Raw genomic sequence first — 461,373 nt, forward strand, 5'->3', positions numbered from 1 at the left:
ACATCGTGAAACCGGAATTAATCTTGATTTACCTGTGCATCATTTGTATAGTTTTAACAAGGATGGTAAAATTACTTCGCTTCATTATTATTTTAACAATGATGTGTTCGAAGAAATTCGAAACAGCCAAAGAACAATAGAGAATGGGAAACTCTACATCAATCACCCTTATATTGTAACAGTTCGAAAGTTGATGAATGCTTTCAGGGAAAAGGATCTGGATAAATGGGCGAGTTTTTTCGATCCTAAAGCGCGTTTTGGCAATTCAGCAATGAAATTTGGGAAAACACTTGATTTGGAAAACCAGATGGAAATGCTGAAAAAAAGCAGGTTTCTTCAACCCGAAACGAAATTCAAAATTACACAGATTGGCTACCCCGATTGCATGTATTATGCAAAAAATGATCAGTATGTGGTGTATTCCTGGTGGCTCTACACCGAGTGGGATAAAGATAAAAAAATTGAGGTCCCCTACTTGCTGGATTATACCTTTAATAAAGAAGGTAAAATCATCAGAGAGTTTGTTTGGTACAGCAGCAATCAATTTAATGAATAAGGTTTGATAGATTGTTACACCCCTGTTATAATAAGCCCCGCAACAAACTGTTGCGGGGCTTACTAAATGTGCTAAACCTAGCTATCGGGAGGCATTTAAGCGTTCTAATCGCTTTGCTCGTCTCGCTTTTCGTTTTTTCTTTCTTCTCTCCTTTGCAATTTGAGCTTTGCTTTTAAGTTTAAGCTTCTCCCGGGGGAAAGTGACAAAGGAATCTTCATCACTTGAATTCGCTTTTGAATCCACGAGTTTTATACTCATATCAGCTGCAGGAACCATCACCGATGAATGATGTACTCGAACGGCCTTATTCGTATCCTGAGCATTTACGAACAATTTATTGCTTCTATTCTGAATATCAGACTCAGACCAGTCGCGACTTTCAACAGGTCCGGTCTCGTATTCAAGATCGATATCCGATATGGGATTATCCTTATAAAGGGGATTGATCTTTTGCTTACGACTCCCGCCAAAAGAAATTCGCACACCAAAATTCACATTAAACATCGATAACGAAAGATTTTCATTCTGAAGAGGGAGTTTGTTCGCTGCATCCAAATCAAGAATTCCATCGGCACTGATCGCTTCAGATAAATCCCGGGTCTGATAATTCATATCACTATTTATGCTGGTAAGGTATTCCGAACTGAAATAAAGATTAAGCCCCTGAGCAATATTGGCGGTCATGTTAGCACCCAAACGGGTCATAAGCGCAGTGCTCTTGTAGGCCTCTAAACTGGTAATCATGATATCCGTTTCGGGATACATCATAAAAGACTGTGGGGAATTCACAATTGACAAACCGGAACGTCCATAAAATTCCAAAGAAAATCGGCCCAAATTCAAATTGTATTGAGGACCAATATCAAAAGAAGTTGTACTTAACTCGTGACGACTGGGAGTTTGATCAAGCCCGATACGCTGTTTGTGATTGTATTGACTGTAGTTGGCACTTAAACCGATTGATAACTTTTTACCAAACCGCTTATGAATTAATATACCACTATTAAACCCATCTTTTAGAAAGATATTCAATTCCCCTTGAGGAAAACTCAATCCATTAAAAAAACCGATGGTGTAGGGTTCAGCCTTTCGCAAACTCATATTTGGCCTTATATCCCGAGTTAGATTATTGTCTTGCCCGAATACAACGCATACAATCGTGACCAGTACTAAGATGAAGAAGATCTTTTTCATAGTTCAGGATTTAGAAGAAAAGGCCAAAGTCTTCATCATCAAGATGAAGGGGGTTCTCGGTATTCCTTAATATAGTAAAAATCTTCTTAATCAAGAAAAAAAACACCTGCTAAGAACTTAATAGATAAGACTCAAACAAGTTCATTCCAACAAAAAAAAACATGTGATCAGAAATCGTATTTTACAAAAAAACGCTTCATATTATTACTATGAAGCGTTGAATTCATTCTATATAAGCAGGTACAGAAATCCCGAACAGACGTTCAACTTTCCTATTCACTATTTCGTCCACCACTGTTTCGGGCAATATCATCTATAGCTCTAACTTCGGGTCCTTTTTTGAGTCTCATACTGAAATCCGTAGCGAGTCGGCCTTCGCTCTGCTTGCCGTCATTGTTTCTGGTGATAAGCGCAAACGGACAGATACATTGGCTTTTGTCAAGACTTTTGCTGTAAGCTGTTGGCAATCGTCCCTCCCCATGTTTACCTCCGCTATTTCTCGCGATATCAAAAGAATCTGAACTTGAAATTTGCTTACCAGAAACCCTCTGATCATTCTGATCGGTAACAGGCTGTTTCGAGCTAAGCTCGTTGGGATGATTTTGCTTTTGGGCAAAACTCATCTGAAGACTCAAATACAAGACTAAAATTAAGGCGATGTATCTCATAACTATAAGATTTAGTTAACTATAACGATGGTAAAATATTCGATTAAAGGGGTACTGATACTATCTTCCAAGATAATAAAAACACAGTACTAAAAAAAACAATAGAAACACGAATATCCTTATCAGTAAGCTACAAATATCGTCTTACTCACCAGATATCAGTTTTCAAGTCATTGAGGGCTATAAAAATTTGAAAATATCCCGAATAGTCGCATCTTAAAAACTAAGAAAAGAAACGCCTAAAATTTACCGACAAGCCTTCTTACAAATCCATATAATACTTCATTGTTTTTTATGGATTTAGAAAAAACTTTTCGATTTTTGCAGAAAATAAATCAAGCTTAACATGGATCAGGAAAAATATCAGAAATTACGCGAACAACTTATTGAGTCAACCCAATGGCCATCACTATATATGTTTAAATTCATCATTCCCAATAAGGATGAGAAACTTGACGCTGTGAAAGCTATGTTTCCAAAAGGAACAAAGTTTGCTTTTAAAACATCTAAGGATATCCGTTTCATTAGCATTACCGTTAAGATAAAAATGAAAAATGCCGATGAGGTCATCGATATCTATAGTCAAGCCAATAAAATAGAAGGTTTATTAGCTTTATAAAAGTCATAAATTCAAAGAGTCAAAAGGTCAGAAATACAGACGTTTTGACTTTTTATATTTTTAAAAATGCCTCCATAGTTTCAGGTGTTGAATCCAAACTCAATTTCCTTGTCAATTGCAAAACCAAAGGCATTTCCAATCCGGCCTGTTCGAGCAAGGCCTCATCCTTTAAAAGTTCGTGAGGATGACCTGTAGCCAGAATTTGCCCCTCTTTCATCACCACCAATTTATCAGCCCATTCGTACACAAAATTGATATCGTGAGTCGAAATGACAAGGGTCTTTTCTTGTTGATGCAATTGATCTAAAATCTGAATGGTATTTTTCTTTTGCTGTGCATCCAACCAGGCAAAAGGTTCATCCAAAAGCAAAACTTCAGGCTTGCAAGCCAAAACTCCTGCAATGGCAACCCGCTTTTTTTGCCCGTAACTCAACTGATGCGGAGGCTTGTTCTTTAACTCCTGCGTTTGTGTCATAGCCATCACCTCATTCATACAAGCGTCCAGCTCCTGACCTTTCATGCCTGCATTTATGGCACCAAATGATATATCCTTTTCAACAGTTGAAGCAAAGAGTTGCACTTCCGGATCCTGAAATACATAGCCCACCTTAGTAAACAGTTTGTTTCTCCCCTTCCGTTTGCACTTTTGTACGTCACCATCGAAAATATAGCGTCCGGTTTGCGGAAAATGAATCCCACACAGACATAAAAACAGAGACGATTTTCCCGAACCATTCTCTCCTACAACTGCAAGTCTTTGTCCTTTTTCCACAGTCAGACTAACCCGATTAAGAGCTAATGTTTGATTGGGATATTCAAAACTGACATTTTCTAGTTCGATATAAGCCATTTTGATTTACTGATGTGTTAGTGTGATGATTTGATAATTGGATAAAATCTATTTTTAAGTAAAAAAGTCACAATTTTAGTTGCCCCAGCACAATCAAGCCTATCATTAAAATCGCAGGAAAAATGAATCGTTTTGCCTGCAAAGAACCGTGTTTGTCGATAAAGCGCATTTCTCCTTTATACCCTCTGTTGAGCAAGGCCTGATGGGAAAAATCGGCATGTATGAGGGACTTTATTAGTACGGATGAAACCAACATGCCCAATGCCCGAATAGATGAGCCAAAACTAAGATAAGCCATTCGCTTCTTTTGAGACAAATAACATTGTTTGGAAAAAGACAGTAAAATGGTGATAAAACGAAAAGACAAGACAAAAAGTTCAATCAACAAATCAGGCAATCTCATTTTCCTCAGCAAATATTCGATCTCATCAATGGGACAAGTAAGTATCAGAAAATAGAACGCAAACATAGCCCCCATCGCTTTTCCCATGATGTGAATTCCCTTCGCCAAACTTAAATCGGAAAAGCCTATGTAGTAGCTGCCAATCTCAATTGAATAAATCGCCTCAAAGTTTTCACTGCTAATGATACAAACGATACTAAAAACTGCCACCAACATAAAACTCATGGGCAATGCAGCTATCTGTAACAGATCTTTTAATGATAAGCCCTGATAAAAGAAAAAAGCTGAAATACCTCCCAGAATCAAAAAGGGCACAACAGGGTTATGCGTCAACAAACTACCCAAAAGAAAAGCCACGAAGAAAGAGAACTTTTCGAAAGGATGCCAGGTGAGTTTGGCTTGTAGCAGATTGTATTTTTCGCTTATAAACACGCTAAGTAGTGAATTATGAGTTAAGATTTAAACGTTCAGATTTTAGATATCTCATTAGAATTCAAAAATCACAAAGCATTATTGCAATGCTTTCTTCTTGCCTTTATAGTAGCCAATGACATAGGCAACAACTCCTGTTCCTATAGCAGCCTGCAAAGAAAACAAAAGACTCTCAATTTCGCCACTTGGTGGTTCCCAGATATTCGAAAACCAGGGCTTGTAATCCGGTTGTGCTTGTGTGATGTAATCCTCCGCCAAACCATCGGCTCCCATAAAGTCAGCATGAGGTAAAAAATATAGGGTTAGCACCACAATTAAGATTATAGCGCATATCAAAAGCAGGTTGCTCGTTTTATTCGTCATCATATCTAATTTACATTATCATCTCTTCAACACATTAACTTCTCTTCTTGTATTGACTTAAAAAGTCGAAACGCGTGGGCACATGATCGGACAATAAATTCAAAATCACGACGGTTAGCAAGCCTTCGATTATTGCAATTGGAATTTGTGTGAGTCCAAAAATGCTCACAAACTTATAGAAGGCTGTGGTCACACCATTTACCACATCGGGGTGTGCAAAAGCCAGCTGTGCCGATGTGCACACATAGGTTGCCATATTCCCTACAAAAACGGCAAGGAAAACAGCCACCTTTTTATTCAAACCCATCTTATTACTGAGGAAGAAGATCAACCAGGTAAATACGGGTCCGATAAAGGCCATTGAAAAAGCATTGGCTCCCAAAGTGGTGATCCCACCATGGGCCAAAAGTAAAACCTGAAATAAAAGCACCAGAACACCAATAACCGACATCACCCAGGGACCAAAAAGTAAAGCCCCTAAACCCACGCCTGTTGGATGCGAACAGGAACCACTCACCGATGGTAATTTCAGAGCTGACAATACAAAGGCAAAAGCTGTGGCCAATGCTAAAAGCAATTTCAACTCCGGTTTCTCAACAAGTAGCTGCTTGATCTTTCTAAAACCCAGAATAAATATGGGCAAGTAAACCACCGACCAAAACAGTGACCAGAAAGCAGGTAAAAAGCCCTCCATTATGTGCATGCTAAATGCAGGTAAAGGCGATAATATCGCTAGTATTATTAATAATTTCTTCATTTTTTTAGTTTAACTCAGCCTTGATCTCTTAGGCTAATCATATACTGTCTGATATATGTCGCTACCCTTCGACTCCGCTCAGGGTACCACATCTTTTTTCTAAACGTATACAGGTGCAAGCACTCTGTCAGTTTATATATTATATTTCAGCTTAACATTTAAGATGTACCTTGATATTCGAACTCCAATCAGGGGTCAATTAACACATCATCATATCGACGCATCAACTATCTTAAATTATTTCCCCTTTGATATTCATCAGGATCAATTCTATTTTGTAATCTGCAATTTCTTTTTCAAGCACTTCATAACACTTGCCTTTCAGATATTTGTAAAAAAGCTCCATTTCAGTAAAAGGGAAAATTCCTTCCAGATCCCGAGCCATATTCACCTCTCTAATCTGATCGATATATGACGCGTCGTAATTGGCTTCCTCAGCCATCCGAATCAGAAAATCCTTATTAAAAACAACCTTCTGACTGTGCGTATCCAAATGACCTTCGGCTAACTTTACGGCCTTGCCCATCATAATTCCCATTCTCACCTTTTCAATACCGCTCCCATTTATGGCATGTAGGGTATCACCAATAAAATTCCCGTATTGAATGTAGCCATGCTGTGGCATTTCAGGGAATTTCTGCTTCAGATAACGCTCACTACGGCCGCCCGAATTAATAATCACCTCACGACTGCCATTTTCAACGGCAAAACGCACATGCTTTTTAATTGTCTGAACGTAAGCTTCTGCAGAGAACGGTTTCAAAATCCCCGTAGTTCCAATAATTGAAATGCCTCCCTCAATTCCCAAACGTGGATTAAAGGTTTTCTTTGCAAGTCTGGCTCCCATGGGTACAAAAATTGAAACATCAAGGCCTTTCGTTAATTGATATGTGTTCAATATCTGATTTAGCTCATGTTCAATGATCTTACGAGGCGTTGGATTGACTGCTGGTTCACCCACAGGAATTTCCAAACCCGTCTTCGTCACTAGACCAACACCTTCTCCCTTAATAAATCGAATTTCTCCTGTCTCATTAAAGCTGATTCGACAACCAATCTCTGTTCCATCTGTCACATCCGGATCGTCACCCGAATTCTTAATCACCGTACAAATTCCATATTCGGGGGTAAACTCTGTACAATGTATAGGCATCATGGCTTCCCTGTTATTAGGCAAATCAACGCGCTCCCATCCTATTTCTTTCTGATCAATTAAAGCTTTCAGTGCTGCTTTCGCCGATATCGCTGCACAAGTACCTGTGGTATAACCATGGGCCAGATCCAGTCGTTTTATACCAAAAACAACATCCAAATAGGATTGAAACTCCGATCGGGTTTTGATTATTTTATCGTATTCCGGCAAATCTGGTCGCTGCACGATGAACAGTGGAATTTTATGCTTTATGGCCAGCTCCATCTTTTTATCAAGTAAACCCGAATAACCACTCTCTTTGGTTAGGATAGCCTGAATACCATGCGCTTTTATTAAGTCTTCTTCCTCTAACAGATTTTCAAAACGAGACGAAACGATCAATCGCTCCACTCTTACCTTTGCCTCATTTGCTATACGAATAGATTCCGGAAAGTTGAGAATACGAAACCAGATGTCGCATTCAGGTAGTGCTTTCTTTATTTTTGGAAGATTTTTAACCCCAACCAAAGAAAGTACCCGTTCAATAGGTCTCTTCTGTATCTCTTCGATACAAGCATCCATCGATGGCAAATAATGAATGTGTTCATCATCTAACCTTTCGACAAATTCACGTTCTATTCGAACGATGGCAATATCCAATTCACTCGCAACACGATGCAGGTTACAATGCAAGTCTGCTGCAAAAGGATGCGCGGCATCGACAATTAATTTAATCTCCTGCGATCGGCAGAATTCGATCATCTCCCCCTCATTCATACCAGCTGACAAACACACAGCCATCTCCGAAATAAGAGGGTGGCTATTGGTCTTGGTCGAATAATAAAATGGCTGCTTCAGGTCGCTCAACCAATTGGCAACTTTGCGTCCTTCTGTCGTTCCTCCAAATATTAAAATCTGCCTTTTCATTCAATTATAGTTAGCAATCAATAATTATCAATTGATGATAGTTGTAAATTGCCTTCGACTCCGCTCAGGCACCAAATCAACACATCACCAAATCCCCATATCATCGAATTAGCTCTTCTCTCTAAAAATATGTCTGAACGTCGGATCGTAGAGTTTCGAACGGTTCTTTCTATTGTCAATGGCCTCTCCCACAACAATCATGGTGGTTAAAGTCAATTCATTTTCTTTTACAATTTTGGCTAAGTCTTTCAATTTCCCTCTCCAAATTTTTTCTTCCTGCCAGGTTAGTTTGTAACAAATCGCAACCGGGGTTTCCGGTGGATAGGCTGCCAGCAAATCAGCTTGTACCTGATCCACCAAAGTCGCGCTTAAGAACAGACAAATGGTCGACTGAAACTTTGCCAGTTCGGTCAATTTCTCTCTCTCCGGCATAGCCGTGCGCCCTTCCCCACGAGTTAGAATAATAGTCTGTATACGATCAGGAATGGTAAATTGTGATTTCAAACGAGCTGCTGCTGCCTGAAATGAAGAAATGCCCGGAACAATTTCATAAGACATCTGATGATGATCAAAATAATTCATCTGTTCCTGAATGGCGCCATAAATACAAGGATCGCCCGTATGCAAACGAACAACCGAATGCCCCATTTTATAATGTTCATGCATGATATCGAATTGCTCTTCAAGCGTCATCGAAGCTGAATTTCGAACCACACAACCTTCTTTAGCATACTCTGTCAAACGACGAGGAACCAAGCTGCCGGCATAAAGAATCAAGTCAGCAGTCTGCAAAAGCTTCTTTCCTTTCACCGACACCAATTCCGGATCGCCAGGACCAGCCCCAACAATCGTTACAAAACCCGCTTCCCTTTCCTGACGAACATCCATTGCCAAGGCTAGAGTGAAGTGCTTACCCAAAGAATCCACATGTTTCGATTTCTCAACCAAGAGACTATTTGCTCCCGATGCCAATAGGGCTGCTGCCTCACTCACATTATTTGCCCCGGTTGCCGCATGTGCTGCTTCTGAAAACAATAAATCTGCCTCTATCTCATTCAGATCTTCAGCTTGATAACAATTGAATGCCAAATCGTATTTTTCACTCAGAGCTTTATAAGCCGCTTCATCCTTTTTCAGATCAACCGTATTGATAGCCACCAATGAATGCTTTGAGTAATCCTTTTCTTCAAGGAAATTTAAAACTTGCTCTTCGTATTCTTCAGGATTGATATTTTTTTGTGCACCTGTTCCCAAATGCAAACATTTGGGGCGAAAAAATAAGATTGGCAGAGTGGTCTCGTACAGCTTTGGGGTCACCGCAATAATTAAATCAAATTGCTGAGGATTGATTGCTGAAAACTCATAAAAGACCTCAACAAAATCAGGAAGCGTTCTTTCCAACTGTTCGGTTCCCTCATCCTTAATATCGAGAAACAAAGCCGTTCTCTTACCATTTACGAAAGCTGCGATAAAATCATTTTCTGTACTGTTGAAATACTCATTGGTCCATTTATATTTCCTACCGATAATATCCAAAGCCCATAAATTAAGCGTATCACTAGCAGTGGTAATCAGTGCTATTCCACCCGATATATTGGCAATGGTTTTAGCCAAATGATTCGCACCACCTTTATGCCCGGACAAAACGGATTGAACGTACTGTCCCTTCACATCCATATTAATAATGCCCGGGTCAATCTGTTTGTCCCGAATAAATGGGGCTATAGAACGGACACATATTCCCAGTGCGCCTACAAATACAAAGGCCTTATATTGATTAAAATCTTTTTCAAGAAAGCCGTTTATCGACTCAATTTTTGTTGTTCCCTCATAGGCTCCAACCGAAAAAATCTCAACCTGATCCAGTTCTTTACGAATTGTATCAGCGACTTCAAGCGATTGCTTATTATTTATGATTATGGCTATTTTGTCCATGACTCTATATTTTTTTGAAGATCTCAGTGATCTAAAAACCACCTCCCCTGTCCCGATAAATCGAGCTCGGGTACCCTCCTTCCCTTCGACTCCGCTCAGGGAGCTGGAGGAGAAATCAAATTACTTATTAGTAATATTTTAATTTTCTAATTCAACACATCATCGCATCTCTTTTATTGCCTTTAATATTTCAATTGGGTTAAAATCACCCAATTGTATGCGACTTGATTTTTCCAATCTCATCCCTAAATCAAGGGCTGACTCCTTAAATTTTGAAAGGGTTTCATCGCTCACAGCATTGAATACGATACATCCATCAGGCTTTAAAATCGTGTACAGTTTTTGCATCATTTCACTCAGTCTGCCACCATGACCACCAATAAAAATGCGATCTGGCGCTGGCAAAAGGTCAAGATCCTGTTCAAAGAAATCGCCATTATGAATCTCAATTCCCGGAACATGGAAGTTTTTCATGTTATCCCGAATGATGGCATCGGATTCTGTTCGTTTCTCAAAAGCAAGCACCTTCAGCTTGGGAAATGCTTGCTTGGCTTCAATAGAAACCGAACCTGTACAATAGCCCACATCCCAAAGTACCGAAGCCGCATCCAATTGCAGACTCGACAAACTGGCCAGACGAATCAAACTTTTGGTCATCATCTTAGGACGCCCTTCAAGTCTTCGGAAGGCCTCATCCGGAATACCAAACTGTCGAATAATCGGTTCTTTCTGAACAAGAATCATACAATTGGGATGAACGAAATCGACCTCTAAAAGTTCTTCAATGCTTAACTTCTGACAGTTCTGATTGGGGCCACCTAGCTTTTCACCTAAATAGTAATCGTAGTTATCAAAACCGTAATCCAATAAATATTGTGCAATGGTATTGGGTGTTTTTTGTCTGTCAGTTAAAACCCCAATCATCTGCTCGCCCCTGATGAGTGGCAAATCAATCTCCGCCCAATCGCGCCCCGTTAAGGTGGCAATATGCATTTTACCATATTCCAATTGATAATGATGTGCCAAAAGTTGCAGACTATTGTGTGCCGGAAAAACCTTAAGCTCAGCATCCGGGAATTCACGTTTTATTGTATTCCCAATGCCGTAGAATAGTGGATCGCCCGATGCTATGACCACAATGGTCTCATCAATTTGTCTGTACTGATCGAAGACATCAGTCAAAGGCACCGTAATATCAATCCACTCAGAATTCTCAGGCAAATAGTCCTGAATCAACTCTTTATGACGTATACCTCCCGAAAAGAAACGTGACTCAGCTATATACTGAATCGCCTCTCTGTTCAGGTTGGGATGTGGCATATCGGTAATGCCTATGATTACAAATTTAGACATCACGACCCGGTTTTAATTCTTTAGCATCATCCAGACTTAATACCGAATTAACGATAGTTGCTGCCAATGTTGATCCCCCTTTTCGGCCTTCGATAATGACAGCTGGCAATTTTGCGAAACTCTTCACGCGATGTTTCGATTCCTGTACATTTACAAAACCAACCGGCGATGCAATAATACCCATAGGGGCGAAATTCTTCGAACGCATTAGGGCTGTGAGTTCGATAAGCGCTGTTGGTGCATTGCCAAAGACATATAAAGCATCGGGATGATCTTCAACCGCAAGGCGAATACCCGCTTGTGTGCGAGTAATCTTGTGCTTTTCGGCTAAGTCAGCCACACGAGGATCGTGTAAATAACACTTCACTTCGATACCCATTCGCTCGCAAGCTGCCTTTCGAATACCGGAAGTTATCATGGTGACATCCGTAATAATTACTCCGCCATTTTTCAACTTATCATACCAAACATTCATGGCATCATTACGCACTTTCAACAAATCAAGCATTTGAAAATCGGCAGACGTATGAATCAAATGCAATAGAGCCCACTTGGTCGCCAAAGGCAGATCTTTTCCTTTTAACTCCTCAGCAATAGTTGCAAAACTTTTCTGCATGATTAGCGGTCCCGGCTTACCATTCTCACTGTATTTGCCGTAATAGCCCCGTGGGGTTATAAATTTATTATTCTTCGATATATAAGATTGTGAGTTCCCAATCACAACCAAGCTGAACATATCCACTTTTTCAAGATCAACATCAGCTAGTGTACTCATCTCAATATGCTCCTCATCACGTCCAACCTGACGCACAATTGCAACAGGTGTTTCAGGGCTGCGCTCCTCAAGAAAAATTTCCTGTAAACGATAAATTTGCCAGTATCTCCCCTTACTTTTGGGGTTATATAAAACTGTAACAAAATCGCCAAAAACAGCAGCTTTTATGCGTTTTTCGATCAGTTCCCAAGGCGTTAGCAAATCGGATAAAGACAAAATAACCGTATCGTGACCAATAGGGGCTCCCAGTTTTGCAGCAGCAGCCTGAAAAGCAGAAATACCCGGAATCAATTCGATTTCAACATTCGAATCACGCTTTTCAGCCATCTCGTAAATCAGTGGCGACATGCCATAAATACCCGCATCTCCTGAGCTAATCACAGCCACTTTTTTGCCTTGCTCTGCATATTCAAAAGCGATCTCAGCACGTTGGGTTTCTTGTTTCATACCCGTATCCAAACACGCCGTTCCCTCTTGAAGAAAGCTTTGAATAAATTGGAAGTAATACTTGTAACCAATTACCACATCTGCCTCTTTAATGGCATTGATAGCTGGGTTTAAAAACATATTGGGATCACCCGGCCCCAAACCAACGATATATATTTTTCCTTGCATAATTCAATTTTTGATCTGTGATTTGAGATTTCTAACACCCCTCTGTCCTTCGAATATTTGCTCACTCTTTAATTTTTAACAATAGCGTTCGCGATCCATCGGATTTCACTGGAAGGGAGAGTTAAAACCTTCACACTTTAACCTTTTTACTTGTTCTCTTTATCCTTTTTTAAGCTTCTTCAGAATAATGATGGTGAAATAGGGAATTCTTCTATCACGAATTTGTTCAACATCATCGGTGATAAATTCCTTATCGGTTCCCAAATATTCTCCATAAAATAATTCAGGCTTGTGCTCTAAAATAAAGTCTGCGATCCATGTCTTTACTTTCGACACTTTCATCAACACGATGGTGTCATTTTCGTTTAAACGCTTCAATAAATCTTCACGGCTATCCACATTCGGATCAACCAAAACTTTATCGCTTAAAGTGCAAATGGGTCGTTTTGATTTAGCTCCTGCCAGAATAAAAGCTGGTACACCCGGAATCATTTCATATGGAATCCCATTTGCTTTCAGATGTTTTAAGAGATAGGCGAATGTGCTAAAGAAAGAGATATCACCCTCACTCACTACTGAAACATGAAGATCCTGTTCAATATCAGACTGAATTTTCTGAAACAATTCAAAATAAACGCCCTCAGCTTCCGATCTGTCGTAAGACATTTTCAAAGGAATCGGGTGTAATTGCAAATCGTTCAAGCCTAATTCTTTCAAAATAGGTAGGGAAAAACTTGAATTCCCTTTTGTCTCAGACACACTAGCCGGGTAATAAATCTTATCCGAATGCTGGAGTGTTTTAAGCGCCTTTATTGTAATCAATTCTGGGTCGCCTGGTCCTAAGGAAACCCCATATACTTTACCTTTTATCTTTGACATATTCTTATTACTTGTCGGTCTTCTGTTGTCAGGAGTCGCCTTTATCCTTTATCCTTTATCCTTTATCCTTTATCCTTACTAATGCTTATGATCGTGAGAATGTCCGTGATGATGGTGATGGCCATGAGAATGATGGTGGTGGTGGTGATGAGAACAAGCCGAAGGATCTCTACTCTCTATCAAATCAACTTTCCCATCTTCAACTTCTTTAAGTCTCAACATCAGAATATCAATCAACCTATCACTCTCGCCAATTTTAGGGCATAGAATAAATTCCTTTTCAGGATGTTTCAATTTGAATGCCTCTATGCTTCTGATGGCATTATCCAGATAAACGCCCGGGAAGAAAATGTAGGGTAAAGCGATAATTCGCTTGAATGATAATTGATCCAAAATTGACAGGGCTTTGTCAACCGATGGAAAGGTCATACGGGAAGTGAAGGCATTGATCATGAATGGCATTTTCAATTCTTCCTGAGCCAGTCGGGATAACTTGAGCATATCACCATTGGAATCAGCCATAGATGCACCAATACCAATTGGGAAGAAAACCGTATCGCTCATATCTTCATCAGAGATGCTATTCTTAATCAGATCAATTGACAAGTCAACCATCTCCTGACAGACGCCAATATAGTTGGCCAATTTAATACTCACCTCATGCTTTTCCTGAAGCTCATGCAGCATATTCGGAATATCAGAAGCAATATGCACGCCATTGAATAAGAAAACCGGCACGGCAATAATTTCCTCTACACCTTTAGCTTTAAGCTTGCTGATGCCCTGCTCAAAGTTAGGTTCCGAAAGTTCCAAAAAACCATATTCAACTTCGTAATCGGTGATTGTGTTTGCAAATTTCTCTGCAAATACTTTAAATGCTAATTCTCCAACTTGAACGCGCGTCCCGTGTCCGCACAGTAAGATTCCTTTCATAATTTTAGATTTGAGTTGTGAGCCATGAAATAATTAACTTGACTCATTCACTTTTCACTCTTTAACTTTTAGACCTTTCGACTTTTCAACTTTCAGACCTTAATAAGTCATCTGAGCTTCTTCAGCTACAGCCATCAGTTTATCTGATATAGAAACCACTTCGCCTACAACCATAATGGCTGGCGGACGAAAATCCAATTCTTCCATTTTTGCAACGATATTATGCAACTCGCCTTTCACAACTTCCTGTTCGGGACAGGTGCCCCATCGAATTAGAGCTACCGGAGTTTCTTTTGAGCGTCCGTGTTCCATCAAATTGTTGACGATAGTTGGCGCATTGGTAATACCCATATAAAAGACAAGGGTATCGATGCCTGTCGAAATTTTATCCCATTGCAAATCTCTTTCGCGGCTTACCGGAGGGTGTCCTGTGAAAAAAGCAACTGATGAAGACACATTGCGAGCCGTAACCGGAATACCGGCATAAGCAGGCGCAGCAATCCCCGAAGTAATCCCGGGAATCTCTTCAAATTCAATTCCGTTCTCAAGCAATTTAATCGCCTCCTCGCTCCCTCTTCCAAATACGTAGGGATCGCCACCTTTTAAACGCACAACCGTTTTTCCCATCTTGGCATAATCCACAATCATTTGATTAATGTCTTCCTGCGGACAGGTGTGTTTCTTGTGTTTTTTACCCACATAAATGCTTTCACAAGCGTCTTTGCAATAGTCAAGCAATTCAATATTTACCAGGTAGTCGTAGAATACGACATCGGCAATTTTTAAGGCTTCAGCAGCCTTTACGGTTATTAAGCCCTTATCTCCCGGGCCCGCGCCGGTTATATATACTTTTCCGTTCATTGTTCTTTTCTTAATATCTCAAAAGTGTTTATCAGCTTTATAATTCCCAGGTATGTCCATCAATCTTATCCAAAAAGGCTTCCACCTTCTCCAGTAGATTGTCTTTCATAAATGCCTTCTTTTCCTTTTCACTTAATCCGGTAGTCTCTTTGACGAACTGATTTCTCAGACGTCCCAATTCCATAACCTCTTCTTTCAAAGAGTTATCAAATTTCTGATCGAGATATTTACGGATTTTCTTAGCTAAATAGGGGTTTTGGCCATTTGAAGAAACAGCTATTTGAATATCGCCACACTGGCTTGCTGCAGCCGGATAAAAATTGGAATAAGCCCTTGAATTAACAGAATTAAACAGGATCGATTCTGCCTCGGCATCAGCACCTATTCGAGAATTGGTTTGGGAACAATCGGTTGCTGCAATCACCAGAAAAAAACCATTCACATCATTTTTCTGATAGGTACTTTTCAAGTAATGAAACGTCCTTGCCTCATGCATGGTCTGTAATTCAACACTCAAATTTGGGGCAATAAGCGTCACCTCAGCTTCTGCCTTAATCAAAGACTTCAACTTTCGTTCAGCAACTTTACCTCCGCCTACAACTAAACAATTTCTGCCCTTTAAATTCAGGCTTACAGGGTACCAGCTCATCGTGCATTTGTATTAATGAATAATTCGATCTTAAAAAAAATCGATAGCACGGTAATCGAACGTCTACGAATTGGGGTGTAAAAAACTATTGCAGATGATAACATATCAACAAACAACTCCCTTCCCCAAGAGTTTTAGGTTTGATTACCATTTTGGCAGGTTTCCTGACTTGTTTCGTAGATCGAATGATCGGTTTCTTTCCTTCCCATCCGCGAAATGCGAACAGTGGATGTGGTAAAAACCATAAAAAACTTACAGTAGCGGGGGCTGTCCCGGATTTTAACCGGATTCCCTTTTAAAGCTCAATCGAAGATGAAGCTTTCACCAAAACTGTGTCAAATGTAGTGGTTTTTTATTCGCTCCAAAATGAATTCAAGATTTTTTTAGGCTTATTCATACTTGTTATAAAACAGCAAGCTTCTGTTTAGAAATTGAAGAATACACTAGAACATAATAAGCCTGCTTCATTCATAAGGAATTCAGCCAATTTAGAAGCACTTCTTTTATCATTCCATCATAAATTGCTTATCTATGCAGAATAAATCCATAAAAGAAACTCAAACAGCACATGCCTTCACTTCAAATATTATCCATTGCCCTTTTAAGCCTTTATGTCATTCTCATTGTCGGTTCATCCCTCTTTTCGAAAAAGAGTGACTCAGTAGAAGGCTATTTTCTGGCCAACAGATCCCTCTCATTTGTAGCACTCGCAATCACCTTTATCGCTTCGTGGTGGGGAGCCGGATCAGCAATTGAAACAGCCGATCATTCCTATCAAAATGGGATCAGTGCTTTTTGGATATACGGCATGCCTGTCCTGTTTTCAACCGGACTACTCTTTGTATTTGCCAGAGCCATCCGAAAAGTGGGCAGCATCACCCAACCCCAACTTCTGGAAGAACGCTATGGCAAAGCTCCTGCTTTAATGCTTTCAGTTCTGATCTTTCTTTTCATGACCATTACGGCAGCCTCCCAAATTGTGGGTATTGGTATTTTCTTCGAAAAATTTCTGCACTTAGATTATAAGTTATCGGCCATTATAGGAACAGCTATTGTCCTCCTTTATTCCTTTTTTGGAGGATTTAAGGCTGTGGTTCGAACTGATATTATACAATTTGTCTTTCTTTTGTCCGCTTCAGTATTGGTTTTCGGATATGCTTACTATTACTCCGGAGGCGTATTGGCTATCGAGAATATTGCAAAAAACAAACAATTAACACACTACTTTTCATTCAGTTACCAGCTCTCAAACAATATGGTTTATATTATCACCTTTGGCAGCGCCTGGATGATACAAGCCAATGTTTGGCAACGCATATCAGCGGCGCGTTCTCCCCAGGATGCGCGTAAAATGATTGGACTCAGCTTTCTGGTCTATATTCCGCTTTATCTGATGGTCACTTTTACAGGGATGCTCGCTCTTGGTTTGTTCGATGAAATGCCACAAGGTGGCGTTATTTCAGGCATCATCAATAATTATATGCCTCCCTTGCTTGGAGCATTGATATTTGTGGGCATTTGCTCAGCCATTATGTCCACCATGGATTCATTGATTAATACAGGTGCTATGGTACTCTGTGTCGATATTTATAAGAATAAATTCAAACCGAATGCCAAACAAGACCAACTCGTAATTATTGGAAAACTAGGAACTATTGTAGTCACTTTTATCGCTCTGTTAATCGGTCTTGAAATTCGTTCGATACTTAAAGTTTCCTGGCTGGCCGCCGACCTGCTTTCAACCGGTGCTTTTGTGCCTTTAATTCTGGGCTTTATCTGGAAAAGAGGAACAACCATTGGAGCCATGTCATCTATGGTTTTCGGGACTGTTTTCTCTCTATATAATCTGTCTGTGGCTTTGGGAGCCAAACTACCCTTGCCTTGGGAAATTGGGACAGCCAAACACGTTTTGGTGGGAATGCTCGGCTCAGCCTTAGTTTATTTCATTGCCAGCTGTCTCAGCAAAGCTGAGACAGCTAAATCAGCATTATTTATTGCTAAAGCTGCGCTTAAAGAGTAAGAGGTTATGAGAGGGAGGTGCTTATAAAGAAGAGGGAAATAAAAAAGGAGCCGACAAGAAAAAATCCTTATCGGCCCCGGAATAAAAACAAATGAATTTGTCTCTTTATAGTCTTAAGAAGCCTTATTCATCTTCTCTAACATCGTTTTTAAAATCACATCGTCTGTTACCTCCATACCTTCGGTGGCCAAACGACCTATATTACGTATTGTCGCTTCAACATCTTCATCAACAATACCATCCACATTACTTAAACATTGACTGTTTAAAGCCAATAGCGATGATTGAATTCCGGCACTCACACTGGCTGAAATTTTATGAGCACAACTCGAGTTGGCTCCATCACAAATCATCCCCGTAACACTACCCGTCATATTCTTTAAGGTCGAACTCAAATGGGTCAAATCGCCTCCCATCATGTAAGTGATACCACAAGCAGCTCCTGAAGTCGACAACAACACGCCACATAAAGCCGACAATTGTCCGATGAAAGATTTCATATGTATTGAAATCAACAAGGCCAATGCCAATGCTCTTAATAAAGTCTCTTCATCAACCTTAAGTTTCTCTGCAACAACCATAATGGGTAAAGTCAGACTCATCCCCTGATTACCACTACCACAATTAGACATTACGGGCATAGAACAGCCAGCCATTCTGGCATCCGAACCCGCTGCAGCCATCATAACCGACTTATTAATGATATCCTCAGAAAGAATGCCTTTCTCGATACTCGTCAACATCGATTTACCGACCTGCAAACCATAGTTCCCTTTAAGACCTTCCTCTGCAATTTTCTTATTCAAATTAACACCTTCAAGTAGAAACTGAAGCTCAGAAATATCAACCGTCTTTATGAAATTATAAATAGATTGAACACTCCAGTCTTCTTGCTCTTCGGTAATTTCTTCTGCTGTTTTTAATTCCTTCGTAAAAATCACCTCACCATTGCGTTCTACTAAAACGATATTCTCATGTCTGTCCTGAATAACGACACGACTTGTATCATCGCCATTATAACAAATACACTCGACGTGAAGCTTAGGCACATCATGCAGCATATGGATTTCCACCTTACCTTCACGCACAAAACAGTTAGCCTGACTTGCTATTTCTTCGCTGATATTTGTAAAAATCTCCAAGCCATTTTTAGAATCACCACCCAGAGCTCCCAAAGCAACCGAAATGGGTAATCCCACCATATTGGATCCTGGTATGCCGACTCCCATTACATTTTTGAAAACATTGCCACTCACCTTCATTTCTACGCGTTCAGGTATAGCATTCAATGTTTCTCTTGCCTTGGCAGCTGCCAAAGCAATTGAAGCAGGTTCTGTGCAACCAGCGGCTGGCACAAACTCCTTTTTTAATTTTTGTAAGTAAACGTCCTTCATTGTTGTTGTTTATTAAAAGCAAGTAATCACTTTTAAATTAGGTTAATAATGATAATAAATGCCTATTGGCATTTCTATCAGCTTTTAATCTCATACCTGAGATTTAAGTTCGACAAAAATGTTCTTTTTTTTTAGAATAAGATGCCCCTAATACATCAAATATTCTCCTTTGTCTGTTTAATAAATTCTATAAAAGAGTGGATCAACCAGTTTATAAAAACGGATCGATCCACAACTAACACAAACTAACAATCAAAATTATTCTGCAGGGTTCATAATCACCTCTACAGTATCTACTTTCTTGAAAAGTTTCTTTGCGAACTTCTTAACAGCAGCCGCATCGATACCTTCAACTAATTTCTTATAATCTTCCTTTGATGTAAATTCTGATCCTAACATCTGATTATTTTTAAGCACTCTTAACCAGAAAGAATTTTGCAATTCAGCTTCTTCTCTACCTTTAATGAAGTTGTTCTTAATTTCATTTAGGTCAGTCGCATCACAAGTTTCTTTTTGAATCTTTGCAATCTCGTTTTCAACAATCTCAACCAGACGGTCACGTTTAGCAGGATCACAGTCAAACTGGATATTCAATGAGAATTCAGGACTTGGTAACTTAGATGCAGAAGGACTCACGCCTACACCATATGAACCACCTTCTTCTTCACGAATAGTTGTCATATAACGCTTTGAAAGAAGTTGAGACACCACATTGAGCATCAACCTATTCTTTAAAGTATAATTAAAATCACCTTGCAAAGCATAAGTCACGGTTGTTTTAGGCACAGCCATCTTACGATCGAAACTCTTGCTTGTTTTTCCTTTGGCAGGACCGACTTTATGGTCTACAAAAGATTCTTTTCTATTAGTCGAACTGATATGACCAATATACTTCTGAATCATTGGCAAATGTTTCTCTTCATCGATATTACCAACAAAAATGAACGTAAAGTCACTCGCATCAGAGAAACGCTCTTTATAAATTTCAGATGCTCTATTGAAATCAATCTTATTAATGAATTCTTCTCCAAAAAGTAATGTCCGTGGAGAATAGTTCGTTTTTGCCAAAGAAATCGTATCCTTAAGTGCTTTATTATTATCCACACCAATGTTTGCTACGTAATTTCTCATACGAGCCATCTGTGCATTGTATGGCGCTTCGTCGAAACGTGGCGCTTCAAAATTCAAATAAAGCAACTGCATGAGTGTCTCAAAGTCTTGAGGAGAAGCAGATCCGGAGAACCCTTCAGTCAACTCGCCCAGATTGGCACTTAAACGAACAATTTTACCCGCAAGTTTCTTCTGCAATTGAGTTGTATTGAACTCACCAACGCCTGACATTTGAACGATACCAGTTGCCATATCAGCAGAAGCAAGATCTTTATCAGCAATTAATGAACTACCACCAAAACTAAATGAAGACATTGAAATGTTATCCTTGGAATAATCTGTAGGAAGAATAACAACTTTTGCTCCATTTTCAAGGACATAACCTTTGGCATCAATTCCTTCAATTTCGAATTGTTTTGTAATCTTGGCAGGATTTAATTCTTTAGCAACAAGAGGCTGATCACCGGCATCATCCTTATAAGCTTCGATATTTGAAGCTTTCACTTTAGCAGCAACAGCTAATAATTCCGCTTTAGTTGGGTAATATTGTGTTGTATTCTCAGGGCCTTTTAATATCAATGCAGAGTTAGCTTCATTAGAATAAGAAGAAACAAATGCATTGACCTCTTCCAGAGTAATTGCAGGAATTGTTTTAGCAGCAAATGCCATCTCCCAATCAATTGAAGGGAATGATTTTGCCTTAAGGTATAAATCACCCAATTGCTTCGCCCAGGAGTCATTACTAATCTTGCTACGATTCGCATAATAAGACTCATATGATCTCATAGTCTGAACCTTTGTTCTTTCCAATTCCGAATTTGTAAACCCATGACGTTTAACTCTTTCAAGTTCTGTCAGAATCTCAGAAAACGCCTCCAGTTCTTTACCTCGTTTAGGTGCCACATAAATGTAATCAGCGCCTTTGGTTCTGGCCATATCAAATCCGCCAAACTCCATGCCTACTGATGAACACTCAAGCTTTTTGCTTAACTCAGACAAACGCGAGTTTAGCATACTATTGAACATCCCTTTAGCCATTGCATTTCTTTCAGTGGCTTCGGTTTTAACCGCATCCAAATCACGACGGAACAGCCACATGATACTAAGGCTATTTTGTTCTTTATCCTTGGCAGCAACATAGCCTAACTCTTTTGAATCTTCAACCTGACAATAAGTACGCTCAGCAGCATTCTTCTTCGAAGGTATCTTTGAAAACAAAGCTTTGACTTTTGCTTCCATCTTCTCTGCATCAATATCACCAACAATAACGACTGCCTGAAGATCCGGACGATACCATTTATGATAGTAATCACGTAGGGCCTGATGGTCGAAATGATCAATCACATCTAAAGATCCAATTACATCACGATCAGCATACTTAGAGTTATTATACATTACATGTGAAGTTTGATCACCTAAACGCTTACGAACATTTCTTCTTGTACGCCACTCTTCGTGAATAACCCCTCGCTCCGACTCAATTTCATTGCCTTCCAACAATAGTCCTCCAGACCAATCATGCAGGACCAATAAAGCCGAATCCAATAAATTCTCGCTGGCAACCGGGATATTACTTAGGTTATAAACCGTTTCGTCCTGAGCGGTGTATGCGTTGATATCCCGACCAAAAAGAATCCCATTCTTCTCCAGGTAATCAAGCATATTCTTACCTGGGAAGTTTTTAAGACCATTAAAAGCCATATGCTCCAGAAAGTGAGCCAAACCATTTTGAGTATCATTTTCGAGAATGGCACCTACATTCTGAACAAAGTAAAAGCTTGCTCTATCCTTAGGTTCCTCATTGTGCATGATATAATAAGTCATACCATTCTCCAACTTACCCGTCTTTACTGCCTCATTGGTAGGCACAGTTGTAGTAAACTGAGCAAACGAACTCAAACCTAATACGCTAAAGCACAATAGGAGAGAAAATTTTAATTTTGAAGTCATATAAAAAGTATTTGATTCAGATTGAATTAGAGATAAAACGGATCTTTAAAGTGGTGTTCGAAACAAAATTATCGCTATCTGAATTTGATTTAAAAGTTAAACATATAGAGGTTTAACTGGTTTTTGTCGACTTTGAAATTCTTCTACTAGTTGTAAACGCCATCTAAAAAAGAAAGGACAGAATCCAAGAGCTCGCTTTCAATTTCCATAAAATCAGATCCGACCAAAGATGATTTTAAAGAAGGTTGTGTCTCTTAGACACCAAACGATTCTATACGGATTCTGCCCCTCTACCGACTAACTAAAAAATAATTTAAAAAACTATTTGCAAACATCTAAGAACACGTGCGTTGCAAAACATTGCCTTATTTACCCTTGAAAACTAGAGAGCAACGCTTTTCCCGTTCTTAAAATTCTTTATCCCTTCATCAAGAAACTTAACAAATGCATCTACATCCAAATCATAAGCTCTTGGGGTATGCAATGCCTTACCTTCATTGTCCAAAAGCACATAGTAAGGTTGAGCATTTACATTATAATTTTCGATTTGATAATTCGCATTCTTTTTTCCCAATGTCTTTTTGGTTTTTCCATCGTAGTTCGAAACGATCCATTCCTCTTCGGGTAATTGTTTCTTATCGTCAACATACATGGCTACAATCACATAATCATCTCTCAGGCGTCTCAACACCTCCGGATCAGACCATACATTCGATTCCATTTCACGACAGTTTACACAACCGTGACCCGTAAAGTCAATAAATAAAGGTTTATTCTGAGCCTTAGCTGCTGCTTTAGCTTCATCCATATCAAAATAACCTTGCAAGCCATGAGGTAAGTGTAGGAAATCGCTATACTTCGCATTAATCTTCTCATGCTTAACGCCTGAACCTGCATTCTCTCTCACTAAAGACTGGATATCAAAATCCAAACTTGCTTTGGGTGGAATATAGCCCGATAAGGCTTTAAGTGGTGCTCCAAATAAACCTGGAATCATATACACCACAAAAGAGAATGAAGCAATGGCTAACATTAATCGAGGAACACTAACATGTTTAACAGGACTATCATGAGAGAACATGAGTTTTCCTAACAAATAAAATCCCATCAGCGTAAAGATCACAATCCAAATGGCTAAGTAAATCTCTCTATCTAATATTCCCCAATGGTATGTCTGATCGGCAATACTTAGGAATTTCAAACCTAAAGCCAATTCTAAGAAACCTAAAACAACTTTTACAGAGTTCAACCAGCCTCCGGACTTTGGCATATTGCTTAACCAACCCGGGAAAATAGCAAACAAGGTAAATGGAAGTGCAAAGGCCAATGAGAAACCTAGCATACCAATAATTGGCATCAACACTTCACCACCTGCTGAAGCAACCAAAATAGATCCTACAATGGGTCCTGTACATGAGAATGAAACCAATACAAGTGTAAAAGCCATAAAGAATGAACCCATAAAACCGCCTTTATCTTCATTGGCAACAGACTTGTTCACCATCCAGCTAGGCATTGTAATTTCAAACATTCCAAAAAAGGAGAATGCAAACACAACAAAAATGATGAAGAATAATAGATTCGGAATCCAATGTGTACTTAAAAAGTTGGCAAAAGCGGGCCCCATTACAACGGCTAGAATTGTTCCAATCACCGTATAAATTGCAATAATTGAAAAACCATAGAAGAAGGCATTCATTCTACCCTTCGCTTTATTGCCACCACCACTATGCATAAAATAACTCACCGTCATCGGGATCATTGGGAATACACAAGGGGTTACAATAGCAATTAATCCACCCAGAAAAGCTGCAATAAAAATAGTCCAAAGACCTTTCTTAGCGCTATCTTTCTTTTGAACAGGAGCTGCTTCTTTTATTTCAGCCTTAACATCATCCTTTACAACAGCAGCAACGTCTTTCTTTTCTTCTTTTACAACTGGCTTGGCAGCCGATTCTGTTTTAGCAAGCGCATTTGACTTTGCTGTTAAAGACAAATCAAAATCTTCTTCACCCGTTACACAACGACCTGACACATCAGAACAAGCCTGATAGTCGAAAGAACCTGCAACTCTTAAGTTTACTTTAAGAACTTTAACTGTTTGACGGAATTCAGCTTTTTTCTCAAAATAACTGACGTCTCCTTCCCAAACTTCGTCGAAGTGCTTTACCGGTTTAATTGGGATGACTTTACCAACCAATTCGTAAGAATCATTTTTAGTAAAATTAAACGATGCCACTATGGGACCCAGATCCGGATCAAAATCGTTGGAATACACATGCCATGTATCCTGGATATCTCCCTTAATCAATACTTCAAGAGTCTCTCCAACTTTCACATCCTTCTTCGAAAATTCAACCTTCCATTTTGCCGGCTGAACAATCTGACTAAATGCACTCAAAGTAATCATGCTGCTCATTATAAAAAATAGAGCAAACTTAAAATTCAATTTCATTGGACTTAATTTTTGTTAGTTGTTGTGTGTGACAATCGCTTATCACTGATTTTTATTTTTATCATCCTTTAAAAAGGATCGTCTTTTTGTTTTCCTACATCCATAAGACCCCTATTTCATTAAAAAGGGTGAATCAGATTTCATTTTTTTTGTCAAAAAAATGTTAAACTCAGCAAGATAGCTCCCATATTAATAAACAATCACCACAAGTGTTTTGTTAATATAAGATCCGACAAAAAGCTGATTTGTCTACAACTTACACTTTCAGATATAATCCAGATTAGATAAAAATAGGAAATGAATAGATACCGAAAAAAAATATCCTTTTCACCTTTCATTATAATTCTGGCATCTTTAAAACCATAAGTTCAGGTAAAATTGAAAAAATCAAATTAAAATAAAGCCTATTTCGCTCGTTTTTTGTCCTCAGTTCCTTTCTTTTAACAAGGAGTTAACAATTGCAATCTTAGAATTTCATCAAAAAACAGAAGCCACCCCAAACTGCACTGCCCAAAAAAATTCAAACAATCAAAACTACTCTTTACAAAGATTTTTGTATCAATTGCTTAAGTTTCTCATCCGAGGGACGGGGTGCAAAGGCATCAATGATTTTCCCATCCTTGTCGAATACCATAAAACGAGGAATGCCATTAATCAAATAGTTTTGAAACTCTGATCTATCGGCCATGTATTGCAAAGACGTTTTTTCATGCTTTTCAAGATATTTCCTCCAAATTGACTCTTTGCTATCTATACAAACTGATATAAACGCAACCTTATCATTGGCAAACTCTTTAGCCAATGCTTCGAAATAAGGCGATTCGGCCTTACAAGGTCCACACCAGGTGGCCCAGAGATCAACCACTAAAATCTTGCCTTCAAAATCCTTCTTAGACACCGATTTACCTGTTAAATCGGTTAGCTGAAAATCCGGGGCATTCTGGCCTGGAAGCAAGCTATTGTACTTTTCAAATGCTTTGTTCAAAACCGATTTATAGGCATCAGTTTTTAATCCCTCTGCTACCTTTACTTTCTCATTCAGCACCTGCTGTACTGGCCCTTGATGACCTAATTTCTGAGTGATACTGTAAACTTTAATAAAATCGTCTGTCTCAACAGTTAATTCCATATCCTTTTCTTCTCTGAGACGCTTAAACAGCATATATCGAAACTCTTCCAACTGTAAAAATTCCGAACGAAATCCTGCTAAATTCACATATCTCTTAAAATCGTCATTAAGAATTGGTTTAACAGAATCAGAAACAGCCTTAGCTTCCTCGTAGCTTTTAAATTTCCCCGAAAAAGTTAGATAAGTCGGATAGGATTTTAATGAGATGGCAGCATTTAGGTAGTTTCTTGTCTTTTCTAATTCAACAAAATTCGGTGGTAAATTCGGGTAGAGCTTTAGCGAATCCATTAATCCACTCATTTTTTTCTCTATTTCTTCTTTCACAAATTCGTACGAATGGTTCTCTTTTAGCATTTGACCAGCCTGTAAAAAAGATCCTGCTTTGGGGAATGGCTTATCTTTGAGATACCTGTTGGGTTCAACTCCGATGCCCTTAAATTTGGCATTAGTAGGAGAATCTTTATCAATGTAAACCTCCAGGTTGTAGCCCGGTTGCAAGTACAATGTATTTCTGCCCAACTTAAAATAAGTCGGCTGTGTCAAATTCAATTCTATTTCAAAACAGCACGAATCATCAGTCTGTATTTCTACACCTTCCTTTAAAAGAATAGCCTCAGGGCTTTGATTTACCAAGGTAACTATCTTGTCAAAATTCACTAGTCGTCCCTTAAATTTAACTGATTTACTCTGATATTGGCTACAGCCAGTAAATACCAGACAGAATAAAATAACGACACCATATATATATTTGTTAAGATTTTGAATACTCATGTTTAATTGTTTTAATATTTTTTACAATATGAAAAATTTCTTCTGCCCCAAGCTCCCTGATTAAAAAGTATCAGTATCATTTCTGAATATACACCCAAACAAAACCTCCCACGTAACTATTTTGTGTTTTAAAATCAGACAAGAAAGCCCATTTCTTTTCACTCTCCTGCAAATATTTCTGAAACCCCATAAGCATTTCATCAGGTAAATTATTCCATGCCAACCCCTTTGCTTCAACCTCGGTTAAATCGGTATTGGCATTCATCAGCTTTACACATTCTTTATCCACAAAATCATAATAGGTTTTAAAAAAGGCTCTTCTCTCTTCTTTACTTCCTTTCGCAGCCGTTTCTTTTTGCTTTTTAAGCATCATTTCTTCGGATGATAACTCCCTAAAAATCTCTCTTTCTGTGTACACATCACCTACCAGAATATCTAACTTACCATCACCATTATAATCATGCACAAATAGCTTTGATCGATATCCGTGTGGCTGATTTTCTCCCACCAGGGCTTTTGAATGATTTCGTTTGTTCATAATTAATACTTCAGGTTTTGAATCAAATTTTGGTTCTTTAGCAGTTCCCGTATTCAGGCAAACAAACACATCGCCCGACTCGCTGCCACATACCAAATCGAAACGCCCGTCACCGTTCCAATCAACAGGAACAGTATGACTCGAAACTTTTTCATAACCTTCAGTATAAGGCATTATATCGATGAATTCAGGAACTAAAAAAGCAGCTTGTTTTCGGGTTCCAACATTTCGCGACACGGCTACTCCTTTAAAGCGAACACCCCATACCAAATCTAGCAACCCGTCGCCATCCCAATCGAAAGGGGCTACGGTAGTTGTATGCCCGGGGTTTAAAGTATTTCCTAAAGTATCTCTGATAAATACAAAGGGTTCGAAGTTACCGTCTTCTTTACCTTTAAAAAAGTATGCCTGACCGGGAAACGATCCCGAAACCAAATCATCAATGCCATCGCCATTAATATCGGCCAAACCCGGCACAAAGCCGACGCAACAATCGCATGGCACAAAAGCTCTGTCGTTACCGGCCTGTATTTCTCCATGGTAGGTATATTCGGGTTTGATGTTATCTCCATTATTCAAATATATTTTACAAGCCCCTTTGGTCAGGCAATGTCCAGAACGAACTGTATCAGTTTCAAGCCGTTCACGTCCATAATAACCCAAAAGTAAATCAAGCTTTCCATCCTTGTTTATATCATACAAATAAGGGGCGGAGTGCCCCGACTCATGAACATTAATAAATTCAGCACCTGTTTTTAACCGAAATGGTTCCTGAAATGATCTATTTTCCACCTGTGCTCTCACTCCCTGAACGAACAACATAGATATTAAGAATGCATATATTGTAAATTTCATTGTCTTTTTATTTTTTTCTTAGTTTTAACTCCTTCTGAATCCCATCGTAGAAGCAATTCTTCTTATTTTCTCCTGTCACAATTTGAGTTTCTAAACTTGCTTCGCCCAGCATACATAGGTCGGAACTACACACTTGAAAAGAAGCATTAACACCTATTTTCGAAGGATTTATTTTTTTATTTGCACATAGCTTATACAAGACCATAAAATCGGAATCATAAATCATATTTGTCCCTCCTTTACTGCTTTCCACAACAACCGGACCTGGCCAGATCGTATCGTTAACCACTATGCCATCGGGCAATGATAGAATAATTGAAGTAGGTCTGTTCTTTCCCGTATTCATGGCTGTGTAGGTGTGCCAGTCTTCTTCCAGATCAAAGCAAACTGCTAAAACAAATTCGCCTCCTATTTCAATTTTATCATAATCGGTGAATATTCGAATATTTAATTGTTCCATACCATCAGATGACAGATCATAGAAGTTACGATCAAATGACTGACCTTTTATATGAACATGAACAAAAAATAGGATACCTAACAAGCAAATTAAATTCTTCATTTCTTAATCTTTTTTAGTAAATCAAACACTTGTTTTTTAGTTGCCTAAATATTTTTTCAAAGTATTAATCATCTCTTCTCCTCTTAACCCCCGAGCGACTATTTTCCCCTGAGAATCGAGCAAAATAATATGAGGAATCCCACTAAAAGCATAAGCATTTTTAATTTGGTTCATCTCCTCTTGTGTAACCAATAATTGATTCCAATGACTCTCATCCTCTTCTATAGCGGCACGCCACGACTTTTCCTTACTATCAAAAGAAACACCAAGCACAGCCAATTGATTATCATCATATAAATCAATCGCTTTTTTAAAATAAGGCGTTTCCAAACGGCACCAATAACACCAGCTAGCCCAAAAATCAACCAAAACGTATTTCCCTTTGAAGTCACTTAATCTTTTGGTTATCCCTAACGTATCGGTTCCTGAAAAATCGGGCGCATTTTTCCCTACAACACTCTTTTCAAATCTTGTTAAGGTTTGTTCAATTTTTTCAGCCCATAGTGACTCTAATGCTTTTGCTCCTAAACTTTTATAATTATGTCGAATTTCATCAATTTTTTCCTGAGTATAGAAGTTTTTAAAATAGACGAACCGCTTATAAAACAGGTATAAACCAAAAGGAGAATTCTGATTCTTTTCAATCAATTGCTCGGTTTTACGATTAACCATTTGCCAATATTCTGCATTGAGCTGAGAAACCAATGAATCATTGGACTTTTGTTTTGCTTCATTAATCCTTTCGTCGCAAACCTGCAAACGTTCCGCTTCTTTTGATTGGCTCAGTTCCTTTTTATAGGTCTCAAGCATTTGATGCTCTGGTGATCCGGAAACATCCATGGCGATTTTTCCATTGGTAACAATTAAGGATGTTTTAATGAGAGCCGGAATCACAAAAAGGGGAACCTTATTTTTTGCTCTTCCGATATAACAGATTTGGCTTTTCAGATTTCTGGTATTTATTTTAAACCGGTTATTATTAACCATAGCCGAATCTAGTGGTTCCCTACTACTTTCAGAATAAAGATAAATTTTTTCCCAGTTTTCACCAGAGATGCATCCTTCGATACAAGGTCTTTTTACGTTACAGGAATAAATACAAATGAGAACAAATAGTGGCACTAATTGCCTAAAATACTTTCGTTGCATAATTAATAAATTCAATAGTTGTATATATGATCAATTACAAACAATAGTACAAGCCTGCATGATCGATTTGAAGAATACCACATCATTTTAAATTAACATCTCGTTATGGAAGACGGCCAGATGAATTTGTATTCTAAATGCCCTTTCTAAACAATAGTCTAATAGCCTAAAAAAAGCAGAACAATCCCATTTGCTGCCATATCATTAATGATACAGTAGCATGAATTCGGTAGAACTCCGTTTGTAAAAAAACCGAGAACTACCGAACTTTTTCTTTCTAGTAAGTGTTTTGCTTAATCACGCCTAAACTTGATTCCACTTCGGTATTAGGAATTGGTCTGGCCCATTTTCTGTCCCCTTTTCTTAGTTCGTAGGTTACAAGTGGCTCTCCACTTAACACGGCAGAACTATTATATGGGTAAAATTCTCTTGACAGATTTACATCATCATAGCTCACCTCATTGTTATTATAGCGTCTGTAATCGTACCAGGTAAATACAAAAGGTCTTTCGATTCTTCTTTCACGAATGATTAGTTTCACAGCTTCTTCCTGAGTATTTGCAACCAGTTCGGTATACATATCAGAATCAATTCTTTTTACACGTAGCTGCTCCACCACATTCATGGCATCCTGCCAACTGCCGGTTCTAGCCAAGGCTTCTGCTTTTATCAAAATCATTTCAGAAGTGGTTGGTCCGGAAGGTATATTATACGTTCCCATAGCAACATATCCGGGATAACTAACTCCAGTTCGATCACGGGTATAGGAATAGTTTTCCACAAAATTATACTTGTATCTTAAGTCAGATTGCTGATCATACAAATCCATTAACTCCTGACTTGGTACATACCATGCATAGCCGTGATAAGCCAACCTTGTGTAATAGAATTCCTTGTATGAAAGAACCTCCGATGTCGTAACATAATATGTATCAGGGTAATTTACCTCAAGCTGTTCGTTGTTCACAGTTACGGTTGATTCATAAAATGCCATTTCGCTATTGTAATCGAATAGCTCGGAATAGTCGCCCAAAGCTGCATTGGCGTATTGCAAGGCTTTCGTATAGTTATTCACACTTAAATAATAGCGTGCAGCAAATGCTTTAGCCGCCGATGAACTTCCCCGCCAGGGTCTGAAAGTTCCTGCCTTAATAATTGAATTTTCCAACTTTAGAGCTTCCTCAAGGCAATTTTCAATTTCAATGTAAGTCTCTTCGAGAGTGCTGCGTGCTATCGACTCCTCAAAAGAAACCGAATTTTTCAGAGATATTCCCAATTCATTCTTTGTTGATTCATCGTATGGCAAGCAAAAATTATTAACCAACATCCAGTAACTGTATGCCTTAATCAAGTAGGCTTCAGCTTTAAGTTCTGCCTTTTTCTCTTCCGATCCGCTTACAGCATCCAAATAATGCAAAACCATATTGGCATAAAATATTTTAGTATACTCACTACTCCAAAGGGTTTCTTTTCCATCATAGGCTGTATATTCCACATCCCAGGTCGCAACCTGTACCAGATCCATAGATCGGTAAGCACTTGCGTTGAAACCATTGTATAAATCAGCTGACACTTCCCAATCATCGGTGCACAAAACAGCGTTCCTGCTTTTATCTTGGTAGAAATAAGAGTAATTCCCAAGTAAAGCATCCAACTGTTCTATCGTCTCAAGTGGTAAATTAGTCGATTTTGAGGGTACTTCATCCAGATAGGAATTACAACTTCCCAATAGGGTACCTATTATTAAGATTAAAATATATCTTTTCATTTTTTTCATCATTTTATCAGTTAAAAGTCAACATTAATACCAAAAGTGAATTCAGGTTCAGGTTTATAAGAGCCCAAAGGGTATTCAGGATCTTCATTATACTTATTCGCATAGATAGAAAACACATTATTCACCTGCGAGTAAATTCTAACGCTTTCCAAGCCTGTTTTCTTTAAAAACTTCGAAGGAAGATTATAAGTTAAATTCACTTCCTGCATCCTCACATGATTAGCACTTTCTGTCAGATAAGAGAATGATCTCCAAAAACGATCCCAAAAATAGTAACGGCTTTCGGTATCATTTTGAGGCAGTGGCATCATTTTATCCGCATCGGCATTCAACACCTCTGAGAATCTTGAATTAGGAACCAATGCATTGTAATTGTACGAAGTCCTTCTAAACACATGCCCAAATTTACCGGTCATAATACATGAAATATCGAAATCATGAATTTTAAAACCGAATGACAATCCCATTACCCATGGGGCCACGGTTGTTCCTTGGGAATAGGCATAATTCATCACATCATCGGCCGGCCAGGTTCCAAACCCATACAATGTACCATCTTTACCACTTATTTGTGGCTGCATATTTGGCTTTGCATCTGTTCCCATATTATGTAAACCAGCATAATGACTGCCAAAAATTGTATTTGCATTTTCACCTTCGACAAAAGCAGTAGTTTCACCTGCTCTCATTGGCAGCAAATCATTGTGATGAAACTTATCTCTATAGAGTTTTGTTACTTTATTATGGTTGTAAGACACATTAAAGTTGCCATAAAAATCCACCTTGTTTGCAATAGGTAACCTGGTTCCAACTTCAATCTCAATTCCTTTATTGATCATGTCGGCCGCATTCATCTTTTGAGAAACAACACCATTAACCGCAGGAATAGAAACACTTGCTACAAGATCCTTTGCTGATTTATGGTACACATCCACCTTCCCAAACAACTTTCCTCTAAACAATGAATAATCAATACCCAAGTCCAGAGTACCGGTTTTTTCCCATCTTAAAGTTGGATTACCATAGCTTGATATACGGGCATAGGGTTCATTTGTATAAGTATTGTTGTTTGGATACATGCTTATTAAAGGCAGGAAAGAAGTCGAACGATCCACATTTCCGTTGTATCCATAAGTCGCACGCAGAGCTAATCGATCTACCCACGACACATCCTTCATAAAATTCTCTTTCGAGATTTGCCAACCCCCACCTATCGACCAAAAAGGTGAATATCGATAAGAGGGATCATCGGTAATTAAATTTGAAGCATCTGTTCGGGCACTTCCCGATAGGGTATATTTATCGTTATATGTATAGGCTGCATTAAAATAAGCTGACACATATTTATCGGTATTATACCCAAATTCATGAACCTTGTTTTTGTATATGGTTGTTTTGTATCCATACCAATTGTAAATGGCCAGGTTACTATTTGTATAACTACCTAAACCGTTGGGTAAAGTCCCTACGGTTAGTTTATCATCATCATAACCGTAAACTCTTGGCTCAGTAAAAGTTTTAGTTACTCTTTTGTTGAGCTCCATACCCGCTATGGCATTGAAAGAATGTTTCCCAAAAGTCCGGTCAAAATTTAATTGATTTCTAAAGGTTAAACTTCCGATTTCACTCCTATTCTGATCCAGATAATTACCATTTGGAATATTTGGGGTTAACTTATTATCTGCCCGATTCCACTGAGTGTAATAATTAATTTCCGATCTGACAGCATAAGTGCCCTCTCCCAAAATGTTTTTATTTGAGCTATTAAAGCTCTCATATTGAATTTGAGAATTAAATTTCAAGCCCTCAAAAGGCTTAAAAACCAAGGCTCCCTGAAATCTTGTTTGAATTTCCTTATTTGTATAATCTGTATTCTCCATTTCTGTAATGGGATTGTAAGACAAATCGGAGTAAGGAAAACTCTCTTTCGGCCAATATCGGTCAAAATTTGGCATATACATTCCTTTGTAAACAGGAAGTCGATTCCCCGATTCATCCAACAACATCTCATATGGAGCAATACTTTTGATATCTGCCAAGGACGCATTATTGGAAGATTGTTTGTATCCATACATCCCACTAAAACTAAAATCCAGCCATTCAAAAATCTGGGCAGAATTTCGATAGTTAATTAAAACCCTCTTATTTTCCTTCCCCTTTAAATAGGACTGATTGCCTTCATACATAATTGAAAGGCTATTATTAAACTTCTCAGATCCAGAGGAAATTTGCAAATTGTGCTGATGAATAAAAGGATTTTTCATCAAATGATCTTCTATCTGTTTTTGATTGTTCTGGGAGGCATACTTAGTAAGTCTGGCATCAAGTTCTTCATCCGACAAATAACCCAGATTATGCTCATTCAAAGCAACTCTACCTGGTGTTAAAGAAGACATAATTGACATTTCCTGATCTATCATTTTGTGAGAACCAGCGCCCCATTTACCAAAAGACATTTTCTCATAAGCAACAACATCTTCAGAAGAAGCTCTATCCAGCAGATAACTGAGATCAGGCTTAGAAGAAAATTTGACAAAAGAATTAACAGATACTTTTAATTCGCCTTTTTTCAGGTTCTTCCCGCTTTTTGTTGTCACTACAATGACTCCATTCGCAGAACGGGCTCCCCAAATTGAAGCCGCCGAAGCATCTTTTAGAACAGTTACACTTTCCACGTCATTGGGATTGATAGAAGAGAAATCGCCTTCAATGGCAAAACCATCTACCACAATTAAAGGTTTCGAGTTTGCAAACAAACTACTTTTACCACGAATTTCAAAAGTTGGATTTCCTTCATCATCAAATGTCGCCTGAACCCCAGATACATTACCTATCAACCGAGAGCCTATGTTGGTACTCGGTTTATCAATTTGATCTTTGGATACCAAATTAAAACTACCTGTTGCCCGCTCTTTAGAAATTGTCTGGTAACCCGTTACCACAACTTCACCTATGATTGCCGCATCTTCCTCAAGCGTCACATTAATTACTTTTTGTCCCGTATAGGTCAATTCCTGCGATACCATCCCAACAAAAGAGAACACCAAAACAGCATTATCACCTTCAATTTTGATACTGTACTTACCATCAATATCGGTAGCAACTCCAGAGGTGGTTCCTTTTACAACTACAGAAACACCAGGAAGGGTATTGCCATCGGCATCGGTAACGGTTCCTTTGACTTCTTTTTCCTCTTGTTTTACTTCTTTCTCAATTACAATGGGTTTCTTCGTAATCAAAACATAATCATCTACAATTTCGTACTGCAAAGAAGCCTGATTACAAATTTCTTCCAAAGCGTCTTCCAAACTCACATTTAAAAAATCAACATCAACCGTCAAGTCACTGTCAATCTCATCTTCACTATACATGAAAAATGTCCCCGTCTGAACTTTAAATTCCTTAAAGACGTCTCTCACAGACATCCTTCCCGACTCAATACTAACCTGCTGCCCCATCACCGATGCTGACAGTTGCATAGAACAGGCTAATATTAACAATACACTTATCTTCATAATACGTGCGATTTTACTAATGGTAGGTGATAAACACCTCCACTTTCCTAATTTTTTCATACTTTTGGGTTTAGGTTACTTAATGCCATTGCTTCAACAATGGTTTTTAATTATCACTAGCGGGAAATACGGCAAATATTTCCCGTTTTTTTTGTCTGCAGTTCAACTCCAGTCGATATCCGACTTCCTTTTATATGTTCTACGCATAAGTAAGCCCAGAACGACTTTAAGTTATTGACGTCCAACAACGATATACTTCCCTTTGATTGCAAAATCAACATCTGCAATGCGTTCTATCATATTAAGAGCATATTCAAATGAATTCTCTTTCTCAAAGGCCCCGGTAAAACGGATATGTTTGTATTCTTCATTCATAAAAAAGAAATCAACATCATACCATCGTCCCAATTGAATCATAATATACTCAAGCTCCATATCCTCAAATTCATAAACGCCACTCACCCAAGACGTATACAAATCAGCATCCACTTTTTTAATCATGATCTGATCTTTCCCTCTTAGAATGGTTGATTGATACCCCGGCTTCAATATTTCAGTTTGATTTAAATTGTTGATCTGCACAGATCCTTCGACAAGTGTTGTCGCTATAAAATTCTGATCATCATAGCCCGATACATTAAATTTGGTTCCCAAAACTTTCACTTCTGAATCATGAGTATGGACAATAAAGGGAGCTTGCTTATTGTGCGCGACCTCAAAATAGGCCTCTCCAGTCAAATACACATCTCTTTTACCTTTCAAAAACTTAACCGGGTATCGCAATTTGGTATCAGCATTCAACCATACTTTAGTACCATCGGTCAGGGTTAATGAATACTCCCCTCCTCTAGGCACATCAATTGTATTGTAAAGCAGTTCTATTTTCTTTGTTGTTTTTGAAGTATAGGCCAGATTATTAGCTGAATCTTTAGAAATCTGAGTTCCATCTTTTTCAGATATCAGCTGTTCAATATTATCTTGTAATTTAACTTTTGAACCATCAGCTAAGGTTAAAGTCGCTTTTTTATTTCCTGCATGAGCAAATTCAGCAAAATTATAAGCCTTTGAAAAATCAACCTTTTCAACTTGATTCTTTAAAACAAGAGTACTCACAACAGCAATAATCAAAACGGCAGCGGCATAAGGAAGCCAGGTAGATAGCTTCCAGGTTTTCGTTTTTTTCTTTGTGATATTTGATGCAATACTATTCCAGGCCTTTTGCTGATCAAGCTGATGATAAAAAGCTATTGAACGCCCCTTAAGATAAAGTTTACGATAATGATTAAACAGACGTCTGTTTGCCTCATTTTCTGAAAGAAAATTATCTAAATCTCTTTTTTGTGTATCAGACAACTCTCTTTTTGAATAGTCGATTGCCAGATTAATAATATATTCCTCTTTTAATTTCATGCTATGATATATTCGTCGGATAAGATGTCATAAATCCTTCCCTTTATTATTAGGATTGATGAAATGCAAAATGGGTGACAAATAAAAAGAGAATTTTTACGACAGGCTTAAAAAAACACCCCAGGGATAAGATAATCAAAGTTCTCCATGAATACAAAAAGGATAAAAAATGAGAATAGCAAAGGTCAAATAAAGAGCTTAACTTTAAACTTAAAGACTACAGAAACATAAACAAGATGATAACATCCAAAGAATTACGAAGTTGTTTCAATGCCCGTGCGAAATGGGTTTTAACGGTATTAACCGAAATATTTAAATCCTCAGCAACATCCTTGTATTTCATATTCTGAAAGATAATCGCTTCAAATACGTTTCTGCTTTGTTGTGAAAGGTTTTCTAACTCCTGATAAAGTTTTACTTTCATTTGTTCTAAATCTTCAGGATCAAAAGAATCATCCATCAAGATATCAAACTCATCATTCATGGTTTCAATTTGATAGCTCTTATTTTTACGAATGTAATTCAGAGCATTGTTTTTTACTGATGTAAAAAGGTAGGATTTTAATGAAACATTCAACTGTTTAACTCTGTTATTTTCCCAAAAACCTATAAATATATCTTGAACCAAATCTTCAGCCAAATCGAAAGAATCAATATATTTTAAAGCGAACACACAGAGAGGAGAATAATAAATATCAAACATTTGGCGCAAACCAGACTCGTCGCCATTTTGTAATTTCTGTATAATTAATTGCTCCTGATTGTTCATAGTAGGTGCTAAAAATAGAAAAGGATATTGATTTTACAAAAAAACTCCCCTTGAGAACCTTAAAACACAACTAATTTCTATAAAGCCTGAATCCGCCTGTTAATTATACTCTACACATACGAATCTTGCTTTTTATAAGTCCAAGTTTGATAAAAAAAGAACATATATTCCTACAAATCAAGCATCAGACAATCCACCTTAGGTTTTAGGTAGATATATCAGTCCCCATACAAGCATCTTTAAAGTACAGCTAAAACAGAATGGTTTGGATCAATAAACCCATCTTTAACCTAACTTGTAAAAGACTTTAGAGGTAACCTTAATATTATGTTTTAAAAACCCAATAAAGCTTACCCGAAGTTAACCCGAAGAAAGACCAAAGTTACAAGCCTGATTAATTGAATTTATTATTATTAACAAAACAAACTTAAGGTTTATTTTTTAGTACAGAAGATCGGGTATTATGATGTAGAAACAGAAAAACCACCCCCGTTGTGGAGGTGGTATATTAATTGGTTTTCCGTCCATAATTATGCTCTCATTCAGATGACATCATTCCCTACAGGAGATCAATGGCATTCTTTACAGTACTAACTGAAGGATGTGTATTATTCCCTCCTGCCTTTTCATTATTATCAAAAAACAATTTAAAGTGTTTTAAAGCTTTTTCCTTATTTTCAATTTTCAAATAAAGCTTAGCTAATAAGAAATTACCCATAATCACTCCGTTATCAGTAGCTGCCAAATCATGACCTATTTTCAAGGCTCTATTTATTGATTCCTTAGAGTCTTTAAATTTAGGATTTCTCACAACCTCATCACCAATACGAAGTAACAAGAAGAACTTTTGATTTTCATCGTACTGTTCAGCTTCCTGCAACTTTGAATCAAACCATTTTCTAAATTGCCCCTGTGCGAGATAATAGGAATAACTAAGATCTTTTCTTAAAGCCTCAATTTGAGGGTACATATTGTCTCTTTCACACAGGTCAACCTCCTTATTCAAATCAGAAAGACTTTTGCATATGTTAGCATATTGACTCAAGTGAGTTCTTATTGCATTTTTAAAAACATTTTTATACTCTTTCTCATCAACCTTATCTAATATGCTCTCTTTATTTTTTAATAAGTACTGATATTCCTTACTTCCATATTTTATCATCGAACCACTTACGACATAAAACAAATCCCTGGTTAAGAATTTTTCAAGAGAATATGTTTCAATTAATTCATTTGATACCACCGCAACATTCACACGGTCATATTGTCTTTTTAAGGCAGTCAAATAGGTCATTAAAAAATCATATTCTCTATTCCCATTTTTGTATTTTTCCTTTAGTGTTCCAATTCTCAAATCGGGATCAATGGCACATTTTGCTCCGGCAATCAATTCTTCTGCAGGCTTCCCACCTACCATTTTGTGAACTTCATTACCCTCATAATCTAAAAAAAGTAAGGTTGGAAAAGACTTAACCAGATACTTTTTACAGAGTTCAATCCCTTCACCCTTTTCCATGTCTATTTTAAAACTTACGAAATGCTGATTAAAATAGTCACCGACTTCCTTTTGAGGGAAAATAGTCTTCGATAAATACTTACATGGACCACACCAACTTGTGTAGCAGTCCATAAAGATCAACTTGTTTTCTTTTTTTGCTTTTGCCAAAGCTTCCTTAAAAGTTCCATGTTCGAACTCAATACCTTGAGCAAACAAGCCACTACAGATAAATGTAGCTACTATTAGTACTAAAACCTTTTTCATTTTTATCTTTTTTAATGATTATATGAAAACTATATATACCCTATCACACCTGGTTTCTACTTTAAAACCTCTTCAATTCTATTTCGTAAATTTTGACCGTGTAGACCTTTATCTATAATTTTTCCATTGGGATCAAGCAGGAAAATAGCTGGGATAGATGTAATATTATAAGAATCACTCACTGATTTGGTATCGCGAACTTGCTTCCATAGCATTTGTTCTTTATCTACAGCTTTAAGCCAGGCCTTTTCATTAGCATCAGTACTTACAGACAAAATCTGCAATCCTTTTGATTGATAATCTTTGTAAATCTCTTTCAGATTTGGGATTTCTGCACGACATGGACCACACCAGGATGCCCAAAAATCTACTAAAACAAATTTTCCCTTATACATCTCTAAAGAAACATCCTCTCTACTCACTGACTTTAGCGTGAATGCAGGAGCTTGCTTACCAATAGAAACTCTTAACTGATTGGCTCTTCGCACAATCAGTTTTTGCAGGTAATAGGATTGATGTATATCCTTTGAGAAAGCATTTACTATCTTATTTAGAGTCTCGACATCAGCTCCCCAGTATTTTTCGTAGAATAAGCGACTTAATGGGATACTTGCAGAATAATCTTTGACTAAATCCCATAGTTTGGCAATATAGTTATCAACTATTCCCTGCTCTTCCGGAGAAAGGTCATGCTTATACTTCAATTGATTGTAAGCCTCATAATCCAGCTTTGCTAATAATTCATGGTATTCATCATTAACAGCGGAACCTTCTCCTACGATCACGCCATCTTTTTCAAAAATTCTTATGATTCCAGGCTCAGAAAAGACGGTGTACCTTTTAGAATCATCACCTATTTTAATATAAACGGGTCTGCAGGCAAGCTCTGTATCCATTTCTATTTCAAACTTACCATCGATTACTTTAGCCTTATAGCTTAAGCTATCCGATTCCTTTTGTGAGTGAACCTCTTGGTAGGGATAAATAACAACTTCACCATCACCACCAGAAAGCTGGCCTTTAATAATGCACTTATCACTTACTTTGCTGCACGAGAATAGCATTACCAATGCCATAAAGGCAAATAGTTTAAAAAACTTCATCATAAAATAAATTATTAATTAATTGTATTACGATCACCTCAAAGTATCGAAATAGACTCCTCTGGCTCAATAAAAATTCCAACCGAGGTTTTCAATAAATGGAGATAGAATAATAGCCCCGGAATAATTCCAGGGCTATTTAATTGTAGGGCTTTACCCTCTCTGATTATAAACTAACGCGGGTTTTGTTCTATTTCCGGATTCTTAATCATATACTTTACAGCAATTGGGTACACCCATCTCTCACTGTTTGGTTCAAGTACATAATTATCTCCATTTACTGTTCGCTGCAAACTAATATTTGCATTATCATTAGCATTATAACGCTTCAGATCAAACCATCTTAAGCCCTTAAAGGCCAGCTCACGTCTTCGTTCATCCTTTACCAACTGTAAGGCTTCATCTTTATTTGAGGCAGTTAAAGGCACGTATGTATCTGTATCGTATCTTTTTTCACGAATCAAATTTAAATCGTCAATTGCCAAATTATAATCACCCACACGAGCAAGACACTCAGCACGGTTCAATATCACTTCACTAACACTTAGCCCAATCTCTCTACCACTTAAGTACTCAACAATATATATCACATCAGCAAAAGGCGGAAACCACTCAAGCTCCATCATCCCCTTCCATCGCAAATCTGAATCTACATCATATAGATTTTTTAATTCCTCGCTGGGATAAATAAGAGAATATCTATTGGAAGCCCCCTTATTCAAAAGTACTTCCTCATTAAATACATTTTCTGGCAGATCAATCACATTAGGATACCAGGCATTCTTCTCGAGCGCTTTATAATCATACAAAAAGTCATTAATTTCCAAACATTTATCCGCAGCAATTAAAGCATTTGCATAATCGGCTTTGTACAAATTCACCCTTGATAGAAGAGCATAAGCCGATGCCGTAGTTGGTCGATGATTAAACTCACTTGTTTCGGGAAGCAAATCGATAACTTCATTAACATCATCTTCAATGAATTTATAAATTTCGGCTACAGTTGCACGGGGAATACTTCCTTCTATTCTTGGTACGGTTATCAGAGGCACAGCCAGATCAAGATCAGCTGTCGCTTTATTATAATGCTTTCCGTAAATATTAGTGAGTATAAAATAGGCAAAAGCCCTTTGAATTTTAGCCTCAGCATATAGTTGCTTCTTTTCCTGCTCGTCGCCCTCGGTAGTCAGTACCTCGGAGATAACTACATTACAAACATAAATCTGACTGTATAAAGACTGCCAATCAGCATCTTCCTCCTCGTCCAGATAAAACTTTTCGGCCCAGGTGTAAACAGACTGTGATGTCTTGCCAAAATTTTGATCGTAACCACTATCCGGAATTTTAACATCGTCGGTACTATAAAGAACATTTCCATACGATTGAACAAAACCACTGGATCCAGATTTGAAGAGAGTTTGATCCATTAATAATCTATAATCTTCGACCTTAACAGGAATAATTTTTCCCTTGGGTTTTATATCAAGCCATTCGTCCGAACAGGAAGAAAAAACCACAAGTACCATTAAATAATATATATATTTCATCTGTTTATAATTTTAAATTTTTACCATATGAAAGTCCCCAAAAATAAGCCTCCTGTGTATTGAATGCTTTAAACATGGCTCGTTTCATAATTTATGCGTCACTTGAATTTAAAATGTACCTTTTAAGCTGAATGTAAACTCAGGTTGATTCAGGATTCCGCCACCTGTGGTAGCGATATCTAAGATATCTGGGATATTTTCCGGGTCGATATTTTGACTGTTAAAAACGATTACGCCCAAATTTCTTGCCTGAACAGAGAATTTCAGTTTAGATAGTGAAAGGGGCTTAATTATTTTAGCAGGCATGTCGTATGATAAAATAACTTCCTTAATTCTGATATGAGAAGCATCGAGAACCGTATTGCTACTGTTGCTGGTATAAGCATCAAAGTAAGAAGACAACATCGAAGAATTGCCAGGGAAAACAGGCACGTCAGTCGTTAATTCATCACCTGGATTCTGCCATCTTTTTTCATAATCTTCATGAATCCAATTTCTCTCAGTAGAAGATGTGAATTTTCTGTAATTCAAGGTATTTCTTCGGAAAACATGTCCCAACTTATAGGTCATAAGAAGTCTTAAGGAAATGCCTTTGTATGCAAAATTATTTATTACACTTCCATAAAATTTTGGGGTCGTCGTTCCTTCATACTTTAGTGCATCAGCATCTTCAATTGCATCAGATGAAGAAACAATGTCGCCATTTTGGTCATATACCTGAGGTAAACCTTCTGAAGACAGACCAGCCCATTTGTAACTGTACATATAAGCATAAGGTAAACCAACCTTAGGCTTCATGTTTAAGTAAGAAGATGGAGTCTCATCAGGCATCTCAATCTCCTTTACCACATTTTTGTTATGAGAAAAATTAAGGCCAACATTCCATTTAAAAGCTTTGTCGATAGCCAGTGCATTCAGACTGAAATCGAGTCCCTTGTTTGAAATCTCGGCAACGTTCATTTTAGCTTGCGAAAAACCATATGTAGAATTCAGCGATACAAAACCTAACAAACCATCACTGTACTTATTGTAATACTCAATGCTACCCGATAGTCTATTGCGAAACATCGAGAAATCAAGACCCAGGTTTGTAACTGAAGTTCTTTCCCATCGCAGTTTTGGATTGCTTGGATTATTGACATAAGCAAATTGATTTTGTGTATTGTAATCTTTTGCAACCAAAGCAATCATGTAGGGGCTGGTTGTTTTATCAACATTCCCATTCAAGCCATAAGTTGCTCTTAAACTTAACTGATTAATAAAATCAAAATCAAAAAAATCTTCCTTATGTATTTGCCAATTACCACCAAGCGACCACAGAGGTACGTTACGATATTCAGAATCAGCACCAAAAAGATTTGAATCGTCCAAACGGGCACTGGCAGTCAGCGTATATTTTTCGGCATATGTATAAGCCATATTTCCATAGTAGGAAATAAAACGATCTTCTATATCTTCAAATTGTGTATTATCCCCAATCGTATATTTTCGACCACTAACAGCATTCGGAAATCCTTCATTTAAATTAATATTCTTGTACTGGAGGCTTTGAGGATCATAACCATATTTTTTCATACCCTTGGATGATTCGCGCTCAAATTTTCGAACTTCGATACCTGCCATGGCTGTAATATTATGCAAGTTATTATTAAACGATTTATTAAAATTTAATTGTCCTCTGGTAGTAAAGGCCTTATAATTTTTATAGGATTCACCAAGAATTGACCCTTTGGGTACATAGGAAACAACCTCTCCATCTTCAATTACCGTTCTGTAATTAACAAAATTCCTTACATAATAAATTTCTTCATTGTTAAGGCTTCTTCCTTTGTTATCGCCCCATTCGTACTGGTAACGCCCATCAAAATCAAGCCCTTCGAGAATTTTATAATTAAAACCAACTTTTAATTTCAAATCAACATCTTTCTCATAATTATCCTTATTATCGAATTCTCTTTTAAGATTGTAATCCCAATCGTAAGGGTAGCCCTGATCAACCAAATTCTCCTTGAAATCTTGATAATAACCCTTAGGCTGGTTTACGTAATTACCATTTTCATCCAATATCTTTTGGTACTGAGAAGTGCTAGTAATACTTGAAAGACCAATTCCATTGTTCTTTTGATTTCGAATCGTCGCATTAATTCCAACATTAACAGTCAATCGGTCATTCAATTTAGAATTTAAACTTAAATTGGAAATAATTCTTTCATTAGCAGATTGCTTGGAATAAGATTGATTGTCATCATAATTAACTGAAGCATAGTAGGAGTTCCTTTCACTATTCCCACTAATAGCCAGACTGTATTGTTGTCTGACTGCTTTTCTTAAAAACAAATCAGAAAACTCATCTCTTACATCCGTATTTTTCAGTCCATTAACAACAGCATCAGTTTGCTCCTGAGTATAAATACCATCTCTTAGTTTAAGAAAAGCATCCATACCAACTGTCAAAGGGTATTGATTAGCACCTACAGGCAAGTTGGTATACTTATTATTCGCCAAAAACTTCTCCGCCTCTAAAAATGATTCGGTAGATGCAAAAGGTAAATCATATAAATCAGGCTTTTGAGTTAAGGACAATGAAGAGGTGAATTCAATATTAGTCTTCCCTTTGCCAGTTCCTCTTTTCGAAACAATAACAATGACACCATTTGCAGCTCTGGCTCCCCAAATAGAAGCAGCGGCAGCATCTTTCAACACTGTAATACTTTCAATGTCATTGGGGTTTATTGTTTCCATATCTCCTTCAATCGGAAAACCATCGACAACTATAAGAGGTTTTTGATTGGCAAAAAGTGTGCTTCTACCACGAATCTCAACATTCCCATCCTTGTCGAATAAAACACCGGCAGTCTGGCCCTCCAACTTATCCAGAATGTTCACACTCGACTTTTCTTCGAGTACTACGGCATTTACTTTCTCGAATGCACCTGTTGCTCTCTCTCTGGAAAGGGTTTGGTAACCTGTTACTACAACTTCATCCAAATTTGCTGTATCATACTTCAATACAACATTCAAATCAACTTGTCCCCTATAAGCAATCTCCTGCGATATCATCCCAACAAAAGAGAACACCAAAACAGCATTATCACCTTCAATTTTAATGTTGTAATTGCCATCAATATCAGTAGCAACACCATTGGTTGTTCCTTTTACCACCACAGAAACACCAGGCAGGGTATTGCCATCTGCATCGGTAACGGTTCCTTTAAGCTCCCTCTTTTCCTGTTCACGATCTGATTCTTCAGGCTGATTACTTTTCTCAGCTTTAAATATCACAATCACTCCATCCTGCACTTTATAATCCAGGTCCGTTCCTTCCAGCGCATCACCCAAAATTTCCTGTACACTGGTGTTTTCCACATTCATATCCACTCTAATCTCAGGATTAATATCCTGTATCTTGTAGAGAATACCATAACCTGTTTGTACTTTGATATCTTCAAACACCTCTATTAGCGTAGCATTCTCGTATCGGGCTAAAGAAACCTCCTGTGAAAGTCCGTTAGCCAAAACACTTAGGTTGAGTGCAAAAAACAGAATAATAAAATTTCTCATAAGCCAGTAGCTTTTCAGCCATTTCCCCCTCATCGGAAGGAAGTGACAATTCCAGTTTTTTTTCATAAATTTGTAATGATTAAGGTTAAATTAAGAATACCGCATGTATTCTTTTAACTGCCCGAAAAGTGTTGTCGCATTTTTCGGGTTTTCTTTTTAGGTTCTATTATATTTTTTGATTAACAATTAATACATCTCCTTTTACTTCAAACTCAACATTTGATCCCAGTTCCAACAAGTTAAGAATGGTCGAAAAATCCTCAAAACGTTTCATTTCACCTGTAAAGCGTATATTTTGAATTGAAGGATTCTGGAAAAAAACTTTCACATTATACCAACGCGAAAGCTTTCGCATGATACTTCCCAGGTCTTCGTCGTTAAATTGGAATCGTCCATCTTTCCATCCGGTATACAAACTGGTCTTAACCGTTCGAAGCTCCCCTTTCAACGCACCCTTATTATAAGCAACCTGCATATTGGGTTCCAGCATCATCTTCTCAACAATACCACTTTCATTTTTCAGATGAACCCCAACACTCCCCTCCACAAGGGTTGTTTGTGTTAATTCTTCATCGTCATAAGCCATCATATTAAACTCAGTACCATAAACCTTAACATCCATCCTATTGGTTTGTACAATAAAGGCATGTTCCTTATCCTTTGCCACATCGAAATAAGCCTCTCCCTTGAGATACACAATTCGATCTTCCCCAATAAATCTGTCAGTGTATTTTAATTCGGAATCAGAATTTAGCCAAACTTGCGTTCCATCGGACAACTGGAGTTGATACTCTCCGCCTTTGGGAACCACCAAGCGATGCCACTTTGTACTCATTTCAGCCAAATGTTCACGATCATAGGAAAGTTTATGATCGCTGTTTTTTAACTGATCCCCCTCTGTAGTTTTTATCAACTGATTCTGCTGATCTTCAAGATCTATTGTCTCTCCATTAGACAAAATCAAAGTCGCTTTTTGTGTACCCGGAGTGATATTATCCACCCAAACTTCATCATAGGTTTCAACAGAATCGATGGCATTATAAACCAAATACCCCCCAATGGCCAAAGGCAAAATTAAAATAGCAGCATAACGGACAAACTCTTTAAAAAGCGTTCGCACTTTTGTTTCTGTTTTTAATTGTGGCTCCAATTTTTTCCAGGCTTGTTCCGAATCGATTTGATTGTATTCCTTTTTTTTAGAATCGAGATCCAAATCCTGAACAAGTCTCTCATAAAGAGATCTATTTTCTTCAGACTCATGCTTCCATGCATTAAGGATATCGGATTCCGATTCGTTCAACAAATCGGTTTTCTCCTTGTAAATCAGCTTTGATATTTTGATATGTGCTTTGGTCGTGCTCATCATTTTAATTGGCTTTTGTACTTGTAATACACCCGAGCCAAAGAAAAGGACAGTGGAGAATGAATTTTTTTCTTAAAAAAAAATTAAACCAAAACTCCTTAAACTCAGACTCACCTATTAAGTTAGAGCTTTTAGCACGAGAAAACAAAGGAGAAAAAAATATATCCTTGATAAGCTGAGGCTCAACGATTGAACCTTTAATAAGTATGCAGTCTTACTCTTGGGTTTCTTATAAATCGAGAAGATAAGCCAATAAAGGCAACAGGAATAGTTGATTCTTAAGGCGTTCTCGCAAAATGCTTAAAGCCTGATTTTTGTGGTATTTTACGGTACTGGTTGATAAGTCGAGTTCTTCCGCAATTTGTGCATTCTTAGCGCCATTCATACTCAAAGCACAAACCTTTCGGGTTTGTTCGGGCAAACTATCAATGGCTTGTATCAGCAAACGGTAGGTTTCCTCCTCAATCACGTGATTCTTAAAAAAAAGCGCATTCGATTTATCTTGCAATATTTCTTTCTGATGAGCATCAATAACTTTTTGATGACGGAAATGATTCAGGGCTTTATTCTTCACACTCATGTACAAGAACGCTTTTATAGTTGAAGCATCCTCTATCGTACGTCTCTTTTCCCAAAGTTTCACCAAAACCTCTTGCACCAAATCTTCAGCCAAATCATTATCCTGCACATATTTTTTTGCAAAAATCAACAAGGCTTTATAGAACGTATTAAAAATACATTTGAAAGCTTGTCTGTCTCCTTTGCGAAATAATTCAAAGTCTTGTGAGGTAAACATATTTGGGTTTAAGGGGCGATTAGAATGGCTTAAAGATATTTTTTTCGGACGATAATACAAAAAATTGATGAATTCAATCAAAAATACCTCACTCTGTTTAGATGGATTGAATAGGTGTTTTTTATTATAGCATGTCTGCTAATAAAGGGTAGAATGCCAAAAGATGGCTTTCACAAACAAGAAAAAGGACAGAATCAGGAAACCTTTTACATTTCATAAAACCTGATCCGACCAAAGAAGATTAAATAAAAATTTGTGAGAGACCTCACCCAAGCATTCCTTTAGGGCTTCTGTCCTTTTATCTACTAACTAAAATTCAAGTATAAAACAGTTTAAAATAAAAGGGCATTCAAATTATTTTACATAAAACACCAACCTCGACTCGAATATTATGTTTTAAAAACCCAAATATGGCTTATACGAAGGAACAGTGAAGGAACAGTGAAGGAAGCCCGAAGCTACAGGCTTGCCAAACCGTGTATATTATTATTCAATAAAGGAGTGATTAAGATTACTTGACTTGCTTTGTAATATTGGCTAATTTTAAGTAAATACATAGAGGTTATGAAAAAAAAGTTATTAATTGGATTGGGATTAGTCGTGATGCTCTTGTTCGCCTTTCCATTTGGTATGATCATCTCCCTGGCATTTTGGATCTATTGGGGAGTGATGACTAGAAAAAGGGAACGTATTTTCCACGAAGAAATTGAACCGGAATTTGCCAGAAAGCAATTGAAAAGATTGAAAATATTAAGTCTTACAGCCAGCATATCATTCACTATTGCTATAGTCGGTATAATCATGCACAATGTGCAATCAGGCCTATCGGGAACTGAAGAATCTTTCTATTTTTTCATTGGAATAGTCGCTTCTTACTTATTTATTTTGGCATCTGGAGGTGGTCTGGTTATATTTATCGAAGGAAGGCAAAAACCAATATAGTACAAGTTCAGCTGTACATAGAATATAATCTTTCCCCCCGCTACCGCAGAAATCCTTTCCTGTGGCTTTTATCTTTATCTTAAGGATCGCGATACAACCGTGCACCAACAAAACTCAACAACTCACACTTAACAAGTACATTAACACGTACTAGCCGTGATTCCTATTGCCTGTTATTACTGAGCTAGCTGTATATGCATCCTTATTTATGAAACTTATCCTTTTCCCATTTTAATGGATTGCTTTTGATATAATCTCTGATTCGGAATAAGGCTTCATCATTCCGAATAATATGATCGTAAAAACGGGCTTGCCACATAAATTCGGGATTAATTATTCTCGCATTTTTACTGACACCACTTTTAAATCCCCGAATGATAGATGCCAGATTTTTGGATTGCGCTCCAAAACGATTCTTTTGCGCAGATGCTATGCAATTTCCCTTTGCTGATGCAATGCTATTGCCCTGTACAGACGCAATGCATTGCGTCTCTACGTTATATTTATTATCACCAATACCAATGATGGCATGAAAATGATTGGGCATAATGATATATTCATCCCTTTCTAAATTCATATCCTCACGCATCTGAAATGTTTTCAACCATTCCTTCTTCGCGATTTGACCTATTTCGGACAATTGCATTTTCCCATTTTCCACCTCGCCAAAATAATGCTGTTTATTGCCCGTACAAATGGTAATAAAATACATGCCACTACCGGCATAATCCCAATTTTTCAAACGGGCGGATTCTATTCGATATTGACCCTTGTACTTTTCTGACATGATAATGAAATGGGCGTACTGCTCATCGTTTTTATTCAATCACTTGTATTAATACTCACTGATTTTATTTATCACGAACAACCTGGATGCTTCACCATCTTTGAGTTTATATTGTATTTGGCGAGTCCCTCCTGTTGGTTTATTATTGGTGTCGCCATCCTTATAAATTGGAAATCTGCGTACTAAACTGGTCTCTACAATAGCAAATTCATCGTGGCCCATATAGCCCATGCTGGCCTCTTTATTTTCGAATAGTTCCGGGAAGTAAATTTGACTGATGGACTTGCCATTGTTTACAGAATAACCAATCACATTGCCATAACTGCCGCTTCCTGCCGACACTGTGTAAATCAAAATTTCAGGAAAACCATCTGAATTTAAATCTTCAATTTCGGCATCCACAACTTGCCCATCTACTTCCATGGCAATTTTTCGATTATCTATTTCCAAACCTTTGGGTTGAATTGTAAGTTGACTGATAGATCCTTCTCCCCTGGTTTTTATATCAAACGATATGTTTTGCAATGTCAGTGTTTTTTGAAAAACAATCTCTTGTTCTTCAGGAATAGAATGCTCTACTTTTGAAACCTCATCAATCCCACTTTTTTCTGTATTTGATTTGCCCTCTTTGTTCTTACATGCAATTACACTTAATGTTAGCAGTATGCTTATGAAGATTGTCTTAAACTGTTTCATATCTATTAGGATTACATATTCATTTTATATACCGGGATATTGTTTATGCAGGCCCGCCACCACAAGGAAAAATGACTTCAAGAAAGCTTGTTTTTAACTTGCGAGGGAGTCTTTCACAAATTTTTCACAATCCAATGATCAGGGTATTTGACTTTTATTTTCTTCAGGTTTTCTTCTGATAGTTCAACATTCTCCTCAAGTTGACAGATATACACTAGTGCTGGAATAAAATTTTCATCGGCTTTTATAATTTTCTTAAACTCTATTAGTGCATTGTCATCCTGACCCAGATTCATGAATGTTTCTCCTTTATATAAATTTATTAGAGGATGGTTTTTATTAAATCTATCATTATAAACCATCTCGAACTTACTAATAGCATAGATGGCTAATTCGGGCCTATTGGCATTTACGATGTAAAACTCCAGCATACCAACTAAATCCCTATTGGTCATAGTCGTGTCTTGATAAAAACTCTTTAATGACAAAAGTGCCTCAGTCATTTTAGGGTTTGAGGGGCCAAGATTAGAATTGAATGATTCATACATCAATGCCATCACAGAGGATAGGTTATTTTCCTGACTACGATTGGGCGAATTCGCTTCTATGACCCAGCTTGGTAAGACAAATGTATCAGTCTTGTAATCAAGAACGCTATCGCCATCCATGTCAAAAATATAATGAGACTCTGGACTAACACCTTGTAAAATGCCAAATAAGAACTTTCCCCCACAAGTATGCAAAATATAAGGCTTATTTGTTTGTCCGCCTTTAGTGTATGAATACAAGCCAATATTGCCTTCAATCCAATGACACATTTTATTGTTGGGATTATTATATTTTATCGGGTTTTCTTGTAGGTATGAATAGATATTATCGCCTACTTTTAATAAGTCTTGTCCCAATGATATTTTCATTAACAGGACTAAAACAAAACTTAATAATATATGTTTGATTTTCATTGTATATTTTTCCTTTGGATTACTTACGATAAATTATATGAGTAGTGGCAGATTGCGTGGTACTTTCCTATCAAATCGCTATACAGTTTGAGCGGATGTCGAACTTTTGTATTTAGCACTTTCCCTGCCATTATTTATACAAAATGTTAGCGGTAGTTATTCAATATTCATCATAGTTTTAACAATTGAATCAGGTACAAAATCAGGGTGATCATTAATTACTTTTTCAATCACATCCTTCTTTAAAGCATCTTCTCTTCTATATGCATTTAAAAATGGATACTTAGTCTTAAACAAAGCCTCAAGTTCATGTCCTTGATGCTCATTAAAATCTTGCGTTATTTGAAGTTCCCAATTATTAAATGTTTTATATGTGAGTTTATTGTCAGTATTTAATCCTAAATCTGTTAGAACTTTATCTATAATTAATTGTCCGTCCTCTGGTGTCAGATTTATCATCTGTGAATAAGCCGTGATACTTAATCCACCAAAATCGCCTATTGAAATTTTATTTTCTCTAATCATCAGAATACCCATTAGCAAAGGGTCTAAAAGGTAGTTCTCAATTGCATATCTTTCATTTTCTCCAAGAACTAGAATGCGGTCAGTAGGTTTGTTATTCATATCCCAATCTATTATACCATAAATTTGGTCATTCCCATTCGAGTACAGATTAGTTACAACATCTATTACATCTGTGCAATTAGAACCATTTGATGTTCTTGCTGGAATAAATATTGGTTCCGAAGGAAGTGAAATTAATCGACCGTAAATATTCTGTAGTAGTTCATAATAAGCAACATCATATTTACTCTCAACAAATACTTGCCTTCTCCGCTCAGTTGAAATTTTTAAAAATGGAATATCTGCAGAAAGAATTTCAACAGCTTTTTGAACTGGTATTTTAGAAGGAATATTAGTTCCTCTTTCTAGTTGATAAATAGAAACACCTTCACTTGCAATTACAGTAGTTGGTGAGTGGGTTGAAATGATGGTTGGGATATGGTTTTGCCCTACAATATTTTCTTTCAAAACCTTTACCATCATTTTTGACATAGATGGGTGTAGACCAGCATCTGGCTCATCTATCAATAAAATATCTGGTTTTCCTATATCTCCTCCAGTATTGTATATTGCTAACGCAAGTGACATAAGAACTTTTTCGCCAGTTGATAAATCTGCCGAACTAATTTCAAAACCTTCAGTTCTATCTCTTAATTTAAAAACAAAGCTTGCATCTATTCTATCTCCTTCAGGATTGTTTACCTCATATGGAATGTTTGTTTCTTCCAATATTTTATTAATGAATTCCCAAGGAGGTTCGCCGTAGTTTCTTTTAAACTCATCATCACTCAATACAGGTTTTGTAATAAGCTTACCCTTTGATTGATAATATTCATTAATAGCATTTTCTTCTTGACGCCTGTGATAGTTCTTAAAAATCAAGGCAAATTGAGCTGTGAAAAAATCATTTTGACCCATAAAAGAAATATCAAAACTATCAGATAAGTCGTTTTCTGTTAACTGACTCGTTGATTTTCCAGAATCCTGTAATGCCTTTCTAATAAATCTTTTCATGTTTTCATCAGGCACATAATTTAGAATCAGATTTATATTATCCTCTTGGTTTCTTCTTTGAAGTTGTTGTCTTCCAGAATGATATTGGTTCCAAACATTTTTCACATGTTGTGAGATAGAATTTGGGTCACAAGTTTCTTCAATTGTTGGGTTTAATCCATTAAATCCTATGTATCTTACATTTTGAATTAAATTACCATTGATATTAACTTGAGACTTATCCCTATTTGACATTGCTTCAAGAAGGTGAGTTTTTCCACTCCCATTTTTTCCAGTTAAGACACAGAAAGTAGGCAATTCAAATTCACATGGTGGATTTATTGATTTATGTTTTTGGTTTATTGTAATTTTAATGCTCATATATTTGATTATAAATTCTTCCAGGTTAATTACCGCTAACGTATGGATAAACGTCATGGTATATATTTTTATTAATCTTGCATTTACGCCACATATGGGCAGGTAAAGCACAGCTATCGTGATGGCTTTATTCTAATATTCTTATTAAAATGAAGGCATCATTTTCGAGCCTATCAAATTTATGAAAAACAAGCAGCAAACAATAAATTTAAAAGAAGTAAAACATCTGGTGTACATAAAACAGAATTGGTCTATATAGTTAGGGTCATGCTTCGGCATTTCGACAAGCTCAATGACCGAAAACTCAGTGCGGCGGCTTAGTGTCTGAAAACACATAAGAAATACGCCCATTGAGCGGAGTTGAAAAAAAACACCACCCCGTCGAGCGAGCTCGACACCCCTCCTCTAAAAAAAGGAGGGGAAACTAGTTTAAATCATATCAGTTTGGATTATATTTTATAATTTTCATAATTAAGGAATCCTGTTTCATTCAAATACGACAATAAAATCTTATTTTTGACGTTTATTTCTGATCAACCCAATAAGAGTATTCATAAACAAATTAGATATAAATGAAACGGTTTACATTAATCCTTTTAAGCCTGGCATTCGCAGCGCTATTCACAAGTTCATGTTCTACAGACGAAGAAACGAAACCCAGTTTTGATGAGTCATTAATCATTGGAAAATGGAAGAGTGGGACTTTATTCGAAAGATACGATGCAGATAAATCGGGTGCGACCTGGGATACGGCTGATGACGTAGAGGAAAAAGAAGCACAGGAATTTACCTGGACCATAGACAAAGATCAGTTGGAGCAAATTCACATCATCGTGAATGGTGGTCTAGTTCCTAAAAGATACACCATTACAGATTTAACGGAAACGACAATGAAATATGAAGACGATTTCGGAGTAACAAAATCATTCAGCAAACAATAATAAGATGCGAATATTAAAAAAAGTTGGAATCGCTTTACTGGCATTGGTTTTTGTATTGATCATCGCTGCCTCAATAGGCATGTGGTATCTTTTTACGCCAGAAAAATTAAGTCCCATCGTTAACAAACAGGCCAAAGATTATTTAGCCTGCCATACGATGATTGAAAAAGTTGAGCCCACTTTTTTTAGTAGCTATCCTTTTTTTGGGCTTGAGATTACGAATCTCTGTTTGACAGAGAATGATGCCCCGAAATCTGATACGCTCTTATACACAGCCAAATGCTTTGCCTCGGTCAATGTGATGGCCTACTTATGGGACGGCAACATCAAGCTTGATCCTTTTCTGCTGGAAGATGCGGTTGTGAATTTCAAAATAGATGCGCATGGCCAATCTAATTTCGATATTTTAAAGAGCGGTTCCGATGCCTCAGAAGCGAATACGGAAGCCTCATCATTGGGTGATATGGATATCAGCCATGTGGAGTTGAAGAATTTTAATGCCACCTACAGGGATGAGACAACATTCAGAAAGGCTGATATTCAAAAGATAGATGCTAAACTTGGCTTTAAATACAATAAGGAAAAACAGGCTTTAGATTTGGATATGCAATTGAACCGCTTGCTGTTTCAAACAGCCGACTCCATGGCGCTTTATCTTGATGCCAGAGATTGTAATCTGAAAATTAAGTCGAAGGCTAAAGACAAAAACCTGTTCAATTCCGATGTCAAACTTGTCTGCCAGGCCATGACCTTTGCTCTGGCTGCTGATACCCTTTTATCTGAGATGAAAGTTGACAGCCACTTGCCTTTGGGTTTTAACGTATCCGAAAACGCCTATGATTTTAAAAAGGCCAATCTGCTTATTAAGGACGAGCACGCCATCTCATTTGATGGTCTTGTAAAGGTCTTAAAAGATTATTCTATAGAGACCGACCTAAGCTACTCGAGCGGGGAATTGGATATTGAAAAAATTCTGGCTCTTATACCTAAAGCCTATTCGGAGCCGCTAAAAGATGTCAGCGCTAAAGGCTTTGCCAAAGTTTCAGGATCGGTAAAAGGGCTTCTGTCTGACACAAGCATGCCCCTGGTAAAGGCCAATATTGAATACGCTAAGGGCGAAGTCAAATATACGGGCTATCCTAAAGTGAAAGACATTGAATTATCCATGTCGACTCTGGTGGATATGAATAAGAACCAGGCTTCGACACTTACAATCAATAGCAGTTCTGCCCAAATAGCGCAGAGCACTGTTTCTGTAAAAGGAGAAATTTCGGACATTTTGGAAAGTCCGGTCTACAACATCCATTCCAATGGGAATTTTAACCTAGTCGATTTTAAACCCTTTATACCCAAAGATCAAAACATCAGTATTAAGGGATCGCTTAAGGGGAATGTGCATACCCGATTCACTCAGTCTGATTTGGATAAGGAGGCCTATCACCGCATCTATTTAAGTGGCGATTTTGAGACTCAGAACTTTTATGCCATCTATGAGGACAGTATAAAGGTGGATTTACCTTCGGCAAAACTGAAGCTTGATTTACCCAGCCAGAGCAGAGCAGACAAAAACCTTAAGTTTGCAAACATCAAAATGGATGCACCCAAGCTGAATATCGAGATGTCACCAAGCATGCATGCTGTGAGTGAAAATCTTGAGCTTTCTGCCGACATCAACCAACTGGCAAAAGAGCTTTCTGCACCCCTGTCGGCATGTCGTTTTAAATTTGGCAGCCTTTATGCTGTGGCCGACACCTTATCCCTTAAAGCCAATCATGCAGAGGGACAATTTGCCTATACTCCTGAACTTGAAGCCAAACAAGAGATTGCGCTTATCCATTCTAACATGACTAGTCAGGAATTGGTTATCGCCAGCAAAGACGCCACTCTTTTTGATGCTAAAGAGCTATCTGCCAAAACAAATCTGAAGTACGACGACTCACAAAATAATGTCATCCTGAAATGGCAACCCGAAGTGGCCGTGCGTTTTTCGGATGCCAATTATGACTTGGGTGAACAGTTGAAGGGGCAAATTCCTAATATAGCCTTCACCCTTGATCCCGACACCATGGCCATTGAGAAAGCGAATTTAATTTTAGGTGATTCGGACTTTAGCCTTAGCGGTAAACTGACCGATATATCAAACTACTTAAAGAAACAGGCATTGCTTAAGGGCGAGTTTAATTTGGTTTCTAAAAAGACCGATGTCTATGAGCTAATGGACATTTTTAACGGCATGGGCAGTCAGGATTCAACACTTGTGAGCAATGAAGCTGTTACATCCGAAGATGATCCCTTTATGGTTCCTAAGGGTGTCGAAATCAGGCTAAACACGAGCATCGATCAGACTCTCGTTAATGATAATATCATCGAAAATATTAAAGGAGGCCTAACTGTTAAGGATGGTACCCTTATTCTGGACCAAATGGGTTTTACCAGCAAGGCTGCCAATATGCAGTTAACGGCCATGTACCGTTCCGACAGGAAGAACCACCTCTTTTCGGGCATCGACTTTCACCTTTTGGATATTGATGTGGCTGAATTGATTGATTTGATTCCTTCGGTTGACACCATCATCCCTATGCTAAAGTCGTTCAAAGGAAAGGGCGAATTTCATTTGGCCGGAGAGACCTATCTTAAGAGCGACTATTCGCTTAAACAATCGACCATTCGTGGTGCGGCGGCATTCCAGGGACAGGAACTCACCCTTATGGATACCGAAACATTCGACATGATTGCCAGTAAACTGATGTTTAAGAAGAAAACAGAAAATGTGATAGACAGCTTAAGTGTTGAGATGACACTCTTTAAGGATGAAATTGATTTATACCCTTTCCTTATTGTGATGGACAATTATAAAGCCGTTATTGCCGGACGTCATAATATGGATAATCGCTTCAACTATCACATCTCGGTAACCGATACGCCATTACCGGTTAGATTGGGATTGAATGTGAGTGGTACCATGGAAGACTTGAAATACAAACTAGTGCCTTGTCAGTACAAACATCTTTACGATCCCAAAAAACAAGGCAAACTTGAGGCCCAAACTTTACGTTTGAAAAAGATGATTTCGGAATCGCTTAAGGAGAATGTTAAGGCGATTGAATAGCCTTATCGTTTATTGGAACGTGTTGGTGACAACATACAATGAAATCTGAATAAAAAAGTTTGTAGCTCTACGAAGAGCTACAAACTTTTTTTTTTATCCCCTTTAATAGATCCACTCCGGTATTTTAATCTTAGCTTTTAGCTTCGAATTAACAGAAAAGCTAGAAAGACCGTCTTCAAATTTAAGAATGAAACAGAACATGCTATTGAAATTGGGATGACATTGGAACACACAACATCCATTTTCTTACTGATTTACAAGGACTCATCTCATGATAGATATATTAAATTCAATTGTTTCTTTTTACAAGCTATGTATTTACAACAAAAAAACCACCTCCGAAATGGAGGTGGTTTTACCTTAGTCTATCTGATAAACAACAAGTCTGATTGATAACTATTGTTAATGATGAGCCACATTAAAAGATCGTTTAACAACCTGCTCGTTCCCTGCCTTATCCCTTAAAGTAAGAAATAAGTCATAATCTCCAACAATAGCATTCTGATCCACTTTAATATAAAAATCGAAAAGCCTTCGTTTTCTATAGTTTAGTTTTCTTCACCCTCCAGGAATTTCACAGACCACAAATCTTTTTTTTGATCTTCGGGTGCTAACTCTATTGATTTTGCAGCCTGAATTTTTGCCTCCTCTATTTGTCCTGATTTATTCAGTATGTAAGCATAGGCATCAATATTTTCAAAATTGGCATTCAATTCTACAGAACGTTTTGCCATTTTCACCACTTTGCTTACTAATTCTTTATCGATATCTTCTTTTGCCGCAGAAATAATCTGTACATACATAAACAAATGTTCGGAGTTATCAAAGTCATGTTTGATTCCATAATTAGCCATCGCCTCGTAAAACTTTTTCTGATCAGGGTCTCTTTGAAGCATACTCATATCGATATATGCAAAAATCTTAGATCCTACTTCCTGATCCAGCGCAATCAATTCTTTCTTTTTGGCTGCAAAAGCTTCTTTATCACCTTTAGGAACCGATTGTTTCAAATCAGACAGCATTATTTGCTCCATAAACTCATCAATTTGCAATTGATTGGCAACCTCATAAAACCTTGTTTTATTCTTCAAAACAAATAAATAGATTGGATCCGATGTAGAAGTCACAACTTTTGTAATTAATTCAGCATCTTTGGCATTAATTAACGCCTCTGATTTCTTACTTGAGAAATAGATTCTAACAGCTTCTTTTACATCTATTCCTGAATTAGCAGAAGTCATGATGAAATTTTGTAAAAATGCGACGTCTCTCTCTCCCTTTTCGAAGCGCTTGTTTAGTGCAGCCCAGTTATTTTTAGAATCTAAAGCTAACTTAGCTGTTGCGATAAGAGATTCTGCATCTGCCCCTACCATTTGCTGCAGAATATTTCCATCTGCATCTAACCAAAGTAATGTTGGAAATGCTTTTATTTGATATGTTTCCTTTAAGGGCTTTCCTGCTTCCGACTCCATATCCATTTTGACATTGACAAAATTCTTATTAAAAAAAGCTCCTATTTTGTCTTGTGTGAAGACATTTTTTGCCAGATACTTACAAGGGCCACACCAGGTTGTGTAACAATCCATGAATACGATTTTATTTTCTTTTTTTGCTTTTGCCAAGGCCTCTGAAAAAGTGCCGTGTTCAAATTCAATACCTTGCGAAAATGCACTAGCAAAAACGAATAAGGCTACTAATGATAAAATTATTTTTTTCATATGTTTTTTATTTTAAATTTTTCCCATATGGAAGTCGCATAATTAAACATCCCCCTGTGTGAGAAACCTTGTTTACATGCTCGTTTCATAAACTCATTTCTTATGAGTAAGCTAATTTTACTCGGTTAACATTACAATTTAAAGTCTATGCTATACAATAGGATTTTTCTTACAACTTTACCGGATACTTATTACAATAGACACAATCGAAATTTGATAAAGAAGCAAACAAGATTCTATCCCGTACAATAGCTTGTTGTGAGTTGTTCCGTAAATTTAAACGGAGGTTTTTAGGATAGCCTCCGTTTTTACTATTCAAACACTTAGCTAACAAAAAGATAATTTGAATATCTTTTTCTTTTATCTAATATTCTGAATTATTTCAGGATTCTTAACAATATACTTTTCAGCAATAGGATATACCCATCTTGGGCTGTTTGATGGCAAAGTATATTGCACACCTTCCACGGTTCTTTCCAATGTGATATTTGCATTATCATTGGTGTTATAACGCTTCAAATCAAACCATCTTAAACCTTTAAACAAAAGTTCCCTACGTCTTTCTTCTTTAACAAGTTCAATAGCTTCATCTTTACTACCCGCATTCAACGCAACATATTTTCCTGTTTCGTAACGCTTAAGTCTTAAAGCATTCAATATATCTATTGCCTCATTAAAATCTCCTGTTCTTGCAATACACTCAGCCTTATTTAGCATTGCTTCAGCAACTGTAAGACCATACTTAAAAGTTGTGGTCCCATAAATCCTTTCTTCTGAATCTAAACCCCAAAAATAAGCCGGACAAGTTAGATTTTTCCATCTTAAGTCAGAATCCTGATCATAGATATTAGCAACATCTTGTGAAGGCGCAAGAAGCAGTCCCATTCTACTTGATCTCAAATCAAATACAATCTCCTTATTCACAGACTCATGTGGAAATCTAAGAACCTCGGCATAATTTAATTCAAGAGTATTATAATCATACAAAAAATCATTTAATGCCAGAGCTTTATTTGCATATTCTAAAGCCTTATTGTACTCAGCCTTATACAAATACATTCTAGATAGTAAAATATAAACCGAGTTTTTTGACAACCTATTATTAAATGCAGTCTCTGCTAAATAGTCTAATGATTCAATTAAATCATTTTCAATATTGTCATAAACAAATTGAACTGAAGCTCTTTCCAAAGAACCATCCAATTTAGGACTTGTTAAATACGGCACACCTAAATCTTCACTAGCTGTTTCTTTTTCATAGTGTTTTGAATAAATATTTACAAGAAGAAAATAATTCAGAGCCCTCTCGGCTTTTGCCTCTGCGTGTATTTCATACTTATCCGTTTCGTTGCCTTCAGACTCCAAAACTTCAGAAATAACTGTATTGCAAATACCTATATTGGAATACATTGCACGCCACTGGTCATCTTCTTCAGTAGATAGATTAAATTTTTCTTCCCATTTATATGAATTAATTTCATACAAACCGTAAAAATAATTTAAATACTCATCCCAAATAGCCACATCGTCTGAACCAAATAAATGATAAGCAGCCTTAGCAGGTTTATCCATTAAAAGCCTGTAATCTTCAACTTTTTCAGGGATTACCTTTCCCTTTGGCTTTATGTCCAGCCAATCAGTACATGAAGACAACGCCAGTAATACTATTATATATATATAATTTTTCATGATTTATTCTTTTTAAAATGTAGCTCGTAAACTAAATGAGAATTCAGGCTTATTATCAATTCCATATCCCGAAAAATCAGGCATATTCTCTGGATCGATATTCTTGCTATTAAAAGCGATATATCCAAAATTCCGTATTTGAGCAGAAACATTCAGGTTTGAAACATGTAAGTTCTTTATATATTTTTCCGGTATGTTATAGGATAATATAACTTCTTTAAATCGAATATGTGATGCACTATGAACAGTATTACTGCTCATACCGGCATAAGACTCATACATTCCGGGGTAACTACCATCACGCAGTTTAGGCAAGTCGGTAATCAATTCATCTCCTGGTTTTTTCCACACATTATCGATATCTTTGTGTATCCAATTAACATAAGCTCCCATTCTGTAATCATCGTAACTCAAACTGTTGGTTCTAAACACATAACCCAACTTAAATGTAGTTAGCAAACTTAAAGACAATCCTTTATACGAAATACTATTTATAATACTTCCATAATATTTTGGAGTGGTAGAACCTTCATACTTCAAAGCCTCGTGTGTTGTGGGTTCCTGATCAGCAGAAAGAATCTCTCCTTTTTCATCATAAATCCTGGGTTCACCTTCTTCAGACAAACCAGCCCATTTATAGCTGTACATATAATTTAATGGCAAACCTTCTTTCAAATACCCTTGGATGTATGAGTAATAAGTATTATCAGGCATTTCTATTTTTTTAATTTTATTCTTATTGTAACTAAAGTTTAGACCTAAATTCCATTTCACCTCTTTATTTACAATAAGAGAATTCAAATTAACATCAATACCCTTATTGGATATTTCAGCAGTATTCATTAGAGCTTGAGAAAAGCCATAAGTCGAATTAAGAGCTACTTGTCCTAAAACACCATCACTGTACTTGGTATAATATTCAAGACTACCGGCCAAACGGTGATTTAACATAGAAAAGTCCAAACCAAAGTTAGCCACAGCTGTTCTTTCCCATCTTAATTTTGGATTCTTAGGATTTTGAATTTTTGCGTATGGTCTTTGCGTATAATAGTCTTTTCTTACATCAGCTATCAAATAGGGGCTTGTCGATTTATCAACATTCCCATTCCATCCGTATGTAGCTCTTAAAGTGAATAGATCCACAAAATCGAAATCAAAGAACTCCTCTTTATGCATTTGCCAGTTTCCTCCAACAGACCACAAGGGAACGTTTCTATAATCCGAACTGGCACCAAATAGATTTGAATCATCTAAACGGGCACTACCTGTAAAGGTGTATTTATCATTGTAGGTATAGGATGTATTAAAATAATACGATAAAAATCGATCTTCCTTATATTCATATTTCGTATCATCAGCCAATTTCCTCTTAGAGCCATTAAATATGTTTGAATACTCCACACCAAGAGGAGTTGTAGCATACTGTAAGCTTTGATCATCATAACCATGCTTAGTATAATTACTTGATTCATATTTTACTTTTCTCATTTCAATACCAGCTATAGCCACTAATTGATGCAAGTCATCATTAAAACTCTTATCGAAATTTATCTGACCTCGTGAGGTGAAAGCACTATAGTTACTAAAAGATTCTTTCAAAATGGCCCCTTTAGGAACTTGTTGCTCAGTCATGCCTCGATCATTAACAAGAGAGTATGTATTTACCAGATTTCTAACCTGATAAGTATCTTCATTGTATAAATTTTTGCCTTTTACATCTCCCCACTCATATTGATACTTTGCATCAATATTTAAGTAATCTGTAAGAGTATAGTTAAGAGCTGCTCTTAATTTCAAATCAAGATTATTGGTAACATTGTCCTTATTATCAAATTCTCTTTTGAGATTATAATTCCAATCGTATGGTAAATTTTTCTCTAACACAAGTTTCTCCACATAAGCTTGATTGTGTGAATAAGCTTGGTTTATGTAGTCCCCGTTCTCATCTAAAATCTGCTGATATTGAGGAATACGAGTTATATCAGTGAATTGAATACCATTCAATTCCCTTTTTCTAGCATTTACATTTACCCCTAGATCAATGCTTAATCTATCCGTGATTTTTGAATTTACACCCAAATAAGAGGTAATACGTTCATTGTTATTTGCTTTGGCAAATTCAGCATTATCAGAATAACTCAGAGAAGCATAATAAGATGAATTATTTAATCGCCCTCTAAGAGATAATCCGTATTGCTGTGAGATTGAATTTCTCATTAACAAATCGGAAAACTCATCCCTTACATCTCTTTGCTTTAGTTTATTTAAAATAGCATCTCTCTCTTGTTCTGTAATATTACCTTCGCTATAATTCAGAAAAGTTTCCATTCCCTCCGTTAAAACTGGCTGGTAATTACCATTGGGCATATTTACAAGGCTTCTTCTTACCATCTCTTCTTCATACTCAAGATAACTCGATGTTGAGGCAAAAGGCAAATCATATAGATCAGGCTTTTGAGTTAAGGACAATGAAGAGGTGAATTCAACAACAGGTCTCATGTCCTTATCCGCTTTCTTAGAAACAATAACAATTACGCCATTCGCAGCTCTTGCCCCCCAAATTGAAGCCGCAGCAGCATCTTTCAATATGGTAATACTTTCAATATCATTAGGATTTATTGTTTCCATATCACCTTCAATAGGAAAGCCATCAACAACAATAAGAGGTGTCTTATCTGCATACAAAGTACTCACACCTCTAATTTCCATTTCTCCTTGTTCATTAAAAAGCACACCTGTTGTCTGCCCTTCAAGCTTATTAACAATATTCATTGTTATTTTGCGGTCAAGCACCTCAGTGCTTACTTTCTCAAAAGCACCAGTAGCTCGTTCTCTGGATAGGGTTTGATAACCCGTTACCACAACCTCATTCATTACTTCAGAATCGGCAAGTAAAGTTACATTCTGAATCGATTGTCCGGCATATACAATTTCCTGAGAAAGCATCCCTACAAAAGAGAACACCAAAACAGCATTATCACTTTCGATTTTGATGTTGTAATTACCATCAATATCAGTAGCAACACCAGTTGTTGACCCTTTCACAACCACAGAAACACCAGGCAGGGTATTGCCATCTGCATCGGTAACGGTTCCTTTGACTTCTTTTTTCTCTTGCTTCTCTTCTTTGGGAGCTTCATACTTTCGATCAACAATCATGATGACATCATCGCGAAATTGACACTCAAGCTTTGTATCCTTAAAGATTTCTTCCAAAGCTTCATCTACTCTCATATCTGAAGCATCAAAATTAATCGCACCCAATTCTTCAATCTTATCCTCGCTGTAGATAAATCGAAGGCCTGTTTGCATTTTAATTTCATTCAACACATCCAAAACTGAAACTTCTTTTAATTCAAAGCTTACTCTCTGGTTTTGAGAATAAATACTGGCTGATGCACTTAGGGTGAGTGCAAAAGTCAAAAAGATAAACACCTTCATCATAATAAGGATTTTTAACCTTCTCCCACGAGGGAAAAGATAGGGGAAACCATTTTTTTTCATAATTTTGTAATGATAAGTTAGTATTTGAATAAACGCCCGCCCGGTATTTATTCATTATTTAATTTTCGAACGGAAGATTCTACGAAAATCTTCCGTTTTTTATACATCCTATCTGGATGTCTTACTTGACCATAACGACTATGGCATTGTCTTTTATTTCGAATTTTGCATTTGATGTTTCTTGCATAAAGTACAACAGGTCTTTCACGTCGGAGTAGCGTTTCATATCGCCCGTAAAACGGTACGCCTTGCATTCTTCATTCATAAAAAAGATTTTGACATTATACCATCGCTCCAAACGCGTCATGATATTCTCCAAAGATTGATTTTCAAAAACAAAGTCACCATCTTTCCAGGCAATATATGGCCTTACATTTACCTTCGTTACTTCTGTTTGCCCAGTTCGAAGATTAGCAAATCCTAATTCTCCCGGCTGCAATTTTGCCTCAATACTTTTCGCATTCGCTTTTATACCTACCGATCCTTCTACCAAAACAGTTTTAATTTCATTTTGATTGTAGGCATTGACACAGAACTCTGTCCCATACACTTTAACTTGCTGACCATAGGAATCAACAATAAAGGCTTTCTCTTTATCGGGTGTTACATCGAAATAGGCTTCACCTTTTAAGTAAACTTGTCTTTTATCGCCAACAAATTGTACCGGGTATTTTAATTCTGATCCTGAATTTAACCACACACGTGTTCCATCGGCCAAAAGAATATCATATTCTTGTCCATAAGAAACTCTAAGTGTATTATATATTTCTCTTGGAGTTGTTGCTTCTTCAGCCGAGTATTCAATTCCTTTTAGCGAATCGATCTCAATTAAAGAACCATCTTTTTCTTTTATGGTTTTTGTTTTCTCTCTAAGCTCCACAGACTCTCCTGTAGATAAAATTAATTCAGCACCTCTTTTTCCTGGTTCAATTTGAACTAACTGAGCAATATTTTCATTTTCCCCAGCTTGATCATTCAGTAAATAAGGAATTGCAATTGAAACTAGGAGAATAATACTGGCAGCTACAGCTGCAAAAGATAGATATCTCAGTCGAGCACCTATTCTTTTTTCAAATTTATTAAATTCAAGTTCGGTATTCACCTGAGTCGATTTCAGAGACCAACGGGTATATAGTACCTTACGAAGGATTTGTTGGTAGGCTTTTTTATTCTGTTCTGAGGTATTTAACCAGATTTCAAAATCATTCTTCTCCTCTTCTGTGATTTCACCAGAGATGTAATCGACGATTTCTTGATATTTTTGATCTGAAATATTCATTTTCCTGAATTATTAGTGTGCTTCACTAATAGTACAAGAGAAATGATAAAACGGTTGAAAAGAAATTCAATTATTTTGAAAAAAAGTAGAGTAAAAAGAAATCCCCCAGTTTTTCTGAATTGGTTCTGAGCGTTTTTAAAGAACGAACCAACTGGGTTTTAACCGTAGATAAAGACACACCTAACTCATCAGCTGCTTCCTGATATTTCATGCCTCTTAGATAAACACATTTTACAACTTCCTTTCCTCTTTCCGGAAGTTTTTCTATTTCATCATGAATACGTTGAACGATTTCTTCTTTATTGGATTGGTACTCTTCGTAGATACGATCAACAGATTCAATCTCTTCGGTATGCTTTAACACATCTGTTTTTCGAAGTTTGTTGAGAGCTAAATTTTTTACTGAGACATGAAGATAAGAAGGGAGTTTATCAGGATTCCAGTTTTTATAGATTTTCTTTCTCCAGATTTTCACGAAAAAATCCTGAACCAAGTCCTTGGACATATCCAAATCGTTGAGAAAAGTATCAGCCCATACGACAAGTGGTTCAAAATACTTCTTAAATAATAGATTCATTCCCTGCTTGTTATCAGAGGATAAAAGATTGCAAATATATTGGTCAGAGATTTTCATTATAGGCCAAAGAATGCAAAAAAAATCTGTTCACGCAAATCCCTAAACCTACGGGAGTAAAAAACCACCCCCGAATCGGAGGTGGTTTTACCTTAATCTATCTAATAAACAACAAGTCTGATTGATAATTATTATTAATGATGAGCCACATTAAAAGATCGTTTAACGATCTGCTCATTCCCTGCCTTATCCTTTAAAGTAAGGCATAAATCATAATCTCCAACAATGGCATTCTCATCAACTTTGATGTAAAAATCTAAAAGCCGGGACTTTGCACCACCAATTTCAGGTAAGGCATTCCCCAAAGCATCCTTTTTATAATAACTTGAAAATGCATCAGCAAATTGATCAGAATTCATGCCACCTTTGGTAATCACAAGACGATACGAATCAAGCTCCTGATCATCTTGCAAAAAGGCGTTAAAGTGTAAATTCTCTCCTCGTACAACTTCTATATTACAAGCTGGATTTCTCAAGTCAATCTTAGGTGGTATCTTATCGATTTCACGATCCAACTGTTTTCCAAAACTCAACATTGGTAACAGAACTAAAAGCAAAGCTCCATATTTAAGATATCTCGTTCGTTTTAAAGAAATTTTCTTTAATGGGGTTAAGTGTTTCATAAATTAAACTTAGTGACTAACTATTTTATAAAAACTAAAAATAAAGAATCTCCTGCTTCAGAAAAATATAAACCTGGCACCTCTTTGTCCCGCTCCACGAATGTTTTACTTTCCCTACATCAATGGCTTGGAAAATTTGATAAAGAAAGAAAAATAATTAAAGATATAAATCTTTAATAAAACGTGTACTATTAAAACACCAAACTTCTTTTATTAACATACATATAGTTATTTAAAATCAATCAATTACGCCTCGGACAATTGGGTAGTTTAACCATTTCGTAACTTGTTTCAAATGTTGATTCGACACAATCCAAAGGGTCGCAGCAAGTATGGCAAACACGCTTAAATGCTCTAAACTTTTTCAAGTTCACCCCAGTTGCCATAAACGCCTCCTTAATGGGTTCATCCCTCATCAAGTCTGTACTTAGATATTTTTTATTGTCATCTGCAAACACCGTCACTACAACAGAATCAGGACCTAATTCTTCCTGAACTTTTAAAGCCCCTAAAAAATTGGCTCCTGAAGAAATACCAACACCAAGTCCAAGAATTGAGGATAATTTTTGAGCCATAATAATTGCATCTCCATCGTCAACACTTACAATATCATCCAATTCATCCAGTTTTACAATTGAAGGAATAAATTCATCAGAAATCCCCTGAATACGATGTTTACCCACTTTATGTCCGGTTGACATAGTCGGTGAATTCGAAGGCTCCAGGGGGTGAACTTTAATTTGTGGATTTTGTTCCTTTAAATATTTTCCCACTCCCATGACCGTTCCACCCGTACCAACACCTGCAACAAAAGCATCCGGAGTCAGATTTCTATATTGTAGTTGCCACCATAATTCGGGAGCTGTTGTGTTGTAATGGGCTTCGCAGTTGTCCCCATTAGAGAACTGCAAGGGTAAGAATGTTTTTTCGTCTTCAGCAGCCAAGTTATTGGCCATCTCAATACTCCCAAGGAAACCACCTTCTTCTTTACTTACCAAACGAATATCAGCACCATAACTTTTCATCAAATTAATCCTTTCCTGACTCATCCAATCCGGCATAAATATCGTTACGGGATGTCCCATAGCCCTGCCAATGCCCGAAAATGCAATTCCTGTATTCCCACTGGTGGCTTCAATAATTCGATCCCCCTCTTTAAGCTTTCTCAGATTATATGCTTTTTGAATAATATGAAAGGCCATACGATCTTTGATACTACCGGTCATATTCAGATATTCTGCTTTAGCATAAATGGTTCTAATCTTATTTTTGTATTCAAATTCAATCGCTAACAATGGCGTATTGCCTACTAATGATGATAATCCATTAATTCTTTTACAAGAAGTTTCATTTTTCATATTCTAATCTTAGGTTTAGGTTTCATAATCTTTAACAGATAAAGATAAAAATATCTCAATCTATTTATAAGACCCCTAAATTAACAAAATGGGTGAATGAGATTAAAAAAAATTCATACTTAAAAACCTATAGAAAATATATGATACTAAATCTGTCAGATATTTAGAAAGATATCACGTCTCAAAAACAAAAAAGAATTCGTCCTACACATTTTCGAACTAAAGCCTATCACGTAAAAAGCCATCCCAAGGGATGGCTCATGTTTTAATAAAAGTTGTTATAATCTCTTAGCCTCTTAAAAAAAAAGAGAGGGCATCCATTTTTGGACACCCTCTCTACAACTAAACAGACTTAAAACAGTTCTCCGGATTGTGATTTGAATGATCCAAAGGACAATATCTTATTGACGCAATAAAAACTACATTATTTTATCAAAAGGAGAACAAAAGTCTTACTCACTATCTTTTACCAATCGAACATACATTCTTTCAACAGATTGTTTATTACTATTTCTTTCAATATAGTTACTCGTTCCATTAAAAGCTCTATAGAAATAAGATACATTATCTATATTAGTAGAATTGGTCCAAAAGTAAGTATACATCGTACTTCCTTTATATGAAAAAGGTGGCATCCAAGAATATTTCCCTTTACTATAATATCCGCCTGGGACAGCACTAAACAAAAAGTCATTGGTGGCTTCTGTTCCGGTAAACCAATCTGAATTAGGATCAAGGAATTTTGATCCATAATCATATTGTTTACCTATTTCGTCTGCTTGAGCTTGCGACATACCTGCAAAAACACTTATTTCTTTCCAGTCTGCATCTGTAGATACATGCCATCCTTCAGGTGCAAGATCATCCAGTGCGTAAGCCGTATACATCACACCATATTTATTGAAATTTTCATCTGCTTTCAGATCACTTACTGTAGTTGATTCAGCAACATCAAAACCATAGACTGAACAAATTTTATTTGCATCATCAGAGCTTATTACATATGGAATGTAAGCTAAGTTTTGAGCTAACCAAGTCTTTCCAGCAACTGTAATTGTTTTGTATTCTTTACCATCACGAACATCAGTCCATGTTCCTTCTATTACATTAGGCTTCTCTTTAGTCGTAAATTCAATAACTTCACTTTCTGCTTTAGCACTTTGTGGGTCACGGGTTACAATTTTTGCAAAATATTTAGTTGCAAACTCTAAACCTTCGAGAGTAAAAGAAAGTTCAGATACATCTTTTTGCTTTAAATCAGACTCATCAATTGTTTCATCAAGGCTAAGGTAAATATCGTATACTAATGGCTCAGGAATTAAATTACCCTCACTATCCCGAGACTTATCCGGATCAATAGAAGCAGACCAGTTAATTACTACATTTAATTTATCATCAACTATTAATTCATCAATTTCTGAACTCAAAACCGGAGCTGTAGGAATGGTATTAATTGTAATAAACGAGAATACATCACTTGATGTTTTTCCACCTTCGCTATCAATAGCAATAACTTTCCAATAGTAAGTCGTGTTACCTCTAAGGTTAGAAAGAGTCAATTCTGTTTCAGTAAAATCTTTCTTATAAGGATAGTTCTCGTTGATTTCTTCATTTGTACCATAAAAAACAGTGTATGAAACAGCATCCTGGTCAGCATCAGTTGCTGCAGACCACACTAGTTTAGTTGAAAGCGACACCTGATCAAAACCATTAACTGGAGAAGTTAATTCAGCTTTAGACGGTAATGTATTGCTTGTTGTAAAACTAGCTACATCAGATTCAATTGTTGCGCCTTCAGTATCTGTAGCAACAATTTTCCAGAAATACTGAGTGTGTCCATCTAAACTAACAGCAAATTCAGATTCTGAGATATCAGTAGCGAGTACATTGGCTTCAGCAAATGAATTTTCTTTAGAAAGGTAAACCGTGTATTTCAAAACATCGCCATCAGCATCAGCAGCTGTCCACTTAAGGCTTATGCTTTTTTCTACATCAGTCGCCTCATTAGCAGGAAATTCAAGTCCTGAAATAGCAGGCGCTGAATTCTTTGTTGTAAAATAACGAACTTCTGATTCTGCACTGGCCCCATCTTCATCAGAAGCAACGACCTTCCAAAAATACTTCGTATGTGATTTAAGTGCTGTTTTTAATGTAAATGTATTCTTATCAATATTATTACCTTTTAAATCTTCAGCAACAAATTCTTCAGTTTCTGAAACATAAACATCATAAGTAACAATATCATTATCCGGATCGATACTTTTTACCCAAGTTAGAGTTGGTTTTGTTTCCTGATCAATGGCTGCATTCTCCGGAGCAGATAATGTCGCTGCCTCTGGTATTCTATTTTCCTTTTCGTCTTCGCAGGAAAACATACATAATAGTCCCAGGCTTATAAAAGCCAATTTAAAATAATTTTTCATATAAATATATTATTTAGGGTTAGGAACAAGGTGTACAATGCCTTAATACAAAGTCTTTGTACACCTTGCAGGATATTTATTCTTTCGTATAAAATGAGTTTGCTTATGGTTTAAATAAGCATTTGAATTAATAGAGTCGGGTATAGAAATAATCATTAGGATTATCCTGAGAAATAAAATCCCAATCAATTAGTCCTCCCTCAACAGTTCGTCTGATGTACCATCCTCCTTCATTACATAAATAATCGACAAGTTCATTAAATTCTTTATTGCCTTTAATCGATTCAGCAATAGGATTTAAATCTTCTCCCTTTTTAACGACGCAAAACTCACCTGGCAATCGTTTCATAGCGACACGATCTTCTTGTATCTTTTTTATCTCTAAGGGAACAAAGTAGAAATAGAACTGGGTTTTATCTTCGAATGAGAACAATAAGCCTTCTCCAAGGCTTTTGCCTAATGTATAATCTTCATTAAACACGTCGTCGAAAACCGGATTGCCATCCTTATCAAATTTTGGCATACGTTGCTTGTAATCAGTTACAATAACCATATTTTTTATAAGCGTATTAGCTCGTTTCATGGCTATATATTTATCCCATACCTGACCAAAACTGGCACGCAGCTTTAAACTGTAATGATCCATTATTTCGTCATATACACCAGGAACATAATAGGTTGGAAGTTTTGTACAGTACAAATAACCTTTTAAATCGGACTTTGCTAATTCATATCGATGCTTATCCTCATTGTAGACGAAATACTGAATTTCAGAATCTTCAATTTTAATAGGTGTACTTAAGCCCATCCCATCATGATCAAAATAAAGCATTTTTTTACCGGTGTAGAATTCTCCTTTGTAATTGAAATTATAATCAGCTGCAATAGCCATCGAACTTAAATCCATTCCCAATACGATAGGTTTATCTTCAGTGGCACCTAATCCGGATGTTATGGCCAGGTTCATGTAACTGTCAGTTCTTTGCGCACTCAGATAGTTAACGTATTTTTGAATGGAAGAAAAGTCAGATAAGTCTCGATCTGCCTTTTGCAATTTCAAGATGCCATTGTTGACTTTCCCTTTCAATACAATTTCAGTCTTGTCTTCAGAAATCGATACAAAATTAAATTCTACATCACCACCATAACCATTAGGAGCTTTAACATTAGGATAACTAAACGAGGTGAAATTTTCATTAAACGTATTAAAAACCAACTCAATATCAGCTTCCGAAAAAATCTTAAACTCACTCACAATGGCATCATCAACCATTTTTGATTTAATACTTACTGTATTGTCCGCATTGAAATGGACAATATTGTAGGCCATATATTCGATTCCGCTTCCTAAGGAATAATTCATTTTCCAACCAAACTCAGGCTCGGTTAATATCTCTTTATATTCTTTAATTGTTGACTGTATCCTCTCGTCAGGCAATTCGTCAAACTTATTGTCAAAATCATTTTTACCACATGATGATATTCCAAAACTGATTAAGACAAACAATATGATATATCTAATTTTCATAATGAATTTCATTTTAATATGATCAATAATCTATTCTTCTGAATTTTCAAGAATTAACTCATTTGTTGCAATTTCAATTTTACCTTGCAGTTCAAATAAATCAATCCCCCATTCAGTTTTGTAATATTCTGTTATAATATCAATTTTTTCCAGTAGAATTGATAAACCTCTTGGACCAGATTGATCCTGTTTCAATGTAAGCGAGCCATTTTTATTTTGAACAAGTCCAATACCACACATATACAATTTCAACTGAAAGTCTGTTAGAAGCATATTAACCAAATTACCCGTCACAATACCGTATTCATTCTTCTCGGGCACTGTCCTCTCTATTGGAGTATTACTGTTTTGAACAGTTGTTAGAATTGTAGCAACGATCTCAACAAAATCTTCACTATGTTTTGACATACTATAAGGAGATATAAAGCCAAGTGTATTTGCCTCTAATTCACCATAATTGTACCAGGCTCCGGTATAGTTGCCCTTTGATAAATTCATATACTCGGTAGGGTAACTGATTTTTTGATGCAAAATGTGAGCAAATTCATGATGCATTGTATGAAACGATTTAGACATTCTTTCCAGATCTAAATTGTCAAAAGAGTCAACATCAAATACACTCACCTTTCGTCCCCCTTCAGCAAGACCGAGTGTCATTGTTCCATCATCGTTATACTGAGGTGTTCCTACCAAATAGATTAGTTTTGGAACATAGGTTTTGATAAACTCTTCACCACCGACTTCTTCGTAGGGTTTAATCCATATTTTGTATAAAGCCTTCATAAATTGCTCAGCTTTCTCCTTTCTTGGTGGAGTTACATGGAAATTATTATCAACTTCACTATCATCCCATTTCCATTTAATTTCCATATTATAAGGAACAGTGAATGTTTCATACAACCATTTGTCGAATTCACTTTCGTGAACCTGATCTACATAAATAATTGACTCTTCGCGTAAGCCATCCTCTTTATCACAAGAGAATAGTGCGAAAATTGACAAAATGCAGATAAATTTTATATAAATATTTTTCATCAGTCTAATTTTATCTAGGGTTAGCTTCTATGCCTTGAGATTGAGCATTCTGAGGAATTTGCAATTGTTTTCTAGGATCTTTATCACTTAAAAGGGCTTCACTTCCATCAGCAAAATAGTGGCGAACCTGAGTATTAAATCTCTTGTGATCGAACCAACGCATACCTGTATAATAGTATTCTTTTCTTCTTAAGTCATATAAACAATTCATATAGACTCTTTGTGTATCATCAAGTGTGTAAAATGGATTCAAACCATACTTGTAGTTTGATTCTTTATACTCATTTTCCATTTTAGTAAAATCCACCTTATGCGTTACAGAATTATAATTTTTAACTCTTTTACTTAAGTAAGAGTCCATATCGGCAGTGACTGCTTCATAGTTTTTTAACATGGTATTGGCTTCCATACGTAGGAACAAAGCTTCTTCCACATCAACCAAAACACTCATAATCATGTAATAACCTATATCACTATTCAATCCAGTCTTCTCGGTATGATATCCCCATTTTGAAAAGAAAATATCCGGGTCACCACCATATAAATCCCATATCCAATCGGCGCCAACAAAACTCTTTCTAAAAACAAATTTGTGAAATTCAATACTCATGGCGTATTGATAACTGCCATGGAAATAAACGAACCAACTACTATACTGAGGTGTTACAAGTAAGTTTGCTTTTTCGCTCGTTCTCCCCCATTGAATGATTGCTTCATTAATGTCCATTCTGCTATACTCACCAGTAAGATCACGTAATGATTCTGCAGGATTAGATGAAAGAACCATATTGGTGTGTTCCAAAACTTTATCGAACTCACCCTTTAGGCTATAGAAACGAGCAGCAAAAGTATGCGCCGCCTTTTTATTCCAGTGTAAAATTTTATTGTCGTAGGCATTGTCATCAATATATTTTAAACCTTCAACAATATCCTTTTCAAGATTTTCATAAACTTGAGCAACTGTACCACGAGTGTAGGTAGTCAAAACATTTGTTTCCGGTTTTGTTACATATGGAATCCCAAGATCAGTTGTAGCCGTTTCAGGATTATATGTAGGCGACCAAAGGTTAACCAACATGAAATGACAATAAGCTCTCGCAATTAAAGCTTCACCATAAAAAGGCTTTGCTTCTTTTGTAATCTCACCATTAACTTTGCTTTTCTCAATAGCATCCAAAGCATGGTTGGCCTGTTTGATAGCAGAATAGCATCCTGTCCAATATGAATCAGGCGTGTCCTGCGTTGTTAATCTAAAATCAAGCCAATTATAAGCGTCACTATTGATTTCATTTTTCTTTCCACTTTTACCCTTATCAGTTGCATTGTCGCTCATAGCATAACAAAACATCTGGTGATTTTGATCCGGGTAAGCATGAGTTAATAACTCTCCTATTTTTTCCGGAGAATCAATAACTGTTCTATCATCTGGCATCTCATCCAAAAAACTATTACATGAAGTAAAAGCTAAAAGGCAAGTTCCTAGTAATATGTTTATATAATTTCTCATATGGTCTTATTCTTTACAAATTTAACTTCAGGCTCAATGTATACTGGCGTGATACCGGAAGAGCAACACCACCATTTCCAAAGAATTCAGGATCTTGCCCATTTAATGCTTTATCAGAGTATAACAGGAATAGGTTTGTTCCCGCTGCTTTGATACTTGCATTGCCAATACCAACTTTTTTAAGCATTTTTTTAGGTAGATTATACGAAAGAGATAATTCCTTTAGTCTAATAAAATCGCCTTTTGCAACTCGTTGGTCAGAATAGTTATAAGCATTATACGTTGATTCCAAGCCTGTCCCAAACTCTTGGTAAATTCGCTTACTAACAATTGTAGGAATGTTGGTTATTTTTTCATCTCCGGCTTTCATCCATCGGTTTTTCATATCCTGAGGCATCGCATCCAAATCGCTGTATATTGCATGAAAACTAGGGTAAAGACGAATAACATTACCAAATGAATAGGTGCAAAATACATTTAATGATAGATTCTTGTATTCAAAACGATTTGAAATACCACCTGTAATTTTAGGGTCGATACTTCCTTCATATTTTAAATGATCAACATCCGTATCCTGGAAATAAATATCCTTGGTCACACTCCCATCCTTATCGTAAAATGTGGGTAAACCTCTTTCATCCAAGCCTGCAAATGGAATTGAAAATAAACCTCTAACTGCACCCCCTAAAGTTGCCGCACCTTCTGCTTTAGTCAGACTTAAAATATTAGGTTGTCCGTAAAGCTTTGTGATCTCATTCTTATTATAAGCAAAGGTTAAGTTTGTGTTCCACGAAAAGTCATTTACTTCAACATTTCTGGTGTTTAAACTAAACTCAAAACCTTTTGATTCCATATCAGCATAATTCGCTAATTTCCATAGTTCCCCTCCAATACCACTTGTTTTGATAGCAGCAATTAAGTCGAATCCTTTTCTCATGTAGAAATCAGAGCTGATACTGATTCTATTGTTGAATAAACCCAAATCGAAACCAACATTTGTTTCATATTGTTTCTCCCAGGTTAATTCTGAATTCATCAAATTTGCAACACGTAAACCATTTTGAATTTCATTGGGGAAAGGGGCGACGGTAATACCACTTCTAAATACGGCCTTGCTATTAGTCGCAGGCCCCATACTTGCAGTCAGACCATAAGTTCCTCTAAAGCTCAGGTTCGATAACCATTCTATATCAGTCAGAAAATCTTCCCCTTTTGCATTCCATTTACCACTCACATTCCAGGTTGGTAACCAACGTGAAGCTTTAGAATCTCCTAAACGGTTACTTCCATCAACACGAACGGTTGTATTTAAGGTATACTTACCGGATAAACTATAGGCCATATTTGCAAAAAATGCCACAAATCGATCATGAGAATTCGAAGTTCCAAAGTATGGGAAACCAGCTTGAGTTAATTTTTTGATCATATTGGGATCGGTAAAGACAGTATTCCCTTTATCATATTGTATCCCATAACCGTCAAAACCAGTCGCTTCTCTATCTGCAGATCTGACTTCTTGTCCGAGCAATACATTTACCAAATGCTTCTCATTAAACGTATTGTTATAGTTGATTACATTTCTAAAATAGAAGTTCTTCAACATATTATCTTCACGATTGTAGAAACCTCCTTTTTCAAGAGTACTTACGGGTCTTTCGTTTGGATTTTCAGGATCAGTATATAAATATTTATTAGCATCCTCAATAGTTGCATCTCCAAGACCAGCTCGGTAAGCATTCGCAACATTTGAATTACCCGTCATTTTATGCGCCGAAGTTGACTTCACATAGCGCATATTCCCAACAAACTTGTAAGACAGATACTTATTGAATTGATAATCCAGATCGCCCTGAATACTTAAATCCAGAACATTCAAGTCGATATAATTGTTCTTGAATTCATCCAGAATATTAAATTTTGCATAATTCATTCTATTATATCTGTAAGTACCATCTTCGGCATAAGGAACAATGGTTCTACTGGTATTTAAAGCATATGAAAATGGATTGATATCGAACTCACGACTGTAATCCCCGTTTACAGCATCGGAAGTACGACTGAATGTTCCAGGAGCCTTTTGTTCACGAAAGCTACCTTTAGTTGACATCCCAACTGAAAGTTTATCATTCAATTTGAAATTACCCTTCATATTGATTGTATATCGATCAACTTGATCTGCAATTGTCCATCCATCATCGTGTAAAAAACTTGATGACACATAAAAATTAGCTGTTTCAGAACCCCCACTTAAACTAACAGAGTGGTTCTGCATTAGGCTATTTTTAAAAAGAAGATCGAACCAATCGGTATTTGCTTTTTCATATTTTTTAAGGTATTCCGCACGGGCATCAGGTGTATTCATTAAACCATATGAACCATTGTTAAAAGAATTGATTGCATCGTACATTTGAAAGTAAACACCACCATCTTTACTTCTCATCATCTCAGCATGTCCTAACCATTGCTTGCGTTCCATCTCACGAAAAACAGACATCTGATCCTGAGAATTTAAGATGTCATATTGCCCATAATTAGGCTTGCTTTTAATCGTGTATTCTGATGTTACATTAACTTTAGCTTTACCTACAATACCTTTTTTGGTTGTAATATTAATCACACCATTCATCGCTCTGGCTCCATAAAGAGCCGTCGCCGAAGCATCTTTCAAGATCTGAAAATCGGCAATATCTTCAGCATTTAAACCCGCAACCGAACTACTAATTAGAGTTGAAACATCACCTGATGATAATTGATCAGGACTGACATCAATCACATCTTCAAGCACAACGCCATCCACAACCCAAAGCGGTTTTGTATCACCATAAATTGAAGAGGCTCCTCGTACACGAATTTTAGGAGCAGCACCAAAAGTTCCTGAAACATTTTGCACACTTACACCAGCTACTTTCCCTTCCATCATTCTACCAACATCACTTAAACCAGATACTTTAGCATCTTCAGCATCAAGTTTGGTTGCAGAACCTGCAAATAATTTCCGATCAATTTTCTGGTAACCAGTACTGACAACTACAGTAACCTCTTTCAATTGCTCCGAAGAACTTTTCATCACGATATCCAATCGCTCCTGATTGCTGATCACAACTTCCTGCGATTGCATGCCAATAAAAGAGATCATAAGTGTTACGCTTTGCCCGTCAGGAATATCCAAAGAGAAGTTTCCGTCAAAATCGGTAGACACCCCATTGCTGGTTCCTTTCACCACCACAGAAACACCCGGCAGAGTTTCCTTTGTTTCGTCCGTAATGGTCCCAATCAGTTTTCGTTTCCCGTCTTGCTGTAGGGGCACTGGCACCGGATTGGGTTTTATCACAATCACATTGCGATCCAATTCGTAAGTCAGACCCGTATTTTCCAACACACGGTCGAGAACCTCTTTTACCGTTTCGCCATCCGCTTCAACCGAAATATGGTGAACGCCTTTGATTTCATTCAGGTTATATAAGAAACCCAATTCAGTCTGAGATTCAATCTCATAAATCAGGGTTTTAATATTAACATCGCTTAAGTTCAGGCTAACGCGAGCCTGCGACATAATACTCGCATTCAGGTTTAAACTGAACACAAAAAACAGGAGAATAAAGTTTTTCATAGCAAAGAGCCATTTCCTCCGAACTCCCCCTAAAATGGGAATTCGCAAAAGAAGCATTTTTTTCATAAATTTGTAAGGTTTAGGATTCACATATCATCCATATGGATGCTTATTTCTAAATAGCCGGGGTATACTGGTACTATATCCCGGTATTTTTTTTTATTTCTTATTTACGATAACCACACGATTTTCTTTCATTGTAAACTGCACATCCGTGGTTTTCTCAATCATATCCAACAACTCATTGCAATTTTTAAAGCGAGGTAATTTTCCTGAAAACTGGTAAGAACGAACCTCTTCGGATTGGAAAAACACATTGATGTTGTACCAACGAGAAAGTTTTCGGAGAATATCTTCGAGATTTTCCTCATTGAATATGAAAACACCCTCTCGCCAACAGGCATAAAGTGCGGCATTCACCTCTATAATTTCAAACTGATTATTCGATCTGGAAAACACGGCTTGTTCGTTCGGTTTTAAAACCTGTTCCACTGTCTGACCATATTTCGACGAAACTCTTACTTTCCCTTCGAGCAGGGTGGTTTGAATATTGGCCTCATCCTTATAGGCAGAAACATTGAAAGAAGTTCCCAATACTTCAATATCCATCGGACCCGTTTTCACAATAAAGGGGGCCTTTGCATTTTTAGTCACCTCGAAGAAGGCTTCCCCCTCCAAAATCACCTCACGTCGGTTATTGGCAAAACGAACAGGAAACTTCAAGCGGCTTTCAGAATTCAGCCACACACGGGTTCCATCTGATAAAACCAACTGATACTCCTCTCCTTTTCCGATCAGCAATTCGTTATAGGCAGAGGACTGTGTTTTTGTTTTCTTATCGACTGTCGTATAATTCAGGGTTCTTTCTTTATTTTCGATAATCACCTCGTCATTGGCTTCCTTCATACTCAAAGCCATTTCATCCAAGGCAATCTTTTTCCCGTTGCTCAAAACCAAATGTGCTGTTTGAGTACCGGGCTGAATCAGCGTTTTTGTTTCAGCAAACTGATTGGTATTGTAATTTTGCAAAAGCAAGTATCCGGCAATTAACATGGGAAGTGCAATGACTGCAGCATATCGCGCAACATTCAGCCACTTGCTTTTTAAAGAGATAAGCTTTGGAGCCCTATTCTTTTGAAAACGCGTCCACTCATCATCCAGATTAATCCGGTTGATGAATTCAGAACGCTTTTCCCGCACTTGAATACTCATCAAATCATCGAACATTTTTTGATGTTTCACATCTTCCTTCAACCACCGATCGAGTTGAATTTGTTCGTTGGCATCAAGACCTGTCCCCAGATAGCTGGAAAGTAAACGACTAATTTCTATCTTTTCAGATATGTTCTTTTTCATACGAAATACTAATTTCAAGTAAGATTTTCTTTACTTGTATTCTACAGACGACAAAACTGACAGGCCGGGTGGCTTGCCTTTCATTTTTTTTTCAAAACAGAATCTCAAACCAACATAAAACCCTAACTACCAAAGCAAACCGCATGCTGTTTTTTTTTATAAAAAGACACACGTATTCCCTATTCCGATTTAAGTATCCAATTGATTGCAAGTGATACATCTAAAACTGACTAAAAAAAGAAATGGGAGATTGATTCAGGTGAAACAGCTGTTCCAAAAAGCAGCCTGACTCACACAATTGACAATAAAATGGTTGGCTTAAATCCCTGACTATGCTGGAATCAACAATGGAATTGCTCCTATTCGAAAAACTGATAGAAATCGATCAAAAGAAAGACAACAAACTGATGCCCCAAAATTTCGCGGAGCTTTTTAAAGGCAGTGAGTTTATGTGTTTTTACGGTATTGATGGATATGTTTAATTCATCAGCAATATCCCGATTGGATAGGGATTTCAGATTGAGCAAAACAACTTCGCGAGCCTTATCGGGTAAAAGTGTGATAGCATCTTCGAGCTGACGGTAGGTTTCCTCCCGGATAATGTCAAGCACCACACTGTCATCGTCCCAAAGGGCGTCATCACGCAAGCCGTCGGTATGCAAATGACCGTTTTGCTTTTTACGCTTTTCTTTCTTCAGATAATCGAAACAGGTATTCTTTGTGGCCAGGTATAAATAAACCTTAAGAGACTTTTCTGATTCGAATTCAGTCGCCGAATTCCATATTTTCAGAAAAACCTCCTGCACCATATCCTTCGACAAATCTTCATCGTTCACAAAGCGATTGGCAAAAATACACAAGGAAGGAAAGTACTTATTAAAAATACCTCTGAAATCTGTTTTGCGAATATCTATCGTCCCTACTTGCTGAACCATTCAAATTATACTTTATGCAAACAAAAAAATGCGTAAGGGCAAATGTATAAGAAAAGAATTGAATTGCAAAAAATGCTAAACACCCTAGTTATATGAAATAAAGCAAAGCCAATTACTAACAAAACAAATGACAAAGTGAAACAGGTATCCAAAGTTTTTTCGCAGACGAATTTTGAAAACAAAAAGACAGATGCCAGGCATATCTTTTGAGTTTTTATCTAAGCTGATCCGACCAAAGAAGATTAAATAAAAATTTGTGAGAGACCTCACCCAAGCATTCCTTTAGGGCTTCTGTCCTTTTATCTACTAACTAAAATTCTACTACTAAAACAATTCAGAATTGAAATGGGGTGAGTCCTTTGTTCGATTTTTTTGAGATGGGCTAAATAAAAAGGCCAGCTCCAATTAACTGGGCTGGCCTGATAGCATGTATCTCAATCGTTTAAACATTTACAGATTTATTTTATAAATAATGGATTCCTTACCCACTTGAGCACCTTTTACAATATAATAAAAGGTATACTCACGCAGTTCAGGTAACTGCTCATCGAGCTTAGGACGCACATCGATATACTTGGTACCATTACACACATCTAAAAATGTGAATTTTGTTTCTCCATTTCGACGAGCGTAAATACGCACCCCATCCGTACCTTGTTTCGATATCTTGATAGCCGGGTAACCACCTTCTTTATTAATCGAAACAGTAGGCTGCATATCTTTGGTATCCTGATTCGTAAACGTAATGTCGATGCCCAAATCGATGCCCATGGCTCTTGTGAAATTGGGATGAGACATAATCTCAAGTCTACGGTTACGCATATAAGGCGTCAGTACCGATCTGGACTCATTGAGCTCCTCAATCTTGGAACTGGCATTGGCAACAGCGATATCCTTAGCCTCTTTTTTACTTATTACATCATCCATCACAGCAATATCTGCCGCAATTTGTTCATCCGTCAAGCCTAACACATCCTTATAGATTGGCAGCTTGTTTTTGTAGACAATGGCTTTATCCACATAGGCATTCTCTGGCCCTACAATAAAGTCATGTCGTTTTCTTATTACCGTCATAACATTTCGTATTTAATGTGTCTATTAGAACGTAACCTTACGAACACAAGAAAAAAATGCCTAAAGAACAGATACATGCTCAATCATGCGCTTCATATATAAGGGCACCCTATACCGTATTTCAGAATATTGTTAATGAATATTCTGACCTTTGAATTAAGCTTCTAACCAAACTGTAATCCCCTAAAATGAGATTAAACCTTGCTAACTGTTTGATTGATCTGTGAAAAGCAAGGGTCAAAAAAACAAAATCAGATCCAATCAAACCACCAATTCAATGAGCTTTAGCTTTTCATTATTAAAGTTATGGGATAAACAAAAAGATAAAAAAAAATGAATTCAAAAATTACTTAGATTCATTAAGTAAAACAAAAAATACCACAAACACGAAGCTTAAAACATAGACTAAAAATAACTATGCTAAACAGTGCAGATTCAAATATCTGAAAATAGATATTTTCAAATATGAAAACTCTGATTTTCAAAAATGAAAATGGGGAGAATCTAAATTCATTTTTCGCTACATCTTTCCCAAAACCCGACAAACAGGAGCAAGACGATTGAATTGATAAGAAAATAGATAGGCTGATAATAACCGACTGATGAGAGCTAAAGCTTAAAATCATTTAAAGAAAAAAATCTTCATTAAAATAAAAACGTACACACTTATGTTAGATACACAACTCTCACAATGCTCTTTCTTTTATGGTTTTAGGCCGTATTTTTGACTGCGAGAGTCAAATATTCACCCTTTTTAAGCACATTTTTGGGTGAAAGATCTCAAGAAAATGGTGAAAATGTCCGGGAAAACGGTGCGGGAGCAATTCTCTCACGTGCGAGACTCAGCCCTGCACCCTATTCTGAGCATTTTCACATGCGAGAATCGTCAAAAAACTGAAAGGTGGGGATTTTCACGTGAAACTCCGGATTTTCAGATGCGAGAATTGGAGAAAAGCATGAAAGATTGACATTTTCACGTGCGAGACTCACTCCCGCAGGTGCGAGAATGAGTCTCGCACTCTAAAATCAGGATTTTTAAGCGCAAGAATCCAAGAAATCAGACATAGAACATTAGCCAAGCCCTTTATTTATGGGCTTTCATGTAAAAGACCATTCAAATTCACAAAAAAAAAACGGGATAAATTGAAATAAGCCGTAGCATGGCTGATCAGAATTGAAATGCTACGATCTTAAAGTTAAACTATCTTATTGTTAATTATTTTTGAGCTTTTTTTAGCCCTTAAGGAATCAAATTGATGCCTTTTCAGAAAAGTGAACGTCAGATCTCACCTCATTCGTCACCAAAACAGATCGTTTTATCAGAAATAAAACCAGTTTACACCCTGTTTTATTTATAAGGAAACTTTGTTTTTGTGGGCTAAATTTGGTCTATTAACGGTTTTACAATGGTTCGTAAGCGATTCCAAAGAGTAAACTTATCTACCGACCGGAGGGAGATCACGAAACGAAGTGAGTAATGCACTAAAGAAGCAAGCCGAGTGAAATTGTTTATATTTTGAACAAACCAATTTAGTTACTCACGAATAATTATTTCAAAGGTGTTCGTGATTTAAAAATGGGCTTGCCGGTGTTTATTAATTGAACTAAACTTTCGAACAACACATCAGCTCCCATGAAATTTAGCTTTTGTGTCTGTTGCACAACTCCAAAAATGCAGAAAACCACATAATATGCTATTCTCACACAAACAGAACGAGCTGATTTACAAGGCAATCTTTTTTCACAAGCTGTAAAAAAGTAGTGAATGATTCAATTTGTCGACTTGTGCAATGGTTACTTTTGTTAGCGACTGTACTTCACTTCATTATCCTTATTAAGTGTCAACTCAATAACTTGACCGATTTGACTAAAAACGCCATAACTATAATATACATTTCGGCATGGTAGTAATCTTATAAGCCGAAGAATTTCATTATTGAAACCAAGATCCGTTGAATTTTCTATTCCTGTGTGAATAATATGTCCTGATTCATTAGTCAGAACATAGATAGAAAGCCTAGCGGCTCTACTATTTGATTTAATATTAGTCCAGTCTATTTTCGAATATATATGTTTGTATATTGAATCTTGAGATTGATATTCGCAAGGAGAATAACTTTTAAGTTCGATGTTTTTCATCTCTCCATTTTCGATAATAAATTTGGTTTCAGATTTATAAATCATTTGATATGCTGAACTAGCTTCAGAATCATAATCCATACCAGCCCAAAATTTACCATTAACCCAATTTGCCTTTATAGGTCCATTCTTAAAATTTATACCGACAATCTTTTCAATCAATTTATTAATGATTTTATTAGTATCAAATTCAGTCACCTTCTTAAGATGTAAAACCTCGTCTTTAATGACCCATTCTGCCTCAAATCCACGCCAACAAAAAGATGAACTATTTAGAGTTGAATCTAATTCAAATAGCTTTTCTGTTATACCATCAATTTGTTCAAGTGGAGAAGAATACAACTGTAATGTATCTCCCTTATAAATTAAAATATCTTTCACCTGATTTGTAGCCAAAAGATTGACCGAAATACAGGAGAATATGAGTATAATAAAAATCTTCATCGTATAGTCGCTAACGGTAAATTGTATGAGTAGTGGCAGATTGCGTGGTACTTCCCTGTCAAACCGCTACGCAATTTGAGCGGACTACAAAGCTTAATATTTATCGCATTGCCTGCCATTACTTATACAAAGTGTTATGCCTCGTTTTCATTCTTTCACTCCTTAACTATCAATTTTTTGTTCAATTTTCACACCAATCGCTGAAGCAAAATGAATCAATTCATCTGTTGGATTATTTTGTAACATCTGGTAGATTTTTGATTTTAAATCTTCTGCATCATCTCCAGCTTCATTGATTTTATTAATGTATCCAGGGCTATTGTCTAATATTAATTTTGAACAAGTTGGATTTGAAAATACATCGTTGAGAATATTACGTGTGATGTCACCTGAGCGTGAAGTCATTTTATTTATAAAATCAAAATTTTCTGCAAAATAGACAAACAATGATGGATTAATTATCTTGGTTTTATTACAAAATTCGTCACAGATTATTTTAATTGTTGGTTGAAGTTTACTCTTACTTGCTTTTTTAATTATCCGTTCTAAAATGCTGTTTGAAGTTGGAATTGGTTGTACACCGGAAGCTATTTCAACTAATACTTTTTTGCTAAAATCCGTTAAATTCTCCGGTAATGATTTAATTATATTATTCTCAATTAGTATTGCAGCACAGTTAAGCCAATAATATGTTGCTGTATTGCGCTGAGCATACAAATCATTTTCAGGAATAGTTTTAAGTTTTTCAATCGCTATTTTATTTATGTGCTCTGTTAATTTATTCTTTGTTTCCGTGGAATAATTATAATAATTGAACTTTGGGATTTGAGTTTCAATATTATCAACTGTAATGCTTGGGATTGAATCTTCCCATAGACTTAGTTCTTGAAGCAATGATTCTGAAGTTATACTTATTGCTGTTTTTATTTCCTCAAAATAAGGCAAAACATCTAGGATTTGCATCTTTTTCCCAAAAGACTTGATAGTCATTGCTTTCACTGTTTTTCTTAATAAGTCGCTTCCCCAATCTTTCGCTAATATTAAGAGTTTACCATAAGTCATATAATGTTCTATAACTTTTGCAACTTCTTCATCAAGTCCTTCGCTATATGCTGTATTAATTTGCTTATTCACTAGTCCCATAGCTACTAAATCATAATAACTGGCTTGACTGTCATCTTTAATGCTACTTATTAATGTTTGAACTTGAGCTGTTGAAAGTTGTGTAGGTAAAGGCTTGCTTTCAGATATTAGTTTGTAAGTTTTTATTAATTCTGGGAAATTTGCAACTGTCAATTTGTTACCCGAAATCATTGATTCAATTTTTTCTTGAAGAGTAGTGAAATTGTAAGTCTCATCCTTAATTAAGTACCCAATGAAATCCATATTTGGTAATCCGTCTTCCAGTAGATCAATTAAATAGCTATTTAGATTTTTGTTGTCACAGGTAATTTTAAAGTCGTTAAATCTTGATTTAGAGAGATTCACATAGTCTATAAAAATCTCCGGCAGAACATTTTTAGGCACAATAAAATCGGCAAATGAGATTTTTAAGTTATTTGTTTTAGTGAAATTTTCAAAAGCTTCCATAGCTGAAAAGAATGATGCTCCATTAAATTCCTTCTGTTTTAGATAACCATTATATAGGTACTTTGAAAATTTGATTTTATAGGAATTATCAGCATTTAGTAATAATGCTTTATGCGAATCAGAAAAAATAAGTGAAGATATCTCATTCTTTAATTGCAACTTAACAAGCTCATTCCATTGTGGCGTGATTTTTAATTTTTTTTCTGGTTCTAATTTTGACAAGCTTAGAATTGCTTTCTCTGTTAATGCTGGGTCAATATCCTTCAATTCATCATCAAGAATTGAAACGAAGTGTTTATTGTCTGTATATTTATTTATGTCATAATTAGGTTCTCCTTTTAGCGTTTTTTGGAGGTATTGTTTTAATGGAATTTGTTCTGCTAATTTCACGTTTATGCCAAAAGTGAGTGCAGAAATATATTTCTGCAATTCTTCATTGTTTGGCACAATGCGTTCGATTTTGTCGAGATAACTTCCAGATAATATATTTAATACAGGAGCTTTAAGTATAATGTCTTTTTTCAATGCAAATACGGATATAAACAAGAGTGGAATTTCATCAAGCCAAGTTCTTTTTAATGAAACGATTTCATTAACAAAGGCAATTATTGCCCTTGGAGTTATATGTTCTTTACAAATCCCAAATATTCTTTGTATGGTCAGTTTCTCCTCATTTTCGGATTCTCCAAACGCTTCTGCAAAGAACTCATTAAATGTTTTTTTCCAGTCTGTGACAATCGGAGGAGCGACTCGATAAATAACAGGGAACGTTTTATTTATGAAATGACAAGTTAATTCAGGCTGTTCACCATTTGGTTTTTCACCAAATGCATTTGCTAAATGTGTTTTATCAAAAGGAATGATAACCCAAATGTTTTTATATCCATCTTCTGAGAAAAAAGTATGTATAGAAGACCAAAGTTCCTTTACCTTATCTGCTGGCAATCTATCCATATTATCAAAAACGACTATTAATTTATTTTTTTTCTTAGCTTCAATAAAATTGGAAATATCATTCATCCAACTCTTGAACTCAGTTACAGAAGGCTCGTTCTCACTGATTGTTTCGTAGTTTACATCATTTTCAATCTTGTCATTATAGATTGCCAATAGATATCCCAAATCATTATATCTTTTGTCCTTTTTACAAGCTATACGCCAAACAACTAAACTAACTAAAACAGGAATCATTGAAATGAAAATTGAAATAAGAGTCCACCACCATTGGTTTTGCTGTGGTTTAAAAGCATATGCAATAAAGACAAATATTGGTGTTAATATTGCAACAGCTCCTGCTGCAGCCACACCATTACTTATTCTTGGATATTTCTCGGAAACAGTTTCTTTTTTCTGTGCTAAAAGATATTTAAGTTTTTCTTTCCACGATACAGTTTCTTCACCTCCATCTCTTTTTGATATTGTTGTCTCTCCTTCAAGAATTCTTTCGTCAATTAGCACCTTTGTTAATTGTTCCAAAAATGAACGTCTTTGCAAATCTTCTTGATTACCCCAAGCGTCATATTCGAACAAATAATAATTATCACCTAATTTGCTCGTTAGAATTCTAATAATATTTGATTTTCCAGAACCCCATTCACCATCTAAACCAATTATTTTTGCAAGATTATCTTTGTCGTTATATTCTGCAATATGACTCTTAATTGCATCTGCAACTCTTTCAGCAGATTTACCTTCATATTTGTCAACACCGTGAGGAGCGTTTTGAATAAAACTTGGGTTTTCTTGATTTTTCATATTGTTTAGATTCTTGACTTAATTCAATTTTAATATCGTCGATTTCTTGGTTTTTAAATGAGGCATAACTTGTTTAAGTATTCACAAAACCTGACCTACATTTCCTTATATAGGATGTATTGTACAGGTTTATGCTCTTTTATTATTTTGAAAATAATAGAGCCTATCAAATTTATCAAAATTTAAAAGCAAACAATAAATTTAAAAGAAGTAAAACAATTGGTGTACATAAAACAGAATTGATCTATATAGTTAGGGCCATACTTCGACTTTGCTCGGTGACCGTATTTCGGCATTTCGACACAGCTCGACGGGCTCGGTGACCGTATTTCGACTACATCTCGACTTCGCTCGATGCGGCGGCTCGGTAACTGTACTCAATGCATCGGGGAGTATATTACCGTTGAAATTTGGATGCGAATAATTCGCGCGGGGGGTAAAAAAAAAATGCACCCGAAAATATTCGAGTGCATGACATATAAAACGAGCTATATCGTTTTTTAGTTTACAATTTTACCGGCAATAATATCAGCAATCATGCCATCATATGGTGCACAACTAATCACTTTTTCGTTATTAATTCCACAATTCTCAGCAAAAATAATTGTTGCAAACTCTCCTACCAAATGCTTTGGATAGGTTTCAAATTTCTCTCTGGATTCATGCATCAGGCTGATGAAGTCATTCTGATAGCATACCGTTATTTCCGGATGCTCTTCGACCCATTTAGGAAAGAAGATCATACCATGTAGTCTCTTTTCTTCAGGCATCAATTCAACAACAACATCGGTTCCTGTTGGTTCGGTCCACGATAATTTATAAACCCCTTTTGTGAGTTTAACCATATCGACCTTTTGATCCCTCACCCAACGTCCGGCGACCATACCTGTATGAATGCGATAATCAATTGTTTCTTCGTTTTTGATATACAATTCGTATTTCCAACTATTCTCATACTCATAGATAAAATGAGCGCCTAATAAATCTTTCATATCATCATGTTTTTAAATTCATTACAAATATGACACTTGAAAAAAATAAAAAACTTAACCCAGGTTAAGAAAAAGAATATTTACAAAAAAAGTTGTTTGCGTATTCTGCTTAACGATTCAGCTTTTATTCCTAAATAGGATGCAATAAGAGATTGGGAAACCCGTTGAGCAATATCAGGATGATTTTCAATAAGAAGGCAATATCTTTTTTTAGCACTTGTATTTATTGCACCAAACGTGCGTTTCTGACTTTGAATATATAACTCCAGTATGCGCACCCTTAGGAATTTTTCTACAACAGGATATTTATTGGTAATTGCTTGCAACTCATTTAATGTGATGGTCAGTATAAGACTTTCTTCGAGTGCTGTGAAATCCAAATGACTATGCTCCCCTGAGAAAAAACTGGTTAAATCTCCGATTATACTATTCTCAAAAGCAAATCGCAATACCGTTTTTTCGCCTTTGGTATTTAAAATTGAGGAATAAAATGCACCACTAACAACAAAACCAAGTTGATTGGCGTTTCCTCCCTCAGTAATAAAATGTTCCTTTTTGACTATTTTCTGTATTTTAAATAAGGAGGCAATATCATCAAACTCATCATCAGTGAGATGAATTTCATTCAAGAATATTGATTTAAGCACCTGTTTTTCCATTGTTATTTTTTAAAATTTCTCTTTGGATAGACAAAACAATAAGTTTTAATCCCAATTGTTCATTTCATGAAATTACACACAATAGTTGTATAAACAAGCGCAATTAACACCCCTGATATAATTACTCCTCTTTATCCTATAATAAGACTTATAAGGATTCGAATAATAAAAAAAGACCTTTGGTATTTTAAAACAATTGAACGCGCCTGCTTAAAAGATCCTGGGAAAAAGGTTTAGCCCCCGCTGCCGCACGAATCCTTTCGTGTGGCTTTTATCTTTTTATTAAGGAACGCGATACAATCGCGCACCAGCAGAGGCCTACTCGAAACGCCTATATTTTTCTTAATGCTTGTTGTATATTAGCATATATCATTTCTTAATTCTATCTACAGTTATAACTCGATAAGTATTCGAATTTATGGTTAATCTAATGTTATTCTCTGCATTAATCACGTAATAATTCTTTCCTGTCTTCGTGAAGAACTTATAATGGGTCTCTTTTAATATTTTTGCAATAAATGTCTCAATTTGTTCTTTTGAGAAATCGGTTGCTAATTTCTTATTTACCCTTCCGTATACAAGTTCGGTATAGCACAAGTTCTCAATAATTTTTTGTTTGCTAGCTGTCATTTTAGGTCAGATTTAGAGTCCTTATTAGTTCTAGTCTGTTATTCATTTTTCAATTTGCGAACTGTTCGTTCGCCCTGCTTATACTCAACGCATGTGTAAAGTGCAATACTCTTTATATCTCTTATATGACTCCAACTGTACCCTTTATGTTTAAAACTAGTATACAGTTAAAGCAATAAATCGAGACCTTTATTTACTTGCAAAAGTCATCTCTGTTTATAAATGCATGAGTGGCAAACACAAGGCTTGCTCATAAAAGCTAATAAATTTATGAAAACTAACTTACAAACAATATATTGGGGTCAGACAAAATAAATGGCAAACATAAAATAGAATAGGTCTATATAATTATGTGCTTCGACGGGCTCAATAAGCTAATTTCCACAGGCTCGATATAGCAGATCCAACATTCGATTAAACTCTTACCTGGAAGATTAATACAACTTAATTTGGGTGGTCAACCTAGTCTATTTCCCCGGCTTTTTTAAGGGAGAATCTGGATGCCAGTGGACCAATGATTTCATGAAGCAATGCTGCTCCTATTACAATTCCCATAATCGTGGATGCGGTTTCTTCGAAAATAGGATCTTTGGTCAGTAAAAGTGCAAGACCTATTACAATACCCCCCTGAGGGATTAGTCCACCTGCCGTATATTTCTTTATTTTTAAATCGGACTTAACCATTTTAGCACCCGAATAAATGCCTAAAAACTTACCTATTATTCGTCCAATGATATAAATAAAGATAAGCACATAGCTGCCGGTTATCGAAGATAGTTGCAATTGCATGCCGGATAAAGTAAAAAAGATCACGAAAGTCAGTTCATCCGTATAGCGTTCGATAAGCTTGAAAATTTTATCTGATAAGGGATTGAAATTGATAACAACAACTCCCAGTGCTATTGTAGATAGTAGGGACTCAAAGCCAAAGTACTCCGCAATGCCATAGCTTAATAATATTAAGCCAAAGCTTAAAACAATTAAGGTTCCCTCCTCTTGTTTTTTCAATATTTTCATGATGAAATTAAATAACAGTCCAACACTTCCACCTACCAGAATAGCACCCCCAATGCTTTTCCCAAGCTCCAATAATGTCTGACTAAATTTGATATCGGTTTCCCCTAAAAAAAAGGCCGCAAATGCCGTAACCAAGGTGTAAATAATAATGCCCACAATATCGTCAAATGCAGCAATTTCCATCATTGCTGAACTCACCTCGCCTTTAGCTTTGTATTCATGAATAACAGCCAATGTTGCAGATGGATCGGTAGGGGCTGCCAGAGAAGCAAGAACAAGGCTAATGGCTATCACGACATAAACCGAATCGAAAATATGAATGAAAAAATAAAGGGTGAAAAACATAAACAGAAAGACCGAAATAAAAGCAAACAAAGATTCCATAACGGTCAGTGTTAAAATCTTACTTCCTGTAGTCCTCAGTTTTTTTAAGGATAAAGAACCCCCTATTGAAAATGTGATGATGGCTAATGAAACAGAAAGCAATGGATCGGTATGAGTAACAAACTCATGCGACATAATTCCTGACAAATCAGGATTTAGTAGGATACCAGCCAAAATATAACCGGATATTTTAGGGAGTTTTATTTTTTCAGCCAACTCGCCAACAATATATCCAGTGAATATTAATATTCCAATACTCAACATAACATTCATAATTATCTGTTCAATTTATTTAGAGACTCAAAATTTTGACCTTCGTCAGTAGTGTGCAACCAATGTTACGGGGTCGGCTTTATTAAGTTTGCTATACGAACCCTTTCAACTTTTTATGACGATTTATTTTTTTGATAAATGACCAGTTAGCTCTTGTTACTTTTTCACCAGCATAAAACTTTTCCAAGACCAAAGGATACGCTCTTCCAAGATTGAAATAGCTTGTAATTCATTGGGGAGTCCCCTTTCTGAAGTGTAAAGACAAGCTGTATTTCCTTTGCCTTTCTGATCCGTCCAAAAGAAAACCACATATGTTGAACGAATAAGTAGTGGCTTGCCATTCGATAAATTATCAGCGATACTACGGTTTTCAATATTAACAATTTTAGCATACTTAATCCCATAAGGAATTGTAAGGGGTTTTATTTCCCAACTGATCAGTGAATCTCGTCGCTTATCTAAAGTTGATTTTATGAATTTGTCCCGACAATAATTTTCAAATTCTATTTCTGAACGGCATTTTTTTAGCTGCTGATACAAAATACCACCACCTTCAGAGTAGGTATTTGAGATTAATTTGTTCCTAAAAGTAAACGCTGTGCGATAAGTCGATCTTAATATTAACTCCCAGGAGGGCAAAGGCATAAAAGAGTAATCGTATTGATCACTCGCAAACCACCGAATCGTATCATTCCATGCATTCTCTCGAAAATCGTTGTTTCCTGTGAATGGCAAAATGCAATACCTGTCTTGTACCGTATTGTGGAAGGCCTGTATCCTTTCTATCCCTTCAGTTTCATCAAGAATTTTCATTCTGCCAACAATACGTTTATCCCCTTTTTTTTCAGGCTTTAATTCAACGTAATAATTTTTCCCGGGATAAAGCTTAAGTAATATTTCTATTTTTTCATTATTAATATTTGTTTGAAACCGTGTGTCGCCTGTCAAAACAGTATTTACCCTGTAGATATGATTCATTTTGGCCTTTACACAAAAGCCTCTATCATCATTAATGATTACAGATAACCAATTGTCTGGGAATTCATCCACCTTATCTCTGAAGAAATATATATGTGCAAATTTTGAAGTATCCAGATTTGCGGGGCCAGGTGTATACGTGGTTTGTGCACTTCCAACAATGGGACCTGCAGATATAAAAGTTAGAAATATGAATAATTGATTTAATAATGCCGTTTTCATATCCGGTCGTTTATTTCAAACAATTTAAAATAATAGTACTTAAAAGGTAATAACTATTCTCAATACTTACTGCTTTTTATTTTTACAAGCTGAGCACACCCCTAGTATTACTATTATGAGCAAGTTATCAAGTTCACATAAAAAAACTTGTCAAGCTTTGTTACCGTCCTTATTAGATTTATATATTAACCCAACTGTAAATATCACAAGACAACGTGCAATAATGCCAACTAGGCCACCTTCCGGTCCATATTCTCCTCCAGTCAGAAATTCCTGTCCTGAGATATTTATTTTAAATAATCCATCAATAACAAACCCACTAACAGGAAATCCAAACACAAAAGCTTGAAAGAAATTCCAGGAGAAATGTAATCCGATTGGCAGCCATAATTTTTCTGTTTTAATGAATGCAAGGGCATACATAATTCCTCCGATGAATGCACTTAGTGTAGATAAGTGTGTTGAACCCTGATTAAACATATGAACAAAGCCAAAAAAAAGTGCCGTTATGAAAATAATGAGTGCCGTTGACTTTAAATAGAGTTTTAATCCATTTATGAAAAAGCTTCTAAATATTATTTCTTCAGCGAAAGCTGCGGCTGCGAAGATTAAAACGATCTTGAAGAAATGCCCATTGGTCCATGAAAATTGGGTGATAGTTAGTAAATCCCCATATAAGAATATTAGAAAAATTAAGGCAAAAATTACCGCTCCAATTAAAAGTCCTGTGAGTAATTGAAATTTAAAAAAAGGTCTGAATCCTAATTTCTGACCAATTTCATTTTTGCTGAGCCCTGCTTTTCTCCATTGTTTAAAAGCAATAATTCCAAAGATCACCGGTATTAGATTTCCAAGTATTATAATTAGTAGCATTCTTTCGATTTATTTTATCCCATTTTAATTATATCGGGCAACTGATGAAAGCATTTAAGACTAATAAATTTATGAAAATCAATTGATAAACAATATACTTTGCACCTAAAATGAGAAAGGAACCTCTGAAATAAAACACTCTTTTTAGTGAAAATGGGAAAAAACTTTAGAACCAAGCCTTCAGATAAAACCAGCCCGACTTTAAAGGAAGGAGATACATTTCAAAATCCTGGATATTGAAAGATTCTCACCTAAGGCCGCATTTCTATCCTAAAATATTTGCTATCGAAGAAAAGGAACAACAAAGCAAGCTTTCCACCCCTCAAAGAACTCAGCCCTAAACTCAACAAAATCAAAACATGCATTGACTTAATCAGCTTAATATCGTAACTTTTGTAGTCTTTAAAATCTTAAATAATAGTCAACTAAATCATTTTGAAATGAAAAAAACAGCACTTTATTTCGGAATCAGTGTTACGTGCATAATGCTATTGAGTAGTTGTATTCAACAGTCAGCAGATGTAAGTAAGGATATTGAAAAGGCCAACAAAGTCTTTATCGAGGCATTCAATCAGTCTAGTCCTGATGCAGTAACAGCCTGTTACACCAGCAATGCCAAAATATTCCCAACAAATAGCGAAATAGTTGAAGGCCACGAAGCCATCAATAAGTTTTGGACAGTGGGAATGAAAATGGGAATTAAAAAAGTTCTTTTAGAAACCCTATCGGCTACTGCATACGGTCATATCGCGATAGAAGAAGGCCTGTATACACTTTATGCTGACAATGACCATATTATTGATCAGGGGAAATACATTGTCACCTGGCGCAAAGAAGGTGGGAAATGGAAGATAGAACGAGATATTTGGAATACAAACTCCCCTTCTGTTGAAACCAAATACAAAATTTGCGAAGATAACTTTATTGCTCAGCTTGCCGCCAGTATCAATTTTGCCAAATCAAAAAAAGTAAATCCTGTTGAATACGGTAAATATATTGGAGGACTTCACGCTGATGGCTGGCAGCCTAAAGATGAAGATCATCTTAAATACTTTATGAACGGCTATAAGTGGAACATGAATTTATTTAAGAATTTCCGGATGGAAACCCTTGAACAATCAGACACTATGGTTAAAGCCAAAACAAAAGCCGATTGGACGCATTTATCGGCAGAAGAAAAATTCTATGGCGTTGATTCTGTAGAAATGAATGAATGGTTAAAAGCAGCCTGGACCGCCATTGCCAACCATCTGAATTTGGAATACAAACAGGAACAGGATGGTGATTGGATTGTGTTTACTGTAACAAAACGATAACAACGCATTTAAAATTGTATCTCAAAATTTGAAAAACAAAACCACCTCCATTGCGAGGTGGTTTAAGTTAATGTTCTGCTTGATATTATTTTTTTCGATATTTAGGTTTCATTTTTAGCTCTGCTGGTCTTGAGGAGTATTCTTCTTTGCCATACTTTGGAGCTGTTTTTAAAAATTCAGGAATCTCTTGTCCTGTTATAGCGACTCTCTCAACCATCATTTCTAAAGCTAAAGCGTAATCAAAATGAATTCTCACATCATCTCTCTTTGCATCATTGTAAGCTATATAACGCAGGTATTCAACACATTTGTAAAACCACTCATCAGGATATTCCGGGCCATAACGTTTATTAAGCCTCACCATAAACTTCAGGCGATCAATCACCTTTTGTTTATCAAGTATTGTATCTGCAATCAGTGCATCAAGCGCTGCAATAGCTTTGGCATAATCTTTTTCTCTGTAGATCTGATCTGAGATCTTTTTTAATCGAATATTAAAAGCTTTCCCTTCAAAATCGCATAGTTTAGCCATAAAGTCGGCACTGCAATAAGTTGTTTCTTTAGCCAATTTACCATCAACGGCCTCTTTTCCAAACAAATTGACAAATTGCGTATAATGATCAGACACTTCTTTTAAATAGGGATTATCGTATCCGGAGATGCAATCCTTATACAGTTCCCATATTTTAGGATCCGTTAATTTTCCGCCATTCTTAACAATTTCATCAAAGCCTGAAATCACAGCATCTCTTTTATAAATTGACGCCATATACCTGACATAGGCAATCATAAATTCTTCGGATCGATTCCCATTATTGTACTCTGATAAAATATATTCAGAAGTCATTTGAGGATTGAGTGCAGCTTTACCCAGGGCAATAAAATCTTCAGCAGACTTTCGACCGCCACTGCGATGAACAATTTTTTCATTTTCCGGATTAATAAATGCATAAGTCGGGTATGATCGCACCGCATATTGCTTTGCTAATATGGCCCCCTCTTTGGTTTCGGCATCTATTTTCAGACTAATAAATTTATGATTGTAGAAACTTCCAACTTCCGGTAAAACAAACACGGTTTTTGCCATATTAAAACAGGGGCCGCACCACTGGGTGTAAAAATCGATAAACAGAATTTTATTTTCTTCTTTAGCCTTGCTCTTAGCCTCTTCCCAACTTCCGTGAAAAAATTTAATTCCTTCCGTATTTTCGCCGAATGCATTGCGGCACAATAAAAACAAGACTAAAATTGATACTATTTTTATTTTCATAACACTTTCATTTATAAGTATAGATTTATATCAAAGGAAATATGAGATCTGAGATCAGATATCTTTCTCTTCACCTCTGATAAGAATAATTTAGAGCCCTAATGCTAGCTCAATCTTTCTTTTCAAGTCTTCACCATGCAAACCACTTGCAATAATCCGACCTTGCTTATCGATTAAAACGGTAAAGGGTACGCCTTTCACTGCATATTGCTTGACTATAGGAGATTGCCACTTTTGGAAGTCACACACATGATGCCATGTCAGATCATCCTTTTCAACCGCTTTGGCCCATCTCTGTTTACTCTTATCTAGTGATACGCCCAGTATTTCGAGTCCTTTCTCATGATAGGCCTGATAGAGTTTGACCATATTGGGATTCTCTTTTCTACAGGGGCCACACCAGGATGCCCAAAAATCAATTAAAGTCGTTTTTCCTTTAAAGTCTGAAAGATTAATCATTGCCCCTTCCAATGATTCCATTTCGAAAATGGGAGCCTCTTGGCCGGGAGCTATTCGATTCAATTCCTCAACCCTAGCCTGAATCGCTTTATAAAGAGGATGCTGTGCATATTCTTTTGCATAAGGCTTCAATCTACCTGCCAGCTCAACGGTATCACTCTCGTACATATAATTCTCTTTAATCAGATATAAGCAAAGGACTGGTAATTTTTTTTCATCAATAAATGCTTTCACCAGCTCCATCATCTGCAATTCCAAACGAGTAATCTGCAACTGACATTCTTTTTTTTCGTCTGCATTCCTTCCTTTGATTCTTCTCAGAGCCAGGATTTTGCGATACAAAACATTTCTATCGCTGGTGTAGCGATTAAACGCATTTTGAGTCGGCGTGCCTTTCACGACAGGAACAGTCAGGTTTCTCTCCTTAACCTTTGAGTTATAGTCCAATTGTCCTGCTTCTAAAAAGAAATAACGAATGGGGTATTTGTAGCCTTCCACTACGATCTGACACAATTGAGACTGATTGGTCTTTCCCGAAAAATGGAAGTGTCCCTGATCGATTTCTACCGAATCGATACAAACAAATTTGTCCCCATTAAATTGTTTCAAATATGCCATCCCTTTGGAATACCCTTCGATATTTCCCTCAAGATGAAAGGATTTATCTTCACTACATGACAAAAGACACAAGGCACATAACAAGATTAAGATGTAATTATTAAAATGTTTCATCATAAAGATTCAAGGTGTTTGGTGCCCAGATACTGAGAACCGAAAAGTTAAATAGAATTTCACATCGTACCACAAGCCATAATGAGCCTATGTACAAACTTTTCAAACAATATTTCCTTTTGCAATTTATTTACAGAAATAAGCTTCTATTTATACCATCCTGATTGCACAAATGATTTCCTTGTTATTTAAGATAAAAACCATTTGGTCACTCTGCTGATATAAATAGAAAGAGACTGCCCCCCTGGTCGTTTTATGGTTGTCAAAGCCAGAAACAGGCATTCTATAAATGATAAACCTGGGGTTCAGTCTCTTCTGTTACATTTCCCTAAAGGATTCTATTCTAATTAGTAACCCGGATTTTGATCTACCGGATTTCCATTGATTTCACTTGAAGGGATAGGCAATATCCTAAGATCTTCGATACGCTTACGGTATTGTGCCTCTGCCTCAGGCCCTTTTTCGATAGCTTTATCCAAAGCTTCTTTCAGAATATCGTTACGCTGGAGTAATTTCTCAGCACCAAAACGTCTCAATGCAAAATATTCATTCCAATTTTCAAAGGACATCTCAATCAACCATTCATTACAAATGGCCGTTTCAATCTCCTCCTGAGTTGCATGTGCAACCGGACCTGCTCCTGCACGAGCCCGTAGGGCAGCAATGGGAGCATATGCATCATCCAATGATCCCCCTCCGCGATAAATTGCCTCTGCTTTTAGCAAGTAAATTTCGGCTGTACGCAAATAAATTAGCGGTAAATCGTTTGCTGAATTAACCAGTTTTTTAACCGTTGCGTTTTTATAAACGGTCCCTGCAAGTCCATAGCGATAATCAACTTCTACCGTATCCCCAATGATTGTATTGTATCTGGGATCATCACCCAATAAATCGAGATAATTTGGAGAAGGGCCCCACTTTCCAGAACTAAATGATGTCAGTCGAGTTTCTAAACTTGGAGCCTCAGAAGCACCAAACACTCTGGCAAACAAGATCTCATTGGTACTTTCCCAATCGGTAAAAACGGTTGCATAATCCGGAGCCAAATCATTCTCGGTATGAGCCAAGACTTCATTAGCCATGTTAACACAGTCTGAATACTTCCCCATTTGAAACAAGACCCTTGTTTGAAGTGCCTTAGCAGCAATCTTCGAAGCCTGAGAGCTATGTTTGTAATCCGGGCATTTTGTGATCGCAATTTCCAACTCATCCAAAATCATTTGGTAACTATCTGCCACGGAAGAGCGCTCTTTTTTCACATTATCAAGTGATGGCAATTCATTTCTAATGATAAGGCCTAAATTACTGTTAACATCCCAATATTGGGTAAAACGCAACATCAAACGCTCATAAGCCAACGCCTTTAAAAAATGCAACTCACCAATGATCTCATCTTTACGGTTTCCTTCAAAATCATTCACGCCATCAATTGCTGATAACAAAAAGTTTGCATTCTTAATCAATGAATAATCGTAAGACCACTCAGTACTTCCATTTCCTGCCAGCACAGGCCAGTAGCGTTCGTAATACCAAACGGCATTCCCTCTTGTCCACCAATCGGGTTTTCTCATGGTACCTGCCCTAAAGCTCCCCTCAACCATGATATCTCTTGAATCGTATGCATCGGCAGCTAAGTTTGCGTATACGCCCAATAATGCCAATTCAACATTATTAGCACTGGTAATTGCTCCATCCAAATCAGCCTCATAAGGCGGTTGTTTGTCCAAAAAATCGTCCGTTGAACAACCAAACAATATAAAGACAAACAGTAGTATTGATATATATTTTTTCATCTGATTAGCTTTTACAAATTTAACTTCAATCCAACTGAGTAGGTTCTTATTCCCGGATAACTGGTTTCATAGTTTCCACCAAAATTGCCATAAGAATTAACTGTAGCCGGATCAGTACCAGGATAAGAGGTCAATGTGAACAAATTTGTTGCCGACACGTAAACTTGCCCCTGAACTGAAAATTTCTTAATTTCAGGAAGATCGTATGAGATTCTTAGGTCCTGTAATCTAAAATAGGATGCATCATATAAACTCAAACTGGTCAATGCAGGAACGCCCTGTCCCAAATAAATTGCGGGAATTTTAGCATCCGTATTCTCCGGAGACCAACGATTATAAAGATTATAATCAACAAGACCTGTCAACTGACTTGGCACATTCTGCAGAGCTTTTCCATATTGTTTTAAGCCACCTATCTGAAATCCAAAATTGGCATTAAAAGAGAATCCCTTATAGCTAAGATTGGCAATGATACCCCCAAATAAATCGGGATCAGGATTACCGATAATCGTCCTGTCTTTACCATCAACCTTGCCGTCTTCGTTAAGATCGGTTAATTCAAGATTACCCGGATATAAATAACCGTAATAAGAAGAGTTTCCATTTTCTACGGCATTGGCATCCAGCTCATCAATACGCTCCTGATTTTGAATAATCCCATTGTACTTATATCCAAAGAAAGAGCCCATTGCATAACCTTCGGCCAAAACCTGAGAACCTGTTCCCTGCACAATCGCTCCGCTTGAATTCTCCGTTGAGCCTTCTTTCTCCAATTTTCTAACTTCATTTTTATTGGTAGCCAGATTAATAGCAAAATCGAACTTCAGATCTTTTTTATCTATAATCTTGGCTTTAACATTAAATTCAAAGCCCTCATTTCTAACACTCCCAATATTATAATACATGCTGTTTACAGACATACTTGAAGGAAAAGAAAAACTTCTAATTAAGTCATCTGTATCTTTGATATAGTAGCCCATGGATCCTGTCAAACGGTAATTGAATAAAGCAAAATCCAATCCGGCATCGTATAGGGTTGATAGTTCCCACTGAATATTTTTATTCCCAATCTGAGAATGCTCAATACCCGGAACATCATTGTATTTAGTTGCACGATATAAATCTCTATTGGAATAACTGGATAAGTTCTGAATCCCTGTTTTACCTGCAGATACTTTCAGCTTTAGATCATTAATAATATCCACATCGCTTAAGAAACTCTCTTTATTCATTCTCCAGGCTAGTGCCCCGGATGGGAAGAAACCATAACGATTATTCTTTCCAAACATAGACGAACCATCATAACGGGCTGTCACCGTTACAAGATACTTATCGTTGTACTTATAATTTAATCGACCAAACGAAGAAAATAAGCCACGCTCCTCTTTACCGTCAGAAGACTGACCAAACTCTGTACCCGCCGATACATTGGTATAAATCTCATCCATGGCAAAACCATTCTTCGAAAGGTAAGCCCACTGACTTTGTGAATCTTCGTATGAAAGCCCTCCAACAAAATCAATAGAATGAAGCTCATTAAAAGTATTCGTGTAGCTCACCGTATTATCAAACACAGTTCTGTACCCCCTACTTTCTTCCTTACTGGCAGATGCTTCGTTGTACCAGCTTAAATAACTGGGGTGAAACTGATAATTATAGTTCATGTACTGATTAACTGAAATATTCGATTTCAGCTTCAATCCTTTAGTAAGCTCCAGCTCTCCATACACATTCCCTGATATTCTGTATTCATCAGAATTGTTTACAACAGTTGATTCGGCAACTGGATTTACATCGTAAAAAGTAACACCATCTTCTTCATAAACGGGTAAATCCGGACGATGTCCCTGTGCAGAAAACATAGATGTTCCAGAATTATTTCTATCCGTATATGATAGATTGATATTGGTTCCAATTTTGAATTTAGGACTCAAATTGATATCCAAATTAACACGACCGGAATAGCGTTTCAGGTCATCATTTACAACCATTCCTTTATGATCCAATACAGACCCTGAAACGAAATAGGAAATATTCTCACTACCCCCACGAACCGAAACATCAACATTTTGTCTTCTGGCGGTTTGTTTCACTTTATCAAACCAATTGGTATTTGCATCGCCCAGGTAACCACCTTCGGTATCAAGAATATCTTCTGCGGCACTATTCCCCGGATCAACTTCTAAGGTTGCTTTAGCCAAATCGGTCAAATAAGAACGAAATTCATTGCCATCAAGCATCGAAAAGTTCTTAATCTGCGTATCAAATGAGGAGTTATAACTCACATTAAATTTTGCTTTTTCATTCAATCGACCTCTCTTGGTAGTGATCATCACCACACCATTGGCGGCACGCGAACCATAAATTGCCGATGCCGATGCATCCTTAAGCACGTCTACCGAAGCGATATCTGAGGGGGGTATCGAATTTAAGATTGTGGCATCATCAGTAGGTATCCCATCAATCACATACAAGGGTTCATTACTTCCTGAAAGTGACGTTGCCCCACGCACACGAACTCTGACAACTTCTCCCGGACGGCCTGTGTTACCACTTACCATAACACCTGCAGCCATATTTTGTAATAAAGAGGTTGAAGAGGGAACATTTTTCATTTCCAGTTCTTTCTCAGAGATACGAGCCACAGAACCTGTAAAGTCTCGAACTGCCGTTGTTCCGTATCCAACCACTACAACTTCATCCATCATGCCTTCATCGGGTCTAAGTACAATTGCATATTGTGTTTTATCTCCCAATTTAATTTCCTGAGGAACCATACCAATAAAAGAAACCAGCAATACATCAGCATTTTCAGGTATTCTCAGTGTAAATTCACCATTGGTATTGGTTGCAGCACCAATGGTTGTGCCTTTTACAACCACAGAAACACCTGGTAAAGGCGAACCTGACTTATCAGTTACCTTCCCCTTAATTTCTTTTTTCAACTGCACTGGTTCCTGAACGGGTTTGGGCTCTTTTTTAGTAAAAACCACAAAATCCTCAATAATCTCATATTCAAAAGGAATTTGCTTACAGATTTCATCCAAAGCTGATTCCAGACTCACATTCTGCATATCAAGATCTACTTTATATGAAGCATCCACGTCCTCTTCATTGTACATAAAGTAAGTTCCTGTTTGTTCTTTCAATTCACTTAAGACGGTTCTTAAAGAAGCTTCTCCGGTATTAATACTCACTTGTTGTCCCAATAGTACAGAAGCTGATAACTGGAAAGAAAAAGCGAAAAATAGAATCAAACTGAGCTTCATAATAAGCAAGGTTTTTCTTATGGCTGGTGATAAACACCGCCACTTCAGGTTTTTTTTCATAACTTTAGGGTCTAGATTTATACTACCATTGACATTTAATTTCAATGGATGGTTAATAATCAAACAGGGAATGTGGCCGCATTTCCTGTTTTTTTTCATTTTGCTGGTGGCCGCCAACAAAATATATTCTAATCAGTAGGTCGACCTACTATAATTTTATCATCTTTGATCGCAAACTTGACATTTGCCATCTTTTCTATCATCTCAAGGGCAAAGTCTATTGATTTCTCTCTTTTTACTGCACCTGTAAATCGCAATTGACGATACTGGTTTTCAACAAAAAAGAATTCCACACTATACCATCGACTCAACTGATGACAGATATCTTCAAGAGAATGATTTCTAAATTCAAACACTCCCTTCATCCAGGATGTATACAAATCTGTATTAACGGCTTGTATTTGAAATTCATCATCACCTCTTTTTATGACAGCTTGAAAGCCTGGCTTTAAACGTATTTTTTCCCCTAGAGAACTCAACTCTACACTACCTTCAATCAAGGTGGTCGCAATAAATTCCTCGTCATCGTAGGTCGAAACATTAAATTTTGTCCCCAACACCTTTACTTCAGTATCACGCGCCTTTATAATGAAAGCTTGTTTGGGATTATGTGCGACTTCAAAATACCCTTCACCGGTCAATTCAACCTGACGTGTTTTACCCATAAATTGCACAGGATATCTCAATGATGATTGAGAATTCAACCATACCCGCGTGCCGTCAGCCAAGATTAGGTTATACTCTCCTCCTCTGGGCACATCAATCCGGTTATAAATCAACTTCGTTTTATGCGATTGACTATTATTATAAGTCAGGCTGTTTGTAGAATCTTTATTGATACGTGTTCCATCAATTTCTGAAATAACTTTAGTGAGATTTTTTTCAAGCTTCAGTTTCTGACCTCCCTCAAGTGTTAGAATGGCTTTTTTTGAACCAATTGTTGATACTTCAGCAAAATTGTAAGTCTTATTGGAATCAAAGTCAGAACTCACCTGGTGAAGTACAAAATAACTCACAAGAGAAACGACCACAACTGCAGCCACATGAGGGAACCAGGTTTTTAGCTTTCTTACCTTCGTTTCTTTTTTAGGCATCGTTAATGACTTACTAATCTTTGTCCAGGCTTCGTCTGATTTTATTTGATCAAACTGACTGACAGCTTTACCTTCTTTTAGTAAAGCCAGATACTTCGCGAATTTATTCGCGTGATCCGGATCTGCATCCAACCACTCACTCAATTCATTAATCTCCTCATCAGAAATAACCCTCTCTTGATAAGCGATAATTAATGAGACAATATGTTCTTCGGAAAATTTCATTTTTGCATGCTTTTACCCCTATAAGTGATAATTGTGAAAATGGGTGACAAGAAAATTGAACTTTTATTAAATTTCTTATAAAAGAATGGTTCAAAGGCTTAAAATAAGCTTTATCTGTATGAGTATTTATTCTAAAAGCACTCGGGAATAGGAGTTATTTAAGGGAGCATTATTAATAAAAGGACATCCAACGAACTTCTCAATTGCTTCAAAGCTCTTGAATAATGCGTTTTGACCGTATTGAGGGATACATTTAATTCAGCCGCAACATCGGCGTACTTCATTTTTTCGAAAACAATGGCTTCAAATACCTTTTTGCACTGCTCAGGCAACATCTCTATTTCACGATAGAGTTTTTCTCTTCGCTTTTCCAGACTCTCTGATTCAAACTTATCTTCGATAATCGCGTATGATTGATTTTCAATCTCTTCAAAACGATACTTTCGATCTTCTTTAATCTTATTAATCGAATTATTTCGAACTATGCTAAAGAGATAAGATTTTATGGACCCCGTAAAATTAATCAGTCTGTTTTTTTCCCAAAGAGTAATAAAAGCTTCCTGTACAACATCTTCAGCTTTTTCGTAGGAATCAAAATATTTGTAGGCAAATACACAAAGAGAAGAGTAATATAAATCGAACAAGAGGCGAAGTCCAGATTCGTCTCCACTTTTAAATTTTCTGATGATATCTTGTTCCTGGCTGTCCATTTTCTGTTGATAAAAGTAAGAAAGCTATACTAATATGCAAATCTCTTTTATTCAATCTAAATCAACCCAATGTAAATACTTTTTCATTTCACATTAATTTACAAGAGCTTAAACTAATATATGATTCATTAGAATTTATGCGTATTTAATCATTAAAAAACGACAGATACAAAAAAGCTCAGCAAAATGCTGAGCTTTTCAAATAACTAAATATATCTAATTGGATTATTCCCAGTTCAAAATAACTTTTCCACAGTTACCTTCTTCCATAATATCGAAACCTTTTTGGAAATCGGCAGCATCAAATCGGTGTGAGATCATTGGAGACAGATCCAGTCCACTCATTAACATTTGCTCCATTTGGTACCAGGTTTCGTACATCTCACGTCCATAAATACCTTTCAACTGAAGACCTTTGAAAATGATATCACTCCAGTTAACTTGAGTTTGTGATGGTAAAATACCCAATAAGGAAATCTTACCTGAATTGTACATATGAGAAACCATATCGTTGAAAGCTGCAGGCGCACCTGAACATTCCAATCCGATATCGAAACCAATCATTCCTAACTCCTTGATTACATCATCAAGACTTTCTTCCATCGGATTTACAACACGTGTAGCACCCATTTTCTTAGCCAACTCAATTCTGTAAGGATTGGTTTCAGTCGCCACAACGTAACGTGCACCAGCAAATTTTGCAATAGCCACGGCCATCGAACCAATAAGACCAGCACCAGTCACAAGCACATCTTCACCAATAACTGAAAAAGAAAGAGCTGTATGCGTTGCATTTCCAAAAGGATCCATGATTGCCAACAATTCGTCCTCAATCTGATCGCTCATCTTCATCAAATTCGATGCAGGAATAGCCGCATACTCAGCAAAAATACCATCGATATTAACACCAATACCTACTGTGTTTTCGCAAACGTGCTTACGACCTCTACGACAGTTTCTACAGTGTCCGCATGCAATATGGCCTTCACCTGTTACACGATCACCAATCTTAAAACCAGTTACACCAGCTCCTATTTCAGCAACCTCGCCCACGTATTCATGACCAATGATCATTCCAGGCTTAATGGTATTCTGAGCCCATTCATCCCATTTGTAAATGTGTAGATCGGTACCGCAAATAGCAGTTTTTCTAATTTTTACCAGAACGTCGTTAACGCCTATTTTAGGAACATCAACTTCTTCCATCCATAAGCCTTTTTCTGCTTTGGATTTTACTAGAGCTTTCATTTTAGCCATTGTCGTATTATAAGTAAATCTGTAAGTTAAAGTATGTTGTATTTTGATAGAAAGGCCGAAAAAATGCCTTTGAATTATTTTTCGAAAATAATAAAAACAAAGATAGAATATCAATATGTCAATAAGAAATTAACGAAAGAAACAGAATAAACCCACATCTGCTATCAATACACCAACAAATCAAACAATTACACAAACCAACATTCTTAATTGAGAAAGAATGTATCAAACAAAAAACTGCAGACACAAGCCTTTGATTCCTTGTCTGCAGTTTCATCTATAGCCTCCATTTCAAATCAAAAGCAAAATCTTCATTTTCAAAATACTTGCTGTATTTTTTTTATTATTCGTATTTAATCGTTCTATACAGTTTAATAAATAGAAAATCAATAAATATCCTCATGATAACGAGATTCTTGCTGCAGACGATCGAAGTAGTCCAAGGCTTTTACCTTTCCACACTCATCAGTTAATAATTCAATAAGGGTTTCATTAACTGCTTTTCCCATAGCAACAGCCCCACAGACATAGATATGTGCCCCACTCTCTAACCATTTGAAAAGCTCTTTGGCATTTTCCTTAAGCCGATCCTGAACGTAAACCTTCTTGTCATCATCTCGAGAGAAAGCTAAATCCAAATGTGATAAAAGCCTTGCTTCTTTAAAATCCTCCAGTTCTTTTTGATAGAGGAAATCGTGTTCTTTTTGTTTTTCACCAAAAATCAACCAATTCGCGCCAGTTGCTCTCCTTGCCTTCCTTTCTTTCAAAAAAGACAAATATGGTGCTATGCCTGTACCTGCCCCAATCATGATAACAGGTAATTCATCAGCAGGAAGGCGAAACGCTTCATTGGGAATAAACTGAACTTTAAAACTAGATCCCAACTGGAGTCCTTTATTTAAATATGAAGAACAAGCACCAATACGATCGCGATTAAATGCTGAGTAATTAAACTGTTTCACCGTCAAGTGCACTTCATTGGGAGTCGCTTTTGCACTGGATGAAATCGAATACAAACGACGCTGAGCCTTACAAAGGACTTGAACAAAATCATTAGCCTCAATCTCACAGGGATAGTCTGTAATCAGATCGTAGACATCGGCATATTGCAAGTAGTTATGTAATTCGGATTGATTCGCACACAAAGCTGCCAGTTTTTGATCTCCACAATGTTTTAAATAAGCACGAAGTACCTCTTCGGTTAAACAAGTCAGTTCCAGTTTCACAGCCAACAACTCTTCAATACTTTTCTTCTTATCCTTATATTTGACTATCGTCTCGTGGGAATAGCCCAATTTGATCATAATACGAACCACTAAAGAATATGGATTTTTGGGCTTTATACTTACGGTATCACCAGCCTGGTATGTAAAGTCGGGATGATCGGTTTGAAGAACCAGGTGATTTATCTCATTTTCTGATTTTTCACCACTGATTCGATATTTTTCTTTCAGCTTGAGCGTAAAGGTTGGCCCTAAAGCATGCTGACCAAATTTCAAATCCACAACATCGCCATTCACTCTATTCTGAAATTTATTCAACAAACCGGAAGCCCATTGTTCAGCCTTCGTATTAAAAGCCAAATCACAAGTCGTAAGCTCAGCGTAACGCGTGGCTCCCAAAATTCCCAATTGCTGGTCGATATCTTTACCTGTCTGACAGAAAAATTGATAACTCGAATCGCCTAAGGCACAAACAGAAAAATTCAAATTTGGTAATTTGGGAGCTTTAGATCCCATCAGAAATTTATAAAACTGCTGTGCCTGAGCCGGAGGATCGCCCTCCCCCCTTGTACTCACAACAATAAAGAGGTATTTCTCATTCTCCAGATTATTCACATCGTAATCAGACATGCTGTAAACAGCAGGTTCCAATTCATATTTCAGAAACTGGAGCCTGATTTGTTCGGCTATAAAAGCTGAATTTCCCGATTTCCCACCATAGAGAATGGTGATGGGAGACGCAAAACTCTTGATATTTTGTATTGAAAAAGCCTGTTTCTTGGCCTTGTATATATATGTGTTCATTTAGCTTGAATTAATTTCCGGACAAAGATATCCTTAATTATTCGTATTTGGAATCAAACTAAATAAAAACAGTATCTTATAACTTAAATTCAGGATTATAGATTAGACCAATAATATTTCCCCAGAGATCATAGACGCTTGCAACCATGAGTTCACCGCCAACATTAGTTGGTTTTTCGTGTTCTTTTGCACCTAATTCCAACATGTTTGCATAAACCATATTTATATCATTCACTCCCCAGTATGCTATAACACCTTCTCCTTTTTGGGCATCGTCCTTATCTTCCGGTAGCAATCCCAACTCATAACCACCAATATTGAACCCCACATAGAATGGCTCATCAAAATAGGGCTGATTGCCAAAAGCTTTTGAATACCATTCTTTAGCCCGAAGTAAATCATCAACCTTATAAACCACAGTTCTCAATCCTAGGATCTCTTCTTTTTTCATGATAGAAAATTTAATTTATACAAATTAGTGTCACTATAACATTAGGTACAGCAATATAAATCTATAAAATTCAAAACGGCAATCAAACTTTACGCTTCTTATGTCATCAGAATTTTATCATAAATGGATTTCAAAAACATTTTTAGTCGCAATAGTTGATTTAAAGACCTAAAACTCCCTAATTATTCATTTCCTACATGTTACGCAGACACAAACCCTCTATTTAGAAAAGAAAATTCCATATATAAAATGAAAGAAAACAAGATTAAATACTGAGATTTATTGTTAAGCAAGTGATCAATGAAATCTACTTTATCATACAAATAAATTATGATTAACCACAAACACAACTTAAAGCAATAAATTCATTAATCAATCAAAAAAGCTCATTCATAAACAATAAAGAAATATTTATACAATAAAAAAATGATCACCCAAAAGCATTTAAATTCATTCCACAACTAAAACTTATCATTTATCGAAAATCATTTTAAACTTTTTTAACACTCAAAAAAAAATAAAAAAAAATTAAAATCATCGCACAGCTTATAAACAGTACAACACAGAAAAAATTACATGAGAAATATCATGTTTTATGAATGAAAAATGAAACGACCTATTTAGTTTTATAAAAAACAATCCCTATATTCGGTCGAATTTTAATAAACCTAAATTTAAATTTTAACCCCAAAACAAATTATTTATGAAAAGAATTTTTCTTTCAGTAGCATGTTTGGCTCTGGTTTTAGGATCATGTCAAAACAATGCGAATGAGATTAAACCCGACCAACAAGAAGTAAGTGTAGACATGAGTGACTTCTATGTATACACTAGTGATGATAACACTACAAAATCAGGACACGTTCATGGTCCTCAGTGTGGTAGTATGAAAGTATTAAACCGCCAACTAAAAGAAAATCCTAGCTTAGAAAACCGTATGTATAATATCGAGAAACATACGAGAAAGCTAATTGCAGCTAAAAGCTCAAATGCAAGCTCAAAGAAACCAGGTGGTGGTGGAACTACTGGTCCTACTCCTTATCAAGGAAGTATTACTATTCCAGTTATTGTGAACATTCTTGAGGATGCTAACCATCCAGTAACTCAGGCTCACATTAATTCTCAGATTGCAATCTTAAATGAGGACTATAATGATATGAACCCTGCTACAGGTGGCGTACCTAGTGAATTCAACAATGCTGTAGCTAACGTTGATATTACATTTGTTTTAGCAGGTGTAAACAGAAAAACTTCAACTAGAACATCTTGGGGAACAAATGACGAAATGAAGCATTCAAACCTAGGTGGTATGGACGCAGTTGATCCTGCTCACAACCTGAATTTCTGGGTTTGCGAAATTGGTGGTGGTATCTTAGGATACGCTCAATTTCCTGGTGGTGAATTAGATACTGACGGTGTTGTTATTGGTAGCGATTTCTTCGGTGAAAATGCTGCTGGTGGTCAATATGGTCATGGTAGAACAGCAACTCACGAAGTTGGTCACTGGTTGAACCTACGTCACATTTGGGGTGATGGTGGTTGCAGACAAGATGACTTTGTAGCTGATACACCTAGTTCAGACCGTGCTAACTACGGTTGTCCTTCATATCCTACTGTACACTGTAGAACTAATGACATGACTATGAACTACATGGATTATGTAGATGATAACTGCATGTATATGTTTACAAACGGACAGAATGATAGAATGAGAGCTATCTTTGGAACAGGTGGAACAAGAGAATCATTTGTACAGTAAGCTCTATTGCTTTATTAAAATTCAGCTAAAGGCGCCCTTGTGGCGCCTTTTTTTGTAAAAAAAAACGATTTCTCAATTGAGAGAAACCGCTTTAGTCAATTCATTATATATGAGTCTATTTCTTAACCTCAGTCACTTTAAATTGTAATTTTTCAATAGCTTGCTTAAGCGCTTCTTTAGTGGTTGACTTAGTCTTATACTTAAGCGTCACTTTTTGATTTTTGAAATCAATTTGTAAATCTTTAACTCCTTTCTCAAAAGGGATATTCTTCTCAATTTTCTTCACACAGCCCTGGCAATCCATTTCAACATTGAAAACAACTGTTTCAATCTTCTTTATCTCTTGTTTCTGAGCAAAAGTCGCTGTGGTCATTAAAATGATAACGATGGCCAGAGTAGCCTTCTTTAAATTCTGAATTAGGTTTTTCATTATTATTTGTATTTTGCCAGAGTAATAACTCTCTCCAGCTATGATATAATTAGGATTCACGAAATAAAACTATTCGATAGTCAGACGTAATCCCAGATAAAACTTACGTTCCTGAATAGGTCCCCAAACCATAGAGGCGTCAAAATTTTCGCCAAAAGGCTGATCTGCTGCAATTATTGGGTGCTTTTGTGTGTAATTACCTAAATTCTCAACCCCCACATAGGCTTCCCAAATTCGAAATCGCTTGGTTACTTGTGCATTGAGCATCGTGTAAGCCGGAGATTCCTCCCGTCGCTGATATTTAGCAGGATTACTTGCTGTTGATGGGATACGCATGTCACCATTAAACTGTGCTGTAAAATCAAATTGCCAAATATTCATATTTGTAGAATACGAGAGATTTACCAGGCCCTTATATCGATTCACATAAGGAACTTTTTGCAATTCTTTGTTAATCGTTGCCTTCACATCCGAGAAACGAATCGCTGTGGTCACATCTAATCGATTAAAAGGTTCAAACTTTAATTCAAACTGATAGTTATTGGCATAAGACTGTCCATCTAGATTGTAAAAATTCACTTGATTAACACTTTGATCCACATCAACAATCACCTGATTGTTAAATTCAGTGCGATAAAAATCAGCTGATGCTGTAAAATCCTGCCCCAAAAGACTAAAGTATTGTGTCAAACTCAAACCATAATTCCAAGCTGACTCTTGTTTCAAATCAGAAGCAAGATTAAACTCTCTATTTGATGCCAACAGAAAACTATTTTCAGCAATCGCATTTGCAGTACGACGACCACTACCTGCTGCTATACGTAAAGTCGATTTTTCAGCAAATTGATATCTAAAGTGTAAACGAGGTGTCATAAAACCACCATAAACTGAATTGTGATCGTATCTCAATCCGGCCTGCAAAGTGATTTCATCAGATGGCAACCATGTGTATTCGGCATAGGCTCCGGCAATTTTCTCATGTCTATCCGTACCGATGACCTTATTTCCAATCAATTTATCATTAAAATCGTCGTATATAAAAGATAATCCAGCCGTATATTTATGTGTTAGATTGCCAATATAAGATTGAAACAACAAATTGGCATATAAGTACTTTTGATTTGCATCGTAGTTCCTCAAACCATAAAATGACTTTTGTTCATGGGATGAAAAATTTGTAATTAAGGCGATACTGCGGTCATCATTCTTAGGAAAAACATAACCAATTTTTGCAAATGCCTCGTAACGACGTGTATCAATATTAATCCGATAAGCATTATTGATATCATTGGTCTTAGTCTCATCATATCCTTTCTGCCCACCAATTCTTTGCTCATCGATAAACTTGACACCAAACTGAGTAATCCAATACTTATTAGGCTTCCAGTGCCATCGGTTTACAAAATTATACTGACGCACCATAGGATCATCAAGAAAATGATCATGATTGTGATCAATTTCCCGCATATTATCTTGCCCGTGTGCCAAAATTGATGAGGATAACTTATCGCTAAATTTAAGCCCTGTGATCAGGTTTCCCTCTGACATCCCCATACTATTGCCATAAGCATTCAGATAAAGCTTAGGTGCATTTTGAGGTTTCTGATATTCGATATTAATTTGTCCCGTTATGGATTCAAAACCATTCACGACCGAACCAACACCTTTTGACACCTGTATGGATTCCATCCATGGACCAGGAACATATACCATTCCATAAACTGAAGCCAAGCCCTTAAAATTGGGATTCTTTTCAGTCATCATTTCAATATATTTACCAGTCAGTCCAAGTAGTTTAATTGACTTTGCACCCGTCGCTGCATCGGCATATGATACATCGACAGAAGCATTGGTCTCGAAACTTTCTGCCAGGTTACAGCAAGCCGCTTTACAGAGCTCTGCACCTGTGATACTTTGTGACTGTATTGGATTTTCTCTATCGATAATAGTCCCCGCTTTTCGCTTCGAAACCACAACCTCATCCAACTCAATATTGGGTGATAACTCAATAAGAATCTCTCTGTCTTTAAAGTTTGTCACCTCTACTTCACGTGTCTCGTATCCCACGAACTGTACAACCAAAACGCCTGATTTTGGCGATTCGTTTAAACTAAACCGTCCATCGGCATCAGTAGCAGTTCCCAGCGTTGTATTCTTCCAAAAAACAGAGGCACCAGGAAGAGGCACATGTTTTTCATTTGATAATTTTTCAACAATTCTTCCTTCAAAATTTCGGGCAATTGAAAACAAAGGAAGTAATGAGAGGAATAGTATTAATATTCGCTTCATATTACAATCATATTTTATTCTATATGATAGGCTAAAACACAATATAGTATTCCAACCTACACATAAATTGACTTGTGTGAGTTAAGTTTTTTTTCAGCTCATATAAAAAAACCTGTTATAAGCTGATATTGAAGAAGAATGAAGGAATCAACAACGGTAACAGGACAATAAATCCTGCGTTATTTCAGGAGGTTCAACTATCTGTCTCAGATAATCAATTCTATTGTCCTTGCTTGCATCATAGATCTGATGCAGTTGCAAATAGGAGGATTGGAACAAGTCAAGACTCGAAATCAGAGGTGATTTCACGACTTGCTTAACCAAAGTTTGGGGGCTATGCTTTAAATAAATTAATTCCAGAATACAACAAGGCACCTCCACATAATGCGCCTGTGAAGAATCGCCATCGACATGAATAAAATGAGGACGAGGATCTGCTTCGCAAACATGCATCTCATCACCACATTTATCCAAATCATAAATTAAATGGTAATCATCCTGATGACATGCGAAACAAGAATGCTTCAACAAATTCAAACCACAAAATCCTGCCAGGTAAAACACCAACAGGAAAATTGAAACTGTATTTCGAAATTGTTTTTTCATTAAATACTTATCATCATTTTAAAAGCATGAACAAACTTAACTTGTTCTATTTCTAAAGACCCTCAAAAATAGATTATGGGTGAATTTAAAATGTTATTTATCTGTTAATATTTGTTAAGAGCACTATTTATTTTAAGTCCTTTTTAATCCCCCTTATAAAACAATAAAAGGGGAGCCCTATGAATGACTCCCCAACTAATTCAAATTAAACTCAGAAAGTCTAATTGAAACTAATGGTTACTTTTATTAATTGTTCTACCGATGGCAAAACAAATTCGTTATCAACTTCCATCACAGCTTTTGATTCCGCTGTTCCGGTATTAGGACCAGACTGACGGGGAGCCTGGTTATTACCCGCACCTGGGTACTCATTCACTTCGGTACCTGCGTCCCAAATTTTAAGCATACTGGTTACATCACCAGTTTGAGCAATACCATTTTTAAACAAGGCTATTCCCCAATCATCAAAAGCAAAGAATAAATCATTTGATTGTCCTAACATGGAAGCGATATTGAAATAGTCACCCTCCTGTGCTTCGAAACTAAATTCAAAATATTTACCAGGAAATAAGGGGCCTCCAGCACTTTCCCCATTAGGTATTGCATAGACACCATGAGATTGAATGTACATCGCACCATCCAGACTCGCATTTAAATCTGCAGGATTACCATCCTCAGCTAAAGCTTCTAATCCTGCTCCGGAATCAATTTTACCCTCTTCGAACAATGGATAACCTTGGGTACTAATCGCAAAAACACCCGGAGCAATAGGCGTTACATAACCACTCATATCGGCTAAATAAGTTGCCATTTCAGCATTTGTTCCATCCTCAGCTAGCCCTTCTAAACCATTGGCTGCAGCTGAATTCACGGTAAACAAAGGCATTCCGTCATTATGAACAACCCAAACACCTGGTGCTAAAGGCGATTGAAAGGCATACATATCGGATAAATTTGTAATTGTTACTGTAAATTCCGTGCCTCCATCATGTGCCAGCTCAACTTTTATAACTTCAGATACGGGTGGGTATGTATAACCATCATTCACATCTGCAACTAATTTTACCGTACTGTTTTCTGTCATTCCCGTATTGGGACCTGATTGACGTGGTGCCTGATCGGCTCCAGTTCCCGGCATTTGATTGACTTCAGTTCCTGCATCCCAAAGCATTAAATCAGAGCTTACATCACCAACAACTGCATCGCCACTCCCATCATAGAGCGCAATTCCCTCATCACCAAAAGCATAAAACAAGTCGTTGCTTTGTGCCAGCATGGTTGCCAGTGAAAGCCTGGCTCCTTTTCCGGCATCGAAACTAAAGGAATAGGTCACTCCCGGTCCAATACCATCTGTCGTTCCCGAATTAAAAAAAGCCTTCCCCATTTGGATATTCTCAATCTTCACTGTAAAAGTCCCCTTTTTAACAGGTGTCATCATGTTGTCGTCATCATCATCATTACATGCAGTAAGCAACAAGATGCCGACCATTGTAGCATAAATTAATTTTTTCATAGTTCTAAATTTTATAAGTTTCAATTATGAATTTAATCATCGAGACCTATGGCTAAGATCTTTATTCAAAAGTAGAACATCAGCTTACCTTAAAATGTAAGCTGCATCACATATGGCTATTTTTTCTAAAAAAAAGAGCTGCAATCATTACAATTGCAGCTCTTTACTATTCAATTTCAGATCTTATTAACAGCTTTTATTACCTCATTGAGAGTTTGTCAAAGTTGAGTATTTGTATTTCCTTTCTGGAATAATCAATCACCCCTTCATGTTTTAACTCGTTGAACAAACGCGTAACCGTTTCGCGTTTTGTTCCAATTAAATCAGCAAAATCCTTTTGCGTGTAAAAATGTGTCAGGCGTATAACATCTCCTCTCTTTACGCCATTTTCTTCAGCCAATTCTTTTATAAACTCACACAAACGTGTTCTGACATCCTGAAATAAAAGGGATTCAAACCGACGCTCCATCTTCTTAATTCTAAAACCTATTAATTTATAAATCGATAAACCAAACTTTTCATTTTCACGCATTAATTTGTACATGTTAGGCAATTCCATCGGACAAAGCTGAGTTGGTTCAGTACAAGCCAGCGCGTAATCGACCCTTTTGTCTGATCCCAAAATTGCTTTTTCACCGAAGATTTCCCCTTTACCCAGAATGGCTTTCACAACCTCATCCCCATCTTTGTTATATGAAACTATCTTCACCTTTCCTTTACTTATCATGAATATCTTCTGAGACCTATCACCAGGAAAATAAATAAAATCACCACTTTTATAAGTCTTAAAATGATCCTGTTCATATTCTTTCAACTTATGAGGACATAGAATATGATATAAATTTACATGCTCAAAACACCAAATATTATCTTTCATCAGTTTATTTCAATTTTGATTACCTTAAGTTAATACATTTTTGATTGAATACACAGATTAATAACTTTTCGGAATCAGTATAAACGCAGTCATTCAGCCCTTTACACAATTTTTTTGTTCATCATTTTCAACTATCTTTAAACTTAAACCAAAACTTAACTATGAAACATCACATTTCATTCATACAATACTTTAGTTTAGTTATTTGTTTTGTTTTGATTTCTAGTTGTGATTTTACTCAGATCAATCTGTTTCATTCAAAAGAATATAAAGTATTTCCTGATGCCGTTAAGCAAGGCGATTATTTTGCCAAAGCCTTAAGTTCCACGCATCTTATTTCGAATTATCCTATTGACAGCACAATGTCCATCAAGGATACACTCCACTGGCGTCTCACAAAAGATCTTTCGCATTACCCTAAATTTGAATCCGATTTTCAGATTCTAAATGCCATATACAATCTATCTCTTGAAGAATTAGAGCAAAATATTAATCCGGATAGTTTATTCGATACCGGAGAAAAGTGGAAAGGCGTTTGGACACGAGACATCAGTTATAGCATCATTTTAGCCTTAGCCATTACCAATCCTGAAATATCAAAAAGAAGCCTGATGCATAAGGTGAAAAATGGCAAAATTATTCAGGATCCCGGAACAGGTGGCTCCTGGCCCATCAGTTCGGACAGAATGATTTGGTCAACTGCAGCCTGGGAAGTTTATCTCAGTACAGGAGACAAACAATGGCTCAAAAAAGCTTATACAATCATCAAAAGATCAACTGAAGACGATCTCAATGTTGTGTGGGATTATAACGAACATCTATTCAAGGGTGAATCCTCTTTTCTCGATTGGCGTGAACAGAGCTATCCACAATGGATGGATGCCAAAGATATATACAGTGCATTTTCCTTAAGCACTCAGGCTGTACATTATCAAAATCTGGTTGTCCTCTCCAAGATGGGTAAGGTTCTAAACCGGGATAGTCAAAAATACGAACACATATCTGAAGCGCTTAAAAAAAGCATTAACGAGAAATTCTGGATAAAGAACAAAAAGTACTATGCGCAATTTAAATACAATGCCTATTCCCCTCTGCTTTCCGAGCGAATGGAATATTTAGGACAAAGCCTTTGCATCCTCTTTAATATTGCCAATGATGAACAGAAAGAACAGATTATAAACAATACCGTTCAATTGCCTTTTGGGGTACCTTGTTTTTATCCTCAAATACCGAATATTCCGCCCTATCACAACACTAGCATTTGGCCATTTGTACAAGCTTATTGGAATTGGGCCTCTACCCAAACTGATAATGACAAATCCGTCAATCATGGTTTGGCAGCTTTAATCCGATCATCAGCCTTATTCCTAACAAACAAGGAAAATATGCTAGCTGAAACAGGCGATTTTAAAGGGACAGCAATTAATTCGAATCGCCAGCTTTGGAGTATTGCTGGCTCCTTATCAGGTATTTACAGAGTTTTATTTGGCTTGAAATTTCAGGAAGATCAGCTAAAAATAAGCCCCTATATTCCACGAGAATTTAAAGGCGAACTCAATATTAAGAATCTAAAGTATCGAAATTCAACACTGGATATTCAGATTTTAGGTTTTGGAAATAAAGTCAATTCATTCATGATTGATAGTTTCCCTCTCAATGAAAATGTGGTTTCAGGTAGGCTTAAAGGCCATCATCGAATTGTTATTGAAATGAACAACAGCCTTTCTTATAAATCAAAAATAAAAGTAAGGGATAATGTCTATTCGCCTGAAACGCCGAAAGTTAATTTAATTGATTCGAGTTTGGTTTGGCAACACAATAATAATGTGAGAGAATACAATATTTATTGCAACGGCAAAATGATTCAAGAGACCAGAGATACTATTTTCAGGCTCCCAAAAACTAAAAATAATTGCAGCTACCAAATCGAAAGCATTGATAAAAACAGGTATAAATCATTCTTAAGCTCACCAATTCGTGTCTATCGCAGAGGAGAAAGTCAACTCATAGAAGCCGAGTGGTTTACTACTCTGAAAAAACCATACGTCACACTCGATAATAAGAACCACTCGAATTTTATCTTTAAGATCAAAGTAAAAGAAAAGGGAACCTATTTTATCGATTTTAAATACGCCAATGGCAATGGGTCCACAACCAGTAACAATCAATGTGCAACTCGCAGTTTATGGGTCTCGAATGACTATTTGGGTACTGTTGTTTTTCCTCAGAGAGGTAAAAACGATTGGACAAACTGGGGTTACACAAATGCCATCAAAATCAATTTGGATAAAGGAACCAACGATTTAAGTTTAAAACGGGAAACATTTAATAAGAATAGAAATATCAAAAACACTTCTGCTTTAATTGATCAAATTCGAATCGTAAAAACAAACTAGACCAAGCTTATACATTTTTTGATATGAACAGAAAAGAACATGAACAGCCTCTGGTAACTGAAAAATGGGGTTGGAAATATCACCATCTGGGAATTCCAACAAGCAAGATGATGCCTGATGAACGCTATTTACCTCAATTTAAATTTTACGTCTCTGGTTTTCCCGAAAGCCCATTTGGTATAGAATGGATGCGATTCGAAGATGACAGCCCCATGCATGAACTAATCAAAACCGTCCCCCATTTGGCTTTTGAAGTTGAGGATCTGGATCAGGAACTTGAAAAGCATGCGTTTGAAATACTGGCCCCTCCTAACTCACCCATGGATCAAGTTAGAGTAGCCATGATCAAACACAAGGGAGCTCCCATAGAACTCATTGAATTTAAACAGAAAAAATCCTGACTCGCATGAATCAGGATTTTATATGTTGTATATAATCGATGCTTATCGAATTGTCTTAAAAGCCTCACTGACAGACTGAGATAGATTATCGAAAATAGTTTCCTCAGTACCAACACCATTTACAACCTGATGTTTATTCTGCTTAGAATAGTATTCACTTACCTTAGAACTGCGTTTTTCATATTGTTCCAATCGGTGAATAATAATATCAGTATCCGCATCATAAGCTCTACGACTAAAGGTTTTACCTCGAGCAGCCAAACGTTTAATCGACTCCAGAGTTGATACTTCAAGTTCAAGAGCTGTCGTAATGGTTGATTGCATACGTCTCAACAAGCCATCAAGAATATAGGCTTGAACAATGGTACGAGGGAATCCCTTAAAAATAAAACCATTAGCATCAGAATGTATTTTAATCTGACGCTCGATCAACTTAATGGCAATCTCATCCGGAACGATATCTCCTTTTTCGATATATTCCTTAGCACTCATCCCCATTTCAGTTCCCTTCTTAATCTCCTGACGCATTAAATGACCTGTTGAAATATAAACCAGATTAAATTTCTTAGCCAACATGCGTCCTTGGGTTCCTTTACCTGAACCCGGAGGGCCTAAAAGAACCATATTCATCCATGAACGTTCAAGAGTCTGATCGACAACAGCCTTTAAACGTCCAAAAATCTCATCAATATCTCCCATTCCATCAATAGGATGATAGATATCCTTCTCCTTATAAAACTCAGCAACGGGCGATGTCTTAGTCTCGTACTCCTTCAGTCGAACATCAATCACCTCTTCTGTATCATCCGAGCGATTTTCGGTTTCGGCACGTTTAAGAAGACGATTTTTTAAATTATCGTGAGGAACTTCCAAACTCAACATACAGTCAAGCTTTGTATTCAACTTAAGCAATAGACCTTCAAGAATATAGGCCTGAACTGTTGTTCGTGGAAAACCATCGAATAGAAATCCTTTAACATCTGTATTTGCCGTAATTCTCTCTTCAATAATCTGAACGATAATTTCATCAGGGACCAATCCCCCTTTTTTAATGATATCCTTAGCCTGAAGTCCAAGTTCAGTGCCTTCTGCAATTTCTGCTCTTAAAATATCACCAGTAGAGATGTAAGCCAAGTTGTATTTTTCAACCAGCATTTTTGATTGAGTTCCCTTACCAGCTCCTGGAGGGCCGAATAATGCTATATTTAACATGCGTAGATATTAATGAGTGTTTGTAGTATTAATGAAATCAAAATTAGAAAAAAAAGAGAAGCCTACATATAATTTCTTGATTTTATATGAAACAGAACAGCTCCATTTAATGTCTCATTCTCAAACAAATCAGATTAAGCAGATTCAAAACAGTGAAGTTTCAAGCTTACCTAAACAAATATCGAGGTGAAAAATTCCTCTTAAAGAGTTTCAAACCATACCTGAAAAACCAGGACAAAAGATGCAATAAACCAATCAGGAAAAAAATGGGATAAATGGGATTCGTCCAAAACGTATGATTAATAACGGAAAAATAAGAGTAGGCAATGACCAATATTAACCCACCCAATAATTCAAACCTCCATACCAAAACGAGAGCAAACATCATCAACATGTGTGAATAAAAGAGTTTCAGCAAATGCGGACTCATCTTGTTGGGATCATCAATACCAAACTCAATAGCAAACCATGCAAAAAAGAGGAAAAGAAAAATCCCTAAAAGACGTGCTAACCAACGAAAAATTACGGTGAGGAGTTTCTGCATTATTCTTAGTTTAGAGACTGGTTGTGATCTTTCCCAAATATAGATGAATAATTAAAAAATTGAAAATATCTGATCTGCATATTATTAATAATAATTAAATAAGTCAAATAAACGGACAATATAAATCTGAGTTAAAGCATTGAATCTTAATTATTGTTGACTTTCTGCTTTTTTCGCCTTATCTTTTTTATAGAATTATAAATAAACAGCAGCAAACTATTATTTGAAATCTAAAAATAGGGCCTTATGAAAGCAAATTACATCTGTCCACACTGTCGAAGCTTTTTAAATGTTGGCGATAAAATCATTATTGCTGCAAAAAACAGTAAAAAAGAAAAAGGAATTCTTCTTTTTAGTATGGAACTGGGCGACTATACCGTCTTAAAACACCCCTCGTTTAATATCGAAATTGGTGAAAAAGTAAACATGTACTGCCCGTCCTGTAGCGCAAACCTAAAGAAACATAAGGTTCATAATAATCTCTTTGGTATTATCATGCAGGATGAAGAAGATAACGAAATGCAAATCCTGTTTTCGGGAACCTATGGTGAAAAGTGCACCTATCGTATCACAAATAAGGATGTTGAATCTTTTGGCAAAGATGCCGGTAAATATCTCGACTTAGACAATCTCATCTCAATGAGTTAAGCATAAAAAAAAACGAGTTCTCATGAACTCGTTTTTTATTCTCAATATTTTAATACAGGCAAGCTCAGCTTGTAACGAATACAAAACAATCGGAATACGATAATGCAGATAACCGTCACAAAAAGATTGACTGTAGGATCTACATGCAAATATTTTAAAATCAAGAATAACAATCCCCCCACAATACAGGCCACTGCATAAATTTCTTTGCGGAAGATTAATGGAATATCATTACATAAAGTATCACGAATAACCCCACCCATTACAGCTGAAAACAAGCCCATAATGATTGCCAGTACAGGATGAATAGATAAAGAAATGGCTTTCTCTATGCCAATAATTGTAAACACCCCTATTCCAATCGTATCGAAGAGAAAGAGGGTACGCTTCAACTGCATAATCATATTCTTAAACAGAAATGTTGCTATCACTCCAAGAGTAATCACCAGTAAATAATTCAAATCAGAAATCCATGCCACGGGAAAGTTGCCCAAAATAAGGTCACGCAACGTTCCACCGCCTATTGCCGTTATAAATCCGGTAAAGAAAGCGCCGAACAAATCGAGTTTCTTATTGGCAGCCGAAAGTGTTCCGGAAATTGCAAAAACAAAAGTTCCGATTAAATCGAGGGCGTAAATTACAGACATAACGATCGTTAAGGATTAAATGATTTAAAAATGAGCCTCCCAATTGAATCGGGAGGCTCCTTATATGCGTCTTTTTAAGAGTTGATTATCGAATCAGTTCGAAAATCGTTTTATTTTTCTTCTTGTGCATCAACGACTGCAATTGCAGTCATATTAATCAATTCGCGAACGGTACAACCCATTGGTACCACGTGAAAAGGCTTGGCTGTTCCCAGAATAATGGGTCCGATATTTTCGGAATCACCAAGATCCTGCATCAACTTGTAAGCAATGTTTCCAGAACTTAAGTTAGGGAAAATAAGTGTATTCACATCTTTTCCTTTAAGCTTGTTGAATGGGAAATTCGCATCACGAAGATTCTTATCCATTGCAAAGTTCAGTAACATCTCGCCATCAACAGCTAATTCCGGATGATTTGTATGAAGCGACTCAATTGCTTTATGCACACGTTTAGGACTTCCCTTTTTCACAGCGCCAAAGTTCGAATAGGAAAGCATGGCCATCACAGGCTCCTGATTGAATTTCTTAACCGCACGTGCAGTAATCAATGTGGTATCAATCAATGATTCTGATGTTGGTTCTGAATTTACGGTGGTATCTGCAAAGAAAAGAGGTCCTTTCTTAGTCATTACAATGTTCATTCCCACCAGCGTCTTCATTCCCTTTTCTTTACCAATTACTTTTTCAGCAATATTCAAAGTTTCGAAATAACGGGTTGCGTAACCCGAGATAAAGGCATCGGCCTCACCCACTTCAACCATGGTAGCTGCAAAATAATTGCGATCGAACATCTTCTCAACAGCCTCTTTGTGCACAAGACCTTTACGTCCAAGTTTCGCACAAAGCACATCCGCATAACGCGTTCTTCTTGCGCGCTCAGCTTCTGAACGGATATCGATAATCTCCGCACCTTCAAGGTCAAGATCATTTTCTTCAACCAACCGCTGAATGTTTTCGTTATTACCCAACAAAATAGGTTTCGCGATCCCTTCGTGAAGTGCAATTTGAGCTGCTTTAAGAATATTAAAGTTGTTTGCTTCAGGGAATACAACACGCTTCGGTGCTTTCTTCGCTTTGTTAAAGATGGTACGCAATAACTCATTCTCGGTACCCAATCTCATTTTCAATTCTTCAGCATAAGCATCCCAATCCATATCGGTTTTTCGGGCAACGCCTGAATCAACAGCAGCTTTAGCTACAGCTACGGCTACACGAGAAACCAAACGAGGATCCATAGCCTTAGGAATAATGTAGTGCTTACCAAAGGTGATATTCGCCTCATCATATGCTGCATGCACCGACTCCGGAACAGGTTCTTTGGCCAACTCAGCGATAGCATGAACCGAAGCAATTTTCATTTCTTCGTTGATCGCAGTCGCTCTAACATCCAGTGCTCCACGAAAAATATAAGGGAATCCCAATACATTATTAATCTGATTCGGATAATCTGAACGACCGGTAGCAACGACAATATCATCGCGAACTTCCATAGCCTCATCATAATCGATCTCAGGATCCGGATTGGCTAAGGCGAAAACAACTGGATTTGGAGCCATAGATGCAACCATCTCTTTTGACATCGCACCGCCAACTGAAAGACCTAAAAACACATCGCATCCAACCACAGCCTCGGCTAAAGTATTTAAATCTCTATTGGTAATGAATTGCTTTTTCTGCTCATTTAAATCTGTACGCTTCGCGTTGATCACCCCACGGCTATCACACATCACGACATTTTCAGGTTTTACTCCCAAAGAAATATAAAGTTTTGTACAAGATACGGCAGCTGCGCCGGCCCCATTTACAACGACTTTTACATCTTCAATCTTCTTATTCCCCAGCTCAAGAGCATTTAATAAACCTGCAGCTGAGATAATAGCCGTTCCGTGCTGATCATCGTGCATCACCGGAATATCCAGTTCCGCTTTCAGTCTCTCCTCAATTTCAAAACACTCTGGCGCTTTGATATCTTCGAGATTGATCCCCCCAAAAGTTGGGGCAATCGCTTTTACTGTTTCAATGAACTTATCAACATCCGTCGCGTCCACCTCAATATCGAATACATCGATATCAGAAAATATTTTAAAGAGAAGGCCTTTCCCTTCCATAACAGGCTTCCCTGCCAATGCGCCTATGTCTCCAAGGCCCAAAACTGCTGTACCGTTTGAAATTACGGCAACTAAATTTCCTTTACCTGTATAACGATAAGCGTCTTCAGGATTTTTTTCAATTTCAAGACAAGGTTCTGCTACTCCCGGGCTGTATGCCAATGATAGATCACGTTGAGTCCTGTAGGGTTTCGTAGGGATCACCTCAATTTTCCCGGGGCGTCCTTCTGAATGATAATTTAATGCGTCAGTTGACTTTTGTTTAGACATAACTGTATGGTTGTTGTTTTTGCTCAAAATATGAGCTGTTTTAAGTTTGGAAATTATCCTTAAAAGAATCTTAGTATTCAGTAAACGACCACTTTATGTCTAAAGATAATCTATAAAACTAAGCCTTTCAAAGATTTTGCAAATCTACGTATAAATCAGGAAAGAAAGTTTCCCTTTTTAGAATGATTTCACTAACTTGAGAACTCCGTGTTTTCGCTGATCTCATTATCACAGTTATAAGTGTCAAGTATTAAATTTCTCGATATAGGCATAAAGATTATTGATTAATATAATTTGGCTGTTAGATTCACTCAATATACATTTGTAATCGTAAACAATAACAGAATAATAAATCTTAAAATCTAAATACAATGCAATCATTAATCGGAAAAAAAGCCCCTGCATTTACGGCTAACGCAGTATTAAACGGAAATCAAATTACTGAAGGTTTCTCATTGGAACAATTTGTAGGAAAAAAAGAAGTTGTTTTCTTTTTCTACCCACTTGACTTTACGTTTGTTTGTCCAACAGAGCTGATTGCTTTCCAGGATAAACTTGAAGAATTTGAAAAGCGTAATGTTGCCGTTGTAGGTTGTTCAGTTGATTCTGAATTTTCTCACTTCGCATGGTTAAACACCGAAAGAAACAAAGGTGGAATTAAAGGTGTGACTTACCCATTGGTAGCTGACCTTTCGAAAACTATTGCTGAAAACTTTGGTGTTTTAGCTTCAGACTACGATTACGATGAGGAAGGCAATGCGATTTCAACGGGTGCTCCTGTTGCTTACCGTGGACTTTTCCTAATTGACAAAAACGGTGTGGTTCGTCATTCAGTTATCAACGATCTTCCATTGGGAAGAAGTGTAGATGAAGCCATTCGTATGGTTGACGCGTTACAGCATTTCGAAGAGTTTGGTGAGGTATGTCCTGCTAACTGGAACAAAGGCGAAAAAGCGATGGAAGCTACTCAAGAAAGCGTATCGGAATATTTAAGCAAATAAAAAATTCCATTAATTTTACGACGAAACTGACGATCTTATGTATCGTCACATTATAAAACTTAATCAAAAAAATAATTCTTAGAGATACGCTTTATGCGATACTTTAATGATCAGACAGAATTTTCTCAGGATCAATAGGGCGTATCTCTAAGTCTCAAAAAGAAACAAAATTATGAAAATTAACAGATATCAGGATATTACAACAATCGAAGGAGAAGCTAAAAAAGATTATATCGATCGTCACTCAGCATTTCTACACTGTGAGGATTCAGCCAAAGCGGGTGAGAAATTTACAGTAAAGGTAAAAGTTGGTGATGCTTATCCACATCCTGATGATTTCGATCATTATATTGCCTGGGTACAGCTTTGGGATGGCGAAAACATGTTGGCTCAAGCTAACTTCACTGCTGGTGCACTAGGTAGCACACCAAATCAAGCTGAAGTAGATTTCTATATCGTTCCTAGTAAGAAAATGAAATTGACTGCTGCAGCTTTCTGTACAAAGCACGGTCTTTGGCATTCAGATGAAAAAATTGTTGAAGTAGAAAAAGTGGCTGTTGAGGCTTAATCTACGAATTCAGAATATAAAATTAGCCCAGCTGTTCTAAACGGTTGGGCTATTTTTAGATAAAGTCTAAAGGTCTTAAAGGTCAAAATAAAAAAATGAATCTTATTTACGAAGGTATTTCATTAAATTACTAATGCTTCCAGATAAAAAGCAACATCTGTTTCGCAGATTTTCTGCTTCGATAACAGTAATATATTTGAGATCTTCTGCTAAATAAAGCATACTCCTAACTTCACCGCATGAAGCTTTTGCAATGTCCAAGAAACGTTTAAATTGAGCATCTGAGTTTCGTTCAAAACCTTCCGCAATATTATTCATTATAGATATAGAGGCGCGTTGAATTTGATCTTTAAAACCATAGTCCTTATTGGTACTCATAAATTCATATACCAAACTGACTAAAAGACGTGACTCTTGCCAGACTTTTAAATCCTCAAACTTTTCAATTTTTGCCATCTCATCAATATTAGACTATTTGACTTTTCTGACCTTTTCAACTTTTAGACCGGATCTACTTATACATATCCTCATAATACTTCTGATACGCTCCTGAAGTGACATTCTCCAACCATTCACTATTTTCAAGGTACCATTTCACGGTCTTTTCAATGCCTTCTTCAAATTGGAGTGAAGGCTCCCAGCCTAATTCTTCTTTCAGCTTGGTTGAATCAATCGCATAACGCAAATCGTGTCCTGCACGATCGGTCACATAAGTGATGAGCTTTTCAGAAGTGCCCTCTTCTCTGCCCAACAATCGATCAACCGTTTTGATCATCACCTTAATCAGATCGATATTTTTCCATTCGTTAAAGCCGCCAATATTATAGGTCTCCCCTATTTTTCCTTTGTGAAAAATGACATCAATGGCACGAGCATGATCTTCGACATATAACCAATCGCGCACATTCTCTCCTTTACCATAAACCGGAAGTGGCTTATTGTTGCAAATGTTGTTAATAAACAATGGAATTAATTTTTCAGGAAACTGATACGAACCATAGTTATTCGAACAGTTAGAGATAACGGTTGGCAAACCAAAGGTATCCTGAAACGATCGTACAAAATGATCAGAAGATGCTTTCGATGCTGAATAGGGCGAGTGCGGATCGTAAGCTGTTTCTTCTGAGAAAAAACCATCCTCACCTAAAGAACCGTAAACCTCATCTGTGGAAACATGGTAGAACAATTTATCACCAAAATGCCCGTCCCAGGCAAACTTTGCCGCTTGCAAAAGGCTTAAGGTGCCCATCACATTGGTTTGAGCAAATGAAAAGGGATCTTTAATCGAACGATCAACATGTGATTCAGCGGCCAAATGAATGACCCCATCAATCTGATAATCCAGAAAAACCTTCTGTACCTTTTCAAAATCGCAAATATCACACTTCACGAATTCATAATTCGCTTTGTCTTCAATATCCTTTAAGTTGGCCAAATTCCCGGCATAGGTCAGCACATCCATATTGATGATCCGATAGTCGGGATATTTATTGACTAACAAACGAACAAGGTGTGATCCAATAAAACCAGCACCACCAGTTATCAAGATATTTCTCATTGTATTTTTTTTATGAACCACAGATGACACAAATTTTCGCAGATTAAATTATAAATCGTTTATATTGCAGACTCACAGATCCAAAATTAATAAGATACCCCACTTTCTTTCCACTTGCTTTTAAATAATTCATCAACTGGGCAACGTGAATATCTTCAATTGATTTTACAGCTTTTAACTCGAGAATAATATCATTATAACATATAAAATCAGAATAATACTTTTTATCTAAAACGACTCCCTTATAATGAATATCTATTGGAGTCTCCATCTCATATGGAACAAAATTACGAATAAATTCCAGTTCCAAAGCCTCCTGATAAACTGATTCAAGAAAACCACATCCCAAATTTGAATGTACATCCATGCAACATCCAATAATCTTATAACATTCATCTTTAAACAAATAATTACTATCAACCATATGATGCAATTTAAATATTAAAAATCTGTGTGAATCTGAGTAATCTGTGGTTTAAGTATTTTCAATTACTGACAGGCAAGCTTTAAGCGAATTCCGCCAATATGGAATTTCAATTCCAAAATCGGCTTTAATTTTTTCCTTATTCAGCACAGAATAGGCTGGCCGTCTGGCTGCTGTTGGGTAATCTTTTGATTCGATGGGTTTAAGTTGACAGTCGATTTTTGCCAAGTCCATTATAGCTTGAGCAAAGTCGTACCAGGAAGCAGTGCCCTCGTTGGAATAATGATACAATTTCCCTTTCCTATCAATACGCCCTGACTGACTCATCATATTCAAACAGACCTGAGCCAGATCTCTCGCATAAGTCGGTGTGCCAATTTGATCGTAAACAACCGATAAACTCTCTCGCTCCTTTCCCAATTTCATCATGGTCTTCACAAAATTGTTTCCAAAGGACGAATACATCCAGGATGTTCGGATTATAATCGAGTTCGAAGGGGAATACATGATCTCCATTTCACCCGCGCGTTTGGTCTTGCCATAGGCACTTAATGGACAAACCGGCATTCTTTCGGTATACGGACGATTAGCCGTTCCATCAAAAACATAATCCGTTGAAATATGGATCAGCTTCAGCTGATACCTTTGAGCGACAGCCGCTAAATGCCCCACAGCCTTGGCATTAACCAAACCTGCTTTCCCCGCATCCTGCTCAGCTTTATCCACCTCCGTATAGCCTGCACAATTGATGATGCCCGTAAAGCCTGCATCTTTCACAAATTCATTCAACTGAACCTGATTACAAATATCCAAATCCGAAGAGTTGGTGTACACAAACTCCAGATCAGGATAGTTTGAGCGGAGTGCTTTTATTTCAGAACCGAGTTGGCCTGTAGAGCCGGTAACGAGTATTTTATTTGATGACATAGTTTCGACGAATTAAAAATATAGAACGCTTATATTCGAGAGCTATTGCCTAAAGTATATTAAAGTTTAAAGCTATTCAAGTATAAAGTTAAAAGGATAAAGTTATTCAAGGATAAAGGTTAAAGTGAAACAAGTGTAAAGTATGCTTCGACAAGCTCAGCAACCAAAGGATAAGCTGATTATCTCGATTTTGAGCATTTAGAATAAATAGAGCCCAGAATTTTCATTAATTCTTTGGATTCTGATTCTAAATTAATCCAATTCGTATTCTCTTCGGAAATTTCAATAATTATTCTTATCCAATAATTGATTTCACGTATTTCTTTCAACGAAATTCCAATTTTATTCGAAAAATCAGCTTTAGAAACAGCAACTTGAGCTTCTTCATAATTAGCACCTACAGATGTTGCAGACTTTAGTATCCGATAAGAAATCACATTATATTCACGAGAAGTGGGTAATACCCTAACTTCTTTGATAATATCAACTGAAAATTCGAAGAACCTTTTTTGCAAATCGTTTTCCATCTCGATCATATTACTTTAACCTTTATACTTTCCTTAATTTATCCTTTAGAACGGATTTTCGATTTCAACAAGAGGCTTCAGTTCTTTGTCTTTGCCAGACAATTGAATAGCTGCTTCATTCATTCCCCAATCAATTGCGATTTCCTTATCATTCCATGCGATGCCGGAGTCGTAATCGGGGGCATAATACTCATCCACTTTATAAGCAATGGTAGCTGTTTCGCTCAAAACCAGGAAGCCATGTGCGAAGCCTTTGGGAACAAAAACCTGTTTCTTATTCTCTCCACTCAAGACGACCGATAGATACTGTTTATAGGTCGGGGAATCCTGACGGAGATCCACAGCCACGTCTAAAACCTCTCCTTCGATACAGCGTAGAAGTTTCGATTGGGTATAGGGTGGCTTCTGAAAGTGTAAGCCCCTCAATACTCCTTTTGATGATTTGGACTCATTGTCCTGTATAAAGTTGATCTGCCCAATATGTTCTTCGAATACCTTCTGATTAAAAGATTCAAAAAAGTAGCCCCTATCATCCCCAAAGATCTTGGGTTCAATAATAACGACATCGGGTATATTTGTTTTTATAAATTGCATAGTTTTTATTTTTCTACCACAGATGACTCAGATTAACACAGATTAACTTCATCAAGCTCGCAAGTTTGGTTATCAAAGATTAAAGTATAAAACGTTTATATTCTAAACTCGTTGATCCGAAATTAATTAGATAACCCACTTTCTTACCAGTCGCCTTTAAATAATTCATCAACTGTGCTGAGTGTATTTCTTCCAAAGACTTTACAGCTTTCAATTCTAGAACAATTTCGTCATAACAGACAAAATCTGAGTAATATTTTTTATCTAATACAATCCCCTTATAATAAATATCTATCTGAGATTCTCTCTCATATGCAATAGAATGACGAATAAATTCAAGCTCTAATGCTTCCTGATAAACAGCTTCTAAAAAACCACAGCCCAAGTTAGAATGAACATCCATGCAACAACCAATAATTTTATAACACTCACTCTTAAATAAAAAATTACTATCAGCCATCTGATCCAAATATTAAAATGAAAAATCTGTGCGAATCTGTGTAATCTGTGGTTAGAATTAGGAGTTAGAAAATAATCGCTTATTTCTCTTTAATTAACTTCAGTAGGTATTCGCCGTAGCCACTCTTGCTTAAGGGTTCTGCCAATTTTTCCAGTTGTTCTGCTGTGATGTAGCCCATCTTGTAGGCAATCTCTTCCAAACAGGCTATTTTGAGGCCTTGTCGTGTTTCAACGGTTTCGATGAACTGACTGGCATCCAATAAGGATTTATGTGTGCCCGTATCCAACCAGGCATAACCACGCCCCATCAATTCCACTTTTAGTTTGCCTTTGTCCAGATAGTGCTGATTCACCGAGGTGATCTCCAACTCGCCACGTTCAGAAGGTTTCATCCCCTTAGCAACCTGAATCACATCATTGGTATAAAAGTACAAACCAATCACCGCATAGTTGGATAAGGGATTCTCAGGCTTTTCAATAATCGAAGTCACATTCCCCTCAGCATCAAAACCTGCAACGCCATATCGCTCGGGATCATTCACATAGTATCCAAAAACGGTTGAATCGCCTTTTTGTTCCACATTTTGTCTCGCCTGGCTCAGTAGCTGGGTAAAGCCCTGACCGTAAAAGATGTTATCGCCCAAAACCATACAAACCGAATCCTCCCCAATAAAATCTTCCCCAATAATAAAAGCCTGTGCCAAACCATCCGGACTGGGCTGCTCCTTATAGGACAGTTGCAATCCCAAGTCTTCTCCTGTTCCCAGTAGTTTAATGAAATTAGGCAAATCTTCAGGGGTAGATATAATTAGTATCTCCTGAATACCTGCCAGCATTAAAACCGAAAGTGGGTAATAGATCATGGGTTTATCGTAAATGGGCAGAAGCTGTTTCGACACCCCTTTGGTAATGGGATACAAACGGGTTCCTGATCCACCTGCTAGTATGATTCCTTTCATGCTTAGAGTATTAGATGATAACTGTAATTTTCTTTTTTATACTAATCGATACAAGCTATCTAATAATTTTTTATGTATCAACAAATATACTCTAATAAGCTTAAAGGAGAAAGGAAACAAGAATAAAGGGCAAAGGAAAGAAAGGTTAAAGGAGAAAGGAAACAAGGTTAAAGGTTAAAGTAAAAACCTCCTTCGCCAATAAACTGCTACGGCGGACAAAGATGGTTAAATGAAAACCAAGATAAAAGTTGAAAGTCAGCTCTAAAAAGGGCTGGCATTTACTTTTGTTGCCAAAAAATAAAAAAACGTCTTTATTTCTCCTCCTGGTCCCTGAGCGGAGTCGAAGGAAAGGAGGAATACCCGATCGTGATCGGGGGAGATGGTTTTATCAAGAAAATAATTTAAACCACTAACATGTCAACGAGCCTGAGAGGAAATGGACTTGAACGAGCTCATTAACTCGGCTCCCCCCCCTTCAATGGACTTTGTCGAATTCCCTTGGCTCCAGTTCCCTGAAAGGGGAAAGCTTTAGTATGTGAAAATCATCATTCATAATTTTAATTGACTCTTTTTGACCATTTGTCCCTTGAGGTTTTTCTACTTTAAATAAAACATCATAATATTAAAAACAATATTTTTCTTAATAATCGAATTAGATTAACTTGCGGTGCTTTTGTTAATAATAATATAACATTTTGAACGTTGTACATAAAAAATAGATTGACCTGAGCCTTTCTCAAATCAGATTTAAACTTGTTAAAAAAAACACAATATATAGAATATGAAGATTAAAAGTTTATTGATCCTTAACCTGATTGCAATTGCAAGCCTGGTTAATGGACAAAAGAAGGTAAAGTATGAAGTGGGGGCCTCTTCTTCTTTTGGAACAAAAGAGGACGTTCCCTTTTGGTTACAGTCCAACAAAAAAGGTTTGGTACCCAATAAGAGCTACCTGATGGGTGATTTTGCTTTGGGAACAGAGTTTAATCAAGAACCAAAGAAAGCCTTTGATGTAATGTGGAAAGCCAGTGCTGTGGCCTATACAGGACATGAATCTAAGCTTATATTGGATAATCTTTATCTTTCTATGAAATGGAAAATCTTTCAATTCTCATTGGGGCAGAAATCAGATGCTATTGCTTTTGATGGACTCTCCTCCACCAACGGGAATCTACTTTATTCAAACAATGCCAGATCCTACCCCAAATATGAAATCTCAGTGCCGGAATGGACTGATATTCCACTTCTGGAAGGCATTGTCTCTTTTAAAGGCTTATTATCTGATGGGGTTACAACAGATGACCGTTATATTGACCATGCACTCATCCATCATAAAAACCTATTTATTCGCTTGTTCAAAGACAAGAGGTTTAGTATTAGTGGAGGGATTGAGCACTATGCCTTATGGGCTGGAACACATCCTGACTATGGTGACATTTCAAGATCCTTAGATAAATATTACAAGGTGTTTACAGGTACTGGCGATAAAGAAGGGACTTTTGGCAACGATGCTTACCGCTTGGGAAATCATATTGGGTCTTTTCACCTGGATGCTTATTACAATACAAAAAACTTCAACTTGCAAGCCTACTACCGTTCGATATTTGAAGATGGATCAGGCAGAAAATCAGAAAATTTCCCTGATGGCCTATATGGTTTGCATTTTAAAAATAATAAAGAAGGGTATCCATTTATTCAATCCGCTTTAATCGAATTTTATCATACCACTGATCAATCAGGAAGATTTAGAGGTGATTTTAATGGAAAACATTATCGTGGAAATGACAACTACTTTAATCATAGCGAATACCAATCAGGCTGGACTCACTATGGCAGAACCATTGGCTCTCCCTTATTCATCAATGGGAAAAATGACAGTAACGAAACAATTATCAATAATCGGTTCAAAGCTATCCATATAGGTGTTCAAGGTTTTATAGGATCTATCCCATATAAAAGCTACTTCAGCTTTTCCAAGAATTACGGTACAAATAAAGATCCATTTAATCCCGATGATTCGGGATTAAATCAATTTTCAGGACTGATAGAAGTCAATCTTCCAGTACAAAAGATCCCCTTCCAAATTAATTTGGCTTGTGCTGTGGACCAGGGCGAATTGTTGAAAGATAATATGGGTTTCTTTATCAGATTATCTAAGAAAGGAATCTTCAAATAAACCATGTTGGACTGAAGAATATAGAATTTTATGCAGTCGTTGACATAAGGTTAAAGTGAAAAGTATAAAGGATAAAAACCACTCATGATCATTAATCAGCACAAATTTGATTGAATGGCTATAAACATTATTGAGAAATAGAAAGCCTGAAAGCTGTAAAAAATCTTTCAGGTTTCTCTATGTATTCTATAAAAAACACCTCCCGTATGTTATCAATAGCTCCGCCCCCCTTGTGCGGTCCCACCTTCTAGGTATAGGTTCAGAATGGGGTGAATTAGCACGATATAATAAAAGTTTAAACCACTTCTATGTTAACAAGCGCGAGCAAATGAACTTTATTGGACACATAAGCTCGGTTCTAACACCCTTTTAATGGACTTCATTGAGTTCATAAATCAACTCAAGCACCCCTTCAGTGGACTTCGTCGAATTCCGCTTCACTCCATTACCCCTAAAAGAGGAAAGTTTTGTTTTGCAAAAATCGCAACTCGTTATTAAACTTGCTCTTTTTGACTTTTCAGACCTTAAAAAAACACTAATGGACACTAATTAAACCCATTATTTCTCCTCCTGGTTCCTGAGCGGAGTCGAAGGAAAGGAGGAGTACCCGAGTGAGCGAGGGGGAGGTGGTTTTATAAAAAAAAATAGTTTAAACCACTAACATGCTAACGAGCTTGCGAGTAAATGACGCAGATGACACAGATGAAAAAATATTTAACCACTAATGAACACTAATTAGCACTAATTAATAGGAAAAAGCTTAAATAATGTCATTAGTCACTGGTCATTGGCAATCATACCCAAGGCACTTAATACCTGTGATAAAACAATAAATAAACCTGATCAATGGACTGTTTTTCATGATATAAGAAAAAAAAAAGATTTTTTTATTAAGGAAATAATTCTTTAACTTTACTTATGATTTTATAAAGCAAATCAATGTTGTCACACTAAGTTCTTCAACAAACGTTCAGAACTTATTATTTTCCTTAAAATAAGAATTGGATTATCTCAATTCTTTATGAGACGGTCATTTTTTTATTTACACGTCTCCCCCCCCTCTTTGGACTCTGTTCGTATGGTATACGCATACGTTAAATCTCTTACAGCAGATTGACAATAGCATCTAAACAAAAGCAAAAACAAATGAACATATCAGAATGAGACTCCAATTCATTAAATATGAAGTTGAGACAGTGCGATTGGGTCTATGAGTCAGTCCAATTTGAACAGGAGTCAGTGCGATTGGGACTATGAGTCAGTCCGATCTGAACAGGAGACAGTCCGATTGGGTCTATGAGTTAGTGCGATTTGAACAGGAGACAATCCGATTGGGTTTATGAGTTAATGCGATTTGAACAGGAGCCAATCCGATTGGGTTTATGAGTTAGTGCGATTTGAACAGGAGACAGTGCGATTGGGTTTATGAGTTAGTGCGATTTGAACAGGAGCCAATCCGATTGGGTTTATGAGTTAGTGCGATTGGGTCTATGAGTCAATCCAATTTGAACAGGAGTCAGTCCGATTGGGTCTATGAGTCAATCCAATTTGAACAGGAGCCAATCCGATTGGGTTTATGAGTTAGTGCGATTTGAACAGGAGTCAGTGCGATTTGGGAGATCACTATCCTCCTTCGCAGATAAACTGCTACGGCGGATAAAAAAGGTTAAAGGCTACAGCAAAAAGAGATCTCAGTTAGTCACCTTCGCAGGCCCCAAAATATCGGGCGAGCGGATGCGATCTAATAAAAAAAACAAATAGAACAACTTTCATAAACGCTAAAATAAACTGCCTATGAAACACATCTGATTTAAAGACGTTGAAGCTTGCATGCCTGGATGGAAAATATGCCGCCTCATTGATCTGCTTTATAAAAAACATCAAGAGGGTCAGGCAGCAGGCTTTAAATGTCTTTCATACAAACAATCCATTGTATTTAAAACAAATGTCATGGAATGCCTGATGAACACATCTGATACAGAGGCACATTGCTAAATGCTATCGCCTCAGTTATGAAAGATGCTAAGGATAGGTTCCAGATATTACAAAATTATAATGATATGAAAAAGAAATATATGAACATCAGAGAAATGTTAAGACGATTTAGTGATTTCGTAGAACTTTATCAGGTGAAACTCGATGCCATTCCTGTGGTTAAGGAGCTTATTGCTCTCTTTCTGAGTCTAAAGCTCAATTTTGAAAGGGCCTGGGCCATTCGGGAAAAAAATTATAAGGGAACAACGCTCTCGAAAAAGAACAAGAAAGACAAGGTTGCCGAACAGCTGGGCCGTGTGAATCAACTGATTTACAATTATTGCATCAAAGTCAATAATTTGGACGACTTGCCCAACTTTAAAGGCAGTAAAATAACCTATGCGCAATACGGAGATGAACGGCTCAATTCGAGATTGGCGTTAACAATAGACTATTGCGAGGCATTGGGAGAGCAATTGGCGGATACCGGGGTAACTGACGAGATGCTTACAGAACTTAAAAGCTTAACAGAGGCTTATAATACGCTGATTCCTAAACCCAGGGAACTGCAAAGCATATCCAAAATTGCCAATAATGACCTTGGCAATATCTCTTTAGAAATCATCAATATCCTGAGATACCGTTTGGACCGGGTGATGAAGTCGATGTTTGAGCTTGACGATCCCGAACTTTACAAGGCCTATGTAGAAGCCAGAGATATCGAAAAGGTGGGATACAAAAAGATTGCCATTACGGGGCATATTCTGGACAAACAGACCAAACAACCCGTTGCTCAAGCACATATCTTTATTCCTGAAGCGAATATCGATCATACATGTAAAGGTGAAAAAGGGGGCTTCAGGATTCCATCGATGGAACCCGGCACTTTTAATATGAGGGTTGAGGCGGTGACCTATAAGAGTATCAGCATGCAGCTGGTCCATCGCTATGGAGAAACAAACGTACTGGAGATAGAGATGGAAACGGAGGAAAACTGACGTTTTCAAGGATAATGGCCTCCTTCGCTGGTAAAAATGCTACGGCGGATAAAAAGGCTAAAGGAGCTCAAGGTTAAAGTAAAAAAGGCTAAAACCAAAAAATTTTGACCTCTATTAATCAATGGTCGTTTGAATAAAACTTGCTATGATAATGGTGCTCTCAATCCGTTTTGAGGGTACCATTTTCATGAAGGAAAGTCCCAAAAACAAAAAATCAAAAGCCAGCCCCAATTTCTCCTCCTGGTTCCTGAGCGGAGTCGAAGGAAAGGAGGAGTCCCGAGTGAGCGAGGTGGTGGTGGTTTTATAAAAAAAATAGTTTAAACCACTAACATGTTAACGAGCTTGCGAGTAAATAACGCAGATGACACAGATGAAAAAAAATATTTAACCACTAATGGGCACTAATGAACACTAATTAAAGAGAAAGGCTAATTGTTTATTGTCATGACCTCCGGAGATCTCGCAAGCTCGGTAGTGAGTAAGAATGACGAAGCTATCTCGCATTAAAAGAACTATTGTCAGTTACTCACCTGCGCTTAAACTATGGTGCATGAAATTAATTATCTATTATGCAACACTCGACCATTTGACTTTCAAGACTCTTGGCCTTTTTGACTTTCCAGACTTTTTGACCTTTTGACTTTCAAGACTCTTTGACTTTTATTGACCTTCGCTCTAACTTGACAGATTTGACAAGCCAAACTCTCCCCTCTATATTTTACATTTGCAATTACTAAACAACCAAAAACTAAATAAGCTTTCCATGAACCGCTTTGGCATGATCATTGCCAAAATTGAAGCAGAAATTTTAAACAAAAAAATAGTATCAAATGGAACTCGGAAACCTACCTCAGGACATTGCACAGGAAATTGAAAACAACCCCACCATTTCTCAAATTGTTCAACTGGCTGAACGCATCCTTAATCAGGGGGATAGTGAAAATGCATCAAAAATTTTAGATTTAGTTTTAGAGGGCTGATAACTGACTCCAAACAGTTAGTTATTTAAAAGCTTGAAAGTTGTGTGGAGACTTTCAGGCTTTTTTAATATCTTAAATTCGCAATGAGCTCATTTTGTATATATATAAACGTAAACAATAAAGGATGAAAATCTAATTGATTTTCACCCTTTCTATTTCATTCCAAAATATGATTTATTGATTTAAAATTTCTTCAATAACAACAAAAAGAGAAAATTAATAAGATATATTTGTCTTTTAATTCTCGATGGTTGTTTGATCAAACGATAAGCCCATTCTAGATTATTACATACCCACCATTGTGGTGCTCTTTTGACATTTCCAGTATACACATCAAAACTACCACCTAGTCCTTGATAAATAGCCGAATGAGATTTCATCATTTCTTCCATAAGCAACTCCTGTTTAGGTGAGCCCATAGCCACGAATACAACATCAGGTTGTTTCTCAATAATATCTTTAATTAAAAGATCTTTTTCTTCAGTACTTTTAATATATCCATTTCGATAATTAAGTATATTAATACCTTCAAACTCTGATTTTAATTTAAAAATTGTTGCATCAATAATTTCTTGTTTACCACCTACAAAATAGAATGTCTTTTCTTTATAAAATTTACTTATAATTTTGAGCCATAATTCACAACCTGGTAGTTTTATCACATCTTTATACCCCTTACTTTTTAGAGCCCACACAGCACCAATACCATCCGAATAACCTATATTTCTATTAATTATATCACGGGTTTGATCTGTTGCATGTAATATTTTCTCAGCATTAACAGCTACTAGTATTCCTCCCTTTGCTTCAAAATTATGCAATAAATCATCGGAATTTACAAAAGGATAAACGTTTATCCCATTTACAATACATGGCCTTATATTACAACTTTTCATCAATTTTACTTTTCTCTAATAGATAATATGACATCGCATTAAACATGAAGGCATTACTCCATCTCATATAAGATATTTTTGAACTCATCCCTTTTTTTAATTGATAATAGAAGAATCCTTTTTTGTCTTGCATATTCTCTACTGACCAATTTAAAACCTTTTGAGCTAAATCTGAATATTCATTCATTTTACCTATACGTGACAGCGTAATCAACAACTGACCAGGGCAATGAATATCAATGGGATATGTTTTATCATGGTAATATTTTGGAGTACCGTCAGCTTTAAAAAAGTTTTGAATATAGAAGTTAAAGCCTTTTTCAATATGTGCTTTAAAGGAATGATCTTTTGTGAATTCTTGATAAGCAATTAAACCATCCAAATTATACCCTGTATGAAAACTATCTTTCCAATTTTGCACAGGTAATAAACCATACACCCAAGAGCCATCTTCTTCCTGCCCATCAATACATGCCAAGACTGACTGCTTTGCGGCTTCAGCATACTCATTTTTTCCTGTATAATGGTAACAGTGACTTAATAACTTACTACCCAATAAAGAAGCATTATATACTGTATTATTCCCTTTCAGAGGACTATATGAAAACAAAAAGCCCTGATCACATTTCGTTCTATTTAGGTCATTTAAAATAAAATTAGCCGAAGATAAGGCTACATCCAGATAAGTTTGATTCTTAGTTATCTCATAAGCCTCCATTAAGGCCGTTGCGCAAAAAGTAGTTGCTACAACAGTAGGCGTATTATTGGGAAACAGAAATAATCTTCTGGCCTGCCAATCGAAATTATATCCCCAACATGCCCCTGAATACCCCTTGGATTGCATTGAAATTAAAAGTAAAGCCAATTCATTTATCTTGGATAAAATTTCCTGATGCGTACCAAATTCAGTAAAACCTGACTGGGCAACTTTGTATAAATTACAATATCCTGTTAAAAACAAGCCTATCCCTTTAGAATTATGCTCTTTAGACACAAGTAATAGCTTACGTAAATTTATTGGATTCCTTTTAAAAGTTTGTATCCAAATCAACCTAGCAAGAGGCCATTTCTTAAAGGGGAAAAACTGGAATATCTTAGAATTCAATCCATCATAAGGATCCCAGCCTTTAAAGTTGCAATCCTCACAATATTTCTTTAATTGATTAAAACTTATTTGAATGCTGCTTATCATTGATTACAATCTATCTATTTTGAAAGATATTAATTCGTTCATCTACAATTTGACCACCCTCAATAATTAAGGCATTACCTAAAACTTCATTAGGTTTATCGGTTATAATATCATCGATATAACCTGAAACGATTTCACTCAAATAAAATGATATTGTTTTATAAAATAATGATGGCGTATGATCGACTGCGTAATGGGTAACTCCTTCTACAACATAAATAGGATTTTCAATAGTCGTAGGCACACTAGTTTCAATCGCACCGGCTGCGTCACAACTAATGTCTATAATCAAAGCTCCAGCTTTCATTATAGATAAATCGCTTTTATAAATTATATGATCAGTTCTATTGGTATCCCAAAGAATACCGTTTACAATAACATCATATTCAGACATTTCTTTTCGAAGTAAACTCTCAGTTCTTCTATCATAAACAGTTACATCTGCACCAAGAACAGTCAATATTTTCAAAGCTCCTCTTGCTATATTCCCTCTTCCTATAACAGCTACTTTAGTATTATAAGGGAATAAACCATGCAAAGTATAAGCATGCATTATTGCAGCTTCACCTGCAATTTCATTGTTCTTATAAAAGGTATGTCTCCCATCTTCAAACATATCTTCCCAAGCATACGCCGACAATTTATTCTTCACTAACGCATCTGTAATTTCTTTATTTTGCACAGCATGTACCCAACCAAAAATAGTTTGACACGACAAATCTTTTAAATATTCTGCATCCCCAATTTTAGGGTCACAAATAATATTTTTTGACAAAACTTCCTCTCTAGATACTACATTAATTCCCAAACTAGAATAATCGTCATCAGTATAGCCCATAACATCACCATAACCTGATTCAATATAAATTTGATTTTTATATTTCACACCACTTAAATGAATAGGAAGCAAAGCACGTCTATTCTCATTTTCTTTTACCGAAATAGGAAATCCAATTGTTTTCATAAGATAAAATTTATATGTTTTGTATTAATCTTTTTAGTTTACCTCGTTTTGTTCTAGGTAAGTTTGGGCACACCTTAACTATAGCACTAATTCGTTCGCCAAAAGTATTCTTAAAGTCCAAAATTATATTTTGAATATCATCTTCTCCAAATGATGAATTAACTGTCACATGAAATTCAACTACCCCATATTTCTCTTGAAAAAATTGAAATGACAATACATTCTCCAATGTTTTAGGGCGTGTTAAGACGGTGCATGGAATACGCTGCCTATCAAAATCATATACATAATCTTGTGATCGCCCCAAAATAGATACTACCATACCAGAATCATCTAAAACAATATAATCCTCCGTTCCATAGCGAATAAATGGCATTGCATCATTTATAAATCCTGTTGATACTATTTCTGCAATTTGATTACCATCAGCATCTCTTTCAATAGGGATAAATTCAGTATAACCATAACTATTATAAAATTTGTACTTTCCTAAATTTACTGATATGGCAAAAGCCACATGTTCATTTTGACCATATAAATCAATCAATTCACAATCAGGCAATACTGATTTAACAAAAATTTTATCCTCAATACTAAAAATTTCTGAGCTTGTTAATATTCCTTTAATACCGGAAAGTTCTTTTTCCAACCTTAATTCTACAACAATCCTCAAAAATATTAACAGTGAACTAGGATAGGCATGAAGACAATTAATATTATACTTTTTAATAGACGTCAAATATTCTTGTATAGTATCCGCAGTCAAGTCATAAGATGACAAAATTAATTTATTATTTATAAAGGAACTTAGTCCATTCTTAGGTCTAACTCCTCTTAGAACTGCAACATTTAAATCATTACCAATTAAACTAAAAGCGTAATCCACATATGACATCTCGCGAATTACATCTTTATAACTACGATAAAGGTTTAAGGATTTCCCTGAGGTTCCTCCAGTAGATGACTTTAATAATGTAAATTTTAGATATTTCTTAGACAAGAATAAATTTTCATTATTTAGAACTTCATCTTTTCGCAATATTGGACAATCAAGAAGATTATCTTGCTTATATTTTTTATAAAACTCAACATCCTCTTTAAACTTCCCAAAATAAGTATCCAAATGACTCTCATCAAAATTTAAAATATTCCTATATGTTCGTTTATATAAAGGAGTGTGTCTGAAAAACTTCTTAATATCCATAAAAAACTGTTAAACATATTTTAAATTTGTTTCCTATCTAACTCTGATTGCATTAAAACAAGTATTATCACAAAAGATGGAATTGAAATAGTCGAATAAAATACATGACCTGCTAAACTAGCTAAGGCAAAAATAATCAGGGTAAAAAACAAATAAAATCGATTTGAATAAAATTTACTCTTAACTAAAATTATACGTTTTTGGCATTAGTTTCTTTAAGTAATAAAAGATAAAAAATTCCAAAAAAAGGAACTAACATTGCATTAAACACTACGTGTCCTGCAAAAATACTATGACCTATTATTAAACTAAAACTTAAAAATAAAATAATTGATAAAAAAGTTGTTTCCTTGACAAAAAATCGAAAGCTCTTAAAAAATAAGGAAACAAAAATAAATAATAAACTAGATCCAAAGAACCAACCATACGAAGATATAATCTCGTGAAAGTCAGCCTCAATCATTCGTTTATATGTTAAACTCATATAATTACCAACATAGGCTGATGAGCCCGTGAAACCGCGTCCAAAAATCCATTCTAAGCCGTTAAAATTATTTATTGACGATATGGCTCCCTCAATTAAACTACCTCGGGCACTTTTAAACCCTGCAGTTGTCATTCTTTCTAATACATAATCGTCCGCTAAATTATGAATAAACCAATAACCTAAATAGAAAATACCTGCAGGAATTCCTCCACCCAAAATCCATTTATAAAACAGTCTTGTCTTACGTGAGATATTAAGTTGCTTATCTTTAATAAAACCAATGTAAAATACAGAAGTAATTAAAATTAAAGGAACACTTATTATTACACTACGAGTACCTATTAAGAGAGTTCCTGTAACTATAATTAAAAGAATAATATATGACTTTAAATTTCGATTTATTGCTAGATATAGAATAGCTAATGACAGACTCATTATACATGCTAAACTGAAATCGTTACCGCCTGTAAAAAAGGCTTTTACCCCAAATCCAAAATCATCTCCATAACTTTTCACCCCAATTCCTGTAAAAAAACAAAGTATATTGATACTACACGATATTATCCCCCAATAAACCCCTAGTTTTATACTAAAATCAGTATTTATTCTATACTCGTACCTTTCAATGTATATTAAAAAAAGATAAAAGTAGAAAAGCTTAGATATCATATTTAATTCAAGGAAGATATTAGCCTCTCTTTCTAGCAGATACCATATAATACTCGCGATAAAAAAAAGAATAATATTAAGTGTTAAAACAAATTTATATGAGGTTAGGCGACTTTTTAAATAGGAATAAAAGAGAAAAATCATAACTACACCACGGAAAATAACACCGATTGGAGTATCAATACCAACAATATTTTGCAGATATCCATTAATCATATCTACTATAATGGATAGTATAATAACAACAAAAAATAAACACTCGTGATAATTCGTAAGTCGTTTTATTTTAAATCCCATTTTAGTCAGTAATATTATCTTGGTATAACTTAATAAAATCAATAATCTGCCTATTCCACGAGTAGACTAGTTGCAGTTTTGATTGAACCCCTTGTCCATTAAAATCACTACTTAATACGCGTCTTATTTTTTGAGCTAATTGTAAGTGAGACTCAATATTCGAATCAAAAGATTCTCCAATATATGTTTGTAATTGCTCTTTAAACTCGTCGATTACTTTATTAAAACCGATAACAGGGATACCCATTGCAAGAGCCTCTAAATATACTAATCCAAAGCTTTCACTTTTACTTGGCAAAACCATTATATTAGCTTCTGTATATAGTTTAAGGATTGACTCTATTGGTTGTCGATCAAATAGTTCTAAATCAAAATTCCATTTTTTACTTTTTACAAAATCGTGACCATTTTTGTTACAAACAATTTTAAGTATAACGGTTTTCTTTAGTACTTCGTCGTTTTCGATACTCTCTAATAAAATATCTAATCGTTTTATAGATAGAGAGTGTGTTAAGCCATTAAAGAAAATATTTTTTTTATTTGCATTACCTGTTTTTATAATGTCAGTTTCGTTTTTAAATAGTGTGAAATCAATAGGATTCGGTATTTTGACCAACTTTTTTAAATCACCCAATTTATAATCTAAATGGTAGTTGTAGGCATAATCCGAGATATAAATAATGTTTGTTGAACATTCAAAAGATTTTTTTAGCAGAGATAGATACCTTTTATTACTCTTAAGATTAGGTTTTTGCCAAAAACCGTGATCGGTTACAATTACATTACAATTAACACTCAATTGTTTTAATATAATTGGTGATACATTGGATAAAGAGTGTACATGTACAAAATCAATTTTATTTGTTTTAAGGTAATTTGAGAGAAATCTATAATAAAAAGAGGCAAATACAACGCTATTTAATGGTATGATAAATAGTATTTTCCTATTCTTAAGTAGAAGAAGTATAAATCCTACTATAACATTGAAAAGATATGCAATTTTACCACAACCTAAAACTTGTATTTTTTTAAATTGATGTGGTTTGCGAGGTTTATGATAACATAAATCTATTGAATATCCATTGTTAGTTAACGTTTGTACTAGGCCATGAATATGTGTTGCAATACCACCAGGTGTTTTCCCACCATATGCCATAGGCAAAGCCCCAATAATTAATCCCTTTTTCATATCAACCCTTTATGCGTTTAAGTATATCTCTCGTAACAAGCTCATTACTAACCGAAAAAGTATGAGTAGCAATTATGCCTTTTTGTAATTGGTCCGCAGTAATAATATCAATAATATCTTCTTTATATACACTTGAAGATAATTCAGTTATTTTTGCAATATTATAACCGTACCCATAGCATTTTGAACAATTTTGAGATACTCTAAATAACTCATTATCCTTCTCATATATATATCCTCCACATCTAGAATCTCTAACATCAACCTTTACAGGATTATTCTTTACTGGAGTCCAATTATTTGTTAATAAATCATCAGAATAATATATAGACAAATAAGAATCATAGCCATCACTAGTCAATTTTTTCTCTGAAGTAAAAAGCCACCACAGACCATCATGTTTTACAACACTAGTATCAGAAGCAAGAATTCCTTCCATTAAATTCATAGAAAATTCCCATTTATAAGGGAATTCAATACATTTATACAGTTCTATTGTTTCTGACTTTGCAGTCTCAGGAATCATAAAATATTGTCCATTATCTAAAAATACATAAGGGTATGAAAGATGATGCCCCTTATCTAATATGATTTCACTATCTGTAACTATTCCTTTCTCATCTACTTCCATTACAGAAAGATGAGCAAATCCTTTCTTATATATCAACTCTTCGACAAATAGGAAATACTTACCTGCCTCTTCAACTAGAAAAGGGTCGGCCCAAAAGCGATCCTTAGGCGGCACAAGTGTTATCCACTCGTCAATTGAATCTATTAGTTTATATTGTATTTGCCATTGTGTTTTATAAAATAGACTATCTATTGTTTTTGCAAATAGATTTTTCATTAATCTATAAAACAACTTACTAGTTGAAATATCATTACTAAGGTAAGATACACTATCTGTAACTAAATTACCAAGAGTGGATTTTATATATATAATTGTGAGAAGCTTGCTTAAAATCTCATGTCTTGTTCTAAATAAAAACAGATAATCAGGACGAGTTTTAAATTCGTACTCGTTTTCTATGCCAATTGCCTCTTTAAGGGTATATGAAACCGAAATAAAATTACGTTTATTAACAATAATGTCATTAAACCAATCTAATTCGTAGGCAAAGGGAATCCCATTAATCTTAATATTAAAAAGGCCCTTAGTAATACTTTTAGACTCTGAACTTAAATTCAAACAGAAACAATCGCTAGATATCTTATTAACGAAATGGCATTTTTTTGTGGTTCTGTTTAAGAAGCTCTCGTAAAAGTGTATAAAATTCAGACCCCAACTGCTACTATTAGTCGATTTCGTAATATTGCAAATAGTTGTAATGGGCAGCTTATTAATAGTAATTAATTTATTAAAATGGCTTGCCTGTATTAAAGAGTCTTCATTTACAATAACAGAAATATTCATAAGTCTATTTTTTAAAGAATCCTCTTAGTCCGTATTCTAACGAGTCGACAAAGTTAAATAGTTTAGTATGCTTAGTATTAAGTCTAAACTCGTAGATAGTTCTAAAATCGGGTGTTAATTCAAATTTCCATGAATATCTTCCTCCACCTAAATCATATTTATCAACGTCATCAATATTATTATAGCTATACTCTATTGTATCGTATATTAATACCTGACCAATACTATATATATCATATTGAGGACTATGAGCTGTATTCCAAGAATACAAAACACCATTAGATAAAAAGGCTAATCTATAGCCTACTATAAGCCCGTTTACTCTAATTAAAAAGCAATACGACTCATCTAGTGAGACAAGCTCTTTATACAGATCGAATTTACTATCGAATACACTACCCCCTCTGTTAGCATCATTAGCTCTATTTTGATGTAACTCAACAATTTCATCAAAAGGTATTTCTGTGCCACTTAAACATGAAAATTCATAATCCTTCTCTTTACTAAATTTCTTTCTACGTTTTACTAATTTCTTTGACAAACATTTATTTTTGTAATTATCAAAATCATTCCATTTATTCAGATCTACATATGGAACTTCTATCCGACTTACGCAATTTTTGTTATAATCGTGAGTCTTTAACAAGTAAGAAAGCAGAAGTGAATTATCTGGTATTTTTGTTAAGCATATTCGTGAGTCTACAACAGATAATATCCCTTTAAATAGATGTTTAACAATGGTTTGTTTTGCACTAAAAGAATTATCGATAAGAATATCTCCAAATTCAATTCCACCTATAAACGATATCATTTCTTTTTTTAGATATCGAGGACCTGAATTAGATTTTAATAACGTACATAATCCTAAAATGGTATTCCCCTCTTTAACTGTAATTATTTGTATTAATGATGGATCCACAGAGTGTTTAATCCATATGGAAACAAAAGAATAAGAATTATAAAATATAGCATGTTTATCTTTACTGTGTAATTCATTCCAATCATTTTTGATAGTTTCTATTTCAGAACCTGAATATATTTTAATTTCCATTTTAAAAAATCGATTATTTAGAATTGAACTGTCTGTATTTGATAACCTTAGCTGGAGTTCCCACAGCAATTGCCATAGCAGGAATATCGGATGTTATTACAGATCCTGCCCCAATAATTGCCCCATCACCAATTTTGCATCCTTTAGTAATAACAACATTTGCCCCTATCCAAACATTATTGCCGATTAATATATCTTCGATAATATGATTAGAGTCAACAACACTTAACTTATCATGGATATTATGGTCGCTAGAAATTATATAACAATTTGCAGAGATCATTGTTTTTGATCCAATTGTAATATTACCAAAACCAGCATTTATTGTTGTCCCGTATGAGACAGAACTACTATCTCCTATTTGTAATTTCCCCTCTCTACCAGCTAATAATAGGCAATTATATTCTAGAGTTACTTTTCTCCCCAATTTGATATTACAATTCCATCCTAGAATAAAAATCTTTCCATTTATCCTTAAGCCTTTTCCAAATTGCAGCCCACTACACAAAAAATAAATTTTATATAGATAGCTCCGAAGAATATTAAAAGATCGAAAGCGGATAAGATTAATAAGGGTTAATAATTTACGTAAAAGCATTATTTATAGTTTTTATAGTATTCCTCAATATTTTTCATCCAAGTTTTGCATAGAAAAAATTTTTTAATAGATTGATTTTTAGATAGTACTTTATAAAAACAACACCAATAAAGACAGATATTATTTGCACAAATAAATATGAAAATATTGCACCTTCAAATCCGAATAGTGGCAATAAAATCACAGGAAAAACTAGTTGAATTATGGACAACAAAATACTCCGATGCATTGTACCAATTATATAGCCAGCCATTGTTAACATGGGAGCAGTCCATCCAATTAAATAAACAGCTACTGTTCCAATTGAAAGTATTGCAAAATAGTAAATAGAATTAACCTCAGTATTAATAAAGAATAGATCGTACACATAGAATGTAATCATTGCCAATATAAACATTAATGGTGCTGAATATTTAGTTACTCTAAAAATTTTACTTAATTTTTCATTTATTAGTTCAATACTTCCGTCTGCCCAATCTTTTGCAAAGACTGGATTAAAATTGACTTGTATGGTTGTTATCACTAAAAGAAAGACGTTTGAAAACATCATTAAAAGAGAAAACAATCCAGTTTCATTTAATGTCAAATAATAACCACTTATTAAAATCATTATATTACTTTGTACTGCACTTAGAATAACAGAGACCATGCTTACAGCGCCATACTTAAAATGTATTTTGTACCACTTGTTCGAAGTATTAACAAATCTAATATACTCTTTATTTATAAAAACGAAGATTATAAATAACATCAATTCTACAGCTGTGTAACATTTAAGTGTTATAATAAAATCGACTCTACCAATACATAGTATACCTGTCAAAATCATTAATGAACCCCAACGTAACATCTTAATTAACGAATAGAGTTTCATATTTCTGAGTCCTGATAAAAATGAATTAGAATTTTTATTTAAAGCAAATAAAAATATACCAGGCAGAACATATAGCAGCCCATGTCTAACTTCGTTGGAACTAAAAACATTAGGTAAAAAGTATATAGTAAATGATAATGCAAGTAAAACCAATGTTGACCAAACTATAATTAAAAGCTGTGATGAGCTATAAATTATAGCTAAAGCAGTTTTATCTTTACTATATTCGGATGTATGCTTTAATGTAGAGCTCTCTATTCCAGAAACAGAAATGCATGAAAACAGAGCGTAAAAAGACACAATCTGAGAATATACCCCCAAGTTTGCTATTCCGTATGTATTGGTTACTAATGTTTGTAGAATTAGTCCAGCAACTCCAACTATACCAAAACTAATAAAGGTCCATAAACTACCATTTACAAACTTATTTTCTAGAACACTTTTGACTTTTAATAAAAAATTCATCTATAATAAGTTATTCTATTAGTATTTCTAGTTTATGTGTTTTATTATTTTCGCAGGCACTCCAGCAACAACAACATTAGATGGAACATCTTTCACTACAACAGCATTGGCGCCAACTATAGAATTATCACCAATCTTAAGGTTTCCTATAATTCGACATCCTGTAGCTAACTCAACGTTATCTCCTATTGCAGGAACTCCATTTGAACCTTTCTTTCCCCCAATTGTTATATTTGATCCAATATCACAATTCACACCAATTACTGCATCATTATGGACAACAACACCTATTCCTCCATAACCAAACCTAGATCCTTTTCCGATTTTGGCAGTATAGGGTATAGCTGAGTTGTAAATAAGAAAAATCAAGAGCTTTATTATTTTAGGAATTATAGGTATATGCCATTGATATAGTTTTCTTGCTACTATATAAAGCCAGTATGCATTTAACATTTTAAATAATTTTAATTAAAAGCAACAATTCTAGCACAAGCCTTTCCATCCCCATAAGGATTATTGGCTTTAGCCATCGAATTATAATAAGCTTCATCGTCTAATAATGCTGCTACCTCATTAATAATTCTATTTTTATCAGTGCCAACCAATTTCACCGTCCCCGCATCAACAGCTTCAGGGCGTTCTGTTGTATCTCTCATAACCAAGACCGGCTTACCTAAGCCTGGAGCTTCTTCCTGAATTCCGCCTGAATCCGTCAAAACTAAGTGAGATTGGGACATCAAGTAAACGAAGGGTAGATATTCTAATGGTTCAATGAAGTGAACATTGTCAGTTGACAGTTGTCCGTTGTCAGTTGATCCAAAAACTTCATTTATTGGTTTACGAACGTTTGGATTCAAATGCATTGGGTAGATAAAATCTACATCTGGGTAAGTTTCTGCCAATTGTTTGATAGCGTTGCAGATGTTTAAGAAACCATTGCCAAAATTTTCACGACGGTGACCAGTAATCAAAACGAGTCTGCGACTTTCGTCGGTCACTAGTGAATGGTCATTAGTCAATGGTTGATCAAGAGTAGCAGACAACTCTTTCATCATATAGTGTTCTACAACCTCACTCTTTAATCCACTTGCTATAAGTTTGGACTCCACTTGTTCTTTCAAGTCTGAGCGTTCTTTGATTTGATCCAAGACCATATAAAGGGCATCGATCACCGTATTCCCCGTCACAAAAATATTTTCATCTTTAATGCCCTCAGCTAATAAATTATTTTTGCTCGTCTCAGTTGGTGAGAAATGATAAGTCGCCAATCGACCTGTCATCTGACGGTTGGCTTCTTCAGGCCATGGCGAGTATAAATTATGTGTACGCAAGCCTGCTTCAACATGCCCCACAGGAATTTGCTGATAGAAAGCAGCCAATGCAGAAGCTGTAGACGTCGTCGTATCACCATGTACCAGAACTAAATCAGGTTTTACCTCAGTTAATACATCACGCATTCCCAATAAGACACGAGAAGTGACATCATACAAATCCTGTCCTTGTTTCATTAAATTCAAGTCATAATCGGGCTTGATTTCGAACAGGTCCAAAACCTGATCTAACATCTCTCGGTGCTGTGCCGTTACACAAACAATGGTTTCAAATTGTTCCGTATTCTTTTGGAACTCCTTAACCAGTGGGGCCATTTTGATGGCTTCAGGTCGGGTTCCAAACACTAACATTATTTTCTTCATAATCTTTTCTTAAATAACCACAGATTACACAAATTTCACAGATTATTTACAATGATCAACACTTACCCTTATAAGTTTCTCAACATTAATCCCTTCCGAGAATTTGACGATCATTAAAATAAGGTTTAACCTTATTAATATTTATTTACGCCACAGAAGTCAAGGATTACCTTATCTTCTCCTTTTGTCAATCCTTTAAATTCTTTATGCGACACCAAGAAAGCTACAATATCAGCCTTATCGTAGGCTTCTTTGTAGTTGGTCAATTTAAACACATTGTGTTCTTTCACGTTTGGTTCTACCACCATCATATCCGCATTATTGGCACGTTGCATCACCTTTTGAGCGATATATTTGGCTGGTGATTCTCGCAAATCATCAATATCCGGTTTAAAAGCCAATCCCATTAAGGCAACTTTGGCCTCGCGACCATTTTTCAATTGGAATTCCAACATCGCATTGTGTACTTTTTCGGCACACCAGAAGGCTTTATAGTTATTAATCTTACGAGCCTGCTCAATAATATTGGACTCTGCAGGGTATTCCGAAACAATAAACCAAGGGTCAACAGCAATACAGTGTCCGCCAACACCACAACCCGGCTGTAGAATATTCACACGAGGATGTTTGTTTGCTAATTCAATCAGCTCCCAAACGTTGATATCTGCTTTATCACAAATTAAAGACAATTCGTTAGCAAAGGCAATCTGCACATCACGAGACGAATTCTCGGTCAACTTACACATTTCCGCCGTACGAGCATTTGTTGCATGTAGTTCACCCGTCACAAAAGAACGGTAAAAATCAATTGCAGCTTGAGTAGAAGCTTCATCAACACCACCAATCACACGGTCGTTGTTGACCAATTCAAAAATCACATTACCCGGCAAAACTCTCTCCGGACAATAAGCAATCTGCAATTTCCCTTTCAAGTCTGGTCTTTCAGAATAGATCAGAGCTGCCATCTTATCTGTCGTATGAATAGGAGAAGTCGATTCAATCACATACAAATCACCCTCCTTCAATAATGGAATAACAGCACGTGTTGCAGATTCCACAAAGGTGATATCGGGCTCATGATCCCCTTTAAAAGGAGTAGGAACCACAATAAAATAAGCATCAGACACTTCAGGTTTCAAAGCGGCTCTCAGAGATCCGTTATCAACAACCGTTTTCACCATGTCGCCTAAACCCGGCTCTATAATATGAATTTCACCACGATTAATGGTTTCAACCACATTGGGATTCACATCAACACCCAATACTTTAATACCGTTATGGGCCGCGATGGTTGCTGTTGGCAAGCCAATATAACCCAAGCCCATAAAACAGGCTGTTTTGATTGTTCTTGTGCTCATTTTAATTTTACTTCTATATATTATTATTTCTTTATATCTAATTCCATTTCCAACGATAAATTTCACTAAGTACAGCTAATTACACTAACAAACACATTAGTATAATTCGTTTTAATTAGCGTTCATTAGAGTTAGACCAAACCAAAAAGCAAGCTTCACTCTTAAGAAACAAAGATTCCTCTTCTGGTTTTATTGTTAGCAAACGAATTTTCCTATTAATTAAATCCTCTGCTTTCTCAACCAAAGTGTTGAGGTAATTCTTATCAATAGATTCTGCCACAAATAGCAGGTCAATCACTTTAGAATCCTGCCCTTTGGCAAAGGATCCTGTCAGGTAAACCCGCTTTAAATCACCTAACTTTTCAGCTATCTCTTCGATAATACTATCCAAACCCACGTGTTTGCGGATAATGGAATGTAAATCATTAAAAAGAGGGTGCCTGGTATTGGCATGAAAAACCTTACGATTGCCTTCGGTCTCAGCCTGCAACAAACCTGCCTCTTCCATGCGGTTTAGCTCTAAACGAATGGCGTTTGATGATTCTCCGAACTCAGCCTCGAGGCCGCGTAAGTAGGATTTCATCTGAACATTCAGAAAGAACTTGAGCAATATTTTGATCCTCGTTTTTGAGGTGATTAAACTTTCTAACACAGTTAAAGGTTAAAGGTTGAAGGTTGAAGGTTGAAGGTTGAAGGTTGAAGGTTGAAGGCCTCCTTCGCAGAAAAACTGCTACGGCGGACAAAGAAGGTTAAAAGTTAATCCCGAATTATCGGGACCAGCAAAGCTGGAAAACTGATTACATTCATTCTTATCAACCCAATTTTCATGACTAAACAACGCCTATTTGTGACCAAATAAAGGTTGAGTAGAAATTTTACTCGAAAGTAAATCTTATTTTGATAAAAACAAAAGGTTTTCACCACAGATTATATAACATGAAACAAAAAAAAAGAATCTAACCACTAATGGACTTCGTCGAGCTCACAAGTTCGGTTAACACTAATGCTCTCTAATTTTTAAAGAAAAAAACAAAAGGTAAACCACTAACATGTTAACGAGCTTGCGAGTAAATGGACTTCGTCGAGCTCGTAAACTCGGTTTCTCAGATTTACACAGATTTTAAACTGTTACACAATATATAATGGATTCACCAATCTCACTTGAAATTAAGACCGAACAAAAATAGATTAAAAGTAAGAGAATGTGGCTTGTCAAATCTGTCAAGTTAGTGTAAAAGTCTATAAAAGTCGGAAAGGTCAAAAGGTCGGAAAAGTCAGAAAAAAAAGTTTAGACGCAGATAAAGGATGATGAAGTATGATTAAAAAAAACAACAATAGTCCCTTTAATTAGAGATAGCTTCGTCGTACCTCCTCGCTATGACAATTTCTTTCAACGCTCCCTTTTAATTAGTGTTAATGAGTGGTTGAATAAATAAAGTCGAAAAGTCCAAAGGTCTAAGAGTCCAACAACTGAAGATAGCGAAGTCCACCCCAGACGTACTTAAAGGTCTAAAATGTCAAAGACCATAAAACCAACAAATTACTACTGTGAAACCTGTGTAAATTTGAATAATCCGTGATTAAGTCTATTTTTTTTCACAAGGACCACCTCCCCCTTTTTTGATAAATCGAAACGGGTACTCCTCCTTTCCTTCGACTCCGCTCAGGAACCAGGAGGAGAAAAATTGAATGTCGTCCTGATAACTGATAACTGATAACTGATAACTGATAACCTATAACACTTCGACTCTGACAGGAAACGCTACACTCTACACTGTCAGGTCTTTTTAGCCTTCAGGAACCGAGAAGAGAAAGTTTGGATGTCGTCATGACAACTGACAACCGATAACTGAATGCACTTCGACTCTGACAGGAAACGCTACGCTCTACTCTGTCAGGTCTACTCTCCTTTCCCAATATTATAAACCCGGAAACCAATCTGTTCTAAGTCTGTTTTGGAGACAATATTTCGTCCATCAAAAACAAAGGCTGGTTTTAACATCTTATTGTAAACTCTTTTCCAATCGTAAGTTTTGAATTCGTCCCATTCGGTAAGGATGGCTGTAGCATGTGCAGATTTCATTGCTTCATACGGATCATTGTGAACAGTCACCAGACTTCGGATTTCATCCGACGATAATTTCTCGAATTCAGACGAATGACACGAATTAGGACGATGCTCTTGCAAATATTCCAAATCAGCAAAAATTTGCTCCTCCGTCACTTTAGGATCATACACATGTATCTCAGCTCTATCCTGAAGAAGCTCATCGGCGACATAAATTGCTGCTGATTCGCGGGTATCATTGGTGTCTTTTTTAAAGGCCCAACCTAAAAATGCTATTTTCTTACCTGATACGGTATTGAATAAAGAATCGATCATCTTTTTAGCAAAACGATGCTTTTGATAATCATTCATTTTAATCACCTGCTCCCAATAAGCCGCCACTTCAGGCAAATTGAAGTGTTGACAGAGGTAAACCAAATTTAAAATATCCTTCTGAAAACAAGACCCTCCAAAACCTACTGATGACTTTATGAATTTGGCCCCTATACGGGAATCCTTACCAATGGCACGTGCGATTTCATCCACATCGGCCCCCGTTCTTTCACAAAGGGCTGAAATGGCGTTGATCGAAGAGACACGTTGCGCCAAAAAGGCATTCGCTGTTAGTTTAGACAACTCAGAAGACCAGACACGGGTGGTCACAATATTTTCACGAGGGACCCAATTGGCATAGATATCTACGAGTGATTGCACGGCAGCTTCACCACTTTCGGTCTGTTCACCCCCAATTAAAAAACGATCCGGATTCATTAAATCCTGAATCGCTGTCCCCTCAGCTAAAAATTCCGGGCTGGATAGGATTTCAAAATTCACCCCGTTCCCCGTAGAAGTCAGAATGGTACGAAGGGCTTCCGCAGTCCGAACTGGCAGGGTCGACTTTTCAACAATAATCTTGTCATCTTTCGAAACTCTGGCAATCTGACGGGCACAAAGCTCGATATACTTTAGGTCAGCAGCCATCCCCTTACCAACCCCATAAGTTTTGGTTGGGGTATTCACCGAAATAAAGATCATCTCAGCTTCATCAATGGCTTGATCAACATCTGTAGAAAAGAATAAATTGCGACCACGAGCTTCAGCTACCACATCAGCTAATCCTGGCTCATAAATCGGCAGTTTATTCAGATCCACATCGTTCCAATCGGCAATACGTTGTGCATTTATATCAACCACTGTCACCTTAATGTGTGGACACTTTTGTGCGATTACCGCCATGGTTGGACCACCAACGTAACCCGCGCCTATACAGCAAATGTTTGTGATTGTTCTCGCTTTAGCCATTTCTAAATACTTTATATTTGGTTTATCCCTTTCTAAATCTACATTACGCGAATTAGTACAAATTACACGAATTAAAACGAATTTCTCTAATAATACTTCATCTCACAGAATTAACAAAACGCTTATACTTTAGTGAAGATTCACCAAAATTAACCAACAGTCCTAGTTGGTAATCCGTTGCTTTAAGATAGTTTATAGTTTTCTGTTCATCTACCTTCAACAAACAACTTTTACTCTTAATCTCAACTATAATGGAATTACAACAAATAAAATCTGCTTTGAAATACTTATTTATCTTATTTCCGTCATAGTAAATCTCTATCCTCTTCTCTCTTTCAAATGAAATTTTTCTCTTTTCAAATTCTTTTGTCAAGGCTTCGCTATATACACTTTCAAGAAATCCACTACCCAATTGACTGTGAACAGCCATACAAGCCCCAACAATTGCATACGATTCCTGTTTATATAACAAGTCAATCATTCGTGAAATTAGCTTTAATCCGCGAAATAATTACATCCATAAGGTCAAGTTAGTCCTCCTCGGCTTGCCACTGCTCCTTTATAGAACCCAGAAATTGCTTCCCGAAAACCATTCCCACACCAACAATACCACCAAGGAAAGTCCAAATAATTAGAATCATTGAGCGTTTGGGTTTTGATTTATCCAAGGGTACCGCTACCGGTTCGATGATAGTGAAAACCGGGGTATCCTCTTTGACTTGAATTTTTTGTGTTTCCAACTGCTTGGCCAGTTCGGTATAAACCGATGAAGCCATGGAAAATTCGGACTGCAAACGCTCCATTTGGGTTTGCGCCATAGCTGTGCTTACATTTTTATTCTGGTCGCGAAAGCGAGCCAGCCTGTTTTGTGCAGCGGTAAAGGCCGCCTCTTTTTCTGCATAGCGCTCCTCAACAAAGGCCATTTGATCTTTGGCCTTTTTGATCTTAAAATCGGTAATGGCCTCCTGCAATAAAAGCTGAGCACGTTGTACCATCTCTGCCGCTGGTCGAGCTTCCGGCATACGAGCCGAAATCGAGACATAACCATCCTTATCGTTTACCTCTAAAGAAAGTTGTGCTGATAACAACTCCATTAGTTTTTTGTCATCCTGAGAAATGGTCAATAGCTTATCGGCTGTCCCTTCGACTCCGCTCAGGGACCGATCACCTTTGATGGCTTTAATAATGACACCGGGTAGACCGATGGTGTATTTTTTGATATAACCCAATAGTCCTGGCTTAGCAATCTCCAAATAATAGTCCTGAAAAGTCACTTTTCCGTCCTGCCCTTCAATGGTCAAAAGGGTTTTCATCATCTCCTTCTGGAAAGGAACTGAAGCGATAATCTTAGGGTATAAAGTTGGAGGAATAGTTGATCCACTACTCATTCCACCTAAATTGATACCCGCCATAGCGGCTAAGCCTCCCAATGAACCACCTAACTTAGAGCCGCCTTCTGCTGACTGAGGCACCATAGTGGTGGATGCGGTATATTCTTTTGCTGAAAACAGGGCTACAAATAAGCCCAGAACCATAAAGATCAGGGTGGTTTTTATTACGGTTCTTCGGCCTGCCCAAAGGGTTTTAGCCAACTGAATTAGATCTATTTCATCTTCAGCAACTGGAGAAACTGTGTTTTTTATATTTTGTTCTTGCATGTTATTCTATAATAATTACACGAATTCAAACGAATTACGCGAATGATACCTCATCTTCTTGAATTGACGAAACGCTTATATTTTAAGGACTTCTCTCCAAAGTTGACCAATAGACCAAGTTGAGATTCTGTCGCATTTAGATAATTAATAGTTTGCTGTTCGTCTATTTTCATTAATATTGATTTACTTTTTATTTCTACAATAATCGATTCGAAACAAATAAAGTCAGCTTTGAAATACTTTTTCAATTGCTCTCCTTCATAAAACAAGGCCAACTTCTTTTCCTTTACAAATGGGATCTTTCTTTTCTCAAATCCTTTACACAAAACTTCCGAATAAACACTCTTAAGAAACCCTGGCCCAAGACTGCTATGAACCTTCATACAAGCTCCAATAATTGCGTAACTTTCATCTTTAAAAAGCAAATCAACCATTCGCGTCATTCGTTTAAATCAGCGTAATCAATACATTTAATTTCAACAACACCAGCACAACTCAAAGGCTAGCTAACGAATTTACTTGATAGCAATCGAAATCGCTGTAAACATACTCACCACAGCAGATGTGATCCCTAACCACTTACCTGCCTGAGCGGTTTTATCCACCTCAGGCTTTTCCGGAACAATAATCTCACAACCGGGTTTCACTTTAGGGTAACGACGTCCGAAAATGCTTCCACGTGTTGATTCTGCGGTTCCGTTGGCATAAAGCACATACACCTTACTCTTCTTTGCTGACTGAGCAAATCCTCCACTTGAGCGAATGTATTTTCTCAGGCTCTTCTTTTCCTTAAATGTCAATGCCACAGGACTTAAAACAGCACCCGACACCTTCACCGTTTGCATCTTCTCCGGAATCAAAAGCTGATCTCCATCCTGCAATTGCAAATCATCAACTCCACCCGGCTTTTTAAAAATCTTCACCAAGTCGATCCCTACCACCTGATAGGTTATTCGCTTTATATCAATCTCATTCATCGTGGTATCCTGTTTTGCCAAAGCAAGTTTCGCTTCATATTCAGCATCGCTCATTTCGTGTTTTCTACGTAAAGAGGCCCCTTCGACAAAAGCTTCAGGCGTTACACCTCCTGCACGTTTGATCACATCAGAAATCTTTTCCCCTTTAAAAGTTAAACCAAAGTCACCTGCATAAGCCACTTCACCTTGTACTTTCACAACTGCTTGAGGACGATACCCCGGAGCACGACGCACATAAATCTTATCAAAAGGCTTTATGACAAAAGCTGCATCTTCATCAGCCATCTTCAACTGCCTGTCAACCGGAAATTGGAAAGAATGAGATAATCTATTGGTAAGGGATTCAATTTCCTTTTTATCCAGAATGCGACTCACTTCAACCGCAGAAACCTCCGCTTGTTCTAAGAAACCTCCCGCCATATAGATGAGATCGGCTAATTTTAAATTTTCAGCATAAGCATAAGTTCCCGGAAATTGCACTTCACCCACAATCTCAACAGTCTGTGCTTCACGCATATCAAAAATAGATGAAATCTGAATCTTATCATTTTTTTTCAGGGCAATATCGGTTTTCCCATTCAAAACATCACGAAGTGAAAAAGACAGACTCTCGAAAGTGTAATCCTTTTTCTTACGAATAATAACGCCACGATCCATATAGGCTTCCTCTTTGGCACCTTCAGCACGATCAATCAATTGAGAGAGCATCAAGCCTTCGGTCATTTCATAGTTGCCCGGACGATAGACCGCTCCTTCAAGGCTCACCTTGTTTTCGAAACGATCAATCACAAGTCCCGCTACAATCGAATCACCATTCATTAAAATGGTGGATCCAAAATCCTGTGCGGCAACATCCTTAAATGTCATTGTTCTTGTATTATTACGATACAATTCTACTCGATGCGTATAAGCATTTTCAGAAAAGCCTCCGGCATAACGAAACATATCAGCCAAACTCTCATCCTTCTTCGCTTCGAACCAACCGTCGCGCTTGAATTCACCTGCCACTTTAACCCGATTCAAATATGGACGAACCATTATCACATCCTGATCTCTCAGTTGAATATTATCAAGTGTTTTTCCATCTACCAAATAAGCATAAACATCAATCGTCGAAATGACATTCCCATCGCGCAAGACATCAATCTGTCTGAATGAACCTTTCTCATTGGGTCCACCAGCCAGATATAAAGCATTAAAGGCAGAAGCCGTTGCAGGTAAGGTATAGGTTCCCGGCACATTCACTTCACCAATCACATTCACTTTGACTGCTTTTAATTGTCCGACACTTACATCAACGAAGGTATTGGGCTTGTCTCCTCTCAATCCGGAGTAAATAGACATCAAACGATTTTTAATTTTATATTGCGCCTTTGAAAAGGTCAAGCCAGCAAGCTGAACAGGTCCCAAATCTGTGATATATACACTCCCATTCGACTGAACCTGCAGATTATAAATCTGCTGAGATGCGCCATAAATATTAACAACTAACTCATCTCCTATCCCTAAGGTGTAAGAATCCGAAACGGGCACATCAACAGAGGGTGCAAATGTTAATTTCTCTGAATTAAAGAAATGAAAACCAAAAATCTTAGTTAAATCCTTTTTGATTTCTTCATCTAGTTCCGTTTTAGGACTTAGCTCATTCAGAGATTCAAGTTCAGCCTCCTCATCCAGTTTTTTCAACTGTGTTGAATCACCACGAGAAGTCCATTTCAAGGCCTCTATACGACGTCGCATCTCAGCGATCTGGGTTTCTGATGCACCTTTTGCACGAGCCATCATGATTGCCTCTTCAATCCCAAGACCTTTTTTATTCATCTCGTCAACGACTTTTTGAATTTGAGCATCACTCAATTTTGAAACATCCACTGTAGCAGGATTTACATTTTGCGCCAATACGGTCTGTGACAGACTAACAAAAATGAAAAGAATTAAAATGGGTTTTAGAAACCGAATCATAATGTGTATTTTATAAATTTTATAATCATGCAGTTACTGCAGAAAAGACAAAACCTGTTTGGATAAACAAAATCAAAAAACGGATGAGCGTCCTTCACAAGTCAGGCAAAAGTAAAAATTTATGCCCAAAGCAACAAGCTTTACGCACTCACAATTCAACAATAAAAGAACAAAGGTTAAAGGAAGACAAGGATAAGAATTAAAGTTAGAAAAAACTTAAAACCAAAATTAGTTAAAACTCATCCCTGACACCCCAATCTCTTCATTTCTCGTTGAGGTGCAAAAATAGGATATTCCTTAGATCTTGTTGCTTGTCAAATCTGTCAAGTTTGACCTGTGGGAAGGATAAAAGTAAAATCCTCCTTCGCAGTAAACTGCTACGGCGGTCAAATAAGGTTAAAGGGAAACAAGGTTAAAGTAAAAAAGGATTTTAAAAAAATGTATAGAATATGATTTTTAGCATCCTAACACAAGCGATAGTCGAAACAAGACCTGTGAGGATGCGATGCTGCCCTTCCTGACAGAGTTTTATAAGACACAAATGGACTTCATTACTGGGATTTCGGTATAAACTCGGTTTAAAATGATCAAATATGGTCTAAATAATTAGGCTTAATTAGTGATAATAAGTGGTTTATTATTTTAGAGTTTTATGTGAATCTGCGAAAAACGAGCTAGCGAGTTCGACAAAGTCCATTTACTCGCAAGCTCGTTAATATGTTAGTGGTTAATCTTTTTTTTCACTTTAACCTTTATCCTTTCCTTACTTTATCCTTGAATTTCCTTAACCCCGATCGCTCAACTATAAACACTGATATTAAACGATATGCTCTTTTATTCAAAAAATAAAGGTTGGGAAATTTGAATATGTCCATTCTTTATCTCTATCTTTGTAGCCTAGAATGGAACACGCAATTATTCAATCTAGACCACATCTCTTAGAAAGTGAAAACCTTCACTTTTGCGATTCCTATTTCAATATTTATTTTTCAATATTCGATTTATTCATGAGACGAAAAGCCTGCGATTCAGGTCTCAAATCTCATTTATTATACTTTACATCAAAACCAACATTGTCTGCATTATCGACAATTGTTGGTTTTTTTTTGATATTAAAACAACCATTATATACAAATTCTAAAAATTAAGAAATGGATAACAGAAGCTTAGTGTCTATTGACGACTACACCAAAGAAGAAATTTTGGAAGTGCTAGCCAGAGCAACAGAATTTGAAAAAAATCCAAACTCCAACATCCTGGAAGGGAAAGTGATCTCCTCTCTGTTTTTTGAACCATCGACAAGAACCCGTCTAAGTTTTGAAACAGCCATCAGTCGTATGGGGGGTAAAATTGTTGGTTTTACCGATGCATCATCATCAAGCACCACAAAAGGTGAGACGCTGAATGACACCATCAAAATGGTAAGCAACTATTCTGATCTAATCGTCATGCGCCACCCGATTGAAGGTTCGGCACGTTGGGCTTCTGAAGTTTCGGATGTACCCGTGATTAATGCAGGTGACGGTGCCAATCAGCATCCCACTCAAACCATGCTCGATCTGTACTCCATTCAAAAAACTCAGGGTACACTTGAGAACCTGAACATTTTTATGGTAGGTGATCTAAAGTATGGCAGAACAGTTCACTCTTTATTAATGGCACTTTCTCACTTCAACCCAACTTTCCATTTTATTGCGCCTAAAGAGCTTGAGATTCCAAGAGCCTATAAAATTTTCATGGATGAAAACAACATCACTTATTACGAGCATACTGAATTCGATTCCATCATCAACGATGCGGATATTCTTTATATGACTCGTGTTCAACGTGAACGTTTTGCGGATCCTTTGGAGTATGAAAAGGTGAAAAATGTGTACATTCTTAAAAACGATATGCTAAAAGATACGAGAGACAACCTACGTATCCTTCATCCACTACCAAGAGTCAACGAGATTGCTGTTGATGTGGATGCTAACCCAAAAGCTTACTATTTTGAGCAAGCTTTAAATGGTGTTTACGCTCGACAGGCTATCATTGCCAAAGCTCTAAACCTTTAGATTCAGAACTTTTCCGGCAAGCCGATATCTATCGGAATCATTTGGAACGATTTATTAAATTAGACTAAAAGTACATTAAGATATGACAGCAAAAAAAGAACTTCAGGTTAGAGCGATCAAGAATGGAACCGTTATCGACCACATTCCTGCAGAACTCCTTTTCAAAGTAATCAATATTCTTGAGTTGGATAAATGTTCAACATCAGTCACCATTGGTAATAACTATAAGAGTGACATGCTAGGCAAAAAGGGCATCATCAAAATTGCTGAGAAATTTTTCGAGGCTGAAGAAATCAATAAAATAGCATTGATCGCTCCTAAAGTAAAATTCAATATCATCAAAGATTATCAGGTTGTTGAAAAGAGTGTGGTCGAAGCTCCCAATAAAGTTGAGGGCATCGTTAAATGCATGAATCCTAAATGCATTACTAACGTTGAAGAAATTTACACCAAATTTAAGGTGGTAAACGATTCTCCAATCACTCTAAAATGTCACTACTGTGAAAAGATTACCGATCACAAAAACATACACATCAAGTAAGCCTGTCTTATTCGCTCATTAATACGAGGGAGTTCCATTGGGGACTCCTTTTTTATTTATGATTGGTGAATTCTGATTGATGATTAGAGATTATAGGTTAATAAGCAACCAAGCTAACATTCATTAGAATGTTAGACTGTTAAATTAAAAAACGAGACTCAAATTATCGACTTATTTATCACTTTATCCTTTACCTATAATTTTCCTTTAACCTTATCTTCTTTTCCTTACCTTTGCGGCACAAAAAAAAATAATCAAGCAGATATTGAGATCGAATAAAATAGAATAACAATGGGAATGACTAGCGAAAAACTTCAAGATATCGTTTTAAAAGCTTTAGAATATGGGCAAAATGGTAAAACCCGAGCCTGCAACGAACAGTTACGCTTAATCTACTCCTCGCTTCAAACCCATCCTTTTCTTCTTTGGGAAAGCAGTCAGGTTTCTCAACTGGGGAAAAGCATCATTCTGATGCTGCATCTTGATTTGATTGATGATGAAGAAAAAAGCATCGGCCTGGCTCTTCTTGCCTACCTTTTTTTATCAAAAGGCATTCAAAATGAAGAAAAAATGCCCGAGACTGATCTTTGTGAAATGTTTCGTATCCGTAAAGATCGTATTATTCTGCTTAAAAGCTTCGATGACTTTTTTGTAGACAGCTTGCAGGAAATTTATTTTGCAAACGAAAAACCTGCCAACAGAGAAGCCTATAATGAACAACGGAAAGCCGTTTTGAGTCGTGTTCCACTGATGCAATTTTCTGATATTTTCGATATCGAACAGGATTATCCTAATTTAAGAGATGATGAATTTCTTCTTGAAACAGCCAACTTCATCGAGATGGAAGACGAGATCACCTCAGACAATATTCACGAAGCAATTCTACTACACAAGACCCTGTTTAAATACGAATTGCAACGATTAAAAGAGGGCAAGACTAATTACTAAATGAGAATCTTAGAATTAGGATTTAGGACGATTTGCTAATTAAGCGTGGTGCAGAGTCAAAATGCTGTCGGTTATCGGTTGTCTATTTTCAGGAGGTGGCTGGCTAGTCAATAGGCATTGGCGACTGGTCACTGTCACGATAATTATCAAAAGAAGTTTATGAAGATCTTTTAATTCTTGGACTTTATCCTTTCCTTACTTTAACCTTGAATTTCCTTTAAGCTTTACATTTTTTTTGATTGATTATTCTTATCTTGAGGCTTATTTAAAAAGAGAATAAGGAATCTGAATTTCCACAAGAAAAGGAATAGATAAATATGACTCAAGAAAAATACGACCTCATAGTGATAGGAAGCGGTCCTGCAGGTTTTTCAGCAGCTACACGTGCCATCGATTTCAAAAAATCAGTCTGTATTATAGAAGCCAACCATTTGGGAGGAGCTGGAATTATGAATGGTGCACTCACCTCAAAAGCGATGTGGGAGTTATCAAAAGATTTTGATATCGCTTCATCAGTCAGCCGAGGCTACAGAGCGTCAGGAATCATTGCCAACTACAAGCAAGTTCAGAAAACAATTGTTCAAGCTGCCAAACAAAAACAACTGCAAATGCTTTCTCAGATTGAGACTTTCTCTGAAGCAACAGACACACACGGCAGTTTATGTTTAAAATATGGTTGGGCTCGATTTATTGATTCTCACACCATCGAAATCAAACGGAAAGATGGCATTGAACAAATAAAAGGTGACAATATCATTATTGCTACGGGGTCTCGTCCCAGAGAAATACCGGACATTGAGATTGATCAGGAACGCATCATCGATTCTGAAGGCATCATGAACCTCAAGGAATTTCCTGAACGCATGATTATCATTGGTTCGGGTATTATTGGTTGTGAATATGCCACCATCTTTTCCAACTACAAACAAACCGAAGTCCACCTGCTTGATCGCCAACACAAAGTGATTCCATACGAAGATGATGATGTGAGCGAATTCGTTTCAAAAAGTCTTGAAAATAACGGGGTGATTATTCACCACACAGCCAACCTGAGAACCATTCGTAAACGTAGCGATTGCTTAGAGGTTGTTTTGGATTACCAGGATGGACACTCGACAGTGATTGAAGTAGATGTGGCTGTTGTAGCTGTAGGACGTATCCCAAATCTGGACCATATGGGTCTGGAAAATGTCAATATTCAAACCACAGAAAGAGGTTATCTGGATATTAATGATGTTTGTGCGACTGACAATTTCCAATCCTGTAATATTTTTGCGGCGGGAGATGTCTCCGGACATGCACAACTCTATTCTGTTGGTGAACTTCAGGGACGTTTTATTGTAGAAGCGCTTTACGGCAATCAGGACTATCCGCTTGATTATTCCAATATGTCAACCCTCATGTTCTTTAAACCCGAGGTTGCAGCAGTGGGACTTAATGAAAAAGCGTGTAAAAGCAAAGGAATTCCCTACAAAGTCGCAACCTACTCAAATTCATTAATAAATAGAGCTGTTGCGATGCGAGCAACGGATGGCTTTGTTAAGATTATTGTGAGTGATGATGGTGAAAACCGAATCTTGGGTATGCGTGCTGCCGGGCCTCAAGCCTCAACCCTTATCACCTCTATAGCCTATCAAATCACACAGAAAAATACACTTAAGGATATTCGAAAAAATGTACATCCTCACCCTAGCATCTCTGAAGGTGTGCAGGAATGTTTGCGTGTATTTGAGGGCAAATCAATCTACAAACCTCAAGCCTTCCCTGATTTAATTAAATTAAAGTCATGGAAACCTGAAGTTCAAGGATAAAGAACAGAAAGGGTAAAGGTTAAAGGAAATAAGGGTAAAGGAAACAAGGATAAAGGAAGACAAGGGCAAAAGGTGCTTTATAGCTAATGAAGGTATAAAATGAATAAGGTATGAAATATAATTTGCAAGAGCGTTTATTTCGATTTTCTGTAGGTTTATCAAAGAGGTAAGAAATCTACCCAACTCGAGAGAATATCAAGTTATATCTTATCAGCTGCTCAAATCATCAACATCTGTTGGTGCAAATTATGAAGAATCACAATCGGCAGTTTCAAAAGCTGACTTTTCAAACAAGCCTGGGACTTCACTCAAAGAAATAAGAGAATCAAACTACTGGATTCGATTGATTATTGAAATCTCAGAAGCAAATTCGAACTGGCTAAAATTAGAGAGAGAACCTAAAGAGCTTATGAAAATAATAGGATCCATCTACTCTAAAAGCTCGAAACACAGATAAATATTTCTTTTCACTTTAACCTTTATCCTTAACACTTTGAGTCTGATATAAAATAGCGCCTAAACGAATAAAGTTTAGGCGCTATTTTTATACAGGTTTGACTTAATGTCTTGTTTTTTTCGATTTGATTTTAGCACGGACATGAACCGAATCCTCCGACAACAAGTAGCGTCTTGTTGAAGTTGGAAGAAAATCGATAACCGTATCCAGCTTATCTTCACGAATTGCTTGCCTCACCTTAGATGCAGAAATATAATTATCCTTTGCTCCACATGCAATACGAGGGATTTCTATCAATTCAACACCATTGGAAGGTAAGTGTTTAAACATTGCATCATTATATGCTTTGGTTACCGGCGAGTACATTTCAGTTCCCACATATCGACGATTGATATTGAAAATCGGTACAATATATCTCATAAATGTAATCACATCCAACTCTGCCTGACTAGCTGCGATATCTGACTCTTTCTCCTGCTTTAAAAAATAGGATGGGAAAATGGTACCTGAAACCACATAATTACCGCCTTTAACCATCACCAAATTATCGATATGGCCTAACTCCTCTTTAATCAAACGCCAACGGGTCGTAAAAGTAAAGGACGAACGATCTTCCTCAACAACAAAAAGATAAACAACTCTATTTTCGCGACAAGCCTTTTCAATCAGATATTTATGCCCCATGGTAAACGGGTTGCAATTCACAACCACAGCAGCAATGCCCCCCACAGTCACATCGCGCTTAAGCGAACGCAAATAATCCTGATAGGTTTTGATATTTTCGTAACCAAATTCCAGAACAGAAAACAAAGGCTCAGCTGTTGCAATCTCAGTAAAACCAAGTCCTTTAAAAACCATCAAATTTCGAGGTTTGGTATACACGAAAATGTGATTATGTTTTTGAATTACAATATCAATCAGATGGGTTACAATCTGAGCAAAAGCTGCACCTTCTCTAAACTTAGGAGCAACTGCTACATATTTCAGAACACGACCTTTATACGATCCCGTACCAATGATTTCGTCATTCAAATTATACAGAATCATTGAATAGTCAACATCTTCCGGAATGTAATCGAAACCCAAATCAGACAAAAATTCTGAAAGCATTTTAACATCAAAAGGGTTTCTCAAATCTAAAGATTCTTCTCTATAGTCAGTATTTTCTACGCCCATATTATATTGTATTCTCCCTTAAAAAACGGGATTTCGTTCAAATTATTTAAAGTCGATTTATTCATTATTCCAGGCCAACTGTCTGTTCACAGAATACATGAAATAGGATACTGCCAAAAGATCGGCAGAACCGCCCGGCGATATTTTTTTATCTCTGCAAAATTCAATTAAAGAGGCATACTCGGCATCAAAAACCAATTCACCATATTTATCCATACAAGCGATGGCCTTGTTTTTTAATTCCTCCAAAACCTCTTCTCCTTTTCTGTAAAGGATGTTGCTATCATCATTCTGCGAAATAATAGCAAGCAAGGCGTGTGTTAATCCTTTGTTGAGTAACTTATCATTCAAAATCTCTTCTGAATCAAAATGCTGGTGCAAAACGGGTAGCGCTTTTTGAAAAACACAAGGCATTCCGGCCTGAATTTCCCCTCTTATGCCCTGCCCTTTTTTACCAAATTTTCGGAAACACACCTCACCATGCGTTTCTTCTCCCAGGTAGAGTTTCTTACCCAACTCACGGGCTACCAAATCACCATTCATTTTCTGAATAGCAGACACGAAGGCTTCATTGGAGAAAGCATCTCTGGCAAGCAAATAAGCAGAAACAAAAATTGAAAAACCCAATAGAAAGATGGCTCCCTTATGGGTATTAACACCATGTGTTTCCGCAAACATATCAGCCTCCATTTCCAAACCTAACAATCGCAGTTTTGGTAAAGCTTCTTTCAAATCCTCACCGGAAAAGGTATAAGCAAAGTCAGCTATTTTTCTGAATGAAACTGAAAGAGCAGCCGTTGAATTTAAAAAAGTAGAAAAATCCATGTCCGAGTGCGATCCCTCATCAAAACGATCGACTAAACCCGGCTTAGGCGCCAAGGCAACCTCATGCAATAAGGATTGCGTGGCCAATATGGCAAGTTGCTTACAAACCCGACTCTTTTTTTTCGATTCCTGATATTTAGAGATCTCCAATTCCACTTTCATACGCATAGCCGCATAATCGTGAGCTTGCTTGCGCATGCAATAAATAGCTGGAGCTGCATTACAAAAGAAACAGGTTTTCGCTTTTCCTGAGGAAACAGGTTCACCCTTTTCATCAACCACATCAACATCTAAAAGACGTCCAACCGGATGATTCGTTTCAAAGGATTCGCAACATTTTTTTATTTGGATAGCTGTATAATCGGAATCGATTATCTCAGCAAGAAAGAAATCTCCGGCAGCATCAGTTTCACAATGAATCGTTTTTCTATCAATCACAATTCGATGTGAAAGAAGATAATCTTTCAGCTCTTGCAAGCAAGTGGTAAAAAAGGCATGAAAATGGTCATTCGATTTGGGTAAACCTGGAATATTCAGATTAAAACTCAGGGTGACACAGCCTCTTTCAAGTCTATTCAGCCTTAATTCTCTTCGCTTATCTTTAGCCAAAAGCAACTCCTCTATCGACTTATCCATCCCTGCCATCATGACATTAGTTCGTATTGATTAGCAATATAAACCTGTTAATTTGTTTCTCAAAAAAAGAAACAGTTCCCTCCCCATTTTCACAGAGAGGGAAATATAGTTTTCAACTCGATTTTCGAATTGTCTTATTCTAAGTTAGTGACATTTTTGATCACATCGATAATTGTTCCATCGCGGTATTCTACCAAAGCAACAATTTTATCGCCAAGCTTCTTCTCAGCAGGAATACCTGTCATTGAATCAACTTCTTTTTTCAGATCGCGAATATCTACCACATTCACACCCGCTTTTTTCAAAGCAGCTGCCAAATTCGGTTTCGATGGATTTACACAAACACCACGTTCTGTTACAATCACATCAACACTTTCACCCGGCGTTACAACCGTATGAACACGATCCATAATGATAGGTAAACGTCCACGGAAAGATGGGCAAACAACAACTGAAAGATTTGCTCCTGAAGCAGTATCAGAGTGACCACCTGAAGCACCACGAATTTCTCCTGATGAACCTGTAATCACATTCACGTTGAAATCAACATCCACCTCAAGGGCACCTAAAACAACCACATCCAATTTATTGGTCATGGCACCACAGTTATTAGGATTTGCATATTGATCACACGTAATTTCGATATGCTGAGGGTTATTTAATACTGAAGTACTTACCGCAGCATCAAAAGACTGAACATCGAAGATGGCTTTAAACAAACCTTCTTCAAGCATATCCACACCATAAGAAGTGACACCACCAATCATGAAACTCCCCTGAATGTTTTTGCGTTTCATATCCTCGCGAAGGAATTTTGCCACGGCCAATGATGCACCACCGGCGCCCACCTGGAATGACATACCATTCTTAAACAAACCTGAATGTTCGATTACTGTAGCAGCAATACGAGCAATACGCAAGTCCATTGGTGAAGATGTAATACGAGTTGTACCTGAAGCAATTTTAGAAGCATCACCAATACTGTCCACAGTCACAACATAATCAACAAAATGCTGACGTACTGAAGGTGGAACACAAGGATACTCAACCAAATTATCAGTTACAACCACAACCGTTTTGGCATAACGAGCATCAATATCAGCATAACCCATAGAACCAAAAGCTGAAGGTCCGTGTGCACCGGTTGCATTACCTTCCTCATCAGCAGCAGAGGCAGCCAATAAAGCCAAATCCGGCTTAATACGACCGCTCATAATATCGCGAACACGACCACCATGAGAGTGAATAACTGCAGGATGCTTTAATTTTCCCATTGAAATGATCTCACCCAAACGTCCACGGATACCCGAAGAGAAAATTCTGGTAATCATTCCACTTTCAATATAAGGGACCAACCCATCATGTGCTGATGTTAAAGATGAAGAAGCCAAGGTGATATCCTTGATTCCCATCTTGTCAAGAATGGCGATAGCTTGCATTAAAACGCCATCTCCGCCACGAAGGTGGTGATGACAACTAACGGTCATTCCATCGAAAGGTTGACTTTTTTTAATGGCATCTTCTAAAGAATCGCACATTTTAGAAACATGCGCTTTTTGGGCTTTAAGAACAGTTGGTACCGTCTGAGATGCAACATCTCCTTTCAGTACACTATTCCACACTCCCTGGTAAGGCTGCAATTCGCCTAAACCGTCTATATATTCAGGAATTTCAACTCCTAATGCGTTTTTCATTGTTTTATAATTAATTGCTAATTACAAATTGTTGCTTGTAAATTGACTAGTCTAAACTCTTTTCAATATCCTTGATATCGATATTGGCGTATTCCAAAACGGTGATTGCTCGCTGAACAACAGGAGCATCAATCATTTTACCATCGATAGCAAAAACACCAATGCCCGCTTTTGTATTCTTATAAAATTCAGAATACACACGGTAAGCTTTACGAATTTCATTTTCGCTAGGATTGAATACCTCATGAACAGGATCAACCTGACGTGGATTAATCAATGCCTTTCCTGCAAAACCTAATTTCTTGATGTATTCAGTCTCTTCTTTAAGACCTTCATCATCATTCACATCAGCAAAAACGGTATCCAATACATCTAAATTATTAGCCTTACCCGCCATCACAATTCGCTTACGAGCATAGTCGATTCCAGCTCCATCAGGTGTTTTCACAATCCCCATATCAGCCGTTAAATCCTGCCCACCAATTGTAATTGCATCAATACGAGGCTCACAAGCTGCAATCTCATATACATTAGCAACACCTTTTGCCGTTTCGATCATCACATGAATGGTCATTTTAGGATCTTTGATACCATGCTCTTTTTCGATGCGTCGAACTTCCTTCATGAAATCTTTAACATCCTGAACCGATTCTGTTTTTGGAAAACGAATGTTATCAGGTTGCATCGGCACAATCTCCTCCAAATCGGCTAAACCAAATGGCGTTTGCAGATTATTGACACGAACACAAACTTCAGTGTCGTAAAAATTTACAGTTTCAAGCATGCTACGTACCAAAATACGAGCAGCATCTTTTTGGTTTAATGCAACCGCATCTTCCAAATCAAGTAATACAGCATCACAGCCATAAACACCCGCTTGTTGAATCATTGCCGGATTATTACCCGGAATATACAACATTGATCTTCTTTTCTTCTTAGCCATTACAATGTACCCTCCTGAATACCTAAAGAACGTTTAACAGCGGTTTCAACTCTCGCCTTAATGGTTGGTGTTAATGCGCCTTTATCCTTAGCAATAAGGTGCACATTTTCGATTTCCATTACATCTAAAACCTGATTGATGCATGTTTTTAGATCTTCTTCGAACTGCAACATTACAGTTGAAGAAATGTCAACCTGTCTTCCAGACCCTTCGGCAACCGGTTCAATAAGAACCATAATGTCGCTTGATTCAAAAGTTCCAGCTTGAGCTTTAAACTTAGGTGTCATTATTTTGTATCGTTAGTTGTTATTATCTACTTGCGAATCAACTTACAAATCGCAAATAGAATCTTATTTGTTAGTGCATAAACCTAAATAAAATCATGTGAATCTGAAATATAAATTAGCCATAAGTCCAATCTTTCTTTAGCTGATTTTAATTCAAATTCTTAACTGATTTTCTGTGTACAAATGTTGCAGTCTTTCAAAAAATATCAAAGGACTTTCGACAATTTTTTGGTTAAGTAAAAGTGTTATAAAACAGATTAAAGATATAATTCTTTATTATGTGTATTCAGAATATAAATCGTAACATCCCACTCATTGAAAAACAGATGATTGACAATATGCGAACAAACTGATAATCAGCAATAAACTTCAGCAAATTACAAAACTAGATTTGAATAGAGGGAATAAAAGCAAAAAAAATCCCACAGTGGCCTGTAGGATTCCTTGTGGATTAGTGGTTAGTGAGATCTTATCGGTTAGTATAAGAGTTTGCTTTGATTTCGGGTGGCCCCTTTTTTCAAAAGCGTGTGCAATATAGCTTTTCATTTTGAAATATTGCAAACGTTTGCTAAAAACTTTTCAACATTTTTAACAATTAAGAACAAAAAAAAATAAGCATATAAAAAAAGCTATCCCAATAGGAATAGCTTTCAGTTTTTTAATACAAGCAAATCTTATCTTGCTCCAACCAGAGATACTGAAGATATTGTGTCTCCCATTCCAACCAAGGTAACGGGTTTTTCAATCAAAATTGTAGGAACAGCAATAATCTCGATAGACTCGTTTTCGAAAAGACCTGTTTCAAGCAAGTTGTTTTGACCATATTTTTCTGTCACAAGATTCTGAAGATGATTTAATTCATTGAGACCAACATCAGAAACCCGATGCCCTTGAGCCCACAACAATACATCCTTCGTATTAATCGCACCCGTTCCGGCTTTCGCAGCAGCAACCGTAGCTGCCAATTGCATACCACCTCTGTTTTGAATAGGACTCACTTTAAAGCCTTTTCTTTGTAATGTTAAATATAAACCAAACATATGCAGCTGCATACGAGGACACTGTGTGTATTCATATATTTTCAGCATTCCTTCAAACATATTCTCAGCATTCACATTCGCCTCACATTTTGCAGCCAACTCCTCTTCCCCAATGACTTCAAGAATATCAATTAATTCACGCTCATTAAATCCTAAGCTATCAACACTCCTACCCAATGAATCAATCAGGTGCTTGCGTACCGCCTTATCCTGCGTTGACGCAACTTCAAGGTGCAATAAATTTTCAGGACAGGATTTTCGCCATTCGCTTATCATTGCCTTCGATGCATCGATTTTTTCAGCACCTTTACTCCCATCTTTCAAGGTTTCATGAAGCATCTGATAGCCAGAAAGTATAATATATTCCGAATTTACATCTGGCTGAGACATCTTCTTAGAAAAATGCTCATCGATATGCAGTTTAAAATTTAACGGATCGTATGTTGCTATGAATCGGTTTGCCTTAGGACATGTGTAAACTTTTCCATCTAAAGTAATAGAGTCACCCTTATCAAATTCGATAATCCAGTGAATTAAAGGCAGATCATTTTTCCGATCGACCTTAGAGGCCTGAGCCACATCTCCATTTTCATCTACAGTTAGGAGGTTATCCAAATCTAAAAAAAGCTGAGACTGCTCCTTAGGAGATGATGCACAATGCACATAAACTGAATCCACACCACAGACTGCCATCACATTGGCCACAATGCCGCCTTGACCGCCCATTTGAAGCTTATCGTAACCAATTGTTTCATTCAACCAATTGAATACGGCTTTATCCTCAATCAACCATTCTTCAGCTTTTCCCGCTTGGAAACATTGTAAAAATCCACGAATTGCATCCTCATTGGTTAGAACACAATTTTCCCCTTCACCAACAATTTTAGTTAGGTCTAATTTATTATCCTCAATGATTTTCTCAATAAATTTCCCATTGATTTTAATCACTGCATCCACATTTGCATTAAAAGCACTAATAAGACCTTTAACTTGTCCCATTTTCTCAAGTTGAGCTGGTGCCGTTTTATAATGCGATAACCATTTTTCTTTTAAATCGCTGTATGACATGCCAATAATTTAGTTTTTATTATAGTCAACTCTAACCCATCATTGTGAATTACAGTTAACGTCCAGAAGTTTGATGTAGGCAAAGAAATACAATTTAGGAGTGTTTCTTAAAAATTCATAATAAAAAGCAAATAAAAATCGTTGCAAAGGTTTGAAATAGATATACTGAATGACACTCGCACATAATTTATCAAAGTAAAAATGCCATGATAAAACGAAATGTTAAAAAACACCCAATTACATCTACATATATTTGGATATTTAAATATATTTGTAGCCGTATAAATGATCTAACATTCAAAAACAAATGGCTAACTAAAACCTGGCCGTATAAAATTTAAATAAATGAAAGCAACAACAACTTGGACACAAGGCATATCTTCAGTAATTACTGATAACAGAGGACACGAAACAATTGTTGATTTACCAGAAGCAAAAGGTGGACAGGATTTAGGTCCTACAGCATTTGAGCTTTGCCTGATGAGCTATTCGGGATGTGTCAATACAATTTTTAATATTGTATCAAAAAAAATGAGATTCGAATTCACTGCCCTTGAAGTGGATGCCATTGGTCACCAAAAAGATGGTGCAGCAACCTTTACTGATGTTGAGGTGGAGCTTAGAGTAGAATCTGAAGCTAGCGATGAGAAAATTGAATCCTGTTTGCAAAAAACATTAAAAATGTGTCCGGTAGGTGTTCTGTTCCACCAAGCCGGAGTCAACACTACTTACAAAATTATGCGACTACAAAATGCATAATTCATACGTATTGAAACATCATAAACATCCCTCACCTCAATTGGTGAGGGATGTTTTTTTTTGATCTTTAACACAGCATTAACAATTAGAAACACCAAAAATGAGACACGTCAGTCTTTTATTTTATATTTTTACTGAAACGAAAGAGAGTTGGCCTCTTTCACTTTCAACATCTTTATGAATTTAAAATAAGAGACATGAAACATATATTGTTTATTTTTTTAGCAGCATTCTATATGAATACCTCCGCTCAAAAAACTGAAAGCACCTTATTGGTTGGACAGGTAGCGCCTCAATTTAAGGCCCACGATCAGAATGACATAGAGATAAAAAGTCGTGATATCTTAAAAGAAAATGAATTAATTGTTGTTTTCTACAGAGGACAATGGTGTCCATACTGCAATCGTCATTTGAGTGAATTACAAGATCATCTGGTAGATTTCAAAAAGGCTGGTGCTCAACTTATAGCCATCACGCCTGAGAAAACAGAAAATATCGATAAAACTATAGAGAAAACAAAAGCCGACTTTCCCATCCTTTGGGATAAAGACAACTCCATAATGAAAGCCTTTGGAGTCGATTTTATATTAGCTGAAAACTTACAGAAAAAATACAAAAATTATGGAATTGATTTAATTGAAGCAAACGGCAACGAAAGCCAAACACTTCCCGTTCCGGCAACTTTTGTGATTGGTAAAGATGGAAAGATTAAATACATTCAGTACGATCCCAATTACAAAAACAGATCATCTGCAAAAGATATAATAAAGCACTTATAACGATTTGTATCCTTACCTGAATCATATAATATCCTTTACCTTACAGGTAAGGGATTTTTTTTCTTTAGAAGAATTTAATGCTACAAAAAACATCGCTTAACAATTGAGCATTCAGATAAAAGAATTAACTATGCAAAAAAATAGAACATGACAAGCTACACCCCTCTCAATAGCGATTTCTCGCTTTGGAAAAGAATCAAAAGTGAATTAAGCCTATTCTTAATCATTCAACTTTTGCTCATCATCTTCAATGGAATCAATTTGGTATATGAAACAACCCTGATTCTAATTTTTATTCTTTTGCTATCGATAAAACGTAATCGAATCATCTATCAAATCGATTGGGATGCAGATAAAAGCGAGTTTCAATTCTCATATTTTAGTCTGATTGCTATAAAGGGAACAGAAATCGTTCCTTTAGAAAACCTGAATACAAGACTGGGGCCTAAACGCTTTGGACTTGGCAGTTCTGTCACCACTCTTGAATTCTTCAATAAAAAGCAACTTATAGGCGAAATTCGTTCAGATGACAAATGGCAATGGACAGCTGAACAACTTGATGAAATTCACAAAAAAGTGGTCGATTCAAAAGTTTAAAACAGATATATTCCCATTCCTCATTTTTATTATCTTTAGAAAAAACAAATCAAGATTCTACAAGATAAAACGGAGCATACTATATACTATTCTGATTCTACTGATTTCTTTGAATTGGTTGGATGTTCATGCGCAATTATCCACAACTTCAAAATCAAATTCTGGGTTCTTCACAAGAAACACAGCAAGAACATATATATATATTGATACAATTGAAGAAAATTTACAACAGGATAGTCTAAAAAAAGGTCAAACATTTTACAAGAATCTAAAATCGAAAGCCTACAAAAACAACATCACCAAAGAACTTTATAATCTATTCTTTGTCACCCCCAGTAAAAACGAGAAAATAAGTACTAAAACGAGAGAACAAAGTGGTGAAGTATTTTTACCATACGAAGGGAAACGCATCAATAAAATTATTGTTGATGTGATACCTCCATTTAAGCCCAACTTTCTTGACAGCCTTCAAAAAACACGTATTTGGCTTGAGAAAACCGCTAACAAACTCCACAATACAAGTAGTCGGGGACACATAAAAAAACTTCTATACATTAAAGAAGGGGATACTATTGACGCCTATAATACGGCAGATAATGAACGATTAATTCGTAGACTATCATACATCAAAGATGCCCAGATTATTATCATTCCGGTAATGGGCTCATCAGAATTAGTTGACCTTTATCTATTGGTCAAAGATCAGTTCTCCTGGGGCTTTGATTTAGACATCGGCTCTTTTTCCTCAAGCTCACTGGAACTGTACAACCAAAATTTATTCGGAAGAGGCCATGAAATTAAATCCGGCTTTGAATACAACTCCAGCAAAAGTAAAACCTGGGGCTATTTGGCCAGCTATGGCGTTCAAAATATAAAAAACACACATATAAGCGCCAACATCAGTTTTAGGGACAATTATAAAAGTTCATTTGTCGGTTTAAACCTCGAAAAAAAATTCGAAACCTTCTTAACTCAATATGCCGGAGGCTTATCACTATCAAGAACCAGACATTCAAGCAAAATCAAATCGAACGACCCGATATTAAACAAAGAACCCCTTGATTTTGATTACGCTTCGAGCTGGATAGGACGGGCTTTCAAACTCAATTCTAAAAAGAAACTTGCAAAAAAGAGGCTATTCTCAACACTAGGTTATACATCAATAAATTTCTCAAGACGCCCCGAAGTTACAGCCGATATCAATCGTTTTTTTCACAACAAAAGAACCTATTTAAGCAGCTTAACTCTTAATCAAGTTCAGTACTTTAAATCAAATTTAATCTACAATTTTGGTCGCACAGAGGATATTCCATACGGATACATGATGCAAGTAACCGGTGGTTTTGAGGACAATGAATTCTCCTCCCGAAAGTATTTCGCTTTTGAATACCAGAGAGCCACCCATTTCTACAAAGCAAAAAGTTATTTTTTCACAAGGTTTGCTCTAGGGGGATATTTTGATAAAAATCATTTTGAACAAGGCAATTTCATTCTTCAAAACAGGTACATCAGTCGCCTTCGAAAAACAGGTCGATATCGCTTACGTAACTTTATCGAACTGAACTACAGTCTGGGAATTCGTCGTTTCCCCGAAGAATTCATAACTTTTAACACCGATACAGGGATTCGCGGCTTCTCCAGTCTCCAAGCTATCGGGACTCAAAGGTTGACCTTAAAACTTGAAAACATGACATTCACACCCTTTATGCTTGCAGGATTTCGACTTGCATTTTTCAATTTCCTCGATGTAGGCACTATCGGTAGCAATCAGAACCATCCTTTAAAAAATAAAGCATATTATGGTTTGGGCTTGGGGATTCGTTTAAACAACGAAAATCTGGTATTTAAAACAATCGAATTACGTTTTGCTCTTTACCCCAAGGCTCCAAGCGACTTTACAAGTCCCCAGTATGGAATATCAGGAGAAGATCGCCCCAATTTCAATAATTTTAATGTCAAAGGTCCCAAAATTATCGATTTTGAATAAACCTTTCACTCTCAATTCAAGGACTTAAGATTAAACAACACTTCCCCGCCACTTTGCATATTTGAGATATAAAAGAGATGCAGTCCCCAGAAATATTGCATAGAAATATTCTGACAACCAGACTTCTGATACAGAAACCTGTAACACTTGTGTCAGAACATAAACTGCTCCTAAATAAAATGTAAGAACAACAACTTCAACAAGCATCGCATGAAACGTACGTCCTGTTCCTGAAATACCATGAAATAAAGTAATCGCAATTGGAAACAAAAGCGATGCACCAAATACAACGTACACAACAGGACGGGTATGCTCAATCAATAAAGCATTATCAGTATAAATTGATATAATCAGGTCCGGAATAAAAATCGAAATCCCAACCAATGCAAAAACGGATAAAAAAGACAACTTTATAGTTCGCCAAATAATCAACATTACTTTATCAGGAAATCCTTCGCCAATAACCTGACTAACGAGCGTATTCACTGCAGAACCAAAGGCCCAAACAGGCACCATTAGTAAGACATAGATACTTCGAATAATATTAGAAATTGCCAGCTCGTGCTCCCCCATTCTCTCAACCAAAATAAAAAAAACAAACCAACACGAAAGAGCCAAAAAGTTCTGAATCATGATAGGAAATGATACTTTTATCAACCTCGAAAACAAGGGCCAGTCGATCTTACAGAAGTGAAACAGATCATAATGGGCAATAGGGATTTTCCTCAATGTAAAGACAATAAAGAAAATCATCGCTGTGAATTCAGCAAACACCGAAGCTAAAGCAGCTCCTTTAATTCCCATCTCGGGCAAGCCAAAATTTCCAAATATTAAGGCATAATCAAAAAAGACATTCACAACAGCCATCACTCCTGTGCTCCAACTAATCACCTTAGTTTTAGCAATTCCAATATAAAACGCCCGAAACAAAAGGTTGACACAGGCAAACAAAATCCCCCAGGCGCGATAAGAAATATAATCATTACTCGCCTGAAAGATAGCATCAGAACTAACCATCCACTTGAGAAGAGAAGGCGATTGAAATTCCATGAAACCAAACAAAAGAACTCCAGAGAACATTAAAAAATAAAACGCATGGATAAAAGTTTTACCCACCAAAGTATAATTTTGCTCCCCTACCCGTCTGGCAATTACAATTTGAGTACCCAAACCGAATCCCCAAACTAGCATAACAATTGCAAAGTAAAAGATGGTTGCAATAGCAGCAGCTCCCAGAGCCGTTTCACTCAAATGCCCCAGAAAAGCTGTATCGGTCACAGATATGATATTCTGCGCCACACTACCTAATATAATGGGATAAGCTATCGTCCAGATGCTTTTAGAATCTATTTTTGTTTTCAACTCTTCTTGTGTTAAATATTTCAGCCAAATGTAAGACCAAAACTAAAATTTACAAACTCCAATAAAAAGAAAAAGGCCCACTTTACAACATGAAAGTGAGCCTTTGTGATTTGCCTGAACTATTCTATTTCAAATAGTCATCAAAATAATTACTGACTTTCTGTTTCAAGTGAATTCGATCCATTCCTCTAACATTGTGTTCTGCTCGTGGATAAGGGAAATAATCAACCTGAACATTGTTCTTGATACATTCTCTGATAAAATTCAAACTGTGCTGCCACAAGACTGTTTTGTCGATTGCACCCTGACAGATTAATAGTTTACCTTTTAAATCTTTTGCCTTATTTAATAAAGAAACTTTAGCATAACCATCAGGGTTCTCACTTGGTGTATCCATATAACGTTCGCCATACATCACCTCATACCACTTCCAATCGATTACCGGACCTCCGGCAACAGCAACTTTAAACACATCCGGGTAATTTGTAATCAACGAAATGGTCATAAAACCACCATAGCTCCATCCATGAACACCAATACGATCCGCATCCACATAAGTTTGTGATTTCAAAAACTCAACTCCTTTCATTTGATCTGCCATTTCAGGCTGCCCACACTGACGGTGAATAATTGCTTCGAATTCTTTACCTCGATTGGCCGATCCTCTGTTATCAAGAGTAAAAACGACATAACCATGCTGAGCCATATACTCTTCCCATAAACGAGCTCCGCCTAACCATCTGTCGGTTACCAACTGAGCGTGAGGACCTCCATAAACATAGACAACTACCGGATATTTCTTTGCAGGATCAAAATTTGCAGGTTTAACCAGTCTGTAATATAAGTCAGTTTTATCATCAGCAGACTTTATTGTTCCCAAAGAAATCTCACCCAAATTATAATCTTTAAGTTTGTTTTCAGCAGTAACCAAATTTTTCACAACTTTTCCTTTGCCGTCAGCAATGTTGATGACGCGAGGAACATTTAAGCTACTGTAATTATCAATAAAATAAGCTCCTGACTGACTCATTTTTACGCTATGATAACCTTGGGCTTTAGTCAATTGAGTGCGCTTACCCGTCTTCATATTTAATTTATAAACATGACGCTCAATGGGACTCACCTCAGTTGACTCATAAAACAAGTTCTTTTCAGCTTTGTCAAAACCCAAAATCTGAGTAACCATCCAGTCTCCGGATGTGAGTTGCTTGATCAACTTACCATTAGCATCATACAGAAACAGGTGATTATAACCTGCTGTATTAGACTGATAAATAAACTGATTAGGTTTACTTTTCAAAAAGGTAAGCTTGTGTTGCGGTTCAACCCAACGATCATCTTTTTCCTCCAATAAAGTCTTAACCAACTCACCTGTTGTTGCATCGTATTTGTTAAGCTTCATATGATCTGAAGCTCTGTTTAGCACCTGAATATAAATATATTTACCAGCTGCTCCCCAGCTTACATTAGTTAAATACCTTTCTTTTCCAAAGTCATTTACCTTCAACCAAAGGGTTTTGGCCGTTTTTAAATTATAAACACCTACTGACACAATTTCAGAACGCATACCTGCCATTGGGTATTTGATTTCTCTCAACTCACCAACACGGGTATTAATATCAACCAATGGGAAATCTGTCACATGGCTCTCATCTTTCCGATAGAAAGCCAAAGACTCCCCTTGGGGTGACCAAAAGATTCCACCATCAATTCCATACTCATTTCTACTCACACTTTGCCCATTCACAAAGTTTTTATCGCTATCCTCTGTAACAGCAACTGCAGTTCCTTTACCATCTATAATATAAAGATTGTTCTCTAAGGTATATGCCAACTTGTTATTCGCTTCACAAAATGTTTTATTTTCTGCTTTAGGTTCTGAATTTAAAACAAGCTCAGCTTTTTTCTCAATAAACTTATAACGCAATAAACTCGATTTCATCCAAAACTGAATGGTATTAGCATCAAGCCATGTAAAGGCAGGAATCCTATCTGCTTTATCTAGTGAACTAGCCGAAAGTGCTGTATTTAACTCGTCCAGACTCAGGATTTGTCTGGCTTCCCCTTTCGGTGTTCCAAGCATAATTGAATTCTTCTCAATAAAGCTATATTCATTTTTATCAGCGCGCCATGTTAATTGGTAGATGGTTTCCGGGTAAAAGTCGCGCCACTGACCAATTATAGCATCTTTCATACTCAAGGTTTTGTCCTGAGCATAAACAGAAACATCACAAAGAGCTAATAGACAGATGGCTCCTAAAATGAGTCTTTTTTTCATTTGTTTTGAGTTTTAAGTTTGCTGTTAATAGTATTTTCACTAAGCCCTCAAATGTATTAAAAATCGACAAAAGGACATTTGACTTCTAATATTTTCTTCTTAAATTGCCATATAATTTTATACGTAAAGCATAATGCCAAAAACACACGCAAAGAACCGCATCAGACTTGTAATTATATTTCTAATAATTATAGTAGCAGCTTCAATTTTTTATCTTAGAAAACCATCCGATAAGACAACAGATGAAGTTAAACTTATTGAAAACCTTGTTGCTTCTTCTGTTAAGGCAGAACATGAAAGTGGAACAATTTTCCATTTCAACAACATCCTATTTAGTTTACCTTCTCCTTATCAAATTTCACTCATTTTACATGAGTCAGGTATTTCATACAATAAAGAATTACTTAATACCACCAACAAGGCCTCTGACTACGTCACAAATTTTAGTCGTGCAATCAACTTTGGTGTTTATGGTGTCGATTTAGGTTATATCAATATCTATCAGCAAACACAAGATGCAGCAAGCTATTTTGCTGTTCTTAAAATTTTATCTTTAGATCTTGGAATCTACAAAGTTCTCAATCAGGAAACGGTTAATCGAATTGAAACTAACATTGACAACCGAGATTCGTTGATGGTAATCGTATCTGAGACGTATAGAAATGTTGATAAATTTCTAAAAAACAATAAACGCGAGGATACCGGAGCTCTTATACTTGCTGGGGGATGGATCGAATCGGTATATGTTCTTACACAAGAAATGAAAAACAATCCGCATCCCGACTTGATGCAAAGAATTGCTGAACAAAAAAGACCTTTGGAAAATCTAATTAAGTTATTGGTTCCATATGCAGAAAATAGTGAAAACTATAAATTCTTAATCGAGAACTTAATTGATTTAGCCTATACATTTGATGAAATTATTGAAGAATATGAATATATCCCTTCGATTGATTTCCCCAAAAAGAAACTCACCATTGTCAATAGCAAGTCCAAACTAATTATCACTCCTAAATTGACTTCTGTTATTACAGAAAAGATTGATAAGCTACACAAGTTTATCACACAATAACAGTTAAAGACTAAGCAACCCGACAAGACGCAATTACGGCTTCATCCAACTTAATTCAAAAAAAATGAAAACATTATACTTTTTTATTCTTATAACCATCTCAACAACATTCAGCAGTCTGGCACAAGACAATACATTAATGGTAGAATGCAGCAAGTATCTTCAATCAAATTATGTTTCTGATGGTCAAGAATACAAAGCCGATTTAAATTCTGGAGAATCAGCTGAATTTCATACAACCTTCTATTCAGGTAACCATTATAGAGTTGCTGGTGTTAGCAATCAGGAAGATAGTCAACTTATATTCTCAGTTTACGATCAGGAGAATCATCTCTTATTCACCAATAAAAAATTTGGATCAACCCCATATTGGGATTTTGAATTTGCAAGCACTCTAAATTGTACGATAAAAGCTCAATACATTTCTAAGACTCAAAAACCGGGTTCAATACTATTGCTAATCGGTTTCCAGCAGTAATATCCCCAAGCACGATCCAAAAATTCCTCTTAATTCATGAGCGAAAGAATTCTAAAAGCCCTAATGCAATTATTCGCGATCATTGCGCACCCTGAAGGTGCAGGTGAAAAGCGACGCGCAATGGTTGTCAAATATCTGTACCGCCAACTAGATCAGGATTCCGCTCAGGAATATCTGAACCTATACAACACTTATTATCAAGATACTGTTGACAGAAACAACAGGCGATCAAAAAGAAAGCAAGTCATCTCGTCTCGCTCAGTCCGGGTACTTCGGATTTGCAGCGAAATGAATAAAGAACTTGTCGCCAGACAGAAAATCATTATCCTTATTCAATTACTTGAATTCCTTATGGAAAGTGATGAAATTACAGATGGTGAAAAGGAATTCGTCGAAACGGTTGCAGACACCTTTAATTTGCCTATCGATGGCTATATCAGGCTGCAAGACTTTATGCTCTCAGACTTTGACAAAATCAAAGAATCTGATCGGCTTTTGACAATTAACAACAAAAAGGAACATAAGGGAGAAGGCGAACATATCTATTCTGAAGGAATATCCGGAGAAATTAAAATTCTCCGACTTGTTAGAATCGACATGTTTGTAATACGTTTCCAAGGTCTTAAAGAGCTATACATGAATGGGCTTGCTTTAAAACCAGAACGTGTTCATATTCTGACTCAAGGTTCTTCTGTTCGCAACCCCAGGATCGAGCCCATTTATTTTAGCGATATCTTAAGCACATTCAACCGTGAAGCAATTAACGAGCGTGTTGTTTTCGAGGCTAAGGATATTGAATTTCGATATAAAGAAAATGATCAGGGTGTTCACCAACATTCGTTTAAGGAGGAATCCGGAAAAATGGTTGGAATTATGGGCTCAAGTGGTGCCGGTAAAACAACACTTCTGAATATCTTAAATGGATCATTATCCCCGCAGAAAGGGCAAGTCTTAATAAATGGTCATGATATATACAGTGATAAAGAATCCATAGAAGGGGTTATCGGGCATGTCTCTCAAGATGACCTTCTTATTGATTCACTGACTGTTTTTGAAAACCTCTATTTTAATGCAAAACTCTGTTTCGATAAGTATTCTTCTTTCAAACTCATCAGACTTGTTTATAAAGTTCTGAATGATTTAGGCCTATATGATGCACGAAATTTAAAAGTAGGAAATCCACTTGATAAAAAAATCAGTGGTGGCCAACGTAAACGATTAAACATTGCCCTTGAGCTAATTAGAGAACCTGCTGTTCTTTTTCTCGATGAGCCTACATCTGGCTTATCATCACGAGACTCATCTAAAATTATGGATCTCCTTAAAAACTTAGCTTTAAAAGGTAAGTTAATCTTTGTTGTTGTTCATCAACCCTCAAGCGAAACATTTAAGATGTTTGACCGTCTTCTCTTTCTTGATTTAGGCGGATATATGATTTTCAATGGCAACCCTCTTGATGCCATCACCTACTTTAAATCAGAAACACAACAAGCTAACCGTAGCGGTAACGAATGTGAAGTTTGTGGTAATATCGATGCCGACCAAATTTTCAATATGGTTGAATCTGAGGTGCTTGATGAGTACGGGATTCCAACACAAACCCGCAAAGTCAGACCAGAGCAATGGGATAAAAGATTCAAAGAGAGTGATATCGCCCAAAAACATATTGAAGATGCAACAGAATTACCTCCTATCAGTTTTAAAGTACCTAAACAGTTTAAACAATTTAGTGTATTTGTCAAACGAGATATCATATCGAAATTAGCTAATAAACAATACCTGCTTATAAATTTCTTCGAGACACCCCTTCTGGCATTTATCTTATCCTATATTATAAAATTCTATAATATCGATAAAGCCAATCAACTTGGATACACATTTAGCAATAACAGTAATATTCCTGTTTACCTTTTTATGTCGGTGATTGTTGCTTTATTTATAGGCTTGACTATAAGTGCAGAAGAAATTATTAAGGACCGAAAAATTCTAAAAAGAGAACGTTTTCTCAACTTAAGTCCGGCAAGTTATTTTTTATCAAAGGTTGTTATTCTTTTTTCAGTGTCAGCATTCCAAGCCTTTATATTTGTTATCATTGGCAACTCGATACTCGAGATAAAAGGCATGTATTTTACCTACTGGCTGGTTTTATTTAGCTCGTGGTGTTTTGCCAACATGCTAGGCTTAGTTATTTCTGATAGCTTTAAAACAGTCATAAACATCTATATTTTAATCCCATTTATACTAATTCCACAACTTATTTTAAGTGGTGTTATTGTTAAATTCGACAAGATCAACCCGAATATTTCTCATCCCAACAGAATACCTTGGTATGGTGAAATTATTACGGCCAGATGGGCTTATGAAGCATTAGCCGTTGAGCAATTTACAGCAAATGAATACGAAAAACATTTCTATCTATTTGACAAAATCATGAGCCAGGCTGATTATAAGAAAAACTATTGGCTGCCCATCCTAAAAAATAAACTTAGCGATTGTGAGAAAATCTTAAGAAAAGGAAATGTCGATGAAAAATACAACTCAAATCTGAGTTTGATTTATAATGAACTTAAAGCGCATTCACTTCCTATCGAGTTTAAAAAGCTTGATCTTTTAGATCGAAACCCAACGAACATGGTTCTTTTAAAAGAGGTCAAGATGTACCTTAACGACCTGAACCGTCATTACATCATGCTTTATAATGCTGCTAACAAGAAAAAAGACGAAGAGCTTCTTGCCTTACAAAGCAAATTCCCTGATAAAGAGAGTTTCGTTAATATGAAAAAGTCTTACGATAATGACAGATTAACCGAATTTGTAAAAAACAGCAATGATATAGAACGTATTGTCGAATATGAGGATCGATTGTATCAACGAATTGATCCGGTCTTCAGAGATGGCGGTAGTTCCTTTTTAAAAGCGCATTTTTATGCCCCCAGGAAAAAGATATTTAATCGGGAATTCGATACGTATTGGGTCAATATCACCATTATCTGGTTGATGACTATTTCCCTCTATTTCGTTTTGTATTTTGGATTATTTAAACGCTTTTTAAACTCGCTCGAACGTCGAATCGTTTTAAAACTAACCTAAACAAAAAAAATCCATTCAGTAATGAATGGATTTTTCTTTTTGTTCCAGAGTCCTATTTTTTCATAAGTGTTTCGGCCTTCAACAATTCTTCCGGCTTACCAAGATCCATCCACAAATCAGATGAATCGTGAAAGCCAGCTATTCTATGACTTTTTGCTAAACGCAAATACAAATCTATGACGGAAAAAACACCCTCCTCTTCAATCAGATCTAATAATTCTGATTCAATAATATGAATGCCTGAAAAACTATAAGCTTTAGAATTCAAATGACTGACATTCACTATTTTTTCTTCATGAGTCGCATCATTTTTCCATGCACACAACAAACCGTCATGATTAAAACACAGATACCTATCCGTTTTTTTATCAATTAAATTCAAAGTTGCCAATGCTTGATTCTGCTTGTGAGCCGATAAAAGATCTCCCAAATCTAAAGAACTCAGCACATCTACATTGTAAATTAAGATGGGAGCATTAGGAATAAATAAAGGCGCTGCCTTTTTAATTGCACCCCCGGTATCCAAGAGAAGGTCCCTCTCATCAGAAATTCGGATATCCAGACCAAAATTTTCATTCGATTCTAAAAAGTCCTCAATTTGATCGGCAAAATGGTGGACATTGATCACAATTCTGTCCACACCAAAATCTTTCATCTTTAAAATGCAATGCTCTAAAAGAGGTTTCCCATTGAGTTTAACCAAAGCTTTAGGGCAATTCTTAGTATAGTGTTGCAAGCGTGTACCAAGACCCGCAGCAAATATCATCGCATTAATCATGTTGTCTTTTTATTTCTTTTGCATCGCAAAGCTTTTTCACATTTTTAGCAACACGCGCACATTTTTTACAAACATACTTTGCACCACCTTTGCATAGCTTATCAGCATATTCTGTTTTCGATAATTTACAACGCTTCTTCCCCATTGCTACAAAGTCTTTACACTCCCTGGTTCAAGATGTTTAAGATCAATTTCAATATCGTATTTCCCCTCAATATATTTAGCCAGATATTCTGCTGCATACACCGATCTGTGTTGACCTCCAACGCAACCGAAACTAACTTCCATCTGTTTTGCATTCTGTTTTTTTGACCTTTCAATTGCAAAATCCACAGTATGACAAACCGATTTCAGAAATGCAGGCATGCCCGTCCCTTCGGTGAAGAATGAAGATAGAAACTCAGGCTTAAAATGATTTTCCTCAAAACGGTTATCATCAACAGGATCATCAATCATACGACAATCAAAAACAAAACCATTTGCCGAAAATCCTCTTCGATATGAAAAGCTCTGAATTGAGACCTTCAGCTTATCATCGTCAACAAGACCAACTGAATTTAAAAATTCTGATTCACACACCCTATTCAGTGCAGCTAATAACTCAGGAAGTTTAACAGAGAAATTTAAATGCGGCAACACTTCTCTTAAATCTCTTAAAGCATAAGGTATTGATTGTAGAAAATGCACTTTCTTCTCATAAAAGCCTCTAAAACCAAAAGCCCCCATAGCTTGCATCTTGCGTATCAAAACATAGCCATAATAATAGGTTTTAAACGCTTTTATATCCACTTGCTTATACGAACTCAATTCGTCCAGATAATAAGCTAAAAGTTCATCACGAACTGTCTGAGGAAAATCAGCCTTAGCATCGTATAAGAGCGATGCCAAATCGTATGGCAAGGCACCTTTTCGTCCTCCCTGATAATCGATAAATTTGGGCTCACCATCCTTTAACATGACATTTCTCGATTGAAAATCTCTATAAAGGAAATAGTCATCAGGGGCTTGCAACAAATAATCTGTGAACTTCAAATAATCATCCTCAAGCAATTGCTCATCAAAGGGCACTTTGGCCAGTTTCAGAAAATAATATTTAAAATAATTCAGATCCCACATCATAGATTGCTTATCAAAAGCAGCCCTTGGATAAGCCTTAGAATAATCTAAGCCCTTACCACCTTCTATCTGGAAACGAATTAATTCTTTAATTGTTTTTTTCAGGATAAGAATAAGTGAATCCGGGAAATGATCACCTTCACGCTCGTCCTGGATGTAATCGAAGAGCATGGTATCCCCAAAATCATCCTGCAAATAAATATCCTGAGAATCATCTACAGCCAAAATCGTTGGTACAGGTAAACCTTTCGATTTAAAATGACGACTAAAAGTAATAAAGGCATTATTTTCCTTTTTATCGGCATTATAAACGCCCATCACTGTCTCTTTCTCCCCAATTAAGCGAATATACTGACGGTAGGAACCCGATGGAGGAATCAGTTCGGTTCTCACAAGCTGATCACCCCTAGATTCTTCAAAAAGATTGACGATACTTTGTTCTATATTTTTCTTCATAAAGGATAATATTTTTTTATCGAAGCATATAGATTAAAACAGTTTATAAAAATGCTTTTCATCTTTCTCCAAGGTAAACGTACCCCAAAATTTATTGTGTAAATGTACACAAAACAGCCAAAATAGTAAAACCGTTGAGTACCACTATTTATATGATATAATACAGGACTTATGCATTTAAAACACGTTCACTATTCTCTTTAGGATAAAACACTATTATATCACTTTGTTTTTTGAATTAAATCAGCATACACATTATCAATATCGTCTAATATTGACTTGTCACATTAACTATAAACACCTCAACCATGAAGTAGACTGTCTAATTATAGCTCCTGGTAAAATAGTTTTCAAAAAAAAAATGATCTTTTATATTGATCGTTATTTTTTATCATTTCATTTGCATAATATTTTTAAAACAATAGAATTCGACGGCCTTAATTAAACCTAAATAACTATATACACATATACTTAAACTACTTGAAACTTAAAATAATTATGAAACAAATCATTTTTATAAGCCTGCTTATTGCAGTGTTATTTTCTGCCTGTAAAAAGAAAAATGAATATTCTGACCAAAAAGAAATTACCAGTTTTACCTTTGAAGAACTTACCCCTAATGTAGCTGCCACTATTAACGAAACAGACGGCACTATAACAGCTGAACTTCCTTTTGGTACAAATATAAAGACACTAATACCTACTATCATCATTTCTACCAGAGCAAAGGTAAGCCCAGCAAGCAATGTAGCAACTGACTTTACAAAACCTGTTAACTATACAGTTACGGCAGAAGATGGCACAACAAAAACTTATGTGTTTACGGTAACATTAGGTGCAAATGATGAGAAAACAATTTCGTCTTTTACCTTCGAAGAACTTAGTCCTATTGTAAGTGCCACCATAAATGAAACGAATGCCACCATAAGTGCAAAAGTACCTTTTGATACAGATGTAACAACATTAACTCCCACCATCATCATTTCTGCAAATGCAACAATAAACCCAGAAAGTAACACCGCAAAAGATTTCACAAAACCTGTTACCTATACGCTTACAGCAGAAGATGGCACAACAAAAACCTATATCGTTACGGTAATATTAGGTGCAAATGATGAAAAGGCAATCTCATCTTTTATCTTCGAGGGACTTAATCCTAAAGTAAGTGCCACCATTGATGAAACAGGCAGCACCATAACAGCAAAAGTACCTATGGGTACAAATTTAACATTAACGCCCATTATTGCAATTTCTGAAAATGCAACAATAAGCCCAGCAAGTGGCACAGCAATAGACTTCACAAAACCTGTTAATTATACCGTTACAGCAGAAGATGGCACAACAAAAACCTATGTAATTAATGTTATTGAGACTATTCCTTTCATCTCTGTATGGAAGACCACAAAAGCAAACGAAGAAATAGAACTGCCATTAGTTGATGATGGAGTTTATGACTTTACAGTAAACTGGGGAGATGGTCGTTCAGATTATATTACTGACTGGAATGCTTCAGAGAAATCACATAGCTATATTAAGGTAGGAGAATATACAGTTAGCATAACAGGACAAATAGAAGGATTTAGTTTTTATGATTCTGGGATAAATGGAACACCTAATGCTATTATTGATATTACTCAGTGGGGTGAAGAATTTAGATTTGGTAACAAGGGAGCTTATTTCAAAGACTGTTTTAACCTAACAGGCTTTAGTGCAACTAACACTCCCAACCTAGAGGGAACTTTAAATATGTCTTATATGTTTTTTTATGCAAAAAAATTTAACGGAGACATTAGCAATTGGGATGTGTCAAATATTACAGATATGAATTGGATGTTTTATCAGGCAGATGCATTTAACAAGGATATTAGCAATTGGGATGTATCAAATGTTACAGATATGAGTGTAATGTTTGCATATACATCAGCATTTAACCAAGACATTAGCAATTGGGATGTGTCCGCTGTTACAGATATGAGTTATATGTTTTCTAAAGCAAGTGTATTTAATCAAGACCTTAGCAATTGGAATGTATCAGCCGTTATAGATATGCAAGGTATGTTCTCTGAGGCAAGTGCATTCAACAAAGATCTCAGCAGTTGGGATGTGTCAACAGTTACCAATATGTATAGAATGTTTATGAAAGCAAGTGCATTTAACCAGGATATTAGCAATTGGGATGTGGCAGGTGTTACAGATATGTCTGCAATGTTTTCATATGCAACGATATTTAACCAAGACATTAGCAATTGGGATGTATCAGCTGTTACAACCATGGAATCAATGTTTTCTGGGGCAAGTGTGTTTAACCAAAACCTTAACGAATGGAATATATCAGCTGTGACAAACACAAGTTTTATGTTTATAGACGCAAGTGCATTTAACGGAGATATTAGCAGTTGGGATGTGTCAGCTATTAAAAGTATGTCTTATATGTTTTATGAGGCAAGTGCATTTAACCAAGACCTTAGCAGTTGGGACGTTTCACAGGTAACAAATAGTGATCATTTCGATGTTGGAGCAAGTGCTTGGACAAACTCAGCTTGGAAACCAAACTTTCCATAATTAGGAGAACGCAAATATAAATTGTTAATATCTTAACTCAATTAAAATTCAAGTATTCCATAACAATCTCGTAAAACTTAACACATAGTAATTAATAAATAATAAAATTCAACGGCCTTAATTAAACCTATAGAACTACATATACTTAAACTACTTGAAACTTAAAATAATTATGAAACAGATCATTTTTATAAGCCTGCTTATTGCAGTGTTATTTTCTGCCTGTGAAAAGGATACCGACTATTCTAACCAAAAAGAAATTATCAGTTTTATCTTTGAAGAACTTACCCCTAAAGTAACTGCCACCATTGACGAAACAGATGGTACTATTAGCAGAACTTCCTTTTGGCACAAATATAAAGGCATTAACACCTACTATCATCATTTCTGCCGGAGCATAGGTAAGCCCAGCAAGCAATGTAGCTACAGACTTTACAAAACCTGTTAGCTATACAGTTACGGCAGAAGATGGCATAACAAAAACTTATGTGCTTACGGTAACTGTAGTCAAAATAATCTCTTCTTTTGTCTTTGAAGGGCTAAACTAGGAAGTTTGATTCTTTTAATCCCTAATTTGATACTCTAAGCATGAAAATTAGAATTCTCAATTATAATTTACTTATTATGAACATCCTCTTTGCTAAATGGACTTTGCCCAGTTGCGTTACAGGTACCTATAGGGTATTCTTAAAAATACGAGCTTCCTTATCGTTATTAAATAAGCTATTTGTTACAAAAAGAAGTAACACAAGAGAACTTCGATAAGCAGAGCCGGCAACATATTTAGAACACGAATTCTTTTAATATCAAGAATTGTAACTCCCAAACCCAATATTAAAATCCCGCCAATTCCTGTCAATTCAGTAATAATGGCATCCGGGATGATATTACCAAAAAATATTGCCAACAGGGTTAGTGCTGCCTGATAAATAAACAAGGGGACAGATGAAAACATAACTCCAATGCCAAAGGCTGCCGTTAAAGCAATAGCCGAAAATCCATCCATAATAGACTTCGTAAATAAGAGATTGGCTCCTTTCCCCATTCCCTCTTCGAAACAGCCTAAAATGGACATACTTCCCATGCAAAACAAGAGAAAAGCAGTAATCATTCCTGTAGTAAAGGACGCGTCATCTCCCTTACCAAGCTTATGCTTAATTTTATCACTTAACTTCTCAGTGCCTTTTTCAATATTGATCCATTCGCCAAGCAAAGATCCGGTGACCAAACTAAAGATCATGATCAGCATATTATTGGCCTTAAAAGCCATAACCAAACCTAAACTGATTGTAAACAAACCTATGGCTTGAAAAACAATCTCGAAAAGCCGCTTGGGAATTCGAGAACGAAAGGTCATACCAATAGCACTTCCAAGAATTACAGCTCCTACATTAACAAGGGTTCCAATCATCCTAACAGATTATTGATTAATTCTCATTGGGTAAAAATGAATATTTATGCGAATAGTTTAGCATTTGCTCAGCAAAATCCATAGGATAACTGACCTCGACATCTACAATTATTCCTTCTTTGTAAACAGGATGATATTCTGGATTAATAAAACCCGCATAAGCAGCTAGATTCAGTTTATCAAATCGCTCTTTAACTTCCTTATGAATGGGCTCATCAACTTTTACGGCATAATTCTCAACCAATAATTTACCCGTTTCAAAGTCACCTTCTGATTTGATTCGCTGCACTTCGCTTAATAATTCACCAAAGAGAGCTCTTAACTTCTCGTAGTCACGAATTACAAAATAGGTTTTACCCTCTTTTTCCAGCTTCTCTATCACATTATCTTCTGCGCCTTTTTCAAAAACCCACTTGGCAATGAGTTGACGATTTCTCATATGTGATTCTTCAATCTCTTTGCCCAACTCGATACGGGTAAGTTGAGTCAGTAAACCATTACGAATATAGCCATCATACTCAGCTTTGCCCACTTCTAAATTAGGGATCAAACCAATTTCAATCAACTTTTCGTCCATGATATAGTACAAGGCAAATAAATCAGCTCGTGCTTCTTCAAGAGTAGAATGGTAATTTTTCAATGCGTCCATCCCCACACCAGGGAGAAGTTGTCCTGAGCCATGACCTAAACATTCATGTAAATCGGTATGCAAATTTCCACCTAAATGGCCAAATTCCTTCGAGCGAGCAATCTCTTCTTCACTATAGGCAAACTCTTCGAGCATTCCGCCCTTCAAAGAAGCTTGATGATATGCATGAGTAATATTATCAATCGTCACCGACTTGCTGCCGTGTTCCTTACGAATCCACTCGGCATTTGGCAAATTAATGCCAATTGGTGTAGCTGGATGACAATCTCCACCAAGCATCGCAACCGTTATCACCTTAGCACTAACACCTTTCACGACCTCTTTCTTAAAACGTGAATCGACGGGAGAATGATCCTCAAACCATTGTGCATTTTCAGAAATAATTTTTGTCCGCTTGCTTCCTTCCAAATCCTCAAAGTTAACCACTGACTCCCAGCTTCCTTTTATAGCAAGAGCATCACCGTAAACTTCAATAAAACCATTTACCACATCTACATGCGCATCTAAATCCTTTACCCAAAGAATTGAATAATCATCAAAGGTTTTTAAATCACCTGTTTGGTAGAATTCAATCAGTTTGGTTAAGGCTTGTTTTTGCAGCTCACTATCGGCAATTGGTAAAGCTTTCTCTAACCAAAATACAATCTCTTCAATTGCCTCGGTGTACATGCCACCAACTTTCCAAACCTTTTCTTTTATCTCTCCATTTTCCTTTACCAGTTTTGAATTTAAACCAGCTGAAATAGGACGATCAACATCCCCTTTATCAAACTGCTTATAGAACGCTTCAACCTCTTTTTGAGAAACAGATTCGTAGTAGTTATTAGCCGAACTCTCAATCAAATCCTTTTCAGGATTAAGAACCACTCTTTTTGCCTCTGAATTTTCATCAAAAATGACCTCGCTCAATCGGGTAAGCAAATCAATTTCATCTTGGTTTGCCTTCAATGGAAGCAGTTCATAGTTCGAATTGGCAATTAGTTCACCGAAGTATTCCTCTGTAAACTCAGGCATAATTTTATCCATGGAATAATGGTGATGTATCCCATTCGAGAACCAAACGCGCTTGATATAAACCTCAAACTTTTTAAATTCCTCACAGTCTCTATCTCCATCATAAGACAAAAAAATAGCTTCTAAAGTTCTTCGGATTAACAGATTGTATTTGTTATTCTGATCAAACAAAATATCTCGCCCACAATGAGCCGCTTCTGATAAATAATAGATCAACTCTTTCTGTTGTAGAGTCAAATCTTCGAAACCCGGCACCTGATATCTTAATATTTTAACATCAGCAAATTGTTCCGTTTGATATATAAATTCTTCTGTCATAATTATTGATATTGATTGTTAGCTATTCTAACGAAAATATGCTCCCAGCTTAAGGTATTTATGTCTTAATAGAATCAATTCAGATTCTTCATGTCATATTCTTCAACTAAATTCCAAATGCCATTATTTAATTCCAGGGCATCGTATGAAAAATCAGGACCGTAATATTCAAATTGATTAATATAGCGTGGCTCCGAAGGAGAGAGATGATCAAAAACAATACAATTAGCCCTCTCATGATATTTCAACTGCATTTGTGCCTGCTTAGAATATTCAAAAATCACACGAGACAGACGTTTCCCTCTCCAATTTATGACCGGAAAACCAAACTCAGGATCTCCCGTTTTTGAGAAGCCCAAGGTTTCAATAACTTTTTTACTTGTCCTGTCTTTATTTCCATCCCAACCGAGTAATAAATACATGCTTTTCTTGTTGTATTTAAAAGGCACGATTTGATAATACAAAGCCCCCAACCACTGATCTGATGAAAGCTTAGTCACCATACTTTCTTCAACCTTCAGATTTTGTTGCAGCTCAAACAGTCGATTTTTTCGGCCATCCTTTTTCAGGCAAAGTGCAAAATATCTGTATTCACCATTCACCAGCGTATAATTCCACGAAAAGATTCTCACTTGCTCATCCGGCGAAGTCACCTTCCCAAGATTATTAATCAGATTAAACGGATAATTAAAACTACCTTTCTTTCTCAGGACAGCCTTTAAATCGCCCATGATCTTTTGAGATATGCTCAACTTGACAGAATCATCAGACGCAATTTTCAACGCTTCAAATTGTATATTAAGATCCTGTTCACACTCGATAAATTTCGATTGTGCATTTAATCTCAGCAGCGTAAAAGTGAGTATAAAGACAATAAAAAATCGTTTCAAAATCATCATTTAAATCTTTACAGCATCCATCGCTTTTATAAGAAGTTTACAAGCTTCATTAATCTCCTCATCAGTAATCACCAAAGGTGGTGCAATGCGAAAAGCGCCTGGGTAGAATAAGAAAGGATCCATAACAATACCTAATTCATAGGCTTGCTTCATTATTTCAAGCATAATCTCCTGATTCTCCACATTTACAGCTATAAAAAGCCCCTTGTTTCGGAATCCCTTGATTAAAGGATGATCTTTTAAAAGAGAAATAAAAAGTTCACCTTTTCTATTGACATCTTCAATTATTTTATCTTCCAGCAACACTTCGAGTCCAGCCAAAGCAGCAGCACATGAAACCGGATGACCTCCAAAAGTAGTGATATGTCCCAGCATAGGATTAGACTTGAAACTGTCCAATATTCCTTTTTCAGATATAAACGCCCCAATTGGCATTCCCGCTCCCATTGCTTTAGCAAGCGTTAAAATATCGGGGATTACATTAAAATGCTCAAAGGCAAATAACTTTCCTGTACGTCCGAAGCCCATCTGTACTTCATCAAAAATCAAAAGTGCCCCAGTTTCATCACAACGCTTGCGTAGGGTATCCAAAAATTCCTGAGACGGAATAATAAAGCCTGCTTCTGACTGAATCGGCTCCAATATCACACAAGCCGTTTTATTGGTGATCTTTTGAAGATCCTCAATATTGTCAAACTCAATCTGGCGAACATCAGGTAAAAGTGGGCGATATGCATTTTTCATTTCTTCATCTCCCAACACACTTAATGCGCCATGTGTACTCCCATGATAAGCATTATTGAAATGAATAATTTCACTTCTTCCCGTATATCGTTTGGCCAATTTAATTGCGCCTTCGTTGGCTTCACTCCCCGAATTCACAAAATAAACCGAATTTAATTTGTCCGGTAAATTATCAACTAGAAGTTTAGCCAACTTAACCTGCGGTGTTTCAATAAACTCACCATAAACCATCAGGTGCATATATTTATCCACCTGATCTTTAACGGCCTGTCTCACACGCGGATGACCATGACCTAAATTACTTACCGATACACCAGATACCAGGTCGAGGTATTTTTTCCCTTCAGGGGTATACATATATATTCCTTCTGCTCTTTCAATTTCGAGTGAAATTGGATAATCAGAGGTCGTTGCAACATGTTGCAAAAATAATTGTCGATTGGAAATCATAAACTAAAATTTGATAGACTACAAAAATCTTAAAAATTCCGGCCAAAAGAAAACGATATGCTTAAAATTATCCGCATTCCCCCAAAATCGAATTTTGAAATTTATTGATACTAAAAAAGGGTTTGCAGTCGCAAACCCTTTACTATACGATTCAAATAACTCTTATCGAGTCATCAGATTGATATCACCCATTAATTTCTCGCGGTACGATTTTCCAATAGGAATCGACTTGGAGCCACCATCAGTTGTAATTACCACTGAATTATCTTCAATCATCTCAATCTTCTTAAGATTTACAACGTATGAACGGTGAATTCTTGAGAATAAATGTGAAGGCATTTTGTCTTCAATAGCTTTCATTGTAAAGTGGATGGTATACTTATCTGTAAAAGTATTAACAACCACATAGTTTTCAAGTGCTTCAACCCAAAGAATATCATCATAATGCAGTCTTACAAGAGTTGAATTACTCTTAATAAAGATCTCATTATTTTCTGGAGTAAATACTGTACTTCCATTTTTATCTGCACGAGCGTTCACCTTGTTTACTGCCTTGAAAAAACGACTGTATGAAATTGGCTTTAATAAATAATCTGATACATCATACTCAAATGCCTCTAATGCATATTGCTCCTTAGATGAAATAATTATTACCTGAGGTGTTGTATTTAAACTATTCAAAAACTCCATTCCAGACATTTCAGGCATCTCAACATCAAGAAAAATCAAATCTATAGGATCATTTTTCTTAATATCATTAATAGCCTCAATTGCACTTGGGTAAGAAGCAATAAGTGTCAGATAATCTGTTCTTTCAATATAACTCTCAACAACTTTTCTTGAAAGTTTATCGTCATCAATTACAACACAATTCATATGATTAAATTTATTATATCAATTTTAAAATAAAAACTTAAGAGTTTACGAACCATTAAATTTCCGTGACCAAATTTAATAATCTTTTCGTGAATGACGAAAAAAAATTCATTCTCTCTAGATAAACTTAACCAAATAATGTGAGAAAGTAAACAAATCAATTCATTTTATTGCGATTTGATTGATTTTTTAAAACGATCGATCATTTTTTGACCACTCTTAAGTGATCTTTTATACCACTCGAGCTTTAAATCAAGTTTTTCTTCATCAGATAGTTGCCAACTGATATCAGAACGGCGTAATGCTGAAGCTAAATGATTTAACACAAGAGAAGCCGATACAGATATATTAAAACTCTCCGTAAAACCATACATAGGGATTTTAACAAACTCATCAGCATTGTCCATCACAACATCAGATAAACCCGTCAGTTCAGTTCCAAAAAAGAAAGCGGCCTTCCCCTTGGTAAGATCAAAATCGGGCAGTAAAACATCATTGGTATGTGGTGTTGTCGCAACAATTCGATAGCCCTCACTCCTCAAATGATTAATCGCATCAAGCGTATTTTCATCTTTGGAATTATATCTTTTCAAATCAATCCATTTTGAAGACCCCATTACAACCTTAGGATTGAGCTCATACTGATTTGAGTTTTCAATAACATGTAAATCCTGCACCCCGAAACAATCACAAGATCTCATGACAGCACTTGCATTTTGAGGCTGAAATATATTTTCAAGAACAACCGTAATATAGCGGGTTCTGTCATTTACATTTTTGTCAATCAATTCAATTCGGTCTTCATTCATTACCGTTTCCAAAAATTGAATCAATTCTTGCTTTTGCTTAAAATTCATATGGCCTTAAAATTAAGAATAGCGATAATCAAAACTATCGCTATTCTAAATTTAGGTTAATTTCTAACCAAAATCATATAAAAAAAGGAGGTTAAAAGATAACCTCCTCTAAATTTCTTATTCTTAAATTATTGAATTGTGTCAACAAGCTCAGAACCTGCCTTAAATTTAATAACTTTTTTAGCTGGAATATCAATTGGCTTACCAGTTTGAGGGTTTCTTCCAGTTCTAGCTTCACGAGTTGAAACAGAGAATGAACCAAATCCGATAAGAGCTACTCTATCTTCACCTTTAAGAGCTTCAGAAGTAGTTTCGATAAAAGCATCAAGAGCTTTTTTTGCATCAGCTTTAGTTAAACCGGCTTTGTTAGCCATTGCTTCAATTAATTGAGCCTTGTTCATAATTTATAAGTTTTTTGGGTTAATAAAAATGTTTTTTTATCTGAATCACACACAAATATAACGGTTTTCTTAAGCTTTGCAAATTTCGAAGCATAAAAATTCGTTTTTTTATGATTTTAAAGTGTCAACATAATAAACCTCCACTCCCCCTATTTTCACTGGATTACAGACTAAATCGACGCATATCTTTCATCAAGTTCTTTACTCTAGTTAAACTTCAAGCTACCAATAAAGTCATTCACGACTGTACCTGAACATACACAACCGGCTCATAACCAATACAAAACAACAAATACTATTAAAAAGACCCGATTAAATTTAGACTTGCCTTATTCGATATGAGAGCAAAAAGCAGCTAAAATCGACAATCACAGTTTTTTGTTTAAACCAAGTAGCAAATCGTGTATACTCCTACAATAAGTCACCTCACCATTTTTATGAATCTCCCATTCCATTTTATCTTCCTTGAGATGAATGGAACAATCACCAGTTTTTTCACAAGTAACCTGATAACCTTCACGGGATAAAGCTCGCTGAGTCCAAAACCCCATAACGTCATTTCCGATCAACTGAACTGTTTGTTTTTTCTGGTAGTTCATTATAAAATTACCCGATTTTCTATCAAAATTAAATGACTTGTTTTTAAAGGTTTGTTCAATACTCCCAGAAAGAACTAAATCCTCAGGTGCCCCGATTTTCAAATCACTATTCTTAGACATCAACCAAATAATATCTGCGGCCTGAAGGGCCAGGTCAAGTTCATGGGTGGATAATAGTATTGCCTTATCCGTTTCTTTTGCCAGATTTCTTAAAAGCCTCATAATCTCAACCCGATTAGGCAGGTCGAGATGCGCAGTGGGTTCATCTAACATGATCAGTGGCGTATCCTGAGCTAAGGCCTTCGCAATCATCACCCGTTGGCGTTCCCCATCACTTAGCTGATTAATAAACTTATTGGCATAGGACCACAAGCCGACTTGCTCTAAAGCCCACTTTATCATCGATTCGTCTTTTTCAGACAGTCGCCCCATCCATGACGTATACGGATGTCGACCTAAAGACACAATATGGTATACAGAAAGATTACCAACTTGAAGACGTTCGGTTAAGACAATACTTAGCAAACGTGCAATCTCACCAAAATTACGTTCCCGAATAGGCACTCCCTCAACCAGCGTTTTTCCTTTCAAAGGAGCTTGTAAACCTGCTATGGTACGCATCAGAGTCGATTTCCCAGATCCATTAGGTCCCAAAAGACACACCAACTCCCCCCTTCGAATTGTCAAATTAAGATCAGACAAAAGACATAAATCCTCGCTTCTCTTTTGCTTATATCCTATCGATAAGCCATCGGTTTCCAATATGTCTTTAAAGTAATTATCAGTCACGGTCATTAAAATTTCTCAATACACAATTCAAAAACTGAATCTTCATTTTAAACTAATCTTCTAAGAAAAAGACGCTTTAACACTTCTGCTTCTCAAGATTACCCATATCACGACAGGACCTCCAAAAATTGCAGTCACCGAATTTATGGGCAAGGTCGTTTGATTTCCTGGAACTTGAGATAGGATATCACAAATCAACATCAAAACAGCACCTATGAGAACTACTGCTGGCAACAGAACCTTATGACTAGCCGTACCAAAAATAGCTCTCGCCATATGAGGAACAGCCACACCAATAAATGCTATTGGTCCCGTAAATGCCGTTAAAGTCCCAGCAACCAGAGCTGTGCTAATAATCACCCAAATTCGGGTTCTGTTTACCGAAATTCCAACACCCCGGGCATAATTCTCACCTAGCAGCAAAGCATCGAGAGGTTTTATAAGAATAAAAGACATCAACAAACCAATAATAACGACAGGTGCCATCAAATGCATCTCATTCCACGTCACACCACTAAGACTACCAAAAGTCCATACAATAAAACTTTGAAGCTGTTCGGGATCACTAAAATATTGTAATATATTAACGACTGCACCAGTAATGCTCCCAAACATGATCCCAATAATCAAGAGAGAAACACTATCGGAAATTCGGATTGAAGCCATTCCAATAATTATAAAAATGATAGAAGCTCCTGCAATAGCAGATACCACTAAAGCCCAACTTCCAAGAAAACCATAAATGGCGCCAAAAACACCTGGAAGTAAAGCCGAAGCCATTACCATTAAAGCAACCCCCAAGCTTGCACCAGAGCTAATACCTAAAACGTAAGGTCCGGCTAAAGGATTTCGAAATAAAGTTTGCATCATCAAACCCGAAACAGACAATCCCGCACCGACAAGAATTGCAGTGATTGCTTTGGGTAACCTGAAATTTAGTATTATATAATTCCATGAGGTTTTCACATCTTCCCCTGTAAGAATTGCTATAATTTTATCGGAAGGTATACTCACACTTCCCAATACAAGATCGACAACCAAAAAGACAGCTATCAAAACGATGAGGCCTACCAATAGAAATATTTTAGTCTTATTCTGCATTTCTTAATTCAATTATCTTTTCTTTCTAAAATGAACAATTCTCCTAATTCAATTTTTGGTAAAAATACAGCTCATAATCAGGAAACAACTCCGGATGCAAAATCTTAGCAACATCTTTAAGCATCAGATCCGGACGTATTACACCCGATTCAAAATAATCATTAGCTCCTTTTGCATTCTTACGCTTTGTCATAGAATAAACCTGACCATCCTTATAAGCCTGAAATAAAGTATAACGTTCATCTAAATCGGCCATCTCCTTCAAACTTCGACACTGAGCTGGTCCAAACCAAATTTTAGCCCCGGATTGTTTCTCTAAAACCACCTCGAAACTTAAGGGGATACTCCCTTGAGAGGAATCTGAAAACCAGCAATAGTCTCCTTTTGCATCTCGCAACAACTGAGCTAAATAACTTTGTCCTCCAGGCATATACCAAACGCCCTTGAAATGATATCCGGAAATAACTCCCGGCCTATTTGTCACGTGACTAATTTCCGATTTGATACTCAAGTATCGCTCCTCAAGTGTAGTAAAGAGTTTATCTGCCTTTTGCTCCTCATTAAAAAAAGCTGCTATAAACTTAGCCCACTCTGCTCGAGCTAGAAGGCTACTTTCCATCCACTCAATATTAAAAGCCACGGGCAAACCCGCATCTATCAATTTGGCTTCGTCATTTGAGATTTTCATATAGCCTGATACCATAACAAGTTCAGGCGAAATATCGACAAGTTTTTCAAAATCGAAAGCCATCCCCTGGCCGGATCCCGCACCAACAACCTCTCCTTTCTCGATTCGCTTATTTAAATCGTCACTATAGATTCTATCAGGCATGGATACAGCGACTACCTTATCAAGCACTCCAAGAAAATTCAAAATTCCAATTTGAGTATTCGACAGTGAAGCAATACTCCTAATTGGAACTTCAATAACCTGTCCATCGGATGGCAAACTCAGCTTTTGTTTTTTACCTCTGGGAATTAAATAATATTTCTGAAAAATCTCACCCTTATTCCAGGGATTCAGAACAGACAATTCTTTGTATCCATTATGCCGCTCGATTTTAAACCCCTTGGCATACTTGATTTTTGAAATAAATTGGAATGATGAATCAACCGAAACAGATTGATTTTCAGTTTTAGATTCGGTTTTCTTACTTGAAAACTGAACACAAGAGGTGACCAGAAATACACTAAATGCTATAGCTAGCATCATTAATTGACGAATACCCATTACATAAAATTAGAATGGGAAGCAGAAAAGAAGACATAACTTCTCAGTTATGATCTCGTTACTCAACTCCCGAAGTTACGAATAAAAATAAATTGAGGCAGGTCTTCTGGCTTATCCATTCAAACCCCTTCCCATTTCCTCAAATCAACTGAGATTGAAATAGTGGTTATATTGTTTGAACATACAATTCGAAAAATCGAACAGGACTTACAGCTGCGGGAACAGCTCCGGCTTTAAACCGGATTCCCTTTTAATTCCTTGCATAAGGAAACCTATTTGCTGCAAAGCTATGCAATATTTATAAAAAATAAGCAAGCCAACCTTTTTCCTTATCAAAATTGAATAGAAAAAGAGGCTATTGACAAACAATAACCTCTTCTTCGTTAGACATCTCCTTCCTTATCGGTATCTTCTTCAAGAGAGCTCTCTTTTTTCTTTCGTCCGGAATCCTTTAGAGATTTATCTATAATCCATTCAATTTGCCCATTGACACTTCGAAATTCATCAGACGCCCACTTCTCCAACTTTTTATAGATTTCCGGATTTAATCGCAAAACAAAGGATTTCTTTTTCGTCATATTCTTAAATTATTGATACAAACTACCTGTATTCAAAACAGGTGTTGCATCCTTATCAGAACAAAGCACAACCATCAAGCTACTTACCATAGTTGCTTTCTTATCTTCGTCCAATTCAATTACATCTTTTTCTTTAAGTTGCTCAAGAGCCATTTCAACCATACTGACGGCACCTTCAACAATTTTAAATCGGGCAGCAACAACTGCTGTGGCCTGCTGACGACGCAACATCGCTCCTGCAATTTCCGAAGCATATGCCAGATAGTTGATTCTAGCTTCCATCACTTCAATTCCTGCAATTTCAAGCCTTTCAGAAAGCTCTCTTTCAAGCAATTCACTCACCTCATTACCACCTGAACGCAAAGTGATCTCAGCCTGCTCATCTTCAAAATTATCATAAGGATAAGATCCGGCCATTCCTCTGATAGCAGCCTCGGATTGAATCGCAACAAAATTTGAATAATCATTGACATCAAAAGTTGCCTTAAACGTATCCCTCACACGCCATACCAAAACAACACCAATCATAATTGGATTACCAATTTTATCATTGACCTTAATCGGATCACTATCAAGATTTCGCGCTCTCAAAGATACTTTTCTCTTTGAAAAAAATGGGTTTACCCAGAAAAAACCATTTGCTTTTACAGTGCCTTTATATTCTCCAAACAAGATTAAAACAACAGACTGATTCGGATTAACAATCACAAAGCCCGGTATCATAAAAATTGCAGCCAAAATGGCAATCACAAAAGCCGGATGATGAATAACTGCCAATCCAAAAACCCCAGCTAAAATTAAAATCAGGACTGAAAAAATCATAAAGTAGCCTGAAATTGGTGAAAAACTCTTCTCTTGTTTCATAATTATATGCTTTTGATATTATTTTGATATTAAACCTAAAGAATTTATTTTAATTAAACAAGTCTTCGTTTTCGAAGAGTCTAAAAAACTAGTCTTTAAACATTAAAGATCAAATTTAATTATCAATAAAACTTATGCATGTAATACTCAAGTTATGTTCAAATACCACAGGCAAACTCGTCATAAAAATCGAATAGTTTTAATAATTTATTACACTTAGCACAAGTCATATTTTTGTTAAGTTAAAAACAACAAACTTCTTATTTAAATCAATTCGACTTGCTTTTAACAAAGAACTTGTCATCCAGACACTTAGATATATCACTACTCATAACACATTGATAATCAGCAAATGAAAATAATTTGATTTTTTTTTATTCTCTAACAGCTGATGTTTCAAGGGCTAAATCTTCTTTTTTAAAAGTCAAGTTTAAATTCATTTTTTTTACAGATTTTTTTTATCCAAATTTGCATGACCCAACAAAATCTAACCATTAAAACGACTTAAAATTCTGAACAAGAAATGAACAATAATCACTTCCAAATCTGGGAAAATTGCTTAACTGTAATTAAGGATAATGTTTCGCCAATTAGTTTTAGTACTTGGTTTCAACCGATTGTACCATTAAAATTGGAGAACGAAATTCTTACTTTACAGGTACCTAGCCATTTCTTCTACGAGTATCTGGAAGAGAAGTATATTGATCTACTTAGAAAGACTTTAAGAAAAGAACTTGGACCTAATGCTAAGTTAGAATACAACGTGGTGATGGAGAATAATCACATGGCAAATGTGAAACCTCTGTCGGTTGTTGTGCCTGGGAATAATCCGGCAAATACAAAAAACCGCCCCGTAAAAAATCCTTTCTCACAAGAGGAACCTAGCATCAAGAATCCTTTCGTTATTCCTGGTATCAAAAAATTACAAATTGATTCTCAGCTTAACCCTGATTATACTTTTGCTAATTTTATTGAAGGTGACTGCAACCGTTTAGCTCGCTCAGCAGGTTGGGCCGTTTCTGAGAATCCTGGAGGTACAGCTTTTAACCCGCTTGTATTATATGGTGATTCGGGATTGGGTAAAACTCACTTGGCTCAATCAATAGGATTAAAAGCCAAAGAGCTGCATCCTGAAAAAACGGTTTTATACGTTAGTTCTCAAAAATTCCAAACTCAGTTTACTGAAGCCATTCGTAATAATAACAAAAATGATTTCCTTCATTTCTATCAAATGATCGACATCTTAATTATTGACGATATTCAGGAATTGGCTGGTAAAGAAAAAACTCAAAATACATTTTTTCATATTTTCAATCACCTGCACCAATCAGGAAAACAATTAATTTTGACTTCTGATAAGGCTCCAATTGAATTGAAAGGAATGGAAAACCGTTTGCTTTCACGTTTCAAATGGGGATTGTCAGCAGATTTACAAAATCCTGATTACGAAACAAGAGTCCGTATTTTACAGCAAAAAGCTTATAAGGACGGGATTATTCTTGAAAGCGATGTGATTGAATATATTGCGACACACGTTACCAATAATGTTCGTGAACTGGAAGGTGCACTTATTTCACTACTGGCTCAGTCGACCCTAAATAAAAAGGAATTAAACCTTGAGCTTGCTATTGAAATCATTGATAAGTTGGTAAAGAATACGAAACGTGAAATCTCGATCGACTACATTCAAAAGATTGTTTGTGACCATTTCAATATGGCCGTTGATTTGCTTCAGGCTAAGACAAGAAAAAGAGAAATTGTTCAAGCGCGTCAAATTGCCATGTATTTTTCTAAATCAATGACTAAGGCTTCATTATCAACTATTGGTTCTCAGATTGGAAAAAAAGATCACGCCACAGTATTACATGCTTGCAAAACAGTAAACAATCTAATTGATACTGACAGAGCTTTCAAGACTCAGATTGACGAGATAAATAAAAAACTAAAAATGTAATCGCACACAGCCTTACATTTATAATATACAAAGGAGCTGTTCTAATAAGAGCAGCTCTTTTTTTAACAACTAAACTTCAAAGAATTAAAACATGATACTCATCCTTCTTGCCATATTAACCTCAACTGGAATTTTTATTTGCTTCAAAAGTTTTGAAAAGTTCAAAATTGAAATTTTGCCAGCCATAGTCATCAACTATATTATTGCTGGACTTATGAGTTACCTATTAACAGATAAATCGGTTTCGATGCAACAACTTTCAGAACAAAACTGGTTTGGTTTTGCCCTGATAATTGGGTTACTATTTATTGTTGTCTTTTTCATTATTGGTAAATCTTCGCAAAAGGCAGGCATTACAATAACAAGTCTAGCGAGTAAAATGTCTTTCATTATCCCCATCTTATTCTCAATTATATATTTCAAGGAATCAGTTACCCTAATCATGTTTATGGGATTCTTGCTGGCCATCACTTCAATTATTCTTGCCGTGTATAAACCCTCAAATAAATCAAATAAGATCAAATACATCTGGCTGCCCATATCTCTCTTTCTTGGAGCTGGACTCGTAGACAGCTTGGTTAAATATTCTCAACAAACATTTTTAAGCAATGGTGGATCAGCTGTATTCTCACTCGTCCTTTTTGCCATTGCCGCCGTCGCAGGCCTACTCTGCTTATACATTCAAAAAAGATCTCTAAAACAGTTGCTATCCATCAACACCCTTATTGGAGGAAGTATTTTGGGTATAGCTAATTTTGGCTCTCTTTATTATTTGATTGCCGCATTAAACAGTTCAGGATTTAAAAGTTCAGTTGTTTTTAGCATGGTAAACATTGGTATTGTTTCCTTATCACTTATATTTGGACTTGCTATATATAAAGAAAAGATAAGTAGGCTCAACTACTTTGGAATTGCACTGGCATTTGTCGCAATCCTTATTTTAGCCCAGTAAGTAAATTGAGACCTAATTAAACTGCTGCACCATGCAAACGGATAATTATAAAACCATTGAAACAACTTCAGAAGGAATCTACAAGGAAAAAGGAAGCAAATTTATTGCTTATGCCTTTCCGGTGACTTGTGAAGAAGATATTAAAGATGAAATTAGTCGTTTAAAAAAAGAGTATTACGATGCGCGCCATCATTGCTATGCATACATGCTGGGAGCCGATAAAAAGGACTTTCGCGCCAACGATGATGGTGAACCCTCCTCTACGGCTGGCAAGCCAATTTTAGGCCAGATTCTATCTTCTGATCTCACGAATATTCTAATTGTTGTGATTCGCTATTTTGGTGGAACAAAACTGGGCGTTAGTGGTTTGATCCACGCCTACAAAACGGCTGCTCAGGATGCCATTGCCAATGCCCAAGTCATTGAAAAAACGGTAAATGACATCTACGATATTCATTTCGATTATCTGGTTATGAATGATGTCATGAGAATTATTAAAGAAGAACAGCCTCTACAAATCGATCAGGATTTTAATCTGACCTGCAGAATAACATTAAGTATTAGACAAAGCGAAGTTGATAAGATAATTGAACGATTCAACAAGATCGATAGCGTAAAAACCAAACATCTAAGAACAGAATAAAAAAAAATCCCACTTAAAAAAGTGGGATTCTAATATCTAGTCGAATAAGCTTACCGTATATGGGAACTCCCCCATTTGGTAGAGTTTATAAACAATCTTAGCCTCATGAGCAGCATCATCCAATCCTCGATGCGCCTCAATATATCCTGTATCTCCAAAAAAGAAATCCCAGGCTTCTTCAACCTTTGGCCATTTGAATCCTCTACGTCCGTTAGCTGCAGGCAACTTCACAATGGGAGTTGACAAATGCATGGGACAATCAAGTTCCTTTATTTGAAAACCTCTGTCTTTCAAAAAACCAAAATCAAAGGCCTTATTGTAGGCTGTAACTCTATATTGATCTAATAAATCTTGAATTTCCTCTCTCTGGCTCTCTAAACTTGGAGCCTCTAAGACTTCTTCGAACTGAAGATCTGAATTCTGAAAAATCCAACCAAATCCACCTCGAGTATGCGAAGCGTTTAAACCATCTTCCTTAATTAAAGAATCGTAAACAGGCGTTACCTCTCCTGAGTCAAGATCAAGCTTAACAATTCCAATTTCAACAATCTTTCCTCCCTGATTCAAAAAACCAGTTGTTTCTATATCTAATACTAATATTTCTTTAGCCATGTTTTTATTTTAAGTGTGATAACAATGAGTCCTGTCTTAAGTAGCAAGACGAATTGAGGATTAAAAATAAGTCAATCCTATCAAAAAAACTTATTGCAACTTATCTTTTTTCGGAATAATTGGCAAGTATTCAGTTTGTACATTGCTCATCGACCGAAAAAGGTTGGTTCTAATTCGCTCATCATCACCTGCTAGCCTATCGATCAACTTATTAGTTTCTTTACGCTTTGTCACATCCTCGTGGGGACAACGTTCCTTTTCCAGCACAAAATTACTAATACGGCTATATTCCCGCATTTCTTCATTTCTAAGATATATCAATGGTCGGATCAAAATAATATTTCCCTGAAACATGCTCAGCTTAGCCGGCATACTGCACACCGCTCCCTGATACATCATATTCATCAGTAGGGTTTCCAAAGCGTCATCCATATGATGCCCCAAAGCAAGCTTGTTGCACTTTAACTCATCTGTCATTTTAAAAAGAGTCGTTCTTCTGTGCCACGAACAACGAAAACAGGCAGGTTTTTTACTTGGACGTTCAAAATCGACATTGATATCCCGATATACCATAGGAACATCCAACTTTCGACAAAATTCATCTAAAAAATCCTTGTCAACTTGATAAGGAAGCTCCAAAACATTGATGTGAACAGCAATAACTTCGAAATTTTGCTTTTTGAACTTACGTCGGAGAGCAAGCAATTCGAGCAATGCAAGAGAATCTTTCCCTCCTGAAACACCGACCATAATTCGGTCACCATCCTCAATCAATTCAAAATCACTAATTGCTTTACCCATTCGTTTAGCAACTTTTCGCTGAAAAAAAATATCCCTCTTTTCCTCATCTGTTTTTGGCCTTTTCACACTCTCCATAATCCTTGAATTTAAGATTGCCAAAAATAACAGAATCTGAAGATGATAGCGCTAAAAAAAACAATTTAAAATGAGTTAGGATAATACGTAAGCATATCTGTTGTGACTGGCTGATTATTGAGAAATTAAAATTACTTTTGCCGAATGCAAGCAAACAAGATAAACACCCAGGAGATTTTAAAAAAGATAGGCATCAAAGCCTTAAAACCAATGCAGGAAGACTGCATTAAAGCCTGGAAAGATTATAACGACATTATCCTTCTTTCACCAACAGGATCAGGTAAAACCCTCGCTTTTTTACTTCCTCTACTCAATCAAATCGATGAAAACAAAAAGGGAGTTCAAGCTCTGGTACTTGCCCCTTCGAGAGAACTGGCCATACAGATAGAATCTGTGTTTAAAAGTCTTGCCACGCCATTCAAAGTTAATTGTTGCTATGGCGGGCATGCCATGAAAATTGAAAAAAACAGTTTAGCAACACCGCCTGCCGTTCTAATTGGGACACCTGGTCGTATTGCCGACCATCTCCGTCGCGAGAACTTTTCGCCTGATAGCATCAACACCATTATTCTGGATGAATTTGATAAATCTCTGGAACTTGGTTTCCATAGAGAAATGGGCGAAATTATTGAGCAACTGGAATTTATAGAAAAACGCATCCTTACTTCAGCAACAAAAAGCGAGAGCATACCTGAATTCACAGGAGTCAAAAATCCTTTTGAGATCAATTATTTGGTTGATGAACCCAAACAATCTCTAACAGAGAAAATCGTTCGTGCCGATGGTAAAGATAAATTAGCAGCCCTATTCAATTTAATCTGCCATAATGGGAATGAAGCCACATTGGTTTTTTGTAATCATCGCGATACGGTTGATCGAATCAGTGACTTATTAAAGGATTCTCACTTGCAACACGACACCTTTCATGGGGGATTAAAGCAAGAAGAACGTGAAAAAGCATTGATTAAATTCAGAAACGGATCTCATTCCATTTTAATCACCACTGATTTAGCATCCAGAGGGCTTGATATCCCTTCAATCAAACATGTGATACATTATCAGTTGCCAACAACTTCAGACGCTTATATTCACCGAAATGGACGTACAGCAAGAATGGATGCATCAGGTTGTTCTTACTTTATTTTGTCAGAGAGCGATTATCTACCTGAATTCATCAGTCAAAATATAGAAGAAATGGTTATTCCTGATAATATCACATTACCTGAAGATCCGGAATGGCTAACCATCTATATTGATGCCGGCAAAAAGGACAAGATTAATAAGATGGATATCGTCGGTTTCTTCATGAAAAAAGGGGAACTCGGGAAAGATGAATTAGGAAAGGTCGAAGTCTTAGATCATGCCTCATTTGTCGCTGTTAAACGCAAGTTGGCAACCCAACTTCTTAAAAAACTCAAAAACGAACGCATTAAGAAAAAGAAAGTGAAGATGGCGGTGAGTTATTAATCTCATCATTCGTAAAAACAAAACCCAAGTCCGGTGTGGAATTGGGTTTTGTTCTAAATTAAGAATAATAAACCTAAGATTTCATATTTAGATAGTTATAGTAATTGAAAACCTTTGAAAGGTCTTCACTATTTGATCTTTTTAATTTATTCGTCTTCATAAACTTCTTAATTTCATCTTTTTGATCACCAAACACATTAAAAAAATCTGATTTAGATCTTGGAAGAAGAGAAGCAGGGCCTTCACTTTCTTTAAGATAAAATTGAGTTGTTATCACATATGAGTCATCAGTAGGTTCTTCAAAGCTGCTAACTTGTTTTTTACCTCTCACAAACCTACAATTATACTTCTGTAACAACACAAAGCCCTTTGAACTCAAAACCTCGAAATAAGCTGATTCTAAATTATTGGAATCATAGTATTGGGTATATATAAAACATTTATTATCTAATCTAACTGAGTCTATTAATTCTGGCTTATTAATACTAAAAGTATCTTTTTCATTAGTAAATTCAAATTCTTGATTTAACACACAATATCTCAATTGTAAATTCTTTATTTCAACCTTGGGTTTGGCATATATCACCCCCTTTTTCCATTCATTAGATAAATAATAACCTTCGGCTACATGTTTCGCTTCACCTCTTTTAACACGGTCTATATTATTAGCAAATTTGTTAAAATAAGTTTGCTGCCCCTGAATACTTGTACTCCTCTGTGCAATTACATAATTGTGGCAAATAATACTGTTCACAAATAAGAATATAAAACCTACAAAACTCTTATTAATTCTCATAATATTTAGGATTAAAAGATTACATGAAATGTATTTAACATCTTGAAGTTAAATAAAAAATAAACACTCCCCCTCATTTGAATTGAAATATTCTAAAACAGATAAATAAAAAAAGAGCTGAACACATGTTCAGCTCTTTAAATATTAATTGAATTACAATTAGTTTACATCCCACCAAAGTTTAGATGTAATCTCATCACCATCAGCAAGTTTAGCTACGGCTGCCTTGTAATTTGCAGCATTTAATGTAGATTCCTGACTTGGATATTCCATTCTATATGGAATATCTGTAACAGCTGAATTTATTGGCTCAAAGGTGTAATTAAAGGTCTCAACAGTACCTTCACCATCAGTAACAACATTCATAGAATATGAGCTACCAGGCAAATTTAAAGTTGTTGGATAACCTGTTCTTCTATAGTTACACCAAGCAGTATTGCCGTCCATATAAAGAGCAACATATTTCTGGGTCATAACATTCTCTGCTGAAGCAGCAGGTAGTGCAGCAACAAAAGCATCTCTGTCAGCAGCTGCAACACCCCATTGATCCATAGAAGCTTTAACACCATTCTCATATTGAGTTTGATCCCAAGCGTTATTTTCTGACAACAAGAAAGCAACCTCTGCATAAGTCATCAAAGATTCCACTCCAACTTGCCATATAGTTCCGCTACCATCTGTTGCAATAATATCATATCCAGGAAGTGATTCCCACTTAAATGCAACAGACGTATTGTTTGAAACACCATTAGGAACACCTACATAATTCCCAAATTGGTTAGGCTGCGCATACTTTTCCAAACGAGGGTCTGCACCATAACTACCACGAGAACCATCTAATAACTCCACAAAACAACTGGTTACTGCAAAGTCATTTCTGGTTTCAAAAGCTACCATCATTGGTGACCCATTTGTTTGATTAGCCTCGAATGCTAGAACAGCGTTATCATCATTTGATGTAAATACGCCGTCAGCAATTGCATCATCAATGTGAGCCTGAGCAGCTGGATAAACACCTAAAATTTTAGTTGCAATTCTTAGACGTAAAGAGTTTGCAAACTTTTTCCACATTGCAGCATCCCCACCATAGATTGGATCACCTGAAGAGAAAACAATTTCTGATGTTTCAAGCATATCTGCAGCTTCAGATAACTGCTTCAATAAATCAGGATAAATTTTTGATTGCGGAGCATAAACAGGTGCAAACACCTCATTATCCATATCTAAAGCCTGAAAGTCAGCATCTTCAGTCGAATATGACCAATAAGGAATATCACCCCAGCTATCTGCCATAAAATTGAAAGACCACGCCATCATAATACGAGCTGCAGCAATTTGATTTGCATTAGATCCGTATTTAGACATTTCAACCTTTAAATTCTCATCCTCATTAAATTGAATCACTTTACGGAAGTTTTCCAAATTGATATAAAAATCTTCCCAAGTTTCTCTCATCGACTCACGATACTGATAACGATCCTCTTCAGTATACTCAGTCTGAGCCCAATATTGCATTGTACCAAGAGTAAATCGGCCATGAAACCATTCATCTCTTGAATCATCCACCATTTCCTTAACGGCATCGTTAAAAATAGAAAATGTTGGTGGAACTGCAGCTTCATTCGGATTATCCTCGTAATTAAGATCACAAGCTCCAAATCCAAGCAGCATCATTAAAATATATAATAAGTTCTTTTTCATAATTTTGCTTTTTTTAGAATCCTAATTTTAAATTAAACCCATACGTTCTGGTGTTTGGAATAAATCCACCTTCAATACCTTGTACGTTACCAGAACCACCGACTGAAGTTTCAGGATCAAATCCTTTTTTATCCAATCCACCAGTCCATAAGTTCTTTCCATAAACTGACACTTTTAGTGATCTTAGAGGACCAATTTTTGCCTTAGGAAAAGTATAGCCTAAAGTAACCTCTCTTAATTTGATGTAATCTGCATCAAACATATTCTGAGCACTAGGAGTTCCATAAGCATGGTAGACTCTGTGAGAATAACCTTGTCCGCTAACGTACTTGTTATTTTCTGCTGTATTAGTTACTGTGTAGTTTCCATCAGCATCATAAGTTACAGTTCCGGTAACACCACCTAGGTTAATACCACCACCATTAGCTACAGACTCTCTGATACTAACACCTTTATCATTATCAGCAGCAGACGCTTCAAGCATACCTGAGTACATCCCCCACATATGAGTTAAAGAAAACCATTTACCACCTTTTTGTACATCAACTAAGAAACTGAAGTCAAAATTCTTATATGTTAAAGAGTTACGGATACCGATATTGTAATCAGGTAACACAGATCCTATAGGCACTAGATTATCAGTAGCTAGATAATAACCATTGTCATCAACAACTTTATTCCCAGCATTATCATAAATATAATCATATCCCCAAAGCATACCGTAAGTATCACCTACACCTGCTCTTAAATATGCGCCACTAAAAGGAGCTCTTTGAATATCAATAGCCTTAATATCTTTATAGAGCTCAGTTAGTTTATTATCAATTTTTGAATAATTCAAATTAATATCCCATGAAAAATTATTAATTTGAACAGGAGTCGCATGCAAAGAAATCTCAATCCCTTTATTCTCCATTTCACCAGCATTAATATACTTACTTGAATAACCTGCTGCCTTAGAAACCTCTAAAGGTATGATCTGATCCGTTGTAACATTCTTGAAATAAGTCATATCAAAACCAAATCGGTTCTGCAAAAAGTTCATTTCTAAACCAATTTCATACGAAGTCGTTGTTTCTGACTTCAACTCTGAATTCAAGAAATCTTCATTAGTATTGGTTCTAGGAGCTCCTCCAAATGGACCATCAGCATTGTATTCAAATGTGTTTACAACTCGATAAGGATCAGTATCGTTACCAACTTGAGCCCAACCCAATCTTAATTTACCATAATCCATCCAAGTTGCATCAAATAGTTCTGAAAACACAAAACTTGATGAAATTGAAGGGTAGAAATAGGAATTTTCATTCTCTGGCAAAGTAGAAGACCAGTCATTACGTGCTGTTACATCAACAAATAAGAAATTCTTAAATCCAAATGATGCACTAGCAAATACAGAATTAGTTTTCTTTACAGAATGGAAATCATTAATTGAAACATTTCCCATTGAATTCATTAAATTGTAAATACCCGGTACCACAAGGCCACCAGAAGTTTCACCTCTCAACAAGTTAAATTTGTTTCGACGGGCATTCGCACCAACCATAGCAGTAATGTTATAGTCTTCATTAAAACGCTTATTAAAATTCAAAGTAAATTCATAATTGAACTCTGAATTATTACGTTTTGCTTCATAATAGCGAGAAGTTGACTGAGATCCAACAGCAGTACGCTCACGAATATCAAATGCATATGTATCACCATAAACACTTGCCTTAGCAACCAATCCCTTCATGATTTCATAATCAATAGAAACATTCCCGAAGAAACGATCACGCTCGTCATCATTAAAATTCTCATTGATGATCCAATATGCATTATCAGCATATTTAGGAGTACCATTACTATACGATTTACGGTTCCAAGTTCTTTGAGTACCGTCATTATTCTTGTACTTACTCAATCGTTTCATATCCAATTGACGCTGTCCCCACTGGAAGAACTTTTGAGAAAATGAATTATCATCATATCCAAAAGTTGGACGTCCTGAAGTTTCTGAGCGCACATAATTAATAGATGCCTTCGCATTGAATTTATCTAAAAATTTGGTATTCCCTGTGATAGCAAAATTATGCTTATCATATTCAGACGTAGGCACAATACCTTCAGTATGTGTATTTGTATATGAAAATCTCACTCCATATTCTTTACCAGTACGTGCTACCGCTACAGAATTCACATACGAAACACCTGTATCAAAGAAATCTTTCACATCATTCTTAGGTGCAACCCAAGCACGTGGCTTTAAATAGTCATTAGGAAAACTCTCTTTATCAAAGGCATCCCAATGTAAAACTTTAATACTTGGATCGTAAGCTGGTCCCCAAGATTCATCTACAGCATATTGAGGAACCAAATAGTTGTTACCTTCGATAGTTACTTGCTCAAATCCATTAACACCACCGTCTTCATCATCTATAATAGCACCACCACCATATCTTCTCTGTAATGCTGGTAAATCACCTATTTTCTCAATAGAAATTGAAGAACTGAAGTCAACTTTAATGTCATCTTTTCCAGCTTTCGCATTTTTAGTATTTATAATAATAACACCATTGGCAGCACGTGAACCATAAATCGCAGCAGCAGCTCCCTTAAGCACGGACATATTCTCGATATCATCAGGGTTGATATCGTTCATCATATTACCGTAGTCAACTCCACCAAAACCAGCTTGAGCATTGGCCGAGTTAAAGTTAGAGTTATCCATAGGAATACCATCAACTACAATCAAAGGTTGATTTTCACCAAAAATAGAGTTGGCACCACGAATCAAAATACGTTTTGATCCTGCAAAATTAGAAGAAGCAGATACCTGTACACCAGAAACCTTACCTGACAATGCAGAAAGGGCATCTGATTGTTGCACCTGATTTAAATCATCAGCACCAACTTCCTGAACAGCATAACCAAGAGCTTTCTTCTCTCTTGTTACACCCAATGCAGTAACTACAACCTCATCCATACCAATAGATTCAGTTTCAAGAACTACATTAACTACAGTCTTATTACCAACTGTAATTTCTTGAGTTACCATACCTACAAAACTAAAAACAAGAACATCACTTGCTGAAGCTTCAAGGCTGTATTTTCCGTCAATATCAGTACTAGCACCAATAGTGGTACCTTTGACAACAACAGATACACCAGGCATTCCTAGCCCGTCATCAGCACTTGTCACAGTACCGGAGATTTGCTTGCTTTGCGCAGTCACTATTTGGGTTCCCACTAAAAGTAGAAAGACAAATAGTCCAATAATTTTTTTCATAAATAAATCTTTTTAGTTAGTAATTAAGTAAAGATGCAAATGGTTTAATGGTAATAATCGATGCTAAATTTAATACTTATAATGGATTTAACAAATATTAACACCCCTTTAACACATACTAACATTTATGATTTTTGTCAGTTTAGCTATTACAATCCAAAAAATAATTATCTCCTTATAAACAAACAATCAGAATTATATACCTTTTTTATATTTTAAAAATCAAGTCAATAGAGACCAACTATTGTATATACCCATATCAACCACTTCACTAATCATATTTTTATAGCAACAGCTATTTACATGAAATATAAATAACACACCTAAAATCAGACAAACCAAACAAATTAGCCTACAAAAGAGATCTATTATTCAACAAACACATTTCTCAGCAATATATACTTCTATCTAGCTGGCTATTTATTCTAATATTAAGGTTATATCAGTAAATAAAAAAAAGGGATGACTCAATTAAGAATCATCCCTTCGTTATATCAGAAAATTTACTCTTTTAAGAATAAATCTCTTTTTTCGATGCGATTAGTGTGTTTTGTAATAGCGACACAATAGTCATTGGTCCTACTCCACCAGGTACTGGCGTGATAAAAGAACACTTAGGAGCAACTTCATCGAAATTAACATCGCCTATCAACTTCCAACCCGATTTTGTTTTATCAGATTTAATTCTGTGGATTCCCACATCAATAACAACAGCACCAGGTTTAACCATATCTCCAGTCAAGAATTCCGGCATACCAAGAGCGACGATTATAATATCAGCCTCTCGGGTAATCTCAGGTATATTCTTGGTACGACTATGGCAAAGTGTTACTGTACAATCGCCATGCGCAGCTTTACGAGACATCAACACACTCATTGGTGTACCAACAATATTACTACGGCCAATTACAACACAGTTTTTACCTGAAGTCTCAATCTTGTATCGCTTCAGTAGTTCAACAATACCGGCTGGTGTTGCTGGCAAGTAAGTTGGTAAAGTCGCAACCATTTTTCCCACATTCATAGGATGGAAACCGTCGACATCTTTCTCCGGACGAATTGTTTCAATAACTTTTGACTCAGAAATATGTTTTGGTAATGGCAACTGAACAATCAAACCATCGATTGAATCATCCTGATTCACCTTCTCAATTTCAGCCAAAAGCTCCGCTTCGGTAATTGTATCTTCAAATCGAAATTCTGAAGAATCAAACCCGACTTGATGACAAGCTTTTACTTTTGCTGCAACATAGGTTTCACTGGCACCATCATGTCCGACAATAATAGCCGCAAGATGTGGCTTTTTACCACCATTTTTAATAATCTCTTCAACTTCAGCAGCAATCTCCTGCTTCACCTCAGCCGAAATCTTTTTTCCATCGATTAATTCCATGACTATGTTTTGTATCTGTGATAAGTATTATACAGCTAAAATCTTTAGCTGAAAATCGTTATTGATATTTAAGAAAAAATGCCTGACCATTGAGTCAAGCATTTTAATATTTTGTCTATCGCTTTCTCATCGGAAGATTTCCCATCATTCGGGACATCTTACCGCCTTTCGACATCATTTTCATCAGTTTACGTGTTTCATCAAACTGCTTAATCAGTCGATTCACATCCTGAATATTGGAACCACTACCCGCTGCAATACGCTTACGACGTGATCCGTTCAATAAAGTTGGATTTTCACGTTCCAAAGGAGTCATCGAATAAATGATGGCCTCGATACCTTTAAATGCATCATCATCAATATCAATATTCTTAAGGGCTTTACCCACACCAGGAATCATTGATGCAAGATCCTTAAGATTACCCATTTTCTTAATTTGAGAAATCTGAGAAAGGAAATCGTTGAAATTGAACTGATTTTTAGCAATCTTCTTTTGCAGGTTACGTGCTTCATCTGCATCGAACTGCTCTTGTGCACGCTCAACAAGTGAAACAATATCACCCATACCTAAAATACGGTCAGCCATACGTGCCGGATGGAAAACATCCAAAGCTTCCATTTTCTCTCCCGTACCAACAAATTTGATAGGCTTATCGACAACCGAACGGATTGATAAGGCGGCTCCACCACGAGTATCACCATCAAGCTTGGTTAAAACAACACCATCAAAGTCCAAACGATCGTTAAACTCTTTTGCCGTATTTACGGCATCCTGACCTGTCATTGAGTCAACAACGAATAAAATTTCAGAAGGATTGATTGCTTTTTTAACAGCTTCAATCTCCTTCATCATTTCCTCGTCAACAGCTAAACGACCAGCCGTATCGACAATCACTAAATCGTGACCTTTTGCTTTAGCTTCCTTAATGGCAGCTTCAGCAATTTTCACAGGATTTTTATTATCCTTATCTGAATATACAGAAACGCCGATTTGCTCTCCTAAAACGTGCAACTGATCAATCGCAGCCGGACGATAAACGTCACCTGCAACCAACAATGGATTTTTTGAACGTTTGGTTTTAAGCAAGTTGGCTAACTTTCCTGAAAAAGTTGTTTTACCAGAACCCTGAAGACCAGCAATCAAAATGACAGCAGGATTTCCTTTGATATCAATATCAACATGCTCTCCCCCCATCAATTCAGCCAACTCATCGTGAACAATCTTCACCATCAATTGATTTGGCTTCAAAGAAGTCAATACATTCTGTCCTAATGCTTTTTCTTTTACTGTAGCAGTAAATGACTTGGCGATTTTAAAATTGACATCGGCATCAAGTAAAGCACGACGAACATCCTTTAAAGTTTCAGCTATATTTATTTCGGTGATCTTTCCATGTCCTTTCAACAACTGAAAGGACCGCTCAAGTCTTTCATTAAGATTTTCAAACATTGTATTTCCGGATTATTTTAGTTTCCTGCAAAAATAAAAAAATCTCTGTATTTGCTCTTATCAGAAAGCATCTTTTAATCAGATGCTTTTAATACGAAATGCAGATTTCTTATTTTTGATTCATTTGAATAAGTTAAAACCTCAATGAGCCTTGGCATAAAGAATCAAGACTCATTCTTATATTTATTAATAATGGAATCAGTTGGTAAACCAATTCCATTTATTTATTACATTCTTTCTGGCAAGCTAACCCCCAATAAACTCATACCCGATTTAATAATTTCTGCCACTTGCTTAGACAAAATAAAACGGAAATTTCTTAAATCTATGTCTTCCTCTTTATTCATAGGGAAGTCATGATAGAATTGGTTGTACTCCTTAGCTAAATCGTATACGTAATTCGAGATTAAAGCTGGACTTGTATCGCGACCAGCATCTTTCACTACGTTAGGGTAATTGGCCATTAACTGAATTAAGAATGACTCTTTTTCAGAAATATCCAAATTTTCCTTAGCTAATTCAGGAATCTCAATACCACCCTCAGCAGCCTTACGCAATACTGACTGAATACGAGTATAAGTATATTGAATAAATGGTCCTGTATTACCGTTGAAATCGATAGAATCCTTTGGATTAAACATCATATTCTTTTTAGGATCAACCTTCAGAATAAAATATTTCAAAGCACCCATCGCTACCTTATAATAAACATCCTCAGCTTCTTCTTTCGAATAACCTGAAAGTTTACCCAATTCTTCTGAGGTTTCACGAGCGGTATTCACCATCTCCTTCATCAAATCATCAGCATCAACAACGGTTCCTTCACGTGATTTCATTTTACCTTCAGGCAATTCAACCATTCCATACGATAAGTGCTTAATTTTATCGCTCCATTCGTATCCTAATTTTCCCATGATTAGAGAAAGAACCTGGAAATGATAATTTTGCTCATTTCCTACCACATAAATATGCTCATCAATATGGAATTCATTAAAACGCTCATATGCCGTTCCGATATCCTGAGTCATATAAACTGAAGTGCCATCATCACGAAGCAATAGTTTGTGATCCAAGCCATCCTCTTCCAGGTTGGCCCAAACTGATCCTGTTTCTTTCTGATACAAGACCCCTTCATCCAAACCTCGCATCACGATCGCTTTACCTTGCTTGTATGTATCCGATTCGAAATAAACCTTATCGAAATCAACCCCCATTGTTTTGTAAGTGATATCGAAACCAGCTAATACCCAATCGTTCATTTTACGCCATAAAGCAACTGTTTCTTCATCACCAGCTTCCCACTTCACAAGCATATCCTGAGCCTCTAGTAAAAGCGGTGCTTTTTTCTTCGCTTCGTCAGCATCCATCCCACCAGCAACTAGAGCTTCAACCTCTTTCTTATATTCCTGATCGAACTTTACGTAGTATTTTCCAACCAGATGATCGCCTTTTATGCCTGTTGATTCCGGAGTTTCTCCTTCACCAAAGCGTAACCAGGCTAACATCGACTTACAGATATGAATACCTCTATCGTTTACCAAATTTACTTTGATAACTTCATAACCATTCGCTTTTAAAATTTGAGCAACCGAATAACCTAATAAGTTATTTCTGATATGTCCCAAATGTAATGGCTTATTGGTATTAGGTGACGAATACTCAATCATCACTTTCTTTGCACCTTCAGTCATTGGAGTAAAACCGTAGTTTTCAATTTTAACAGCTTCGTTCAAAACTGAAAGCCAGTACGAATTATCGATAACCAAATTCAGGAATCCTTTTACAATATTAAATGAAGGAATGGCTTCGACATTTTCTTGTAAAAAATTTCCAAGATCGTTAGCAGTTTCTTCAGGTGATTTCTTAGAAAAGCGCAAAAATGGGAAAACAACAACCGTTAAATCTCCCTCAAACTCGCGTCGGGTCTTTTGAATTTGAACACTATCCTCTTCAACTTTCTGACCATAGCACGCACTTATGGCCTCTACTACTTTACCTTTAATAATACTTTCAATACTCATTTGGAAATTCTTTGTTCGGGGAACAACTAGAACTAAAAGCCTAACTTATTCCACCAGATGAAATTAAAAATGTTCGAATTTGAGTGCTCCAATATCTTATTTTGCAGATCATCCCTCATACTCGAATTTGCAAAGATAACATGAATTCCAAAAAAACATATTTTCAATCTCCAGAAATCTTGTAAAAATGACATATTTCAATTATATTCATTCAAATAAGTCTAACATTACAGAGACATGACTTTCAAAATACATGTTTCAAATATAAAACCCCTGCCCTATGAACATAAATTTAAACGGTCGTTGGCGCAATCAGTACAATTCAGAAATGAATTTAAAAATTGATGGTCAGGACATCACCGGAACATTCCAAACAGGAATCGGACTTCCAAATTTTGAAGAAAAATTCGAAGTTATTGGACGCGTAAAAGATAATGTCATTGCTTTTATGGTTGATTTCGGACACTACGGCTCTCTTGCCTGTTGGACAGGACGAGTTGAAGTGGACGATATTGGTGTGGTTATCCATTCTATGTATCACCTTTCGCAATCAGATGGTAGCGATGAAGAAAAAATGGCTAAAGCAATTATTACAGGTGTCGGGACTTTTAGAAAACCCTAATCCCTAAAATTAGTCGAATTTATCGTGTCTCAGAATTTGTCAACTATCCTAATATTTACAGGCATTCGAAGGAACGAATAGAATTATTATTCATTTAATTCACACCGTTTTAACCTTCTTTAACTTAGTTTTTTTTTACAAAATTAATTTAAGCCGTATGTTTGTAATAGTAAAACAAAATTGATTTCTCAAGATCAATTCTAGACTCTGAATCACATGAGTTTAGTCGTTTTCATAGGTTAGATTTAGGTTAGTAAGAAAAACTCAGGTGGGGACCTGAGTTTTTTTCGTTTATAGTAGTCTCATTTTAGAGCTCTACTCATACGATTTCACTTGTATTTCCTGAATGCGTTATTCTATTCAAAAAAAGGAACCCTTAACTTTCTTTAACTTGTATTGACTCCCATTAACTAAAGAAAGCTCTATGTTTGCAATGTAGAAACACAACTAATTTTTTCATAATTAGGCTAAGCTCTACTCCATAAAGCTTAGCAGTTTTTCATAGGTTAGATTTAGGTTAGTAAGAAAACTCAGGTGGGGACCTGAGTTTTTTCATTTCCCCCTATTCCATTTATATATCATTCCAGCCTACAGCCATAAATGAGTTTTCTAAAACACGATATTATCGCTCAAAACACCTATAAATTTAGTGCTTAACGTTCTTTAACTTGTGTTGACTCCCATTAACTAAAGAAAGCGCTATGTTTGTAGTGTTGAAACAAACTAACAATCCAAAGTTAGTTCTAAGCTTTAATCCAAAACAAGCTTAGTCAATTTTTTCATAGATTAGATTTAGGTTAGTAAGAAAAAACTCAGGTGGGGACCTGAGTTTTTTTTCGTTTATCCCATTCGCACTCTCTACATCTTTTAATCAACAGGATTATTTTAGACCGGAAAACACACTTCTTTTCAATCTTAACATCAATAAAAAATAAAAGCTTAACGTTCTTTAACTTGCGTTGACTCCCATTAACTAAAGAAAGCCCTACGTTTGTAGTGTTGAAACGAACTAACAATCCAAAGTTAGTTTCAGGCTTATTCCAAAAGAGCCTGTCAATTTTTTCATAGATTAGATTTAGGTTAGTAAGAAAAACTCAGGTGGGGACCTGAGTTTTTTTCGTTTTAAATAAAATCGAATCTTAAGCTAAAAATAATTTAGCTCTCCCTAAACTGAATGTTTAAATATTAACACAATGGTGAAATTTAAAATTAATTGTGAAAATATTTTTTACTTATCTAATTTTTCTCATCTTTGCAGCCATAAGATTAAAACATATGAACGCTAATTTTTCATTTATATATAAACAGATAAAACGCAATAAACACTATTGTGTTTCATTCGACGTAGAATAATGTGAAGCTTTCAAAAAGATAAAAAGCCTACAGATATTCTGCAGGCTTTTTTTGTGTTTGCATCTTGAAAATTAAGTTTGATTTTAAGGAAACCATAAATAAACCAGCCTTAAAATTAAATTCATCTAACTATTACCAAACAAAAACCATGAAAATCCTAAAATTTGGTGGCACCTCCGTAGGTTCGGCGCAACGCATTCAGAATCTTGCCCAAATTGTTCAGAACGAAGAACCATGCATTGTAGTCCTGTCAGCCATGGCAGGAACTACAAATGCCCTCGTTGAAATCACAGAGTTACTTTATAAGGGTGATAATGAGAACGCATTAATTAAAATTGAAGAGCTGGAACTTAGCTATTTCAAACGAATAGAAGAACTTTATACCAGTTCGGAATACTTAACCCAAGGAGTGGAATTAATACAATCTCACTTTGTATACATTAGAAACTTTGTGCACAAAACCTTTACTCAGCTTCAGGAAAAAGCGGTTTTGGCTCAAGGTGAGCTTATTTCAACGGCTATGTTCCACTACCATCTTGCCGAAAACAATATTGATTCCGTATTGCTTCCGGCACTAAACTTCATGAGAATAGATAAAGATGGTGAACCTGATAGCTATTATATTCAGGAAAATCTTAAAAGAGAAATTAGTCAATACCCTGACAACAATCTCTTTATCACCCAAGGTTATATTTGCCGAAATGCCTATGGTGAAGTTGACAATTTACACCGAGGAGGTAGCGACTATTCAGCATCACTTATTGGAGTTGCCGTTTCAGCTTCTGAAGTACAGATTTGGACAGATATTGATGGTTTCCACAATAACGATCCTCGTTTTGTTGAGAATACCAAAGCCATAAATGAATTGTCGTTTGATGAAGCTGCAGAGCTCGCCTATTTCGGAGCTAAAATTATGCACCCGGCAAGTGTCTTACCTTGTAAATTAAGTTCGATCCCGGTTCGCTTAAAAAACACATTAAATCCTTCAGAAGAAGGCACGCTGATTTCAAATAAACTCGAGCGAAAGCGCATTAAAGCAGTCGCAGCAAAGGACGGTATTACAGCCATTAAAATTAAGTCTGGTCGTATGCTTTTGGCCTATGGGTTTCTTCGAAAAGTCTTCGAAGTTTTTGAGATCTACAAAACGCCTATTGATATGATAACAACTTCAGAAGTTGCCGTTTCGCTGACTATAGACGATACCCGTAATCTTGAAGAAATAGAGAAAGAGCTAAGAAAATTTGGCATGGTTGAAATCGATGAAAATCAATCGATCATCTGCATCGTTGGCGATTTCATATCTGAAGCAGCCGGCTCTGCCAAATTGGTGCTTGAGGCATTAGAAGAAATCCCATTAAGGATGATTTCATACGGTGGAAGCAATCACAACATTTCTGTATTAGTTGATCAGGAAAACAAGATAGAGGCCTTGCAAGCATTAAACAAACTTTTTAATTAAGATCTCAAACTGTACAGGTATGATTAATTCATCAACATATAAGTATCTCAACGCTCAGGAGACACCTTTTTATTACTATGATCTGGATCTTCTAAAAGCGAGTTTAGCTAAAATAAAGGAAGAAGCTGCACGATACAATTACCATATTCACTACGCGATCAAAGCGAATGCGAACCCTAAAATCCTGTCATTGATTCAAGCTTACGGTTTTGGAGCTGATTGTGTCAGTGGCAATGAGATTAAGCGTTCTATTGAAAACAAATTCCCCACAGATCAGATTGTTTATGCTGGGGTTGGCAAATCTGACAAGGAAATTGAGATGGCTCTTGAAGCCAATATTTTCTGTTTCAATTGTGAATCGATTCCTGAAATTGAAGTCATCAATGAGATTGCAAAATCGAAAAATAAGGTTGCTAAAATTGCTTTACGAATTAACCCAAATGTTAATGCCAATACACACCATTACATCACAACGGGCATAGCCGAAAATAAATTCGGAATAAACCCCTGGGAATTTGATCAGATTCTGGAATTATTAAACGAACTTAAAAATATTCAACTAATTGGTTTACATTTTCATATCGGATCTCAAATTGTCGATTTAAGTGTTTTTAAAAGCTTATGTTTACGTATTAATGAAATTCAAAACTGGTTTCTCGAACATCAAATTATTGTTGATCATATTAATGTTGGAGGAGGATTTGGTATCAACTATCACAAACCTGATGAAGAACCGATTCCTGATTTCAAAAACTACTTTGCCATTTTCAATGAATTTCTGAATTTAAAAGCCAATCAGAACGTTCATTTTGAATTGGGACGATCAATCGTTGGTCAATGCGGCAGTTTAATATCACGTGTTTTATATGTGAAAAATGGAATCAATACCAATTTTGCAATTCTTGATGCAGGTATGACAGAGCTATTGCGTCCAGCCCTTTACCAAGCCTTTCATAAAATCGAAAATTTAAGTTCAACAGACGAACATGAAAACTATGATGTGGTAGGACCAATTTGTGAATCTTCGGATTGTTTTGGCAAAGCAGTTTCTCTTCCCAAAACCAAACGAAATGATTTGATTGCCATTCGCTCTGCAGGTGCCTATGGCGAGGTTATGGCTTCGAATTACAACCTTAGACAGACTGCAAAATCATTTTTTTCTGACGATATGTAAATTTCAAACAATCTCATTATCTGAAGACTACAAACAAACTGGAACGATTGAAATCTAAAAATCAATCTTCCGGATTTGGATATTAAATTTTTAATTTGATACATTTGTCAAAATAAAACAAGATAAACCATGAACGCTTCAGTTTGCAAATTTTGGTGGTGGCACAATACTAATCTCTCAAATACCCTGAGCAGAAACGTCCGCCCTATATGCAAAATTTAAGCTTCTAAAAAGATAATAACTGCACATAAAGCGACCTACTGATTTCTCAGTAGGTCGCTTTTTTTTATCCCAAAATTTAAAAACCATGATTCAATTTAAACACCATAAAAAAGAAATGTTAGCTGATCTTATTACTCCGGTAAGTATCTACCTAAAACTCCGCGATCGGTTTCCTCAAAGCATTCTTCTGGAAAGTTCCGATTATCATAGCCCTGAAAATGCCAGCTCCTTTATTGCGCTTGAACCCATTGTCAATATCAGTTTGAAAAACAATGTCCTAATTGAAACTATAGGGTCTGAAAGAAAGGAAACATGCATCAATAATCGACCGATTGGATTTGTTGCGGATCAACTTGAGGCATTTGTTAAGCAATTCGATTTGGAAGATAAAGCTGAAATAAATAAGGCAAACGCTCTTTTTGGCTACACCTCTTTTGATGCCGTTCCGGCATTTGAAAGTTTAAACTTTGCGAAGAAATCGGGAGTCGAAATACCTCAGCTCTCCTACTCTCTTTATCGATTTATAATCGAAGTGAATCATTTTAACAACACGCTTTCAATTGTTGAGCTGACACAAAATGGTGAAAATTCCAGAATCAAAGAGATTGAAGATTTATTAAGAAATCACAATATTCCAAGCTTCAAATTCAGCTTGAAAGAAGAAAAGGAAAAATCGAACATGAGCGATCAGGATTATCTGGGCATGGTTGAAAAAGGGATTAAGCATTGTCAACGAGGTGATGTTTTCCAAATCGTACTTTCTCGTTCATTTTCACAAAGCTATCAAGGTGATGATTTTAATCTGTACAGGGCTTTACGCTCGGTTAATCCATCGCCCTATCTATTCTATTTCGATTGTGGATCCTTCCGCATTATGGGCTCCTCGCCTGAGGCTCAAATCGAAGTGAAAAATAACAAAGCTTATATCCATCCAATTGCGGGTACATTCCGTAGATCGGGAGATGCTTTGCAGGATATTGAACTAGCCAAGCAGTTGGAAGCCGATGAAAAAGAGCAAAGCGAGCATGTCATGTTGGTCGACCTGGCCAGAAATGATTTGAGTCGAAATGCATCCAACATCAAGATTGAAACCTTTCGTGAGGTTCAATTCTACTCACACGTCATTCATTTGGTTTCAAAGGTTTCAGGTGAATTACCCCAAGATTACAACACCTTCGACTTGATAGGCAACACATTTCCTGCCGGAACGCTCTCTGGTGCCCCCAAATACAAAGCCATGGAATTGATTGATAAGTACGAACCTACCCAACGAGGTTTTTATGGAGGCTGTATTGGTTCTATTGGTTTCAATGGTGAAGTCAATCAGGCTATTATGATTCGGACTTTCCTTAGCAAAGACAACACGCTGTATTATCAAGCAGGTGCCGGAATTGTCGAAAAATCGAAAGCTGAAAGCGAGCTGAATGAAGTCGATAATAAATTGGCAGCCCTAAGAAAAGCATTAAAAATTGCAGAAAGTATTGGTAAATAAACACGTCACACATCGACAACGCTCAGTAACCCCAAAAACAACATCATGAAAATATTAGTCTTAGATAATTACGATTCATTCACCTACAATTTGGTTGAATATTTACGCCAATTAAATCCTGGTGAAATCGATATCCGTCGGAATAAAGAAATTGAATTGAGTGAAATCGAACCATACGAAAAGATTTTGCTTTCACCAGGTCCCGGTATACCAGACGAAGCCGGTATTCTGAAAGATTTAATTAAAAAATATGCTCCAACAAAATCGATACTCGGCATTTGCTTAGGCCATCAAGCCATTGCAGAAATTTTTGGAGCCAAACTCGAAAATCCAGCCAAAGTATACCACGGACTAGCATCAGACATGATTCGGTGCAGCAACAAATCCAAAATTCTAAATGGGATTCCAAACAAATTTAAAGCCGGGCGATATCATTCATGGAATGTATCAAAACGGGGATTACCCGATTGTTTAGAAATAACTTGCACCGATGATGAAGGGATGATAATGGGCTTGCGCCATAAACAATTCGATGTCGAAGGCATCCAATTCCATCCCGAATCGATTTTAACGCCTCAAGGTCTTCAGATGATTATGAATTGGTTGAAAGATGATTAATCAAAATACAATTCATCCAGTCACCATTAAAATAAAATCAAAATGAAAAACTTATTACATTATTTGTTCAAATATAAAACCCTCACGAAGCAAGAAGCTGAAGAGGTGCTCATACACATAACAAAAGGAAAATACAATGAAGCCCAAATCATTGCTTTTCTAACTGTATTTCAAATGAGAAGCATTACAGTTGAAGAACTCACTGGCTTTAGAAATGCTTTACTAAAAATGGCAATCCCTGTAGATCTATCCGATTACAATTGTATTGACCTTTGCGGAACGGGTGGCGACACAAAAAACACCTTTAACATCTCAACCTTAGCCTCATTTATTGTAGCTGGTGCAGGTGAGATGGTTTGTAAACACGGGAACTATAGTGTCTCTTCTTTTTGTGGATCATCCAATGTAATCGAATACTTAGGCTACGAATTCAAAAACACCGAAGAGGAATTAAAAACGGATTTGGAACGCTCCGGCATCTGCTTTTTGCACGCGCCTCGCTTTAACCCAGCAATGAAAAACGTAGCATCTATCAGAAAAGATTTAGGCATTCGGACTTTTTTCAATATGCTCGGCCCTTTGGTGAATCCAGCCCAACCTAAGAACCAAATTGTTGGGGTTTACGATTTGGAATTGGCTCGTCTGTATCAATATCTTTTGCAAGAAACAAATTCCAATTACACCATAATACACAATATTGATGGTTACGATGAAATTGCTCTCACCGATAAAGTCAAACTTATTTCGAATAAGCGAGAAGAGATTCTCAGCCCACATGATTTAGGCTTTAAAACCCTAACTCCCCAAGAATTATATGGTGGACAATCAGTTGAGGAAGCTGCCAAACTCTTCGTGAATATCCTTAAAGGCAAAGGTAGTGAAGCTCAAAACACTGTTTGTATTGCAAATGCAGGTATTGCCATCCATTGCATGCACCCAGAACTATCAAGAGATGACGCGATGGATAGAGCCAGAGTTTCTCTTGAATCAGGGAAAGCGCTGGCATCGCTCAAAAGACTCTTAAAAACGGAAGTTCAATATTTATAAATAAGAATCATGCACGACATTCTACAAACTATAGTTGAGCAAAAACACAAGGAAGTTGAGTTTTTGCAATCACAATACAGCATTGCTGACTTGAAACAGCAAAAACACTTTCAACGAGCCTGTTATTCCGCAAAATCAGCCATTAACAAAGAAAAAGCCTCGGGAATTATCGCTGAATTTAAAAGACAATCGCCAAAGAAAGGCCCCATTAATCCCAATGCAAATATCAAACCTGTACTTGAATCCTATCAACAAGCAAATGCTTCTGTGATTTCTGTTTTAACGGATAAATATTTCTTTGGGGCAAAAGATTCCGATTTTGAAAATGCAAGGGCTTGCTTAAGCATACCGCTTCTGCGAAAAGATTTTCTGGTTCATCCCTATCAGGTTTACCAGAGCAAAGCCATGGGCGCTGATCTTATTTTATTGATCGCTGCAATTCTCACTATCGATGAAGTTAAGACAATGAGTCAATTGGCAAAAGAACTAGGCATGGAGGTGCTTCTTGAAATTCATGATGAATCAGAGTTAAATCATATCAATTCGCATATTGATTTGGTTGGTATCAACAATCGCAACCTGAAAGATTTCTCAGTAGATCTTAATCATTCGATCAAATTATCTGAGCAAATCCCCGACAGTTTTATAAAAGTGGCTGAAAGCGGCATCTCAGGAACTGAAGACATTCAATTCCTGAAGACGAATGGCTTTCAGGCTTTTCTCATTGGCGAGTATTTTATGAAACATGAGCATCCGGGACAAGCCTGTTCCGATTTAATCATGCAAATCAGTAAAAAAGATAAATCATGCAAATAAAAGTTTGTGGACTAAGAAGTCCTGAAAATATAGAACAAATTTCAACGCTTGATGTCGACTTTATGGGCTTTATATTCTTTAAACGATCGAAGCGCTTTGTTAGTAATAGCCTAAACAAAAACATTATAAATGAAATTCCCAGTCACATTAAAAAAGTAGCTGTTTTTGTTAACGAACGATCAGAGGATGTTTTATGGACACTAAAAGACTACGAATACGGTTTCGACTACATTCAATGTCATGGCGATGAAACACCTGACTACTGCAAAGATCTGAGGGATCTGGGTTTTGGAGTCATTAAGGCGTTTCAAATGGATGAAGAATTTAATTTTGATCAGCTGGATTCCTATAAGGATGCAGTTGACTATTATCTATTCGACACCTCATCTAAACATTACGGGGGAAGTGGTCAAAAATTCGACTGGTCGCTTCTCAAAAAATACAAAGGGAATAAGCCATTCTTTTTAAGTGGCGGAATTAAGCCTGAAGATGTAAATCAAGTGCAAAACATTTCTCACCCTCAACTTTTGGCCATCGATATTAATTCAGGTTTTGAAAATGAACCGGGCTTAAAGAACAGCAAATTGATCGAAACATTCAGCGAAAAACTAAAACAGCATTCATAACCAGCAATACCAGATAACATGAATTATCAAATCGACAATAAAGGCTTCTATGGTAAATTTGGAGGCGCGTACATCCCCGAATTATTACGTAAGAATGTAGATGAACTCCAGGCAGTTTATCTTGATATTTTAGAATCCAAAGATTTTAAAAACGAATATGCACGTCTGCTTGACAACTACGTAGGACGACCGACCCCATTGACTTTTGCAAAAAATCTATCTACCAAATATCAAACCCAGGTTTATTTAAAACGCGAAGATCTGAACCACACAGGTGCACACAAAATCAATAATACAATTGGTCAGATTCTGTTGGCTAAGCATTTAGGAAAAAAACGAATTATTGCTGAGACAGGTGCCGGACAGCATGGTGTTGCAACAGCAACGGTTTGTGCTCTTTTCGGGTTGGAATGTGTCGTGCATATGGGAGCTCTTGATGTAGAAAGACAAGCACCCAATGTCGCACGAATGAAGATGCTTGGCGCTAAAGTTATCCCTGCAACCTCCGGCAACCAAACCCTAAAGGATGCAACCAACGAAGCCATTCGCGATTGGATCGCCAATCCACACTCCTTTTATCTGATCGGTTCGGTTGTGGGCCCCCATCCCTACCCCGATATTGTCAGTCGTTTGCAATCTATTATTTCTGAAGAAATCAGAGTGCAATTGAAAAAGGAGCAGAATAATCCAAATCCAAACTATGTGATTGCCTGTGTGGGTGGCGGCAGTAATGCGGCTGGTGCATTCTATCATTTTCTGAATGAGAACGAAGTAAACCTTGTAGCTGTTGAAGCGGCTGGAAAAGGTATCGATTCATCTGAAACGGCAGCAACTATTACCATTGGAACCACAGGCTTTATTCATGGAAGTAAAACCTTGCTTATGCAAGATAATGATGGTCAGATTGTCGAACCTTACTCCATATCAGCAGGTTTGGATTACCCCGGAGTGGGTCCCTTGCATGCCCATTTGGCTGAGAGTGGTCGTACGACCTATTTGGCTGCAACTGATGGTGAAGCCTTAAGTGCCGCTAAAACATTAGCCCTGAACGAAGGTATTATTCCGGCACTTGAATCGGCACATGCATTGGCAGCACTCGACAAAATACAATTCAAAAAAGATGATACCGTCGTCGTGATTGTATCTGGTCGTGGCGACAAGGATATGGAAACGTATATAGCACATCTTTAAATTAATAATTATGAATTTAGAATTATGAGTTAAAACGAAAAAACAAAATAACATACTCCGAATTCGCACAGAAACTATACTTCGACAACGCTCAGTAACCACCACATCATCTCATCATCAAATCAACTCATTATCCCATGAACAGAATAGACAATTTATTCCTAAATAAGAAACAAGATATCCTATCCATCTATTTTCCTGCCGGATATCCGAACCTAAACGACACTGTATCCAACCTGGAATTACTGCAGAAAAATGGCGCGGATATGGTGGAAATTGGCATCCCCTTTTCTGATCCTTTGGCAGATGGATCAGCCATACAAGCCGCCTCGAAGCAAGCCCTGGACAATGGCATGAAACTCAGCCTGCTTTTTGAACAGCTATGTTCTATTCGAAAAACCATCAACATTCCCCTATTGTTGATGGGCTATTGGAACACTATTTACTGTTATGGAGTCGAGTCTTTCCTTCAGGATTGTCAAAAAGTGGGCATCGATGGACTTATCATCCCCGATCTGCCTTTGGAAGAATTCGAGGAACATTACAAGGCCGACTTTCACAAATATGGCATCTATAATGTTCTGCTGGCTTGCCCGGAAACTAACGAAGATCGCTTACAACGCCTAGCCAATGCCAGTCAGGGCTTCCTTTATTTGGTCTCATCATCGGCAACGACAGGTGGCAGCCTAAAAATTGACAAAAAACAAGAGGCGTATTTCGACCGAATTAAGACGATTGAGACACCCAGCCTTATCGGATTTGGGATCAGTAATAAAGAAAGTTTCGAATATGCCTGCCAATTTGCCAATGGTGCGATTGTAGGGACTGCCTTTGTTAAAGCTCTGAAAAAAAATGAAGCAGAAGAATTTATAAGAGGCTTAATCTAAATATGGATGACATTTAGAAACAAAAAAGCGCAGTAATGAACTGCGCCTTTTTAATTTCTCAAACAACATCTTATCTACAGTCGTTTTAAACGGATTTTAAAATCACCATGTGGCATAAGTTTCAACCACAATCGCTCTATATAGGCAAAGAATTTTCTGAAAAAATCAGCATATAGAGTCAAATAGAAAAAGGCCGTTGTCAGCCAGATAAATATAAGATTGAACCAAAAAGTCTCTATCAAATAATTGCCAACACGTTTTTCTGCGGCATAAAAATGGGCACGTCCCATTTTATTCTTAGGAGATTTAAACACCGGATCTTTTAGCTGAACCAGTTCATTTTTATATTCAGTCAGTTTATTCAATTCACGCTTATTAAGCACGACTTTCTCTATCGCATTGTTATGATATTTCTGCTTAAAATCAAACAGCTCTTCAAAACTACCATACTCTTCAAGCAAATTATTGTAAACGTTATCCCGCTCATTAGAAGCCCTCGAATAATAGCCCCATGACAATTGCTGTAAATCATCTAACCACTGATTTACGGAGTCAGCATTCATGATTGAAATATCTTTAGGGAGGGTCTCAAGGCGAGACAGTTTAGAAAACTCATTCCGAAGTAATGTCAGCTCCTTCGCCTTTTCAGTCTTTGCTTTTGCATGACGGATGTAAGCTTTGTAACGCTGCGACAATTCAGGAATAAGAAAAGACGCATTATAAGAGGCTTCACTCATCTCTTTTTCTAAATCAAAAAATTGTTTCTCAAACTCATTCTGACTAAACTGTTCAACCATTAAAGCCTCATAAGCCCATCTTGAGGTCATCAAATCGCCACAAACTGGCACATATTTTTGAGTTGTAATGCTAGGATGTAACTTGTTATAACTCACAATAACACCCGAAAATAACAGTTGAGGAACCAGAATAAAAGGTATGGAAACATAAACAGCCACCACTGAATTCAATGACGCAGATAGGTTTAAACCAATAAGATTTGCACAGGCAGACACCGTGTACAACATCAACCAATACTCGAAATTCAACCCTTTTATTTCCAATATCGAATTGGCTATAATCACAAAAAAGAAACTCTGAATGGCTGAAATTCCAAGCATAACAAGAACTTTGGAATTGATGTAACTCAAACGACTCAAATTCAAAAAGGATTCACGTTTGATTATTCGCCTGTCGTGCAATATCTCCTCAGCTGAAATGATTAAGCCAAGAAAAAGAGCGACCACTACCGCCATAAAAATATAAGAAGGTAAATTTTCATTTTTTGCAAAAATATAGGCCGTAGGATCATCTTCGGTCCCGCTAATATACTTGGTGAAATAACCCAATATCACCGCCAATAAGGGGGCTTCCAATAGGGTTATCATCATGTATTGAACGTTACTCAATTTCGCGTTGATATCACGAGACAGGTAAATTTTAAGCTGTTGTAATCGTTCGGGAATTTTAAAATAGTTCTCGGGTAAGTTTGTCTTTCGTTTAGGGGCAGCAATTTTCTTTTTACTTTCAATTTCTTCCTTATACAAAGCATACCAGTCCTCAGGATCGCGTTTACGCTTACGAATCTGTCTGCCATATTCGTTCATCATTTTTGTCTCAATAATTTTGAGAATCTGCTCCGAACTCACATTACCGCATGATAAACATTCACTCTCTTCGGCATTCACAAAATGGCTTTGTGTTTTAAAATAAACGATGGCTTCAACCGGGTTTCCTGAATAGATCACACGTCCCCCCTGGTCCAGGATAATCAAAACATCCAACAACTTAAAAATATCTGAGGATGGCTGATGGATATTACACATCACCAAGCGTCCTCTCAAAGTTTGACGTTTCAATAAAAGCATTACTTTTTCCGAGTCCATACTCGACAAACCTGAAGTTGGCTCATCCACAAAAAGAACCGAAGGACGACGCATCATCTCCAAAGCAATATTCAATCGCTTACGCTGGCCTCCACTTAAAATCTTATTGATGGGATCGCCCACTTTTAGATCGCGGGCCTCAACCAAATCGAACTTCTCCAGCGTATCCTCAATCAAATCGTTGATCGCAGTTTCAGTAATATTGTCGAAACACAGTTTCGCGTTATAATACAGGTTTTCAACGACTGTAAGCTCTTCAAGCAATAAATCTTCCTGAGGCACATAACCAATAATTCCAGCAAGCTTTTCTTTCTCTTTATGCAAATCGTAACCATTGATCCAGATATTTCCAGAATTCAATGGTAAGTTTCCATTCAAAACATTAAGAAGAGTGGATTTACCTGTTCCACTGCCCCCCATTATTCCAATCAATTGGCCGGATTGTGCTTTAAAACTAAAGGGATGCACACCATTATCAGTTCCTTTAAACTTAAACTCAATATCCTTTGCAACAAGATTTATAAGTGAACGATGCTTCCCTTCAATAAACTCAGAAACAACTTGAGAATAATAGATCGGATCGATACGAGGCGAACGAATTACGGAACCAAAAGTGATAATATAACTTCGGTCAACCTTGATATTATGCCCATTCAGGAACAGATTATATTCTCCAAAGTACTTGATCAAATATGTATTGGTACTCTTTATTCGAAGAACAAAAACACGACCTCGAAGTTTGGGTTCGTAAATGTGTTTTACCTTCTCATCCTTAAAATCCTCATTACTATCAATCAATAAGATATGATCGTTGAATGGGATGGAATATTCGTCACCTAAAATAAACTGTTTGGCGTAATCAAACTCTTCTTCAGAAATTTTAAATGCAATGGCAACTGTGTGAACATACTCAAGAATTTCTTCTCCTACAAATTCAGAATCATCAATAAACTCAAGCAATTGAAGCATGATCCAAACTTTTTGTTCCTGATCCACCTCCTCCAACAAACTCAGACAAACTTCAGTCAGTTGCTTATGCTTGGTCTGAATGTAATCCAAATTCTCGTTATCGTAATAGGATGCCTTCAAATAGGTGTCAAAATCACTTAAATAACGTTCCTGCCATTCTTTATTGAACCTGGTTTCAAGGTAATGAGCCACAACATCACGGGCTGCTAATTCAAAACCTTGTTTTTGCTCATCAACAATAATGGCAAACAATTTCATCAGAGCATTTAAAACAGATTCATTCATTCTTCGTTTTTAGGGAGATTAGGTTGATTTATTTGCAAGAGCTCTAATTTAAAAAATATAATAGAGATTCCTCACCAAAGGACTTTAGGAATTTGCAAAGCTAAAGAAAAAAGAGAGGCTTCATACAAACCTAACTATCAAGTTAAATAGAAACTTATGATGCAAACGTTTCCATGAAATTATTTTATTTTTTTCTTGTCAGATAAAAAAATACCTCCTACATTGCACGCATCAAATAAGACAACATGACTGTATTAAATTCATATTTCTGGTTCTATTTTTACTTTATCAACTGATAGAGCGGAACCTTATATGTATATACTACACACAATATTCTGAGGCTTCGCATAATGCGAAGCCTTTTTTTTTCACTCAAAATTCAATACAAAAAGATGAATACATCAATGTCATATAACTATTTCTTTTATTTCTGGTTCTTCTATTTTAGAAGCGATCCGAGACCTTATGACATCATCTGAACAAAAAAATAACAGAATAGTATGCAAAGCGTCTCGGGGAAATCCTCGAGACGCTTTTTTATTAACCAAAATTATAAAACCACTAGAATTCAATGTCCATGCAAATAGCAATACAAGGTGTAAAAGGTGCATTCCACGAGGTCGCAGCTCGAAATTATTTCGGGAATGATATCGAAATTCTACCCAAACTTCATTTTTCTGATTTAGCAGAATCAGTTAAAAAAGGAGAATGTGACTTTGGCATTATGGCCGTAGAAAATACCATATCCGGGACCATACATGCCAATTTAAATTTAATACAGGAGCACAAACTGGTTGTCTGTGGTGAAGAATATCTCCGTATCAAACAAAATTTGGTTGCAAAAAAGGGTTGTCGAATAGAGGACCTATCAGAAGTCCGATCTCACTATATGGCCATCAACCAATCTCGTAATTTCTTTAAACAACACCAACATATTCAACTCATAGAATCGGTTGACACGGCATTAAGTATGAAAGAAATTGCTGAAGATAATTTGGATAATGTCGGAGCAATTGGGAGTCTTTTGGCGGCAGAATACTACGATTTGGATGTTCTGGCAGAAAACATTGAAACGAACCGTAAAAATTACACGCGATTTTTGATTTTAAGACGGGATAATACCTGGAAAAAAACAGCGAGTAACAAAGCTTCAATGGCCCTAACTCTCGATAATCATCCCGGTAGTTTAGCCGAAATCCTTTCAATTATTGCAGCACATCAAATTGATTTAAGCAAAATTGAATCGGTTCCCTTAGTTGGTGAACCCTGGCACTATCGGTTCTATCTGGATGTCCTATTTCATCATAAAGAGAATTATCAAAAGATGATAGCTGAAATTAAAAGCAAACTCGATCAACTTGATATTCTTGGCGAATATACAAGTGGCAATCAATCTTATTCAAAAATTCACAACCATGGCAATTAGAATCGCAAACAGATTATCTCAGGTCGAAGAATACTATTTTTCTAAAAAATTAGCCGAAGTCGAATCACTTAAACAGGCTGGCGCTGATATTATCAATCTAGGGATTGGGAGTCCGGACATGCCTCCACACCCCGATGTGAAAAAGGAATTGGTTCATGCCTGCAATCAAAAAGGAAGCAATCATTATCAATCGTACAGAGGTTTGGAAAGTTTTCGTCAAGCCATTGCCCATTGGTATAAATCGATTTACGATGTGCAATTAAACCCGGCTTCACAAATCTTACCCCTAATGGGATCAAAAGAAGGCATCATGCACGTTTCGATGGCCTTTTGCAATCCTGGCGATACGGTTTTAGTTCCCAATCCTTGTTACCCGGCTTACCTGTCGGCATCAAAACTTTTAAATATAAACCTGAAATTTTATCATTTAAAAGAGGAGAATAATTGGTTACCCGATATGGAAGAGATTGAAAGCTTATGTGACGATTCGTGTCGTATGATCTGGACCAATTACCCGCATATGCCTACAGGGGCAAACGGTAATATGGACGTTTTCAATCAGTTGGTCGAGTTGGCTAAAAAGAAGAATATTCTTATTGTCAACGACAACCCCTACAGTTTGATATTGAATGACAAACCTGAGAGTTTATTGCAAGTTGAAGGTGTAAGTGAATACGTTTTGGAGATGAACTCATTGAGTAAATCGCACAATATGGCTGGTTTTAGAGTTGGAATGCTTTGCGGATCAGAAAAAAACATCAATCATGTTTTAAAAGTGAAAAGTAATTTCGATTCGGGCATGTATAAACCCATTCAAATTGCAGCAAGCAAAGCTTTAGCCGTAGATTCCAGCTGGTATCTGGGACTTAATAAAAGTTATCAGAAGCGTAGAGATTTGATTTGGAAACTTGCCGACAAGCTGAATTGCCAATACAAAAAAGACAGCGTGGGCATGTTCGTTTGGGCGAAAATTCCCGATCAATTTGATTCCGGAGAATCGTTCTCAGATCACCTGCTCTATCAGAAAAGTGTCTTTGCCACTCCGGGCATCGTATTCGGACAAGAAGGAAAAAAATACATTCGTTTTTCACTCTGTGCCACAGAGGAAAGTATAAAACAGGCAATCGATAGGTGCTAAAACAGTTTAATAGGAAAAAATGAAAATAGGAATAATAGGTTTAGGATTAATAGGTGGATCGATTGCAACCGATTTGAGAAAACGCGGTTTTGCATCCCAAATATTGGGCCACGATGCCAGTAAGCTTCATGCTGAAACGGCCTTAAAATTTGGCTTAGTTGATTCACTCTCTTCCCTGGATGAATTGATTAAAAATAGTGAATTGATTATCATGTCCATTCCAGGAGATGCGACACTCAAGTTACTCCCAAAGGTTTTGGATCAGGTCAGCACACAGGTTGTATGCGATGTGGCCTCCATTAAAAGTCAGATTTGTGAACGGGTGAAATATCACCAGAATCGGAAGCAATTTGTAGCAACACATCCCATGGCGGGAACTGAACATTCGGGGCCTTGGGCAGCAAAATCAGGTCTTTTCGATGGAAAAGCAAGCATTTTTTGCGATGCTGAAGACAGTGACGAAACATGTTTACGTGTCGTTCATCAGATGTACGAATGCCTCAACATGCGTGTATTGTACATGAGTGGCTTCAATCATGATGTGCATGCCGCCTATGTGTCTCACATTTCACACATCAGTTCCTTTGCCTTAGCCTTAACGGTTTTGGAGAAAGAAAAAAATGAGAAAAACATTTTTGATCTGGCCAGTGGCGGTTTTGATTCCACTGTCCGATTAGCCAAGAGTGATGCTGAAATGTGGGCTCCCATTTTCAACCATAACGCCAACAATGTTTTAACGGTACTCAACACCTATATCGACAGTTTGAATCAATTTAAAACGGCTATCGAAAACAGAGATCGTGAGGGTTTAATTCACATGATTTCGAAGGCAAACCGAATAAAACGAGCACTCAGAGAATAAAACCACAGGTAAATTATTAACTCATATTTTAATTAGTGATGAAAAATTGCTAACTATCAGCCAAATTAGAGAAAAAGATGAAAAGTAAGTTAGATTTAAATAAGATTGAAAGACCATTAGTTATAGCAGGCCCATGTAGTGCCGAAACCGAAGAGCAGGTTCTAAACTCAGCTCGTTTATTACAAAAAGAAGGGATTCAAATTTTCCGCGCAGGTATTTGGAAACCCCGTACGCGTCCAAACTGTTTCGAAGGTGTTGGTAGTGAGGGATTGGAATGGTTGAAGACAGTACAGAAGGAAACAGGTATGCAAACCGCTACCGAAGTTGCCAATGTCAAACACGTTTTCGAAGCGCTTAAATATGGGGTGGATATTTTATGGGTTGGTGCCCGTACATCAGCAAATCCATTTGCCATGCAAGAAATTGCAGATGCTCTAAAGGGTGTGGATATTCCTGTTTTGGTTAAGAACCCGGTAAACCCGGATGTCGAACTGTGGATGGGAGCTTTGGAACGATTGGAAAAAGCAGGCATCAAACAGCTTGGAGCCATTCATCGTGGATTCTCGAGCTACGAACACAGCATTTACAGAAACATACCACAATGGCAAATTCCAATTGAACTGAAAAGACGTATGCCAAATATGCCGATTATCTGCGATCCAAGTCATATTTGTGGCAATCGGGAGCTTTTACAATCGGTTTCACAAAAAGCCATGGACCTCAACTTCGATGGTTTGATGATTGAAACACACCCCACTCCGGATCAGGCCTGGAGTGATGCCAAACAACAAATTACGCCAAGTCAGCTCACACAACTTCTTACTAAATTGGAATTACGTGTGGAGCATCCGGATGGCATTTCCCTGGATACGCTTGAAGATTTGAGATATAAAATTGATCAATACGATAATGAAGTTATGGCTATTCTTCAAAAGAGAATGGAAGCAGCCAATGCAATTGGACAGTACAAAAAAGCCAATAATATGACCATTCTTCAATCTGGACGTTGGGAAAGTATTCTTGAAAAGCATTTGGCTCAGTCAAAAGACACCAATCTAAGTGAACGATTCATCAGTAAGCTTTTCAAAGCGATTCACGAAGAATCGATAGCTCACCAAACTGAAGTGATGAATGTGAAGAAATAAATTCAGATTCTAATGAAAAAAGAAACGCGCCATTCAAAATCAAATTGAATGGCGCTTCTGTATTTTATGTGCTACTATCGTTTACAAATAAACCAGGGGTTCAGTAAATCAGCCTTATTGTATTCCAAATCTTTATCCGAATCAAGCTGTTTGACAAATCCACCCGCTGCTGAAACAATCGCATGACCGGCTGCAATATCCCACTCCATGGTTGGTGCATAACGCGGATACACATCGGCTGCTCCTTCTGCAATCAAACAAAGCTTTAGCGAACTCCCTTTGGTCACCAAATCAACCTCATTCCCATTGTCTTTTAAAGATTCAATGAATAGGCGAGTTTCCTCATTCATGTGCGATCGGGAACCAACCACTTTAATTGTTGATCGATCCTGGTCAAGAGGTAGTTGCGCTGCTTCTGCTATCAACTTATCCAATACATTTATTTCATTCTCAACACCATCACAACGGAATGAACCCAAGAGCTCATCAGCAAAATAGAGTTGCTTATACACCGGCACATAAATCACACCAGCAACCGCTTTCCCATCAATCACCAAAGCCACATTCACCGTAAATTCATCGTTACGTTTGATAAATTCCTTAGTTCCATCCAATGGGTCAACAATCCAACATGCTTGCCAGTTTTTACGCTCATCGTAAGGCAGATGTGTTCCCTCTTCACTCAAAATTGGAATCTCAAATTGATTCAAAACCGAAACAATCGCATTGTGTGCTCTCTGATCGGCAAGGGTCAACGGACTATCATCCGATTTCAATTGCACATTAAAATCATCCGACTGATAAACATCCAATATCTCTTTCCCTGCTTTTATGCAAGCCTCAATGGCTGCTGATAAAAGCTCTTTTCTATATTCTTTATTCATAATTTAATGCATTCTAAATTTGATTGGAACCGTATAACAGACCTTCACAGGTTTGCCATCCAACTTCCCTGCAGTCCATTTCGGCATTCCAGACACAACCCTTAAAGCTTCCTGATCAAAATCTGAATTCAAAGACTTACTAATATTCGTACCAACAACCGATCCATCCTCATCTATAACAAAACTAACATAAACATCTCCATAAAATCTTTTTTCGACAGCTTCTTGCGGGTATTTTAAATTAGCAGTCAGATATTTTTTCAATTCCAGCTCTCCGCCCGGAAACTGAGGCATCACATCAACATTAGTGTAAATATTGTCAATAAATGGTTTCCCATTCTTTAGCCAGTTCTTATTTCCTCTTACCTGATTGTTCTTGTATCTGCTAATCGAAGCTAATTCCCCAGAAGTAAAGTATCGCTTAACCTGTCCTTCCCAATGATTATAAATATTCGATTTAGAAAGCCCTTCAATTCTCAAATTCCCATTTTTGTGATATTCTTTGATATAGAAATAATCACCTACTGGCTTAAACGTTTTATAATATTCATTCCTTGTGAATTGATTCAATATTTTAATAGTCGAATCATTTTCAACAGTAAGTATTCTAGTGTGCTTTGATCTGATCCATCGCTCTCCTTTCTTACCAAAATAAAGAAATTTACACTCATTCTCACTTTTCTTTTTAATCTTCGTAAAAGCTAAGGCATCTTCTTTACCCAGCGCCGGCTTTTGATTCGCTTTATAATAAATTGTGGTATCGTTCTGAGAATAGCCTAAATGGAATAGAAAGATAAAACTGATTAATAGTAAAGATGATTTCATCTGCATTCAATATATTATGTGAATAAATATTGTCTAAAATTAAACAAAACATTTACACAATAAAACATAAAATGATCATTCCTAATAAAAGTAAATGTATGACAAGATAGATACACAAACCACCATATAAATAATAGTCAATGGGAAACCAATTTTAAAGAAATCGCCAAATTTATAACTTCCCGGACCATAAACCATCAGATTGGTTTGGTAACCAATGGGTGTCATAAAATTGGCAGCCGCAGCAAAAGCCACAATCAAAACAAAAGGTTCCGGGTTGAGATGCAGGTGCAGCGCCATACTCAATGAGATTGGAAAAATAATGGCAACGGCAGCCTTATTGGTGACATAAGCCGCCAAAACGGTTGTTATTAAATAGATCCCGAAAAGTATCCCCACCTTACCCAAAGGCAAAAATACGGATATTAGCAAGTCGGCAATCATCTCAGCAAGACCGGATTTGATCATCGCGGTGCCAAAAGCCAGCGAAAGTGCAATAATCATAGCCAGATTAAAATCGATACTGGCGGCAATATCTTTAGGGTTGGTGATTTTCAAAGCCAAAATCACAATAATCATCACAATTAAAGTCATGAACAGGGGTACAATATTACAAGCCGATAGAATCACAGCCAGAATCGTTCCACCCAATAACAACCCAATCTTATAGTTTTCCTGTTTACGGAATTCTTTCACTTTTGATATAAAGTAGAAATCCTGAACGCGTTGTGTTCTTGCCGTAAAATCATCGCCACCCAATAAAAGCAGAACATCACCGGCACGAACTTTCACATCACCAATTTTACCAGACATACGCTCACCATTGCGGTGTATGGCAATAACAGCAGCGTCATACTTCCCTCGGAAATTGGCTTCTTTTACCGTCTTCGAAATCAGAGTGGAGTTATGCGAAACCACAATTTCAACCACCTCCAATTGTTTTTTATGACTCAACATGCCAACCGTTGGCAAAGTCAGTCCCTTGTTTGCAAGAATCAAATCGGCAATGGTCTCGGTAGCCCCTGCAAAAAACAGACAGTCCCCTTCGGCCAATATAAATTCAGGTGAAACGGCCGCAATCTTTGAACCATTCCTCTTAATTTGAAACAAATACAAGCCCTGCAGGTTACGCAGATTTGCCTCACCAATGGTTTTTCCATTCAAGTCAGATCCCGGACGAACATGGGCCTCAACAATATACTGACGTGAATTTTCGGAGAATTTATCCAGTGTATCTGCATTATCGGGTAAGAGTTTTTTACCAACAAACAAGATGTAAATCGACCCGATAATCATCATGGGAATCCCCACATAAGCAAAATCAAACATATCCAGAGATTTTAAACCCGGGATAATATTCTGATCCACCACCATACCGTTTACAATCAGGTTGGTTGATGTTCCAATTAGGGTGATACACCCCCCCAGAATAGCTGAGTATGAAAGAGGTATTAGAAGCTTAGACGGGGATATTTTGTTGCGTTTACTCCAGGAATGCACATAGGGCATCATGACAGCAACCAGAGGTGTGTTATTCAAAAAAGCTGAAAATCCACCCACCAAAAGCATCATTCGCCCCATAAATTGGCGGTACGTTTTTGCCCTTTGAAAAACCTTATCAAAAAGATTCTCTACAATACCTAAATCGCGAATGATATCACCAATCAGTAAAAGCATGAGGATGACAACAACCTGATCGTTAGCAAAACCACCCATAATTTCAGAAGGTGTCAGCACGCCAAAAATTCCCAATGCGACAACGCCAATCAGAAAGGTAAAAGCAGGCCCAACCCATTCCTTATAGAAAGAGAGAACAATAAAAATTAAAACAATTGATACGACAATGGCATCAAAACTGAGCATATGGTGGATTTTATAGTATCGCTTCTTAAAAGCTTCAAATGAACGAATTAAGTGCATAAAGCTGAATACACAGCTTCGCACAAGTATTTTAAAATACGAATATACGAAAAAACTAGTCTGTCAGACTCTATTCTTATGCTTATTTAAGATCATTATAATTAAGACCTTCTATTAGTCATAAGATTTTCAAACAAACCTAATTAACTCATTCCATGATGTTAAGGAAACATCTAATATAGATCCTTTTTTTCTTAAAAAAATCCCAAACATTTAGATACAAAAAAGTAACAATCCATACACGCATCATGATTGAAAATGAATGAATTCTGTTTTCAATCATTTCACTCGAGCCCTTAGGCTTCTACTTTTCTCCTTAGATGAGAAAAGTAGACAACACCGAAGGGCTCATGAGCACATTTTGAAAATTTGCTTCGCGAATAAAAGAATCAAGTCAGCCTGATCCTTGTTTACTCTATGTAATTAAAATCGGAGCACGCCTCACGGCAGGCTGACAAGGCACGCACGAACCAGTATTTTCTGATGAAGAACCAATAAATATTTTTATAAGTCTATAAAAATAACAGGCCCAAAGGGCTAGAATATCTATAACCCGGGGTAAAGTCACAAAGTGACTGAAACCTCGGGTATTGACCTTACTAACAACCGTCGCACAGATAGATATTACGAATGATGATCATGCTTTTAGCGACGGAATATAATGATGGCTACTACAGACAACAAACACATTTTCAATCTGTCCTCGATCAATAATGCAGTTTAAGAGAATAAATGTAATTTTATCAGCCTAAAAAATATCGATGATGCAAACCGTAGCGACACCACATATAAAAACCCTGTTTCAGGATAAAGAAATTCAGATTGAAAACAAAGAAATTGAATTGCCAATAGAAGCCATTCTCCCCTATTTAAATCCTGAAGAGTTTAACGCCTACTGTCAAACAGGTTGCGAGAATTATTCCAATAAATGGACCTGTCCGCCACACTGCCCCTCCTTTATGGACTATGCGGCTAATTATACACACATCCGATTGATTTTATACAAGACCGATTGTGATCAATTTTCCTTTGTTGAATCAGATGAACGCGCACTGACCGCTTATAATTTCGCCAAAGATTTATTGCAACAGAATTTAAGAAAGTCTGAAACTGAAGCCGAGCGTTTCATTGGTCCCAACTCGTGCGAAATTTGCACCATTTGCAAAGCCGCCAGTGCTGATGCCTGTCATCTGCCCCACTTAATTCGCTACAATTTAGTGGCCTTTGGTTTTAATGTGACTAAAATAATGGAAGACTTATTCAACCACCAGCTGGAATGGGCTAAGGCTGGTCAGGTTCCCAAGCATGTCAGCTCTGTTGGTGCCATTTTATTTTAAAGGTAGATAACTAAGCATTTTTTGTAAATTAGCAATTCCAAAAAAACAATATAAATGAGATACTTCACCTATACAATCCTGGCTGTTTTAATTTCTACATTAGGAATGGCTCAGAATACCTGTTGTCATAAAGCCCATTCGGTTAAAACAATCGTTTATTCCCCTGAATTGATCAGCGATCAACTTTCACCAAAGGTGAATGAACAATCGGGGCTGGCTTGGCATGATGACCTGTTTTGGGTGATTAACGATAGCGATTGCCCGGCTGAATTACTGGCTTACGATTTAAAAGGGGAACTAAAAAAGACGCTCCAAATTAACAATGCCAGCAATAAGGATTGGGAAGATCTGGCTGAGGATGAAAACTACATTTACATAGGCGACTTTGGCAACAACCGAGGCGCCAGAAAAGATTTGCGTGTGCTTCGCGTTTTGAAAACAGACATGCTAACCCAAACTGAATTGAGGGTTGATTCCATCACTTTTGCCTGGGCCGATCAGCAGGACTTTAGCAAACGAAATATGAAACACGATTTCGATTGTGAGGCCTTTTTTGCCTATGGCGATTCCCTTTACTTTTTTACAAAAAACTGGGCCAACAAGAAAACCCGCCTGTACAGCATGTCGAAACAACCTGGTGACTATCAATTAAAGCCCATTGCAGAGTTCGATGTGGATTTTATGGTGACCGGGGCCGACATTACAGCCGATGGCAAAACCGTGGCACTGGTTGGCTACAAAAACTTCCGCACCTATATGATGCTCTTTACAAACATCGAAGAACAGAACTTCTTTACTGGTGATGCACTACGATTAGATTTGAAATCATTAGGTGGCAGCCAAACCGAAGGCCTGGTTTTCACCGATAAAAATGAGCTCTACATCAGCACTGAGGAAACGAGACAACCACAGGCGCTTTATCGTGTGAATTGGGTGAAACTTTTAAATATTAAAAAATAAAGAGTCACAGATATTTTAAGGCACTTACGTGTAAAGTTTTTTTAATGGACTTTTTGCGCTGCCGAGGCCAGTAATAAAAATCCGTCACACAATCTTAATCATATTTCATCAAAATGTTTTGGGCGGGCTTTGTCAGCCTGCCGTGAGGCGCGAGATTAGCTTAACTACTAAAAGCTAACAAGGATTAGGCTGACTTGATTTTTTGCTTACTTTTTTATCTAAGAAAAAAGTAAGAGCCCAGCGGCTAGAGCGAAAAAGTATTAGAAGTAACACTAAAAATGATTAAGACTCTTAGACTGAGTTTCTGCTGGCATTAATGTTCCCATATACTGATCGGACCACCATTTTCTCAAAAACGCTTTCATTACCCGTATTCTGACTCAATTTTTGTAAAGCATATTGTTGAATCACCAATAACGGGAGTACAATGGCTTCCCGATTCTCTATCGATCGTTTTGAAATCGGTTCATCAGCCATCAGTTCATCGTATTCAGTGATTTCAAGAATCATCTTTTTAGACAATTGATATTCATCAAACAAAATGCGCCAAAAATCGCTATAAGCATCCTGTTTTTCCATATAAGCAGTCAGTTCGAAATAGCATTTCGACAAAGACATCATACTGTTTGAAATCAAAGCCTTAAAATATGGCACCTCTTTATATAAGGCTTTTAAATCGTCCAGGCGATTCTGGTCTTTGAGATTTTTCAGGGCCGTGCCAATACCAAAATAACCGGGTATGTTCTGCTTCAGCAAGCTCCAGGACCCCACAAAGGAGATGGCTCTCAAATCGGTTAATTCGAGTTGTTTCTTTTGCCCGCGTTTTGCTGGGCGGCTTCCAATCTTGGCTTTTGAATAATATTTTAAAGGACTAACATTCTCCAAATAAGGGATAAACATTTCATGCTGCTTTAACGCATTATATTTCCTGAAACTCAATTCACTTAAATCTTCGAGTAAGCGTCGGTTCTCTTCAGAAATCGAAGCCTCATCATGATAGGTGAAATTGTAGAGCCCTGCTGATATCAATTGCTCACAAGAGTGTTGAAATTGTTCTTTTGTACCATAAGTGCTGGTAATGGTTTGCCCTTGTATGGTCAGCTGAATTTCTTCATTCGAAATTTTGGCTCCCTGCGAAGCATAAAAGCGATGTGTCTTTCCGCCTCCGCGAGCAGGTGGTCCGCCTCTGCCATCGAAAAAAATGGATTTGATCTGATACCTCTCACACAAGGCGGTCAAAGCTTCTTTGGTTTTGTATATAGACCAGTTTGCCTTTAAATAGCCCCCATCTTTGGTTCCATCAGAGAATCCCAACATCATGGTTTGCCTCATATTTCTTCGTTTCAGATGATCAGCATAAGGCACTGTATTGAATATTTTTTCCATAATCACACTAGCCTCACTCATACCTTTCATGGTTTCAAATAAGGGAACAATATCAAAATTGATATAGCTGATATCATTAGTCGTCCATCGGAATAAAGCAAAGACGAATAGTATGGAAAAGATATCTTCAGAATTACTGATGATATACCTGTGACAGCCTTGTTCTCCATTTGACACCTGAATGGAAGAAAGCTGAATGATATTGGCTATCGTGTCGGCAATAAGTGGATCATCAGCATAAAAATTAGACAAATCAATTTCCTGCGTCAGAAGAATATTTATCAGTTCCTCTTTTGAAAGTTCTTCAATACTCTTCTCTATTAAGCCCTCTTCCCTTAGGATATAAGTGATGACTTGCTTATGTGCAGAATGATCCTGTCGGATATCAAGACTGGCAAAATGCGTTTTAAAAATAGTCACCTTATCAATTGTATTCTGAAGATCGTTTAAATACAAATCATTATACTTTTCCTGAATAATCTGTTTAATCTCCAGCAAAGGATCCAATATAGATCGATATGGCAAACAATAGTCGGCGTTAAACATGGCCAGATAGAGCTTTTCTCTGAGTGCTTCAATTTTCTCGTCAACATGCTTAAAGGTGATTTTACTGCACAGTCGCTTAACATCGGAGTAATAACATTTCATTAGAGACATTCTTAGCTCATCCGCCACTTTTTTAGTTATCTCACTGGTGACGTAAGGATTCCCATCCCGATCGCCTCCCGGCCAAAACCCCAAGGAAACAATCTCAGGATTATCCAGATTGGTGACTTTGCACTTCATCCGGCTATAGAGTTCACCAATAGCGTTGTAGTAGACATTTTTGCAGAAATAAATGATATTCTTGGCCTCTTCCAAAGGTGTGGGACTTTCCGAATTGATCAGTGATGTTAGGCCCAATTGGTTCAATAATAAATCAATCTCATTCACATTGTTCTGCACAATCTGTCCTCTTAACTCGCTCATAATATCGAGAACTGCGGGCTGGTAGAATTGCGTGGGGTGTGCCGTTAAAACAATATGAACTTTAAACGTATCAAGCTTTTGATAGATGTCTTCCCCATGCCCCCCATTCTTGCTTTGACTCATCAAATCAGATAATCGTAAATCATCAGCACTCTCTCGAATTTCGGGCAAAGCAGCATCTTCAACACTATCGAATAATACGACTTGCCTCTCAACGTAAGAAATCACACGAAACAAGAAATCATTCCTCTCATTCTCTGTTTTAAGATGGGTATGTGTATCAAAAAAAGAATCGATGATCGCAATGGGACTTTTTGATACACTCAAGCTTTCTTCACAATAAGCAGAAAGCAAAGGCAGAAGCTGCCCAACATCAACCCCTTGATAAGGCAAATTGAGAAATAGGCTATTATAAACCAGGTATTTCTTTTCGATTAAATTCTCAAACTTCTTTAGACTGGTATTTTCGAACGGGCTTTTCATGGGCAGACGATTGCAAGGGTGATACAATAGTCTTAAAATACAAATTTTAGGGGAGACTTAAGTGTTTTGAGAAACTTTGTTCGAAACACTCGCATCTCCCAAAAGTTATCTGATGAATTTTCTTAAACGTGACAAATCATCAGATAACTTGATAGGCTTCAGCTCAGAGGCTGCCGCACGAATCCTTTCGTGTGGCTTCTACAGAACAAAGCTGCCCCTTTAAAATAGAGTTTTTGTTATTTTGAATTAGTTAATCACACGATACAATCGTGCGACAGCGGGGGGAAACTTAAGGCTTTTGAGAAACTTTGTTCGAAACACTCGCATCTCCCAAAAGTTATATGATGAATTTTCTTAAACGTGATAAATCATCAGATAACTTGATAGGCTTCAGCTCAGAGTAAAGTAAACAATCACAGGTACAGTTATAAGGTAAATTGGACAAAGCTCTTAAATATTACTTTTAAAAAAATGAATTTCAATTATAGCTGTTGAATTATCACCTAATTCCAGCACTTTACATATATCATTTTCACCTATTTTATGCTGAAATATAATACAAACATTAGTCGTTTTCCTACTCAGAAACTCTTTATAGATACCTGTTAATTTTTCAATCATATCCTTATCAGTTACATAATTAAACGAAGAACGTCCATAAGAATTATCAGTGTTAATAGATTTCTCTTCACCTCTTATTTTGATTATATCAATAGGTGGATAAATACTAGTTTTTTTCTCAATTTTAACACTATCTACTACATAATATGAACTACCATGTTCTATAAACTTTAGATCCATTATATTAGGCTTTTGAATTAAAATGCATCAATAATCCTAAAATTACTACTTCGCTAGTATTAAAAAAAATATATTAATTAATACCTTAAATAATGTATTCTATTTAAGGATATCATCTTTCCCTGCAAAATTTAAAGACTAAAAAAATCTCCCGATACTATTACCATGCATTTAGAAAAATAAGTCGTAACGTTACTTTCAGCCTCTTTTTATTGAGCATCAAGGCTAAAGAATTTGTCTGCTTTTAAAAATAGGGGCTAATTGCGGTTGGAAACTCTTCAAAAAAGCAAGAAAATGACTTTTTCCATTTAAGTATTGATCGTCTTTTCAATTTGTTGGCCTATTTCCATCGGAAATTCATCAACTTTTCAAAATTTAAAGGCATTGCCGTGGGAAATTCCACGAAAAAACAAAAAGGAAACTCGTTTCTTTTGGAAATTGCTCAACAGTTCAAAATGCTGGTGCATTGCCGTTGGCAATTCCTCTAAAAAAGGAAAAGATGACTTTTCCCATCCGAATAATGAGTTGTCCTTTCAAAAAGTTACCCCATTCGGGTTTCAAATCGCATTTCTATCGAAAAAATCAGTTCGAACCACGTGTATGATGGCTTTCACAAAAAAAGACTTCCCCATTCCTTTTTTAATCCTAATAAAGCACTTATTTTTGTCATCCATTTTTATAAGCGTTATTTTGAGCGATATGGCAGATGCTCATCGCAAGACAGATACCATCTCCGCAAAGACTAAAACTTTAAATTTAGTTTGTAAGCAAATATCATGATGAGAGATAAGTACAAAGAAATATTCGAAGCCGGAACCGATTTACCCTTGGTTGAGGACTTCTATACCATACAGGGCGAGGGTTACCACACGGGTAAACCTGCCTATTTTATTCGTATTGGCGGTTGCGATATAGGCTGCCGTTGGTGTGATTCTAAAATTTCGTGGAACCCTAAAGAGCATCGTTTAATCTCGGTTGAAGAGGTTGTTCGCAAAGCGGTTGAATCGCCTGCCAAATCGGTGGTGGTAACCGGTGGTGAGCCATCGCTATACAATTTGGAGCCTTTGTGTACCGAGCTAAAGAAGCACAATATCGAGAATTTCCTGGAGACTTCAGGCGCATACGAAATCACTGGTGAGTGGGATTGGATTTGTTTATCGCCCAAAGCGAACAAAGCACCCGTTGAAAGCTCATACAAAAAAGCCAACGAATTGAAGTTTATCATTTTCGATTTGGAAAAGGATTTTGCCTTGGCTGAAGAGCACGCCAAATTGGTGGGTGACGATTGTTTGCTTTATCTGCAATCGGAATGGAGCCAATACGTTCACAACATTAAAGCCATTGTGGAGTATGTGAAGAACAATCCCAAGTGGAATATCTCCTTACAGTCGCACAAGTTTATGCGCATTCCTTAAGCAGAACTAAAGCTTTGAAAAATAAAATGACCATGAATCAGAAAGATAAATTTCTCTCTAATTCATGGTCATTCTTTATTTAATCCCTAATTTCGGATTCAAACAAGAAACTGTCAGAAACTAACATTTGTGATTTCTTATTAAAAGGCCATCACTTATTGTAGGGTCGGCCTCAGCGGCGCAGATGGGGTACCCATAGACGAGAAGACGTAAAAAAAAGAATGCTGTTTGAACGAGGAACGAGTGAGTTCATTCTTTTTAGTCTTTGAGTCGTAATGGGTCATCGAGCGCTGGAGCCGTTGATTTTTTGCTTACTTTTTTATCAAGAAAAAAGTAAGAGCCCAGCGGCTTAAGCTTAGAAAAAACAATAAAATCAAATCGTGAAGAAAACCATCCTTATTCAATATGCCATTCCCAAAGAAGGACTTGAGCTTCTCAGTCAATCCTATCATCTGATTTATCCTGAAAAGGACTGTTTCTCAGAAGATGAACTCATCGGACATATTCCCAATTGCGAAGCCTTGCTTTCCATCTTTAATCAGCCCGTGAGCAAAAAAGTAATTGAAGCTGGTCAAAAACTCGAAATCATCTCCAATTATGGCGTGGGTTACAATAATATTGATGTGGCGGCTGCCACAGCAAAGGGCATTGCAGTTTGCAACACCCCTGAGGCCGTTTGCGAGCCAACAGCGGAACTTTGTTTAAGCTTGATGCTCTCGTTGAGTCGACGTGTGGCTGAATGCAACCACAGGCTTCGTACCGAGGATGATTTTAAATGGGGCGTCATGCGCAATCTGGGGCAAACCCTTCGGGGAAAAACCTTAGGGATTATCGGTATGGGTAAAATTGGCAAATCGGTGGCTCAAAAAGCACAAGCCTTTGGCATGAAGGTGATTTACAACAATCGCACTCAACTTTCGGCAAATGAAGAAAAGGATCTGAACATCAAATTTTGCGATTTTGATGCGCTTCTAAAAACGGCTGATATCATATCCTTGCATTGTCCTTTGAACGAATCAAGCCATCATCTGATTGGAGAAAAAGAACTCGCAAAAATGAAGCATTCGGCTTATCTGATTAACACGGCTCGCGGCCCTGTTGTTGATGAACAAGCCCTGACACAAGCTTTAATAAATAAACAGATTGCCGGTGCAGCTTTGGATGTATTCGAAAATGAACCCCAAATTACACCACAGCTTTTAGAACTCGATCATGTGGTCTTGGTTCCACATATCGGCACAGCTTGCATCGAAACCCGAATTGAAATGGCTGAGGAAGCCGCACAAAATATGATTGATCATTGGGAATACGGGAAATCGAAAAATCAAGTAAATTGATGTGAGGACGTGGTGATGTGCTAATTTGGAGATTTGATGCATATTAATTGCACTTCAACTCCAATCAGTACTCAACAACTGAAAACCGACAACAAAACTTTATACTTTAACCTTTAAACTTTATCCTTATCAACTTTAACCTTTAAAACCATGGCAACCGAAATAGAACGCAAATACCTGATAAAAGAAGATCTTCTGAATTTACCTGCTGAAGGGAATCGTATCGTTCAAGGCTACCTTTGGAGTGAGAAAGGGAAAAGTCTGCGAATTCGCATCACAAAAAACAAAGGTTTTTTAACCATCAAAACAGGAACCAATCCCCTATCGAGATTGGAGTATGAATACGAGATTCCATTGACAGACGCCGAAGAGCTTTTATCGCAATGTGAGAAAAAAATAGAGAAAACCCGATTCATTATTGAGCTTGACGGAATGAATTGGGAGATTGATGTGTTCGAGGGAGAAAATAAGGGTCTGGTAATGGCGGAAATTGAACTGGAGTCGGCAGATCAGAAATTTGAAAAACCGGAATGGTTAGGCATAGAAGTCACTGATGACAAACGCTATTTAAACGTAAACCTAATCAATCAGCCTTATAGCTTGTGGTAGTGTCCACAATATTCTCAATCGGATTGATAAGCACTGGTGGGACAATAGCATCATAAAGACATTCCTGAATTTTGGTTCTCACATCCATCTTCATCAACTTGGTGTTCCACTCATCAGGAAAAACACGGTTCGATAAAAAAACATAAACCAAATCGTAATCCGGGTCAACCCAAACCATGGTTCCGGTAAAACCTGTATGTCCAAAACTATGAGGAGAAGCCTTGGTTGTTGTAGGTCCTGTGGTATCTGTACGATCTAAAAAAGGCTTATCAAAACCGATTCCTCTTCTGTTTTCTCCATCAGGATAAGCACGAGAACTGAATGCCTCAAGGGTTTCAGGTTGGAAAAAAGTCACACCGCCATAGCTTCCTTTCTGCAAATACATTTGCATGAGCTTAGCCAAATCTTCGGCGTTACCAAAAACTCCGGCATGACCCGCTACACCCCCCAGCATGGCTGCTGTAGGATCTTGAACATACCCTTTAATCATCTGCTTTCTGAAAAATTGATCCCTTTGAGTAGGCGCAATTCTCGATAAACTAAATCGCTGACGGGGATGATAGCCCAAAGTGCCCGCACCGAGCTTCCGATAGATGTTTTTCTTCACATAGCTTTCCATACTGCAAGACAACTGCTCTTCAAACAATTTCTTCAGCAAGATAAAACCCAGGTCGCTGTATTTATAACCATTGGTCTCACGGTATTCAGTGGCCAGTATTTGCTTGTAGATGGTATCGCTATACCCTTCTCTGATGTATAAATGATTAGCCACCTGAACGGGATATTCTTTTGAAGCACTTGAACTGAAAATGGACTTACGAAAGCGATAATTCTTATTCGCAAAAAGATGATTGCCAACCTTCACCCGGTAGATTCTCGACGAATCGCGACTAAACAGGTCTTTGCGCAAACGCGCGGTGTCCACAGCTTCGCGATGAAAAGGTTTCCAGGGTAATAAGCGAGCCTCATGTGCTAAAATCTTACGCAAAACCAGGGTGTCCTTATTGGTTCCTTTTGCCACAGACAAATAATCGCCCAATTGGCCATCGATATCGACCTTCCCTTCGTCAACCAGCTGCATTAAAATGGGTAAGGAAGCCGCCACCTTAGTCACCGATGCCAAATCATACAGATCAGATGTTTTAACATTCACATTCTTCTTGTAAGTATGATAACCATAAGCTTTATCGAGAATAATACGTCCCTTATGCGCAACCAAAATCTGACAGCCGGGTGTTGCCTTTTGCTCAATGGCATCCAAAGCAATCGAGTCTATTTTTTTAAGTTGAGAAGGATCAAAACCCGTTTGTTCCGCATAGGCATACCCCAACCTGTTTTTTTTTGTGTCGATACCTGTTCCTTCCGGGATATCCTTATTGACTGAAACAGGCAAACGTCCCTTGGCTCCTATGCCTCCAAAAATAATTTGAGCGGATGCCATTTGTGTCTCGATATTATCTTCATACGACACGATGATTGATTCCAGTCGGTCGAGTTTTTTATAAAAGTCAAGTGCGTACGGACTGGCAAACAAATCAAAAATAACCTTCTTGCGTTTCGAAAGGCTGTTCACAAATGAAACGGTCTGATCGGTCACTCCAAATTTTTTCGATGCCCTCAAATTACTGTCGTGCTTACTCACAATAACCAAATTGTACGACTCAAGATTCTTCAAAAGCGTGTTATATTGTTTTTGAGATGCATTCTTATCAATCTGATAAAAATCGATATGGGTATAGCGACCCAAATATTCCTGAAAGCGGTTGCGTTTTCTGGCTCCCATTGCAACAGAGGCAATTCGTAAAGTATCCAATTGTTTCAATGGCAACAAATCGTCTTTATTACTCACCACTGTCATGGCATTTTCAATCAACATGCGTCGTAAAATCATACCTTGCTGTGTGTTCAATCCCGACCACAGACGATCAGACTCCACCGCTTTATAATTGTTGAGTCCCAACCAATATTTGGTCTTCAGAATCTTCAAGCAAGACTGATTGATATTTTCCTGCGAAAGCTCTCCCCTTGCGATAGCTGCCTTTATCTCTTCAATGGCCTTAGGCACGTCTTCTGAAAATAAAAGCACATCATTACCCGCAATAGCTGCCTTGGCATCCACCTCTCCCGGTTTATAAAACTTTCTAACCCCTTGCATGTTTAGAGCATCAGTAAACACCAAGCCTTTAAAACCCAATTCTTCTTTTAGTAAACCGGTTACAATAGGTTGAGATAGAGTTGCTGCTTTGGCCTCCTTATCCAGAGCCGGTACATTCAGGTGAGCCACCATTATGCCACCAATCCCGGCTTCTATCGATTGCTTGAACGGATGCAGTTCAACATCATCCAACGCCTCTCTTGAACGATCGACAACAGGCAAATCGAGATGAGAATCGGTATCGGTATCCCCATGACCCGGAAAATGTTTTCCTACGGCCACAACACCTCCACTTTGAAGGCCTGAGGCAAAAGCAATGCCCTTATCAGCCACATTAATTTTTCCCTCACCGTATGAACGTGAGTTGATAACCGGATTTTTAGGGTTACTGTTGACATCCAAAACGGGGGCAAAATTGACATGAATGCCCATTCTTCGACATTCAATCGCCATCTCTCTACCCAACTGGAAAAGTAAATGATTATCCTGAACAGCTCCAACAGTAATTTGTTGCGGAAATTTTAATGTTTGCTTTAGTCGGGCTCCCAAACCATATTCAGCATCCATTCCAATCCAAAGTGGCAAATTGGATTTGCTTTGATATAAGTTGGTCAAACGAGCTTGCTCCTGAGGAGTGCCCTGAAAAAATATCAAACCACCGATCTGAAACTTTTCGATCAGATTCAAAATTTTCTTTTCCTCGGCAGAGGTCTTATTTGAATAAGCAGCCACCATAAACAACTGAGCAATGCGTTGATCCTGGTTCATGCCCGCCATTATGGAATCGGCCCAGGAGACATCTTTTTCAAACATTGAGGACAATGGCTCTGTACCCAGCGAAACGGACTGAGCATAACTTGACAAACTCAAAAAACAGAAAATAGCTAAAACTAAATGTTTTAAGTTTGGAATCTTTAAAATCATATTAACAAAAGGGTTTTTATCTATGGTTGATGTAATAAATTGTCGTCGTGTCAAACAAAAGTAGGAATCCCAATTAGAATAAAACAGAAAATTAAGGAATAATAACAGAGAAAGGAGAAATAAAAAAAGGGGCCTCCGCCCCTTTTTTATTACTTACAACTAAACCATATTTAAAACTCGATCGAATGATACAAGCACTAATATGCAAATTAAACATCAAACTGATGTGATCAACAAAAGCAAGATTTATCTTCTTTTGTATCTGCTCATGTAAAAGTATTAGATACCTACATGATATCCAAGTGTCAAGTTTGTCAAGTTTGTCACGGTGAACATAAATACATCGTATTCGATTTCGAATACCTTGAAAACAATTGCAAGCATTACAACAGATAGAGGAGATAACAACAAAAATCAGCTTGGAATTATCGTAAATAAAAGCTACATTTAAGAGACTTAAATAAAAATCTACTTTTTACTAAAATATTCATAGCATGAGAGTATTTATGATTATTCCGATACTCATCTTGTGTCAATTCTCCATTTGGGCACAAAACAAAAACTCGATCAAATCGAATATCGATTCCAACGGTGAATTACAGGTTGAACTGCAATTGAACCAACAAGAATTCCAATTTGATCAGTATCAAAATTGGATTAAATCCGTCGATCACTTTGTTTCTGGTGAAATTGTTCAGGTCAATTCTGAAAAATTCGTTTACAAAGGAAAAACACTTATTTATTTGAGTGAGAAACCTTCGACATTTCAAACAGAACTCCTATTCACTCTAAGTATCACCCAAAATCAGAAAGGAACGAAACTTATCCTAAACGATATCCATTACAAATCGCTTCCGGAGTATGGCAAACAGGGAACACCAGCCATACAAACAAATTGTCAGGATTGGTTTGCCAGGAAAAAGCTTTATAAAAAATCTGGTAAAATGAGAACGCTTAATCAAAACCTGATGAAAAACTCAACCCAATTTGCCGAAAAACTCATTCTTTCTTGTTTAGATTAAATCATAAGCCACTTATTAAAAAAGGACTGCAATACCAGCAGTCCTTTTTATTGTCTATGCTTTTTTCTTTCCAATATATCGAATGACAGAAGCCTTTCCTTGATGAAACGCCCCTTCAGAGAGATCTACATCCAATTCTTGTAGCTTTATCGTTTCCAATTCTGAGAAGTCATTTAACACGTTTTCCTTTGAAAAGAGCATTTCCACTTTACCCGGTCCGCCCGATGCTTTCCCCAGTTGTTCCTTTGAAAAGCCTTCAAGTATCAATACACCCCCTGGCTTTAGATATTGGGTAATTGAAGCGTGATACTCCTTTCTCTTATTCTCCGGCACATGCGCATAAATTAAAGCAATACAATCAAAGTGCTCTTTCTCTGTGATAAAATCTTCAAAACCTGCCGTCACATATTCAATCTCTACCTGATTTTCATGTGCTAATTCCAAAGCTTTTTGTCGACCTTGTTTACTCTGATCAAAAGCGACGACCTGCCACAATTGCTTTGCCGCAAACACAGCATTTCGCCCTTCCCCTTCAGCTGGCAACAAAATCTGACCTGCTTTTAATTTCAAAAGCTCCTCCTTAAAAAACGCATTCGGTTCGGTGCCATAAGCGAACGTTTCATTTGCATAACGTTGGTCCCACATTTCACTGGCTGATTTCATCATCTTAATTTCTTAAATTATTAACCGCTTGAATAATAACTTCTGATGCCCGATCCATTTCATCTTCGGTACTGTATTTTCCAACTGAAAAACGAATGGTTCCCATTGCATAGGCCTGATCGATCTGCATGGCTGCAAGGGTTGCTGATACCGAAATCGAATCGGTATGACAGGCTGCCCCTGCTGACGCAGCCACTTGCGGTAAATTTGCCAATAGCGTATTGGCTTCAATATTTTTGAAAGAGGCGCTCAATGTATTAGGCAAACAAAAATCCGCATTTCCATTAAACTGCACCTCATCAAGAACTGATAAAGCTTTCTTCAATCGACTTATCAAAACCTTATCGTGAACCATGCCTGTTGACAAATTTGCCTCACACAATTCTGCTGCTGCACCCAAGCCAACAATTTCAAGCACATTTTCGGTTCCGGCTCTTAGATTATTTTCATGATCGGCACCGTGCATGAGTTTTTGCAATTTTATGCCATCAGCAATATACAATGCACCTATTCCTTTAGGTCCGTACAGCTTATGCCCGGCCACCGTCAACAAATCAACGCCCAGTTTCTGAATATCCACAGGGACTTTCCCCACGGCCTGTGCACAATCGGAATGAACGGCAATGCCCCGTTTTTTTGCAATGGCACTAATCTCTGAAATGGGCTGTAAGGTCCCTACTTCATTATTGGCATACATCACCGAAATTAAAATGGTTTCAGGACGAATGGCCGCTTCTACATCAGTAAGCTGAACACGCCCCGTTTCATCGACAGGCAAATAGGTGATCTCAAAACCTTCCGTTTCCAAATACTTACACACCTCACTCACTGCCGGATGTTCGATACGCGTTGTGATAATATGATTCCCCTTGCTTTTATTAGCAAAAGCATAACCCTTAATCGCATAATTATTAGACTCAGTCCCACCACTGGTAAAAATCAAATTCCCTGCTTTACAATTGAGTAACGACGCAAGTTGCTGACGTCCTTTTTCCACCGCTTTCTTGCAAGTCTGTCCATAAACATGAGAGCTGGACGGGTTGCCAAAATGATCATACAAAAAAGGTTTCATGGCATCTCCAACCTCTTTTGCAATCGGAGTTGTGGCATTGTAATCTAAGTATATCGGTAGCATAACTTATCGTTTATCTGTTATCTGATTTATTTCTTAATCACTTTAAATTCAGTCCGACGATTCATCGCCTTTCCTTCTTCTGTTCTGTTATCGCCAATTGGTTTACTCGAAGCATAACCTTTAAAAGACAATCGATCTGCCTGAATGCCTCTCTTAATTAGAGAGGAATAAACCGCTTTGGCTCTATTCTCTGATAGGGTTTGGTTTTTTAATTCTGATCCGGTATTATCCGTATGTCCGGCAATTTCGATGCTCAAATTCTTATTCAAAGCAAGTAAATTATAAAGACTGTTTAATTCACTTTCAGATTCGGGTTTGATTTCCCAGGAATCTGTTTCAAAGAAAATATTTTTTAAAACAACTTCTGTTCCCACTTGGATGGCTTGCAAAGGAATATCTTTCTTTTGAGCTTGGTCAAACTCTCCCTCTTTCATTTTAAAATGATCGGAATAAAACAAATAGCCATCCGCTTCAGCGTGGAACAGATAATCCTGACCTTCAGGCAAACAAACCAAATACTCGCCTTTTTGTCTATCAGAATACAGATAAGCAATCGTATCCCGACTTTCGATATCAAGAAGAATTAATTTTGCTGATAAGGGTCTCTTATCATCCATATCGTAAACCTTCCCTTTTAAATAACTCACCTTAGGAGGTTGCAAATCAAGAGGCATATCAAACTCATAAATATCCCGGCCCTTTGAGGCCACCCGGTTCGACGAAAAGTAGCCCTTATCCCCTTTGGCATTAATAAATAAGCCAATCTCATCATTGTAAGTATTGATTGGATAGGATAAATTTTTAGGTTCGGACCATTCTCCATTTGCTAGTCGATTAACCTGAAACAGATCGTAAGCGCCCATCCCCACCAAAGCATCGGATGCAAAAACCAAATACTTATTGCTGGCATGAATAAACGGGGACATTTCATTTCCTGCTGTATTAATTATCAAATTCTCAGCCTGAGTCCAGCGCTGTCTGCCATCCTCTAATATTTCCAATAGCTCAGATTTCCAGATATCCATCTTGCCTTTACCCGATTTACGATTACTCACAAAATAAAGACAACGGCCATCAGCCGAAATACTCGGCTGGGCTTCCCATGCTTTTGTGTTGATATTGGCCCCGCAATTGATAGGTTTCGACCAGGTATCACCCTCTTTTTTCGAATAATAAATATCGCATCGGCCTCTGCCATCCTTTCGTCCACAAGCTGTAAAATACATATAACGACCATCAGCCGTAATCGTCTGAGCACCCTCGTTCCTATCAGTATTTATGGCTTCGGATAAGGCTTGGGATTCCATCCAGATTTCATCTTGTTTTTCAGAATAACAGAAATCTTCCTGAAATAGCTCTCTCTGATTTTTATCAAATCGCCCTGTAGGAATCAAACGTGTAAAAATCAATGTTTGCTCATCGGCTGTTAAACTTGGCCAATACTCATCCGCCTTTGTATTGATGGAATCGCTTAAACATTGTGCATTAAAATCACTTGGATGCTTCATCGCTTCCAGAGCAAACTCACAACATTTTAATTGATGCAAACTGATATTTCTGTTTCGAACTGATATTTTACCGATATTCAAAAAAGCTTGATAAGCACTTAAAGCCTTTTCATATTTCCCTTGTTTCAAATAGGCATTGGCGAGATTGAATTGGGCATTGGGAAAAAAAGAAGGATTGATGGCAACAGCTTGCTCATAAACAGCAATCATCTTCTGACTTTTCCCCTGATCGCTATAAAGATCGGCTGAAAACAAAAGCGCCTCCATAAAACGATTATCCCGCTCCACAGCCTTCTCCAAATAAACCAAAGCCTCATCTGTATGTCTCAATCGGCTTAATTCCTGAGCCTTTTTATAGAATTTAATGGCTTTCTTGTCTTCTGTTGTGTATTTCTTCTGTGAAAAAGACACAAAAGAAAAACTTAGAAAAAGAAAAATAAACAGGATACGTTGCATAATGGCTTAGCTAATAATTGGAAATTCTATTTATCTGTGACAAACTTCAATATACGGACAAGTTCGACAAACATCGACATCCTCAACCTGACGAAACGGAATCTCCGGATTAAATATCTCTTCTAAAAGATCTGTAAATCCATCTAAAAATTCTTGTTTGTAAGCCAAATAACTGCCCACAGGAACCCCTTTACTTCTGCCTTCTTTTTGTTCGAGAACACAAGCAAATTTTGGCGTGAAAATTGATTTTAAACCATAAACATTAGGCGATATGGCCAGATCATCACCATGTTTCATATCGTAAAACAAGCAGTACAAAAAGGTTTGAAATGCCGCCTTATTTCGTTTCTTATTCTCGGAATCAAAGAGCGATTCAATATCCTTAAAAACCAGCTCAGCTGATCCCGTTTTGTAATCAATCACACGAATGGTGTTGTCTACCTGATCGACTCTATCAATAATCCCTGCAATATTAACCTTTCTCCCATCTGATTTTAATGGGATTTGTATGCTATAAGGCCCTTCAACAGCCAACATTTTAAAAGGTGCAAATTCAGTATCCACCTTCAACAGTCGGTCAATAAATTTCATCAGAATATTAAAAATCAATCTGTTTCGACCAACAATCTCAATCGACTTTTTATTATCTAAATTAAAATACAACTCTTTAAAAGCTTCTTCCAAAACTATCGTTTGCTTCTTCTTATCTTTTCTCAAAGCTTCAAGATCGTCTTTCGTTATTGTTTTGTTGATAAAAGGCTCGTACAATTTCTCCATTGCCTGGTGAAAAAGGTTACCAAACATGGGCGGATCAATCTCTTCCAAAATGGTATCAGGCTCCTTCATTCCAGCCAAATAACGATAATAAAAGCGAAGACTACAGCCCATATATGAATTGAGTGCCGATGGCGAAAAACGTCGTTTGTTTCCCTCGCAATATTCATTTAATTGTTTCAGAATTCGTTCATTTTTCTCAATACTTATGGGCTTGGCATTGGACAGAACGATATCATAAGAAGGATGCTTCTCTTCAACCTGAAAGGCCGATTCGTATTTCAATTGATACAGGAATCGACTCATTTCACCCGTTCGAATCCCATCGCTTTGTGTGCTATATAAAAGTTTAATTTCTTCAGGACGCTGAATCAGTCGATAAAAATAATAGGCAAAAATCGCATCCTGATGATCGATGGTTGGCATGCCAAAACCCTGACGCAAATGGTAAGGCACAAAGGAATTGGAGGTTCCTGTTTTTGGCAACTTTCCCTCGTTCATCGACAGCACAATTATTTTCTTAAAATCGAGCAGACGGGTTTCGAGTATCCCCATCACCTGCAAGCCTGCCAGCGGCTCTCCCTCAAAAGGAATGCTCAATGATTGAATCATTTTATCCAGTAAACGATAAAAAGTATCCAATTTTATCTCAATTTTATGCTCATTTAAAAGGCCCGTGAGACGTTTTATCGCTAAAAACAGATGGTAGATGTATTCCTTCTCAATTTTATCCAATCGCCCCTCATCTTCTTTATTTAAGTCCAGATTTTTGTAAATGGCTTGCAATAGATCGAGCAAATAAGAAGAAACCTCTTCAACCGAACTTAAAGGCACGAATAATTTTTCCAAAACCGGATCGCCAACCAATAATTTACGATCGACATGCACCCAATTGCTCTTTATAATTTGTTGAGCTAAGCTATCAGCCAATTCAGGATTAATGGCATTCAGATACTGATGATTCAAAAGTGACAACACCTGCTTGTGATGAAAAACAAAGCCCGATTTTTGTTTCCGTCCTCCCTTTTGAAGATCGATAATCAAGCCCAACAAACTCGCAACCGGCGTGTTTTTTGCCGGATATCCCATGGTCACATTCACATGCTCCACATTCTTGGGAATCGAATTTAAAACGGGCAAAAGCAGCTCCTCATCAGCCAAAATAATTGCCGTTTCTTCCAAAGGGACATCCTTCTGATCGGCATATGTCTTCAGATAATTATGTGCAAACTTGGCCTGACCAACTTCCGACGATAAGGAGATAAACTCGATTGGAGCTCGTTCTGCGACAATATTTTTAAAGGAAATAGCACTCTTGGGGGCTGGGAAACGTTTCAAATTATCGCGCATGAACAAACCCGCTTCGTGATAGGGGTTTTTCACATAGGACTCATCGTAATCCCAATAAAAATCGGCCACTCCCATATCTCTAAGAGAAGAAAAAATATCCTTCTCACATTTATTCAAGGCATTGAATCCGGCAAAAATAATCTTCTCATAATCAATCTCAACCTCCTTCTTCTCGAGGCTATCAACAACCAATCGACTCGCCATTCCCTCATAAGCCAATCCTTCTTTGGTCAACTCTTCTTTCAGGTTTGAATAGATCGTAAACAAGCGCTCCCAAACCGAAACAAACTGATGCTGATGTTCCGATAATTTTTCAGGATTGAAGGTGCTCCAAAAAGAGCGAATCGCTTCAATCTGTTCTTCATCCAGATAATCGAATATATTTTCAATCTCTTTCTCATCTGCTAAATTCTGAAAAAGATGTTTGGCATCCACACGATACTTATCCAGATCATCAAAATCACCCAATATCATTTCGCCCCAATGGTAAAACTCATCGAAGGTTTCCTTGCTATTACAAACAGAGCAATAAATTTTATACAAACGACACAATAGAGCCAGATTATCCTCAACCATCAAAGGTGACCATTTTTTGATCAGTTCATTAATCGTCAGAACCTCCGGCGAAAATGTCGGCTTAGTCACCAGTTCGTTTAAGTATTTTGAGAAAAATAAACCCGCACGTCTGTTGGGAAAAACCAATAAGCAATTGGCTAATTGATCGCCATATTGCTCAAATAATTCTTTGGTGACTTGTTTTAAAAAAGTGGACATATCTATTATGAATGAGTGTATTTAGCTATATTTTAAGCTTTGTTTCGTTATCGGTTGTCATGGTCATTAGTTGAATTTCAATTTACCTTTAAACTTTTCGACTTTTCCGACCTTTAGACTTTTTAATCTTTATCCTTTAACCTTGAGATTTTCTTTATTTACTGTAATCGAAAACCCAATCGATCTCTTTAGATTCTGACATACCGTTTGGATTACAGCCGGGCTCTCCCTCAGGAATTTCAACGCCCAGTTTCTTATAATAATCAAGCCAAACCGGATGAAACTTTCCCGTTTTAGAATCCTTAAATGTCATCGGCTTTAACTTGAATATTTCAGAACCATCGCCTGAATGTTTAAACATGTCGTAAATCAATTCGGAACAGTAATAGCTTGAATCAGACATTAAATAAACCGAATCGTAAGGCAAGCCCAGTAAACTTTTCCCAAAGGACACGGCTTCGGGAATTCGAGCCTGATGGTATTTTTTTAAACGGGCAACACGAACCTTAGGCATTCTGTCAGTATTCAAACTTCGGGTTAAGAAACTGTCAACCGAGGTCAATTGAACAGCTTCACCTATAGCCTCCAAAACCACTAAATCTTCATTCTCGTCAGGTACGATTATGCCGACATGAGAAAAGCTCATGGGTTTATTTTCGGCCGTCACCTCTTCAATAGCATCAGATAAGGAACTGCCATCCAAATCCTGAAACAAGAGATCTCCCCTTTGCAATTCAAAAGTGTCAGAAGCATTCTGCGATGCGCAAGAAAAAAGAAGAATGGCTAAAAAAAAGAGGCTAAAACGAGGTATCGTGTTGAATTTCATATGATCTTTATGGTTAAAAACAGATGGCTTTTAAAACAAGCTCAATCAAAATTAATCAATTCCCATTAGCCATCAAATATTGCGTGACAAACTATGCTTTAAATTAAAAAAAGCACATGCATTCCGATTGATAGAAAACCTCTATGTGCATATTAAAAAAAAAGATGATTTTTTTATCTTTTAATCCTTTATAAACATTCGGATAAGACCCAATTTTAATACATTTGTTAATGTACAAGCGTTCTAAATTATTTTTTATAATTTAATACTTGCGTTTATCAACAGGTCGAATGCTCTAAATATTTAAGAACAGGATCTAAAAATCGATCTTATTAGATAGTCTTAGAGTCATTTTCGTCTTATTGATTGAATCAGAACAAAAACAAAACTTGACCCAACAACTTAATAATTTTATGGATAAATTCAGTTTTTTAGGTAATAGCGAAATCGAATTCATCGATGCCTTATACCAGTCCTATAAAAAAGACCCCAACTCGGTTGAAGAATCCTGGCAAAAATTTTTCCAGGGCTTTGACTTTGCTTCTGAAAAATTCCCAAGTAAAGCTCAAACTGCAGCATCAGGCACTGTTCCTGCTAAATCGATGAGTAAAGAATTCAATGTGATTAACTTGATTCAAGCCTTTCGTCAGCGAGGTCACCTGTTTACAAAAACCAATCCTGTTCGTACACGTCGTAAATATTTCCCTACTCTTGACATTGAGAACTTCGATCTGTCTCAATCCGATATGGAAACCGTGTTTCAAGCCGGTAACGAATTGGGAATTGGTCCTTCAAAACTTAAGGATATTCTGGAACATCTTCAAGAGACCTATTGTCACTCGGTAGGTGTTGAATACCTTTATTTGCGTACGCCAGACAAGATCAAATGGCTGCAACACAAAATGGAAACCAGTAAAAACAAACCTAATTTCACCGATGAGCAGCGCAAGCATATTTATTATCATCTGAAATTAGCCGTTGGTTTTGAAAATTATATTCACAAAAAATTCGTCGGGCAAAAACGTTTCTCTCTTGAAGGAACCGAAACCCTTATCCCTGCCCTTGATGCCCTGATTGAAAAAGGGGCTCAGCTGGGGGTTGAGGAATTTATTTTTGGTATGTCGCATCGAGGCAGACTTAATGTCCTGGCTAATATTCTTGAAAAACCTTACGAGAATATTTTCAAGGAATTTGTTGGCGAAGAATTTGAAGATGATATCGCCCTGGGTGATGTCAAATACCACCTGGGATATGGCAATACGGTTAAAACCGATGATGGCAATGAAGTGAAACTTCATCTAACGCCTAACCCATCTCACCTTGAAACTGTGGGAGCTGTGGTTGAAGGGATTTCACGCTCTAAAATTGACAACGATTACCAGGGCGATGAGAACAAACTTGTCCCAATCGTCATTCACGGCGATGCTGCTATTGCAGGTCAGGGGATTGTCTATGAAACGGTTCAAATGGCTGATTTGCAAGCCTACAAAACAGGGGGAACCATTCACTTGGTTGTGAACAATCAGATTGGTTTTACAACGAACTACCTCGATGCCCGTTCAAGTACGTATTGTACCGATGTGGCTAAGGTGACCCGATGTCCTGTTTTCCATATCAATGGTGACGATGTTGAAGCTCTGATTTACACAATCGGATTAGCTATGGAATACCGTCAGGAATTTAAGACGGATGTTTTCATCGATATTCTTTCGTACAGAAAATATGGCCACAACGAAGGTGATGAGCCACGTTTTACTCAGCCATTATTATACAACCAAATTGCCAAGCACAAAAATCCCAGAGATATTTATGGCGACTTCCTGATCAGTAAAGGAATTTACCAAACTGAAAATCTGAAAGAGCTAACGACAGAATTCAACAGTCTTCTTAATGAGAAATTTGAACTTTCTAAACAAATTAAGAAGCTATACATTCAACCCTTCTTAGCAGAAAACTATAAAGGAATTCGTTACTCCAATAATGAAGACTTTTTGGAAACACCTGCTTTCAAAACTGAAAAAAGCAAGCTCCTCCAATTGGCCGATAAAATTACGACTTTACCCAAAGACATTCAGTTTTTCAAGAAAGTGGGTAAGTTAATGGCAGATCGTAAAAAAATGATTAGTGAAGATCGTTTGGATTGGGCTATGGGTGAGTTATTGGCGTATGCCAGTTTGCTGGATGAAGGCCATGGTGTCAGAATTAGTGGACAGGATTCAGAACGTGGAACATTTTCCCACCGACATGCATCGCTGACCATACATGATTCGGCACAAAAGTATTTCCCATTAAAACATGTTAGCGACAATCAAGCCCCTTGTCATATCTACAATTCGCATTTGAGTGAATATGCAGTTCTGGGTTTTGAATATGGATATGCTTTAGCGCATCCTTCAGGATTAACCATCTGGGAAGCGCAGTTTGGCGATTTCCATAATGTGGCCCAAGCCGTAATCGACCAATACATCAGTGCTGCAGAAGACAAGTGGGGAATTAAAAATGGCTTGGTTCTTTTCTTACCGCATGGTTACGAAGGACAAGGTGCCGAGCATTCCAGCTCGAGAATTGAACGATTTCTAACCCTTTGCGCCAATAACAACATGCAGGTTATTAATCCAACAACACCGGCCAATCATTATCATGCTTTGCGTCGTCAGGTTAAGCGAGACATCAGAATTCCTTTAATATGCTTCACGCCTAAGAGTTTATTGCGACACCCCAATTGTGTTTCAACTCTAGATGATTTGGCAGAAGGTAAATTTCAGGAGGTGATTGATGACACTAACGTGATTGCCGAAGAAGTGAGCCGAGTGGTTTTCTGTTCGGGTAAAATCTACTACGACTTACTTGCTAAGAAAACAGAACTTAACGCTCAGGATGTGGCTTTGGTTCGTATCGAACAGCTTTATCCTTTCCCACAAAAACAAGTGGACGACGTTTTGGCTAGATATCCTAAAGCGATTCTACACCTTTGGGTACAGGAAGAACCTGAGAATATGGGGCCATGGCAGTTTATCAATTACAACATTAAAAATGTAGAACTGGTACCCGTAGCAAGACTTGCTAGTGGTAGTCCAGCGACTGGGCTTGCGAAAATTCACAATATCGGACAAAATGAAATCATCCGTAAGGTATTCAGAAGATGCGATTGTGAACGAGAATTGAAATATTGTGGCTTGCAATGTGTGGTTGGAAGTTCAAAGGAAGATATCCACCGTCAGCACGAATATTTCCAGGATCAGAAAAGCAAATTACTGATGTAAGAATCAGAATCAAAAAATAAAACACAAAAACACCAACAACTAATAATATCAAAAACATGCTTGAAATAAAAATTCCCAGCCCGGGAGAATCCATATCCGAAGTTGAAATTGCCAATTGGTTTGTCGCCGATGGCGATATAGTTGAGAAAGAACAGGAAATTGCTGAAATCGAATCAGACAAAGCCACTCTAACGCTTGTTGCCGATGAAGGCGGTAAGATTTCAATTATAGCAAACGAAGGTGATACTGTAGCTGTTGGGTCAGTTGCTTGTACCATCGACACCAGTTTTGCAGGATCAGCGGCACCATCTGCTCCAAAAATTGAGGCCAAAGAAGAGGCTCCCAAAAAAGAAGTTGTAAAAACTGCTGCCGAGCCTGTCAAAACTTCAGAAGAGTACAAGGATGTTAAAATTTCTCCGGTAGCTAAAAAACTGATGGAAGAAAACCAGCTTTCAGTTGATGATGTGATTGCCGGACTACAGCGTCTTTCGAAAAAAGATATCGAGCAAGTTGTGGCGAATAAAAATCAGGCACCTGCTACCTTCACTCAGGAAGAACCTGTGGCTCGAGATATCGATCGCAAGAAAATGACTAACCTTCGTAAGAAGTTAAGTGCCCGTTTGGTTTCGGTGAAAAACGAAACGGCCATGCTAACCACTTTCAACGAGGTGGATATGTCGGCTGTGATGCAATTGAGAAAGAAGTACCAAAAGCAATTTGTCGAAACACATGACATCAAATTGGGATTCATGTCCTTCTTCACCAAAGCTGTGAGTATTGCTCTAAAAGCCCATCCTGCGGTTAATTCAATGATAGATGGTGATGAAATTATCACCCCAAACTATATGGATGTGGCAATGGCCGTTCAAACACCCAAAGGTTTGATGGTTCCTGTGATTAGAGACACGCAAAACATGAGTCTGGCCGATATCGAAAGAGAACTAATGCGCTTGGCTAATAAGGCTCGCTCAGGAAAAATCAGTTTGGATGAAATGACAGGCGGTACCTTTACCATTACCAATGGTGGGGTTTTCGGATCACTATTGAGTACACCAATAATAAACCCACCACAGTCGGGTATCTTGGGGATGCACAATATTGTAGAACGCCCTGTAGCTGTCAATGGCAAGGTTGAGATCCGCCCAATGATGTATATCGCTCTTTCATACGATCACCGTGTGATTGATGGAAAAGACTCTGTTGGTTTCCTTGTGAAGATTAAAGAGCTGATTGAGAATCCACATCGCATGATCACCATGGGACAAGATCCAGATAGCTTACTGCTTGGAATCTAGATTTTTGAATTAAGATTTAGGAATAGTATAAAGGCCAGATTCTCGATTGAGATTCTGGCCTTTGCAATTCTTTTAATTCTAATTTGAGAGGCTCTCAATAAATGGAAATATTAGTCATCCCCTGACATTTACCCAAAAGAATTCGGGGTTCTTAGAGGCTGAGTATAATCACCCAAAGGTTTCTCCTGTTCCTTTAAAGGCAGTTCCCAAGCCGCAGCAGTATGCCCTTTAGGATTCCGAAAGCTTTCGGAATGAGTAATAAGTTTCGTGAAACAATTTGCACTTATAAAGGATAAACAAAGCCCACCAAAATTTTACTGTAGCGGGCTTAGATATTTTACTTCTTTATTTTTACTGCTAACGCAGAATACGAGCTACAAGCTCGCACTAGCAGGGGGAGGGGGGCAACAATTAGATATCAAGAAACTATTTCCCTAATATTTCTTTCCTCTTTTCATCCGAAACAAGGTAGGTAATATAAAATCCCCAAATACACCATGATATCGCCAGAATGAATAAACATGATAACAATAAAAAAGGAACGAATCCCCTATCATTTTTTTTAACAATTGATCGTCCACCTACCTTAAGGTCTCTAATTATTTTATACTCACCCTTATTGTTAAATTGAATTGATACATTTTTCTCTAATAGATTTTTCGCACCAAAATAATTTATTTCACTTATTGAATAACACCTATAAGGAACCTGATCCTGTTTCAATATTATTTCATAAAAATCAGAATAACCTCTTGAAGCTGATTTAACAGAAGAACTATATTCTCGTTCTAAACGAATATCATCTATTACACCCTTACCAACACCCATAGACGAAACAAATGCTGTAGGAGTTAAGAAATATGCTATGCTTGCAAATAGTATTGCAAGAGCAACTGAATATTCGTAATTTCTCAACAAAAATATCTTCATAATTAGTATATAATATTTTCACTATCTAAATGATTTTTCACATCCTCAATAGCCTTATTCAATTCATCTACCGTAGTTTTTGAAATTTTGTTATTCAAAGCTTTATTTGCCTGTACTGCTTTCCAATTTGTATAGAACGTTCCAAACCAATTTTGTTTGGTTACAACTCCAACTATTGTGTTTACGTTTGCTTTTGTAATTTCTAAAGCATTTATATAATCCCAATATGTGAAGAAATCTTTGGACATTCCTAATTCTCTCTTAGCCCAATCTTGAAAGTCATTGTTGCTAAATACCGGATCAGCAACATCCTTCAACAACAACAGCGAAGGTATAATTTTACTTCCTTTAGTCACAATTAATTTTCTACCCGCACCATAAATATTTGTACAGGTAATTATAAATTTTGCAATGTCTTCTTTTATTGCATCATCCTCGTGATTCAACAAATATGCCAAACAAAATGCAGGTATGGCAATAACAGGTTTTGTTCCTTCAGGTATAAATGTAAACTTACGATTAAAACCAACATTCACAATATCATTAGGATTAAGGTCTATTACTCCATTAACAAGGGGTATTCTATATTTATCAGATTTCAATTGGACATTCATACCACCGATTTTTGACCAGTTATAAAAATAATAAGGTGTGGAATTTTTGATAACAAACCCACTCGGAAATACAGTTTTTGACTCAGGATATTTGCCTGTTTTTAATTCTTCGCTATATGCCGCAGTAAAAAGATTCGTTAACTCTTTTATCCACTCAGCATAGTTTTGTTTACCATTAAAATTGTCAATATTGGTACTCAAAACATCAAATAAAGATCTCTTCCTTTTATCTATTAGTTCTCCAAAAAAACTTCTTTCCGCCTTTTCATTAAATATATGATCTAATACCTTAACAATCTCCCCTTTATCATCAGAAGAATATGTTGATCGTATTAAATTAAGAACCATGTCTTCGTAATTCTCTAACAAGTTTGTTTTGCCAGCAAATGCAGATAACAGTTTTTTCCGCTCAATTATTGATAATTTTTCATAAATGCAATAAGAATAATTATATAATTCATCAATGGCTTCAGATTCTCTATTTTCAGAAATTAATTGAGAAACATTATTATATTCTTTTGTAAAATCATAATTATTAACATAATTATCAAACACCCCAGCCTTTTCCTTATTGATTAATATATATATATATCGTTACCAAAATCATATTTAAATTTAGAGGCATTATATTCACTTTTTGTGTATTCCAGATTTATATCATAATAGTCGTACCTAGTCTTCTTTTCACTAAGGTATATTTCAATATAAATTTCTGGAGTAAGAATCGTACCTGACACATACCTACCATTAGAACCAATAAATATTTTCGACTTATTAGAAGCCTTAGCACAACGCAATTTACCAATCACATCTGTTATCAAGTCATCATCTGACTTTAACACCCCATACCGCAAGTCTGTGACTTGTGGTTTCTATACTAGCGAAACGTCTATTAATCCTTTTCCATCGGCGTAATCTATTGCTCCCCGCTCCAGAACTTTGTTTCGTGCGACAGTGGGGGATATAAATTAGAATATTAAAGTAACATAAATTCATGGATACAAAAAAAACCTGGCATTTCTGCCAGGTCATATTTGTTGGTTTAATTCTACATAGCTATACCAGAAAATTCATGTATAACTTTGAACGCGATACAATCGCGCACTAGCGGGGCTCGCACTAGCGGGGATTAAAAAAATGATATTTTACACTTTTCAAAACACATTCTATTAATTCTAGAAATCTCTTCCCATACTCCATTCTCCTCACCTTCACCTTCCCATTCAAAATAACTACGTAATTTATCTTCATTCCTTATTAAAGAAAATCTCAATTTGGGCAAAATGTTATCCCAATCAATCGAAAATGGAGAATCTTGATATTTTATTTCATTCAATATTTGGACATACGTATACTTTGTGACTAAATATAGATCAAAAAGCTCTTTATCCATCATGGAGATCAAAGCTTCTTCAAATCTTTTTTTTACATCTAGTTTAGGTTCTTTTCGAAATGCTATATATATTCCCTCTGACAAAACTCTAGTAATATCTGTTGGTATTTTAGCACCAACCCAATGATGCAAATCAATTTTGTAGGCTCCTTTACCTTCGAGATAAGAAATCAATTCTTCATTCTGAATAGCAGAAACTACTTTTTTATACTCTTTCATATCAATCAAAATTTAATTTATTGATTTTGACAAAATCACTATTATTAGGTATTTGGTTTACCACTCCTTCTGGTACTCCGCCATCAGTAAAACCACCAGGAACCCATCTACTATTAGCTCCCATTTCATTACCTGTAGAAAGACGTAGATTTAAATCATTCAGATTTTTTATATCAATCCTTCTAAGGCCTCCCCCCCATACCGCAAGTCTGCGACTTGTGGTTTAAACTAACAAAACGTCTATTAATCCTTTTCCATCGGCGTAATCTATTGCACTGCTATATTTGTAGTGATGTGACTCAATCACGATACCTTCTTCAACAGGATTATTGTGCAAATAATTCAGTTTTTGATCTATCATTTTAGTATCGCTTAATTCAATTGGCTTATTATTTTGTTGCCAAAATTGAAAGTTCATATTGTTTCCATTCTTCTTCCCTGCACGCTCAAACATCCACAACATCCATTCTCTTCTACTTTCCCGTGGGTTTTCTCGAATGGCTTGTACAATGGCTTTAGATGTGTATTTTTTAAGATCACGAACAATATTCTGCATGGGCTCCTGCTTTGTTCCAATAATCAAATGAATATGACTTGTCATTATTACCCATCCATAAATCACCAAACCCTTGTTTTCAACACAATAATTTATACTTTCGACAAGTATATCTTTGTATTCTGACCGAACAAAAACATCTATCCAATGTACTGTTGCAAAGCTTATAAAATATGGACTTTCCTGACCCCTAAATTTATAATTACGACTCATAATACTTCCATTAGTAAAAACAAACTAATGTAACAATAATTTATAAAATCGAGATTATCATAAGGCACTTACAGCCGCTAGTCATAGGCTTGAGAGTTTTGGAATGGCCACTAGTTACAAACTGGCGGCAGATGGGGGCAACGCCTAAACGATATTTCACAATTTAAGGAGAACGACCGTGAACATATTCTATATACCCTCGATGCGATCGATTAGGAATATTAAAACAAGACAGGCTTATAGCGGGTAATTTGCACACAAGAATACAAACAAAGCCCACAAACATTTTACGGTAGTGCGCTTTGATGTTTTACTTCTTTATTTTTACTGCTTACGCAGAATACGAGCTAAAAAATTGCATTAGTGAGAAGATACTATCAAAGCAATTATTTAAAAAGTAGGCTACCATTTTCAACTTTTATCCTATTTGTTGTTATTCTATTAATTGTAGGGACAGTGTTTTCTTTTCGAGTATAAGGAGTAAACACATAATTAATCTCGAACTCAACCGACAAATCTCCTTTTATATTATAAAAATATCTCCTAAGATTTATATCAAAGCTCAACGTCGTTGATGGGGGAATAAAGATAAACCTTTCCTTCGCAATATTAATGTACTGCTGATCCTGCATATCTCCATAATTAGCCAATCTAAAGAAATTATCGTTTTTATATGTTAGAATATTTATTCCTTGGGAAGACTCCCATCCTAAATAAAAGTTTTTGAACTTTGACGAAACAATAACAGTATCTAACATCTGGTTTTCAATATTTAAGCAGGTATGTAGTATCGAATCAGATTTAGTTAAAAAAACCTTAACCTGTGCATTAACATTTATTACCGTGAATAAAAGAACTATAAATAACATCTTAATTTTCATAACCTTCAGCATTTAAATTATATTCTCTTTCGTATTTTTCATCTTTTGCTTTTTTTAATAAATAGCGATTAATCTCCCCCCATACCGCAAGTCTGCGACTTGTGGTTTCTATACTAGCGAAACGTCTATTAATCCTTTTCCATCGGCATAATCTATTGCACTGCTATATTTGTAATGATGCGACTCAATCACAAAACCTTCTTCAACTGGATTATTGTGCAAATAATTCAGTTTTTGATCTATCATTTTAGTATCGATTAATTCAATTGGCTTATTATTTTGTTGCCAAAATTGAAAGTTCATATTGTTTCCATTCTTCTTTCCTGCACGCTCAAAAATCCACAACATCCATTCCCTTCTACTTTCCCGTGGGTTTTCTCGAATGGCTTGTACAATGGCTTTAGATGTGTATTTTTTAAGATCACGAACAATATTCTGCATGGGCTCCTGCTTTGTTCCAATAATCAAATGAACATGACTTGTCATTATTACCCATCCATAAATCACCAAACCTTGTTTTCAACACAATAATTTATGCTTTCGACAAGTATATCTTTGTATTCTGACCGAACAAAAACATCTATCCAATGTACTGTTACAAAGCTTATAAAATATGGACTTTCCTGATCCCTAAATTTATAATTACGACTCATAATAGTTTCATTAGTAAAAACGAACCAATGTAACAATATTTATAAAATCGAGGTTATCATAAGGTACTTACAGCCGCTAGTCATAGGCTTGAGAGTTTTGGAATGGCCACCAGTTACAAACTGGCGGCAGATGGGGTTACTATACTACAACCACTCAATCTCAACACAATTTTCAATGGCATTAATTTTATTATAGATATCAATATCAGGGTTTCTTAAATCAAGTTCTAATATTTCTTTTTTGCCGTTATACTCATGATGCTTATCAGTTCCTATATGGGCAGGGTTAATGAAAAATTTAGTTAAAAATATTTTCTCTATACGTGATATATGAATTCTATATTCATCCATCATCCTCCATTGATCGGATTGGTGCCAATTGTTTGTTTGGTAGCGGGGACCAAATTTTGCATCTAAACTTTTAATATGCTTTACAAAATCAGCAGGAAATGAACCATCAACAATTTTAGCCTCAAAAGTAATATAGTCATTATTAAATGTCTCCTTATCATCTTCTACCATGGTGTAAAAACTTCTAATTCTTTCGCCTTCAATTTGTATATCAAGCTCAAAATCGAAAAACTCGGACACATCATCTGTGTTAATTGGTTTTATAGCAACAAAGAAATCCCTATGTTTATCATAGAAATTATTTATAATATTTGTACAATTCAGCTCTACTAGTTTTTTTTCTTTTCTGCTATCTAAAAAGCAAAAACCCTTTGACTTTAAGCTTTGAATAATATCTGAATAATCTGAAGTATGTTTTGAAAAAGAGACTCTCTTAAAAACATTTCGCTCAAAAGAATAAGAATAAAACTCATTATCAATTAGAATGCACTTTCCTTGGTGTTTTTTGAAAATTATTGAAGTTCCCATCCTCCTTCTTTATAATTAAATTTATACTTAAATGTCAACTTACCATTCACATCGTAATATTCTAAAATATCATCATCTTCACCGCACTAAATAGAAAAGAACTTGGCTTACTGGAAAGCTTTGTAAAAGAAATTGATTCGGAAGCTTTCATTGCAACTTTGAACACCAATGATGTGTATGGGCATGGTTTTAAACCCATACAATAACTTCTCATGATATAACACGCCCTGACATAAACAACTTATCTATATCATATAGATAGCTACCGGGACATGTCAAATAAAGACCAGACTGGCTTTAATGAATAGAATAACAAAAGTATACAAAACAGACCAACTGTAGTAGTTGGCCTGTTTTTGTTTAATCATTTTTAAGTTTGATAGAAAAACTATTTTTTTATTTATATCATAATTGACCTAACACCACACTGACAATAATATTACACTAGAAAGGGGTGTTATTAATATCAGAAGGTCTAATAAAACCTGTAATTACAGTTTCATCATTTCTTAAGAAATTAAAATGTACAAATCCAGAATCAATAGATAAAATCTCTATTATATCACCTTTTGACAGATATTCATTTGTTTTCTCTTTCTGGTCATTATAAATTAAAGCATTACTAGATATTATTTCTCGGATATCAATTTCTAAAAATTCCAAAATATAATTTCTTTTATCATATTTAGATTGTTGATATAACCATGATAAAACTAATTTAGGTAATCTATCGAGTTTCTTATATCTATTGTAGAATAATATCAAGTAGTCATCATCATCTTCACCTTCATATCCTTTTCCTATTTCATAATAATTACCTAAACTACTGCTCATTTCCTCCATAGAGTTCTCAATACTTTGCACATAATACCGACCTGGTGTCGATAATTTACCATTTGCTTTTATTGACTCATCTTCGTCTTCATTTGAAAACCAAAAATTCTTAACATATACTCCACATTTTGAATTTAACTTAAACTTCAATAATTTATCGTTGTTATAGATTAAATATCGTTTACTAATATCAGACATAGGTTCCTTTACTCTAGAAACTCCTTTCCAAATACCTTTAAATTCTTCCTGTGAGTGTATCTCTGATTGTGCTATTAAATTATAACTCAAAAATAAAAACAGATATACTAATACATTTCTCATTATTCAGTTGGGTTTAATTGTTTATAAACATCTTTGCTTTTACTGACTCTTTCATCGTAGCCATTTATTTCATCAGTACCCCCCCATACCGCAAGTCTGTGACTTGTGGTTTCTATACTAGCGAAACTTCTATTAAGCCTTTTCCATCGGCGTAATCTATTGCACTGCTATATTTGTAGTGATGTGACTCAATCACGATACCTTCTTCAACAGGATTATTGTGCAAATAATTCAGTTTTTGATCTATCATTTTAGTATCGCTTAATTCAATTGGCTTATTATTTTGTTGCCAAAATTGAAAGTTCATATTGTTTCCATTCTTCTTCCCTGCACGCTCAAAAATCCACAACATCCATTCCCTTCTACTTTCCCGTGGGTTTTCTCGAATGGCTTGTACAATGGCTTTAGATGTGTATTTTTTAAGATCACGAACAATATTCTGCATGGGCTCCTGCTTTGTTCCAATAATCAAATGAACATGACTTGTCATTATTACCCATCCATAAATCACCAAACCTTGTTTTCAACACAATAATTTATGCTTTCGACAAGTATATCTTTGTATTCTGACCGAACAAAAACATCTATCCAATGTACTGTTGCAAAGCTAAGAAAGTACAGGCCTTCTTTGTTATGAAACTTATATTTTCGACTCAAAACCTTTTGCTTTTTATTCTCTCTAAAATAAACAATATATTGAAATTATGAAGAATAAAATCATATGTTGACTATTATAATCAACCTACAGCTTGGTTCTTCTTCTGCTACACAGAATACGAGCTACAAGCTCGCACTAGCGGGGGTCTCTATCCCTTTCTTCTTTAAATATTTTTGAATTTTAATTGGAAGCTCGTCCACCTTCAGGTAAATCGCAATTTGCTGAGAGTTACTATAATAAATATTCATCATGGTTTCATCTCCTTCTTTATAAATTTCCACTTCACCACATTCACTCTCAAAACTTTCCCCTTCTTCAAGATCTTCTGGATCAATTTCAAAATAATATTTACCACTTTGCTTTAAACTATCAATACTTGGAAGGTCATATTTACTATAAAAACCATAAAGATTAGCCGATATTGTTATTCCTCCCTCCGGGTAACCAGCACTAGTATAATCAGTCACATCATATACTTTATTATCGTTGTAAACTAAATAAATATAATCCTCAGATGTAGACTGCCAAATAGTATTAGCTAGTTTATTTTCATCAGCCTGACCATATACATCACATATAACGAACACCAATATAATTATTACTAAATATTTCATTTTAATAATTCTATTAAACTATCAACACATTCAACAAGAAATCATAACCAATACAAACCTAATAAAAGTTATGAAAATACACAAAATACAATATAGTTGCATTAAGAATTACTCATTCATGTCTATATTGAGTTGTATTCGTGAATCGCTTCGCTTATTTGCAGTGGAAACCCCACAGGATGGTTTGAGGTACGAAAGCCATACGAGGAGTTGTAGCGAAAAGCCTGCCCCGAAGGGAACGCCCAGGAAACTTTTACAACCACCTCCCCCCTCGCATACTCGGGTACTCCTCCTGCCCTTCGACTCCGCTCTGGGACCAAGAGGGGAAACTAAAAGTGTAAATGCACAAAAAGCCCCGACAAGTTCGAGAACCTATCGGGGCTAATACTATATAGTGTGGTTTGCTATTAGATCTTAGCGTTTACCATAGCTACAATTTCGTTTTCAAGAGCTTGTGCCTTATCAACAATGGCTTGTCCTTTAGCGATGATGTCAGCAGCCCAAGCCTTGTCAGTTAGGTCAGCAGCATTGATCTTCACATTCATGAAAGCACCAATAACACCTGAACGAGCAGCTAATGCACCAACACCCGCATCAGTTACTGAGTTAGGGTTTCCGATTTCAGCCATAGCCTTAGCAACGTCCATAGAACCTAAGCAAAGCTCCATCGTTTGGAAAGGAACCATAGTTGCAAACTTGGTTGCTTCTTCCATTGCCTCAGCACGAGCAGCTTTCTCCTCCTCAGTTTTCTTAGGCATACGAACAGCATCCATAATTTTGTTGAAAGCATTGGTATCTTCGTCAACCAACCAATTCAACTTTGTATGGTACTCTTTACCTTTCTCAGCCCAATCAGAGAACTCTTCCCAACGGTCGTCCCATCCTGGCTTGTGAGCAGAAAGGTTAGCAACCATTGAACCCAAAGCAGCACCCATGGCACCCATATAAGCAGAGATAGATCCTCCACCCGGAGCCATCGATTCAGAAGCAGTTTCTTCAACAAATGCCGTTAAGCTCATGTCAACCAATTTCTTTGCTCCTTTTTTAGCTTCGTTCTCAAGAATATACTCGATAATTTTCTTATCCGGATCGAATGGGTAAAGCTCATCTAAACCTAGTGACTTAACCGCAATCTTGATGATTTCGCGATCAGCAATACCTGTAGAACGACCTTGCATGCGAAGGTAATGCTTCCCTGCATCCAACATTGCTTTCAATGGCACAACACCAACCAACTCTGATCCCGTTACACGGATACCACGAGCTTGCGCCTTAGCACAAACTTCATCAAAAGCCTGGTGGATTGAAGTGATCGAGATATCCGTCATGTTCATTGAGATCTGAGCAACGCCAAATTCTTCAATAAACCAACCAATCGCCTTAGTCGCTTTCAATGTACCTGGAATCATTACTGGATTTCCATTCTCATCCTTCACGATTTTTCCAGTTGAAGGATTTCCTTCACGCTTGGTACGACCTCTTTCACGCACGTCGAATGCAATAGCATTAGCACGACGAGTAGAAGTTGTGTTTAGGTTAAAGTTGTAAGCTACCAGGAAGTTACGAGCACTTACTGCAGTCACACCCGACTTAGCAACAGCCTCAGTAAACTCAGCAGGACCAAAATCTGGTTTCCAACGTTCAGTTCCAATACGATCTTTTACAGCTTCGTACTCCCCTGCACGACATGTAGCAAGGTTTTTACGCTCTTCGATACGTGCAGCATTCTCGTAGCAATAAACAGGAATACCTAACTCTGTACCAATACGCTCAGCTAATTTATGTGCTAATTTCACAGTCTCTTCCATAGTGATATTAGCAACTGGTACCAATGGACAAACGTCAGTTGCACCAAAACGTGGGTGAGCACCAGAATGCTTACTCATATCGATTAACTCAGCCGCTTTCTTAACAGCTTTTACAGCTGCTTCTAAAACCTCATCAGGTGTACCAACCATCGTTACAACCGTACGGTTAGTTGCTTTACCCGGATCAACATCAACAAGGCTTACCCCTTCAACAGATTCAATTTCGTTTGTAATCTGCTTAATAATATTCATGTCGTTCCCTTCAGAGAAATTAGGAACACATTCGATTAATTGTTTCATTATATTGTAATTAGTAATTATCAATGAGTAATTAATGATTAGGGACTATTACTTATCCTCAATTATTAATCGTTAATTATTATAATACCTGTCCCTTAAGGATAACCGTGTCCACTAAATTGCTACCATAAGCATAGGGCATAAATTCGATGGATGGAATTTCTTTTGTAATAAATACGTTAGCGATTTTACCACGAGCAATACTTCCCACTTCATCCTCAACGCCCATAGCGTATGCCGAATTGATAGTAGTCGCATTAATGGCTTCCTCAGGCAACATCTTGTAATTGATACAAGCCAATGACAGAATAAATTTCATATTACCCGATGGCGATGAACCCGGATTAAAATCAGAAGCCAAAGCTACTGGCAAACCAGCTTCCATCATCTTACGTACCGGAGAGCAAACCATGTTTAAGAAGAAAGCAGCTCCCGGCAAAACAGTTGGCATTGTTTCCGATCCTTTTAAAGCTTCAATTTCGGCATCTCCAACAAATTCTAGATGATCAACAGAAAGGGCATTGTACTTAACCCCTACCTGAATACCACCTGAATAATCCAGCTCATTGGCATGAATTTTTGGACGCATACCGTGTTTCATACCCGCATTCAAAATACGATCGGTTTCTTCAACGGTGAAAAAACCCTTGTCGCAGAACACATCAATATAATCAGCTAAATCCTCCGCTGCTACCAAAGGAATCATCTCATTGATTACCATATCAACATATTCGCCCTGACGTCCTCTGTAATCAGCAGGCACCGCATGAGCTCCAAGGAAACTAGACTTAATCGTAAGAGGTGTGGTTTCTTTCAATCGCTTAATCACACGCAACATCTTCAACTCATCTTCAACAGTCAGACCGTATCCTGATTTAATCTCAACAGCACCGGTTCCCAAACTGATAATCTCATGCAGACGTTCCATAGCAGATTCATACAATTCGTCTTCAGTTGCTTCGTGCATACGCTTGGCTGAATTTAAAATTCCACCTCCGCGTTTGGCAATTTCTTCATAAGACAAGCCTTTAATTTTATCGGTATATTCAATCTCACGAGATCCGGCGTAAACCAGGTGGGTATGTGAATCGCAAAAAGATGGGAAAACCATACGTCCGGTAGCATCAATTTCCTGCATCATATCAGCACCTTCCATCTCATCAAAATCAGGGATAGAAGCCATCTGTCCAAAATCTTCGATTTTCCCCTCATCTATTAATAAAAAGGCATCATCAATGCAATTAAGCTTTGCCATATCGGCACCAGCGACCCACCTTCTTGGCTCATCTTCAACCTGAACCAATCGTTTTATATTCTTAATAAGTAATTTCATACTATATCCAATTAATAACTAATGATTATCAACTCATTCATTACTGTAATGAATTGATAATTGTTAATTTAACTCCTTTGCGAAAGTAGAAAAAATGCTAGAATATTACACCTTAATACAATTAAAAATCGCAAAATTGCAAACCTTTTCGAAAACATACAAAGCTCAATTCATTATATAAATAATATTGACTGTATTCTATGGAATGTTCTTATTTTTACGGTTCGAAATTTGAAGATCGAGTTTAGAAAACGATGCTCTTTCTGATAAGTCTCAAGACTAATACCTCAAACTAAAAAATATGTTTAAGAAAGTACCTCACACTTACGTTATTGTATTTGCAATCGTGATTCTATCTGCCATTTTAACCTGGATTATTCCAGGAGGAGAATATGATCGAACCGTTGTAAATGTTAACGGCACCGACCGTTCTGTCATTGTTCAAGACTCCTATCATCAAGTGGAAAATAGTGGACAAAGCTGGGAAGTTTTTGCCTCATTTTTCAAAGGCTTTGTTGATAAGGCCGATATCATCATGTTTATCCTGATTATTGGTGGTGCCTTTTGGATTATGAATGCCAGTAAGTCAATTGATGTGGGAATCTACTCCTTTCTGGAGTTTACCAAAAAGCTCGAAAAAAACAAGTTCATTCGGAAAATAGGCGTCAACAATATTATACTGACGCTAATCATGCTCATATTCTCCATCTTTGGAGCCACCTTTGGGATGAGTGAGGAAACCATTGCCTTTACCATTATTTTTGTTCCGATGGCCATTAAAATGGGCTATGATTCTATTGTTGGGGTTGCCATCTGCTTTGTAGCAGCGGGGCTTGGGTTTGCTGGAGCACTCCTAAATCCATTTACAATTGGTATTGCGCAGGGTTTATCAAACCTACCCTTATTCTCGGGTATTGAATACCGCTTTTTCTGCTGGTTTGTAATTAATATTATCGGGTTCACGTTCATCCTGCGTTATGCAGCAAAAGTTCGTAAAAACCCCGAAAAATCATTGGTTTATACCGATGACAATTACTGGAGAAAACATCACGACTCAGATGTTGAAAATATTGAATTTTACACCCCGATTTCAGCATGGATAAGCTATATCATTATACTAGCTGCAATGATTGGTTTCTCATTCTATTACCCACAAAGCACCTTAAAAATCGGTAATGCCGAAACCACAACTTACGTACTGCCAATTGTAACCGCATTATTTGCTTTATTAGGCTTTGTGTCATTGCGTAAATCAGTTCATTTCTTTATTCTGAACCTTTTACTTTTCACAATCATTTTTCTGATTGTAGGTGTTATGGGGTACGGTTGGTACATCATGGAGATTGCAACCTTGTTCTTTGCCATGGGAATTTTCTCGGGTATTGCCTACAATAAATCGGCTAACGACATCACCAAACTTTTCCTTGAAGGTGTTAGCGATATTCTATCTGCAGCACTTATTGTTGGTCTAGCTGGTGGGATTCTGATTGTTTTGGAAGAAGGTCAAATCATTGATTCTATCCTGTTCTATATCTCAAAATCGATGAATGATTTTGGTAAAATCGCTTCGGTTGGCATGATGTATTTTATCCAAAATGTAATTAATGTGATTATCCCTTCAGGATCAGCAAAAGCTGCTTTAACCATGCCAATGATGTCACAATTTTCAGACCTGATTGGTGTATCCCGTCAAGCAACTGTGATGGCTTTCCAGTTTGGTGATGGTTTTACCAATATGATTACGCCAACATCAGGAGTATTAATTGGGGTGCTTGGTGTAGCTAAAATTCCTTACGACAAGTGGGTGAAGTGGATAGGAGGCTTTATGGCCATTCTTATCTTATTAGGATTCCTTCTCCTTATTCCAACAGTAACCATGGAGTTGAATGGGTTTTAAATAAAAATATAAAAAGACCGCTTCAAACAGAGCTTGAAGCGGTCTTAGTTTTTTGCTCTTTTACTTAAAATCTAACTAAATTAATTCCTTGTAAATAAGAAATTATAGGTTCCAAATGAACCTTCATCGACTGTGATTTTGAATTGCATTTCAAAAGATCCGTCACATGATTTAAACAAACCTCCACCAGGGCCATAATAATAATTCGTGTATGCTCCCCAAGGTGCAGTTGGACCTAAAACTGATTTAACAACACCAACCTTAAATGAATTAGGGTCAATATTAAGTTCCAATTTATTATCATTTGCAGCCCCACCTTCCATTTCAAAAATACCAGTTACAAATATCTTATATGGATCATCTGGATCTGCGGTAAAAGTCACATCACCAACAACTTCCCAATCTTCTGAAACAACGTGATAACTACCTACTGCCATTGCTGGATCAAACTCACATGTTACGAACACATTTAAGGCAGCAGTTGATCGTGATGAAGCCCCATTAGAGGTCGTTACAACATGAAAAAGAAATGAATCATCAATTGCAACATCACTCGCATTAATTCCAAGAATTGAAATCACTTCAAGAGCTTCCAGAGTTATAGTAGTCGGGAATGTTGATATTTCCTGAACAACAGCATTCTTACCTTTATAGGTCACTTGAACTTCTGCCGCATCAACAGTCATCCCTTCAGGCAAATCAACTACAAATTGAACATAGGAATTTGCTAAATCTGAAGTATAAAAAGCAGGATTCACATCTGTAATTACTGGAATTACAGCAACCCCTCTTGATCCAACTAAATTCTCATTGGTGTCGTCACATGCTACAAAAATCATTGCAAGTGCGACAATCAGACTATATAATTTGTATATTTTCATTGTTCTTATTTTTAAATTATAAAATATGAATTATCGTGAACCACCTGCCCACCAAACATTTTCAGTATAAACATATGATCCGTCACCATAAGCATCTCGAACATTTACATTGGTCGTGACATCCTCAGACCCATAAGTAAATCGCAATGGAAATTTTGTTGAGTTCAATGGGTTATCTAATTGAATGAAATTGTTGCCCATGGCTCTTAGTCTACGGATATCATTGTAAGCTTCAAAAGCTTCCTCTTCAAAAAATGCTAAATATTTCTGAACCATGATCTCTTTTAAAGTTGTAGCCTGATCTAATAAAACAGGTTCCACTTCATCAGTATAGTAATCCATAGCATCAGCTTCTGAAATATCAATATTCGTCTTTGCAAAAGCAGCAACGATTCCTGCCTCTAAAGCAATTTTTGCATTAACCAGATCATTCTTCCTTGCATATGCCTCTGCTTTTAAAAACTCAATTTCATGATAACTCATAAGGTAAGTTGGCGCTGTAATGGAACTAATTGCTGAAATACCATATTTCCCTTGCTCCTGACTCGGAGCTCCATTAGGAGCAAACTCCAAAGTTCCTCCTTCGTCATAAGGCTTGAAGAAAATAGCATCTCGAGGATCATTCCTTGCCGTTAATTTATTGTGCAAACTCGTACTCGCACCAAAATAATCTCTATCTAAAAAGAATTGCTGAAACGGACTTTTTGAGGACGTCCCATTATAATCAAATTGAGCTTGCTCAGAAGCATCAGCAAAAGAATTATTAGCAAATGTAATAACATCATCATAATTTGGAGACTTCATTGACATCCTCATCGTATACCTAGCCTTTAATCCGTAAGCGAATTTGATCCAGTTATCAATACTAGCTTCATCTCCCCCGTATATGAAATCTTGATTTCCTAAATATGGAAATGTGGATTCCTTATTAAGATTAGCAATTGCATCATCTAAAAAAGAAAAAATGTCAGTATAGATAGCTTCTTGTTTATCTATCACAGGTGTAAAAATTACACCCGGCTGAAGAGCTTCAGACCATGGAACATCACCCATAGCATCGGTTAAAATAGCTAAATTATAAGCTGATAAAATTTGAGCAATACCCAAATTATAGAAATTACCTTCCTCAGATCCTCCTTCGGAACATTTTACAATTATGTCTTGAAGATTTAGTAAATTCTGATAGATCGAATTCCATGAGTTATTATAAGTCGTACTACTCGTTGGTTCATTTGATCTAATTTCAGCATTATACATTTGATTGAAAGAACCTACATTATGCTCAATATAAACCGAAGAGTAAAATGCAAGATCACTTCCGGTTACACTGAAAGCCGAATTGGTCATTACATCAGTAATGATCAAATTTGAAGCCACATTTGCAGGATCGTTCACATTCTTGTTAATATCATCCATCAGATCTTCAGAACAAGAACTTAAAGTAATTGCAAATAAGACTATCGCAATATTATAAATATTTTTTTTCATATTGTTCATAAATTAATGGTTAGAATTTAACATCTACACTGAATCCAAAACTTGTGGTTTGAGGTAATGAAAAACGCTCAAATCCTCCAGCCATATTATTATTACCCTGAGAAGATTCTGGATCAAAATTATCCAACTCCGTCCATAGCAATATATTCCTTACAAAACCTGACAATGTTAGATCAACTTTTGGAATAATCGTTTTAGGGAAATTATATTTCAGTGATAGTTCTCTAAGCTTGATAAAAGAATTTCCATGGATGTAATATTCATCAATATTTGTCAATACATCAGAAAAAAGAACTTGTGTTGCATTAGGGTCACCTGGTCCGCCACGGGCAATATCATTTTTAGATCCATCTGCTTTATATCCTTCAAAAATAAAGGTAGATTCCCGATCTTCTGTTCTCTTTGACATTCCATATAAATCTAACAAACCATTGGATCCTGAATACATTTGGCCTCCTTCTTTCCATTCAAAAGTTGCTCCTAATGACCAGTTTTTATAAATAAAATTAGTTGAAGCCCCTACAATAAAATCAGGAGAAATAGATCCAATTACACCAGGTTCACCCGACATCGGCATACCATAATCAGACGCATTAGGATCCTCATTGACTAAAATCTGTCCTAACTCATTCTTTTTATACTGAGATCCATAAATTACAGGGTATGTATCACCAATACCGGCTCGAACCTGAGGCGTTGTAAAGCCACCTAAAAAGATACTCTCAACTCCAGTAGCTAATTTGTCAACAACATTATCAATCTTCGAATAATTAATATTAACATTCCATGTAAAATCAGATGTGACAATTGGTGTAATGTACAAAACGACTTCGTGTCCGTTTGTGTGCACCTCACCCCCATTAGCAGTCAAACTACCGGCTCCGGTAGAACCAGCTAAAGGAATATTAAAAATCTGGTCTTTTACATTCTGTCTGGAGTATGTATAATCAACTCCAAATCGATTGTTGACAAACTTTAAGTTGATACCAACTTCATAAGATTTAGTATTTTGAGGCTTAAGATTTGGATCATATAAATCATTATTAGGAATATAAGTATTTACACCATCTAATGGATAAGTAATGGGTTCATCAGTCCAGAAGCCCCCTCCATAATTTGGTTTCGTATAATAATTCTCCAAAAAGGTTCCAGCTTGTCCAACCTCAGCATAAGACCCTCTAATTTTAGCAAAAGTTATCCAATTTATACTCTTAACAAATTCAAGTTCAGAAGCTACAAATCCAAGTGATACTGATGGATAAAAGAATGAACGATTATCTCTTGGCATAGAAGAAGCGACATCGTTTCTTCCCGTCATATTTAGGAATATCATATTTTTCCATGATAGAGATAAACTACTAAATAACCCAAAAGTTCGATCCTTATATTGTGCCTCAGATGCTGTTACCGTATTAGCATTATCAATATGATTCCATCCGCCAAAATTAAACTCCTGCCCAAATTGATCATAGGTCTTTGTTTCGTTATGATTCAACTCATTACCTAAAATTGCAGTAAACTGAAGATCATCATTTATTTTCCAATCAAAACTTGCAGTTATGAGTGAGTTATAGGTCTGATCGGTTACTCCATAATTATTTATTGAACCTGATTTCCCCTTACTTCCAAAACCAAAAATATCTTGATAATGTGTTGTATAAGAATCAATACCAAGTTGGTATTTAATTCTGAAATCTAAATCAGCTGCTAATGCTGTTTCAAATGTTACAAATGCATTACCAAAGAAACGATCCGTTTTCTCATTAAATGTATTATTGTGTGCGAGCCAGTATGGGTTATCAAAAGTTAATGAGCGATAATAAATTTGACTATATGGATCACCAACCACATGATAAGGATAACCTTTAAGATTATAACTACTAGGAGCGGACAAGACCCCTGCCAACGATGCATCATTAGCACCTGATAACTTATCCACTTCTGTTTTTGCATAATTTGCAGAAAATCCAACCGTAAAATTTTCATTAAGCTTACTTTCTGCAGCTGCTTTGGCATTCCAACGTTCCATTCCTGTACTCAAAGCAATACCTTCCTGTTCTGTGTATCCAATACCAATAGAAAAGTTTCCTTTTTCTGTGGCTTGACTCACATTTATACCAGTTGTAGATGTATAACCTGTCTCGTAATAATCGTCCCAATTATTAAAAACTTTAGGTGTTACCCATGGATCAAGACCTCCCTCTTCTAATTGAGGAACTTTATACATTCCTTCATGTCCATTTCCATTTCCACCATAAGTTGGATCATTAGGAAGTTCATTAATTTTTGCTCCCCATGACAAAGAGGTTGTTGGACCATAAACACCAGCATTACCTTGGGACCAAACTTTCTGGTAATCGGGAGTTCTAGAGACAATATCAAAACTTGTCGTTTGATTTAATGATATAATTGGTTTCCCTTTTTTACCGCCCTTACCACTTTTAGTTGTGATAATTACAACCCCATTTGAAGCTCGTAGTCCATATAATGCAGCAGCTGCTTGGCCTTTAAGTACATTAATGCTTTCAATATCATTAGGATTCAGGTCCAGTGCTCTATTGGAAATATCGGCACCAGTAACACTGTTTCCAGTACTAAAAGCTGCAGTACTCGCGATAGGCATTCCATCTACCACATACAATGGCGTATTATTTCCGGTAAATGAACGTGACCCACGAATTACAATTTGTGAAGAAGCACCAGGCATACCACTGGATAATTTTATATCAATACCAGATACCTTTCCCTGAAGTGCTTTTGCCAAATCGGGAGTCCCAGTTTTTGTAAGCTCATCAGATTTCACCTCTTGGACAGAATATCCCAGAGCTTTTTTAGATCTTTTAATACCTAACGCAGTTACTATTACTTCATCTACTCCAATAGATTCTGTAACCATAACAACATTAATAACAGTTTGGTTTCCAATGGGGATTTCTTGGGAAACCATACCCACAAAACTAAATAATAAAACATCCGATGCCTTTGCTTCTAGCATATACTTTCCATCAATATCGGTACTCGCACCTACTGTTGTTCCTTTAATAACAACAGATACTCCAGGCATTCCCATGCCATCATCAGCACTTGTAACCGTACCAGTAATTTGCTTCGTTTGTGCATTAACAATTAAAGATGTTAACATGAAAACACAAACAATTAAGGTAAGTTTTTTCATAGATTAAATTTTTAGTTAATTATAAACTTGTGGTCAACAAGAAGATAATTTAACTAATAAATTCATCTTTTAAAAATTTTTAACACTTAACAATACACTCAAGCACAACTTCTTACACATAAAAAACGTAATATTAAATTAATATAAGCAAAAAAACACTTTAATTGACAATAAACATAATATATTAGTTTGCTTGTAATTATTGACATTATATCAAGAAACAATCCTACATATTATAAACACTACGACATCTTAATATCTTTTAATCATATATAAATTTGTTTTAAAATTAGAATAGGATCATCTTAAATTGAGCTAATTGATTTATATTGAGATAAATGAAATTATTTTTTTTTCTCAATTTCTCACATTTTAATAAAAAAATTAGCTCAAGATGAACTAATTCACTGTTAAAATCTTCTTTCAGAATAACAATCTCATCAAAATATTGATGAAATAAACAAGTGGAATGCAAAAATCCATACCTCTTTATAGTAATCTAGAAAATTTGACCAGGAGTTGTAATTATTTAAATCAAGGGAAAAGATATTTGCAAAAAGAGGATATTCAACCATGAATATCCCCCCTTACAATTTTATTTAATAAGAACTAGATTTCGGAAATTGCATCAACTGGGCATACTTCGGCGCAAGCTGCACAATCAATACAATCATCGGCATTGACTATAAATATATCTCCAGCTGAAATCGCATCAACGGGGCATTCATTCATACAAGAACCGCAAGCAATACATTCATCTGAAATAAAATAAGTCATAATAGAAACTTTTAATTAAACGTGTAGTAATAATTATACTAAATTTAAGACATCATTTATTTAATGTCAAGCAAAAATATCTAAACTTATTTAGATTTCATCTAGATTAATTCCTTTTTATATGGAAAGACGGTATCGCCCATAAACATATTCTTTTCAGATATTATTACCGAAAACAAATAATGCCGCTATTCGAGAATAACGGCATCAATTATGATATTAAAAATTTAGATCAGGAAATAATCCTCTTTATTACTCTCAGTTTGTGCGAATATTGTTGGGTGTCCACATTAAATATACCAATGTGATCCACATTATCTATACGAACTTTCCCCGAAGCATGTATAATTTTATGCCTATCCCAAATAATGCCCACATGCGTTATATGGCCTTCTTCATTATCAAAAAAAGCCAAATCACCAGGCAAGGCCTCTTCAACAAAAGTTAAGACCTCCCCTTTTTTCACTTGCTGGCTTGCATCACGTGGCAAACAAATCCCATTCAACTTATAGACTATCTGACTAAGACCTGAACAGTCTATCCCGTAAGGTGTGCGTCCTCCCCACAAATAAGGAGCATTGAAATATTTGAGTGCCGATTCAATAATAGAATTCCTTAAATCCTCCTGCTTTTTTCCATTTGATGATACCACACCTTGATAATGATAAAGCTTATCGGCTAAAAAGAAAGTCTTTTTCTCTAAATCGCAAAAAGGGAAAGAACTCCCCGGAACAATTAATTTGTTAGAATAATCCTCTTCCTGAAAAACCAGATTGAACGTATCGTTTGCAACAACAGGAAATTCCTTATTCAGTTTATTAAAAAGGACCTCATCAATATTAGTGATCATCTTGCTATCAACCCAACCCTCGTAATCGTCAAAGGCTAACTTAACCTTCGACCATTTTTCAGTCGCCTCAATTATTTCGAAATGCTCACCAAAAAGAATTTGACTCACCATCTCACTTTTTTCAGTGGGTTCACTTCGAACGGGAATGATACTTAAATCAGAAATGCCATAAGTCATTTGCAATACAAGTTTTAGGAACAGATTAATATTAAATTCTTTTGTTGAACGTAATTGTATCAAATATATAAATAATTCAAATCAATCTTCATCTTTTTCCTCAGAGGTTTAAGATTAGAGCAAAAAGAAACAATAAGTCCTAATTTTAAAGGATAATGATTACTTTTATCTAAACATTTTAAATCAAAATTTAGGTTTAAAACTGATTCCAATCTATAAATTATGAAAAAATACATTCGCTGGATTCGACAGAATACAAAAGTTATATACCGTGTTTTACTATTTATTATCACTCTAGGAGTCTTATCTCTAATATATCCGAATATAGGTAACTTCAGATATGAATATCAGAAAGGAAAACCATGGATGCACGAAACATTGATCGCACCATTTGACTTTGCCATTCATAAAACAGAAGCTGAGCTGGCTGCAAACAGAGACAGCCTTTTAGCTAATTTCTCCCCTTACTACGAATACAAACCTGAAGTTCTAGTTAATGTAAGCAATAAATTCAATGCTGATTTTGACAAGAAATGGAATGCTTACATTCAAACAGAGCATTTCAAAAATTTAAACTATAACGAATCAAGCACATCAATAGAAAAAAAACGTATTCGTCTCTATTTCCAAGACATTATATCAGGTATTTATGATGTCGGAATTATTGAGGCTTCAACAGACCAACTTCAAATTCCCGAAAAAATTAATCGTTCTCTGAATAATATTAGCGAAAAGATTGAAACCAAAAGCTTATACACACCTCAAACAGCCTACGAGTTTATAAACAAGAGTTTAAAAGATGATTTTAAGGATCAAAACTATCATGTTTTTTTCCAGAACTTAAATCTGGACACCTACTTAACACCGAATCTTATTTACAATGAGGATATGTCTGAGAAAGTTAGAAACAGCATGCTCAGCAGTATTTCTCTGACCAAAGGTTTAGTTAAAGCGGGGACCCGTATCACTTTAATTGGTGATATTATTGATGATGATACCTTTAGAGTTCTGGAATCTTTAAAAAGAGAATACGAGAGCATTCTGGGCTCCTCACAGAGCCATTATCTGATTATGGGAGGACAAAGTCTATTGATTTTAGCCTGTCTGATTTTGCTTTTCTTATACCTAAGGAACTTTCGAATACAGATACTGGAAGATAATAAGAAACTTCTGTTTATTTTGCTTCTGATTGTGATATTTGTCGGGCTTTCAAGCCTTGCTATGAAGTTCCCTATCATCAACATATACATCATCCCTTTTGTATTGATTCCCGTTGTTCTTAGAACGCTTCTCGATTCCAGATCGGCTCTGTTTATTTTTATTATTTCCTTGCTTTTAAATGGATTCTTAGCTCCCAATAGTTTTGAGTTTCTTTTCTTACAATTATCAGCAGGAATTATGGCTATTTACTCTTTGCCTCAACTTGAACGTAGGGGTCAACTTGTTATCACAGCCATAATTACTTTCTTCACTTATAGCATTGTTTATTTTGCTTTCGCCATTACTCAGGAGGGAAGCATTCAGGAAATTGAATGGAAGAATTTCATTTGGTTTGCCATCAACGGCCTTTTATTGACTTTCTCATATTCTCTTATTTACATTTTCGAAAAGCTTTTTGGTTTTATTTCCGATGTGACTTTAATTGAGCTCGCGAATCAAAACCACCCCGTTTTGCGCCAATTGATTCAGCATGCACCCGGAACTTTTCAACATTCCCTAACCGTAGCCAATTTAGCTGAGGCTGCAATTAACGAAATCGGTGGTAATCCCCTTTTGGTGAGAACCGGGGCTCTTTATCATGATATTGGGAAAATGAAAAACCCGGTATATTTCATTGAAAATCAAATGACCAATAGGAATCCTCATGATAGTCTGGAATTTGACAAATCGGCACAAGTCATTACCGACCATGTTAAATATGGTATACAAATCGCAAAGAAACACAAATTACCACAACAAATTATCGATTTCATTCAAACTCATCATGGTGCAGGACGTGTGCAGTATTTCTATACCTCTTTCAAAAATAAATATCCCGATAAGGAGATTGATGAAGAAAAGTTCACTTACCCCGGACCAGATCCATTTTCAAAGGAAACAGCTGTGCTAATGATGGCTGACTCCGTAGAAGCAGCGTCAAGAAGTCTGAAAGAAAAAACACCTGAAAGTATCGAAAATTTGGTTATCAGTCTTATTGACAAACAGATTTCTGAAAATCGTTTTGAAATGGCAGATATTAGTTTTAAAAATATTCACCAAGTCAAAAAGATATTCATCCAAATGCTAATTAATATTTATCACGCCAGAATAGAATATCCTAAAGAGATAATCCGAGACTAAACAAAAAACTTGACTGAAAGCTATCAGTCAAGTTTTTTTTTAGCATAAACGAAAATAAAATTTTTAATATGTCTCCTTTTACTCATCCGTTAATTAACAATGAGTCCTAAAAAATTTTCTTGTAATTAATAGAAACAATCCTTAACTTAGAAATTAAACAATTCATTATTATTTGTTTGCAAAGAATAATTACTAACAGAAATCGAATAATTTTCTAACGCCAAACTCTCACTATTATGAAACGTTATACCCTTTATTGCCTAAGTTTCTTCATGCTTCTTTTATCTTTCAGTGCCTGTCAATCCCCAAAAAAAGAAGTAAAAACCACAAAAGACACAGTCATGCAACGTAAGTTGGCTAATTATGCTAAAGTTAAGCTAAATGCTGATTTAAGCAGCTTATCTGAAGGGCATGTCAAACTGCTCTCTCACCTCTTAAAAGCTGCAGATGCCATTGATGAATTATACTGGAAACAAGCTTATGGTGATAAAAATGCGCTTCTAAATAAAATTGGTAATGATCCTGATATGAAAGCATACGCCATGATTAATTATGGTCCCTGGGATAGATTAGATGGTAACGCTCCTTTCACTGACGATTTCCCTCCTCGCCCACTTGGTATCGGTTTTTTCCCAAGTGACATCAACCAAAATGATTTCTTTGCAATCCCTGGAAATGAAAAATTTGAGCCATTAACAATTGTAAAAAAAGATGCACAAGGAAATCTGAAAGTTGTGCCTTATCACAAAGCCTATAAAGATCAAATAAGTAAAGCTGTTGATCATATTCGTAAAGGTGCCGAGTTTTGTGACTGTCCTGATTTTAAAAAATATTTATTGCAGCGTGCAGAAGATTTATTAACCGATAACTTTGAAAAAAGTGACGCACTTTGGTTGAATTTGAAAGATAATAAAATTGACTTTATTGCTGGGCCTATTGAAAATATCGAAGATCATTTGATCTGGACAAAATACTCTTATGGCGCCTTCATTTTATTAAGAAATATGGAATGGACAGATGAAGTTAAAAAATTCTCCCTACTTCTTCCATACTTGCAAAAGAACTTACCTGTAGAAGATAAGTACAAGTCTGAAACACCTGTAGAAAATTCAGATATTGTGATTTACGATGTATTGTACAATTCAGGTTATTGCAATGCAGGGAATAAACTAATTGGGTTGAATCTTCCAATTGGAACTGAACGTGTGGTCGCCCATTCCAGAAAAGTTCACTTCAAGAATGTTGTTGAAGCAAAATTCCAAAAAATCCTGCAACCTATTACTAATCTTGTCATCGATGAGAAACAAAGAAAACATGTCAAGTTTAACTCTTTCTTCCAAAATACAATCTTTTATGAGATCAGTAACAGTCTTGGAATTTCACAAACAATAAATAATAAGGGAAGCGTTAAAGACGCACTTAAGGAACATCACGCAATTATTCGCGAACTTAAAAATGATGTACTGAGAATGTTCTTCATTACCAAATTGCACGAAATGAATGAACTTAAAGATGTTGATCTGATGGATAACTATGTAACACATATGGCCGACGTTTTCCGTTCAGTCCGATTTGGGGTTACAGATGCACAGGGGGTTGCGAATATGATTCGTTTCAATTATTTCAAAGAGCAAGAAGCTTTTAAATACGACTCAAAAACCGGAACATATAAAATTAACGATTATAAAATGAAGAAAGCAATTGAGTCACTATCCAAATTAGTTTTAGAGATTCAGGGAAATGGCGATTATGAAAAAGCTGCTGAATTAATTCAGGATAAAGGTTATATTCATAACGAACTTCTTAACGACTTATATCGCATTCAAAGAGCTCACATTCCTAAGGATATAGTTTACGATCAAGGTGATCAACTTGCTATGGAATAAAGGAAAATCGTTCATAGAAAAACAAAAGCTTGTCAACATCGACAAGCTTTTGTTTTTTATGATTTATTTCAAAGTTTATTCTAATTTTGTATTGTTCATAAATACAATTTGAATTTAAACTAGACTTCAAATCGAGCCTAAAAATATCATATGCAAAAATTTCTACTCATCCTGCTCCTATTAATCTGTTCATTTGCATCTCAATCACAGACGATTAAAATTATAAATAAGAAAACTCAGCTACCCATTGAGGATGTCTATATTTACACTCAAAAAACATCTACTAATAGTTCAAAAATTGGGCAAGCCGATTTATCAAAATTCTCTAAAGACGCAATCATATTTTTTCAGCATCCCTCGTTTCAGAATTTACATTTGCCTTATAAAACCATTGCAGAAGAAAAATTCATTGTCCAACTTACACCACAACTGTTTAAAATAAATGAGGTAACCATTGCAGCGAATAAATGGGAACAAAACCCCAAAGAAGTTCCGGTGAATTTAATTCAAATTGATAATAAAGCAATCAGAAACAGTGAAGTATCAACCTCAGCTGATTTACTAAAAGAAAGCGGACAGATCTTTATTCAAAAGAGTCAAATGGGAGGTGGAAGCCCAATGATTAGAGGATTTGCTGCTAATAGGGTATTAATTGTTCTCGATGGTGTGCGCTTGAATAATGCCATCTATAGATCCGGAAACCTACAAAACCTTCTTAATATCGATCCAAACAGCCTGGAATCAGCCGAAGTTATTCTGGGCCCGGGTTCCGTTATTTATGGTAGCGATGCCATTGGTGGTGTCATGGATTTTCATACCATTAAACCTCAATTATCTACCGACAGCTCTATAAACTTCCAATTAAATCACAAAACCAGATATGCCTCAGCAAATCACGAATTAGGCTTTCATACCCGTTATTTTGTTGGAAATCATAAATGGAGCTATGCGGGAAACATTAGTCATTCTGACTATTCCGATTTAACAATGGGACGTAATGGCACCAACCAATACAATAGAACCGAATACGTTATCAGAGAGAATGATGTGGATGAAATTGTGAAAAACTCAAAACCTTATGTCCAGGAAGGAAGTCAGTTTAATCAACTAAATATCATCCAAAAACTAAGATATAACGTTTCGAAAAACACAGATTTACAGTATAACTTTCTCTATTCTTCCACCTCTGATATTCCCCGTTACGACAGATTAACACAATACTCCGGTGATAAACTGAAATATGCCGAATGGTATTATGGCCCGCAAAGATTACAATTCCATTCGTTAAATCTCACCAACAAAAACACCAATGCTCTATTCGATAACTTTAAACTTATCTCAGCCTATCAAACTTACGAAGAAAGTCGACATTCCAGAAAATTGAATAACAATGATATTAGTAAACGTTTTGAGGCTCTGGATATTTTCTCAACCAATCTGGATTTTAATAAAAAACTGAATTCTGAAATTGATTTATTTTATGGCTTTGAATATTTATACAATTACTTAAATTCAACAGCCTATAAAAAGAATGTCCTAAACTCAACAACTTCTCCTTTAGCAAGTCGGTATCCGGATAACTCAAGCTATTCCAGCTTGGCATCCTATACAAATGTAAAATGGAAACCCAATGATATGTGGACATTTAATGGTGGGTTGCGTTATTCCCATGTCTGGATAAAATCAAAACTCAACAAGGATTTCTATACTTTTCCTTTCACCAGTCTTAATTTAAATACCGGAGCTTTAAATGGGAGTTTAGGCGCAACCTTACAAACCAATAATAACTATTTATTAAAACTAAATATGACAACCGGTTTTAGAGCGCCAAATATCGATGATATTGGTAAGGTTTTCGACTCTGAACCTGGTAAGGTTGTTGTTCCCAATAAGGATTTAAAATCAGAATATGCCTACAACTTTGATTTTAGCCTTAGTAAAAATATCACCAAAGACTTTTTTATCGACTTCAATGCATTTTACTCCATCTTAAAAGATGCAATGGTACGACGAGACTTTACATTTGATGGACAATCTACTTTGATGTATGATGGTGTGGAAAGTCAGGTGCAAGCCATAGTTAATGACGACAAAGCCATTGTTTATGGCTTAAGCCTAAAAGCTAAAGCACAACTCTCATCAAATTTCATACTGGATGCCTATTACAACCGTTCTAAGGGAGAATACAAAGATGGAACACCTGTGAGACATGTACCGCCTACTTTTGCTTCTGTAGCTTTGAAATTTAAGTCAAAAAAATTAAAATCGAAGCTATCAATTGATTACAATGGTGAAATTGCCAATCGAGATTTAGCTGATACAGAAAAAAGCAAGGCTTACATGTATGCAAAAGATCGCAATGGTCTTCCCTACTCCCCGGAATGGGTTTGCGTCAACTTAAATAACAGCTATGTGTTTAGAGATAAAATTATTTTAGGCTTCAGCATCGAAAATATCTTTGACACAGCTTACCGTCCCTATTCGTCAGGAATATCTGCTCCCGGGAGAAATTTTATTTTGAGTTTAGCTTTTGAAATAAAATAAACGATTAAACTATTCCTTAATAGATTCTTTTTCAGATTTATTTATCACATCATGAGAAGGTTCATCATCGAATTTATCCTCATCGATAATTGGATTAATAACTAAGGGAATGTCCTGTATTTTTGCAGAACCAATCAAACCAAATGTCATAACTAAGCTGGTGGCGATGATGATAAACAAGAGTATTCCTGAATCAAAAGATTCACTCCCATATTCTGGAGGAATTGCATAATACAGTAACACAGTTATTAAGCCTCGTGGTGCAATCCAAAGTTGTGGGAAAATATCAATTCCCATAAAAGCACGAAGAAACAGCCAACGAATTGCATATATACTAACTAACAGGAGTAGACTGACTTCTAAAACCCTAAAATTAAAAATACTGGAAACAACAATACTCGCTCCAAAAATCACAAAAAAGAAAGTTCGAACAACAAAGGCTGACTCTCTGGTTATGATATGAAGCTCACGTTGAAGTATTTCAAACTTCTCTACATGCAAATACTTACGAAGAAAACCTCGATAAAAAAGTTCATTATTCTGAACTATAACTCCAAAAACCAGAATAATAATTAATGGAGATAAATGCAACATTTTTCCAACGGCATACAGCAAAATCAGAAGTGAGATTAACAAGAATAAACGTGCCCCATCATTAATAAACTGGAAAATATACAAGAGAATATAACTCGCTAAAAAAGCAACAAGCAGAGAAACGCCGGTACTAATAATAAAACTAAACGTGGGGTGCATGATTACCGAATCTGATATTGGTGTGGGATTCTGATACTCCACCAAATTGAGCATAAAATAGAAAATCATAATCCCAATAATATCCGAAAATGTACTCTCATAAACATGAAACTCCTTTTTTTCTTCACTAAGCTTTCCAACACTTGGAATTATAATCGCACTGGATAAAATTGATAAAGGCGTGGCATACAACAAAGACGTCAACCAATCCATCTCAGGAATCGAATAATGTATGATTGCAGAAGCTGCAAACAATGACACAACTAATCCCAGACCGGCAATCAGCAGGGATTTTACAATCAACTCTGTCTTCTCTTTTTTCAGTTCCAATTCGAGTGCTGCTTCCAGCACAATCATAATCAAACCAATAATCCCAATCACTTCAAGAATTGGAAAAAAATTAATTTCATGTACATGAATCAATTTCAACCCATACTGTATCAGAACACCTAAACCAATCAGCATTAAAACTGAAGGTATATTCGTTTTATAAGCCAACTTAGAAAAAAGAAAAGAGAGCAAAATGATTAAGCAGCCTGCAATAATTAAAGGATATGAGCCGAATTCTACCATTTATGAAAAATTAAGTTATATTTCATACCTAAAATAAACATTTTTTAAGATAATCAGCCTGCCCAAGACTAATTGCTGCAATAAAAAAAGCCCCGAGAAAACTCGAAGCTTATTAAATATCATCTTAACATTAGTATTTTTTCTTTCGTTTTAGAAATAAAACTAAACCTGTGATCAAAATCCAAAGTATAGTCAAACCAGCCAGAGGTATAAACAAAATGTAAAATTTACCGAAAAGGTATTGATAGATACGCCCAGTATGAATTTCGAGACAAAGGTTCCATAATGATATCGGTGCTTCCCGAACTTGCTGAGGCATCTTAACAAAATGCCTATCATCCGTCATATTTCCGACACCCAGATTATAATCGAAAACAAACTCCCGTCCGTTAGTATCTCGCAAATATCCTGCTATCGGATGTGCTGAGATAGGTGGTCCCATTTGTTTAACTGCCACATACGGTTTCTTTGTAAAATAATCGAAATTTAAGTTTCGTTCAGGAATCCAATAAAACAAGCCTGAAAATGAGCCAATGAGATATTGCCCGGGCTTAATCACCTCAAATACATTGACTCCCATAACTGAAACAGGTGCCTGAGATGAGAACAATACCGGTGCTGTTTCAAATAAATCATCCGAATAATAAATAGCCTCATTAGTAGCTAAGAGAACGCGATTTAATTCTTCGTCGTATGCAATTCGCCTCAATTGATCGTACCAGGGATTAGGGTCATCGAGATGTGTGAAGGGTAATTTATCAACTTTGGCATTTGCAATAGAAATTAATAAGGGGGGACGTAAAAACATCCCCGTCAGTGCAGATAGTATCAGAAAAATAATCATCCAATATCCCAAACGATTGTGCCATTTCAGATTAAATTTTAGAAATTTAGCTTTTCCTTTTACATTTTTACTCTTAGCTTTTAGTCGTTTTATCCATTTAGGATAAATGAAATAGATGAGACCTGAAATTGAAAGAAGAATAAAAATCAAACCTATAAAATCGACAAATAGTTTTCCTATTAAACCAAAAGCTTCTCCTGAATGAATTTCCCAAAGTGTTTTAAACAAAGATATTTTCCCATCATAATCCGATTTTGCTAAGAGCTTAATTTTCTCGAAACCATTTGAATCTTTCTTAAGCAAATTGGAACGGGTCAGAACATAGAACTCCCCCTTCATCTCAATCAAATCGACCACCCGCTTTTCTGAAACAGGTAATTCAATTTTCATCCAGGCATCATTCTGAAACTTATAAAGTCCCTTTAGCGTCCCGGCATAAATATCTCCAGAACTGGTTCGAAGTAGTTTTTCAATCTTGGCATTATCTATTCCCTCGGGAAATCCTTGATTAAAATTCTCAAAAGTTTGATAATTATCGGTCGTTTTCCAAACACCTATATTGCCATAAATAAGAGCCGTATCACCTTCAAGCTTTAAGGCAGATTTCACTGCCGCCTTATTCCAATTATGATACTGGTATTCACTTCCCAAATAATCGCGATTAACATCTACTGACGAGAAGGCTTCCCTATGATTCATCACAATACCGGAAACGGCAAATAAGAGGATAAAAAAAGAGAGAACCAGAGATGGCCACTTATGATGTTTTTTAAAAAACTTAGTCCAATTCTTCATTGATAATCTTCGTTTCTACAGCTAAAAACTGATGTCTAAAATAGACAAAAACCGCTCAAAAAGAATAAACACCTTTCTGAACAGTTTTAGTCATTACCCCAAATATGATCTAACTACAATTCTGAAAAATATGTAGTGACAATATTGCCACTACATATTTATGATTTAGTTGTGAAGTTTAGTTTAAAAACATTTTCATGTCCTCGTCAACAGTACCAATTCCACCAATTCCAAAAGTATCGATCAATATTTTAGCCACATTGGGAGAAAGGAAAGCTGGCAATGTTGGTCCCAGGTGAATATTCTTAACACCTAATGAAAGAAGAGCCAACAATACGATAACAGCTTTTTGCTCGTACCATGCAATATTGTATGCAATTGGTAAATCATTAATATCGTTTAATTCAAAAACTTCTTTCAATTTCATTGCAATCACAGCTAATGAATATGAATCGTTACACTGACCTGCATCCAATACTCTTGGAATACCTCCAATATCACCTAACTCCAGCTTATTGTAACGATACTTAGCACAACCTGCTGTTAAGATTACAGTGTCCTTTGGAAGGGCTGCAGCAAATTCAGTATAGTAATCACGACCTTTCATACGACCATCGCAACCTGCCATCACAAAGAACTTACGAATAGCTCCGGACTTAACCGCATCAACAACTTTGTCTGCTAGTTGCATCACCTGATTGTGAGCAAATCCACCAACAATTGTTCCGTTTTCAATCTCAGTTGGAGCAGCACATTTCTTAGCTAACTCAATAATTTCAGAGAAGTCTTTCTTTCCGTTTTCATCCGCTTCAATATGCTTGAATCCTGGGAAACCGGAAGCTCCAGTTGTGTATACTTTATCCTGGTATGTTGAATCCGCCTTAGGAGGAACAATACAGTTGGTTGTGAACAAAATCGGTCCGTTAAATGTTTCGAACTCTTCGTTTTGCTTCCACCATGCATTTCCGTAGTTACCTACAAAGTGCTCGTACTTTTTAAATGCTGGATAATAGTTGGCTGGTAACATCTCAGAGTGAGTGTAAACATCAACACCAGTTCCTTCGGTTTGCTTCAATAGCTCTTCCATATCCTTAAGATCATGACCTGAAATTAGAATACCTGGCTTATCACTAACACCTATGTTTACCTCTGTAATTTCAGGGTTACCATAAGCACCTGTATTCGCTTCGTCAAGTGTTGCCATAGCTGTCACACCATTGGCACCACATTCCATAACAAGAGCGACTAAATCGTCAGCACTTAATGTATCATCAGTAGTTGCTTGTAAAGCTTTTTGCATGAAAGCGTACATTTCAGCTTTTTCAACGCCAAGATTATAAGCATGCTCGGCATAAGCGGCAAAACCTTTCAATCCGTATATCAACAATTCTCTTAAAGAACGAATATCTTCATTTTCAGTAGAAAGCACACCAATCACACGAGCTTTTGCATCAAAATCGTTTTCCGCATCGGCAAACCATGTTGCAGAATGGTGTAGGTTTTCGAAAGTAAGCCCAGCAGATTCGGCTTGAGTTTTGATCTCTTCACGTAGCTTAAGACCATTTCGAATCGCATCAACAAACTTTACTTTATCAAAATTGGCATTGGTAATAGTCATGAACAAACCATTCATAATAAAGTTGTTCACTTTATCATTTTCAATACCTGCTTCACGAGCTTTGGTACTGAAAACAGAAATACCTTTCATCACATACATCAATAAATCCTGAATGTTTGCAACCTCATCGGTTTTTCCACAAACACCTTTAACTGTACATCCGGTTCCTTTAGCTGCCTCTTGGCACTGATAACAAAACATAGCCATAATAATTTTTTATTTAAGTTATTGTATATTAGTTATATCTATTTATCTGTATAATTATCTTTCTTGTCCTCAAACCTCTATATGCTTCCTAATTTGCTTCCTAATTTTTGCATTCACTAATTTAAGAAGCTATATTTATATCGGATTTCGAAGCCGTTTAAATTGTTTCGACATCACAAATATGAAGCATTAATTTTTTAAAAAGTGTATCATATGATACAAACTTAAAATATTTTCAGATTTTTTTATCCTTTTTTTGATACCACAAATATGAAGCATTAAAATTCTAAAAAGTGTATCAAATGATACAAAATCAAAAAAAACTGATTTTTTTTATTCTATTTAATCAAAGATAATGAATATCGAACCAAAACTACCAACAATCAAAGGCGGAATAAATACTTATCCTTCTAAAAAAGGTCTTGCTATTGTAATAAGACTTCAATATTCCAGAGATAAAAAAACGGAAATCAAAACGGGCGAATATATCGAGCATAAAGAAGACTTCGATTCAAAGTCAGGATATGTGAAGAATAAAAAAAGAGTTGACCACGCACGTATTAATGCAATCATTGACCAAAAGAAAGTTGAAATAAGAGAACAACTATTAGCCGAACTTGAAGAAAAGGAAAAAGCCGAAGAAATTGAAGCAGCAACCAAACCCGAAGACATAGACGAAGTTTTAACCGAATTCAATCGATTAATAACAAATCTTGAAAAAGAAGGTAAAGAGAATTCAAGACGTTTATTCTTTAATGTTAAGAATCATATTATTGATGTCTTAAACACCACAAACAAACCGCATAAATTAAGATTAGAAGATATCAACGACATTTTTTTAGATGATTTTAGAATTCATCTAACTGCAAAAGGTTTGGCAATATCTACGATTAAATCGTATATGGATAAAATCACAACCGTTTTTTCAAATTGTAATAAAAGAAGACCGCATTTAATTTTAAACCCAATTAAAGAGTATAAAAAGAAAGTAAGGAATCAAGATAAAAGCCTTTCATTCGAAGATAATCTTTTTGATACTTTCAAAGGCTATATTCCTAAATCGAAGGAAAGGACATTATATAAGAATTGGAACGTCTTTCAATATTATTCACAAGGAACAAGAATTAGCGATATAATAACCATTTCATACGAGAATATATATTTTACAGATAGATATGTTTCACAAAAAGATCAAGATGAAACAAAGGGTTTATTACCAAGAAACATAAATGTAAATTTGAAGTTTAACGCAATTAAAACAGGAACGGAACACGATATGACCCTTTGTGAGGAAGCAATATTAACATTAAGGTTTTTCTTACATCCTGATTTACAACACGAATATTTGAAAAGCTTAAAACAAGTAATAAACAAAGGCGACTTCGAATTAGAATATCTTTTAGGACTTCAAGAAAGACCCGAAGACGCAAATATAAAACCCTTTAAAGGCAAAGAAAAAGCAGATAGAGTTCATTTGTTAATTGAATTTATTCAGATGCAAAAGAACTACACCCCAAAAAAATGTATTTTTCACGATGTTTATTTAGAAGGTAAAACACACGGAGAAATTCGAAAACTTATTAATAATAAAACAACTTGTGTTTCTAAATGTCAAAAATGTAATGAAGAAGACGAAGAAAATTATATGACAGAAGAACACCTATCAACGCACAGTTTCAGACATTTATTCAGTATAAATTATTACAATTCTACACGAGATATTTACAGCCTTTCAAAGCTTTTAGGACATACCAACATAGGCACAACGGAAAGATATTTAAAAAGATTAAAGGTTGAATTCATAGAACAGAATATAGAAGATTTCTATTCAAAAAACTAATGAAAAAGCCGCTCCTCTCCTATCTATTATCTCTATAATATTATCTAAGTCAACACTTTTTTCGTGTCAAAAAATCTAACAAGAAAGAATAAAAAACGGATAAAAAACCGTTCTACTCCTATCTATTATCTCTATAATATTATCTAAGTCAACACTTTTTTCGTGTCAAAAAATTGAAAAGGTTTCCATAAATGGAAGCCTTTTTTTGTTTCTCCATATTCCAAAACGGAAGAAAAAGCAAGTATTTAAAATTCAATATATACTTAAAACTACTTCGTCTTTTTTGGAAAAAAAGCATAGAAAAAAGACAATTTCTATCAGTTTTTGAATAAAAAACGATGAAAAAGAATAAAAAAAACACAAAAACAATGAATATTTTACTAAAAATCTATCAGGCATTTATGACTATTCCGCAAGTCATTTTAAATCTATTAATGATTCTTACTGCATTAGTTTCCCTAACTACTTTAACCCTTACAACCCTACCATATTATTTGATTTTACTAATGAAATACGGAAAAGTAAAAGGAAATCAGGAAGCGAATAAAAAAATGAATCAGTTTTTCAAATGGAAGTAAAAGAGAAGACAACCAAACCAAGAAAAACAACCGCTAAGAAACCAACAGAAAAGGCGGAATTAATAGAATTGATGAAAGCTAACAACGAACTATTAGCAAAGATTGAAAAGGCTGTAACAGGGCTTTACAACATACTAAAACAATAGAATTATGAATGACTACAACAAAGAACAAAGGCAATTCAAACGCATTAGGAAACTTCACAGGAAGACCGCCCAAATTTGCCAATGCTAAGAAATTGCTTAAAAAGATCAACGAATATTTTGAACATTGTCACGAAACAAATAAACGCCCTTTAATTATTGGGTTAGCTCTTTATTGTGGTTTTGCTTCAAGGGAATCTTTCTATCAAATGAAACATAGAGACAATGACTTTGCAAGGGTTATCGAATACGGGCGTTCAATGGTATCAGCAACTTACGAAGAATACTTATTAGACAAAGCTTCGGGCGCAAAATTTGCCCTTGTCAACTTGGATAAGTGGAGCGATAAGACAGAACAGGAAGTAACACAAACGAACGTAGTTCTTACAATGAAACCAAGTTTTGATTTTGAAGAAGAATCAGAAGCAGAAGAATAAAAAAGAATGAATGAATAATTGAATAATGATATAGAATTTAACCCTTATGAAGGATTAACCCGAAGACAACAGTTCATTTTATATGACATTGATAAAAACGGATTAAGATATAATTCTATTCGAGGAAGCAGACAGGCAGGAAAAACCGTCTTATTAAGAAACCTAACCGCATATTTCGCATTTAAGAAGCCTAATCAATTAGGTTGTTACGCTTGCCCTTCACACGGTCAATGTCAAAATATATTCGAAAGATTAATAGATGCAATTCCCCCTATTCTTATAGTCAAGACAAACAATACAGACGCAAACAGAAGCATTGTATTTTCTAATAATACAAAGGTTGTTTTCAAGACTACAAATAAACCCGACTCGTTTAGAAGTTATTCGTTTGATTTCATCATATCAGACGAACACGCATTTACAAGCGAATTAGCTTGGACTAAGGCAATCAAGCCAACAATCAACGCAAAGAAAAACGCAAAAGTTATATTCGCTTCTACTCCCAAAGGATATAACCATTTTTATAAAATGTGTATTAATGGTTTAAGCGAAAAAGCAACTAGATACAGCCATTATTTTCTATCATATAATGATAATCCATACTACGACAAAGAAGACGTTGAAGACGCAAGAAAAGAACTACCCGACGCAATATTTAGACAAGAATATTTAGGTGAATTTATCAAAGGAATATCAGAAGTATTCGGAGATTTCCAACACTTACAAACTGTTAAATCTTGGAAAGAACCGAAGAAAGAATTGAAATATTTCTTTGGTGTTGACTGGTCAGGCGATGGAGAAGACAACACCGTTTTAACGATCATAGACGAATTAGGAAAAGTAGCTTTTATAAAAAATATTCAAGCTCCTACCCTTATCGAAAGAGTAAAGGAAATCGGAACAATCATAAAGGAATATAATGCAAAAGGCTATTCAGAAACCAACGGTTTAGGGATTGGAGCAACCGAACTATTAGAAGAACAAGTAGGTTATGAAAATGTCTTTCGTTTTACAATGTCTAATGAATCAAAACAAAAGATTGTATCAACGATTATAAGAGATATTAACGAATCAAACTTAGCACTTCCCACGACGAATTTATGTCCTGTCCTAGACAACGAATTAGCAACTTACACGGTAAGCAGAACAGCCACAGGAAAATTAAAATATGAACATTGTAAGGACGCACACGACGACCACGTAGATGCACTATTAATGGCTAATTATGCTAGGCACGAATTAACGGCTACGGGTGTTTCTACCTATTCCGTTTATGATGCGTATGAAGACTATTCATACGATGAATATGAAGACTATTATTAACCGATATGATTATAACAATTGATAAGAATGAATACACATTACCACGAATAGAAGATTTGTCTATTGATAAAGGAACACAGATCGAGCAAATAAGAGAAAAGGACAATTTAAAATTAAAGGACATTAAGCGAATATTTACGATTCTTTTAGACTGTCCGTTAGTTGAGATTAACAAAGTTGAAGAAAGGCAAATAAGACTATTATTCGATAATCTAATATTCTTTGACAACACTGCACAATTCCCTGTTATCAAATCCTTTTACATTAACGGAAGGGAATTCAATTTAATAGATTTTGAAAATATGACAGTTAAAGAATTCGTTGATCTTGATTACTTCCTAACACAAGACGTTTACAATAATTATTCTGAAATCTTAAATATTTTATACAAACCTATCAAAAGCAAAAATTCTAATTCAATATATACAAATACATACAATCGAATTAAGAGTTTTAAGAATAGAACCCTTTGTTATTCCTCGAATGAAACAGCAACTACAAAGCAGATCAAAACAGAGAATCAGGAACTTTTCAAAGAACATATTTCTTACTTCCAAGCGAAGATTGTTCTATTCTGTTTTCTTGATTGGAAAAGGTCAATATATAATGACTACGGATTAACACGGGAAGAAGAACCAACAGAGGAAACAGAAGAAGAAATAATAGTAGCAGAAGACAACACGGAAAGTATGTCTTCTTATTGGGGTTTCTATCACATCTTACAAACTGTTAGCCGTTCGAATATCATTGAATTAGATGTTTGGATGCAAAGAAACATCAAAGAACTGTTAAAGCGTATTGTATATGAGGAAGACAAATTAGCCTTTCAGAAAAAATAAGAAATTATGAATGTCAGACGAAAACAAGTTAGAATTAATACTAACGATAGACAAGGGAAACGCAAACAGCGTATTAGATGAAACGACAAAGAAGATATTAGAAACGAAGAAGTTTCAGCAGCAACTAAACGCAATGTTGAAAGATGGAAGTATAACCCAACTTCAACACGCTAAATCAACCGCTTTAAATAAAGCACAACTTCAAGAAATTAACAGAACGCAGAAATCTGCGGTTAATATTATTCAGACGAATAACGGAAGTATTAAACAGCTTTCGAACTCCTTAAACGCAAATCGACAAGCCTATGATAATCTATCAAAGGAACAAAGGGAAAATGTCGAAATAGGCGGAAAACTACTACAAACAATTCAAGACCAATCAGACGAATTAAAAGGATTAAGAGAAGAAACGGGAAGACATCAGGATTCAGTAGGAGACTACAAAAACAAAATGAAAGAAGCACTTGCGGAATGTAATTTATTCACAGGTGGTTTGGGTGCTATGGGGGGCGGATTTGGTCAAGGAATAACAGCCGTTAGAAAATTCTTACCAATGTTAAAGAGCTTGAAAGTTGCTTTAATTGGAACAGGAATCGGTGCAATAGTTATCGCTTTGGCTGCCTTATTCCAATGGTTCAACAAGACAGAAAAAGGAGCGCAAAAGCTTAGAGTTATAACGGCTGCGTTAGGTGCTGTAATGGGTGAATTAATGGACTTTGTTATTAATCTAGGTGAATCAATATTTAACGCTTTCGAAAACCCTAAGAAGACAGTTCAGGAACTTGGAACTTCAATCAAAAACTTTGTATTAGATAAAGTAAAATCATTAACCGAGGGGTTAGGCTTCTTGGGTTCTGCCTTTAAAAAGATGATGAAGGGCGATTTCAAAGGAGCTTTAGAAGATGGAAAGAAAGGCGTAAAAGGTTTATTCGATGCTTCACCGATGGGAATGTTTGTCGATACAGTAACCAAAGGATATGATAAGATAAAGAAGAAGGGTAAAGAATTAGTAGACGACACAAAGAAAGCCATAGACTTACAAGCAGCAGAAAACAAGCTTATTCAGGATAGAAGAAACTTCTTAGTTGAAGAAGCAAAACTAAACGTTGCTAAGAACACAGCATTAACAAACGCAGCAGACCAAACCAAAACAGCAGCCGAAAAACAAGAAGCATTAGCAGCAGCCGAAGCAGCAACAAACGAATTATTCGAAAAGAAAATTGCAATGGCACAGGCTGAACTAGACATTAAGAAAGAACGTAATAATCTAGCAGCATCAGGAGAAGAAGATTTAGAAGAAGAAGCGCAATTAGCAGCAGCATTAATACAACTAGAAGCAGACAAACAAGCAGCGTTAAAAGAAATCGCAGGACAAAAGACAGGACTTCAAAAAGCTGAGAACGATAAACAAGTAGCAGATAAGAAGAAGCAGACCGAAGAAGAACAGAAGATTGAACAGGAACGCAGGGATAACGACGCAGCATATAAAGCAGAACAAAAGGAGCTTGAAGAAGAAGAATATTTATTAGGTCTTGAAACAGAAGAAGAAAGATATTTAGCAAAACTTGAATTAGATCAGGAAAAGGATTTAGCCGAAATAGATAGAAGCAAATACACCGAAGAACAGAAAGCAAAATTGAAAGCTGCCATTATCAAGAAATATGATAAAGCTGAATTAGCCTATAAAACCGAATCGGCAAAGAAGCAGACTGAAATAAACAACTTAGCTAATAAAGGAAAGATAGACGGAACTAAAAAAGTCTTCGGACTTATGGGAGAAGCAGCCAACGAAAACACAGTATTCGCAAAAACCGCAGCCGTTGGAGATGCTTCAATAAATACCTATCAGGCTATTAACTCAGTATTAGCAGATAAAACCGTTCCAACGTGGGCGAAAATCCCAATGTCAATAACTATCGGGGGAATGGGTTTAAAAAACGTTGCTAAAATATCAGGGATTTCAACACCTAAGAAGAAAACCACACTAGCCAAAGCCGAAACAGGGGGTTGGATTAGTGGAAATAGACACTATTCAGGCGGAACTATTCTAGAAGCAGAAACGGACGAATTCATAGTAAACCGAAAAACTATGACGAACCCTGCAATGGCTGCGACCGTCGTAGAACTTAACAACGCAGGGAACGAGAATAGAGAAGCAAACGTAGGTATTTCAGAAGAACGAGTAATAGAACTTGCTTCACAAGTGGTTAAAGCTATTCCCGTGAATATTACAGAACATTCTATAACTGAAAAACAGACCGAAGTAAAAGAAAGAAACGAACGATTTGTAATTACAAACGACTAAAAACACAACACACATAAATATGAAATTATATGAAATGAAATTGAATAAATCAGATAAAGAAAATACGGGCGTGTTTGCTATTTCGATAGTTGATAAGCCTGCGATTCAATCAAATTTTATTGCTCTATCTGACAATGAAAAGAAGCAAACAATTAAGCTATCAAACGATGATAGAATGATTCTAACGGGTGCAGCTCTTATTCCTAACAAGAAGATCTATCGTAATAACGTAGGCGGTGACGAAGCTTATATATACTTCTCAAAGGAAACCATAGACCAAACAGCCGAATATTATTTTGCTAATAATCAGTCTATGAATTTTACACTAGAACACAAAGACAAAACTTATGATGTGACTTTAAAGGAAAGTTGGATTAAGGAATTTGAAAACGACAAATCAGTAGAATACGGTTTAGAAGAAGAAATAGGAACTTGGTTCGTTTCTCTAAAGGTTCACGATTCAGAATTATGGAAAGATATTAAAAGCGGAGAATATAACGGTTTTAGTGTTGAGTTAAATATGCTTCCACAATTGAAAACATTTTTCTCAGAAGAAATTAAGCCTAGAACACAGGAAGACGTAATAAAAGACCTTTTGGAATTATTCAAATAAAAAACTCACAAAATAGAAGAAAAGCAGAATCAAAATCTAATATATACTTAAAAGAAAAAAGCAATTAATAATTAATGATTAAAAACGCTGAAAATTTAATTGCAAAGGTTAAAGAATATCTAAGTGAATACGAGGATTTAGAACCAAAGCAAGAAGAATTAAACGAATCTGAAAATGTTGATTTAGCAGACGACGAAGAAAAGGAAGAAGCAGAAGCAACAGAAACAGAGGAAAAAGAATCGACGGAAGAAACCGAAGAAGAAACTAAGGATGAAGAACCAAGCGAAGACGACGACACAGACGTAATTAAAACGGCTTTAAAAACAATTTTCGAAGGTGATTTAGATTTAGACAAACAAGGCTACTATTCAATCGGAATTGATATTAATGAAGACTTAGAAGTAAGCGTTTATAAACACGCTTCATCATACAAGGAAATCAAATTATCACAAGAAGAATCAGAAGCTAAAGTAGTAGAACTACAAGAAGAACTTTCAAAGGCAAACGAAAACTTCAAAACTAAGTTATCAGAACTTGAAAGTATGATAGGTGAATCAAACGTAGTGCAAGCACCACAGACAGAAGAAGCACCAATAAAACTAACACGTAAGGAACTATTATTAAATAGACTTAACGACTAAAAAAAGAATTATATGAAGAATGTATAACATTACAGGAATGCAGGATTACGCAAAAGCGAATCCAAGAATTATTTTAAATGACCTAATTACATCGGGTGACTCTTTCGACTGGATACCAACACAAGAAGGAATTAAAAACTCAGAAAAAGCAATTGATTTATCAGACGGCGCAACTGTTATCCAAAGAGGTGACTACACAGGAACAAATAACGCAAGCGGTTCAACAAAACTTAAAGACGTTGATATTAAAGTTTACGAAAGATTTATCAAGGAAAATTACAAATCACAAGATTTACAAGCTAAGCTTTCACAATTAGCAATGCAAACAGGTTCAAACCCTGAAGACCTACCACACAAAGACGCAGTCGTAGGATTGAAAAAAGATTCTATTAAAAGAGATAATGAAATTTCTTTATGGGTAGAAGAAGCAGACGAAGACGGAGAATACGGAGACGGATTTTTACCTCAAATCTTAGCGGGTTCAGGAAAGAATATTCCTAGCACTAAATTAACTTCAGAAAACGCAGTTGAAACAGTAGAAGCATTTATTGAATTTGCTTACGCACAAAACGAAAACTTTATTACATACCCAACTTTCTTGGCTATGTCTCCAGCACAGTTCACTAAATATTTTAGAGCAGTTAACAAACTAAACACTGCAGTTGACAAACTTACAAACGAATCAGGTGTAGTAACCTCATTCGTTATTCCAGGAACAAACATTACTTGTCGTTCAGTATTCGGATTAACAGGTAAGGATAACTTTATTATGGATAGAGTTGAGAATTTCAGAATTGGTTTAGATGGAAAATCAGAAGAAGAACAATTAACTTTTGAATATCATTCACACCCAAAAATTCACGAATTGTTCGCAGTTTGGAAATTAGGTGCAAAAGTTATCAGACCTAACGAAACTATTTTCACTAAGGACGCAGCATAATAAACCCCAAAATATAAAAGAGTCTTGGACACCTTCTAAGACTCTTATTAAAAAACAACCATTTAAATAAATGTCACAATTAACAGGAATTAATAGAGAAACTAAAAAAGGTCAAGGGGGTATTAAAAGCGTAAACTTAACAGAGTTCGAAAACGTAACTAATCAAAGTATTGTTGACGGTGTAGCAAAGTTTAACACCGAAGCAGGCGTTTGGAAAAATTACGCAGTAGATTACGAAAGCGGTTCAAACTTCATTGACAAATCAGTAGGTTCAAGAAAAGAAGGAACAGTATATAACGATCAAACTTTAGCGTTGATTTTCGTTAGATATACACTAGCTAAAAGAAACGAATTAGAAGCATTATCAGAAAGCACTATTTGTGCAAATGTTGAAATGAATAATGGTGAAACTTTTATGTTAGGATTTGAAAACGGTTTAGATTTATCTGAGGGAATCGGTTCTAGTGGTGAATCTTTGGAAGTAGGTTCAAAACTTACCCCAACATTCATAGGAAAAGAATTCAAACCAGCTCCAAGTGTTTCAAGCGCAGATTTAGCAAGTATCAAAGCAGGCGAAGCAGTAATAGCAGCATAATACACAGACCTATATTATAGTCAAAGCAATCTTTTTAAAGGTTGCTTTTTTTGTATAAAACAAAATCGGAAAATTGATATATAATAATAGATGAAATAAAATGAAACTAACTGATAATGATTCAAATTAACAAAGAGAAAACGAATAAAATAATGATTGTAAATCCTGATACACACAACAATTACACGGAACATTTTGTATTAGTGTTCAAGCACCAAAGCAGCAACGAAGAAAAGTCAATTTACGCTAAGAATATTTCAGAATATAAGAGATATCAACTATTCGAATTAGATGAATCTAACGTTGAATTAAGGTCAGGAAATCACGATTTATATATATACCAAATAGATGAACAATCAAACGATTTTGCAAACGGTCAATTGATTGAAACAACATTAGCAAATATTAACGCTAAAGAAAAAACTACTAACGTAGTCGCAAAATACTAACCTAAAATAATGAGCAATGAAAATACAAACTTTGAACTTTCACACGAAGAAATAAAAGAAATTTACTTAGCGTCACAAGGCGACATTATGAACGGGATTACATACCCTGAACAAAAGATAAGTTCAAGTAAAGATTATATTCCGTGGGGAAAAGACAACAAATACCCCGATAAGCTGGTTCAACTTTACAACGCATCAGCAATACACAATTCAATTATCTACAATAAGAAAACGCAAGTTTCAGGTAAAGGAATTTCGTTTGATACAGAAGGTAAAGCAGCAAAAAAAACGGCGAAGTTTTTAGAGAACTTCAACACCAACGGCGAAGACGTAAACGAAATTCTTTCTAAGATTTCACTTGATTTTGAACTATTCGGTTCTTATGCTTTGCTTCTCACTTATTCAAAAGATTGGAAACAAATATTAAGCGTTGAACATATGGAAATGTCAAAAGTTCGATGTGCAAAACCAATAGATAATAAGGGAACAATTCACGGATATTTTTATTCATATGATTGGAGTTCATACAGACCTAAAAAAGTTTACATTCCAAAATTTGACCCCGAAAACACAAAGGAAAAGATCAAAGAAAGAGAAGCACTATTAGAAAAGTTCACCAATACGAACAAACTAACAGCCGAAGAAATAGCAGAATTAAAAGATAAGAACAGAACGCAATTATTAGTTTATAAACCTTATTCGCCTGACACTTATTTTTATTCAAATCCCTCTTATATCGGAGCTATTCAAACAATTGAAACAGATATTGAAGCAGACATATACGCATATTCAGCACTTAAAAACGGCTTTGACCCGTCTTACCATATTACTATTCCAAACCTACCCGATAAAGCGGCACAAATAGCCTATGTAAAAGCCTTTATGAAGAAAGTAAAAGGAAGTCGAAATGCAAAAATGCCTTTGGTTTCATTCGTTAAAGACATAAATGATAAGCCAATTATAGACAAACTTGATTCTTCCGACTTGAATAAGACCTATGTAGCCATTAACGAAAACACATTACAGAAGATGATAACAGGACATAGACTAACACACCCGTTATTAGGAGGAATTCAAGTCGCTGGAAAACTAGGAAATTCAATCGAATTAGAAACAGCCTTTAATATTTGGTATTCAACAGTTATACAGCCTGACCAATTCGACTTATTAAAAGGACCGAATAAGATTATGAAATATAATAATATGGAAACCTTATCTATTGAAAAGTTAAACCCTTTCGAAGTTGAAAAGGATATTGAAGAAGTAGACGGACAGGAAGACGGGAACAACAACGAAGTTATAGATTCAGAAGAAGTAACAGATTCAAACGAATCAACATCAACCGAAAAAAATAATGATAGTGAATAATGGGATTAATTGAAAGACCTCTTTTCATAGAGATACAAGATATAAAAAACAATACAGAGATAGACGACAATGTTTCAGATATGAAAATTCAACGATCGTTAATTGAAGTGCAAAACACGATGCTTCAAAAGGTGTTAGGTTCTACACTATTCGAAAAAATGTCAGAAGATATTAAAAACGACACTTTAACAAATCAATATTTAACCCTATTGAAAGAAAAGATTCACGAATATTTATTAGCAGCTATTGAATTGAAGATACCTAAGAAGCTTAATATTAAATACACCGAAAACGGATTATTGACAAAGGATATTGACCACGCTTCAAAACTTCAATACAACGAATCAGAAGCAGTAAGAAAAGAGAATCTAAGAGTAACGACGTTTTACGGGCAATTGATTACAGAATATTTGAAAGCCAACTTAAACAAGTTTCCCGAATACGCAATAGAAGATAAATCAGGAATAAAAGCACAAGACACAATTTTTAATTCACCTTTTGTTTTTGTTGATGATGAGATTTAAAAAACAATCAATTATGAATGCAAGTAAGTTTATATGAAATAACTGAGAAGTTAAAAGAATTCGGAAAACACCCTTTTATAAATCAGGTTCAAACGAATTACATTGAAGATTATTCAAGCGATGATTTAAAATATCCTTTGCTTTGGCTTCATCCATCGAAAACCAATAAGAAAGAAAACGCCAATATTAGAAAATTTGACGTTATGATTATTGATAGAATGGATTCGAAATCAGACCCGATTAAACAGGCTTCGGATATTGAATATATCTTAGGTCAATTTATAACAGAGTTCAGAAACAACAGAGAAAAATATAATTTCTTTTTAGCAGATAAAGAACACACATTTGAATCAATTATTGATTCACATTATAACAATATTGTAGGATATAAAACAGTAATTAGGACGAAATCAGAGTTCGAAGAGGACGAAAACGAAACCCCTTTGAACAATGGATAGCGTAGAAGATGGAGTAAAGAAAATATTAGATCGATACGGGCGCGATTGCGTCGCTGAAATGATTTATATTCTGAATCAAACCAATTCTATTAACCTACAAAAGACCATTGAACACGAAGTATTAGAAGACGAAAACGAATTCAAACTATTGGTTAAAATGGCTTCTTATGGTGTTTGGGCGGATTCAGGAAGAGGTGCAGGAGTTATGCCCCCGAAAGATGATATAAAAATATGGATGAAAAGTCGTATGATACCCGAAGACGCTTTATATCCAATAATGTTGAAGATTGCGAGAAAAGGAACTAAGGAAGCAGCGAAAAATTTTCTATATGTTTTTCACGAAGATATTCCAGACTTAGAAAAAGAATTGTTAAAGAATTTCAAAGATTATTTTAACACCGCAGTAAGGCAAATAATAAAATCAGATAAATAAAAAGGGGCAATTATGCCCCTTTATTTTTTATTAAAAGCCTGATAAATGTTTAATGCAAAAGATAAAATCAATAAAGCAGTTGAAATGTAAAAGCCAATTACTTTTATTCTATATCCTATTGTTTCCCTTTTCTCAGCTCTTTTAATTTTCTTTTGTTCAGATTTATAATAAGCTGAATAAGAATCAAATTTTTGCTGCAATTCAATGCCTTTCAAATCAAGAATAAATTTTCTTTTTCTATAAAAACTACCATCAAATTCTAAATTTTCTTTAAAAATTTCTTCTTTTAAAAAAACATTACTCACATAATTAATATCCTTATTATACAATTCATCATTCCGTTCTACTCCAATAAGTTTTGTAATATATGAAGTGTCGGGAATAGTATAAATAAATCCTCGACGCTTATAAGAATCAGCTAATAAATAATCAGCTATTTTAAGTTGTATATTATTCATTTTTTTGATTCTCTTCTAATGTTTCCTTAATACCATTATATAAATTAATGTTTGATTTCGATGATTTCCAAACAGCAGAATAAATATGGTTAGAATCAATTTCAAAGTCTAATTCATCGTTTTTGAATAGAACATAAACTAATGTATGAATTTGTAAAAAATATAAATCTAAATAGATCTCCTTTGTTTCTTTTGAAGATATCTTATTAAGATTTAGCAATAATAATCCAATATTATTATTTAACAGTGTCATTGGAGTAACCTCTTTCGTATGCTTGATATAAGCACTTCGGTCATTCTTGTATTTAATTAATAACGCATAAAAACAGACTATCCCTTCAAGTCCAAAAAATTTCTCAACTTTCTCTTTTGATTCTTCATTTTTAAATATAAAATCACTAGTTATTTCAAATTCATTGATTGCATTTAAGATTTTCTTTGAAAGATCATTGACAATCCCAACCAATTGAGCATCTCTATTTTCTGTTTTAATATCGGTGATAGCATCAATCTGAATTTGATTTGCTATCATTTGTTGTTTGAAAGAGTAATAAACTAACATAGCACCAACCAAGCCAACAAAAGGTGCAGTAATTCCGCCAATTGTGTCGCCAATTTGCCCCGTTTCAGTAAAATCTATAATACTAGGAAACTGAGTAAAAATAAAAGGTAAAACTAACACGGCGAAAGCTCCAACACCTAATGCAATATTTGCCCTTTTATTATAATCTACTTTTTTGATTTTAGCCTTAGTTGCTTTTGTAGTCATATTCGATTATGTTTTAGGAAGGCTATCTTTTAATTTCTCGTATACTTTGATATTTATTTTTGAGAAATCCCAAGCTATGCTACAAAAATACTCACTATCAAAATGAAAATTACACTTCTCATCTGAAAACGATGAAAAAAACGCTTGATGAATCTGATTTTCGTATCGTTGAAAATACATTGCTTTTGTCTCAGGAGATGAAATTATAGATATAACATCTAATAAATTTCGAATATCATTATTAATCATTGTGATTATTGGTGCTTCTCTTAAAAAACTTGATTTAAGAATCGGATTATCCCTAATAGTGTAAATTGTAGCGAAAAAAACAACAATTGCTTCAAACCCTTTCAAATTGCGTGAAAACTTTTCAACAGGACCAAGTTTATTCAAATCATCAGAAGTTATTTCAAATGAATCTATTTTATCTAAAATTCTTTTTGAATCTTCAAAAATAATATTAATCAACTGTTCATCTCTTCTCTCAATTTTCATTTTATCGAGTGAATCGGTTTGAATTTTATTAGCTTTGACTTGCTCATTAAAAGAGATATAAATAATAAAAGCAGCTAATAAATTTATAAACGGTGCAGTAATTCCTCCTATTGTATCTCCTATTGACCCAGTTTTAGAAAAATCTATTCCCGTGTAAAATTGAGAAAATAAATAAGGAGTAAAGGAAATAAGAATGGCTAATATGACAAATGCAAAAATCATCCAACGTTTTTTTATTTGCTCTTTCTTTTCTTTCATTTTTCATTTTCCGTTTTCGTGGTCATAGAAGTTCAATTTTATAATGTAGGTTAAACGTTTTTGTATTCGTTTACTAATTCTTCGTAAGCGTCAATGTAAGTTGTCATATATCGTAAATGCTTTCTAATTACAAGAACCAAATTTTTGTATTTATCAAGTGTCTCTTTTGATTCTGAATTTTCAATCGATTCGTCTAGCACATCGCAAGCAAATACATAAGCATTTAGAAGAATGTATTGAATTCTTAATAATTCAGTTTTAGAAAGTGTTTCATAATGTCTGAAAGAGTCTGCATTCTTTGCCGTAGAATAACTTATTCCTTTATAGTTCTGATCTTCCGTATTTTGAATTGTAATATATCTATCATCATATCCTATCTGAATTCTATTTGATTTCATTAAAAAGACGCTTTGAATTAATTTCATCTTGTTATAGTGTTTTAAATTACTCAATCAATTTCATTTATTTGAAAAGCAAATTTAACAAAATCTAAAATACAATTTCGAATATATACATATAATAAATACAACATTTAAAATATTATATGTCAATTTCAATCAACACGATAAACAAGTTAATCACGGTTTATTCAGGCGTAAAGCTTACAGCCTATGAAACAACAGCAACACGAAAACATACTTACACATTCAAAGTGTATATAAACGATGCATTAGAATATGAATTAAGACCGAAAGCCAATTTAGAGAATAAAGGGGTGTTAGATATTGAATCAATTCTATCAAAAACGGCAAAATCTAAGGTCTTTTACAATAGTTCTAACCTATTCGAGACTAATAACACGGCTTTAATTAAGTATAAAGTAGACATAGAATGTAAAGATTTAAGCGGTTCAACTGTTTCAAGCACTTCAACGGGGGATTTATTCGCCTTAAATGGAGTAAAACAAGTCTTTGAAAGACAGAATATCAATGATTATTTGATGATTTCAACCGTTTCAAAGGGTTCTTTTCTTACAAAATGCGCTGATAAATTGATTGCAACCGACTCCAAATCATATTTAACAGCGATAAACGGAAACTTCGGCTTCGGTTCGAATCCATCTTTCACAGGAATAAGAGTAAAAGCAACAGATTACGACGGACAAACACGCACGACAACCGCAAATTATAGCAATACAAACCCCGAATTAGTTTCAATTGATGTTTCAATAGATAAACTAAACAGCATATCAGGAACTTTTATTACAGAAAATACAAATTTCTACACAGTTGAAGAACTATCAGGTAAGAGCAACCCGATAAAATACACGATAACAAGGGAAAAGAAGATTAAACAAACATTCAATTTTCTATATGTTAATTCGTTGGGTGCGGTTGATAGTTTCGACTTTACGAAGGTTTCAGAAGAAAGCTTAAATATTAAAAGAAGTGTATTCGAAAATCAATCAATACATAAGGCTTACAACACAACAGCAACACAAAAATTTAGGGTTTATTCTGATTTCATAAATGAAGTGCAATCAATCGGTTTAATAGATTTATGGATAACACCGAAAATTATTTTACACGAAGACGACTTATACAACGAAGTAATATTAGGAACAAAAGCAATCAAACCACTAAGAAGAATAAACGAGAAGATGATAAATTATCCTATCGACTTTTCTTATGCTTCGGCATATAAAACACAAAAATATTAATCCATTAAATGAACGAATATAAATTAATCTTAAATGACGAATACACAATAACAGATTTTGAAAATAGTGAAATAGAAATATCTTACGCTTTGAAAGACATAGTAGAATTTGCAACCCGTAAAACATCTTTTTCAAAAACGATTTCTATTCCAATCACACCACAAACAACAGCATTTTTTAAAAGTGCTGATATGATTAATGATATATCTTTTGATACATCTAAGAAAGTAAAAGCCGAATTATTTGAAGATGAAGTTTCAATATTAAGGGGTTCAATGTATTTAGAAAACATCTACCCGAATAATAAATATGAAATCATAGTAGCAAAAGACGACCTAAATATATTTGTTGATATGGCTGAAAAAGACCTATCAGAACTTCATTTTGAAGATAACAGATATTCACACAAGATTACTAAACAACATATCTATGATAATTTCCACAACATAAACACAGGTTCAGGAATCAATTATTTATTCTTACAGAATGATAACGAATACAAATACGGATATTTATTCACTCAGGATTTTACATCTTATTACCCTTCGGTTTGTGCAAAAGAACTATTCGAAAAAATCATATTCGACAACGGTTATACTTACAGCATAAGCGAGAATGTAAGCAAATACTTAGACGAACTTTACTTACCATACAACGGAGGATTAGAGAAATTTACAACAACTTATAATTACTTGAAGTCACACTTTGAACCAAATAGAACAAATTCAAGCTACGTTCAATTTTCGAACGGACTCCATAAAAACCAAATTTACTATTACCTAGAAGATTCTGATTACAACTATCAAGGGAACGGAGCAAAAGAAACAAAGACTTCATTATCTGCGAAAGTATCAGGAATCTATCAATTTGATTTTACAGTAAAAGCAAGACTAGACACCACAGACGCAGACGAAAAAGAAACTATCAAATTCGTTTTAAAGAATGGATTCAATGAGACCGTAGATTTAGGAGAACTAGAAATAGGAAATACAGCCAAATCGGAAACGTTTCAATCTGAACCTATTTTTATTGAATTCAATAATTTAGCGACTGTTTGTGTTGAATGTGATGATAATTCAAAAGTTCAAATTTATCAAAACGATACATCAATAAACGGATATATTCAAAACTACTTATTCGAAGGAAATAAGGAAATCAATATTAATAATGTTTTACCCGTCAATTACAAACAAAAGGATTTCTTCAACGATATCTTAAAGGCTTTTAATTTGCACGTGTATTCTGATTTATTGGAAGACAGAAAATTAATCTTTGAAACTTTCGACGACTTCAACACCGAAGAAATATTAGATTGGTCTGAAAAGTTAGATTCAAATTCAATGAACTTTAAAGACCTGACTTACAAATTACCGAATAAACATACATTCGGCTTTCTTGATTCAACAGACATTTATAATAAGGATTTCAAAACAAGATATGATAAAACATTTTCTACGTTATCAGTTTTAAACAACAACGAATTAGCAGCACAGAAGGAAGATAAGATTACATTAAAATCAAGTTCTACGCCTGTTATTCGAATGAATGACTATGTTTTTATATCAAATGTTTTCGAAAAAGCTGGAAAGACAAGCTTTAAACCGAAGATGTTGTTTGTAAATCAATTCGATTTGACGAATACAAGCTTATCGGAACTATTCACTTCTGACAATAATTACACTGCAAAAGACTACACAAAATTCGTTACAGGAACAGCATATTACAACGGAGATATTGAAAATTCTGAACTTACTTTTTCATTTGATAATTCGAAAACATATTACAACAATGAATACAAAGACACATTTTCGAATAACACCCTTTACAACAAGTTTTATAAAAGCGATGTTGAACCAAAGATAAACGGGAATTTTAAGCTTGTAGAATGTGAATTACTATTAGATAAATATGATATCAACCAATCGAATTTCAAGAAGCTTATTTACATTGAAAATGATGAAATAGGAAGCGCATATTATAGAATCAATGAAATCAAAAACTATAAAAATTCGAACACGCTTTGTAAGGTTGTTTTAGTAAAAATCAACGATGTTGTAATAGCACACGAACCAACAATTAAAGCGGAACAAATTGCATTATCAGATGCTTCAATAGTGGAAGCAGATAAAAATTCTTATTCGGGTGGTTCATCTTCTTCAAGTTCTTCAAATGTGGATTTATCCAAGTATTACGACAAAGCAGAAACAAACACTTTATTGTCTGAATACTACAAAGAAGAAGAAGCGAAGGATTATATTGATGCCATAGCGAACAACACAGTTAAAAAGACGGGCGAAGAATCACAAACAATCGAAGGTAATTTATTAGTAACAGGTAATATACTTGCATTTGCTGACGATGGAACAATAGGAGGTTCAATATTTGATAATCTACCATTAGCAAGCACAACAAGCAAAGGTATAGCACAATTTGACCCTAATAACTTTGATGTGGTTAACGGTGTTGTGTCTGTTAGTAAAGCCGGATTAGATGAAACTGAATTAGCTACTTATTTGACTTCAAATAATTATGCTACTCAAAATTGGGTAACAACTAGGAACTATCTGACATATCAAGACATTTCTAATTATGCTACGCAAGATTGGGTAACAGATAAGAACTATCTAACAACTCATCAAGATATATCAGCATATGCGAAAACCTTAGATGTTTGGACTAAATCAAATATTCCAAATCTTGATAAAATAACAATAGATGAATTCGGGAATTTATTAGTTCCTGGAAATGTTATTTCTTATTCAGATGGTCAATCAGGCGGTTCAATATTTGACAATTTACCTATCACTTCAACCACATCGAAAGGAATTGCACAATTCTCAGATTCATATTTTACAGTTAATAACGGTGTTGTAAGTATTAAAGATGGCGTAGGAGGTGGACTTGATGAAGCTGAATTAGCATCTTATTTGACTACTAATAAATATATCACTGATTCTTATTCAAAAATAAGTAATTGGGATGAAGCGTATAATAATATGTTTAAGCTTGAACGATTCGACGAAAGCGGAAACAAAAACCTAACCCCTAATGTGTTTCTTAGCAAAGAAGATAATATTACTAGTGGCTATTATATAAGTTATGTTAGCGGTGCTAATAGGCTCAAATTGAGGTCAGGTTATGCGGATGATTCAGGAAAGTTAGGAAACATAGCAGCAGCTAATTATGCTAGAATTGATACTCCTAATACATTTGGAAATCAGCAAACAATCAAAACAGGTTCAGATTCTAATTTAGTATTACAAGATGCTTCAGGCGGTGACGGTTGGAATCTAATTGACTTCATAGATGGTAACGGTACTAGACAAGCTAAGATAGGTATATTCGGTTCAAGTGGTTTTCAATACTCAGATGCTAACGGTGATAGATGGAATATTTACCACTCAGGAAACAGTAATAAAAGTGATGTAGATTGGACAACTAGATTTTTAACCTCACACGGATTAGCAACATTAAACCACGGATTAATAGCAGGTTTAGGAGATGTTGAGAAGTTTAGAGTGACTAGTGATGGAACTAAAACAACAGGAAAGCACCTGATATACACCAATAGTTCTATAGTTGATGCGCTACAGATTCGCAAAGGGTCATATAATGCGGGCGGTGTCGGGATATCTTTTTCAGATCAAACTTCTGAAGCGCAAGTTGGTTATTTAAGATTCTATCATTCAGATTCAGATAATTCAGTCGGTTGTGGTTCTGTATTTAAATTCTCATCAACTGAAGCTCATCACGGTGTAGTATTGGAAAATACAGAAGGAACTTCAAACTTCTATGTCGGAACTAAGGGTGTATGGCACGCAGGGAATTCAGGAACAAATGCAATAGATTGGAAAGCGAATAGCGTTGATGTTGTAAATGTTGGATTAAGACACCCAACAAGCTATGAAAATAGATTTTGGTTTGGTTATACTAGTGATAACCATAAAGGACTTTGGGGTGCAACTATAAAATCAACTCACGCTTCATACACAAATGCAGCTCAATTAGTTTTAGATATTAACAGCAAAAGCATCTATTCTGACTCAGACATTTATACAAAAGGTGCTATTACAGCAGAGAATAGATTAAAAGTTCAAAGTGGTAGTTATAAAGGCGATGGAGGTTTTGATAATGTCGGTCTAATACTAGATAACACCCACGCAACAACAGGAGAATCAGCAGTATCATATAAAAACGCAGGAACAAGCGGAACAGGTTCAAATTATTGGATTCACGGACTAAATCAATCGAATTTATTTAAGTGGGCATACGGAACATCTTTTACAGATGGTAATGCAAAATTAGTATTAGACACATCAGGAAATTTAACAGCTACGGGAAACGTTCAATCTTATTCAGACGAAAGAATAAAAGATAATATCAAGCCAATAGAGAACGCAACAGAATTAATTAAGCAGTTCGACGGGGTTAGATATACTAGAAAAGATTTAGAGGATAAGAAAAGAATTCATATCGGATTTAGAGCGCAAGACGTTGAAAGGGTTTTACCTGAATTGATAGAAACGCAAAATGATGAAATGAAAACCAAAACGATGAATTACGCACAATACACAGCCGTTTTGCATCAAGGTTTAAACGAAACAAATAATAGAGTTGATGAGCTTGAAAAGCAGAATAAGGAGCTTCTAAGAAAGATAGAAGTATTAGAAAAAAGAATTAATTTATAAATGTCAAAAATTGGAGAAACAAACGTAGATATAGCAGAAGTAAAAGCGGTTCTAGGTCATAATAGTAATGACTTAGGAACGCTTTGCAAGTCACCTAACATTAATATGTTTTCAAAAAAGAAGCCAATTAATAATAGAAGAGGTGATATTAATTCAACAGATTGGTATGTTGGAACAACAGGAGATTACGGTTTATCAATTCCGTCTTTCTCAACATCAAATAATACAAATTGGACGCATAAAAAACCTGTGGGCGGTGAAACTTCGCCCTATTGTTTAGGAGATTTTAGAGGGTATGACTCAACAGCAAGACCAGTAATAGGAATTCCAGAAGACAATATTCCCCCGACCTTAAATGTAATAAATAGTGGAAGTCTAGCATTTCTATTTGATATGAATTTTGATGCATCGGGTATTACTCCAACTGAATTAGGTTACGGAGCTTATTATTTAGGGGTTAGAGTAGTAGGAAAAAACGGGGTTTCAAAAGAATTTACAACAGCTTCACAAATACAAAACCAAACTGATTTCCTCGTAGTTGATTTTTCTAAATCTCCCTTTAATAATACAAATTGGGTAGGACAAACAGTAACATTTCAGCCGTTTATTTGTAGTGGAAAACAATCAGATCAAGACGGAAATGCAATAGCGTTAGGAGATAAACGAGGTTTGCCGTTTGGAACATTTAACGGAATTAAATATGTAAATCAATTCAGTGTTAAGATTGAAAAGAAATCAACATTTCACGCAAATATTACACTTATTAATGATGATAACGGTTCTAGTGGTTGGAAAACTCCCGAATCTACTGAAAATGTGAATTTCTCAACGGGTAATTTTAGTAATGCTTTAATTTCGAAAGGAAGTCTAGCATTTAAATTTAAAGCGGTTGGAAATGCTGAAATCAGCAATCTAGATGTTACTATATCTACTTATTTCAACACAACATTTAGTGCAAATGCTATGAATAGTCTTTATAAAGATGGTGTTAAAGTTACATCAGTAAGAGCAACACCCGCAGGAAATGAATATATGATATATATTATGAATTGTTTGAATGACAACGGTGGTCACGCTGAAATGGTAAATAATAAAGCTTCCGAAATATTTGTTTCGTTAAAACAATCGGGTATGATAGCAGGTTCAACGATGTTTGTAGCTGCGACTTCTACCTATGTTTCAGGTGCAGAAGGTGGTGGAATGGGTGAACTATAACTGAATCCAAACACAACCAACAATTAAAATAATAATAAAGGAAGTGACAACTATAATTTCAAAGTTGTCATTTTCTCCTAATTCGGGGTAGAATAATCTAAGGAAATCAACTAAATGTCTTTTCATATGTTAAAGATATTGATTTTATATAAAAAGAATGAATGAATAAATGATTAAAAACAGTATCAATGCACTATTCTTCGGAAGTGGTAGTATTGCGTTTCTAAGTAAAATATGGACTTCGATTGTAATTTTTGCGAACACATATTTTATTACACTATCTTTTATTGTGTTTTCGATTACTACTATTTACAAGTTTACACAGTTTCTAAGAAAAGGAAAACACAAAAACTTAATAGTATATAGATTAATAAAAAAAGCCTTTAAAAAGGCTAATAATTATCTAAAACACTAAGATATTTTTGATGATATTTTTTATACTTATCGAAGTAAAAAAATAGATTGTGATTGTTCGCAATGTCTAAATTTAATAACTCTTTGTTGTTCATCAGGACATATTTATAATAGAATATAGACATTGCTTCCATCATATCTGCACGTTCAACATCTACTTCACAGATTTCAATAACTTCGGGGCGAATCTTACGCTTCTTCAACTTCTTTAACCAAACGTTTTTAGGGTTTTCATAAATAGTTTCGCTTAAATGCTGTGATAACCTTTGTTCTTTGGTTCGTATGGTCTGCCCTATATAACGGATTTTCTTTCGTGTTAATTTCCCGTGATGAATATAAGGATGAACAATTCCGTATATAACTGCTTTCATAATAGAATAGTATTAAATCTTATAACAAATATAAGCTTAAACTATAATATTATGCAAACCAGAAAATAAAAAAAAAACAATTTTAAAATTAATGAAATGGATAGACAAATTAGGCAATCTTTTAGGGGGTGATTTACTCACAAAAGCAAAAGATATAATAGATGAATGCTTTACTTCTGAGGAAGAAAAAAACAACTTCGTTTTAGAATTAGAAAAACAAAAATTAGAGGGGAAAACAATAGATTTAGAATATATTTCATTACAAATTGAAGATGTAAAATCAGCAAGGGAAGCAAATGTAAAAATTCAACAATCTGAAAATGCTTCTTGGTTAGCTAAAAACACACCTTATATTATTGATATATCACTAAATATTATCTTTTGCGCAAGTATTGTATTCGCTTTTATCACAGAAGATAAAGAATTAATATTATTCTGTTTGGGTATGCTTACTGCACGATTCGGTGACGTTGTAGGATTTCATAGAGGAAGTTCAAGCAAAGTAAAGAGGTGAAAAAGCAAAGAAAGAACCGTTCTACTCCTATCTATTATCCTTATAATATTATCTAAGTAGGAACTTTTTTCGTGTCAAAAATCCAACGAAAGAAAAAACAAATTCTATCATATATTTATTCTTATAATATTATCTAAGTAGGAACTTTTTTCGTGTCAAAAAATATTAAGATAGTATTGGATAGAACAAGAAAACAACACTTTTCAAATGTCAAATAAATCAAATTTGGCAAAATTCCACTATAAAATATTTATATATAATTATGTAATTAAGTCTTAATATTTTAAACTTTTATTACAAAATCTACTATAAACTTTATAATACAATTTTAGAAATAATTGCTTAGTGTCATTCGCTATTATTTCGACCCGAAAGAGGAGAAGCGATTAATTACCGCTTTTTCTTTTACAAAAGAAATGACACGAAAAAACACGACAACGTGAAGAATGACACTTATAAAGAAGTTCAACAAAGAAACCAACCAAAAAGAATTATTTGATGATGTATTGAAAAAATGGTATAACCCAATAACAGAAAATTGGGTTCAAAGATTAAGAAAACCAAGAAATACAAAAGGAGAAGCCAAAGGAAAAGCACTAACAAAGATTGAACAAGACAATTACACAATCTACAAGTTTGCAAATATTATCTTTTCAACTGACAAAATCGAAGATGAAAGAATTTCGATATTCATTACAAAACTTATTAGAAAATACTATTCAAAAGTAAGAATGGATGAAAACGAATTTATCGATTTTGACATACAAGAAAATGAAATAGAGGAACAAAAAAAGCTGATTAAAAAGCAATCATTTGTTCATATCAAATCAGAAGAATTAAAAGCATTATTAGGAAGCAACTATAATACAACCTTAGATTTATTAACACAAAAAGGATATGTCGAAAGAAAGAAAACTTCATTTATTATCAAGAATGGTTTTAAGGTTTCTACAATGATTTATAAACCTTCTAAGGCTTTATTATCGAATCGATATACAATGAAACCAGTAATTTATTCAAAGGTTTACAAGACCGTTAAAACAAGTTTTGAAAACAAATGCAAGGAGTTTGAAGGAACATATTTAGAAAACTTCAAATCAAGTATTTCTTTTAAATTCAATATCGATTTAAAGTCATATAATGAAATAATTGAACAGAATTATAATAGATATTTCAAAGAAAAATTAGAAGAAATTGAACAAAAACAGGCTGAAAATTTAGCAAAATTTGAAAAAACATATAAAAACAATCTGAAATATAAAAAATCAGGTAAGGAAACAAAGTCTTTCGCTAAATATCAAAAGTTTTCAGATAGATATTTTGCTTTGCTTGAAGCAAAACCGCTTACAATTGAAGAGTTAAAAGAAGAATATTTACAATACTATTTTGCAATGAAAAGTTGGGATATGTCAAACTACTATGACAAAATTGACTTTTTCAAAGTAGATGAATTTTCGGGTAGATTACACAGCATTTTCACTAATATTCCTTCAATATTCATAGATTATAAATGGAGCAATCAAACCGATATTACATCTTGTCAAATGTCATATTTAGCACAACTATGTTATAACGAAATAGGAACTAACGATTACACAACCAAATTCAACGAATTAGACGACATATATAATCACTACAAAGGCGACAAATCAAGAACTTTATTCAAAACAAATATGTTGGCTTCTGTATTTGGTCAAACCAACGGCAAAAACCACCAACTATTTTGCACGACGTTTCCGCAAGCAGGCGAATTTATCACAGAATACAAGCAGAATTACAGCTATACAAATAGAAAAGGTAAGAAGCTTGATAAGGTGTTTAGTTCTTTATGCTGCGAATTACAACAAAACGAATTAGAAACGTTTCAGAAGCTTTGGAGCTTCCTTTATTCTCAGAATATACCCTTTGTTTCAAAACACGATTCAGTTGTTTTAAAGAGTCAAAAGCATTTGAATATTGCGGTTGAAAAACTGAATGAACTTTTATCAGAAGATTTGAAGAACGTGAATTACAAATTACATTAAAAAATAAAAGAATGACACTATAATGAATAATATAAATGAACACACACAACATCTTTATATGATGTATGATAATGTTAATAAACTAACAAAGATAGGTATAGCAAAACGACCAGAAATAAGATTAAAACAGATTCAAAATGCATTAGGATTAACAGGAATAAAATTAATAGATGTTGTTTATGGTAAATCCAATAAAGAAAAAGAATTACATAAAATGTTTAGTGAATATAGAGTTGATAAACATCCTATGTCATTAGTTGATGATTATAACGGACAAGGAGGACACACAGAATGGTTTAAATTAGATAAGAAAACACGTAATAAATTAAAAAAAATCTACAAAGACTTATCAGAAGATAATAAATCATTCGAAGAAACATATAAATTCTATTTAAAAAGAGACATACTTATTGAAAAAGAATACAAGATGCATATGAAAGGAATTAAAACCAATAAATATATTTCTAAGGTATTATACGAAATGTCTGAAAGAGATTGTGAAAAAGCTCTAAGTGTTCCAAAAGATAAAAGAGATAAAGAACAAAATTCCTGTATAAAATTCAACAACTCTATGTTTTATTCTATGAAAGAAACTATAAAAAAACCTGAAAACATTTATTACACAAACATTATAGATGATAAATACTTTATTAAATATAAACAGTTTAATTACAATAATGAAGACATAAGAATATGTCAAAAATTATTTATCGTCAATAAAGAACCAATTGATTTACACGAAGTAATTCATCATATCTATTGCAATAATGGAAAAATAGATAGTTTGTTTGATAATCTTATGGATACTGAAAGTCAAAATATCAATTTAGATACACACTCAAAAATGTTAGATGTTGTAAAAGAAGAATTAAAATATTATTTGATTAATAAAGGATATGATAACAATAAATTAATTAATTTCATAATAGAAAATACGAAACCAAGAAACGTTTATTCAGAAGCAGAAATAAGTGAATCTTTTGGATTATTCCAAAACTAATACAGATATTTCAAGAACGTAAATAATAAAACATTCAAAAAACATAAACTTTTTTGAACTTTCATCATATAAATAGTGTCTTAAAGCAATTTACAATTTAATGTTCATATTTATGAATTTTATTTTTAAGAGTGTATCAAATCGATACACTCTTTTTTTATGAAAAAATGTCAAAAAATGGAATAATTTGAACAGGTGATTTTAATATATAATTCTAAACAAATGATTTAGAATGAAAATTAAATTCACAAATGAAGAACTAAAAGAAAAGATTGAAAATGATGAAATAAGACAATATAGAAACTCAGTATATTATTTTTCAAGGGATGCATTGTCATACAACATCAAAACGGGTTTAATGATGAAACCAAGCATAAACGGCGGCGGTTATTTAAAATTAGACTTATGGATTGACAAAATAAGAAAACAAGAATATTTGCATCGAATAGTCGCTGAAATATACTTAGGAGAATGCCCCGAAGGTTATTTAGTGAATCATATTGATTTTGATAGAACGAATGATAATATTGAAAATTTGGAATATGTTTCAGCCGAAGAAAATACAATTCACTCAATTGAACGAATCGTTGAAAAACGAAGAAAAATCACGAACGAACAAATATTAGAATTCAAAGAGTATTTGAGGGAAAATCCAAAAAAAATAAATTATAAATATTTTATGGAAAAATTTAATGTTTGCCGAAGAACCCTTTACAACATCAAAACGGGAAGAACTTGGAAACACATTTATTAAAAATGGAATATTTTGGACAGGTGATTTTTATATATACTATTATAAGAAACACTAAAAAAACAATAATAATTAAAATATGAAACTAAACAAAGAAGAAATGAAAACGTTTCTTGAATTATCAGATATGGAATTAAGACACGCAAAAGGCGTAATGATATTTCCACAATCAGACGGAACATATGTTTTGTGTGATAAGAAAATGAAAGCAATAGAAATCGGAGTTTATCACGAACTACTAACCATTTTAAGAAAGGCAAAAGCTAAAAATATATTTCAAAACATAGCTGAAAGCAACGACGATTTAGAAGCAACATTTGTATTCTATTAAAAACAAAAATATAATAATTAAGATATGAAAACACCAAATTACAACGCTAACCAAAGAGACACATTAAACAAGATTTTCGACAAAGGAGCAAAACACGACTTTACAACTATGGATAAAGAAATAATTGATATTTTATTAGAACAATTAATTACGAATATATCAATTATTCAAGGTGTTAAACGATACAAGACAATAGAAGATAGATATACAATAGACGAAATCAACGACTATTTATTACAGATGAAAATTAACGAATCAAGAAACTCATAATTATATTTTCTCACCCTTTCAACCTACTAAACAGCCATAAAATTTTAATTGGTTGAAAGGGTGTTTTTTCAAAATATAATTACAAAAAAAATAATAAATAAAATATGAAACCAAATACATTTTCAACAGTAGCAGACATTTACAACTTAGTTGAATCATATACAGAACAAATAAATGAATCTAAAAAGAAAACAGAAGCTTTAAAAGATGAATTAAACGATAAATTATTAAATCACACTAACAAATTAAACGGTTGCACGTTCTCTCTTAATATGTCTTTATTATTAGACGATATTTCAAAGAATAAGAATATTGATAATAATAATAGACAATCTTTAATTTCACTTTCATATCAAGCAATTCACAAATTTAAATCAGAAATGGTGAATACTGTTCGAAAAATCAAACATTCATTCTTTGATATTACCGAAGAAGACAAAGCCGAATTAGAGCGACAAAAAAATAATAATTAAGAAATGGAAATATTTATAATAATATATGTATGGACTATAATCTCGTTTTTTGTGGGATTTAACCGAGGTGAAAAGAACCAAGAAAGAAAGCAGATTCAACAAACTGAAACAGTTATTAACGGAATAACATTCAAAGGAGTAAGTAAAGAAAATCTTCCTTTGATAACCTTTATTTATGAAGATGAACAGGAAGTTAATGTAAAGAATGAAAACAAGATTCACGCAATTGCACCGACTTTTGGCGAAATCGCAAAAGAACAAAAAACAACTATTAAATAAATGAAAGATGTAAAAAGATTTATTAGTTGGATATGTGAATATGAATTTATGTGGGCTGAAATACATCAAGGTAATAATGGTTTTGAAGTAAGTATTTATAATGAATGTTACAGCGAATCTTCTAATTACCCTATAAATCCTAATGATAAGGATGTATGGATTAAACTACAAGAAGATATTAATAATGGCTATAATGATGATGATGAAATTGAAATGTTGAATGATTATAAAAATCATATTCGCAAACTAATATTAGACGTAGTTTTCAAATAAGCGATTCTAAGCAACGTTAAAATTTCAAATGATGGATTATATAAAAACACAAAAAAGCCTTATCAGATTTAATCTAATAAGGCTTTTAAGCTTTCATTTTCTTGGATTGAAAACGCATCATTTCGTTATAAATTTAAACATTTCCCGAATTTCTCTTTAACAACTTCATAAAGATCATTTTCAATTATTATATATTGTAATTGGTCATAGTAGCCTATGTCATATTCGTCTTTTTTAATTTCTTCAAATGTCATAGGAAATTTAGTATCTTTATTAAAAATATTTAAAGCTTCTTCTAAATGATCGTCAGATACTTGAACAACTTTTCTATTAACTTCGTAAAATGATAGTTTCATATTCTGTTTTTTAATTAAGCACAAAAATAACATAAAAATTAATTATTCCCTTTCTAACCCTACGCAGCTATTTTTAATTCGTTGTTCTTGGAAAGAATTTCAATTTGTTCATTATTGAAAGTTCTATTACTTGACATTGTGTTTTCCCACGCTCCAACGATATAATATTTACTTTCTTCTTCTACTTCTTCTTCGATTTCAAATCCTTTAAAGTCGGTGAAATCAACAAGAAACCCTTTCACAACAGAACGAATATCATTGAAATCTGAATAGACATATTCGAATATTTCGCTTCGTTTCTTGTTTTGCTCCCAATCCATAAAATCACAACAAATTAATATTTCGTCTTCAAGGTCATCAATAGAAATAGACATTTCATTATCTAAGACATTTGCAACTACAAAACCTTTACTTTCTATTGTTTGTTCAACATCTAAACATAACACACCCCCGAAAGCACCTAACAAGGCTTTTACAACTCTTATTTCAATTTCTGTTCTCATCTACTTTTATTTTTTAGTTATTATTTACGCAGCTATTTTATAATCTTTCAATAATTCAATTCGAATTTCTTTTTGAATATCTGAAAATGATTCTTCGTCTTCGTCCTTATCTTCGTCTTTGTCCTTTTCCATTTCAATGCTTGTTTCGATAAGATTGTGGTCATTGTAATAAACAAAATCAAAAATTTCTTCTACTGTATCGTTGATATTTGAATAAATATCTATCACACAATCATATCTAAATTCTTCTTCACCGTTCCATTCTTCATTAATAACCGTAGTTAATTTTAGTTCAAAGTCGGGGAGAATTTCAATTTCAAAAGTAAGCACCCAATCAAATCGAAAATTGAAAACTAACTTTTTTCCGTTCTTCGATTCACTTTCAAATTCAAATAATGAATCTTCATATAATTCAATCGCTTGAACTAACTCAGCGTTTTGCAATTTGGTCTTATCTATTGTTGTATTTTCAACAATTTCTTCTTTCATATCTTCTTTTTTAGCTGGTTTAAAATCTACTTTAATAATCTTTGCTTCTTCTACTACTTCAACAACTTCATAGGCTTCTAAACGCTCTATAAATGACTTCAAATCGTTCCATTTGCTAACGATCTTTTTTCCATCTATCTCAGTTGAAAAGACTGAAATATCGTGTTTGATACTAAGCTTTTGACACACTTTCAAATCTTTATAGTCGAATTCAAATGTAATTGAATGCTTATCACTTGAAATCTGCTTTTTATTCTTCAAAACAGGCAATAGAATAAATTCAGTCTGTTTAATATTCAATTGAACGTATCTATTGATTCTATCAAATTCATTCTTATGCAACTTAGTAGCCATAAAATTTTTATGGTTGTTGTCTAAATAAGTTATAATTGTGTTATTATTTCGCATATTTTTTAAGTTTTAGTTTAACATAATAGTAAAATTTCAGGCATAAAAAATACTGGCATATTCAAAAGACTACTTTTAGCCTAATATAAACCAGTATTAGCACAATTAGGAAACTATCCTAAGTTTTAATACTTCATCAACCATTGAACCTGATCAGGGTGCAATGAGTAATAAAACCGATACGTCTAGCGGTTCTAATACATTACAAATATAAGACGAAAAATCGAGATTTCCAAAATTTCTTTCTTATAATTTGTTTTTCACATTCACTTAACAGGGCGTAATATTTGAACAATACGCTTCTTTGAGCAAATGCTTTGCAAAGTTAATATAATTAATTTAAAGAACAAACTTATTCGGATATTTTTTCTAAACAAAATCATACGACATTAACAACACATAATATTATAAACCTATTTGAATTCGTATTTCTGTTTATTAATATAGATTAATATAAAAGGACTTCATTTAAGACTATTTTAAGCCGTTTTAACGATTTCATACCCTTTGTTTCCGCTACTTTAATAAGGGGCAAGATTCGACCCACCTTAAAACGGCTTAAAATCGTTTCCACTATTCAAACCACCTGAAACGAAAAAAGACCCCTTATATAAGGAGTCTTTTAAAAATATGGTTTAGTTGTATGCTTTTACTTCATCGAATCAAATTGTTTTTGCTTTTCGATTAATTCAGCGTCTATCTTTTCTTTATCTTTCTTTAACTTGGCTAAATCAGCTTCAATAGTTTCTTTCAATACTTTTGCTTCCCTTTCAACTTTTGCAACTTTCTCGAATTCCAACACCTTAATAATATTGTCGATTTCCGAAGAATCAATATCAATCAATAATGACTTCAAAACCTTATAGGAATTTTCATCTTCAATTTTCAATTCTTCATTCGGGGAAGTTCCGAAGATTACCGAAGTAATTGAATTTTTATCTTCTGCTTTTACCAAGCCATTAACCAAAGAAATTAATTCTTCTGAACTGAACTTATCAAAGAAGTTTTTGATTCTCGTTCCGATTTGTGTTGAAGATGGTGTATCAATCACACCAAATTTAATTAGCTCACTTGCTACCGTTGGCGTAATACTTTTATTCGATTTGATTAATTCGGATAAGTTTTCTTTTGCGCTTACTAATTCAGCCGAAGCAACGTAAATTTTCTTTTCTCTTTTCTTGGTTTCCTTTTTTGATTCTTTGTTTGTTTCAGTCATTGTAATATATTTTTAAAGTTCGTTTGATAGTGTTTTTTATAGACTACAAATATAAAACAATACAATCGTATTATGCAAAATGACATTCGAATAGACCCCACCGACCAATTAAAATAAAAAAAAATAGGAAGCATTTTTAATATGCTTCCTAATTTGCTTCCTAATTTATATTTTTATTTAGTGCTTTGCCTTGTTTTATTGGAGTTTCAGAGCTTCAATAATGGCACTGATAACAAAACATAGCCATAATTTAAAATTTTATCGTGTTATTATTTGAGTTCTTAATTTACAAAATCAAATGGAGGCTGTCTAATTATTTCGCCAACAGCCTAACTCCCTTTCGACACTACAAATATGAGCCAATCTCTCAGCAAAAAGTGTAACGAATGTTACAAACACAAAAGCTTTTAAGAGTTTTTCATCTTTTAATCTCTTTACCGAACTAAAACCAATCGATTTTCTCAAAAAAATAATCAAAAGTCAAGAGGCAGCTATTGTCTCCATCTTTTCCCCAACTCAATTATTTCATTAACTTTGGTATAATCATATAAATCCATAAGATAACCGCCAGAAGGTACAATCAAATTTTAATTGTAAGCTCATGTTAAAAAAAGCATTGCTACTATTTGCAGTTGCACTCATCTCGCTTTCATCCTTTGCTAAGGGGAAAAAAGATATTACTGTTGTATTCTATAATGTAGAAAACCTTTTCGATACCATTAATAATCCTGATAAAAGGGATAATGACTTTACCCCTATGGGAAAACTACAATGGGATACCAAGCGTTATAACGACAAAATTTCCAAACTCAGTTACGTTTTAAGCTCAATCGATAAGGAAGAACTACCTGCTCTTGTTGGGCTTTGTGAGATTGAAAATAGAGACGTACTTGAAGATCTTATCGATCAAGAGAAATTAAAAAAAGGCAAATACAGAATTGCCCACAGCGAAAGTCCTGACAAAAGAGGGATTGATTGTGCGCTGATCTACCAAAAAAGCCGATTCAGATACATTAAACAGGAAAGCATAAATATTGAATTCCCCTGGGAAAAAGAATACAAAACCAGGGATATCCTTTATGTACAAGGTTTAGTTGGCAGAAAAGACACCTTAAATATCTTTGTGAATCATTGGCCTTCTCGTCGTGGCGGACAGGAAAAATCTGAAAAAAACCGAGTATTTGTAGCCAAACAATTAAGGAAAGCAGTGGATAAAATACAAGCAAAAAATCCTTTTGCCAAAATCATTATCATGGGTGATTTCAACGATGAACCAACGGATAAAGCTGTAGCAGAAACTCTAAAAGCCGGCAACAATAGAGACTCTGATAATCCCATGGAATTATTCAACCTGATGTATGATATGAAGGTCAATGGAGAAGGAACTTATAACTTCAGAGGTTCATGGAATATGCTTGACAATTTAATCGTCTCTAATTCTTTGTTAAATGGCTCAAGAGGATATCAAACCCTACACAATGCCGGTCGAATCTATCGCGACAAATGGATCTGCTTTAAAAATAAAAAAGGGATTCTAACGCCCAATAAGACCTATGGAGGGACAAAATATTATGGCGGTTTTAGCGATCATTTCCCTGTTTATTTCAAACTGAAACGCTAAACAAGATCAACAACACTTTGTTTCAAAAAAATTACCTTAAGGATTAGAGCATATGCATTTCATGTATATGCTCTCTTTTTATTAGTTTTACAACAACAAACAAAGTAAACATTGGCACATGGATTTTAAACTCGTATCTAAATTTCAACCCACTGGTGATCAACCCGAGGCTATCAAACAACTTACTGAAGGGTTGAATGATGGTCACCCCTTTCAAACCCTTTTGGGTGTAACGGGTTCGGGGAAAACCTTTACCATTGCCAATGTCATCAAAGAAGTTCAGCGACCTACATTGGTTTTAAGTCACAACAAGACTCTGGCTGCTCAGCTATACGGTGAGTTTAAAAACTTTTTCCCGGACAATGCCGTTGAGTATTTTGTCAGCTACTACGATTACTACCAGCCGGAAGCCTATCTGCCCACTACCGATACCTATATTGAAAAAGATCTGGCCATAAACGATGAGATTGAGAAACTAAGATTAAGTGCCACTTCTGCCCTGCTTTCCGGCCGTAAAGATGTGATTGTTGTTTCCTCTGTTTCCTGTATTTACGGTATTGGTAATCCTGAGGATTTTCACGCCAATGTTTTGGAATTGAAACAAGGCCAACGTGTCTCTCGAAATAAACTGTTACTCTCGTTTGTAGATGCCCTTTATTCAAGAAACGAAGTTGAATTTGAACGAGGTCATTTCAGAGTTAAAGGCGATACCATCGATATTTTCCCCGCTTATGCCGATTTTGCTTATCGCATTATTTTTTGGGACGATGAGATTGATGAGATCTATTCTTTTGATCCTATCAATGGACAAAAAATAGAGCGCTACGATAGAATTACAATTTATCCTGCCAATATTTTTGTTACGAGTAAAGATAAGGTCCAGAATGCCATAAAAATGATTCAGGATGATATGGTGGCTCATGTTGAATACATGAAAAGTATTGGCAAGCATCTGGAAGCCAAACGTGTTGAAGACAAAGTTAATTTCGATTTAGAGATGATTCGTGAATTGGGTTATTGTTCTGGTATTGAGAACTATTCCCGATATTTCGATGGCAGGGCACAAGGTTCACGTCCTTTCTGCCTGATAGACTATTTTCCCGATGATATTTTGATGGTTGTGGATGAAAGTCATGTCACACTTTCACAGGTGAAAGCCATGTATGGAGGCGACCATTCGCGTAAAGTCAATCTGGTAGATTACGGGTTCCGTTTGCCATCAGCACTCGACAATCGTCCTTTAAAATTCGAGGAATTTGAAGCCTTAAGTTCACAAACAATATATGTCAGTGCAACACCATCAGATTACGAATTGGAAAAGTCCGAAGGTGTAGTCGTGGAACAGGTCATTCGTCCGACAGGTTTACTTGATCCGCAAATTGACGTCCGTCCAAGTTTGAATCAAATTGATGATTTGGTTGCCGAAATTCACAAACGAAGCGAAATTGACGAACGCGTTTTAGTCACAACACTAACGAAACGTATGGCCGAAGAACTTTCGCAATACTTTGCTGATTTAAATATTCGTTGTCGCTATATCCACTCTGATGTTGACACGCTTGACCGGGTTAAAATTATGGAAGATCTCCGATTGGGATTATTTGATGTTTTGATTGGCGTCAACCTGCTACGTGAAGGACTCGACTTACCCGAAGTTTCACTCGTTGCCATTTTAGATGCAGATAAGGAAGGCTTCTTACGCTCTACAAGAGCATTAATTCAGACTGCCGGTCGTGCAGCTCGTAATGTCAATGGCTTGGTTATTATGTATGCCGATAAAATAACCAAATCGATGCAGGAAACCATTGACTCAACAAACTACAGGAGAGAGAAACAATTGGCCTATAATGCCAAACACCACATTACACCGACTCAAATTATCAAGGATAAAACCAGCATCATGCAAAATGATGGTGTAGATCCCAAGGCATATTGTGGTCCTGAAACCATTGAGATTGCGGCAGATCCAGTTGTTCAATATATGAGTAAGGAAAGTCTTGAGAAATCGATTGCCCAAACGAAAAAATCCATGCAAAAGGCAGCCAAAGAACTCGATTTCCTTCAGGCAGCCCAATATAGAGATGAAATGTACAAACTTGAAAAACTTCTGAAAGAGAAAAAATAATTTTATTCTCAAAATCAATATATAGCAAAGAGGCTATTGAAAATTAATTCAATAGCCTCAATCTATTTTTTCACAGTTCTAAACGATTAACCCAAGTAGGTCTTAAGCAGTTTAGATCTTGAAGTATGTCTTAAACGTCGAATCGCTTTCTCTTTAATCTGACGAACACGTTCACGTGTTAAACCAAATTTCTCACCGATCTCTTCAAGAGTCATTTCCTGAATTCCAATACCGAAAAATAACTTGATAATATCACTTTCTCTTTCTGTTAGAGTAGCCAGGGCACGATCGATCTCTCTTGTCAGCGATTCGTTCAATAAACTACGGTCAGCGATTGGTGAGTCATCATTAATCAGTACATCAAGTAAAGAATTATCTTCTCCGTCAACAAAAGGTGCATCTACTGAAATATGACGTCCTGATACACGAAGGGTATCAGCAACTTTATCAGCAGGTAATTCAAGAGTATCAGCCAACTCCTCAGGAGATGGTTTTCTCTCGTGCTCTTGTTCAAATTTAGAAAAAGCTTTGTTGATCTTATTCAAAGATCCAACTTGGTTCAATGGCAAACGAACAATACGAGACTGCTCAGCCAAAGCCTGCAAAATCGATTGACGAATCCACCATACCGCATAAGAAATGAATTTAAAACCACGAGTCTCGTCAAATTTCTCAGCTGCCTTAATCAAACCTAAATTACCTTCATTAATCAAGTCAGGTAGACTTAAACCTTGATTTTGGTATTGTTTAGCTACAGAAACAACAAAACGTAAATTAGCTCTTGTTAACTTCTCCAAGGCTCTTTGATCACCTTTTTTGATCCGCTGTGCCAATTCAACTTCTTCCTCTACAGTAATAAGATCTTCTTTACCAATCTCTTGCAAATACTTATCAAGAGAAGCACTCTCACGATTGGTAATTGATTTTGTTATCTTTAATTGTCTCATAGTCCCTTTTTCAACTCGAAATATTGCGCAAAATTAGCCTTTTAAAAACTTAAAGCCAAAATTGATTCACATTTTATTCTAGTTATTTATAATTTGTGATTTCGAGTCTGTTAATCTTGCACCAAAGAAAAAGCATAATACTTATGCATTCCATTGGGATAAATACCCGAAATAAATACCCCCTCGTCTTCTATCTCACTTAAAGCCTTACGAATATCATTTTCGCTGGAAATAGGCTTATCATTTATACTAATAATTATATACCCTTTCTTTATTCCTGCATTTTTCAATTTTCCATCAACTAATTTGCTCACCTGCATTCCATATGGAATTCTCAGGGAATACATGTCTTTTTTTGATATCTTTTGAAATTCTGCGCCCAATAAATCGATCTGACTATCCTTAATCAGTTGGGTACCACCAATCATATTACGTAAAGTTAAGTCAAAATGTTTCTTTTTCCCCTTTCTTTTTACTAAAATATTTATTTTATCACCAGGAGCATATTGACTAATTTGTTCCTGTAATTGTGAACTTGTATTTGTTTTCTTATTATCTATTTCGATGATTACATCACCCGAACGAATACCGGCTTCATCAGCGGCACCGTCAGCATTCACGCCATCAATATACACACCTGCGACCTCATCAAGTTTTAATTTCCCGGCTAAATCCGCATCTACACTTCTGATACTAACACCCAAGAATGCCCGTTGAACTTCACCATATTTTTTCAAATCAGCAATAACTTTTTTAAAAATACTTTCAGGGATAGCAAATGAATAGCCGGAATAGGAACCGGTTCTCGACTCAATAGCTGTATTGATCCCAACGAGTTGTCCTTTAGCATTGACCAATGCTCCCCCACTATTTCCGGGGTTTACTGCCGCATCTGTCTGCAGAAATGATTCAATGCTCATACGTCCCCCCATAATACCAATATTTCTCGATTTGGCGCTGATAATTCCAGCTGTAACGGTTGAGGTTAAATTAAAGGGATTACCTACTGCTAATACCCATTCGCCTAGTTTCAATGCTTCAGAATCACCAATATCCATTTTAGGAAAGCCCTCTCCCTTTATTTTTAATAAGGCGATATCAGTCGATGCATCCTGCCCGATTAATTTGGCTTTGAATACCCGTTTATCATGTAAAACAACCTCTATACGATCTGATTGCCTGACCACATGATTATTGGTAACAATATAACCATCATCCGAAATAATAACACCCGAACCTGCCCCCATTGTCGGTTGAGAGTGATAAGAGCGTCCATTGCCAAAAAAGAAATCATAGATAGAACCCGAAGACTTTCCCGCATATAAGGTTTTCACGTGAACGACTGATTTTACCGAGGTCTCAGCTGCATAAGACAAATCAACCAAGTGGGAATCGAAATTCCTTGTAGTCGTGAGTTGCTGTCCTGGAGAAGATACCGACTCACTTTCAGGACTTCCTTTATCCAGATAAATAAAAATTGAAACAGCAATTAAACCTCCCAGAACTGCTGTTAATAGTCTTCCAAAAAACACTTTAGAATTCATAATCAAAAGTTCATATTTATTTTTAATTCCCCGATTTTAGATCATATTTGAATCAGGATTACTATTTTTGACTTTAATTTAATACTATAACCTCATTTTTGTTCAGGTTATTATTATTCGTTAACAATTATTAACATATTAATAAAATGCAAATCTGCTTTTCAAAATACCAAGGAACTGGTAATGACTTCATTCTGATTGACAACAGAGACAGATCTTTTCCATCTGAAAATATTTCACTCGTAGAAAAGATGTGCGACAGACGTTTTGGAATTGGTTGTGATGGCTTAATGCTACTCGAAAACGAAGAGGGATTTGATTTTAAAATGAGATATTTCAACTCTGATGGCAGAGAAGGAAGTATGTGCGGAAACGGTGGGCGTTGCATTGTTGCATTTGCCTGGAAACTGGGTATCATAAAAGACAAGGTTCACTTTATAGCTGTTGACGGTGAACATTTTGCTGATGTCAGCCACGACGATAAACAACTGATTGTGAAATTACAAATGCAAGATGTGCTTGAGATTGAAAATGGCGATGATTTTTATTTCTTAAATACTGGCTCTCCGCATTACACTAAATTCATTGAGGGGCATGCCAGTTTCGATACAGTTACAAATGGTAAAGCCATCAGATACAATGATCGATTTAAAAATGAAGGAACAAATGTCAATTTCATATCTGGCGCAGGGAATCATATTCAGGTGAGCACCTATGAGCGCGGTGTTGAAGACGAAACCTATTCCTGCGGAACCGGTGTTGTTGCTTCCTGTATCTCCGCCAAATTACAATTCAAACCCAAAGACAATCATTTCTATGTCAAAACCAAGGGAGGTAACTTAGAGGTTGTTTTTGATCACAAAGGAGATCAACAATTCGAAAACATTTGGCTGAAAGGTCCTGCTACATTTGTTTTTGATGGCAAGCTTGATATCTAAAAAAGATTAAAATGAAATAAGCCTTCAACCTTAATATGATCGATGGCTTATTTTTTCTATAATTTCACAAATAAACTAATCCCATTTAGCTATTTGATCAGTTTCGACATAGCTATTTATATAATCTAAAGCCTCTTTGGAGTCATTTACAAAAACGTACATTTGTCGAAAAGATTCATTGGCAAAATTCTCCTGATACTGCATATCGAACTGTGCTTTTAAAGCTGAATAAAAACCATCTACATCGACAAAAACAATGGCCTTAGAGTGATAGCCCAGTTGTTTAAGGGTAATGACTTCCATAATTTCTTCAAGCGTTCCGAAACTGCCTGGTAGAGCGATAAAAGCATCGGACTTTTCACGAATCACCTCTTTTCGTTCCTTCATATCTTCAGTCACAATTAGCTCATCAGCGTAATCAGATGCGATTCCTTTCGATTGGATTAATTCAGGAATAACACCTATTACACGACCTCCTGCTTGTTTAGTTGCTAAAGCAGAAGCGTGCATCAATCCGACATTGGTTCCGCCGTAAACAATATGATTCCCCGATTCACCAATGGCACGCCCCAGTTCTCTAGCTGCTTCATAATATTTATCTGCCAGATAATCACTTGATGAACAAAAGACACATATATTTTTACTCATAATCATATTTTATTTAAACAAAAAAGCCCTCGTGAACAAATCACAAGGGCCATTATATAAAACTCAAATTGAAATCTTTATTTCAAGATGTTAATATTAAGCATCGATATTGGCGTAAGTAGCGTTCTGTTCGATAAACTCACGACGAGGTGGTACCTCATCACCCATCAACATAGAGAAAACACGATCTGTTTCAGCAGCATTCTCAATAGTCACCTGACGCAAAGTTCTGACCTCTGGATTCATTGTCGTCTCCCACAACTGCTCAGCACTCATCTCTCCAAGACCTTTGTATCGCTGAATGTGTAAAGCATTTTCTTTTCCTCCAGCCCATTCTTCAATTAGTCTCAAACGCTGGTCCTCGTTCCAACAGTATTGCTGATTTTTCCCCTTCTTAACCAAATACAAAGGAGGTGTCGCAATATATAAATATCCATTTTCAATTAATGACTTCATGTAACGGAAGAAGAAGGTCATAATCAATGTAGCAATGTGGCTACCGTCGACGTCGGCATCACACATGATCACAATCTTATGATAGCGTAGTTTTTCAACATTCGCAGCTTTACTATCTTCCTCAGTACCAATAGTTACGCCTAGAGCTGTGAAAATATTCTTAATTTCCTCACTTTCAAAGACCTTGTGTTGCATAGCCTTTTCCACATTCAGGATTTTACCTTTCAATGGCAAAATTGCTTGAAACTGTCTATCACGACCTTGCTTGGCTGTTCCACCCGCCGAATCTCCCTCGACAAGAAATACTTCACAGTTTGCCGGATCCTTATCAGAACAGTCAGATAATTTACCTGGCAATCCAGAACCACCTAAAACTGTTTTACGCTGTACAAGTTCTCGTGCTTTACGAGCCGCATGACGAGCTGTAGCAGCCATAATAACCTTCTGAACGATCGTTTTTGCATCCTTAGGATGTTCCTCAAGATAATTCGTTAACAAAGCACTTACAGCCTTATCAACTGCAATACTTACTTCCGAATTACCCAATTTTGTTTTAGTCTGACCTTCGAATTGAGGCTCAGCAACCTTTACAGAAACAACGGCTGTCAATCCTTCACGGAAATCATCTCCAGCAATATCGAACTTAAGTTTCGATAACATACCTGATTTATCAGCAAAAGCTTTCAGTGTTCTGGTCAAACCACGACGGAAACCTGTCAGGTGAGTTCCCCCTTCAATCGTATTGATATTGTTCACATACGAATGGATATTTTCAGAGAAAGACGTATTGTACTGCAAAGCAATCTCAACAGGTACCTCATTGTTTTCGATAGAAACATGAACCGTATCTTCGATCAATCTCTCACGAGTACTATCTAAATATTGAACAAATTCCTTTAAACCCTCTTCCGAATGAAAGACTTCTGATCTAAATGAACCGTCTTCATGTACATCTCGCTTATCTGTCAGTTTAAGAGTGATTCCTTTATTTAGGAAAGCCAACTCACGTAAACGAGCCGATAAGATATCGTACTTGTATTCTGTTGTTAGAAAAATAGAGTCATCTGGTGTGAAAGTGATATTCGTTCCAGTAACTTCAGTTTCTCCAATGATTTTAACATCTGCAAGAGGTTTACCTTTTGAATATTCCTGTAAGTAAATTTTGCCATCTCGATGAATTTCTGCTTTCAAAAGCGTTGAAAGTGCATTTACACAAGACACACCAACACCATGAAGACCACCAGAAACCTTGTATGAGTCTTTATTAAATTTACCCCCAGCGTGCAAGACGGTCATTACAACCTCCAGGGCTGATTTATTCTCTTTCTGATGAAGTTCTGTAGGAATACCACGCCCATCATCTTTTACGGTAATAGAATTATCTTCATTTATGAAGACTTCAATATTTTTACAATGCCCGGCTAAAGCCTCGTCAATGGAATTATCAACCACCTCATAAACCAAATGGTGCAACCCTTTAACATTAACATCACCAATATACATTGAAGGACGTTTACGAACCGCCTCTAAACCTTCTAATACCTGAATACTATCCGCTGAATATTCGGCATTTTCATTATTCACATTTTCTAAATCACTCATTTATCAGATCTTTAGTATTATTTTGGAAGAAGTCTGAAAAAGAACATTCTTTTTCAAAAAAAAAGAATCTCGATTACAGATTCTAAACATTCGAAGTTAGATCTCAAATTAGTCAAGGGCACAATAGGAATTAACAAACAAATTAAAAAGGATTAACTTTTCTATCAATCAACACATTACGACAATTTTAACTAAATTTTATTGAGATAAGCAAAGATAATAAAAATGATGAATTTAGCTTACCAAATCGCAAGAAAAAAACAAGCTAAAATGGTCTTTATTTTGAATGATTTATTTGGCATAAAAAATGGCTCGAGTTTTAATCCTAATGAAGATTAAAAACCCGAGCCATTCTTCTTGTGATTCACAATATCTCGTATTAAAAATTATAAAACGAATTGAACACAACAATTATATACAAATCTAAAAGATCAATTTTAAACCAATCATTCCATTAATTCCCTGACTTGGATAGCCATGCCACAAATAAGCTTCAGCATTAAAAATATTATTCACATTGGCATAAAGCGATAACATATCATTCCACTTGTACTCTGCTCCCAAACCAAAATCAGCAATCGCATCGAGCTGAGCAGCTTTTCCATTCGTCATTACCGGTCTTTTGCCAACATAGATCAATCTGGCATTAAATAACCACTGATCGGTATACTGATAGCTAACCCTTGTTTCCATTTCAAAATTAGGCATATGCCATGGCTCTTCTAAGCCATCCAATGAATAATGTGTATATTTTGCCAACGTATAAAGATTAAGCTCTTCATTAAGCTGTAAATCGATTTCTCCAGTAAAACCTATTTTATACAAATCGTCGTAAACAATGGCATATTTATTAGAGTAATATGTTTGACTTAAGAGCCCTTCTTCAGAAACTGCAGCATTTGCCATAGAGAAAAAGTATTGATTCTCTATGTTGGTATACTCCATAGAAAATAAGGCACTCGATTCTTTAGATATTTTACTCTTAAAACCGCCATAAACTCTATAATTGGCACTTGTATTTTCAACATCCAAACCCGAATGAATGAATGGGTTCTCTTCTGAAATCGATCGTATCGTATTCAAATCCAAGTCTCCATCCAAACCGGCAAACATATTTAAAATGCGATCAACCAATACAAGATTAACTTTAAAATCAGGATAAAGTTTAAAATCAGAATCATTCCCTAAAACGGCTTGTGCCTTTACTCCAAGTCTCATATTGAACCCACCTAGTGTGATATTATAAGATGGATTAGCCATCCATAATGAGGATCTCACATCATGATCTTTGAGTTTGGAATCCCAATACACCAGATTATTGCTTTGAATAAAATTCAAAGAACTCTCCAATGACCACAAGCCTTCTCCAGCCTTTATTTCAGCAGTTCCACTCACCCACATATCCACTTCGCTCACATTATAATTATCACTAAAATAATCAAATGCAACACCAAGTTTATAATTCAAATCCTTAGCATCATTCAGAGTTTCATATGTCGTGTTCAAACCAAATTCATTGAATTTTTGATTACTGTAATCAAAGAGATTTTCCTTTCCCACAACACTCTCTGACAAAGGAGAACCATAATAATTAAACGATTTGTACTTATAAAAAATGCGAGAACTCAATTTGGCATCATCCAAATAATGATTGCCATAAATCTCTGCCAAAAATTCTCTCCAATCGGGCTTCACCTTTGTATTATCTTCTAATTCAAGCTTCCCATTACTGGAATAATGTTGCAAATGCAAGCCAAAATCTGTTTTCTTTGATTGTAAATTATTATAACGGTAATCCGCAAACAAAGTCGCGTAATTTCCTGCGGACAAATCAAAAGTATGCCCATGAACTTTTTTTAAGGGAGCCGTACTCATTTTAGCAGCCTGAATTGATCCTGGCTTAAAATTCACATCCAATGATTTGCTTCTGATTGAGTAATCAAAATGCTTTTTGATGGTCACTGTATCAACCACAGTAGGCATTTCACCAATTCGCTTCGACTTTTTAATCTTAGGCTTAAAATTGGTTCTGACCTTAACTTCTTTTTTTAAATCCCGTTGTTCCTGAGCCTGAGCAAACATGCACATGGCAACAACAATAACACCCGTCAATAAAATTGATTTTATTCTCATATGTTCGTCTAGTTTATTCTTTACTACTATCAACAACTCAACTAATCCTCAAGCTCTCCAACCATCTCGTTTAAAATCGATTTCGCATCATTTACAGATAAAGAGTCAGCCTTAACTTCTTGCTTAGTTTTAAGCTCTTTTTCAATCGATTTTGTCTTAGCTTTCGTGTTAGAGACATCTTGCTTGATTTTTTCCTGAGCATTCACATTCGGCTTCACCTTCTCTAAAATCGGCTCTAATTTTACCTTTGCTGCCTCTATAATACCGTCATCTTTTATTCCATAATTATCAATCACACTCTGGAGGGTATATCGCGCCTGAAACACATCTTTTTTATCCACAAAAATATCAGAAAGCAAAATGAAACTTTTACCCAACCAATAATGATGTGGCGAATTCATATCAATAAATTCATTGACTCTTTTCTCTGCCTCATCAATTTGTTTAGTTCGATAAAGCAGATCAGCTAATAGATATCTGGACTCTGCCCCTTCTTCACTCTGGACTTCTTTAGCCAATATTTGAAGATCAGTTTTTGCTGCCAAATCATTATTCAAAGCCAGGTAAGCTTTCGCTCTCTTGTACCGAATCTCTCTTTCTTCGTCTTTTGTTATTTTAGGCAAAAGCAACAAAGCTTTTGATTTAGAAATCAGCGACAAATAGTCCTTCAATTCGTAATTGCATCTAAACAGTCCCCAATCCGCGATCCTTTTATTATCTGAAATTTCAGTCTTTTGCTTTAGTAATTGAAAATAAGGCTTCGCCTTCAAATAATCCTTTTGTTCAAAATAAATTTGCGACAGTCCCAATAAAGCCTTCTCTGTATACAAGTTATCTCCACCATTAATCACCCTCTCAAAAGCCAGGATGGCTTCATTAAAATCCTTGCGATTAAAAGCGGCTTCTCCCTTATAATAAGCCGCATTGATTCGAAACATACCCTGTGGGAATTTCTCAAGATATTCAGAAAAAGCCAATGTTGCCTTCTCACCCTGCCCATCCATATACAAACGCTCAGCAGACAAATATGTCAAGGAATCTCTTTCAGACGTCATAACCCGATTTCCCTGCCCCAACGATTCTGTAAAAGCAAAATAAGACTGAACATCATTCATATCGATGTAAACATTCTTGATTCCCAACAAAGCACTTTGAGCATCGCTACTGTTTGAATAATCCCTCACAACCTGCTTATAGAACTTAATCGCTTCAGGGTAGTTTTTCTTGTTATAATTCAACTGCCCCAATTGCAATAGGGATTTTGCAATAAACTCACTATGAGGATACTCCGAAACTAAATTCTTATACAGTTTTAAAGCAGTCTCCTCATCAGCTTGCTTAACTTTTGCCTTAGCCAATTCGAAAAGAGCATCATCCTTATAGTCAGACTCAGGAAACTTTTTTGAAAAGTTACTTAAAAGTGTAATCTTCTCGTTCAACTGACCACACAAACCTCGTGACAAAGCATTTTGATATACGGCATAATCTGTTGACCAGTTATTCGCTTCGGCAGCCCTGGTATAATATTCAGCAGCCTTTTCGTAGTTTCTATCCAGAAAATAACAGTCCCCAATTCGATTCAAAACATCGGTTAAATACTCTGATGATTGACCATTCATTAACTGCTCATATTTCCGAAACCAAACAATTGCTTTATCATATGCATCCAATTCGAATTCGCAATAACCTAAATTGTAATAGGCATTATTAAAATAATTCGAATTACCGACACCAGGAGTTCCAATAAATTCCTGATAATTCTTGATCGCGATTAAATAATCTTCTGTTCTGTAATAAGCCTCAGCCTTCCAATACAAGCAATCAGCAGCGATATTTCTATTGTATCTCTTATAATTCAGGGCTTTATTTAAATACTGAAGCGACTCCTTGTATTTTGATTGTTTGAATAATTCCAACGCATAAAAATAAGCCACACGCTGGTAAGCCTCTTCAATGCGAGGCGACTTCTCTTTTATCATATCCATCGACTCCAAAGCCTGCTTATAACTCTTGGTCGTCATGTACACATCAACCAAAAAATCGTAAGCCTCATCATTTTCATCCGAGTTGGGATATTGAGTCAAATAAGCATCAAAAGCGCTTATTGCTTCATTGGTATCCGAATAGGATAATTCATAACTGACCTTTGCGAAATTAAAGAGAGCACTCTTTTTAATCTCCTCGTCAGCAGACATCTTTGAAGCCTTCTCAAAAGCAATTTTGGCTTCTTTTTTCTCTCCCAGTTTAAGAAAACAATCAGCCAAATTGTAAGTCGAAATTTGCAATACGGCATCCTCTTCCCCTTTTACTTTAGAGAATAACTGACTGGCATTTTTATAATCCTTTTCCTGATAATACGAGAATGCCAAAGCAAATACTTCTTCTCTATTGAGGCCAGCCTTATCCTGAATTAAATAAGGAATCGCTTCATCATATTTTTTTTGATTATAATAAGCTAAGCCAATCATCTTGGCAATCTCAGGCACCCTGTCAACATCTGCTTTCTTCAGAAATTTTGGTGCATATGCAATCAATTTAGTGTACTTCTCTTGCAAATAGTAGATCTGAGAGATATAATAAGGAATCAGAGGGGCATATATCTCATCATTCTCAAGTTTATCAAAAGCATTCAATGCGGTTTGATAGTTACCTTTTTCGTAAGCTATATGTGCGTAATAATAATTGGCTGCTAATTGAAACTCCCCCTTTTTATCAAGAAGTTCAAAAAAATATTTCCCGGCCTCATCCTTATTGTCTGTCTTAAAATATGAATATGCCTTTTTAAAGAAAAATTCATCTTTCTGTTCCTTTTCAATCTGATAAGCATCTGTCCTTTCAAACCAACCTATGGCTTTCTCATATTTTTTTTGATTGTATTTTTGTCTGCCTAACTGAAAGAATGCCTGATGTACAAAGACACTCCCGGGATATCTATCCAAAAAACTGAGCATCCCTTTCTCTGCTTCGGGACGAGAAAGCTCTATGGCGCAACTGGCCAGGTAGAATTCAGCCTCAATTTTTCTATCTGAAAAATCTTTTTCTTCAGCAGCCACTTGCTGAAAACAATAACGGGCGCCACCAAAGTCTTTACGCTTAAACAATTCATGTCCCTTTGTCCAATTATCAGAGTAAACCTGACTGGCAACATTTTTTTGTGCCAATGAACTTTTAAGAGGTGTTCCAAGTATAAATATAAAAATGATGGGGAATAGTAATCTTGGGCGCATATTGTCAATTATCATGGTGATTGAAATTAGCTTTGAAAAATGTGCTTAAAGATACAAAAACAGATAGCAGCTCGACTAGAAAAAGCCTTGTTTTAATAAAAATCTTATCTGACTCTAATAACGTCAGAAGATAGCATAAATTGTTCAATTATGCCTAATTGTTTTAAGATTTGGATAATTTTGAAACGATGGAAAGGCTATCCCAAATAATTTTCTAGATTTGTAGAACAGAGATATTACAAAGCCTTTAAGCCTGACAAAATCAATAAGAAGAATAAACTATGTCTGAAACTGCTATCATAAAACTAAATAATGCAATTATTCGCCAATCTGAAAACATCATTGTAAAAGATGTTGATTTAGAAATTGAGAAAGGTGAATTCGTATATCTTATTGGTCGTGTTGGCAGTGGTAAAAGCAGTCTTTTAAAAACCCTCTATGCTGACTTGCCACTTAAAGACGGCACAGGCAGTGTTGTTGGTTATTCTCTCCCTAAGATTAAAAATAAGCAAGTTCCCTTTTTAAGACGCAAAATTGGCATCGTTTTTCAGGACTTCCAACTCCTTACTGATAGAAATATCGAAGCCAATCTGCAATTTGTATTAAAGGCAACAGGATGGAAAAATTCTCAGGATATAAAATCTCGTATTTCGGAAGTGCTCGAAAAGGTAAAAATGAACAACAAAGGGTACAAAATGCCTCACGAATTATCTGGTGGTGAGCAGCAACGTGTTGTTATTGCACGTGCCCTATTAAACTCACCCGATATCATCTTAGCCGATGAACCGACAGGAAATTTAGATCCTGAAACATCTGACGATTTGGTTCGATTACTTCACGACATAAGCAAAAGTGGTAAAACCATCATTATGGCCACTCACCAACACGATTTACTGGCAAAATTCCCTGCCCGTGTGATTGAATGCAAGGATAGCCGAGTGATTGAAATCTCAAAAAACACAGCAGAAACTGTTATTGATTTTACGGAAACAGAAACTTTTGAATAGCGAGCCAGTATACAACAAAAAAGTGCAAGAGATCAGATCAAAACAATCTCTAATATTTCCTATTGCCTTTGTTAGTCTGATCTGGTTCCTGAAGTTTTTTGAGTGGGGACTCGATCTTAATTTTTATCGATTAGGGATATTTCCACTTCACACCAAAGGTCTACTCGGTATTATCACTTCCCCATTTATTCATAGCGATTTTGAACACCTAATGGCCAACACCATTCCAATCTTTGCTCTGAGCTGGGGGATTTTTTATTTCTACAGAAAACTAGCCATCCGTATAGTTTTGTACTGTTTGTTCACAACCAATATACTCCTATGGCTAGGTGGTCGTGAAGCTTGGCATATTGGGGCCTCTGGCTTGGTTTATGCCTTTGCATCCTTTCTTTTCTTTAGTGGCCTGTTCAGAAATTATTATAAACTGATTGCCATCTCCTTTGTTGTCGCATTTCTGTATGGCGGTTTGTTTTGGGGAATTTTCCCCGTTCTCAAAGACGTCTCCTGGGAAGGTCATTTGTTTGGTGGGTTTTCAGGACTTATCTATGCCTGGGCCTTCAGAAAAGAAGGACCTCAAAAACCTAAGGTTGTTTGGGATGAAGATGACACTATTCCCGAAGAAATTTGGAATCAGAAAGAGAACACTAATCCATAATTGCCATCTTCTTCATCAGAAATGAAGCATTTAGTTTTTGACTGATCCCTTTTTTCAACTTGTAATCAAAAATCAACTGGTCATTCGTCAGCTCTACCTCAAAACAATGATTATTGACGTACTTAGGATACTTATTCTCTAATTCGCCAATTACTAAATCATGTGTCGCTATCATAACAACTGCATTTAAACTGATCAACTTATCCAACAAACCCAGCGACCCCAATTGCTTATCTTTTGTATTGGTGCCTCTTAATATTTCGTCTAAAATCACCAATGTTTTGGGCTGTTTCTCTATATTCTCTATAATTTCCTTAATACGTACAAGTTCAGCATAAAAATAGGATTCATTATTCGACAGAGAATCTTGAATTTTGATGCTCGATAGAATTTGACAAGGGGTAAATCGAAAGCCTTTTGCACACACCGGAGCTCCATTCATGGCCAATATCAAATTCGTTGCTATGGTACGAAGAAAAGTACTTTTCCCAGCCATATTTGCTCCCGTAATAATATTTACACATGGCATTCCTCCATACTCAACTGAGTTATTCACTCTTACTGATGGTGCTAATAATGGGTGTCCCATATCCTGAGCATGTAAATAAAAATCTGAATCCAAAGCCTCGGGATAATTCACATCTGATTGATTATTATAAGCAAAGACAGCATAAGACATTAACGGTTCAATCTCTGCCAAAGCAATAAACCAAGTTGGAATAAACTGCTTATAGATTTCTTTCCATTTAATCAATCGAAATAGAATTTGAACATCGAAAAGGAATAAAGCATTTAGTGTTAACGAAACAATCCAATTGTAACGCAAATCAAAAGTATTCAGCAATTTAAATAGAGACTTCAAAACAAGACTGGCCTTAACATCCTGATTTGAAAGCTTCTGTTTGATTGAATTTAAATGGGGAGATTCGAAACTTTCGTTCTCTGTTAATTTAATAAGAGCGGTGTATTTTTTCAGTACCGAGGATGAATTTCCCAGATGAGCGTGAGATTTGTTAATAAGTTTCTTATTTGCACCAACAATAAACAGATTCAATAAAATGGGCAACAAAAGAGAACCTAGAGTAAATGGACCAAAGACTACAGCTGCTAACCACGACAGGCTAATCAGCGGACAAACAATAGACGAAACCTGCAAAAATCTCAGTTTAGATACGGGTTCGTCCAGCCATGCCTGCAAGTTAACCAACTCTTTTCCCGTTTCGGAAATAAGCATGGCATTTGCCTGAAAGTTCTGCACAAATTCATTTTTCTCACTCAATTCCTTAATAGCCTCTTGCTTCTTGAGAATTACATCCTCATCTAATTCAAACTGACAAAGACCGTTTGCAAATCGGTCTTTACCAATTTTTGTAAAACAACGATTTAAATATTGATAAAGAGATCCTGTCCCAAACAAATCGAAATCAGCCGATAAATACGGGTTTATCGCAGCGTATTCTGAACCATCTTCCTGATCTTTATAATTATGACTCAGATATTCTATTTCGTTCGCATTCAACAATCGTTTCTTAGACAAGAAATTAAGCTCACTTGCAAGTATCAAATCACGTTTAACCACATATATAAAGGACAATAAACATGAGAAAGACAGTGTTAAAAAGAAAGTAGTCTGCCTATGAAAAATGAACAAAGCTATAAACGCAACAAATGCCACAAAGGTAAAGAGCCTGAACAGTGACAAATAAACGATTTGTTTTTTAATCTCCTTTATTCTGAAATCAAGGCTAAGAATATTAGAACTGTAATGATCTACAGGATGAGTTTTCTGCATTGTAAAATATTTTGAGGATAAGTTGTTATCACGTGTTGTGTTCTTTGGTTTGACACAAACCACTCGTATGAATCCTCGCCAAATTTATGAATAATAGAAGGATAAACAATCAAAAAAAAAGATGCACCAAATGCATCTCTTTATTCCTAATTAAAATTTCACCCTCAGTCCCAAAACGCCGATATTGCCAGCTTCTGCAAAAATGCCCAAACGCCTACTGAAATCGTAGGAAGCACCCAGGCATCCCATAGTTTCAAACGTTGCAACAGCATCATCGCGACCAGCTCCTATACTACTTCCTGCATACAAATCGAAGTTAGAATTCTTGACCAACAAAGGGAAAATGTGGAAATTAACCCGAAAGCCTACATATATGCTACGATCTGCTTGAAATTTACCTTCCTTGAAAAAGGCATTACCCTGTAATCCCAAAGAAAAATATTTGCTTACACGGTAGGCATAACTCCCCTGGAAGCCATAGGGAGTCCAATCTTTATAGGTTGAAATACCGCCAGACATAACATGAACTGGATATTTAAAAATCACTTCACTATCTGTCTGGATTTCCTTCTTTTCTGCATCAAGATTTCCCACCACCACGGCTGGAGGATCCATCTTCTTCTTTTTCAAAACAGCCTCTACCTTTTCCAAAAGAGCTCTCACCTTATCCCAAAGAACATCTACCTTTTCTGAAAGAATCTTCACTTCTTCGGCAAGAGCCTCCACGTCTTTGGGCTTCTTGCTCTTTTCCATTAACTCATCGGTTTGATCAGGAAGATAGCTTAAGTTTTTTTTCCGATTAAGTGATTTATTGGTTTTATGTGCGGGTTTCTTGCCCACAAAGGAGGTTGGCATATTCGTTTTCGGCATCTTTTTCACTGATTCAACCACATGAGGTGGATCAGACACATCCTGCTTTCTGGTCTCTGCCGGTCTTTCTGTTACTGTTTCAACAACTGATGGGTTGTCATCTGTTTTTCTAGCTGTTTTGTCTCCGGGGCATTGTAGCAACAACAGCACACACACAACAATTACTGCTAAACCTAACAGTACGAACTTCGAAATTTTCCATGCTTTTTCTTTCATCATCTTTTGGTATAGGCTTAACTCCTAAGATGGAGGGAATGAATATCAATAGGCACCAAAACAATCTTAGATTCGAAAACCTAGCCTCTTGCTTTACAGCATTCCTGATTCATTAAACAAGTACAAGTTCTCAACTTTTACTACTAAGATAATGAATATATGCTTATTACATAATTTATTTTTTTAGCAAAAAAAAAGAGATACACCATAGTGCATCTCTCTCATTTATCTAAAAACAGGATTCCTTATTTCTTATAATATTTCATTGCTTCAGGTAAGAAAGCTTGCAAATTCTTCACACGTGTATCATCTGCAGGGTGAGTTGATAGAAACTCTGGTGGCTTTTGTCCACCACTCTCGCCCATACGTTTCCAAAAATCGATCGCAACAGCAGGATTATATCCAGCCATGGCCATGAAAATCAAGCCCATCTTATCGGCTTCTGTCTCATGTGATCTTGAGAAAGGAAGCATTACCCCTACATTTGAGACAGCACCAAAAGCCGTCATCCAGATTTGCTTCGTTTCCGCCGGCTTTTCATTCAATGCCATACTCAATCCAGTTCCCAAAGCCTGAATCCCCATCTGCTGACTCATTCTCTCGTTACCATGTCGGGCAATGGCATGTGCAATTTCATGTCCCATAACCACAGCCATACCGGCTTCGGTTTGAGTATAAGGTAATATCCCTGTGTAAAAGACAACCTTTCCTCCAGGCATACACCATGCATTGGGCGTATCATCTTCAACCAAATTAAATTCCCAGGCAAAACCAGCAATACGGTCAGCCATACCATTATCTTTCATAAAAATCTCAACAGCCTCGGCAATTCGCTTTCCAACATGCTTCACCATCTCCGATTGATCCTTATTATTGGATAATTTATTTTCCTTAAGAAAGCTATCGTACTGGGTCAAACTCGTCGCAATCATCTGATCTTCGGGAAATAAATTCATCTGCTTTCTCCCTGTAATGGGTACCGTAGCACATGCTGCTAATACCGTAACCAGGCACAGTAAGGCAATTTTCTTCATCATTATACTAGTCTTAAAAATTATTTGATATCGATACGTTTTATGATTTCATCCAGATTAGATGTCGGCAAAAAACAGGCTTTATCCTTACAAAGGTAAAGACTTGTTGTTTCATTACTAAATCTATTTTTCAACAAAGGCAAATCACTTTCTTTCTCACTCCCCAAAATCAGGACATTAGGATAAAATCTTTTATTAAACTCCTTCTGCAAGAATCTGGCTTTTTTACCGGATATAACCAGTTCATAGGGTGACTCAATCTGCTTTAGCATTAAATTTGCCCATTTCCCATGATAGGACAAGTATTTTAAGGTCTGCTCTTTCATATTGTCAAGCATCTGTTCCGATGTTTCAACATAATATTCATTCCCAAGCAGATTCCCTAAACGATAAAGAGACTCGGCCATGGCAGCATTTGAAGAAGGAATAACATTATCCATCACTTCCATTTTTCGAGCAACCAAGCCGGAATCCTCAGCAGAGGTGTAAAAGAACATACCTGATTTATCATCGTAGAAATTTTTAATGACATAAGCCATCATCTCATCAGCAACTTTGAGCCAACTCTCATCAAAACTAACCTGATACAATGCAATAAAAGCTTCCAATGTAAAACTATAATCATCAAGAAAAGCATTAATTCTTGAATCTCCTTTCTTATAAGTTCGGTACAACTGAACCCCCGATTGGATCATTTTATCTTTTATAAAATTTGCCGTTTGAATGGCCTTATTTAAATATACCTCATCTCCTAAGGCCTTATAAGCATCAACATATCCCTTTATAAGTAGTGAATTCCATGCCGTTAAAAACTTATCATCAAGACCTGGTCGAATTCTCTTAGACCTAGCGGCCAAAAGTCTCTTTTTCGATGTATCCATCAAGCTATCAAACTCATTTTCTGAAAGCCGGTATTTATCTAAGAGTTCTGATTTTTCCTTTTTGATATGAAGAATATTACCTTCATCCCAATTGGCAGCTTTTAAAACTTCATAATACTCAGAAAAAACAGGCGAATCGTCTCCCAAAATCTGATCGACTTCCACCTTTTCCCAGACATAAAATTTCCCCTCTACACCTTCACTATCCGCATCAAGCGCTGAATAAAAACCACCTTCATCCAAAGAAAGTTCCCTCTCAACAAACGCAATAGTCTCCATAACAACTCTCTTGTAAAGAGGTTTATTTGTTAATCGATAGGCTTTGGCATACAGACTCAAGAGTTGAGCATTATCGTAAAGCATTTTTTCGAAATGTGGCACCTTCCAATACTTATCAACAGAATAACGGGCAAAACCACCCCCAATCTGATCGTAAATCCCACCTTTAGCCATTTTATCGAGACTAAGCATAAGATGATTCAAGATGACCGAATCCTTTGAATAGAAGTAATAATTCATTAAAAAATCAAGTGAAATTGGCATCGGGAATTTAGGCGCTTTGTTCTCGCCCCCCTCCCTTTTATCAAAACTGGATTTCCAGGTTTCGACAGCTTCTCTGAGCTCCACCATATCATAAGGAGTATGAGCTTCTCTGGTATCAATCAGTCCACTTATTCGGATCCCTTCGGATATCTGATTAGCTGATCGCACAACCTTATCTTTCTCGGTGCTATAAGCATGATGAATGGCTTTGAGAATATTCGTCCAATTATCCCTTGAGAAATAGGTTCCCCCATAAAATGGCCTACCATCGGGCAATGCAAAACAATTCAGAGGCCAACCACCACGTCCGGTGATCAGTTGCACAGCATCCATATATATCTGATCGATATCTGGTCGCTCTTCCCTGTCGACTTTTACACAAACAAAGAATTCGTTCATTAATTTAGCAATCGCTTCGTTCTCGAAACTTTCGTGTGCCATCACATGGCACCAGTGACAGGCTGAATACCCTATACTTATTAATAAAGGTTTATTTTCATCTCTGGCTTTTTTCAGAGCTTCGTCTCCCCAAGGATACCAATCGACTGGATTGTGGGCATGTTGCAAAAGATAAGGACTGGTTTCGTTGACTAAGGAATTGGTATACTTTTCTTTCATTATATTTTTATGATTTTGAGCCTCAATACGATTCAATCCCAACACTATCAAAAGCAGAGGACATAGAATTAATAAGGCATATTTAAATCTATTACACATAGACATAAATATAGTCTTTATTTTTATTTGTTTTAAATAAACTAAACTGGAGTGTAAAAGAAAATACCAAAACCATTGGTAAAGAAGATGTTTCCATAAATGGAATGCTCTATAAAAACGGCATTTAAAGATCGGCTACGAATATAAGTCAGAGAAAACACGATACTCCCTACAAAAGTAAACACCAAAGCAGCCCAGTTTCTAAAAATAATATGCGCCATTGAAAAACAAAGCGCATTAACAAAAATCATAAACTGTACACTATTGAATAAAATCCTATAGCGGTGGTAAAAAAAGAACCGATAAATAAATTCCTGGGTAAAGGCTGACCAAATGGGATAAGTCAGAATAAGAACTAGCCAAAACCAAAAATTATGGAGGGGTAGCTGGAAAAAGACATCTTCCCGAAAGATGTAAACCCATAAAGAAGAAACCACTAAAAGAAAAAGGCTCTTTATTCCTATCTCCTTTAGAGAATAATAAGACTTTATTCGAAAGATACTTCGTGAAATATTCTTCCTATTATACATAACAACAAAACAGTATACAAAAGCAACAATCAATGGAAAGGCCTTATGAATTGGAATCAATTCAAAGAAGTATAAAAGTGGTAAGACAACAAAAAGTACCACAAACTCAGTCCAAAGATAAAGTCTCGACATATTATTAAATTAAAAAAAATGGTTGAAAGGGAATTCTACGAACCTGCTTATTTAAGATACAAAATTTCGCAGCCTTTCACAAAATTATTTATGATATACTCTTAATTAATACACACAACTCTCAGATCTATTTAACATCAATCTAAATTGAATACCAGAATCTATTTAGATTTTAATAGTCTTGATAAAAATTTGATCTTTGTATGACACAAAACATAAAAAAACTCAACGATATGAGCATCAAAGGAACAGAAACAGAAAAGAATCTCTTAAAAGCATTCGCAGGAGAATCTCAAGCAAGAGGACGTTACACTTATTTTGCAAAACAGGCAAAAAAAGAAGGCTACGAGCAGATTGCAGCTTTGTTTTTAGAAACTGCTGAGCAAGAAATGCAACATGCAAAAAGATTCTTTAGCTTTTTAGAAGGAGGAGAGGTTGAAATTACAGCGACTTATCCAGCCGGAAAAGTTGGTTTAACAACCGAAAACTTAAAAGCTGCGGCTATGGGCGAAAATGAAGAATACACCGAATTGTATCCTGAATTTGCCAGAATTGCTGCTGAAGAAGGTTTCAAAGAAGTGGCTGCAGCTTTCAAAACAATCGCAAAAGTTGAGCAAATGCACGAAACCCGATACCTTAAACTTCTTAAAAATATTGAAGAAGGTCGTGTGTTTGAGAAAGAGGAAAAAACAGAATGGTATTGCAGAAAATGTGGTTACGTTCACGAAGGAACAAAGGCACCTAAAAACTGCCCTGCTTGCCAACACCCACAAGCCTATTTCGAAGAAAAGAGTGAGAATTACTAGATAATATTAAGCTGCAAATCTAAGACTTGGAATCTTTTATTTGCAGCTTTTTTTTTATTATTCGTCATCCAATAGATCAGGACGCAAGCGTTTGGTTCTTTTATAAGCCTGATCCTCCTGCCAACGCTCTATTTTCTTATGATCTCCGGAGAGTAAGATCTCTGGAACTTTCCAGCCTCTGAATTCAGCTGGTCGCGTATAAAGTGGAGGTGCTAATAAATTATCCTGAAATGAATCAGTCAATGCAGAAGTCTCATCTCCCATAGCTCCTGGTAACAAACGAACAACACTATCGGTAATAATTGCAGCAGCCAGTTCGCCTCCTGTTAAAACAAAGTCACCAACTGAAATTTCCTTTGTAATAAAATGATCACGAATTCTCTGATCAATTCCTTTATAATGTCCACAAAGTATAATGATATTCTCTTTTAAAGAAAGTGTGTTAGCCGTTTTCTGAGTGTATTGCTCACCATCAGGGCTTGTGAAAATAATTTCATCATACTGTCGCTGATCCGTTAAACTCTCAATTGCCTTAACTATTGGCTCCAGTCGCATAACCATTCCTGCACCTCCGCTAAAAGCGTAATCGTCTACCTTATTATGCTTATCCTCGGAAAAATCGCGAATATTATGGATGTAAATCTCTACTACCCCTTTATCCTTTGCTCTTTGAATGATAGAATGTCCCAAAGGACTTTCCAATAATTCCGGCACAACAGTCAATATATCAATTCTCATCTTTTCTAAATTTTGCTCAAAAGTAGACATCCAACCTTATTAAAACAAAAAAATTAAACTCATAAAAAGAATTGAAGACAAATTGATATCATAAAAAGACAAATTGTACAAGGACTATATCCATTACCCGATTGTTTAAATACACAAAAAGCTTGTTACATGGTCGTTCCCTTTATATTAGCCAATAAATAATTATCCTTATTCCTTGATGTTTCATACTTTAATAACTAAATTCGTATTTGTAGTTCATAATACTACTCTCTATATTGTCAATTTAGTAAGCACTATACAGCCTACTTTTCAAGGAAAAGCACATGAAAGAACAAGATCTTACACCCTCACATGAGAATGAAACTGAGTCAAAAGATGAAATTCAGTCTGAAACCTCTCATGAACAATCAGATTCTCAGATTAAAGATGAAACTATTGAATCTGATTCAGATATTGATAATTCGGAAACAGAACTTCAGGAAACCCCTGACTATGCTTCTATGGAGAAGCATGAGTTAATTCAAAGATTAAAACTCATTCTTGAATCAGAATTGGATGATGACTCTAAAGAAAGAGCTGAGAGTATTAAAGTCCACTTTTATAAAAAACACAATGCTGCTTTGGAAGAACTAAAACGTCAGTTCATTCAGGAAGGTGGCTTAGAAAAAGATTTCCATCCTACACGGGATAAACAAGAAATTGAAATAAAAGACCTTCTCCAACAATTTAGAGAAAAAAAAGCTGAGGTGCACAAGAGTATTGAACAGGAAAAGGAAAATAATCTTAAGCAAAAGCTCTTAATTATTGATGAAATCAAACAATTAATAAACGGTCAGGAATCATTCGAAAAGACCTTTAATGAATTCCGAGCGCTTCAAAAAAGATGGAAAGATTATGGCATGGTCCCCTCTCAATCGGTTAAACACCTTTGGGAAAACTACCATCACGCCGTTGAAAACTTTTATGACTACATTAAAATAAATAGAGAATTGCGTGATATGGATTTGCGCAAAAACTATGAAGCAAAATTGGCCCTGTGTGAGAGCGCAGAAAAACTCCTTGAAGAAGAATCAGCAGTTAAGGCATTTAACGATCTCCAAAAACTACATGAAATGTGGCGTGAGGTTGGTCCTGTAGAGCGTAGCAAAAGGGACGAACTTTGGGAACGATTTAAAACGGCTTCAAACACAATCAACAAAAATCAACAGAATTTCTATAATGGTGTTCGTGAAGAGCAGATCTATAACCTTGAAAAGAAAACTGTCCTTTGTGAAAAAGTTGAAGAAATTGCGGCTCGTAAGTTAGATTCACATCAGGACTGGAGCGCCGCTTCCAAAGAAGTGCTTCAAATTCAACAAGAATGGCGTACCATTGGTTTTGCACCTAAAAAAGATAACAATTCCATTTACAAACGCTTTCGTGAAGCATGCGATCTGTTTTTCAGCAACAAACGCGATTTTTATGCAGAACACAAAGACAAATTAGAAGAAAATCTAAAACTTAAAATTCAACTTTGTGAACGTGCAGAAGAATTGCAAGACAGCACAGATTGGAAACAAACAACAAATGAATTAATTCGAATTCAGAAAAAATGGAAAAGTATTGGTATTGTTCCCAGAAAGGTTTCAAATGAGATTTGGAATCGATTTAGAAAGGCTTGTGATACCTTCTTCAACAATAAATCAGCCCATTTTGATTCCTTAGAATCGAAACAAGCTGACAACTTAAAAATTAAAAAAGCACTAATTGAAAAAATCAATGGATTTCAATTGAGTAAGGATAACGAACAAAACCTGGACACAATCAAGACATTTCAAAAAGAATGGTCTGCAATTGGTCATGTACCTTTAAAGAAAAAAGAACAAATTCAAAACGATTTTAATAAAGCAATCAATAGCTTGTATGATCAGCTAAACATTGATTCAAGCAATTTGGAGGTACAAAAATTCAAGCTTAAAATTGATTCAATTCTCGAAAGCAGAAAACCAGAAGACAAACTCATCCATGAGCGCAACAAGCTTTACAACAGAATAAAGCAACTTGAAAACGATATTACGCTTTGGGAAAACAACATGGGTTTCTTTTCCTTATCTGATAAGTCAAGCTCTATACTAAAGGAAATGCAAGAAAAAATTAATCAGGGGAAAAAGAACTTGAGCTTATTGAATCAAAAAATCAAAATCATTGATGATTTAGCCTGAAAAACAAGGCTATAAGAGAGCAGGATCGACAAGATAACAGTATTCAATCTATTCAAAAAACATGAGACACCTCTCTGATTATTCACAGAGGTGTCTCTTTTTTATAATAAGAGCCATTTTTAGTTCAAAAAATAGTTTTCCCAAACGCTATTTTTTGCCTATTTTTGCAGTTTTAATCAACCATTAAATCATACTTAAAGTGTCTGCAACTAAATACATCTTTGTTACCGGAGGAGTAGCCTCCTCATTAGGAAAAGGAATTATAGCCTCATCTTTAGCTAAACTACTACAAGGCAGAGGGTATTCTGTTACAAACCAAAAATTGGATCCCTATTTGAATGTTGATCCGGGAACCCTAAACCCATATGAACATGGCGAATGTTTCGTTACTGATGACGGAGCTGAGACGGACCTGGATTTAGGTCACTACGAACGTTTTACAAACATCCCAACATCTCAAGCCAATAATGTTACAACAGGTAGAATCTACAAAAACGTTATCAATAAAGAACGTAAAGGTGACTACTTGGGTAAAACCGTTCAAATAATTCCTCATATCACCGACGAAATCAAACGTAATGTGAAGCTTCTTGGAACCAAAAGAAAGTTCGATTTTGTGATTACAGAAATTGGCGGAACTGTGGGTGATATCGAATCACTACCCTATATTGAAGCGGTTCGTCAACTAAAATGGGAATTAGGAAATGATGCTATCGTTATACACCTGACTCTTGTTCCTTATTTGGCTGCATCAGGCGAGTTGAAAACAAAACCAACTCAACACTCAGTAAAATCGCTATTGGAAACTGGAGTTCAGCCAGATGTATTGGTTTTAAGAACCGAGCATGAGCTTTCATCTGATATCAGAAGAAAAGTCGCTTTATTTTGTAATGTCGACCCAAGAGCTGTCATCCAATCGATTGACGTGGAAACCATCTACGATGTTCCATTGAAAATGCGTGAGGAAAAACTGGATGCTATCGTTCTTGAAAAACTGGGTTTATCATCTGACGGAGAGCCCGAGCTTAAAGAATGGACGAAATTCTTAAAGAGACATAAAAATCCAAAATCAGAAGTTAATATCGGTTTGGTTGGAAAATATGTGGAACTTAAAGATGCTTACAAATCAATCGCAGAAGCTTTCATTCACGCTGGTGCGACTAATGAATGTAAGGTAAATCTAAAATGGATCCACTCTGAAAAATTAACTGATGCAAACTATCAGAACGAACTTAAAGACCTTAGAGGTATTTTAGTTGCTCCGGGTTTTGGTCACAGAGGTATGGAAGGTAAGATACTTGCCGTGAAATATGCGCGTGAAAACAATGTGCCTTTCTTAGGTATTTGTTTGGGTATGCAGGTTTCGGTTATTGAGTATGCAAGAAATGTTCTGAAGCTTGAGGATGCTGATTCATTAGAGATGAATCCACAAACACACAATCCGGTTATCAACCTTATGGAGGAACAAAAAAATGTAACTGAAAAAGGAGGTACAATGCGTTTAGGTGCTTACGATTGTCAGTTAAAAGAAGGTTCAAACTGTGCCAAGGCTTACAAAAGCTTAGATATATCGGAACGCCACCGTCATCGTTATGAATTCAACAATGAATACCTTGAAAAATTCGAAGCTGCAGGATTAACTGCAACTGGTTTTAATCCTGATACCGGATTAGTTGAAGTTGTTGAAATAAAAGATCACAAATGGTTTGTTGGTGTTCAGTTCCACCCAGAATATAAGAGTACCGTTATAAATCCTCACCCTCTCTTTGTTGAGTTTGTGAAAGTCGCTAAAAGCGAAAATTAATAAAGATTTATCAACAAGATAGAATGTCAAAAAAGATGATGCGTTTGCAAATCACACTGAGCGGTGGAAACAAACAACTCTCGCGCAAACTATCTAAACAGAAATTAATAAATGGATAAAAATTCAATTTGGGGATTAGTCATTATTGGGGCCATTTTGATTGGGTATACTTACCTAACCAAACCTTCGGCTGAAGAAATAAAGGCTAAGCAAACCCGCGACTCTATTGCTAAAGTCGAACAAGCACGTGATCTGCAATTAGAAAACGAAAAACTTAGTGCTTTAAAAGCTATTGAGGCTGAAAAGCAAAAAGATCCTGAACATCTACAGGAAACATTTGGTGTATTTTCTTCAGCGGCAGCTCAAAAAGAAGAATTTATCACACTTGAAAACAAACTTGTTAAGATTAAAGTAAGCAATAAAGGCGGACGTATTTACTCGGTCCAACTTAAAGATTACCAAACACACGACTCGTTGCCATTAATCCTTTGGGAAGGTGATAAGAATCGTTTTGGCATGACGTTCTATGCTCAAAACAAAGCAATTGACACTCAAGACCTATACTTCACAAATGAAGAAGGAATTGAAAACATCGATGCCAGCTCTCAGCAAAAAACCTTAAGCATGAAGCTTAGTGCCGGTGACGATCAATATCTTGAATATGTCTACACATTAGCACCTGATAGCTACATGCTCGACTTTGATATTAAAGCTATTGGTTTAAACAACATTATTTCTCGTAATCAGAGCACCTTAACTTTCAACTGGCAAGCTGATCTTTACGGTAAAGAAAAAGGGCGTAAAAATGAAGACATGTACACTGCTCTTTACTACAAATTTCATGAAGATGATGTTGATGATTTAGGAATTAGTGGAGAGAAAGAAGAAGATTTAACCACTCAGGTGAAATGGATTGCTTTTAAACAACAATTCTTCACGTCTGCTCTTATCGCTAAAAACACCTTTAAAGGAGTTAAACTGAAGTCTGTAGATATGGGGGAGCATTCTCCAATTCTTAAGAATTTCTCTGCTGAGATTTCACTTCCTTATAGTGGTGATGTGAAAGAGAGTTACCCAATGCAGTTCTATTTTGGACCAAACCATTACAAAACACTTAGAAAATATGGTAAGGACATCCAACTGGAGAAAGTGATCAATTTAGGCTGGGGTATCTTTGGATGGGTTAATAAATACCTTGTGATTGAAGTCTTCAACTTCCTTGAAAAGTACATGAGCAATTATGGTCTAATCATTTTGCTTCTAACTATTTTCATCAAACTGATTCTGTCACCTCTTACTTACAAGTCGTATTTATCATCAGCTAAAATGAGAGTTTTAAAACCTCAGATTGATGAAATAAACGAAAGAATACCAAAAGACAAGGCAATGGAGCGTCAGCAAGCAACAATGGCTTTGTATAAAAAAGTGGGAGTTAGTCCGATGGGAGGTTGTTTACCCATGCTGGTACAGATGCCAATCCTCTTTGCCATGTTCCGCTTTTTCCCTTCGTCAATTGAGCTGCGTCAGAAGAGCTTCCTTTGGGCATCCGACTTATCGTCTTATGATTCAATAGCGCAACTACCATGGCACATTCCAATGTACGGTGATCACATCTCATTATTCTGTATTTTAATGGCTATTACCAACTTAGTTTACACCAAGATGAATGGTCAGATGCAAACATCGACTCAGATGCCGGGTATGCAGGCTATGATGTATCTAATGCCGGTTATGTTCCTGGTATGGTTTAACAACTACGCAGCTGGTCTATCTTACTACTACTTTATTGCAACCCTATTTACAGTTGTTCAAACCTGGGCTATTCGTAAGTGGATGGTTGATGATGAAAAAGTATTGGCTATGCTGGAAGCATCGAAGAAAAAGCCGGTTAAGAAATCGAAATTCCAACAGCGTTTGGAAGATGCTGCTAAACAAGCAAACCAAAGAAAAAAATAAGGCAAGTCATTTTCTGACAAAAAAAAAGAGTCTCTTTCGAGACTCTTTTTTTTTGTGTTTATCTTTCATATTACCTGAATTATTTTTCTATACTCATTCAATATTGTAAGTCTACTTTCGCTCTGTTTTAAAAATAAAAAAGAGGGTAACGCCTCCCAAAAGGGAAATAATACTACCTGCAAATATTAAAGCTTCTCCAATACTAAAATGATCGCTATACCAACCTAAAAAAGGAGCGATAATGGCAAATAGAATTCGAATAATAAAGTTACGCAGGGAAAGCACAGTAGCACGCATATCAGAAGAGGTTATTCGATTGATATAGTCCTTAAGAATTGGGGTCGCAATCCCCCTTATGATATAAAAATAGAAAAGACAAATAATACCCAATTGTGTAGTCATAACTCCTGAGAGAATAAAGCCAGAAGAAAGTCCGATAACAATCAAGAGTGAAGTTCCTATTTTACCCAAACGGCTCTCAATTCGATGTGCAAAAAGGGCTGTAAAACCAACCGTTAAATTCAGAAGAGTCCATATCACACCAATACGCCCCACGTCAAAATTCAACTGCTTTAAATAGGGCTGAACAAACCAAGCTAAAGAAAGAGTCGCACAGCCAAAAATCGATGAATAAAGGATGTTTAACCTCAATTGAAGATTGTCCCATAAAGAATAGCGAACGATCTTTAAAATGTGGACAAAACCGCCTTTAGAATCTTTTCTAGGTCTTTCCACCTCCATCAACATCACAGAAGCCGGAATGGCCATAAAAGCAATAAAGATTTGAAATATGAAAGGAGTTCGTAAGCTGATTAATGCCAAACTTCCACCGGCTATTCCCGCAAGAGCCTCTGCAAAATTCCCAACCGACATCATTCGACTCTCTTGCTTCAAATACGTTTGTTCTTTCTTATCCTGTAACAAACTATCATACAATAGGGCGGAATCTGCTCCGGAGATGAAACTGGAGCCTATCCCCAAAACAAGCTCTGCAAATAAAAAGCCGTAAAAATTGGAACTGAAACTATAAACGACAAAACCCAAACAGCCCAAAACACTACCCATTATCAAAGTCTTCTTTCTCCCCCATATATCAGCAAAATACCCCGATGGAATTTCCATCACAACAACTGCAACTGAATAAAAAGCTTTTAGGGTTAAGACATTCTGCATGCTCAAACCATTTTCCTGATAAAAAAGAACAATAATGGGCATAGTTAGCATGAACCATTTTGCTAATTTGATGATATAGAGTTTGGGAATATTACTGGAATAGCTCCTCGACATGTGTGTATTTGTTTTGAATGAATACCTCCGAAAAATTCGAAACATGCGAATTTAATAAAGCGATCATCCAAAACAGACATCTATTTGAAAAAAATAAAGAAAAATATAAAAATAGATATTCTGACAGTTAGATATTTAGCTTGAACTTGCCGTAAAACCTCATAAAAAAGGACAAAATAATTTGTGTGAGACAAGAATTAATCCCTATATTTGCATCGCAATTAAGGAAAAATGGTCCAGTAGCTCAGTTGGATTAGAGCAATAGCCTTCTAAGCTATAGGTCCCAGGTTCGAGCCCTGGCTGGATCACTTGATTTTTTTGCAACACATATTTTAAAGGATGGTCCAGTAGCTCAGTTGGATTAGAGCAATAGCCTTCTAAGCTATAGGTCCCAGGTTCGAGCCCTGGCTGGATCACAAAGGAGAATAAAACACCGTTTTATTCTCCTTTTTCTTTTCTGTGAGTCAAAAAAAGATCCTTCCCTAAAACTTAGAAAAGGATATTTCATAAAACCAATTTATTTTTTAATTCTGAGAGTTATTTAACATCAAAGGAAATTTAATATAGAACACACTCCCTTTATTAATTTCAGACTCCAGCCATATTTCTCCTTGTAAATGTTGAACCATTTGCTTGGATATGCTCAGGCCAATACCTGTACCTCCAAAACGACGCGTATAACTCTCTTCCCCCTGTCTGAATTTATCAAAAATATAGGCTTGTTTCTCAATAGGAATTCCAATACCTGTATCCTTCACCCAAAACAAGATGGTATTATTCTCATGTTTAAAATCCACGACAACTTCACCTTGTTTGGTAAACTTAATCGCATTATCAATCAAATAGGTTAAAATCTGTTTCAGTCTATGAGAATCAAAATAAATATGAGTCTTCTCTAATCGCTCATAATCCGGAAAAACAAGATCAATATTTGATTTATTATTATTTTCTTTTAGACGCTCAAATTTATCTTTAATTTCGACAAATACATTTTTCAGATTAAAATGAGAATAGTCAATTTTTACGGTCCCCGTTTCAAGTACAGAGAAATCAATAATATCATTAATTAGGGCCAATAAAGAATTACTGTTATCAACAATATGATCCACAAATTCAGTTCGAAGTTCATCATCTAAACCGTCTTGTTGTAAAAGCTGAGAGAAGCCCACAATTGCATTCATCGGCGTTCTAATCTCATGAGTCATATTCGATAAAAATGCAGACTTAAGCTGATCTGACTTTTCCGCCAGTTCTATAGCGTGCTTCAACTCATTCTCTTTCTTCGTTCTGGTATCTATCATTGCATTAACAGTAGAAGCCATATTCTTGAAATCAGAGAAATAAAGCTTATCAATATCTATCTTTATAGACTGAGTTGATGCCTTTTTAAAGAAATCGTTAAATGAATAAATACTTTTATTCATTTTGGATGAAAGTATTCTGGCCGCTAAATAAAGCATTACAAAAGTCAATACGATTAACAGAACGACTTTTAAACTATAGTTTATCATCCTATCGTACAATACAGCTCTTCTTTGGCCAATTATATTTTCAACACTTTGAGTATAAAATCCCGAACCTATAATCCAGTTCCACTCGTCAATATCGTGCAGATATGAAATCTTTTCGCCATTATCTAAATTATAGGTAATAAAACGATCCTTTTTCGATCCCATAGGAAAAAGAATCTTTCTTGAGATTTCTATATCTTCTTCCTCTTCAAAAGTTCTGTAATTACGCCCTTGAAATTTTTCATCTTTGTGAAGCAAACAAGTTCCATTTTTTGAAAAAATAAAAAAGTAGTTGCCTTTATCCACTTTCATCTTCTTAATTCTTTCAATACAATCCGATTGTATAGCTTCTAAAAAATCATCCGCATATGCAAAACTCCCCATATACCAATTATAGGGTTTAAATTTCTTGACATAGGATATTTTGTTGTAGGCGTTGTATTTATTGGGAATATCTTTAGAATTCTTGTATCTAATAAAGGATTCATCTGAATCTTTAAGATGCTTAATTTCATTAATGACCAACTGATTTTGATTAATATCCTTAAAATTCAGTAACGAACGTCCCTCATATTCCGGATTGTTCGGATAAAGAACCCCAACTCCATTGAGGGTATTAATGAAAATATATCTTTTCTTAGAGTTAAATCTAAAAGCAGAAATTGCTTCCTTAATTCTAGTCTGAATGGCCTTTTCAGAAAGAATGCTCTTATTCTTATTATAAATATGCAAAGCTATTTCATAAGCCTGATCCACATTGGTCTTTAAATTCTCCTTTATCGTTTCTTCAGATTGATTCTCTCTAAATTCTATATAATCAATACTCTTTTTAGTATTCTCAACTAACATCTTCTTATGTTCCTCGATAAACTGATCTCTCAATGAATTGGATTCCAAGGTAAATTGGGCATATTCATTATAAATCCATATTCCACCTATAACAATAAGAACCAGGCTTGAAAGCGAAGAGAAAAGAAAAAGGTAGGCCTTACCAATACTAATATTCTGAAAATGTCTGAAAAGGGAAAAATGTTTCAAGGCATTATTTTTTTAGGTCATTTACTTACGAAAGCGTTCAACAATTAATTTGAAAATTGGATTAAATAGCTCCAAATTTCTTTTAATCTCCTCAAGTATTGGTATATCAATCTGGCCATTTACAACTTGCATTGTTTCCGAATAATGGTTTAAAATGGCCTGATGATACCTCTTGACTTCCAAATTTAGTATAAAATGAGGAATTTTTCGGTATTCGGCATGTATTACAAACTCTTTTTCTCTAATATATTTATTCTCTAAAAGAAAATTATAGATATCAATAAAATGTACGGATGAATTTCCCAAAAAACTTCTGAATTCAAATTTCTGCATCAAAGGAATTTCATAAAATAAATCTAATTCAGAATGAGTTGAGGGTAGATAATTAATGATAATTCTATTTTGGTTGACATTGACATGATCAAATTCAAAAGACCAAGCTAAGTCGTGATAGTCTTTGAGTTCCTTTTTTATTTCATGCAACAGTCTCAAACGAGGAAGAACCGTGCAAGTGAAATTCGTATTCGATGCAAACAACTCTTCTGCTTTGCTAATATTTTGAAGATTCAATTCAGCTTTCATTCCTATTTCTTTTTTAGATTGTATTCAAAATTAAGCAATATCGATTTAATCTATGTCAATAATAAGACTCATTTTTAGATTCAAAAAACAATTGGATTACCAAACAGATTTGCACCTTATTACTAATAAGTTATGCAGAAAAATAATTTGACAAACTTGACAGTTAAATATTCAAAGCATATTTATTATCATTGCAGAATGCTTAGAAGAATTATAACCCTGCATATAACTATCATATTTTTGATATCACTCAGCCCCTGCTTATCACAAGCATCGAGCCGATATCAATCATCTTTTACGCTAAACGACGGTTTGCCCAGTAATAATGTGCACCAGATATTCTGCGATTCTCGCAATATCGTTTGGCTTGCTACAGATGCAGGATTTTTCGAATTCGATGGAGGTAAAATCATCATTCGTAAAGAATTGGAGCACCTTTACGGAGAACGAATTTTATCTGTCTGCGAAGACTATGACAAGAACCTATGGATAGTAGCTGATAATATTGGCTTATGCTGTTTCGACGGACACAGCATCAAAACATACAGTCACAAGGATTTAGGCATCAAAAAGGGGATTCAAACTGTAATATTCAGCAGTGAGTACAATAATCTTGTAATCGGCACAACTGAAGGTATATTCAGAATCTCCATTAAAAATAAAGAGAAGTTATTACTAACACCTTTCGATACAAAAGAAACAACTCACATCACTCGTTTTATTGAGGACAACAATCAATTTCTTGCCATTTCTAAAGAAGCAAAAAAGATATTTAAGTGCAACTTTACGACCAATCAGGCTAAACTTTTAGACAGAGACGACTACCTTCCTTTAATTGAATTCAACCAGTTTCACACGGCACAACTTTTAAATGAACTGGCTCTAAAAAACGAAGCATTTAAAATTCGAAATATTGAATATGACGACATTGAATGCGAGATCATACAAAAGAAACAAGTGACGAACGAGACTTTTTACCTGATTCGATATTTCATTGCAGATGTTGAATATCGGAAAGTGCTGAGAGTTTCCGAACAAGAAGTTGAAGACTTCTCCCAATCAAATAATATTGAAGATGTATTTGTACAATCAATTTTTATTGATGATGATGAAAGTAATATTTGGCTAGGAACCAAAAACAATGGTATTTTACACTTTCAAAATTCAATTTTCCAATACTTTAATGCCTCCTATTTCAATCTGGATGAACTTGCTATTTCTGATATTGCGACTGATGACAAGGGCTATATATACATCGCTACAAAAAATGAAATCATCTATTTTAGAGAGAATCAAATCCAAAAGCGAATCTCTACCTCAGAATTGTGCACCATAAAAGACGGACGTCACTCAACGGTATGTGAAGACAAAATTCAAATTTTTGATATTTTTAATGATGGTCATTCGAAACTTTGGTTAGCAACCAATATGGGATTCTACACCCTTGATTTAAATAATAATTCCATTAAATTCATAGGTATAAGTCCTGCTGAAAAATTTGTTTTCACTAGTGAGGGGCAATTATGCTGTCTGTGGAAGAATGAATTCTCCGTTTTTGCCGGTAAAAATTTTCAACAAAAAACATTCTCTTATCAAATTTCAAAATCAATAAAAGTTGATGTCAGTAAAATTGTATCACATAATTCTGAAGTTTGGTTCGCCACAAAACAACTTGGACTTTTCAGATTTAAATCGAATGAAGTCAAGCAGTTCAACAAGAACAATTCTGATATCCACAATGTTATAAACGATTTACTCATATTGCCTGATGGCAATATGGTTGCCGGAGGAAATAATGGCAGCATCTACAAACTTAGATACCAAAATGATAAGCTTAATTTAATAGGAGTAATCGATCAGGATTTAGGGCTCTCAGGTAATACAATACAAGGTTTTCAATATTTAGATGATGGTTCATTATGGTGCGGAACAAACAAAGGAGTTTATCGTTTTGACTATCAATCCTGGAAATCGGATTCGGCAATTACATATCAATTTTGGAATCAAACAAAGGGCTATTACGACCGAAGTGGTAAAAAGTCAGTTGTTGATAAGGATCAGAATATCTGGGTACAAACAAACAAACAGCTTCTAAAAATAACCCCATCGTTTATTGATGATATACAAACAAGCTACTGCTCTATAAGGCTTAAAAAACTGCAGGTTTACAACAAAAACTGGTATCCCGATTCGTCAAAAATAAACGTTTGGACGAAAGAGATAACGGGACCGATTCATCTTTCAGACAATCAAAATTACCTAACCTTTTCATTTGGGTTTCAAAACTGTTTAAACCCTGGCGAAAGTATCTTTCGCTATCAGTTAAAAGAATTCGATACTGAATGGTCAGATTGGAGCACCAATACACAAGCTGTATATTCCAATCTTCCTAGTGGTGATTATATCCTAAATATTCAGGGTAAACATCTGAATAAGGCCAATATCATTCCCTTCTCTATTCATGTATCAGTTGCCTATCCTTGGTGGAAGAAACCCTGGTTTTATGCCATTACTTTTGCTGCTCTCGTAGCTCTTATAATTGCTGTCATGAGAATTTATACCCACAAAATTCGCAAAGAAGAGGAAGAACGAAATAAAATAGGTACAAGTATCTTAGGACTTAAGATGAAAACGCTTCAAAATCAACTTGACCCCCATTTTATTTTCAATGCACTAAACTCAATTCAAGGCTATATTTTAGAACAGGAAACAGAAAATGCACTTGATTATTTATCTGATTTTTCAACCGTTCTTCGCAAAAACATTGATAATGCGGATAAGGATTACATCACACTCTCAGACGAAATTGCTTATTTAAAACACTATGTGAAACTTGAACAAATGCGTTTCATGGATCGTTTTATTTTTGAGATCGTCTTAAGTAAAGAAATTAACCCTTACAATTATAGCATTCCACCAATGCTAATTCAACCCTTCATCGAAAGTGCCATCAGATTTGGATTATCTGATTGTAAAGGTGATGGTTTAATCCTGATCACCTTTGATTTGGAAGACAATAATTACATCCGTTGTACGATTGAGGACAATGGCATTGGACGTTCGAAATCGAAAGAATTTGATGCCGAAAGCCGCAAGTCTTCTCATGAGAAAACAATGCAAATTGTTCAGGAGAGAATATCCCTCCTTAATAAAATGAACAATAACACGTTTAAATACGACTACAAAGTTTTCGATCTATTTGATGAATCTCAAAAGCCGATTGGTACAAAAGTCGAAATTGGTCTGCCTTTTCGTAAAACAGAAAACGAACGCATTTAAATAAGCTCAAAATAATGAACAATTTCTTTCCTATAGGCTTCTAAAAGTTGCTTTAATAAAGGATGATTGACATCAAATGAAATGGCATTTATGCTTCGAATAGGAAGTATTTGCGGTGACGTTCCTGTCAGGAATGCAGCATCGTAATTCGAGAGGGTCTCAAAGGGAATATCCTCTTTAAAAACAGGAATTCCCATGCGTGCACATATCTCGATAATTTTACCCCGTACAATTCCATTCAGCACCATATCATCCGGAGCAGTCACCAACCTGTCAGCCTTAATAAAAAATAAGTTGGACCTGCTCCCCTCGGTTATATGATTCAGATTATCCATCAAAATAACTTCAAATATTTCCGGACTTTCTATGATCGAATTCGTGTAGGTTCGAAGTTCATGATTATAAACTTTTGCATTGGGATGGCTTCGTTCTGCATTATAAACTACAGTGTTAACGCCTTCTAAATAGGCTTGGCTATCAGGATAATTATGATGTACGAAATAGCAATAAAAATTACGGTTGTTCTGATGAATATTAAATACAATTTTAATATTTCCATTACGCACACCATTCCTGCTGATAACCATCTCAATTTTCTCGACAAGTTCTGAATAATTCAGCCACACAAATTGTCCAACTTGCTTCGCAGAATTCTCCAAACGTATCAAATGTTCTTTTAAAAAGACAGGTTTCGAGTTCATGACACGAATCACCTCATAGAGAGACAAACCTCGTCTAAAAAATTCATTTCGAAATTCACTTGTATCCCTAAGTTTACTATTGTGTAAGTATTTATATTGCGAGCACTCTTTCATTTCCTGTTTTACGTCTGATATAAGCTACAAATTAAGCTTTTTTTAAGGAATCGATCTTGCCTAAAGCCACAAATATTCTAATAGATTGATTTCTTTCAGCTAAACTTAAATGTAACCACATTGAAGAAGATCAGATTATTAAAAAAACGTATAAATTTGGTGTATATTTGTAATCAATTGTCAAGCTGCTTAATTTTAAGTTCAAGCTTTTTCTAATTAAAACTAAATCAAAAAAAATATGGCCAGTAGAAGAGACTTTAAGAAAGATGTAAATTTCTTAACCAACGAAATCTTTATGCGCAGTATCATTCATCTTGAATTCTTTGGAAAAAGAAATTCAGACGAAGTTTACACTATTATGAACGAAGCTGCTGATGCACGCAATAACTACATTGCTCGTATCAATCAAAAAATAGAAGAAAAGGCCGCTATTAAGCCTCATTTCAAATCGATTTACGACGATTTGTTGAAATCGACTCATGAACTGCTTGAGAAGATTGACAATCTGGATATAGACTAAAAACACAATAGTATATATTTACAAATGCAAGGGCTATTCGCTTTTGCATTTTTTTATGCAAACTCAACCAACAACCAACAACCAACTAAATGAAGAAATTATTATTCACCCTGATAGCAAGCTCATTTCTAACGATGGGTATTGCTCAAACCAATAAAAGAGCCTTAAGGCATAGCGATTATGATGGATGGAAAGATATCGAGAACCAGATCATTTCAAATGATGGCGACTGGCTTTGTTATGAAGTAAATCCACAGCGAGGAGATGGTTACCTTTATCTGTATCAACATTCAACAGCCAAACTCGATTCGTTTCCCCGAGGATACGACGCAAAATTCACACCTCAGTCTGAGAGTCTGGTATTCAGAATAAAAACTCAATTTGATACCATCAGACAAGCTAAATTGAAAAAAGTAAAATCCAAAGATTTACCTAAAGATTCGCTGGCAGTTTTAAATCTATCAAATTATAAACTGGACAAATATGCCAACTTAAAGTCATACCAAACATCTATAGATGATGGACAATGGATTGCATTCTTAGTAGAAACAAAAAAAATAGAAACAGACACGCTTAAAGAGGCGAAAAAATCTAAAAAGAAGAAAGCAAAAGGAAAGGATAAAATCGAAGTGGCTGATTTAAAGCTCAAAAATCTACTTACAGATGAAGTGATTGACTTTTCAAATATAAGTGATTACAAGCTATCCAGAAATGGACAAGCTGTTGCATTCATCAGTCAAAGTCAGGATACTGTTTCAAAAGCTGAAGTTTCTATTCTAAAATTCAAGGATAAAAAGCCAAATGCTATTTTCAACGAGACTGGACTAGCAAAAAAGCTCAGTATTTCTTCTAAAGGAGATAAATTAACCTTTATTTTCTCAGCCGATACTTGCAAACAAAAAAGGTACAATTTACACTACTTCGACTCAAAATTAAAACACTCAAAAGTTATATTAGATTCAGTAAACAAAACTGTTACCCAAGACTGGGAAGTGAATGAGAACAGCCAATTAAATTTCTCCAGAAATGGTGAGAGCCTATATTTTGGGATCGCGCCCAAAATTGAAAAGGAAAAAAAGGATACTCTTTTAGATGAAGAAAAGTACAGACTGGATGTATGGAGTTGGAAAGATCCCTTACTGCAGTCTGAACAGAAGGTAAAGCTTAAGAAAGAACAGAAAAGAACATATCTAGCTGTTTACAACTGCAAGAAAAACACAATCAATCAACTTGCGGATAAAAGTTTACCACAAGTTAAACTATACGATCATGGCAATGCTGACTTAGCTTTAGGAAGCTCATCTCTCCCCTACCAAATGGAGGAATCGTGGAATGATTGGTTCAAAGATTATTACCTAATCAATGTTAAGAATGGTCAGTCTGAATTAGTCCTTAAAAAGAAAAATTCAACGGTTAATATATCACCATCTCAAAAGTACCTGTACTGGTACGAAACGGCTGACAGCACATGGAATACTTACAATATTGCCAGCAAAAAAACGTGTAACCTGACTCAAAATATTCCTTTTAACTTTTATTCCGAGACGCATGATATGCCAAGTGATCCTCAGCCTTATGGCGTCATGGGATGGACAAAAGATGATCAATATATCTTAATCCAGGATCGTTACGACATATGGAAAGTTGATCCCAAAGGAAAAGAAAAAGCTAAGAACCTAACTCAGGGTTTAGGCCGCGAAAATAACATCCGCTTCAGCTATGTGAAACTTGATACAGAGGAACGCTTTATCGATTGGGATAAAAGCTTACTATTGAAGGCTTTTGGCGAATACAATAAAAAATCCGGTTTTTACAGATTAATAAACGGCGAAACTCTCCAGAAAATATGTTTAGATGATGTGAGTTACTCAAATCCTGTAAAAGCTAAAAAAGCCGATCGACTTGTATGGAAACGCTCAACATTTGTTGACTATCCAAATCTTTGGTTGAGTGATTTAAACTTTGAAAACCAAAAACAAATTTCTAATGCAAACCCTCAGCAAAAAAATATCCTTTGGGGGAATGTTGAACTTGTAGATTGGGTATCAGGCGATGGTGAAAAATTGCAGGGAATGCTTTTTAAACCTGAAAATTTTGATCCAAACAAGAAATACCCAATGCTTGTCTATTTTTACGAAAGAGTTAGCGATCGATTACATAAGCATTATGTGCCTCAACCCAACTGGTCAATCATCAATCCAAGTTACTGCGTGAGTAATGGGTACCTGATTTTCATGCCGGATATTAGTTATTCTAAGGTTGGACATCCGGGAGAGAGTGCATACAGTTCAATCGTAACCGGAACACTGGCTATGATGGATCGCTTTAATTTTATCGACAAAGATAATGTTGCCTTGCAGGGACAAAGTTGGGGTGGCTATCAAATTGCTCAGTTGGTAACAAAAACAAATCTTTACAAATGTGCGATGTCAGGTGCTCCTGTGAGTAATATGACTTCGGCTTACGGCGGTATTCGTTGGAAGAGCGGACGTAGCAGAATGTTCCAATACGAACATACACAAAGCCGAATTGGCGGAACGCTTTGGGAAAAACCCTTGCATTACATTGAGAATTCTCCAATTTTCTCAATTACTAAAGTGAAAACACCCCTACTCATCATGCATAACGACCATGATGGTGCTGTGCCATGGTATCAAGGGATTGAATACTTTGTTGCCATGCGTCGCTTACAAAAGCCCTGCTGGATGCTTTCATACAATGATGAAGCTCACAATCTAAAAAGACGTGCAAACCGAATGGATCTATCTATTCGAATGATGCAGTTTTTTGATTATTATTTGAAAGGCGAGCCAGCTCCTGCCTGGATGATTGATGGTATACCTGCCATCAAAAAAGGGAAATACGATGGCTATGAACTAAAAGAATAAACAAATGAAAAGACCTCAAATAAATTATTTGAGGTTTTTTCATTTATAACAAACTTGGTTTTAAATATCTATTGCCAAACCATCGTAAGCCATAAAAACATTCTCGGGTAACTCTTTTGAAATTTCCTGATGAAAACCCAATTGGTGAGAAAAATGCGTTAAATATGCTTTTTCGGGCTTCAACTCTTCAATTAAAGCCAAAGCTTCAGAAAGTGTAAAATGAGATAGATGTTTTTCCCTTCTCAAGGCATTCAGAACAAGAACCTTCAAACCTTTTAATTTCTCTTTTTCTTCTGCAGGAATATAATTGGCATCGGTAATATAAGCCATATCACCAATTCGATAACCAAAAACAGGCAGCTTTAAGTGCATCGCCCGAATAGGAAGAATACGTGTGCTATTTATTTGGAAAGCCTTATTGTCGACATCGATCAGATTCAATTGAGGAATTCCGGGATAGCGAAACTCAGCAAAAACATAGGCAAACTCTTGTTTCAGCGATGCCTGTACCCGCTTCTCAGCATACACATCAATTGCTCTCTTATTCACCCAATTAAAGGCACGTACGTCGTCTAAACCGGCCGTATGATCTTTATGCTCATGTGTAAACAAAATCGCATCAAGCTGCTGTACATTGGCCCTCAACATTTGGTATCTGAAATCAGGACCACTATCAATAACGATCGTTTGCCCGTCAACTTCAACCAAAGCAGATGTTCTCAAGCGCTTGTCCTTTTTATCAGTAGATAAACAAACGGGGCATTTACAAGCAATAATGGGTATTCCCTGTGAGGTTCCTGTTCCTAAAAATGTAAGCTTCACTCTTTTTAAATTAGTGATTAACGATTAATAATGACTTTATGACTAAGATTTTTAAGCGCCTTAAGTTACTGCTTACAATGACTCTTAAAAACGTCTCCCTTTTTAACATTACTCTTTATTCCTTTTCACCTTCTTTCTATACTCCATCCTAAAAGACAAATAAAGCAAATAGAGTAATACGAATACAGCCATAACTGCTGAAGGTATGGCGGCTTCCTTTCCAAATAATGTGAGTGCAGTAACAACTGCAAAGCCTGAGCTTTTAATCGTCAATAGAAGATTTTGTGTCATGGCAACTTCCTTTTTGACTCCTATTCGCGCTGCAAATTTCTCATACACCCAACCTAAACCAAATATGCTGAGGAATAAAACCAATGCTACCAGAAAAAGGACATCAAAATTTGAGAAAAACACTTGTCTGTTTAAGCCTACTGCCGTAAAAATAAGCAGTGCAAATCCCCAATCGACCACTCGTCCCCTCACCTTCTCAACAGTTGGTTTGATAGGTTCCCACAGCAATAATCGAGAGATCAACATCGGTATTAAAACCAATTTAACCATGGTCATAAAAAGCATGCCGGAGTCGATCCCTCCATCCACATTACTCAACAAACCAACAATGGCCGGAGCCAGAAAAACAGAGCTTATAAAAGCCCCTAAAACTCCAACAATGCCATATTTAATATCTCCCTCCAAAATGTGCGAAAAAGGAATCACTGCCAAACCTGGAGGCGTAGCTGCAATCACAACAAAACCTAGAAATAATTCCGGAGTAGGCATCAAGAAATAAGCCAGACTAATAATAACCGCGCCAAAGACAAAATAATTAAGAACTGAACCTAACAATAAGGGTTGAATCATTTTTTTTAAAGGGAAAAGCGCTTTAGTACTTAAACCTGTAGTCGAAAAAACCATAACAACGGCTAAAATATAAAAGGTATATTCCTTTAAATTTTCAGCCCAGTCACCTATCGTTAAACCGAGAACTACGGCTAATATTAAGACAAAATTTCGATCTCGTATTATGCGGGTAAAAAGTTGTATCATCGTTCGTATTTTTGTAAAACAAAGATGATACAATTCAAGTCCAATTCAAAACGATTCTAAGTAATAATAATCCCATCTTTTTCAACATATAAATTCAGAATTTAAGTGCAAGTTGCTAAATTTAAAACTCAATAAAATAGAAAAGGATATTTCCTCATTTCGTAAACCAACACATTTCATTATTTTTCAACACAATTCATATGACTTTTTTTAAAGATTTCGGATTCGGACTCCGTACTTATTCTGAAGCTCTCAGCTTTATTTTCAAAAAAAAGCTGGCTTGGTTCTTCCTATTTCCCATTGCCTTTAATATTCTGCTTTTCTGGTTTGGTTGGGACTTAGTAAGTCATTTCACGGAAACAGCAAAAGTCTATCTCGAAAATCAGCTTCAGTTAAAACAAGGGGATTTTTGGGGCTCAGGCTTCTTAAAAACCGCTATGGATGCCTTTGTTTGGATCACATTCAAAGTCATGTTTTTCTTACTTTTTGCCTATCTGGGTGGGTACATTATCATTATTCTGATGTCCCCCATTTTCTCCTACCTATCAGAACGAACTGAGAAAATTAAAACAGGAGTTGACTATCCTTTTAGCATTGTTCAGCTTTTAAAAGATGTTTTAAGAGGAGTCTTAATCGCAATCAGAAACTTCAGTATCGAACTCCTTCTTACCGGCCTCATGTTCATCCTGAGTTTTATTCCTATTATAGGTTGGTTTGCCGCAATTATGCTTTTCTTTATTTCAGCCTATTTCTATGGCTTCTCATTCATGGACTATGCCCTTGAACGCAAAAAATTAAATCTAAAACAAAGCGTCCAGTTCATGGGGGAAAATAAAGGAATTGTTATTGCCAATGGCTTTGTCTTTTCTCTTTGTTTGATTATACCTTTCTGCGGTGTTTCCTTCTCAAGTTTTGCAGCCATTATTTCGGTTGTGGCCGGAACTCTAGCCATAAGCGAGATGGATACAAGAAACTAGAACACTACAAAATTAAAAACCTTTAGCCTTAGAATAGAAAAAGCCACCTTAGCGGTGGCTTCTATTTTATATCTGAATATTAGAATTATTTCTCAATATTTGGAAGTTCAAGGCCATAGCCTTTTTTACGATCTTCTGCTTTCAATAAGAAACCAAATACAGTAGCTAGTATGGTTAATCCAACAAAAATTAACCAAGTTGATGAATAATCAAACATGGGAATATCCCCAGCCTCTCTTAGAGCCTGAACTTTTGCTGATATTTCGTTTGCAGGAATCCCCTCTGCTCTGAAATTAAGGATGGCACTTTCGGTTTTTTCATTAACACCTGGATTTGTTTTATCTAAAACAACACCGAGTAAAATAGGCACAAGCATTAAACCAATATTTTGAACATAGAAAATTAATGCATAAGCTGACCCTAATTGCTTATCAGGAATAATCTTTGGAACCGAAGGCCACATAGCCGAAGGAACTAATGAGAAAGCAATTCCCAGTAGAACAACCGCGAAAATTGCAACCCATGTTGCAGTCAGCGCAGGTATATAGAATATGGTATGTACAATAACAAGCAATACAGCTCCAAGAATCATGATAGAAGCACCTTTACCGTATTTATCGTATATAAACCCAAACAAAGGCGTTAAAAGAATCGTTCCAAATGGTAAGATAGAAGGAATATCACCAGCTGTAGATGGATCAATACCAAACTTGTTCACCATTAAACCCGAAGAAAACTTATAAAATGGGAAAACGGCAGAATAGAATAACAAACAAAGAATAGCAATATACCAAAAGCCCTTGCTTTTAATAATGACACCAAGATCCGAAATTTTGAATGGTTCTTCCTCCTCAGCTTCATCTTCAATTTGTTTATCCAATCTCACATCCATTAGGCAATAAACAATGAAAAGGATTAATCCAATACACAAAGCAATCGTACCAACTAATACAGCCGTTGGGATGCTAAAAGCATCAGCAATTCGAGGAGATCCGAATAAGGCAAGAAACGAACCTAAACGTGCCAGGGCCATCTCAGTACCCATTGCAAGCGCCATTTCTCGTCCTTTAAACCATTTCACAATTATTCTGGATACAGTTATACCAGCACCTTCAGCTCCAACACAGAATATTGCAAATCCTGTTGCTGAAACAAACACTCTGGAATCAATCCCTATGATTGTAGATCCTATTTCGAAATTATGGGCAAATGCATAATATTTGACAATAGCTCCAAAAATCATTACCAAACCAGATCCAATGGCGGTAAATTTAATCCCCATTTTATCTAGTACAATACCCGAAAAGATCAGCATAAATGCAAATACATTTAAGTATCCCTGGGCACCCGTAACCAGCCCCCAATCTGTACCACTCCATCCGTATGTACTTTGAATAAGCGTTTGAAGTGGAGAGAGTACCTCCATAAAGGTATATGCTATAAGCATAGTTACCGAAACGAGAATTAACACAAACCAACGAGCGCCTGCACTATCTCTCAAAGTCTTTTTAATAGCATCTGTCATTACAATAAATTTTGGGTTAGAATTTAGTTTTTGGGTTTTATATCTTACTAAATTAAGATTAATGCCTAAAAAAACAAACCTGTATTTTATCACTTACAGCTACTTACGAAAAAAAGCCACCCGAAAGGTGGCTTTTAAAACTTTTATATCGTATTTGAAATTATTCCTGAATATTAGGAAGATCCAAACCGTATCCTTTTTTCTTATCTACAACTCTCAAGAAGAAAGCTACAACAAGAGCAGCAATACCACAACCAACCATCAACATCATTGGCTCAGTATAATTAAGAGCAGCACCGTCAGCAATTCCTTCGTTTGCCGAATCCAATACAGCTCCCAAAAGCATAGGGAATAACATTAGACCCACATTCTGGATCATAAAGATCATTGCATAAGCTGAACCCAAACGTGATTCCGGTATAATCTTTGGTACTGAAGGCCACATAGCAGCAGGTACAAAAGAGAAAGCAAAACCTAGAACAATCATGGCAGCAAATGCAAACCCAGTATTACCAGGTAAGAAAGCAAAAATAGTGTGTGAGAAGATCAATAATAAAGATCCCAACATCATAATACTAGCTGATTTTCCTTTTTTATCCATGAAAGCACCAAAGATTGGCGTTAGAATCATTGTTCCAATAGGAAGAAGACCTACAATCATTCCTGAGAATTCTTCAGCAAAACCATATTTCTGAACCATCAAGTCTGGCGCAAACTTCGTGAATGGGAAAACTGCTGAATAAAATAAGACACAAAGCAATGAAATTAGAATAAATCCTGGGTTCTTGAACAACAAGAATACATCAGAAGCCTTAAATTCTTCTTCAGAAGCGACAACACTAGTATCAGCAGCCACCTCAGCATCTAACCTCTTATCCATCATATTATGAACAAAGAATGCCAATAAACCAATAACTAAAAGAACAACACCAAAAGCCAATGGACGTGAAATAATTTTATCAGCACCAGTCATCCATGGTGAAGCAGAGAATGCGATAAGCATACCACCACGAGCACAAGCCATCTCAAGTCCCATCGCCAATGCCATTTCTTTTCCCTTAAACCATTTTACAATGATTCGAGAAACAGTAATACCAGCAATCTCAACACCTACTCCGAATAAAGCATATCCAATCATAGCCATCTTTAAAGAAGGCTTATAGTCAGTTAAAAACGAGTTAAGAAAGTTATATCCTAAACCACCATTATTAAAAGTATCTGTCATGGCGTAATAGTTGAAAAAAGCTCCAACAATCATAATCCCAACAAAGAAAGTACCTGTAAAACGAATACCTGCTTTATCAAGGATAATCCCACCAAAAATAAGCATCAAACAGAAGACGTTTAATACAGAATAAGAACCAGCAAAAGTTCCATAAGATGAGTTTGACCATCCCATTTGGTCACGTAACATTCCCTGTAAAGGAGACATGATATCTGTAAAGAAATATCCTGTAAGCATCAAGAACGATACCGTTAATAAAACGAACCATCTTGCACTTTTGCTGTCTCGAATTGAAAGACTAGCAGCTTTAGTTATAGCCATGTTTTTAATTTTTTATTTCGTTTAAGTTAATGTTTTAGAGCCCGCTAAATTAAGATTTATACTGAGACAAGCAAAACTGAGCCCCATGTTTTTAAATTGTGTCGCTGAACCTCATATTCTCTACAGCACATAATACGACCCCAACAATCTCGGATCATGACAGTTGCATAACAATTACAAAGCCTGAACATTGGGAAATGAATACGCTTTGTATAAGAAACAGGAACGTTTAAGTATTTAACATCTAGCTTTAACCTTCCTTTAAACTTTGTCCTTATCTTTGTTATCTGACATATTTAGAATAAAAAGATGCAAACACTGACTCAAAACACTGGACTGTATACCGATTTTTATGAGCTCACCATGGCTCAAGCCTATTTTTACAGTGGCAAACAGGAAGAAACCAGCACATTCGATTATTTTTTTCGTACCAATCCTTATAAGGGTGGCTATGTCGTATTTGCAGGTTTACAAGATCTACTCAGTATTCTATCGAAATTCTCTTATTCCGATGAGAATCTGGCTTTCCTAAAAAAAGCGGGTTTAAAGGATAAATTTCTGAACTATTTAAAAGATTTTAGATTCAGAGGAACCATATATAGTATGAAAGAGGGTGAAATCGCTTTTCCATACGAACCCATTATACGTGTAGAAGGCCGTATGATTGAGTGTTTACTGATTGAAACCATTCTTTTAAATTACCTCAATTTTCAATCTCTGATTGCAACCAAAGCCTGCCGTATTCGTTCAGTTATTGGCGACAAGACCTTTGCCGATTTCGGATTAAGAAGGGCTCAGGGGTTAGGTGGTATTCATGCAAGCAGAGCTGCTATTATTGGTGGTGCAAATTCAACATCAAACGTTTATGCTGCATTCAATTATGGCATTCCTGTAAGTGGAACTCAAGCTCATGCATGGGTGCAAAGTTTTGAAAAAGAAATTGATGCCTTCCGTCAGTATGCTGAAATAAATCCTGACACAACCGTTTTACTTGTTGATACTTATAACACGCTTAAATCGGGTATTCCCAATGCCATTCTGGTTGCTAAAGAACTTGAAAAGAAAGGACATAAGCTTGTCGGGATTAGATTGGACAGTGGTGACCTGGCCTATTTAAGCAAGAAAGGACGAGAAATGCTTGATGATGCCGATCTGAGTTACGTTCAAATATTTGCATCAAATCAACTCAACGAATATGTCATAAAGAGTTTAAACGAACAGGGCGCCAGAATTGATGGGTATGGTGTGGGAACCGAATTGGTAACCGGGAACGACACAGGTGCTCTTGACGGGGTTTACAAGCTGGTTGAAAACAACAACAAACCTTGTTTAAAAGTCTCGGAGAATGTTGAAAAAATGACCCTCCCGGGCAGAAAAAAAGTCGTGCGCTATCTTGATAAAGATGGGATGTTCTTTCGGGATGGAATTCTCTTAGTTGAGGAAGATCATATTAATCAAATTTACCACCCTTTTCACTCACATAAAACAACCGAACTTGGTGACTTAACTTTTGAGGTGCTAACACAAAAGGTTATGGGTAATGGAGAAATCCTAATCGAGGAACAAACTCCAAATGAAATAAACACCTATCTGCAAAAACGTTTTGCACAACTTCCTGATGAGCATAAACGATTCATTAGCCCACATATTTATAAGGTTGGTGTCTCGGAGAAAGTCCTCAATCTTAAAAATGAGATGCTAAAAGGCATTCACAACAAAATGAACTAGAACCTACAAGAATAAGAATCTATGGATATCAGAATACATATAAAAAAACCGACGCTTTTACTCGACAAAAATAAGTGCACGCGTAATATCGAAAATATGATCGATCGTGCAAAAAGATGCAATCTTAGCCTTCGTCCTCATTTTAAAACCCATCAGTCGGCTGAAGTTGGAGAATGGTTTCGTGAGCTTGGTGTCAACAAAATTGCGGTATCCTCACTACAAATGGCTCAATATTTTGCAGACAACAATTGGAAAAATATCACAGTTGCCATGCCTGTTAATTTGAGAGAAATGGACCTCATCGACGAGTTGGCAGGAAGAATTGAGCTTAATATACTAGTCGAATCTGCAGAAAGCATCCACCATCTTGAGGCTGAATTAAATAATAAAGTGAATGTCTTTATCAAAATCGATACAGGCTATCATCGCACCGGAATTTCTGCTGAGGATACTGATGGTATTCAAAACTTGCTGAATTATATCAAAGCCTCAACCCGACTGCAATTCAAAGGATTTTTAGCACATAGTGGTCACAATTATCAAGCTAACGATCCTGACGAAATTCACAAGAACCATAAAAAAACTGTACTCGATTTAAACGAACTAAAAGATGTTTTCAGATCTCAGTTTCCTGATCTGGAGGTTTCACTAGGTGATACACCTGCTTGTAGCATTAGTGACGAATTCTTTGGAATAGACGAAATACGTCCTGGAAATTTTGTTTTCTACGATATGATGCAATTCGTATTAGGATCCTGCGAAGAAGACGAAATAGCTGTGGCTATGGCTTGTCCAATTATTGCTAAACATGCCAACAGAAACGAAATTGTAATTTACGGAGGGGGTGTTCATTTCTCAAAAGAATATCTTGAAGCTGACGAAGAAGGAACCAAACTTTTTGGCTCACTGGTCAACATTAAACCTGATGGCTGGAGTCCGATTATGAGCGGTGGTTTTCTTTCAAACCTATCTCAGGAACATGGTATCATAAAATGCAACGAAGATTTCTTTAACGAATTTCAAGTTGGCGATTTAATAGGTATTCTCCCCATTCATTCGTGCATGACCGCCAATTTGATGGGAAGCTATTTAACTCTTGAAGCTGAAACCATTGAAATGATGTGATGAGTTATAAAAATTAACGACCCTAAGTTAGAATACTAAAATAGCCCGATTTTCATCGGGCTATCTTTATTTTATATCATTCGAAGATTACTTCTTCACAGGAATGTTCTTAAGGGTTTCAACGGTGAAATCCCAGAATTTCTGAACAGTATCGATCTTCACTTTCTCGTCAGGAGAATGTGGGAAACGAATAGTTGGTCCGAATGAAATCATATCCCAATGTGGGTAATTTGCACCCAATAAACCACACTCAAGACCTGCATGAATGGCTTTAATCTCAGGAATCTTACCATACATCTCGTTATAAACATTCTGCATAGTTTTCAAGATTGGAGAATCCATATTTGGTTTCCATCCTGGATACTCACCTTCCAATACAACCTTAGCACCTGCCAAAGTAAATACAGAAGAAATCATTTCAGCCAAATCTTCTTTAGCAGAATTCACTGAAGAACGCAATAAAGTCTGAATCATGATCTTTTTGTCATCGCTATAAACGCGAGCAAGGTTGTTTGATGTCTCAACCAAACCTGGCATTGCATCACTCATACGGATTACGCCATTAGGACAAGCATAAATCGCATCAATTAGGCGATTCTGAAGTTTACCCTTCATCACGTTCTTTGGTAAGTCACATGGCTCAGCAAAGAAAGTTAGATCTGGCTCAACACCACTTAGCTCAGCTTTGAAAATCTCTTCGTACTCTTTCAATGATGCCGCACAAGCATCAACATGCTTCTCTGGTACAACAACAACAGCAAAAGACTCACGAGGAATTGCATTACGCAACGATCCACCATCAACAGAAGAAATACGTAAACCAAAATGCTTAGCAGCATGCTTTAAGAAACGGAATAATAATTTGTTAGAGTTTCCTCTACCCAAAATAATTTCCATTCCTGAATGACCACCCTTAAGACCTTTCATATTCAATTTGAAAGCAACAGTTCCTTTAGGGGTTTCAGTCAATTTATTTTTGAAAGTAATATTCGCATCGATACCACCGGCACAACCTACGTACAATTCACCTTCGTCCTCTGAATCCATATTCAAAAGAATATCGCCATCAAGAACACCTGGCTGTAAGCCAAAAGCACCTGTCATACCTGTTTCTTCGTCAGAAGTGAATAAAGCCTCAACCGGACCATGAACCATATCAGTTGATTGCAATACAGCCATAGCTGCAGCAACACCCATACCATTATCAGCACCCAAAGTTGTACCGTTAGCAGTCAACCACTCACCATCAACATAAGTCTCAATAGGATCTTTCTCAAAATCGTGCTCTGTATCAGAGTTTTTCTGAGGAACCATATCAAGGTGACCTTGCATCACAACACCCATTCTATCTTCCATTCCTGGAGTAGCAGGCTTCTTAATAATGATGTTTCCAACCTCATCTTTAATTGTTTCAAGACCTAAGTCTTCGCCAAATTTCACCATGAATGCCTGAATAGCATCTTCGTGCTTAGATGGACGAGGAATTTGAGTTAATGCATAAAAGTTTTCCCAAATTGCTTTAGGTTCTAGGCTTAAAATTTCTTTGCTCATTATAATTGTGTTTTAAGTATTTATGAATTTTTCAACACTCAAAATAGAATCAATTAATTAGACTTCTATTTTTTAAGAGTCCTAAAGGTATAAGTTTTTTGATTTTAAGAAAAGAACAGAGCCAAAACCTTTGGGGAAATAACAGATTTTAACAACATAAACGATTTGGTCTGGACTGAAATCAACAAAAGTGAATAAAAACAAAAAGCCGATAGAATATTATTCCATCGGCTTCGATATGCTTGTTTAAAATCTGATACTAATCCTTATACATCTTTTCGATAAGATGCTTGTACTTTTCCTGTATCACTTTTCTTTTCAATTTAAGTGTTGATGTAATTTCACCTGCTTCCATTGAAAATTCCTTTGGCAGAAGTGTAAATTTCTTAATTTTTTCGAAACGAGAAAATTCCTTTTGCATCTCCTCAAATCGTTTTTCAAAAAACTCAACAATCTGAGAGTGAGCAATTAAATCCTCAATAGAGTCAAAGGAAATATTATGTTTTTTTGCATACTGTCGTAAAGGTTCAAAAGCAGGAACTGCCAATGCGGTCACATACTTCTGACAATCTCCAATAACAGCCACCTGCTCAATAAATTGATCATTTACCAAAGTTGTTTCCAACTTTTGAGGCGCCACATATTTACCTCCTGAGGTTTTCATCAAATCCTTTATTCTATCGGTAATCGTCAAATTTCCGTTCTCATCAATTCTCCCCGCATCACCCGTGCAAAACCAGCCATCCTTCATAACCTTAGCTGTTTCTTCCGGCTTTTTGTAATAACCTCGCATCACACCCGGGCTTTTCACGAGTATCTCGTCATTCTCTCCAATCTTAATCTCAACACCATTCAGTGTTTTTCCTGTGGTATTAAAATCGATATGCGTATCACCATATAAACAAACGGTCGCCATCGTCTCAGTAAGACCATAACCCATTTTAACATTGATTCCAACCGAATGGAAGAAAGCGATAATCTCTGATGAAAGTGGAGCGCCGCCACAGGGTGTAAAATTGATTCTTCCTCCAAAAATATCACGGAACTTACTCAATACTAATTTATCAGCAAGTTTATATTTCAATTTCAAACCATAAGGGATTTTCTTCTCGAAACGCTTGTACTGATTATTACGTAACTCCCCTATTTTCAGCGACCAATTCAAAATTTTCTTTTTAATGCCTGAAGCATCCTTACTCTTATCCTGAATAGCTGAATAGACCTTCTCATAAATACGAGGAACCGTACACATTAAGGTTGGTCTGGCCTCTTTCATCGTTGGACCAATTTGTTTTGGGTCTCGATTGAAATAGATTTTATAACCTCTGTGTAAGCAGAAAAACGTCCAGCCACGTTCATATACGTGACTCAATGGTAGAAAACTTAAAGAAACTTCATCATCACTAACCGCAAGTTCCTTATCGTGAGAACGCAGAACTGAAGTAATATTATTGTGGTCAATCATCACCCCTTTGGGCTCACCAGTAGTTCCTGAAGTATATATTAGGGTTGCTAAATCATCAAGATTAGCTGTTTCGAATCGGGCATCAAACTCTTTCCCCAGACGGGAAGCCTTACCCATTTCGATAAACTTATCCCAATACATTGTATGTTTGTGGTCGTTTATTTTAACCGACTTATCAAAAACAATAACCATTTTAACTTGAGAGCATTCTCCAAGCAACTCCATGGTTCTATCATATTGTTCTTGTTCGCCTACAAAAATAGCCTGAACAGAAGCATCTTGTATAATATACTTTGCTTCAGTTGTCGAATTGGTTGGATAGATTGGAACCGTTATGCCTCTTACACTCATAACTGCAAGGTCGGCAACAATCCATTCCGGCATATTTTGAGAAAAAATAGCAACGCTTTCTTGTATCCCAATGCCCAATTTAAGCAGAGCTTTAGATACTTGTCTGGTTTGAATTCCAAATTCACACCAACTCACATCAACCCATTCCCCACTATCCTCATTCTTATAAGACATCGCAACCTTATCGCCAAATTTTTCAAATCTCTGGCGAAGATGTTTGCCCCAATGTTGATAATCCATAAAACTAGTTTAGTTGTAAATCGCTGCAAAGATACACATGTTTAGCCGACTTGAAAGCATTTCGAAGGAAATGCAAATTCATAATCGTCCACTCAAAACTCCAAACACAACATAATTCAAATGTAATCCGAATAGAATCCTCAATAAAATCAAGCGTTTACAAAAATAGTGATTTTAGACTTGTATCTAAAACCACTATTAAAGCTAAATGTCTTTATTAAAAGGCGAATTCATCAAAAAATGACAAATTCATCCCACAAAATGGATCCGTTTTTAACGAACATGAAAGTTTAGCAATTCTTCACCTTCCAATTCGCCAACCAAATGATCTCCAATTTTCACAGGCCCAACCCCTTCCGGAGTTCCCGTGTAAATCAGATCACCAATTTTAAGCGTGAAATACTTTGACAGATAACTGATCAGATAATCAATTGAGAAAATCAAATCGGACGTATTACCAGCCTGTACTTTTTTCCCGTTGATATCCAAACTGAAACTCAAAGCATTTATATCTTTAAACTTTGTTTTGGGTACAAATTTAGAGATGGGAGCTGCCCCGTCAAATGCTTTTGCCTTTTCCCAGGGCAAGCCTTTTTTCTTGCATTCTGCCTGAATATCACGAGCAGTAAAGTCAATCCCTAAGGCTAGCTCTTCGTAATACCGATGCGCAAATTCAATCGGAATATTTTTCCCAACTCGATTAATCTTAACCACAACTTCAACCTCATGATGGATATCCTTAGAGAAATCTGGATAATAAAAGTCGTTATTGCTTTTTAAAAGCGCTGAATCAGGCATTGAAAAAACCACAGGTTCGGTAGGCACCGGGTTGTTCAATTCTTTGGCATGATCCACATAGTTTCTACCAATCGCTAATATTTTCATAGTGTTATTCGTGAAATAGTTTATTCCTTTTCAAAATCAGAAACCCAATTCTATTGGGTTCTACATGTTAAAGTTTCTAAGCTTAATCTCAGTCAAAACTTTCTTTGTATACAGTGGAAAATCATTGTTCATGATCCAACCATAATAACCGGGTTGTTCTTTCAAAACCTCTTCAACAGCTTTTCCTTTATTCTTCCCAAAATTAAAGGTTTCGACTCCTTTTTTATCAAAAACAATCATTCCTGCAAAATCCGCATTTTTATTCTGAGTTGAGAATTTTGAAAGGTAATCGATATCATTTTCAAGATTTTCATATTTATCCAATTGGGATTTTAAAACCTCGTATGTTGCAATAGTATCCGCCTCGGCACCATGAGCTCCTTCAAGATCTTTTCCACAATAGAACTTATAAGCTGCCGTTAATGTACGTTGCTCCATTTTATGGAAAATGGTCTGAACATCAACAAATTTGCGTTTTCTCATATCAATATCGATATCAGCACGCAAGAATTCCTCAGCCAATAAGGGAATATCAAATCGATTGGAATTGTAACCTGCCAAATCACAACCTTCAATGTATTTTGCTATGATTTTACCTATTTCTTTAAAAGTGGGCTCATCCTTTACGTCCTCATCATAAATGCCATGTATGGCACTTGCTTCTTTAGGAATTGGAATACCTGGATTCACACGATATGTTTTGGTCTCTTCATTACCGTTTGGACTCACCTTTACAATAGCAATTTCTACAATTCGATCTTTCGATACATTAATCCCGGTTGTTTCTAAATCAAAAAAAGCAATGGGGTTTTTCAAATTCAAATTCATGTTGACTTGTTCTTTTGGAGAAGTTATAATTATATCTCTAAATTTCACAATCTAAAGATCTCATCTTAAATAGAAAAAACCTAATGAAAGGATACTCTCATCAGGTTTTTTTACAGACATTATATTTTCGTTTAAATTAAACGTTAATCATCATTGGCATTAACAACATCAACACGTCTTCATCCGCATTTTCGTTATCGTATGGTAAGAATAAACCTGCACGAGTCGGGTCAGAAAGTGCAACCACAACATTTGATGAAGAAATATTCTGAAGAATTTCCAAAAGAAATACCGATTTAAATCCAATCTCAAGAGCTTCACCTTCGTACTGACACATCAGTTTTTCACGAGCTGAAATAGAGAAATCGATATCCTGAGCTGAAACAACCAATTCGTTATTATTTAACTCAAATTTAATCAAGTTACTTGCCGGATTTGAAAATACAGATACTCGCTTAAGAGTATTGTAAAGCTCAACACGATCAATGGTTAATTTAAACGGGTTATTGGTCGGAATTACCGAACCATAGCTTGGATATTTTCCTTCAACCAAACGACAAATCAACTTGTAGTTAGAAAGCGTGAAGAATGCATTTTTATCATCGAACTCAACCAATACTGGATTTTCTTCTTTAGGAAGAATATTACGAAGCAATGATGCTGGCTTTTTAGGAAGAATAAATGACGATTCAACTTCTGAACGACCATCAAGACGCTTGTAACGTACCAATTTGTGCGCATCAGAAGCAACAAAAGTTAGATCATTATTATTCAATTCAATGAAAATACCATTCATTACAGGACGCAGCTCATCATCAGCAGTCGCAAACAAGGTTTTGTTTACACCTTTTAATAGAACTTCGCTGGCAACCGTAATATTTACAATGCTATCTTGTTCTTTTTCCGGATTCTTAGGGTAATCATCGCCATTCTGACCAGGAATACTAAACTTACCATTCTCGGTACTCAATTTCACAGCTAAAGTCTGAGGATCAACTTCAAAAGTCAATGGCTGCTCAGGAAACTCTTTTAAAGTATCAGTTAAAATCTTTGCTGGAAGTGCAATTACACCCTCACCTTCAGAAGCATCTAATGGAATCGTTGTAATTAATGTGGTTTCCAAATCAGAAGCAGTAGCTATCAATTCACCATCCTTCAATTCAAATAAAAAGTTATCGAGAATTGGAAGTGTGTTTTTGTTGCTAATCACACGGCTAATAGCTTGAATGTGTCCTAAAATCTCAGTACTTGATACTACAAATTTCATATGTATATAATTTGTTTTTAAGTTGACTTCTGAAACAACACTTGACTAAACATCCTGTTAATCAGTCAGATTTCATCTGTCAGTGTATTTAATAGTTTTCTAACATTGTTTATTTTTGACATCACAAAAAATCGATGTAATGTTAAAAATATCAAGTGGTGAATATACGAATTTTATTTATTCGAATCTGCTTTTTTTCCAAGAGTTTGCTTTCAATTTATCCACGAATGATTTTTAGAAATACGCAGCTTAATTTCGATATCTTTTTCGGCGGAGATAACGCCAAATAATTGCGAAGAACAGAAGTAAAACAAGGGGTAATCCCAAATTTAAAACCTGATAAAAAAGACGATCTTCACGCAATTTGGTTTTATCTAATAGGCGAAGTTTCACTTCTCTTGATCGAAGATTCATCCAGCCTTCATCATCACATAAATAATCAACACAATTTAAAAGGAAATTTCTATTCCCATAGGTTTTTCGGGAATACCGATCGTATCCCAAAGCTTCCATTTGCATATTTCCACCAACCCCTCTCACACGATTTCTGATCATATCACCATCAGAAATAACGATCATCTTACTCTCAGGACTTTCATCTTTATAGGTTGAACGGTCAATTCCTTCCCAAATTCTGTTTTTAAAAATAGACTGGAACTTCCCTTCAATCAATACTGACATCACTTTTGAGCCATCAGGAAAATCCTTGGCTTCCATTTTTTGTCCAACAATATCAAGTCGTATAGGAGTTGGCACCTTCTGAAGTCGGGTAAAATTCGAACTCGCTAATAAAACCGTATGTTTTAAATTGGGATTATTCCCAACCTTATCAATTGAATTTGCAAACTCAACCCGAACCATATTCAATTTGCGTGTGATCGGATGATTGGATGGTGGAGCCAAAAGTGGTGAATAATACCAGGGAGCCGGCACATATTTTCCATTCTGCCCTGATGCTGATGACTGAACAGGAATCAGCTGACTCTGAACATCCATTACCAAATCAGGATTAATGCGAACCCCATATTTAAACAGCTGATCTTCCAGATTCAGAGGTTTATAAAATGCCATAGACATGCCATTAGCTGAGATACTGTCCATTGAGGCAGCCACTTCGTCAATCAGCCACATCACCTTGCCCCCATTCATGATATACTGATCGAGGGCGTACTTGGCTTTTTTGCTAAACTCTTTGCGAGGCTGAGCAACAATCACACAGGCAAATCGCTTGAAATCTTTAGATAACTCGTAAGCAGTTGCTCGACTCACCTTGTAACGTTGTAGAAGCGATGCTGTAAAATCAGCCACTTCATATTCACCCAATTCACCCTGTCCTGTGAAAAAAGCAATTTCCTTAACCTTGGTTTGATTCAGTAATCTGATGGCCATAGAAAGTTCATATTCGATACTTTCTATAGAATGATTCAGATTCTGATCTGCCGATAATCCTGACACAGATTTCAAGAGGTTAACCGGAGTTTCCTTTTTCCCATCGTGAACAAAAAGCCCGGGAACTATGATTTTTTGTTTCACACTCCCATCGCGACTGGTTTCCTGAATGCTGGTTGGTTTAAGACCTCTCTCGGATAATTCGCGTAAAGATTTCTCTTTTAATTTTGGATTCAACTGAGCATTAACATCAATAAAACTGTAAGCAATTTCAACCCCTGTATAAGATTTAAATTCTTCAATCAAATCAACGGTTGCATTCTTAAGCTTATTAAAACCATGGGGCAAATCGCCATCTAAATAGATCTCAAAATAAACCGGCTTTTTTAAATCGGCCAATAGTGCTTTGGTATTATCAGATAGTGTAAAACGTTTCTCTGATGTTAAATCTACACGAAAATGAAAAACTTGTAAAAGTTGATACGCAAGCAGAACAACTAAAACTGAAAGAAATAGTTGGAATAAATTCTTCTTTTTGCTTGAAATTTGCATAATGCTATATGATTTTATCGATCTTATTTTTTTGAAAAATGTCTGATTAAAACTACCATTTTCTACTCTGAAGCACGGTACGTGTTGCAAAAAGAAAACAAAGCGACAAAGAAATAAAATAACTCACATCTCTTGAATCAACAACCCCTCTTGACAAGGATCGGTAGTGCTCATTAATACCCAAATTAATTACCTCTGTTTGTAAACCTTGAAATAGCATCAAATCAGATAGGTAATCAAATCCCATATAAAAACTAAAACACAAAACCAGCGAAAGGAGAAAAGCAATGATTTGATTATCCGTTAAAGAACCTGCAAAAACAGCTAAAGAAACGTATCCTATGGCCAGAAAAAACAGGCCTAGAAAAGATCCCCAGAATGCCCCAACATCAATACTCCCAACAGGTTCCCCCAAGTAATAAACTGACAAATAATAAATTAAACAGAAAAGTAACGAAAAGATAACAAGAAGTAAGGCTGCAAAAAATTTCGACAAAACAATCTTGAAATCAGAAATGGGACGAGTGAATAACAGTTCAATGGTACCTGATTTTCTTTCATCGGTAAACAAACGCATACACAAAGCCGGAATCAAAAACAGATAAATCCAGGGAGCCATATCAAAAAGGGTGTCCAGATTGGCATAGCCTCCATCCAAAACATTTGTGTTACCTGGGAATACCCAAATAAACAAACCGGTAGCCAATAAGAAAATACTGATGATTAGATAACCACTTATGGAGCTAAAAAACGATCGAAATTCCTTTAATAATAGTGTGAACATGTATGAGTTTTTGGAGTGCGTTACAAATTTGCAAAATAAATTTGAGAATTTATCGCCTACTTATGTTTCAATTCACTTAGAGAATAAGCAGCACTCTGTTGACTCAAAAAAACTAAGACTTAATGGCCTGAATGTCCGCATAAATCATCTTAGCAAAACGAGCAGATGCACCTGCCCCGCCTAGATGCGCATTTAAATCTTCATAATTCTTCAACATATTGGAACGGTATGCCTCATCATACAGAATTAAATCCAGCTCCTTACTAATATTCTCAACATTGCAATATTGCTGAATTAACTCCTTCACAATAAACCGATCAACAACCAAATTGACTAGAGAAATATATTTGATATTTAAGAGCATTTTCCCTAATCGGTAAGCAATGCTTCCTCCGCTCATTTTATAACACACCACCTGTGGAATACGAAGCAAAGCTGTTTCAAGTGTTGCCGTTCCGGAAGCAACCAGAGCTGCCTTGGACTGTTGCAATAAATCATAAGTTTGATTGTAAACAAAACTCAACTCATTTCCTTTTGACACCGATGCATAAAATTCCTTTGTGATTGAGGGTGCAGCAGCAATTACAAACTGATAATCCGGAAATCGATCGACAACCTGAAGCATCACCGGCAGAATACGTTCAATCTCCTGCTTACGACTACCGGCTAAAAGAGCAATAATAGGTTTGTTGGACAATTGATTTCGCTCGATAAAATGATCAAAAGTCTCATCCTTATTCGCTCTATTTTCTATTGCATCGAGTAATGGATTTCCGCCAAAACTCACTTCATAGTTATGCTTTTTATAGAACTCAGTTTCAAAAGGAAAAATCGTAAACATACGATCGACATGAGCTTTTATCTTTTTCACTCGTGACTCTTTCCAAGCCCAAATTTTAGGTGAAATATAATAGTGGACACGAATGCCATGTTTCTTAGCAAAAGCAGCCATTCGCAAATTAAACCCAGGATAATCTACCAGAATTAAAACATCGGGTGTAAAATTCAAAAGGTCTGTTTCGCAAAGCCTAAAATTGGCGCGAATGGTTTTCAGATTCTTCAAAACCGTTACGAACCCCATAAATGCCGTTTCGCGGTAATGCTTTACCATTTCTCCCCCTTGAGCCTGCATCAAATCGCCACCCCAAAAACGAAACTGCGCTTGAGCATCTTCATTCTTGAGTTCTTTCATTAGGTTTGAGGCGTGAAGATCACCAGAGGCTTCACCTGTTATGATGTAATATTTCATGGTTTATAGAAACAAGGTTAAAGGATAGAATAAAATCCGAATGAGCTAATCAAAATAAAAATATCTCGACATTATTACGCCCCAACAAAAAACAGAATCACAAATGTATAAATAATGGTCGCTAAAAGAACGCCTCTTGCTGCTTTCAACCAATCTAGTTTTATAAATAAAAAGAAACTAACCACATTACTAAAATATACCGATACGGTTATCATCTTAACATATATTTGCAAATACTGAACGCCGTCAACAAACTGATGAATCGATATTTCATGACTGGCTTTCAACCAATAAGCAATAAAAATCGTCAAAACAGGAACTATTAAACCAATCAAGGTTCCAACGTAGGAATTATTAATCAAGGACTTCATAATCCCAGGTTTTTAAGTTTTCTAAAACATGATGCGCTGTCATATCAATTTGAGTAGGTACCACAGAAGCATAACCATTTCTAATCGCACTTTCATCCGTATCTTCAGCATGAGGCTCGGCATTTTTAAAATGCCCTGTCAACCAATAATAATCTCCTCCAAAAGGATCGGTCCGATGGTCGAACTCCTCTTTCCACATGCCATCAGCCTGACGACACACGCGAACCCCCTTGATATCCCCTTCCGGAAAATTCACATTTAAACAAATACTTTTTGGCAAGCCATTTTTCACAACATTTTCGAATATCTTACGACCGTATTTCACACATTGTGAGAAATCAACCTTACTGGCAAAGCTATCTAAAGAAAATCCAACAGAAGGAATACCAGCCAAACAGCCCTCTATCGTTGCACCCATTGTTCCCGAGTACAACACACTTACAGAGGTATTCGCACCATGATTAATTCCCGAAACAACAAAGTCGGGTTGACGCGGTACAATCTTGTTTAAGGCCAATTTGACACAATCAACAGGTGTGCCCTTGCATGAAAACACCTTCAAGTCTTCCTCATCTCTAATCTTACGAATGCGAATTGGGACTTCGACAGTTATTGAATTCGATTTACCCGAGTTAGCACGATTGGGCGCTACAATATATATTTCACCTAAACCTTTAACCATTTCATATAGAGCCTTAATGCCTCGGGCATTCACCCCATCATCGTTGGTTACCAGTATCAGTGGCTTGTTGTTTGTATTAGTCATTTCAATCAATTTTGTAAGACAGACAAAGATATCGAATTATGCTAGAAGATAGAAGAAATGCATATTAAAAATTCCCCTTGTTGTTTGCCTTAAAATTCCTACTTTTGTAAGCTTGAAAATAGATGATTACTAAGCTTATCTTACCTTAACAAAGACAAGCTAACTTAGTCTGTATTTTCCAAATCAATGAAATTATCAGTATAAAACCCTCATATAATGAAGATATCGTACAAATGGCTGAAGGACTACATCGATGTAGATTTGACGCTTGCTGAAATGGATGACATTTTAACTCAAATTGGTCTTGAAGTTGGTGGTATTGAAAATATCCAATCAATCAAAGGCGGCCTTGAAGGCTTAGTTATTGGTGAAGTAAAAACTTGTGTACCACATCCGGGTTCCGATCATTTGAGTATCACAACTGTTGATGTTAACTCAGGAGAGTTGCTACCTATCGTATGTGGTGCTTCAAACGTAGCTGCCGGACAAAAAGTGGTCGTAGCCACAGTAGGAACCGTTCTGTACGATGGTGACGAGAGTTTTAAAATCAAGAAATCGAAGCTTAGAGGCGAGCCTTCAATGGGTATGATTTGTGCTGAAGATGAAATTGGTTTAGGTCAAGGTCACGATGGTATTATGGTATTGCCTGAAAATGCTGTTGTAGGAATGCCAGCCAAAGAATATTTTAATATTGAAGACGATACTTGCATTGAAATTGATTTAACACCTAACCGTATTGACGGTGCAGGTCATATTGGTGTAGCGCGCGACTTGGCGGCTTACCTAAAACAACAAAAAGATATCGACTATAAAATTCCATCAGTAGAGGATTTTAAAGTTGACAATACCAATACGCCAATTGAGGTGATTGTTGAGAACGAAAAGGCTTGTCCACGTTACTCAGGTGTTTGTATCAGTGGTGTTCAGGTTGCTGAATCGCCAGAATGGTTGCAAAACCGACTGAAAGCTATCGGCTTGAAACCAATCAACAACGTTGTGGATATCACCAACTATGTGTTATTCGAAACTGCTCAACCACTTCATGCTTTTGATTATGCAAAAGTTAAAGGTGGCAAAGTGATTGTTAAAACCTTACCTGCTGAAACCAAGTTTACAACTTTAGACGAAGTAGAACGTGAACTTCACGAGAATGACCTAATGATTTGTAACGCTGAAGCACCAATGTGTATTGCAGGTGTATTTGGTGGCATGGATTCAGGTGTAAGTTCAACGACAACTGATATTTTCCTTGAATCTGCATATTTCGATTCAGTATATGTTCGTAAAACAGCGCGTCGTCAAGGTTTAAATACCGACGCATCTTTCCGTTTCGAGCGTGGAACTGATCCTAACAACACAATTTATGCATTGAAGAGAGCCGCTTTATTAATTCAAGAAATTGCGGGCGGAAGCATTTCATCAAATGTTATTGATCTTTATCCAAACCCTATTGAAGACTTTAAGGTTGAAGCTAACATTTCAAGAATTGAAGGTTTAATTGGAAAGAAAATCGGAAAAGAAACCATCATCAATATTCTTGAAGCTTTAGAAATTAAAGTTGACAAAATTGATGGTGATCAGATGAGCCTATTGGTTCCTCCTTACCGTGTTGATGTGACACGTGAGGCTGATATCGTTGAAGAAGTGTTACGTATTTATGGTTTCAATAATGTTGAAACACCTAATAAGGTTAATGCTTCATTAAGTTTTGCTCCAAAACCTGACGAGCATAAACTTAAGAATATGCTTGCTGATATGCTTAGCTACGGCGGTTTCAACGAGATTATGAATAACTCTCTTTCAAAGGCTAGCTATTACGAAGGTCTGGAGAGCATTCAGGAGAATCATACCGTACGTATCAAAAACCCATTGAGTTCGGATCTTAACGCCATGCGTCAAAGTCTACTGTTTGGTGGTTTAGAGGCTATTGCTTACAACATCAACCGTAAAAATGCTGATCTTAAGTTGTACGAGTTTGGTAAGTCATACCATCATATCGTAAACGAGGAGAATGAGAATCCAGTAAACAATTACTTTGAGAACCAGCACTTATCACTATTTATGTGCGGTGCTAAAAACTCGACAAACTGGAATCTTAAGGAAGAGCCTACATCTTTCTTCCATTTGAAAGCTTACACTGAGAATCTTCTTAAGCGTTTAGGTTTCAATATCGAGAAGCTTAGAATTAACGAAACGGAGAGCGATATCTTTACCGAAGGTTTAACTTACGGTGTTAAGAAAAAGGTATTGGTTGAAATGGGTATGGTTAGTGGCAAATTGCTGAAGAATTTTGGTATTGACACTCCAGTTTATTATGCAGATTTCAAATGGGAGACTCTATTGGCTGAAGCTACAAAAAACAAGGTGAACTACGAACCAATAGCTAAATACCCGGCGGTAAAACGTGATTTGGCTCTATTGATTGACAAAAGCATCAGCTTTGCAGAAATCAAAACCATTGCTTTCAACTGTGAGAAGAATTTACTAAAATCAGTTTCTCTATTCGATATTTACGAAGGTGAAAAATTGGGTGCTGATAAGAAATCATACGCTGTAAGTTTCATTATTCAGGATACTGAAAAAACATTAACTGACAAGCAGATTGATAAAATCATGCAAAAACTAATCAAAAGCTACGAAAAGCAATTGAATGCTCAGTTGAGATAAACTGATTAGATATATATTTAAAGCCGGTTTCATAATGAAATCGGCTTTTTTTTGCAAGATATTTAACGAGTCTCACATTTAAACTGATACGATTCTCCTATAAATACAACACCATTTTTACAGGAAAAAATAACCTTGAAGCCCATTGGGCTCTGTTGCTAATAATCAAAATTTGCTTTACATTCGGAAAATCTAAAGCATCATATATACTCTATGAATATTCAGCACTTAATTATTTTTTGCGTTGCCCAAATCATTGGTCTTATTATAATTCTGCTTCGAAAAAAATTCAGGACTTTGCCAAACCTATTGCTAAAGCTTGTTTTTGCCAGTATCATTACGCACTATATTTATTACTACTTTTTTTACGAAGGGCTAATCACACCTTCATCAATTCTGGCCTATATAATTATTCCTTTTTCAACAATTGCCCCACCACTCGTATATTATTATGCCATGTCGGTGATGTATGGGAAGATTAATTTTACAAAAATTAGCCTTTTGCATCTAGTTCCCATACTACTTAATACTGCCATCTTTGTCTTATTTATTCAATCAACATCTCATAAAGAGACTTTAATCTTTTTAGCTAAGAGTATTACCATAAGTCTTTATTTTATATACCCCATTCTTATAATAAAGATGATTGGCAATTTTTATAATATCAAAGGCATTACCCTAAGCGTCTTTAAATACAACAAGAAAAAAACAACATTAATCAGGTTATTGTGGTCAATGATGCTGCTTCATTTTTTCATTTTAGTACTCAAAAACAACCTCCCTTTATTCATTGATGGCACACAGCAAACAATGGATATCATCAACCTCTGCTTTCTCATGCTTTTAGGATATGCACTAAGTTATGTCATCATTAGTGAACCCAAAACCATACATCTGGCAAATGAAAAAATAGGCTTAGGTGGTTTTAAAAAGTATGATAAGTCGAAACTAACACGCGAAATGGCTGAAGAAAATGCTAGAAATTTGAATCGGATCATGGAAAATGAAAAACCCTATTTGGATACCGAGTTCAACCTTTCAGACTGTTCCAAACTTTGTAATTTACCAACACATACTATTTCTGAAACCCTTAATGGGTTAATGAATCAGACTTTCAACGATTACATCAACAATTACCGAGTTGAAGAATTCAAAAAAATAGCACTACAAAAGGAATATAAAAACTACACCATATTGGCATTAGCTTTCGAAGCTGGTTTTAAATCAAAAGCGACCTTCAATGCTTCCTTTAAAAAATTCACAGGCAAAACACCTTCCGAATACATTAAGAGTTCTGTTAATAAGCAATAATTATTTCAACTCTCCAATTTCCCCAGAGCTTTGTTCACAATGAATAATTCATTCTATCTCCACAATTGAAACTATAGAACTGTTTTTATTTTTCGCTAAACCATTATCATTTGATTTTACCATAATCTTTGACTTTCCATCCGTCTGAAAATATTGGCACACGTCCGAAATCATTAGGATTGTCGTTATACCAATATTTTACATCCAATTTTGAGGTAAAGAAAAAATACTGACACAAATTCGGAATTAAGATTATGGCTAAAAAAGAAATTAAACTCAATGAAAATGATCCAGCAGTTAGCAGGAGAGATTTTCTAAAAATCGGAAGTGCTGGCGCCGTTCTGGGTGCAGTCGGCTTATCATCCATTACAAAAGACGCCGCAGCTAATAGACTAGATAAACATTTAGTTGATGAATTAGTTACGATACACGACGAATTTCCCGTTGAGGTCAGAGCGGATTATGTGCCCCCACGTAATTGGGATCATGTTCAGTATCGTTCATTCTTTGCTGATGCTGTAAAAGCAATTGGTGAAGAAGTTGATGATGAAATTGTAGCAGATGGACAAGCATTTGCTCAGAAAATGAATTTCGCCTACGACGACTCTAAAATCGGATATACAAAAACTGATAAAGCACTTTTGGCAGGAGCATGGGCCATGAATAATTTTTCAGCTGGTCCAAGCCCAGCAGGAGTTCCAGATTTTGGTGTAAATACCTGGGAGCAAAAAACTAAAAAAAATCCACATGCATTATTCGACAACGACTATGTGGCAAAAGAAAAAGCGACATTTAAAAGTAAACAAGAAGCTGCCAACCAAATAAAAAGAGCCGCTAAACTTTACGGTGCCGATCTTGTTGGAATTACTCGCAGAGACAAAAGATGGGATTATAGTAAATTCCTTAATCCTATCCCCCCTCTTGCAAGAAAAGCATTTGCTGGCCCACCAAGTCCTGAACAACTTGAAGAATTACATAACTGGGGTCCTGACAAATTTGTTACAGATTGGAGCGATTTCCCATTTGTTCCAAAAACTGTTATCGTTATGGCTTTCGAGATGGATTACGAAGGGATCTCAACTTCTCCATCATTAGTAGGAAGTGCTGCTGCAGGTGCGGGGTATTCCAAAATGGCTAAAACACCTTACCAATTAGCTGTTTATTTGAAAAACCTGGGTTATCAGGCTGTTTCGGCAGGAAACGATATGGGATTAAGTGTGCCATACGCAATTGCTGCTGGACTGGGAGAAGGATCTCGTCTTGGGCAGGTTGTTTCTTATAAATATGGACCTCGTGTTCGATTAGCAAAGGTGTATACAGACTTCGATTTTGTTGAGTATGATACACCAAAATCTTTTGGTGTCATGGATTTTTGCAAAAAATGTATGCGTTGTGCCGATGCCTGTCCAACAAAAGCAATTTCGTACGATAAAGAACCATCTTTCGATCCAACTCACGAGAATAAAGACAATGCATGGTACAACATTAAAGGTGTAAAGAAATATCATGTTGATGCACGAAAATGCTTCAAACTATGGGGAGAACTGGGAGATGATTGTGGTATGTGTATGGCTTCATGCCCCTATAATAAACCAAATTTCTGGCATCACAGATTAGTTGATAGTATTACTGCAGCCATGCCTGGTCCTGTTCATAGCTTTATGCGTCAGATGGATGAAGTATTCGGCTATGGTAATGTTGAAGACCATGAATCAATTAAAAAGTTCTATAGTCCTAAAGGCAAAAGCTACGATGGACATTAAAGGACGAGCTAAAGATTTAGTTTCCGATTTTAATAAATATTAAAAAATATAATCATGATTTTTTCAGGAATAGAAATACTGTTTTTCACATTAGGAGTGATAACAACTCTGGCAATAGGAACCACATATTATTTTAACAAAAAACTAACATTTACAGCAGGAACATGGGCTACACTTGGCCTGGGAATCTTCCTACTTATATTTTGCATTGCATGGTCGTGCAGTTCGGTTTTAGAAGGCGAACCACGCGCAGCAAGTATGGGACTCGTTGTATTTGGAATCCCAGGACTTATTCTTCTTCTTTTGGGACGGAAGCTTGCAATTAAAAAACCGATCAGTAAACAAGTCTAAAAGTTTAGACAATGGATTATTATATTGAATCCATAAAAGAAGATCAAAGCTTAAAACTAAGAATTTAAATCAATAGGTATTCCGATGGTCACAAGATTGTGACTATCGGAAACACTTCTTCTATTTAGCATTTAATTTAAATACATCTTATTAAATAAGAATGAAACATTACATTAATGGTTTTGCTTATATCACATTAACGCTTGCATTTATTATTGGTTTTGTTAAATCGAATAACGACCAGCAACTAAATAAAATGCAACTCATTACTGGAAATGGCTTATCACTAATAAAAACAAGTGACCATGTGTACAAAGCATTAAGTGGAGATAAAACGTTCGGATACATGGCTATAGGCGAATCGCAAGGCTACGGTGGCCCTTTATCTATGGCTGTTCTCTCAGATAAGGAAGGGAAAATAGTCGGAACCCAATTGGTTAAGAATATCGAAACCATGTCCTTTTTGGCAAAACTTGAAAACAAAAAGTATTACGATCAATATGTCAACAAAAATGTAAATGACGAATTTGACTTATCTAAAGATATTGAAGCCGTTTCAGGAGCAACAGTTAGTTCTTTAGCCATTGCCAACGCAGTCAGAAAAGCATCTTACAACATTGCCAAAGACGAACTGAACATAGCTACACCTGCTCTTAACAAAAAGTGGAAGGTATCAAATGAAGAGGGTATTATTTTACTAATATTTATATTGGGATCCATATCGATACTCTTTAAGAAAAAGAAATTACGCTATGCCAGCTTGTTTCTGGGTTTTATTTTTCTTGGTTTTGTATTCAATGCATCGCTTTCACTCACACATTTCGGTAGAGTCATACTGGGTTTTTTCCCCAATATTCATACCCACTTAAGCTGGTGGATACTGATGGCGGGAACCTTCTCGATCATAGTAATCTCCGGAAAAAACGTGTATTGTAGTTCGGTATGTCCTTTTCATGCAAGCCAGATATTACTGAATAAAGTATCGGGTATCAACCTTAAGTTACCAACACATATTTCGAAAATATTATCGAAGACACCACTGTTTTTGCTGTGGTTATCACTCATCATCATATTTATTTCTGCTAACCCAACAATTGCTTCTTACGAACCTTTTGCCATGCTGTTTGCCTTGGAAGGCGATGGCGTACAGTGGTATATTCTTCCTGCTTCGCTTATTGGATCACTCTTCTTTTCAAATTTCTTTTGTCGTTTTTTCTGCCCCGTTGGTGGCGCATTAGGATGGATATTGAAAAAGAGAAACCAGGTTAAAAAGTTTATTTTATCCAAGAATTAGACTCTATGAACAAAAAACTAAAACTGACTAAAGAAAATATGGCCGGGATTGCCATTTATACAATTTGTTTAATTACGATTCTTCTATTTATAGCCAGCAAATTATAAGTCGTTGGCATTGGAATTAAACCAAAAACAATTTTCATTTTAACTATCCAGAAGAATGCTTTCACTAGCATTAGCGCCAAAAAAAAGGATCATCAGTTTAATTGATGATCCTTTTATTTTTAGATAATTCTATTCGTAATTATTAGTAGAAATAATAATTTAGTCTTTAAAAATAAGCCCCAAAAGGAATTAGAATGAAAGACCAAATCAAAAACTATCTCAACAAATACGTCAAGTTTACTGATAATGAAATAGATGAAATCTGTTCGAATTTAAGCTTAGAAATCTTTCCAAAGAAAACATTTATTCTAAAAGAAGGACAAATCTGTTCCTGCCAGTACTTTATTGCAAGAGGTTTGGTTCGTTCTTTTTATATCGATAATAAAGGAAATGAAAAAATAGACCAGTTTGCGATAGAAAATTGGTGGTTAACAAATATGGAGAGTTTCATTAACGGAATTCCATCTTCATCGTCGATTCAGGCTTTGGAAGAAACCCATGTGTATATATTAAAAAAAGAAAACTTAGAAAAGCTGTATCTTTCAATTCCAAAATTTGAACGTTTTTTTAGACTTATTACAGAAAAAATTCTGATTGCGACCCAACTTAGAAACAACCACTATCTGCAAAAGAAAAGTAAAGACAGATACATAGATTTAATTACACATTTCCCGGATTTCACTCAAAGAGTCCCACAATATATGATTGCTTCATATCTGGAAATAACACCTGAATATTTAAGTGAACTCAGAAAAAAGTAAACTTATTTATTAAGATAGCTTAATTTTTTAGAGAGAAGTAAGCCATAAATTTGTTTCATTATTAATTAAAAAATAAAATTATGGAACGAATAAGTTATCAGGACACGCCTAAAAATATGTTCGAAAAATTAATGGTCGTTGAAGACTATCTGAATGGCTCACCACTGGAAATGTCCTTGCTCGAATTAATTAGATTAAGAACAGCACAACTAAACAATTGTGCCTATTGTGTCGATATGCATTATAAAGAATTAAAGCATTTAGGCGAAAGTGAGCTACGCCTATCTTCTCTGTGCGTATGGAGCGAAACACCCTATTTCAGTGACAAAGAAAGAAAAGCTCTTGAACTAACCGAAATATTAACCCGAGATAGTCAAAGTACAATCTCTGATGAATATTTCGAAACGCTTCTCTCCCAGTTTAGCAAAGAAGAAATTTGTTACTTAACGATTGTAATTTCTCACCTTAGCACTTGGGCCAAACTGATGAAAACATTAAAATTTACTCCCGGAAAATATGAGGTGAAAAAATAATCTGGAACAACTACTTGATTGATATCAATTTGTTTATACCGAATCAATATGAGATAGAGGGTGCCCCCAATGGTCACCCTCTTTTTATTTACAGAAACAAAAAACACCTGTAAAAATGAATTATTTCAAAGCAATGCAAATCTGTTAAATTTTTAATTTAAACATGGTTGTGGCATATGATAAATGCAACACTTTGAATAATTAAACGTCCTTATCAAAAACAATAAATACCATTATGAAAAAAATATTGATTCTATTGAGTGGCATGATGCTTGCCAATGCGCTATTCGGACAAGATGCGAAAACACCTCCTAAAACACAGATCATGACATTAGGAGTTTTCCATTTGGCCTATCACAATCTGGATGTACAAACAACTGAAAAAAAAAACCAGATATCTGTTCTTGAAGAGCCCTACCAGTCAGAAATAATTGCAATCTGCAATGCCATTGAGGCCTTTAAACCGACCATGATTGCAATTGAAAAATCGCCTAACGAACAAGGAGCAATTGATTCTCTATACTCATTATACAAATCAGATCAATTCACATTGAAAAAAGATGAAATCTATCAGCTAGCTTTCCGGATGGGGAAAAAATTAAACCTTCCTAAAATTCACTGTATGAATAACTGGGGCAAACATTATAACAATATGAAAACATTGTTCAAGGATAGTATCCGTTCTGCCAATCTTGAAAATTATTACTTTCAGTCACCAGACTCTATCTATATGGAGAGTAAAAAATCAAAAAAAGTCTCAAATATCATTGACGAATTCACACAATTGAATGATCCGAAACACATCAAAGAAAGCCTTTCAGTGTATTTATTAAACCCCTTTAAATACGAAGAAGAAGCGGGAGATTTTACAGGTGTTGATTTTGAGACTGGAAGATGGTTTAACCGTAATCTAAGAATTTTCAGAAACATTCAAAGAATGGCTCAAAAACCTGAAGAAAGAATCTTACTGATCATTGGCTGTGGCCACCTAAATCTCCTGAATATGTTTCTCGATGTTTCGAAAGAATTTGACTTGGTATCCCCTCTACCTTACCTGGAAGTTGCAAAAAAGAACACCTGCACAAAATAACAAACTTTGTTAAAAAACTTTTTTACCTATCAGGTGATGTTCAAAATATAATTGCAATAAAGAGATCATAAACACCGAATTGAAATGGCTCCCATTCTCAAAATGAATAGGGCCACTTTATTTCTCACATCAAACAATTCTGATTTAGAAAATTATATGATTTCGCTTATTTTAAATGTCCTCCCCTGAAAGTCAACCTCATCACCAACAGTTTTATTTTTTAATAAACCACCAATAGGAGATGCCAGAGATATGGCATAGCAAATTTGTTTATTCATCGGTATTTTACCAATACCAATGGAAATAAAATACATACCTTGATCAGTCACAACAAAACTACCAAAAGATACCTTATTGAATTCTTCTGAGATATCAATACGAGCCAATTCTTTTCGTTGTCTGACGGTTTGATTCAGCAGCACTTCATTCTTTTCAATTTCAATCTGCATCATCTCACGCCCCGTCTCGTACTTATCTCCCGCACTGCTCTTGGTATCGCTATTTCTTGATTCTTTTGCTGAGGCAATAGCTGCCTGAATCACCTCAATCTTTCTATCAAGATCTTCTAATATTTTATGGTATACCAAGCCTTTCAGATCCTTTATCGTGTTCATTCTTTTATCTTTTTAACTCGGTTCAAAATTTAAATTTCCATGATTTATTCTAAAGCCCAAGATAAGCTTTATATGAGTTTGCTTTCGTAAAATTCTTAAAAAAAGACAGATCTCATTTGTTTTTTAAAATAAATCCCTAACTTCGTTTCGTATTTTTACGAAATGCGAAACATATGACAGAAAATGAATTCTATTCCGACCAGGAAAAACAACTGGCACGTTTTGCCAAAGCACTCTCTCACCCGGTGAGAGTCTATATTTGCAAGCTCTTATCAAATCAGTCCTGTTGCTACAGTGGCGATTTGGCTGAGGAAGTGCCCATAGCCCGCTCTACCCTTTCACAGCATCTGAAAGAATTGAAAGCATCGGGCCTGATACAAGGCGAAATTATGCCTCCTAAGATTAAGTATTGCCTAAATAAAGAGAATTGGGCAAAAGCAAACGAAGTGTTTGAAACACTTTTTAAATCTGAAAGAGAAAGTAACCCAAACCAATAATAAACATTAAAGAATGCAACAGTATTCTTAAAAACTTAAACCTTATAATATGGAAATTAAAGTATTAGGGCCCGGTTGCAAAAAATGCAACACCCTGCACCAGGCAACTCAAAAAGCGATTGAAGAATTAAATATCGAAGCAACAATTACTAAGGTTGATGATATGATGAAAATTTTAGCGTATGGCGTCATGTCTACACCTGCACTTGTCGTGAACGAAAAGGTATTATTTAGTGGAAAAGTACCCACTGTATCAGAAATCAAAGAACTTATTGAATCCCTATAAACAAATCTATCATGAAAAATTATTTAACCATAACTATTCTGACTCTTGGACTTAGCTTAGGAGCTTGCCAGTCGAACACAAAAAAAACAACAGATAAAGTAGTAGAAAAAGAAGCAACAGCATGCGTATCTGACTGCTCACATTGTAGCTCAAAATCTTGCGGCACAGCAGTTGCTGAAAAAAAGAATGAAGATGCCGGTATCTACTATTTTCATGGTGACAGAAAATGCAAAACCTGTAAGGCAGTTGGAGCTAAAGCCAAAGAACTTGCAGAAAAATTAAATGTGAAATTCTTCGATGTAAACATTGATGAAGAAGAAAACAAATTGCTTGCAAAGGAATTTGAAGCTACCGGATCTAGTTTAATGATCAAACATGCAAAGTCAGGAAAGATTGAAGATCTTACAAACTTCGCGTTCCGTAATGCAATCAACAACCCTCAAGCTTATCTTGAGAAGTTGGAATCAACTCTTAAATCAGAAAACTAGATTTCTGATTCATCTCACATTCGGTTACATTTCTTAGGGAATGTAACCGAAAAACAAACCCCTTACTCACGACTTCGTGTCCCTAAAACACCTCAAAATAAATAGACCTTGAGAATGGGATAAAACAAGTCATTATTAGTAAGAAAAGCATTAAAAATGGAATATCTTGATCAACTTTTGTCCCAGACTAATTTGCCCATCCTATCAGCATTCATCCTCGGTTTGATGACAGCAATAAGTCCCTGTCCTCTGGCTACAAATATTACGGCAACGGCCTACATCAGTAAAGATTTAGGCGATAAGAAAAAAATATTTCTGAGTGGACTCATTTATACTTTAGGTCGTGCTATCAGCTACACGATTTTGGGCGTTATTCTTTATTTCGGTGCGAGTAAATTTAATGTTTCATCGTTCTTCCATACGTATGGAGAACGCTTGTTAGGCCCCGTCCTGATTCTTATTGGCATTTTTATGCTCGACATTATTTCTTTTAATTTTCCCGGAGTAGGCGGTTTAACCGAAAAAATTAATGGGGAAAAGATTAAAGGAAGTTATTGGGGAGCCCTTTTACTCGGGATTATTTTTGCCTTGGCATTCTGCCCATATAGTGGTATTCTTTATTTCGGCATGCTCATCCCTATTAGTATTTCCCATGCAGATGGTTTATACCTGCCATTTGTTTATGCCATAGCAACCGGACTACCTGTTATTATCATCGCTTACCTGCTTGCCTTCACTCTATCCGGGGTTGGTAATTTTTACAATAGGGTTAAAAGCTTCGAGTTTTGGTTTAGAAAAGTGGCTGCTGTCATCTTCATTCTTGCCGGACTCTATTTCACCTATATCTTCTTTATACAATAATATTTAAACCTGACAGGTTTAAAACCAGATAGTCAATTAACCTGTCAGGTTTCAGAATTTGGAATCATGATCAAATCAATTCAAATCACCAATAGAAAGCAATTGCTTTCAGTACTACTTCTACTACCCGTTTGGTGTCTGCTTTATATCAACCTGCAGAACATATCCGATTTCATTATCGATACTGTTTTCAAGATGCCAGAAAGCCACCTAAGTGAAACCTTACGCTTTTTTATATTCGAAGTTCCTAAAGTCCTTCTACTTTTAGTCTTGGTTATTTTTGGTGTTGGTATTATCCGAAGCTATTTCTCTCCGGAAAAAACCAAACAAGCTTTAGCTGGTAAATCAACCTTTATGGGGAACATTATGGCAGCACTTCTAGGCGTAGTTACACCATTCTGCTCCTGCTCAGCCATTCCCCTGTTTTTAGGTTTTGTTGAAGCTGGTGTACCCTTGGGTGTTACTTTCAGCTTTCTGATTGCCGCCCCAATGGTAAACGAAATTGCCCTAATCATGCTGGTTGGACTTTTCGGATGGAAAACAGCCATCATTTATACTTTAACGGGCTTATTGATTGCCATCCTTGCCGGTTGGGTCATAGGAATTCTTAAACTTGAGAAATACATTCAGGAATGGGTTTTTGAGGTGAAGACCGGACAAACAGGAATCGATGAAACTAAAATTCGTTTTTCAGATCGAATTAAATTGGGATACGAAACCGTCAAAGATATTGTTGGGAAAATTTGGCTTTACATTGTAATTGGGGTGGCAATTGGTGCGGCTGCTCACGGCTACGTCCCTGAAGATTTTATGGCAAGGCTAATGGGGAAATCAGTATGGTATTCTGTTCCTCTATCAATTTTAATCGGGATTCCCATGTACTCAAATGCAGCTGGTATTATCCCCATCGTAAGTGTTTTAATCGAAAAAGGGGCTTCACTGGGAACCGCTTTAGCTTTTATGATGTCGGTAATTGGGCTATCCTTACCGGAAATCATTATCCTGAAAAAAGTTTTAAAGATGCCTTTAATCCTTATCTTTATTGGTGTGGTTGCAACAGGAATACTGGCTGTTGGCTTCATTTTTAATATCATCTATTAAGTCGATTTTCATTTTAATCCAATCTGATGACAGAATCTCAGTCTTCGAATCCGATCGTTCTGTTCGATGGTATATGTAATCTTTGCAATACCTCAGTTAGATTCTTATTGGCTTATAACAAAAAGGCGAATCTTCTTTTTTGCCCATTGCAATCAGCTATGGCCAATAAAATACTTGATGACTTGAATTGGAAAGGAGAAAGACTGAATAGCCTCATTTTTATTGAGGAAGAACAGATCTACACAAAAAGCGAAGCTGTTTTCAGAATATCAACACATTTAATTTATCCCTGGAAAGCAATCTATCATTTCAGACATTTACCCAAAGGATTTTGCGATTGGATATACGATAAAATCGCTCAAAACCGATACGCTTGGTTTGGCAAAAAATCATCCTGTATGATACCCAAACCGGACTGGAAAAATCGTTTCTTATAAAACACAAAACCCGAAAGCCTATTGACTTTCGGGTTTTATGTATTTAGTTGTAAGTTTTTTCGATTTAATCACCGAAACAAATACCAACTCCTTTGGCCGTTTTCACCAAATTAGAGTCTGGATTAACCAGATTTTGCTTCCCAATCGCATCCAGTAATGGAACAGCAACAACTTCCGGATGATGATAAGCCACCATATGTCCAAATTTCTTTTCAAGAACCATTTCAAAGGCTTTTACTCCAAACTGAGTTGCCAAAACTCTGTCATAAGCCGTAGGAATACCGCCACGTTGCAAGTGACCTAGAACAGTCGTTCTGATATCGGCTTCAACACCAGCCTCCTTTAATTCATATAACAAACGATCAGCAGCACCACTTAGTTTCAAATTTGGATTCCCCACTTCAACACTTTCCTCAGCTAAAGCTTCTCCACCAATAGGCATAGCGCCCTCAGCAATCACAATAATTCCAAAACCTTTTCCTTTTAGGAATCGTGTATCCAATTTTTCCTTCACTTTCTGAATGTCATAAGGAATTTCAGGAATCAAACACGCTTCAGCACCACCTGCAATGGCAGCAGATAAAGCAATCCATCCTGCATCACGTCCCATTGCTTCCAAAATGAAGATACGGTTGTGAGATGCAGCAGTGGTTTTCAACTTATCTACAGCCTCAGTACAAACCTGAACTGCTGTTTGATAACCAAACGTAAAATCAGTTGCCATCAAGTCATTATCAATGGTCTTAGGAACACCGATAATGTTCAAACCTTTTTCGAAAAGCTGTTGAGATATCTTTTGTGAACCATCACCTCCAATACTAATTACCGCATCTACACCAAGATATTGCAATTTACGGATCATCTCATCAGAGCGATCAGCAGATCCCCAGGTCCCATCAGAATTTTTTACCGGCCAAGCGAATGGTCCTCCCTTAGTTGTTGTTCCAATGATTGTTCCTCCCTGATAATGTATCCCTTTTACAGCTGCATCATCTAATATTTTTATTTCAGTAGGTTCTTTTAATATTCCATCAAAAGACTGAATACTACCTATTACTTCCCAATCTTTTTCTTGTGCTGCACGTTTAACTACTGCACGAATTACCGCATTCAATCCTGGGCAATCGCCACCCCCTGTTGCAACTAATACTCTTTTCATATTCAAAGTTTAAGTTTTTAATTGTCGAATATCACCAATCATTCGTCCTTACGATTAAGAAATCGAATTGTTGATTATAAAATTCATCCAATTACTTTTAAATTATATGGCTTGGCTAGCAGACGCTAATTTAGAAATATTTTCTTAATACAAAAGAAACAATTTCACTATCAAGACTTTGCAATCGTTTTCGTTTCCGATATTTTAATTAAATTTAAAGTTAAAATCACATTAAATATAACTGAGTTTAAAAGTGTTATTTGTTTTATCTATCAATTTCAGTATTTTTTTTTTATAATTTCCAACTAAAAGCAATTTAGCCCACAATATGATTATCAAACTAGATAGAGGCGATATTACAAAAATGAGTGTCGATGCCATCGTAAACGCTGCGAATTCGAGCTTGTTGGGTGGTGGTGGCGTTGATGGTGCCATACATCGGGTTGCCGGCCCGGAACTTCTTATGGAATGTAAAAAACTAAATGGCTGCCCAACCGGAGAAGCAAAAATTACCAAAGCCTACAACTTGCCCTGCAAGCATGTGATTCACACCGTGGGGCCTATCTGGAGAGGCGGAAACAACTATGAATCCAAACAATTGAAAAGTTGCTATAAGAATTCCTTGAAACTTGCCGAAGCATACGAATTGGAAAGTATTGTCTTTCCAAATATCAGCACAGGTGTATATGGCTATCCGAAGGAAGACGCTGCAAAAATTGCCATTGAAACTGTCATGAACAAAAGCGCAAAACTGAGGTATCTGAAAGAAATTACCTTTTGTGTTTTCGACGACACAAACTACGAAATCTATAAAGAACTGCTTAAGGATATTATCTAATGGCTGCAAGCAAAAGATAAAAAAGGCTGCTGAAATATGAACTTCAGCAGCCTTTTCTTTAAAATTTCATTTTCCTTAGAAAGCAAACTGCAAGCGTGTTTGAATCATATTAAAGTTTTCTTCTCCATTCAATGCATATTCATCCAAATCAACATTCGTTAAATTGAACCGCATCAGAATATTGTGATTTACATACCAGGTGCAACCTATGGTCATATCTTTTTGCTTTCCACCCAGAATACCCGCATCAGAATCATTCAAATCTGTTTCATTGTATCGAGCCAATAATTCCACAGAACCAGGTCCGGGTTTAGCCAAACGAGCAGTTTTCGTGGCATATTTGTAATCGCCTCCTTTGATCAACCATCCAAACTGAGCATACCATCCCTTTGAATGATAATCCTCAAATCCTTTATTACGGTTTACCTTAGCATCGATAAATTCACTCTGTAGAGAAAAAGGCCCTGAAGCTGCAATCATTTCAAAATCCAGTTTCACCTGATTTTCTGCACCTACAACTTTAGCGTCAATAAATCGACGACGTTCAATATGAGTTGCTGCTCGTGAACGGTATCGAATTGATTTTGAAATTTTATCACCATCGCTATTGAATTCAGGATCAGCAGTTCTGTATATGCCCGAAACACCAAAATGCAGTAAGTTTCCATTTGAATTAATTGGAGCAAATGCCAGTCTTGAATTCAGACTAAAACCCTCATCTCCCGCTGATTTATTATTCGTATCACTACCAAATAAACCAATTGTGTAGAAATATTTTTTTCCCCACACCTCATATGAAACACCCAAATTACGTCCTGGACGGAATGCTTCTACAGTACTGGAAGCATGCATAAACCTGGTTGTTTTTGAACTCTCTGTCTGCTCAATTCCAAAAGGTTCTAAAAAATGTCCGGCACGAACCAAGCTATTCTTGTCAATATTATATTGAAGAAAAACATCCTTCAAAGCAACAGCGCCATCGGCAAATCCGACATTGATTTTCGCATCCCATTTTTTCCATAGGGTCGCTTTCATCAAAAGACGAACATCTCTAAATTCACTACCACTGCCAAGATCTGTTTTATCATCAAAATATGCAGCAGCATCCATATAAACCCGACCACCAAAGCCAAATTTAAAGTTGCCATCTTCACTTGCAAAAGAAATGGAACCTTTACTGACTTTTGTAGTCAATTCAATTTTATCCTGGGCCATTCCCCCTAGGGTGCTAAATATTAGAACCAGACCTAAAACTAATTTTGTTTTTTTCATGAACATGAATTATTAAAAAAATGGTAATTACACAATTCTGCAAAATTAATAAGGGCTACACTCCTAAACAAATAAAGCTGCTCAAATGAGCAGCTTTAGATAATACAGTATTTCAATAATTAAAACTTGAATTCAAAATTAACAAACAACAATGACTTATCTTCGATGCTTGTATCTTTATGCATAAATCCCTGATAATTCAATGCCATTTTTACACCTTTAGCTGGTGCATACTGCACACCCGTAGTAATCGCGCTTCCATTTTTTAATGAGTTCCACTTTTCAGTCTCACCATTCAACTTATTTGAAGTCAGATAATCGTAGCGGCCAAAAACCTCCACCTTCTTATTCACAATATAAGTTGAATACACAGATAAACCATCTAAGTCATGATCTTCAGCAGCTTTGGAATACTTACTTCCATTAATCAGTTTATTGTATTCTGCACCCATTTTAAAATGATCACAGAATTGGTAACCAACAAATGCAGCTAAAGCTGAAACCGTAACATCCTTCTCATTTCCACCATTATCAACAACAGTTGTCGTATTGGCATCCGCGTAGAATTTGGCAATCAAACCCTTGTTTTTGAAGACAAGATCGGCACCAATCTTTTGTTTACCATCTTCATCCTGAATTTTCTTATACCCCTCACCATTTATAATAAAGGCATTGGCATGTAGTTTATCGGTAATTTTAATATTGGCTTTCACCCCTAAATCAGCACTGCTTCCAAATCCGTATTGGTCGTTGAACGATTTCAAGATATAACGGTATCCCCAAAAACGTTCCTGATCGCTGAATTGTTCCAAACCAATCATACCTAAAGACAGTTTAACAACCGGAGACATTTTCCAATCCAACTGAGCTTTTTTAAGATAAGCCGTATAATCGCTACCGCCTTCATTTTGCCCAACATCAAAGGTTACACTAGCTGTAAAATCTTTACTAATGTGATACTTGTATCCAAAATAAGCTCTTTGAATTTCAAAACTGCTTTCCTTTTGAGTCCCATTAGTCATATCGTAATGGTAATTGAAAAACACTTTCCCTGATGCTTTTCCTGATGGCTTAAATTCTGCTTTTTCCTGTGCAGACGTACTTATAGCTGCAATCAGTATCAGTAAACCTGATAATAAGTTCTTTAATTTCATTGTGGTTGTTTTAATTTAGTAGTACTCAAAATCGAATTTCAAATAGTATTCTCGATTTCAGCAGCAAAAATAATATCTCAACTTATACCTAATGCACCTATAAGGTTAACTTTAGGTTAAAAGAATGTTTATTAAAAAGAAATGAATTCTATAACACCGCGTAGTCGCCCTGCTAACACCCCATAAAAAAAGAGTGTATCAATCATGATTGACACGCTCTTTCATCTCAAGTCTTTTTAAGGAATTTTATTTATTCAGATAAAAATTCACCTCTATATTAAACCACAAAAATATTTAACTCGTCTTCTCAATAGGTATTCCCTATTTCCTGCAAGCGATATTGTTTAGATCTGAAGGTTCAGAGTCATTGTTCTCATTCAATTCTTGATCTATTAACTCTGAAAATAATTTATAAAAACGATCCATCGTCGTATTAAATTCAAATGTAAAATCTTTTGATTGCTCCATAATTGATACTTTTAAAACAGTTCACTTTCGGTTATAAAAACAATTTAATAATCAAGTCTATATCTTAATTTTTTACAAGCAAACTTAATAGAGACACTTGTCCAAATCGTTTCTATTAGATTAAATCTTTCTTAAAAAAGTATTAAACGCCCAAATACAAAAAAAGAGCGAGCCAAAATAAATTGACCCACTCTTAAAAAATTACATGTCGAAGTGTAATAATTTATGATTCAGATTAGAAATTAACCTGTACTCTAGCTTTAATCATACCAACTTTCTCATCCAATGGATAAACCTGGTTCTGAACATCCATATAACTATAGTTTAAACGGAACATCACGTTGTCATTCAAGTAATAGTTTACAGCAGCACTAATTGTTTCTGCTTTACCCCCTTGAATACTCATGTTTCCATATCCGCCTAAAGCAGCACCTAGATCAGCAGGACCATAAGATCCGTTAAAATAAGTCCCATCAATATCGTTCAAATTAGTATTATCGTAACGCAAAAGGAACTCGTAAGTACCAGCCTTTGGACGATTGATATAAGCAGTTGAAGAGTTATATGAATAGTTGTCACCCAAAAGGAAACCAGCTGTAACATAGAAAGCTTCTGTTTCAATATCACGCATCTCACCATACCATCCTGGATAATCACCTGGAGCAACCGGCCATGCATATCCTCCACCTGCAGTATGAGTCCAATAAGGGTTATCTTTCATCAATCTTGAAACGTAGTCATCGTCACGAGTCACTTTTGTTTTAGTATATTCTGCTTGCAACATAACAGGACCGCTAAGAACCATAGTTTGGAAGTTATAACGCATATCTGTTCTTGCTCCTTTAATATCAGCATTTAAAAATTTATGCTCTGGACCAGCTGCTAATGAAACTTCACGGTTATAATCGTCATCATTTAATGACTCGTTAAAACCATTCGCTTCTGGAATACGATAAGTGAATGAACCTCCTAATTGGAAAAGCACATTATCGTTTACGATTGGTGTATAAACCAATTTAGTTGTAGTAGAGAAACCTTGGTCACCCTTATTGTGATTATCTACAGAACCAGCAAAAAGACCTGTTGAACCATAGAACTTATCTGTATAGTAAGTGTATCCCAAACCAATACTACGACCAATTCCCATAGCCTGAGTTGTATTAGACCCGTCAATAAAACGAAGGTTTTTGCTTGAAGCAGATGCCTCAATACCAAATGGTTCAAAGAAGTTACCTACTGTAAAAATACTATTCTTAGATTGATTGTATCTTAAGAATGCATCCTTAATCTTAACTTCATTGTTACCAAAGCTTACATTTACTTTAGCACTCCACTGTCCCCACTTCACTGTAGTTCCCAGGCGAATATCCTTAATGGAAGCATCTGAGCTTAAATCAGTAGCATCATCGAAATAATGAACACCATCCATATATATTCTACCATTAAGGCTTACCTGATAATCCTTGTCAGCTGAGGTTAATACAATTCCACCTTTTTTCGATTTAGCAGTCAATTCTTTTTCCTGCCCTATTGCACTTGTCGCCACCATTCCTAAAGCTAGTGTAGCGATATATATTTTTCTTAACATATCTTTATCGTTTATAGATTTAACAATTAGTAGCCTAAGTTGTCCATTACTTCCTGAGCTGTACCCACAACTTCACGGTTCTGATACTTCATTGACAAATCTGTCAAATTAGTAAAACCACCATCGATAAACATATTAGGGTTTACGTCATATCCAAAATCGCCACTAATCTTACGAGCAGGATCGTCAAAACGAGAGACTCCAGCATAAAAATAATCTCCATTGTATTTTCTCAACTGATCTTCAGTATCGAAAGAATAAGCATGAACAAGCATACCAGCACGGTGATACATTTCACACATCCAAGGTTCAGTTAATTCAGGATATCCATTAGGTTTACCGGCAATAGAAGGACCTGCAATATGACAATTGTAATCTACAGAAAAATTAATGAATTCAGCCAATGATTCAATTGAATTGGATGGACGAACGTAAGCAGCACTCTCATCCTCCCAAAGCAACATACATTTAGGTACGCCAGGTAATTCTTTCTCCAATTTCACAACAGACTCACGAGAGAAAGTTTGTAAAATAAAACGACCATTTGTATTTGCTACAGCAACTTTACCAGGAGTTGTTGCAATTGTTTTAGGAGATTTTGTAATATTCCAACCCGCATCAGTTAAAAAATCAGCTAGGTCAGCTTCCATTCCACCGAATAAATATGGCTCTTTAGTCTCAGCATAAACACCCGGACGGTTACCATTATCCTGTGGATCTACTTCAAACTCATAAAATCCAGCCCATAAACCATCTGCATCTATGCGAGTCATATCTTTTACTGGTTCACCAGAAACATCACGTTTAATTCTATAGCCCTCTGCAATCTTTAACACTTCCTCTAGTGTAGAAATTTTTTGTCCTACAAATGACTGACGAGCATTTTCAGGCTTATCAATATTAAACCAAGAACCTGCATCTAATTGACGTAATTCAGCCAAAGTAAAAACACTTACAGGATAATCTTCTTTTCCTGGGAAAATACTTTCGATATTAGATGTACGACGAAGATTTCCATCATGTAAAGCCAACAATACACCATCTTTTGTTCTTTGAAGATCAATCTCCAAATAGTCAGCACCCATATTACGAGCCCAACGGAAAGCAGCTTCAGTTTCTTCAGGGGCCCAGAATGTTGAACCACGGTGAGCAATTACAGCGTCAGGTTTCACATAGTCGCGAACAACCTTAGCCTCTGCACTAAGTTCCTTTAAAGGATAAGTTTTATACAAGTTGTAAGGATTATAATCAGGGGTGTCATCTTCACATCCTGCAAATCCGATGCTAGACAGGATTAGAGCTCCTGCTAACAAATTTCTCACATTTAGACTTTTCATGTGTTTTAAATTTATGGTTAGTAATTATTATTTTTTAAACTATTTAACTAAAAGTGAATCTTTCAATATATTAATGATGAAGACCGTTATGACCATTCTTCTCTTGAATCCAGGAAACACCAATCAGGATAATAGACGCAATACAGGCACCCAAAAGAACAATGAATCCACCATTCCAGCCCCATGCATCAACAACAGCTCCCATAGCGATGTTGGCAAACAAGGCACCTCCCAGATATCCAAACAGACCTGTTAATCCGGCAGCCGTTCCAGCCGCTTTTTTAGGAACCAAGTCCAATGCATGTACTCCAATCAACATCACAGGACCGTAGATTAGAAAACCGATACAAATAAGAGCTATAGAGTTCATTACGATCGACTGACTGAACCAATACATGATAACTGAAACAAAAACCAATACCATGTAAATGATACTCACAGGAGCTCGTTTCCCTTTAAACACTTTATCACTTAAGTAACCACATAATATGGTACCGGGTATACCTGCCCATTCATAAGCAAAATAGGCCCAACCTGTTTCTTTAATTGAAAAACCTTTTGCTTCTTCAAGGTATAAGGGAGCCCAATCGAGCACACCGTAACGAACTAAATAAACAAAAGCATTTGCGAATGCTATTGACCATAGCAACCTGTTTTTAAGAATATATTTCATGAAGATTTCCTTAGCAGTCATCTCCACTTCATATTTTTCAGAATAATTATCAGGATAGTCGTTTTTATACTTCTCAATATTGGGTAGTCCACAAGATTGAGGGGTATCACGAATTAATAACCAGGCAATAAATGCAACGCCAAGCGCAACAAAACCCGGGAAATATAATTTCGACTGCCAGTCAGCAAAAATTGCAACACCTAAAATGGCTAGAGGACCAATAATTCCACCACCGACATTGTGTGCCACATTCCAAATCGACATCTTTGTCCCACGCTCACGGATAGAAAACCAGTGAACCATTACACGACCACATGGAGGCCAGCCCATACCCTGAAACCATCCGTTTAGTAAAAGCAATACAAACATGATCGCAATCGATGACGTCGCAACCGGAAGTAAACCCATCGCAATCATGGTAATTGCTGAAAGGACCAAACCAAAAGTTATGAATCGACGCGCATTACTACGGTCAGACACATTACCCATGATAAACTTACTCAAACCATAAGCTACGGAAACGCCTGATAACGCGAACCCCAACTCAGTTTTGGTGTAGCCCAATGCAACTAAATCCGGCATCGCTAGTGAAAACACCTTTCTTACAAGATAATAACCTGCGTATCCCAAAAATATACCTAGGAATACTTGTAAACGCAATCGTTTGTAAGTCGGGTCAATTTTATTTTCCGGCAGTAGTTCTTTATGTGCCGCCGGTTTTAGAAAACCAATCATATTATTAGATTTTGGGTGAGTATTTTAGTTTAAAACGTAGTTTGCTGCCAAACTTGTGTACTTGTTTATTTGTTTTTCAATCCAGGCTTCATCCTTCCCAAGTTCAATTGCCATTATTGCAGCCACCTCTGGCGCAATTCGGGCACTCTCTCGGGCATCAAGCAATAGAGCACGGGTTCTTCTCGATAAGACGTCCTCTACTGTACGTGCCATTTCGTTTCGAACAGCCCATACAACCTGTGCTTTTATAATTCCAAGGTTCTGGCTTAAGCAAAGTTCCATATCTTTATTTGACTTAGCTAAAGCAAGTATTTTCTCGGAATCAGAACCGTAAAAATAAAGCGAATCTGTTAAATCAACATTTTGTTTCCAACCATGAAGTGGCAATTTACGAGTAATCGATTTCTTTAAAACAAAACCAGCTACTTTGGAAGCTGTATCAACGGTTTCCTCGGCCATTTGCCTGTAAGTTGTCCATTTTCCTCCGGTAATTGTAACCAGTCCGGAATCTGATGTATAAATCTTATGTCCCCTTGAAATCTCTTTTGTTTTCTTTCCTTCCCCGGTTGGAGCAGCCAAAGGTCTTAAGCCTGCAAATACTGATTTTACATCTGAACGTTTAGGCATTTTGGTTAAAAATCGACCAGCTGTTTCAAGAATAAAATCAATCTCTTCATCAAGAGCTTTAGGTTCTAACTCAGCAGTTTCTTTCTGAATATCTGTTGTTCCCACAACCACTTTATTGTGCCAGGGTACTGCAAACAGAACACGACCATCGTCAGTTTTAGGGATCATTATAGCGTAATCATTCGGCACAAACTCTTTATCTAAAACAAGATGTACACCTTGACTAACACAAACAATATCTCTGGATTTTGGTGCATCCATCTTGATAATATCATCAACAAATACACCTGTTGCATTTACGACAACCTTTGCGTTAATTTCAAATTTCTCTTCCGTCTCCTGATCAATAACTGTGACTCCGGAAATGTTCCCATTGGTTTTATTTAAGCCGACAACTTTCATATAGTTGATAGCTGTGCCACCATTCTCAACAAAAGTCTGACATAGGTTAATCCCATAACGCGCATCGTCGAATTGACCATCATGATAGACAACTCCTCCTCTTAATTTTTCTTTAATCAGAGTTGGAATATGCTTTAAGGTCTTTTTTCTGGAATAAGGTAAAGAACGTCCCAAACCTAAACGTCCAGCCATTAAATCATAGGCGGTTAATCCTAAAGTATAGTATGGTTTAACCCACCATTTGTAACTGGGGATAATGAACGATTGATCTTTAACCAGATGAGGTGCATTCTGTTTCATCAAGCCTCTTTCTCTAAGAGCTTCAAGTACAAGAGAGATATTCCCCTGTGCTAAATATCGAACTCCACCATGGACTAACTTTGTACTTCTGCTGGAAGTTCCTTTTGTAAAGTCATCTTGCTCGAGCAATAAGGTTTTCAATCCTCGTGTTGCAGCTTCAACAGCAGCACCTAAACCAGAAGCTCCACCTCCAACTATCACAACATCCCATTTTTCAGACATGTTTTTCAAGTTCAAGATCATTTTTTCACGTACCATTACCATTTTATTCTTCTTTATTGCTTATTACTTACTTGCTTGTTCGAATTTTTAAACGTAGCACCATCTTTTCCATTAAGTTCCCGCTCTAATAAATCGGAGAAATACTTATAAAAACGATCCATGGTAGCATTAAATTCAAATGTAAAATCGTTTTGCTGTTCCATGTTAAAAAAATTTAAGAATACATTTTATAATCAGATACATTGCTATACTATGCATAAAGAGAAAATATATAAGACAGGTTTAAATCATGTCTTATCAATTCTCGTGGAGACAAACTTAAAAAAAATACATAGCTATGCAAAGTATATTTTAATTTTACATACTATTTAGATTGAATCTTAACAACATGACGGAAATCATTAATAATCAATTACATTTTTAAGATTCAAACTCAATATTAAGAATGCTAATAAAACTCCAGATCAAAAAAGATTAGTTTTTCTTTTCCCAATTCTTTGACCGATCTAAAGCTTTGTCCCATCCTTCAATTAATAACTCAGATTCATCTACAGACATTTTAGGCTCAAACTTTCTGTCTATTGCCCACTGATATTGAATCTCTTCAACGCCATCCCAAAATCCAACAGCCAAACCGGCAAGGTAAGCTGCGCCCAAAGCAGTTGTTTCATGTATTTTGGGGCGAGATACAGGAACTTTAAGAATATCAGCCTGAAACTGCATCAATAGATTATTAGCAGCAGCACCTCCATCTACACGGAGTTCATGTATTTTAATATGCGCATCAGACTCCATTGCTTTCAGAACGTCTCTAACTTGAAATGCAATGCCTTCAAGAGCTGCCCTAGCAATATGTGCCGCTGTGGATCCTCTTGTCAAACCAACAATTGTTCCTCGTGCATACTGATCCCAATGTGGCGCTCCAAGCCCTGTCAATGCCGGCACCACAAACACGCCTCCATTATCATCAACCGTTTTTGCCAATACTTCAACCTCGGAGGAGGTTTTGATGATTCCTAATCCATCACGTAACCATTGAACAATGGCACCACCCATAAAAATACTCCCCTCAAGTGCATACGTTGTTTCACCATTAATTTGCCAGGCAATAGTTGTCAGCAAATTGTTTTTAGATTTGACAGGCGTATTGCCCGTATTGCATAACATGAAACAACCTGTACCGTAAGTATTCTTAACAGAACCAGCCTTTAAACACATTTGACCAAAAGTCGCGGCTTGTTGATCACCTGCTACACCCGAAATAGGTACTGCATGCGCGAAAAGCGTACTAACAGTGTGCCCATATATTTCTGAAGATGATTTAACATCAGGAAGCATACTCATCGGTATGTTCAGAAGTTCCAACATCTCAGCATCCCACTCCAATGTTTTGATATTATATAAAAGCGTTCGACTCGCATTGCTTACATCCGTAACGTGAACCTTTCCTTGCGTTAACTTCCAAATTAGCCAGGAATCAATCGTTCCAAAGGCCAATTTTCCAGCTTCTGCTTTTTCTCGTGCACCTTCAACAGTGTCTAAAATCCATTTCACTTTCGTACCCGAGAAATAAGAATCAATTATTAAACCAGTCTTATCCTGAATCATATCAGCATAGCCATCCTTTTTTAATTGATCGCAATATTTAGCGGTACGTCTGTCCTGCCAAACAATTGCATTATAAATGGGCTGACTGGTCTCTCTATCCCAAACAACTGTTGTCTCTCTTTGATTCGTAATCCCAATTCCGGCTATACTTAACCCGTTGACTCCTGCACGAACAATCGCTTCGGCTGCCACACCTGCCTGAGTTGACCAAATCTCAATAGCATCGTGTTCAACCCAACCTGGCTGAGGAAATATCTGAGTCAATTCCTTTTGTGCAGAACTTACAATCTCTCCTCTTTTATTAAAAACAATTGCTCTTGAGCTGGTTGTTCCTTGATCCAGAGATAAAATAAACTTCTCGTTCATATTCGTTAGGTATAAAGGGATGGCTTATTAAATATGCTTACTAAACTCTAATGACTTAGGCAATACAAATCAAATTGCAAATGAAAACGTTTGCATATCAATCAAAAAAAATAGCATTTACATTCAAGTGATCTGTACAGTCCTAAGATAATAAACAAAAGTGTATCTTTTATTAGAGTTTAAGATGAGTGCACATTTCCTGGCACTCATCTTAAGGAATTAATCATATCAGCTAAATGTTTGTGAATATGAAACAAAGGATTTAGTTTAACACCTAATAATCACAAAACAAAAAGCTTCATCGTTTAGTCTAAAACATATCTCAAAGCTAAGGTTCTGTATTTCTCAACTTGATCAGCTTCCCAGTTGGAATCAAAACCAAGTTCCTTTGCTAAAAGTTGAGCCACCTCCGGTGCAATTCGAGCACTCTCTCTGGCATCCAATAATAAGGCTCTGGTTCTTCGTGATAAAACATCTTCAACTGAACGAGCCATCTCATGACGAGCAGCCCAAACAACCTGAGCTTTTATTATTCCCAAGTCCTTACTCAGGTACTTAGCTAAATCCTTATTTTCTTTGGCTAAAGCGAGTATCTTTTCAGAATCAGCCCCATAAAAATACAAGGGATCAGTCAAGTCGACATTCTTTTTCCAGCCGTGAATAGGCATATTCCGTGTAACTGATTTTTTTATTGGATATAAAGACACCTTTGATGCTGCATCAACAACTTCTTCTGCCATCTGACGATAAGTTGTCCACTTACCACCAGTAATTGTTATCAGACCAGCATCCGAGGTATAAATTTTATGCCCTCGCGAAATCTCTTTAGTCTTTTTACCCTCACCTGTTGGTGCTGCCAAAGGACGTAATCCTGCAAATACCGATTTGACATCAGAACGTTTAGGCTCTTTTGCTAAAAATCGACCAGCTGTTTCCAAAATAAAATCAATCTCTTCTTCAAGTGCTCTTGGCTCTAATTCTGCTATTTCTTTTTGAACATCGGTGGTCCCAACAACAACCTTATTGTGCCAAGGCACAGCAAATAACACACGTCCATCATCCGTTTTAGGAATCATGATAGCGTAATCATTGGGAACGAATTCCTTGTCTAAAACAAGGTGCACACCTTGACTAACACAAACGATATCTCTTGACTTAGGTGCATCCATTTTAATAATATCATCAACAAATACACCTGTCGCATTAATAACAACTTTAGCTTTTATATCAATGCGATTACCTGTTTCACCGTCAATTGCAGCAACACCCGATATTTTCCCATTCGCTTTGTTCAAGCCAACCACTTTCATATAATTGATTGCAGTTCCCCCATTCTCAACAAAAGTTTGGCATAGGTTAATCCCGTAACGTGCATCATCGAATTGCCCATCGTGATAAACAACCCCACCTCTAAGATTCTTTTGCTTTAAAGTTGGTATATACTTAAGTGTTCTTTTTCTTGAATATGGCAATGAACGGCCTAATCCCAAACGGCCTGCCATAAAATCATAAACAGTTAATCCTAAAGTATAATAAGGTTTAACCCACCATTTATAACTAGGGATTATGAAAGACTGATCTTTAACCAAGTGAGGTGCATTCTGCTTCATCAAACCTCTTTCTCGCAAGGCTTCTAGAACCAAAGAAATGTTTCCTTGTGCTAAATATCTAACACCACCATGTACTAACTTTGTACTTCTACTTGACGTTCCTTTCGTAAAATCATCCTGTTCCAGTAATAAAGTCTTCATTCCACGTGTTACAGCCTCAAGTGCAGCTCCGAGTCCCGACGCACCTCCTCCTACAATAACAACATCCCATTCCAGATTTGTCTTTTGTATTTCAGAGATCATATTTTCACGTACCATTACCATTCTATTGTTCCTCCCTAATTATTGAGTTAATATCTTTAAGCGTGATTAGATCGTTCTTCAATTTCAGATCTTCAATCAATATTTAATCTTACGACTATTACATTGCCTCATACATTGTATTACTATGTATAAATGCAAAATATATAAGCACACTCAGAAATTCTTTTTTAAGTTGCTTACAATACAAACTTAGAAATAAATACATAGCTATACAAAGTATGTCGTCATGTCTGTGCAATTTAGAATCAATCTACACCAAATACAAGAACTCAAATACTCATTTGAACAAATCCCATTCAACAAAAAAGGGGTGATAATCTATAAATTACCACCCCTTTTATTATCAATAATTGTCTCTAATCGTCTGAATCTAACCATTGTCCCGTTCTCCCAACAGCTCTTTTCCAATACTTTAAAGTTTTATCAACTTTGTCAATCTGCATTTTTGCATCATATACTTCAGTAATTTCCCAATGCGCTTTAATCTCCTCAATATCTTTCCAAAACCCAACTGCTAAACCTGCTAAATAAGCAGACCCTAGAGCCGTAATTTCTTTCACATTAGGACGTACAACAGGGATACCAAGAATATCCGATTGGAATTGCATAATGGTTTTATTCAGAACCGTACCTCCTGCCCGAAGCTGAGTCAATGCATTTCCCGAATCACGTTCCATAGCTTTTAAAACATCCCGAGAACGGAAAGCAATCGATTCAAGTGCTGCACGAGCAATATGTCCAGGTGTCGTTCCCATATTCAATCCCCAAAAAGTTCCTCTGGCATATTGATCCCAATAAGGAGCACCTAAACCCGTAAAAGCAGGCACAATATAAACGCCTCCGTTATCTTTCTCTGAAAGGGCTAATTCTTCAATTTCCTCAATAGAATGAATCAGATTCATCTGATCGCGTAACCATTGTATAACGGCTCCTCCGATAAAAACACTTCCCTCAAGGGCATAGGTAACTTTATCTCCTATTTGCCAGGCAATTGTTGTAATTAAATTATTATTCGAAGTCACAATCTGGTCACCTGTATTCATCAATATAAAACACCCGGTATTGTATGTGTTCTTCACCATCCCCTTCTCAAAACACATCTGGGCAAACAGAGCAGCTTGTTGATCACCACAAATACCTGCAATTGGAATCTCTACTCCAAATAATGACTTTGAAGTCATGCCATACACCTCACTTGAGGTACGTACTTCAGGTAATATATTTTGCGGTATATCTAAGAGTTCTAATAATTCCTTATCCCATTCCAATGATTTGATATTATATATCATAGTACGACTGGCATTCGAAACATCAGTTACATGACAAGCCCCTTTAGTCAATTTCCATATAAGCCAGGAATCTACAGTTCCAAAAGCCAGCTTTCCTTCTTCAGCTTTTTGTCTTGCACCAGGGGTATTATCTAATAACCACTTAATTTTAGTTCCCGAAAAATAGGCATCCAAAATCAGACCAGTTTTATCTTTAATAGTTTGTGCGTAGCCTTTTTCTTTCAACTCATCGCAATACTGGGAGGTTCTTCTATCCTGCCAAACAATTGCATTACCAATCGGTTTCCCCGTTTCCTTATCCCAGAGTATTGTTGTTTCTCTCTGATTCGTGATACCAATTGCTTTAATATCTTCAGCCCTAAGGCCTGCCTTTTGGATTGCCTCTTCAGCAACTGAAGCCTGAGAGTACCATATTTCATTCGCATCCTGCTCAATCCAGCTTAAACGCGGTGAAAACTGTTCAAATTCCTTTTGTGCAATTGAGATGATCTTGCCTGATTTATCGAAGATAATGGCTCTGGATATAGATGTTCCCTGATCTAAGGATAGGATATATTTTTGCATAGCTGTCGATATATTAAATGTTTATTTCAGAGAGTCTGTTTTGTTAAGAATCTTTTCTACTGAAGAGTTGAGTGAACCAACATATTCATTCATAGTACCTAAAATGGCTAATCCATCTTCGGTAAGCTTGTAGTATTTACGAGGAATACCGGATTCCTGCTCGGCCCATTCTGAAGTTACCAATCCTTCTTTTTTCAGTCTATTCAAAAGAGGATAAATTGTTCCTTCAGCAATTTCTAGTGAAGTAAATTGGTTCATATCACTAATGAGTTCGTAGCCATAACACGGGCGTGAACGCAATAGCAAAATGATAATATATTCTAGCAATCCCTTTTTGTATTGGGATTTCCATTTGGCAATAAAATATTCGTTGTTTTCTGATTCCATAGTACCAAAAGATTGTTCATCTCTATATTGAGATATCAATAGATGCAAAGACTATCTGCAACAAAATAGAGCAGATAAAAACTGTGCTGTCTAATTTAATTTGATCAAATCGACCACTCGTTTACAAATATATTATAATAAATTAAACAACATTTAAAGAAAGCTAATCTTTTAAAGAGAGAATTAAGATTGCTTCATATCTTTCGATTTTATCCCATTAATTCATGTCTTTCACTTATCAGTTTGCTTATCTATTAGATTGAAATATTCAGATATTAAAAAGGGAGCCACAATTTGTAGCTCCCTCTATATCTAATGAATTAAATAGGGCTTATTTTTTGAAAATCCCCAAATCCTTCAATTCAGAACTCATGATATAGTCAAGGTGAGCAGCACACTTGGCTTTACCCATCTTAACAAAAGCCTCACATGAAGCTTGATACTTATCGTTACGAGTTGTATCCATTAACATTAGGTAACCCATGATAATGTATCCAGCCATTTCAACCAAACGACGAGCATGGAAATCCAAGAAGTCGTTATGATCTGCAGTCGCATTAATCTCATTAACTCTTGCAACAGCTTTTTCATATCGCTCAGTCATTCCCTTAAGCGTTGTTCTGATGTACTCCAATTGTGGATTTAACTCAGCCTCTTCGTAGAATTTGATTTGAGCAAGATACTGACCTGTTGTAACACCACGAACAGCAGCTACAACTTGCAATTGAGTTGTACCTTCGTAAATATTTGTAATACGGGCATCACGAACCAAACGCTCAATTGGGTAATCTTTCATATAACCCGAACCTGCGTGAATTTGTAATGAATCGTATGCAATCTCGTTACAAAACTCAGAAGCAAATAATTTCAATAGTGGCGTAAACACATCAGCTAAACGCTGGTATTTCTTCATATCGTTTCTCTCGTCTTTATCCAAAGAACGATCCTGAGAAATATGGTAATAAGCTTTATATACATCAACCATACGAGATGTTTCATACAATACAGAACGAGAAGCGTTCAGCTTAGCTTCCATATTTGTCAACATTTCATATACAGCCGGGAATTCAATAATTGCTTTACCGAACTGACGACGCTCTTTAGCATATGCAAGACCTTCACGGTAAGCAGCTTCAGCAATACCCACTGACTGAGCACCCACTCCTAAACGAGCACCGTTCATCAATGACATTACGTACTTGATAAGTCCCATTTTACGAGAACCTACCAATTCAGCAGGTGCATTGGTAAATACCAACTCACAAGTAGGTGAACCAATGATACCCATTTTGTGCTCGATACGACGAACCTTAACTGCCATATGCTTTTTATCGTAAATAAACATAGACAAACCACGACCATCGTTAGTTCCTTCCTCTGAACGAGCCAAAACCAAAGAAACATCACCATCACCATTGGTAATAAAACGCTTCACACCGTTTAGATACCACTGATCTTCGTCAGCATTGTAAGTCGCTTTCAACTGTACAGCTTGCAAGTCAGATCCTGCATCCGGCTCAGTTAAATCCATAGCTGCAGTCGCACCTTTGGCAAAACGTGGCAAATAGTTTTCTTTTTGCTCCTTAGATGCAAATTCGTGAATGGTTTCAGCACAGTCCTGAAGCCCCCAGATATTCGCAAAACCACCATCGGCACGGGATACCAATTCGGCAGCCATTACGTAAGGTACAATTGGGAAGTTCAAACCATCGTACTCACGTGGAAGACTCATCCCGATCAAACCTGCTTTTGTTAAAGCATCATGATTTTCCTGAGTTCCTCTAGCGTAAATAACACGATCATTTACAACCTGAGGACCTTCCTGATCAACACCTTCGGCATTCGGTCCAATAATATCACCACAAATCTCACCTACAATTTCCAGGGTACGATCGTAGCTATCCATAGCATCCTCAAAATCAAGAGGTGCATAGTCATACTTGTCTTTATCTTCGAAGCCACGCTCTTTAAGCGCAACAATTTTTTTCATTAACGGGTGTTCCAGGTGGAACTTCATGTCCTCGTTATCTGTATAGAAATTAGCCATTTCTTTAGATGTATTTTGTAGTAAACTGACCAAAAGTTGGTTCGACCAACACTCCGCTCAACTTACTCGAGTTTGAACTAAATTATTACTTGGTATTCTCTTTGTACTTCTTGATCATCTTAGGTATCACATCAGCAATATCACCTGTAATTACATAGTCAGCAAAGTTGTTGATTGGTGCGTTCTTATCTGTATTGATAGCAATCACCATTGATGACTCTTCCATACCGGCAGTATGTTGAATCTGCCCCGAAATACCACAAGCAATATAAAGCTTTGGACGTACAGTTACACCTGTTTGACCAATTTGGCGCTCATGAGAAGCATAACCTGCATCAACTGCAGCACGAGAAGCACCAACTTCACCACCAATTACATTGGCCAATTCAGTTAGTTTATCGAAATTCTCTTTTGAACCCACACCGTAACCACCTGCTACAATAATACCTGCATTTTTGATGTTTACTTTAGATTTCTCCATGTGACGCTCAATCACTTTCACCACAAAGTCTTCTGAATTCAGGTATTTTTCAACCTCGATATTCTTCACTTTTCCTTTGTAAGCTTCTGAACGAATTTCTTTTTTCATTACCCCTTCACGAACTGTTGCCATTTGTGGACGACAATCCGGGTTGATAATAGTTGCAACAATATTTCCTCCAAATGCAGGACGAATTTGGTACAATAAATCTTTATACTCTTTCTTATTCTTTTTGTCTTCGTGATCACCAATAATTAAACTGGTACAATCTGCTGTCAGACCTGAATGAAGAGCTGAAGAAACACGAGGTCCTAAATCGCGACCGATACTCGTAGCACCCATCAAAGCAATTTGAGGTTTTTCTTCCTGGAATAATTTTACAATGATTGAAGTATGAGGTAAAGTTGTGTATGGGTAAAGACGTTTATCATCTGCCATCCATACAGTATCAACACCATAAGGGATAATTTGTTTTTCAACTCCTTTTAGATCTGCACCAATAACGACAGCTTCAAGATTACACTTTAAATCATCAGCTAACGATCTACCCTTGGTTAAAAGTTCAAGACTTACATCTGCAATCTGTCCCTCTTCTATTTCGCAATATACAAATACGTTGTTCACGGTTCTTAATTTTAAAATTCTACATTGAGATGACTGGTAAAACCAATCGATTAACCAATTGTATGGTTAGCAATTAATTCTTTCATTAGCTCATCCATATCTGCATCGGTAGGCTCAAGCACTTTTGCTTCTTTAGCCTGAAATACAACATTTTCGATAGCTTTCACCTTTGTTGGAGAACCGGTTAAACCTAACTCTTCAGCCTTAGTTTCAATATCGTTAACACTCCACTCGCCAATGTTTAAGTAAGGACGATTGTTATGTAATGCAATATAATCTTCATCAGCGTTTTGCATCTCTGAAACCGCTCTTGCATGCTTGTATTTCATCACAAACTTTGCATTACGAGGACGACAATCAGGAGCAGAAGCATTTACTGTCACAACCATTGGCATAGCACCTTCTACAGTTTCAACACCACGCTCTAAACGACGCTTAACAACAATTTTGCCTTTTTCAGCAGAAATAATATCCTCGGCATAAGTAATCTGCGGGAAAGCTAATTTCTCAGCTACCTGAGGACCTACCTGAGCTGTATCACCATCAATTGCCTGACGACCTGCAATGATAATATCAATATTTTCAATTTTCTTCAAAGCCTGTGAAATAGCATATGAAGTTGCCAAAGTATCAGAACCGGCAAATGCACGGTCAGATAAAAGGAAACCATTATCAGCTCCTCGGTATAAACCTTCGCGGATAATCTCAGCTGCTCGACCTGGCCCCATGGTTAAAAGTGTAATTTCTGTTCCAGGGTATTTATCTTTCAAACGTAAAGCTTGTTCAAGTGCATTCAAATCTTCAGGGTTGAAGATTGCAGGCAAAACAGCTCTATTCACAGTTCCATCAGCTTTCATAGCATCTTTCCCAACATTACGAGTATCGGGAACCTGCTTAGCAAGAACAACAATTTTTAATCCTTTCATTGTTATATGTTTTATCAGTTTATAATCGAATGCTTCCTACTATATCTCAATTTCATTATTTATGAAAACGAAACCATCAGTCTCTTCGATTACAATTTGTTATTATTCGGTTTCAAGCTTTTCTTGAGCCTAAAATCAGGCTTAGCAAATATATGGAATACACTACTTAAAACAAATTTATATAAGCAACTGAAATGGTGGTGTAGAAATCCTTCTTAATCTTTAAATTTCAAAAGATTACGCAAAGTCAATGAGAATAAATCAACTCCCATTTTATTAATATAAATCAGACGATAAGCTCCCCTATTAAAATCTTCTCTAAAAAAATTTAATTCCATCTGTTTCTCCATTTATTATTAATGGTAACTTTAATACCTCTTAATAAACCATAAGTAAATGATCAAATGATTACATTTTTAATCGCAATACTTGCTCTTATTTTAGGGTATTTTATCTACGGAAAATTTATCGAACGTTTTTTTGGGGCTGATGATAGAATTAAAACACCAGCCATTAGACTTAAAGATGATGTTGACTTCATTGTAATGCCAACATGGAAGATGTTCACCATACAATTTCTTAATATAGCCGGCTTAGGTCCTATTTTTGGGGCAATACTAGGCGCATTGTATGGTCCTGTTGCTTATATCTGGATTGTATTGGGTTGTATATTTATGGGTGCGACTCACGATTATTTCTCAGGCATGCTTTCCATCCGTAATAATGGATCAAGTTTTCCTGAAATTGTGGGGAAATATCTGGGGACAGGCTTTCAGAATTTCCTCAGAATCTTCACCATTCTCTTACTGATACTTGTAGGGGTTGCCTTTGTTACAGGACCTGCTGGTCTGCTTAAAGATTTATCAGGAGGTGGTTTCTACTTTTGGCTTTATGGTATTTTTGCCTACTACTTGATCGCAACCCTTCTCCCTATCAACAAAATAATTGGTAAAATCTATCCTTTATTTGGAGCGGCATTATTAATTATGGCTCTGATGATTGCTGGATCTATGATCTTAAAATCATTTGATGGCAGCCTGCATCTGACTGAGATAAGCCTCTCACAATTAAAAAACTTTCATTCAAACCCTGGGGAAAATATCTTATACCCAATGATGTTCATCGTTATCTCATGTGGTGCTATTTCTGGTTTTCATTCAACTCAATCTCCCATGATGGCCCGATGTATGAAAAAAGAAAGCTACGGACGTCCCGTATTTTTTGGTGCCATGATTGCTGAAGGGATTGTTACAATTATCTGGGCAACCGCTGCAATGAATTATTTTGGTGACACACATGCACTCAACAGCACAATGCTTTCCGGTCATAACCCTGCTTGGGTCGTGAATGAGATATGCAGTTCATGGCTTGGTAAAGTAGGTGCAATTTTCGCTATTATTGGTGTCATTGCCTGTCCAATAACAACAGGGGATACGGCCTTTAGAAGTGCGCGTTTAACTATAGCCGATATGCTACATCTTAAGCAAAGCTCAATAAAAAGCCGACTACTTGTCAGTTTACCCTTATTTGCAATAGGTTTCTTACTGTCCCAATTGGAATTTTCAACTATCTGGAAATATTTGGGACTTGCCAATCAAATTCTTTCAATGATCATGCTTTGGACAGGAGCAATGTATCTGGCTTTAAATGATAAAAAGCATTATATTCTGAGTCTCCCGGCAAGTTTCATGACAGCTATTTGCTTCACCTACCTTTTAGTCGCTCCAATAAAAAATGGCGGCTTAAATATGAATACTGATTATGGAATCAGTTTGGGCTTACTAATTGCAATAACAGCTTTCAGTCTATTCAGACTTAGTGTCCGGAAAAAACTAAAAACACAAGAATTAAAAGTTAAATATTAATACGCAAACAAAAAGCGGAGACTTTACAAAATCTCCGCTCTTCTATATATATTTCATTATCTAAGCTTGTCCGGTCGGTCCGAATCCCATTGGAATAATGGGACCTTGTGATCCTTGTCCTCCATCAACATTCTTAATAGGGCCGTTAACAGACTCAAATTTGCTGATATTGTCTTGTAAAGCCAACATCAAACGTTTTGCATGCTCTGGGGTTAAAATCACTCTGGATTTGACATCAGCTTTGGGCACACCTGGCATAATACGCACAAAATCAACAACAAACTCTGAGCTTGAATGCGTAATTACAGCCAAATTAGAATAGGTTCCTTGTGCCACTTCTTCGCTAAGTTGAATGTCTATTTGATTGCTTTTTTTATTGTCTTCCATAATTATATTTTTAGTTCTGTATCAGACGTTCATTTCCTGTCTAATCTTGAAATTGAATTTAGCTAAAATAAGAAAATATATCCGCATTAAAACATAAAAAAAGGCTGTTTCAATAAATGAAACAGCCTTTATATTTATTAAGTGTTTGCTTATTCGTCTTTAGACGTATTAGCAAGAAGTTTCTCGTAATCTTCTTTAGCTCCAACTACAATGTCTTTGTAATCGCGAAGACCAGTACCAGCAGGAATCAAGTGACCGCAAATAACGTTCTCTTTCAATCCTTCAAGATGATCAACCTTACCACGAATTGCAGCCTCGTTCAATACTTTAGTTGTCTCCTGGAAAGAAGCAGCTGAAATAAATGATCGAGTTTGAAGTGATGCACGGGTAATCCCTTGTAGAATCTGAGTAGAAGTAGCCGCAATAACATCACGAGCAACAACCAATTTCATATCCTTACGCTTCAATACTGAATTAACGTCACGTAATTGTCTGGCAGTTACAATCTGTCCAGAAACCAGTTCGTTTGAGTCACCAGCATCAAGAACAACTTTCTTACCGAAAATCTCATCATTCTCAAGCATAAACGCTTGCTTGTCGACAATTTGTTTTTCAAGGAATGTTGTATCTCCCGGATCAGCAATCACAACCTTACGCATCATCTGACGTACGATAATCTCAAAGTGCTTATCGTTAATCTTCACACCCTGCATACGGTAAACGTCCTGCACTTCGTTCACGATATACTCCTGAACCTTAGTTGGACCTTTAATTGCAAGAATATCAGCAGGAGTTGTAGCTCCGTCAGAAAGTGGAGTACCAGCTCTGATATAGTCATTTTCCTGAACAAGCATTTGCTTAGATAGAGGTACAAGGTACTTCTTCTCTTGACCTGTTCTGGAAGTAACAATAACTTCGCGGTTACCACGCTTAATCTTACCAAAAGTAATTTCACCATCAATCTCAGAAACAACAGCTGGATTAGATGGGTTACGAGCCTCAAACAACTCAGTAACACGAGGAAGACCCCCGGTGATATCACCTGTTTTACCAACGTTTCTAGGAATCTTAACAACGGATTGTCCAATTGTAATCATATCCCCTTCACTTACTGAAACGTGAGCACCTACCGGTAAGTTGTAAGACTTAAGAATTTCACCGTTAGAACCTAAAATTCTAACACTTGCATTCTTAGCTTTATCCTTAGATTCGATAATTACTTTTTCAGCAAAACCAGTTGCTTCATCAGACTCCTCAGTGAAAGTTACTCCTTCGATCAAATGATCAAATGAAATCTTTCCAGAGAATTCTGAAATAATCATTGCATTATAAGGATCCCACTCACAAATCAACTGGTCTTTAGTAACATCAGCTCCATCCTTAACATACAGTTTAGAACCATATGGGATTGTATGAGTTGATACAGCAATATTGGTGTTCTTATCGATAATACGTAATTCAGCCAAACGACCAATTACAACATCATATTTTTTACCATCTTCAGTTGTATGCTCAACAGTTCTTAATTCATCAAACTCAGCAAAACCATCGTATTTAGAAACAACCGAGTTTTCTGCAGAAACGTTACCCGCTGTACCCCCTACGTGGAAAGTACGAAGTGTCAACTGTGTACCTGGCTCACCGATTGACTGTGCAGCAATAACACCTACAGCCTCACCTTTCTGAACAAGTTCACCACTAGCAAGGTTACGTCCGTAACATTTCGCACAAACACCCTGACGAGCTTCACAAGTTAATACTGAACGAATCTCTACTGTTTCAACTGGAGAAGCTTCAATAGCCTCTGCAATTTCTTCAGTAATTTCCATACCTGAAGCGACTAAAAGTTCTCCTGTTAACGGATGATAAACATCATGAACTGTTGTACGACCTAAAATTCTTTCGTATAATGAGGCAACAACATCTTCTTGATTCTTAATAGCTGATGCAGAAAGACCTCTTAACGTTCCACAATCTGACTCGTGGATAATTACGTCTTGTGCAACATCAACCAAACGACGAGTTAGATAACCCGCATCGGCCGTTTTAAGGGCCGTATCCGCAAGACCTTTACGAGCACCGTGAGTCGAAATAAAGTACTCAAGTACAGAAAGACCTTCCTTAAAGTTTGAAAGAATTGGATTCTCAATAATCTGACCACCTTTAGCTCCAGATTTCTGAGGCTTGGCCATCAGACCACGCATACCACCCAACTGACGAATCTGCTCTCGCGATCCACGAGCACCAGAATCAAGCATCATATATACAGAGTTGAAACCTTCATTATCCGTTTCCAACTGAGTCATCAATGTTTGAGTCAGATTAGCATTTACATGCGTCCAAATATCAATAATCTGGTTGTAACGCTCGTTGTTCGTAATGAAACCCATATTATAGTTATTCAATACTTCTTCAACTTGCGCGTAACCATCAGCTACCATTGCTTCCTTCTCAGCAGGAACTTTAACATCAGAAAGGTTAAAGGATAACCCACCTTCGAATGCTTTTCGGTAACCTAAGTTTTTAATATCATCAAGGAACTTAGCAGTAGCGTGAACACCACACTTCTTATACACGTATCCAATGATATCGCGAAGCGCTCTCTTAGTAATCAACTGATTTAAGAAACCTGCTTTTTCAGGAGTGCACTCATTTACAATGATACGACCAATAGTTGTCTCAATAATAGTATCAACTAATTCGTCATTCTCATTTAAATCTTTCACTTTCACTTTAATAATCGCATGAAGATCAACCGCTTTCTCGTTAAAAGCAATCATAGCCTCTTCTGCTGAATAGAAAGTGATGCCTTCTCCTTTACAACCTTTTCTTGACTTAGTAATATAGTATAAACCAAGTACCATATCCTGAGAAGGAACTGTAATTGGCGTACCATTCGCTGGATTCAAAATATTGTGAGAACACAACATTAGCATCTGAGCTTCAAGAACAGCTTCATTACCTAAAGGCAAGTGAACCGCCATCTGGTCACCATCAAAGTCGGCATTGAAACCGGTACATGCAAGAGGGTGTAGACGAATCGCTTTTCCTTCAATCAATTTTGGTTGGAAAGACTGAATACCCAAACGGTGAAGAGTTGGGGCACGGTTAAGCAGCACTGGATGTCCTTTCAATACATTCTCAAGAATATCCCAAACCACTGGATCTTTACGATCAACGATTTTCTTTGCTGATTTTACAGTCTTAACAATTCCACGCTCAATAAGCTTACGAATAACGAAAGGCTTATAAAGTTCAGCTGCCATATCCTTAGGAATACCACATTCGTGCATTTCCAAATCCGGACCTACAACAATTACCGAACGAGCTGAATAGTCAACACGCTTACCCAATAGATTCTGACGGAAACGACCTTGCTTACCTTTCAATGAATCAGAAAGAGATTTCAAAGGACGGTTATTTTCTGTCTTAACCGCATTAGATTTACGTGAGTTATCAAATAGTGAATCAACAGCCTCCTGAAGCATACGTTTTTCGTTACGTAGGATTACTTCTGGCGCTTTGATTTCAATTAGTCTTTTAAGACGGTTGTTACGGATGATTACACGACGATAAAGGTCATTTAAATCCGATGTTGCAAAACGTCCACCATCCAATGGTACCAAAGGACGTAATTCCGGTGGAATTACAGGAACAACTTTTACAACCATCCATTCAGGATTATTTACTTCCTTAGAATCACGGAAAGCACCAACAACCTGAAGACGCTTCAAAGCTTCGTTTTTACGTTGCTGTGAGGTTTCAGTACTAGCCTTATGACGTAATTCATATGACAATGCATCAAGATCTAAACGAGAAAGTAGACTGCAAAGTGCTTCTGCACCCATCTTAGCAATAAACTTGTTTGGATCTTCATCATCAAGTAATTGATTTTCCATTGGAAGTTCATCCAGAATATCCAGATATTCTTCTTCAGTTAGGAAATCAAGATAATTGATACCATCAGCGGCTTTTACACCTGGATTAATTACGACATAACGCTCGTAATAAATGATCGTATCTAATTTTTTAGTTGGTAAACCTAAAAGGTAACCAATTTTATTTGGCAACGATTTAAAATACCAAATATGCGCTACAGGCACAACCAATTGGATGTGTCCCATACGCTCACGGCGTACTTTTTTCTCGGTTACCTCAACACCACATCGGTCACAAACAATACCACGGTAACGGATACGTTTGTATTTTCCACAGTGACACTCATAATCCTTTACAGGACCAAAAATTCTTTCACAGAATAATCCGTCGCGCTCTGGTTTATAAGTACGATAGTTGATGGTTTCAGGCTTTAAAACTTCCCCACTCGATCTTTCTAAAATCTCTTCAGGAGAAGCAAGACTGATAGAGATTTTTGTAAAATTACTCTTTACTTTGTTATCTCTTCTGAATGCCATATATTGAAAATTAGGATATTAACAAATTGATTCAAGAAAAGTGAATGTCGGTAAAACCAACACTCACTTTCTATATAAGGCTTATACTAATTTAACGCTCAAGCCAAGACCTCTAAGTTCGTGTAATAACACATTTAGAGATTCAGGGATACCAGGAGCTGGCATAGGTTCACCTTTAACGATAGCTTCATAAGCTTTCGCTCTACCCATTACATCATCCGACTTAATAGTCAAGATTTCCTGTAGGATATGGGCAGCACCAAAGGCCTCAAGAGCCCAAACCTCCATCTCTCCAAAACGCTGACCACCAAACTGAGCTTTACCACCAAGTGGTTGCTGAGTAATCAGAGAATAAGGACCGATAGAACGCGCGTGCATCTTATCATCAACCATATGACCTAGTTTCAGCATGTAAATAACACCAACCGTAGCAGGCTGATCAAATCTTACACCCGTACCTCCATCGTGAAGGTAAGCTTTACCGAAAGCAGGTACACCAGCTTTGTCAGTATATGCAGTAATTTCGTCTAGACTTGCACCATCGAAAATCGGTGTCGCAAACTTCAACCCTAACTCAATACCTGCCCATCCAAGCACAGTTTCAAATACCTGTCCAAGGTTCATACGAGAAGGTACCCCAAGTGGGTTCAAGCAAATGTCAACAGTCGTTCCATCCTCAAGGAATGGCATATCTTCCTGACGAACAACACGTGAAACAATACCCTTATTACCGTGACGACCCGCCATTTTATCACCAATCTGTAGTTTACGTTTCTTAGCAACATAAACTTTAGCCATCTGGATGATACCTACTGGCATTTCGTCTCCGATAGTAACATTGTATTTCTTACGCTTACTTGCACTATCAAGTTCTTTGTACTTGATAATATAGTTATGTAGTAAGGTCTTAATGGTTTCATTCTTATCCTTGTCAGTTGTCCACTTATTAGGATCAACTTGCAAATAATTAATCTCCATTAATAACTTCTGAGTAAACTTAACACCTTTAGGAATCAAATCAACACTCAAATAATCCTTAACACCTTGTGACGTTTTACCATTACAAATCGTAAACAATTTATCAACAAGAAGGTTGTTTAAGTTTGCAATTGTTTTTTCAAACTCTTCGTCAAGTTTCTGCAAAAGTGGCTTATCACTTTGCTTCGACTTACGATCACGAACGGCACGAGAGAATAATTTTTTCTCAATCACAACACCACGAAGTGAAGGTGAAGCTTTAAGAGATGCATCTTTAACATCACCTGCTTTATCACCGAAAATTGCACGAAGCAATTTCTCTTCTGGAGAAGGATCCGACTCTCCTTTAGGAGTAATCTTACCGATAAGGATATCGCCTGGTTCTACATTCGCACCAATACGAATCAAACCATTTTCATCAAGGTTACGAGTTGCTTCTTCACTAACGTTTGGAATATCTGAAGTCAATTCTTCCATTCCACGCTTAGTATCACGTACTTCAAGTGTGTATTCATCAACGTGAATTGAAGTAAATACATCATCTTTAACAATACGTTCTGAGATAACAATCGCATCCTCATAGTTATAACCTTTCCAAGGCATAAATGCCACCTTCAGGTTACGACCAAGTGCTAACTCACCAGTTTGGGTACCATAACCATCGGTTAAGATTTGACCCGCAACAACTTTATCCCCTTTAGATACGATAGGCTTAAGGTCAATCGTTGTTCCCTGGTTTGTTTTCTGATATTTTGGTAAATTGTAAGTAACAACATTTGATTCAAAACTCACAAATGCCTCATCTTCGCTTCTTTCGTAAGCGATTACAATTTTAGTTGCATCAACAAATTCAACAACACCATTTCTTTGAGCTACAATCTGAGTACGTGAATCCTTAGCCACATTTGCTTCAAGACCTGTACCTACAACTGGAGATTCCGGCTTGATAACAGGAACAGCCTGACGCATCATATTCGATCCCATCAAAGCACGGTTGGCATCATCATGCTCAAGGAACGGAATCAAAGACGCCGCGATTGAAGCAATCTGATTAGGCGCAACGTCCATCAAATCAAGATTCTCAATCTCTTCAAATGGGAAGTCACCATCTTTACGTGATTTTGCCTTCGCATTTACAAATGAACCATCTTCGTTCAATGGCGCATTAGCTTGAGCAATAATCAATCCTTCTTCTTCCTCAGCTGAAAGGTAGTTTACACCTTCATGACTTAAATCAACTTTTCCATTTGTAACCTTACGGTATGGTGTTTCAATAAACCCTAAATCGTTAATCTTAGCGAATACACATAAAGACGAAATCAAACCAATATTTGGTCCCTCTGGTGTTTCAATAGGACATAAACGACCATAGTGAGTATAGTGAACATCTCGAACCTCGAAACCTGCTCTCTCACGAGACAGACCACCTGGTCCAAGAGCTGACATTCTTCTCTTATGAGTTACCTCGGCAAGTGGATTGGTTTGATCCATAAACTGAGATAAAGCATTCGTTCCAAAGAATGAGTTTATAACCGAAGATAAAGTCTTCGAGTTAATCAAATCAATTGGAGTAAACACCTCATTGTCACGAACATTCATTCTTTCACGAATGGTACGTGCCATACGAGCTAAACCAACTCCAAATTGACTATATAATTGTTCCCCTACAGTACGAACACGACGGTTACTCAAGTGGTCAATATCATCCACATCAGTACGCGCGTTTAGCAACTTAATAAGGTACTTGATAATCTCAATAATATCTTCCTTAGTTAACACCTTAACATCGCTGTCGGTATTCAAACCAAGTTTCTTGTTGATTCTATAACGACCCACATCACCTAAATCGTAACGTTTGTCTGAGAAAAACAACTTGTCAATTACATCACGAGCTGTAGCCTCATCAGGTGGCTCAGAGTTTCTTAATTGACGATAGATATGAAGAACAGCTTCTTTTTCAGAGTTACAAGGGTCTTTCTGCAAAGTATTGTAAATAATTGCATAATCAGCAAGATTTTGCTGCTCCTTGTGCAACAAGATAGTCTTTGCACCTGATTCAAGAATTTCTTCTATGTGTTCTGGTTCAACAATAGTTTCTCTATCGATGATAACCTCATTACGCTCGATAGAAACAACCTCTCCTGTATCTTCATCTACGAAGTCTTCAATCCAAGATTTAAGAACACGAGCGGCAAGTTTACGACCGACTACTTTTTTAAGTCCGGTTTTTGAAACTTTAATTTCATCAGCGAGATCAAAGATCTCAAGAATTTCTTTATCGCTTTCGAAACCAATCGATCTTAATAGAGTGGTAACAGGAAGCTTTTTCTTACGGTCGATATATGCATACATGACATTATTGATGTCAGTAGCAAATTCGATCCATGATCCTTTGAAAGGAATAATACGTGCGGAATATAACTTAGTTCCGTTGGTATGTAAACTTTGTCCGAAGAATACACCAGGAGAACGGTGAAGTTGAGATACAACAACACGCTCAGCACCATTGATAACGAAAGTACCCTTTTCTGTCATGTAAGGTACAGTTCCAAGATATACATCCTGAATTACTGTATCGAAATCCTCATGTTCAGGGTCGGTACAATATAGCTTTAGTTTTGCCTTTAGGGGCACACTGTAACTAAGGCCTCGTTCAATACACTCTTCGATGGAGTAACGTGGTGGATCAACAAAATAGTCAAGAAATTCCAATACGAAATTGTTACGTGTATCCGTAATTGGGAAATTCTCACTAAATACCTTAAATAATCCTTCGCTCTTTCTTTTTTCAGAAATTGTTTCCAACTGAAAAAAGTCTTGAAAAGATTTTAATTGTACTTCCAAAAAGTCAGGATATAAAAACTGATCCTTATTCGAAGCAAAACTAATTCTTTGACTAATAGTATTTGAAGACATTTACTTAAAATTAATTGAACCTAAACAATAATAAACAACAAAAAGGCTTAGAGTTCCAAATTAATGAAACTCTAAACCATAATAACCTTATTTCAAGGTCTTAGCGCTTCTATTTAAGTTCAACTTCAGCTCCAGCTTCTTCTAATTGTGCTTTTAATGCTTCAGCTTCTTCTTTAGAAACTTTTTCTTTCAATGGAGCTGGTGCAGCGTCAACTGCAGCCTTAGCGTCCTTAAGTCCAAGACCAGTTAATTCCTTAACTAATTTTACAACAGCTAGTTTAGAACCACCTGCTGATTTAAGAATTACGTCAAATTCAGTTTGCTCAGCAGCACCACCTTCAGCAGCTCCACCTGCAACAACTACAGCAGCAGCAGCTGGCTCAATTCCGTACTCATCTTTTAAGATTTGAGCTAATTCACTTACTTCCTTAACAGTCAAATTAACTAATTCTTCTGCAAACTTTTTTAAATCTGCCATTTTGGTTTATTTTTAAAATTTAAATACTCTAAATATATTACTCTTACTCTGATACTACTTCTTCAGTATCTTCACCCTTACCGTTTTCTAAAGCAGAAACAACTTTCTGAATTGGAGATTGCAATGCTGCAATAATATCACCAATAAGTTCTTCCTTAGACTTAATAGACGCAAGCGTGTCTAACTCACCAGCTCCAATATAAACAGCTCCCTCTACGAAAGCTCCTTTTAGTACTGGTTTATCATTACTTTTATTGAATTCTTTGATTAGCTTAGCAGGAGCATTTCCCACATCTGAAAGCATAAGAGATGTTGATCCCTTAAGGGTTTCAGTCAAATCATCACACTCTACTTCGACTTTGCCTAAAGCATTACGAAGCAATGTGTTTTTTACAACAATCATTTTGATCTGCTTCTCAAAACAAGCTCTACGTAAAGCAGAAGTTGTTTCAGCATCCATCCCTGAGGTGTCAGCTAGATAAAAATGATTTGATGCGTTGATTTGTTCTGTCAAGCTATCAATAATCTGAATTTTGTCTTCCTTTTTCATGATTACCAAGGTCTCGATTAAAAATTAATTTGATTAGTCAAGAAGTGACTTGGGGTCAATTTGAATCCCAATACTCATTGTACTTGACAGGTACACACTCTTAATGTAAGTCCCTTTTGCTGCAGATGGCTTCAATTTGTTGATAATACCAACGAATTCTTTAGCATTATCTTTGATTTTGTCTACTTCAAAAGATGCCTTACCAACTGAAGAGTGAATAATACCATATTTATCGACCTTGAAATCTATCTTCCCAGCCTTAACTTCATTTACAGCTTTAGCGATGTCCATAGTTACAGTACCGCTCTTAGGATTTGGCATTAAACCACGAGGTCCTAATACACGTCCTAGTGCACCTACTTTAGCCATAACAGTTGGCATAGTAATGATAACATCTATATCAGTCCAACCACCTTTGATCTTAGCAATAAATTCGTCAAGTCCAACATAGTCAGCACCTGCAGCTTTAGCTTCTTCTTCCTTATCAGGAGTACAAAGAACCAAAACACGAACATTCTTACCAGTACCGTGAGGTAGAGTCACCACACCACGAACCATTTGATTCGCTTTTCTAGGGTCAACTCCTAAGCGGACATCCATATCCACTGAAGCGTCAAATTTAGTAGTGGTAATCTCCTTAACCAATGCTGCGGCTTCGTCGATAGTGTAGATCTTATCTGCTTCGACTTTTTCTAAAGCTAACTTTTTATTTTTTGTTAGTTTACCCATTTTAAATGCAGTATTAAAAATTATTGATTAAGCGGACTATCACCAGAAATAGTGACACCCATACTTCTTGCTGTTCCAGCAACCATACTCATGGCGCTTTCTACTTCAAAAGCATTCAAATCTTTCATCTTTCCTTCTGCGATTGCTCTTACTTGTTCCCAAGTAATTGAACCAACCTTTACACGGTTAGGTTCAGCAGAACCCGATTTCAATTTTGCAGCTTCTAAAACCTGAACAGCAACAGGAGGAGTTTTTGTAATAAATTCAAAAGAGCTATCTTTATAAACCGTGATTACAACTGGAACAACTTTCCCAGCCATATCTTGAGTTCTAGCATTGAATTGCTTACAAAAATCCATGATATTTACTCCCTTAGCACCTAATGCCGGTCCTACTGGAGGTGAAGGATTTGCAGCACCACCTTTGATCTGCAACTTTATTAATCCTGCTACTTCTTTAGCCATAGTTTTACTTTTCTAAAGGTTTTTTTATTCTTTTTCTACTTGCATGAAACTTAATTCAAGAGGCGTTTTACGTCCGAAGATTTTAACCATTACTTTCAGTTTTCTCTTCTCTGCATTGACCTCTTCTATCACACCAGTAAAACCATTAAATGGTCCATCAGTCACATTTACCGACTCGCCAACAAAATAAGGAACACTAATTTCCTCATCTTTATTAGTAAGTTCGTCAACCTTACCCAAAATGCGATTCACTTCTGATTGTCGCAATGGAGACGGGTCGCCGCCTTTAGTATCCCCCAGGAAGCCAATCACATTCGTAACACTACGAAGGATGTGAGGAATTTCGCCTGTTAATGCAGCCTCGATTAAAACATAGCCAGGTAAGAAAATTCTTTCCTTGCTGATTTTTTTACCGTTGCGCACCACAAACACTTTCTCGGTTGGAATGAGAACCTGTGATACGTAATCCTGAAGTCCAAGATTAGAAATTTCACTTAAGATATACTCTTGGACCTTCTTTTCTTTTCCTCCTACAGCCCGTAGAACATACCATTTTTTTTCAATTTCAGCCATCTTAAATTTTCAGTGATTAGTAAAACATACTATATATAGTGTCCATCAAATTCTTGAACCCCAAATCCATCACAAAAATTGCAGCAGCAATAATTGCAGAAGCTACCATTACTACGATAGCGCTACTTTGAAGTTCTGATCTTGATGGCCAAGATACTTTCTGTGTAAGTTCGGTATAAACTTCTTTTATATAATTTACTAATTTCATGTGCTTATAATTAAGTTTTATTAATTCACATGGAAGTTGTCTCACAGTCTAAATAAATCCAGTTTGTGAGACTTATTTCATAAGACAAAATATCCTTTTGCACGGGTGGAGAGACTCGAACTCCCGACACCTGGTTTTGGAGACCAGTGCTCTACCAACTGAGCTACACCCGTAAGTATAAGAAGATTGATCCGAAAACGGATCAATCTTTTATATTATAATTACTCAATAATTTCAGTAATCTGACCAGCACCTACTGTTCTACCACCCTCACGGATAGCGAAACGAAGACCTAGGTCACAAGCAACTGGAGTAATAAGCTCAACGTTAATAGTAACGTTATCACCTGGCATTACCATTTCAGTTCCTTCTGGAAGAGTAATCTCACCTGTTACATCAAGAGTTCTAATATAGAACTGAGGACGATATTTGTTATGGAATGGAGTATGACGTCCACCTTCTTCTTTCTTCAATACATAAACCTCAGCTTTAATCTTAGTATGAGGCTTGATAGTATTTGGGTGACAGATAACCATACCACGCTTAATAGCGCTTTTCTCGATACCTCTCAACAAAAGACCAACGTTATCACCAGCTTGACCTTCATCCAAAATCTTACGGAACATCTCAACACCAGTACAAACAGTTTTCATACCTTCAGCACCAAGACCAATAATTTGCAATTCTTCACCAGTCTTAACAATACCAGTCTCGATACGACCAGTTGCTACAGTACCACGACCAGTAATAGAGAATACATCCTCAACTGGCATCAAGAAAGCCTTATCTACATCACGTGGAGGAAGTGGAATCCAAGTATCAACAGCATCCATAAGCTCCATAATCTTCTCTTCCCACTCTGGCTCACCATTCAGGCCACCAAGAGCAGATCCAGCGATAATAGGAGTATTGTCACCGTCAAACTCGTAGAAATCCAACAATTCACGAACTTCCATCTCTACCAACTCTAACATCTCCTCGTCATCAACCATGTCAACTTTATTCAAGAAAACAACGATTCTAGGAACGTTTACCTGACGAGCTAAAAGGATATGCTCGCGAGTCTGTGGCATAGGACCATCAGTAGCAGCACAAACAAGGATTGCACCGTCCATCTGAGCAGCACCAGTTACCATGTTTTTCACGTAGTCAGCGTGACCTGGACAGTCAACGTGAGCATAGTGACGATTTGCTGTTTGATATTCTACGTGAGCAGTATTAATAGTAATACCTCTTTCTTTTTCCTCAGGAGCATTATCGATAGAATCGAAAGACTTCACTTCAGAAAGACCTTTACTAGCCAATACAGTTGTAATAGCAGCAGTTAAGGTAGTTTTACCGTGGTCAACGTGACCGATAGTACCAATATTTACGTGTGGTTTTGACCTATCAAAATGTTCTTTAGCCATAACTCGAAAAGTTAATTAATGATTAGACAACAATTAAAACAATATTTTATATTTTTTGAGCCATTGATGAGATTTGAACTCATGACCTCTTCCTTACCAAGGAAACGCTCTACCCCTGAGCTACAACGGCAAAACTTTGAGCGGGAAACGAGACTCAAACTCGCGACCCTCAGCTTGGAAGGCTGATGCTCTATCAACTGAGCTATTCCCGCATTTCACAAACACAACAACATTGTATCGTGAAGATTTACTGTGGGGAGAGCAGGATTCGAACCTACGAAGACGAAGTCAGCGGAGTTACAGTCCGCCCCAGTTGGCCACTTTGGTATCTCCCCAAATAAAATATAAATCAAAAAAGAGCCGGTGGCCGGAGTCGAACCGACGACCTGCTGATTACAAATCAGCTGCTCTGACCAACTGAGCTACACTGGCAATTAACAGACCATTCGCATCAGGACGTACAATTCCCTCACAAATGGTCTGCAAATGTAAAAACATTTTACCTATATAACAAAACTATCAAATAATTTTTCCAATTATTTTCCTCGAAGTTTTTCTTTGCGCTTTGTGATTTGACGCTTCAACGCATCTACTGCCAAATCAACTGCTTCTTCGAATGTTTTGCTTTGCTTTTGTGCAAATATATCACCTCCCGGGATATTAAATTTTATCTCTACTTCTTTATTTTCTACAACTGATGGTTTTTCAGCTCTCAAAAAGACCTCAACATTTGTAACATCGTCGTCAAGCTTAAGTAATTTATTTACTCTATTATTGACAAAATCTTCCAACCGAACATCAGCATTAAAACCGACTGCCTGAATGTTTACTTTCATACTCTATCCTCCAAGTTTTAAGCTCTGGGGTGAGCCTGTTTATAAATATCGTTTAACCTCTCAAAGCCTGTATGAGTGTATATCTGAGTTGCAGACAAATTTGAATGTCCCAACAACTCTTTTATAGCATTCAATTCAGCTCCATTATTAAGCAAATGTGTCGCAAATGTATGCCGCAACACATGAGGACTCTTTTTAGAAAGGGTTGTAATCTTAGACAAATGCTTTGTCACAATCCTATACAACAACTTTTCGTAAGCAGGTTTAGCTTGATTTGTTAAAATCAAAAAACCATCCTCATCAGAACAAAGCATAAACCTTTGCTCCAGATACTCATCAAGAAGTGTTTCGAGATTATTACTAACAGGAATAATCCTCTCCCTATTTCTCTTACCCAAAACTCGAACAACTGAGGCTGATCGATCAAAACTGGACACTTTCAAATTCATCAATTCAGATAAACGCATGCCAGTATGATAAAACATTTCAACTACCAGTCTGTCTCGAATCCCTTCAAAACCTTCCCCAAAATCTATCTCTTGTAGCAATCGCATGCTGTCTTCAGCAATAAAATTTGGAAGCTTCTTCCCTTGCCTCGGACCTACAACTCTATCCATAGGATTTTGTTGTATCATCGATTCTCTCAACAAATATTTAAAAAAGGATTTCAAAGAAGATAATTTCCTATTTACAGTTCGGGCTGAGCAGCCGTCATTCATTAAAAAAACGATCCACTTTCTAACATCTTTGAAATTCAATTCAACAATTTCACTCTCTTCAATCCCGTAGGATGACAAAAAAGAAAAAAATTGACTTAAATCACAATCATATGATACCAAAGTATGTTTAGAGTATCGTTTCTCGTACCGTAAATAAGACAGAAAAGATTCCTTATATCTCATACACTTTTAATTCGTAGTCTAGATAAACTAAATTACAAAAAAAATAAGATATCGAAACCTTTTTCAAAAGAAATTAATCTTCGTTCAATTGCATTTGCTGAACGTAAACTGCATGAATCTTCTCTTTTCTTTTTCTAACAGAAGGCTTCACGTAAACTTGTCTTCCACGTAATTCTTTAATTACACCAGTTTTTTCGAATTTTCTTTTGAATTTTTTTAAGGCTCTTTCAATGTTTTCGCCTTCCTTCATAGGAATAATAATCATAGTTTCTTCTTTTATTTAATTATTTCTAAATGAGCCGCAAACTTATTAATTCATTCACGATATTTCAAACAAATTTATAAAAATCTGACCAATTACTTTCATTTTAATTGAATCTAATGCAAAACTCAGGTAATTAGGCTATTCTTAAAGTCGAAAACTTGTCTTTTTACCTCCTTTTACTCTAAAATTAAATAAGGTTTTACCCTTTTATAAGCAGACTCACGCAAGATTTTCTTCTTAAGAAGGATTTCCAAGTCTAAAATGACGCCTTTTCGTTTTCTGAAACGAATGATATCAGAAGCTTCCCGATAACTAATATAAGGATGCTTACTTAATTCTTCCACCGTCGCTTTATTAATATTTATAGAGCGCTGAATTTCCAAATCAACTACTAAGAAAAAACTTAAACTATCCACTCTACTTTTTCTCAAACCATAAATATCGGCTAACTGATTAATATTATAAAAACCACCAAGTTTAGATCGATAATCAATTATTTTCTTTGCAAAATACAGTCCGATTCCTGGTAAAGTAATAAGTTGATTTGTATCAGCTCTATTTAAATCCAGCTTCACTATCTGAGGTTTCATTTTCGTTTTAATCCTTATAAAAGGCAACAACTCTTCAAGTTTTAAGGAATCAAACCCATAAATTCTCAAAAGATCAATGGGACTCTTAAAACATCCCCCCTTTGCTAAATATTTATTAATGCGTTCTGCAATATAAGAATGCACTCCTAAGCTATCCCAACCTGATTTAGAAACAGTATTGGGATCGAAAGGGAAAAGCTTATACTCCTGTTTTAAAATTGGATTAATTTGAATAAACTTCTCCAGCCTTGTGTAATCAATCGAATCAATGCCAGGTACATTCAGCAAATCATTCTTTTGCTTAAAAACTCCTGACTTCTTCCTGTAATTCAATATATTTTGGGACTTAATCCTTGTTAAGCCTAAACTTAAAAGATCCTCATAACGCACAGTATTGGGATCAAACAATACGGGCTTGACCCTTTGTGTCGCCGACTTAGGCTTTTCCTCCCTTTTTATTCTGACATAAGGTTTAAGCCTCATATAAAGTTCTTCAGTCATACCATATATTTTCATCAGATCATCCCCTCTCCTTATTACACCTCCTTTGTTTCGATAACGAATTAGATTCCTGATCTGAAATTTTGTAAAACCCAGAAATGCCAAGTCCAGGCTATCTGTGAAATTGGGATCAAAGAAAAATAATTTTTGAGTTTGCAACACCTCCCGCTTAAGCGTTGACTTATTTTCCAAAAGAACCAACAGGCTATCAATTCTTTTTTGTTTTTCCGGACTTTGATTCCAGACATCAATTGGGTCAGGTGTGAAAACAGGATACAGAAATAAAGATAGAAGTATAATAAGGAGAACTATTAAACTTTTCCTTTCAGAAGAAGAATATGAGAAAAAAGTTTTGAGATGCTTTTTAAAAGACATGACAACTTAATGAAGTGAAAACTGCAAATCCCAACACAAACCACCATCCTATATTATCATATTAAATTTATGCTATTTTCAACAAAATACAAAGTCCCCTCATTTTAACGCAAACAAAAAAAACGCCTCCGGAAATTCCGAAGACGTTTAGTATAAGACAACAACTCAGTCTTTAATTTTGGTATTCTTTTAGAATATCTGCAACGTCACCAGCAGCAACACGTCCATATGTCCGTTCGCCAATTGTTACCACAGGAGCCAAACCACAAGCACCTACACAACGCAGACAAGAGATTGAAAACTTACCATCTTCAGTTGTCTCCCCGATAGGAACCTTAAGTTGTTTTTTAAATTCTTCAAGAACCTTCTCTGCACCTCGTACATAACAAGCTGTACCCATACAGATTGAAATAGGAAATTCACCCTTAGGTACCATCGTAAAGAATGAATAGAAAGTAACAACACCATATACGTGTGCAACTGAAACCTCAAGTTCACGAGCGATAACTTCCTGTACTTCAGCTGGAAGATAACCAAAGGTCTCCTGAGCTTTATGAAGCACATTAATCAGCTCACTGCCTTCATTATTAAATGATTTGCAAATTTCGACAAGCTTCTCAACCTTGTCTTTTGCTAATTTTATTTTTGCCATAATATTTATATTTAAGATATGAGATAATGGATATGAACCACATGTAATATTCTAATAAATCACATCCCGACTCTCAAATCTACTGTAATACTATTCAACCTCTATTTCATTTTGCTTGTCGAAGTAATGTGTGTGAAGCAACTTATGTGACAACTCGCCACAAGGCTTACCTAAGAATTCTTCGTACAATTTAATGATATATGGATTCTCATGAGATTTACGGATTGCTTTCCCCTCATCTTCGCGATAAAGAGCTGCAGCACGTTTCTTCAAAATAGACGAATCTCCATGATGCAACGGCTGACCGCCACCACCAATACATCCACCAGGACAAGCCATGATTTCAATTGCATGATATTCAGATTTACCATCACGAACCTCTTCAAGTAACTTACGAGCATTACCCAAACCGTGAGCAATACCTATGTTAAGTTCTAAGCCATCGAAATCGACTTTAGCACTACGAATACCTTCCATACCACGAAGCGCTTCGAAATCGACTTTCTCAAGAGTTTTTCCTGTATAAACCTCATAAGCTGTACGAGCAGCAGCCTCGATCACACCTCCTGTAGCACCAAAAATAACACTAGCACCAGTCGACTCACCCAAAGGATTATCAAAATCTTCCTCAGGTAAAGTTTTGAAATCCATATTGGCCTGCTTGATCAAATTAGCCAACTCTCGAGTTGAGATAGAATAATTCACATCAGGATCACCATCTACCTTAAATTCATCACGCTGACATTCGTATTTCTTAGCCAAACAAGGCATTATAGAAACCACAATCATATCTTCACGCTTAATTCCCATCTGCTTAGCCAAATAGTTTTTAGCGATAGGACCAAACATTTGTTGTGGAGAACGTGCAGTAGAAGGAATCTCTTTCATCTCTGGGAAATGATGCTCAAAGAAATTCACCCACCCCGGACAACATGAAGTTAAGATAGGTAATTTCACATCCTTATCACCAGCCAAATGGGCACTTAAACGACCTAATAGCTCAGTACCTTCCTCCATAATAGTCAGGTCGGCAGCAAAATCAGTATCGTAAACATTATCAAAACCCAGGTTACGAAGGGCTGAAACCATCTTACCAGTCACCAAAGTACCAGCTTCCATACCAAACTCTTCGCCTAGAGCAGCACGAACAGCAGGAGCCGTTTGTACAACTACAGTCTTCTTAGGATCAGCAAGATCTCTGATCAACTGGTTTGTGTGATCTTTTTCTGTAAGAGCTCCTGTAGGACATACAGCAACACACTGTCCACAATAGGTACAAGTCGATTTTTGAAGATCCATTTCAAAAGCCGGAGCAACGACTGACTCGAATCCACGATTTACAGCAGAAAGTGCACCTACAGTCTGTACATCATTACACATCGTTTCACAACGACGACACATGATACACTTATCCATATCGCGAATGATAGATGGCGAATAGTCAACTTTATATTTTGACTGCTCACCTTTATAGTGAATCTCACGAACACCTAAGTTCTGTGCAATAGTCTGCAAATCACAGTTTCCTGATTTCGCACACACTAAACAGTCGAATGGGTGATCAGAAAGCATCAACTCCATTACAGTTTTACGAGCATTCAAAACTCTCATTGAATGAGTTTTGATATTCATTCCTGCTTCACATTTCGAATTACATGAAGGAGCTAAATTTCGTCTTCCTTCAACTTCGACAACACAAATACGACATCCACCTGGCTTATGCTCGATATTCATATCGTTAAGGTGCATGTAACAAAGTGTTGGTATATCGATACCAATCTCCTTTGCCGCTTGAAGAATAGTGGTGCCTTTAGCAACCTCTACTTCTTTATTATCAATGGTTAATTTTATCATTTGTTCCATTTTTAATCCTCCTTATTGTATGCTAATGGCATTAAATTTACACTTATCCATACAAGCACCACACTTAATACATTTATCAACGTCGATAATATGAGCTTCCTTACGTTCACCAGAAATACAATCAACCGGACAATTACGAGCACAAAGTGTACAACCCACACAAAGCTCAGGATCAACCACATATTGCATCAATGCTTTACACTGACCTGCAACACACTTATGATCTTCAACATGAGCCATATACTCATCATAGAAGTTCTCAATAGTAGACAATACCGGATTAGGCGACGTTTGACCTAAACCACATAGTGAAGTATCTTTAATTACAGCACTCAGATTACGTAATAAATCCAAATCCTCTTTAGTTCCCTTACCTTCTGTGATTTTATCTAACAGTTCATAAAGACGCTTATTACCTACACGACAAGGCGTACATTTTCCACAAGACTCTTCAACAGTAAAATCAAGATAGAATTTTGCCATAGACACCATACAGTCGTCTTCATCCATCACAATCATTCCGCCCGATCCCATCATCGAACCAACAGCAAGCAAGTTATCAAAGTCGATAGGTGTATCCAGATGTTTCTCTGTCAAACAACCTCCGGAAGGACCACCCGTCTGAACCGCTTTAAATTTCTTGCCATCCTTAATACCACCACCAATTTCGTAAATTACTTCGCGAAGTGTGGTACCCATTGGCACCTCGATCAAACCAACATTGTTGATCTTACCAGCCAATGCAAACACTTTTGTACCTTTTGATTTATCGGTACCAATAGCGCTAAACCAGTCAGCACCTTTGTTGATAATAACAGGAACATTAGCAAATGTCTCAACATTATTTACGTTGGTTGGTTTGCCATTATAACCTGATTCTGCAGGGAATGGAGGCTTAACAGTTGGCTCACCACGAAGACCTTCCATCGAGTGAATCAAAGCCGTTTCTTCACCACATACAAAAGCTCCGGCTCCATAACGCATTTCAACATCAAAATTGAAACCAGAACCTAAAATATCTTTTCCTAATAAACCATACTCACGAGCTTGTCCGATTGCAACTTTCAAACGCTCAATCGCAAGTGGGTATTCGGCACGTATATAAATCACACCTTTATCAGCACCCATTGTATAACCACAAATGGCCATTGCCTCAAGTACTGAATGTGGGTCTCCTTCTAATATAGAACGGTCCATAAATGCACCTGGGTCACCCTCATCTGCATTACAAACCACATATTTTTGATCCGCTTCATTCTTAGATGCAAATTCCCACTTTAATCCTGTTGGGAACCCTCCTCCTCCTCGTCCGCGCAGACCAGATTTCTTAATGATATCAATCACATCCTGTGGTGTCATTTCGAAACACTTACCTAATGCACCATATCCATCACGAGAAATATATTCCTCAATGTTCTCAGGATTGATAAATCCACAGTTTCTAAGAGCAATACGAATTTGTTTCTTATAGAAACCCATATTTTTCGCATCACTAACAGTTTCTTTCTTATCAGGATCGGTGTAAAGCAAACGCATTACCTGACGTCCTTTTACAATATGCTCTTCAACAATCTCAACAGCATCCTCAGGCTTCACCTCAATATAGAATGTGTTGTCCGGAAGAATCTTTACAATGGGTCCTTTTTCACAAAAACCAAAACAACCTGTTGTTACGACCTGCACTTCATCCTCAAGCCCCTTGGCTTTAAGTGCATCCTCTAAATTTGTTTGAATAAGCTCACTCTTAGATGCGCGACATCCTGTCCCTCCGCAAATAAGAATATGCATTTTATACTTTTCCATAATAGTGTTTGGGTTAGGTTTAGTCAATCGTATTATAGTTTACAGGAATAATTCCATCAACCAACTCACCATGCTTAACGTATTTCTCAATAATCTCATCGGCTTTTTTCACATCAACATCGCCAAAAACGATTGGGTCTTTACCCGGCATTTTGACTTCGATAGTTGGTTCTGCATAGCAATAGCCCATGCATCCGGTTTGGGTAACAACAGCTGCAATTCCTCTCTTTGCACTTTCTTCAATAAAGAAGTTCATTACCTCTTTTGCTCCGGAAGCGATACCACAAGTAGCCATACCTACTTTTATTTGTACCATACTATCCGGGGCGTTACTCTTTTCTCTAAGATCCATTTTTGACTGAAGATCTTCTTTCATTCTCTTCAGATCTGCAAGAGATTTTACTTTTGCCATAATCTCAAATATTAAAGGTTAATAACTAAAATTCTATTTATATAATCGTCTTGATATTCTCATTTATCATTTCCTTAAGATAAACCAGAATATTGGGGTCATTTAAAGCAACCCCTTCCAAAACTTCTTTTACTTCTCTGGTATCAAACACATATTCTCCCTTTGGGGTCACATGTTTATATATAAAATCCATCTCTACGTTTGCGCCAACCAACAACATCATGGTTTCAGCAATATTCCCTAAAACAGGCCTGTCGATATTCGAATGAGAAAAGCTCACCTCGAGCCGGGTCCCTTTTCCCTCTTCTGACCAAATATCCAGCCCTCCTCCGGTTTGCTCAGCATTTTGTTTTAAAAGCGAAATACCCAAACCTACTTTTCTAGTTGTGCGAGAAGTAAAAAATGGGTCACTAACATTTTCCAGAACCTCAGGCGACATACCACATCCATCATCAATGAATACCAGCTTATAAACGTCTTTTTTCACATCTTCAAATATCTCCAACTCAACAAGTTTTGCTTTTGCTCGTACTGAGTTCTGGATAATATCCATGATATGTTCTGACAAATCCCTCACTTCTTCTTATTTATAAATCTACAAATCGCCCACCTTCATTTCTCAAAGCCATTTTCACTTCCTCAAAGCTGGCTTCCATCATCTGAAATTTTGTACAGACTTCACCAACAAGATCGATACAATGAGCATCGGAGCTTTTTATAAATGTTTTATCTTTCAAATACGCATTCTTTTCCAGGAATGACGTTTTACTAATATGTTTGCTTATCTCAAGTGCATCCACATTCAGATCAAAAGGCACAAAGCCCAATTGTGAGATAATGCTATTTTGTGCTTTATTTATATGCGCTGGTATAAACAAACCTGACAACTCATGTACTTTTTGTTCTACCTGATCAATACTTTGGTCTATAGCTGAAATTAACAACCACTCAATCTCATCAATAATTTCATCAGCCTCATTAACCACAACCTGATAACCAAACCGATCATTATCATTCGGAATATGGGGCAAGTGTGCTTCAAGATAGGATTGAAAAACCGTCAATTTTTCTTCAGTTTCAAAAAAGCAAAGACAATGTACCTCCTCTTTTGTTGTCACCTCAGCTCCCATCACGACCATTAAACCCTCCCTGGCTGCCATCTTTTTAATTAAGGGAGCATGAAGAGTTGTGTTATGATCGCTTATGCCTAAAATATCAATGCCTCGCTCTCCGGCCTTTTTCACAATATTTACCGGACTCATCTCCAAATCTCCACAGGGAGAAAGTACGGTATGTGTGTGTAAATCGACTCGAAAGGTTCGCATAATCACTAGTCACTTATTAATTTGTAAAGTTTTCCGGTCAACTCAAAAGCTTCTTCTTCTGATGACAAAATTGGAATCCCTTCAAGATTACTTTGTTCTGCCGCATCAGCCTCTGGCTCATAACCTTTAACCAAAACAACAGCAGCCAATTCCTTTAGCGAAGCGATGGCCATTATATTCTTATGAGTTTGTAAGGTAATCCAAACCTGATCAGCATCAGCATTTCCCATAACATCGCTCAATAAATCAGAAGTATATCCACCCTCAATTTCTTTATCAAGACCTTGTTCTCCAGAACATACTTTTAAGCCTAAGGCAATTACAATATCACTTACTTTCATATTTTTATTAGCTGTTAAATTTCTTTTTTTCGAAACGACCTTTCCCCCACGTTTCCTCTGATATGTCGAATGATTCCTGAGGACTAATCAGTTCTTCTTTCGTTAACATCTTTTGCAAGAAAACACATTGGGTCATCTTAGCACGTCCCTGAACAATATCCTCTGCAAGCACTTTACACTTAGGAGCTCCACATGCGCCACAGTCAATCTCTGGCAAAACACGCATGATTCGTTGGATCTTTTTCATTTTATCCATGGCGATCATCATATCCGCATCCAAACTTAAAATTGATCTGGGCTCAATTTCCGATATAGCCATATTATTCAGTAAGTAGGGGCGATAAGTCGAATACATCTCTTCCGTTTCAGCCTGTTTTTTTATCTCTTTCTGAGCACGTTTACTTAAACGCTCTACGGCTAAGAATCTGTTTTCGGTACTCAAAACACCACCAGCACAACTTCTATCACAGGCTCTAAGCTCAAGAAAATCAACATCTGTAATCTCGTCATTCTCTAACTTGTCCAGAAAGGCGATCACATTATGAATCTCATCTATAGCCAAACAACGTCCTGAATACTGAGAAGCCTCCCCATTGGTTAGGGTCCAGTCTATACTGGTTTTAGATAAATGACGGTAATTGGACACAGTCTGTTTTTCCTGACTGGCATGTTTAATACTAAGCATGACTTTATTATAGATAAAATCCATATTAATCACACCATCTATCAACATCTCATCCTCACCTACAGGTGATTTCACAGAGGCAATTTTAGCAGCGCAAGGTGTTACATAAAAAATTCCAATCTCCTCACTCTTATAACCTTCATCTATTAATTTTTTACGATAAAATTGTGATGAGATATCAACAACAGGTTTTAGCCTGACAATATTTTCAACCAGGGATGGGAAACGGACTTGTATTAGACGCACAACAGCAGGACAAAAACTAGAGATAAATGGGCGCATTTGAGAATGCTTGCGCATATACTCCTTGGTGCCCTCTATTAATAAATCAACCGCTTCATCCACTTCAAACACATGGGTAAAACCCATTTCGCGGATAACATCATAAATCTGTTCTTCGGTAATATCATCGGGAAATTGACCTAATAAAACTGTAGGTAAGATAGCCACTCGTTGCTTGTAGCTGAATATCTGATTAAAATCGTCTTGCTCAACGATTATTGCGTTAACCGGACAGGCCTTTAAACACTCGCCACAATCAACACAAGCATGCTTATTTATATCAGCAGTTCCTGATTTCACACGAATTGCCTTTGTAGGACATACATTCATACAATGTGTACAGCCAATACAAACGTTTTCGACAACTTTAAGTGCGTGATAAAAAGGAAGCTTTTCCATGTGTACTAATTTAAATAGTTAATTAGTTCAACTTCGGTTCCAACACCAACCTCGGATTTTATATTGAGCTCATTGGTATTTTTCTTTATATTAGGAAGGCCCATACCTGCTCCAAATCCCATTTCACGAACTGCTGGAGAGGCGGTAGAATAGCCTTTTTGCATAGCCAAATCGATATCAGGGATACCAGGTCCCTTATCGACAATTCGCACCACAATTTTTTCAGGAAAAATAGAAACATTCATTTCTCCCTCGTAAGCATGAGCAACAACGTTCACCTCAGCTTCATAAATCGAAACAACAATTCGCTTGATCAGCTTTGGGTCAACATTCAATTTTTTCAGAACTTTCTTTACATCACTTGAAGCTGTACCTGCCTTCGAAAAATTGCCTCCTTCTATATCAAATTTAAAATCCATAAGTCAGAATTAATAAACCGGCTCTAAACCCATCTTACACAATAACGAACACGCTCGAAACATAGAATAACCACATTCAATAAGAGTTATCCCACTTTCTTCAGCTAAACGCTTCATTTCTTCTGAAGCTTTTTTATCACGAACAAATAATATGTACGGAATATCAGACATCTCAGATGTTCTAATTGTCTGCAAATTATTCAAACCTGTAACAAGCAAGAGATTATCTGAATCAATCGTCAAAACATCACTCATCAGGTCCGAAGCAAAACCAAAATTTATATCCTGATTTAAATCTGTATTACCACAAACAAGCTTGGCATTCAATTCATCTAATATCTGAGATACTTTCACCATTCCAAACTGATAATTTATGTTTAATTAAAGCTACGAACAATGATGCTAAGATAAGAAATAGAGTAAGATATCTTAACGCTAAGGGGGGGAATAGAACGAAAAACAGAAAATACATATTTAGTCTAAATAACTATGCTTCACAGCAGCTTTTATTGAGAACGAATTTGGAAAACTCCTGTAAATTAGACATTAGTAAAATTCATTTTTTTCAGAACGATAATACGTGCTAAAAAACACAAGGAAGACCTCATTTTTACTGAATTATTTATTTTCTTAGACATCAATTCAAATTGACATAAACTGAACTAAAACTGAATCAAAATTGTAAGACTTTACAAAATTGAATTGCCCTTTCAGTAATTTGAATTATTTTATCAAAATAATCCATAAAATACATTTAAGGATCAATTATGAAGTCAAAGATTCACTCAACACACTTGTTTTATTTCATTAAGTTAATAATTTGGCCTCTCAAAGCCATTTGAACTCGAATTAATTTAACTCTTTTTTTCTCTAATTCATGTACAAGAAAAACCAACATATATTAATAATCATTCAAAATCTGAATCCGAATAAAAGCAGCTTACACCATGCTGTGGCACTCACAAAAATTTTCAAAGCCAAAATTCTGGTAACACCTTCTCCTTTTTCGAAAAATAAAATACAGCAAACTGAAATAGAAGATTACATCTCGGATACTCCCGAAGCCCGATTTCTCAAAATCGACCAATCAGATCTTGAACCAAACAAATGCATAGAAAAACTTAATATCATTTTCATGCTTGTACAAGTTGATCAAAAAAATGATTTCAAATTTTTCCTCAAAAACAACATCTTTAATTGGGTTCTGACAGCAAAGATTCCCACCATCCTTATCGGAGATAAAACATCAAACAAAGCTGATTATTCAAACATTCAAATTCCAATTGATCACAAAAAAGAATCAAAAGAAAAGATGATTTGGGCTAGCTATTTCGGACGATTTAATAAAGCGATCATTCATCTTATTCCGGCTAAGGAAAAAGATAGCACCTACATGAAAACCATTAGAAATACACTCCTATTCACAAAAAAAATGTTTACCCAGTTTAATTTCGATTATAAAATAACAAAGTCGGAAGTTGCTAGCAAACAAATCGATGAAGAAGCATTTTCAAATCCAGCAACTAAAGCATCAGACCTTGTCATTTTGATGACAGGAAAAGTGCAGGGAGTCTTCTTTCTAAGATTCAATTCGAAAAAAATAAAACACTTTACAAACACATACCCTAACCCAATTCTACTTATCAATCCTTTAAAAGATTATTATTTACCCTGCGAAGGTTAATAAAGGATATCAGTCAAACAAATCATAATACATTGTTAAAATTGACATATAAATCTTAAATTTAAGAGTAATAGTCTATCGATAAAAAAACTCATCGAGCATCTCATCCTTAAATTTCAAGATATATGAAACGGTATCTTCTCGCATTACTAATTGTGTTTATTCATGCATTTCCGACAAAAAGTGAAAACCACAGAGACCCAAAGACAAAAGAGAATCATGAAAACAGAGTTGATTCTCTTCTTAAAATATTACACTCCAATGATGATGGATATGTCATGGTGGCCGCACATAGAGCAAACTGGAGTCAGGCTCCTGAGAACACCATACAAGCCATTAAAAATGCGATGGCTGTTGGAGTGGATATTATAGAAATTGATGTTAGAATGACCAAAGACCATCAATTTGTTATAATTCATGATAAAACTCTTGACAGAACAACAACCGGAACCGGTAAAGTCTCAAAATGGACACTAGATTCATTAAAAACTCTATTCGTTACTGACCGAACAGGGAAAGCGACTTTAGAAAAAATACCAAGTCTTGAAGAAGCTTTGGTTCTTACCAAAGGTAAAGTTCTACTCAACCTGGATAAGTGCACAAAGCATCTCGAAAAAATAACAGAACTTCTGATAAAAACCCAAACGCTCAACCAGGTCATTATAAAGACGAAAACAGATTTTTGGAGAACTCGACTGCATCACAAGTGCTCCCAAAATAAACTCATTTACATCCCAAAAATTGATAAGCATAAACGAAATCTGGAATATCAGGTTGAGAAATTCATTGAAAAACATGAACCGACCGCATTCGATATCCGATTAAGTCCAAAGGATTCTTCAATATTGCCGCTTATTAATAAAATGAAAAACAAATCATGTCGAATATGGGTAAGCAC

At 36.2% G+C, this 461,373-nt stretch carries 369 protein-coding genes, 7 tRNA genes and 2 riboswitches (2 of these 378 cut by a window edge); of the genes, 126 read left to right on the forward strand and 250 right to left on the reverse strand.

Annotated elements, in window-relative coordinates:
- On the forward strand, positions 1 to 556 hold the 3' portion of the coding sequence (locus tag EV201_RS04880) for a nuclear transport factor 2 family protein (RefSeq protein ID WP_130306263.1). 359 nt of this gene lie to the left of the window's left edge; only the last 556 of its 915 coding nucleotides appear in the window; its start codon lies off the left edge, out of view; it ends in the stop codon at positions 554 to 556.
- A gap of 81 nt (positions 557 to 637) precedes the next feature.
- On the opposite strand, the gene EV201_RS04885 is transcribed toward EV201_RS04880, so the two are convergent.
- Positions 638 to 1,750 (reverse strand): hypothetical protein, encoded by a 1,113-nt coding sequence (locus EV201_RS04885; protein WP_130306264.1) that lies wholly within the window; start codon positions 1,748 to 1,750, stop codon positions 638 to 640.
- Positions 1,751 to 2,022: 272 nt separating this feature from the next.
- Entirely contained in the window at positions 2,023 to 2,418 is a 396-nt protein-coding gene (locus EV201_RS04890) for a hypothetical protein (protein ID WP_130306265.1), read from the reverse strand.
- Between the two features lie 346 nt (positions 2,419 to 2,764).
- Between EV201_RS04890 and EV201_RS04895 the strand changes: the two genes are divergently transcribed.
- Positions 2,765 to 3,037 carry a DUF493 family protein gene (locus EV201_RS04895; protein ID WP_130306266.1) on the forward strand — a complete coding sequence of 91 codons (273 nt, stop codon included), beginning with the start codon at positions 2,765 to 2,767 and terminating at the stop codon, positions 3,035 to 3,037.
- Between the two features lie 52 nt (positions 3,038 to 3,089).
- On the opposite strand, the gene EV201_RS04900 is transcribed toward EV201_RS04895, so the two are convergent.
- The 12 genes from EV201_RS04900 to EV201_RS04955 all read right to left on the reverse strand — a co-directional run bounded on the left by EV201_RS04900 (position 3,090) and on the right by EV201_RS04955 (position 15,901).
- Positions 3,090 to 3,887 carry an energy-coupling factor ABC transporter ATP-binding protein gene (locus tag EV201_RS04900; protein ID WP_130306267.1) on the reverse strand — a complete coding sequence of 266 codons (798 nt, stop codon included), beginning with the start codon at positions 3,885 to 3,887 and terminating at the stop codon, positions 3,090 to 3,092.
- Between the two features lie 67 nt (positions 3,888 to 3,954).
- Complete coding sequence (locus EV201_RS04905) at positions 3,955 to 4,722, reverse strand: energy-coupling factor transporter transmembrane component T family protein (protein WP_165389586.1); 768 nt, start codon at positions 4,720 to 4,722, stop codon at positions 3,955 to 3,957.
- Positions 4,723 to 4,800: 78 nt separating this feature from the next.
- Positions 4,801 to 5,088, reverse strand: a complete 288-nt coding sequence (locus EV201_RS04910; protein WP_242610456.1) for an energy-coupling factor ABC transporter substrate-binding protein — start codon at positions 5,086 to 5,088, stop codon at positions 4,801 to 4,803.
- 31 nt (positions 5,089 to 5,119) lie between these two features.
- On the reverse strand, positions 5,120 to 5,842 hold the full coding sequence (locus EV201_RS04915; protein WP_130306269.1) for an energy-coupling factor ABC transporter permease: 723 nt from the start codon (positions 5,840 to 5,842) through the stop codon (positions 5,120 to 5,122).
- A 232-nt stretch (positions 5,843 to 6,074) separates the two neighbouring features.
- On the reverse strand, positions 6,075 to 7,901 hold the full coding sequence (gene cbiD / locus EV201_RS04920) for a cobalt-precorrin-5B (C(1))-methyltransferase CbiD (RefSeq protein ID WP_130306270.1): 1,827 nt from the start codon (positions 7,899 to 7,901) through the stop codon (positions 6,075 to 6,077).
- 108 nt (positions 7,902 to 8,009) lie between these two features.
- Complete coding sequence (gene cobM / locus EV201_RS04925) at positions 8,010 to 9,836, reverse strand: precorrin-4 C(11)-methyltransferase (RefSeq protein WP_130306271.1); 1,827 nt, start codon at positions 9,834 to 9,836, stop codon at positions 8,010 to 8,012.
- Between the two features lie 159 nt (positions 9,837 to 9,995).
- On the reverse strand, positions 9,996 to 11,189 hold the full coding sequence (gene cbiE / locus EV201_RS04930; protein WP_130306272.1) for a precorrin-6y C5,15-methyltransferase (decarboxylating) subunit CbiE: 1,194 nt from the start codon (positions 11,187 to 11,189) through the stop codon (positions 9,996 to 9,998).
- Complete coding sequence (gene cobJ / locus EV201_RS04935; RefSeq protein ID WP_207224388.1) at positions 11,182 to 12,579, reverse strand: precorrin-3B C(17)-methyltransferase; 1,398 nt, start codon at positions 12,577 to 12,579, stop codon at positions 11,182 to 11,184. The genes cbiE and cobJ overlap by 8 nt, the downstream gene beginning before the upstream one ends.
- 159 nt (positions 12,580 to 12,738) lie before the next feature.
- Complete coding sequence (cobI, locus tag EV201_RS04940) at positions 12,739 to 13,458, reverse strand: precorrin-2 C(20)-methyltransferase (protein ID WP_130306274.1); 720 nt, start codon at positions 13,456 to 13,458, stop codon at positions 12,739 to 12,741.
- A gap of 78 nt (positions 13,459 to 13,536) precedes the next feature.
- The gene (locus EV201_RS04945) at positions 13,537 to 14,391 is read right to left on the reverse strand and encodes a sirohydrochlorin chelatase (RefSeq protein WP_130306275.1); all 855 of its coding nucleotides are present in this window, start codon (positions 14,389 to 14,391) and stop codon (positions 13,537 to 13,539) included.
- 99 nt (positions 14,392 to 14,490) lie between these two features.
- Positions 14,491 to 15,252: a uroporphyrinogen-III C-methyltransferase gene (gene cobA / locus EV201_RS04950; RefSeq protein ID WP_130306276.1), complete on the reverse strand. Its 762-nt coding sequence runs from the start codon at positions 15,250 to 15,252 to the stop codon at positions 14,491 to 14,493.
- Between the two features lie 37 nt (positions 15,253 to 15,289).
- Entirely contained in the window at positions 15,290 to 15,901 is a 612-nt protein-coding gene (locus EV201_RS04955; RefSeq protein WP_130306277.1) for a precorrin-2 dehydrogenase/sirohydrochlorin ferrochelatase family protein, read from the reverse strand.
- A 137-nt stretch (positions 15,902 to 16,038) separates the two neighbouring features.
- A riboswitch (cobalamin riboswitch) is annotated at positions 16,039 to 16,245 on the reverse strand.
- A gap of 224 nt (positions 16,246 to 16,469) precedes the next feature.
- Here EV201_RS04955 and EV201_RS04960 point away from each other — a divergent pair.
- Positions 16,470 to 17,921 (forward strand): sodium:solute symporter family protein, encoded by a 1,452-nt coding sequence (locus EV201_RS04960; protein WP_130306278.1) that lies wholly within the window; start codon positions 16,470 to 16,472, stop codon positions 17,919 to 17,921.
- 113 nt (positions 17,922 to 18,034) lie between these two features.
- Here EV201_RS04960 and EV201_RS04965 read toward each other — a convergent pair whose 3' ends face one another.
- The 17 genes from EV201_RS04965 to EV201_RS05045 form a co-directional block, all read right to left on the reverse strand.
- Positions 18,035 to 19,315, reverse strand: a complete 1,281-nt coding sequence (locus tag EV201_RS04965; protein ID WP_130306279.1) for an L-cysteine desulfidase family protein — start codon at positions 19,313 to 19,315, stop codon at positions 18,035 to 18,037.
- 258 nt (positions 19,316 to 19,573) lie between these two features.
- On the reverse strand, positions 19,574 to 22,375 hold the full coding sequence (locus EV201_RS04970; protein ID WP_130306280.1) for a M16 family metallopeptidase: 2,802 nt from the start codon (positions 22,373 to 22,375) through the stop codon (positions 19,574 to 19,576).
- A gap of 382 nt (positions 22,376 to 22,757) precedes the next feature.
- Positions 22,758 to 24,830: a protein-disulfide reductase DsbD family protein gene (locus EV201_RS04975; RefSeq protein ID WP_130306281.1), complete on the reverse strand. Its 2,073-nt coding sequence runs from the start codon at positions 24,828 to 24,830 to the stop codon at positions 22,758 to 22,760.
- Between the two features lie 541 nt (positions 24,831 to 25,371).
- Complete coding sequence (locus EV201_RS04980; protein ID WP_130306282.1) at positions 25,372 to 26,730, reverse strand: TlpA family protein disulfide reductase; 1,359 nt, start codon at positions 26,728 to 26,730, stop codon at positions 25,372 to 25,374.
- 76 nt (positions 26,731 to 26,806) lie between these two features.
- Positions 26,807 to 28,123: an FG-GAP repeat domain-containing protein gene (locus EV201_RS04985; RefSeq protein ID WP_130306283.1), complete on the reverse strand. Its 1,317-nt coding sequence runs from the start codon at positions 28,121 to 28,123 to the stop codon at positions 26,807 to 26,809.
- A gap of 7 nt (positions 28,124 to 28,130) precedes the next feature.
- Entirely contained in the window at positions 28,131 to 28,685 is a 555-nt protein-coding gene (locus EV201_RS04990) for a protein-disulfide reductase DsbD domain-containing protein (protein ID WP_130306284.1), read from the reverse strand.
- 36 nt (positions 28,686 to 28,721) lie between these two features.
- Positions 28,722 to 29,834 (reverse strand): TlpA disulfide reductase family protein, encoded by a 1,113-nt coding sequence (locus tag EV201_RS04995; RefSeq protein WP_130306285.1) that lies wholly within the window; start codon positions 29,832 to 29,834, stop codon positions 28,722 to 28,724.
- A 277-nt stretch (positions 29,835 to 30,111) separates the two neighbouring features.
- Positions 30,112 to 31,602 (reverse strand): RagB/SusD family nutrient uptake outer membrane protein, encoded by a 1,491-nt coding sequence (locus tag EV201_RS05000; RefSeq protein WP_207224389.1) that lies wholly within the window; start codon positions 31,600 to 31,602, stop codon positions 30,112 to 30,114.
- Between the two features lie 20 nt (positions 31,603 to 31,622).
- The gene (locus EV201_RS05005; protein ID WP_130306287.1) at positions 31,623 to 35,186 is read right to left on the reverse strand and encodes a SusC/RagA family TonB-linked outer membrane protein; all 3,564 of its coding nucleotides are present in this window, start codon (positions 35,184 to 35,186) and stop codon (positions 31,623 to 31,625) included.
- 171 nt (positions 35,187 to 35,357) lie between these two features.
- Positions 35,358 to 36,536, reverse strand: coding sequence for a FecR family protein (locus EV201_RS05010; RefSeq protein ID WP_130306288.1), 1,179 nt, complete (start codon positions 36,534 to 36,536; stop codon positions 35,358 to 35,360).
- Positions 36,537 to 36,753: 217 nt separating this feature from the next.
- Entirely contained in the window at positions 36,754 to 37,305 is a 552-nt protein-coding gene (locus EV201_RS05015; protein ID WP_130306289.1) for an RNA polymerase sigma factor, read from the reverse strand.
- Positions 37,306 to 37,864: 559 nt separating this feature from the next.
- On the reverse strand, positions 37,865 to 39,067 hold the full coding sequence (locus EV201_RS05020) for a thioredoxin family protein (RefSeq protein ID WP_130306290.1): 1,203 nt from the start codon (positions 39,065 to 39,067) through the stop codon (positions 37,865 to 37,867).
- 56 nt (positions 39,068 to 39,123) lie between these two features.
- On the reverse strand, positions 39,124 to 40,173 hold the full coding sequence (locus EV201_RS05025) for a TlpA disulfide reductase family protein (RefSeq protein ID WP_130306291.1): 1,050 nt from the start codon (positions 40,171 to 40,173) through the stop codon (positions 39,124 to 39,126).
- A 170-nt stretch (positions 40,174 to 40,343) separates the two neighbouring features.
- Positions 40,344 to 41,717, reverse strand: coding sequence for a RagB/SusD family nutrient uptake outer membrane protein (locus tag EV201_RS05030; RefSeq protein ID WP_130306292.1), 1,374 nt, complete (start codon positions 41,715 to 41,717; stop codon positions 40,344 to 40,346).
- Positions 41,718 to 41,825: 108 nt separating this feature from the next.
- Positions 41,826 to 45,278, reverse strand: a complete 3,453-nt coding sequence (locus EV201_RS05035) for a SusC/RagA family TonB-linked outer membrane protein (RefSeq protein ID WP_165389587.1) — start codon at positions 45,276 to 45,278, stop codon at positions 41,826 to 41,828.
- A 166-nt stretch (positions 45,279 to 45,444) separates the two neighbouring features.
- On the reverse strand, positions 45,445 to 46,641 hold the full coding sequence (locus tag EV201_RS05040) for a FecR family protein (RefSeq protein WP_165389588.1): 1,197 nt from the start codon (positions 46,639 to 46,641) through the stop codon (positions 45,445 to 45,447).
- 229 nt (positions 46,642 to 46,870) lie between these two features.
- Positions 46,871 to 47,437 (reverse strand): RNA polymerase sigma-70 factor, encoded by a 567-nt coding sequence (locus tag EV201_RS05045; RefSeq protein WP_130306295.1) that lies wholly within the window; start codon positions 47,435 to 47,437, stop codon positions 46,871 to 46,873.
- 564 nt (positions 47,438 to 48,001) lie between these two features.
- On the opposite strand from EV201_RS05045, the gene EV201_RS05050 reads away from it, so the two are divergent.
- Positions 48,002 to 48,379 (forward strand): hypothetical protein, encoded by a 378-nt coding sequence (locus EV201_RS05050; protein WP_130306296.1) that lies wholly within the window; start codon positions 48,002 to 48,004, stop codon positions 48,377 to 48,379.
- 202 nt (positions 48,380 to 48,581) lie between these two features.
- Here the strand turns inward: EV201_RS05050 and EV201_RS05055 are convergent, their stop codons facing one another.
- From EV201_RS05055 to EV201_RS05070, 4 genes are all read right to left on the reverse strand, one after another.
- Positions 48,582 to 49,205 (reverse strand): transposase, encoded by a 624-nt coding sequence (locus EV201_RS05055; RefSeq protein ID WP_242610457.1) that lies wholly within the window; start codon positions 49,203 to 49,205, stop codon positions 48,582 to 48,584.
- Positions 49,206 to 49,214: 9 nt separating this feature from the next.
- Positions 49,215 to 49,862, reverse strand: a complete 648-nt coding sequence (locus tag EV201_RS05060) for a PliI family lysozyme inhibitor of I-type lysozyme (RefSeq protein ID WP_130306297.1) — start codon at positions 49,860 to 49,862, stop codon at positions 49,215 to 49,217.
- Positions 49,863 to 49,975: 113 nt separating this feature from the next.
- A complete protein-coding gene (locus EV201_RS05065) occupies positions 49,976 to 50,824 on the reverse strand; it encodes a tetratricopeptide repeat protein (protein WP_130306298.1) in 849 nt (282 codons plus the stop codon).
- 156 nt (positions 50,825 to 50,980) lie between these two features.
- A complete protein-coding gene (locus EV201_RS05070) occupies positions 50,981 to 52,819 on the reverse strand; it encodes an AAA family ATPase (protein WP_207224390.1) in 1,839 nt (612 codons plus the stop codon).
- A gap of 515 nt (positions 52,820 to 53,334) precedes the next feature.
- Here EV201_RS05070 and EV201_RS05075 point away from each other — a divergent pair.
- The gene (locus tag EV201_RS05075; protein WP_130306299.1) at positions 53,335 to 53,703 is read left to right on the forward strand and encodes a lipocalin family protein; all 369 of its coding nucleotides are present in this window, start codon (positions 53,335 to 53,337) and stop codon (positions 53,701 to 53,703) included.
- Positions 53,704 to 53,707: 4 nt separating this feature from the next.
- A complete protein-coding gene (locus tag EV201_RS05080; RefSeq protein ID WP_130306300.1) occupies positions 53,708 to 56,812 on the forward strand; it encodes an AsmA-like C-terminal region-containing protein in 3,105 nt (1,034 codons plus the stop codon).
- Between the two features lie 548 nt (positions 56,813 to 57,360).
- Here the strand turns inward: EV201_RS05080 and EV201_RS05085 are convergent.
- From EV201_RS05085 to EV201_RS05155, 15 genes are all read right to left on the reverse strand, one after another.
- Complete coding sequence (locus EV201_RS05085; protein WP_130306301.1) at positions 57,361 to 58,530, reverse strand: thioredoxin family protein; 1,170 nt, start codon at positions 58,528 to 58,530, stop codon at positions 57,361 to 57,363.
- A gap of 360 nt (positions 58,531 to 58,890) precedes the next feature.
- Positions 58,891 to 60,219: a RagB/SusD family nutrient uptake outer membrane protein gene (locus EV201_RS05090; protein ID WP_130306302.1), complete on the reverse strand. Its 1,329-nt coding sequence runs from the start codon at positions 60,217 to 60,219 to the stop codon at positions 58,891 to 58,893.
- A gap of 12 nt (positions 60,220 to 60,231) precedes the next feature.
- Positions 60,232 to 63,663, reverse strand: coding sequence for a SusC/RagA family TonB-linked outer membrane protein (locus tag EV201_RS05095; RefSeq protein ID WP_165389589.1), 3,432 nt, complete (start codon positions 63,661 to 63,663; stop codon positions 60,232 to 60,234).
- 181 nt (positions 63,664 to 63,844) lie between these two features.
- Positions 63,845 to 65,002, reverse strand: coding sequence for a FecR family protein (locus EV201_RS05100; RefSeq protein ID WP_130306304.1), 1,158 nt, complete (start codon positions 65,000 to 65,002; stop codon positions 63,845 to 63,847).
- Between the two features lie 70 nt (positions 65,003 to 65,072).
- Positions 65,073 to 65,636: an RNA polymerase sigma factor gene (locus tag EV201_RS05105; protein WP_130306305.1), complete on the reverse strand. Its 564-nt coding sequence runs from the start codon at positions 65,634 to 65,636 to the stop codon at positions 65,073 to 65,075.
- Between the two features lie 134 nt (positions 65,637 to 65,770).
- Entirely contained in the window at positions 65,771 to 66,259 is a 489-nt protein-coding gene (locus EV201_RS05110) for a DUF4625 domain-containing protein (RefSeq protein ID WP_130306306.1), read from the reverse strand.
- A 242-nt stretch (positions 66,260 to 66,501) separates the two neighbouring features.
- Positions 66,502 to 67,617, reverse strand: a complete 1,116-nt coding sequence (locus EV201_RS05115) for a PLP-dependent cysteine synthase family protein (protein WP_130306307.1) — start codon at positions 67,615 to 67,617, stop codon at positions 66,502 to 66,504.
- A gap of 452 nt (positions 67,618 to 68,069) precedes the next feature.
- Complete coding sequence (locus tag EV201_RS05120; protein ID WP_130306308.1) at positions 68,070 to 70,040, reverse strand: fibrobacter succinogenes major paralogous domain-containing protein; 1,971 nt, start codon at positions 70,038 to 70,040, stop codon at positions 68,070 to 68,072.
- Positions 70,041 to 70,167: 127 nt separating this feature from the next.
- Positions 70,168 to 71,568 (reverse strand): DUF4302 domain-containing protein, encoded by a 1,401-nt coding sequence (locus EV201_RS05125; protein WP_165389591.1) that lies wholly within the window; start codon positions 71,566 to 71,568, stop codon positions 70,168 to 70,170.
- 30 nt (positions 71,569 to 71,598) lie between these two features.
- Positions 71,599 to 72,603: a substrate import-associated zinc metallohydrolase lipoprotein gene (locus tag EV201_RS05130; protein WP_130306310.1), complete on the reverse strand. Its 1,005-nt coding sequence runs from the start codon at positions 72,601 to 72,603 to the stop codon at positions 71,599 to 71,601.
- 10 nt (positions 72,604 to 72,613) lie between these two features.
- Positions 72,614 to 74,110 (reverse strand): RagB/SusD family nutrient uptake outer membrane protein, encoded by a 1,497-nt coding sequence (locus EV201_RS05135; RefSeq protein ID WP_130306311.1) that lies wholly within the window; start codon positions 74,108 to 74,110, stop codon positions 72,614 to 72,616.
- 13 nt (positions 74,111 to 74,123) lie between these two features.
- On the reverse strand, positions 74,124 to 77,786 hold the full coding sequence (locus tag EV201_RS05140) for a SusC/RagA family TonB-linked outer membrane protein (protein WP_207224391.1): 3,663 nt from the start codon (positions 77,784 to 77,786) through the stop codon (positions 74,124 to 74,126).
- A gap of 93 nt (positions 77,787 to 77,879) precedes the next feature.
- Positions 77,880 to 79,076 (reverse strand): FecR family protein, encoded by a 1,197-nt coding sequence (locus EV201_RS05145; protein ID WP_130306312.1) that lies wholly within the window; start codon positions 79,074 to 79,076, stop codon positions 77,880 to 77,882.
- Positions 79,077 to 79,435: 359 nt separating this feature from the next.
- On the reverse strand, positions 79,436 to 80,011 hold the full coding sequence (locus EV201_RS05150) for an RNA polymerase sigma-70 factor (protein WP_130306313.1): 576 nt from the start codon (positions 80,009 to 80,011) through the stop codon (positions 79,436 to 79,438).
- Between the two features lie 450 nt (positions 80,012 to 80,461).
- Positions 80,462 to 81,085: a hypothetical protein gene (locus tag EV201_RS05155; RefSeq protein WP_130306314.1), complete on the reverse strand. Its 624-nt coding sequence runs from the start codon at positions 81,083 to 81,085 to the stop codon at positions 80,462 to 80,464.
- A gap of 770 nt (positions 81,086 to 81,855) precedes the next feature.
- On the opposite strand from EV201_RS05155, the gene EV201_RS05160 reads away from it, so the two are divergent.
- The gene (locus tag EV201_RS05160; protein WP_130306315.1) at positions 81,856 to 82,053 is read left to right on the forward strand and encodes a hypothetical protein; all 198 of its coding nucleotides are present in this window, start codon (positions 81,856 to 81,858) and stop codon (positions 82,051 to 82,053) included.
- A gap of 835 nt (positions 82,054 to 82,888) precedes the next feature.
- Here the strand turns inward: EV201_RS05160 and EV201_RS05165 are convergent.
- From EV201_RS05165 to EV201_RS05200, 8 genes are all read right to left on the reverse strand, one after another.
- Positions 82,889 to 83,620 (reverse strand): hypothetical protein, encoded by a 732-nt coding sequence (locus EV201_RS05165; protein ID WP_165389592.1) that lies wholly within the window; start codon positions 83,618 to 83,620, stop codon positions 82,889 to 82,891.
- 210 nt (positions 83,621 to 83,830) lie between these two features.
- A complete protein-coding gene (locus tag EV201_RS05170; RefSeq protein WP_130306317.1) occupies positions 83,831 to 87,013 on the reverse strand; it encodes a P-loop NTPase fold protein in 3,183 nt (1,060 codons plus the stop codon).
- Positions 87,014 to 87,513: 500 nt separating this feature from the next.
- Positions 87,514 to 88,005, reverse strand: coding sequence for a phenolic acid decarboxylase (locus tag EV201_RS05175; RefSeq protein WP_130306318.1), 492 nt, complete (start codon positions 88,003 to 88,005; stop codon positions 87,514 to 87,516).
- Between the two features lie 80 nt (positions 88,006 to 88,085).
- Complete coding sequence (locus tag EV201_RS05180) at positions 88,086 to 88,664, reverse strand: Crp/Fnr family transcriptional regulator (protein WP_130306319.1); 579 nt, start codon at positions 88,662 to 88,664, stop codon at positions 88,086 to 88,088.
- Between the two features lie 369 nt (positions 88,665 to 89,033).
- Entirely contained in the window at positions 89,034 to 89,294 is a 261-nt protein-coding gene (locus EV201_RS05185; RefSeq protein WP_130306320.1) for a DUF3781 domain-containing protein, read from the reverse strand.
- Between the two features lie 462 nt (positions 89,295 to 89,756).
- The gene (locus EV201_RS05190) at positions 89,757 to 90,959 is read right to left on the reverse strand and encodes a cation:proton antiporter (protein WP_242610458.1); all 1,203 of its coding nucleotides are present in this window, start codon (positions 90,957 to 90,959) and stop codon (positions 89,757 to 89,759) included.
- Positions 90,960 to 91,124: 165 nt separating this feature from the next.
- Positions 91,125 to 92,168, reverse strand: a complete 1,044-nt coding sequence (locus tag EV201_RS05195; protein ID WP_130306322.1) for a hypothetical protein — start codon at positions 92,166 to 92,168, stop codon at positions 91,125 to 91,127.
- Between the two features lie 150 nt (positions 92,169 to 92,318).
- On the reverse strand, positions 92,319 to 93,041 hold the full coding sequence (locus EV201_RS05200) for a CPBP family intramembrane glutamic endopeptidase (RefSeq protein ID WP_130306323.1): 723 nt from the start codon (positions 93,039 to 93,041) through the stop codon (positions 92,319 to 92,321).
- A gap of 440 nt (positions 93,042 to 93,481) precedes the next feature.
- On the opposite strand from EV201_RS05200, the gene EV201_RS05205 reads away from it, so the two are divergent.
- On the forward strand, positions 93,482 to 94,357 hold the full coding sequence (locus EV201_RS05205; protein WP_130306324.1) for a YybH family protein: 876 nt from the start codon (positions 93,482 to 93,484) through the stop codon (positions 94,355 to 94,357).
- 85 nt (positions 94,358 to 94,442) lie between these two features.
- Here the strand turns inward: EV201_RS05205 and EV201_RS05210 are convergent, their stop codons facing one another.
- The 9 genes from EV201_RS05210 to EV201_RS05250 all read right to left on the reverse strand — a co-directional run bounded on the left by EV201_RS05210 (position 94,443) and on the right by EV201_RS05250 (position 107,704).
- Positions 94,443 to 95,627 (reverse strand): thioredoxin family protein, encoded by a 1,185-nt coding sequence (locus EV201_RS05210; RefSeq protein ID WP_130306325.1) that lies wholly within the window; start codon positions 95,625 to 95,627, stop codon positions 94,443 to 94,445.
- Between the two features lie 90 nt (positions 95,628 to 95,717).
- A complete protein-coding gene (locus EV201_RS05215) occupies positions 95,718 to 96,821 on the reverse strand; it encodes a TlpA disulfide reductase family protein (protein WP_130306326.1) in 1,104 nt (367 codons plus the stop codon).
- 344 nt (positions 96,822 to 97,165) lie between these two features.
- On the reverse strand, positions 97,166 to 98,611 hold the full coding sequence (locus EV201_RS05220) for a RagB/SusD family nutrient uptake outer membrane protein (RefSeq protein WP_130306327.1): 1,446 nt from the start codon (positions 98,609 to 98,611) through the stop codon (positions 97,166 to 97,168).
- Between the two features lie 11 nt (positions 98,612 to 98,622).
- Complete coding sequence (locus EV201_RS05225; protein ID WP_207224392.1) at positions 98,623 to 101,880, reverse strand: TonB-dependent receptor; 3,258 nt, start codon at positions 101,878 to 101,880, stop codon at positions 98,623 to 98,625.
- Positions 101,881 to 102,068: 188 nt separating this feature from the next.
- Positions 102,069 to 103,259: a FecR family protein gene (locus EV201_RS05230; protein WP_130306329.1), complete on the reverse strand. Its 1,191-nt coding sequence runs from the start codon at positions 103,257 to 103,259 to the stop codon at positions 102,069 to 102,071.
- Positions 103,260 to 103,417: 158 nt separating this feature from the next.
- The gene (locus tag EV201_RS05235; RefSeq protein WP_130306330.1) at positions 103,418 to 103,969 is read right to left on the reverse strand and encodes an RNA polymerase sigma factor; all 552 of its coding nucleotides are present in this window, start codon (positions 103,967 to 103,969) and stop codon (positions 103,418 to 103,420) included.
- Between the two features lie 225 nt (positions 103,970 to 104,194).
- Positions 104,195 to 105,226 (reverse strand): L-threonine 3-dehydrogenase, encoded by a 1,032-nt coding sequence (tdh, locus tag EV201_RS05240; RefSeq protein WP_242610459.1) that lies wholly within the window; start codon positions 105,224 to 105,226, stop codon positions 104,195 to 104,197.
- 386 nt (positions 105,227 to 105,612) lie between these two features.
- A complete protein-coding gene (locus EV201_RS05245) occupies positions 105,613 to 107,253 on the reverse strand; it encodes a diflavin oxidoreductase (RefSeq protein WP_130306331.1) in 1,641 nt (546 codons plus the stop codon).
- A 76-nt stretch (positions 107,254 to 107,329) separates the two neighbouring features.
- Positions 107,330 to 107,704 carry a VOC family protein gene (locus EV201_RS05250; protein ID WP_130306332.1) on the reverse strand — a complete coding sequence of 125 codons (375 nt, stop codon included), beginning with the start codon at positions 107,702 to 107,704 and terminating at the stop codon, positions 107,330 to 107,332.
- 703 nt (positions 107,705 to 108,407) lie between these two features.
- Between EV201_RS05250 and EV201_RS05255 the strand changes: the two genes are divergently transcribed.
- Complete coding sequence (locus EV201_RS05255) at positions 108,408 to 109,463, forward strand: zinc metalloprotease (protein WP_130306333.1); 1,056 nt, start codon at positions 108,408 to 108,410, stop codon at positions 109,461 to 109,463.
- 115 nt (positions 109,464 to 109,578) lie between these two features.
- Here EV201_RS05255 and EV201_RS05260 read toward each other — a convergent pair whose 3' ends face one another.
- From EV201_RS05260 to EV201_RS05280, 5 genes are all read right to left on the reverse strand, one after another.
- Positions 109,579 to 109,893: a heavy-metal-associated domain-containing protein gene (locus EV201_RS05260; protein ID WP_130306334.1), complete on the reverse strand. Its 315-nt coding sequence runs from the start codon at positions 109,891 to 109,893 to the stop codon at positions 109,579 to 109,581.
- A gap of 69 nt (positions 109,894 to 109,962) precedes the next feature.
- Positions 109,963 to 112,182 (reverse strand): TonB-dependent receptor, encoded by a 2,220-nt coding sequence (locus EV201_RS05265; RefSeq protein WP_130306335.1) that lies wholly within the window; start codon positions 112,180 to 112,182, stop codon positions 109,963 to 109,965.
- A gap of 147 nt (positions 112,183 to 112,329) precedes the next feature.
- The gene (locus EV201_RS05270; protein WP_130306336.1) at positions 112,330 to 112,788 is read right to left on the reverse strand and encodes a hypothetical protein; all 459 of its coding nucleotides are present in this window, start codon (positions 112,786 to 112,788) and stop codon (positions 112,330 to 112,332) included.
- Between the two features lie 220 nt (positions 112,789 to 113,008).
- Positions 113,009 to 114,301 (reverse strand): spondin domain-containing protein, encoded by a 1,293-nt coding sequence (locus EV201_RS05275; RefSeq protein WP_130306337.1) that lies wholly within the window; start codon positions 114,299 to 114,301, stop codon positions 113,009 to 113,011.
- A gap of 199 nt (positions 114,302 to 114,500) precedes the next feature.
- A complete protein-coding gene (locus tag EV201_RS05280; protein WP_130306338.1) occupies positions 114,501 to 115,178 on the reverse strand; it encodes a Crp/Fnr family transcriptional regulator in 678 nt (225 codons plus the stop codon).
- Positions 115,179 to 115,339: 161 nt separating this feature from the next.
- On the opposite strand from EV201_RS05280, the gene EV201_RS05285 reads away from it, so the two are divergent.
- Complete coding sequence (locus tag EV201_RS05285; RefSeq protein ID WP_130306339.1) at positions 115,340 to 117,574, forward strand: alpha-L-rhamnosidase-related protein; 2,235 nt, start codon at positions 115,340 to 115,342, stop codon at positions 117,572 to 117,574.
- A 23-nt stretch (positions 117,575 to 117,597) separates the two neighbouring features.
- Positions 117,598 to 117,975 carry a hypothetical protein gene (locus EV201_RS05290; protein ID WP_130306340.1) on the forward strand — a complete coding sequence of 126 codons (378 nt, stop codon included), beginning with the start codon at positions 117,598 to 117,600 and terminating at the stop codon, positions 117,973 to 117,975.
- A gap of 42 nt (positions 117,976 to 118,017) precedes the next feature.
- Here EV201_RS05290 and EV201_RS05295 read toward each other — a convergent pair whose 3' ends face one another.
- Both EV201_RS05295 and EV201_RS05300 read right to left on the reverse strand, forming a co-directional pair.
- Positions 118,018 to 119,187: an adenylate kinase gene (locus tag EV201_RS05295; RefSeq protein WP_130306341.1), complete on the reverse strand. Its 1,170-nt coding sequence runs from the start codon at positions 119,185 to 119,187 to the stop codon at positions 118,018 to 118,020.
- Positions 119,188 to 119,353: 166 nt separating this feature from the next.
- Positions 119,354 to 119,731, reverse strand: coding sequence for a DUF7670 domain-containing protein (locus EV201_RS05300; RefSeq protein ID WP_130306342.1), 378 nt, complete (start codon positions 119,729 to 119,731; stop codon positions 119,354 to 119,356).
- Between the two features lie 246 nt (positions 119,732 to 119,977).
- On the opposite strand from EV201_RS05300, the gene EV201_RS05305 reads away from it, so the two are divergent.
- Positions 119,978 to 120,379: a hypothetical protein gene (locus EV201_RS05305; RefSeq protein ID WP_130306343.1), complete on the forward strand. Its 402-nt coding sequence runs from the start codon at positions 119,978 to 119,980 to the stop codon at positions 120,377 to 120,379.
- Between the two features lie 41 nt (positions 120,380 to 120,420).
- On the opposite strand, the gene EV201_RS05310 is transcribed toward EV201_RS05305, so the two are convergent.
- Together EV201_RS05310 and EV201_RS16650 are read right to left on the reverse strand one after the other, a co-directional pair.
- Positions 120,421 to 121,026, reverse strand: a complete 606-nt coding sequence (locus EV201_RS05310) for a trimeric intracellular cation channel family protein (protein WP_130306344.1) — start codon at positions 121,024 to 121,026, stop codon at positions 120,421 to 120,423.
- A 110-nt stretch (positions 121,027 to 121,136) separates the two neighbouring features.
- A complete protein-coding gene (locus tag EV201_RS16650) occupies positions 121,137 to 123,404 on the reverse strand; it encodes an NADP-dependent malic enzyme (RefSeq protein WP_130306345.1) in 2,268 nt (755 codons plus the stop codon).
- Between the two features lie 371 nt (positions 123,405 to 123,775).
- Here EV201_RS16650 and EV201_RS05320 point away from each other — a divergent pair, with 371 nt between their 5' ends.
- A complete protein-coding gene (locus EV201_RS05320; protein WP_130306346.1) occupies positions 123,776 to 124,405 on the forward strand; it encodes a peroxiredoxin in 630 nt (209 codons plus the stop codon).
- A gap of 172 nt (positions 124,406 to 124,577) precedes the next feature.
- Positions 124,578 to 124,973, forward strand: coding sequence for a class II SORL domain-containing protein (locus tag EV201_RS05325; protein ID WP_207224393.1), 396 nt, complete (start codon positions 124,578 to 124,580; stop codon positions 124,971 to 124,973).
- A gap of 102 nt (positions 124,974 to 125,075) precedes the next feature.
- Here EV201_RS05325 and EV201_RS05330 read toward each other — a convergent pair whose 3' ends face one another.
- From EV201_RS05330 to rfbA, 8 genes are all read right to left on the reverse strand, one after another.
- Positions 125,076 to 125,429: a four helix bundle protein gene (locus EV201_RS05330; protein ID WP_130306348.1), complete on the reverse strand. Its 354-nt coding sequence runs from the start codon at positions 125,427 to 125,429 to the stop codon at positions 125,076 to 125,078.
- A 55-nt stretch (positions 125,430 to 125,484) separates the two neighbouring features.
- Positions 125,485 to 126,531, reverse strand: a complete 1,047-nt coding sequence (rfbB, locus tag EV201_RS05335; protein ID WP_130306349.1) for a dTDP-glucose 4,6-dehydratase — start codon at positions 126,529 to 126,531, stop codon at positions 125,485 to 125,487.
- Positions 126,532 to 126,574: 43 nt separating this feature from the next.
- Entirely contained in the window at positions 126,575 to 126,955 is a 381-nt protein-coding gene (locus EV201_RS05340) for a GxxExxY protein (RefSeq protein ID WP_130306350.1), read from the reverse strand.
- 51 nt (positions 126,956 to 127,006) lie between these two features.
- Positions 127,007 to 127,882, reverse strand: coding sequence for a dTDP-4-dehydrorhamnose reductase (rfbD, locus tag EV201_RS05345; RefSeq protein ID WP_130306351.1), 876 nt, complete (start codon positions 127,880 to 127,882; stop codon positions 127,007 to 127,009).
- A 179-nt stretch (positions 127,883 to 128,061) separates the two neighbouring features.
- On the reverse strand, positions 128,062 to 128,418 hold the full coding sequence (locus EV201_RS05350) for a four helix bundle protein (protein WP_207224394.1): 357 nt from the start codon (positions 128,416 to 128,418) through the stop codon (positions 128,062 to 128,064).
- A gap of 36 nt (positions 128,419 to 128,454) precedes the next feature.
- Positions 128,455 to 129,003 (reverse strand): dTDP-4-dehydrorhamnose 3,5-epimerase, encoded by a 549-nt coding sequence (gene rfbC, locus EV201_RS05355; protein WP_130306352.1) that lies wholly within the window; start codon positions 129,001 to 129,003, stop codon positions 128,455 to 128,457.
- Between the two features lie 79 nt (positions 129,004 to 129,082).
- Positions 129,083 to 129,463 carry a GxxExxY protein gene (locus EV201_RS05360; RefSeq protein ID WP_130306353.1) on the reverse strand — a complete coding sequence of 127 codons (381 nt, stop codon included), beginning with the start codon at positions 129,461 to 129,463 and terminating at the stop codon, positions 129,083 to 129,085.
- Between the two features lie 79 nt (positions 129,464 to 129,542).
- Positions 129,543 to 130,421, reverse strand: a complete 879-nt coding sequence (rfbA, locus tag EV201_RS05365) for a glucose-1-phosphate thymidylyltransferase RfbA (RefSeq protein WP_130306354.1) — start codon at positions 130,419 to 130,421, stop codon at positions 129,543 to 129,545.
- Between the two features lie 781 nt (positions 130,422 to 131,202).
- Here rfbA and EV201_RS05370 point away from each other — a divergent pair.
- The 4 genes from EV201_RS05370 to EV201_RS16355 all read left to right on the forward strand — a co-directional run bounded on the left by EV201_RS05370 (position 131,203) and on the right by EV201_RS16355 (position 136,549).
- Positions 131,203 to 132,597 carry a capsule assembly Wzi family protein gene (locus EV201_RS05370; RefSeq protein ID WP_130306355.1) on the forward strand — a complete coding sequence of 465 codons (1,395 nt, stop codon included), beginning with the start codon at positions 131,203 to 131,205 and terminating at the stop codon, positions 132,595 to 132,597.
- 2,060 nt (positions 132,598 to 134,657) lie between these two features.
- Positions 134,658 to 135,569 carry a carboxypeptidase-like regulatory domain-containing protein gene (locus EV201_RS05375; protein ID WP_165389593.1) on the forward strand — a complete coding sequence of 304 codons (912 nt, stop codon included), beginning with the start codon at positions 134,658 to 134,660 and terminating at the stop codon, positions 135,567 to 135,569.
- A gap of 151 nt (positions 135,570 to 135,720) precedes the next feature.
- Positions 135,721 to 135,876 (forward strand): hypothetical protein, encoded by a 156-nt coding sequence (locus EV201_RS16350; RefSeq protein WP_165389594.1) that lies wholly within the window; start codon positions 135,721 to 135,723, stop codon positions 135,874 to 135,876.
- A gap of 523 nt (positions 135,877 to 136,399) precedes the next feature.
- Positions 136,400 to 136,549, forward strand: coding sequence for a hypothetical protein (locus EV201_RS16355; RefSeq protein ID WP_165389595.1), 150 nt, complete (start codon positions 136,400 to 136,402; stop codon positions 136,547 to 136,549).
- 182 nt (positions 136,550 to 136,731) lie between these two features.
- On the opposite strand, the gene EV201_RS05380 is transcribed toward EV201_RS16355, so the two are convergent.
- From EV201_RS05380 to EV201_RS05470, 19 genes are all read right to left on the reverse strand, one after another.
- Complete coding sequence (locus EV201_RS05380) at positions 136,732 to 137,445, reverse strand: WecB/TagA/CpsF family glycosyltransferase (protein WP_130306357.1); 714 nt, start codon at positions 137,443 to 137,445, stop codon at positions 136,732 to 136,734.
- Positions 137,432 to 138,439 (reverse strand): glycoside hydrolase family 88 protein, encoded by a 1,008-nt coding sequence (locus EV201_RS05385; RefSeq protein ID WP_207224395.1) that lies wholly within the window; start codon positions 138,437 to 138,439, stop codon positions 137,432 to 137,434. The genes EV201_RS05380 and EV201_RS05385 overlap by 14 nt, the downstream gene beginning before the upstream one ends.
- Before the next feature lie 208 nt (positions 138,440 to 138,647).
- Complete coding sequence (locus tag EV201_RS05390) at positions 138,648 to 139,601, reverse strand: N(5)-(carboxyethyl)ornithine synthase (protein WP_130306358.1); 954 nt, start codon at positions 139,599 to 139,601, stop codon at positions 138,648 to 138,650.
- Between the two features lie 10 nt (positions 139,602 to 139,611).
- Positions 139,612 to 140,805: a hypothetical protein gene (locus EV201_RS05395; RefSeq protein ID WP_130306359.1), complete on the reverse strand. Its 1,194-nt coding sequence runs from the start codon at positions 140,803 to 140,805 to the stop codon at positions 139,612 to 139,614.
- 190 nt (positions 140,806 to 140,995) lie between these two features.
- Positions 140,996 to 142,258 (reverse strand): O-antigen ligase family protein, encoded by a 1,263-nt coding sequence (locus tag EV201_RS05400; RefSeq protein WP_130306360.1) that lies wholly within the window; start codon positions 142,256 to 142,258, stop codon positions 140,996 to 140,998.
- A gap of 1 nt (position 142,259) precedes the next feature.
- The gene (locus EV201_RS05405) at positions 142,260 to 143,447 is read right to left on the reverse strand and encodes a glycosyltransferase family 4 protein (protein WP_130306361.1); all 1,188 of its coding nucleotides are present in this window, start codon (positions 143,445 to 143,447) and stop codon (positions 142,260 to 142,262) included.
- Between the two features lies 1 nt (position 143,448).
- On the reverse strand, positions 143,449 to 144,861 hold the full coding sequence (locus tag EV201_RS05410; RefSeq protein ID WP_130306362.1) for a glucosamine inositolphosphorylceramide transferase family protein: 1,413 nt from the start codon (positions 144,859 to 144,861) through the stop codon (positions 143,449 to 143,451).
- A gap of 4 nt (positions 144,862 to 144,865) precedes the next feature.
- Complete coding sequence (locus EV201_RS05415) at positions 144,866 to 145,912, reverse strand: GNAT family N-acetyltransferase (protein ID WP_130306363.1); 1,047 nt, start codon at positions 145,910 to 145,912, stop codon at positions 144,866 to 144,868.
- A gap of 13 nt (positions 145,913 to 145,925) precedes the next feature.
- Complete coding sequence (locus EV201_RS05420; protein WP_130306364.1) at positions 145,926 to 146,510, reverse strand: acyltransferase; 585 nt, start codon at positions 146,508 to 146,510, stop codon at positions 145,926 to 145,928.
- 34 nt (positions 146,511 to 146,544) lie between these two features.
- Positions 146,545 to 147,849, reverse strand: coding sequence for a lipopolysaccharide biosynthesis protein (locus EV201_RS05425; RefSeq protein WP_130306365.1), 1,305 nt, complete (start codon positions 147,847 to 147,849; stop codon positions 146,545 to 146,547).
- A gap of 27 nt (positions 147,850 to 147,876) precedes the next feature.
- Positions 147,877 to 148,302: a serine O-acetyltransferase gene (locus tag EV201_RS05430; RefSeq protein WP_130306366.1), complete on the reverse strand. Its 426-nt coding sequence runs from the start codon at positions 148,300 to 148,302 to the stop codon at positions 147,877 to 147,879.
- Between the two features lie 11 nt (positions 148,303 to 148,313).
- The gene (gene wecB, locus EV201_RS05435) at positions 148,314 to 149,543 is read right to left on the reverse strand and encodes a non-hydrolyzing UDP-N-acetylglucosamine 2-epimerase (RefSeq protein WP_130306367.1); all 1,230 of its coding nucleotides are present in this window, start codon (positions 149,541 to 149,543) and stop codon (positions 148,314 to 148,316) included.
- 134 nt (positions 149,544 to 149,677) lie between these two features.
- Positions 149,678 to 150,901: a UDP-N-acetyl-D-mannosamine dehydrogenase gene (gene wecC, locus EV201_RS05440; protein ID WP_130306368.1), complete on the reverse strand. Its 1,224-nt coding sequence runs from the start codon at positions 150,899 to 150,901 to the stop codon at positions 149,678 to 149,680.
- 115 nt (positions 150,902 to 151,016) lie between these two features.
- On the reverse strand, positions 151,017 to 151,484 hold the full coding sequence (locus EV201_RS05445; protein ID WP_207224396.1) for a nucleotidyltransferase domain-containing protein: 468 nt from the start codon (positions 151,482 to 151,484) through the stop codon (positions 151,017 to 151,019).
- A gap of 1,317 nt (positions 151,485 to 152,801) precedes the next feature.
- On the reverse strand, positions 152,802 to 154,250 hold the full coding sequence (locus tag EV201_RS05450; RefSeq protein WP_130306370.1) for a UDP-glucose 6-dehydrogenase: 1,449 nt from the start codon (positions 154,248 to 154,250) through the stop codon (positions 152,802 to 152,804).
- A gap of 97 nt (positions 154,251 to 154,347) precedes the next feature.
- Positions 154,348 to 154,731, reverse strand: a complete 384-nt coding sequence (locus tag EV201_RS05455; RefSeq protein WP_130306371.1) for a GxxExxY protein — start codon at positions 154,729 to 154,731, stop codon at positions 154,348 to 154,350.
- Between the two features lie 49 nt (positions 154,732 to 154,780).
- Positions 154,781 to 155,908, reverse strand: coding sequence for a Wzz/FepE/Etk N-terminal domain-containing protein (locus EV201_RS05460; RefSeq protein ID WP_130306373.1), 1,128 nt, complete (start codon positions 155,906 to 155,908; stop codon positions 154,781 to 154,783).
- Positions 155,909 to 155,958: 50 nt separating this feature from the next.
- Positions 155,959 to 156,351 (reverse strand): GxxExxY protein, encoded by a 393-nt coding sequence (locus tag EV201_RS05465; protein WP_207224397.1) that lies wholly within the window; start codon positions 156,349 to 156,351, stop codon positions 155,959 to 155,961.
- A 72-nt stretch (positions 156,352 to 156,423) separates the two neighbouring features.
- Positions 156,424 to 158,847: a polysaccharide biosynthesis/export family protein gene (locus EV201_RS05470; RefSeq protein ID WP_130306375.1), complete on the reverse strand. Its 2,424-nt coding sequence runs from the start codon at positions 158,845 to 158,847 to the stop codon at positions 156,424 to 156,426.
- Positions 158,848 to 159,998: 1,151 nt separating this feature from the next.
- On the opposite strand from EV201_RS05470, the gene pyrB reads away from it, so the two are divergent.
- The 5 genes from pyrB (at position 159,999) to EV201_RS05495 (ending at position 164,661) form a co-directional block, all read left to right on the forward strand.
- Positions 159,999 to 160,904: an aspartate carbamoyltransferase gene (gene pyrB, locus EV201_RS05475; RefSeq protein WP_130306377.1), complete on the forward strand. Its 906-nt coding sequence runs from the start codon at positions 159,999 to 160,001 to the stop codon at positions 160,902 to 160,904.
- An 82-nt stretch (positions 160,905 to 160,986) separates the two neighbouring features.
- Positions 160,987 to 161,445 carry an aspartate carbamoyltransferase regulatory subunit gene (gene pyrI / locus EV201_RS05480; protein WP_130306379.1) on the forward strand — a complete coding sequence of 153 codons (459 nt, stop codon included), beginning with the start codon at positions 160,987 to 160,989 and terminating at the stop codon, positions 161,443 to 161,445.
- A gap of 297 nt (positions 161,446 to 161,742) precedes the next feature.
- Positions 161,743 to 162,393, forward strand: coding sequence for a hypothetical protein (locus tag EV201_RS05485; RefSeq protein ID WP_130306381.1), 651 nt, complete (start codon positions 161,743 to 161,745; stop codon positions 162,391 to 162,393).
- Positions 162,394 to 162,710: 317 nt separating this feature from the next.
- Positions 162,711 to 164,204 carry a dihydrolipoyl dehydrogenase family protein gene (locus tag EV201_RS05490; RefSeq protein WP_130306383.1) on the forward strand — a complete coding sequence of 498 codons (1,494 nt, stop codon included), beginning with the start codon at positions 162,711 to 162,713 and terminating at the stop codon, positions 164,202 to 164,204.
- Positions 164,205 to 164,346: 142 nt separating this feature from the next.
- Positions 164,347 to 164,661 (forward strand): four helix bundle protein, encoded by a 315-nt coding sequence (locus tag EV201_RS05495; RefSeq protein ID WP_341272866.1) that lies wholly within the window; start codon positions 164,347 to 164,349, stop codon positions 164,659 to 164,661.
- A 102-nt stretch (positions 164,662 to 164,763) separates the two neighbouring features.
- On the opposite strand, the gene EV201_RS05500 is transcribed toward EV201_RS05495, so the two are convergent.
- The 6 genes from EV201_RS05500 to EV201_RS05525 form a co-directional block, all read right to left on the reverse strand.
- Complete coding sequence (locus EV201_RS05500; protein ID WP_130306385.1) at positions 164,764 to 165,837, reverse strand: [citrate (pro-3S)-lyase] ligase; 1,074 nt, start codon at positions 165,835 to 165,837, stop codon at positions 164,764 to 164,766.
- 57 nt (positions 165,838 to 165,894) lie between these two features.
- Positions 165,895 to 167,310 carry a triphosphoribosyl-dephospho-CoA synthase gene (locus tag EV201_RS05505; protein ID WP_130306387.1) on the reverse strand — a complete coding sequence of 472 codons (1,416 nt, stop codon included), beginning with the start codon at positions 167,308 to 167,310 and terminating at the stop codon, positions 165,895 to 165,897.
- Positions 167,311 to 167,432: 122 nt separating this feature from the next.
- On the reverse strand, positions 167,433 to 168,992 hold the full coding sequence (citF, locus tag EV201_RS05510; protein WP_130306389.1) for a citrate lyase subunit alpha: 1,560 nt from the start codon (positions 168,990 to 168,992) through the stop codon (positions 167,433 to 167,435).
- Positions 168,993 to 169,038: 46 nt separating this feature from the next.
- On the reverse strand, positions 169,039 to 169,935 hold the full coding sequence (locus EV201_RS05515) for an HpcH/HpaI aldolase/citrate lyase family protein (protein WP_130306391.1): 897 nt from the start codon (positions 169,933 to 169,935) through the stop codon (positions 169,039 to 169,041).
- Positions 169,935 to 170,222, reverse strand: a complete 288-nt coding sequence (gene citD, locus EV201_RS05520; RefSeq protein WP_129254520.1) for a citrate lyase acyl carrier protein — start codon at positions 170,220 to 170,222, stop codon at positions 169,935 to 169,937. The genes EV201_RS05515 and citD overlap by 1 nt, the downstream gene beginning before the upstream one ends.
- Positions 170,223 to 170,896: 674 nt before the next feature.
- Positions 170,897 to 172,330 carry an ADP-dependent glucokinase/phosphofructokinase gene (locus tag EV201_RS05525; protein WP_130306393.1) on the reverse strand — a complete coding sequence of 478 codons (1,434 nt, stop codon included), beginning with the start codon at positions 172,328 to 172,330 and terminating at the stop codon, positions 170,897 to 170,899.
- A 345-nt stretch (positions 172,331 to 172,675) separates the two neighbouring features.
- Here EV201_RS05525 and EV201_RS05530 point away from each other — a divergent pair, with 345 nt between their 5' ends.
- The 4 genes from EV201_RS05530 (at position 172,676) to EV201_RS05545 (ending at position 176,452) form a co-directional block, all read left to right on the forward strand.
- Positions 172,676 to 173,089, forward strand: a complete 414-nt coding sequence (locus EV201_RS05530) for an OsmC family protein (RefSeq protein WP_130306395.1) — start codon at positions 172,676 to 172,678, stop codon at positions 173,087 to 173,089.
- A gap of 197 nt (positions 173,090 to 173,286) precedes the next feature.
- Positions 173,287 to 173,868 carry a peroxiredoxin-like family protein gene (locus EV201_RS05535; protein ID WP_130306397.1) on the forward strand — a complete coding sequence of 194 codons (582 nt, stop codon included), beginning with the start codon at positions 173,287 to 173,289 and terminating at the stop codon, positions 173,866 to 173,868.
- 147 nt (positions 173,869 to 174,015) lie between these two features.
- Positions 174,016 to 174,465, forward strand: coding sequence for a hypothetical protein (locus tag EV201_RS05540; protein ID WP_130306399.1), 450 nt, complete (start codon positions 174,016 to 174,018; stop codon positions 174,463 to 174,465).
- The gene (locus tag EV201_RS05545) at positions 174,395 to 176,452 is read left to right on the forward strand and encodes a BamA/TamA family outer membrane protein (RefSeq protein WP_130306400.1); all 2,058 of its coding nucleotides are present in this window, start codon (positions 174,395 to 174,397) and stop codon (positions 176,450 to 176,452) included. Before EV201_RS05540 ends, EV201_RS05545 begins: the two co-directional genes overlap by 71 nt.
- A gap of 30 nt (positions 176,453 to 176,482) precedes the next feature.
- Here EV201_RS05545 and EV201_RS05550 read toward each other — a convergent pair whose 3' ends face one another.
- Together EV201_RS05550 and EV201_RS05555 are read right to left on the reverse strand one after the other, a co-directional pair.
- On the reverse strand, positions 176,483 to 177,814 hold the full coding sequence (locus EV201_RS05550) for an MATE family efflux transporter (RefSeq protein ID WP_165389596.1): 1,332 nt from the start codon (positions 177,812 to 177,814) through the stop codon (positions 176,483 to 176,485).
- Positions 177,815 to 177,938: 124 nt separating this feature from the next.
- Complete coding sequence (locus EV201_RS05555; RefSeq protein WP_130306404.1) at positions 177,939 to 180,092, reverse strand: S9 family peptidase; 2,154 nt, start codon at positions 180,090 to 180,092, stop codon at positions 177,939 to 177,941.
- 133 nt (positions 180,093 to 180,225) lie between these two features.
- Here EV201_RS05555 and EV201_RS05560 point away from each other — a divergent pair, with 133 nt between their 5' ends.
- The 3 genes from EV201_RS05560 to EV201_RS05570 all read left to right on the forward strand — a co-directional run bounded on the left by EV201_RS05560 (position 180,226) and on the right by EV201_RS05570 (position 184,732).
- Complete coding sequence (locus EV201_RS05560; protein ID WP_130306406.1) at positions 180,226 to 181,164, forward strand: hypothetical protein; 939 nt, start codon at positions 180,226 to 180,228, stop codon at positions 181,162 to 181,164.
- Positions 181,165 to 181,228: 64 nt separating this feature from the next.
- Positions 181,229 to 181,642 carry a hypothetical protein gene (locus EV201_RS05565; protein ID WP_130306408.1) on the forward strand — a complete coding sequence of 138 codons (414 nt, stop codon included), beginning with the start codon at positions 181,229 to 181,231 and terminating at the stop codon, positions 181,640 to 181,642.
- A gap of 36 nt (positions 181,643 to 181,678) precedes the next feature.
- On the forward strand, positions 181,679 to 184,732 hold the full coding sequence (locus EV201_RS05570) for an ATP-binding cassette domain-containing protein (protein ID WP_130306410.1): 3,054 nt from the start codon (positions 181,679 to 181,681) through the stop codon (positions 184,730 to 184,732).
- Positions 184,733 to 184,784: 52 nt separating this feature from the next.
- Here EV201_RS05570 and EV201_RS05575 read toward each other — a convergent pair whose 3' ends face one another.
- Genes EV201_RS05575 through EV201_RS05580 form a run of 3 tightly spaced genes read right to left on the reverse strand, consistent with a single transcriptional unit; the run spans position 184,785 to position 187,082 of the window.
- Positions 184,785 to 185,510: a nucleotidyltransferase family protein gene (locus tag EV201_RS05575; RefSeq protein WP_207224398.1), complete on the reverse strand. Its 726-nt coding sequence runs from the start codon at positions 185,508 to 185,510 to the stop codon at positions 184,785 to 184,787.
- Positions 185,503 to 185,655, reverse strand: coding sequence for a hypothetical protein (locus tag EV201_RS16360; protein WP_165389597.1), 153 nt, complete (start codon positions 185,653 to 185,655; stop codon positions 185,503 to 185,505). The genes EV201_RS05575 and EV201_RS16360 overlap by 8 nt, the downstream gene beginning before the upstream one ends.
- A 2-nt stretch (positions 185,656 to 185,657) precedes the next feature.
- Entirely contained in the window at positions 185,658 to 187,082 is a 1,425-nt protein-coding gene (locus EV201_RS05580) for a RapZ C-terminal domain-containing protein (protein WP_130306412.1), read from the reverse strand.
- Between the two features lie 498 nt (positions 187,083 to 187,580).
- Between EV201_RS05580 and EV201_RS05585 the strand changes: the two genes are divergently transcribed.
- Both EV201_RS05585 and EV201_RS05590 read left to right on the forward strand, forming a co-directional pair.
- Complete coding sequence (locus tag EV201_RS05585) at positions 187,581 to 189,644, forward strand: BspA family leucine-rich repeat surface protein (protein ID WP_130306414.1); 2,064 nt, start codon at positions 187,581 to 187,583, stop codon at positions 189,642 to 189,644.
- A 172-nt stretch (positions 189,645 to 189,816) separates the two neighbouring features.
- The gene (locus EV201_RS05590) at positions 189,817 to 190,092 is read left to right on the forward strand and encodes a hypothetical protein (RefSeq protein ID WP_130306416.1); all 276 of its coding nucleotides are present in this window, start codon (positions 189,817 to 189,819) and stop codon (positions 190,090 to 190,092) included.
- Positions 190,093 to 190,374: 282 nt separating this feature from the next.
- Here EV201_RS05590 and EV201_RS05595 read toward each other — a convergent pair whose 3' ends face one another.
- The 12 genes from EV201_RS05595 to EV201_RS05650 all read right to left on the reverse strand — a co-directional run bounded on the left by EV201_RS05595 (position 190,375) and on the right by EV201_RS05650 (position 202,425).
- A complete protein-coding gene (locus EV201_RS05595) occupies positions 190,375 to 191,055 on the reverse strand; it encodes a DUF554 domain-containing protein (RefSeq protein WP_130306418.1) in 681 nt (226 codons plus the stop codon).
- A 16-nt stretch (positions 191,056 to 191,071) separates the two neighbouring features.
- Complete coding sequence (locus EV201_RS05600; RefSeq protein WP_130306420.1) at positions 191,072 to 193,036, reverse strand: dipeptidyl-peptidase 3 family protein; 1,965 nt, start codon at positions 193,034 to 193,036, stop codon at positions 191,072 to 191,074.
- 74 nt (positions 193,037 to 193,110) lie between these two features.
- Positions 193,111 to 193,926, reverse strand: coding sequence for a hypothetical protein (locus EV201_RS05605; RefSeq protein WP_130306421.1), 816 nt, complete (start codon positions 193,924 to 193,926; stop codon positions 193,111 to 193,113).
- A gap of 9 nt (positions 193,927 to 193,935) precedes the next feature.
- Positions 193,936 to 195,129: an aspartate aminotransferase family protein gene (locus tag EV201_RS05610; protein ID WP_242610460.1), complete on the reverse strand. Its 1,194-nt coding sequence runs from the start codon at positions 195,127 to 195,129 to the stop codon at positions 193,936 to 193,938.
- Between the two features lie 162 nt (positions 195,130 to 195,291).
- Entirely contained in the window at positions 195,292 to 196,005 is a 714-nt protein-coding gene (locus EV201_RS05615; RefSeq protein ID WP_130306423.1) for a LytR/AlgR family response regulator transcription factor, read from the reverse strand.
- A gap of 167 nt (positions 196,006 to 196,172) precedes the next feature.
- On the reverse strand, positions 196,173 to 196,862 hold the full coding sequence (locus tag EV201_RS05620) for a TrmH family RNA methyltransferase (RefSeq protein WP_130306425.1): 690 nt from the start codon (positions 196,860 to 196,862) through the stop codon (positions 196,173 to 196,175).
- A 128-nt stretch (positions 196,863 to 196,990) separates the two neighbouring features.
- On the reverse strand, positions 196,991 to 197,263 hold the full coding sequence (locus EV201_RS05625) for an HU family DNA-binding protein (RefSeq protein ID WP_130306427.1): 273 nt from the start codon (positions 197,261 to 197,263) through the stop codon (positions 196,991 to 196,993).
- A gap of 368 nt (positions 197,264 to 197,631) precedes the next feature.
- Complete coding sequence (locus EV201_RS05630) at positions 197,632 to 198,651, reverse strand: ABC transporter ATP-binding protein (protein WP_165389598.1); 1,020 nt, start codon at positions 198,649 to 198,651, stop codon at positions 197,632 to 197,634.
- 60 nt (positions 198,652 to 198,711) lie between these two features.
- Positions 198,712 to 199,752 (reverse strand): FecCD family ABC transporter permease, encoded by a 1,041-nt coding sequence (locus EV201_RS05635; RefSeq protein ID WP_130306431.1) that lies wholly within the window; start codon positions 199,750 to 199,752, stop codon positions 198,712 to 198,714.
- A gap of 43 nt (positions 199,753 to 199,795) precedes the next feature.
- Positions 199,796 to 200,983, reverse strand: coding sequence for an ABC transporter substrate-binding protein (locus tag EV201_RS05640; RefSeq protein WP_130306433.1), 1,188 nt, complete (start codon positions 200,981 to 200,983; stop codon positions 199,796 to 199,798).
- 79 nt (positions 200,984 to 201,062) lie between these two features.
- A riboswitch (cobalamin riboswitch) is annotated at positions 201,063 to 201,274 on the reverse strand.
- A 92-nt stretch (positions 201,275 to 201,366) separates the two neighbouring features.
- Entirely contained in the window at positions 201,367 to 201,561 is a 195-nt protein-coding gene (locus tag EV201_RS05645; protein WP_130306435.1) for a type II toxin-antitoxin system antitoxin, read from the reverse strand.
- Between the two features lie 9 nt (positions 201,562 to 201,570).
- Entirely contained in the window at positions 201,571 to 202,425 is an 855-nt protein-coding gene (locus EV201_RS05650) for an SPFH domain-containing protein (RefSeq protein WP_130306437.1), read from the reverse strand.
- Between the two features lie 523 nt (positions 202,426 to 202,948).
- Here EV201_RS05650 and dnaA point away from each other — a divergent pair.
- The 3 genes from dnaA to EV201_RS05665 all read left to right on the forward strand — a co-directional run bounded on the left by dnaA (position 202,949) and on the right by EV201_RS05665 (position 205,974).
- Positions 202,949 to 204,379, forward strand: a complete 1,431-nt coding sequence (gene dnaA, locus EV201_RS05655) for a chromosomal replication initiator protein DnaA (RefSeq protein WP_130306439.1) — start codon at positions 202,949 to 202,951, stop codon at positions 204,377 to 204,379.
- Positions 204,380 to 204,470: 91 nt separating this feature from the next.
- Entirely contained in the window at positions 204,471 to 205,331 is an 861-nt protein-coding gene (locus tag EV201_RS05660; protein WP_130306441.1) for a hypothetical protein, read from the forward strand.
- Between the two features lie 31 nt (positions 205,332 to 205,362).
- The gene (locus EV201_RS05665; protein WP_130306443.1) at positions 205,363 to 205,974 is read left to right on the forward strand and encodes an IMPACT family protein; all 612 of its coding nucleotides are present in this window, start codon (positions 205,363 to 205,365) and stop codon (positions 205,972 to 205,974) included.
- Between the two features lie 36 nt (positions 205,975 to 206,010).
- Here the strand turns inward: EV201_RS05665 and EV201_RS05670 are convergent, their stop codons facing one another.
- Complete coding sequence (locus EV201_RS05670; RefSeq protein WP_130306445.1) at positions 206,011 to 206,586, reverse strand: 3'-5' exonuclease; 576 nt, start codon at positions 206,584 to 206,586, stop codon at positions 206,011 to 206,013.
- 90 nt (positions 206,587 to 206,676) lie between these two features.
- Positions 206,677 to 207,462: a tRNA 2-thiocytidine biosynthesis TtcA family protein gene (locus tag EV201_RS05675; protein ID WP_130306446.1), complete on the reverse strand. Its 786-nt coding sequence runs from the start codon at positions 207,460 to 207,462 to the stop codon at positions 206,677 to 206,679.
- Between the two features lie 144 nt (positions 207,463 to 207,606).
- Between EV201_RS05675 and EV201_RS05680 the strand changes: the two genes are divergently transcribed.
- Positions 207,607 to 208,929 carry a DEAD/DEAH box helicase gene (locus EV201_RS05680; protein WP_207224399.1) on the forward strand — a complete coding sequence of 441 codons (1,323 nt, stop codon included), beginning with the start codon at positions 207,607 to 207,609 and terminating at the stop codon, positions 208,927 to 208,929.
- A gap of 73 nt (positions 208,930 to 209,002) precedes the next feature.
- Here the strand turns inward: EV201_RS05680 and EV201_RS05685 are convergent, their stop codons facing one another.
- The 6 genes from EV201_RS05685 to argS all read right to left on the reverse strand — a co-directional run bounded on the left by EV201_RS05685 (position 209,003) and on the right by argS (position 219,558).
- Positions 209,003 to 209,725, reverse strand: a complete 723-nt coding sequence (locus EV201_RS05685; protein WP_130306448.1) for a hypothetical protein — start codon at positions 209,723 to 209,725, stop codon at positions 209,003 to 209,005.
- A 159-nt stretch (positions 209,726 to 209,884) separates the two neighbouring features.
- Complete coding sequence (locus EV201_RS05690; RefSeq protein WP_130306450.1) at positions 209,885 to 211,426, reverse strand: SusD/RagB family nutrient-binding outer membrane lipoprotein; 1,542 nt, start codon at positions 211,424 to 211,426, stop codon at positions 209,885 to 209,887.
- Between the two features lie 13 nt (positions 211,427 to 211,439).
- Positions 211,440 to 214,694, reverse strand: a complete 3,255-nt coding sequence (locus EV201_RS05695) for a SusC/RagA family TonB-linked outer membrane protein (protein WP_130306452.1) — start codon at positions 214,692 to 214,694, stop codon at positions 211,440 to 211,442.
- A 511-nt stretch (positions 214,695 to 215,205) separates the two neighbouring features.
- Complete coding sequence (folD, locus tag EV201_RS05700; RefSeq protein ID WP_130306454.1) at positions 215,206 to 216,087, reverse strand: bifunctional methylenetetrahydrofolate dehydrogenase/methenyltetrahydrofolate cyclohydrolase FolD; 882 nt, start codon at positions 216,085 to 216,087, stop codon at positions 215,206 to 215,208.
- 115 nt (positions 216,088 to 216,202) lie between these two features.
- Positions 216,203 to 217,537, reverse strand: a complete 1,335-nt coding sequence (gene ffh, locus EV201_RS05705; protein ID WP_130306456.1) for a signal recognition particle protein — start codon at positions 217,535 to 217,537, stop codon at positions 216,203 to 216,205.
- 227 nt (positions 217,538 to 217,764) lie between these two features.
- Entirely contained in the window at positions 217,765 to 219,558 is a 1,794-nt protein-coding gene (gene argS, locus EV201_RS05710) for an arginine--tRNA ligase (protein WP_130306458.1), read from the reverse strand.
- A 280-nt stretch (positions 219,559 to 219,838) separates the two neighbouring features.
- Between argS and EV201_RS05715 the strand changes: the two genes are divergently transcribed.
- The 10 genes from EV201_RS05715 (at position 219,839) to trpA (ending at position 231,065) form a co-directional block, all read left to right on the forward strand.
- A complete protein-coding gene (locus EV201_RS05715; protein WP_130306460.1) occupies positions 219,839 to 220,180 on the forward strand; it encodes an avidin/streptavidin family protein in 342 nt (113 codons plus the stop codon).
- 1,501 nt (positions 220,181 to 221,681) lie between these two features.
- Positions 221,682 to 222,992, forward strand: a complete 1,311-nt coding sequence (locus EV201_RS05720) for an aspartate kinase (protein WP_130306462.1) — start codon at positions 221,682 to 221,684, stop codon at positions 222,990 to 222,992.
- A gap of 19 nt (positions 222,993 to 223,011) precedes the next feature.
- Positions 223,012 to 224,166, forward strand: a complete 1,155-nt coding sequence (gene lysA, locus EV201_RS05725; RefSeq protein WP_130306463.1) for a diaminopimelate decarboxylase — start codon at positions 223,012 to 223,014, stop codon at positions 224,164 to 224,166.
- Between the two features lie 307 nt (positions 224,167 to 224,473).
- The gene (locus EV201_RS05730) at positions 224,474 to 225,880 is read left to right on the forward strand and encodes an anthranilate synthase component I family protein (RefSeq protein WP_130306465.1); all 1,407 of its coding nucleotides are present in this window, start codon (positions 224,474 to 224,476) and stop codon (positions 225,878 to 225,880) included.
- Between the two features lie 45 nt (positions 225,881 to 225,925).
- Positions 225,926 to 226,498 (forward strand): anthranilate synthase component II, encoded by a 573-nt coding sequence (locus tag EV201_RS05735; protein WP_130306467.1) that lies wholly within the window; start codon positions 225,926 to 225,928, stop codon positions 226,496 to 226,498.
- Between the two features lie 42 nt (positions 226,499 to 226,540).
- Positions 226,541 to 227,545 (forward strand): anthranilate phosphoribosyltransferase, encoded by a 1,005-nt coding sequence (gene trpD, locus EV201_RS05740; RefSeq protein ID WP_130306469.1) that lies wholly within the window; start codon positions 226,541 to 226,543, stop codon positions 227,543 to 227,545.
- Between the two features lie 9 nt (positions 227,546 to 227,554).
- Positions 227,555 to 228,361: an indole-3-glycerol phosphate synthase TrpC gene (gene trpC, locus EV201_RS05745; RefSeq protein WP_130306471.1), complete on the forward strand. Its 807-nt coding sequence runs from the start codon at positions 227,555 to 227,557 to the stop codon at positions 228,359 to 228,361.
- A complete protein-coding gene (locus EV201_RS05750; RefSeq protein WP_130306473.1) occupies positions 228,352 to 228,987 on the forward strand; it encodes a phosphoribosylanthranilate isomerase in 636 nt (211 codons plus the stop codon). The genes trpC and EV201_RS05750 overlap by 10 nt, the downstream gene beginning before the upstream one ends.
- A gap of 18 nt (positions 228,988 to 229,005) precedes the next feature.
- Positions 229,006 to 230,178, forward strand: coding sequence for a tryptophan synthase subunit beta (gene trpB, locus EV201_RS05755; RefSeq protein WP_130306475.1), 1,173 nt, complete (start codon positions 229,006 to 229,008; stop codon positions 230,176 to 230,178).
- A gap of 137 nt (positions 230,179 to 230,315) precedes the next feature.
- Positions 230,316 to 231,065, forward strand: coding sequence for a tryptophan synthase subunit alpha (trpA, locus tag EV201_RS05760; protein WP_130306477.1), 750 nt, complete (start codon positions 230,316 to 230,318; stop codon positions 231,063 to 231,065).
- Between the two features lie 74 nt (positions 231,066 to 231,139).
- Here the strand turns inward: trpA and EV201_RS05765 are convergent, their stop codons facing one another.
- Positions 231,140 to 234,202 (reverse strand): ATP-binding cassette domain-containing protein, encoded by a 3,063-nt coding sequence (locus EV201_RS05765; RefSeq protein WP_130306479.1) that lies wholly within the window; start codon positions 234,200 to 234,202, stop codon positions 231,140 to 231,142.
- Positions 234,203 to 234,779: 577 nt separating this feature from the next.
- Here EV201_RS05765 and EV201_RS05770 point away from each other — a divergent pair.
- From EV201_RS05770 to EV201_RS05785, 4 genes are all read left to right on the forward strand, one after another.
- Positions 234,780 to 235,628, forward strand: a complete 849-nt coding sequence (locus tag EV201_RS05770) for a prephenate dehydratase (RefSeq protein WP_165389599.1) — start codon at positions 234,780 to 234,782, stop codon at positions 235,626 to 235,628.
- Entirely contained in the window at positions 235,618 to 236,766 is a 1,149-nt protein-coding gene (locus tag EV201_RS05775) for a pyridoxal phosphate-dependent aminotransferase (protein WP_130306483.1), read from the forward strand. Before EV201_RS05770 ends, EV201_RS05775 begins: the two co-directional genes overlap by 11 nt.
- 19 nt (positions 236,767 to 236,785) lie before the next feature.
- Positions 236,786 to 237,628 carry a prephenate dehydrogenase gene (locus tag EV201_RS05780; RefSeq protein WP_130306485.1) on the forward strand — a complete coding sequence of 281 codons (843 nt, stop codon included), beginning with the start codon at positions 236,786 to 236,788 and terminating at the stop codon, positions 237,626 to 237,628.
- A 77-nt stretch (positions 237,629 to 237,705) separates the two neighbouring features.
- Entirely contained in the window at positions 237,706 to 238,773 is a 1,068-nt protein-coding gene (locus tag EV201_RS05785; RefSeq protein WP_130306487.1) for a bifunctional 3-deoxy-7-phosphoheptulonate synthase/chorismate mutase type II, read from the forward strand.
- A gap of 74 nt (positions 238,774 to 238,847) precedes the next feature.
- Here the strand turns inward: EV201_RS05785 and cysQ are convergent, their stop codons facing one another.
- From cysQ to EV201_RS05800, 3 genes are all read right to left on the reverse strand, one after another.
- Positions 238,848 to 239,657, reverse strand: coding sequence for a 3'(2'),5'-bisphosphate nucleotidase CysQ (cysQ, locus tag EV201_RS05790; RefSeq protein ID WP_130306489.1), 810 nt, complete (start codon positions 239,655 to 239,657; stop codon positions 238,848 to 238,850).
- Positions 239,658 to 239,660: 3 nt separating this feature from the next.
- Positions 239,661 to 240,482: an energy transducer TonB gene (locus EV201_RS05795; protein WP_165389600.1), complete on the reverse strand. Its 822-nt coding sequence runs from the start codon at positions 240,480 to 240,482 to the stop codon at positions 239,661 to 239,663.
- A gap of 81 nt (positions 240,483 to 240,563) precedes the next feature.
- Positions 240,564 to 242,345: an SLC13 family permease gene (locus EV201_RS05800; protein ID WP_130306493.1), complete on the reverse strand. Its 1,782-nt coding sequence runs from the start codon at positions 242,343 to 242,345 to the stop codon at positions 240,564 to 240,566.
- A gap of 818 nt (positions 242,346 to 243,163) precedes the next feature.
- On the opposite strand from EV201_RS05800, the gene EV201_RS05805 reads away from it, so the two are divergent.
- Positions 243,164 to 243,739 (forward strand): DUF2284 domain-containing protein, encoded by a 576-nt coding sequence (locus tag EV201_RS05805; protein ID WP_130306495.1) that lies wholly within the window; start codon positions 243,164 to 243,166, stop codon positions 243,737 to 243,739.
- A gap of 54 nt (positions 243,740 to 243,793) precedes the next feature.
- Entirely contained in the window at positions 243,794 to 244,699 is a 906-nt protein-coding gene (locus tag EV201_RS05810) for a hypothetical protein (RefSeq protein WP_130306497.1), read from the forward strand.
- A 291-nt stretch (positions 244,700 to 244,990) separates the two neighbouring features.
- Here EV201_RS05810 and EV201_RS05815 read toward each other — a convergent pair whose 3' ends face one another.
- Positions 244,991 to 247,537, reverse strand: a complete 2,547-nt coding sequence (locus EV201_RS05815; protein WP_130306499.1) for a phosphoenolpyruvate carboxylase — start codon at positions 247,535 to 247,537, stop codon at positions 244,991 to 244,993.
- Positions 247,538 to 247,987: 450 nt separating this feature from the next.
- Complete coding sequence (locus tag EV201_RS05820) at positions 247,988 to 248,338, reverse strand: hypothetical protein (protein ID WP_130306501.1); 351 nt, start codon at positions 248,336 to 248,338, stop codon at positions 247,988 to 247,990.
- 776 nt (positions 248,339 to 249,114) lie between these two features.
- On the opposite strand from EV201_RS05820, the gene EV201_RS05825 reads away from it, so the two are divergent.
- The 3 genes from EV201_RS05825 (at position 249,115) to EV201_RS05835 (ending at position 251,699) form a co-directional block, all read left to right on the forward strand.
- Entirely contained in the window at positions 249,115 to 249,753 is a 639-nt protein-coding gene (locus tag EV201_RS05825; RefSeq protein WP_130306503.1) for a 7-carboxy-7-deazaguanine synthase QueE, read from the forward strand.
- Between the two features lie 380 nt (positions 249,754 to 250,133).
- Complete coding sequence (locus EV201_RS05830) at positions 250,134 to 251,090, forward strand: NAD(P)-dependent oxidoreductase (RefSeq protein WP_207224400.1); 957 nt, start codon at positions 250,134 to 250,136, stop codon at positions 251,088 to 251,090.
- A 150-nt stretch (positions 251,091 to 251,240) separates the two neighbouring features.
- A complete protein-coding gene (locus tag EV201_RS05835; protein ID WP_130306516.1) occupies positions 251,241 to 251,699 on the forward strand; it encodes a CYTH domain-containing protein in 459 nt (152 codons plus the stop codon).
- Here EV201_RS05835 and EV201_RS05840 read toward each other — a convergent pair.
- Complete coding sequence (locus tag EV201_RS05840) at positions 251,674 to 254,778, reverse strand: serine hydrolase domain-containing protein (RefSeq protein WP_130306518.1); 3,105 nt, start codon at positions 254,776 to 254,778, stop codon at positions 251,674 to 251,676. The genes EV201_RS05835 and EV201_RS05840 overlap by 26 nt on opposite strands.
- Positions 254,779 to 255,272: 494 nt before the next feature.
- Here EV201_RS05840 and EV201_RS05845 point away from each other — a divergent pair, with 494 nt between their 5' ends.
- Positions 255,273 to 255,800, forward strand: a complete 528-nt coding sequence (locus EV201_RS05845; protein WP_130306520.1) for a hypothetical protein — start codon at positions 255,273 to 255,275, stop codon at positions 255,798 to 255,800.
- Between the two features lie 54 nt (positions 255,801 to 255,854).
- Here EV201_RS05845 and EV201_RS05850 read toward each other — a convergent pair whose 3' ends face one another.
- The 5 genes from EV201_RS05850 to EV201_RS05870 form a co-directional block, all read right to left on the reverse strand.
- Positions 255,855 to 256,466, reverse strand: a complete 612-nt coding sequence (locus EV201_RS05850) for a class I SAM-dependent methyltransferase (protein ID WP_130306522.1) — start codon at positions 256,464 to 256,466, stop codon at positions 255,855 to 255,857.
- Between the two features lies 1 nt (position 256,467).
- Complete coding sequence (locus tag EV201_RS05855; protein ID WP_130306524.1) at positions 256,468 to 257,598, reverse strand: cysteine desulfurase family protein; 1,131 nt, start codon at positions 257,596 to 257,598, stop codon at positions 256,468 to 256,470.
- A gap of 26 nt (positions 257,599 to 257,624) precedes the next feature.
- Complete coding sequence (locus tag EV201_RS05860) at positions 257,625 to 259,562, reverse strand: OmpA family protein (RefSeq protein ID WP_130306526.1); 1,938 nt, start codon at positions 259,560 to 259,562, stop codon at positions 257,625 to 257,627.
- A 30-nt stretch (positions 259,563 to 259,592) separates the two neighbouring features.
- On the reverse strand, positions 259,593 to 262,460 hold the full coding sequence (locus EV201_RS05865; protein WP_130306528.1) for a PD-(D/E)XK nuclease family protein: 2,868 nt from the start codon (positions 262,458 to 262,460) through the stop codon (positions 259,593 to 259,595).
- A 154-nt stretch (positions 262,461 to 262,614) separates the two neighbouring features.
- Positions 262,615 to 263,286, reverse strand: coding sequence for a YiiX/YebB-like N1pC/P60 family cysteine hydrolase (locus EV201_RS05870; protein WP_130306530.1), 672 nt, complete (start codon positions 263,284 to 263,286; stop codon positions 262,615 to 262,617).
- A 413-nt stretch (positions 263,287 to 263,699) separates the two neighbouring features.
- Between EV201_RS05870 and EV201_RS05875 the strand changes: the two genes are divergently transcribed.
- Both EV201_RS05875 and odhB read left to right on the forward strand, forming a co-directional pair.
- Positions 263,700 to 266,549, forward strand: coding sequence for a 2-oxoglutarate dehydrogenase E1 component (locus EV201_RS05875; RefSeq protein WP_130306532.1), 2,850 nt, complete (start codon positions 263,700 to 263,702; stop codon positions 266,547 to 266,549).
- A 56-nt stretch (positions 266,550 to 266,605) separates the two neighbouring features.
- Entirely contained in the window at positions 266,606 to 267,844 is a 1,239-nt protein-coding gene (odhB, locus tag EV201_RS05880; protein WP_130306534.1) for a 2-oxoglutarate dehydrogenase complex dihydrolipoyllysine-residue succinyltransferase, read from the forward strand.
- Positions 267,845 to 268,270: 426 nt separating this feature from the next.
- Here the strand turns inward: odhB and EV201_RS05885 are convergent, their stop codons facing one another.
- From EV201_RS05885 to EV201_RS05915, 7 genes are all read right to left on the reverse strand, one after another.
- Positions 268,271 to 268,774 (reverse strand): hypothetical protein, encoded by a 504-nt coding sequence (locus EV201_RS05885; protein WP_130306536.1) that lies wholly within the window; start codon positions 268,772 to 268,774, stop codon positions 268,271 to 268,273.
- 2 nt (positions 268,775 to 268,776) lie between these two features.
- Positions 268,777 to 269,943 (reverse strand): hypothetical protein, encoded by a 1,167-nt coding sequence (locus EV201_RS05890; protein ID WP_130306537.1) that lies wholly within the window; start codon positions 269,941 to 269,943, stop codon positions 268,777 to 268,779.
- Positions 269,944 to 270,517: 574 nt separating this feature from the next.
- A complete protein-coding gene (gene ifs, locus EV201_RS05895) occupies positions 270,518 to 271,000 on the reverse strand; it encodes an NAD glycohydrolase toxin immunity factor (protein WP_130306539.1) in 483 nt (160 codons plus the stop codon).
- A 223-nt stretch (positions 271,001 to 271,223) separates the two neighbouring features.
- On the reverse strand, positions 271,224 to 271,769 hold the full coding sequence (locus tag EV201_RS05900) for an REP-associated tyrosine transposase (RefSeq protein WP_130306541.1): 546 nt from the start codon (positions 271,767 to 271,769) through the stop codon (positions 271,224 to 271,226).
- A 386-nt stretch (positions 271,770 to 272,155) separates the two neighbouring features.
- Positions 272,156 to 272,650, reverse strand: coding sequence for a hypothetical protein (locus tag EV201_RS05905; protein ID WP_130306543.1), 495 nt, complete (start codon positions 272,648 to 272,650; stop codon positions 272,156 to 272,158).
- A gap of 108 nt (positions 272,651 to 272,758) precedes the next feature.
- Entirely contained in the window at positions 272,759 to 273,136 is a 378-nt protein-coding gene (locus EV201_RS05910; RefSeq protein ID WP_207224401.1) for a hypothetical protein, read from the reverse strand.
- A gap of 311 nt (positions 273,137 to 273,447) precedes the next feature.
- Positions 273,448 to 274,182, reverse strand: a complete 735-nt coding sequence (locus EV201_RS05915; RefSeq protein ID WP_130306545.1) for a hypothetical protein — start codon at positions 274,180 to 274,182, stop codon at positions 273,448 to 273,450.
- Positions 274,183 to 274,256: 74 nt separating this feature from the next.
- Between EV201_RS05915 and EV201_RS16620 the strand changes: the two genes are divergently transcribed.
- The gene (locus EV201_RS16620) at positions 274,257 to 274,388 is read left to right on the forward strand and encodes a DUF2179 domain-containing protein (RefSeq protein WP_423190935.1); all 132 of its coding nucleotides are present in this window, start codon (positions 274,257 to 274,259) and stop codon (positions 274,386 to 274,388) included.
- Positions 274,389 to 274,626: 238 nt separating this feature from the next.
- Here the strand turns inward: EV201_RS16620 and EV201_RS05925 are convergent, their stop codons facing one another.
- The 5 genes from EV201_RS05925 to hutI form a co-directional block, all read right to left on the reverse strand.
- Positions 274,627 to 275,337, reverse strand: a complete 711-nt coding sequence (locus EV201_RS05925) for a hypothetical protein (protein ID WP_130306547.1) — start codon at positions 275,335 to 275,337, stop codon at positions 274,627 to 274,629.
- Between the two features lie 112 nt (positions 275,338 to 275,449).
- Positions 275,450 to 275,827: a hypothetical protein gene (locus tag EV201_RS05930; protein WP_207224402.1), complete on the reverse strand. Its 378-nt coding sequence runs from the start codon at positions 275,825 to 275,827 to the stop codon at positions 275,450 to 275,452.
- Between the two features lie 290 nt (positions 275,828 to 276,117).
- Positions 276,118 to 276,609 (reverse strand): hypothetical protein, encoded by a 492-nt coding sequence (locus EV201_RS05935; RefSeq protein ID WP_130306549.1) that lies wholly within the window; start codon positions 276,607 to 276,609, stop codon positions 276,118 to 276,120.
- Positions 276,610 to 277,016: 407 nt separating this feature from the next.
- The gene (ftcD, locus tag EV201_RS05940; protein WP_130306551.1) at positions 277,017 to 278,717 is read right to left on the reverse strand and encodes a glutamate formimidoyltransferase; all 1,701 of its coding nucleotides are present in this window, start codon (positions 278,715 to 278,717) and stop codon (positions 277,017 to 277,019) included.
- Between the two features lie 79 nt (positions 278,718 to 278,796).
- Entirely contained in the window at positions 278,797 to 280,050 is a 1,254-nt protein-coding gene (gene hutI / locus EV201_RS05945; protein WP_130306553.1) for an imidazolonepropionase, read from the reverse strand.
- A gap of 301 nt (positions 280,051 to 280,351) precedes the next feature.
- Between hutI and EV201_RS05950 the strand changes: the two genes are divergently transcribed.
- Positions 280,352 to 281,947: a YfcC family protein gene (locus EV201_RS05950; RefSeq protein ID WP_130306555.1), complete on the forward strand. Its 1,596-nt coding sequence runs from the start codon at positions 280,352 to 280,354 to the stop codon at positions 281,945 to 281,947.
- A gap of 80 nt (positions 281,948 to 282,027) precedes the next feature.
- Here the strand turns inward: EV201_RS05950 and EV201_RS05955 are convergent, their stop codons facing one another.
- The 5 genes from EV201_RS05955 to EV201_RS05975 form a co-directional block, all read right to left on the reverse strand.
- The gene (locus EV201_RS05955) at positions 282,028 to 282,828 is read right to left on the reverse strand and encodes a hypothetical protein (protein WP_130306557.1); all 801 of its coding nucleotides are present in this window, start codon (positions 282,826 to 282,828) and stop codon (positions 282,028 to 282,030) included.
- Between the two features lie 30 nt (positions 282,829 to 282,858).
- Positions 282,859 to 284,316 (reverse strand): SusD/RagB family nutrient-binding outer membrane lipoprotein, encoded by a 1,458-nt coding sequence (locus tag EV201_RS05960; RefSeq protein WP_130306559.1) that lies wholly within the window; start codon positions 284,314 to 284,316, stop codon positions 282,859 to 282,861.
- 19 nt (positions 284,317 to 284,335) lie between these two features.
- On the reverse strand, positions 284,336 to 287,500 hold the full coding sequence (locus EV201_RS05965) for a SusC/RagA family TonB-linked outer membrane protein (protein WP_130306561.1): 3,165 nt from the start codon (positions 287,498 to 287,500) through the stop codon (positions 284,336 to 284,338).
- 609 nt (positions 287,501 to 288,109) lie between these two features.
- Positions 288,110 to 288,277: a DUF362 domain-containing protein gene (locus EV201_RS05970; RefSeq protein WP_130306563.1), complete on the reverse strand. Its 168-nt coding sequence runs from the start codon at positions 288,275 to 288,277 to the stop codon at positions 288,110 to 288,112.
- A gap of 232 nt (positions 288,278 to 288,509) precedes the next feature.
- On the reverse strand, positions 288,510 to 289,367 hold the full coding sequence (locus tag EV201_RS05975) for a C40 family peptidase (protein ID WP_242610461.1): 858 nt from the start codon (positions 289,365 to 289,367) through the stop codon (positions 288,510 to 288,512).
- 159 nt (positions 289,368 to 289,526) lie between these two features.
- Between EV201_RS05975 and EV201_RS05980 the strand changes: the two genes are divergently transcribed.
- The 3 genes from EV201_RS05980 (at position 289,527) to EV201_RS05990 (ending at position 296,074) form a co-directional block, all read left to right on the forward strand.
- Positions 289,527 to 291,644 (forward strand): HD family phosphohydrolase, encoded by a 2,118-nt coding sequence (locus EV201_RS05980; protein WP_130306565.1) that lies wholly within the window; start codon positions 289,527 to 289,529, stop codon positions 291,642 to 291,644.
- Between the two features lie 236 nt (positions 291,645 to 291,880).
- The gene (locus EV201_RS05985) at positions 291,881 to 293,530 is read left to right on the forward strand and encodes a Zn-dependent hydrolase (protein ID WP_130306567.1); all 1,650 of its coding nucleotides are present in this window, start codon (positions 291,881 to 291,883) and stop codon (positions 293,528 to 293,530) included.
- 150 nt (positions 293,531 to 293,680) lie between these two features.
- Positions 293,681 to 296,074, forward strand: coding sequence for a TonB-dependent receptor plug domain-containing protein (locus EV201_RS05990; protein WP_130306569.1), 2,394 nt, complete (start codon positions 293,681 to 293,683; stop codon positions 296,072 to 296,074).
- 9 nt (positions 296,075 to 296,083) lie between these two features.
- Here EV201_RS05990 and EV201_RS05995 read toward each other — a convergent pair whose 3' ends face one another.
- From EV201_RS05995 to hcp, 3 genes are all read right to left on the reverse strand, one after another.
- Complete coding sequence (locus EV201_RS05995; protein ID WP_130306571.1) at positions 296,084 to 297,400, reverse strand: cation:proton antiporter domain-containing protein; 1,317 nt, start codon at positions 297,398 to 297,400, stop codon at positions 296,084 to 296,086.
- 130 nt (positions 297,401 to 297,530) lie between these two features.
- Positions 297,531 to 299,039 carry a PepSY-associated TM helix domain-containing protein gene (locus tag EV201_RS06000; RefSeq protein ID WP_130306573.1) on the reverse strand — a complete coding sequence of 503 codons (1,509 nt, stop codon included), beginning with the start codon at positions 299,037 to 299,039 and terminating at the stop codon, positions 297,531 to 297,533.
- Between the two features lie 178 nt (positions 299,040 to 299,217).
- Positions 299,218 to 300,864 carry a hydroxylamine reductase gene (gene hcp, locus EV201_RS06005; RefSeq protein WP_130306575.1) on the reverse strand — a complete coding sequence of 549 codons (1,647 nt, stop codon included), beginning with the start codon at positions 300,862 to 300,864 and terminating at the stop codon, positions 299,218 to 299,220.
- Between the two features lie 355 nt (positions 300,865 to 301,219).
- On the opposite strand from hcp, the gene EV201_RS06010 reads away from it, so the two are divergent.
- The 16 genes from EV201_RS06010 (at position 301,220) to EV201_RS06080 (ending at position 314,350) form a co-directional block, all read left to right on the forward strand.
- Complete coding sequence (locus EV201_RS06010; RefSeq protein WP_130306577.1) at positions 301,220 to 302,704, forward strand: tyrosine-type recombinase/integrase; 1,485 nt, start codon at positions 301,220 to 301,222, stop codon at positions 302,702 to 302,704.
- Positions 302,705 to 303,042: 338 nt separating this feature from the next.
- Positions 303,043 to 303,282, forward strand: coding sequence for a hypothetical protein (locus EV201_RS06015; RefSeq protein ID WP_130306579.1), 240 nt, complete (start codon positions 303,043 to 303,045; stop codon positions 303,280 to 303,282).
- Positions 303,273 to 303,428, forward strand: coding sequence for a hypothetical protein (locus tag EV201_RS16365; RefSeq protein WP_165389601.1), 156 nt, complete (start codon positions 303,273 to 303,275; stop codon positions 303,426 to 303,428). Before EV201_RS06015 ends, EV201_RS16365 begins: the two co-directional genes overlap by 10 nt.
- A gap of 8 nt (positions 303,429 to 303,436) precedes the next feature.
- On the forward strand, positions 303,437 to 303,862 hold the full coding sequence (locus EV201_RS06020) for a terminase small subunit (RefSeq protein WP_130306581.1): 426 nt from the start codon (positions 303,437 to 303,439) through the stop codon (positions 303,860 to 303,862).
- An 18-nt stretch (positions 303,863 to 303,880) separates the two neighbouring features.
- Complete coding sequence (locus EV201_RS06025) at positions 303,881 to 305,185, forward strand: terminase large subunit domain-containing protein (RefSeq protein WP_130306583.1); 1,305 nt, start codon at positions 303,881 to 303,883, stop codon at positions 305,183 to 305,185.
- Between the two features lie 5 nt (positions 305,186 to 305,190).
- Positions 305,191 to 306,024: a hypothetical protein gene (locus EV201_RS06030; protein ID WP_130306585.1), complete on the forward strand. Its 834-nt coding sequence runs from the start codon at positions 305,191 to 305,193 to the stop codon at positions 306,022 to 306,024.
- Between the two features lie 10 nt (positions 306,025 to 306,034).
- Positions 306,035 to 308,329: a coiled-coil domain-containing protein gene (locus EV201_RS06035; RefSeq protein WP_130306587.1), complete on the forward strand. Its 2,295-nt coding sequence runs from the start codon at positions 306,035 to 306,037 to the stop codon at positions 308,327 to 308,329.
- Positions 308,330 to 308,363: 34 nt separating this feature from the next.
- Positions 308,364 to 308,942: an XkdF-like putative serine protease domain-containing protein gene (locus EV201_RS06040; protein ID WP_165389602.1), complete on the forward strand. Its 579-nt coding sequence runs from the start codon at positions 308,364 to 308,366 to the stop codon at positions 308,940 to 308,942.
- A gap of 74 nt (positions 308,943 to 309,016) precedes the next feature.
- Positions 309,017 to 309,583, forward strand: coding sequence for a hypothetical protein (locus EV201_RS06045; RefSeq protein ID WP_130306591.1), 567 nt, complete (start codon positions 309,017 to 309,019; stop codon positions 309,581 to 309,583).
- A gap of 37 nt (positions 309,584 to 309,620) precedes the next feature.
- Positions 309,621 to 310,523 (forward strand): hypothetical protein, encoded by a 903-nt coding sequence (locus EV201_RS06050; RefSeq protein ID WP_130306593.1) that lies wholly within the window; start codon positions 309,621 to 309,623, stop codon positions 310,521 to 310,523.
- Between the two features lie 70 nt (positions 310,524 to 310,593).
- Positions 310,594 to 311,118 (forward strand): hypothetical protein, encoded by a 525-nt coding sequence (locus EV201_RS06055; protein WP_130306594.1) that lies wholly within the window; start codon positions 310,594 to 310,596, stop codon positions 311,116 to 311,118.
- A 116-nt stretch (positions 311,119 to 311,234) separates the two neighbouring features.
- The gene (locus EV201_RS06060; protein WP_130306596.1) at positions 311,235 to 311,567 is read left to right on the forward strand and encodes a C2 domain-containing protein; all 333 of its coding nucleotides are present in this window, start codon (positions 311,235 to 311,237) and stop codon (positions 311,565 to 311,567) included.
- 9 nt (positions 311,568 to 311,576) lie between these two features.
- Entirely contained in the window at positions 311,577 to 312,935 is a 1,359-nt protein-coding gene (locus EV201_RS06065; RefSeq protein ID WP_130306598.1) for a phage portal family protein, read from the forward strand.
- Entirely contained in the window at positions 312,935 to 313,459 is a 525-nt protein-coding gene (locus EV201_RS06070) for a DUF6712 family protein (RefSeq protein ID WP_130306600.1), read from the forward strand. Before EV201_RS06065 ends, EV201_RS06070 begins: the two co-directional genes overlap by 1 nt.
- Before the next feature lie 17 nt (positions 313,460 to 313,476).
- On the forward strand, positions 313,477 to 313,917 hold the full coding sequence (locus EV201_RS06075) for a hypothetical protein (RefSeq protein WP_130306602.1): 441 nt from the start codon (positions 313,477 to 313,479) through the stop codon (positions 313,915 to 313,917).
- Positions 313,910 to 314,350 carry a hypothetical protein gene (locus EV201_RS06080; RefSeq protein ID WP_130306604.1) on the forward strand — a complete coding sequence of 147 codons (441 nt, stop codon included), beginning with the start codon at positions 313,910 to 313,912 and terminating at the stop codon, positions 314,348 to 314,350. The genes EV201_RS06075 and EV201_RS06080 overlap by 8 nt, the downstream gene beginning before the upstream one ends.
- Positions 314,351 to 314,370: 20 nt before the next feature.
- Here the strand turns inward: EV201_RS06080 and EV201_RS06085 are convergent, their stop codons facing one another.
- From EV201_RS06085 to EV201_RS06100, 4 genes are read right to left on the reverse strand one after another with little or no spacing between them, the layout of a single operon-like run.
- The gene (locus EV201_RS06085; RefSeq protein WP_130306606.1) at positions 314,371 to 314,808 is read right to left on the reverse strand and encodes a hypothetical protein; all 438 of its coding nucleotides are present in this window, start codon (positions 314,806 to 314,808) and stop codon (positions 314,371 to 314,373) included.
- Positions 314,801 to 315,577 carry a hypothetical protein gene (locus EV201_RS06090; RefSeq protein WP_130306608.1) on the reverse strand — a complete coding sequence of 259 codons (777 nt, stop codon included), beginning with the start codon at positions 315,575 to 315,577 and terminating at the stop codon, positions 314,801 to 314,803. The genes EV201_RS06085 and EV201_RS06090 overlap by 8 nt, the downstream gene beginning before the upstream one ends.
- A gap of 6 nt (positions 315,578 to 315,583) precedes the next feature.
- Positions 315,584 to 316,330, reverse strand: a complete 747-nt coding sequence (locus tag EV201_RS06095; protein WP_130306610.1) for a hypothetical protein — start codon at positions 316,328 to 316,330, stop codon at positions 315,584 to 315,586.
- Positions 316,331 to 316,380: 50 nt separating this feature from the next.
- A complete protein-coding gene (locus EV201_RS06100) occupies positions 316,381 to 316,755 on the reverse strand; it encodes a hypothetical protein (RefSeq protein ID WP_130306612.1) in 375 nt (124 codons plus the stop codon).
- Between the two features lie 119 nt (positions 316,756 to 316,874).
- Here EV201_RS06100 and EV201_RS06105 point away from each other — a divergent pair, with 119 nt between their 5' ends.
- Genes EV201_RS06105 through EV201_RS06115 form a run of 3 tightly spaced genes read left to right on the forward strand, consistent with a single transcriptional unit; the run spans position 316,875 to position 323,893 of the window.
- Positions 316,875 to 317,990 carry a hypothetical protein gene (locus EV201_RS06105; protein WP_130306614.1) on the forward strand — a complete coding sequence of 372 codons (1,116 nt, stop codon included), beginning with the start codon at positions 316,875 to 316,877 and terminating at the stop codon, positions 317,988 to 317,990.
- 8 nt (positions 317,991 to 317,998) lie between these two features.
- Positions 317,999 to 322,678, forward strand: a complete 4,680-nt coding sequence (locus EV201_RS06110; RefSeq protein ID WP_130306616.1) for a tail fiber domain-containing protein — start codon at positions 317,999 to 318,001, stop codon at positions 322,676 to 322,678.
- Positions 322,679 to 323,893 carry a hypothetical protein gene (locus tag EV201_RS06115; RefSeq protein WP_130306618.1) on the forward strand — a complete coding sequence of 405 codons (1,215 nt, stop codon included), beginning with the start codon at positions 322,679 to 322,681 and terminating at the stop codon, positions 323,891 to 323,893.
- Between the two features lie 392 nt (positions 323,894 to 324,285).
- Here EV201_RS06115 and EV201_RS06120 read toward each other — a convergent pair whose 3' ends face one another.
- Positions 324,286 to 324,678, reverse strand: coding sequence for a GIY-YIG nuclease family protein (locus EV201_RS06120; RefSeq protein WP_130306620.1), 393 nt, complete (start codon positions 324,676 to 324,678; stop codon positions 324,286 to 324,288).
- 91 nt (positions 324,679 to 324,769) lie between these two features.
- On the opposite strand from EV201_RS06120, the gene EV201_RS06125 reads away from it, so the two are divergent.
- The 9 genes from EV201_RS06125 to EV201_RS06165 all read left to right on the forward strand — a co-directional run bounded on the left by EV201_RS06125 (position 324,770) and on the right by EV201_RS06165 (position 330,593).
- Positions 324,770 to 325,192 carry a hypothetical protein gene (locus tag EV201_RS06125; RefSeq protein WP_130306622.1) on the forward strand — a complete coding sequence of 141 codons (423 nt, stop codon included), beginning with the start codon at positions 324,770 to 324,772 and terminating at the stop codon, positions 325,190 to 325,192.
- A 446-nt stretch (positions 325,193 to 325,638) separates the two neighbouring features.
- Positions 325,639 to 327,216, forward strand: coding sequence for a hypothetical protein (locus tag EV201_RS06130; RefSeq protein WP_130306624.1), 1,578 nt, complete (start codon positions 325,639 to 325,641; stop codon positions 327,214 to 327,216).
- Between the two features lie 22 nt (positions 327,217 to 327,238).
- Complete coding sequence (locus EV201_RS06135) at positions 327,239 to 328,216, forward strand: GIY-YIG nuclease family protein (RefSeq protein ID WP_130306626.1); 978 nt, start codon at positions 327,239 to 327,241, stop codon at positions 328,214 to 328,216.
- 232 nt (positions 328,217 to 328,448) lie between these two features.
- A complete protein-coding gene (locus tag EV201_RS06140) occupies positions 328,449 to 328,970 on the forward strand; it encodes an HNH endonuclease signature motif containing protein (RefSeq protein WP_130306628.1) in 522 nt (173 codons plus the stop codon).
- A gap of 76 nt (positions 328,971 to 329,046) precedes the next feature.
- Positions 329,047 to 329,298, forward strand: coding sequence for a hypothetical protein (locus tag EV201_RS06145; protein ID WP_130306630.1), 252 nt, complete (start codon positions 329,047 to 329,049; stop codon positions 329,296 to 329,298).
- Between the two features lie 24 nt (positions 329,299 to 329,322).
- Positions 329,323 to 329,568 (forward strand): hypothetical protein, encoded by a 246-nt coding sequence (locus EV201_RS06150; protein WP_130306632.1) that lies wholly within the window; start codon positions 329,323 to 329,325, stop codon positions 329,566 to 329,568.
- A 104-nt stretch (positions 329,569 to 329,672) separates the two neighbouring features.
- Positions 329,673 to 330,041, forward strand: a complete 369-nt coding sequence (locus EV201_RS06155) for a hypothetical protein (protein WP_130306634.1) — start codon at positions 329,673 to 329,675, stop codon at positions 330,039 to 330,041.
- A 3-nt stretch (positions 330,042 to 330,044) separates the two neighbouring features.
- On the forward strand, positions 330,045 to 330,320 hold the full coding sequence (locus tag EV201_RS06160) for a hypothetical protein (protein WP_130306636.1): 276 nt from the start codon (positions 330,045 to 330,047) through the stop codon (positions 330,318 to 330,320).
- Positions 330,321 to 330,593 carry a hypothetical protein gene (locus EV201_RS06165; protein ID WP_130306638.1) on the forward strand — a complete coding sequence of 91 codons (273 nt, stop codon included), beginning with the start codon at positions 330,321 to 330,323 and terminating at the stop codon, positions 330,591 to 330,593. It begins immediately after the preceding gene.
- Between the two features lie 125 nt (positions 330,594 to 330,718).
- Here EV201_RS06165 and EV201_RS06170 read toward each other — a convergent pair whose 3' ends face one another.
- The 4 genes from EV201_RS06170 to EV201_RS06185 form a co-directional block, all read right to left on the reverse strand.
- On the reverse strand, positions 330,719 to 330,949 hold the full coding sequence (locus EV201_RS06170; protein WP_130306640.1) for a hypothetical protein: 231 nt from the start codon (positions 330,947 to 330,949) through the stop codon (positions 330,719 to 330,721).
- A 59-nt stretch (positions 330,950 to 331,008) separates the two neighbouring features.
- Positions 331,009 to 331,452, reverse strand: a complete 444-nt coding sequence (locus EV201_RS06175) for a hypothetical protein (protein WP_130306642.1) — start codon at positions 331,450 to 331,452, stop codon at positions 331,009 to 331,011.
- Between the two features lie 24 nt (positions 331,453 to 331,476).
- A complete protein-coding gene (locus EV201_RS06180) occupies positions 331,477 to 332,349 on the reverse strand; it encodes a hypothetical protein (protein WP_130306644.1) in 873 nt (290 codons plus the stop codon).
- Between the two features lie 649 nt (positions 332,350 to 332,998).
- Positions 332,999 to 333,565: a hypothetical protein gene (locus EV201_RS06185; protein ID WP_130306646.1), complete on the reverse strand. Its 567-nt coding sequence runs from the start codon at positions 333,563 to 333,565 to the stop codon at positions 332,999 to 333,001.
- Positions 333,566 to 334,166: 601 nt separating this feature from the next.
- Between EV201_RS06185 and EV201_RS06190 the strand changes: the two genes are divergently transcribed.
- Both EV201_RS06190 and uvrB read left to right on the forward strand, forming a co-directional pair.
- Entirely contained in the window at positions 334,167 to 335,186 is a 1,020-nt protein-coding gene (locus EV201_RS06190; protein WP_130306648.1) for an endonuclease/exonuclease/phosphatase family protein, read from the forward strand.
- A gap of 118 nt (positions 335,187 to 335,304) precedes the next feature.
- Positions 335,305 to 337,311 carry an excinuclease ABC subunit UvrB gene (uvrB, locus tag EV201_RS06195; RefSeq protein WP_130306650.1) on the forward strand — a complete coding sequence of 669 codons (2,007 nt, stop codon included), beginning with the start codon at positions 335,305 to 335,307 and terminating at the stop codon, positions 337,309 to 337,311.
- Positions 337,312 to 337,397: 86 nt separating this feature from the next.
- On the opposite strand, the gene EV201_RS06200 is transcribed toward uvrB, so the two are convergent.
- Together EV201_RS06200 and EV201_RS06205 are read right to left on the reverse strand one after the other, a co-directional pair.
- The gene (locus EV201_RS06200; protein WP_129254610.1) at positions 337,398 to 338,258 is read right to left on the reverse strand and encodes a sigma-70 family RNA polymerase sigma factor; all 861 of its coding nucleotides are present in this window, start codon (positions 338,256 to 338,258) and stop codon (positions 337,398 to 337,400) included.
- A 110-nt stretch (positions 338,259 to 338,368) separates the two neighbouring features.
- Positions 338,369 to 339,802, reverse strand: coding sequence for a trypsin-like peptidase domain-containing protein (locus EV201_RS06205; RefSeq protein ID WP_130306651.1), 1,434 nt, complete (start codon positions 339,800 to 339,802; stop codon positions 338,369 to 338,371).
- A 146-nt stretch (positions 339,803 to 339,948) separates the two neighbouring features.
- Between EV201_RS06205 and dapF the strand changes: the two genes are divergently transcribed.
- Positions 339,949 to 340,740 carry a diaminopimelate epimerase gene (gene dapF, locus EV201_RS06210; RefSeq protein ID WP_130306653.1) on the forward strand — a complete coding sequence of 264 codons (792 nt, stop codon included), beginning with the start codon at positions 339,949 to 339,951 and terminating at the stop codon, positions 340,738 to 340,740.
- Between the two features lie 75 nt (positions 340,741 to 340,815).
- On the opposite strand, the gene EV201_RS06215 is transcribed toward dapF, so the two are convergent.
- The 4 genes from EV201_RS06215 to EV201_RS06230 form a co-directional block, all read right to left on the reverse strand.
- Positions 340,816 to 341,388: an LOG family protein gene (locus tag EV201_RS06215; RefSeq protein ID WP_130306655.1), complete on the reverse strand. Its 573-nt coding sequence runs from the start codon at positions 341,386 to 341,388 to the stop codon at positions 340,816 to 340,818.
- 96 nt (positions 341,389 to 341,484) lie between these two features.
- Positions 341,485 to 343,446, reverse strand: coding sequence for a DNA topoisomerase (ATP-hydrolyzing) subunit B (gyrB, locus tag EV201_RS06220; RefSeq protein WP_130306657.1), 1,962 nt, complete (start codon positions 343,444 to 343,446; stop codon positions 341,485 to 341,487).
- A gap of 423 nt (positions 343,447 to 343,869) precedes the next feature.
- The gene (locus EV201_RS06225; RefSeq protein WP_130306659.1) at positions 343,870 to 345,579 is read right to left on the reverse strand and encodes a TonB-dependent receptor; all 1,710 of its coding nucleotides are present in this window, start codon (positions 345,577 to 345,579) and stop codon (positions 343,870 to 343,872) included.
- A gap of 41 nt (positions 345,580 to 345,620) precedes the next feature.
- The gene (locus EV201_RS06230) at positions 345,621 to 348,821 is read right to left on the reverse strand and encodes a tetratricopeptide repeat protein (RefSeq protein ID WP_130306661.1); all 3,201 of its coding nucleotides are present in this window, start codon (positions 348,819 to 348,821) and stop codon (positions 345,621 to 345,623) included.
- 266 nt (positions 348,822 to 349,087) lie between these two features.
- Between EV201_RS06230 and EV201_RS06235 the strand changes: the two genes are divergently transcribed.
- Positions 349,088 to 349,813, forward strand: coding sequence for a cell division ATP-binding protein FtsE (locus tag EV201_RS06235; RefSeq protein ID WP_130306662.1), 726 nt, complete (start codon positions 349,088 to 349,090; stop codon positions 349,811 to 349,813).
- A gap of 22 nt (positions 349,814 to 349,835) precedes the next feature.
- A complete protein-coding gene (locus EV201_RS06240) occupies positions 349,836 to 350,468 on the forward strand; it encodes a rhomboid family intramembrane serine protease (protein ID WP_130306664.1) in 633 nt (210 codons plus the stop codon).
- Here the strand turns inward: EV201_RS06240 and EV201_RS06245 are convergent.
- The 5 genes from EV201_RS06245 to EV201_RS06265 form a co-directional block, all read right to left on the reverse strand.
- Positions 350,458 to 352,260, reverse strand: coding sequence for a MutS-related protein (locus tag EV201_RS06245; protein WP_130306666.1), 1,803 nt, complete (start codon positions 352,258 to 352,260; stop codon positions 350,458 to 350,460). The two genes, EV201_RS06240 and EV201_RS06245, sit on opposite strands and share 11 nt — an antisense overlap.
- 150 nt (positions 352,261 to 352,410) lie before the next feature.
- Entirely contained in the window at positions 352,411 to 353,349 is a 939-nt protein-coding gene (locus EV201_RS06250) for a hypothetical protein (protein ID WP_130306668.1), read from the reverse strand.
- Between the two features lie 242 nt (positions 353,350 to 353,591).
- Complete coding sequence (locus EV201_RS06255; protein ID WP_130306670.1) at positions 353,592 to 354,383, reverse strand: M48 family metallopeptidase; 792 nt, start codon at positions 354,381 to 354,383, stop codon at positions 353,592 to 353,594.
- Between the two features lie 17 nt (positions 354,384 to 354,400).
- A complete protein-coding gene (locus EV201_RS06260) occupies positions 354,401 to 356,422 on the reverse strand; it encodes a thioredoxin domain-containing protein (RefSeq protein WP_130306672.1) in 2,022 nt (673 codons plus the stop codon).
- Positions 356,423 to 356,562: 140 nt separating this feature from the next.
- Entirely contained in the window at positions 356,563 to 357,183 is a 621-nt protein-coding gene (locus EV201_RS06265; protein WP_130306674.1) for a CPBP family intramembrane glutamic endopeptidase, read from the reverse strand.
- Positions 357,184 to 357,386: 203 nt separating this feature from the next.
- On the opposite strand from EV201_RS06265, the gene rbr reads away from it, so the two are divergent.
- On the forward strand, positions 357,387 to 357,989 hold the full coding sequence (gene rbr, locus EV201_RS06270; RefSeq protein WP_278043089.1) for a rubrerythrin: 603 nt from the start codon (positions 357,387 to 357,389) through the stop codon (positions 357,987 to 357,989).
- A 57-nt stretch (positions 357,990 to 358,046) separates the two neighbouring features.
- On the opposite strand, the gene trmD is transcribed toward rbr, so the two are convergent.
- Positions 358,047 to 358,727: a tRNA (guanosine(37)-N1)-methyltransferase TrmD gene (gene trmD, locus EV201_RS06275; RefSeq protein ID WP_130306676.1), complete on the reverse strand. Its 681-nt coding sequence runs from the start codon at positions 358,725 to 358,727 to the stop codon at positions 358,047 to 358,049.
- Between the two features lie 314 nt (positions 358,728 to 359,041).
- Here trmD and EV201_RS06280 point away from each other — a divergent pair, with 314 nt between their 5' ends.
- The 3 genes from EV201_RS06280 to yidC all read left to right on the forward strand — a co-directional run bounded on the left by EV201_RS06280 (position 359,042) and on the right by yidC (position 364,679).
- Positions 359,042 to 360,919, forward strand: a complete 1,878-nt coding sequence (locus tag EV201_RS06280) for a DUF349 domain-containing protein (protein ID WP_130306678.1) — start codon at positions 359,042 to 359,044, stop codon at positions 360,917 to 360,919.
- 199 nt (positions 360,920 to 361,118) lie between these two features.
- Positions 361,119 to 362,723, forward strand: a complete 1,605-nt coding sequence (locus tag EV201_RS06285) for a CTP synthase (protein ID WP_130306680.1) — start codon at positions 361,119 to 361,121, stop codon at positions 362,721 to 362,723.
- Between the two features lie 111 nt (positions 362,724 to 362,834).
- On the forward strand, positions 362,835 to 364,679 hold the full coding sequence (yidC, locus tag EV201_RS06290) for a membrane protein insertase YidC (protein ID WP_130306682.1): 1,845 nt from the start codon (positions 362,835 to 362,837) through the stop codon (positions 364,677 to 364,679).
- A gap of 111 nt (positions 364,680 to 364,790) precedes the next feature.
- Here the strand turns inward: yidC and EV201_RS06295 are convergent, their stop codons facing one another.
- The gene (locus EV201_RS06295; RefSeq protein ID WP_130306684.1) at positions 364,791 to 365,966 is read right to left on the reverse strand and encodes an MFS transporter; all 1,176 of its coding nucleotides are present in this window, start codon (positions 365,964 to 365,966) and stop codon (positions 364,791 to 364,793) included.
- A 233-nt stretch (positions 365,967 to 366,199) separates the two neighbouring features.
- On the opposite strand from EV201_RS06295, the gene EV201_RS06300 reads away from it, so the two are divergent.
- Both EV201_RS06300 and EV201_RS06305 read left to right on the forward strand, forming a co-directional pair.
- Positions 366,200 to 366,274: transfer RNA gene (locus EV201_RS06300), tRNA-Arg, on the forward strand.
- Positions 366,275 to 366,307: 33 nt separating this feature from the next.
- Positions 366,308 to 366,382, forward strand: a tRNA-Arg gene (locus tag EV201_RS06305).
- Positions 366,383 to 366,490: 108 nt separating this feature from the next.
- Here EV201_RS06305 and EV201_RS06310 read toward each other — a convergent pair.
- Together EV201_RS06310 and EV201_RS06315 are read right to left on the reverse strand one after the other, a co-directional pair.
- Positions 366,491 to 368,515: a cache domain-containing protein gene (locus EV201_RS06310; RefSeq protein ID WP_130306686.1), complete on the reverse strand. Its 2,025-nt coding sequence runs from the start codon at positions 368,513 to 368,515 to the stop codon at positions 366,491 to 366,493.
- 21 nt (positions 368,516 to 368,536) lie between these two features.
- On the reverse strand, positions 368,537 to 369,097 hold the full coding sequence (locus EV201_RS06315) for a hypothetical protein (RefSeq protein ID WP_130306688.1): 561 nt from the start codon (positions 369,095 to 369,097) through the stop codon (positions 368,537 to 368,539).
- 312 nt (positions 369,098 to 369,409) lie between these two features.
- On the opposite strand from EV201_RS06315, the gene EV201_RS06320 reads away from it, so the two are divergent.
- Positions 369,410 to 372,376, forward strand: coding sequence for a sensor histidine kinase (locus EV201_RS06320; protein ID WP_165389603.1), 2,967 nt, complete (start codon positions 369,410 to 369,412; stop codon positions 372,374 to 372,376).
- On the opposite strand, the gene EV201_RS06325 is transcribed toward EV201_RS06320, so the two are convergent.
- The gene (locus EV201_RS06325; RefSeq protein WP_130306692.1) at positions 372,373 to 373,191 is read right to left on the reverse strand and encodes an aminotransferase class IV; all 819 of its coding nucleotides are present in this window, start codon (positions 373,189 to 373,191) and stop codon (positions 372,373 to 372,375) included. The two genes, EV201_RS06320 and EV201_RS06325, sit on opposite strands and share 4 nt — an antisense overlap.
- 238 nt (positions 373,192 to 373,429) lie before the next feature.
- Here EV201_RS06325 and EV201_RS06330 point away from each other — a divergent pair, with 238 nt between their 5' ends.
- Complete coding sequence (locus tag EV201_RS06330) at positions 373,430 to 373,711, forward strand: hypothetical protein (RefSeq protein WP_130306694.1); 282 nt, start codon at positions 373,430 to 373,432, stop codon at positions 373,709 to 373,711.
- A gap of 89 nt (positions 373,712 to 373,800) precedes the next feature.
- Positions 373,801 to 376,599, forward strand: coding sequence for an alpha/beta hydrolase family protein (locus EV201_RS06335; protein ID WP_130306696.1), 2,799 nt, complete (start codon positions 373,801 to 373,803; stop codon positions 376,597 to 376,599).
- 60 nt (positions 376,600 to 376,659) lie between these two features.
- On the opposite strand, the gene EV201_RS06340 is transcribed toward EV201_RS06335, so the two are convergent.
- Complete coding sequence (locus tag EV201_RS06340) at positions 376,660 to 377,421, reverse strand: MBL fold metallo-hydrolase (protein ID WP_130306698.1); 762 nt, start codon at positions 377,419 to 377,421, stop codon at positions 376,660 to 376,662.
- Positions 377,422 to 377,529: 108 nt separating this feature from the next.
- Positions 377,530 to 378,468 (reverse strand): bile acid:sodium symporter family protein, encoded by a 939-nt coding sequence (locus tag EV201_RS06345; protein ID WP_130306700.1) that lies wholly within the window; start codon positions 378,466 to 378,468, stop codon positions 377,530 to 377,532.
- A gap of 200 nt (positions 378,469 to 378,668) precedes the next feature.
- Here EV201_RS06345 and EV201_RS06350 point away from each other — a divergent pair, with 200 nt between their 5' ends.
- Positions 378,669 to 379,445, forward strand: coding sequence for an EI24 domain-containing protein (locus tag EV201_RS06350; protein ID WP_130306702.1), 777 nt, complete (start codon positions 378,669 to 378,671; stop codon positions 379,443 to 379,445).
- An 85-nt stretch (positions 379,446 to 379,530) separates the two neighbouring features.
- Here EV201_RS06350 and EV201_RS06355 read toward each other — a convergent pair whose 3' ends face one another.
- Both EV201_RS06355 and EV201_RS06360 read right to left on the reverse strand, forming a co-directional pair.
- A complete protein-coding gene (locus EV201_RS06355) occupies positions 379,531 to 380,970 on the reverse strand; it encodes an MFS transporter (RefSeq protein ID WP_130306704.1) in 1,440 nt (479 codons plus the stop codon).
- 160 nt (positions 380,971 to 381,130) lie between these two features.
- On the reverse strand, positions 381,131 to 382,516 hold the full coding sequence (locus EV201_RS06360; protein ID WP_130306706.1) for an MFS transporter: 1,386 nt from the start codon (positions 382,514 to 382,516) through the stop codon (positions 381,131 to 381,133).
- Positions 382,517 to 382,825: 309 nt separating this feature from the next.
- Here EV201_RS06360 and EV201_RS06365 point away from each other — a divergent pair, with 309 nt between their 5' ends.
- Both EV201_RS06365 and EV201_RS06370 read left to right on the forward strand, forming a co-directional pair.
- The gene (locus tag EV201_RS06365; RefSeq protein WP_130306708.1) at positions 382,826 to 384,244 is read left to right on the forward strand and encodes a nicotinate phosphoribosyltransferase; all 1,419 of its coding nucleotides are present in this window, start codon (positions 382,826 to 382,828) and stop codon (positions 384,242 to 384,244) included.
- 21 nt (positions 384,245 to 384,265) lie between these two features.
- Positions 384,266 to 385,369 (forward strand): alanine racemase, encoded by a 1,104-nt coding sequence (locus EV201_RS06370; RefSeq protein ID WP_130306710.1) that lies wholly within the window; start codon positions 384,266 to 384,268, stop codon positions 385,367 to 385,369.
- An 87-nt stretch (positions 385,370 to 385,456) separates the two neighbouring features.
- On the opposite strand, the gene EV201_RS06375 is transcribed toward EV201_RS06370, so the two are convergent.
- From EV201_RS06375 to surE, 10 genes are all read right to left on the reverse strand, one after another.
- On the reverse strand, positions 385,457 to 386,920 hold the full coding sequence (locus EV201_RS06375; protein WP_130306712.1) for an aminoacyl-histidine dipeptidase: 1,464 nt from the start codon (positions 386,918 to 386,920) through the stop codon (positions 385,457 to 385,459).
- Positions 386,921 to 387,179: 259 nt separating this feature from the next.
- Positions 387,180 to 388,976 (reverse strand): AMP-dependent synthetase/ligase, encoded by a 1,797-nt coding sequence (locus tag EV201_RS06380; RefSeq protein ID WP_130306714.1) that lies wholly within the window; start codon positions 388,974 to 388,976, stop codon positions 387,180 to 387,182.
- Positions 388,977 to 389,249: 273 nt separating this feature from the next.
- The gene (locus EV201_RS06385; protein ID WP_130306716.1) at positions 389,250 to 389,861 is read right to left on the reverse strand and encodes a fumarylacetoacetate hydrolase family protein; all 612 of its coding nucleotides are present in this window, start codon (positions 389,859 to 389,861) and stop codon (positions 389,250 to 389,252) included.
- Positions 389,862 to 389,921: 60 nt separating this feature from the next.
- On the reverse strand, positions 389,922 to 390,689 hold the full coding sequence (locus EV201_RS06390; RefSeq protein WP_130306718.1) for a 3'-5' exonuclease: 768 nt from the start codon (positions 390,687 to 390,689) through the stop codon (positions 389,922 to 389,924).
- 136 nt (positions 390,690 to 390,825) lie between these two features.
- Positions 390,826 to 391,956, reverse strand: a complete 1,131-nt coding sequence (gene dnaN / locus EV201_RS06395) for a DNA polymerase III subunit beta (RefSeq protein ID WP_130306720.1) — start codon at positions 391,954 to 391,956, stop codon at positions 390,826 to 390,828.
- A 249-nt stretch (positions 391,957 to 392,205) separates the two neighbouring features.
- On the reverse strand, positions 392,206 to 393,897 hold the full coding sequence (gldG, locus tag EV201_RS06400; protein ID WP_130306722.1) for a gliding motility-associated ABC transporter substrate-binding protein GldG: 1,692 nt from the start codon (positions 393,895 to 393,897) through the stop codon (positions 392,206 to 392,208).
- Between the two features lie 52 nt (positions 393,898 to 393,949).
- Complete coding sequence (gene gldF / locus EV201_RS06405) at positions 393,950 to 394,681, reverse strand: gliding motility-associated ABC transporter permease subunit GldF (RefSeq protein ID WP_130306724.1); 732 nt, start codon at positions 394,679 to 394,681, stop codon at positions 393,950 to 393,952.
- A gap of 112 nt (positions 394,682 to 394,793) precedes the next feature.
- Positions 394,794 to 395,930 carry a lipid-A-disaccharide synthase gene (gene lpxB, locus EV201_RS06410; RefSeq protein ID WP_130306726.1) on the reverse strand — a complete coding sequence of 379 codons (1,137 nt, stop codon included), beginning with the start codon at positions 395,928 to 395,930 and terminating at the stop codon, positions 394,794 to 394,796.
- Positions 395,931 to 396,004: 74 nt separating this feature from the next.
- Positions 396,005 to 396,301, reverse strand: a complete 297-nt coding sequence (locus EV201_RS06415) for a hypothetical protein (protein ID WP_130306729.1) — start codon at positions 396,299 to 396,301, stop codon at positions 396,005 to 396,007.
- Positions 396,285 to 397,067, reverse strand: coding sequence for a 5'/3'-nucleotidase SurE (surE, locus tag EV201_RS06420; protein WP_130306731.1), 783 nt, complete (start codon positions 397,065 to 397,067; stop codon positions 396,285 to 396,287). Before surE ends, EV201_RS06415 begins: the two co-directional genes overlap by 17 nt.
- A 216-nt stretch (positions 397,068 to 397,283) precedes the next feature.
- On the opposite strand from surE, the gene pheT reads away from it, so the two are divergent.
- The 8 genes from pheT (at position 397,284) to EV201_RS06460 (ending at position 406,944) form a co-directional block, all read left to right on the forward strand.
- Positions 397,284 to 399,734 (forward strand): phenylalanine--tRNA ligase subunit beta, encoded by a 2,451-nt coding sequence (gene pheT, locus EV201_RS06425; protein ID WP_130306733.1) that lies wholly within the window; start codon positions 397,284 to 397,286, stop codon positions 399,732 to 399,734.
- Positions 399,735 to 400,031: 297 nt separating this feature from the next.
- Positions 400,032 to 401,045, forward strand: coding sequence for a helix-turn-helix domain-containing protein (locus EV201_RS06430; RefSeq protein ID WP_165389604.1), 1,014 nt, complete (start codon positions 400,032 to 400,034; stop codon positions 401,043 to 401,045).
- A 254-nt stretch (positions 401,046 to 401,299) separates the two neighbouring features.
- Entirely contained in the window at positions 401,300 to 402,808 is a 1,509-nt protein-coding gene (locus EV201_RS06435) for a reductive dehalogenase (protein WP_130307671.1), read from the forward strand.
- 54 nt (positions 402,809 to 402,862) lie between these two features.
- A complete protein-coding gene (locus tag EV201_RS06440) occupies positions 402,863 to 403,159 on the forward strand; it encodes a hypothetical protein (RefSeq protein WP_130306737.1) in 297 nt (98 codons plus the stop codon).
- 160 nt (positions 403,160 to 403,319) lie between these two features.
- Entirely contained in the window at positions 403,320 to 404,453 is a 1,134-nt protein-coding gene (locus tag EV201_RS06445) for an FMN-binding protein (RefSeq protein ID WP_130306739.1), read from the forward strand.
- Between the two features lie 301 nt (positions 404,454 to 404,754).
- Positions 404,755 to 405,321, forward strand: a complete 567-nt coding sequence (locus tag EV201_RS06450; protein ID WP_130306741.1) for a Crp/Fnr family transcriptional regulator — start codon at positions 404,755 to 404,757, stop codon at positions 405,319 to 405,321.
- 80 nt (positions 405,322 to 405,401) lie between these two features.
- On the forward strand, positions 405,402 to 405,854 hold the full coding sequence (locus tag EV201_RS06455; RefSeq protein WP_130306743.1) for a carboxymuconolactone decarboxylase family protein: 453 nt from the start codon (positions 405,402 to 405,404) through the stop codon (positions 405,852 to 405,854).
- Positions 405,855 to 406,089: 235 nt separating this feature from the next.
- Positions 406,090 to 406,944, forward strand: a complete 855-nt coding sequence (locus EV201_RS06460; protein ID WP_130306745.1) for a DUF5694 domain-containing protein — start codon at positions 406,090 to 406,092, stop codon at positions 406,942 to 406,944.
- 152 nt (positions 406,945 to 407,096) lie between these two features.
- Here EV201_RS06460 and EV201_RS06465 read toward each other — a convergent pair whose 3' ends face one another.
- On the reverse strand, positions 407,097 to 407,558 hold the full coding sequence (locus EV201_RS06465) for a 3-oxoacyl-ACP synthase (protein WP_130306747.1): 462 nt from the start codon (positions 407,556 to 407,558) through the stop codon (positions 407,097 to 407,099).
- Positions 407,559 to 407,731: 173 nt separating this feature from the next.
- Between EV201_RS06465 and EV201_RS06470 the strand changes: the two genes are divergently transcribed.
- The 6 genes from EV201_RS06470 to EV201_RS06495 all read left to right on the forward strand — a co-directional run bounded on the left by EV201_RS06470 (position 407,732) and on the right by EV201_RS06495 (position 411,228).
- A complete protein-coding gene (locus tag EV201_RS06470) occupies positions 407,732 to 408,055 on the forward strand; it encodes an ArsR/SmtB family transcription factor (RefSeq protein ID WP_130306749.1) in 324 nt (107 codons plus the stop codon).
- A 49-nt stretch (positions 408,056 to 408,104) separates the two neighbouring features.
- On the forward strand, positions 408,105 to 408,341 hold the full coding sequence (locus EV201_RS06475) for a thioredoxin family protein (protein ID WP_130306751.1): 237 nt from the start codon (positions 408,105 to 408,107) through the stop codon (positions 408,339 to 408,341).
- Between the two features lie 11 nt (positions 408,342 to 408,352).
- Positions 408,353 to 408,829, forward strand: coding sequence for a nitrophenyl compound nitroreductase subunit ArsF family protein (locus tag EV201_RS06480; RefSeq protein ID WP_130306753.1), 477 nt, complete (start codon positions 408,353 to 408,355; stop codon positions 408,827 to 408,829).
- 156 nt (positions 408,830 to 408,985) lie between these two features.
- A complete protein-coding gene (locus EV201_RS06485; RefSeq protein ID WP_130306755.1) occupies positions 408,986 to 409,690 on the forward strand; it encodes an aromatic aminobenezylarsenical efflux permease ArsG family transporter in 705 nt (234 codons plus the stop codon).
- Between the two features lie 66 nt (positions 409,691 to 409,756).
- On the forward strand, positions 409,757 to 410,791 hold the full coding sequence (locus EV201_RS06490) for a permease (protein ID WP_130306757.1): 1,035 nt from the start codon (positions 409,757 to 409,759) through the stop codon (positions 410,789 to 410,791).
- A 26-nt stretch (positions 410,792 to 410,817) separates the two neighbouring features.
- Positions 410,818 to 411,228: a thiol-disulfide oxidoreductase DCC family protein gene (locus tag EV201_RS06495; protein WP_130306759.1), complete on the forward strand. Its 411-nt coding sequence runs from the start codon at positions 410,818 to 410,820 to the stop codon at positions 411,226 to 411,228.
- Positions 411,229 to 411,292: 64 nt separating this feature from the next.
- Here the strand turns inward: EV201_RS06495 and EV201_RS06500 are convergent, their stop codons facing one another.
- Complete coding sequence (locus EV201_RS06500; RefSeq protein WP_130306761.1) at positions 411,293 to 412,387, reverse strand: 6-phosphofructokinase; 1,095 nt, start codon at positions 412,385 to 412,387, stop codon at positions 411,293 to 411,295.
- A gap of 328 nt (positions 412,388 to 412,715) precedes the next feature.
- On the opposite strand from EV201_RS06500, the gene EV201_RS06505 reads away from it, so the two are divergent.
- Entirely contained in the window at positions 412,716 to 413,225 is a 510-nt protein-coding gene (locus tag EV201_RS06505) for an O-acetyl-ADP-ribose deacetylase (RefSeq protein ID WP_130306763.1), read from the forward strand.
- A gap of 75 nt (positions 413,226 to 413,300) precedes the next feature.
- On the opposite strand, the gene EV201_RS06510 is transcribed toward EV201_RS06505, so the two are convergent.
- From EV201_RS06510 to EV201_RS06570, 14 genes are all read right to left on the reverse strand, one after another.
- Positions 413,301 to 414,497: an OprO/OprP family phosphate-selective porin gene (locus EV201_RS06510; RefSeq protein ID WP_165389605.1), complete on the reverse strand. Its 1,197-nt coding sequence runs from the start codon at positions 414,495 to 414,497 to the stop codon at positions 413,301 to 413,303.
- A gap of 119 nt (positions 414,498 to 414,616) precedes the next feature.
- A complete protein-coding gene (locus tag EV201_RS06515) occupies positions 414,617 to 415,651 on the reverse strand; it encodes a hypothetical protein (protein WP_130306767.1) in 1,035 nt (344 codons plus the stop codon).
- Positions 415,652 to 416,354: 703 nt separating this feature from the next.
- The gene (locus EV201_RS06520; RefSeq protein ID WP_130306769.1) at positions 416,355 to 417,707 is read right to left on the reverse strand and encodes an OprO/OprP family phosphate-selective porin; all 1,353 of its coding nucleotides are present in this window, start codon (positions 417,705 to 417,707) and stop codon (positions 416,355 to 416,357) included.
- Positions 417,708 to 417,733: 26 nt separating this feature from the next.
- Positions 417,734 to 419,044 carry a glycerophosphodiester phosphodiesterase family protein gene (locus EV201_RS06525; RefSeq protein WP_130306771.1) on the reverse strand — a complete coding sequence of 437 codons (1,311 nt, stop codon included), beginning with the start codon at positions 419,042 to 419,044 and terminating at the stop codon, positions 417,734 to 417,736.
- Positions 419,045 to 419,114: 70 nt separating this feature from the next.
- Complete coding sequence (gene glpT, locus EV201_RS06530; RefSeq protein WP_130306773.1) at positions 419,115 to 420,452, reverse strand: glycerol-3-phosphate transporter; 1,338 nt, start codon at positions 420,450 to 420,452, stop codon at positions 419,115 to 419,117.
- Positions 420,453 to 420,476: 24 nt separating this feature from the next.
- The gene (locus EV201_RS06535; protein WP_242610462.1) at positions 420,477 to 422,003 is read right to left on the reverse strand and encodes a glycerol-3-phosphate dehydrogenase/oxidase; all 1,527 of its coding nucleotides are present in this window, start codon (positions 422,001 to 422,003) and stop codon (positions 420,477 to 420,479) included.
- A gap of 53 nt (positions 422,004 to 422,056) precedes the next feature.
- Positions 422,057 to 422,206 (reverse strand): hypothetical protein, encoded by a 150-nt coding sequence (locus EV201_RS16370; RefSeq protein ID WP_164977370.1) that lies wholly within the window; start codon positions 422,204 to 422,206, stop codon positions 422,057 to 422,059.
- 271 nt (positions 422,207 to 422,477) lie between these two features.
- Entirely contained in the window at positions 422,478 to 423,977 is a 1,500-nt protein-coding gene (gene glpK / locus EV201_RS06540; protein WP_130306777.1) for a glycerol kinase GlpK, read from the reverse strand.
- Positions 423,978 to 424,282: 305 nt separating this feature from the next.
- Positions 424,283 to 425,845: a glycerol-3-phosphate dehydrogenase/oxidase gene (locus EV201_RS06545; protein ID WP_130306779.1), complete on the reverse strand. Its 1,563-nt coding sequence runs from the start codon at positions 425,843 to 425,845 to the stop codon at positions 424,283 to 424,285.
- 362 nt (positions 425,846 to 426,207) lie between these two features.
- The gene (gene glpK / locus EV201_RS06550) at positions 426,208 to 427,704 is read right to left on the reverse strand and encodes a glycerol kinase GlpK (protein WP_130306781.1); all 1,497 of its coding nucleotides are present in this window, start codon (positions 427,702 to 427,704) and stop codon (positions 426,208 to 426,210) included.
- 21 nt (positions 427,705 to 427,725) lie between these two features.
- On the reverse strand, positions 427,726 to 428,091 hold the full coding sequence (locus EV201_RS06555; RefSeq protein ID WP_130306783.1) for a PadR family transcriptional regulator: 366 nt from the start codon (positions 428,089 to 428,091) through the stop codon (positions 427,726 to 427,728).
- A 331-nt stretch (positions 428,092 to 428,422) separates the two neighbouring features.
- Positions 428,423 to 430,138, reverse strand: a complete 1,716-nt coding sequence (locus tag EV201_RS06560) for an acyl-CoA dehydrogenase family protein (RefSeq protein ID WP_130306785.1) — start codon at positions 430,136 to 430,138, stop codon at positions 428,423 to 428,425.
- Between the two features lie 85 nt (positions 430,139 to 430,223).
- Positions 430,224 to 431,243, reverse strand: coding sequence for an electron transfer flavoprotein subunit alpha/FixB family protein (locus EV201_RS06565; protein WP_130306787.1), 1,020 nt, complete (start codon positions 431,241 to 431,243; stop codon positions 430,224 to 430,226).
- 50 nt (positions 431,244 to 431,293) lie between these two features.
- Positions 431,294 to 432,169, reverse strand: a complete 876-nt coding sequence (locus tag EV201_RS06570) for an electron transfer flavoprotein subunit beta/FixA family protein (protein WP_130306789.1) — start codon at positions 432,167 to 432,169, stop codon at positions 431,294 to 431,296.
- 404 nt (positions 432,170 to 432,573) lie between these two features.
- Here EV201_RS06570 and EV201_RS06575 point away from each other — a divergent pair, with 404 nt between their 5' ends.
- Entirely contained in the window at positions 432,574 to 434,034 is a 1,461-nt protein-coding gene (locus EV201_RS06575; protein WP_130306791.1) for a carbon starvation CstA family protein, read from the forward strand.
- Between the two features lie 60 nt (positions 434,035 to 434,094).
- Here EV201_RS06575 and EV201_RS06580 read toward each other — a convergent pair whose 3' ends face one another.
- The 29 genes from EV201_RS06580 to EV201_RS06720 form a co-directional block, all read right to left on the reverse strand.
- Entirely contained in the window at positions 434,095 to 434,421 is a 327-nt protein-coding gene (locus tag EV201_RS06580) for a DUF3467 domain-containing protein (protein ID WP_130306793.1), read from the reverse strand.
- A 149-nt stretch (positions 434,422 to 434,570) separates the two neighbouring features.
- Positions 434,571 to 438,836 carry a DNA-directed RNA polymerase subunit beta' gene (gene rpoC, locus EV201_RS06585; RefSeq protein ID WP_130306795.1) on the reverse strand — a complete coding sequence of 1,422 codons (4,266 nt, stop codon included), beginning with the start codon at positions 438,834 to 438,836 and terminating at the stop codon, positions 434,571 to 434,573.
- An 81-nt stretch (positions 438,837 to 438,917) separates the two neighbouring features.
- The gene (gene rpoB, locus EV201_RS06590) at positions 438,918 to 442,730 is read right to left on the reverse strand and encodes a DNA-directed RNA polymerase subunit beta (protein WP_130306797.1); all 3,813 of its coding nucleotides are present in this window, start codon (positions 442,728 to 442,730) and stop codon (positions 438,918 to 438,920) included.
- A 109-nt stretch (positions 442,731 to 442,839) separates the two neighbouring features.
- Entirely contained in the window at positions 442,840 to 443,208 is a 369-nt protein-coding gene (rplL, locus tag EV201_RS06595) for a 50S ribosomal protein L7/L12 (protein ID WP_130306799.1), read from the reverse strand.
- Positions 443,209 to 443,251: 43 nt separating this feature from the next.
- A complete protein-coding gene (gene rplJ / locus EV201_RS06600) occupies positions 443,252 to 443,758 on the reverse strand; it encodes a 50S ribosomal protein L10 (RefSeq protein WP_130306801.1) in 507 nt (168 codons plus the stop codon).
- Positions 443,759 to 443,791: 33 nt separating this feature from the next.
- Positions 443,792 to 444,487, reverse strand: a complete 696-nt coding sequence (gene rplA / locus EV201_RS06605) for a 50S ribosomal protein L1 (RefSeq protein WP_130306803.1) — start codon at positions 444,485 to 444,487, stop codon at positions 443,792 to 443,794.
- Positions 444,488 to 444,507: 20 nt separating this feature from the next.
- Positions 444,508 to 444,951 (reverse strand): 50S ribosomal protein L11, encoded by a 444-nt coding sequence (rplK, locus tag EV201_RS06610; RefSeq protein WP_130306805.1) that lies wholly within the window; start codon positions 444,949 to 444,951, stop codon positions 444,508 to 444,510.
- A 24-nt stretch (positions 444,952 to 444,975) separates the two neighbouring features.
- Complete coding sequence (nusG, locus tag EV201_RS06615; protein WP_129251813.1) at positions 444,976 to 445,524, reverse strand: transcription termination/antitermination protein NusG; 549 nt, start codon at positions 445,522 to 445,524, stop codon at positions 444,976 to 444,978.
- Positions 445,525 to 445,540: 16 nt separating this feature from the next.
- On the reverse strand, positions 445,541 to 445,732 hold the full coding sequence (gene secE / locus EV201_RS06620) for a preprotein translocase subunit SecE (RefSeq protein WP_130306807.1): 192 nt from the start codon (positions 445,730 to 445,732) through the stop codon (positions 445,541 to 445,543).
- Positions 445,733 to 445,832: 100 nt separating this feature from the next.
- Positions 445,833 to 445,905: transfer RNA gene (locus EV201_RS06625), tRNA-Trp, on the reverse strand.
- Between the two features lie 48 nt (positions 445,906 to 445,953).
- Positions 445,954 to 447,141 carry an elongation factor Tu gene (tuf, locus tag EV201_RS06630; RefSeq protein WP_130306809.1) on the reverse strand — a complete coding sequence of 396 codons (1,188 nt, stop codon included), beginning with the start codon at positions 447,139 to 447,141 and terminating at the stop codon, positions 445,954 to 445,956.
- Between the two features lie 58 nt (positions 447,142 to 447,199).
- Positions 447,200 to 447,271 (reverse strand) — tRNA-Thr (locus tag EV201_RS06635).
- A gap of 9 nt (positions 447,272 to 447,280) precedes the next feature.
- Positions 447,281 to 447,353 (reverse strand) — tRNA-Gly (locus tag EV201_RS06640).
- 41 nt (positions 447,354 to 447,394) lie between these two features.
- Positions 447,395 to 447,476, reverse strand: a tRNA-Tyr gene (locus EV201_RS06645).
- 23 nt (positions 447,477 to 447,499) lie between these two features.
- Positions 447,500 to 447,573: transfer RNA gene (locus EV201_RS06650), tRNA-Thr, on the reverse strand.
- Between the two features lie 104 nt (positions 447,574 to 447,677).
- A complete protein-coding gene (hpf, locus tag EV201_RS06655) occupies positions 447,678 to 447,977 on the reverse strand; it encodes a ribosome hibernation-promoting factor, HPF/YfiA family (RefSeq protein ID WP_130306811.1) in 300 nt (99 codons plus the stop codon).
- Positions 447,978 to 447,994: 17 nt separating this feature from the next.
- Positions 447,995 to 448,879: a tyrosine-type recombinase/integrase gene (locus EV201_RS06660; RefSeq protein WP_130306813.1), complete on the reverse strand. Its 885-nt coding sequence runs from the start codon at positions 448,877 to 448,879 to the stop codon at positions 447,995 to 447,997.
- Positions 448,880 to 448,952: 73 nt separating this feature from the next.
- Positions 448,953 to 449,144 (reverse strand): 30S ribosomal protein S21, encoded by a 192-nt coding sequence (gene rpsU, locus EV201_RS06665; RefSeq protein ID WP_129251822.1) that lies wholly within the window; start codon positions 449,142 to 449,144, stop codon positions 448,953 to 448,955.
- A 176-nt stretch (positions 449,145 to 449,320) separates the two neighbouring features.
- Entirely contained in the window at positions 449,321 to 450,610 is a 1,290-nt protein-coding gene (locus EV201_RS06670; protein WP_130306815.1) for a helix-hairpin-helix domain-containing protein, read from the reverse strand.
- A gap of 172 nt (positions 450,611 to 450,782) precedes the next feature.
- Complete coding sequence (locus EV201_RS06675; protein WP_130306817.1) at positions 450,783 to 451,262, reverse strand: NADH-quinone oxidoreductase subunit NuoE family protein; 480 nt, start codon at positions 451,260 to 451,262, stop codon at positions 450,783 to 450,785.
- Positions 451,263 to 451,352: 90 nt separating this feature from the next.
- Positions 451,353 to 453,116 (reverse strand): NADH-dependent [FeFe] hydrogenase, group A6, encoded by a 1,764-nt coding sequence (locus tag EV201_RS06680; protein WP_278043091.1) that lies wholly within the window; start codon positions 453,114 to 453,116, stop codon positions 451,353 to 451,355.
- 21 nt (positions 453,117 to 453,137) lie between these two features.
- Positions 453,138 to 454,928 (reverse strand): NADH-quinone oxidoreductase subunit NuoF, encoded by a 1,791-nt coding sequence (locus EV201_RS06685; RefSeq protein ID WP_130306821.1) that lies wholly within the window; start codon positions 454,926 to 454,928, stop codon positions 453,138 to 453,140.
- 19 nt (positions 454,929 to 454,947) lie between these two features.
- Positions 454,948 to 455,340 (reverse strand): (2Fe-2S) ferredoxin domain-containing protein, encoded by a 393-nt coding sequence (locus EV201_RS06690; protein ID WP_130306823.1) that lies wholly within the window; start codon positions 455,338 to 455,340, stop codon positions 454,948 to 454,950.
- Between the two features lie 37 nt (positions 455,341 to 455,377).
- A complete protein-coding gene (locus tag EV201_RS06695) occupies positions 455,378 to 455,908 on the reverse strand; it encodes an ATP-binding protein (protein ID WP_207224404.1) in 531 nt (176 codons plus the stop codon).
- Positions 455,909 to 455,927: 19 nt separating this feature from the next.
- Positions 455,928 to 456,665, reverse strand: a complete 738-nt coding sequence (locus EV201_RS06700) for a PHP domain-containing protein (RefSeq protein WP_130306827.1) — start codon at positions 456,663 to 456,665, stop codon at positions 455,928 to 455,930.
- Between the two features lie 5 nt (positions 456,666 to 456,670).
- Positions 456,671 to 457,006, reverse strand: a complete 336-nt coding sequence (locus EV201_RS06705) for a serine kinase (RefSeq protein ID WP_130306829.1) — start codon at positions 457,004 to 457,006, stop codon at positions 456,671 to 456,673.
- Between the two features lie 7 nt (positions 457,007 to 457,013).
- The gene (locus EV201_RS06710) at positions 457,014 to 458,372 is read right to left on the reverse strand and encodes a [Fe-Fe] hydrogenase large subunit C-terminal domain-containing protein (protein ID WP_130306831.1); all 1,359 of its coding nucleotides are present in this window, start codon (positions 458,370 to 458,372) and stop codon (positions 457,014 to 457,016) included.
- Between the two features lie 5 nt (positions 458,373 to 458,377).
- On the reverse strand, positions 458,378 to 458,791 hold the full coding sequence (locus tag EV201_RS06715; protein WP_130306833.1) for an ATP-binding protein: 414 nt from the start codon (positions 458,789 to 458,791) through the stop codon (positions 458,378 to 458,380).
- Between the two features lie 9 nt (positions 458,792 to 458,800).
- Positions 458,801 to 459,148, reverse strand: a complete 348-nt coding sequence (locus EV201_RS06720) for a hypothetical protein (RefSeq protein ID WP_242610463.1) — start codon at positions 459,146 to 459,148, stop codon at positions 458,801 to 458,803.
- A 520-nt stretch (positions 459,149 to 459,668) separates the two neighbouring features.
- On the opposite strand from EV201_RS06720, the gene EV201_RS06725 reads away from it, so the two are divergent.
- Positions 459,669 to 460,475 carry a hypothetical protein gene (locus tag EV201_RS06725; protein ID WP_130306835.1) on the forward strand — a complete coding sequence of 269 codons (807 nt, stop codon included), beginning with the start codon at positions 459,669 to 459,671 and terminating at the stop codon, positions 460,473 to 460,475.
- Between the two features lie 125 nt (positions 460,476 to 460,600).
- Positions 460,601 to 461,373, forward strand: partial view of a glycerophosphodiester phosphodiesterase family protein gene (locus EV201_RS06730; protein WP_130306837.1) — the 5' portion only. It continues 244 nt past the right edge of the window; the window shows 773 of its 1,017 coding nt (coding positions 1–773); it begins with the start codon at positions 460,601 to 460,603; the stop codon falls past the right edge of the window.

The sequence above is a fragment of the Ancylomarina subtilis genome (assembly GCF_004217115.1).
In the GTDB taxonomy this organism is placed as follows: Bacteria; Bacteroidota; Bacteroidia; order Bacteroidales; family Marinifilaceae; genus Ancylomarina; species Ancylomarina subtilis.

Bases quoted from the DNA above. Each gene is read 5' to 3' on its own strand.
- EV201_RS05395 (WP_130306359.1), bottom strand. From the start codon at position 140,805: ATGGATATTAAGAAGTTTTTCAGACACACTCCTTTATATAAACGAACA.
- EV201_RS05855 (WP_130306524.1), bottom strand. From the start codon at position 257,598: ATGCTACCGATATACTTAGATTACAATGCCACAACTCCGATTGCAAAA.
- EV201_RS06715 (WP_130306833.1), bottom strand. From the start codon at position 458,791: ATGGATTTTAAATTTGATATAGAAGGAGGCAATTTTTCGAAGGCAGGT.
- EV201_RS05530 (WP_130306395.1), top strand. From the start codon at position 172,676: ATGAAAGCAACAACAACTTGGACACAAGGCATATCTTCAGTAATTACT.
- EV201_RS06140 (WP_130306628.1), top strand. From the start codon at position 328,449: ATGAAAATTAAATTCACAAATGAAGAACTAAAAGAAAAGATTGAAAAT.
- EV201_RS06490 (WP_130306757.1), top strand. From the start codon at position 409,757: ATGATCAAATCAATTCAAATCACCAATAGAAAGCAATTGCTTTCAGTA.
- EV201_RS06500 (WP_130306761.1), bottom strand. From the start codon at position 412,387: ATGAAAAGAGTATTAGTTGCAACAGGGGGTGGCGATTGCCCAGGATTG.
- EV201_RS04910 (WP_242610456.1), bottom strand. From the start codon at position 5,088: ATGATGACGAATAAAACGAGCAACCTGCTTTTGATATGCGCTATAATC.
- EV201_RS06380 (WP_130306714.1), bottom strand. From the start codon at position 388,976: ATGGATTATCAACATTGGGGCAAACATCTTCGCCAGAGATTTGAAAAA.
- EV201_RS05485 (WP_130306381.1), top strand. From the start codon at position 161,743: ATGACTAGCGAAAAACTTCAAGATATCGTTTTAAAAGCTTTAGAATAT.
- rfbB (WP_130306349.1), bottom strand. From the start codon at position 126,531: ATGAGAAATATCTTGATAACTGGTGGTGCTGGTTTTATTGGATCACAC.
- EV201_RS05875 (WP_130306532.1), top strand. From the start codon at position 263,700: ATGGATAAATTCAGTTTTTTAGGTAATAGCGAAATCGAATTCATCGAT.
- pyrB (WP_130306377.1), top strand. From the start codon at position 159,999: ATGGATAACAGAAGCTTAGTGTCTATTGACGACTACACCAAAGAAGAA.
- EV201_RS05075 (WP_130306299.1), top strand. From the start codon at position 53,335: ATGAAACGGTTTACATTAATCCTTTTAAGCCTGGCATTCGCAGCGCTA.
- gldG (WP_130306722.1), bottom strand. From the start codon at position 393,897: ATGCAAATTTCAAGCAAAAAGAAGAATTTATTCCAACTATTTCTTTCA.
- EV201_RS05560 (WP_130306406.1), top strand. From the start codon at position 180,226: ATGCCAAAAACACACGCAAAGAACCGCATCAGACTTGTAATTATATTT.
- EV201_RS06200 (WP_129254610.1), bottom strand. From the start codon at position 338,258: ATGAGACAATTAAAGATAACAAAATCAATTACCAATCGTGAGAGTGCT.
- EV201_RS05285 (WP_130306339.1), top strand. From the start codon at position 115,340: ATGAAACATCACATTTCATTCATACAATACTTTAGTTTAGTTATTTGT.
- EV201_RS05525 (WP_130306393.1), bottom strand. From the start codon at position 172,330: ATGTCATACAGCGATTTAAAAGAAAAATGGTTATCGCATTATAAAACG.
- folD (WP_130306454.1), bottom strand. From the start codon at position 216,087: ATGGAATTAATCGATGGAAAAAAGATTTCGGCTGAGGTGAAGCAGGAG.
- surE (WP_130306731.1), bottom strand. From the start codon at position 397,067: ATGACTAATACAAACAACAAGCCACTGATACTGGTAACCAACGATGAT.
- rfbD (WP_130306351.1), bottom strand. From the start codon at position 127,882: ATGTCATCAAATAAAATACTCGTTACCGGCTCTACAGGCCAACTCGGT.
- EV201_RS05460 (WP_130306373.1), bottom strand. From the start codon at position 155,908: ATGCAAGAACAAAATATAAAAAACACAGTTTCTCCAGTTGCTGAAGAT.
- glpK (WP_130306777.1), bottom strand. From the start codon at position 423,977: ATGAACGAGAAGTTTATTTTATCTCTGGATCAAGGAACAACCAGCTCA.
- EV201_RS06230 (WP_130306661.1), bottom strand. From the start codon at position 348,821: ATGATAATTGACAATATGCGCCCAAGATTACTATTCCCCATCATTTTT.
- EV201_RS05225 (WP_207224392.1), bottom strand. From the start codon at position 101,880: ATGAAGCTCAGTTTGATTCTATTTTTCGCTTTTTCTTTCCAGTTATCA.
- EV201_RS06330 (WP_130306694.1), top strand. From the start codon at position 373,430: ATGGCCAGTAGAAGAGACTTTAAGAAAGATGTAAATTTCTTAACCAAC.
- EV201_RS05860 (WP_130306526.1), bottom strand. From the start codon at position 259,562: ATGCAACGTATCCTGTTTATTTTTCTTTTTCTAAGTTTTTCTTTTGTG.
- EV201_RS05910 (WP_207224401.1), bottom strand. From the start codon at position 273,136: ATGACAAGTCATGTTCATTTGATTATTGGAACAAAGCAGGAGCCCATG.
- EV201_RS06560 (WP_130306785.1), bottom strand. From the start codon at position 430,138: ATGGCTAATTTCTATACAGATAACGAGGACATGAAGTTCCACCTGGAA.
- EV201_RS06170 (WP_130306640.1), bottom strand. From the start codon at position 330,949: ATGAAACTATCATTTTACGAAGTTAATAGAAAAGTTGTTCAAGTATCT.
- EV201_RS06690 (WP_130306823.1), bottom strand. From the start codon at position 455,340: ATGGCAAAAGTAAAATCTCTTGCAGATCTGAAGAGAATGAAAGAAGAT.
- EV201_RS06110 (WP_130306616.1), top strand. From the start codon at position 317,999: ATGAACGAATATAAATTAATCTTAAATGACGAATACACAATAACAGAT.
- EV201_RS05290 (WP_130306340.1), top strand. From the start codon at position 117,598: ATGAACAGAAAAGAACATGAACAGCCTCTGGTAACTGAAAAATGGGGT.
- EV201_RS05580 (WP_130306412.1), bottom strand. From the start codon at position 187,082: ATGAAGAAAAATATAGAACAAAGTATCGTCAATCTTTTTGAAGAATCT.
- EV201_RS05845 (WP_130306520.1), top strand. From the start codon at position 255,273: ATGAGAGTATTTATGATTATTCCGATACTCATCTTGTGTCAATTCTCC.
- odhB (WP_130306534.1), top strand. From the start codon at position 266,606: ATGCTTGAAATAAAAATTCCCAGCCCGGGAGAATCCATATCCGAAGTT.
- EV201_RS04890 (WP_130306265.1), bottom strand. From the start codon at position 2,418: ATGAGATACATCGCCTTAATTTTAGTCTTGTATTTGAGTCTTCAGATG.
- EV201_RS04980 (WP_130306282.1), bottom strand. From the start codon at position 26,730: ATGAGTATTCAAAATCTTAACAAATATATATATGGTGTCGTTATTTTA.
- EV201_RS06525 (WP_130306771.1), bottom strand. From the start codon at position 419,044: ATGAAAAGTCTAAATGTGAGAAATTTGTTAGCAGGAGCTCTAATCCTG.
- EV201_RS06115 (WP_130306618.1), top strand. From the start codon at position 322,679: ATGTCAAAAATTGGAGAAACAAACGTAGATATAGCAGAAGTAAAAGCG.
- EV201_RS05250 (WP_130306332.1), bottom strand. From the start codon at position 107,704: ATGAAAAAAGAAGAGATCCTAGGATTGAGAACTGTGGTTTATAAGGTT.
- EV201_RS05275 (WP_130306337.1), bottom strand. From the start codon at position 114,301: ATGAAAAAATTAATTTATGCTACAATGGTCGGCATCTTGTTGCTTACT.
- EV201_RS06250 (WP_130306668.1), bottom strand. From the start codon at position 353,349: ATGATGAAAGAAAAAGCATGGAAAATTTCGAAGTTCGTACTGTTAGGT.
- EV201_RS05360 (WP_130306353.1), bottom strand. From the start codon at position 129,463: ATGGCTGATAGTAATTTTTTATTTAAGAGTGAGTGTTATAAAATTATT.
- EV201_RS05320 (WP_130306346.1), top strand. From the start codon at position 123,776: ATGCAATCATTAATCGGAAAAAAAGCCCCTGCATTTACGGCTAACGCA.
- EV201_RS16350 (WP_165389594.1), top strand. From the start codon at position 135,721: ATGGTGCTCTCAATCCGTTTTGAGGGTACCATTTTCATGAAGGAAAGT.
- EV201_RS06135 (WP_130306626.1), top strand. From the start codon at position 327,239: ATGAATAATATAAATGAACACACACAACATCTTTATATGATGTATGAT.
- EV201_RS05375 (WP_165389593.1), top strand. From the start codon at position 134,658: ATGAAAAAGAAATATATGAACATCAGAGAAATGTTAAGACGATTTAGT.
- EV201_RS16650 (WP_130306345.1), bottom strand. From the start codon at position 123,404: ATGTCTAAACAAAAGTCAACTGACGCATTAAATTATCATTCAGAAGGA.
- EV201_RS05850 (WP_130306522.1), bottom strand. From the start codon at position 256,466: ATGATGAAATCAGCCAGTGAAATGTGGGACCAACGTTATGCAAATGAA.
- rplA (WP_130306803.1), bottom strand. From the start codon at position 444,487: ATGGGTAAACTAACAAAAAATAAAAAGTTAGCTTTAGAAAAAGTCGAA.
- EV201_RS06480 (WP_130306753.1), top strand. From the start codon at position 408,353: ATGAAAAATTATTTAACCATAACTATTCTGACTCTTGGACTTAGCTTA.
- EV201_RS04885 (WP_130306264.1), bottom strand. From the start codon at position 1,750: ATGAAAAAGATCTTCTTCATCTTAGTACTGGTCACGATTGTATGCGTT.
- rpoB (WP_130306797.1), bottom strand. From the start codon at position 442,730: ATGTCTTCAAATACTATTAGTCAAAGAATTAGTTTTGCTTCGAATAAG.
- EV201_RS05765 (WP_130306479.1), bottom strand. From the start codon at position 234,202: ATGAATGAATCTGTTTTAAATGCTCTGATGAAATTGTTTGCCATTATT.
- nusG (WP_129251813.1), bottom strand. From the start codon at position 445,524: ATGGCTGAAATTGAAAAAAAATGGTATGTTCTACGGGCTGTAGGAGGA.
- EV201_RS06705 (WP_130306829.1), bottom strand. From the start codon at position 457,006: ATGAAAGTAAGTGATATTGTAATTGCCTTAGGCTTAAAAGTATGTTCT.
- EV201_RS05935 (WP_130306549.1), bottom strand. From the start codon at position 276,609: ATGAAATATTTAGTAATAATTATATTGGTGTTCGTTATATGTGATGTA.
- EV201_RS04965 (WP_130306279.1), bottom strand. From the start codon at position 19,315: ATGAAGGACGTTTACTTACAAAAATTAAAAAAGGAGTTTGTGCCAGCC.
- EV201_RS04955 (WP_130306277.1), bottom strand. From the start codon at position 15,901: ATGAGCTGGTACCCTGTAAGCCTGAATTTAAAGGGCAGAAATTGTTTA.
- rbr (WP_278043089.1), top strand. From the start codon at position 357,387: ATGACACAAAACATAAAAAAACTCAACGATATGAGCATCAAAGGAACA.
- EV201_RS05060 (WP_130306297.1), bottom strand. From the start codon at position 49,862: ATGAAACAGTTTAAGACAATCTTCATAAGCATACTGCTAACATTAAGT.
- EV201_RS05640 (WP_130306433.1), bottom strand. From the start codon at position 200,983: ATGGGTATTCGTCAATTAATGATGCTAGCTATAGCATTTAGTGTATTT.
- EV201_RS06355 (WP_130306704.1), bottom strand. From the start codon at position 380,970: ATGACAGATGCTATTAAAAAGACTTTGAGAGATAGTGCAGGCGCTCGT.
- EV201_RS06160 (WP_130306636.1), top strand. From the start codon at position 330,045: ATGGAAATATTTATAATAATATATGTATGGACTATAATCTCGTTTTTT.
- EV201_RS05590 (WP_130306416.1), top strand. From the start codon at position 189,817: ATGAAACAGATCATTTTTATAAGCCTGCTTATTGCAGTGTTATTTTCT.
- EV201_RS05415 (WP_130306363.1), bottom strand. From the start codon at position 145,912: ATGGAAATTAAAATATATTCAGGTTCTGAAATAGAAACTATCAAAAAT.
- EV201_RS05500 (WP_130306385.1), bottom strand. From the start codon at position 165,837: ATGGGCGTAGAAAATACTGACTATAGAGAAGAATCTTTAGATTTGAGA.
- EV201_RS05185 (WP_130306320.1), bottom strand. From the start codon at position 89,294: ATGACAGCTAGCAAACAAAAAATTATTGAGAACTTGTGCTATACCGAA.
- EV201_RS06045 (WP_130306591.1), top strand. From the start codon at position 309,017: ATGATTAAAAACGCTGAAAATTTAATTGCAAAGGTTAAAGAATATCTA.
- EV201_RS06295 (WP_130306684.1), bottom strand. From the start codon at position 365,966: ATGTCGAGGAGCTATTCCAGTAATATTCCCAAACTCTATATCATCAAA.
- EV201_RS05455 (WP_130306371.1), bottom strand. From the start codon at position 154,731: ATGATTGACTTGTTATATAAACAGGAATCGTATGCAATTGTTGGGGCT.
- EV201_RS04915 (WP_130306269.1), bottom strand. From the start codon at position 5,842: ATGAAGAAATTATTAATAATACTAGCGATATTATCGCCTTTACCTGCA.
- EV201_RS06095 (WP_130306610.1), bottom strand. From the start codon at position 316,330: ATGAAAGAAAAGAAAGAGCAAATAAAAAAACGTTGGATGATTTTTGCA.
- EV201_RS05280 (WP_130306338.1), bottom strand. From the start codon at position 115,178: ATGAAAGATAATATTTGGTGTTTTGAGCATGTAAATTTATATCATATT.
- rpoC (WP_130306795.1), bottom strand. From the start codon at position 438,836: ATGGCATTCAGAAGAGATAACAAAGTAAAGAGTAATTTTACAAAAATC.
- trpC (WP_130306471.1), top strand. From the start codon at position 227,555: ATGCACGACATTCTACAAACTATAGTTGAGCAAAAACACAAGGAAGTT.
- EV201_RS05220 (WP_130306327.1), bottom strand. From the start codon at position 98,611: ATGAAAAAATATATATCAATACTACTGTTTGTCTTTATATTGTTTGGT.
- EV201_RS06010 (WP_130306577.1), top strand. From the start codon at position 301,220: ATGAATATCGAACCAAAACTACCAACAATCAAAGGCGGAATAAATACT.
- EV201_RS05140 (WP_207224391.1), bottom strand. From the start codon at position 77,786: ATGAAAAAAATGCTTCTTTTGCGAATTCCCATTTTAGGGGGAGTTCGG.
- EV201_RS06155 (WP_130306634.1), top strand. From the start codon at position 329,673: ATGAAACCAAATACATTTTCAACAGTAGCAGACATTTACAACTTAGTT.
- EV201_RS05610 (WP_242610460.1), bottom strand. From the start codon at position 195,129: ATGATTTCCAATCGACAATTATTTTTGCAACATGTTGCAACGACCTCT.
- EV201_RS06670 (WP_130306815.1), bottom strand. From the start codon at position 450,610: ATGTCTTTTAAAAAGCATCTCAAAACTTTTTTCTCATATTCTTCTTCT.
- EV201_RS06125 (WP_130306622.1), top strand. From the start codon at position 324,770: ATGAAATGGATAGACAAATTAGGCAATCTTTTAGGGGGTGATTTACTC.
- citD (WP_129254520.1), bottom strand. From the start codon at position 170,222: ATGACACCTAAGTTTAAAGCTCAAGCTGGAACTTTTGAATCAAGCGAC.
- EV201_RS05020 (WP_130306290.1), bottom strand. From the start codon at position 39,067: ATGAAAAAGGTTTTAGTACTAATAGTAGCTACATTTATCTGTAGTGGC.
- EV201_RS05805 (WP_130306495.1), top strand. From the start codon at position 243,164: ATGATGCAAACCGTAGCGACACCACATATAAAAACCCTGTTTCAGGAT.
- EV201_RS06065 (WP_130306598.1), top strand. From the start codon at position 311,577: ATGAGCAATGAAAATACAAACTTTGAACTTTCACACGAAGAAATAAAA.
- EV201_RS05170 (WP_130306317.1), bottom strand. From the start codon at position 87,013: ATGAAAAATCAAGAAAACCCAAGTTTTATTCAAAACGCTCCTCACGGT.
- EV201_RS05575 (WP_207224398.1), bottom strand. From the start codon at position 185,510: ATGATTAATGCGATGATATTTGCTGCGGGTCTTGGTACACGCTTGCAA.
- EV201_RS06365 (WP_130306708.1), top strand. From the start codon at position 382,826: ATGCAAACACTGACTCAAAACACTGGACTGTATACCGATTTTTATGAG.
- EV201_RS05180 (WP_130306319.1), bottom strand. From the start codon at position 88,664: ATGGAAAAACAGGTGCTTAAATCAATATTCTTGAATGAAATTCATCTC.
- EV201_RS05265 (WP_130306335.1), bottom strand. From the start codon at position 112,182: ATGAAGCGAATATTAATACTATTCCTCTCATTACTTCCTTTGTTTTCA.
- EV201_RS06190 (WP_130306648.1), top strand. From the start codon at position 334,167: ATGTTAAAAAAAGCATTGCTACTATTTGCAGTTGCACTCATCTCGCTT.
- trmD (WP_130306676.1), bottom strand. From the start codon at position 358,727: ATGAGAATTGATATATTGACTGTTGTGCCGGAATTATTGGAAAGTCCT.
- EV201_RS04960 (WP_130306278.1), top strand. From the start codon at position 16,470: ATGCCTTCACTTCAAATATTATCCATTGCCCTTTTAAGCCTTTATGTC.
- EV201_RS05925 (WP_130306547.1), bottom strand. From the start codon at position 275,337: ATGAGAAATGTATTAGTATATCTGTTTTTATTTTTGAGTTATAATTTA.
- EV201_RS05650 (WP_130306437.1), bottom strand. From the start codon at position 202,425: ATGAAACAAGAGAAGAGTTTTTCACCAATTTCAGGCTACTTTATGATT.
- rplL (WP_130306799.1), bottom strand. From the start codon at position 443,208: ATGGCAGATTTAAAAAAGTTTGCAGAAGAATTAGTTAATTTGACTGTT.
- EV201_RS06370 (WP_130306710.1), top strand. From the start codon at position 384,266: ATGGATATCAGAATACATATAAAAAAACCGACGCTTTTACTCGACAAA.
- EV201_RS05625 (WP_130306427.1), bottom strand. From the start codon at position 197,263: ATGAACAAGGCTCAATTAATTGAAGCAATGGCTAACAAAGCCGGTTTA.
- EV201_RS06495 (WP_130306759.1), top strand. From the start codon at position 410,818: ATGACAGAATCTCAGTCTTCGAATCCGATCGTTCTGTTCGATGGTATA.
- EV201_RS05680 (WP_207224399.1), top strand. From the start codon at position 207,607: ATGCAAGCAAACAAGATAAACACCCAGGAGATTTTAAAAAAGATAGGC.
- EV201_RS05635 (WP_130306431.1), bottom strand. From the start codon at position 199,752: ATGCAGAATAAGACTAAAATATTTCTATTGGTAGGCCTCATCGTTTTG.
- trpD (WP_130306469.1), top strand. From the start codon at position 226,541: ATGAAAAACTTATTACATTATTTGTTCAAATATAAAACCCTCACGAAG.
- EV201_RS06510 (WP_165389605.1), bottom strand. From the start codon at position 414,497: ATGAAAAAAACAAAATTAGTTTTAGGTCTGGTTCTAATATTTAGCACC.
- EV201_RS06175 (WP_130306642.1), bottom strand. From the start codon at position 331,452: ATGAGAACAGAAATTGAAATAAGAGTTGTAAAAGCCTTGTTAGGTGCT.
- ifs (WP_130306539.1), bottom strand. From the start codon at position 271,000: ATGAAAGAGTATAAAAAAGTAGTTTCTGCTATTCAGAATGAAGAATTG.
- argS (WP_130306458.1), bottom strand. From the start codon at position 219,558: ATGAGTATTGAAAGTATTATTAAAGGTAAAGTAGTAGAGGCCATAAGT.
- EV201_RS06130 (WP_130306624.1), top strand. From the start codon at position 325,639: ATGACACTTATAAAGAAGTTCAACAAAGAAACCAACCAAAAAGAATTA.
- EV201_RS05660 (WP_130306441.1), top strand. From the start codon at position 204,471: ATGATACTCATCCTTCTTGCCATATTAACCTCAACTGGAATTTTTATT.
- EV201_RS05470 (WP_130306375.1), bottom strand. From the start codon at position 158,847: ATGATTCGGTTTCTAAAACCCATTTTAATTCTTTTCATTTTTGTTAGT.
- hcp (WP_130306575.1), bottom strand. From the start codon at position 300,864: ATGGCTATGTTTTGTTATCAGTGCCAAGAGGCAGCTAAAGGAACCGGA.
- EV201_RS06460 (WP_130306745.1), top strand. From the start codon at position 406,090: ATGAAAAAAATATTGATTCTATTGAGTGGCATGATGCTTGCCAATGCG.
- EV201_RS05770 (WP_165389599.1), top strand. From the start codon at position 234,780: ATGCAAATAGCAATACAAGGTGTAAAAGGTGCATTCCACGAGGTCGCA.
- EV201_RS06675 (WP_130306817.1), bottom strand. From the start codon at position 451,262: ATGGCAAAAATAAAATTAGCAAAAGACAAGGTTGAGAAGCTTGTCGAA.
- rplJ (WP_130306801.1), bottom strand. From the start codon at position 443,758: ATGAAAAAGGAAGACAAAATTCAGATTATTGATAGCTTGACAGAACAA.
- pyrI (WP_130306379.1), top strand. From the start codon at position 160,987: ATGACAGCAAAAAAAGAACTTCAGGTTAGAGCGATCAAGAATGGAACC.
- EV201_RS05330 (WP_130306348.1), bottom strand. From the start codon at position 125,429: ATGGCAAAAATTGAAAAGTTTGAGGATTTAAAAGTCTGGCAAGAGTCA.
- EV201_RS05350 (WP_207224394.1), bottom strand. From the start codon at position 128,418: ATGATCGAGATGGAAAACGATTTGCAAAAAAGGTTCTTCGAATTTTCA.
- EV201_RS05735 (WP_130306467.1), top strand. From the start codon at position 225,926: ATGAAAATATTAGTCTTAGATAATTACGATTCATTCACCTACAATTTG.
- EV201_RS05205 (WP_130306324.1), top strand. From the start codon at position 93,482: ATGAAAAAAACAGCACTTTATTTCGGAATCAGTGTTACGTGCATAATG.
- wecB (WP_130306367.1), bottom strand. From the start codon at position 149,543: ATGAAGAAAATAATGTTAGTGTTTGGAACCCGACCTGAAGCCATCAAA.
- EV201_RS05780 (WP_130306485.1), top strand. From the start codon at position 236,786: ATGAAAATAGGAATAATAGGTTTAGGATTAATAGGTGGATCGATTGCA.
- EV201_RS05585 (WP_130306414.1), top strand. From the start codon at position 187,581: ATGAAACAAATCATTTTTATAAGCCTGCTTATTGCAGTGTTATTTTCT.
- EV201_RS06120 (WP_130306620.1), bottom strand. From the start codon at position 324,678: ATGAAAGCAGTTATATACGGAATTGTTCATCCTTATATTCATCACGGG.
- EV201_RS16360 (WP_165389597.1), bottom strand. From the start codon at position 185,655: ATGGGGAAGAAGCGTTGTAAATTATCGAAAACAGAATATGCTGATAAG.
- EV201_RS06660 (WP_130306813.1), bottom strand. From the start codon at position 448,879: ATGAGATATAAGGAATCTTTTCTGTCTTATTTACGGTACGAGAAACGA.
- cobI (WP_130306274.1), bottom strand. From the start codon at position 13,458: ATGTCAAAGATAAAAGGTAAAGTATATGGGGTTTCCTTAGGACCAGGC.
- EV201_RS06280 (WP_130306678.1), top strand. From the start codon at position 359,042: ATGAAAGAACAAGATCTTACACCCTCACATGAGAATGAAACTGAGTCA.
- EV201_RS06555 (WP_130306783.1), bottom strand. From the start codon at position 428,091: ATGGAATCAGAAAACAACGAATATTTTATTGCCAAATGGAAATCCCAA.
- EV201_RS05865 (WP_130306528.1), bottom strand. From the start codon at position 262,460: ATGTCCACTTTTTTAAAACAAGTCACCAAAGAATTATTTGAGCAATAT.
- cobJ (WP_207224388.1), bottom strand. From the start codon at position 12,579: ATGCAAGGAAAAATATATATCGTTGGTTTGGGGCCGGGTGATCCCAAT.
- EV201_RS05380 (WP_130306357.1), bottom strand. From the start codon at position 137,445: ATGAAAAGTTGTAATATAAGGCCATGTATTGTAAATGGGATAAACGTT.
- EV201_RS05615 (WP_130306423.1), bottom strand. From the start codon at position 196,005: ATGAATTGTGTTGTAATTGATGACGATAAACTTTCAAGAAAAGTTGTT.
- EV201_RS06445 (WP_130306739.1), top strand. From the start codon at position 403,320: ATGAAACATTACATTAATGGTTTTGCTTATATCACATTAACGCTTGCA.
- EV201_RS06035 (WP_130306587.1), top strand. From the start codon at position 306,035: ATGTCAGACGAAAACAAGTTAGAATTAATACTAACGATAGACAAGGGA.
- EV201_RS06150 (WP_130306632.1), top strand. From the start codon at position 329,323: ATGAAAACACCAAATTACAACGCTAACCAAAGAGACACATTAAACAAG.
- dapF (WP_130306653.1), top strand. From the start codon at position 339,949: ATGCAAATCTGCTTTTCAAAATACCAAGGAACTGGTAATGACTTCATT.
- cobM (WP_130306271.1), bottom strand. From the start codon at position 9,836: ATGGACAAAATAGCCATAATCATAAATAATAAGCAATCGCTTGAAGTC.
- EV201_RS05545 (WP_130306400.1), top strand. From the start codon at position 174,395: ATGACAAATGGCAATGGACAGCTGAACAACTTGATGAAATTCACAAAA.
- EV201_RS06215 (WP_130306655.1), bottom strand. From the start codon at position 341,388: ATGAGTAAAAATATATGTGTCTTTTGTTCATCAAGTGATTATCTGGCA.
- EV201_RS05695 (WP_130306452.1), bottom strand. From the start codon at position 214,694: ATGAAAAAAATTATTGGACTATTTGTCTTTCTACTTTTAGTGGGAACC.
- EV201_RS06485 (WP_130306755.1), top strand. From the start codon at position 408,986: ATGGAATATCTTGATCAACTTTTGTCCCAGACTAATTTGCCCATCCTA.
- EV201_RS05810 (WP_130306497.1), top strand. From the start codon at position 243,794: ATGAGATACTTCACCTATACAATCCTGGCTGTTTTAATTTCTACATTA.
- EV201_RS06225 (WP_130306659.1), bottom strand. From the start codon at position 345,579: ATGAGAATAAAATCAATTTTATTGACGGGTGTTATTGTTGTTGCCATG.
- EV201_RS06475 (WP_130306751.1), top strand. From the start codon at position 408,105: ATGGAAATTAAAGTATTAGGGCCCGGTTGCAAAAAATGCAACACCCTG.
- EV201_RS16365 (WP_165389601.1), top strand. From the start codon at position 303,273: ATGGAAGTAAAAGAGAAGACAACCAAACCAAGAAAAACAACCGCTAAG.
- EV201_RS05450 (WP_130306370.1), bottom strand. From the start codon at position 154,250: ATGGCTAAAGCGAGAACAATCACAAACATTTGCTGTATAGGCGCGGGT.
- EV201_RS04945 (WP_130306275.1), bottom strand. From the start codon at position 14,391: ATGAAAGGAATCTTACTGTGCGGACACGGGACGCGCGTTCAAGTTGGA.
- EV201_RS05070 (WP_207224390.1), bottom strand. From the start codon at position 52,819: ATGACGTTTATCCATACGTTAGCGGTAATTAACCTGGAAGAATTTATA.
- EV201_RS05295 (WP_130306341.1), bottom strand. From the start codon at position 119,187: ATGTTAAATATAGCATTATTCGGCCCTCCAGGAGCTGGTAAGGGAACT.
- EV201_RS06385 (WP_130306716.1), bottom strand. From the start codon at position 389,861: ATGAAAATATTAGCGATTGGTAGAAACTATGTGGATCATGCCAAAGAA.
- EV201_RS05025 (WP_130306291.1), bottom strand. From the start codon at position 40,173: ATGATGAAGTTTTTTAAACTATTTGCCTTTATGGCATTGGTAATGCTA.
- EV201_RS06710 (WP_130306831.1), bottom strand. From the start codon at position 458,372: ATGGAAAAGCTTCCTTTTTATCACGCACTTAAAGTTGTCGAAAACGTT.
- EV201_RS05110 (WP_130306306.1), bottom strand. From the start codon at position 66,259: ATGAAACACTTAACCCCATTAAAGAAAATTTCTTTAAAACGAACGAGA.
- EV201_RS06680 (WP_278043091.1), bottom strand. From the start codon at position 453,116: ATGATAAAATTAACCATTGATAATAAAGAAGTAGAGGTTGCTAAAGGC.
- cbiD (WP_130306270.1), bottom strand. From the start codon at position 7,901: ATGAAAAGGCAGATTTTAATATTTGGAGGAACGACAGAAGGACGCAAA.
- yidC (WP_130306682.1), top strand. From the start codon at position 362,835: ATGGATAAAAATTCAATTTGGGGATTAGTCATTATTGGGGCCATTTTG.
- EV201_RS05720 (WP_130306462.1), top strand. From the start codon at position 221,682: ATGAAAATCCTAAAATTTGGTGGCACCTCCGTAGGTTCGGCGCAACGC.
- EV201_RS05620 (WP_130306425.1), bottom strand. From the start codon at position 196,862: ATGAATTTTAAGCAAAAGCAAGAATTGATTCAATTTTTGGAAACGGTA.
- EV201_RS06105 (WP_130306614.1), top strand. From the start codon at position 316,875: ATGTCAATTTCAATCAACACGATAAACAAGTTAATCACGGTTTATTCA.
- EV201_RS05405 (WP_130306361.1), bottom strand. From the start codon at position 143,447: ATGAAAAAGGGATTAATTATTGGGGCTTTGCCTATGGCATATGGTGGG.
- EV201_RS05410 (WP_130306362.1), bottom strand. From the start codon at position 144,861: ATGAATATTTCTGTTATTGTAAATGAAGACTCTTTAATACAGGCAAGC.
- ftcD (WP_130306551.1), bottom strand. From the start codon at position 278,717: ATGAAACAATTAATCGAATGTGTTCCTAATTTCTCTGAAGGGAACGAC.
- EV201_RS05490 (WP_130306383.1), top strand. From the start codon at position 162,711: ATGACTCAAGAAAAATACGACCTCATAGTGATAGGAAGCGGTCCTGCA.
- hpf (WP_130306811.1), bottom strand. From the start codon at position 447,977: ATGAAAGTAAACATTCAGGCAGTCGGTTTTAATGCTGATGTTCGGTTG.
- glpT (WP_130306773.1), bottom strand. From the start codon at position 420,452: ATGATTGGTTTTCTAAAACCGGCGGCACATAAAGAACTACTGCCGGAA.
- tuf (WP_130306809.1), bottom strand. From the start codon at position 447,141: ATGGCTAAAGAACATTTTGATAGGTCAAAACCACACGTAAATATTGGT.
- rfbA (WP_130306354.1), bottom strand. From the start codon at position 130,421: ATGAAAGGAATCATACTAGCAGGTGGATCAGGAACCCGTTTGTATCCC.
- EV201_RS05570 (WP_130306410.1), top strand. From the start codon at position 181,679: ATGAGCGAAAGAATTCTAAAAGCCCTAATGCAATTATTCGCGATCATT.
- EV201_RS05155 (WP_130306314.1), bottom strand. From the start codon at position 81,085: ATGACGGTAATAAGAAAACGACATGACTTTATTGTAGGGCCAGAGAAT.
- EV201_RS05995 (WP_130306571.1), bottom strand. From the start codon at position 297,400: ATGGTAGAATTCGGCTCATATCCTTTAATTATTGCAGGCTGCTTAATC.
- EV201_RS06055 (WP_130306594.1), top strand. From the start codon at position 310,594: ATGTCACAATTAACAGGAATTAATAGAGAAACTAAAAAAGGTCAAGGG.
- EV201_RS05970 (WP_130306563.1), bottom strand. From the start codon at position 288,277: ATGACTTATTTTATTTCAGATGAATGTATTGCTTGCGGTTCTTGTATG.
- EV201_RS05540 (WP_130306399.1), top strand. From the start codon at position 174,016: ATGACAAGCTACACCCCTCTCAATAGCGATTTCTCGCTTTGGAAAAGA.
- EV201_RS04985 (WP_130306283.1), bottom strand. From the start codon at position 28,123: ATGAAATTTACAATATATGCATTCTTAATATCTATGTTGTTCGTTCAG.
- EV201_RS05370 (WP_130306355.1), top strand. From the start codon at position 131,203: ATGAAGATTAAAAGTTTATTGATCCTTAACCTGATTGCAATTGCAAGC.
- EV201_RS05690 (WP_130306450.1), bottom strand. From the start codon at position 211,426: ATGAAAAAGAACTTATTATATATTTTAATGATGCTGCTTGGATTTGGA.
- cysQ (WP_130306489.1), bottom strand. From the start codon at position 239,657: ATGAATAAAGAATATAGAAAAGAGCTTTTATCAGCAGCCATTGAGGCT.
- EV201_RS05145 (WP_130306312.1), bottom strand. From the start codon at position 79,076: ATGAAAAAGAACATATCTGAAAAGATAGAAATTAGTCGTTTACTTTCC.
- EV201_RS05325 (WP_207224393.1), top strand. From the start codon at position 124,578: ATGAAAATTAACAGATATCAGGATATTACAACAATCGAAGGAGAAGCT.
- EV201_RS04975 (WP_130306281.1), bottom strand. From the start codon at position 24,830: ATGAAATTGAATTTTAAGTTTGCTCTATTTTTTATAATGAGCAGCATG.
- EV201_RS06000 (WP_130306573.1), bottom strand. From the start codon at position 299,039: ATGAAGAATTGGACTAAGTTTTTTAAAAAACATCATAAGTGGCCATCT.
- EV201_RS05065 (WP_130306298.1), bottom strand. From the start codon at position 50,824: ATGAAAATCAAACATATATTATTAAGTTTTGTTTTAGTCCTGTTAATG.
- EV201_RS06185 (WP_130306646.1), bottom strand. From the start codon at position 333,565: ATGACTGAAACAAACAAAGAATCAAAAAAGGAAACCAAGAAAAGAGAA.
- EV201_RS05675 (WP_130306446.1), bottom strand. From the start codon at position 207,462: ATGGAGAGTGTGAAAAGGCCAAAAACAGATGAGGAAAAGAGGGATATT.
- EV201_RS05750 (WP_130306473.1), top strand. From the start codon at position 228,352: ATGCAAATAAAAGTTTGTGGACTAAGAAGTCCTGAAAATATAGAACAA.
- EV201_RS05135 (WP_130306311.1), bottom strand. From the start codon at position 74,110: ATGAGAAATTATATAAACATATTACTAGGAACTTGCCTTTTAGCTTTT.
- EV201_RS05465 (WP_207224397.1), bottom strand. From the start codon at position 156,351: ATGACGCGAATGGTTGATTTGCTTTTTAAAGATGAAAGTTACGCAATT.
- EV201_RS05595 (WP_130306418.1), bottom strand. From the start codon at position 191,055: ATGATTGGAACCCTTGTTAATGTAGGAGCTGTAATTCTTGGAAGTGCT.
- gldF (WP_130306724.1), bottom strand. From the start codon at position 394,681: ATGTTCACACTATTATTAAAGGAATTTCGATCGTTTTTTAGCTCCATA.
- EV201_RS06575 (WP_130306791.1), top strand. From the start codon at position 432,574: ATGATTACATTTTTAATCGCAATACTTGCTCTTATTTTAGGGTATTTT.
- dnaN (WP_130306720.1), bottom strand. From the start codon at position 391,956: ATGAAATTTGTAGTATCAAGTACTGAGATTTTAGGACACATTCAAGCT.
- EV201_RS06075 (WP_130306602.1), top strand. From the start codon at position 313,477: ATGCAAGTAAGTTTATATGAAATAACTGAGAAGTTAAAAGAATTCGGA.
- EV201_RS05665 (WP_130306443.1), top strand. From the start codon at position 205,363: ATGCAAACGGATAATTATAAAACCATTGAAACAACTTCAGAAGGAATC.
- EV201_RS06060 (WP_130306596.1), top strand. From the start codon at position 311,235: ATGATTCAAATTAACAAAGAGAAAACGAATAAAATAATGATTGTAAAT.
- rfbC (WP_130306352.1), bottom strand. From the start codon at position 129,003: ATGCAATTTATAAAAACAAATATACCCGATGTCGTTATTATTGAACCC.
- EV201_RS06050 (WP_130306593.1), top strand. From the start codon at position 309,621: ATGCAGGATTACGCAAAAGCGAATCCAAGAATTATTTTAAATGACCTA.
- EV201_RS06505 (WP_130306763.1), top strand. From the start codon at position 412,716: ATGATTATCAAACTAGATAGAGGCGATATTACAAAAATGAGTGTCGAT.
- EV201_RS05950 (WP_130306555.1), top strand. From the start codon at position 280,352: ATGTTTAAGAAAGTACCTCACACTTACGTTATTGTATTTGCAATCGTG.
- EV201_RS06145 (WP_130306630.1), top strand. From the start codon at position 329,047: ATGAAACTAAACAAAGAAGAAATGAAAACGTTTCTTGAATTATCAGAT.
- EV201_RS05515 (WP_130306391.1), bottom strand. From the start codon at position 169,935: ATGGCTAAGAAGAAAAGAAGATCAATGTTGTATATTCCGGGTAATAAT.
- gyrB (WP_130306657.1), bottom strand. From the start codon at position 343,446: ATGAGTGATTTAGAAAATGTGAATAATGAAAATGCCGAATATTCAGCG.
- EV201_RS05505 (WP_130306387.1), bottom strand. From the start codon at position 167,310: ATGATGGCAGGGATGGATAAGTCGATAGAGGAGTTGCTTTTGGCTAAA.
- EV201_RS05960 (WP_130306559.1), bottom strand. From the start codon at position 284,316: ATGAAAAAAAATATTTATAATATTGCGATAGTCTTATTTGCAATTACT.
- lpxB (WP_130306726.1), bottom strand. From the start codon at position 395,930: ATGAAATATTACATCATAACAGGTGAAGCCTCTGGTGATCTTCACGCC.
- EV201_RS05980 (WP_130306565.1), top strand. From the start codon at position 289,527: ATGAAAAAATACATTCGCTGGATTCGACAGAATACAAAAGTTATATAC.
- EV201_RS05900 (WP_130306541.1), bottom strand. From the start codon at position 271,769: ATGAGTCGTAATTATAAATTTAGGGGTCAGGAAAGTCCATATTTTATA.
- EV201_RS06040 (WP_165389602.1), top strand. From the start codon at position 308,364: ATGAAATTGAATAAATCAGATAAAGAAAATACGGGCGTGTTTGCTATT.
- cobA (WP_130306276.1), bottom strand. From the start codon at position 15,252: ATGAACGGAAAAGTATATATAACCGGCGCGGGCCCGGGAGATAAGGGC.
- EV201_RS05670 (WP_130306445.1), bottom strand. From the start codon at position 206,586: ATGGCTAAAGAAATATTAGTATTAGATATAGAAACAACTGGTTTTTTG.
- lysA (WP_130306463.1), top strand. From the start codon at position 223,012: ATGATTAATTCATCAACATATAAGTATCTCAACGCTCAGGAGACACCT.
- EV201_RS05445 (WP_207224396.1), bottom strand. From the start codon at position 151,484: ATGAAATCCTACTTACGCGGCCTCGAGGCTGAGTTCGGAGAATCATCA.
- EV201_RS05965 (WP_130306561.1), bottom strand. From the start codon at position 287,500: ATGAAAAAACTTACCTTAATTGTTTGTGTTTTCATGTTAACATCTTTA.
- EV201_RS06455 (WP_130306743.1), top strand. From the start codon at position 405,402: ATGGAACGAATAAGTTATCAGGACACGCCTAAAAATATGTTCGAAAAA.
- EV201_RS05210 (WP_130306325.1), bottom strand. From the start codon at position 95,627: ATGAAAATAAAAATAGTATCAATTTTAGTCTTGTTTTTATTGTGCCGC.
- EV201_RS05820 (WP_130306501.1), bottom strand. From the start codon at position 248,338: ATGGATCTAAAGTTTATAGAACATGGTAGTTCATATTATGTAGTAGAT.
- EV201_RS06205 (WP_130306651.1), bottom strand. From the start codon at position 339,802: ATGAATTCTAAAGTGTTTTTTGGAAGACTATTAACAGCAGTTCTGGGA.
- citF (WP_130306389.1), bottom strand. From the start codon at position 168,992: ATGAAAAACGCATTAGGAGTTGAAATTCCTGAATATATAGACGGTTTA.
- EV201_RS05815 (WP_130306499.1), bottom strand. From the start codon at position 247,537: ATGAAAAGCCCGTTCGAAAATACCAGTCTAAAGAAGTTTGAGAATTTA.
- EV201_RS05825 (WP_130306503.1), top strand. From the start codon at position 249,115: ATGATGAGAGATAAGTACAAAGAAATATTCGAAGCCGGAACCGATTTA.
- EV201_RS06165 (WP_130306638.1), top strand. From the start codon at position 330,321: ATGAAAGATGTAAAAAGATTTATTAGTTGGATATGTGAATATGAATTT.
- EV201_RS05045 (WP_130306295.1), bottom strand. From the start codon at position 47,437: ATGTTTACCTCACAAGACTTTGAATTATTTCGCAAAGGAGACAGACAA.
- EV201_RS06545 (WP_130306779.1), bottom strand. From the start codon at position 425,845: ATGGTACGTGAAAATATGATCTCTGAAATACAAAAGACAAATCTGGAA.
- EV201_RS05005 (WP_130306287.1), bottom strand. From the start codon at position 35,186: ATGAAAAAATTAGGAAAGTGGAGGTGTTTATCACCTACCATTAGTAAA.
- pheT (WP_130306733.1), top strand. From the start codon at position 397,284: ATGAAGATATCGTACAAATGGCTGAAGGACTACATCGATGTAGATTTG.
- EV201_RS06435 (WP_130307671.1), top strand. From the start codon at position 401,300: ATGGCTAAAAAAGAAATTAAACTCAATGAAAATGATCCAGCAGTTAGC.
- EV201_RS06315 (WP_130306688.1), bottom strand. From the start codon at position 369,097: ATGAAAGCTGAATTGAATCTTCAAAATATTAGCAAAGCAGAAGAGTTG.
- EV201_RS05035 (WP_165389587.1), bottom strand. From the start codon at position 45,278: ATGAGAAATTTTATTATTCTGTTTTTTGCACTCAACCTAAGTGTTTTG.
- EV201_RS05390 (WP_130306358.1), bottom strand. From the start codon at position 139,601: ATGAAAACAATTGGATTTCCTATTTCGGTAAAAGAAAATGAGAATAGA.
- EV201_RS05885 (WP_130306536.1), bottom strand. From the start codon at position 268,774: ATGAAGATATTTTTGTTGAGAAATTACGAATATTCAGTTGCTCTTGCA.
- EV201_RS16370 (WP_164977370.1), bottom strand. From the start codon at position 422,206: ATGGAACAGCAAAACGATTTTACATTTGAATTTAATGCTACCATGGAT.
- EV201_RS06580 (WP_130306793.1), bottom strand. From the start codon at position 434,421: ATGGAAGACAATAAAAAAAGCAATCAAATAGACATTCAACTTAGCGAA.
- EV201_RS06070 (WP_130306600.1), top strand. From the start codon at position 312,935: ATGGGATTAATTGAAAGACCTCTTTTCATAGAGATACAAGATATAAAA.
- EV201_RS05085 (WP_130306301.1), bottom strand. From the start codon at position 58,530: ATGAAAAAAATAATTTTATCATTAGTAGCCTTATTCGTTTTTGCTAGT.
- EV201_RS06470 (WP_130306749.1), top strand. From the start codon at position 407,732: ATGACAGAAAATGAATTCTATTCCGACCAGGAAAAACAACTGGCACGT.
- EV201_RS05930 (WP_207224402.1), bottom strand. From the start codon at position 275,827: ATGACAAGTCATGTTCATTTGATTATTGGAACAAAGCAGGAGCCCATG.
- EV201_RS06335 (WP_130306696.1), top strand. From the start codon at position 373,801: ATGAAGAAATTATTATTCACCCTGATAGCAAGCTCATTTCTAACGATG.
- EV201_RS05040 (WP_165389588.1), bottom strand. From the start codon at position 46,641: ATGAGCACGACCAAAGCACATATCAAAATATCAAAGCTGATTTACAAG.
- EV201_RS05270 (WP_130306336.1), bottom strand. From the start codon at position 112,788: ATGAAAAAACAATTTCGAAATACAGTTTCAATTTTCCTGTTGGTGTTT.
- wecC (WP_130306368.1), bottom strand. From the start codon at position 150,901: ATGAGCACAAGAACAATCAAAACAGCCTGTTTTATGGGCTTGGGTTAT.
- EV201_RS06440 (WP_130306737.1), top strand. From the start codon at position 402,863: ATGATTTTTTCAGGAATAGAAATACTGTTTTTCACATTAGGAGTGATA.
- EV201_RS05310 (WP_130306344.1), bottom strand. From the start codon at position 121,026: ATGTCTGTAATTTACGCCCTCGATTTAATCGGAACTTTTGTTTTTGCA.
- EV201_RS05130 (WP_130306310.1), bottom strand. From the start codon at position 72,603: ATGAAAAATATTTATATAAAATTTATCTGCATTTTGTCAATTTTCGCA.
- EV201_RS05230 (WP_130306329.1), bottom strand. From the start codon at position 103,259: ATGAAATTTTCCGAAGAACATATTGTCTCATTAATTATCGCTTATCAA.
- EV201_RS05715 (WP_130306460.1), top strand. From the start codon at position 219,839: ATGAACATAAATTTAAACGGTCGTTGGCGCAATCAGTACAATTCAGAA.
- EV201_RS06375 (WP_130306712.1), bottom strand. From the start codon at position 386,920: ATGAGCAAAGAAATTTTAAGCCTAGAACCTAAAGCAATTTGGGAAAAC.
- EV201_RS05800 (WP_130306493.1), bottom strand. From the start codon at position 242,345: ATGCTCAGTTTTGATGCCATTGTCGTATCAATTGTTTTAATTTTTATT.
- EV201_RS04970 (WP_130306280.1), bottom strand. From the start codon at position 22,375: ATGACTTCAAAATTAAAATTTTCTCTCCTATTGTGCTTTAGCGTATTA.
- EV201_RS05150 (WP_130306313.1), bottom strand. From the start codon at position 80,011: ATGGTTCAGCAAGTAGGGACGATAGATATTCGCAAAACAGATTTCAGA.
- EV201_RS05985 (WP_130306567.1), top strand. From the start codon at position 291,881: ATGAAACGTTATACCCTTTATTGCCTAAGTTTCTTCATGCTTCTTTTA.
- EV201_RS05190 (WP_242610458.1), bottom strand. From the start codon at position 90,959: ATGTTGAGTATTGGAATATTAATATTCACTGGATATATTGTTGGCGAG.
- secE (WP_130306807.1), bottom strand. From the start codon at position 445,732: ATGAAATTAGTAAATTATATAAAAGAAGTTTATACCGAACTTACACAG.
- EV201_RS05235 (WP_130306330.1), bottom strand. From the start codon at position 103,969: ATGGACAGCCAGGAACAAGATATCATCAGAAAATTTAAAAGTGGAGAC.
- EV201_RS06100 (WP_130306612.1), bottom strand. From the start codon at position 316,755: ATGAAATTAATTCAAAGCGTCTTTTTAATGAAATCAAATAGAATTCAG.
- rpsU (WP_129251822.1), bottom strand. From the start codon at position 449,144: ATGATTATTATTCCTATGAAGGAAGGCGAAAACATTGAAAGAGCCTTA.
- EV201_RS04990 (WP_130306284.1), bottom strand. From the start codon at position 28,685: ATGAAGAATTTAATTTGCTTGTTAGGTATCCTATTTTTTGTTCATGTT.
- EV201_RS05430 (WP_130306366.1), bottom strand. From the start codon at position 148,302: ATGTTAAATGCATACTGGCTTTATATAGTAGCAAGAAAACTATATCAA.
- EV201_RS06180 (WP_130306644.1), bottom strand. From the start codon at position 332,349: ATGCGAAATAATAACACAATTATAACTTATTTAGACAACAACCATAAA.
- EV201_RS06415 (WP_130306729.1), bottom strand. From the start codon at position 396,301: ATGAAGTCCTTGATTAATAATTCCTACGTTGGAACCTTGATTGGTTTA.
- EV201_RS05095 (WP_165389589.1), bottom strand. From the start codon at position 63,663: ATGATGAAGGTGTTTATCTTTTTGACTTTTGCACTCACCCTAAGTGCA.
- EV201_RS06080 (WP_130306604.1), top strand. From the start codon at position 313,910: ATGGATAGCGTAGAAGATGGAGTAAAGAAAATATTAGATCGATACGGG.
- EV201_RS06345 (WP_130306700.1), bottom strand. From the start codon at position 378,468: ATGATACAACTTTTTACCCGCATAATACGAGATCGAAATTTTGTCTTA.
- EV201_RS05030 (WP_130306292.1), bottom strand. From the start codon at position 41,717: ATGAAATATATATATTATTTAATGGTACTTGTGGTTTTTTCTTCCTGT.
- EV201_RS06030 (WP_130306585.1), top strand. From the start codon at position 305,191: ATGATTATAACAATTGATAAGAATGAATACACATTACCACGAATAGAA.
- EV201_RS05200 (WP_130306323.1), bottom strand. From the start codon at position 93,041: ATGCTACTAATTATAATACTTGGAAATCTAATACCGGTGATCTTTGGA.
- EV201_RS05905 (WP_130306543.1), bottom strand. From the start codon at position 272,650: ATGAAAATTAAGATGTTATTTATAGTTCTTTTATTCACGGTAATAAAT.
- EV201_RS05835 (WP_130306516.1), top strand. From the start codon at position 251,241: ATGGCAACCGAAATAGAACGCAAATACCTGATAAAAGAAGATCTTCTG.
- EV201_RS05080 (WP_130306300.1), top strand. From the start codon at position 53,708: ATGCGAATATTAAAAAAAGTTGGAATCGCTTTACTGGCATTGGTTTTT.
- EV201_RS06260 (WP_130306672.1), bottom strand. From the start codon at position 356,422: ATGAAAGAAAAGTATACCAATTCCTTAGTCAACGAAACCAGTCCTTAT.
- EV201_RS05785 (WP_130306487.1), top strand. From the start codon at position 237,706: ATGAAAAGTAAGTTAGATTTAAATAAGATTGAAAGACCATTAGTTATA.
- EV201_RS05300 (WP_130306342.1), bottom strand. From the start codon at position 119,731: ATGCAGAAACTCCTCACCGTAATTTTTCGTTGGTTAGCACGTCTTTTA.
- EV201_RS06085 (WP_130306606.1), bottom strand. From the start codon at position 314,808: ATGAATAATATACAACTTAAAATAGCTGATTATTTATTAGCTGATTCT.
- EV201_RS06520 (WP_130306769.1), bottom strand. From the start codon at position 417,707: ATGTTAAGAAAAATATATATCGCTACACTAGCTTTAGGAATGGTGGCG.
- EV201_RS06265 (WP_130306674.1), bottom strand. From the start codon at position 357,183: ATGTCGAGACTTTATCTTTGGACTGAGTTTGTGGTACTTTTTGTTGTC.
- EV201_RS05565 (WP_130306408.1), top strand. From the start codon at position 181,229: ATGAAAACATTATACTTTTTTATTCTTATAACCATCTCAACAACATTC.
- tdh (WP_242610459.1), bottom strand. From the start codon at position 105,226: ATGGCTAAAATGAAAGCTCTAGTAAAATCCAAAGCAGAAAAAGGCTTA.
- EV201_RS05305 (WP_130306343.1), top strand. From the start codon at position 119,978: ATGAAAGCAAATTACATCTGTCCACACTGTCGAAGCTTTTTAAATGTT.
- EV201_RS06685 (WP_130306821.1), bottom strand. From the start codon at position 454,928: ATGGAAAAGTATAAAATGCATATTCTTATTTGCGGAGGGACAGGATGT.
- EV201_RS05840 (WP_130306518.1), bottom strand. From the start codon at position 254,778: ATGATTTTAAAGATTCCAAACTTAAAACATTTAGTTTTAGCTATTTTC.
- EV201_RS05120 (WP_130306308.1), bottom strand. From the start codon at position 70,040: ATGAAAAATTATTTTAAATTGGCTTTTATAAGCCTGGGACTATTATGT.
- EV201_RS05010 (WP_130306288.1), bottom strand. From the start codon at position 36,536: ATGAAATTAAAAGAGGAATATATTATTAATCTGGCAATCGACTATTCA.
- EV201_RS05915 (WP_130306545.1), bottom strand. From the start codon at position 274,182: ATGGGAACTTCAATAATTTTCAAAAAACACCAAGGAAAGTGCATTCTA.
- EV201_RS05990 (WP_130306569.1), top strand. From the start codon at position 293,681: ATGCAAAAATTTCTACTCATCCTGCTCCTATTAATCTGTTCATTTGCA.
- EV201_RS06465 (WP_130306747.1), bottom strand. From the start codon at position 407,558: ATGAACACGATAAAGGATCTGAAAGGCTTGGTATACCATAAAATATTA.
- EV201_RS05195 (WP_130306322.1), bottom strand. From the start codon at position 92,168: ATGAAAACGGCATTATTAAATCAATTATTCATATTTCTAACTTTTATA.
- EV201_RS05175 (WP_130306318.1), bottom strand. From the start codon at position 88,005: ATGAAAGATTTATTAGGCGCTCATTTTATCTATGAGTATGAGAATAGT.
- EV201_RS05000 (WP_207224389.1), bottom strand. From the start codon at position 31,602: ATGAAAAGATATATTTTAATCTTAATAATAGGTACCCTATTGGGAAGT.
- EV201_RS05105 (WP_130306305.1), bottom strand. From the start codon at position 65,636: ATGAAAATCTCTGACCAATATATTTGCAATCTTTTATCCTCTGATAAC.
- EV201_RS06090 (WP_130306608.1), bottom strand. From the start codon at position 315,577: ATGACTACAAAAGCAACTAAGGCTAAAATCAAAAAAGTAGATTATAAT.
- EV201_RS06515 (WP_130306767.1), bottom strand. From the start codon at position 415,651: ATGAAATTAAAGAACTTATTATCAGGTTTACTGATACTGATTGCAGCT.
- EV201_RS06360 (WP_130306706.1), bottom strand. From the start codon at position 382,516: ATGGCTATAACTAAAGCTGCTAGTCTTTCAATTCGAGACAGCAAAAGT.
- EV201_RS05260 (WP_130306334.1), bottom strand. From the start codon at position 109,893: ATGAAAAACCTAATTCAGAATTTAAAGAAGGCTACTCTGGCCATCGTT.
- rplK (WP_130306805.1), bottom strand. From the start codon at position 444,951: ATGGCTAAAGAAGTAGCAGGATTAATAAAGTTGCAGATCAAAGGTGGT.
- EV201_RS05015 (WP_130306289.1), bottom strand. From the start codon at position 37,305: ATGAACAATCAGGAGCAATTAATTATACAGAAATTACAAAATGGCGAC.
- EV201_RS06570 (WP_130306789.1), bottom strand. From the start codon at position 432,169: ATGAAAGGATTAAAAATTGTTGTTCTTGCTAAGCAGGTTCCCGATACT.
- EV201_RS05340 (WP_130306350.1), bottom strand. From the start codon at position 126,955: ATGGTTGATAGTAATTATTTGTTTAAAGATGAATGTTATAAGATTATT.
- EV201_RS05730 (WP_130306465.1), top strand. From the start codon at position 224,474: ATGATTCAATTTAAACACCATAAAAAAGAAATGTTAGCTGATCTTATT.
- EV201_RS05125 (WP_165389591.1), bottom strand. From the start codon at position 71,568: ATGAAAATTAGATATATCATATTGTTTGTCTTAATCAGTTTTGGAATA.
- EV201_RS06700 (WP_130306827.1), bottom strand. From the start codon at position 456,665: ATGCGAACCTTTCGAGTCGATTTACACACACATACCGTACTTTCTCCC.
- EV201_RS06350 (WP_130306702.1), top strand. From the start codon at position 378,669: ATGACTTTTTTTAAAGATTTCGGATTCGGACTCCGTACTTATTCTGAA.
- uvrB (WP_130306650.1), top strand. From the start codon at position 335,305: ATGGATTTTAAACTCGTATCTAAATTTCAACCCACTGGTGATCAACCC.
- EV201_RS04995 (WP_130306285.1), bottom strand. From the start codon at position 29,834: ATGCAACGAAAGTATTTTAGGCAATTAGTGCCACTATTTGTTCTCATT.
- EV201_RS06720 (WP_242610463.1), bottom strand. From the start codon at position 459,148: ATGGTGAAAGTATCTCAGATATTAGATGAATTGAATGCCAAGCTTGTT.
- hutI (WP_130306553.1), bottom strand. From the start codon at position 280,050: ATGAAATTACTTATTAAGAATATAAAACGATTGGTTCAGGTTGAAGAT.
- EV201_RS05215 (WP_130306326.1), bottom strand. From the start codon at position 96,821: ATGATGAAACATTTTAATAATTACATCTTAATCTTGTTATGTGCCTTG.
- trpB (WP_130306475.1), top strand. From the start codon at position 229,006: ATGAATTATCAAATCGACAATAAAGGCTTCTATGGTAAATTTGGAGGC.
- EV201_RS04900 (WP_130306267.1), bottom strand. From the start codon at position 3,887: ATGGCTTATATCGAACTAGAAAATGTCAGTTTTGAATATCCCAATCAA.
- EV201_RS06235 (WP_130306662.1), top strand. From the start codon at position 349,088: ATGTCTGAAACTGCTATCATAAAACTAAATAATGCAATTATTCGCCAA.
- glpK (WP_130306781.1), bottom strand. From the start codon at position 427,704: ATGCAAAAATATATCCTATCCTTAGATCAGGGAACATCTATATCCAGA.
- EV201_RS06390 (WP_130306718.1), bottom strand. From the start codon at position 390,689: ATGAATTTGAATTTGAAAAACCCCATTGCTTTTTTTGATTTAGAAACA.
- EV201_RS05100 (WP_130306304.1), bottom strand. From the start codon at position 65,002: ATGAATATTTCAGATCAAAAATATCAAGAAATCGTCGATTACATCTCT.
- EV201_RS05400 (WP_130306360.1), bottom strand. From the start codon at position 142,258: ATGGGATTTAAAATAAAACGACTTACGAATTATCACGAGTGTTTATTT.
- EV201_RS05685 (WP_130306448.1), bottom strand. From the start codon at position 209,725: ATGAGAATTAATAAGAGTTTTGTAGGTTTTATATTCTTATTTGTGAAC.
- cbiE (WP_130306272.1), bottom strand. From the start codon at position 11,189: ATGTCTAAATTTGTAATCATAGGCATTACCGATATGCCACATCCCAAC.
- EV201_RS05050 (WP_130306296.1), top strand. From the start codon at position 48,002: ATGAAAAAAAAGTTATTAATTGGATTGGGATTAGTCGTGATGCTCTTG.
- EV201_RS05795 (WP_165389600.1), bottom strand. From the start codon at position 240,482: ATGAAATCATCTTTACTATTAATCAGTTTTATCTTTCTATTCCATTTA.
- EV201_RS04895 (WP_130306266.1), top strand. From the start codon at position 2,765: ATGGATCAGGAAAAATATCAGAAATTACGCGAACAACTTATTGAGTCA.
- EV201_RS05645 (WP_130306435.1), bottom strand. From the start codon at position 201,561: ATGACGAAAAAGAAATCCTTTGTTTTGCGATTAAATCCGGAAATCTAT.
- EV201_RS05090 (WP_130306302.1), bottom strand. From the start codon at position 60,219: ATGAAAAATTATATATATATAATAGTATTACTGGCGTTGTCTTCATGT.
- EV201_RS05420 (WP_130306364.1), bottom strand. From the start codon at position 146,510: ATGCTTTTACGTAAATTATTAACCCTTATTAATCTTATCCGCTTTCGA.
- ffh (WP_130306456.1), bottom strand. From the start codon at position 217,537: ATGTTTGAAAATCTTAATGAAAGACTTGAGCGGTCCTTTCAGTTGTTG.
- EV201_RS06450 (WP_130306741.1), top strand. From the start codon at position 404,755: ATGAAAGACCAAATCAAAAACTATCTCAACAAATACGTCAAGTTTACT.
- EV201_RS05870 (WP_130306530.1), bottom strand. From the start codon at position 263,286: ATGAAATTCAACACGATACCTCGTTTTAGCCTCTTTTTTTTAGCCATT.
- EV201_RS16355 (WP_165389595.1), top strand. From the start codon at position 136,400: ATGGAACTCGGAAACCTACCTCAGGACATTGCACAGGAAATTGAAAAC.
- EV201_RS06725 (WP_130306835.1), top strand. From the start codon at position 459,669: ATGTACAAGAAAAACCAACATATATTAATAATCATTCAAAATCTGAAT.
- EV201_RS06255 (WP_130306670.1), bottom strand. From the start codon at position 354,383: ATGATGAAGAAAATTGCCTTACTGTGCCTGGTTACGGTATTAGCAGCA.
- EV201_RS05115 (WP_130306307.1), bottom strand. From the start codon at position 67,617: ATGAAAAATGAAACTTCTTGTAAAAGAATTAATGGATTATCATCATTA.
- dnaA (WP_130306439.1), top strand. From the start codon at position 202,949: ATGAACAATAATCACTTCCAAATCTGGGAAAATTGCTTAACTGTAATT.
- EV201_RS05555 (WP_130306404.1), bottom strand. From the start codon at position 180,092: ATGAAAAAAAGACTCATTTTAGGAGCCATCTGTCTATTAGCTCTTTGT.
- EV201_RS05255 (WP_130306333.1), top strand. From the start codon at position 108,408: ATGAAAAGAATTTTTCTTTCAGTAGCATGTTTGGCTCTGGTTTTAGGA.
- EV201_RS06020 (WP_130306581.1), top strand. From the start codon at position 303,437: ATGACTACAACAAAGAACAAAGGCAATTCAAACGCATTAGGAAACTTC.
- EV201_RS05600 (WP_130306420.1), bottom strand. From the start codon at position 193,036: ATGACAGAAGAATTTATATATCAAACGGAACAATTTGCTGATGTTAAA.
- EV201_RS05425 (WP_130306365.1), bottom strand. From the start codon at position 147,849: ATGAATTTTTTATTAAAAGTCAAAAGTGTTCTAGAAAATAAGTTTGTA.
- EV201_RS05245 (WP_130306331.1), bottom strand. From the start codon at position 107,253: ATGAACACATATATATACAAGGCCAAGAAACAGGCTTTTTCAATACAA.
- EV201_RS05775 (WP_130306483.1), top strand. From the start codon at position 235,618: ATGGCAATTAGAATCGCAAACAGATTATCTCAGGTCGAAGAATACTAT.
- EV201_RS06325 (WP_130306692.1), bottom strand. From the start codon at position 373,191: ATGAAAGAGTGCTCGCAATATAAATACTTACACAATAGTAAACTTAGG.
- EV201_RS06535 (WP_242610462.1), bottom strand. From the start codon at position 422,003: ATGTCTGAAAAATGGGATGTTGTGATAGTTGGAGGTGGAGCTTCTGGT.
- EV201_RS06015 (WP_130306579.1), top strand. From the start codon at position 303,043: ATGAAAAAGAATAAAAAAAACACAAAAACAATGAATATTTTACTAAAA.
- EV201_RS06245 (WP_130306666.1), bottom strand. From the start codon at position 352,260: ATGCAGAAAACTCATCCTGTAGATCATTACAGTTCTAATATTCTTAGC.
- EV201_RS05955 (WP_130306557.1), bottom strand. From the start codon at position 282,828: ATGAAAATATACAAATTATATAGTCTGATTGTCGCACTTGCAATGATT.
- EV201_RS05535 (WP_130306397.1), top strand. From the start codon at position 173,287: ATGAAACATATATTGTTTATTTTTTTAGCAGCATTCTATATGAATACC.
- trpA (WP_130306477.1), top strand. From the start codon at position 230,316: ATGAACAGAATAGACAATTTATTCCTAAATAAGAAACAAGATATCCTA.